Below are 325730 nucleotides of genomic sequence, written 5' to 3' on the forward strand. Positions count from 1 at the left end.
GGGATGGGGGATGCGGGGCGAGCCCGCGAGATGGGGAATGCGTGCGGAGCGCAGGAGGATGCGGCGCGCAGGACGGGACGCGCGAGCGGAGCGCGCGTCGATGCCGCGATGCGTGCGAGAGAAGGTGAAGTCTCGTTAGAGGGTGCGAACGCGAGTTTCGCCATGCAAGCAACCTGCCATACAACTCCATGCCGGCCAGCATACCATCGCCGTTATTGGGCGGGCGTTGCGTTGCAACAAGAAACAACTGTGACGGCGCGCCGGCATGCGCGTTGCAGACAGGTCCTTTTTACAGGCGTGGTCGCACGGGCTTTGGGGACGAAACGGCCGCGACGGCCGCCCCGCAAGGGTTTCGCACGAACGGCAATTTCACCCTGCCGCTCGCGCGTACTCGCGACGCGAACGCGCGCCGCGCGAATTCGCGTTTTCACTACTCAGGCAAACCCTGAATTAGGTTGCGTACACAAACATCCTGTTTGAATGCCCGCCACACGTCCCCGCTCAAAACGGTGCGCCAGGCAATCCGGGGTAATACGCGCCCGCCGCCATCCCGCCGTCGACGGACAGTTCCGCACCGTTGCAGTACGACGCTTCGTCGCTCGCGAGGAACAACGTCGCGCGCGCGATCTCGTCGGGCAAGCCGACGCGCTGCAGCGGCACGTTCGCATAGTGCCGGTTGATTTCCTCGAGCGGCGCGCCGGTCGGGTTCGACATCGCGGTGTTCACGCCGCCCGGATGGACGGAATTCACGCGCACGCCCTGGTGACCGAGCTCGAGCGCGGCGACCTTCGTCAACCCACGCACCCCCCATTTGCTCGACACGTACGCGGCCAGCGCATTCACGCCGCGCAGCCCGTCCACCGACGAGATGTTGACGATCGATCCGCTCTGCTGCGCGATCATGCGCGGCGCGATCGTGCGGATGCCGACGAACGTGCCGACCAGATTGATCGACACCGCCCGCTCGAAATCGCGCTTCGACAGCTCGGTGATGCCGCCGAACGTCAGCACGGCCGCGTTGTTGACGAGCACGTCGATGCGGCCGAATTGCTCGACGGCCGCCTCGGCCACGCGCGCCCAGCTCGCTTCGTCGGCCACGTCGAGCCGCACGAAGCGCGCCGCGTCGCCGAGTTCGCGCGCGAGCGCTTCGCCTTCCGCGTCGAGCACGTCGCCGATCACCACGCGAGCGCCCTCTTCGACGAACAGCCTGCACGTCGCGGCGCCCATGCCGCGCGCGCCGCCCGTGACGATCGCTACCTTGCCTGCCAGTCGACCCATGTCGTCCTCTCTCGATTCCGGTTTGCCGGCAGCGCTGCGCACGCATGCGCGCGGCTGCCGAATTGATGATGGGCACACGCCGTGCGACGTCAGCCCCAGTACGCCTGTCCGCCGTCGAGCGGCAGCGTCGCGCCCGTCAGATACGCGGCGTCGCGACTCGCGAGAAACACGATCGCGCGCCCGATGTCCTGCTCGCAATCGCCGACGCGGCCGAGCGGGATCGTGCGGAAGAACGCGGCCGCTTCCTGTGGATGCGCATCGATCCAGCCTTTCAGGCCCGGCGACAACGCATGCGGCGCGACCGCGTTCACGCGGATGCCGTCCGCGCCCCATTCGCATGCGGCAGCGCGCGTCAGCGCACGAATCGCCTGCTTGGTCGCTGCATACGCGCCGTAACCGGACGCATCCCAGCGCACCGCGGCCGACGACGCGAAGTTGACAATCACGCCGTCGCCCTTCAGATGCGAATGGCACGCGCGCATCATCCGCAGCGTCGCGATCGGCCCCGATTCGAGTCCCGCCAGAAAATCCGCGTCGCTCACGTCGAGCAGGCGGCCGAGCGGCACGACCTGCGCGTTGTTGATCAGGATCTGCACGCCGCCGCACCGCTCGACGACGGCCTCGACGCAACGCGCGATCTGCGCGGCGTCCATCACGTCGCAAACGAACGCGTCGGCCAGGCCGCCGCGCGCACGGATCGCTTCGCACGTCGCGAGCAGCTTGTCGCGCGTGCGGCCGACCACCGCGACGTGCGCGCCTTCGGCGGCGAGCGCATGCGCGACGCCCTGGCCGACGCCCTGCCCCGCGCCCGTGACGAGCGCGACCTTGCCGTTCAGGATGCCCATGCGCGCTCCTTTAGGCGACGATCGCCGGATGGGCCTGCACCGGCCCGCCGAGCAGTTCGCGGTACGACGGCGGCTGCTTGCCGTCGAGATCGGCGATGCCGTATTGCAACGCGGCTTCCGCACCGACGAGCACCTGCCCCGACAGCGCCATGCGCCGCGGATCGTCGTGGATCGCATGAATCACGCGGCCCGTGAATTCCGGGCTTTCGGCGACGAGCGAAAACTCCTTGTACAGATCCGGATGTTCTTCCCATACGCGCGTCGTGCGCTCGGTGCGCAGCGGCCCCATCCAGATCGACACGGCCGCGACGTCGAAGGGCTTCAGGTCGACGGCCATGTCCTTCGCGAACTTGTCGACGCCGCTCTTCTGCGCGCCATACGCCGCGCCGTGCATGTAGCAGCTCGCGCCGAACGACGACGTGAACGCGATCAGCCCGCTGCGGCGCTTCGCCATCAGCGGCGCCGCGTGCCAGCTCGCGACGTACGCGGAGCGCAGCCCGACGTCGAGGATGTTCACCAGATCGAGCGATTTTTCCCAGAACGGGCCGGGCAGGATCAATTGATCGTGCAGGTAGGTCGCGTTGTTGACGAGGATGTCGAGCCGCCCGCCGTCGCGCTCGACACGTTCGAACAGCGCCTTCACCTGTGCATCGTCCGCGTGGTCGCAGGCCACCGCGATCCCGCGGCCGCCGAGCGCGTCGATCTCGCGTGCGGTCTCGTGAATCGTGCCGGGCAGCGGCGCATCGCCTTCGCGCTGCGAGCGGCCCGTCACGTAGACGGTCATGCCGGCCGCGCCGAGCGCCCGCGCGATACCCTTGCCGGCACCGCGCGATGCGCCCGTCACGACGGCAACCGGCGCATCGTGGTTCTGTGTCATGTTCGATGTCTCCTGTGGAAGGTTCATCACGCAGCCGGCGGCTGCGCACCGGCGAACAGCACGCCCGGCGCGTCGCCTTCGTAGCGGGCCGACAGCGTCGACGTGACCACGCAGCGCGTGGCCGCGATCTTCCATTCGCCGTCGACCTTGCGATACACGTCGTCGTAGGTCGCGCCGAGCTGCGTGAGCGTGCGCGCGTGCGTGTCGATCATCTGGTAATGCAGGCCCCACGTGCCGCGCGCCTGCGTGTCGTCGATCACGGTGATGTCGGGATTCACGCCGTGATGCATTTCAACGATGTGCGGATGGCAGCCAAGCCGCTCGAATACGTCGACGAGCGCGTCGCGCGTGTCGAACGTGCCGATCCGGCCGTAATCGATCTGCACGGGGCCGGCCACGAAGCAGTCGCGCATGCCCTGCGGATCCTTGCGGTCGCAGCACGTGAAGTAGCGCGCCTTCAGCCGGCGGATCGCGTCGGCGTCCTCGAGCCTGCGCACGCGCGTTTCCAGCGATTCGATGAGGGTCATCCCGTCTCCTTGTTCGGTGCCCGCGCGGTTCGAAGGCCGCGTCGATGCCACGTTACCGCCGCGCGCTGCGTCGGCCATCACCCGTTCGGATGAAACCGGCGCTTCGTCGAAGCAGCGCCGCGCGCATGCGCACGCGGCTTTCGTCCGAACAGACGATGTGATGCAGGCGGCCTCGTCCCTACCATCGAACGACACCACCACGAGACACGCCGATGGACGACACGACCCGCACGCTCCACGAATACGAGCAGATCCGTCAGTTGAAGTACCGGTATTTCCGCGCGGTCGACACGCACGACTGGACGCTGCTCGCGGCGTGCCTGACCGAGGATTGCGAGGCGCGGCTGTATGGCGGCCGGTATGCGTACGACGGCCGTGACGCCTTCGTGTCGAGCCTGCGCGAACTGATCGGCAAGCAGACCTTCCTGACGATGCATCACGGCCATCACCCGGAGCTCACGCTGGTGTCGGCCGAGCACGCATGCGGCATCTGGTTTCTCGAGGATCACGCGATCAATCTCGACGACGACTACCTGCTGCACGGCACCGCGTTCTACGACGACCAGTACGTGAAGCGCGACGGCGTATGGCGCATTCATGCGACGCGCCACGAGCGGTTGTTCGAAACCGTCACGTCGCCGATTCCACCGTCGTTCACGCTGACCGCGAACCGCTTCGCCCCCGGTGCGCATCGAGCGGCCGGATCGACCGAAACCGCTTCCTGAACCGCGGCGGCCACGCCGCCGCTCCCGTCATTCCCTTCCCGGAGCCGGAACCATGGAGAAAGTCATTTACGTGTTGTGGCGCGATGCACAGGTCGCGCCCGATCAGTGGAGCCGCGGCGTACGCGCGCAGCTCGCCGACCGGCTGCTGTCGCTCGGCGCGCACGGCGTGCAGGTGAACGTCGCCGATGCCGACGTCGCACCCGCCGCCGGCCTGAAGCAGACCAACACGCACCCGGGCATCGACGGGATCGTCGCGGTATGGGTCGATAGCGCGAACGCGATGTTCCGCCAGCCGTTCGACGACGCGGTGCGCGCCGTGGTCCCGCACATGGCCGCGTATCTCGTCACCGAGTCGCAGCCGATTCCGAACACGCGCTTCCCCGCGCGGCCCGGCGAGCGCACGACCGGTTTCTCGCAGCTCGCATTCCTGAAGCGCCCGCCGCGCCTCACGCACGAAGCGTGGCTCGACGTGTGGCACGGCCATCACACGCGTGTCGCGATCGATACGCAGGACAATTTCCTGTACGTGCAGAACGTCGTCGTGCGTGCGCTCACGCATGCGGCGCCCGGCTACGACGCGATCGTCGAGGAATGCTTCCCGGCCGCCGCGATGACCGATCCGCACGCGTTTTTCGATGCGGTCGGCGACGAGGAAAAGTTCCAGCGCAACGTGGCCGAGATGATGGACAGTTGCGGGCGCTTCATCGATTTCGACAAGATCGACGTGGTGCCGACGAGTCAGTACGTCGTGAAGGCCGTGCGCGGGTGACGTGCCAGGCTCGGGCAGACAAAAAAAAGCCAGCCCCGCGGGGCTGGCTTTGTGCTTCGGGTCGGACGACGATCAGAACTGGTTCATCGTGTTGTCCTTGCCCGCGGCCTTCAGCGCCGCTTCGCCGCTGAAGTATTCCTTGTGATCGTCACCGATGTCCGAACCGGACATGTTCTGGTGCTTCACGCAGGCGATGCCCTGACGGATTTCCTTGCGCTGCACGCCGGCCACGTAGCCGAGCATGCCCTGGTCGCCGAAGTATTCCTTGGCCAGGTTGTCGGTCGACAGCGCGGCCGTGTGGTACGTCGGCAGCGTGATCAGGTGATGGAAGATGCCTGCTTCACGCGATGCATCGGCCTGGAACGTACGGATCTTCTCGTCGGCCAGTTGCGCCAGTTCGGTCTCGTCGTATTCCACGCTCATCAGCTGCGCGCGGTCGTAAGCCGACACGTCCTTGCCCGCTGCCTTCATCGCGTCGTACGCCTGCTGACGGAAGTTCAGCGTCCAGTTGAACGACGGGCTGTTGTTGTACACCAGCTTCGCGTTCGGGATCACCTTGCGGATCTCGCTGACCATGCCGCCGATCTGTGCGATATGCGGTTTTTCGGTTTCGATCCACAGCAGGTCGGCGCCGTTCTGCAGCGACGTGATGCAGTCGAGCACGCAACGCGCTTCGCCCGTGCCGGCGCGGAACTGGAACAGATTGCTCGGCAGGCGCTTCGGACGCAGCAGCTTGCCGTCGCGCTTGATGACGACGTCACCGTTGCCCAGTTGGTCCGCCGACAGTTCCTCGCAATCGAGGAACGAGTTGTATTGATCGCCCAGGTCGCCCGGCTGGTTCGTCACGGCGATCTGCTTGGTCAGGCCGGCGCCCAGCGAATCGGTACGCGCGACGATGATGCCGTCGTCCACGCCCAGCTCCAGGAATGCGTAGCGGATCGCGCGGATCTTCGCGAGGAAGTCCTCGTGCGGCACCGTGACCTTGCCGTCCTGGTGGCCGCACTGCTTCTCGTCCGACACCTGGTTTTCGATCTGGATGCAGCACGCGCCCGCTTCGATGAACTGCTTGGCCAGCAGGTAGGTCGCTTCCGCGTTGCCGAAGCCGGCGTCGATGTCGGCGATGATCGGCACGACGTGCGTGACGTGGTTGTCGATCTTTTGCTGGATCGCGGCCTTGGCGGCAGCGTCCTTCGCGGCATCCAGTTCGCGGAACAGGCCGCCCAGCTCACGGGCGTCGGCCTGGCGCAGGAACGTGTACAGCTCGCGGATCAGCGCGCTGACCGAAGTCTTTTCGTGCATCGACTGGTCCGGCAGCGGGCCGAACTCCGAACGCAGCGCGGCGACCATCCAGCCCGACAGATACAGGTAGCGGCGTTCGGTGCTGTTGAAGTGCTTCTTGATGGAGATCATCTTCTGCTGGCCGATGAAACCGTGCCAGCAACCCAGCGACTGCGTGTACTTGGACGGATCGGCATCGTACGCGGCCATGTCGGCGCGCATGATCTTCGCCGTGTACTTCGCGATGTCCAGGCCGGTCTTGAACTTGTTCTGGGCACGCATGCGGGCGGCATATTCGGGGCTGATGGCATTCCACGCGCTGCCGTGGTTTTCCTTCAAACCAGCCACTGCCTTGATGTCGTCTTGATATTGGGACATGTCTATCTCCTGGGAACGAAGCGCATTTGAGTAAAGGGTTCAGCGTGCCCGCCGCGTGTGACGAAGCGAACTGCATGGACTCAATAGTAATCCCGTCCAGCGAAATTTCGGCCAAGTCTTATATAAGACATAAGATATAAATTTCTGTTGTTTTTCAATGAGATAGCCAGGCGTTTTTGCGATGCAAAACACGGTTTCAAGCGGCGGTAAAACGCGGCGACAGGAATCCGGCGCGTATCCCGCAATATGAAACGCCCTTTCGGCTGCTGAAGAACGACATGCCTGGGCCGCGGTCGGGCAACGACGAGCGCGCCCCCTTTGTCACAGCCATGACAAAACGTCTATACTTGGACAATTCTTTGATCCGCGCGCATCGGCGCGCCGGCCCGCCTGCTCCGGAGCACCATGAACGACTCGCCCGTTTTCGACACGCTGTGCGAACTGCTGAATACCGCCGGCGCGCGTTTCCGCGTGCTCGAGCATCCGGCGGAAGGCAAATCCGACGCGATCGCCGCGCTGCGCGGCACCCGTCCCGAACAGGGCGCGAAGGCGATGCTCTGCACGTTCAAGGATGGCGGCGCCGCCACCGCGCTCGCGGTGATTCCCGGCCACCTGAAAATCGACTTCCGCAAGGTCGCCGATGCGCTCGGCCGGCGCAAGGCGACGCTCGCGTCGCCCGACGTCGCGGCCGCCGTCACGCGCTGCGTGATGGGCGCCGTGCCGCCGTTCGCATTCGATTCGAACGTGACGCTCGTCGTCGATCCCGCACTGGTCGAACACAATGACGAGATCGCGTTCAACGCGGGCCGGCTCGACCGCTCGGTCGTGCTCGACGCGGCCGACTACGTCCGGATCGCGCGCCCGCTGCTGGCCGACATCACGCGATCGGAAACGACGGACACCCCGGCTCCCCAGGACCACGCATGAGCACGAACGACACACCACGGCCGTCGGAACAGGCCTCGCTGATCGAGCAGGTGCAGCGCATCGCCGAAGGGCTCGGCGCGATGTTCGCGCCGTTCACCGAGGTCGTCGTGCACGACCTGCGCACGCCGGAACACGCGATCCTCGCGATCCACAACAACCTGTCCGGACGCGCGGTCGGCGATCCCGCGACCGAGCTCGGCCTCGCCCGCATCGCCGACGACGATTTCCCGCAGGTGCTCGCGAACTACCCGAACCGCTTCGCCGACGGCCGCACCGCGAAAAGCACGTCGATCGGCATCAAGGATTCGACCGGGCGCTACGTCGCCGCGCTGTGCCTGAATGCCGACGTCACGCTGTTCCGCGGCTTCCAGGGCATGCTGAACCAGTTCTGCCGCACGGACGGCGAGACCGTCGTCGAAACGCTCGACCCGGCCGGCGCGGACGCGATCCGGCAGCGCATCGACGCGTTCGCGACGCGCCTCGCGACGACGCCGCGCGAGCTGAAGACCGACCAGCGCCGCGAGCTGATGCAGACGCTGAAGGCCGACGGCTTCCTCGAAGTGCGCCGCGCGATGGAAATCGTGTCGCAGCATCTCGGCGTCTCGCGCGCCACCGTCTACAACGATGCGAAGTGACGCCGCGCGCCCTGCCGTCCCGTTTCGAATTTCCCGTTGACTGACCTTTTCGACCTCTAGCGACCATGAACTCTCCGACTCTCCCCACGTACGACGACGTTGCCGCCGCCGCGGCCCGGCTCGAAGGCCATGCGCACCGCACGCCGGTGATGACGTCGCGGACGATCGACGACGCGCTCGGCGCGCAGGTGTTCTTCAAGTGCGAGAACCTGCAGCGCATGGGTGCCTTCAAGTTCCGCGGCGCGTTCAATGCACTGTCGCGCTTCAGCGCGGAACAGCGCCGGCACGGCGTCGTCGCGTTCTCGTCGGGCAACCATGCGCAGGCGATCGCGCTGTCGGCGCGCATCCTCGGCATTCCGGCGACGATCGTGATGCCGCGGGACGCACCGACCGCGAAGATGGCCGCGACGCGCGGCTACGGCGGCAACGTCGTGACCTACGACCGCTACACCGAGGATCGCGAGCAGATCGGGCGCGAGCTCGCGGAGAAGCACGGGCTCACGCTGGTTCCGCCCTACGATCACCCGGACGTGATCGCCGGCCAGGGCACCGCGGCCAAGGAACTGTTCGACGAAGTCGGCCCGCTCGACGCGGTATTCACGCCGCTCGGCGGCGGCGGCCTGCTGTCGGGCACCGCGCTCGCCACGCGGGCGCTGTCGCCGCACGCGAAGCTGTACGGCGTCGAGCCCGAAGCCGGCAACGACGCCCAGCAATCGTTTCGGTCCGGCACGATCGTGCACATCGACACGCCGCGCACGATCGCCGATGGCGCGCAGACGCAGCACCTCGGCAACCTGACGTTCCCGATCCTCCGCCGCGACGTCGACGACATCCTGACCGCGACGGACGCGGAACTGGTCGACTGCATGCGCTTCTTCGCCACGCGCATGAAGCTCGTCGTCGAGCCGACCGGCTGCCTGTCGTTCGCCGCCGTGCGACGGATGAAGGATGCGCTGCAGGGCAAGCGCGTCGGCGTGGTGATCAGCGGCGGCAACGTCGATCTCGAGAACTTCTGCGCGCTGGTGTCGGCACCGGCCTGACCGTCGCGGCGCGCATGAAGATCCTGTCATGCGCGCGCCGCCGACCCTTCACGTCGCGTTAAGTTTCGCGCCCTAGACTGATTACGTCGTCCTGAAGTCAGTCGTGAAGGAGTCACCATGAATACGCACGCGATCGTCGCCGCCGCCCTGGCGGCCGCTTCCCTGTCGGCGTTCGCTCAACCGGGCGTGACGTCATCCGGTTTTCCCGCCGCGTCGCCGCCCGCCGCAGTCGCGCAAGCGACGCACCGTTCGCCCGCCGCGTTGCCGCCCGTCGGCTTCGTGTTCGCGAAGATCGATCAGAACAATACGCCGCCCGATCGCGGCGGCGACCCGGGCGGCCGCACGCACGCCGGCACGCATATGTAACGACACGCGCCGGCCGCCGGCATTCAGAACGACGGCAGCGACGGATCGCGGGCGGCGAGGATGTCGTCGGTGCGCCGCTGCAGCGCGCCGTCGAGCGTCTCCGGTTGCGGAATCAGCCAGTAGCGCCCGGCGCGAATACCGTCGAATACCCGCTCGGCGAACGCGTCGGGCGTGAGCCCGTGTGCGTTCAGCATCGTGCGCATCGTGTCGACGAAACCGCGCACCTCGGGCCGGTCGTGCGCGGCGCCGAACGGATCGTTGAAGATGCCCGACAGCACGGGCCCCGGCGCGAGCAGCGACACGCCGACCGGTGCGCCGAGCATCTTCAGTTCGCCGTACAGCGATTCCGTCAGCGCGACCACCGCGAATTTCGTCGCCGAATACGGCGACATCAGCGGGCTCGGCAGGAAGCCGCCGACCGATGCGGTGTTCACGACCCGCGCCGGCGCGTTGCGTTCGAGCATGCGCGGCACGAAACTGCGAATCCCGTTCAGCACGCCGTGCACGTTGATCGCGAAGCTGCGCTCGAAGCGCTCCGGCGTGATTTCCCAACTGAAGCCGGTCGCCATCACGCCCGCGTTGTTGAACAGCAGGTCGACGCCGCCGAAGCGCCGCCATGCGGCTTCGGCCAGCGCGTCGACGGCTTCCGGCCGGCTGACGTCGGTCGGCACGCACAGCACGTCGGTGTCGAGCGTCGCGGCGAACGCGTCGAGTTTCGCCGGATCGAGATCGGCCAGTACGACGCGCATGCCGAGCGCGGCCGCGTGGCGTGCCAGCCCGCTGCCGATGCCGCTGGCCGCGCCGGTAATCACGGCGGTGCCGCCGTCGAAGCGAATCGAATCGGTCATGTCGGTCAACGTCCTGTCGGGTCGGATGCGCGGCGCTGCGCGAGCGTGCACTGGCCGGCGAGGAACCGGCTTCGGGTGTCGGTCATGATGTCTCCTGTCATCGAGTGCGGGCCGTTCAGCTCGAACCCGCGATATCCACACGGTGCAATACGCGCCCGGGTTCCGCCTCGCCCGTTTGAACGAGATCGCGCACGCGAGCGGCAGGTTCGAACGGGAAACTGTCGAGGAAAGCGCGGCCCGCGCAACGCGCCGAGCCGGTTCCGGCTCGAGGGCACGCGCTCGCCCCGTTTCGTCAGACCAGACGCACGGCCCGCGCGCATGAAACGAAAGGATCCGGAAAGCTGACGCGGGACAATGACGTTTTTTCGCATCCGCAGGCAGCCGGACGATTGACGTGCGCGAGCGCACGCCATTACCCTTGCGCGCTGATGGTTCCCGGAGACGGGATCAAAAGGGAACGCAGGCGAGGCAACGCCTCGAATCTGCGGCTGCCCCCGCAACTGTGAGCGGCGAATCCGTGCCACCGCATGCCACTGGGAAACCGGGAAGGCCCGCACGGATGACGACCCGCGAGCCAGGAGACCTGCCATCGACCCGAGGTCCAGGCAGCCGCACCGGGCGGGGTGTCCCGATGCGCCAGGCACCGCCCCCGGGTGGTCGCCCGTTGCATGGACGACCCGACCTCAGGATCCACCAGATGTCCATCGTTCCCGAATCCGCTTCCCGGCCGGAAGCGTCGCACCGACACGCCGTCGGCATCCGTTGCTTGTCCGCCCTCCGCTCACGATCGCCGTACCCGCTACTCGCTTTGTCCCGCCGTCTCATGAACCTTCGTCACCTGCTCGCCACGTCCGCCGCCACCGCGCTGCTTTCCCCGCTCGCCCATGCGGCCGGCGACACGGCGCCTGCGCAGCCCGCCGGGCCCGCGGAAGGGGCGGACCTGCCGACGATCAGCGTGACCGACACGCGGCACCTGCCCGAATCGTTCGACCGGCGCTACGCGTCGACCCAGGTGCTCACGCGCGACGATCTCGACCGGCTGTCGCCGGCCGACCCGAGCATCACGCAGGCGCTCGCGACGCTGCCGGGCGTGACCGTCACGCAGAACGGCGGGCCCGGCTCGTCCGCGTCGGTCAGCATCCGCGGTTCGTCGGCGAGCCAGGTCGCCGTGTTCATCGACGGCATCCGGATCGGCTCGCCGACCACCGGCATCGCGCCGTGGGCCGACCTGCCGACCGACGCGTTCGAGCGCGTCGAGGTGATCTCCGGGCCGGCCGCCGCGTCGTTCGGCAACAACGCGATGGGCGGCGTCGTGCAACTCTTCACGCGCCGCGCCGCCCAACAGCCGAACCAGACCACCGTGTCGTTCGGCGGCGGCACGAACAAGACGTTCGACACGCAGTTCCGCACGTCGGGCACGGTGCCGTCGACGGGGCCGCTGGCCGCGCTCGGCGGGCTCACCTATTCGCTCGGGCTGCACGACTACAACACGGCCGGCATCGACGCGACGCGGCCGTTCTTCTACGGTCACGAAGACGGCCGCAATCCGTATCACGCGCAGGATCTCGACGCGCGGCTCGGCTATGCGCGCGACAACTGGTCGATCTCGACGTTCGCGCTGTACCACCGCTCCGACCTGTCCTACGACAACAGCGGCTACGCGAATCGCGAGCTCGATCACCAGCTGACGACCGGCGTCGCGTTCCATCTCGACATCACGCCCGATACGCAATTCGACCAGTCGTTCGGTTATGCGAACGACCGCCAGTTCATCTACGCGGACAACCCGGCCCTCGCGACGGACCAGATCAATTCGCAACGCATCAGCACGTCGACGTCGCTGACCCATCAGGCGCACGGATTTCATCTGTTCGGCCTGCCGCTGTCGGGCGAATCGAAGCTCGCCTACGATTTCACGCGCGAACAGGCATTCCTACCGGTCGACATTCCCGGTGGCGTACCGACGCGCAACGATTCCGCGTTCTCGCTGCACCAGTCGGCGACGCTCGGCAGCGTGACGATGTTCGTCGCGGGTCGCCACGAGATCGTCGCCGGGCAAGCGGTGAACACCGGCAACGCCGCGCTGTCGTGGGCGATCACGCCGGTCTACACGGCGCGCGTGTCGTACGGCAATGCATTCCGCCTGCCGACGTTCAACGACCTGTACTATCCCGGCTACGGCAATCCGAGCCTCAGCCCGGAACGCAGCACGTCGGTCGAGGCCGCGCTCGACGCGAACACGGCGTACGGCACCTTCACCGCGGCGATCTACGATACGCGCGTCAACAACCTGATCGCCTACAACCCGGCGACGTTCTCGCCGATGAACATCGGCCGTTCGCACATTCGCGGCATCGACCTGTCGTACAAGGGGACGATCGGCCGTTCGACGCCGGTGAGCATCGCGGTCGGCATCCTGAATCCGCAGGACGAGACCAACCAGACCTGGCTCAGCCGCCGGCCGCGCCAGACGGTCAGCCTGAACGTCGACCACACGTGGGACGAATTGAAGCTGCATGCGCTGAGCACGGGCGCGTCGCTGCTGTACGGCGGTTCGACGTTCGACGATCCGGCCAACCGGCAGTATCTGGCGTCGTACCTGACGGTGAGCCTGCGCGCGTCGTACCGGATCAATTCGCACCTGACCGTGTCGGCGTCGCTGTCGAACCTGTTCGACCGGCAGTACATGACCGCGTACGGCTACAACACGCTCGGGCGCACCGCGTTCGGCAAGGTCAGCTATACGTTCTGACGAGCTCACGCATCCGCATGAAGCGCCACGCCGGCACGCGCGGAAAATTGACATCGCGGCCAAACCTAATAGAATTAGTTTTTTGACTAATCCGCATAGCATTCGTCATGGCGCGTGCCGGCATTACCGTGGACAAGCTCGTCGAAGCCGGCGCGCGGCTCGCCGATGAAACCGGCTTCGAGCTGCTCACCGGCGCGGCGCTCGCGCGACATTTCGACGTCAAGCTGGCGAGCCTGTATTCCCATATCCCGAGCTTCGACGATCTGAAGAGCCGGATCGCGCTGTTCGCGCTGCAGGAGCTGGCCGATCGCGCCACCGACGCGCTGGCCGGCCGCACCGGCAAGGACGCGCTGGCCGCGCTCGCGAACGTCTATCGCGACTACGCGCGGGCGCATCCGGGCCGCTTTGCGGCCGCGCGCCATCCGGTGAGCGCCGAACGGGCCGCCGAAAGCGCGGGCGGGCAGCTCGTCAGGATGACGGCGGCGGTGCTGCGCGGCTACGACCTGCCGGAAACCGAACAGGCGCACGCGATCCGTCTGCTCGGCGGCTTCTTCATGGGCTACGTGACGCTCGAAAGCGCCGGCGGCTTCTCGCACAGCGCGCCGGATTCCGACGCGTCGTGGTCGCGCAGCCTCGATGCGCTCGACGTGATGCTGCGTCACTGGCCGTCGGCCGCCTGACGCACCGAACGGAACCCGAGCGATGAAAGACAAACCCGACGGCGTCGTACTGCCGAGCCGTGTCGTTCCCTTCCCGACCTCGATCAGCGACGAAGCGCGCGCCGCGCTGCAACGCCTGACCGGCGACGACGGCGTGCCGCTGAACGCGTTGCACGTGATGCCGGCCCCGGACGATATCGACGCATGGATGCGCGTGAAGGCCAGCGCCGACGCACATTACGCGGCCGCGGTCGAGCAGCTCGCCGGCTATCTGCGTTCGAGCGTCGAGACGATCCGCGTCGGCGCCGCGGACGTGCATGTCGCGACACCGGAAGCTGGGGCTTCCAGCGCCTATGCGACCATCGACCTGCACGGCGGCGCGCTGGTCGTCGGCGGTGGCGCCGCGTGCCGTGCCGGCGCGCAGATGCAGGCCGACCGGCTCGGCGTGCGCTGCTACGGCGTCGACTACCGGATGCCGCCCGAGCATCCGTATCCGGCCGCGCTCGACGACTGCATCGCGACCTATGCCTACGTGCTGGAGCGCTACGCACCGGAACACGTCGTCATCGGCGGCCGTTCGGCCGGCGGCAATCTCGCCGCCGCGATGGTGCTGCGCGCCCGCGACGAGGGCCTGCCGCTGCCGGCCGCGCTCGTGCTGCTGTCGCCGGAAGCCGACCTGACCGAATCCGGCGACAGCTTCGAGACCAACCGCCTGGTCGACGTCGTGTTGCCGGGGCCGCTGATGGCGAACAATCTGCTCTACGCGAACGGCGCCGATCTCGCGCATCCGTACCTGTCGCCGCTGTTCGGCGATTTCGCCGCCGGCTTCCCGCCGACCTTCATCCAGAGCGGCACGCGCGACCTGTTCCTGTCGAACGCCGTGCGCCTGCATCGCGCGTTGCGACGCGCGCAGGTGCCGACGGAGCTGCACGTGTTCGAGGGGATGCCGCACGGCGGATTCATGGGCGCGCCGGAGGATATCGAGCTGAGCCAGGAAATCGCGCGCTTCGTGCACGCGCACCTGCACGCATCGAATGGAGCCGGCGATGAATAGAAACGCACCCGGGAACGACATCGGCATCGGCCGGGATCGCTGCGCTGCCCCGCGCGTCTAGATCAGTCCGCGCACGCCCGCGACCAGCTGGATCGCGCCGAATCCCGCGACGATCGCCGCCGACACGCGCGACAGCCCGTGCATGAACCCGAACGACAGCTTCGTGCGCAGCGCGGCGCTCGTAGTGCTCAGGCACAGCCACCACATGGCCGAACCGATGAACACGCCGGCGACCATCGACCCGACGGTGGCCCCCATCGCGCCTTCCTGCGTGCCCGGCAACGGGCCGAGCGCCGCGAAGATCCCGACGAACGACACGATCGTCATCGGGTTGGACAGCGTGAGGCCGAACGTCGTCAGGAAATCGCGCAGGACCGTCGTACGCGGCAGCTCGCGTTGCCCCGCCGGCGCGGCCGGCGCCTGGCGCGCGATGGTCCACGCGAGCCAGACGAGAAACGCGCCGCCGCCGATTTTCAGGGCGACGGTCAGCATCGGGAACGCGGTGACGAGGCCCGCAACGCCCAACGCGCCGAGCAGGCCGTAAATCGCGTCGGCGCATGCGGCGCCGATGCCCGTCGCGAATCCCGCCTGGAAGCCGCGGCTCAGGCTGCGCTGAATGCACAGCATGCCGATCGGGCCGACCGGCGCCGCGATCGACCACCCCATCACGACGGATTTGATGAACAGCATCGCCTGCCCCTTGCAGCATCCAGTGGATCGAACAGGCATCGTAGGGAAAGTCCGGCCCCCGCTGAATACGGTTTTTAAGGAAAAATAGGCACTCCACCTTAAAAACGCCCGCCGCGATGGACGATCTGGACTGGAAGATACTGGCGCTGTTGCAGGACAACGGACGCATCAGCTATACGGAGCTCGCGCGCCAGGTCCACCTGTCGGTGCCGGCGGTGACGGAACGCGTGAAGCGCCTTGAAGCCGCCGGCGTGGTCGAGGGCTACATCGCGCGGATCAACCCGTCCGCGGCAGGCTATCCGGTGAGCGCGCTGATCGGCATCACGGTGCAGCAACCGGCGAAAGCGAAGTTCCTGAAGCTGCTGGAGACGATTCCCGAAGTCGTCGAATGCCATCACGTGACGGGGGCGGATTCGTACGTGATGCGGTTGGTCGCCGTCAGCATGGCTCATCTCGAACAACTGATCGAACGCATCAATCTGTACGGCGAAACGCGCACGTCGATCGTAATGTCGACGCCGCTGCCGGCGCGCGGGCTCGCACGGCCGCCGTCGAAGCCCGGCGACACGCGCAGGTAGCGGGCCGCGGTTTCAGGCTCCATCGCCGGTCCCGGCCGGGACCGAAGACGACCGATGGCCGTCGTCTCCGGTCATGCGGCCGGGTTCCCGCATGGCGATCGGCACGAGCCGGCTATTTGCCGACCGCGCCGCCGAGCAGGCCACCCACCAGCGACGTCACCGGCGCGAGCGGGTTGGCGAGCGCGCCCAGCGGCGAGCCGCCGCCGCTCGCACCGGTCTCGGCGCCACCGTGCACGGTCGCCGGTATGCCGCCGACCACGCTCGTCACCAGACCGGCGACCGGCACCGCGCCGTTCGGGCCGCTCGGGTTCACGAGGCCGCCCGCATTGGTCACCGTGTTGCCGACCGCCCGGACGAGACCGCCGACCGCGCCGACGATCGGCTGCGGCGACGTGGACGTCACCTTCCATCCGGCCGACGTGATCGCTCCGCCGACCTGCCCGAGCAGGCCCGCGACCGGCTGCCCGAGGCCCGTTGCGGTGCCGGCCTGCTGCGTGAGCTGACCGGCCGTCGTCACGAGCGGCGTGATCGCCGTGCTGAGCGCCTGCGTCGCCTGCTGGACCGGGCCCGACGACAGGGCCGAGCCGAGCATGGTGCCGCCCGACTTCAGGCCGCCGGCCACCGTGTCGAGTAGACCGCCGACGGGCGTCGTAATCGGCGCGAGCGGCGACAGCGGGCCGGAGCCGAGCGCCTTCACCGTTTCGCTGAGACCGTTGACCGGGTTGCTGGTCGAGCCGACGAGGGTGCCGAGGCCCGTCACCGTCGTGCCGACCGGGTTCGGCGTGAAGCCGATCTGGCCGATACCGTTGCTCACGGCATTCGTCGTGTCGCGGATGAGCGTGCCGACGCCGGTGACCGTGTCGGCCGGCCCGGCCGTCATGGTCTTGCCGACGCCGGGCAGTGTCACGTCGCCGAGCGTCGAGCCCGCGGCCAGCACGACTGCGCCGACGGAACTGATGATGCCGTTGGTGCCGGGTGTACCGCTGGTTCCACTCGTGCCGCTGGTTCCGCTCGTGCCGCTGGTTCCGCTCGTGCCGCTGGTTCCGCTCGTGCCGCTGGTTCCGCTCGTGCCACTGGTCCCGCTGGTGCCACTGGTCCCGCTCGTGCCGCTGGTCCCGCTCGTGCCGCTTGTGCCGCTTGTGCCGCTTGTGCCGCTTGTGCCGCTGGTCCCGCTTGTGCCGCTGGTCCCGCTCGTGCCACTGGTGCCACTGGTGCCACTGGTGCCACTGGTGCCACTGGTGCCACTGGTGCCACTGGTGCCACTGGTGCCACTGGTGCCGCTCGTCCCGCTCGTGCCGCTGGTCCCGCTCGTACCACCGGTTCCGTTCGTCCCGCTCGTACTCGTCCCGATGGTGTTGCCGGCCAGCGTCGGCGCCGTAATGTCACCGCCGCCGCACGCCGCGAGCGCACACGCAGTGGCAATGGCGGCGAGTGAAACGTTCGCCTTGGTGAAGTGATTGTGCATGGAAGCCCCCGTTCGCTATTCAGCTCGATCACGTCAACAAGCATCTAGCGTGCCATCTCCGTGGGCCTCCTTCACATTGTCACGATCGCCTTTCGATCGCGGTCCGGGCCGCACTGCGCGTCACGGCACATCGCGTGCGGATCGTGCGTCGCGGCGCGTCCCGTCCTGGCATTCCGATCGCGCTGACGTAACACCGGCCCCGCGTTACGTAGCACCGACCGGGAAAAACCGGCAGCATCCTCGTCACGGCCGCTTCACCAGCTTCACGATCGTCAGCGTGCCGTTGACGTTTTCCACCCGAACCCGAACCTTGTCGCCCACATGCAGCGGCGGGATCATCGCCGCGTCGCCGGCCTTGAATGCCATCGTCATCGGCGGCATGCCGATGTTGTCGAGCGCGCCGTGCTTCAGCGTCACGAGCCTGCGGCCGGCATCGATTGCCTTGACTTCGGCATCGGTCAGCGTCGCATTCGACGCCGACATGGTCGCGCCGCCTGCGTTCATGCCCGGCATGTCGCCGCCGGCGAGCGCCGGCATGGCAATGGTCGCCATCGCGCACGACACGACGACAGCGCGAAAACAGGTCTTCATCGAGCATCTCCCGTCGAGCCAGCGCGTTTCCGTCGCCAGCCAGCGCCACGCATCATACGATCAACGTCGCACCGGCCCACGCGATCAGCACGACACCCAGCACGCGGCCGATACGCTCGCCACCGGGCAGCACCTTCTCCACGAACACGAACAGCGACAACGCGACGATCCACACCACGTTCATCACGCCGCCGACGAACAGCAGCGCCATCAGTAACCAGCAGCAGCCCACGCAAACGATGCCGTGCCGCACGCCCAGCAGGAAACTGCCGGCGACGCCCGGGCGCCAGTGCGCGACCAGGAATGCAGCCGGCGCCCGGCATTGCCGCAGGCACGCGCGTTTCAGCGGCGAGAATTGATAAAGCCCGGCCAGCGCCAGCACGATCGCGGAAAGGCGCGCACTCTTCGACCACAGCATCATCGCGGAGATCAGCCCGGCCGGTTGCAGCAGCGCCTGAAGCAGCGCCGCGCCGATCGAGAACGCGAGCCACGTCGTCAGATAGCCTGCCAGCAGCGCCACCGACGTGAACGCCGATCCCGTCGCCCCGTCGCCGTGCTGCCGTAGCACGCGCCGGTACAGCATCACGAGCGGCGCCGCGCCGGGCGTCATCATCGCGATCATCATCACCCACCACATCGCGATCACGGTCGGCAGAGGCGGATCCATGCTGCCCATGCCGTCCGCCAGCCGATGCGGAAACAGCGCGACGGTCGTCATCTCCCGCGCCGACATGCCGGTTCCCGCGCCCGTCCACAGATAGAACCAGCACAGACCGACGAGCGCGGCCATGCCGATCAGCGTGACGGCGCGCTCGCGGGCGAGCCAGGTGTCGAACGGCGTCATGCCGCGGCGCGATGCCGGATCAGCCCGTGGTTGTTCAGATGCAGCCGCGCGAATTGCGCATAGGTTCCGTCGAGATTCAGCGCGATGTTGCCCTGCGAGCGCCCGGTGCCCGAACCGATCTCGGCCAGCTCGTATTCGAAACCGTGCGGCAGGTCGATCCGCACACGGTGCTCGGCACCCGTCACCGGATTGTGGATGGGTTCGCCGGCTGCGTCGAACACACCGTCCACGTGAATCCGGCCGCGCCGCGCATCGACGTCAACGTCGAAATCGATCTTCGTGAAGATCGGCTCGAACGCGTGCTCGAGCGTCGACGCATACACCGAAAACATCGTCGCGAACGGATCGGTATCCTGACCGGTCATGATCTTCAGCACGGCCTCGCGCTGTGCCGGACTGGCACGCTCGTCGACGATCGGTTGGCACTTGCCCTTGCCTTCGTGAACGGCGCCCGGCCACTGGAACACCACCGCGATCCTGACGCCGTCGAGCACCACGTCGCCGTAGTGGCCGCTGTCGATCGAAATCGCCCCCATCGCTTCGCAGTTGCCGTTGGTCGGCAGCGCATTGAACTGGCAAGGGCAACCGTATGAGCAATTGCAACTGATCATTTCGGTTCCCTGAATTTCCCACGGCGTCATGGCTCCACCTCGCGCTCTGAAACAGACGAACGCTTCGAATCTAGTGCACGCGATCGGGGAAAGCAAAGCGGTCGTGGCGGCGTGAAAACCGAGGGTTCCGGCCTCACGTAAGACGTTTCAGGATGCGTTCGCCGGGTTGCGCCGGAAACCGTCTCGTCACCCTGTTCTCTACACGATCAGCGAAGCAACGATCGCGCACCACACGGCGCCGGCGCCGCACAGAAACACGCGCCGCGCGACGAACATTCGCGACTCGTCGTCGGGGGTTTTCATCGGCGACGTGGCGAGAAACGGCACGCTGGCGAGGCACGCGAAACCCGCCAGCGCGGGCACGATCACGACGTAGTCGCCGAACCGCCAGGGCAGCGCTTCGTGCAACCCCCAGTAGCCGAGAAACAGCATGCCCATCGAGAACATCGTCGCGGCGGCCGAACTGAGCGCGACCACCGATCCTGTCGGAAATTGCACGGGAACCTCCCCTCGCGCGACCCGCGCGCTGACGCCCATCTCGCCGGGGACCGCGATGACGGCGTCTGCCGGCGCAGACTCACGCGTTCATGTCCGGCTCGAACGCATCGCGTGCGCCGTCGCGACCAGGCCGCGAATGCGCGTTGTCACGGATTGACAGGCTCGACCCGATCGAATGGCCATGTCGTACCCGTTTAACGAGGACGTGCGTGGCGCTGCTAACCCGTTTTTTTCGTGCCCTGCGCAACGGAAATCCACCCGACCACCGCCGCGGCGACCCAGCAGCAGGTGATCATCAGGTCCAGATCCATCCAGCCCTCGAAATTCGTACTGTTTTCGAAACTGCAGCGCTGATGGCCCCTGACCCACATGCAGCCGCTGATCAACTGCTGGACATGCATGTAGATGCTGTACACGGCAACGGCCGAAGCGATGATGGCGACCCGCAGGCTTATGCTCTTTTTCATTGACGCTGAAGGCGTGGGATGATTTCCCGACGATCTTAAGCCAATGGCGATGCATGACGCAATCGATCCGGTATCGTCCCGATTGACCCGCATGCGTAAAAGCGCATCGATTGTCGCAACCTCGACGGAAGCCGGCATGCGTCGCGACGGCGGAAGGATTTCGCGCGTTCAGGCGCGACGCCGCATGGATCCCGGGGCGGCTCCCGGCGCCACCCTACTCAATCGACGATCGGCCTGATCGTCTTCAGGCAATCCGCCGCCAGTTGCTGATAAATCCGCGTGCCATTCGCCTTCGCGTCGATCTCCGCGCCGCTCAGCCGGCGCACGACACGCGCCGGCATGCCCGCCAGCAGCACGCCGCGCGGCACGTCGTAGCCGGCCTTCACGAACGCACAGGCCGCGACGATCGTCGTTGCGCCGATCGTCGCACCGTCCATCACGACCGCATTCATGCCGATCATCGTGTCCGGCTCCAGCGTCGCGCCATGCACGATCGCGCCGTGGCCGATGTGGCTGTTCACGCCCAGCCGGCAGGTCTCGCCGATCCCGACGTGCAGCACGCAGCCGTCCTGCACGTTGCTGCCGTCTTCGACGACGATCGCGCCGAAGTCGCCGCGCAGGCTCGCATGCGGGCCGATGTAGCAGCGCGCGCCGATCGTCACGTCGCCGATCACGACCGCGCTCGGGTCGAGGTACGCGGACGGATCGACGCGCGGCCGCATCCCGTTGAATTCGAACAGCGGCATCGTCAGAGCGCCGCGACCGCTTCCGGCACGAGCGTGAACAGGTCGCCGACGACACCGTAATCGGCCACGCTGAAGATCGGCGCTTCGGGATCCTTGTTGATCGCGACGATCACCTTCGAATCCTTCATGCCGGCCAGGTGCTGGATCGCCCCCGAAATGCCGACCGCGACGTACAGCTTCGGCGCGACGATCTTGCCGGTCTGGCCGACCTGGTAGTCGTTCGGCACGTAGCCGGCGTCGACTGCCGCGCGCGATGCGCCGAGCGCGGCCTGCAGCTTGTCGGCCAGCGGCTCGAGCACCTTCGTGTAGTTCTCGCCGCTGCCCAATCCGCGGCCGCCCGACACGACGATGTTCGCGCTGGTGAGTTCCGGCCGATCCAGTTTCGTCACTTCACGGCTCACGAAGCGCGACGTGCCGACGTCTGCCGCTGCGTCGATCCTCTCGACCGTCGCATCGCCGCCTTCCGCCGAAACCGGATCGAAGCCGGTCGCCCGCACCGTGACGACCTTGACCGGATCGCCCGACTGCACGGTCGCGATCGCGTTGCCCGCGTAGATCGGGCGCTCGAACGTGTCGGCCGATACAACGGCCGTGATCTCGGAAATCTGTGCGACATCCAGTTTCGCGGCGATACGCGGCGCGACGTTCTTGCCGTACGCGGTGGCCGGCGCGAGGATGTGCGAGTAGTCCTTCGCGATGTTCAGCGCGGTCGCTTCGACGTTTTCCGCCAGGCCCTCCGCCAGATGCGGCGCATCGGCCAGCAGCACCTTCGAAACGCCCGCGATCTTTGCCGCTGCATCGGCCGCCGCTTGCGCGTGGTGGCCCGCGACCAGCACGTGAACATCGCCGACGCCCGCGGCATCGAGCGCCCGTGCCGCGGCCACCGCATTCAACGTCGCGGCCTTGATCGACACGTTGTCGTGCTCGGCCATTACCAGAATCGTCATGTCGTTGCGTTCCCTGTTACAGCACCTTGGCTTCGGTCTTCAGCTTGCCGACCAGCGTCTGCACGTCCGGCACCTTCACGCCGGCCGCGCGCTTCGGCGGCTCGCTCACCTTGAGCACTTTCACGCGCGGTAATACGTCGACGCCGAGATCGTCGGGCTTCACCGTTTCCAGCGGCTTCTTCTTCGCCTTCATGATGTTCGGCAGCGTCACGTAGCGCGGCTCGTTCAGGCGCAGGTCGGTCGTCACGACCGCGGGCAGTCGAAGCGACAGCGTCTGCGCGCCGCCGTCGACTTCGCGCGCCACCGTCGCATGGCCGTCGGCGATCACGACTTTCGACGCGAACGTCGCCTGCGGCAGACCGGCCAGCGCGGCGAGCATCTGGCCCGTCTGGTTCGCATCGTCGTCGATCGCCTGCTTGCCGAGTATCACCAATTGCGGCTGCTCCCGGTCGACCAGCGCCTTCAACACCTTCGCGACGCCCAGCGGTTCGACGCCTTCATTCGACTCGACGAGAATCGCGCGATCCGCGCCGATCGCCAGCGCCGTGCGCAGCGTTTCCTGCGCCTGCGCGACACCCACCGATACCGCGACCACTTCGGTCGCGACTCCAGCCTCCTTCAACCGCACCGCTTCTTCCACCGCGATTTCGTCGAACGGGTTCATCGACATCTTCGCGTTCGCGATATCGACGCCCGTCCGGTCGGATTTCACGCCGACCTTCACGTTCGCGTCGACCACGCGTTTCACTGCCACGAGCACTTTCAACTGCCTGTCTCCTGTTCCGTTGCGCAAGCGCGCCGTATCAGCGCGCGGTAAACCCGCCGTCGATCACGAGCTCCGCGCCCGTCACGTAGCGGCCTGCCGGCGACACGAGATACAGGATGCCGGCCGCGATATCGCGCGGATTGCCGATCTTCGCCATCGGCACGTGCGTCTGCATGTACTCGAACGCGCGATCGGGGTCCTGGCCCATCTGGCGAAACGCGTCCTCGAGCATCGGCGTGCGGATATAGCCGGGATGCACCGAGTTCGCGCGGATGTTCTTCGCCGCGTACAGCATCGCGTCGACCTTTGCCATCATCCGCACCGCGGCCTTCGACGCGTGATACGCGGGCACGTCGGGGCCGCCGACGATCCCGTACATCGACGACAGGTTCACGATCGATCCGCCGCCGGCTGCGTCGATATGCGGAATCGCCGCGCGCGTGCACAGGAACACGCCGTTGACGTTCACGTCCTGCACGCGCTGCCATTGCGCGAGCGTGAGCTCGTGCGTCGGCACGTTGTGCCCTTCGATGCCCGCGTTGTTCACGAGCACGTCGAGGCGCCCGAAGCGCGCGACGATCTCGTCGAACACGCGCGCCACATCCGCCTCGTGCGTGACGTCGAGCGACCAGAATGCGGCCTGGCCGCCCTGTGCGCGGATGTCCTCGACCAGCGCTTGCGCCGGCTGCGACAGCACGTCGAGAATCGCGACGCTCGCGCCGGCCGCGGCCAGCGTACGCGCCGTCTCGGCGCCGATACCGCGCGCGCCGCCGGTGATCGCGGCCACCTTGCCGCGCAGGTCGAACAGTTCTTCGATGAGTTTCATGTCGTCTCCTTGTATTCGGATGGGCGCCTTCGAGCGCATCCGGCGTTATCGCGTATTCCGCGCCGCAAGAAAATCGAGGCATTCCCGATTGAAATAATCGGCGTGCTCCACCATCACCCAATGGCCGCAGCGGTTCATCAGCACGAAGCGCGCATCGCGGCAGCGTTCGAGGAAGGTCAGCGCGCCGCCGACCGGATTGAAGCGATCGTCCGTACCCCAGAAACCGAGCACCGGGCTGCGCAGATCGCCGAGCGCCGCGGTCAGGTTCGGCACGCTCATCGTCGACAGCACTTCGGTCGGCTGCTCGACGCATACCTTCATCCGCTCGGCGACGAGCGCGTCGGTGACGATCGCCGGATCGTGCACGAGCAGCGTCAGCAGTTCGCGCATCGTGTCGTCATTCATCTGGCGATGGGTGAACAGCTTCACCATCCGCTGAATCCCTTCCATCCGGAAATAGGTGTCGCGATCCTCGACGCCGCCGGGCGCCATCATGATCAGCCCGTCCACTTCGTCCGGGTAGTCGAGTGCGTATTTCAGCGCGATCGCGCCGCCGAGCGAATTGCCGAGCAGGACGGCCGGCCCGATCCCGAGCGCGGCGAGTTGCGCATGCAGCGCACCGACGAAGAAATCGAGCGTATAGGCGACGTCGGACGGCTTCGACGACTGCCCGTAGCCGGGCAGGTCGACGACGATCGCGCGATGGCCGGCCGCCGCGAACGCCGGATAGTTGTGCTTGAAGTTGCTGAAGCCGCTGGCGCCCGGCCCGCTGCCGTGAATGAACACCACCGGCCGGCCCTCGCCCGCCTCGAAATGATGCAGGCGCATGCCGCCCGGTACGTCGGTGAAGATGCCGGCCGGCGGCGTCGTGGGGGTCGTCATCGCGGGTTGTCTCCTTCGTCGTTCGATGGATGCCTGCCACGATGATTGCGCCGCCGGCGCAGGCCGGCATCATCCTTTCAGACTACGAAGCCGCGCGCACTTGTTCCTATCATCGGTCCACCGAAACGGAGGCGACGATGAACGGATTCGACTACAGCGGCAAGACGGTGCTCGTGACGGGCGGCACCAAGGGCATCGGGCGGCGCATCGCCGAACGGTTCCTCGCGGCCGGGGCGCGCGTGTTCGTCTGCGGACGCAGCGCGCCCGATACGCCGCCGTCGGCGAATGGCCGCACGGCTGCCTTCGTCGCGGCCGACCTGCGCGACATCGAGCAGGTCGACGCGATGCTCGCGACGATTCGCGACATGGCCGGCGGCCTCGACGTGCTCGTCAACAACGCGGGCGGCTCGCCGTTCGCGCTCGCGGCCGATGCGTCGCCGCGCTTCACCGAATCGATCGTGCGGCTGAACCTGATCGCGCCGCTGCAACTCGCGCAACGCGTGAACGCGATCATGCAGCCGCAGTCCACGGGCGGCGTGATGCTGTTCATCGCGAGCGTCAGCGCATCGCGACCGTCGCCCGGCACGGCCGCGTACGGCGCCGCGAAAGCCGGCCTCGTCAACGCGGTCACGTCGCTCGCGGTCGAGTGGGCGCCGCGCGTGCGCGTGTGCGCGATCAGCCCGAGCCTCGTGCAGACCGACGCGGCGACCGAAGGCCACTACGGCGACGATGCCGCGCTCGACGCGATTCGCGCGACGATTCCCGCCGGCCGGCTCGCGACACCCGACGACGTCGCCGCCGCCTGCCTGTTCCTCGCATCGCCCGACGCGTCGTACACGTCGGGCGCGAACCTGCGACTCGACGGCGGCGGCGAACGGCCCGCGTTCCTGTCGGCCGCACGGACGGACGCGCGCTGAACCATGCGACGCACACGGTGCGCAGCCGGTCGTTGCCGATGCTAGGGAAGTCCTCTAGTTCATTTTGACGATTCCCTGCTACCGCGATCTCCCTACTCTGCCTCTCACGACAACACACAGAGTCGACCGTCGTCGATACCCCAAGAGGAGACACCATGCATCAACGGATTTCGCGCCGTACCGACAAGCGGGCCGCCGCCACGCTGTCGACGCTGGCCGCCGCGCTGCTGACGTGCGCCGTTCCGGACGCACACGCCGGCAGCACGATCGCGCTCGGCGCCGACACGACGCTGGACTATACGTTCACGCTCAGTTACGGCCTCGGCATGCGCACCCGTGCGCCGAGCGGCAATCTGCTGACGCCGGCGAACATCAACGGCGACGACGGCGATCGCAACTTCGCGAAGAACAAGCTGATCGAGAACCAGGTCAGCCTGCTCGGCGAAGTGAACCTGAAGCATGACGACTGGGGGATATTCGTTCGCGCGGACACGTTCTACGACCAGGCGTATCGGCGCCCGAACTACAACGACGCGCCGGGCACCGTGAACCACTCCGGCCAGTACAACGACTTCACGAGCGACGCGCGCTACTGGTCGGGCGGCCACACGACGCTGCTCGCCGCGTATGCGTACAACACGTTCCATCTCGGTTCGACGAGCCTGAACGTGAAGGTCGGCGATCAGGTGGTCGCCTGGGGCGAAAGCCTGTTCTTCCCGAACATCGCGGGCGCACAGGGGCCGTCCGACGCGACCAAGTCGTACATGGCCGGCGCCGAGGTCAAGGACATCCTGCTGCCGGTGCCGCAGATCTCGACGCAGTGGCAGATCACGCCGAACTTCAGCCTGCTCGGCTACTACCAGTTCTCGTACCAGCAGAACCGGCTGACCGCGCCCGGCACGTACTGGAGCTACTCCGACGTCACGGGCCCCGGCGCGCAATACATCATCGGCCCGGGCGGGATGATCATTCCGCGCGGCCCGGACGACAAGCCGAGCGCACGCAACCAGTGGGGGATCGGCGCGCGCTTTCGCATACTCGGCGACACCGAGCTCGGCGTGTACCACCTGCACTACAACGACATGAACCCGAGCGTCGTCACGACGTACTTCCCGACGCTGCAGTACCAGCAGAAGTATTTCAGCAACATCAAGCTGACCGGCGCGAGCTTCTCGACGCAGGTCGGCCCGGTGAACGTCGCGGGCGAAGTGTCGTACCGCCAGGGCGCGGCCGTGCTGGTCAATACGGCGACCGGCCCGCAGTCGACCCGCGCGAACGTGCTGCAGACCAACCTGTCCGGCATCTACTCGATCGGGCCGAGCTTCCTCGCGAACTCGCAATCGCTGATCGGCGAACTCACGTACGTGCACGCAGGCAGCATCTCGGCGCTCGACGGCTCGACCACGCTGTCGAATTCGCGCAACGCGCTCGCGATGGAGATCGCGTGGACGCTCAGCTACAAGAACGTGTTCAACGGCTGGGATCTCGACGTGCCGCTGACCTACACGCACGACCTGACGGGCACGTCGCCGCTCGCCGGCGCGCTCGGCTCGCTGACGGGCCAGGGCGATCACCGCGTGACGGCCGGCCTGACCTTCACGCGCCTGAGCAACCTGCAGCTGTCGCTCGTCTATGCCAAGTTCCTCGGCTCGCCGAACCCGGTCACGCGTCCGCTCTCGGATCGCGACTACGTACTGGCCACGGCGACCTATCACTTCTGAGCGGCCCGGCCGCTCGTCACTCAGCAACAAGAGGATCGATATGAAACGCATTCATCTCCCCCTCCTTCGCGCCTCGGTGATGGCCGCGTGCGCGGTCGTCGCGACGGCGTCGTTCCCGAAGGTCACGCCGGACGACCTGAAGGCGCTCGACGGCCCGCTGACGCCGATGGGCGCGCTGCGCGCCGCGAGCAAGGACAACGGCGTGCCGGAGTGGTCGGGCAAGTGGCTCGGCACGCCGCCCGACGTGCAGTACAAGCGCGGCGGCCGCTACCCCGATCCGTTCGCGAACGAGAAGCCGATCGCGACGATCACCGCGGACAACATGGCGCAGTATGCGGAGCATCTGACCGACGGTCAGAAGGCGATGTTCAAGCGCTATCCGGCCACGTTCAAGATCAACGTCTACCCGAGTCATCGCGATTTCCGCTACACCGATTCCGTCTACAAGGACATCCGCACGTACGCGCCCGATTCGACGATGACGTCCGACGCGAACGGGCTGACCAACGCGCCGCCGCAGGTGCCCTATCCGATCCCGAAGACGGCCGCCGAGCTGCTGTGGAATCAGCGCATGTCGTCGGCGATCGGTGCAGAACAGGCAACCTACGACCAGGCGGTCGTCTATTCCGACGGCAACATCGCGTGGGGCAAGGTGCGCTACGACATCTACTCGCCGCGCAACGTCGGCAAGTACGACGTGAAGAATGACCTGAACAACCGCACGTTCTACCGCAACGCGACGGAGTTGCCGCTGTCCGACCGCGGCTCGCTGATCGTCGGCTTCCAGAACTGGGACAAGGCCGGCGCGGACAACGCGTCGCGCACGTGGATGTACAACCCCGGCACCCGGCGCGTGCGCCAGGCGCCGGAATACGGCTATGACCAGCCGCAGGGCCCGGGCGGCTTTCGCACCGTCGACGACGATCGCCTGTACAACGGCCCCGGCGACCGCTACGACTGGAAGATCGTCGGCAAGCGCGAAATCTACGTGCCGTACGACAACTACAAGGCGATGGACAGCTCGGTCAAGTATGCGGACCTGCTGACCAAGGGGCATGAAAACCCGGCGTACATCCGCTACGAGCTGCATCGCGTGTGGGTGCTGCAGGCGACGCTGAAGAGCAACTACCGTCATCAGTATGCGAAGCGCGTGCTGTACATCGACGAGGATTCCTGGATGACGCTGCTCGCCGACAACTACGACGCGCGCGGCCAGCTGTGGCGCACCAACGTCGCGACGACGCTGTATGCGTACGACGCGAAGACGTTCTATCCGGGCGTCGTGTTCTTCCACGACCTGATCTCCGGCGCGTACATGGCCGACCGCCTCACCAACGAAGGACCGATGCCGAAGCTCGACAACAGCCCGCAGTTCAGCGAAGCGTATTTCTCGCCGGACGCGATCCGTAGTTCGGGCAACTGATCGATCGACGCGGCCTGCCCGCGCTCCACGCGCCGGAGTCCCCGCTCCGGCGCACGACGCCGCCCGCAACGGCGGCCTTTTTCCATTCGAGGGCCCTTTCATGTCTTCCCGCCTGCATACGACGCTCGGCGACGAGCTGTACGCCGCGTGGCACGCGCGCGCGCCGGTCGCGCCGCTGTCGAGTCGCCCGCGCCGTCTGTCGCTCGACGATGCCTATCTCATCCAGCAGCGCTTCATCGAACGCCGCGTCGAACACGGCGAAGCGGTCGTCGGCAAGAAGATCGGCGTGACGAGCCAGGCCGTGCAGGACATGCTCAACGTGCGCCAGCCCGATTTCGGCATCCTGCTGTCCGGCATGCACCATGCGGCCGGCGAAGCGATCGCGACCGACTCGCTGATCGCGCCGCGCGCCGAGGGCGAGATCGCGTTCATCCTCGCGCACGACCTGCGCGGCCCCGGCATCGACCGCACCGACGTGATCGCCGCGACGGCCGCCGTCGCGCCCTGCTTCGAGATCGTCGATTCGCGCATCCGCGACTGGGCGATCCGGATCGAGGACACCGTCGCCGACAACGCTTCGTGCGGTGTGTACGTACTCGGCGATGCGCGCGTCGATCCGCGCACGCTCGATCTCGCCGCCTGCGAGATGACGATCGAGAAAAACGGCGAGCCCGTCGCGCGCGGTCGCGGCGATGCGGCGCTCGGCCATCCCGCCGATGCGGTCGCGTGGCTCGCGAACACGCTCGCCGCCTACGACGTGCCGCTGCTTGCCGGCGAGATCGTGCTGTCCGGCTCGCTCGCGAAACTGATTCCGGTCACGGCCGGCGACACGCTGTCGATGCACATCGCCGGCATCGGCGGCTGCGACGTCCGCTTTATCTAAAGGAACACTCCCGATGAAGAAAATCAAATGCGCATTGATCGGGCCGGGCAACATCGGCACCGATCTGTTGTACAAGCTGCGCCGTTCGCCGGTGCTCGAACCCGTGTGGATGGTCGGCGTCGACCCGGCATCCGACGGCCTCGCACGCGCACGCGAGTTCGGCCTGAAAACCACCGACAAGGGGGTCGACGGGCTGCTGCCGCACGTCGTCGGCGACGAGATCCGCATCGCATTCGACGCGACGTCGGCATACGTGCATCGCGACAATTCCGACAAGCTCACCGCGCTCGGCGTGAAGATGATCGACCTGACGCCCGCGGCGATCGGGCCGTATTGCGTGCCGCCGGTGAACCTCGATGCGCATCTCGACAGCGCGCAGACGAACGTGAACATGGTGACCTGCGGCGGCCAGGCGACGATTCCGATGGTGTATGCGGTGTCGCGCGTACAGCCGGTCGCGTACGGCGAGATCGTCGCGACCGTGTCGTCGCGCTCGGTCGGCCCCGGCACGCGCAAGAACATCGACGAGTTCACGCGCACGACGTCCGGCGCGATCGAACAGGTCGGCGGCGCACGCAAGGGCAAGGCGATCATCGTCATCAACCCGGCCGAGCCGCCGCTGATCATGCGCGACACGATCCACTGCCTGACCGACGGGCCGCCCGACGTCGACGCGATCACCGCGTCCGTGCATGCGATGGTCAAGGAAGTGCAACGCTACGTGCCCGGCTACACGTTGAAGAACGGCCCGGTGTTCGACGGCAATCGCGTGTCGGTGTTCATGGAAGTCGAGGGGCTCGGCGACTACCTGCCGAAGTACGCGGGCAACCTCGACATCATGACCGCCGCCGCGGCCGCCACGGCCGAGCGTTTCGCCGAACAGATGCTGGCCGCGACGGCCGCCACCGCTTGAGCCGAGGAGCCACACGATGTCACTTGCAGGCAAGAAGATCACCGTCCACGACATGTCGCTGCGCGACGGGATGCACCCGAAGCGCCACCAGATCACGCTCGACCAGATGCGCGACATCGCGCGCGGGCTCGACGCGGCCGGCGTGCCGCTGATCGAGGTCACGCACGGCGACGGCCTCGGCGGCGCGTCGGTCAACTACGGGTTTCCCGCGCACACCGACGAGGCATACCTGAGCGCCGTGATTCCGGAGCTGAAACAGGCCCGGGTGTCCGCGCTGCTGCTGCCCGGCATCGGCACCGTCGAGCACCTGCGCATGGCGCACGCACTCGGCGTCGGCACGATCCGCGTCGCGACGCACTGCACCGAGGCCGACGTGTCCGAGCAGCATATCGGCCTCGCACGCACGCTCGGGCTCGACACGGTCGGCTTCCTGATGATGGCGCACATGTCGTCGCCGGCACAGCTCGTCGTGCAGGCGAAGCTGATGGAGTCGTACGGCGCGAACTGCATCTACATCACCGATTCGGCCGGCCACATGCTGCCCGACGACGTGACCGCGCGAATCGGCCAGGTGCGCGACGCGCTGAAGCCGGAGACGGAGCTCGGCTTCCACGGCCACCACAACCTCGCGATGGGCGTCGCAAATTCGGTCGCGGCGGTCGCCGCCGGCGCGAACCGGATCGACGCGGCGGCGGCCGGCCTCGGCGCCGGCGCGGGCAACACGCCGATGGAAGTGTTCGTCGCGGTGTGCGACCGGATGGGGATCGAAACGGGCGTCGACGTATTCGCGATTTCCGACGTCGCCGAGGATCTCGTCGTGCCGATCATGGATGCGCCGATCCGTCTCGACCGCGACGCGCTGACGCTCGGCTATGCGGGCGTCTACTCGTCGTTCCTGCTGTTCGCGAAGCGTGCGGAAGCGAAGTACGGAATTCCGGCGCGCGACATCCTCGTCGAGCTGGGCCGTCAGCGGCTCGTCGGCGGGCAGGAGGACATGATCGAGGACGCGGCGCTGACGATGGTGCGGGCGCGGGAGGTGGCGGCGTAGGCGACGCGGTCGTTCACGGCCAACCAACGGAAACGGGGCGCAAGCCCCGTTCGTCGTTGGATGCACGGGCATGTCGATTGCGCGCGCCCGGGGCGCCCGCCTGCTGACACCACGCTGTCAGCAGGCGGCCCCTAAGCTCGAACGTCCGACACCCGAGGAGCATCGCCCGTGGCCCATACCGGAGAACTGGCCGCACTGGCCGAGCGCGCCGTCAAACGGCGCGGCGTCACCCTGCTGACCCTGTGCCTCGCCGTACTCGTCGCGCAGGTCGACACGGCCGTCGTCAATCTCGCGACGCGCGCCATCGGCGCCTATTTCCACGCCGGTGTCGGTGCATTGCAATGGGTCGTCGACAGCTACAACCTCACGTACGCGGTGCTGCTGCTGACCGGCGGCCTGCTCGCCGACCTGTACGGCCGGCGCCGCATCTTCATGGCCGGCACGGCCGTTTTCACGCTTGCGTCGCTGCTGTGCGCGCTCGCGCCATCGGTATCGGTGCTGATCGCCGCACGTGCGCTGGCCGGCGTCGGCGCGGCGTTGTTACTGCCGGCGTCGCTTGCGATCGTGCGCGTCGTGTGGCGCGATCCGGTCGCGCGCGGCCGCGCGCTCGGCATCTGGGCCGCGTGCAACGGCGTCGCGATGGCGCTCGGCCCGACGCTCGGCGGCGTGCTGATCCGGCACTTCGGCTGGCGCAGCATCTTTTTCGTCGTCGTGCCGCTGAGCGTCGCCGCGATGCTGCTCGCGATTCCGGCCGTGCCCGAATCGTCCGATCCGCACGGCCGTCATTTCGACGGTGCGGCGCAAGTCGCGGGCGCACTCGCGCTCGGCGCGCTCGCGTATGCGGCGATCGTGTTCCGCGACGCACCGGTCGCCGGCACGATCGCCGGCTGCATCGCGGTCGCGTCGTTCGTCGCGTTCGTGGCGATCGAGCGCCACCACGGAGAATCCGCGCTGGTGCCGCTGGACCTCTTCCGGATCAGCGCATTTCGCGGCGCGATCGCCGCGACCACCGGCATGACGTTCGGAATGTACGGCGTGCTGTTCCTGCTGCCGCTGACGTGGCAAAGCGTCGGCCGCCTCGATTCGACCGGCGCGGGGCTCGCGCTGCTGCCGATGGCGCTCGTGTTCGTCGTCGTGTCGCCGTGGTCGGGGCCGTTATCGGAGCGTATCGGCACGCGTGCGACGACGGCCGGCGGTGTCGCGGTGATCGCGAGCGGGCTCGCCGCGATCGGCGCATCGGCCGAGTCAGCGAGCCTGCTCGGCGCCGAAATCGGGCTGGCGTTGACGGGGCTCGGGATGGGGATCGCGACGGGCCCGCTGATGACCGTCGCGGTCGGTGCGGTCGACGCGGCGCGTTCGGGCACCGCCAGCGCGCTCGTCAACGTCGCGCGAATGACCGGCGCGACGCTCGGCATCGCGGTGCTCGGCACGGCGTTCGCAGCCGCGCATGGCGGCGCGGCCGGCCTGCGCGTCGCGATGCTCGCCGGCGCGGCGGTTCAACTGACGGGCGCGGCGGTATCGGCGGTCAGCGTGCAGCGGGCGGCATGACGCGACACATGCGCACCCGCCGTTCGCTCAATGGTGCTTCCCGCCATGTTTGCGCGCCCGGTGCTCGGCGCGCTTGCGCAGCAGCACCGGCATCAGTTCCTCGATGTACTGGCGCGCCTGCCCGCGCGTGACGATCTCGCTGAAGCGCTGATGCGCGTGATCCTGGCCAACCAGCGCCGCATGCGCTTTCCTCAGGATGTGCAGATAGGCGATCAGGCTCGTGCCATCGCGCACGGGCAGCGCATCGCGCGGGTCCGGCGTCGGGGCGGTACTCATGCTCGGATCCTTTGCGGACAATCGGTCCGGCAGGTTGTCGTGACGAGCCCGCACCGAAGGGATTGAAAGCCGCGTGCGGGCCGCGAATTGCCGACGAGTGTACGACCGCGCCGGCCCGCGCGTAAAGCCGCCGGCGAACGACGTCGCAACGGGTGCGTTCAGTCGCCGGCCGGTGCGGACGACGATGCGTTTCGCCCGGCTCGTGCGGTTCGGAACAGGGGAGACTTGCTGCAGGACGCGGCCGCCTGAGCGTGGTACACGCACGGCGCCGGCAAAGGCGGGAGAAGCCGCCGCGGCGCGATGGCGCCGCGGCGACCGGCGAACGGCACACCGTGCGCCGTTCAGCCGGTTCGTCCGGCCGTGCGGCCGGACGGGTGTCGATCGGTGCGCGCTGCTGCGCACCGATGGTGGCCGCTTAGCGGCGCGGCTGCCCGCTTCGCGGCGGACGCGGCGAATTCGCGTCCTTGTGCCGGAAGTTGATGCGGCCCTTGGTGAGGTCGTACACCGACAGTTCGAGTGTCACGCGATCGCCCGCGAGAATGCGGATGTGGTTCTTGCGCATGCGGCCCGACGCATATGCGCCGACCACGACGCCGTTTTCCAGCGTGACACGGTATTTGCTGTCCGGCAGCACTTCGTCGACGATTCCGTCCAGTTCCAGCAGTTCTTCTTTTGCCAAACCAATTCCTCCAGACAAGGTGATTGACCGCGGCCGGCGACTGCCCGGCGCCGATTCCCGCAAACGGGACGGCGGCCGGCAGGCTGCCGGGATCGGTTCGTCCAGACGGGCCTCGGGCCTGTCTTGCGATCGGAGCCCGGCGCGTTGCGACGTTCGGGCGGTCGGTGGCTGCGGCGCCAGCAGCGCCGCGCAAGTCGGGACCGCGCCAGCTACGGCATGGCGGCGGTCTGCTCGGGTTGATGCGTTGAAGCGGTGATGCGCTCGCAAAACGGCTTGCGCTTCGCGAGGGCGTTGCGTCGCATGCGGTTCAGGCATGCGATGAGGGAGGCGTCACGACCGATGCATCGTGAATGTCGCGATGCATCGGTCGTGCGCATCGGAACGCACAGGCCGCCGTCAGGCAGCGCCCCGCGCGATACTCCATCCGGCATCGGCCGCCGATCGGCGACCGCTGCCGATGCGGCTTACTGCGGCGTGATGTTCGACGCTTGCAGACCCTTCGGGCCACGCTTCACTTCGAAGCTGACCTTCTGGCCTTCGGCCAGGGTCTTGAAGCCCGTGCCGCGAATTTCCGAGAAATGGGCGAACAGATCGTCGCCGCCGTTGTCCGGGGAAATGAAACCAAAGCCCTTGGTTTCGTTGAACCACTTGACGGTACCGGTATCCACAAATACTTCCTTAATACAAATGACGAATGGTGAACATGCGCCCGCGACGGGCACAGAAAGAATCAAAGAGGGAGAGACCAACGACTGCCGCACGGTGTGCGGCCAATGATGAGCAATCGAACTTCTTGACGACTTCGGTCTCGGACACTACGCGGTAGCGGCCGTTTCGTCAAGTTCTTTTGGTGCGGCGCACAAGCGCAGGCGCCCGGCGCGCCTTCTGCGGCGGGTGTTGCCGGCCGATCGACGCGCTTTCGATGCGCCCCTCTTTTCCGGCCGGCCTGCCCCTTTCTTACTGCGGCTCGAACACGTGATGCAGCGCCGGCGGCGCGTCGCCTTCGCGAATGCGCATCTCGAACGCCTTGCGCGCGACGCTCGCGGGCCGCACGTCGGCCACGTCCAGGTAGAACTGCGAATACCAGTCGCGCATCTGGTACAGCGGGCCGTCGCCTTCGCACAGCAGCGGGTTGTCGATCCGCGTCTTGCTGTGCCAGATGTCCACGTCCTCGTAGAACGCGCGCTGCGCTTCCTTCACGTACGCATTCGCGATCTCCATGTTCTGCTCGTCGGACAGTCCGGCCACCTTCTTCACGATCACGCCGTACCGCAGCTCGAAGCTGTTCATGTCGATCGGCACGTGGCAGTTCAGCAGCACCGAATGGATCGGCTGCCCGTTGCTCTGCCCCGTCATCTGCGTGATGTGCACGGCCGGCCCGAAATAGGTCGACAGCGCGGTCAGGCTGTCGCCGCCCAGCTTCTCGCTGCGGCCGACCAACAGCTGCGTCGCCTTGTGGTGCTCGAACAGGTTCGCGAAATAGTCGATCGGCGCACGGTGCACGGTCGCGAAGTGCGCGACGTCCGAGATGTTGTCGACCAGCTCGCGGCAATTCGCGTGGATCACCATCTTGTCGATGACCCAACCCGACCATTCGTCCGAGAAACACACGTCGAGGCGCGGAATCGCGACCTCGGCCGGCGGCGCATGGCCTTCCGGGTCGTTCCACACGAACAGCAGGTTGTTTTCCTCGCAGGTCGGCCACGCGCCGATGCGCGCCTTCGGCGGAATCCGCTTGCAGTACGGAATCGACGCGCACTGGCCTTCGCCGTTCCACGCCCAGCCGTGGAACGGGCACACGAGGGTGTCGCCCTGGACCGTGCCGAGGCTCAGGTCGGCGCCCATGTGCGGGCAATAGGCGTCGACGACGTTGACCTTGCCGGTCGAATCGGCGAACGCGGCGAGCTTGCGGCCGAAGATGTTCAGCGTATGCGGCTTGCCGTCCTGGTAGTCGCGGGCGAGGCCGAGGCAGTGCCAGCCGCGCGCATAGCGCTGCGCGAGCGGCTGGGCTTCGATCTTGTAAGGGCGTGCGGACATGTGGGTTGACTCCTCTTGTGGAGAGCGCGCGGCGGCCCGCCGCGCGCGGGGAAAATCGGCGCGCCGTTCAGCGCACCGGGTTGCCGTGTTCGAGTGCGGGCGCCGGCTGCGGCGGCGCGGGGGTCGCCGGCGACGGCTGCTGCTTCGGCAGGCGGCGCTCGGCACGCTCGACGCCGAGCCAGGCGGCGAGCGCGGGCAGCAGGAACACTGCGCCGAACAGGTTCACGAGGAACATGAACGCGAGCAGCACGCCCATGTCGACCTGGAACTTCAGCGCGGAGAACGCCCACGTGCCGACGCCGATGAACATCGTGACGGCCGTGAACAGCGCCGCCGTGCCGCGCTGGCGCATCGCATCGGCGAACGCGTCCGGCAGCGTCGCGCCGTGGCGGAGGTCGTGCTGCAGGCGCTCGTACAGGTAGATCCCGTAGTCGACGCCGACGCCCACGCCGAGCGTGATCACCGGCAGCGTCGCGACCTTCAGCCCGATGCCGAGCCGCGCCATCACCGCGTTGCACAGGATCGACACGAGCGTGAGCGGCACGATGATGCACAGCACCGCGCGCCACGAGCGGAACGTGAGCGCGCAGAGCAGCGCGATCGCGCCGAAGATCGACAGCAGCATCGCGATCTCCGCGTCGCCGACCGCCTCGTTGGTCGCGGCCATCACGCCGACGTTGCCGCCCGCGAGCCGGAACGCGACGTTCGGCGTCGGGTTCTCGGCCGCGAAGCGCTTGATCTCGTCGACGATGTGCGCGATGGTCGTGCCTTCGTGGTTCTTCGTGTAGATCAGGACCTGGATCGCCTTGCAGTTCGCGGTGTTCATCCCGTTGTCGGGATCGAACGCGTTGGCGCCCTGCGTGAGCCCGTCGCTGGAACGCGGCAGCGCGGCCCAGCGCGGGTTGCCTTCGTTGAACGCGGCGATGAACACCTTGCCCTGCGACGCGACGCTCGTCACCGACTGCACGCCGGCCACGCCGCGCATGTTCATCTCGAACCGTTCGATCGCGCTCATCACCGGGTAATGCAGGCATGCGTCGTCGAAGCCGGTCGTCTCGACGATCACCGACAGTACGTCCACGCCGATGTTGTACTGGTGCGTGATCGCCGCGTTGTCGACGTTGTAGCGCGAGTTCGCGCGCAGCTCCGGCGCGCCGGTGCCGATGTCGCCGATCTCCAGCCGGCGCGATTCGAGCGTGCCGTACGCGAGCAGCGCGAGCGCCACCGCGAACACGCCGAGCGCCGGCGCCGGCCGCGCGAACACCGCGAAGCGCGACCACATCCGGCTGCCGCCGGCCGCCGCGGTGCGCTGCGCGCGCGCCAGCGTGCCGGGCTCGAGCCGCGTGTACGACAGCAGGATCGGCAGGAACACCTTGTTGGTCACGATCATCAGCAGCACGCCGAGGCATGCGGTGATGCCGAGTTCACGCACGATGTCGATCCTGATCCGCATGATCACCATGAAGCCGAGCGCGTTGGTCAGCAGCGCGACGGTGCCCGGCACGAACAGCTTGCGGAACGCGTCGCGCGCGGCGTCGACCGACGACGCGCCGCGCACCAGCGCCTGCTTCCACGCGTTGGTCATCTGCACCGCGTGCGACACGCCGATCGAGAAGATCAGGAACGGCACGAGGATCGACATCGGGTCGATGCCGAGCCCGAGCAGCGGCAGCGCGCCGAGCAGCCAGACGACCGGCAGCAGCGCGACGACGAGCGCCAGCGCGGTGGTCTTCAGCGAACGCGTATACGCGAACAGCAGCGCGGCCGTGACGAGGAACGCGAGCGCGAAGAACGCCATCACGCCGGCGATCCCGGCTTCGACGTCGCCCACCAGCTTCGCGAAGCCGATGATGTTCACGTCGATGCCCCGTTTCGCGTACTTCGCGCGAATCTCCTCCAGCTGGCGCGCGACCGCGCTGTAGTCGAGCCGCTTGCCGGTCGCGGGATCGGTCTCGCGCAGTTCCGCGCGGATCAGCGCCGACTTCAGGTCGTTGCCGACCAGCCGGCCGATCTGCCCCGAGCGCGCGACGTTGCGGCGCACCTTCGCGAGATCGTCCGGGTTCGCGCTCGAGAACTGGCCGGGCACCACCACGTCGCCGCGAAAACCGGCCTCGGTCACCTCGGTGTAGTGGACGTTCGGCGTGAACAGCGAGAACACGCGCGAACGGTTCACGCCGGGGATGAAGAACACGTCGTCGGTCGCGTGGCGCAGCGCGTCCATGAAGGTCTGGTTGTAGATGTCGCCGTCACCCTTCCAGCGCAGGCTCACGAGGATCGTGTTCGCGCCGGGGAACGCCCCCGCATAGCGTTCGAACACCTGCATGTACGGGTGCTGCATCGGGATCATCTTGTTGAAGCCCGGATCGAGCTTCAGCCGCGTCGCGGACAGCCCGAGCGCGAGCGTCACCGCGACGCACAGCAGCAGCATCAGCCGGCGCCGGCGGATGATCGTGTTGGCGCAGCGCTCGACGAACGTGGCGAGGCGCGACGCGGAAACGGCTTCAGGGGGACGGGACAGGTCGTTCATGGAATTCTCGTGTCGGGACGGACGGGCGATGCGAAACGAACGGATACGGGCGAAAAACGGCGACTGCATCGATCGCGGCCGCCGGGCCGCGCGTCAGGACGGCGACACGGCGAGCGGCGCGACACCGGATTCGCCGCCGAGCAGCAGCGCGCCGTGCCCCATGTCGAGCACGGCCGCGAGGCTCTGCACGCCGCCGAGCTTGCGTACGTCGAAAGTCAGCCCGCCGTCTTTCGACACGACGATCGCGCCGCCCTGGCCGACCAGCACGAGTTCGCCATCCGCGAGCTGCGTCGCGCCGAAATACGACACCGGCACGTGGCTGTCGACGTGCGTCCAGGTCGCGCCGTGATCGGTGCTGCGCACCACGTTGCCGCGCATCCCGTATGCGACCCAGTCGCCGTTCGCGAGCATCAGCGCGCCGAACAGCGAACCCGCGTACGGCGACGGCGGCTTGTCCCACGTGACGCCGTTGTCGGCCGAGCGCAGCAGCGTGCCGCTCTCGCCCGCGACCAGCAGGTTGCCGCGGCCGTCACCGACGATCGCGTTCAGGTGGCGGTCGCCGGCCGGCGTCTTCACCGTCCGCCAGTTGACACCCGCATCGTCCGAGCGCAGCAGCTGGCCGAAGCTGCCGGCCGCGAACAGCGGGCCGTCGGCGGTGCCCCAGATCGACAGCAGCGGATCGGAATGGTCGTGGTCGATGTGCACCTCGCGCCAGTGCATGCCCGCGTCGTCGCTGCGCACGATCCGCCCGTCGTGGCCGACCGCGATCCCGAGCGTCGGCGTGATGAAGCGCACCTGCGTGAGCGTCGATGCCGGGTCGTGCGCGATCGCCGCCGGCCGCCAGTGCGCACCCGCGTCGTCGCTCAGCAGGATCACGCCGCGCTCGCCGACCGCGACGATGCGCGTCGTGCCGGCACGGGCGAGCCCGTTGATCTGCAATCGGTCGGCATGGATCGCGGTGACCGGGAACGCCGGCAGCGGGCGCGGCGAGAATGCGAACAGCGCGGCGCCGAGCACGAGCGCCGATATCGCGAGTCCGGGCAAGGTTCGTTTCATGCTTGTCTCCTGTGTCTGCGGTCGACGGCGGCAGGCGCCGAAGCGCCGGCCACCGTCGGCCGCCAGTCTCCGGGCCGTCGGTCGTTGCCGCGGCCTCGAAGGGTCCTGAATGGATGGCCGCTCGTGCGGCGCGGCTCGTCCGCGTGCCGCTACCGCGTGTTATGCGCCGACGTCGAACAGCGCGGCCGCCCCCATCCCGCCGCCGATGCACATCGTCACGACCGCGTGCCGCACGCCGCGCCGCGCGCCTTCGAGCAACGCGTGCATCGTCATCCGCGTGCCCGACATCCCGAACGGATGGCCGAGCGCGATCGCGCCGCCGTCCACGTTCAACCGGTCGTCCGGGATGCCGAGCGTGTCGCGGCAGTACAGCGCCTGGCACGCGAATGCCTCGTTCAGCTCCCACAACCCGACGTCGGCCACGGTCATCCCGAAGCGCGCCAGCAGCTTCGGAATCGCGAACACCGGGCCGATACCCATCTCGTCCGGCGCGCAGCCTGCCACCGCGAGGCCGCGGAACGCGCCGAGCGGTGTCAGCCCGCGACGCGTCGCCTCGGCGCGCGACATCACGACCACGGCCGCCGCGCCGTCCGACAGCTGCGATGCGTTGCCCGCGGTCACGAACTCGCCCTGCTCGACGAGCTTGCCGCCGCTCCACGACGGCTTCAGCCCCGCGAGCCGCTCGGCCGTCGTGTCGGCGCGCACGCCCTCGTCGCGCGCCGCGCGCACCGCTTCGTGGCCGGCCGGATTGCCTTCCTTGTCGAACAGCGCGCGCCGCACGTCGAGCGGCGCGATTTCCGCGTCGAAGCGGCCGGCTGCCTGCGCGCCGGCGGTGCGCTGGTGGCTCTGCAGCGCGAATGCGTCCTGCGCCGCGCGCGAAATGCCGTAGCGGCGCGACACGATCTCGGCCGTTTCCATCATCGCGATGTACGCGTCGGGCTGGTGCTCGAGCACGGCCTGCGAACGCGCGCGATACGCGTTCTTGTGCTTGTTCTGCGTGAGCGAGATCGACTCGACGCCGCCCGCGACGACGATCCGCGCATCGCCCGCGCCGATGCTGCGCGCCGCGCTCGCGATCGACATCAGGCCCGACGAGCACATGCGGTCGATCGTCATCCCCGGCACCGACGCCGGCAGCCCGGCCGCCGCGGCCGACAGGCGGCCGATGTTGTAGCCCTGCGTGCCCTGCTGCGCGGCGCAGCCGATCAGCACGTCGTCGACGTCGGCCGGCGCGACGCCCGCGCGTTCGAGCGCGGCGCGCACGACGTGGCCGCCCAGCGCGGGCGCCTCGGTGTCGTTGAACATGCCGCGAAACGCCTTGCCGATCGGCGTGCGTGCGACGGAAACGATGACTGCGTCTTCCATGTGCTGGCTCTCTGAATCGGAAACTAGAAGTAATAGCGGCTGATCGTGTCGGCCACGCAGCCGGGCCTGGCCTCGCCGTCGATCTCGACGGTCACGCGAATCCATGCCTGCACGCCGCCGTCGAGCGGCTCGACGCGCAGCAGCTCGCCGACGCCGCGCACGCGTGCGCCGACCTTCACCGGCGCGGGAAAACGGATCCTGTCGCAGCCGTAGTTGACGCCGAGCCGCGCGCCGTCGATGCGCACGATCTGCGGCAGGAAATGATTGACGAGCGCCAGCGTCAGGTAGCCGTGCGCGATGCACGCGCCGAACGGGCCGTCCTTCGCGCGCACCGGATCGACGTGCACCCACTGGTGATCGCCCGTCGCATCGGCGAAGCCGTCGATGCGGATCTGGTCGATCGCGAGCCACGCGCTCGCGCCGAGCGTGTCGCCGGCGGCGGCCGCGAGTTCGCCGGGATGAGTGAACACGCGCGGCGTCGCGCGGACGGAGTCGAGGGTCGTATCCATCATGCGTGCTGGCTGCTGACCGACAGCACTTCGCCCGTCATGTACGACGCGTAATCGCTTGCCAGGAACACCATCACGTTCGCAACCTCCCAGACTTCGGCGGCGCGCCCGAAGGCTTCGCGCGACGCCAGTTGATTCAGCAAATCGGCCGGAGCCGACTTCTTCAGAAAATCGTGCATCGCGATGCTCGGCGCGACCGCGTTGATGCGCACGCCGTACGGCGACGCCTCGAGCGCCGCGCAGCGCGTGAGCGCCATCACGCCCGCCTTCGCCGCCGCGTAGTGCGCCTGCTCCGCCTGCGCACGCCAGCCGAGCACCGATGCGTTGTTGACGATCGCGCCGCGGCCGCGGGCCTGCATGTGCGGCAGCATCGCGCGCGTCATCCGGAACGTCCCGGTGAGGCTAATGTCGATCACGCGCGACCATTCGGCATCGTCCATATCGACGATGCGGGTCGATCCGCCGAGCCCGGCGTTGTTGATCAGCACGTCGACGCCGTCGAGCCTGTCCTGCGCTTCGGCGACCAGCGCCTGCACGTCGGCCTCGACCGCGACGTTGCACAGGCGGCCATGGACCTGCTGCAGCCCGGTTTCCGCGCGCAGCGTCTCGACGGCCTGTGCGAGGCGCTTGTCGTGGATATCCGAAATGAACAGCGCGCGGCAGCCTTCCTCCGCGCAGCGGCGCGCGGCCGCGAAGCCGATGCCGGCGCCCGCGGCAGCCGTGATCAACACCGATTTGCCGGCGAGCAACTGATGGCCGGGAACGTATGCCGGCGCTTTCTGGATCTGGGGTTCGGTCATGCTGTGCCTCGTGGTTCTCTTGGCATGCCGAGCCCGCGCTCGGCCATGATGTTGAGCTGGATTTCGTTGGTGCCCGCGTAGATCGTGTCCGCGCGGGAGAACAGGAATACGCGCTGCAGATGGGTGAGCTTGTCGTCGGCCGGATCGAGCACGTTCGCGCGCGGGCCGAGTGCGTCCATCGCGAGCTGGCCGAGATCGCGGTGCCAGTTCGACCAGAAGTACTTGTAGATGAGCGCCTCGCGCCGCAGCGACGCACCCGAGCCGCCGTCGGCATCGTCCGCGCCGGACAGCATCCGCAGCGCGTTGTAGCGCATCACGCGCAGCCCGGCCCACGCGCGGCCGATCCGCTGGCGCAGCACGGGGTCGCGGTCCGCGCCCGATTCGCGCGCCGCGTCGATCACCCATTCGAGTTCGCGGACGAACTGCATCTGCTGGCCGAGCGTCGACATCCCGCGCTCGAAGCCGAGCAGCGTCATCGCGATCCGCCAGCCGTCGCCGGCCGCGCCGACCAGATCGCGTGCGTCGGCCCGCGCGCCGTCGAAGAACACCTCGTTGAATTCCGCGCCGCCGTTGAGCTGCCGGATCGGCCGGATCTCGATGCCCGGCTGGTCGAGCGGCATCAGCAGGAACGACAGCCCCTTGTTGCCCGTCGACGCGGGATCGGTGCGGGCGAGCACGAAGATCCAGTCGGAATCGTGCGCGAGCGACGTCCATACCTTCTGGCCGTGCACGCGCCACGCGCCGTCCGCGTCCTGCTCGGCGCGCGTGCGCACGTTGGCGAGGTCCGAACCCGCGCCGGGCTCCGAGTAGCCCTGGCACCAGAACTGCGTGCCGGCCAGGATGCCGGGCAGGAAGCGCGCACGCTGGTCGTCGGTGCCGCACGCGACGAGCGTCGGCCCAAGCAGCCCTTCGCCGATGTGGCCCATCCGTCCGGGGCCGCCGGCGCGCGCATATTCCTCGTGAAAGATCACCTGCTCGGCGACCGAGAAGCCGCGGCCGCCCTGGCGGGTCGGCCAGCCGAGGCCGGTCCAGCCGCCGTTGGCCAGTTCGCGCTCCCACGCCTTGCGCAACGCGGGCCACGCTTCCTCGTCGCCGGGGCCGCCGCGGTATTTCAGGCATGCGAATTCGCCGGTCAGGTGCGATTGCACCCAGTCCGCCACTTCGTGCCGCAATTGCCGTTCACGCGTTTCGCTGTTCATTGGAGGGCTCCTGCGCGCGCGGCCGATGCACGCGTGGCGATCGAAACCGGCGACGCTGCCCGGGCTTCGTCGCGCGGCGATGCGCCGCCGTCGATCGCACGGGATGCGATCCATTCGAGCAGGTGCGGCGTGCTGCCGAACTGAGCGCTCGACGCCTGTGCGCGCTTGAAATAGAGGTGCGGGTCGTATTCCCACGTGAAACCGACGCCGCCATGCAGCTGGATCGCTTCCTGCGCGCAGAACGCATACGCATCGTTCGCGGCGGCCTTCGCGGCCGCGATGTCGGCGCGCAACGCGGCGCCCGGCATCGCGCCGGTTTCGGCATCCCATGCGTGCGCGGCGCCGAGTACGGCCGAACGCGCCGCTTCGATCAGCACCATCATCTGCGCGCATCGATGCTTGACGGCCTGGAACGACGCGATCGCCCGGCCGAACTGCACGCGCTGGCTCGTGTAGTCGAGCGTCAGGTCGAGGCATTGCTGCGCGCCGCCGAGCTGTTCGGCGGCCAGCGCGAGCGCCGCGAACCAGGCGGTGCGTTCCATCGTCCGGGTCGCGGCGGCGCCGACGGCGAGCAGCGCGTCGCGGCTCACGCGCGTTTCGTCGAGGACGATGCGCGCGATCGGCCGCGTCGCATCGAGCGTGTCGAGCGGCGTGACGGTCAGGCCCGTTGCCGTTGCGACGTCGATCGCGAACAAACCGATCGACTGCCCTTCGTTCGCGATCCGGGCGGGAATCAGCAGCAGATCGGCGCGCACGCCGTCGATCACCTGCGCGATCTCGCCGGACAGCGCGTAGCCGCTCGCGGCCTCTTCCGCGACGACCTGCAACGACCACGAACCTGCGGGCATCTCGAATGGCAGCGCCAGCGTCGCGCTGCACGCGCCTTCGGCGATCTTTGCAAGCCAGCCGGTGGCGCCGGCCGCCTCGCGGCAGCCAGCCAGTGCGGTCGCCGCCAGGCACGCGGTCGAAAAATACGGCACGCACGCGACGCGCCGGCCGAGCTGCTCCATCAGCACCGTCTGCTCGACTGCGCCGAGCCCGAGCCCGCCGGCCGCTTCCGGCAGCGCAAGCGCGTTCCAGCCGAGCTCGCCCGCGAGCGCGGCCCACAGCGCATCGTCGCGGCCGGCCGATTGCTCGATCGCGCGGCGTACGTCGGCGGACGCGCTGCGTTCGGCGAGCACGTCGGCCGCCGCGTCGCGGATCATCGCCTGTTCGTCGGTGAGCGCCAGATCCATCGGTCAGCTCCCGTACACGCGCTGCGCGGGCCGCGCGTCGGCCAGCAGTTGCGCGACCGCCGAGCCAACCTCGGCCGCCGCCCAGCGCGCGCCGCGATCGACACGGGGGCCGGTGCGCCAGCCTTCGGCGACCGCGATCATCCCGCCCGCGACCTCGAACACCTGGCCCGTCACGTCGGCCGACTGCGCGCTGCCGAGCCACACCACCAGCGGCGCGACGTTGGCCGGATCGAAATAATCGAAGCCGCCGTCCTCGGGCTTCTTCATCATGTCGGCGAACACGCCTTCGGTCATCGACGTGCGCGCGGCCGGCGCCAGCGCGTTCACGCGCACGCCATAGCGCTGGAGTTCCGCCGCCTGCATCAGCGTGAGCGCGGCGATCCCCGCCTTTGCCGCGCCGTAGTTCGACTGGCCGATCGAGCCTTGCAGCCCGGCGCCCGAACTCGTGTTGACGATCCGCGCGTCGACCGGGTTACCGGCCTTCGCGGCGTCGCGCCACGCGCGTGCCAGCACGCTCGACAGACAGAAGTGGCCGCGCAAATGCACGCGCATCACGTCGTCCCAGTCGGTTTCGGTCATGCTCGTGAACATCTTGTCGCGGCAGATGCCCGCGTTGTTGACGAGCACGTGCACGTCGCCGAACGCAGCGCGTGCGGCATCGACGATCCGCTGCGCCGTGTCGACCCGGGTGATGTCGTCCGAATTCGCGAGCGCGCGGCCGCCGCGCCGCGCGATCTCGTCGCACACGGCCTGCGCGGCGTCGTGCCGGATGTCGTTGACGACGACCGCCGCGCCCTCGGCCGCGAACGCGAGCGCGTATTCGCGCCCGAGCCCGCCGCCCGCGCCGGTGATGATGACGGTGCGTCCGTTGCAGATTCCCATGCTGGTGCCTCGTGGATCCTGAGATGGTGAAAGTGACGCGCTCACAGGCGCTCGATGATCGTGACGTTCGCGAGGCCGCCGCCTTCGCACATCGTCTGCAGCCCGTAGCGGCCGCCCGTGCGTTCCAGCTCGTGCAACAGCGTCGTCATCAGCCGCGCGCCGGTCGCGCCGAGCGGATGGCCGAGCGCGATCGCGCCGCCGTTCGGATTGGTCTTTTCGTGCGGAAAACGCGTATCGGCCAGCCACGCCTGCGCAACCGACGCGAACGCCTCGTTCAGCTCGACGACGTCGATCCGCGCCAGATCGAGCCCGCTCTTCTTCAACGCAGCCTGGGTCGCCGGAATCGGCGCGGTGAGCATCCACAGCGGATCGTCGCCGAGCACGCTCAGGTGATGAATGCGTGCGCGCGGCGTGAGGTCGTAGCGCTTGAGCGCCTCCTCCGACACGATCAGGAGCGCCGCGGCCGCATCGCAGGTCTGGCTCGCGACGGCGGCCGTCAGCGAGCCGCCCGGCGTCAGCGCTTCGAGCGTCGCCATCTTGTCGAGCGACGTGTCGGGGCGCGGCGTCTCGTCATGCATCACCCCTTCGAACGGCACGATCTCCCGCTTGAAATGACCGGCCTCGATCGCCGCGACCGCGCGGCGGTGGCTCTCCAGCGCGTAACGCTCCATCGCGTCGCGCGACAGGTTCCAGTGATCGGCGATCCGCTGCGCGGCGACGAACTGCGACACCGGCGCGTCGCCGAAGCGCGCGCGCCAGCCGGCGCTGCCCGAGAACGGATCGGTGAAGCCGAGCGGCGCCGCGCAGGTCATCGCGGACGAGATCGGGATCTGCGTCATCGTCTGCACGCCGCCGGCGACGACCACGTCCTGCACGCCGCTCATCACGGCCTGCGCGGCGAAGTGCACGGCCTGCTGCGACGAGCCGCACTGGCGGTCGACCGTCACGCCCGGCACCTGCAGCGGCAGCCCGGCCGCGAGCCAGCAGGTGCGCGCGATGTTGCCCGCGAGCGGGCCGATCGTGTCGACGCAGCCGAACACCACGTCGTCGTATTCGTCGGCCGGGATCGCGTTGCGCTCGACGAGCGTCTTCAGCACGAAGCCGCCGAGGTCCGCCGCATGCACGTGCGCGAGCCCGCCCTTGCGGCGGCCGGTGGGCGTGCGCAGCGCGTCGACGATATAGGCTTGTTTCATCGGTTCGTTTCCTCGAAATCGAAGGTCTGCGCGGGGCCGATCGGCAATGCGTCGCCGAGGATCGCGTCGGCCACGCGGGCCTTGTGGAACGCGCTGTCGCCCCAACTGCCGGACAGCGCCCAGATGCGCTTCATGAAGATCTGCAGGTCCAGCTCCCACGTGTAGCCGATCGCGCCGTGCACCTGCATCGCGTGGCGCGCGGCCAGTTGCGCGGCCGACATCGCGGCGAGCTTCGCGTGCGACACGAACACCGCGCGCTGCGGGTGATCGTCGGCGATCGCCTGCGCGGCGCGCGCGACCACCGGCCGTGCGAACTCGTAGCGGATGGCGACGTCGGCGAGCAAATGCTTGAGCGCCTGGTACGAGCCGATCGCCTTGCCGAACTGCTTGCGCTGCGCGCTGTAGTCGATCGCGACGTCGAGCACGCGCTGCGTGAGGCCGAGCAGTTGCGCGGCGACCGCGAACGCGCCATGGTCGAGCGCGCGGTTCAGCAGCGGCGCGGCTTCGTCGGCGCTCGCGATGCGGGTGGCCGCCGACGGCTCCCAGTCGAGCGTGAACAGGCGCCGCGACGGGTCGACGCTGTCGACCGCGCGCCATGCGCACTGCGCGGGATCGACGCGGTGCAGCTCGCCGCGGTGTTCGCACAGCAGCGTGTCCGCGACATGCACGTCGGCCGCATACGGGTTCACCGGATGCACGAGCGCGACGCGCGCCCGCCCTTCGGCGATGTCGCGCAGCAGCGCGTCGCGCCAGTCGCTCGCGGGCAGCCGCGCCAGCACGCCGGCCGACACGAGCGCCGTGTCGAGCAGCGGCTCGGGGCTGCCGAAATAGCCGTAGGCCTGCGCGAGCAGCGCCCATTCCGCTTCGGTCAGGCCGAGGCCGCCGTGTGCTTCGGGCACCGACACGGCGGTCAGCCCCTGCGACGCGAACAATGCCCACAGGTCATCCGAGCGCCCGGTTGGCGTCGCCCACAGCTCGCGGATCAGCTCGGGCGTCATCTCGGTCATCAGCAGGCGCTTCACGCTGTCCGCGAGCGCTTCCTGGTCTTCATCGAATACGAAATCCATACGATGTCCGTTCAGTGAGTGTCGCCGGCGCGCTTACGCGCGCGGCATGCCGAGCATCCGTTCGGCGACGATGTTGCGCTGGATCTCGTTGGTGCCCGCGTAGATCGTGCCGGCCTGCGCGAACAGGAAACCGTCGAGCCAGTGGCCGAGCGTCGCGTGCTGCGCGGCCGTCTGCGGGACGACCTCGCCATGCGCGCCGAGGATGTCGAGCGCGGTCTGATGCATGCGCAGGTCGAGCTCCGACCAGAACACCTTGTTGGTGCTCGACTCCGCGCCGATGTGGCCGCCCTTCAGCAGCCGGCTCGCGGTCGCATAGGTCGACAGCGCATACGCCTGCGCGTCCATCCAGGCCTGCACCACGCGTTCGCGCAGCGTCGGATCGCGGTCCGCGCTGTCGCGGTGCGCGAGATACAGGTCGCGCAACGCCTGCGCGGTGCGCTGGAAGCGCGCGGGCGAACGCAGCATCAGCCCGCGCTCGAAACCGGCCGTCGCCATCGCGACCTGCCAGCCGGCGCCTTCGGCCGCGAGCCGGTTCTCGACCGGCACGCGCACGTCGTCGAAGAAAATCTCCGCGAAACCGGTCTGCCCGTTCAGCTGGCGGATCGGCCGCACCGTGATGCCGGGCGCGGACAGCGGCACCATCAGGAACGTCAAGCCGTGGTGACGCGTCGATTCGGGATCGCTGCGGAACAGCCCGAACAGCCAGTCGGCCCACACCGCGCGGGTCGACCAGATCTTCTGGCCGTTCAGCACGTATTCGTCGCCGATCCGGGTGGCGGTCGTGCGGATCGCGGCCATGTCCGAGCCCGCGTTCGGCTCCGACCAGCCCTGCGCCCACACGTGCTCGCCGGCCGCCATCGCAGGCAGGAAGCGCGCCTTCTGCGCATCCGTGCCGAAATCCATCAACGTCGGCCCGAGCAGGAAGATGCCGTTCTGGTTCACGCGCATCGGCGCATCCGCGCGCCAGTACTCTTCCTCGAAGATCAGCCATTCGATCAGGTCGCAGCCGCGCCCGCCCAGCTCGCGCGGCCACGTGACCATGCTCCAGCGGCCCGAGTGCAGCGTGCGCTCCCATTGGCGGTGCGCGGCGAAGCCTGCCTCGGTGTCGAAGCTCGGCAGCCGCTCGCGCGGCACGTGCGCGGCGAGCCATGCGCGGATTTCCGCGCGAAACGCCTGCTGTTGCGGCGTATAGGTCAGGTTCATGCGCGTGCCTCCGCGGCGCTGGCGCGTGCGTCGAAATGCGCGTCGCGCTTCTCGACGAACGCGGCGCGCGCTTCCGTCGAATCGTTCGTCATGTACGCCTGCAGCGTGAAGCCCTGCTCCCAGCGGTACTTGTCTTCGAGATCGCCGTCCTCGACGCCGTTCAGCGCCTCCTTCGCGAGCCGCACCATCGCCGGGCTCTTCGCGGCGATCTTGCGGGCGATCGCGAGCGCCGCGTCGCGCAGCGCGTCGCGCGTCACCACCTGCTCGAGCGCGCCGAGCCGGTACGCTTCGGCCGCGTCGATCATGTCGCCGGTGAAGTACATCGCGCGCACCTTCTGCACGCCGAACAGCCGCTGCAGGTGCGCGCCGCCGCCCATCGCGCCGCGGTCGATCTCGGGCACGCCGAAACGCGCGCAGTCGGCCGCGACGACGATGTCCGCCGCGCCGCAGATGCCGATCCCGCCGCCGAGCACGAAGCCGTGCACCGCCGCGATCACCGGCTTCGGATTGCGGTGCACCGCGCGGAACGTCTCGTAGTTGCCCGCGTTGACCGCCACGATCCGCTCCGGATGCGCGGCCAGCTCCTTGATGTCGACGCCCGCGCAAAAGCCGCGGCCTTCGCCGCGCACGACGATCACGCGCACGTCGTCGTCCTCGCCGAGCGCGTCGAGCGCGCGGGACAGCGCCTGCCAGCCGTGCGCGTCGAGCGCGTTCACCGGCGGATGGGCGATCACCAGCTCGGCGATGCCGTCCGCGCGATCGATCCGGAACGGCATCGCGCCGGCCGGTTGATTGGTTGCTGCCATCTCCATTGCCTCCCTGTGATGTTCGTCATGCGGCCTGCGTCGCTGCCGCGCCGCGCAACGCGGCCAGTGCGTCGAGACGCTCGCCGGCTTCCGCGACGATTCGCGCGATCAGTGCATCGCACGATTCGATCGCGCCGATCATCGCGGCCGCCTGGCCGCTCGGCAGCACGCCTTCGTCGGGGCGGCCTTCGACGATCGCGCGCTGGATCAGGAACGGCGCGTTCGCGGCCATCAGCGTCTGGCTGGCCGTGTAGTCGTGCGAGCGCAGCGCCTTGATCGCGAGGCCGAGCATGTCGGCCGTGCTCAGCCCGTTCTGGCGCCGCCACGCGTCGGCCGTCTTCAGCGCGAACCACGTGCGGCGCAGCGGGCCGAAGCGTTCGAGCTTCAGCAGGTACGGGTTGTCGATCATTCGTTGCGGCAGCCCGTCGAGCGCGTCCGACACGCGGATGCGCGCCGGGTCGCCAACCGCCACGTAGCGCTCGAGCGTCGCGCGCGGCACCGGCGATTCCGCGCTCATCAGGAAGCGCGTCCCCATTGCGATGCCGGCCGCGCCGTACGCGAGCGCGGCCGCCAGTCCGCGCCCGTCGAAGAAGCCACCGGCCGCGACGACCGGCACGCGCACCGCGTCGAGCACCTTCGGCAGCAGCAGCGTGGTCGGCACCGCGCCCGTGTGGCCGCCGCCTTCCGCGCCCTGCACCGTCACGATGTCCGCGCCGAGTTCGACGGCCTTCGCCGCATGCTTCGGCGCGCCGACGGTCGGCATGCAGACGATGCCGGCATCCTTGAAACGACGGATCGTCTTCGCATCGGGGCCGCGCCCGTAGCTGACCGCGCGCAGCCGGTGCTCGATCGCGAGATCGACCACCTGCGCGGCGTTCTTCTGGAACATGTGGAAGTTGATGCCGAACGGCCGATCCGTCAGCGACTTCACCTTCAGGATCTCGGCCTCGACCTGCTCCGGTTCGAGCGTCGCCCCGGCCAGGAAGCCGAATCCGCCGGCGTTGCTCGTGGCGGCGGCGAGCCGCGCGTCGGCCACCCAGCCCATCGCGGTCTGCACGATCGGGTAGCGGCAGCCGAGCAGGTCGCACAGCGGCGTATGCAGCGGGCCGTGAAGTGTCGTGCTCATGCGGCGGCTCCGTTGACGGCGACCGGTGCCGGCGCGTCCGCGCGGTCCGCGCCGTTCGGCTGGCGTTGCGAGCTCGCCATGCTGCGGGCGTCGTAACCGCCGAGGCGGTCGCCGCTGACGAGCTCGTTGTGCGCATGCGCGAAGTGATGCCACGCGAACGCCGCGTCCATCGCCGCGCGCTTGCCTTGCAGTTCCTCGACGTGATTCAGCGCCTGCTTGGTCAGCGTGAGCCCGAGGCGCGGCATCGTCGCGATCTTCGCGGCGATCGCGTAGGTCGCGTCGCGCAGCCGCTCGCGCGGCACCACGCGGTTGACCATCCCCATCTGGTACGCGCGCTCGGCCGGCATCCGCTCGCCGAGAAACAGGAATTCCTTCGCGATGCGCGGATTCAGCTCGTACGCGTGGGCGAAATACTCGACGCCCGGAATCCCCATCCGCACGACCGGATCGGCAAAGAACGCATCCTCCGACGCGACGATCAGGTCGCACACCCACGCGAGCATCAGCCCGCCGGCGATGCACGCGCCCTGCACCATCGCGATCGTCGGCTTCGGCAGGTCGCGCCAGCGCCGGCACATGCCGAGATACACCTCCTGCTCGCGCGCATAGAGGAATTCGCCGCCTGCCTTGTCGACGTGGTCGTACCACAGCGACGCGCGCTCGAACGACTCGTGGATGTCGCGGCCCGGCGTGCCGATGTCGTGACCGGCCGAGAAATGCTTGCCGGCGCCCGCGAGCACGATCGCCTTCACCGCGTCGTCGTGCGCCGCGCGCCGGAACGCCGCGTCGAGCGCATACGTCATCTTCGAGTTCTGCGCGTTGTGGTAGTCGGGGCGGTTCATCGTGATCGTCGCGATGCCGTCCTCGAGCGCGTAGTCGACGACACCGTCGCCGAACGTCATCCGGGTCGCTTCCATGTCGGCCCTCATCCCCGGCGCGGCGCCGGATTGTTGCGCACGATCGTCGCGCGCAGGTTGTGCGGATCGAGCGCGCGCACGATGCGCAGGTCTTCCGCGTTCGGCGCTGCCGTCGTGCTGATGTCCGGCGAGGCAAGCAGCGGGAAACCGGTCGCGTCCTGCACCTCGTCGAAGCTCACGCCCGGGTGCAGCGAGCGCACGCGGATCGCGTGGTCGGGCCCGCCGAAATCCATCACGCACAGGTCGGTGACGATGCTGCGCAGGTCGACGAAGGTCTTCATCCCGGGCAGCCGGCGCGCCGGGTTGTAGCCGACCGTGCACACCATGTCGACTTCGCGTTCGACGAACGTGCGCTTGCCATGGCCGCTGACGAAGAACGAGTTCGCGTGGTTCGTCGTGTTGCCGGGGAAGCCGCGTGCGCCGAGCAACTGGGTTTTCGGGTGCGCGTAGTCGTCGCCGAGCCACGAAATGTTGGCCTGGCCGAAGCGATCGATCTGCGTCGGCATCATCAGCGCATGGCGGCGCCCGTGCCACAGGCAGTCGAACACGCGCTCGTAGGTCATCCAGCCGCTCGCCTTCACGCGATAGCCGTCGGGGCGCGGGCCGAGCGGCACCGGCTCCTCGACGAGATACGCTTCGCCGTCGGTCAGCATCAACCCGTTGTTGTACGCGAGCCGCGCGAGGCCGGCCGCGAGCCGCGGGCCCGTACCGATGCCGGTCGCCAGCACTTCGCCGTCGTCGCGCCACAGTCGCGCGGACGCGACGATCATCAGTTCCGCGAGGGAATGGTCGAGAGATTCGCTCACAGGCGCTCCTTTACAGAATCGGCAACGGCAGCGTCGTCACGTGCGACAGCCCGCCGACGCCTTCGAGGTACTGACGTTCGTCCTGGCCGACCACGTCGCGCAGGTACGCCGCCGTCCTGGCGTCGTCTTCCGCGCTGGTGCAGTACGCGCGCAGGTGCGGCAGGTCCCAGCCGTAGGCCGGCCCGCACGACGTCGGATGCGCACCACCCGGTGCGTGCACGACGCCCGTGACGAGCGAGCGCTCGAACGGATTGCGGCGCGCGGCGTCGAGGTCGTCGCTCGCGAGCGACGCATCGACCGTTTCCGCCGATACGTAGCAGCGCCGCGCGGCGCGCGCCATCCACGCATCGAAGAACGGATCGGGGCCGTCGATACGCGTATTGCCCATCCGGTCGGCCGCGTTCACGTGCAGCAGCGCGACGTCGAGTTCGATCGCCGGCATCGCGAGCAGCGTCTCGCCGTCGTCGTACGGCGACTGCACCGTGCGCAGTTGCGGCGCGTGATCGAGCAGCGCGGTGCCGAGCCCGGCGCGCGTCGGCAGGAACGGCAGGCGTGCGGCGGCCGCGCGCAGGCCGAGCTGCAGCATCCCTTCGTCGAGTTCGAGCACGTCGATGCGGCCCTGCTCGCGGGCGCGGCGGAAATGCGGCTCGAGCGGGATCACGTCGAGCGACACGAAGCCGAACACCACCTTGCGCACCTTGCCCGCCGCGCACAGCAGGCCCACGTCGGCGCCGCCGTACGCGACGATCGTGAGGTCCTTCAGGTTCGAGCGCGCGATTTCGCGCACCAGCGCCATCGGCTTGCGCCGCGGCCCCCAGCCGCCGATGCCGATCGTCATGCCGTCGGCGAGTTGCGCGACCACGTCGCGCGCGGACATCGTCTTGTCGAGAGGTTTCATCGTCATCGTGCTGGCTTACCGGTATCCGATGCTGAAATCGTGGCCCCACTGGCTCACCTTCGTGGCCTCGAACACCGCGTGCTTCGACCAGTCGACCGTGAGGCCGCCGAAGCCGTATTCGAGATCGAAGCCGCCGGGGGTCTTCATGTAGAAAGAGATCATCTGGTCGTTGCAGTGCCGGCCGAGCGTCGCGGACATCTTCACGTCGTGCGCGGCGACGCGGTCCAGCGCGCGGCCTACTTCGTCCATCGAATCGACTTCGGCCATCACGTGCACGCAGCCGGACGGCACGGCCATCTCGAACAGCGCGAGGCTGTGATGGCGCGCGTTGCGGCAGTGCATGAAATGGATTCGCTTTTCCGGTTCGGCCGGGTCCGGCGTGAACTTCACGCGGTAGATGTCGGACAGCTCGAAGCCGAGCACGCCGCGCACGAACGCATCGGTCGCGTCGAACTGCGGCGCGGGCAGCACCGCGTGGCCGAGCCCCATGTCGCCGGTGACGAAACGCGCGACGCCCAGCGGCGACACGAAGCGGCGAAAGTCGCAGCGTGCGCCCCAGTACAGCTCGTGGCGGTTGCCGGACGGATCGGTGCACCACGCCATCGCCTGCACGCGGCGCAACGCGGCTTCGTCGCGGCTGGCGCGCACCGGCTCGACGCCGGCGCGCTGCAGCGCCGCGAGCGCGGCGTCGAACGCGGCGCCGTCGGGCAATTCCCAGCCCGATGCGAAATAGCGGTCGGCCGCGCCGGGAACGATCACGTAGCGGAAATCGCGCTCGTCCATCTTCAGATAAAGCGCGCCGTCGGGCGCGTCGAGCGCCTGCATGCCCAGCACGTCTTCCGCGTAGCGGCGCCACGCATCGACGCGCGTCGCCTCGACGACGACGTAGCCCAGCGCACGGACATCGATCATGTCGGCCTCCTCCTGGTTCAGAATCCGTTGTTCGTGAAAGGATTCTGGCCGGTCGGGGGTGGCGTTACATCGTCTGTTGGGACGAGAGGACGGGCGGTAAAAGGCGGGGATGGCGGCGCGGAAGCGCGCCGCAGGAGGATTCGGTGCTCGGCGGGTGAAAGGTGGCGGCCGGTCACGGCAGCCAGGGCGGTGCGTTCGCCTGCCGGGCGGTCACCGCCCGCCCCGGCTTCGCGCGACCGGCAGGCCGCCTGCCGCGACGTTACTCGAACGGATTCAGCAACCGGACGCCGGTGCGAGCGAAATCGTCGACGTTGCGCGTGACGACCGTCAAATCGTTGATCAACGCGGTGGCCGCGATCAGCTTGTCGAGTTCGTGCGTCGGATCGGGCACGCGCAAATGCCCCCACATCTGGCCGGTTTCGACATCGACCGGCAGGATGTTCGGCGCATAGCCGGACAGGATCATCGTCAGCCAGGCCTCGAGCGCCGACGCCTGGCTGTGATCGCCGCGATGACGGATCAGATCGACACCGCGCCGCAGCTCGGCCACCGTCACGACGGACAGGTAAAGCGGGCTCGCGTCCGCTTCGGCCTGCCTGAAGAACGCCCTCACGCCGCGGTTGGTTCGCTTGCCCTTCCTGATTTCGCTGATGACGTTCGTATCAATCAAAAACACGCCTGACCTCGCCTGAATCCTGAACACGTTGGAAATCCGCGTCTTCACCCACCTCCGGCATGCTCATCAGCACTTGCGCGAATGTGCGCCGCTTCGGCCGGCCGAGCGCTTCGGCCAGAATGGCTCGATGTTCGGCCTCGGCGCTCCTGCCGTTGGCCGCAGCCTGCTCGCGCAGGCATTGAACGAGAGTGTCATCCACGTTACGCACCAGAAGATTTGCCATGATTACCTCCATCCAGATTTGCTATCAATGATAGCGTCATGAAGGTAAATTGCAAGCATTGCTATCACCTTCCTGACCGGACGGACCCTGGAGTCGGCGTGAGCCCGTGGCAGCGGACGACAGGAATTCGTCACCCTTCCGCCGCTGGCCCGACGCATCGAACTGCTGTCGCTCAAGGTAAGCCGGAGCGGGACGATCCGGAAGCCGGCCAAATGGCCAGTCGGGTGGCGTCGACCACGATGAAGGTCCGGCGGCAAGGAACGGAATTTGCGGCGCGACCCGCCGTTGGCGACATCGGCGACCGATACGCGCGTCGCACCGGTTCGCGCTGAAACATCATGTTGCACAACGAGCCGCGACCGTCGCACATCGTTTGATACCATCGAACGACAAGACCGGCGATCGAACGCCGTGCGAAGCGCGCAGAAGACCTTGCATCGACGCGGACCCTCCGTGCCTGAAATCCCGATCCAAGACACGAGACGCTCTTCAGTGGACCTTGTTACGCCTGCCCTGCAAACCCTGTTCTCCCCGACACCCGACAAACTCTACTTCCCGGCATGCCTGGCGGCCGTGGCGATCATCGCGTGGCGCGTCGCCCGGCACGTGCCGTTCTACCGGGCGGCCGTCGACAAATCGCTGTCGATGCGCTACCGCAATCTCGACGGCTTCCGAGGCATCCTGGCCACCTCCGTGGTGTTCCATCACTTCGCGTGCAACCAGGCATTGCTGTCGACCGGCGTCTGGGGCGCCGGCACCGATTTCCTGCGCAATCTCGGGACGATTCCCGTCGCGATGTTCTTCATGGTCACCGGGCTGCTGTTCTGGGAGCGCGCATGCAGAGGCACGCTCGACGTGCGGACCTTCTTCGTCGGGCGCGTGCGACGCCTCGCGCCGCTCTATCTGTTTTATGCGGCCGTCATCGTCATCTGCACGCTTTACTGGTTTCCCCGCAACGCCGTCGGCGCACCGGGGCAGTTGCTGGCCGATCTGCTCAAGACCGTTTCGCTCGGCTGGTTCGGCGCGTTCCCGATCAACGGAGCGGCGCGCACGCCCTATCTGAGCGGCGTCTGGTGGACCCTCGCGTACGAATGGCGGTTCTACGTCGCCGTTCCGTTTCTCGCATGGTTCGTCGCCACGCGTGCATGGCGCAAGCTGCTCGCGCTCGCGATCGTCCTCGCCTGCGCCGCGCTGTTCGGGCCGCCCGGCGGGATGGCGCTGCTGTTCGCGTTCGGCGCCGTGGCCTACGAGGTGTCGCGGCACCCCGCGATCCGCGCGCGGCTCGCCACGAAGGCGGCGGCGACCGTCGCGCTGCTGATCCTCGCGATGTCGCCGTCGCCAGCCGAACGCTATTCGATCGCAGGCGCGCTGCCGCTGCTTCCAGTGTTCTTCTGCATCGCATGCGGGAACACGTTCTACGGCGTGCTCAAGACCCGCCCGCTCGCGCTGCTCGGCACCGCGAGTTTCAGCATCTACATGATCCACATGGTGATCGTGTACATGATCATTCACGCATTCAACAAGTTCGTGTTCCCGATCAATTCGACCGACGACTCGGGCATCTGGGCGCTCGCGCTCGTCTGCGCGCTGGTTGCCGTCCTGTGTTCGCTGCTCACTTACCGCTACGTCGAGCATCCGTTCATCGCGAAGCGCAACGACGCACGCGCGGCACGCCGCGCGGCCGAGCCCGCTCGCGAGCGCCAAACGGTCGCGCCGTGACCGGGCGCGTTCAGAAGCGGTACGAGATGCCGATCTGCAGAACCGGATACCACCGGTAGCGCGACATCATCTGCCGCAACGAGTCGAGCCCGCTCGCGACCAGTACCTGGCTCTTCGCCGGTCCGGCCGCCGCGGCCAGTTCCGGCGACAGCGTGTACGAACATTTCGGTATCCCGTACGCGACGCCGATGTCGGCGACGAACCCGAGCCCTTTCGACGCCGGTCGATGTCCGTAGCCGATCCCGACATACGGCATCACGGTCGGATAGCGCGCTTCCGCGACCGCGTACATCCCCGGCAGCGCCGGATAGCGCTTGCCGCCGAACACGTAGGTTCCGTTGGTCGGCACCGACACGCCGTGAAGCTCGTCGTCGTTGAAGCGCAGCCCGAGCGTCGCGCGAAAGCCGCTGCCTCGCCACGGGAAGATGTCCGCATAGATGCCGCCCTGGCGCAGCTTCAGGTCGTCCTGATAGCGGTTGCCGGCCACCGTGAAGTCATGCGTCAGATTGATCGCGTTGAAATCCGCGTGCGCGCCCAGCATCGAATTGAAGCTCACGGCCGCGCCGATGCCGACGCCCTGCGTGCCGCCCTGCAGGTAGATTTCCTGCGCGTGCGCGCTCGCGACGAACATCACCGCGACCGCTGCCCATTGGTTCGCTGTCGTTTTCACGGGCGTCTCCCCCGACATGTGCCGGGCGCGACGCGACGCACACGCGACCTTCGTCGCGATGCGCGATGCGAACCCCGGCACGACACCTTGCAAGCACGCTTGCTGTTCGACGGATCGGGGACGCGTTGCGCGGTGCGCATGACCGATACGACATGCGCTGCGCAGGCGCCGTGGCACACGGCGCGCGCGACCCGATCCGATTCCCCGTCTGTTTCGATGTCGTTACATGCCGCCGATGCGCGGATCGTTCTGGCGAAATGCGTCTGCGCGGGCGACATCGGGGGAACCGCAAAGGGCGTGCCATGCGGCGCGGACCGAAGCGGAAGAAGCGCTACCCATCGGGACGGGGCGTGGCGCGGATCGCAAACGAGGGGAAATGTTTCAGGAACGTATCCGTATTCGGCGAGCGGCGCCGAAACACGCGAAAGGCGGCCTCTCGCGCCGATCGCGCGACGCAGGCACGACGAGGCCGGACGGCCGTCAGCGCACGCGGATCGCCGTTGCGATCACTCGTGCGCGGAGGAATACGTTGAAAAAGCGTTGCAAAAGTGCGACCTCGTGCCGGTCGCAAGCGGCGCTGATGCGCGCTCGTGCGTGACGAGGCAGGGTGAATACCGATGCGTGCGCATGCATCTTGTCCGTCGATGATTCAATACATGATTCGAAACGACGGCAACGGACCGATGAACACATCGATCACTCGACGACCGGACAAAGACAATTGCAGCCGTATTGAACGATTGGCATTGCCATGCCCTCACAACGTGCCCCAACTGCAGCGTCGGGCATACGAGCGTACTTCGCCGTAATGCCAACTCAATCACGATGTACTGATTTACGAGCTTCCTATGACGACACGTGAGCTGGGTGTCTTGGTACAATTCGTCGGCCAACCGCAAGCCGATTTGGCAATCGACCCGACCGCTAGAAGGCCGCTGGTGAGGCAGTGATTCTCTAGTAACTCGGATGTGCCGGCGGCAATTAATTAGACCAATCGAATACCGGGGGAAACTGTGAATCGATTTGCACTTCTTTTGTTAGTGGCAACCGTAGTAGCCGGTTGTAATTCGAAACAGTCGGACAACATTCAATCTTCCGCGGCGAGCCCCAACGCATCTAGCGATAGCGCCCAGGCGCAACAACCGTCACCGCCGGTAGTCGCTGCGCCTGCGCCCCTACCTCCTTCACACCATTATGCGATGAGTCAGGATGGCACGTATGGATACGAGCCAGCGCTCAGCGAAGACGACGTGAGAGCGGGAAAAGCAACAAAAGCGCTTGTCATGATGCGCTATGTTGGTCTGAGGGAGGGGAGCTATATTTTGCTGCTTGTCGACGAGGACAATCCGAACATTTCTAACCGTATCACGTGTCAGGCTCCGTGCAGTTTCGCCAAATCGCAAACCATGGCTGGCGACTCGATTCTCAAGACCGAAACAGTGCGGGTTGTACCTAATTCGCTTATCGGCGCGATGATCGAAGACGCGATGTCGGGACAACTGACTCCCTATGGTCAACGTACGTCCGAGTCGACCCCATCGACTTTTCCCGTGACTCAATCGCCCGCCAACCAAGCCGCAAGCGATGTGATGGCATCCCCGCTGCAACAAACGAGCTTCGACTGCGCCAAAGCGAAGTCGATTCCCGAATTTTTGATCTGTCACGATGCAGATCTTGCCGCAGCGGATCGGGATCTCGCCACGACTTACCAGCAAGCGAAAGATGCCGCAACCGATAAATCCGCGTTTGTTGAGCGAACACGCAAACAGTGGAACTTCCGGGAGAAAAATTGTCGCGACAAGGAATGCCTGACATCGTGGTACGCATACCAGAAACGCATACTGACAAAGATTGCACAAACTGGTGATGTCACTGCCCAAGATAACTGATGCACCGTAAGTCAATCCGAAGCCCGCTCATCCGAGCGGGCTTTTTCGTGCTTGCTACAACCCGTACCCGCCCGAGACGTTCAACTGCTGCCCGGTGATGTAACCCGCCCGGTCCGACGCGAGAAACACCGCCGCGCGCCCCACGTCGCGCGCCTTGCCCCAGCGCTTGAGCGCGAGCATCTTCCGCGTCTCGTCGATCCACGCCGGGTCGAACTGCCCCTGTTCGAGCAGCACCGGAAACATCCCGGCCTCGATCACGCCGACCAGGATCGAATTCGCGCGAATGTCGTAACGCCCTTCCTCGCGCGCCAGCCCCTTGATCAGCGCCTCGTTCGCCGCCTTCGGCGCGACCGACAGCCCGTCGCGATCGGGCCAGCGCAGATGGCCGGCCGAGCCGAGCGTCACGAACGAACCACCGCCCGACGCACGGAAATGCGGCAGGGCGGCTTTCGCGGCGACGAAGAAGCCGATCGTCTCGACGTCGATCGCGCGGCGCCAGTCGTCGTGCGTCATGTCGCCGATATGGCGCTGGTTCACGAATGGCCCCGCCGCCCAGACGACCGTATGCACGCGCCCATGCGCGTCGATCGCCGCCGCGAGCGCGGCATCGACCTGCGCGGGATCGGTCACGTCCACGCAGTGCGTGGTGGCCGCGACGCCCTCGCCGCGAATATCGCGCGCCACGCGCTCGGCGACGTCGGCCTTGCTGCGGTAACCGACCGCGACCGGCACACCGGCGCGCGCGAACTCGAGCGCGACGCCCTGCCCGATGCCGCCGCTGCCACCGAACACGAGTACCGCGCCCGCCGGAAATCCGTTGTCGTTCATGCGTTCATCCCGTTCAGGGTGGTGGCTTCTTCGCTCAGGCCGCCGCCTCGGTCGCCGCGCGCAGTCGGTACTTCAGCACCTTGCCGGCCGCGCTCGTCGGCAGTTGCGCGACGAACGTGAAATACCTCGGCACCTTGTAGTTCGCCATGTTGCGGCGCGCCCAGTCGTTCAGTTCGTCGGCATCGGCGTGCGCGCCGGGCCGCAGCACGACATAGGCGTGCCCGACTTCGCCGAGCCGCGTGTCGGGCACGCCGACCAGCGCGACCTGCGCGATCGCCGGATGCGCGGCGAGCAGCCGCTCGATCTCCGCCGGATAGCAGTTGAAACCACCGACGATGAACATGTCCTTGATACGGTCGGTGATCTTCAGATTGCCGTTCGCGTCGACGCAGCCGAGATCGCCCGTATGCAGCCAGCCCGCCGCATCGACGGTCTCGCGCGTGGCGTCCGGCTGGTTGAAGTAGCCGCGCATCACGTTGTAGCCGCGCACCCAGATCTCGCCGGTCTCGTCCGGCCCGAGCGGCTCGCCGCCCGGCCCCGCGATGCGCAGCTCGACGTCCGGCATCGGCCGGCCCGACGTACGGGCGACCGTCTCGGCATCGTCGCCCTGGCGGCACAGCGTCGCGAAGCCGCACGACTCGGTGAGCCCGTAGCCGGTCAGCACCGTCTCGAAACCGAGCTCCGCGCGCATCCGCTCGATCAGGCTCGGCGCGATCGCAGCCGCCCCCGTCACCGCGATCCGCAGCGACGACAGATCGCGCGTCGCGCGATCGGGCGCGTCGAGCAGCGCGTAGTACAGCGTCGGCGGGCCGGGCAGCACCGACACGCGGTCGGCGGCGACGCGCCGCAGCACGTCGTCCGGCTGGAACACCAGATGCGGCAGCACGGTCGCGCCGCTCGACAGCGCGGCGAGCCAGCCGGCCTTGTAGCCGAACGTATGGAAGAACGGATTGACGATTAGGTAACGGTCGTCCGGGCGCACGCCGGCGATCGCCGCCCACGCCTGCGCGGCACGCAGGTTCTGGCCGTGCGCGGTCATCACGCCTTTCGGGCGCCCCGTCGTGCCGGAGGTGAACATCAGGTCCATCACGGTGTCGGGCGTGACCTGCGCCTCGCGTTCACGCACCGCGGCGAGCGGCACCGCCGCGCCGCGCGCGAGAAACGCGTTCCAGGTCTCGTCGTGCGCCCCCGATGGCGGTTCGCCGTCGAACACGACGACGCGCTCGAGCGTCGCCGGCCGATGCGGCGCGAGCATCGCCGGATAGGATTCGCCGAGGAAGGTGCCGCAGCAGAACAGCAGCCGCGCACCGCCGTCGTGCAGGATGCCGCCGACCTCCATCCCCTTCATCCGCGTATTGACCGGCACGAGGACCGCGCCGACGGTATGGATCGCGAGCGCCGCGACGATCCATTGCGGCAGGTTCGGCGCCCAGACCGCGATGCGGTCGCCGGGATCGATGCCGCTCGCGAGCAGCGCGCGGGCCGCATCGATGCGCGCGGCGTCGAGTTCCGCGTAGGTCAGCCGGCCGTGCTCCGACTCGATCGCCGGATGCGCGCCGTGGCGCGCGGCTGCCCGCGCGATCAGCGCGGGCGTGGTCAGGATTTCGTTGTCCATCGTCATAGATCAGGTTGCCGCGCGCGCCGCCAGCGCGCCACGGCTCAGTCGGGAAACACCACGCGCAGCGCATCGCTCGCGGGCCGCGCGCAACAGGCGAGCGTCCAGCCGGCCGCGATCTCGTCGTCGTCGAGCACGTGGTTGCGGTCGAGCGCGACCGCGCCGCGCTCGATCCGGCACATGCACGCGCCGCATTGCCCCATCCGGCACGAATTCGGCGCCGGGACGCCCGCGCGCAGCATCGCGTCGAGCAGCGTTTCGCCGGGCGCGCCGTCGAACGCGAATGCGTCGCCGTCGAGCACCGTCTCGATCGCGGCAGCTGCACCGGACGTCGACGTTGCCGGCGCCGCGTCCACCGGCGCGCCGCCTGCCTGCGCCGGCGCATCGGGCAGCGACGCGAACCGCTCGACGTGCACGCGCGCACGCGGCAGCCCGAGGCCGAGCATCGCGGCCAGCGCGTTCTCCATGAACAGCGCGGGCCCGCAGATGAACGTCTCCTGCTGGCTGAACGGCCGCGCGAGTTCCTCGAGATGGCGCTGTTGCGGAATGCCCTGCACGCTGTCGAGCCAGTGCATCACGCGCAGGCGGCCCGGATGGCGCTGCGCGAGCTGCTGCAGTTCGTCACGGAAAATCACCGCACGCTCGTCGCGATTCGCATAGATCAGCGTCAGCATCCCGCGGCCGTGCACGAGCGCCGATTTCAGGATCGACAGCACGGGCGTGATGCCGCTGCCGCCCGCGAACAACAGCAAATCGGCGTCGAGCGTGCGCGGCGTGAACACGCCGGCCGGCGGCAGCACGTCGAGCGCGTCGCCCGCCTTCACGCGATCGCACAGCCAGTTCGATGCGCGGCCGTCACGCACGCGCTTGACGGTGATCTTCGGCGCCGCATCGATGCCGGGTGCGCTGGACAGCGAATAGCAGCGCGCGACGGCCGCATCCGCGCACGGCACGTTCAGCGTCAGGAACTGCCCCGGCCGGTACGCGAACGCGTCGCGCAACGCGGCCGGCACGTCGAACACGAACGAGCACGCGTCGTCGCTTTCGGCAATCACGTCGGCCACGGTCAGCCGATGGAAGCGTGAATCGCTCATCGCCGGTTCCTTGCGTCACGCGGCCGCATGGGCCACCGGCGCGCCGGGTGTCGTATAGGCGCCGTCGAGATAGACGAGCGGATCGACGTCGCCGCTCATCAGCACCTCGCGGATGCGCCCGATGAACACCGTATGTGTGCCGTACTCGAAGCGGCCGTCCTGCTCGCACACGAGGCTCGCCTGCGAATCGCGCAGATACGGCACGCCGTGCGGCGACGTGTGCCAGTCGCCGGTCGTGAAGCGCGCTTCGCCCTTCAGGCGGCCGCTGCAGTCGATCGCGATGCCTTCGTGGCGCGCGGACAGCACGTTCACGCAGAATGGCGCGCCCGCATCGAGCGGCGGATACAGCGACGCGGTGCGGTTGATGCAGATCAGCAGCGACGGCGGATCGGTCGACAGCGAATCGACCGCCGTCGCGGACATCGAGTAGCGCCGGCCGTCGTGCGCGCTGCTGATGACCGTGACCGAACGCGCGAGGCGACGCATCGCGAGCAGCATGTCGGTGCGCAGCGGATGGGGGGTGAGATCGCTCATGATCGGACTCCGTCAGGTTCTGTCGTGGATGGCCGGGCGGACCGCCCGCCGGCGTCGGCCGCGCGGGCGGCCAGGTGATCGGCGGCGAGATACCCGAAGGTCATCGCCGGACCGAGCGTCGAGCCCGCGCCGGGGTAGCTCGCGCCCATCATCGATGCGCTGCTGTTGCCGATCGCATAGAGGCCGTCGATCGGTTCGCCGTCGGCGCGCAGCACGCGGGCGTGCGCGTCGGTGACGAGCCCGCCCTTCGTGCCGATGTCGCCGGCGTCGATCCGCACCGCATAGAACGGCGGCTGGTCGACCGGCCCCAGGCACGGGTTCGGCTGGTTCCGCGGGTCGCCGTAATACGTGTCGAACGCGTTGTCGCCCTTGCCGAACGCTTCGTCGACACCGGTGATCGCGTAGCGCGCCATGTCGCGCAGCGTGTCGTGCAACCCCGCCGCGTCGACGCCGATCCGCGCGGCCAGCGCGTCGATCGTGTCGGCCTTCACGAGCACGTCGCGAAACGCATCCGGGATCCTCGAATCGGGCATCATCGACGCCGGCATGATCGGCCCGCACGGATACTTGCGGCGAAAGCGCGCGTCGAACACCATCCATGCCGGCACGCTCGCGCCGGTGCGCGCATGATCGCGATACATCGCGGGCACGAATTCGGAATACGGCGCGGCCTCGTTGACGAAGCGCCGGCCGAGGCCGTTGACGATCACGCAGCCTGGCAGGTTGCGTTCGACGAACAGCGCGCGCTGCTTCTCCTCGCCCGCGACGCCGACGGTCGGCGCACCCCACACGTGCTCCATCAGCGCCAGCGCGCCGCCGAGCCGGTGGCCTTCGGCAATCGCATCGCCCGTGTTGGACGGCGGCGTCGCGCTCCACTGCGTCCGGGTCGGCTGCGGCAGGTAACGTTCGCGCATCGGCTGGTTGCGCTCGAAACCGCCCGCGCCGAGGATCACGCCGCGCCGCGCGGCGATCGTCACCGGCTGTCCGAAGCGCTGCACGCGTACGCCCGTCACGCGGCCGTCCACCTCGAGCAGGTCGCGCATCGGCGTCTCGAGCCACACGGGCACGTGACGGTCGAGCAGTGCGCGACGCAGCCCGCCGATCAGCGCATTGCCGAGCGTCAGGCGCCGGTCGCGCCGCGTGCGGCGGCGCATGCCGACATCGAGCCAGTAGCGGCCGAACTGCGCGATCGCGAGCCGCATGAAACCGGGGCCGCGCGAGAACAGCGTATGCGCTTCCTTCGACGTCACCGCGACGCGCCCGCCGATCAGCGTGCCGGGCGATGGCGGCCGCAGCCGCTCGAACTCGTCGCCGAGCAGCCCGCCGTCGAATGGCAGCGGATCGAGCGCGCGATACCCCGGCATCGCGCCCGGCAGCTTCTGGAAATAGTCCGCGTACATCGGCAGCGCCTGATAGCGCACGGGCGTCTTCGATTCCAGATAGCGCAGCATCTCCGGCGCGCGGTCGAGATACGCATCGAGCTTGTCTGGCGTCGAGGCGCCGGCCGTGCACGCGTCGAGATAGCGGCGCGCGGCGTCGCGCGAGTCGGTCGCGCCGAGTTCGGCGATATGGTGATTGCACGGCACCCAGATGCCGCCGCCCGATACCGCCGACGTGCCGCCGTACCGCGCCGTCTTCTCGATCACCACGACGGACAGCCCGTGGTCGGCCGCGCGGCACGCGGCGAGCAGCGCGCCCGCGCCCGAGCCGACGACCACCACGTCGAACGCGTATTGCCGTGCTTGCGTGTCGTTCATCCTGGCCCCGTCAGATGAAGAAATCGGTGTTCTCGCGGCCGAGCATCACCGCGCCGAGGTTCTGGCCGAAGCGGTCCACGTTGTTCGCGTAGTGCGCGCGGGCCGCATGCAGGTCGAGGAAGCGGCGCACCAGCGGATTGCGGTGATAGATGCCGTTGCCGCCCGCATAGCGCAGCAGCGCGTTCGCGGCCTGCGCGCAGCGTTCGGCGACCTGCGCGGACTGGTAGCGGAAATGCACGCGGCGCTCGATCGACACCGCCGGGCCGCCGGTCACCGACGCCATCAGTTCCGCGAAATTGCGCTGGAGCAGCACCTTCATCTCGTCGATCGCCACCGCCGCGTTCGCGCATGCGTGCTGCGCGCCCGGATCGTCGGTCGTCTTCGCGCCGCTGTTGGCGGACACGCGCGTCGCCGCATAGCCGGTGAAATCGTCGAGCGCACCCTGCAGCGCGCCGATGCACGACGTGCACACCGCACGCACGAAAATCTGCGCGAACGGCAGCTTGAACAGCGGCGCGTCGTTGACCGCCAGCCCGGGGCTCGTGCCCATCATCCCGTCGATCGCCTTGTGCGTGCGGTACGCGGGTACGAACGCGTCGTCGACGACGATGTCGTGGCTGCCCGTCGCGCGCAGGCCGAGCACGTCCCAGTCCTGCTCGATCCGGTAGTCGGCTTTCGGCAGCAGGAAGGTGCGGTATTCGGGCGGCTGGCCGGCCTCGGCCGGCGGCACCAGCGCGCCGAGGAACACCCATTCGCACAGTTCGCTGCCGCTCGAGAACTTCCAGTGGCCCGACAGCCGGAAGCCGCCGTCCACCGGCGTCACGCGGCCGACCGGCATGTAGGTCGACGCGATCAGCGTCGCCGGATCGTTGCCCCACACGTCCTGCTGCGCGCGTTCGTCGAACAGCGCGAGCTGCCAGTTGTGCACGCCGACCACGCCGTACACCCACGCGGTCGACATGCAGCCGCGCGCGAGCGCCATCTGGATCTCGAAGAAGGTCTGCGGATCGAGCTCGTAGCCGCCGTAACGTTTCGGCTGCAGCACCTTGAAGAAGCCGGCGGCCTGCATGTCGGCGATCGTCTCGGCCGGGATGCGGCCCTGCGCTTGCGCGTGCGCGGCGCGGCCGGCCAGCGTCGGCGCCAGCGCCTCGGCCCGGGCGATCAGCGTGGCGGCCAATGCGTTCGAATCGTTGTCGCGATGCACGAATGTCTCCTGTGGAACGGGGGCGGCGCCGCGGCGCCCGCCCCGCTCCCGTTCAAAGTTGTTCGGCGCGGCCTGGCCGCGGGCGATGCTCGCCACCACCGATGGTCGGCTTCGCGCGAGCGCGCCGCATCGTCCGACCGGACGACGGGCGCGGCCCGGTGCATCACGCGCAGGCCCGTTCCTTCTCGCGATTGAAGAACGGAATCACGTGCTCGCCGATGTTGCGGATCGTCTCCATCTGCGCTTCGTGCGGCACCGTACCCATCTGGCACAGGAACAGCACTTCGTCGACACCGGCTGCCTGCAGGCGGCCGACATAGCCGATGCAGTCGTCCACCGTGCCGTACGCGTGGTTCGGGTTCATCATCGCGAGCGCCGGGTCGGCGAAGTTCACGACGACTTCCTCCGACGCGAAGCGCGAGCGGATCACCATCTCGCCGGTGTCGGCCTGCACGAGGTCGTCGCCCCACTTCGCCGGGTCCGGCCGCTCGCCGCCCGTGTACCAGTACGCGAGCGATTCCATGAAGTAGCGCTGGCCGCGGATGCCGATCTTGCGGGCCGCCTGGCCGTCCGCCATCACCACCGTCGGGCACAGCGCGGCGAGGTGCTGCGTCGGGCGGAAGCCGACCTGGTCTTCCGGTTTGCGGTTCGCCCATGCGTCGCGGTACACCGCGTTCTTCTTCGCGACTTCGTCGGGGCCGCCGAAGCCGAGCACCAGCGCGCCCATCCCGCGCTGGCCGGCGCGCAGCAGCGCGTCGGTGTTGGTGCATGCGAGGTACATCGGCGGGTGCGGGTCCTGGAACGGCTTCGGGTGGATCGGGCGCTTCGGAATCTTGATGTACTGGCCGTCGTGCTCGATCTCGTCCTGCACGAACATCTTCGGCACGAGGTACATCGATTCGTCGATCATCGGCTGCAGCGCGTCGAGGTCGTAGCCGAACGCGCCGGCTTCCTGCTGGCTGCCGCCCTTGCCGACGCCGAAATGCACGCGGCCACCCGACAGGATGTCGAGCAACGCGACCCGCTCGGCCACCTTGATCGGGTGATTCATCGCCGGCGGCAGGCACACGACGCCGTGGCCGAGGCCGATGCGCGTCGTGCGGCCGGCCAGGTACGCGAGGAAGGTTTCCGGCGCGCTCATGTGCGCATAGTTGGTCAGCGACGTGTGTTCCACGCACCAGATCGTGTCGAAACCGACCTGCTCGGCGAGCAGCGCCTGTTCGACCGTTTCCTTGAACACCCGGTGGTCGCCCTCGCGCGACGCGTCGGTGGTCTGGGCTTCGTAGATGAGGGAAAACTTCATTGCGTGCGTCTCCATGTCTGTTGGACGAATCGGGGTCGCGCAGGCCGCCCGCACGATACGGACGAATAGCGACGGTCCACGAATGGGAGTGTCGGCGCGCCGGCTGGCGCGGGCATCATCTGTTCGGAGTAGCCGGACGCCCGCGGGGACAGAGGGGTTTCACGGTCATCCGATCGGACTGCGTGAGCACGCGAGCGGCGCGCTAGCATCGGACGACGGCGCATTGCACGCCGCCCACATCAAGACAAGGGAGAACCGGGATGAAGGTATCGATGCTGCTGTATCCGGTCGACGACATCGACACGGCGTTGCCGCTGTTCGTCGACGGGCTCGGCCTGAACGTGAAGTTTCGCGACGGCGACCGTTATTGCGCGCTCGACGGCGGCCCGCTGACGATCGCGCTGGTCGCGGGCGACGAGCAGATCGTCGAGCGCGCGGCGCTCACGCTGCGCGTCGACGAGGACGACGACCTGTATGCGGCGATGGCGCGGGTCGTGAAGGCCGGCGCATCGGTGCGCGTGCCCGTGCAGGCCGGACCGCACGAATACCGCGCGGTGCTGGAGGACAGGAACGGCGCGTTGCTGGTGATTTCGCAGAAACGGTCGGCATGACGATGCGCGGCGCGGCCGCCGGATGCACGTGCGCCGGATCCCGCGCGGGCGTAGCCGGCGTCACGCGGCCGCGCCCGACGCGCGCAGATCGCTGGTTTCCAGCAGTTCGAGCAACGTGCCGGCCGGCTGGCTGAGCCGCTTCGCGGCCAGCGCGATGAATTCGACGTCGGGCAGCGCGGGCAGCCCGTCGCCGTTCACGGGCGGCGCCAGCCCCCGCGCGGACAGGTACTGCGACGTCGCGGTCAGCCCGAGCCCCGCGCGCGCGGCCGCGATGCAGCCCGGCTGGCTGCTGCTCGAACACACGACTTCCCAGCCGATGCCCTTTTCCGCGAGCGCGTTCAGCACCACCGCGCGCGTGACGCTCGGCTCGGCCACCAGCACGAGCGGCAGCGGGCGCTCCAGATCGACGACGGTGCCCGGCCGCGCGACCCATTCGAGCCGCGCGCGCAGCAGCGGCGTGCCGCGCCGTTCGCCGAGCCGCCGCTTGCCGATCATCAGGTCGAGCGCGCCCGCGTCCATCAGTGCGTAGAGCCGGCTCGTCATGCCGGTGGTGATTTCCAGCGCGACATCGGGATGCGCGGCGCGGAACCCGGCCAGCACCTCCGGCAGCGCGACGAGCGCGAGATCGTCCGACGCGCCGAGCCGCACGCGCCCCTGCAGCCGCGGCTTGCGAAATTGCGATTCGGCGCGGTTCAGCGCCTGCAGGATCACGTTCGCGTGCACGAGCAGCGCCTCGCCGTCGGCCGTCATCGCGATCGAATGGGTATCGCGCACGAACAGCCGGCGGCCGACGCTCTCTTCGAGGCGACGGATGTGTTCGCTGACGCTCGACTGGTTGAGCCCGAGCTGCCGGCCCGCTTCGGTGAAGCTGCGGCAGTTCGTGACGGTCGCGAACGTCTTGAGCCAGACGGGATTGAGCATCCCGCATTGTCATCGTCATTTCCGATGACAGTCAATGCCTTGAGGCGGCTTCCCGATGACCAGCGGAATCGGTACCATCGAGCGCTCGACGTCCGGCACGCGCCGCGCGACCGCGCAGCGGCGCCGCCCGCCGGACTTTCGCCCCACCGATTTCGCCATGTCCCGGGAACCCACACACTCCGCGCTGCTCTGGATCGTCGCCGCTGCGTTCTTCATGCAGTCGCTCGACACGACGATCGTCAACACCGCGCTGCCGTCGATCGCCCAAAGCCTGCAGGCGTCGCCGCTCGCGATGCAGCCCGTCGTGGTCGTCTACACGCTGACGATGGCGATGCTCACGCCGGCGTCCGGCTGGCTCGCCGACCGGTTCGGCACGCGCCGCGTGTTCTCGGTCGCGATCCTCGTGTTCGTGCTCGCGTCGATCGGCTGCGCGGCGTCGCATACGCTCGGCCAGTTGGTCGTCGCGCGCGCCGTGCAGGGCATCGGCGGCTCGATGCTGCTGCCGATCGGGCGGCTTGCCGTGCTGCGTCGCGTGCCGGGCGAACAGTACGTCGCGGCGATCGCGTTCGTGTCGATCGCCGGCCAGCTCGGCCCGATCGTCGGGCCGACGCTCGGCGGCTGGCTCACGCAGGCGATTTCGTGGCACTGGGTGTTCATCGTCAACGTGCCGGTCGGCGTGGTCGGCTTCATCGCCGTGCAGCGCTACCTGCCGCACGACCAGGCGACGCAGCCGCCGCCGTTCGACTTCGTCGGCTGCGCGCTGCTGTCGGCCGCGATGATCGCGCTGTCGCTCGCGATCGACCCGCCGATGTCCGCGCACCGCGCGGCGTGGGCGGCCGCGCTCGCGGTGCTCGGGCTGGCAAGCGCGCTCGCGTATCTGCCGCACGCGCGGCGACGCGCGCAGCCGCTGTTCCGGCTCGGGCTGTTCCGCGAGCCGAACTTCGGGTCCGGGCTGCTCGGCAACCTGCTGTGCCGGATCGGCACGAGTTCGGTGCCGTTCATGCTGCCGCTGTTGATGCAGGTGCAGCTCGGCTATACGCCGCTGCAGTCGGGGCTGATGATGCTGCCGGCCGCGATCGCGGGCGTCGTCGCGAAACGGTGGATCGCGCCGCTCGTGAAGCGCTTCGGCTATCCGACGTTTCTGGTCGTGAATACGGGGATCGTCGGCTGCGCGATCGCGGGGTTCGCGCTGGTGTCGGCGCGGCCCGCGCCGGTGCTGGAAGGCGTGCTGCTGATCGTGTTCGGCGCGGCGAATTCGATGCAGTTCGCGGCGATGAACGGCGTGACGCTCAAGGGGCTGTCGCATGCCGACGCCGGCAGCGGCAACAGCCTGTTCACGATGATGCAGATGCTCGCGATGGGTCTGGGCGTCTCGATCGGCGGCGGGCTCGTCAACCTGTTCGCCGCCTATCGCGGCTCGATGGCGCACGGGTTCATGCTGTCGTTCGCGTGCATGGGCGCCGTGACGCTGCTGTCGTCCGTCGTGTTCCGGCGGATCGATACGGCCGCGCCGCCGGCCCATGCGGCGGCGCGCCCTTCCGCGTGATCGCGGCCGTCAGTTCACCGGGCGGCGCTCGACGACGCGCTTGAGCACCCAGCGGATCGACGAACCGTCGGCCGGCGGCTGCGCGACGCGATATTCGTCGACTTCGAGCGTGTACAGGTAGCCGGGCTGGTACGCAAAGCCTTCGATACCCGCGTACCACAGGCTCCACGGCTCGCCCGGGCTGCTGCGCACCTGCAGGCACTCCATCGGCGCGACGCCCGTGCAGCGCGCGGACTGCGGCGCGACGTAGACGGTCCGGGTCACGGGCTTGCCGTCGGCCGGGCGGGCCGCGGCCGGCGCGGTCGCCGCCGCATCGGTCTGGCATCCGGCGAGGAGCGTGCTGCCGGCAAGGATGGCCGCGCCAAGCAGCGTTCGGGAAGGGCGAATCATCTGATGTTCCTCTGGGAGCGTTGGAGGGCTCGATTAGACGAGCCGCCCGGCGCGAAAGTTCACAAATACCTTACAAAACCGGTTCGACCACCCTCATTTATGGGATGTCGCGCGCGCCGATACGTTACCGTGTTCCGGTTCCGCTCTGCGCAGCCGCCGGCGGTCCGCACGTGCACGCCGAGCGCATCGCGACCCGGCGGCCGCAACAGGAGACAACCCGAATGACCACGGCGACCGCGGCCCTGCCGCCGCATCTTGCCCAGTCGAAACTGACGCTCGAGCAGTTCGACGCCTTGCTCACGAAGATCTACGAAGGCCCGCTCGAGGACGTCCCGTGGGGCGGCGCGCTCGAACAGATCCGCGTGCACCTGCACGCGAACTACGCGACGATGATCCTGCGCTGGCCCGCCAGCGGCCATGCGGGGCTGATGATCAATGCGTCGGAAAACAGCGCGCCGCTGCCGGGCGTCGCGTCGTACAACAGCTACTACTACGCGCTCGACCCGTTCGTGAACCTGCCGACCGATCGCGTCGTCACGGTCGACGAGTTGCTCGGCGCCGGCGTCTGGCGCAACAGCGCGATGTATGCCGAATTCCTGAGGCCGCTCGACGTCGGCCATCTGATGGGCGCCGACCTGCGCACGCACGACGGCGTCGAGTGCCGCTTTCGCGTGTGCCGTTCGCATCGCGACCACGCGTTCTCGGCGACCGACAAGGCCGTGTGCAACGCGCTGCTGCCGCACCTGAAGCGCGCGGTGCGGCTGCACGCGAAGTTCGGGATGGTCGAATCCGAGCGCACGTTGTATGCCAGCACGATCGACCGCATGCTCGTCGGCACCGCGATCCTCGACGAGCGCGGCGCGATCATGAAGACCAATTCCGTCGCCGACGAGATCTTCGCCGAATGCGACGGCCTGCGCGTGCGCGGCGGCGCGCTCGAAGCGTCGTATCCGCTGGAGGACCGCAAGCTGCAGAAGCTGATCCGCCAGGTGCTCGCGGAACGCACGGGCAGCACGCCGTCGGTCGCGCACGCGATCGCGGTGCCGCGCCCGTCCGGCAAGCCGCGGCTCGGCGTGCTGATCCGCGCGGTGCCGCTCAGCGAGTGGTCGGAGGACAATCCGCGCCGGCCGGCGTGCGCGATCTTCATCCGCGATGCCGAGCGCAAGTCGCAGGCGTCGCACGAGATCGTGCGCAAGCTGTTCGACCTGACGCCGGCCGAGACCGCGCTGGCGCTCGCGCTCGTCAACGGACAGACGCTCGAGGAAGCGGCCGACGAGCTGGCGATCAGCAAGAACACCGCGCGCTCGCATCTGCGTGCGATCTTTTCGAAGACCGGTGTCACGCGGCAGGCAACGCTGGTGCGGCTGTTGTTGAACAGCGTGCTGTCGCTGGGGTGAAGCGTTCGCCGCAATGCCGCCACCGCCGAATCCGCCTAGTCCGTTTCAACGTCGAAGCATCGGCGCAGCCCGCCTAACCTGTCCGTCCGACCCGCGCTTCAGGAGACAGGAATGGAACGCTTCGCAGGACAAGTCGCCGTCGTGACCGGCGCGGCGACCGGCATCGGACGCCAGGCCGCGCTGTGCTTCGCCGAAGCCGGCGCGCAGGTCGCGCTGCTGGACACCGCCGTGGCGGCCGCGGAAGACACCGCGCACGAGATCGAGCGCCTCGGCGCGAAGGCGATCGTGCTGCGCACCGACGTGTCGCGCGACGCCGACGTGCGCCATGCGATCGACACGACGGTCGACACCTTCGGCCGCCTCGACCTCGCGTTCAACAACGCGGGCATCGCGCCGCGCGGCGCACCGGCCGCCGAATTCGACGAGGACGAATGGGACCGCACGATCGCGGTCAACCTGAAAGGCGTGTGGCTGTGCATCCGGCACGAATGCCGGCACATGCTGCAATCGGGCGGCGGCGCGATCGTCAACACGTCGTCGATCATGGGGCTCGTCAGCGGCCGCGGGCTCGCCGCGTATTCGGCGTCGAAAAGCGGTGTCGTCGGCCTCACGAAAGCGGTGGCGCTCGACTATGCGAGCCGCGGCATTCGCGTGAACGCCGTGTGCCCCGGCGGCATCGCGAACACGGCGATCACCGACCGGCCGGACAACCGCGCCGACATGGCGCGGCTGATGCAGGCCACGCCGATGGCACGGCTCGGCGAGCCGCGCGACGTCGCGGAAACGGTGATGTGGCTGTGCTCGCCCGCCGCACGCTTCGTGACCGGCCAGGCGATCGCCGTCGACGGCGGCTTCACCGTGTGGTGATCGTGTACCATCGGCGCTTCCCGATACGCTTTGGCGCGCTGCCTTCGTCCGCCCGGCCACGCCCGCGCGGTTCGCGCAGCGCGTTTCCTTCGCATGACCTCATCCGCTTCGTCCGACGACACCGCGCTGCGCCCGCTGCCGATCGATACGCTGGCCGTGCCGGCCGCGCTCGACGGACGCACGGGCACCAACCGCTCGGGCAGCGCGCATCCGCAGATCGCCGCGACCCATGACCTCGACGCCGTGCGCGCCTGGCTCGCGCGCTTCGTCGATACGCCGGCCACGTTCCAGAACTACCGCAAGGAAGCCGAGCGCCTGCTGCTGTGGGCCGTGATCGCGTGCGGCAAGCCGCTGTCGTCGCTCACGCACGAGGATCTCGTCGTGTACCGGCAATTCCTGCTCGCGCCCGCGCCGGCCGAGCTGTGGTGCGCGAACGGCGGCCGCAAGCATCCGCGCGACGATCCGCGCTGGCGGCCGTTTTACGGGCCGCTGTCGGCAGCCAGCCAGCGGCAGGCGCTGGTGATCCTGAACGTGATGTTCTCGTGGCTCGTGCAGGCCGGCTATCTGGCCGGCAATCCGCTCGCGTTGTCGCGGCAGCGGCAGCGCCGGCCCGCGCCGCGCGTCACGCGCCATCTCGGGCAGCCGCTGTGGCAAGCGGTGAAGGATGCGATCGCCGCGATGCCGCGCGACGATGCGCGCGCCCGCTTCCATGCGGATCGCGCGCGCTGGCTGTTCACGTTGCTGTATCTCGGCGGGCTGCGCATCACCGAAGCGGCCGATACGACGATGGGCCGGTTCTTCTGCCGCCGCGATGCGGACGGGCACGAACGCTGGTGGCTCGACGTGACGGGCAAAGGCGGCCGGCAGCGGCTCGTGCCGGCCACCGACGAGATGATGACCGAGCTGGCGCGCTACCGGCGTGCGCACGGCCTGCCCGCGCTGCCGGTCGACGGCGAGCCGACGCCGCTCGTGCTGCCGGTCGGCCAGGCGCGCAAGCCGCTCACGCGTGCGGCACTGCACCGGATCGTGAAGCAGGTGTTCCGGCACGCGGCCGACCGGCTGCGCGCGAACGGCGAAGCCGGCGAGCAAGCGGCGCGCGTGCTCGAACAGGCGTCCGCGCACTGGCTGCGTCACAGCGCGGGCTCGCACATGGCCGACGGCCGCGTCGATCTGCGGCTCGTGCGCGACAACCTCGGCCATGTGTCGCTCACGACGACGAGCCAGTATCTTCACGCGGACGACGACTGGCGCCATCGCGAGACGCAAGCGAAGCACCGGATCGGGTGGGACTAGACTGCGTTCCGCCGCTCGACGGACGAGGTCGATCCCGCCGAGATCCGCCGTGGCTGCGGCACTTCGCATCGCCGCTTGCTCCGGCGCGTCGATCCCGCCGCGTGACACGTCGACACGCTTGCCGTGTCAGTACACCGCCACCCAGTGCCCGGGCACCCACGCCCAGTGATTGCCGGCCCACCGGTAATGCCCCCTGGCCCAGCGATAGCCGGGTGCGGGCGGCGGCGGCGCCACCTCGGCGACGGGCGCGGGCTGCGGCGGCCGCACGGGCTCGACCACGCACGCGGACATCAGCACGGCGCTCGCGCTCACCAGCATGGCGAGCGAAACAGACCGGATCTTCATTGTCGATGCTCCCTGTTGTGTCATCGGTTGTCGGCCGATCGCGGCGACACGACGCGTCACGCGGCTGCGCGAATCAGGCCGCTCATCGGCCGTGCCGCACCGCTTTCCGCGAACAGCGCGGATGCGGTGCGGCGCGGGTCGAGCCGCAGGCTGTCGGCGGCGGCGCCCGCGATCAGCGCATCGAGCGACGCAGTCGGCTTCAGGTCGCGCCCTTCGTACAGGTCGCCCGGCCGTAGCCCCGGCCAGTCGGCGATCACGCGGCCGCCTGCCACCGCGCCGCCCGCGAGCATCGCGACCGACGCCTGCCCGTGATCGGTGCCGCCCGTGCCGTTCACCGCGGCCGTGCGGCCGAACTCGGTCGCGACCAGCACCGTGGTCTGCTGCCACGCGGGCCCGAGGCCGTCGCGCAGCGCGGCGAGCATCGTGTCGAGCGCCTTCAACTGATTCGCGAGCCGCGCGTTCTGCGCGCTATGGGTATCCCAGCCGCCCGTCTCGATCATCGCGATCCGCGGGCCGTCGTCGCGCGCGAGAAACGTCGCGGCGAGCTTGCCGACGCCGGCCGGGTCCTGTCGCGCATGCGCGTCGCCGGCGAGGCCGCGTGCTTCCATCGCGGATTGCCACAACGGGCCGAGCTGCGCGTCGGCTTCGTAGAGCGCCGACACGCGCGTGAGCAGATCGTCCGGCGCGGCCGGCAAACCGGACGGCGCATACGACGCGGCCTGCACCGCGCCGCGCAGCGCGAGCGGTACGGTCGGCGCGAACGCGATTGCGTTGTCGCGCGTCGCCGGCAGCAGCGCGGCGAGCCGGTTCAGCCAGCCGTCCTTGACCTGGTACGGCGCCCGGCCGCCCGTTTCGAGCACGTTCTGGCCGTCGAAATGCGAGCGGTCGCGATACGGCGACGCGATCGCATGGACGAACAGCGCCTGACCGTCGCGGTACATCTGCGCGGTTTGCGCGAGCGACGGATGCAGCGCGAACGTGCCGTCGAGCCGCGTCGCGGCCGTCGTGTCGATCGCGAGCGGGCCGCGCAGCGACGCATACGCGGGCTCCGCATACGGGACGACGATGTTCAGGCCGTCGGCCGCGCCGCGCTGGATCACGAACACGAAGCGCCGGTCGGTCTCGACATTCGCGAACACGAGCCGCGGCGCGACGAGCATCGCGCCCGCGCCGGCCGCGGCCACACTGAGGAATCGTCGGCGGGACAGTGCCATGGTCATCTCCGTTGGAAATCGGGCGAAACGAGCAGCAGTGCGAGCGACGTCGTCGCGCTTTCGGCGCGCGCGAGCGCGGTCGCGGTCGGCGCGCTCAGCGAACCGGCGAGCAGCGTGTTGCCGAGCGTGCGCGGATCGAGCCGGTCGCCCGTGCGTGCGGCCAGACGCTGCGCGATCTCGACGCGGCGCACCAGCGCATCGGGCGCGGCCCAGCTCGCGGCGACGTCGTCGTAGCCGGCCGGTGAACCCGGCCGCCACACCGGCTGGCCGAGCTGGGCGAGCAGCGGCGCGGCCTTGAGATCACCGGTGTCGCGCCAGCCGAGCCCGCGCAGCGACGACACGGCCCACTCCCACGGCGTCTTGAACTTGCGGTTGACCGGCGACCACGCGTCGGGCGCGTCGACGAGCGCGCGATAGACGGTCGGCAGGTCGCCGCCGCTCGCATCGAAGGCGCGCGCGAGCCGCTCGGTCAGCGCGGGCGGCGGATTGTCGGCGACGACATGACGGGCGAGCTGGAACGCGATGTGTCGGCCGGTCGCCGACGATCGCGCGAGGTCGCGCAGGATCGCGCGCGCCTGCGCTTCACCCGGTTGATCGTAGGTGCGGCCCATCACCGTGCGCGTGCCGGGTTCGTGCAGATTCGGCCGGAACACGAATGCGCCCGGCGCCGCATCGCCCGGTTGCGCCCCGCGCCCGCCGGCGATGCTCCAGCCGGTCAGTGCGCGGGCGAATTCCGTCACGTCGGCTTGCGTGTAGCCGGTGCGCACGCCGAGCGTGTGCAGCTCCATGATTTCGCGTGCGAGGTTCTCGTTGAGCCCGCGCTTCGCGGACGGATCGCGTGCCTGCGCACGCAGTGCGGCCGGGCTGTCGGGACCGACCGAGCGCGCCTGGTCGAGGAACACCTGCATCGCGGGATGCTGCTCGACGGCGACGAGCATGTCCTCGAAACGGCCGAGCACGTGCGGACGGATCGCGTCGCGTTCGAATGCGCCCGCGTACGCGGCCACCTGCCCCTTGTCGACCGACACCGCGAAATGATTCGCCCAGAAATGCACGAGACGCTCGACGAACGGCGTGGACGTGTTCAGCGCGCTGTTCATGCGCGCGGCGACGGCGCCGCGATACGCGTCGTAGCCGTCGCGGCGGATCGACTGCGCGGTGGCGCGCTTCGCGGCCGCGTCGTCGCCCGTCGTCGCGTTGCGGGTGTTCGCGAAGCGCGTGGCGAGCGTGACCGCGTCCGGCTCGCCGGCCCATGCGGCGGGTCGCGCATCGTAGCGGTCGAACTGGGCGAGCAATGCGGCCTTCGGGTCGGCGGGCGGGGCTTCGTCGGCGCGCGCGCCGAGACCGAAGCGGTTCAGCGCGATCGCGGCCGGCGTGGCGTCGTTCGGGTGGTCCATGACGGGCTCTCTTGCGGTGCGTATTCACGTTCAACGCAAGCACGCCGGGAAATCCGTCGCGGGGCGGGAAAATATTTTTTGCTGTGGAAGCGCCGGGCGGAAATCGCGCAACACGGCGGCGTGGATCGTCGACGGACAACGACCGCGCGATTCGCCGGAACCGGCGCACGCATGACGCACGTGCGGCGCGCAGATCGCGCGCCGCCCACGCGCGGCTTACTCGCTCGTCGACGCGTCCGGTTTCTTCTGCAGCCTCGGCGGCAAACGCCAGTTGCCGCTGTGCTGCAACCCGTCGACGAACTTCGCGCGCTCGTCGGGCGTCAGCGTCGCCGCGAAATCGACGACGCTGCGCTCGACCTGCGCACGCATCGCGGTGTCGGCCGCGCGCGTGCGGTCGAGCGCCGCATCGATCGCCGCGCGATCGAGTTGCGGCGCGGCGAGCAGGTCCAGCACGGTGATCCGGCCGTCGCGCCCTTCGCGCGCGAAATCGCGACCGCTCTTGCGAGCCGCCTTCAGCGCCGCGGCGAATTCGCGCTGCCGCGCATCGGGCAAGCCGTCCGCCGCGAAACGCAACGCGGTGCGCGATGCGGGTGTGCCCGCCGCATGCCCGTCGCGGTGAGTCGAGAACCATTGATACGCGCCGCCGCCGATCGCGCCGAGCATGAACACGTTCAGCACGACCGAGCCGACGAGGGTGAATTTCCAGCCGCGTTCGGTCATTCGTCACTCCCGTCCACGCTCGGACCGCCGAACGTCGTCGTCAGATAGCCCGGCTCGTGCTGCGCCGGCGACGCGCTGCCGAGCATCAGCATCGACACGGCCACCGCCCCCGCGAGCGCGCCGGCCAGGCCGACGCCCGCGAACGCCGCGCCCGACCACCATACGGCGCCGCGCCGGCGGGCGCGCTGCGGCGCGGGCGCCGTCGCGACGATGCGCTCGACGAGCGCAGGCGCCGGAGGCGCGACCGTGTCGTACGCGAGCCACGCATCGAGGTCGGCCGCATCGTCGAGCGCCAGCAGCGCTTCGCGCGGGTTCGCGTGCGCCCACGCCTCGGCGGCCGCGCGCTCGCCGGCCGGCCAGCGCCGCGCGTCCGAGCCGTACGCGGCGACGATGGTACGAAATCGTTCGGGTGTCATCGCTTGTCCTCGCTAGGTGGGTCGCCGGCCAGTTGCGCGCGCAGGTTGCGCCGCGCACGGGCGAGCAGGCTTTCCAGCGCATCGACGGTGATGCCCATCAGGTTGGCCGCTTCCACGTTCGACATGTCCTGATAGTACTGGAGCACCAGCGCTTCCCGCTGCCTCGGCGGCAACGCGGCCAGCGCCTGCCGCACGCGCGCATCGCGCGAACGCAGTTCCGCATGCGCGGCCGGCTCCGGTTGCGTGTCGGGCACGTCGGGCAGCGTATCGACGGGCGCCTCGCGCCGGCCGCGCAACCGGTCGTAGCACAGGTTCAGCACGACGCGATGCAGCCACGTGTCGAAGCGGGCTTCGCCTTCGCGCCAGCGCGGCGCCTGGTTCCAGATTCGCAAGAACGTCTCCTGTGCGACGTCCTCGGCTTCGCTCCGGTCGCCGAGCATGCGCGTCGCCAACGCGAGCAGCCGCGGCAGCTTGCGCGCGACGAGCACGCGCACCGCCGACGCATCGCGCGCGCCGACGCGTGCGACGAGTTCCGCGTCCGGATCGCGGTCGCCGCAATCGCTCAACGCCGCCTGCTCCGTCGCGCGGCGCGTGCGCGCCGCACTGTCACGGCGGCGGGACCCGCCGCCCGGCTGAAGCTCATCGTCGTGCTCTCCTTGCATGCGTCGGGCCATCGCCGGACGGCGCCACGCCGACGGTGCGTCGACGCCGCGCGCGTCGCGCCCGGCATCGCACACGGTGCCGGCCGAGCCGGGTTCATCGACATCCGGTTCGCGCCGCATGTCGATCCTCGCAGCCCGCCACGCGAGCGTGGGCCGGCGCGCTCAATATACGACGACCGGCGCGGGCCGGTAATACACCGGACGGGCCGGCACCACGACGCAGCCGGCCAGCGCGATCGCCGCGGCCGCCAGTATCACGATGATTCGAAAAGGCATCGCTTCGACTCATGATGTTGCGTGAAATATCCGCTGCGCCGGCATCGCGTGCCGCGCGGCGGCCTGCACGTCAGGCCCAGTGGCCCGGCACCCAGCGCCAGGCCGGGCCGCGCGCGGCCCAGTGTCCGGGCACCCAGTGGTAACCGACCCGCACCACTTGCCAGTGGCCCGGAATCCACACGTAGCGGCCCTGCCGCCAGTGCCAGTGGCCCTGATCCCATACGTAACCGGCACGCGGCGCCGGCATGACTTCGACGCGCGGCGGCGGCGGCGCGTAAGGCGCGACGATGACGGCCTGCGCGAATACGGCGGACGTCGCGAGCGCAGCCAGGCATCCGACGGCCAATCGCAATGGAACGGAAAGTTTCATGAAAGACTCCGAAATAACGGGCATCGACCGGAAGCGGTCGTTCATGCGTTAAACGGAGCGGACGGGAGAAATCCGTCGCGGTATCGGCAAATAAATTTCGGAGAAAGTGAACGGGCGCGGGAGCGGACCGGCAGCCACGACGCGCGCCTCTGCACATCGGCGGCCGCAGGCGCAGGGTTGCGGCACTGTCACAACGCGGCAAAACTGCCCTTCGACAATGCATGCGACCGGGATCCCGCTCGTTTCCGGCCCACGCCCCGGCCGTGCGCGCGCACGGCCGCGCGGTTCCGCGTCTCGCGCCCCATCAACGAAAAACACCGACCATGTCGAACCAGGACACTCTCCCTGACCAGCCGAACGAGCCGGCCGCCTCCGTGTCGCGTCGCGGCTTCCTGAAACTCGCCGGCGTCTCCGGCCTCGCCACCGCCGCCGGCGGGCTCGCGGCGGCCCGCGCCGCCGCGTCGAACCCGGACGGCACGCCCGAGCAGGTTCACCTGACGTGGGGCAACGACCCGACGTCCGAAGTCGTGATCTCGTGGGCGTCGCTCGCACCGGCCGTCAATCCGCGCGCGCGCATCGTCGCCGACGGCGAGCCGGCGCGCACGGTGCACGGCGTCCAGCGCCTGTACACCGACGGCCTGAACGGCGAGACCGTGTTCGCGTACCACGCGCGCGCGCACGGGCTGAAACCGGATACGCGCTACCGCTACGAGATCACGGCCGACAACGACGGCAATGCGGCACAGCCGTTCTCCGCGCATTTTTCGACCGCGCCGCGCGGCCGGGCGCCGTTCCGTTTCACGAGCTACGGCGATCTCGCGACGCCCAACGGCGCGTGGGTGCTGTCGTCGCCGCAAAGCCGCTTCGCGGTGCAGGCCGTCGAGCAGTTCCAGCCGCTGTTCCACCTGCTGAACGGCGACCTCTGCTACGCGAACCTGAACCCCGCGCACCAGCCCGAGGTGTGGCGCGATTTCGGCAACAACAACCAGACGTCGGCCGCGAATCGCCCGTGGATGCCATGCCCCGGCAATCACGAGATCGAGTTCAACAACGGTCCGCAGGGGCTCGACTCGTATCTCGCCCGCTATACGCTGCCGGAGAACGGCACGCATTTCCCCGGCCGCTGGTATAGCTTCCGTGTGAGCTCCGTGCTGTTCGTGTCGCTCGACGCCGACGACGTCGTGTACCAGGACGCCGCCGCGTTCGTCGGCGGCCCCGCGCCGCTCGTGCCGGCCGCGAGCACCGGTCGCCCGCCGATCGAGCCCGGCACGTCGTTCTACGTGCGCGGCTACAGCAACGGCGAGCAGACGCGCTGGCTCGAACGTACGCTGCGTCACGCCGCGCATGACGACGACATCGACTGGATCGTCGTGCAGATGCACCAGGACGCGCTCAGTTCGTCGAAGACGGGCAACGGGTCCGACAAGGGCATTCGCGAAGCGTGGCTGCCGCTGTTCGATCGTTACGGCGTCGATCTCGTGCTGTGCGGCCACGATCACGACTACGAGCGCAGCTATCCAGTGCGCGGCTGCAATCACCGCGCAGGCGTCGACGCGAAAACCGGCGAAGTGGTCGAAACGCTGCAGCCGCGCCCGGTCGGCTCGAACGATCCGAACCGTACGACGTTCGACACGAGCCACGGCACGATCCACCTGATCCTCGGCGGCGGCGGCACCAGCGCGCCGCTCGACGTGTACGGCGAAAACCCGTCGACCGGCTTTGCGCAGGCGAAGGTGTTCACGAAGCCGAACCGGCCGGTGCCCGGCACCGCGCCGAACACGTTCGTGCGCCAGCCGGCCGATGCGCTCGAGGATGCGATCTGGTCCGCGCGCCGCGACACGGGCACCGGCTACGGGATCGCGGTGTTCGACCACGATCCGGGCAAGCCGGGCGGCCACACGACGATCACGATGCGCTACTACCACGCGCCGGGCGCCGACCAGCACCCGACCGCGCAGTACGAGCTGTTCGAGACGATCGAACTGAGCAAGAAGCGGCACGAGCGGTGACCGGACGGGCGCCCGCTGCGGCGGGCGTCTCACGCTTCGATCGCCAGGCTCGTTGCGCGCGCAACGTGACGGGGCGACCAGGATGCCGCGATTCGCGAAGTACCGGTCGAACGTCGCGCGCGGCATCGCCACGTTTTGCTGCGTGCGCACGTCGAACCCGGACGGGTTGTGGAACAGCCAGTCACCCGTGTCGCGGTTGGTGCCGAACACGAGGACCCGATGCCGGCCACGCGACGGCGGCTCGAAACCGTCGTGCCGGATGACAAGGCGGCCCTCTCTTGGTGGTTTCGTGAAGCCGGCACGCGGACGTCGACACGGTGAGCTTCGCCGACCCGGCGGACCCCGGCGGCAATTCCTCGAGTACTCGGCCGAATTCGACCTGAAGCGCATCGTGCTAGAGTGCGGCGGCAAGAATCCGGCGCTCGTGCTGCCCGATGCGCCCGATGCGCCCGATCTCGACGCGGTCGCGCAGCCGATCGTCGACGGCGCGTTCCGGAGCATGGCGGGCACTGCCCGGCGCCATCGCGTCATCCGAAATCGAATTGGCATGTTGAAACAGGCAGCAAGCATGAAACGCAAGAACAAGGCAACGCTCATCGGGCTCGGTGCGGTGCTGTTATGGGCCTCGGTGGTCGCGCTCGTTCGCGGCGTCAGCGAAAGCCTCGGCGCGACCGGCGGCGCGGCGATGATCTATACGGTGGCGTCCGTGCTTCTGCTGTTCTCGATCGGCTTCCCCGACCTGAGCCGATTCCCGAAAAACTACCTGCTGTGGGGCGGGCTGCTGTTCGTGTCGTACGAGCTGTGCCTGTCGCTGTCGATCGGCTATGCGAGCAACGGTCGGCAGGCGATCGAAGTCGCGATGGTCAACTATCTGTGGCCGAGTCTCACGCTGGTCGCCGCCATCGCGTTCAACCAGCAGCGCGCGAATCTGCTGGTCGTGCCCGGCGTCCTGCTGTCGATGCTCGGCATCTGCCGGGTGCTCGGCGGCGACCAGGGGCTCGATCCGGCCGGCATGCTGCGCAACGTCGCGGACAATCCGCTCAGCTACGGGCTGGCGTTCGTCGGCGCGCTGATCTGGGCCGGCTATTGCACGGTGACCGCGCGCATCGCCGACGGCAAGAACGGCGTCACGCCGTTCTTCATGCTGGTCGCCGCGGTGCTCTGGATCAAGTTCGCGATCGAAGGCGGCGGCGGCATGACGTTCAGTTTGCACGCGGTCGGGTATCTCGTGCTGGCGGCGTCGGCGCTCGGCTTCGGCTATGCGGCCTGGAACACCGGCATCATGCACGGCAACGTGACGGTCATCGTCGGCGCGTCGTATTTCACGCCGGTGCTCGCCGCCGCCGTCGCCGCCACGCTGCTGCACGCGCCGCTGTCGGCCGAGTTCTGGCAAGGCGCGTCGATGGTGTGCGGCGGCTCGATCCTGTGCTGGCTCGCGACGCGCAGCCGCCGTGACAAGGCCAGGCCCGTGCGGATCGTCAACGAGGCCGACGGTAGCTGCCACGGGTGACGAGGCCCGGTGCCATCGTCAACTTTGCGATTCCAGCGCGATCCGCACGGCCAGCCCGGCCAGCACCGTCCCCATCAGCCAGCGCTGAACCGCCGCCCAGAGCGGCCGCCCCGCGAGAAAACCCGCGATCGAACCCGCCGCGCACGCGATCAGCGCGTTGACGCTGACGCTCACCGCGATCTGCACGCAGCCGAGCGCCAGCGATTGCGCGAACACGCTGCCGTGCCCCGGCACGATGAACTGCGGCAGCAACGACAGATACATCACCGCGATCTTCGGGTTCGCGAGGTTCGTGACGAAGCCCATCGTGAACAGCCTCGCGCGGCTGTCGTGCGGCAACTGCCGGACCTGGAACGCGGAGCGCCCGCCCGGCTTCAGCGCCTGCCACGCCAGGTACGCCAGATACAGCGCGCCGGCAACGCGCAGCGCATCGTACGCATACGGCACGGTCATCACCAGCGCGGTGATGCCCACGGCCGCGCACACCATGTAGAACACGAATCCCAGCGCGACACCGCCGAGCGACACCAGCCCGGCGCGGCGGCCCTGGCAGATTGAGCGCGAAACCAGATAGATCATGTTCGGCCCGGGCGTCAGCACCATGCCGAGCGACACGAGTCCGAACGCAAACAGGGTGGGCAAGGCTGGCACGGCGCACTCCTTCAGGGCAACGATCACGAGGTCAGAACAATGTATTGCATGTTGACCTTCGCCATTGTGAATAAACTGCAAGCGCCCCATGAGCGCCGTTCATCGTGTCCGCCCGTCGCTATCTGCCCTTTTTCGCACGGGTCCGGACCGTCTTTTCCGCCTTCGCGCGTTGCGCGTCGACGAGCCGTACGAACGCGTCGGTGACCGCGTTGCCGGCGGTATTCCACGCCAGTCGCACCGAGCGATGCAGCCGTGGCGACAGCGCCAGCACGCGCCCGCCGAACGGCGTGTACGTGAGCGTGATGCGCGGCACGATCGACACACCCATGCCGGCCTCCGCCATCGACAGGATCGTGCGCATCTCGACCACGTTGAATGCGGCCCGAAGCGGCGCGCCGCCGCGCGCGAAGTAATCCGCGATCACCGGCCCGCATCCCGCCTTCGAGAAAATGAACGGCGCCGCGGCCAGCTGCCGGGCCGACACGCTCTTGCGGCCGGCGAACATGTCGTCGGCCGCCACCGCGACGAAATCCTCGTCGAGCAGCGGCAGGTGGTGCGCGAACGTCTTCGTGCCGGCCACCACGCCGACGTCGGCCGTGCCGTCGTCGAGCCACCCTTCGACTTCGCTGTCCGTGCCTTCGAGCAGCACCGCCGATACGCCCGGGTGCATCTCCTTCAACGCCTCGATGGCGGGAACGACGAACGCCAGCGACACGCTCGGCAGCGACGCAACCACCAGCTTCCCTTCGAGCTTGCCGCGCGACAGGCTGAACTGCTGGCGCAGCATCTGCGCTTCCCGCACCACGCTCTGAACATACGGCCACAGGCGTTCGCCGGCCGCCGTCAGCACGACCGGCTGCCGGTCGCGCCAGAGCAGCTTGACCTGCGTGAGATCCTCCAGCTCCGTCAGCGCATGGCTGATCGCGGATTGACTGCGGCTGAGCCGGTCTGCCGCGGCCGTCAGCGAGCCGAGTTCGACCACGGCAGCGAGGGCCTGCAACTGGGCGAGCGTCATCGGATTTCCTCGTTCGAAGGTATGTATGCCGCGCATGAGACGGCCGATTCACTTGAATTATATTGAACCGGTGCGACGGTCATGCAGCCGACACGCGCACCGCGCCATCCGCGAGCCGAATGCCGGATGCAACGCTCGGGTAAGATGCGTGATCGAACCGCCGCGTCGATGCAGGCGCATCACGCTGCACGACGGGCCGGGCCGCACAACCGGCCGATCAGGTTCGCACCGATCCCGAACACCTTGCGTGCACGATGCACGCGACCGCCACGGGCGCCGTCGACGACGCTCGCTGCCGGCTACGCCGCGACATGCCATTCCATGATGCATTTCAATCTGACTGAAGGGGTGCTGGTCTCCAGCCTGCAGGGGCTCACCGCGTTCGAACTGGCCGGCATCGCCGTCGCGCTGCTGCTCGGCGGGATGGCCAAGGGCATCACCGGCATCGGCGTGCCGCTGATCGCGATGCCGATCCTCAGCCAGTTCCTGCCGATCCGGCATGCGGTGCTGCTGCTGTCGATGCCGATCATCCTCGGCAACATCCCGCAGGCGCTGGAAGGTGGCCAGGTGCTCGCGACGGCACGCAAGATCGCGGCCCCGATCGCCGGCACCGTGATCGGCAATGTCGTCGGCGTGGCGATCCTGCTGTCCCTCAATCCCGGTCACGCACAGGCCGCCTCCGGCGCGCTGCTGATCGTGGCCGCGACACTGATGCTCGCGGCGCCGAAGCTCGACCTGCCGCAAGCGTGGCAAAAGCCCGTCGGTTTCGCGCTCGGCTTCGGTGCGGCGCTGATGGAAAGCATCGCATCGGTGCCCGGCCCGCTGCTCGCCACCTACCTGATTTCGTCGGGCGCGACCGGGCGCGTATTCACGAAGCAGATCGCGATCATCCTCGTGGTGTCGATCGTCACGCTGATCACGACGTTCAGCGGCGCGGCGCACGCGAGCGGCGCCGACCTCGCGATCTCGGCGGCCGCCAGCCTGCCGGCGATTGCCGGCATGTGGCTGGTTCGCCCGCTGCGGGACAAGATGTCGCCCCGGATCTTCAGGATGGTCGTCCTGCTGTTCGTGCTCGTCGCGGCGGCGCAGATGATCTGGAAGTCGGGCGTATTTCGGCACGGCGGATCGGCCACGGCCCAGACGGGTGGCGTGCACGCGACCAAGCCGTCGATCGCGCATGCGTTCTGAAAGCTGCCACGCGTAGTATGCGCAGACCACCCGGCGTATCGCTCCGACCGACAGCGCGGACGATACGCGGCCGGCTTTGCTGCGCGTACGCTGATACCGATGTCAGCATGGCCATGTCGTCAGAGGCAAGAAATGGAAACGTATGTATTGCTGGGCTGCGGATTGGGCCTTGGCCTGTTGATCGCGATCTGGGGCATCTGGTCGCTCCGCTGACGCGCGGCGGCCCCGTCCGCGCGCAAGGCATCCGTCTGGAGCAGGCGCGAAACCGTCGTGTCGATGAACGGTTCCGGTCGATTTGATTCGCAATCCGATTCAGCCTGCCATCGCCCGCCTCCGAGCCGTCGGCCATCGCCGCCGCCCGGCACGCAGCCCGTCCGGCCCCGCGCCCTGCTCCATTCCCGAAGACGCGTTAGACTAGTCGGATGGAACAATGCCGTTATTGCCAGAGAATCCGCGATGAATGGGATTGCCACGGCGACGAATGCCGCCGGGCAATCGCCAAGGCGCTGCGCCGGCAGCGCGCCGGCCTGCCGATGGTCCCCGACCGCATCCGCAACGAGCTGCCGTCCGGCGCGCCGACCCAGCAGGTGATCGCCGTCCTGTCCCGCCAGCGCCTGCGCGCGCGGCGCGGCAACGAAGAACGCCGCGAGCGCAAGGAAATCGACGACGACGGGGTCTGATCCGACAGCCCCGCCGCTTCGACGCGATATTCGGCGGCCCTTGCCGCCGCGCGCATGCCCGTGCCCGCCCCTCTGTTCACGCTCCCGCCAATTGCTTGCAATCCCCGCAATACCGAATGGGGACGGAAGACGTTCGTCTCGAAATTATTACCTCGAGCGCAACGATCTTTCACTCAAACTCGCGTTTACCCTAGGTGAAGCGACGCCTACGATGTAATCAACCGCTGACGACATGGTGTCGAACGCGGAAAGCCAATAAACATCGGAGGTCATCATGAAATCGCTCGTTTCCGCAGTCGTTGCCGCCGCCGCCCTGTCCGCGTCGTTCGGCGCATTCGCCCAAAGCACCGTGACCCGCGCCCAGGTGCGCAACGAACTGGTCCAGCTCGAAAACGCGGGCTACAAGCCCAGCCAGTCGAGCCCGTACTACCCGGCCGACATCCAGGCCGCGCAAGCCCGCGTGCACGGCATCGACAACAGCGGCGCCGGCTCGCAACCGGCCGCGACCGTCGAGGGCGGCGCACCGGTCGTCCGCGCGCAGAACCCGCGCGACTCGGTCTACTTCGGCCACTAAGCCTGCCGCTGCGCGCTTCGCACCTGCAGCCCGCCCATGCGACGAGCCCGTCCCGCGACGGGCTCGTCGCGTTTCGGCCCGCGGTCAGCGGCTGCCGCCGGATGCGACGCGGCCAGTCTCGTCGGGTGCGCCGCTGCGCACCAGATCCTGGTAGCGCACGCACACGCACTGCGGGGACGCCTTCGCCGCGTACATCGCCGCGTCGGCCTTGACGAGCAACTCCTCGGCCGACGCGCCATCCGCCGGAAACTCGCTGACGCCGATGCTCGCGCCGACGGCCATGCGCCCTTCGTCGAACTCGAGCGCCTCGGCCATCACGATCTGGATGCGCGACGCGACATCGCCGATCACCGCCGGCGAACGCACATCCGACATCAGCACGATGAATTCGTCGCCGCCCAGCCGCGCCACCATGTCGCCGCTGCGCAGCACCTGGCTCAACCGCTTCGCGACTGCAACGAGCGTACGGTCGCCAACCGAATGCCCGTGCTGGTCGTTGATCTGCTTGAAGCGGTCGAGATCGACGAACATCACCGCCAGCCCCTCGCGCACCGCGGCCGCACGCCGGATCGCGGCATCGAGATGCTCCATGAACAGCAGGCGGTTCGGCAGGCCCGTCAGCGGATCGTGGCCGGCGAGGTGCGTGAGCTCCTGCTGCTTCGCGCGCAGCATCGCGACCTGTGTGCGAATCTCGACGCGCATGCTGTCGAAACAGCGCGCGAGCACGCCGATCTCGTCGGCCCGCGCGACCGGCAGCCGTTCGGCGGCCGGATCGTCGAACACGTGCGTGGCGGCACACGCCAGCGCCTGCAACGGCCGCGTGATCGCCCGCGCGAACAGGATCGCGAGGATGACCGCCAGCAGGCTCGATACGAGCACCATCCTGACGATCCGTTCGCCCAGCATGCCGGCCGGCGCGAGCACGTCGGCGAGCGGCCGGCCCATCCCCAGCACGACGAAGCGGTTGCCCTCGTCGTGCCCGAACGGCGTGCGGACGAACGCGAACATCTGGCCGGGCGCCGCGTCGGGCTGCGCGAGGCCATTGAGCGTCACGTTCATGCGTCCGCTGTCGAACAGCGCGCGCGTGACGGCAAAGCGATCCTGCATCAGCACGCGCCGGCCGCGATCGAAGCCGAACGTCTGTTCCGGATCGGGATGCACGAGAAAATCGCCCCACTCGTTCGCGAGATAGACCGCATAGTCGTCCGGCAAATCGCGTTCGAGCCGGTCGAACACGCGCGACAGCTCGACGTCGACGACGAGCGCGCCGACCGTCTGCCCCGCTGCGTCGACCACCGGCGTGCCCACGCGCAGGATCGGCAGCCCCTCCGCCGCGTGCGAGCCCGTCTCGTGATTGACCACGATCGGCGACAGGTAGATGTGGCCAGGCGCCGTCGCGAGCGTATCGAATACATAGGAGAACTGCCCTTTCTCCTGGAATTCGCGTTCGGGCAGCACGACGATGCCGCGCGCATCGCGATCGAGGCGAATGCGTTCGATCCCGAAATGCCCGCGCGCGATCAGACGGATCTGCAGGTACTCCGCGTGATTCCGCATGAAGCTGTAATACACCTGTTCGAGCCGCATGCGGCGCGCTTCGTCCGGATGGTCGGCGCCCGCGACGAACGCGGACGACGGCAACTGCGCGAGCACGAGCGCATCGTCGGCGACGTCGGCGAGCGCGGTCGTGAAGCGCTGCCCGAGCAGTTGCGTCGACATCAGCAGACTGTGCTGCGCCTCCTGCACGAGCATCGCGCGGTTGGCGCGATACGCGTAGTAGCCGGTCGTGCCGGACGCGATCACGCCAATGCACGCGAACAGCACCGACAGCTTCGACGTGAGCCCGAGCCGGATCATTTTCCGAACCGCTCCGGCCGGTCGCCCGACACGATGCGGCCCCACAGCGATTCGCGGCGCGCGATGTCCTCCACGGGCTGAAGCCATACGAGATGCTCGTGCCCGGTGTCGAGGCCGCGCGGCGGCTCGAGCGTGTTCGCGAGTCCCTGGCGCTCGGTCAGCAGCGCGCCGATCGCCGGTTCGAGCATGTAGTTGATCCACGCGAACGCGAGCTCGGGACGCAGCGCGCCGCGCGTGACGGCCCAGCAGTCGAGCCACGCGAGCGCGCCTTCGTCCGGGATCACGTAGCCGACGTCCGCGCCGGCGCGGCGCAACTGCTCGACCTGCTGCGTGCCGTAGTTGCCGAACATCAGCGCCGCGCGATGCTGGACGAACAGCGCGGTCGCCTCTTCCGGAAGCGTGTAGTAGGTCAGCAGGTTGCGGCGCAGGTCGATCAGCTTGCGCGCGACGGCAAGTGTCTGCGCGGGCGACAGACGGAACGGATCGGGATAGCCGAGCGCCAGCGCCGTGAACGAGAAATTGTGCTGCGCGCTGTTGAAGTCGAGCACCTTGCCGCGATAGCGCGGATTCCACAGTTCGCGCATCGAGCGCGGCGCGGCCGGCACCTGCTTGCGGTCGTAGATCAGCCCCATCGACGAATAGGTGAACGGGACTGCGTAGGACGCGCCGTCCTGCACGAGGCCGCCGATCGTCGCGATCTGCTGGAAATTCGGCAACTGCCGCCGCCGGTTCGGGATGCGCGACAGGTCGACCGGCGCGAGCAGGTGCTCATGCGCATAGCGCTGGATCTCGGCCGTGTTCGCGGCCAGCACGTCGTACGGCGGCGGCGATGCGCTGTGCAACCGCGTCCACAACGCTTCGTCGGAATCGACCAGCGTCACTTCCACACGCACATGAAACTGCGCCTCGAATGCGCTGACGATATCGCTGTCCGCATAACCGGGCCACGCCAGCACGCGCAGCACGTTGTCGTTGACGGTTTCGGGTGAGGCAGCGACGGCCGGCGGGACGGGCGCCAGTAAGCCTACCGTCAATATGACAAGCAGCGTACGCACGGCGCGGCGCGCGCGCGTGCCTGCGCCGATTCCCCTGATCAATCGGACCCCGCGTGAATCGCCCGGCTGCATTCGACTGTCCTTTTTCGAGTCGATGCGATATCCCGCAACGAGACCATAAAACGCAGGGTCACGCAATCGGAACAAGCCGCACACGGCGCATATTCATTGGCCTTGCGGCTGAATGCGACGCAGTTACCGGGGCCTGCATCGCGGCGCGAATGCACGCATGCGCGGATACGCGAAGACGAACGTCAGCGCCAGGCCTGCGTGAATTCCGCGATCACGCGCGACAGGTGCGCGCGCATCGCGTCGCGCGCACCGTCCGCGTCGCGCGCCATGATCGCCGCGAAGATCCGCTGGTGATCTTCCTGCGACGCTTCGCGCAGCGCGGTCGAGTGAAAGTGCTCCTCGATCTTGTCCCACAGCGGATCGCTGCGCGCGCAATCCCACATCGCCGTGACCATGTGCAGCAGCACCGTGTTGCCGGTCGATTCCGCGATTCGCAGGTGGAACTGGCGATCGGCCGCGTCGTAGGCGGCCTTGTCGTTCATCTGCTCGCGCATCGTCGTCAGCGAGAAAAACAGGCGGTCGAGATCGGCATCCTTGCGTTCGGTCGCCGCGAGCGCCGCGACTTCCGCCTCGATCAGCCCGCGCGCGCGCAGCGTCTCGATCGGCCCAGGGCCGCGCGGGACTTCGAACGTCACCGGCCGCGCGGCATCGGCCGCCGACACGTAGATGCCCGAGCCGATCCGCACCTCGACGATCCCCTGCACCTCGAGCGCGATGATCGCCTCGCGCACCTGCGTGCGGCTTACGCCGAACTGGTCGGCCAGGCTGCGCTCCGACGGCAGCCGCGCACCGGCTTCGAACGCGCCGGCGGCCACCATCGCGTGAATCTGCCGCGCAAGGCCGATATAGGAGCGGTCCGCGGCATCGGTGTCGCGGCTGGCGGGCAGGCTGGAAAGATCGGTCATCGGAAGGCTCGCAACAGGCTGGCGGGCGCCGCTGCGGCGCCGGATCGTCAAAATGGTACACCAATTTGGCGACACCCCGGCTCGCCCGTTGGCCGGCCTCGCCTGACGCTTTCGGAAACGTCACACAGGCCGACGCTTGTCCGAACAACTGGTAAACCACTATCCCTCAAAACTGGTATACCAATCATAATCCGCACACCGACGACGGGCCGGCACGCTGCCGCCCCGCTCGTCCAACGCATGAACCGCCAGCCAGGAGCCGCTCCAGTGAAGATGTCTTTCCGTTGGTACGGCGAGTCCGATCCGGTCTCGCTGCAATACATCCGCCAGATCCCCGGCGTCACGCACATCGTGTCCGCGATCTACGACGAACCGGTGGGCGAAGTCTGGCCCGCGCACAAGATCGAAGCGCTGAAGGCGACGATCGAACGCGCCGGCCTGCAGTTCGACGTCGTCGAATCGGTGCCGGTGCACGAGGACATCAAGCTCGGCAAGCCGGGCCGCGACCGCCTGATCGACCACTACCGGCAGACCATCCGCCATCTCGGCGCGGCCGGGATCCGCGTCGTCTGCTACAACTTCATGCCCGTGTTCGACTGGACGCGCACCGAGCTGTCGAAGACGCTCGACGACGGCTCGACCTGCCTCGCGTTCAGCACCGATGCGGTCGACCGGATCGATCCGAACGACGGCATCGCGCTGCCCGGCTGGGATTCCAGCTACCGGCCCGAACAGTTGCAGGCGCTGCTCGCCGACTACCGCGACGTCGACGAGAACGCGCTGTGGGCCAACCTCGAATACTTCCTGAAGGCGATCATTCCGGTCGCCGAGGAAGCCGGCGTGAAGATGGCGATCCACCCCGACGATCCGCCGCGCCCGATCTTCGGGCTGCCGCGCATCGTGAAGAACCGCGACGATCTCGCGCGGATCGTGCGTCTCGTCGACTCGCCCGCGAACGGGTTGACGCTGTGCTCGGGCTCGCTCGGCGCCGGCCCCGAAAACGACGTCGAAGCGCTCGTGCGCGAGTTCGGCGCGATGGGCCGCATCCATTTCGCGCACATCCGCAACGTGAAGGTCGACGCGAACGGCGATTTCGAGGAAACCGCGCATCTGTCGAGCTGCGGCTCGCTCGACATCGCCGCGATCGTGAAGGCGTACCACGACACCGGTTTCACCGGCTACGTGCGCCCCGACCACGGCCGCATGATCTGGGGCGAGACGGGCAAGCCCGGCTACGGCCTCTACGACCGCGCGCTCGGCGCGGTCTACCTGAACGGCCTGTGGGAAGCGCTGGCGAAGTTCGACCGCGCGCCGCAAGCGTCGCAGTAATTCGCCTTTCGAGGCGGCCGGCGCAGCGGATCGCCGGTCGCCCGCCACGACATTCCGCGCGGAGACACCGCCATGCCACGCATCCGATGGGCCATGATCCTGATGTGCTTTCTGGCCAACGTCATCAACTTCATCGATCGCGCGAACCTCGCGATCGCGGCGCCCAGCATCCGCGCCGACCTCGGGCTCGACGCGGTCGGCATGGGGCTCGTGCTGAGCGCGTTCTTCTGGACCTATGCGTTCCTGCAATTGCCGGCCGGCTGGTTCATCGACAAGGTCGGCGTGCGCGTGAGCCTCGCGCTGGCCGTCGGCTGGTGGTCGGTGTTCACCGTCGCGACCGGCGCCGCGCGCGGCCTCGCGCAACTGGTCGGCGTGCGGCTGATGCTCGGCGTCGGCGAAGCGGCCGCGATCCCGTCGTTCGCGAAGGTCGCGTTCAACTGGTTCCCGCGCAGCGAGCGTGGCCTCGCCAGCAGCATCTTCGACAGCGGCTCGCGCGTCGGCTCCGCGCTGTCGCTGCCGCTCGTCGCGTGGCTGATCTCGCTCGTCGGCTGGCGCGGGTCGTTCGTGATCACGGGCGGCATCGGCATCGTGTGGGCGCTGGCGTGGTGGTTCGTCTATCGCGACCCGGAACGCTATCGCGCGATCGCGCCGGACGCCGTCGATGCGCTGCTCGCGCAACGCGGCGCGCCGATGGTTGCGGCCGCAACCGACGGCCCGACGGTGTCGTGGCTCGACCTGTTCCGCTACCGCACCGTGTGGGGGATGATGATCGGCCTGTTCTGCCTGAACTTCGCGATCTATTTCTTCATCACGTGGTTCCCGAGCTACCTGCTGCAGTCGCGCGGCTTCTCGCTCGCGTCGCTCGGCACCTGGGGCATGCTGCCCGCGCTGCTCGCGATTCCCGGCGGCTGGCTCGGCGGCTACGTGTCGGACAGCCTGTTCCGCCGCGGCTGGAGCGCCACCGCCGCGCGCAAGACCTGTCTCGTGCTCGGCATGCTGCTGTCGTCGTCGATCGCGCTGTCCGCGTTCGTCGAAAACGTGTGGGCCTGCCTCGGCCTGTTCGCACTCGCATATGCCAGCCTGTCGTTCGCCGGCGCCAACGTGTGGACGCTCGTCGGCGAAGTCGCGCCGACGCCCGCGCACGTCGCGTCGCTCGGCGGCATCCAGAACTTCGCGGGCAATCTCGCGGGCATCTTCATCACGACCTTCACCGGCGTGATGCTGTCGATCACGAAAGGCTCGTTCGTGGTGCCGCTCGCGGTGGCCGGCGCGCTGTGCGTGGTCGGGGCGTTGTCGTACCTGTTCGTGGTCGGCAAGGTCGAGCCGCTGCCGGCGCTGCGTCGCGGCGGCAGCGGGCGGAATGTCGAGCCGAACGCGGCGTGACGCGGCGGGACGGCGTGGCCGAAACACCCGCGCTTTCCTTTTCGGGCCGCGCATCGGACAATGAGCCGCGCCCGCCGGCGCGGCGCCGCTCCGGCCCGCGTGCGGCGACGCAGCGCTCCACCCACGCCGATGAAACGCTACGAAACCCTCGCCCATACGATCGCCGACGACATCCGCAACGGCAACCTCGCCGTCGGCACGCGCCTGCCGTCGTTGCGACAGATCATCGCGCAGCATGGCGTGAGCCAGTCGACGGTATTTCGCGCGTATTACCTGCTCGAACAGTGGGGGCTGATCCGCGCGCGCGAACGCTCGGGCTACTACGTCGCGCCGGGCGCGCAGCCGGCCGCGAGCCCGGCGACGAAACGCCGTACGCGCCGCACCGACGCAACCCGCAAGGTCGACATCAGCAATCTCGTGTTCTCCGTGCTCGATGCGGCCACGCAGCCCGGCATCGTGCCGCTCGGTTCCGCGTTCCCGGCGCCGCAGCTGTTTCCGCTGCCGCGTCTGGCGAAGTCGCTCGCGCAGGCCACGCGGCTCGTGAGCCCGTGGAGCACGGTCGTCGACCTGCCGCCCGGCAACGAGGCGCTGCGCCAGCAGATCGTGCGGCGCTATCTCGCCACCGGCATCTCGCAGCCGATCGACGAACTCGTCGTCACGAACGGCGCACTCGAAGCGCTGAACCTGTGCCTGATGGCCGTCACGCGGCCGGGCGACGTCGTCGCCGTCGAAGCGCCCGGTTTCTACGCGGCGCTGCAGGCGATCGAGCGGCTCGACCTGCGCGCGGTCGAGATTCCCGTCGATCCGCGCACCGGCCTCGATCTCGCCGCGCTCGCGAACGCGCTCGACCGGCACGACATCCGCGCGTGCTGGTTCATGACCAATTTCCAGAATCCGACCGGCGTCACGCTGACCGCCGACAAAAAGCGCGCGCTCGTCGAATTGCTCGCGGCGCGCAACGTGCCGCTGATCGAGGACGACGTCTACGGCGAACTGCATTTCGGCCCGGACTATCCGCTGCCCGCGCGCGCATTCGACCGTCACGGCCTCGTGATGCACTGCAGCTCGTTCTCGAAGACGCTCGCGCCCGGCTACCGGATCGGCTGGGCCGCCGCCGGCCGGTTCGCGGAGAAAGTGCAGCGGCTCAAGCTGATGACGACGCTGTCGGCCAGCATTCCCGCGCAGGCCGGCATCGCGAACTATCTCGAGCACGGCGGCTACGACCGGCACCTGCGCGTGCTGCGCGGCGCGCTGCACGCGCAGCTCGACCGGATGGACGACGCGCTGCGGCGCTGGCTGCCGGCCGACGTCGAGTGGGTGCGGCCGGAAGGCGGGTATTTCCTGTGGCTCGCGTTTCCCGACGCGATCGACGCGATGGCGCTGCATCGCGAGGCGATCGCACGCGGCATCAGCTTCGCGCCGGGTCCGCTGTTTTCGGCCGCGCACGGCTTCGAGCGCTGCGTGCGCGTGAACTTCGGCCATCCGTGGAGCCGCGACATCGAGCGCGCGATCCGCGTGCTCGGCGAACTGGTCGCGCAGCCGTCGGTCCGCAAGGCCGGCTGAGCGCGCAGGGAGCGCGCCGCGCTGCCGGTGTCGCGGCCATGCAGCCGATCCGCGCGCGGGTTACATTGCAGGTCCTGCCGCCCCTTCACGATTGCCCATGAGCCCACTGCCTTACCTCGATCACGACGCGCTGCTGACACTGACGGCCGAAGCGGCGCACGTCACGCAGCCGTGCACGTGCACCAAGACCTCGCTCGCCGGCTGGACGACCCTGCCGCTGTCGCTGCCGGACACGCAACTGCTCGAAGTGGCCACGCTCATGCCGCCGGGCGATGCCGAGCCGACCTACGCGGAATATCATCCGGCCGGCACGCACTATGCATCGGACGACGCGCCGATCGCGCCGCGCCATTTCCCGTACAACCGCTGCACCGTCAGCCGCTGCCGCCCGTGCGGCCGCCTGTTCCTGCGCTACCAGGAAGGCGGCGGCTACTTCATCGACCAGCGCATCCGCGCGCTCGATCCGGCGCTCGTCGTCGACGCATGACCGCGCTCACGGGCATGCACGCATGCCCGGCCTGCGCCGGCGCCCCGCCGGCCATCTGCTGCGCCTTTTTCGTCCCGATCTGCTGCTTGTCCCGCCGCACCGCGTTCCCTACGCTGTCTTCCGTTGCCTGACATCCGTCGCAACGCCCTGCCGCGCCGCGCGCCCTGCGCGCCGCGGCGCCTCTCGCGTATCACGTCATGTATCGATATACCGATTTCGACCGGGCGCTCGTGCGCAGCCGCGCCGCCCAGTTCCGCGACCAGCTCGAACGCTGGCAGCAAGGCACCCTCGGCGAGGATGCGTTCCGGCCGCTGCGCCTGCAGAACGGCTGGTACGTGCAGCGCCACGCGCCGATGCTGCGCGTCGCGGTGCCGTACGGCGAGCTGTCCAGCGCGCAGCTTCGCGTGCTCGCGCGGATCGCGCGCGACTACGACGTGCCCGACGACGCCACCTACCGCGCCGCGTGCGACGCGCAGGCCTTGCTCGGCACGTTGCGCCTGCCGACCCGCAGCGCGCACTTCACGACCCGCACCAACGTGCAGTTCAACTGGATTCCGCTCGCGAAGGCGGCCGACGTGATGGATCTGCTCGCGACCGTCGACATGCACGGCATCCAGACCAGCGGCAACTGCATCCGCAACATTTCGTGCGACGAACGCGCGGGCGTCGCGCCAGACGAGATCGCCGATCCGCGCCCGTTCGCCGAGGTGATGCGTCAATGGACGACGCTGCACCCCGAATTCGCGTTCCTGCCGCGCAAGTTCAAGATCGCGATCACCGGTGCGACCGAGGATCGCGCGGCGACCGACTGGCACGACGTCGGGCTGAAGCTCGTGCGCGACGACGCGGGCGCGCTCGGCTTTCGGGTGAGCGTCGGCGGCGGGATGGGCCGCACGCCGATGATCGCGACGCTGCTGCGCGCGTTCCTGCCGTGGCAGCACGTGATGAACTACATCGAGGCGATCGTCCGCGTGTACAACCGCTACGGGCGGCGCGACAACAAGTACAAGGCGCGGATCAAGATCCTCGTGAAGACCGAAGGGCAACGCTACATCGACGACGTCGAGGAAGAGTTCCGCCAGATCGTCGACCTCGACGGCGGCCCGCACACGATCCCGCAGGCCGAATTCGAGCGCGTCGCCGCGTCGTTCGTGCCGCCGCGGTTGAAGCCGCGCACGCTCGACCTCGCCGACGCGAATGCGCGCGTCGCCGCGCAGGCGAGCCGTCATCCGGCGTTCGCGCGCTGGCTCGCCCGCAACGTCGCCGACCACCGCGACCCGGCGCTGCGCATCGTCAAGCTGTCGTTCAAGCGCCGCCTGCAGGCACCGGGCGATGCGTCGCCGGAGCAGCTCGACGCGCTCGCCGAGCTCGCCGACCGCTTCTCGGCCGGCGAGGCCCGCGTCACGCACACGCAGAACGTCGTGCTGCCGTGGGTGCACGTCGACGACCTGTTCCTGCTGTGGGAAAACGCCCGCGCGATCGGGCTCGCGAGCGCGAACGTCGGGCTGCTGACCGACATGATCGCGTGCCCGGGCGGCGATTTCTGCGCGCTCGCGAACGCGCGCTCGATTCCGGTCGCCGACGCGATCGCCGAGCGCTTCGACGATCTCGACCTGCTGCACGACATCGGCGACATCGACCTGCACATCAGCGGCTGCATCAACTCGTGCGGCCATCATCACAGCGGCCACCTCGGCATCCTCGGCGTCGACAAGGACGGCGCGGAGTGGTACCAGGTCACGCTCGGCGGCTCGGACGGCTCGAGCGCGAGCGGCCCCGCGCGGCCGGGCAAGGTGATCGGCCCGTCGTTTTCGGCGGACGAGATCGTCGATGTCGTCGACGCGATCGTCAACGCCTATCTCGATGCGCGCATCGACGCGAACGGTCGCGGCGAACGATTCATCGACACGGTGCGCCGCATCGGCACGGAACCGTTCAAGGCCGCCGCGAACGCCGCACGTCATCAGGAAGAGCCGGCATGAAGCACGAGACCTCGAACCCATCCGCACGCATCCGGCTGCTGACGCCGGCCGAGCACGCAGACGACACGCAGCAGCACGACGCGACGACACTGACGATCGGCAACGACGAGGAACTGCCGCCGCTGGCCGCACGCATCGCGCACGCCACGCGCATCGACCTGCAGTTTCCGTCGTTCACCGACGGCCGCGCATACAGCCAGGCCTACCTGCTGCGCAAGCGCTACGGCTTCGCCGGCGACCTGCGCGCGACCGGCGACGTACTGGTCGACCAGTTGCTGCTGATGGAACGCACGGGGTTTTCGAGCGCGGTGCTCGGCGACGCCGCCGATCTCGCGGTCGCACGGCGGCAGCTCGACCGGTTTCCGGGCTTCTATCAGCGCGATGCGCGAACGGTCATGCCGCCGCGGGACGCGGCGGCGCAGCCCGGAAAATGAAACGGGCGGCTCGCTGGCCGCCCGTCCGATGAACCGGAACCAAACCGGCCGGCGCCTGCCGTCACGCGGGCGCCGGCCGATGTTCAGCGCGCCGCCACCGGCTTGCCGAACCCGCCGAGGATCTTCTTCTCGAGCGCGATGTAATCGCGGCCGAAGTGGTGATCGCCCTGCGTCCTGATCACGTCGGCGCCCGTGTTCGCGAGCGCCGGACACATCGTGTCCGTCTCTTCCGCACCGTAGAAGCACTGCACGAGCGCCGGCGGCACCTTCGCGATTTCCGGCGCGACCTTCAACGCCTTGTCGCTCGCGGGCATGCCGAGCCAGCCCGTCACGCGGATCTGGAAATCGGCCGACGGCGCGAAGCCGAGCAGCGACACCACCGCGACCTTGTCGCGCAGGTCGGCCGGCAGCCGGTTGTACGCGAACGGCATCACGTCCGCGCCGAACGAGTAGCCGACCAGCGCCACGCGGCCGGCATGCCAGCGCGCCATGTAGGTGCGCATCACGCGGGCCAGATCGCGGCTCACCTGCGCGGGCGGCTTCTCGCTCCAGAAATAACGCAGGCTGTCGATGCCGACCACCGACACGCCGTCGCGCTGCAGCGCCTCGGCGATCGTCTTGTCGAGATCACGCCAGCCGCCGTCGCCCGAAATCACGATCGCGAGCCGGTCGCTGCCACCCTTGGCCGGCAGCTCGACGAGCGGCAGGTCGGAGACGTCGAGCTCGTCGCTGCCGCCGGTGGTGTCGCGCAGGTGCGGCGTGACGAGCGACACGAGCTTCGCGGTGTCGCCCGCGGCAGCCGTTTCGACGAAGCCCGGCATCGCGCGTCGCACGATCGTCGGATCGGGCGGGCACGGCTTGAAGCGCGGATCGAGCTTCGCGGCCGGACCGACCGCGACGACGCCGGCGATCGTGTTCTCCGGCGCCATCGCGAGGATCTGCTTCGCGATCGCGCCGCCCTGGCCCACGCCCGCGACGATCGGCGTGAAATAGCGCGACGACTGCGCGAGACGTTCGAGCTGATGGCTGACCGCCTCGGCGTCGCCGTCGAGGTGGTGGCAAGTCTCCTGCTTCGCGGCGAGATTCGCCGCGTAACGCGCGGAATCGACGCCGACCGTCATCGCCCCGGCTTTCGCGAGCGCGTCGGCCGCCTGCTGATCGGCGGCCCGCCAGCCGCCCTCACGCGAGAACAGCACGACGAACCCGCGCAGCGGTCCGCTCGGCCTGGTCACGGTCACGGGCCCGTAGCGGCCGCCGGACACGGTTTCGGCTTTCACCGCGGCCGGCTGCGTGGCGCACGCGGCGCCGGCCAGCATCATTCCCGCGCAGGCGGCTGCCGCCCGCGCGATACCCTTCTTCGACATCATGAACGCCGACCTCCAGCCAGCAATGACAGATCCGCCAGCGTGACGAACACGCCGACCGAGCCCGAGGCCGCGAGATAACGCGGCTCCCAGTGCGGTTCGAACTTGCTCTTGAAAGCGCGCAAGCCGCGGAAGTTGTAGAAGCGGCCGCCGAAGCGCCAGACCATCAGGCCGAGCCGGTGGAACGGCGACGGCATCTTCGCCGCCCCCATCCCCGAGAACGGCGCGATACCCAGGCTCAGCTTGCGGAACCCCGCTTCCTTCAGATGCAGCGCGAGCTGCGTAAACAGATACTCCATCGCGTACGGCGAAGCCTCCGGCAGATGGCGCATCACGCCGACCGTCGCCTCGGTGTTGAGGTCGGTCGTCATGAACGTGACGAACGCGATCGGCTTGTCGGCCTGCCGCACCAGCATCACCGACTGCGTCGCGAGATAGCCGTCGTGGAACGCGGCCACCGAGAAGCTCTTTTCGCGCGCATCGCGGCTGTCGAGCCAGCCGTCCGAGATGCCGCGCAGCGCCGGCAGCGCGGCCGGCACGTCGCCCGGCGCGATCACCTCGACCGTCAGCGCATCCTTGTCGCCGCGCCGCAGCGCATAGCGCAGATGCGAACGGTTCGATCCCTTCAGGTCGAACTGGTCGAGCGCGATGTGCGCTTCCTCGCCCAGCTTCATCAGCGTGAGCCCCGCGTCGAGATACAGCGGCAGCGCGTTCGCGCGCACCTGGTAGAACGCCGCGCGGCCGCTGTGCGCATGCGCGAGCGCAATGAACTTGCTGATCAGCGCCGGCCACTCTTCACGCGGCCCGACCGGGTCGTGCAGCGCGGCCCACGTGCGGCCGTTCTTCGCGTACATCAGGAACGCGCGCCGCGACTCCGAGAACAGGAACGACTTGTCGCCCATCAACGCCAGGCCCGCATCGCTGCATTCCTGCGCGCGGATGATCTGCTCCGCGTCGACCAGATCCTGCTCCGCGGGCTTCACGAACCGCCCGGGCGCCGGGCGCAGCAATTGCCACAGCGCGAACAGCGCAACGAACACGCCGGACGCGAGCGTCGCGCGCAGCGCCCGCGGCGCGCGCGCGTCGAACGAGAAATGCGACCACAGCTCGCGCGTGTAAGGCACGTCGCGGAACGCGAAGAACAGCACCCACACGGCCAGCATCAGCACCATCGCGACCGACACGAACCAGCTGACGGTGAAGCGCTCGGCCAGCAGCGACGAATGACGATTGAAGCGGCGGCGGCTGACGAGCAAAAGCACGAGCAGCGTGCCGAGCACGCCGGCCTCGACGAACGCGAGGCCCTTGGCCAGCGATAGCGCGAGGCTCGCGAGCGTCAACGCGAAGGTCATCCACCACGCACCGTCGAGCCGGCGCAACAGCCCGCGCGCGACGAACAGCAGCGCGACGCCGAGCACGCTGCAGATCACCTGCGAGCCTTCGAGCACCCACAGCGGCACGATGTGGCGCAGGATCGCGATCCGGTGCCAGAACGCGGGCGTCGCGCTCGAGATCACCAGCATCCCGCCGACCGCGAACGTCACGAGGCTCAGGAACACCGGCGCGAGCTGCGACACGCGCACGGCCTGCCGCGTCACGAGCCGGCGCCGCAGCGCGCGGCCCTCGAAGCCGGCCAGCAGGCCGGCCGACAGCACGAGCGGCACGCCGAAATAGATCGCGCGATACGCGATCAGCGCGGCGACCATCGCGTGCGCGGGCACTTCGCGACCGAGCGTGAAGACCATCGCCGCCTCGAACACGCCGATCCCGCCCGGCGTATGGCCGATCATCCCGAGCAGCAACGCGGCCGCATAAACGGTAATGAAGGTCGGGAAGCCGACCGGCGCTGCCGGCAGCAACACCCACAGCGTCAGGCCCGCGGCCACCACGTCGAGCACCGCATAGACGACCTGCGCGACGAGATCGCGCCGCGCCGGCACGTCGAACGACAGCCATTTGAAGCGCGTGACGACCGGGCGCGCGGTGTTGCCGCACAGCGCGACCAGCGCGGCAAGCGCGACGAGCAACGCGGCGCCCGTCCACGTGAGCACGCCGGGCGCGACGTGCAGCATCGCGGCGAGCGCCTCCGGCACGCAGACCATGCCGACCGCCGTCATCAACACCATCGCGAGCGCCAGCGTGCCGCTGGTGAACACCGTCATCCGCCCGATCTGGGCCGGCGTGACACCCGACACACCGTACACGCGCGCACGCACCGCGCCGCCCGTCAACGCGCCGAAGCCGGTCGCATTGCCGAGCGCGGAACCGGCAATCGCGCCGATCCACAGCGCGACGCGCGGCACCTTGGCCGCGACATAGCGCAGGCCGACCGCATCGCGGGCGACGAGCGCGAGATAGCTGAGGGCCGTCGCGGCCAGCGACGCGCCCCACTCGGCGACGGACATGTGACGCAACTGGCGGATCACCGACCGGTAGTCGACGGATTCCGACAGATGCTGGAAAACCACGATCAGCAGCAGGCCGATGCCGAGCGCGAGCAGCGGCGACAGCACGCGCTCGTTGCGGATCAGCGCCCGGGCACGGGCGATCACCGCCGCGGCACGGCCGGGCGAACCAGAGTGGCGGGAAGACATAACGTGTTCAGTGGTGGTGCATAGCGTGTCGCGGCGCGGGTTGGCCGGCGGCGACGTATCTGGTTGTTCTGCATGGGCGGCCGGCCGAAGATGGGCTCGTGGCGCCTGGATCAGAACTTACGAGTATACGGAATTAATATTACAGAATCTTTCACGTCGGCTTTGTGCGGATTTGTGGTGTCTCTCGCATCAAAACGCATAAAGAAACCGTGCGTCCTACGAACGCAAGGTGCGCATCATACCGGGAACCGGGGCGGTTTTTTCATCGGATGAATGACTTGCGATGCATTTGGGAGGAATCTGCCGGCACGACGCCAGCCGAAGAGGACGAAAGCGTCGTGTCGCGAGGCTTTACCGGAATGGGGGCAGATTGATTCGGACGTCCGCGTGCGCGCAGAAACGTCCGGCCTCCCTTACTTCGCCCGCTCATGCTCCCCCAACCCGATCGCCTTGTAATCGTAAGTCGGATAGAACTCCGTCCGGTACACCCCCCACGCCGTATCCTCCAGCACGCGATTGACCTCGCGCAGCCGCGCCGCCGGCAATCGCAGCACGACGATCTGCCCGATTCCCATCGTCACCGTCCAGCTCACCACCTCGACGCCCGGCGGCGGAAACGCCTTGTAGAACCCCTGCTTCGCAAGCTGCGCATTCAGCTCGGCGAGCGGCCGCGATTCGTCGAGCTTCAGGAAAACGGTCAGCAGGACCGCGTTGTCGGGCGTCGCGACGGCCGATCCTGCCGGCACCGTCGACGTCTGGCCGACGGCCGGTGCGCTGGAAATCGCGGCGGCCGCCAACGCTGCGGCAATCACCCCGGTTCGAATCGAAAAATGCGGAAATCCGGTCATCACGCAACTCCATGGCGTCGTGGCGGGAGTCGCCATCATGCGCCGGCGAATCGATCGCTGCAGTGAGCCGCGCCGATGCGACTACGCCGCGCCCGCGCCAGCGCGCTCGCGCAGCACGTCGATGAACGCGCGCAGCTTGGCCGGCACGTGCTTGCGATTCACGTAATACAGCCACATCGGCGGCAGCGTGCGGCACGTACCGGGCAGCACCTCGACGAGCGTGCCGTCGCGCAGGTCCTGCTCGATCCGCTCGCGCATGAACGCGAACGCAATGCCGACGCCCGCACGCGCCGCATCGATCACCGCATCGGCATCGTTCGTCACGAATACGCCGTCCGGGTCGAGATCGACGTCGCGTCGCCCGTCGTGCAGCAGCCATTTGTGCAACCGCCCGCTTTCCGTAAACCGGAAACGGATGCACGCGTGACGCTCGAGCTGCGCAATCGACGCCGGCGCACCGTGCCGCGCCAGATAACCGGGCGACGCGACCAGCGCACACGTCAACGCAGGCGCGATCCGCACGCCGATCATGCCCGGCTGCAGCCGGTCGGCGAGGCGAATGCCCGCATCGAATCCCTCCTTTGCGATGTCGACGAGTTCGTTCTCGTAGCGGATTTCGAGCCGGACTTTCGGATAGCGCTCACGAAAGGGGGCGAGCACCGGCGCGATCACGAGCAAGCGCGCGAGCGGCAGCGCGGTCACGCGCAACAGCCCGCTCGGCTCGCTGCGCGCATCCTTCAGCGCGTCACGCGCCTGCATGACCTGCCGGTACGCGGGCTCGGTCTGCCGCCAGTAACGCTGGCCGGCTTCCGTGAGACTCACGCCGCGCGTGCTGCGGTTGAACAGCTTCACGTTGAGCTCGCCCTCGAGCTGCCCGATCGACAGGCTGACGGCGGCCGGCGTCAGGCCCAGCGCGGCGGCGGCCCGCGTGAAGTTGCCGGCCGTCGCGACGGTCATGAACACGTGCAGGCCGGCCATCGGATCGCGTCTGCTCATCGCTTGCCCATCATTAAAAAAACTTGAAACTGCTTCGAGTGGAATGCGGATTCTCCCATATACCGCCACTGCCTACACTGGCGCTGTCGTCCTGTCGGAGCCCTTCGCATGAACCCGCTCACCGCCGCGCTGCCGCTCGCCGTCGCCCGCCGCACGATCGACGCGGCCCTCGCGCATGCCGCGTCGCTGCAGGTGGCCGGCGTCGCGATCGCCATCGTCGATGCCGGCGCGAACCTGCTCGCGTTCGTGCGCACCGACGACTGCTTTCTCGGCGCGACCGATCTCGCGCAGCGCAAAGCGCTGACGGCGGTCCGCTTCCGCGCGTCGACCGGCGCGCTCGGCGCGATGTCGGGCGACGGCCCGCTGCGCGGCATCGAACACAGTCACGGCGGGCTCGTCACGTTCGGCGGCGGCGAGCCGCTCGTCGACGGAGACGGACGCTGCGTCGGCGCGATCGGCATCTCGGGCGGCAGCGTCGACGAAGACACCGCGATCGCGCAGCACTGCCGCGACCTTTTTCAGGCAACGTTCCACTCCACAAGGTAAGCACATGACACAGAAACGCATCCTCATCACCGGCGCGGGCACCGGCTTCGGCCGCGAAGTCGCGCTGCGGCTCGCCGAGCGCGGTCACGACGTGACGGCCGGCGTACGCGCCACGGCCGAGATCGACGACGTCGCGGCCGCCGCCGCGCAACGCGGCACCACGCTGCGCGCGATCAGGCTCGACGTCACGTCGGCCCACGACCGCGCGCGTGCGGCCGAGCTCGACATCGACGTGCTCGTGAACAACGCGGGGGTCGGCGAAGCCGGCGCGCTGGTCGACCTGCCGGTCGAGATCGTCCGCGAGCTGTTCGACGTGAACGTGTTCGGGCCGCTCGAGCTCACGCAGCAGATCGCGCGCGGGATGCTCGCGCGCCGGCACGGCAAGATCGTGTTCGTGTCGTCGATCGCGGGCCTGATCACGGGGCCGTTCACGGGGGCGTACTGCGCGTCGAAGCACGCGATCGAATCGGTGGCCGAGGCGATGCACGCGGAACTCGCGCCGCACGGCATCCGCGTCGCGGTCGTGAACCCCGGCCCGTACCGCACGGGCTTCAACGACCGGATGATGGAAACGACGCGGCGCTGGCACGATCCGGCCGTGCATACCGTGACGCCCGAGCGGCTGACGTTCCCGCTCGAACAGCACGACCCGGAGGAAATGATCGCGAAGATGGTCGACGTGATCGACGGCGACGGCGGCGCGTTCCGCAACCTGCTGCCGGCGGCGTCGGAAGCGTTCGTGCGCGCCGAGCAGGCGCGTGCTTGGGAACGGCAGCAGTAAGCGCCGCCGGCGAAGCGGCGGACCGACCGTCCGCCGCTCGCGCGAATCTCAGTACACGTCGCGCATGTAGCGCCGCGCCTTCGAAAGCCGCGCGACGTAGTCGTTCGCGGCTTCCTCCGACATGCCGCCGTGCCGGGCGACGATCGCCTTCAACGCCGCATCGACGTCCTTGGCCATCCGCGCGGCGTCGCCGCACACGTAGAAGTGCGCGCCCTCTTCCAGCCACGCGAACAGCTCGGCGCCCTGCTCGCGCATCCGGTCCTGCACGTAGACCTTGTCGGCCTGGTCACGCGAGAACGCGAGATCGAGCCGCGTCAGGAAGCCGCTGTCGCGCATCTCGCTCAGCTCGTCGCCGTAGTAGAAGTCGGTCTGCGCGTGCTGCTCGCCGAAGAACAGCCAGTTGCGCCCGCGCGCGCCGCGCGCCCGCCGCTCGTGCAGGAAACCGCGGAACGGCGCGACGCCGGTGCCCGGCCCGACCATCACGATCGGCACGTCGCCGTTCACCGGCGGCCGGAAGTGCGCGGACTTCTGCACGAACACCGGCACGCGGCCGTCGTCCGCGCGATCGGCGAGGAACGTCGACGCGACGCCTTTGCGCGCGCGCCGGCCGTTGTGATAGCGCACGGCCGACACGGTCAGGTGAATCTCGCCCTCGTGCGCGCTCGGGCTCGACGCGATCGAATAGAGGCGCGGCTGCATGCGCTTGAGCATGCCGACCAGCTCGGCGCCCGACAGCTCGATCGGATATTCGTGCAGCACGTCCGCCAGCTGCTGCCCCCACAGCCATTGCTTGAGGTCGCCCTTGCGATCGTCGCCGAGCAGCGACTTCAGCGCGCCGTTCGCGCTGCGCGACGCGATGAAGGCCAGCGTGTCCGGATGCGGGCGCGTGATGTCGAAGTGGCGTGCGAGCGCATCGCCGAGCCGGACATCGCCGACGCCCGGCACCGACACGGGCGCATCGGCCTTCAGCGCGGTGACGGACAGCAGTTCGTCGACCAGTTCCGGGCAGTTGGTAGGCCACACGCCGAGCGCGTCGCCGGCTTCGTATTCGAGGTTCGCGCCCTGGGTCGACAGCGACACATAGCGCGTGTCCTTTGCAGCGCCCGGCCGGTTCAGCCGCAGGTTCGCGACGAGCTTCGACGGCGCGGGATGCGCCTTCGTCGGCAGCAGCCCCGACGGGCTCAACCCGCCGGACGGCACCGCGTGCAGCGCGGCATCGGCTTCCTTGATGCGCGCGACCACGCGTTCGAGCCACTGGTCGGCCTCGTGCTGGAACTCGACGTCGCAATCGACGCGGGCGCACAGACGTGCCGCGCCGAGCTCCGCGAGCCGCGCGTCGAGCCGGCGGCCGTGGCCGCAGAACCGGTCGTAGTTGCGGTCGCCGAACGCGAGCACCGCGAAATGCACGCCGTCGAGCCGCGCGGCGCTGCCGGCCTGCAGCGCGTCCCAGAACTCGCCGCCGTTGTCGGGCGCATCGCCGTCGCCGAACGTGCTCGTCATCAGCAGCACGTATTGCGCGCCGGCCAGCGACGCGACCGGATAGTCGGACATGCACGCGGTGCGGATCTCGAAGCCCGCGTTCATCAGCTTCGTCGCGTAATCCTCGGTCAACGATTCGATGTTGCCGGTCTGCGACGCCCACAACAACGTGACCTTCGGGCGCGGGCGCACGATCCGTACGCCGCCCGCCGCGGCGGCGTCGGCCGGCAGCGCGGGCGCCGCCGCGGTCTGCGCACCGGCAGGCAGAGAACGGCTGAACAGGCCCGCGAGCATGCCGTCGAGCCAGAACCGCACGGGCGGCGTCAACGGCGCGCCGGCCGGCAACACGGGCACGCTGCCTTCGCGACGGCCAGCGCTCGCCTTCAGCCCGCTGACGAGGCCCGCCACGTACAGCCGCTCGGTGTCGGTCAGCGGCGGCGGCGCGAGATCGGCGACGCCGAGCGCAGCCGCGAAAGTGTCGATGTCTGCCATGTCGGATTCCTGTGAAGCAGTCGCGTGCATCATCGCCGGCGCGGGCCGCGCGTCGTCGGCGCATGCATCGGGTTGCGCGGTGTCGTCGTCGACCGGCGCGAACGCATCGGCTTCGACCCGCGTCAGCGCGACCGCGCAGTATTTCAGTTCGGGTTGCTGCGATTCGGGGTCGATCGCGTCGTTCGTCACCGCGTTGATGCACAGGTCGTCGCCGTATACGTCGTTCCAGTGCATCGGCGCGAAACAGTTGCCGCGCCGCACGCGCTCGGTCACGACGGCCGGCAGCACCGCGCGGCCGCGCGCCGAACGAATCTCGACGCTGTCCTTCGCGGCGATGCCGAGCGCGCTCGCATCGTCCGGGTGCAGTTCGACGAACGGGCGCGGGTTGAGCTTGTTCAGCATCGCGACCTTGCCGGTCTTCGTCATCGTGTGCCACTGATGCTGCAGCCGCCCGGTGTTCAGCACGATCGGGAACGTGTCGTCCGGCAGCTCGGCCGGATCGACGTGCGGCCGCGCGAAAAAGCGCGCCTTGCCCGACGGCGTCGGGAACGCGATGCGCGGGGCGTCGCCGCCGTCGGCTGCGGCGCGCAGCGGCTGGTTCACGCCGTCGTTCAGGTAGCGGATCGGGTGCCGCGCGCGCGGTGCCGGCGCGACCGGCCACTGCACAGGCCCGTCGCGCAGCGCCGCGTGGCTCGCGCCGCGCAGGTCGTAGCCGGTCGCGGGGTTCGAGAAACGGACGATCTCGTCGAACACGTCGGCCGCGGACGCATAGTCGAACGCGTCGCCGAACCCCATCGCGCGCGCGACTTCGGCGACGATGCGCCAGTCGGGCAGCGCGTCGCCGGGCGGCGCGACCGCCGCGCGCATCAGCGTCATGTTGCGCTCGGAGTTGATCATCACGCCGTCGCCCTCGGCCCACAGCGCACCGGGCAGCAGGATGTCCGCGTAGCGGTTGGTCTCGGTGTCGAGGAACGCGTCCTGCGCGATCACGAGCTCCGCGGCCTGCAACCCGGCGATCACGGTGCGTCGGTTCGGCACGGTCGCGACCGGGTTCGTGCAGACGATCCAGCACGCCTTGATGTCGCCGGCCGCCATCCGTTCGAACAGGTCGACCGTGCCGTTGCCGGTGTCCTTGCGCAGCGTGCCGGCCGGCACGCGCCACAGGGTCTCGACGAAGCGGCGGTCGTCGTCGGACGCCACCGAGCGCTGGCCCGGCAGCCCCGGCCCCATGTAGCCCATCTCGCGCCCGCCCATCGCGTTCGGCTGGCCGGTCAGCGAGAACGGCCCGCTGCCCGGGCGGCAGATCCTGCCGGTCGCGAGATGCAGGTTGCAGATCGCGTTGGTGTTCCACACGCCGTGCGTGCTCTGGTTGAGCCCCATCGTCCAGCAGCTCGTCCATTCCGGCGCGTCGCCGATCCATTGCGCGGCCGTGCGGATGTCGGCTTCCGCGAGCCCGGTGATCCCGGCGACACGCTCGGGCGTGTAGTCGGCGAGGAACGCGGGCATCGCGTCCCAGCCTTCGGTGTACGCGTCGATGAACGCGGCGTCGGTGCGGCCGCTCGCATGCAGCAGATGCAGCAGCCCGTTGACCAGCGCGAGATCGGTGCCCGGCCGGATCTGCAGGAACAGGTCGGCCTTGTCGGCGGTGCCGGTGCGGCGCGGATCGACGACGATCAGCTTCGCGCCGGCCTTCACGCGATCCATCATCCGCAGGAACAGGATCGGGTGACAGTCGGCCATGTTCGCGCCGATCACGAAGAACAGGTTCGCGCGATCGAAATCCTGGTACGACCCGGGCGGGCCGTCCGCGCCGAGCGACTGCTTGTAGCCGGTGCTCGCGCTCGCCATGCACAGGCGCGAGTTCGACTCGATGTTGTTGGTGCCGACGAAGCCCTTCGCGAGCTTGTTGACGAGGTATTGCGCCTCGATCGACAGCTGCCCCGACACGTAGAACGACAGCGCATCGGGCCCGTGCGCATCGAGCACCGCGCGCAGCCGGCGCGCGGTCTCGGCGATCGCGTCGCGCGCCGGCAGCGGCACGAGGTCGTCCTCGCGCGCGCGGCGCACGAACGCGCGATCGAGCCGCCCCGAGCGGCGCAGCGCGACGTGCGCCGACGAACCTTTCGTGCACAGCCGCCCGAAGTTGGTCGGATGGTCGGCGTCGCCGGACACCTTGACGACTTCGCCCTCCTCGACGTGCAGCACCATGCCGCAGCCGACGCCGCAGTACGGGCACACGCTCTTGACGGGGGTCGCGGTCATGGGCGCTCCGGGACGGTCAGGCCGCGACCCACACGAAGCCGTCCTCGACCCGCGACGGATACGCGTTCACCGACTGCTCGGGCGCTTCCAGGCATTCGCCGGTACGCAGGTCGAAGTGCTGCTTGTACAGCGGCGACGCGACCACGACGCGCTCGCCGAGGCTGCCGATCAGCCCACGCGACATCACGGCGGCCTGCGATACGGGATCGACGTTGTCGATCGCGAACACGCCGCCGTCGGCATGCGCGACGTGAAACACCGCGATCTGCTCGCCGTTGACGAGCGCGCACACGCCGGTGTTCGGCACGATGTCGTCGAGCGGGCATACACGGGTCCAGGACAGCGGAAGGCGATCGTTCATGATGGGCTCCTTGCAAGGTGGCGGATGTCGGTCACGCGGTGGCGGTTTCGGTCGCGGCTCGGGTCGCCGCCGCGGCGACGACCGGGATCGGCACGGGCTTGCCGCCCGCGCGCTCGCCGGGCGTCGCGGGCCGGATCTGGCCGCGCGTCTCGACGAACTCGATGGTCGTATCCGGCGCGTCGCTGTTCACGAAGTGGCGGAAGCGCTTGCGCGTGTCGGGATCGGTGACGGCCTTCTTCCACTCGCACTCGTAGGTGTCGATCACGTGCTGCATGTCGGCTTCGAGTTCGTCGGCGATCGCGAGCTTGTCGTGCACGACGACGTCGACCAGGTAGTCGAGGCCGCCTTCGAGGTTGTCGCGCCAGACACTGGTGCGTTGCAGGCGATCCGCCGTGCGCACGTAGAACATCAGGAAGCGGTCGATGTAGCGGACCAGCGTCGCACGATCGAGGTCGGACGCGAGCAGCTCCGCGTGGCGCGGCTTCATCCCGCCGTTGCCGCACACGTACAGGTTCCAGCCTTTCTCGGTCGCGATGACGCCGACGTCCTTGCCCTGCGCTTCCGCGCACTCGCGCGTGCAGCCGGACACGCCGAACTTGATCTTGTGCGGCGCGCGCAGCCCCTTGTAGCGGTTCTCCAGATCGATCGCGAGGCCGACCGAATCGTCGACGCCGTAGCGGCACCACGTCGACCCGACGCACGATTTCACGGTGCGCAGCGCCTTGCCGTACGCGTGACCCGATTCGAAGCCGGCCGCGATCAGCTCCTCCCAGATCGACGGCAGTTGCTCGACGCGCGCACCGAACAGGTCGACGCGCTGGCCGCCGGTGATCTTCGTGTACAGGCCGTATTTCTTCGCGACCTGGCCGACCGCGATCAGCCCTTCCGGCGTGACTTCGCCGCCCGGCATGCGCGGCACGACCGAATACGTGCCGTCGCGCTGGATGTTCGCGAGGTAGTAGTCGTTCGAATCCTGCAGCCCCGCGTGCTCCTTCTTCAGCACGAACTCGTTGAAGCACGACGCGAGAATGCCCGCGACGGCCGGCTTGCACACGTCGCAGCCGAGCCCGCGGCCGTGCTTGTGCAGCAGTGCGTCGAACGTCGTGATGCGCTCGACGCGAATCAGGTGGAACAGCTCCTGGCGCGAATACGGAAAGTGCTCGCACAGATGGTTGTTGACCGCGAGGCCCTGCTTCTTCATCTCGGCCTTCATGATCTGCGTGACGAGCGGCACGCAGCCGCCGCACGACGTGCCGGCGCCCGTGCACGTCTTCAGCGCGCCGAGGCTCGTCGCGCCGTCGGCCACCGCCGCGCAGATCTGCGACTTCGACACGTTGTTGCACGAGCAGATTTGCGCGCCTTCCGGCAGCGCATCGACGCCGATCGCCGGCTTCGCGGCGCCGTCCGACGACGGCAGGATCAGGAATTCCGGCGATTCGGGCAACTCGATGCGGTTCAGCATCATCTGCAGCAGCGTGCCGTACTCGGCCGCATCGCCGACCATCACCGCGCCGTGCAGGAACTTGCCGCAGTCGGACACCACCAGCTTCTTGTAGACCTGGCGGCGCTCGTCCGCGTACTGGTAGGTGCGGCTGCCGGCCGTCGTGCCGTGCGCGTCGCCGATGCTCGCGACGTCGACGCCCATCAGCTTCAGCTTGGTGCTCATGTCGGCGCCCGCGAACGCGGCCGCCGTCGCTTCGTCGGCGTCGCCCGCGAGTTGCTTCGCGACCACGCGCGCCATGTCGTAGCCGGGCGCGACGAGGCCGTACACCATGCCGTTCCAGGCCGCGCATTCGCCGATCGCGTAGATGTCGGCGTCGCTCGTGCGGCACGCGTCGTCGATCGCGACGCCGCCGCGCGGGCCGATGTCAAGCCCGCACGCGCGGGCCAGTTCGTCGCGGGGCCGGATACCGGCCGAGAACACGATCATGTCGGTGTCGAGATGCGTGCCGTCGGCGAACGCCATCCGGTGCGTGCCTTCGTCGCCGTCGACGATTTCGAGCGTGTTCTTGCCGGTATGCACGGTCACGCCGAGCGCCTCGATCTTCGCGCGCAGCATCCGGCCGCCGCCGTCGTCGACCTGCACGGCCATCAGGCGCGGCGCGAATTCGACGACGTGCGTGTCGAGCCCCATGTCGCGCAGCGCCTTCGCGCATTCGAGGCCGAGCAGGCCGCCGCCGACCACGACGCCGCGCTTCGCGTGCGCGCCGCACGCCTGCATCGCCTCGAGGTCCTCGATCGTCCGGTACACGAAGCAGCCGGCGCGATCGCGGCCCGGCACCGGCGGCACGAACGGACGCGAGCCCGTGGCGAGCACCAGCTTGTCGTACGCGAGCGTTTCGCCCGACACGAGCGTGACCGTATGCGCGGCGCGGTCGATCGACGCGACCTGCGCGTTCAGGCGCAGGTCGAACTGCGGATGACGCTCGAAGAAGCCGGGTTCGACGAGCGACAGATCGTCCGCCGACTTGCCCGCGAAGAATTCGGACAGATGCACGCGATCGTAGGCCGCGCGCGGTTCCTCGCCGAGCACCGTGACCTGCGGCGCGCCGGCCGCGGCGGCCTCCGCCGCGACGCATTCGAGAAGCTTGTGGCCGACCATGCCGTGGCCGATGACGATGAGTTTCATGATGGCGGTTCCTTCGGTCGATCAGTTCGCGGCGTTGGCGGCGGCCAGCGCGCGATCGCGCAGCTCGGCTTCGCGCGCCTTGTGTTCTTCGCTGAAGCGCACGGCCATCGCGCACAAGGCGGTCGCGGTGACCGCCAGGCCGAGCAGGCTCAGCGCCTGCTGGACGTCGCCGACACCCTTCAGCAGGAAAGCCGCGGCGACCGCGCCGACGTTGCCGCCCGCACCGACGATCCCCGCGACGCCGCCGAGCGCCTTGCGATCGATGAACGGCACCAGCGCGTAGGTCGCGCCGCACGCCATGTGCGTGAAGAGGCCGAAGGTCAGCATCGCGACGAGCGCGATGCCGATGCCTTGCGCATGCGAGAACCAGATCAGCCCGAGCCCTTCGCCGATGATCAGCGCGCACAGCAGCGTCGCGCGCACGTCGAGGCTGCGGCGCGCGGCGATCTTGTCGGACAGCCAGCCGCCGAGCGCGCGGGCGAACAGCGCGAGCAAGCCGAACATCCCGACCGCGAAACCGGCGTCCTTCAACGACAGCTTGAAGTGATCGACGTAGTACAGCGCGGCGATGTTGTGGATGAACACCTCGACGCCGAAGCACGCGCCGTACGTGACGAACAGCATCCACACGCGATAGTTGCCGCACGCCGCGAAGAAGCTCGCCCAGCCGCCCTTCTTGCCGCTGTCGATCGTCACGCCTTCCTTGCGCAGCGCGACGAAATCGCCTTGCGGGCAGTCCTGCGTGAAGCGCCAGTACGCCCACGCCATCACGAGCATCGCCACGCCCGGCACGACCAGCGCGATGCGCCACGACGCATCCTCGCCGAAGCCGAGCATCAGCCCCGCGGCAACGAGCAGCGGCATCAGCGCCTGCGTCGCGCCCGCGCCGGCATTGCCCCAGCCGGCCGTCGTCGCGTTCGCGGTGCCGACCACGTTCGGCGCGAACATCACCGACGTGTGGTATTGCGTGATCACGAAGCCCGCGCCGATCGCGCCGATGCCGAGCCGGCAGATCAGGAACCACAGGTAGTCGTGCGTGAACGACACGGCGAACACGGGGATCGCGCCGAGCAGCAGCAGGCCCGCATACACGCGGCGCGGGCCGAAGCGGTCGCACAGCGGGCCGACCAGCAGCCGCACGGCGATCGTCGCGGCCACCGCGGCGATGTTGATGTTGGCGACTTGCGCCGCGGTGAGATGGAATTCGCGCGCGATCAGCGGCATCAGCGGCGCGCACGCGAACCACGCGAAGAAGCATACGAAGAACGCCATCCACGTCAGATGGAACGCGCGCATCGGCGCGGTGCGGAGGCTGAAGAGATCGATACGGGTAGCTTTGTCGGTCATGTCATCCGCCAAACGAAAAACGGCGTCCTGCGCACCCGGTCTCGTCGAGACCTGATACGTAGGACGCCGTTGCCCATGAAGCCCGTTGCCGGGCGCTTCGGTATTCGGTACTGCGGACGGATCGCCATTGACCCGCCCGAACGAGCTAACGCAAGCGACGTGCCATGTCGGCGTCAATCGCGCCGGAAACCCCACCGCACAAGGCGCAGCGGGTATCGGGCACGTCACCGCGACGCGCGACGCGCTCTCCGTCGCGATGCACCGAGGCACAGATGTGGTGCGCTGCAGCACTGTCGTCGTGCGGCATCGCGGTGCGCGCGAGCGCGGCACGCTGCGCGCCGATGCGGCATCGCGACTGCTCGCGCGTCGCGAGCACATGCCCGCTCGCGGTCATCGCACGGTGCGCCGCGTCGCGCAAAGGCGCCATCGTCGCGCCGGTTGGCCCGGATATTGCTGAACCTTCACTACACCGGCAACGGCGCCGGTGGGCAGTCCCCGCAAACCCGGCCCGCCCTTCACGGCGAGCCTTTCCGGACAACGGCGTCCCTCCGTGCACGGCACGGCCGGATGCCGGTGCGTTTCGACCGCCCGCCGCCGCCGAGCAACAACGCGAAGCAGACCGCCGCAGGCATGCGATGCGGCACAGGAACACGACATGACGACAGGCAAAGTCACGCTGCTGGGCGCCGGCCCCGGCGACCCCGATCTCCTCACGCTGAAGGCGGTGAAGGCGCTGGCCGCCGCCGACGTGCTGCTGCTCGACGATCTCGTCGCGCCCGGCATCGTCGAACTCGCGCCGCAGGCGCGCGTGATCCGCGTCGGCAAGCGCGGCGGCTGCCGCTCCACGCCGCAGGCGTTCATCGAGAAACTGATGCGCCGCCATGCGCTGCGCGGCGCGCACGTGGTGCGCGTGAAAGGCGGCGATGCGCTGCTGTTCGGGCGCGCCGGCGAAGAACTCGCGACGCTGCGCGCGGCCGCGATTCCGGTCGAGATCGTCAACGGCATCTCGTCGGGATTCGCGGCCGCCGCGAGCCTCGGCATCTCGCTCACGCATCGCGAACACTGCCAGGGCGTCACGTTCGTCACCGCGCATCGCCAGGACCACGGCGAACCCGACTGGGCCCGGCTCGCGGCGACCGGCACCACGCTCGCGATCTACATGGGAATGAGCCGCGTCGACAGCATCGCGGCGGGCCTGCTCGCCGCGCTCCCCGCGTCGACGCCGGCGGCGGCCGTGCAATGGGCCGGTACGCCCGAAGAGCGTCGCTGGACCGGCACGCTCGACACGCTCGCAAGCGGCATCGAAACCGCGCGGCTCGGCAGCCCGGCCGTGATCCTCGTCGGCGGCGCGATCGGCGAAACGGCCGCGCAGGAGGCGGACGCGGCGATCGGCGCGGCGCTGCCGCGGGCCGCCTGACATGGGCGGCATCGCGCGGCTTCGGCCGCTCCCCGTTTCGTTCACCCCCGGCCGCGCGTGCGGCCCGACTGCCTCGTTCGCCCCTTGCACCGACGCATCGCTGCCCCTGTCGCCCGCCTCATGAGTTCGTCCGCCCTGCCCGTCCGCCTGCGCGTGCTGCTCGTCACCGATACCGACAAGCCGATCGGCGAACTCGGCAATGCGCTCGCGCGCCTCGGCTACGAGATGCTGAACGACGTCGCGACGCCCGCGCGCCTGCCGGCGGCCGTCGAGGAGCAACGCCCGGACGTCGTGATCATCGATACCGATTCGCCATCGCGCGACACGCTCGAACAGCTCGCCGTCATGCATGCGACCGCGCCGCGCCCCGTGCTGATGTTCAGCCACGACGCCGACCAGGAACTGATCCGCGCGGCGGTCGGCGCGGGCGTCAGCGCGTATCTCGTCGAAGGGTTGTCGGCCGAGCGCCTCGCGCCGATTCTCGAAGTCGCGCTCGCGCGCTTCTCGCACGACGACGCGCTGCGCCGCCGGCTGGCCGACGTCGAGCGAGAACTCGAGGAACGCAAGCTGATCGACCGCGCGAAACGCGTGCTGATGGACCAGCGCAAGCTGTCCGAACACGATGCGTATGCCGCGCTGCGCAAGCGCGCGATGGATCAGGGCCTGCGCATCGTCGACGTCGCGCGACAATTGCTCGACGCGTCACCCCAGTCATGAGTGCCATGCATACCTCTCCTCCCGCCGCGCCGGAACGCGCGCATCTTCGCCTCGGGTTCGTCGCGCTGAGCGACGCGGCCCCGCTGATCGTCGCGCAGCGCCTGAATCTCGGCGCGCGTCATGGCCTCTCGCTCGAATTGAGCCGCCAGCCGTCGTGGGCGGCCGTGCGCGACAAGCTGCTCAGCGGTGAGCTCGACGCCGCGCACGCGCTCTACGGGCTCGTCTGCGGGCTGCAGCTTGGCATCGGCGGCCCGCGGGCCGACATGGCCGCGCTGATGGTGCTGAACCGCAACGGGCAGGCGATCACGTTGTCGGGCGGCCTCGCCGACGCTTACCGCGAAACCGCCAACGTGCGTGCCGCGTTCGCGACGCTCGGCCGCAAGCCGCTGCTCGCGCAGACTTTCCCGACCGGCACGCACGCGATGTGGCTGAACGCGTGGCTCGCGTCGCAGGGCGTCGATCCGCTGCGCGACGTGCGCAGCGTCGTGATTCCGCCGCCCGAGATGGTCGCCGCGCTCGCGGGCGGCGAGCTCGACGGCTTCTGCGCGGGCGAGCCATGGCACGCGGTGGCCGAAGCGTGCGGCGCGGGCCGCACCGTCGCCGTCACGAGCGAGATCTGGCCCGATCATCCGGAGAAGGTGCTCGCGACCCGGCGCGATTTCGTCGCGCTGTATCCGGCCACCGCGCGTGCGCTGGTCCGCACGCTGGTCGATGCGTGCGCATGGCTCGACAGCGCCGCGCACCGCCGCGAGGCGGCCGACTGGCTCGCGTCGCCCGACGCACTCGGCGTGCCGGCCCGGCTGATCGCGCCGCGCCTGCTCGGCGACTACGGCGCGGGGCCGTTCGCCACGCCGCCGCTGCCGATCCGCTTCCACGACGGCGGCGCCGTGAACCGGCCCGATCCGCGCGAGGCCCTGTGGTTCCTGTCGCAATACCGGCGCTGGGGCATGCTCGACGGTTCGCACGACGATGCGGGGATCGCCGCGGCGATCGCGCAAACCGCGTTGTATGATGCTGCGGTCGCCGAAGGCGGCGCAGCGGGCCCGTCACGGGCGTGACGCGCGCCGCACGGTGCAGCCCGCGTGTGCCGCCGGGCCACGGCGCCCGGCCGCTGCCCGCCCGCGCCGCCCACGCGGCACCGCCTTGCCACTCTGTCCCCGCTCCGAATCGATGCCGAAACGAACGCGCGCGCCGCTCGACGTGCTGCTCACCGAAATCCGCGCGTGCCGTGCATGCGAAGCCGACCTGCCGCTCGGCCCGCGCCCGGTCGTGCGCGCCCATCGCGACGCGCGCATCCTGATCGTCGGGCAGGCGCCGGGCGCACGCGTCCATGCGAGCGGGATTCCGTGGGACGACGCGAGCGGCAAGCGGCTGCGCGACTGGCTCGGGGTCGACGCCGAGACGTTCTATGACGAGACGCGCTTCGCGATCGTGCCGATGGGCTTCTGCTACCCGGGCCGCGGCGCGAGCGGCGACAACCCGCCGCGCCCCGAATGCGCGCCCCTGTGGATCGACCGGCTGCTGGCCGAACTGCCGTCGATCCGGCTCACGCTGCTGATCGGCCAGTACGCGCAGCGGCATTTCCTGCGCGGCGCGCGCAAGGCGACGCTGACCGATACCGTGCAAGCCTGGCGCGACTACGGCCCGGCCGTCCTGCCGCTGCCGCATCCGTCGCCGCGCAACCAGGCCTGGTTCAAGCACCATCCATGGTTCGACGCCGAGGTCGTACCCGAGCTGCGGCGCCGGATCGCGCCGCTCGCGGCAGGCTGAGCGGGGCCCGCGAGCCGGCGCCCGGCCCCGGCGCGCCCGGTTCGCTGTACCATCGCGGCTCAACCGCGTCACGAACAGCACAATCCTTCATGCCCTCCACCGCCCCGCCGCGCCTGTACGGGATGCCCGAACGCAGCGACCGGCTCGATTTCTACATCCGCGACCAGGCGTCGCGCCAGGCGATCACCGAGCCGCACCGGCACGCGTATTTCCAGATCCAGTTCAACCTCGGCGGCGACACCGAGCAGCGCATCGGCGGCGTCACGCGGCCGTTTCCGCGCGGCGCGCTCGCGTTCGTGCTGCCGCACCGCGAGCACCTGATTCCGCATCCGGAAGGCGCGCACTTCATCGTGATCAATTTCAGCCAGGCGTTCCTGCGCGCCGATCTCGACGTCGATCCGCTCGATCTCGAGGACGTGCCCGCGCACCGCTTCCCCGAACTGACGCCGTTCCGCTTCCAGGAGCACCTCGATTTCATCCTGACCGGCGATACGTACGACGAAGCGCGCCGCCTCGCGCTGTGCATGCTCGACGCCGATCGCGTGCGCACCTTCGGCTCGACCACGTTGCTGCGCGGCTACCTGCTGCAACTGATCGGGCTCGTCTGCACGCAGTACGCGGGCGCGCTCGACAAGCTCGCGCAGCGCGGCGCCCAGCGCGCCGGTCGGCGCGACGCGCTGGCCCGCGTGCTGCGCCACGTGCGGGCGAACCTGACGCGTGAGGACCTGACGCTCGCCGCGACCGCCGAAGCCGCGTTCCTGTCGCCGAACTACCTCGCGCACCTCGTTCGCAAGGAAACCGGCAGCACCTTCACCGATCTCGTCACCGAGCGCCGGATCGCGCTCGCGCAGTCGCTGCTGGCCCACACCAGCCGGCGCATCGCGGACATCGCGCGCTCGGTCGGCTTCCGCGACGAAGGGTATTTCGCGCGGCGCTTCCGCGCGCGGGTCGGCGTGTCGCCGAAGGCGTACCGCGACGCGAACGCCGCGCTGCCCGCCGCCGACGACACGCAGGCGGCCGCCGACGCGTAGTTTTGTCCCGGTAAAACGCAGTTGCGTCGCATCCGGGCGCATGCGCGTCGGGTATCGTTGCACGCATGCCGGCCGCTGCGCCGGCCATCCGTCTTCCTACCGAACGAGGCCATCCGATGTCCGCCTATGTCATCGACGCCGCCGAGCGTCCTTCCGTCGAAGTCGACCAGTCGTCCGCGCGCTTTCCGGTGCGCCGCGTCTTCTGCGTCGGCCGCAACTACGCCGACCACGCCCGCGAAATGGGCGCCGACCCCGACCGCGAACCGCCGTTCTTCTTCACCAAGCCCGCCGACGCGATCGTTCCGGCCAGCGGCACGGTCGCCTATCCGCCGCTGACGAACGATCTCCATCATGAAATCGAGCTGGTCGTCGCGATCGGCAAGGACGGCCGGTCGATCGACCCGGCCGACGCGCTGTCGCACGTGTGGGGCTACGGCGTCGGCGTCGATCTCACGCGCCGCGACCTGCAGGCCGAAGCGAAGAAGCAGAGCCGGCCGTGGGACTGGGCGAAGGGGTTCGACGCGTCGGGCCCCGTAACCGCGCTGCGCGCGGCGACGGCCACCGGCCATCCGGCCGCCGGGCGCATCTGGCTCGCGGTCAACGGCGACACGCGCCAGCAAGGCGACCTGGCCGACATGATCTGGCCCGTGCCCGACGTGATCGCGTACGTGTCGCGCTCGGTCGAGCTGAAGGCCGGCGACCTGATCTTCACCGGCACGCCGGCCGGCGTCGGTGCGCTGCAGCCGGGCGATCGCGTGACGGGCGGCGTCGACGGCATCGCGACGTTCGAATTCGTGGTCGGCGCGAAGCCGTAACGCGGCACGCACGGCGGCGCCTGTCCGGGCCGCCGCGCGAGATCCCGATGCCGGTCAGTCGTAGCGGCGCAGAAAGGCGTCGGCGACGGCCGGCGGATTCAGCGCTTTCGCCGACGCGTTTTCCAGCGCCTCGGCCGCATCGTCGTCGCTGATCGACACGAACAGCGTGATCGCCGCCCGGTCGTCGCCCGTGCCGAACACGCCGTCGCGATCGAGCAGCCGCAATGCCTCGATCATGTCGGCGTGCAGTTGCCGGGAAAATTCGCTGAAGCGCGACGGGACGAACTGCGGGCTCAGCACTTCGTCGGCCAGCCGGCCGCAGATCGCGTTGAACGGCGAAGCCTCGGCCGCCGCGTACGCCCACTCGGCCACGCCCCACACGAACCACGGGTCGTCGTCCGCCACCGCCTGCCGCGCGCGGACCCGGCGCAGCCCTTCGACCGAATTAGCCGCCGGCACCACCGTCATCGCTCCGCTGTCGGTGTACAACGCAAACGCGTAGAAATGCTCGTCCGGGTGCAACGCCCGCAGCGCCCGGAAGGTCGCCCTCGCGGCATCGGCAATATCCCGCTGGAAATCAGAAAAGTCGCTCATCGCATCCTCGTCCAGTCGCCTTTTGCGCTCGTCGGGACACGCGGCGCGCGGCTCGTGCGTCGTCTCCCGGCATGCGGCGGATTGTCCGTCATTCGGCCGCGCGCCGGTACCGGGGCGCACCCGCGCTCACCGCCCGGCGTCCTGTCCGTCGAACACCCGCACGCACACGGCGGCCGCCAGCGCGATCGCCGCCGACAGCAGCATCATCGCGAGCGGCAGGTAGCCTGCGTTGCCGACGGTCAGCAGCGCGCCCGTCAACGACGACAGCGCGGCGCCGCCGCCGATCGTCATCGCGCCGGCCAGCCCCGACGCGCTGCCCGCCAGTTCCGGGCGCACCGACACCGCGCCTGCATGGGCGCCGGGGTTGCTCAGCCCGTTGCCGATGCCGACCAGCACGCACGGCCCGAACCATGCGAGCGCGTGCGTCGCGCCGCCGAACACCAGCGCAAGCCCGATCAGCGGCCCCGCGCACGCGACGACCCGCCCGCCCAGGATCGTCGTGGCCAGCGCGTAGCGGCGCGCGCCCCGCGCGGCCAGCAAGCTGCCGCACACGAAACCGGCCGTGATCGTCCCCATGTAGACGCCGATCTCCGCCGGCGCGATGCCGAATCGCGTTTTCGCGGCGAGCGGCGCGCCGGCCAGGAACGCATAGAACGCGCCCGTCGAAAACGCCATGCACAGCGCATAGGCCCAGAAGCGGCGCGCACGGAGCAGCGCCGGATACGCGCGAAGCTGCTGCCCGAAGCTCGACGACCGGCGCGTATGGGTTTCGACGAGATCGCGCGCGCACCAGGCGAACAGCGCGACGCCGACCGCGCCAAGCAACCAGAAGCTCGCGCGCCAGCCGACCGTCTGGTCGAGTGCGCCGCCGAGCGTCGGGCCGAGCATCGGCGCGAATGCGGCCGCCATCGCCGCATAGCCGATCCGGCTCGCCGCGCGCGCGCCGCCGCCGGTGTCGCGGATCGCCGCCATCGACACCGGATAGACCGGCGTGATCGCCGCCTGCATCAGCCGGCAGCCGAGAAACACGCGGATATCGGCCGCCATCGCGCAACCGAGCGACCCGAGCGCGAATAGCGCGACGCTCGTCAGCACGATCGGCCGCCGCCCAAACCGGTCGGACAGCGGCCCCGTCACGAACTCGAGCGATGCGGCCACCGCCGCATACCCGCCGAGCGACAGCGCGACGAGCGCATAGTCGGTGTGCAGGTCGCGCACGATCGCCGGCAGCGACGGCAGGAACAGGCTCAGCGGCAGGACCGACAACGCGCACAGCAGGATCAGCGTGGCGTGCCGCGGCGACGCCGGGTCGGACGCGGTCGACAGGTTCGATGACAAGCGGATGCCCTCCCGCGCACGGGCCGCACGGCCGTGCGCAACACAAAAAAAAGCCCCCGAACGAGTCGGGGGCGCATGGGTGCCGGCGCGATCCCGCTACCGGACCCTGCGCCTGTGGATGACTACGATGAAGCAAGCCGTTTTCATGCTGAATGGCTCCTGGATGCGTGGCGGACCGCCAGCGATATCGGACGATGTTAGGCGGACGACGGCAGCCGCGTCAACGCCCTAACGCGCGCGCACCGACACGAACTTCCGCGCGTTGTTGCGCTGGATCAGCACGGCGATCACGCTGCCGCCGCTCGCTTCGAGCGTCTGCACGTCGTCCGGCGTCTCGAGCAGCGTGTCGTTGAGCTCCAGCACCACGTCGCCCGGCTGGATGCCGGCGCGCGCGGCCGGGCCATGCACCGCATCCACCATCATCCCGACCGCGAGCCCGGTCGAACGGCGCTCGTCGTCGCTCAACGCGTGCATCGTCAGGCCGAGGCGGTCGCCGTGGTCGCCTGCATCGCCCGCCCCCGAACCCGGCCCCGGCCGCGCGGCGGCCTTCGACGCGGCCATGCCGACCGTGGTGGCCGCGCTACCGCCCGCGTCGTCGGCGCCGGTGATCGTCAGCATCATCGGCGCACGGTTGCGGATCACACGCAGCCGCGCCTTGCCGCCCGGTGGCAGCGCGCCGGCCAGATCGTTCAGTTCGGCCGAGTGGCCGATCGTCTTGTCGCCCACCTTCACGATCACGTCGCCGGGCTTCAGGCCGGCCGCGGCGGCCGGCGAGCCGGGCGCGACCCCGTTGACGAGTGCGCCCGCCGGACGCGGCAGTCCGAACGCCGCGGCCAGGCCAACGCCCACGTCCTGCACGTCGACGCCGAACGCATTACCCGACGACGCCTCCGCCGCGAGCGGCGGAGCCTGCTGCGCCTGCATCTGCGCCTGCTGTTGCGCACGCAACTGGGCGCGCACCTTCGTCGCGAACGCGATCGGGATGGCGAACGTCGTGCTCGCGTAGCGGTCGGCGCCCGTATAGACCTGCACCGCGATGCCGATCACGTCACCCGCGCGATTGAACACCGGGCCGCCCGAGTTGTCGGGGTTCGGTACGATGTCGGTTTCGAAGAACGGAAACGCGCTGCCGTCCGGCAGCCGGCGCGACGTCGCGCTGACGATGCCGGCCGTGACCGTGTTGCCCGAGCCGTCCGGCGCGCCGATCGTCATCACCGGTTCGCCCGCGCGCACTTTCGACGAATCGCCGACGCGCACGAACGGCAGCTTCGTCGCGTCGACGCGCAGCACGGCCACGTCGCTTTGCGGATCGACGGCCAGCACCGTCGCCTTGAATTCGCGGCGGTCGGTGAGCCGCACCGTCACGTCGGTCGCCTCGTCGACCACATGAGCGGACGTGAGGATCAGGCCATCGGCGCTGACGATGAAGCCCGAGCCGCTGCCGGACACCGCACGCGGCGCGGTATCGGGCGCCGGCGCCTGCGGCCCCGGCGCGGACGGCGGTGCGCCATGGCGGAAGAACGCGGCGAGCGGATCGTCGGGATCGAGCATGGCAAAGGCCGGGCCGCCGGTTTGCGGGTCGGGCGTGGCGGCCATGATGGTCACGACCGCCGGGCCGTAGCGCTCGACGATCGCCGGGAAGTCGACCGGCATCGCGTAAGGCGCGGCGGGCGGCCGCGCCTTCATCGCGGGCGGTGCGGCGGGCGGTGCGAGGGTGCCGGCGATGGCGGCGGGCGGCGGCAAGATTCCGGCAAGCACGCCCCCGATCAACGCGGTGCGAAGCACGGCGCGAGCAAGCGTCTGGCAGACCACGGTGCACCTCCCCCGGGCAGTCGCGACGCCACCCTGCGCGAGACGCGCAGGCGCCCGACGAGCACCGGTACACGCCTCCATTTATAGCCCACGCGCCGGTTGGAACATACGAATCGAAACCCGTATGCCGGGAGGTGCCCGGGCGGCGGAACCGCGAGGGCGGCCGTTTCGAACAAAGTGCGCGGTTCGTCAATCCGAATATCCACCACGCATTGGGGTGGACGTCGGTGCCGGGGTCTTCGTCACGGTCTGCGGCCGGGCATGCCATCTGTCGCACATCGCGGACAGGCCGAGCGCAATCACGATCACGCAGCAGGAAGTTCGAGGTGGCGAAACCCTACCATCACGCGTGCCCCGCGCCCACCCGCTCTGCGATCGCCGACACCATCCGCAACATCGGCTCGAACGCATCGGCCGACGTATTGCCGAAACCGAGCACGAGCCCGTTGCCGGCGCGCGCCGCATCGATCGCGAAACCCGACAGCGGAAACGGCCCGATGCCATGCGCGCGCGCCGCTTCGACGATCGCGCGATCGCGATAACGCGCCGGCAGCCGCAGCGCGAGATGCAGCCCGCACGGGCCGCCCTCGATCTGGTGCGGCACGCTCAGGCTGCTATCGAGTGCGGCGAGCAGCAACCGCCGCCGGTCGCGATACAGCCGGCGCATCCGTCCGAGATGCCGGCCGTACTCGCCCGTCTCGATGAAATCGGCCAGCGCGAGCTGCACGTGGCGCGTCCCGCCGCGCAGCATCTCCGGCAGCGCCGGCCGCACGGCGGCCAGCAACGCGTAGGGCAGCACGAGAAAACCGATCCGCAGCGCCGGAAACATCGTCTTGCTGAACGAGCCGAGATAGACGACCGGCGAGTCCGGCGCGAGCCCGTGCATCGCGCCGATCGGCTCGCCGGTGTGACGGAATTCGCTGTCGTAGTCGTCCTCGATGATCCACGCGCGATGGCGGCGTGCCGCATCGATCAGCGCGAGCCGGCGCGAGATCGACAGCACGGCGCCGGTCGGGAACTGGTTCGACGGCGTCGTGTAGACGAGGCGCGGCGGCCGCTCGCGCCAGTCGTCCGGTTCCGCACGCAGCCCTTCCGCGTCCACCGGCATCGGCACGACGTCGAGGTCGGCCGCCTGCATCGCGGTGCGCGCGCCGCGATAGCCGGGCTCCTCGACCCACACCGTATCGCCCGGATTGGTCAGCAACTGTGCGCACAGCGCGATCGCGCCTTGAGCGCCTTCGGTGATCACGATCTGTTCGGGATCGCAGCGCACGCCGCGCGTGACGGCCAGATGGCGCGCGATCGATTCGCGCAGGGCGGATTCGCCGAGCGGGTCCCCATACGCGAGCAGCTCGCGGCCGGCACGGCGCAGCGCGCGGTCGATCGCGTGCCGCCACGCATCCACCGGGAAATGCGACAGCGCGGGCACGCCCGGCCGGAAGCCCTCCGATTCGCCGGTGCCGACGAGGCTCGGACGAATCCGGCCGAGCCGCTGCGCGACGGCCGGCGGCGCGGTCCGCCTGCGCGGCGGCGCCGGCCGCGACAGCCCGACGACCCGCGTGCCGCGACGATCCGACTGCAGGAAACCTTCGGCGACGAGCTGCTCGTACACGGCGGCCGTCGTATTGCGCGACACGCCGAGCGTTTCGGCCAGCGCGCGCGTGCCGGGCAACCGCGTGCCGGCCGGCATCGCGCCGCCGAGGATCGCGTCGCGCAAGCGGCGCAGCAACTGGCGCTGCAGCGACGGTGCGCCGGGCGTACGTGCCAGCGGCGCATCGAGCGGCAGCAACGGCGCGGCGCCGGAAGGAAAGGCAGTCGTCATCGGAATATCGCGGCGTGAAAAGTCGAACCTGCGGTGATTGGCGAACGGCTGCGATCACGACTCGTGGCACCATAAATTTACCGTTCTCTGGCGCTTCTCATGGTACCTCGCCGGGACTACGATCGTCTGCATGCCGGCATGTCGCCGGCCGCCAACCGAAGCGAGATCGACCTTGCCCACGCTCACCAACGCTTTCCAGCAGCCCATCGGCCAACCCGTTCCCGACTGGTCCGCGCGTCCGCGCCCCGAGCGCATCGCGCTCGAAGGCCGTTACTGCCGGCTCGAACCGCTCGACGCCGAGCGCCATGCGGCCGACCTGTACGCGGCCTACGCGCAGGCGCCCGACGGCAGCGACTGGACCTATCTCGCGCACGGCCCGTATGCCGACGAGTCGAGCTACCGCGACTACGCGCGCGGCGCGCAGGCGAGCACCGATCCGCTGCACTACACGGTGATCGACCGCGCCACGGGTCGCGCGGTCGGCACGCTCGCGCTGATGCGCATCGATCCGGCCAACGGCGTGATCGAGGTCGGCTCCGTCACGTTCTCGCCGCTGCTCAAGCGCACGCCGGTTTCGACCGAAGCGCAGTTCCTGCTGATGAAGTACGCGTTCGACACGCTCGGCTACCGGCGCTACGAATGGAAGTGCGACGACCTGAACGCGCCGTCGCGCAAGGCGGCCGCCCGGCTCGGCTTCCGCTACGAAGGCACGTTCCGGCAGGCGATCGTCTATCGCGGCCGCAATCGCGACACCGCGTGGTTCTCGATCATCGACGGCGAATGGCCGGACGTCCGCGCCGCGTTCGAAGCATGGCTCGCACCGGAGAACTTCGATGCCGAAGGCAACCAGCGCCAGCCGCTCACCGCGATACGCCACGCGCAGGCCAGCGCGCGCGACGCAGCCAGCCGCGCGAACGACGCCACGCGCGTCACGGTGCGCCCGCTCGTCGCCGCCGACGAAGCCGCGTGGCGTCCGCTGTGGCAGGGTTACCAGAAGTTCTACGACACGGCGCTGAGCGACGCGGTGTTCGCGACGACCTGGGCGCGCCTGATGGATCCGGCCGAGCCGATGTTCGTGCTCGGCGCGTTCGACGCGTCCGGTGCGCTGGTCGGGATCGTGCATTCGATCTACCACCGCTCGTGCTGGACCGAAGGGCCGTACTGCTATCTGCAGGACCTGTACACGGCGCCCGACGCGCGCGGGCAAGGTGCCGGCCGCGCGCTGATCGAGGCCGTGTACGAACGGGCCCGCGAAGCCGGCGCGAGCCGCGTGTACTGGCTCACGCACGAGACCAACACGGCCGCGCGCGCGCTGTACGACAAGCTCGCGAACAACGCCGGTTTCATCCAGTACCGGCACGACCTGAAGAAGTAACGTCGCCGCTCCGACGGCCGATGTTCAGCCCGGAACATCGGCCGGATCGCGTGCGTCGCGGTCCCGCCGCGCGCCATCGCACGCCGCACCGCCCCTACCCGGCACCGACGCCGGGCAGATCATCTCGTCGCCGTTGGCCGGCACCGGTCGCCGCACCGGCCGGAACACCGGCTCGCCCGGCTCGATCGGCTGCCCGGAAAGCGCGCAGCGACCGGGCTGCAACGCGACGCGCAGCCGCCAGCGCTGCTCGCCGTAGTGACACCGGCCGCTCTCGACCCATCGCACCAGCAGTCCGTCGTCGCCCGCCTCCAGCACCGTGACGAACAGTTGCGGGCGCAACGGCGACGCCGCGGCCGTCCCCTGCTCCGGAATCGGCGCGCGGCCGATCGTCACGAGCGGATGCGCGATCACGCCGCCGCGCGACGGCATCGCATCGTCTTCGTCGAACGCGGACGCGTCGCACGACAGGTCTTCTTCGCAGATCGGGCTTTCCATGGTGTTGAGCATGCTTGACGAATTTCCGTGCAGGTTGAACGACGCCGGCGCGTTCAGCGCCGGCCCATCGGTTCGCGCAGCAGGGACAGGCCGATCGCCGCGCCGACGGCGGCGGCCGCGAGCATCAGCCCGCTGCCGCCCGACCAGCCGAACGCACCGACGATCGCGCCGATCGTCAGCGGCCCGATCACCTGGCCGAGATAGTTGCCCTGCACGACCCAGCCGATGCTGAGCGGCGCCAGCGACTGCGACGGGGCGGAGCCCGGCGCGCACGCGAGAATGGTCGCGGGCAGCATCCCGGCCATCGCCGAAAACGCGAACCCGAGCACGACCGCGAGCGGCGCGGGTGTCGCCGCGCCGAAGAGGCCCGCGCCCGCCGCGCCGATCGCGACCGACGTCGCCGCCATCACGATCCCCGGTCGCGCCCCGCGCGACAGCAGCCAGCCGGCCGTCAGGTTGCCGATCACGCACGCGGCGACGATCGCCGCGCTGATCAGCCCCGCCGCGCCGACCGCGACGCCGAGGCGCTGCATCAGGAACACCGGCAGGAACGTCATCACCGCGAAGAACTGCACGTTGTAGGTCGCGAAGCCCAGTGCGAGGAGCGTAGTCGAGCGCGACGCGAACACAGCGCGCAGCGCGGGGCCGATGCGCGTCGTCGCCTGCCGCGACGGCGCGTCGGCCGACGTCGTGACCGGCACCGCGGCCGCCGCGACGAGCGTCAGCGCCGCGGCCGCGAGCCAGCCGTTGCGCCAGCCGCCGAGCAGCGGCCCGACCAGCATCGACAGCGCCATGCCGGCCGGCATGAAGGTGCTCCACAGGCCGAACGCGAAATTGCGCCGTTCGGGCGGCGTCACGCGGTTCAGCACGGCCGGCGCTGCGACCACCACGATCACGAACCCGAGGCCTTCCGCGAAGCGCGTGGCCAGCAACAGCGCGAAGCTGCCGGCCCAGGCGCCGGCCACGCTCGACAGGCCGAGGATGACGAGGCCCGTCACCAGCAGCCGCCGGTCGCCCCAGCGCCGCACCAGCAGGCCGGCGGCGATCCCGCCGAACACGCCGACGAACGGAAACACCGACATGATCCCGCTCAGCGACGCGAGCGAGCCGCCAAACTCGTGCTGGAGCGACGGCAAGCCGATCGTCGCCTTGCCGACGTGCAGCGCCGACACGATGCTCGCCAGCACGACGTTCGCGACGGCGGCCCGGTAGCTGCGCGCCGGCAGCGTGGCGGCATCGGCCGCGACAGGCGATTCGGTCATCTTCACCTCCGTTGAAGCGGCGGCGTGCAACGGGATGTCTCACGCGACCGCAATCGGACTGGCGCACATGATACAAATTGAAGTTAACTTCAAGTAAAGGGGCAGCGCGCGCAACGATCCGTTTCGGCGATGGTGACAATGGCCGGCGCGACACGCGACGGCATCCTGGTCTAAGCTGTCCGCTTCGTCCGACAACGCCGCGCCTCTCCTTATGTCGACCGCCTCCCCTGCACCGGCCACGCTGTTCCCGCTCGACGAAGCCTGGACGGATTTCCCCCGCCGCAAGGCGGCCGTGCGCACCTTCATCGCCGGGTACTGCGCCGCGCGCGACCGGCGCGATGCGCCGCTGCACGACGGCCCGGACGGCCATGTCGTGCAGTTCGACGGCGCGATGGGCCGGCCTTTCGAGCATTTCATGATCGAGGGCGCGCCCGTGTCCGGCGCCGGCCCGTTTGCGGTTGGCGCGTGGATCACGCGCTACGGCGCGGCACCGCTGCCGCCCGCGCTGCACGGCCGGACGCGCCGGCTGACCGACGAGCATTTCATGGCCGCCGACATCGACGGGCTGTCCGGCGACGACGCGCTCGCGCTTTCGCTGGCCTGCGACACGCCTGGCGCGATCGACGCGTTCAACGCCAGCGGCGCCTTCGCGCCGTTCCAGCCGAATCCGGCCGCGTTCCTGTTCGCGCACCGGCTCGACGGACAGATCGCGGCCACCGCGCGCTACGGCTTCGCGTCGCCGCGCGATATCGTCGTCGACCGCGTCGGGACGGCGGACGCATACCGCCGCCGCGGCCTGGCGACGCAACTGCTCGCCGCGATCGTCGCGCACGCACGGCACCGGGGTGCGCGCCGCGTGTGGCTCATATCGACCGAGGTCGGCCAGCCGCTGTACCGCGCCGCCGGATTCACGCCGCTCGCCGCGGTCGCCGTGGACGAAGTCGTCGCCTGAACGCGGATCGAACGGCGCCGCCCGTCGCCGTTCGTCTCGCGATTCGTCTCATTGCGCTGAGACGAACGTCCCGGCGTCTCACGCGCTTCGCTGTGGCGCTATCGCAGCAAATTCGACGCTCCGTTTCTTCCAAATCGTTGCCGTTCGGCGGACAGCGACATGGTGCAGCGCACCCGACGCACATTTTCCGGCCGCCACGCATCGCCCCGCTTCACGCTGGCCCCGTTCCTGCATACCGGTCGAACGCGCAATCGCGCGACGGGTGCGCCGGCAACATCGCCGCACGCCCGACGACAACCTGACGGAGACAGCAACGTGAGTACACCGGCACCGATCACTCCCCCCAGCATGAAGGCCGCCGTCTGGCACGGCCGCCACGACATCCGCGTCGAAGAGGTTCCCGTTCCGGAACGCCCGCCGGCAGGCTGGGTCACGATTCGCGTGCACTGGTGCGGCATCTGCGGCTCCGACCTGCACGAATACGTCGCCGGGCCGGTGTTCATCCCGGTCGACGCGCCGCATCCGCTGACCGGCCTGAAAGGCCAGTGCATCCTGGGCCACGAGTTCAGCGGCGAGATCGCCGAGCTCGGCGCGGGCGTGTCGGGCTTCGCGGTCGGCGACCGCGTGACGGCCGACGCATGCCAGCATTGCGGCACCTGCTGGTATTGCCGGCACGGGCTGTACAACATCTGCGAGAACCTCGCGTTCACCGGGCTGATGAACAACGGCGCGTTCGCCGAATACGTGAACGTGCCGGCCGAACTGCTGTACAAGCTGCCCGACCATTTCCCGACCGAGGCCGGCGCGCTGATCGAACCGCTCGCGGTCGGGCTGCATGCGGTGAAGAAGGCCGGCAACATCGTCGGGCAGACCGTCGTCGTGGTCGGCGCGGGCACGATCGGCCTGTGCACGATCATGTGCGCGAAGGCCGCGGGCGCCGGACGCGTGATCGCGCTGGAAATGTCGGCCGCGCGCAAGCAGAAGGCGCTGGAGGTCGGCGCGAGCGCGGTCGTCGATCCGAAGACGTCCGACGCGATCGCGGAAGTCCGGGCGCTGACGGGCGGCTACGGCGCGGATGTCTCGTTCGAGTGCATCGGGCACACGGCCACCGCGAAGCTCGCGATCGACGTGATCCGCAAGGCCGGCAAGTCGGTGATGGTCGGCATCTTCGAGGAACCGGCGCCGTTCAACTTCTTCGACATCGTGTCGACCGAGAAGGAAGTGATCGGCTCGCTCGCGTACAACGGCGAATTCGCGGACGTGATCCGCTTCATCGCGGACGGCCGCATCGACGTGCAGCCGCTCATCACCGGGCGCATCGCGCTCGGCGACATCGTCGCGCACGGCTTCGAGGAACTGGTCAACCACAAGGACCGCAACGTGAAGATCATCGTCCGGCCGGCCGTTTCCTGAGCGCACACGCGCGGTCGCGGCATCGATTCCCGCCGCGCCGCGCCGGCCGCCGTACAGGCGTATAGCGGCCCCCCGTCGAGCGTCGCCCCGGTGCGCGGGCGGCGCGCCTGCGTGCACATCCCTTCCCTCTGTCGTCACCGTCCAAGGCAGCCGCCATGTCGCGCTCCCTCCGGAAGCGGCGCGCCCGAACATTCGCAATCCCTAACATTTACCGCAACGCGCGATCCGCACCGGTGCGCGATCAGGGTTTCTCCGCATCAAGCACGATGCGTCCGGCGTCGACAGGATGGTGGCGCAACGCGATCCGGTGCCGCGTGCGATCCGGCTTCCCGGGCGCGATCGTTGCCGCCCCGTCACGACGGAACACCTGTCGAACCTCACGGCGCCACGGCGCCGACAGGCCGAGAATACGGGCCTCCCAGGGATAGTTCGCAAAACACGGTGTGCCATGAATCTCTCGTTCAATCGGGAACGCGCAAACGACGTTCGCTCGCTGACGATCCAGCAGAAAACCCATCTCGGCTTCGCGCTCGTCACCACGCTGCTGGCCTTGCTGTGCGGCACGATCATCGCGGGCAGTGTGCGCCAATACCGGCAGGAAAACGCCGACCTGCAAAGCTTCGAATTCGTCCACGGCGCGATGATCGCCGCCAACATGATCTCGGCCGAACGCGGCCCGACGAACGACCTGCTCGTGCGCGCGCAGCCCGACGCCGCGACGGAGCGGCGCAACCTGCGCGCCGCGCGCGAGCGTTCCGACCGCGCGCTCGCGCATTTTCGGGCCGGCATCGGGCACGCGGCGGCGCTCGACGACCGCGAGCGCGGCAACCTGCTGCACGCGGTCGATGCGATCCGGATCACGCTCGCCGATGCGCGCGCGGAAGTCGACGCACTCGACGCGCGGCCGCTCGCGTCCCGCACGGTGCGCGACATCCAGCATGCGCAGGCGCGCCTGTTCCGGGTCGTCGACACGGTGTCGCTGCTGATCGACGGCGCGATGACCGACACGGCCATGCGCGACCCGCGCACGTCGGGCGCGATCCTGCTCGCGCGGCTGCTGAGCGACCTGCGGGAATACGCGGGACGCACGGGCTCGCTGCTCGTCGCGCCGATGTTCGCGCGGCAGGCGCTCGATCGCACGCAGTTCGCGGAGATCATGCTGATGCGCGGACGCATCGAACAATTGCGCGCACTGATCGACGGCGCGCTCGGCGCGCGGCTCGACGATGCGGACGTGGCCCGCGAGTACGCGCAGCTCAACGCGGCGTTCGACCGTCATCTGCTGCCGCTCGTCGACGCGATCGTCGCGAACGGCCGGACAGGCGCCTACGCGATGAGCGCCGGCGATTTTTCGAGGACGATCGTCCCGTATTTCGGGCCGTGCGAACGGCTGCGCGACCGCGTGATCGACGCGGCGCGGCGCCGCGCCGTCTCGGACCGGAACACCGCGCGGATCAAGGTGGCGGTATCGGCATGCGCGACCGCGCTCAGCGTCGCGATCCTGCTGTCGCTCGCGCGCGGCACGCAGCGGCTGCTGTCGACGCCGCTCGATGCGCTCGGCCGCCGGATCGTCGCACTCAGCGACGGCGATACGACGCCCGTCGCGATGCCGAGCGGCGTCGGGCCCGAGCTCGCCCGCATCGACCGGGCACTGGAGACCTTGCGCCATGCGCATGTGCGCCGCGACATGCTCGAACGCCAGCGCAACGACATGCTGACGCTGTTCTCGCACGACATGCGCGCGCCGCTGACGTCGCTGATCATCCTGATCGACGCGCAGGAACACCGCGCGAACGACGCACCGACAAAGCGGCAATTCGAGAGAATCGGCAGGCTCGCCCGCCATACGCTGGCGATGGCCGACGGTTTCGCGCAGTTGTCGCGCGCGGAAGCCAGCGAATACGAGCGCGTGCCGGTCAACCTCGCCGACCTGATGAACGAGGCGCGCGACGCCGTATGGCCGCTCGCGCATCGCAAACGCATCTCGATCGACGACGTGCCGCGCCGCGACGACACGATCGTGCACGGCGACCCTGCGTTGCTGTCGCGCGCGCTGATCAACCTGCTGGATAACGCAATCAAGTACAGCCCGTCGCTGACGAGCATCGAATGCCGGGTGGAACCGGGCGCCGACGGCCGGGCCGTGCACTGCACGATCCGGGACCGCGGCTGCGGGATCAGCCATACGGACCAGACGCGGCTGTTCGAACGCTACCGGCGCTTTCGCACGGCCGGGCAACCGGACACGGGCGGCGTGGGGCTCGGAATGGCGTTCGTCAAGGCCGTCGTCGAACGGCACGCGGGCGACATTCACGTGCAGAGCGCCGTGCTGCAGGGCACCACGATCACGATCGCGCTGCCGGCGGCGGCAAACCCGTGACGTCGCAACCCCGCGCGATTCTTCGATATACTGAACCGAACCCTTTTCGGGGCAACCGGGGGCAACCCGCCTTCCGCGCGTCCGCCCCGCCTGCGTGGAAGCGCGCACCGTGAAACCGCGAACCGGACTGATTCTCGAACTCTTCGTCAACCTCGTGCTGCCCTGGGTGGCCTATCGGGTCGCGCATCCGTATTTCGGCGAAACCGGCGCGCTGTATGCGTCGGCGGTTCCGCCGATCATCTGGTCGATCGTCGAATTCATCCGCTCGCGCCGCGTCGACGCGGTGGCGGCCATCGTGCTGCTCGGCATCACGCTGTCGATCGTCGGGATGGCGTTCGGCGGCAGTCCGCGCACGCTGCTGATGCGCGAATCGATCGGGTCGGGCACGATCGGCATCGTGTTCCTGCTGTCGTTGTTCCGCGAACGCCCGCTGATCTACTATCTGGCCCGCGCGACCGTGGCCCGCGAGATGGACGGCGGCGCCGCGCACTTCGAAGCCGTCTGGGACGCGCAGCCGGGCCTGCGGCAGATGCTGCGGCTGATGACGTTCGTGTGGGGCGCCATCATGACGGTCGAGATGCTGCTGCGCTGGTGGATGGTCGTCAGCTGGCCGGTCGAACGCGTGCTGGTCGTGTCGCCGGTCATGGGCTACACGGTGTTTGCCTGCCTGCTGCTGTGGACGTTCTGGTACCGGCGGCGGATGCGCGTGCGCAACAGCGTCGACATCCCGGGCCGCGGCGGCGTCACCGAAACCGCCGGCCGCTGACACGCGGCGCGCCGGCTGCCCGGCAGCGTGTCACGGCACCTGCTGTATGATGCGCGGCGTCTCGTCCGCCCATCCGTTTTCCGTCATGTCCCTTTCGCTCCTTCCGTGTGCCACGATCTGGCTCGCCCTGTTCGCGGCCGCCGCATTCGCGTGGCATCGCCCACTGCACGGCCTGAGCATCGGCCTCGCCGCGCTCGGCTACGCGGGCGCGCTGGCATTCGGCCAGCTCGCGCCGATCACGCTGGCGCCATTCGCGCTGCTGATCGCGGCCGGCTGGGGCGTGCTGCCCGCGCGGCCGCTCGCGGTGCGCATCGCCGCGCATCTCGTCTTCGCCGCGCTCGCGATCGCGCTGAGCCTGCACCTGATTCCCGGCTTCCACAATCCGCGCGTGATCGCGCCGACCCGTTTCACGCCGGACGCCGTGCCGTTCACGATGTACCTGAATTTCGACAAGCCGCTCGTCGGCCTGTGGCTGTTGTGGGCGCTGCCGTGGGTCGCGCCCGACGTCGCGCTGTCGCGCGCGCTGCGCACCGGCGCGGTGGCGGCCGTCGCAACGGCCGCCGCGTGCCTGGCCGGCGCGCTCGCATTCGGGATGGTCGGCTGGGCCCCCAAATGGCCGCCGTCCGGCTGGCTGTGGCTCGCGAACAACCTGTTGCTGGTGACGCTCGCCGAGGAAGCGCTGTTCCGCGGCTATGTCCAAGGCGGGCTGACCCGCGTGTTGCGCGCGTATTCCTGGGGCCCGTGGGTCGCGCTCGCGGCCGGCGCGGTACTGTTCGGCGCCGCGCACGCCGCGGGCGGCTGGCAATGGATCGTGCTCGGCACGGTGGCCGGCGTCGGCTACGGGCTCGCGTGGCGGCGCGGCGGCCTGCTCGCCGCCGCGCTCGCGCATGCGGGGCTGAACGTCGTCCACTTCGGCCTGTTCACCTACCCGATGCTCGCCGCCGCGCGCTGAACGCGGTGCGCGGCGCCGCCCGCGTTGCCGCTCAGTTGAACCCGGCCACCGCGTGCGGCACGTACGGGCGTTCGAGCGTCGCGATTTCGTCGTCGGTCAGCTTCAGCGCGAGCGCCCCGAGCGCATCGTCCAGTTGCTGCGGCTTCGAAATGCCGACGATCGGCGCAGTCACGCCGCGCTTTTGCGCGACCCACGCCAGCGCGACCTGCGCCCGCGGCACGTTGCGCGCGGCGGCGATCGCCGCGACGGCCTCGACGACCGCCTTGTCGGCATCGATCGTCGCGTTGTACAGCTGCTGGCCGACCTCGTCCTTCTGCTGCCGTTCCGACGATTCGTCCCAGTTGCGCGTCAGGCGCCCGCGCGCGAGCGGGCTCCACGGAATCACCGCGATGCCTTCGTCCTCGCACAGCGGCAGCATTTCGCGCTCTTCCTCGCGATACAGCAGGTTCAGGTGGTTCTGCATGCTGACGAAGCGGGTCCAGCCGTGCTGCTTCGACGTGTGCAGCGCCTTCGCGAACTGCCATGCGAACATCGACGAGGCGCCGATATAGCGCGCCTTGCCGGCCTTCACGACGTCGTGCAACGCCTCGAGCGTCTCCTCGATCGGCGTGCCGTAGTCCCATCGGTGAATCTGGTAGAGATCGACGTAGTCGGTGCCGAGCCGCTTCAGGCTCTGGTCGATGTCGGTCATGATCGCCTTGCGCGACAGCCCGGCGCCGTTCGGCCCCGGCCGCATCCGGTAGAACACCTTGGTCGCGATCACGACGTCGTCGCGCTTCGCGAAATCGCGCAGCGCGCGGCCGACGATCTCCTCCGACGTGCCGTCCGAATACATGTTCGCGGTGTCGAAGAAGTTGATGCCGGCCTCGATCGCCCGCTGGATGATCGGCCGGCTTTCCGCTTCCGGCAGCGTCCACGGGTGCGTGCCGCGCAACGGCTCGCCGAACGTCATGCAGCCCAGCACCAGCTTCGACACGTCCAGCCCGGTCGACCCGAATTTCACGTATTCCATTGCACGCCTCGCCACTCAAGTTGGGGTTGCGGCCGGATGCGCGCCGCGCATCCGCCAGACGTCGCATGGTATCCCGCATGCGGCGAACGCGTATGACCGCGCGCCGCGTGCAGGCTGCGTGAAAGGTCGAACCTTGACGGCCGGACCGGGCGGCCCGGTTACTTGACCTGGTCGGCGATCGGCTGCAGGAACGCGGAGAAGCCGGTCAGCATGATCTGCACGCCGATGCACAGCAGCAGGAACGCCGACACGCGCTTCGCGACCTTGGTCCCTTCGCTGCCGAGATAGCGCGCGAGCAGCGCGGAGCGGCTGTAGACCTGCCAGATCACGAGCGCGACGAGCACGGACACCGCGATCGACACGATGCTCGACAGCATGAATTCCGACAGCTTGTGCGTGCGGTTCGCGTTCAGCGCGATCGCGGTCGCGATCGAGCCGGGACCGACCGTCAGCGGCACCGTCAACGGGAAGAACGCGCGCGTCATGATCGCGTTCGCGTCGATCGGCTTGACCGGCGTGTCGCCGCCGCCCGGCCCGTCGGGCTCGTTCAGCATCTGCCAGCCGGCCACCGCGACCGCGAAGCCGCCGCCGATCCGCAGCGCTTCCATCGAGATCCCGAAGAAATGCAGCACCGGCGTGCCGGCGAAGAACGCGACCATCAGGACGACGAACGCGTTGAACGCGACCTTCCTCGCGAGCAGATCCCGTTCGTACGCGGTGAGCGCCTCGGTCCGTTCGAGAAACAGGAACGCGATGCCGATCGGATTGATGATGCCGATCAGGCCGGTAAAGCCGAACAGGATCTCGGAGACAAGGCGGTTGACGATCATCGTGCGAAGCATCGGTCGGGGCTGGGCCGGCAGCGCGCCGGGGGTCACGCATTGTAGTGCAAGCGCTCGCGCCCGAGACGCAAAATACGGCCGGCCCGGTTGCGCCGACGGTCGCGGTCGAGTTTCGTCGTGCAGCCTTATTCGGCGCCCGCCTCCCACGCCGGCGGCCGCTTCGCGAAGAAGGCCGCGAAGCCTTCCTTCGCTTCCGGCGTCGCCCGCACCCGCGAGATCGTCTGCGCGGTGAACGCCGCGCGTTCGTCCGACGGCGGGTATTCGCCGATCGCATCGAAAAAGCGCTTGATCTCCATCAGCGCGTGCGGGCCGTTGCGGCCCAGTTCCGCGAGCGTCCGTTCGAGCGTGTCGTCGAGCGCATCGAGCGGCACGGCCTGATGGATCAGCCCGATCGCGACGGCTTCGGCGGCCGCGAGCTGCGTCGCGGTCAGCGCGAGCCGGCGCGCCTGGCGCTGGCCGACCGCCTCGACCAGATACGGACCGATCACGGCCGGCAGGATCCCGAAACGCGCCTCGCTGACCGAGAAGCGCGCGTGATCGCTGGCAATCACGATGTCGCAGGCCGCGCACAACCCGACCCCGCCGCCGAACGCGTGGCCCTGCACGCGTGCGACCGTCGGTTTCGGGCACTGCCGGATCGCGCGCATCATCGCGGCGAACCGCTCGGCGTCGCGCAGGTTCGCGGTCGCGTCGTTCGCGCTCGCACGCTGCATCCACTGCAGGTCGGCGCCCGCGCAAAATGCGCGACCGTCCGAACGCAGCACGATCGCGCGCACGTCGTCGCGCCGGCCGAGCGTCGTGAACGCGTCGGTCAGCTCCGCGATCATCGTCTCGTCGAACGCGTTCAGCACGTCGCCGCGCTGCAGCGCGACGGTCGCGATGCCGCGCGCATCGACCGTGACGGCCAGGGTCTTCAATTCATCCATCGAACAGGTTTCCTCGGGTAGAACGGCACACCTCGACATCAGGCGGCCTGACGGCGATCGATCACGCGGCGCGCCTTGCCGGTCGCGGTCGCCGGAATGCCGCCGGCTGCCAGCACCGTCACGCCGGACGACACGCCGACCATCGTCTTGATCCGGTGCTGCAACTCGCGCGCGAGCGCCGCGCGCTCGCCGTCGGTGACGGACGCCGCCGCCTCGGAGCGCAACTCGACCGCGAGGTCGAGCCGGTCCATGTGACCGTCGCGCGACAGCGTGATCTGGAACTGGCCCGACAACAGCGGCAGCGCGACGACGATCTCCTCGATCTGGCTCGGAAACACGTTCACGCCGCGCACGATCAGCATGTCGTCGGAGCGGCCCGTGATCTTCGCGAGCCGGCGCATCGCGCGCGCGGTCGGCGGCAGCAGCGCGGTGAGGTCGCGCGTGCGGTAGCGGATCACCGGCATCGCCTCCTTCGTCAGCGACGTGAACACGAGCTCGCCCTGGCTGCCGTCGGGCAGCACCTCGCCGGTGACGGGATCGATGATCTCCGGGTAGAAATGGTCTTCCCAGATCACCGGGCCGTCCTTCGTCTCGACGCATTCGCACGCGACGCCCGGGCCCATCACTTCCGACAGCCCGTAGATGTCGAGCGCGTCGATGCCCACGCGCGTCTCCACTTCATTGCGCAGCGCCTGCGTCCACGGTTCGGCGCCGAAGATGCCGATCTTCAGCGACGATTCGGCCGGGTTCATCCCCTGCCGCACCATCTCGTCGATCAGGTTCAGCATGTACGACGGCGTGACGAGGATGATCTTCGGCTCGAAGTCGCGAATCAGTTGCACCTGCTTCTCGGTCTGCCCGCCGGACATCGGCACGACCATGCAGCCGAGCCGCTCCGCGCCGTAGTGAATCCCGAGGCCGCCGGTGAACAGGCCGTAGCCGAACGCGTTGTGCAGCGTATCGCCCGGGCGGCCGCCGGCCGCGCGGATCGAGCGCGCGGTCACGTTCGCCCACGTGTCGATGTCGCGCGCGGTGTAGCCGACCACGGTCGGCTTGCCGGTCGTGCCGCTCGATGCGTGCACGCGCACGACCTGCTCGCGCGGCACCGCGAAGAGGCCGAACGGATAGTTGTCGCGCAGGTCGTTCTTGGTCGAGAACGGGAATTTCGCGAGATCGGCGAGCGATTTCAGGTCGTCCGGATGCACTCCGGCCGCGTCGAACGTGCGGCGATAGTGCGGGACGTTGTCGTACGCGTGGCGCAGCGACCACTTGAGGCGTTCGAGCTGCAGCGCCTGCAGTTCGTCGCGGCTGGCGGTCTCGATCGGCTCGAGGGCGGCGGCGGGATGCGTCGGGTGAGTCATCGGGGTGCTCCTCCAATGGCGTGATGTCGTTATCGTGTTCGAAGTAACCGGGGCGGGCGGCTACGACCGGAACGTGCGGCCGGCCGCATGCAGCGCGGCGAGGCGCGGCGACACGCGATAGCGGTCCTCGCCGTAGCTCGCCGCGAGGTTCGACAGCACGCGGTGCACGCGGCCGAGGCCGATCGCGTCGGCCCACGCGAGCGGGCCGCACGGATAGTTCACGCCCTTCTCCATCGCGAGATCGAGATCGGCCGGCGAGCACACGCCCTGGTTCACCGTGTCGGCCGCTTCGTTCGCGAGCATCGCGACGGTGCGCATCGCGACCATCCCCGGCACGTCCGCGACGCCGACGACACGAAAGCCCGCCTGCTGGAACAAGCCGACCGCATCCGCATAGGCCGCGTCGCCGCACTGGAGCGCGCGGGTCAGCGCGACGAGCCCCGCCTGCGCGTAATCGCGCGCGAGATCGACGAGCACGAGATCCGCCACGCCCGTTTGTGCGGCGCGCGCGGTGGCCGTCCGGCCATCGGTCAGCGCGATCGACGCGCGGCCGGCCGTGGCCAGCAGATCGTCCGGTTGCGCACCGGCCTGACGGGCGCCTGCGATACGGTCGACGAAGCGCGCATGCAGCGCGGCGGCCGGGCCCTCCTGCGCAAACAGCACGACGTCCGCCGGCGCGGCGCGCGGCGGTTCGAGATCGGGGGCAGGCGGCGTCGCGCCGTCCGCATACGAATAGAAGCCGCGTCCGGACTTGCGTCCGAGGAAGCCCGCGTTGACGAGTTCCTGCTGGATCAGCGACGGCGTGTAGCGCGGGTCGTTGAAGTACGCGCGGAACACCGACTCGGTCACCGCGAAGTTCACGTCGTGGCCGATCAGGTCCATCAACTCGAACGGCCCCATCCGGAACCCGCCGGCTTCGCGCATCACCGCATCGATCGACGCCGGTGCGCCGCCCTGCTCGTTCAGCACGCGCAACGCCTCCGCGTAATACGGCCGTGCGACGCGGTTCACGATGAAGCCCGGCGTCGATTTCGCCATCACCGGTTGCTTGCCCCACGCAGCGGCGGTCGCATACAGCATCTGCGCAACCTCGGGCGCGGTCGCGAGCCCGCTGACCACTTCGACGAGCGCCATCAGCGGCGCGGGATTGAAGAAATGCAGGCCGGCGACGCGCTGCGGCACGCGCAGCCCGGTCGCGATCGACGTGATCGAGATCGACGACGTGTTGGTCGCGAGCACGCACGCGTCGTCGACATGACGTTCGAGCGTCGCGAAAATCTCGCGCTTCACGTCGAGCCGTTCGGCCGCCGCCTCGACGATCAGCGCCGCCCCCGCGAAATCGGCCAGCGCGCGCACCGCGCGGACCCGGTTGCCGGCCGCGTCGGCCTGCGCCGGTTCGAGCCGGCCCTTCTCGGCCAGCCGGGCGAACTGGGCACGGATGCCGGCCAGCGCCTTGTCGCAGGCCGCTTCGTTCAGGTCGTAGAGCAGCACCGCATGGCCGGCCGCCGCCGCGACCTGCGCAATGCCCGCGCCCATCGCGCCGGCGCCGATCACGCCGACGACGGCCGACGGCGCGAGTGCGCCCGAGTTCACCGAATGTGCAGAGGAAACAGCCATCGCTTGCGATCCGTCATGAAGTGGAAGTGCGAGCGATTATAAACCGACCGGTCGGTAGATTTATGTCAGGGCGAGCCCGAATTTGTCGTGCAAGACATCGTTACGGAAACTGCAACGACAAAAAAATCGAAACGTCGGGCAACTTTTTATCAACCGAAAGGTCAACGTAAGTGTTCGAATATGAGATAGTGACCCCCGAACGCCTGATAAAATTCGACAAATTGCCGGATTTCAGGGGGAAAGCGTGTCGCGCCGTCACCGCCGTCCATCGTCGCCCGCCCTGTCGGGGTCGGATCGAGCCGCCGGCCACGCGTCGTCACGTGCGCTCGTCTCGCCATCCGCGGGCAACCGCATCGAACCGTTTCATCCCGCGACGGGCCTCGGCCCGCCCGCGCCCCTCGCCGCCTCACGGCAGCGAACCCAGGGCAGCGCCGTTGCGCGCCGCCACCTTTTCGGTTTCATCGTCCTCGTTCGGCGGATAGTACGGCCGGGCTTCGTCAACCCGTGACGGCGCGTCGCGCGCCGCCACTCGCATAAGGAAACCCTCCATGCCGCTGTCGTCCAACCAGCTCCCGCGCTGGACCCTCTGGGCCCCGCTTGCCGCCTGGCTGGTACTCGCGCTGTCGCGCGCGGTGCCGGCCGAAGGCCTCGTCATCGCGGTGTTCGCCGCCGCGCTCGCCGGCGCCGTGTTCGCCGCCGTCCACCACGCGGAAGTCGTCGCGCACCGCGTCGGCGAACCGTTCGGCACGCTCGTGCTCGCGGTCGCCGTGACCGTCATCGAGGTCGCGCTGATCGTGTCGGTGATGCTCGGCGCGGGCCCGGAGAAATCGGGCCTCGCCCGCGACACCGTGTTCGCCGCCGTGATGATCATCTGTAACGGCATCGTCGGCATCTGCCTGCTGGTCGGCGCATGGAAGCACGGCGAACAGGACTTCCAGGGGCGCGGCGCGAGCAAGGCGCTCGCGGTGCTCGCGTCGCTGTCGGTGCTGTCGCTCGTGATGCCGAACTACCTGAGCGCCGCCCCGGGCCCGTTCTTCTCGAAATCGCAGCTCGCGTTCGCCGGCGTCGCGTCGCTCGTGCTGTACGGCGCGTTCGTGTTCGTGCAGACCGTGCGCCACCGCGACTACTTCCTCGCCGCGCACGACACCGCGGACGAAGCGGTGCACGCGGCGGCGCCGAGCAACCGCACCGCGATCACCAGCATGGTGCTGCTGTTCGCGAGCCTCGTCGCGGTCGTGCTGCTCGCGAAGCTGCTGTCGCCGGCCGTCGAGCATGCGGTGCTGAAGCTCGGCGCGCCCGAAGCCGCGGTCGGTATCGTGATCGCCGCGCTCGTGCTGCTGCCGGAAGGGCTCGCGGCCGTCACCGCCGCGCGGGCGAACCGCCTGCAGACCAGCATGAACCTCGCGCTCGGTTCGGCGCTCGCGAGCATCGGGCTCACGATCCCGACCGTCGCGGCCGTGTTCATCTGGGTCGGCCAGCCGCTCACGCTCGGGATCGGCGCGATGGAAACGGTCCTGCTCGCGCTCACGCTGCTGGTCAGTACGCTCACGCTGAGCCAGGGGCGCACGACGGTGCTGCACGGCGTCGTGCACGTCGCGCTGTTCGCCGCGTACCTGTTCCTGTCGATCACTCACTGACGCTCCAATGCAAGCGGCCCGGCGGATTCGCTCCGGCGGGCCGCTTGCACTTCTTCAAGTCCCTTCCCTGTCCTTCGCTTCGCGCCGCCGTGACCCAACGGGGGCGGCAGCGCGTCACGCGACGGTTTCGCGCTGCGTGTCCGTCTCGAATCCATAGAGCGCAGCCGCGTTGTCGACCAGGATCGCGCGGGCAATCGCGTCGTCCGCCGCGCAATCGTGCAGCCAGCCGAGCAGGCGTGCATCGTCCGGCAGCGGCGATGCGTTCGGATGCGGCCAGTTGCTGCCCCACACGCAGCGTGTCGAATGGCCGCGCGCGAGCACGGCGGCGAGACGCGCGACGTCGTCGTAGCCCGGTGCGCCGGATTGCGACGTCTCGTACGGCGCGGACAACTTCACCCATGCGTGGCCGCGATCAAGCAGGCGTCGCAGTGCGACAAAGGACGGTGCATCCGGGGCGACGGGCGTCAGGAATTTGCCCGTGTGATCGATCACCACGCGCGCCGGCAGCCGCGCCAGCGTCGGCTCGATATCGGCCAGCGTGCGACCGTCGAACTGCAGGTCGATATGCCAGCCGAGCGGCGCGATCCGCGCGGCCATCCGTTCCAGATCGCTCCATTGCGCGGTGCCGCCCGCCAGCATCATGAAGCGCACGCCGCGCATGCCGGCGGCATGCAGCCGCTCCAGCTCCGCATCCGGCACGTCGACCGGCAACGTCGCGACGCCGCGCGCCTGCGGACCGAACGCGGCCAGTGCAGCGAGCGTGCATCGGTTGTCGGCGCCATAGCCGGTCGGCTGTACGATCACCACGCGCGTGAGGCCGAGCGCGCGCTGCACGCGCCGATACGCGTCCGCCGGCGCATGGGGCGGCCGAAACGTCGCCGTCGGCGCGAGCGGGTACGCATCGTCGTAGATATGGATATGGCAATCGCACGCGTCCGGGAACCGCGTGCCGCCCACGCCGTCGCGGATCATCGCCCGCCCGGCGCGACGGATGCGTGCGACGCGCGCCAGCGCGCGAGCCGCGTCGCCTGCGCGGCGTTGACCGCGCCGGTCGGCACGCGCCCGTCGAGCAGCGCGGCGAGCTGGTCGACCGTCTCCAGCGCCTGATGCTCGATCGCCGGCAGCGTCAGCCCGCCGATGTGCGGGGTCGCGATGACGCGCGGATGCGCGGCGAGCGCGGGCGTCGGCATCTGGTCCGCAGCACGGCCGACGTCCAGCGCGCAACCGGCCAGCCGCCCGCTGGCGAGCGCGTTGGCCAGCGCCTGCTCGTCGACGAGTTCGCCGCGCGACGCATTGATGAAGCACGCACCCGGCTTCATCGCCGCGAATGCCGCCGCATCGATCAGGTTCGCGGTGGCCGGCGTGGCCGGCGCAAGGCAGACGACGTAATCCGAATCGCGCAGCACCGTGGCGGCGTCGACCTGTTCGGGCGGCGGCGCGTCGACCCGCACGTACGGATCGCTGACGAGCACGCGCATGCCGAGCGCCGTCGCGACGGGGGCGAGATGGCGCGCGATCTGCCCATAGCCGATCAGGCCGAGCGTGCTGCCGCGCAGTTCGCGCCCCATCCGTGGCACCGGCGGCGCGCCACGATGGTACGCGTCCGCGTAGCCGCCGATCCCGCGCGCGAGGTCGATCATCGCGCCGACGACCCACTCGGCGACGGCCGGCCCGAAGCCGGGGCTCGCCTGCGTGACCAGCACGCCGCACGCGCTCGCCGCGGCGACGTCGACCGTCCGGATGTCGACCGCGCAACGCAGGAACGCGGCAAGTACCGGCAGCCCCGCGAACAGCGCGCGAGGCGCCGGGGTCTGCCGGTACGCGATGATCGCGTCGCATCCCTGCGCGGCGGCAATCAGTTCGTCCGTGTCGAGTTCGCGATCGTGCGGGTTGCAGGTGACGTCCGCGATCGCGCGCAGCGCGCGCAACGCCCTGGCGCCGAAGTAGTGGTCGATCATCCCGCTCGGATGCGTGACGTAGACGCGCGTCATGCGTGACCTCCGTTCGTGCCGGCCGCCTGCGCCGGCGGCGGCGCGACCGAGGCGCGCTCCACGAGCGTCACGTCCGCGAACACGCATGGCCCGGCGGACGGTGCGTCGCCCTCCTGCCGCATCACGCGCCGCACCATCTCGCCGGCCATTTCGGTGACCGGCAGTTGCACCGTGGTCAGCGCCGGCCACGAGATCGCCGACAGGAAATGACCGTCCATCCCGATGACGGAGACATCGTCCGGCACCCGCAAGCCGCCGTCGCGCAGCCCGGCCATCAGGCCGAGCGCGAACAGGTCGTTGACCGCGACGATGCCGGTCGGCCGCGCGGGATCGGCCGCGAGCTCGACGCCGAGCGCACGCCCGACGTCGACGATCACCGAGTCGCCGTATTCGTTCGCGGGACCGCCGTCGAGCACGCGCGCCTGGGTGGCGCCGCCCGCCTCGCTTGCCACGGCGAGAAAGCCGCGGATCTTGTCGCTGCGGCTCACCGTGATGCCGGCCACCGTCGCGAACGCGAGCCGCGTATGGCCGGCGTCAACGAGCCGGCGTGTCGCGAGCCGCGCGGCCGCCTCGTTGTCGGCCGTCACGTGATCGACCTTCGATTGCTCGCCGGGTGTCGCGCGCCGGTCGTAGCTGACGACCGCCATCCCGCGTTCGGCCGCGCGCTCGAGGTGGCTTTCGTCGGCGAGCGACGAGATCACGATCACGCGCCGCACGCCGTGCGCGTACAGATCGTCGAAGAACGACGCCTCCTTGCGCGCATCGCGGTAGGTGTTGCCGATCAGCACGCGATGGCCATACCGTTCCTGCGCGCAGGCCTCGATCTCGCGCGCGATGTAGCCGTACATCGGGTTCGCCATCGACGGCACCAGCAGCCCGACGAGCGGCGTCTGCCCCGTCTTGAGCTGGCGCGCGAGCGTGCTCGGCCGGTACTGCAGCGCGTCCATCGCCGCCTTCACGCGTTCGAGCGTCTCCGGCTTCATCTGGTCGGTGCGTCCGTTGAGCACGTTCGAAACCGTGCTGACCGAAACGGCCGCATGACGGGCCACGTCCTGAATCGTACTCATGTCGTCTTGCATAGAACGGGCTACAGGCCGAAATGGGCCGGCAGCCACAACGAAAACGCCGGTGCGAAGATCAGCGCCACGAGGGCGGCGAACAGCACCAGCAGATATTTCACCATCGGCCGGGCCACGCGCCCGACCTCGGTGCCCGTGATCGCGCAGGTCGTGAACAGCCCGAGGCCGACCGGCGGCGCGAACAGCCCGAACCCCATCGCCACCACCACGACCGTGCCGAAATGCAGCGGATGGATGCCGAGCTGCAGCGCGATCGGCGCGAGCAGCGGCCCGAAGATGATCAGCGCGGGCGCGCCTTCGAGCACGGCGCCGAACACGATCATCAGCAGCGCCGCCAGCAGCAGGAACATCGTCGCGCCGTATTGATGGGCAAACGCCGTCATTGTGCCCGAGACGAGGGCCGGAATCTGCTCGATCGACAGCGCGAACGACACGCTCGACGCCGCCGCGACGATGAACAGGATACCGCTCGCCATCGACGCGGCGCGCACGAACACGCGGCCGACCGAGCGCCACGTCAGTTCGCGGAACGCGAGCCAGCCCACGACGAGCGCGTAGACCACCGCGAACGCGGACACTTCGGTCGACGTCGCGATCCCCGACGTCACGCCCTTGCCGATCATCGCGACCATGACCAGCGCGACGAGCGCGCCGCCCGCGAGCGGCAGCCACGCGCGACGCTCGCCGAACACCTCGGCCACGTCGATCCTGCGCCCAGTGATCACCGTCACGACCGCGAGCGACGCGGCCAGCACGGCCGCCGGCACGATCCCCGCGACGAACAGCCCGGCGATCGAGATGTTCGCGACGAAGCCCATGATGATCATGTTCACGCACGGCGGAATCGTTTCGGCCATCACCGCGCTGCACGCGAGCAGCGCGGCGGTTTCGTTGGGGTCCTGCCGCGCGCGGCGCACCGCCGGCATCACGACGCCGCCCACCGCCGCGATATCGGCCAGTTTCGAGCCCGACACGCCGGAAAAGCACGCCGTCGCGAAGATCACGATCAGGCCGAGCCCGCCCCGCACGCGCCCGAAAATTCGCAGCAGCAACTCGACGAGCCGCGCGGACATCCCGTTGGTCTCCATCAGCAGCCCGGCCAGCACGAAGAACGGCACCGCGAGCAGCACGAAGTGATCGGCGCCGGCCATCACCTGTTGCGAGTAGACCAGCAGCGGCAGCGTCGGATCCGCGAGGAAATACAGCAGCGCCGAGAACGCCAGCACGAACCCGATCGGCACGCCGAGCACCAGCCCGCCGACGAAGCCCGCGACCAGCAGCGTGCCCGGCGCGACCGCATGCGCGGGCCACAGCGCGTTCCAGCCGTACACGGCGCCCGCGAGCGCCGCGCAGCACGCGAACGTGCCGATCACCCGGCGGCGCGGCGCGTTCAGCGCATTCGCAAGCGCGAATACCGTCATGAACAGCGCGCCGAACATCATCGGATACCCGTTGATCCAGCCCGGCAAGCCGCCCGTCGTCAACTGGTCGTACGAATCCGTGAGCAACTGGCACGACGACACCAGCAGGTTCAGCGCGACGGCCGCCACGATCCAGTGGCCGACCTGGATCAGCGCGCCCTGCCAGCGTGCCGGCAGCCGGCCGCGAAACACGTCGATGCCGACATGCTGGCTGCGCCCGAGCACCGTCGCCGCGCCGAAGAACACGAGCACGATCATCAGCGCGCTGGCCACTTCCTCGGCCCAGTCGACCGGGTCGTGCAGGAAATAGCGGAACACGACCGACACGAACACGACGAGCACGTCGACGCCGAGCACCGCGGCCGACAGGTACTCGAGCCAGCGCAGCAGCGCATCCAGCACGCGGGCGGCGCGATGCGCCGGTTGGCCTGCAGCGGGAGCCGGCGCGGCGCCCGACACGGAGTGCATGTCCATCGCTCAACCCCGCGCGGCGGCGATCGCCGGAAACAGCGGCGCGGTGGCCGGATATTGCTTCGCGAACGCCACATACAGGCGGTCGTGCATCGTCTGCCGCAACGCCGCGCGCTCGGCGTCGGCCAGCGGGTAAAACGCCATGCCGCGCTGCTTCAGCGCCTGCTCCGCCTGCGCGGCCTTCTGCGCGGCAATCGCACGCTGCTGCGCGGTCGCGTCGGCCACCGCGCGATCGAAGGCCGGCCGCAGATTGGCCGGAATCCGGTCGAGCGCGCGCCGCCCCATCACGACGGTCATCGCCGCGAACACGTGGCGCGATTGCCAGCACGACTTCACGATCTCGTCGAAGCGGCTCGCGAGCACCGTGGCGGGATCGTGCTCGAGACCGTCGACGACGCCCGTCTGCACGGCCATGTACAGCTCGCCGAACGGAATCGGCGTCGGCACCGCGCCCATCGCCTTGAAGGTATCCATGAACGCGGGCGTCGGCAGCACGCGCAGCTTCGCCCCCTTCAGGCCGGGCAACGCCGTCACCGGCTGCTTCGTGAATACGCAGCGCCCGCCGAAATGCGAACCCCAGGTCAGCACCGAGCATCCGGCGCGCTTTTGCAGCAGCGCGTTCAGGCTCGTGCCGACCTGACCGTCGAGCGCCTTCGCGACGTGCGCGTAGCTGTCGAACAGGTAGCCGAGATCGAGCATCCCGAGCTCCGGCGCGATCGTGGCCCAGATCGACGAGCCCGAGATCATCATGTCGATCGCGCCGATCTTGACCTGCTGCACGACATCGTTTTCCTTGCCGAGCTGGCTGTTCGGAAAGTAGTCGACCCGGATCGCATCGCCCACGCTCGCCTTCAGGTTCGCGGCGAGACGCTCGTACCACACGTAATGCGCGGCGTTCTGGTCGGCCGGCATCGACGACGAGCAGCGCAGCGTGACGACCGGCTGCTGCGCGCGCACGCCTTCCGGCAAGCCGCCCGCGGCCGCCAGCGTGGCGGCGGACACCGTCTGCAGAAAGCGCCGCCGGGTGTAGGTATTCATGAGCCGTCTCCTTTGCGAGTGCGTCTCGCGACGCGACTGTATCGATTTAGTGTATCGATACAGTAATACGACGACCGATGAGAGAAAAATGGGGGTTTCCCCTGTTCAGGACAAAAAATCCGGATCGTGTGGCGCGTATTTCGGGCGGAACTCGTATGAAAAATCGCCGTTTTTCACGCGTTGGGGACGCCGCAAACAATTCGCGCCCGCGTCTTCGATCATCGGACGACCGACTTTCGGTGGTACGCGGCAGGCCGCTCAGGCGAGCAGGCGCACCGCTAAACGCCCGGATCGTCCGCGCTGTCCGTCAGAAACCGCTCGACCATCGCGTTGAACACCGGCAGCGCCGGATTGTCGTTGTCCGCGCGCCATGCGAGATACAGCTCGGCCGCCACGTTGACGCCGGCCAGCGGCCGGAACACCACGCCGTCCACATGAAGCTCGCGCGCCGACGCCGGCACCAGCGCCGCACCGAGCCCCGCGCGCACGAGGCCGAGGATCGTATGCGTCTGGCCGACGTAGTGCAGGTAGTTCGGCAGCCGCCCGGCGCCCGCGAACATCCCCGAGATCATGTCGTGGAAATACTTGCCCTCGTTCGGCGAATACGCGATGAACGGCTGCCGGTCGAGCTCGTCGGGGCCGATCTGCTCGTAGGTCGCGAGCGGCGCGCCCTCCGCGACCGCGACGAGCATCGGTTCGCGCTGCACGAGCCGGTATTCGAGCGGCTGGCGCGCCGCGCGCTGGCGCACGAAACCCGCGTCGAGCATCCGCGACGCGAGCGCGTCGATCTGCACGGTCGACACCATCTCGCGCAATTCGACGTCGACGTCCGGCAACGCATGCGCCGCGTGCGCGAGCAGCACCGGAATCATCCGGTACGCACTGACGGCCGTGAAGCCGAGCGTGATGCGCCCGGCCCCGCCGTGCGCGACGCGCTGCGCGGCCTGCTCGGCGCGCGCGGAAAATTCGAGGATGTGCCGCGCGTCGCGCAGGAAGCGCTCGCCGGCCGCGGTCAGGCTGACCTGCCGGCTGCTGCGCTCGAGCAACGCGATGCCGAGCGCGTGCTCGAGCAACTGGATCTGCCGGCTGAGCGGCGGCTGGGTCATGAAGAGTCGCCGGGCCGCGCGGCCGAAATGCAGCTCTTCGGCGACCGCGACGAAACAGCGAAGCTGGTGCAGTTCAATCATTCAAATCTTGAATCAATCGATAGTCTTTTGATGTTAGACCGATATCGATACGATTTCTATACTCGGTTCCACCTGATGCACGGCCCGCGCCGCGCACGACGACCGAGACCTTCATGACCATCGACATCCTGCTGACCCAGCCGCTTCCCGACACCATCGACGCCGAACTGTCCGCCCGTTATACCGTGCACCGGCTGTATGCGGCCGAGCAACCGGAGGCGCTGCTCGATCGCGTGGCGCCGCGCATTCGCGGCGTCGTGACGGGTGGCGCGAACGGCCTGTCCGCCGCGCTGATGGACCGGCTCGCCGCGCTCGAGATCATCGCGATCAACGGCATCGGCACCGACGCGGTCGATCTCGACCGCGCCCGGGCGCGCGGCATCCACGTGACGACGACCCCCGACGTACTGACCGATGACGTCGCCGACATGGCGCTGGGCCTGATCCTGATGACCCTGCGCGACCTCGGCGCCGGCGAGCGGATCGTGCGCGCCGGCCGCTGGCGCAAAACGGCGCAGCCGCTCGCGACGCAGGTCACCGGCAAGCGGCTCGGCATCGTCGGGCTCGGCCGTGTCGGACGCGCGATCGCGCAGCGCGCGCAGGCGTTCCGGATGCCCGTCAGTTACTTCGGCCCGCGCGAGCATCGCGACAGCGGCTATCGCTTCGTGCCCGACCTCGCCGCGCTCGCACGCGACAGCGACGTGCTCGTGATCGCGGCCTCGGCCGATCACGGCAACGTGCTGGTGACGGCCGATGTGCTCGCCGCGCTCGGCCCCCAAGGATTCCTGATCAATGTCGCACGCGGCAAGCTGGTCGACGAAGCCGCGCTCGTGCGCGCGCTGGCCGACGGCACGATCGCCGGCGCCGGTCTCGACGTGTTCGCGAACGAACCGCACGTGCCGGCCGCGCTGCTCGAACTCGATCGCGTCGTCGTGCAGCCGCACCGCGCGAGCGCCACGCACGAAACGCGCGAGGCAATGGGCCGCATCGTGCTCGCGAACCTCGCCGCATGCTTCGCGGGCCAGCGCCCGCCGACCAGCGTCACCCGCTGAGCGCCACACCGCCCGCCCGTTACAACACCGGATGCCTCCGCACGACGGAGGCCAGGAGACACGCATGTCCCATCGATCCAGCGGCGCTGCCGTCGCCGCCTCGCCCGCCGCCTCGCGCACGATCGGCCGCGTCCGTTACGCGGTCCTCGCGCTGATTTTCGCGGTCACCGTCGTCAACTATGCGGACCGCGCGACGATGTCGATCGCCGGCACCGGCGTCGCGCACGATCTCGGGCTCACGCCGGTCCAGCTCGGCGTCGTCTTTTCCGCGTTCGCTTGGGCCTATGCGATCGGCCAGATTCCGGGCGGCTGGCTGCTCGACCGCTTCGGCGCACGGCGCGTGTATGGCCTGAGCCTGTTGCTGTGGTCGGTGTTCACGATGCTGCAGGGCACGGTCGGCGCGTTCGCCGTGCAGGGCGCGGCCGCGACACTCGCGCTGTTCGTGATGCGCTTCATGCTCGGCCTCGTCGAATCGCCGGCGTTTCCGGCCAATTCGCGGATCGTCGCCTGCTGGTTCCCGACGGCCGAACGCGGCACCGCGTCGGCGCTGTTCAATTCCGCGCAGTACATGGCCGTCGTGCTGTTCACGCCGGCGATGGCGTGGCTCACGCATGCGCTCGGCTGGGAGCACGTCTTCCTGTGGATGGGGCTGCTCGGCATCGCGCTCGCCGCGCTGTGGTTCGCGTGGTATCGCGAGCCGCACGGCCATCGGCGCGTGACCGACGCGGAGCGTGACTACCTGCGTGCTCACGGCGCGCTCGTCGATCTGGAAGCGAACCGCGTGCGCGAGCGGCCGCGCGTGTCGTCGCACGACGTGTCGCAACTGTTCCGCCACCGGAACCTGTGGGCGATCTACATCGGCCAGTACTGCATCACGGCGCTCACCTACTTCTTCATCACGTGGTTCCCGATCTACCTGATCAAGGGACGCGGGATGACGATCATGGAAGCCGGCTGGGTCGCCGCGCTGCCGGCGATCTGCGGCTTCACGGGCGGCGTGCTCGGCGGCGTGCTGTCGGACTGGATGATCCGGCGCGGCATGCATCCGTCGAGGGCGCGCAAGACGCCGTTCGTCGCGGGGATGGCAATGGCGACGCTGCTCGTGCTCGCGAACGGCGCATCGTCGAACGCGGTCGTGATCGCGCTGATGACGATCGCGTTCTTCGGCAAGGGGCTCGCAGCGGTCGGCTGGGCCGTGCTCGCCGACACGGCGCCGGAAGGCATGGTCGGGCTGAGCGGCGGCGTGTTCAACGGCCTCGGCAACATCGCCGGGATCGTCACGCCGCTCGTGATCGGCTACTTCGTCGCCAGCACCGGCTCGTTCGCCGGCGCGTTGTGGTTCGTCGCCGCGCACGGACTGATCGGCATTGCGGCGTACGTATGGCTCGCGGGCCGCTTCGAGCGGATCCGCATCGCGCCGGCCGCATGAGCGCCGCGGCCGCACGCCGGCGCCGTCACGCGCGTTGGCGGCTGCTCGGCACGTGCTCCGTCGTCAGCCGGTCGAGTTCGCGCAGATCGTTCTCGAGCGCGGGCGTGAGCGTCGTGCGCAGGTGGTCGAGGAAGGTGCGGATCTTCGCATCGAGATAGCGGCGCGTCGCGTAGACCGCATAGACGCTCACCGTCTGCAGCCGGTACTCGGGCAGCACGCGGATCAGGCGCCCTTCGCGGATATCGTCGAGCACCGTATACAGCGCCACGCACGCGATCCCGCGCCCGGCGCGCACCGCGACGCACAGCGCGTCCGGCACGTTGACCTGGAACGGCGCCGGCTGCAGCTCGTAGACGGTTTCCTCGCCGTCGCTGCGCTCCAGGCGCCATTCGCCGGCCGGCGACGCGGGCGTGTCGAGGCGCAGGCACACGTGGTTCGGCAGTTCGTCGGGCGTCTGCGGCGTGCCGTGCCGCGCCAGGTATTCGCGCGACGCGACGAGTACGCTGCAGCTCGTGCCGCAGGTCTGCGCGACATAGCCCGAATCGGGCAGCTGCGACGCCGTCACGATCGATACGTCGTAGCCCTCTTCGACCAGATTCGGCATCCGCTGCGCCAGCGTCAGCTCGACCGATACGTCGGGGTTGTCCTCCTGGTAGCGCACGATCGACGACACGACATGACTCTGCCCGAGCCCCGTCATCGCGTGAATGCGCATCTTGCCGCTCGGCCGCAGCAGCGCGTTGCGCGCCTCCGCGTTCGCGTAGTCGATTTCCGCGAGGATCGATTTCGCGCGCTCGAAATAGCGCTCGCCGCTTTCGGTCAGGCCGAGGTGGCGGGTCGTGCGATGCAGCAGGCGCGTCTGCACGTGGGCTTCGAGGTTCGAGACCGCGCGCGACACCTGCGCGGTGGTCGCGTCGATTTCCTTCGCGACCGCAGTAAAACTGCCGGCTTCGACGACGCGCACGAACAGGCGCATGTTTTCGAGCATGTCCATTGAATTGGCTTGGGGAGAGTCAGTGGGGAGGCGTCGGCGGCGCTCGCGTCAGAGGGGCAACGGAACACGGCCGCGAACCACGTCGAATCGATCACCGTGCCGGGGAGAAGGCGGGAGAGCGGGCATCGCGTACGGGGTTCTGGCATGACGGGGGAATTCAGTGCGCCGAATTGTACGCCGCTGCAGACAAATTTGGGCGATTGTGCGCACGCAAGTTCTCATCCGGTGAAAGCATTTTGCAAGACTTGCGCGTCGCACGCGTGCAACGACGCGATGCCGCGCGACAATTTGTATCACAACACGATATAATTCCGCGCTTGGCCGCCGCGCCCTCGCGTTGTCATTTTTACCGCTTACCGTCCATGTCGTCAGGCTCCTCCCCGTCGCGCCGCACGTTGCGGCAGTGGCTGCACAGCTTCATTCCCCATCCGATGACACTCGGCTGGCGCGAGCGCCTGCGCTCGTGCACCGGCGCGCTCGTCGGCATTGCGACGGTCGGCGTCACGATGCGGCTGCTGCCCGGCGTGCCGGGCCTCGTGCCGCTGCTCGTCGCGCCGATGGGCGCGTCGGCCGTGCTGCTGTTCGCGGTGCCGGCGAGCCCGCTCGCGCAGCCCTGGTCGATCATCGGCGGCAATCTCGTCGCGGCGACGGTCGGCGTCGCGTGCGCGCAATGGATCGCCGATCCGATCACGGCCGCCGCGGTCGCGATCGCCTGCGCGATCGGCGGCATGTTCGCGTTGCGCTGCGTGCATCCGCCGTCGGGGGCCGTCGCGCTCACGGCCGTGGTCGGCGGTCCGGCGATCCATGCGCTCGGCTTCGGCTTCGTCGTGCAGCCGATCGCGCTGCAATCGGCGATCCTGCTGTCGGCCGCGCTCGTCTATCACGCGCTGACCGGGCACCGCTACCCGCACGGCGGCGTGCGCCCCGAAGCGAAACCGCAGACCGGCGGCGCCGCCCCGGCGCGCGGCGGCTTCACGCGCGGCGACCTCGACGCGGTGCTGAAGCGCCGCAGCGAATGGCTCGACGTCGATCCGGACGATCTCGAAACGCTGCTGCGCGAAACCGAAATGCAGGCTTATACGCGCACGTTCGGCCAGTTGAAGTGCGCCGACCTGATGACGAAGCATGCGATCGAGGTCGCGCCGTCGACGTCGGTCGCGGCCGCGCTCACGCTGCTCGATCGCCACCGCGTGAAGGCGCTACCGGTGGTCGACGGCGAAGGCCGCCTGACCGGCATCGTCACGCGCGCCGACCTCACGCGTCAGTTGCGCCGTCCGGCCCCGCTGTGGCAGCGCCTGTCCGCGCGGTTGCCGCAATCGTTCGGCGGCCAGCCCGCGAGCGTCGCGTCCGTGATGACGCGCGACGTCGCATCGGTGCCGGAAACCATGCCGATTACGGCGCTCGTGCCGCTGTTCACGCATTCGGGCCACCACCATATTCCGGTCGTCGATGCGTCGCGCCGGCTCGTCGGCATCATTACGCAGACGGATCTCGTCACGGGCCTGTATCAGCAGACCCAAATGCTCGAGGCCGCGTAGCGCGCACCCCGCCACGTCACCGCCTGCGACACGCGGAATGCGACCATTCCGCCTGATTTCGGCCATTTATATCATATTGTGATATATTTGCCGCCACCGTAACCGACTGCCCGACCGACCTCGATGAACGATACCCGACGCGCGCTGACGAAAGGCGATTTCCAGCAACTGTCCGAGTTCCGCTACCAGATGCGCCGCTTCGAGCGCTTCTCCGAACGCGCCGCGCAAAGCGAAGGCGTGACGCCGCTGCAATACCTGCTGCTGCTGCACATCAAGGGCTATCCGCATCGCGAATGGGCGACCATCGGCGAACTCGCGGAACGCCTGCAGGCGCAGCACCACGGCGTCGTGGCGCTGGTGACGCGCTGCGAAGCGCTCGGGCTCGTGAAGCGCAAGCCGAGCGAAGCCGACCGCCGCCAGGTCGAAGTCCACCTCGAGCACGCCGGCGAAACGCTGCTCGCCCGCCTCGCGGCCATGCATCGCGCCGAACTGAAGTCGCTCAAGGACACGTTCCAGGTTCCCCAGATCGATTACTGACCCTTGCCACTCCGATGAACGCCCCACATAAACGCGATTTCTCGACCAACGAACGCCTGCCCAGGATCGCGCTGCTTGCCGCCGTGATCGGCCTGCTCAGCACGCTTGCCGCGTTCGTGCTGCTGAGCCTGATCCACCTGTTCACGAACCTGTTCTTCTTCCAGCAGTTCTCGTTCGCCGATCATTCGCCCGCGAACAACACGCTCGGCGCCTGGGTGATCGCCGTCCCGGTGATCGGCGGGCTGATCGTCGGCCTGATGGCGCGTTTCGGTTCGGAGAAGATTCGCGGCCACGGCATTCCGGAAGCGATCGAGGCGATCCTGTTCGGCAAGAGCCGCATGTCGCCGAAGGTCGCGATCCTCAAGCCGCTGTCGTCCGGCGTCGTGATCGGCAGCGGCGGCCCGTTCGGCGCCGAAGGCCCGATCATCATGACGGGCGGCGCGCTCGGCTCGCTGATCGCGCAGTGCGTGCACGTGACCGCCGCCGAGCGCAAGACGCTGCTCGTCGCCGGTGCAGCCGCCGGCATGACCGCCGTGTTCGGCACGCCGGTGGCCGCCGTGCTGCTCGCGGTCGAGCTGCTGCTGTTCGAATGGCGCCCGCGCAGTTTCCTGCCGGTCGCGCTGGCGTGCGCGGTGGCCGGCTTCGCACGCGCGGTGTTCTTCGGCGTCGATCCGCTGTTTCCGCTGACGACCGCCGCGCCCACGCCCGTCGCGCTGCTGTCGTGCATCGTCGCGGGCCTGCTGTCGGGTGCGCTCGCATGCGGCCTGTCGGCGGCGCTCTACCGCGTCGAAGACACCTTCGCGAAGCTGCCCGTGCACTGGATGTGGTGGCCCGCGCTCGGCGCGATCGTGATCGGCGTCGGCGGCTGGCTCGAGCCGCGCGCGCTCGGCGTCGGCTACGACGTGATCGGCGACCTGCTGCACCAGCACATCGCGCTGAAGATCGCGCTCGCGCTGCTGATCGTGAAGGCCGTGATGTGGGTGATCGCGCTCGGCTCCGGCACGTCGGGCGGGGTGCTCGCCCCGCTGCTGATGCTCGGCGCCGGCCTCGGCACCGTGCTGTCGCCGGTCTTGCCGGGCGGCGATCCGGCGCTGTGGCCGCTCGTGTGCATGGCCGCGACGCTCGGCGCGACGCTCGGCGCCCCGCTCACCGCGATCGTGTTCGCCTTCGGCCTCACGCACGACACCAATGCGCTGCTGCCGCTGCTCGCGGCGACGCTCGTCGCGCACGGCTTCGCGACCATCGTGATGAAGCGCTCGATCATGACGGAAAAGATCGCACGCCGCGGCTACCACATCTATCGCGAATACGGCGTCGATCCGCTGGAGCGGCACGACATCGGCGAAGTGATGACGTCGGCCGATCTGCTCGTCGCGATCGACGGCACAGCGACGCTCGATACCGTCGAGACGCAATACTTCGGCGCGAAGCAGACACACCGCGCGTACCCGGTCGTGCAGAACGGCCGCCTGCTCGGCCTCGTCGATCGCGCGACGCTCGACGCGCAACGTGCGCAGGCCGGCGCCGACACGCCGATCTCGGCCGCGTTCGCCGATCGTGCACCGGCCGTCGCGCTGGCGCACGAAACGTGCCGCGTCGTCGCGTCGCGCCTCGCGATGCTCGGCCTCGAACGCCTGCCGGTGGTCGCCGACGAGCAATCGCTGCGCATCACGGGGATCGTGTCGCGCAGCGACCTGATCAAGCCGGCGCTCCAGCACTTCGACGACGAACACAAGCGCGAGCGCTTCCGTCCGGTCGTCCCGGTCAACCTGCGCGGCATCGGCTCGCGCAAGGCCGGCTGACGTCGTTCGCGTGCGCGGCGCTCTGCCGCGCGCCGCTTCCCTGCCTCACGCCGCGCCACGATACGGTGCGCCCGTCGCGCGCCGCATCGCCTTCCCGTCGCTTTCCGCCGTTTAAAGTTGGTTAACAATTCAACAGACGAAAGTTTGTCATCATGGTGCTCATGCGACGGGGCCATCCAATAGCCATTCCACTTCGCCATTCGATAAAGAGTCGCGGCGCGGCATGCACGTACATGCCGCCTGCCGCGACCGTCACCTCACCACACCACGACCGGGCAGCGCACCGACCGCGCCACGCATGACGTCGAGCCGTACACGACGCATGCCGCGCCGCAGCAACATGCGCAGCATCCGAGCCGCCATTTGGCAAGCGCGTTAACAACTTGTTTCGGAATGACCGGAACCGTGCCCGCCCGATGCGATCTCACTTGCACGCAGCACTGCTGCGCATCCCACTCAATCAATCACGACTCGAGGGAGATAACGTGAACGTGAAATACTTACCGCTCATCGCATTGACCGTGGCAATTTCTGCTCATGCCGCTGAACCTGCCGTGCAAAACGTGGGACAAAGCCAGAAAGACGCTCCCGACGTTTCGGCGTGCATCGCCAAGACCTGGGCCGACAAGTCGCAACAACAGGTGATCTCGCAGAACGTGCTGGCCAACGGCCTCGCGACCGATGTGTACGCACCGGGCCAGCAGCCGCCGAACGGCGCCGCCGCGATGGTGCGTCCGTCGTGGAAGCCGGGTGCGAAGACGTGGGTCGGCGTGCGCGGCGATGCAGCGTCCGCCGGCGACATCAACGCCTGCCTGTAACGATGTAACGAGAACAGGCGCACCGGATGGCCTTGCGCCATCCGCTTGCGACGAGCCCCGCTTCGGCGGGGCTTTTTCTTTGCGGCGCGGAAAGCGTCTTACAGGTAGCTGCAGACGTAATCGAGCGTCTCGAGCACTTCGATGTCGAAGCGGCTCTTGCCCGGCACCGAGAACGATTCGCCGGCGCCGTAGGTCTGCCATTCGCTGCTGCCGTCGAGCTTCACGCGGCACTTGCCGGCCTGCACTTCCATCAATTCGGGCGCATCCGTGCCGAAGTTGAGCGCGCACGGCAGGATCACGCCGAGCGTCTTGCGCGTGCCGTCCGGGAAGAGCACGGTATGCGACACGCACTTGCCGTCGAAATAGACGTTCGCGCGCTTGACGACCGATACGTTGTCGAATTGGGTTGCACTGGTCATGTGATGCCTCTGATTGCTGGATGCCGGATGGCGATGGAGTTGGAGGCCGGCCGGAGCGGCGGGCCGGCCGCTATGATACCGGCTCGCACAACGTGTATCGGAATGGCGCGCTACCGGTGCGTGCCGGGCCCACGATCGTCAGGATCACTACGTGATTCTGTGGGGCGCCGGTTCACCGCAACCCCTTGCGCCGCGCGGAATCGCGCAGGCAATCGAGCAGCATCGCCGCGGCCGGCGTCAGCGGGCTGTCGCGGCGCGTGACGACCTGAACCGATACGCCCGGCAGGCGCTCGCGAATCGGCAGCACCGCGAGCTGCTCGCGCGCCCACTCGCCTTGCAGCAGTTGCTCGGGCATCGATGCGATCAGGTCGCAGCCGGTCATCAGGCTGTGCGCAAGACCGAAGCTCGGGCATTCGACGACGCGCGCCGGCACCGGCAGCCCGTACGCGACGAACGAATTGAACAACACCTGCGTGGAGCTTTCCGGCGACGGATTCATCAGCCAGTCGGCCTCGACGAGATCGGCGAGCGACGTGGCCGACGCGAGCGGATGCCCTTTGCGCGCGACGATCAGCGAGCGGCTCGCGTAGAGCTCCGCATGATCGAACTCGGCGGCGAGCAGTTCAGGCACGACGACGGCCACCGCGAAATCGAGCGAGCCGTCGTGCAGGCGCGGCAGCGCGACCCCCGGGAAGCCTTCGACCAGATTGACGCGCGCCACCGGAAAGCGGCGCCGGAACGCACGGAATGCGTCGGGCAGGATCGTCACCGCCGCCGCGGGCGTGATCGCCGCCGCGACGGAACCCGTCATCGCGCCCTGCGCCTGCTCGATGTCATCGCGGGCGCGCTGCATTTCGGCGACGATCAGCCGCGCGCGCACCTGCAGTTGCTGGCCGAACGCGGTGAGCTGCACGCCGCGCGCGGTGCGCACGACGAGCGACACGCCGAGCGCGATCTCCAGCTCCTTCACCGCCTTCGTCAACGCGGCCGGCGACACGTTCAGGCGCCGCGCGGCCGCGCGAATGCTGCCCTCCTCCGCGGCGGTGACGAACGCTTTCAGCTGATGGTATTTCATGGGGCAATGCGTGATCCGTGGAAACCCTGTGCAGCGCGCGGCGCCATCGCTCAGGGTATTCCCGAGCGGCAACCGACGGTGTGCACCAAAGCAATTTAGCAGCTTCTGGTACGCAAAAGAAATTTATATGCTTGGTCGTCGCATGCGCATCAGACGCCCCACCCGGCCCCACAGGAGACACCATGCTGCAAGCCGTGAACCCCGTCATCCCCGGCATCGCCGCGATCGCCCCCGAGCTCGTCGAAGTCCGCCGCCGCATCCACGCCCATCCCGAACTCGCATTCGAAGAGACGCTCACCAGCGATCTCGTCGCCGAACTGCTCACCGGCTGGGGCTACGACGTGCATCGCGGCATCGGCAAGACGGGCGTGGTCGGCGTGCTGCGCGCAGGACAAGGCACGCGTACCGTCGGCCTGCGCGCCGACATGGACGCGCTGCCGCTCGCGGAAACCACGGGCCTGCCGTACGCAAGCCGCCACGCGAACAAGATGCACGCATGCGGCCACGACGGCCACACCGCGATGCTGCTGTGCGCGGCGCGCCACCTCGCGGCGACGCGCCATTTTTCCGGCACGCTGAACCTGATCTTCCAGCCGGCCGAGGAAAATTTCGGCGGCGCGAAGGCGATGATGGACGACGGCCTGTTCGACCGTTTCCCGTGCGACGCGATCTTCGCGATCCACAACATGCCGGGCCGCGCGGCCGGCGACATGGCGTTTCGCACCGGCGCCGCGATGGCGTCGGCCGACCGCGTGACGATCACGCTGCGCGGCGTCGGCGGCCACGGCGCGATGCCGCATTTCGCGCGCGATCCGATGTCGGCCGCGGGCAGCATCATGGTCGCGCTGCAGACGATCGTCGCACGCGAAGTCGACGCGCAGCATGCGGCCGTGATCACGGTCGGCAGCGTGCAGGCCGGCGAGACGTTCAACATCATTCCGGAAACCGTCGTGATGAAACTGTCGGTGCGTGCGCTGAACGCCGACGTGCGCGCGCTGCTCGCGCGCCGTATCGAAGCGCTCGCGAAGGGGCAGGCGGAGAGCTTCGGCGTCACCGCGGAAGTCGACTACGACTATGGCTACCCCGTGCTCGTCAATCACGCGGAACCGACCGCGTTCGCGGCCGACGTCGCACGCCAGATGCTCGGCGCCGACCGCGTCGAAACCGAAGCCGCGCCGCTGATGGGCAGCGAGGATTTCGCGTTCATGCTCGAAGCGCGCCCCGGCTGCTACGCGTTCATCGGCAACGGGATCGGCAGCAAGGGCGGCTGCATGGTGCACAACCCCGGCTACGACTTCAACGACGACATTCTCGCGATCGGCGCGAGCTACTGGGTTCGCGTCGCCGAAGCCTGGCTCGCGGCCTGACGGCCCTTCACCACGCAGTTTCGCGCTCAACCGGGGGAACCCCATGGAAACGTCCGCCCTTCCGTTCGCCGGTACGCCGGTCGATGCCCGCGCCGCCGCGAAGAAACGCCGGCTGATCGCGGCCGCCGCCGTCGGCAACGCGCTCGAGTTCTACGACTTCACGGTCTACAGCTTCTTCGCGATCCTGATCGGCAAGCTGTTCTTTCCCGTGCATTCGTCGTTCGGGCAGTTGATGCTCGCGGTCGCGAGCTTCGGTGTCGGCTTCGTCACGCGTCCGCTCGGCGGGCTCGTGATCGGCATGTATGCGGACCGCGCCGGCCGCAAGAAGGCGATGATCCTCACGCTGCTGCTGATGGCGCTCGGCACCGCGACGATCGCGATCGCGCCGACCTTCGCGCAGATCGGCATCGCCGCGCCGCTGCTGCTCGTGCTCGCGCGGCTGCTCCAGGGGTTCGCGTCGGGCGGCGAAGTCGGCGCATCGACGACGCTGCTGCTCGAACAGGCGCCGCAGCATCGTCGCGGCTTCTACGCATCGTTCCAGTTCTCGAGCCAGGGGCTCGCCGCATTGGCGGGCGCACTCACCGGCGTTGCGTTGACGTCGACGCTGACGGCCGCGCAGCTCGAAAGCTGGGGCTGGCGCGTGCCGTTCATCATCGGCACGCTGTTCGTGCCGATCGGCTACTGGCTGCGCCACACCGTCGAGGAAGTGCCCGCTGCCGCGCCGGCCGCCGCGCACGACGAGCCGGTCGCCTCGCTGCCGCTCGCCGACGTGCTGCTCCACCATGGCAAGGCCGTGTTCGCGGGTCTCGGCGTGACGATCGGCGGCACGTCGATCCACTACATCATCGTGTTCTACATGGCGATCTACGGCGTGCAGGTGCTGCACCTGCCGACCTGGCTGTCGATGACGGCCGGCTGCGTCGCCGGTGCGATCCTGATGCTCGTGACGCCGATCGGCGGCCATCTGTCCGACGTATATGGCCGTAACCGGATCGTCTGGTGGACGCGCATCGTGCTGATGGCCGCGATCTATCCGGCGTTCATCGCGCTGAACCGCTGGCCGGGCGCCGCGTCGCTGCTGTCGACCATCGCCGCGCTGTCGATCGTGCATGCGATCAACATCGGTGCGACGGGCGCGATGCTCGGCGAGTTGTTTCCGCGGGCGGTGCGTGCGACGGGCGGTGCGCTGGTGTATAGCGTCGGCGTCGCGATCTTCGGCGGCTTCGCGCAGTTCTTCGTCACGTGGCTGATCTCGGCGACCGGGAATCCGAATGCGCCTGCGTGGTATGCGATCGGGTGTGGCGCGATGACGTTGCTTGCGATTCGTTGCATGGACGAGAAGGCCGGGAAGGCGCTGGATTGAGCGGCGCACGATGCGCGACGCGTGAAGCGTCATTGACGTCGCGCGCGCGCATCGGGCATCATCGGCCCATGCACAACGCCACGATCACCCTTTCGACGACCACGCGCACGACCGCCTTCGGCGGGCCCGTGCGGCGAGTGCGCGCAAGATCGTAGCGTCACTGATTCCCACAGGCCCCGCCGAGTCCGGACGGGGTCTCGTCGTTTCTCCGTCCGCATCGGCCAGTCAGGAGAAACGCGATGTCCGAAGTCCCTTCCCCGAAACGCGCGCTGCTCGTGATCGACATGCAGGTCGGGCTGTTTCATGGCCCCGATCGTCCGCATGACGGCGAACGCGTGCTGGCCAATATCAACTGGTTGATCGAACGCGCGCATGACGCCGGCGCGCCGGTGTTCGCCGTGCGTCACACCGGCCCGGCCGGCTCTCCGATCGCGCCCGACGCGCCGCTCGCCGCGTTACTGCCGGAACTCACGATCGATACCGCACGCGACATCGTGTTCGACAAGACCCGGCCGAGTTGCTTCGCGGGTACGCGGCTCGCGGCGTGGTTACATGCGGCGGGGATCGGCGAGATCGTGATCGCAGGGATGAAGACGCAATACTGCGTCGATACGACGTGCCGTGCGGCCGCGGACCTCGGGTTTCGCGCGGTGCTCGTGGCCGATGCGCACACCTGCACGGATACGCCCGCGCTGCCGGCCGAGCGGATCGTCGCGCATCATAATGCGACGCTTGGCGGGCAGTTTGCGGTGCTGACGACGACCGAGGCATGCGTGTTCTGATGCAGGGCGCCGGTCGGACTGCGGTAAGCGAGTGCGCGCGTTGCAATAGCGTCAGCAGGGACCATCAATTTACAGGAATCGGCTTGCCGATCGTTCGATGCGTCATGCCGACCTTCGAGAACGGGACTGACCTCGAAGCAGCAGAAGAGCACGTGCGAGACCCTGTCGCGTCCGCTCATGGACAGCGACGATACGGCATGCACAGTAAAAGCAAAAAGACACGGGGCTTTCGCCACCCGTGCCTTTTTCACCTACACAAACCGCCCGCACTCAAAACGTATGCATCATCCCCACATATGCACCCGTCTGCGACTCGCCCGTCATCGGGCTCGTCCCCGACGTCGCGTCACGCGGCGTCGCGAGCAGCGAGAAGTTCGAATTTCCGCCGTTGCGCGCATACGCGACCGTACCGTACAGGAACGTGCGCTTCGACAGGTTGTACGTGGTGCCGAGCACATACATGATTGCGTGCCCTGACGGGTCATGCGACGCATCGCCGCCGCCGTCGCCCACCTTCACGTAGTAGCCACCACCCGTCACGGCCCACTGCGGCGTAGCCGAATAGGTCGCGCCAAGCCAGTAGTGATCGGCACGGTCGGCGACACCGGCCGGGCTGTCCGGCGCCTGGTAGTGCGTATACGCACCCTGGATCTTGAACTTCGACACCTTCACGTTCGCCCCGACGAAGTACTCGCGCGACGCCGTGAAAATGTTGCTGAACTTGCCGTTGTTGTCGCGCAGTTCGTCGTAGATGCCGCGCACGTCGAGCACCGGCGAGTGGTACGAGATCATGATCCCGTCCGAGCGGCCGAAATCGTCGGCCGCGCCGTAGTTGAAGCCGCGCGACTGGTTGCCGAACGCGTATTGCGCCTGCACGTCGAAGCCGCCGATCACCGGGCTGTGATATTCGATGTTGTTGCTGCTCTGCTGCCAGTTGCGGCCACGCACGAGCGAGGCCGACGAAAACGCCTGCTGGACGAACGGGTCGAATTCCCACACGCCGTCGCTGTCGATGAACAGGTTGCGGCCGGCCTGCAACTGGCCCCACGTGTTGCTCTTCAACCCGACGTACGCGCGCCGTGACCACATGCGCCCGCCGCCCGTCTGGCCGTTCATGACCTGGAACGCGGTTTCCAGGTTGAACACCGTCGACAGCCCGCCGCCGAGATCCTCGACGCCCTTCAGCCCGAACATGCTGGTGCCCCAGTCGCCGCTTTCCGCGCTCCAGCGCGACTTGCTGCCGTTCGGTGTCGCGATGTGGTTCAGGTATTCGATACCGCCGTCGATCCGGCCGTACAGCGTGACGCTCGTCTGTGCAAACGCGGCCGCCGGCGTGGCGGCCGCAATCAGCCATGCGAAGTATTTGAGTCGCAAAATGATGCCCCCTCGAAGTCTCGACCGTCCGACGCGCACCCCATGCACGCGCCTCGGGTCTGCTTATCCGCGATCGATCGAAAAACGTCCGGGGCCCGCCGCGCAGAGCGCGAGCAAGCCGCCCGAGATCGCGATGTTCTTGTAGAAATGAATCATGTTGTTGATCTGCTCGCCGCCCGTCATCGTCCAGTAGTGGTGGCCGATGATGCCGGTACCGATCGTGTACAGCGCAAGCAACAGCGCGAGCGGCCGCGTCTGGAAACCGACGAGGATCGCAATCCCGACGATGAGCTCCATCACGACGGAGATCGCCGCCGAGATGATCGGCGCCGGCGCGCCCTCGCTGCCCATGAACGCGATCGTACCGGAGAAGTCGATAATCTTCTTCCAGCCGAACATCACGAACAGGATCACGAGCAGGATTCGGGACAGCAGCAGCAGCACATCGCGCTGGGACGCGAGAAACGGTTGGTTCGGTGTCATGGTCTCGATCAACGAAAACGATGCGCGGCGTGCGCGCACCGGATTGCCTGTGAACCAGGACGGGCGGCCGCCTGCGCCGCCCGTCCCGCTCTGCAACAACCGGCATCGGGGCCCGCCCGATGTGCTGTGCTCCTCCTCTTTTCTATTGTTGCCCTGCCTCGCCGCGTGCCGCGTTTCAGCGCAGCTTCGCGACGTCCTGCTCGGTCACCTTCGCGGCCGGATTGCCGAACTGCCCGGTCAGGTAGTTCGTCAGCGCGGCGATCTGCGCATCCGACAGCTCGTGGCGGAACGCGGGCATCCCGACGTCCTCGCTGCCGGCCTTGCGCTGCACGCCGTTCAGGATCACCTGCACGAGGTTGGTCGGATTCGACGCGCCGACCGTCGAGTTGTGGAACAACGGCGGGTAGTAACCGTCCGGCGTGCCCTTGCCCTGCATCTGGTGGCAGGTCGCGCAGTTGCCGAGATACAGCCGTGCCGGATCGATGCCCGACGACGCGAGCGCGACGCCGCGCAGCTTCAGGCCATCCTCGGCCGGCTTGCCCCACGACGAGCGCGACTGCTTCGCGTCGCCGCTGGCGACGGCCGGCACCGTACGGATGTACGTCGAGATCGCGCCGATGTCGGCTTCGGTCATCTTCGAGAAGCTGTGCTCGATCGCCTCGGCCATCGGGCCGGCCGCCTGCGCGAGGCCCGGCACGCTGCCGGTGCGCAGGTACTGGACGAGCTGCTGCTGCGTCCAGCCGCCGATCCCCGCGTTCGGGTCGGACGTGATGTTGTAGCCGTCCCAGCCCGCGAGCACCGAGCCCGACAGAAAGCTGCCGCCCGTTTCGTCGAGCGACTTCTCCTGCATCGCGATGCCGCGCGGCGTGTGGCACGTGCTGCAGTGCGCGAGGCCCTGCACGAGATAGGCGCCGCGGTTCCACTCGGCGCTCTGCTCGGGCTTCGGCTGGTACACGCCGTCCTTCAGGAACAGCCAGTTCCAGATCTTCAGCGGCCAGCGCATGCTCAGCAGCGCGGGGATCTCGTTCTTCGGCGGCGCCTGCTTGACCGGTTCGACGCCGTGCATGAAGTACGCGTACAGCGCCTGCACGTCGTCGTCGTTGATCTTCGCGTACGACACGTACGGCATCGCCGGGTACAGGTTGTCGCCGTTCTTCGATACGCCGTGCCGCACCGCGCGCTCGAAGTCCTCGAACGTCCAGTTGCCGATGCCGGTATCGGGATCCGGTGTGATGTTGCTCGTATAGATCTTGCCGAGCATCGGCACCGGCATGCCGAGGCCGCCCGCGAACGGCTTGCCGCCCTTCGCGGTGTGGCATGCCATGCAGTCGCCCGCGACGGCGAGGTATTCGCCGCGCTTGACCTGCGCCGGATCGGCCGAATCGGCCGCGCGTGCGAGGCCGGGCAGCGCGAGGCAGCCGGCGAGGAGGAAGGTGAGAGTAGATTTCCGCACGGTCAGACTTCCTTCTTCAGCGTGTCCGACATCCGCAGCGCGAGCGCCGCGATCGTCAGCGTCACGTTCACCGTACCGACGGTCGGCATCGTCGAGCTGCTCGAGATGAACAGGTTCGGATGGTCGAACGTGCGGCAGTCCTTGTCGACGACCGAGTCGCGTGCATCCGCGCCCATGATCGTCGCGCCCGTGATGTGGTTGTTCGGCGCGAACTCGTCGTTGAAGACGACGTCGGTGCCGCCCAGCACCTTCGCGGCCGTCGCGTAGACCTCGCGCGTGTGCACGGCGCCGCGCTTCACGTAATCGTCGATCGCATACGTGATCTCGGGGCGCGGGATGCCGATCGCGTCGGTGGCCGTCTTGCTCGGCACGATGCGGTTCTCGGGCTGCGGCAGAATCTCGTGGAAGCAGTCGAACTGCACGTAGCGCGCGGAACGGTCACGGATCTGCGCGTCGAGCTCCTCGTGCTTCATCAGTTTGCCGGCCTTGAAGATCTTCTGCGTCTCCTGGTTGATGCGGGACATGTTCGACAGATGGATCTTCTTCGCGGCTTCGGTCGCGCGGAACGGGCCGTCGCGGAACCCGATCAGCGACGTCATCTCCTGCGGGCCGCGGCCCGGCCACAGCTTCTCGTTCGCGTAGAACGACACACCGGTGCCCGGGTGGTCCATCAGGTTGCGGCCGACCATGTCGGAGCTGTTCGCGACGCCGTTCGGGAAATCGCGGTTCGCGGACATCAGCAGGATCTTCGGCGTCTCGATGCCGTTCGCGGCGAGCACGAAGTACTTGCCTTCGACGCGATGGTCGGCGCCCGTCTTGTCCTTGTAGATCGCGGCGACGATGCGCTTGTCCGGGCCCGTCTCGAGCTTGTAGACGACCGCGCTGTCGATCAGCTTCGCGCCGGCCTGCTCGGCCTTCTCGACGTGGACGATGCCGTTGTACATCGCGCCGATCGGGCAGATCGGCATGCAATTGTTGTTCCCGCAACAGGTGGGCCGGCCGTCGTACGGGCGGCTGTTGCGGGCGACCGGCTCGGTCACCACGTGGAACTTCGGGTCATAGCCGTTGAGCGCGCTCTTGATGGTCTGCTCGTTGAACGACAGCGGCAGCGGCGGCATCGGGTACGCCTGCTTGCGCGGCGAGTACAGGTCTTCCTCGGGGCCCGGGCCCCACACGCCGAGTTCCTCCTCGGCGCGCTGATACCAGTGCTCGAGGTCGTCGTACTGGATCGGCCAGTCGCGGGCGACGCCGTACACCGTCTTCATCTTGAAGTCGTTCGGGATGAAGCGCCACGCGGAGGCGGCCCAGTGCCACGTCGTGCCGCCCACCGCGCGGATGTACTGCGAGTTGAACTTGTGCTCGCCCTTCAGGATCAGGTAGTCGTTCGGCGGGCCGTATTCCGGATGCGGGGCCCACGGGCTCGACGGGTACGGCGCCATGAAATCGGTCTTGTCGGGCTGGTTGCGAAAGCGCTCGACGATTTCCCAGCGCGGCATGCGCGGGCCGGCTTCCAGCAGGATCACGGACTTGCCCGCCATCGCGAGCTGGTGCGCAACGATCGCGCCGGCGACACCCGATCCGACGACGACGATGTCGGCTTTTTGCGTATCGGTATCGGCCATCAGGCTTGCCTCTCGATCGGTTTTTCGGCCCAGAAGCCGGGTTTGTTGGGGCAATACGAAGGGATCACGAGCGTATCGGACACCACGCTGAACATTAATGCTTCCTCGTAGGTAATCACGACGTTGTCGACGATGCCGAGATACCACGCGCCGAGAATCGTCAATGCGAGCGATTCCTGGTCGGGATTCAGCGAACCGGATGCGAGCGCACCGGCGAGTTGCGGCAGGCTGTCGGCCGTCTTGAACGAGCCCTTCTGCAAGGCCTGCAGATAGCGCTGGCCGGTGACGCGGCTCAGCCCTTTCTTGCCGGTCAATGCTTCGGAGAGCGTCATGAACGTATCGAGCGGCGCGGTGCCGGGATCGTCGGCCAGGGCCCGCAACGCCAGCGAGCCGGTGAGGCCCGCCGCCGTCAGCGCCAGTGCGCCCTGCAGCCATTGACGCCGCGTGATGCCGGTTGCGGCTGCGTCGTCGTCACGACGCGATTGGGGGGTGTTGTCGTTGTGCATGTTTCCTTCTCTCGAACACCGGATTCGGGAAAACCACGCTTGATATTTCTCAAACATTGGCGCGGACCTGCAATGTACGCGCACAAATCGGATCGAACAATCTTTTTATAGTCCATTAAATGTTCCGCAATCCGGGACAATCGATATTTCGCTGCATTTTTGTGTCGTCGACGCGACAAATCCGCCGCAGGCACGCGCGTGTCGCGTGCCGACCACACACCACACCTGCACGCCGCACTGCGCACGCATGACGGTCGGTTAGAATTCCGTGCAATCAAACAGAAAGCTTCCCTCCGAGGGCAATCGAGCGATGAAGCAGCGCGACAAGTACAACAAAGAAACGAACCAAACCAACCACACGACCCGGCTGCTCTGGCGCATCGGCGCCGTCGCGGCGCTCGGCGGCGCCGCGGCCCTGTCGCTGCACGCCGGCGCGGCGCGCACGGTGAGCGTGTCGCCGCAAGGCACCGTCACCGAAGTCCGGCAGAGCGTCGTCAAGTTCGACGAACCGATGGTCGCCTTCGGCTCGGCCTCCGCGCCGAATCCGGCGCGCGTGACCTGTAACGATTCGACGGCCGCGCGCGGCCAGGGCCACTGGCTCGACGACAAGACCTGGGTTTACGATTTCGAAAGCGACCTGCCGCCGGGCGTCCGCTGCGCGGTCGCGCTCAACGACACGCTGCGCTCGGTCGCCGGCAATGCGGCGAGCGGCCCGCGTCGCTTCACGTTCCAGACGGGCGGCCCGTTCCCGGTGTCGGTGCGCCCCGGCTCCCGCGAGATCGAGGAGCGTCAGGTCTTCGTGATGAAGCTGAACGGCCCGGCCGAGCCGCGTTCGGCGCTCGCGAACATCTGGTGCGAAGCGGCCGGCATCGGCAACCGCATTCCGGTCACGGCGGCCGACGACGATACGCGCAATGCGCTGCTCGATCATTTCGGGCTGAAGAAGGAGGCGGCGCGCGTGCTGACGCTGTCGTGCTCGCAGGCGCTGCCGGCGAGCGCGAAGATGCAGCTCGTGTACGGCAAGGGCGTCGCCAGCCCGAGCGGCATCGCGAACGAAACCGAACGGCGCTTCGATTTCACCGTGCGCGCACCGTTCGCCGTGAGCTTCTCGTGCGAACGCGAGAACGCGAAGGCGCCCTGCACGCCGCTGCGCCCGCTCACGCTGTCGTTCAACGCACCGATCGCGCGCAAGCAGGCCGAAGCGATCAAGCTGCGTGGCCCCGACGGTTCGCTGTCACCGACCTTCGCGGCCGACGATCATAGCGAGGAAGTGACGACCGTCACGTTCAACCCGCCGCTGCCCGCGCAAGCCGCCCTGACCGTCGAGCTGCCGTCGGGCCTGCACGACGTGACCGACCGGCCGCTGTCCAACGCCGACCTGTTCCCGCTCGCGACGCGCACCGCGCCGATGCCGCCGCTCGCGAAATTCTCGTCGGGCACCTTCGGGATCGTCGAGCGCTTCGCCGAACCCGGTACGCCGGCGCTGGTGCCCGTCACGCTGCGCAACGTCGAGGCCGACCTGCATATCGCCGGCCTCAATGCGGGCGGCGCGCAATTCGCGAACCTGAAGGTCGAGAACGACACCGCGATCCGTCAATGGATGCGCACCGTCGATCGGTTCGACAACTGGTCGATGACGGCCGGCTCGATCGACGACCAGATTCCCGGCCTGCTGCAACGCAAGGGCCAGCACCCCGTGTACGTGCCGCTCGAAGCCGGCGAAAAGCAGCCGGCGCCGAAGAACCGCCGCATCGACGTGCGCTCGCTGTCGCTGCTGACGGGCGAGCCCGGCGCGCAGGTGCTGACGCTGCCGAAGGCCGACCCGAAGACGCTGCGCCCCTTCGAAGTGGTCGGCGTGCCGATCGACAAGCCCGGCTTCTACGTGCTCGAACTCGCGTCGCCCGCGCTCGGCCGCTCGCTGCTCGCGAAGCCGTCGAGCATGTACGTGCGCACCACCGTGCTCGTCACGAACCTCGGCGTGCATCTGAAGCAGGGCCGCGAGAACAATCTCGTGTGGGTCACGACGCTCGACAAGGGCAAGCCGGTGCCGAACGCGCAGATCCGCGTGTCGGACTGCAACGGCGACGAAATCGCGGCCGGCAAGACCGACGCGCAGGGCCTGCTGAAGATCGACGGGCCGTTCGAGCCGAAGCGCGCGTGCAGCTCGTCGGAGCAGCGCTTCGACGACTATTTTGTGTCGGCGCGCGTCGACGATCCGAAGACGGGCCCCGACATGGCGTTCGTTAGCTCGGGCTGGAACCGCGGGATCGAATCGTGGCGCTTCAACGTGCCGACCGACACCGACAGCGCGCCGACCGTGCGCGCGCATACGGTGTTCGACCGCACGCTGCTGCGCGCCGGCGAAACCGTGTCGATGAAGCATTTCATCCGCACCGAGACGCTGCAGAGTCTCGCGTTCCCGTCGCAATACCCGACGCGCGTCGCGATCCGCCATCTCGGCACGGGCCAGACCTACAAGCTGCCGCTCACGTGGGCGGCCGACCACAGCGCGGACTCGCAGTTCACGCTGCCGGCCGCCGCGAAGCTCGGCGAATACAGCGTCGAACTCGAAGGCGGCCCGGAAGATGCGCCGAGCGCCACCTACTACAGCGGCAGCTTCCGGGTCGAGGCGTTCCGGCTGCCGGTGCTGAAAGGCTCGATCGGCGCGCGCGACGCGCAGAAGAGCCCGCTCGTCGCCGCGAAGGAAGCGCCGCTCGCGGTGCAGATCGACTACGTGTCGGGCGGCGGCGCATCGAACCTGCCGGTACAGGTGTCGGCGCTGATGAAGTGGGCGTCGCCGCCGTTCGCCGATCGTTTCGAGGATTTCAGCTTCACGCCGTATCGCCCCGACACGAGCGACGGCAACGCCGACGACGATGCGCAGGACGGTGACAACGCGTCGTCGTCGAACCACGACCCCGACGCGACGAAGCTGATCGCCGACAAGCTGCCGCTGACGCTTGACCGCAACGGCGCGGGCACCGTCACGCTCAAGGGCCTGCCGGACGTCGACGCACCGAAGCGCATCGCGCTGGAGGCGACGTTCGCGGACCCGAACGGCGAAGTGCAGACGATCCGCGGCGATACGATCCTGTGGCCGGCCGCGGTGGTGGCCGGCATCAAGGCCGGCCGCTGGGTGTCGGTCGGCCAGCGCGTGCCGGTGCAGGCCCTGGCGGTCGACCTGCAGGGCAAGCCGCGCGCGTCGGTGCCGATCGAGATCAAGGGCGTCGCGCGCATCACGACGTCGTCGCGCAAGCGGATGGTCGGCGGCTTCTATGCGTACGACAACAAGAGCGATACGCGCGACCTCGGCGTGCTGTGCTCGGGCAAGACCGACGACAAGGGCCGCATGGCCTGCGACGCGACGCTCGAACAGGCCGGCAACGTGCAGTTGGTCGCGGTCGCGAAGGACGGCGACGGCCGCACGTCGAATGCATCGACGTCGGTGTGGGTCACGCGCGAGGACGAACTCTGGTTCGGCGGCGACAACACCGACCGGATCGACGTGATCCCCGAGAAAACGTCGTACGAACCGGGCGAAACGGCCCGCTTCCAGGTGCGCATGCCGTTCCGCTACGCGACCGCGCTCGTCGCGGTCGAGCGCGGCGGCGTGATGGAAACGCACATCGTCGAGCTGAACGGCAAGAACCCGACCATGGACCTGAAGGTCGGCGACTCGTGGGGGCCGAACGTCTACGTGTCGGTGCTCGCGCTGCGCGGCCGGATTCGCGAGGTGCCGTGGTACTCGTTCTTCACGTGGGGCTGGAAGGCGCCGGTCGAATGGGCGCGCGCGTTCTGGCGCGAAGGCCGCCACTATGAAGCGCCGACCGCGTTCGTCGACCTGTCGAAGCCCGCGTTCCGCTATGGGCTCGGCGAGATCAAGGTCGGCACGGGCGTTCACCGCCTCGGCGTGACCGTGACGACCGACGCGACGCGCTACACGGTGCGCGGCAAGGCGCAGGCGCACGTGAAGGTCACGCTGCCGAACGGCCAGCCGGCACCGGCCGGCACGCAGATTGCCATTGCGGCCGTCGACGAGGCGTTGCTCGAACTGATGCCGAACAACAGCTGGGACCTGCTCGACGCGATGCTGCGCCGGCGCGCGTACGGTGTCGAGACGGCCACCGCGCAGATGGAAATCGTCGGCCGCCGCCACTTCGGCCGCAAGGCCGTGCCGGCCGGCGGCGGGGGCGGCAGCGCGCCGACCCGCGAGCTGTTCGACACGCTGCTGCTGTGGAACCCGCGCGTGACGCTCGACGCCAACGGCAGCGCGACCGTCGAGGTGCCGCTGAACGACGCGCTCACGCGCTTCCGGATCGTCGCGATCGCGGCGGTCGGCCCCGACCGTTTCGGCACGGGCAGCACGTCGATCCGCAGCACGCAGGATCTGCAACTGATCTCCGGCCTGCCGCCGCTCGTGCGCGAAGGCGACGCGTTCCGTGCGCAGGTCACGCTGCGCAACACGACCGACCGCGCGATGCAGGTCGTCGTGACGCCGCACGTGACGGGCCTCGACGTCGCACCGCAAACCGTGTCGCTGGCGGCGAATGCGGCCACCGAAGTCGCGTGGACGATCACCGTGCCCGAACAGGCGCTCGATGCGGCCGGTGCGCTGAACTGGCGCATCGAGGCGGCCGAGCAAGGCGGCAAGCGCGCGTCCGACGCGCTGGCGGTCGCGCAGAAGGTCGTGCCCGCGCTGCCGGTCACGGTGCAGCAGGCGACGCTCGCGCAGGTCGATGGCACGCTGACGGTGCCCGTGTCGGCCCCGGCCGGCGCGGTGAGCAACGCCCAGGGCGTCCCGCGCGGCGGCATCGCCGTGTCGCTGCAGTCGAAGCTCGCCGACGGCCTGCCCGGCGTGCGCCGCTGGTTCGAGCGCTATCCGTACCGCTGCCTCGAACAGCAGACGTCGCGTGCGATCGGGCTGCGCGACCCCGCGCAATGGCAGGCGCTGATCGCGCGCATGCCCGTCTATCTCGACAGCGACGGGCTGGCGAGCTACTTCCCGCCGTCGTCCGACGATTCGCACCATGGCAGCCCGACGCTGTCGTCGTACCTGCTCGTGGTGTCCGACGAAGCCAGCCGTCTCGATCCGCGCTTCGCGCTGCCGGAAGACCTGCGCACGCAGCTCGAAGCCGGGCTCGCGCGCTTCGTCGACGGTCGCCTCGAGCGCAACGCGTGGGCGCCGCGCCAGGATCGCGACCTGCGCAAGCTCGCCGCGATCGAGGCGCTGTCGCGCTACGGCGCCGCGCAGGGCCGCATGCTGGGTTCGATCGAGATCGCGCCGAACCAGTGGCCGACGTCGGCGGTGATCGACTATCACGCGATCCTGACGCGCGTGAAGGACATTCCGCAACGCGACGAGAAACGCGCGCAGGTCGACCAGATCCTGCGGGCGCGCCTGACGTACCAGGGCACGCAGCTCGTGTTCTCGACCGCGCGCGACGACGACCTGTGGTGGCTGATGACCAGCAACGAGACCAATGCCGCACGCCTCGCGCTGGAATTCGCGGGCGACCCGGCATGGAAGGATGAAATGCCGCGCGTGACCGCCGGCCTGCTCGCGCTGCAACGCCAGGGCGCCTGGCAGACGACCACGTCGAACGCGCTCGGCCTGCTCGCGGTCGAGCGCTTCTCGCGCACCTACGAGAGCACGCCGGTTGCCGGCACGACGAAGATCGCGCTCGGCGGCAACGAACGCGCGATCTCGTGGTCGCAGGCAGGCTCGGCCGCGCCCGCCGATACGCCCGCGTCGGCGTCGGCCACGCCCGCGACCCGCGCGGCCGCCGCGCACAGCGTGCTGATGCCGTGGCCGCGTGCGTCACAGGGGCCGGCGACGCTGTCGGTCACGCAGGACGGCACCGGTCGCCCGTGGGCGACCGTCGAAAGCCTCGCCGCCGTGCCGCTGCGCGCGCCGTTCGCGGCCGGCTACCGGATCACGAAGACCGTCACGCCCGTATCGCCGGCCGTCAAGGGCGTGCTGACGCGCGGCGACGTCGTGCGCGTGCATCTCGACATCGATGCGCAGAGCGACATGACGTGGGTCGTCGTCAACGATCCGATTCCGTCCGGCGCGACGATCCTCGGGTCGGGCCTCGGCCGCGATTCCGAAGCCGCGACGCAGGGCGAGAAAACGCCGGACGGTGCATGGCCAGCGTTCATCGAGCGCGACTTCGACGGCTATCGCGCGTACTACGACTATTTGCCGAAGGGCAAATTCTCGGTCGAGTACACGGTGCGGCTGAACAACGTCGGCACGTTCGGCCTGCCACCGACGCGCGTCGAGGCGCTGTATGCACCGTCCGTGTACGGCCTGTGGCCGAACCCGCCGCTGACCGTGAAGCCGGCCGACGCGGGCAAGTAACGAGCAAGTGATGATCGATCTGGCTTTGCCGCGGCCGGCGCGTTTCGCCGGCCGCGTATTCGTCGCCGTCGTACTGGCCGCGCCGCTCGTCGCGCATGCGCTGCCCGGCTACGACGACGTGCGCCGCAACTGGCGCAGTTCCGACTGGGTGCTGCTCGCGCGCGACGGCACGCCGCTGCAGCGCACGCGCATCGACCTCACCGAACGGCGCGGCGACTGGGTGTCGCTCGCCGACGTATCGCCCGCGTTCCGCGAGGCGATCGTCGTGTCCGAGGACAAGCGCTTCTACGAACACAGCGGCGTCGACTGGCGCGGCATCGCCGGCGCCGCGTGGGGCAACCTGTGGAACGAGCGCACGCGCGGCGCGTCGACCGTCACGATGCAGCTCGCGGGCTTGCTCAGCGATTCGCCGCGCCGCTCGGGTCAGCGCTCGCTGCCGCAGAAAGCCACGCAGGCCGTGAACGCGCTGTGGCTCGAACGCAGCTGGCGCAAGGACCAGATCCTCGAGGCCTACCTGAACCTGGTGCCGTTCCGCGGCGAGACGATCGGGCTCGGCGCGCTGTCGCAGGTGCTATTCGGCAAGGCGCCGTCGGGCCTCGACGCGCGCGAGGCCGCGATCGCGGCCGCCCTCGTGCGGGCCCCGAACGCGGCACCCGCGAAGATCGCCGAGCGCGCGTGCCGGATCCTGCGCGACATGCATGCCGGGCAGGCATGCGCGTCGCTCGACGGCTACGTGCAGCTCGTCGTCGCACGCCCAGCCAATACCGTCCGCGACGACGGCGCCGCCCTCGCCCCGCACTTCGCGCGGCGCATCGCGGCCGAGGTCAAGCCGGCGGCCGGCGCGCAGATCCGCACGACGCTCGATGCGCCGCTGCAGCGCTTCGCGCGCGACACGCTGACGCGCGCGCTGACCGAGCTCGACGCGCCCGCGCACCGGCGCAACGTGCAGGACGGCGCGGTGGTCGTGATCGACAACGCGACCGGCGAGATCCGCGCGTGGGTCGGTTCGTCGGGGGCGCTGTCGAGCGCGCGCGACGTCGATGCCGTGCTCGCGCCGCGTCAGGCCGGCTCGACGCTCAAGCCGTTCCTCTATGCACAGGCGCTCGACGAGAAGCGGCTGACGGCCGCGTCGCTGCTCGACGATGCGCCGATCAACCTCGCCGCCGGCGGCGGCCTGTACATTCCGCAGAACTACGACAAGGATTTCAAGGGCTGGGTGAGCGTGCGCAGCGCGCTCGGTGGTTCGCTGAACGTGCCGGCCGTGCGCACGCTCGTGCTCGTCACGCCGCACCGCTTCGCGCGCACGCTGACCGCACTCGGCCTGCCGCTCGCGCAGGAAGGCGATTACTACGGCTTCAGCCTCGCGCTCGGCAGTGCCGACGTCACGCTGCTGTCGCTGACCAACGCATACCGCGCGCTCGCGAACGGCGGCGTCGCGCGCAAGGTCGTCGACCTGCCGGCCGGGGCGCCGACGGCGGCAGCCGGCGCAGCGGCGCCCGCGCGGCCGGACGCCGGCACGCGCGTGTTCAGCGAGGCGGCCAGTTTCGTCGTCACCGACATCCTGTCCGACAACAATGCGCGCGTGCGCACGTTCGGCTTCGACAACCCGCTCGCGACGCGCTTCTTTTCCGCGGTCAAGACCGGCACGAGCAAGGACATGCGCGACAACTGGACCGTCGGTTTCACGTCGCGCTATACGGTCGGCGTATGGGTCGGCAATGCGGACGGCTCGCCGATGTGGGACGTGTCGGGCGTCACGGGCGCGTCGCCCGTGTGGTCGGCCGTCGTCGGCTATCTGCACCGCGACCTGCCGAGCCGTGCGCCGCGTGCGCCGGCCGGCGTCGAGACGCGCCGCATCGCGTTCGAGCGCGACATCGAGCCGGCCCGCAACGAGTGGTTCATCGCGGGCACGGCGGTCGACACGATCCGGCTCGCGGCGCCGGTCACGCCGGGCAGGGACGGCGCGCGCGCGCCGTTGACGATCGGCGCGCCGACCGACGGCACGATCTTCGCGATCGACCCGGACATTCCGCCGAAGAACCAGCGGATCTGGTTCGAGCGCTCGTCCGGGCGCGCGGCGAAGTTCGCGTGGCGGCTCGACGACAAGGTGATCGGGCATGCCGATCGCGTCGCGTGGCTGCCATGGCCGGGCCGGCACCGGCTCGAACTCGTCGATGCGCGCGGCAACGTCGCGGATGCGATCGGCTTCGAGGTGCGCGGCGCGTTCGCGAAGCCGGCCGCGCGCAAGCCCTGAGGCGGCGAGCCGGCCTTACTGGCCGGCCGTATTCGCCTTCGGCGGCCGGCCGGAGAAGTCGAGTGCAGTCGCCCGATTATTCGACCGGACCGGCCAAGCCGCAAATCATTGTGGACGGGATGAATTAGTTCGACAATATCGCGCATGCGGTGCATTCGGGCACCGACGACGAACCGACGCAGGCCGATTCCGGACCGACAACGATGACACCCGAAACCGAGGGCAAACTGCTCCGGCATGGCGTACAGATCATCCCGCTCTGCTTGGGCCTGTATGCCGCCGACAGCCTGTGGGACGCGTATCGCAACGGCGGCATCCTGGAATGCCACCAGGCTCGCATGCATCCGATAAGCTGCTGGTGGATCACGCCGGACATGGGCGAACACTTCCAGCGATTGCTCGCCAGCCACTGGCACGTGCTCGGGCTCAGCGTTCTGCTGAGCCTGTTGCTCGCTTACGTCTTGGCGCCGGCCCGCCACCCGCGCCAATGACGCCCCGGCCCGGCCATACCGCGCGCAAGCCGCCAGCGGCAGACCGAACGGGCCAGCAGCACCGCGGTTCAGCACCTAGAATGACAGCAGCGCCGCATTCCCGACGCGCACCGGTTGCCTCATTCTCTCGATGGCCTGCGACCATGAACATCCGCCACGAACGCTTCACCCGCCCCGCGCTGGGCGTCTTGTGCGTTGCAGCGCTCGCCGCCCTCCAGGCCTGCAACGGCGATGCCTGCTTCGGTGTCGACGTATGCTTCAACGACAACACGCAGACCGTCGCGCTATCGGGCACGGCCGCGACGGGCGACGCGCTCGCGAGCGCGCAGGTCACGGTCAATTGCGCGGTCGGCTCGGCAACGACGCTGACGGACGGCGGCGGCAACTACCGTGTGACGCTCGACGCCGCGCTGCCATGCGTCATCACCGTGGCGTCGGGCGGCGCGAGCCTGCATTCGCTCGCCTATGCGGGCGGCACCTTCAACACGACGCCCGAGACCGAGCTGATGCTGGTCTATCTCGCGGCGCAACTCGGGACGAACACGGCCGGGCTGATCGGCAATTTCCAGGGCAGCCTGCGCTACCAGCGGGCCATGAACAGCCCGGACACCGTGCAGGCCGCGCAATCGGCCGTCGTGACGAACCTGCAGCAGCGCTATGCGGTCTCGCTCGCCGCGCCGGCGTTCCTGACCACCTCGTTCGTGGCCGGGCAACCGGGCGTCGACGGCGATCTCGTTGCGCTGGCGAAGGCTGGCGCGATCGATCCGAACGGACTGCCGGATCCGGTTGCCGTGTCGCTGTTGCAGCAGGCCGGGGCCGCGCATCCGCTGCAAGGAATGTGAGCGGGACGGGAATCGACCGTCAGGTGCCGGCTTCGCGCGCGTCGTCGGCCAGCAATGCCCAAACGCTCGTGGTCGCGCCATTCGCCGCCGATGCGCAGACAGCGCGGCGAACATCCCGCTTGCCTGAACCCGAGCCGTCGAACCAGCGCGATCGACGCACGCTTGCCGGATGGTTCGCGGCGATCACGTCAGCGGCGTCGGACCGGGCGACGCGATTCAGCAGGATCCGGCTCGTGGGCCGCGGTCACCACCCGGCGCTTACGCCGCCTCCCCGCTCCCGCACACCACCGGCGCCGCCTGCTGCTGCGACAGATACCGCAGCAGCTTCGTCACCATCCACACGACGATGAACGACAACGCGACGAAAAACACCGCCAGCGGCGTCAGCACGTGAATCGACACGAAACCGGCCAGCCCCATCATCGCGGACGACACGAGCAGCAGCGCACAGCCGAGAATCGCGCTCGTCAGGCCGGCGATATGCGGAAACAGCGAATTGCCCTTGGCCATCAGCGTCGGATACATCGCACCGGCGCAGAAACCCATCACGAGCACCGGCGTCGCGAGCGTCCACACGCGCAGGCCGACGGTCAGCGCCAGTACCAGCATCGCGACCGACGCGCCCGCCATCACGCGCGCGCCGATCCGCAGCCGTTGCTCGGCGCTCGGCAGCCCGCGCCCGTGAATCCGGTTCGACAAACCGCCGAGGAAATACATGAGGCCGATGCCGAGCGCGAGATAACCGAAGAAGGTCGGCGGCTTGTGCAGCGTGGTCTGCACCATGAACGGCCCGACGATGTTGAACACCAGCAGGATGCTGTAGCACAGCCCCTGGGCGAGGAAGCAGCTCTGGAACACCGGGCTGGCCAGCACCTTGCCCGCGTTCGCCATCAGCGTGCGCGGCTCGAGATGCACCGGCTTCGGCAAGGTCTCGCGGTAGCGCCACAGCAGCGCCCACATCGCCAGCGAATAGACCAGCAGGAACACGAGGCACGCACGCCAGCCGAACCATTCCTGCAGGTGCGCGCCGATCACCGGCGCGATGATCGGCGCCAGCCCCCATGCGATCGACATGTACGTGAACGCGTGCATCAGCGCCTGGCCGGAAAACGAATCGGTGATGATCGCCTTCGCCAGCAGGTTGGTCGTCGCGATCCCGAAGCCCTGCAGGCAGCGTGCGAGCACGAACGTCTCCAGGTTCGGCGCGCCGAGCGACAGCAGGCAGCCGATCGTGTAGATCACGAGCCCGAACGCGAGCACGCGCTTGCGGCCGTAGGCGTCGGCGATCGGCCCGAAGATCAGCTGGCCGAGCGCGTAGGCCGCCATGTAACCGGACACGCTCGACTGGATCGCCTGCGGCGTGGTCGCGAACGAACGTGCCATGTCAGGCAGCGCGGGCACGTAGATGTCGATCGCGAGTTGGCCGGCGGACGCGAACAGGCAGATCAGGAACAGCAGGAAGCGCGGCGAATTCGACTCGCGCGCGGGAGTGAGCGTGGCGTTCATGACGACTGGGAAGGAGGTCGGACAGCAGTGCCGCACCGTCAATGTTCGAATGTCGAACATGCGTGCGGTGGTGGCGAATTCCGTATTGTGCCTGTTGTTGCATCCGGCGACAGGATTTCCCTGGCGCGGGCGAGGTTGAATGGCCGGTCCCGACATGCGCCGATCGGGCCGCCGGCGGCGGTTTTAATGTTGATTTAAGCCGGCGGCGGCATTGTCTCGGGTGGCTCACTCCGTGAGCCGCACGTCATTGTTGATTCGATCAGTCTCGTTTGATGGAGATACGAAGATGCGATTCCGTTCGTATATGGCGGCGGGCGCGCTCGCGCTGGTGCCCGTGCTCGCGCTGGCCGGGCAGCCCGGCGCGGCGGCCGCCGCCCAACCGATGTTCGTCAATGTCAACGGGCAGGCCGTGCCCGTGAAAGCCGAGACGCGTGTCGTCCAGACGGCCGTCGGCCCGATGAAGGTCAGCACGTGGAGCTGGCACAGCCCGCAAGGCGGTGCGAGCTTCGAGATGCAGACGTCGTCGTCGGGCGGCATGCCGCCCGCGGCAGCGTTGCGGCAAATGCAGGCCGTGCAGTACCGGATGCAGGCGACGCAGGCGCAGATGGTCGCGATGCAGCAGCAGATGATGGCGCTCCAGCACATCGCGCTCGCCAACGCGTTCGCGATGCCGATGCCGCAGCCCGTCGGGTTCGCGATGGCGCCGTGGGCCATGCCGGAACCGGTCGTCGTGATCGTGCCGGTGCAACCTTCGGCGCGTTCGATGGCGCCCGCTCCCGCCCCGGCGGCGCCGGCACGGCCGGCCGCACGCGGGCCTGAAATCAAGGCCTGACGCGCGCGTCCGGCGCACGAGCGACCGGGCCGCAAAGCGAAACCGCCGGCACGTGCCGGCGGTTTTTCATGGGTGGCGCGACATCGCCACGACGCGGTGCTCAGTACTGCGCCTGATCGGTCGGATTCTTGAACAGCTGCTTCATCTCCGCCGACAGCGGATAGTTCAGGCTCACGCCCTTCGGCGGAATCGGCTGCGTGAACCACTGGTCGTACAGCTTCTCGGCCGCGCCCGAGGTCTGCATCTTCGCGATCACGCCGTCGACGACGCGCTTGAACGGCGGATCGTCCCTGCGCATCATGCACGCGTAGTTTTCATGAACGAGCGGCGTACCGGTGACCGTGTACGCGCCCGGGTTGCGATCCTTCGCGATCTCGCCGTACAGCAGCGGCTCGTCCATCACGAACGCCACCGCGCGCCCGGTCGTGACGTTCATGAACGCTTCGGCGTGATCCTTCGCGCTGATGATCGTCATGTTCATCGCCTTCTCTTCGTTGAGCTTGCGCAGCAAGCGCTCGTCCGACGTACCGGCCGTCGTCGCGACCGTCTTGCCGGCCAGGTCCGCGAAGTCCTTCACGCCCGAATCCTTGCGCGTGCTGAAGCGGATGCCGTACAGAAAGATGCTGTTCGAGAACGCGGCCTGCTTTTGCCGTTCGAGCGTATTCGTCGTCGAGCCGCATTCGAAGTCGATCGTCCCGTTCTGCAGCAGCGGAATCCGGTTCTGCGACGTGATCGGGATTTCCTTCACCGCGAGGTTCGGCAGGTTCAACTCCGTCTTCAACTGGTCGATGATGCGCGACGCGATGTCCCGCGAATAGCCGATGTTCTTCTGCTGGTTGTCCGAATACGAAAACGGCACCGACGACTCGCGAATGCCCAGCGACACGACGCCCGTGTCCTTGATCTTCTTCAGCGTACCGGTAAGAGCCTGCGCGTGCGCGGTGCCGGCCAGCGCACAGGCCAGCGCGACGGCAAGCCAACGGAAACGACGATCCATGCTTGTCTCCTGACGAAACGTTGATCGAGTCGCGATCGTACGCCCGACAATATTCGCGTCATATCAGGGGAAGCGTAAACCACCTTCCGCCACGGCCGGATCCTGAAAGACGTTTTCCGTGCCGCGCAAACCCGCTCGCCCGCGCCTCCTGCCCGACCGGTCCGCGCACCGGCTCTGTGCCGGTCGTTCCAAACGCGCGTTCATGCTGCGACGCACCAACGTAATCGTTTGCGGCACCGCCTGTTTTTCTCGCGAAACGCACTCAAGAAGCCGCCGCGCACGCCGTTACCCAGTGCATGGCGCGTCGCAGCAACCTGCTGCAACCGTCAGACAAAAACGACAAGGTCCGGCTCGCCCGGACCAGCGCCACCGCCGGCACGACGGTTATCTACGAGGATCGACTTTCAACATGAGAGCCAAACGTTTCAATTTCGCGCTGGCGCGCCTCGCACATGCGCGCATGCTCGCCGGCATGCTGTCCGCCGCCGCCCTGCTGCCCCTCGCCGGTTGCGGCGGAGGCGGCGGCGACGGCAGCAACCCGTCTTCGTCCAATGCGTCACCCGCACCGGCGCCCGCGCCTGCGCCGGCGCCCACGCCCGCACCGACCACCCCGCCCGCGTCGTCCGGCACCAATGCGTGCACGTCGCAGCAGGCCGCCGTGCAGATGGCCGCGCAGACCGCACCGGTCGAGCCGCCGGTCGATCACCTCATCGTCAAGCTGAAGACGCTGACGGCCCCCCGAGCGATGGCGGCCGTCGACAACGGTGCGCGACTCGACGCGGTGATCCAGCGCGCGATGACGCGCTGGACGGCGCCGGTGACCGGCAGCGCCCGTGCGTACGCGAGCACGGTCGCGCAAACGCCGGTGAACGTGCAGGTCGAGCGCACCATCTCGAACGGCGCGGCCGTGCTGTCGCTCGGCCAGCGCATGGCCGCCACCGATGCCGCCGCGCTCGCGCAGGCGTTCGCGGCCGACAGCGATGTCGACTACGCGGAACCCGATCACCCGATGCAGATCCGCGACACGCCGAGCGACCCGCTCTACAACCAGCAGTGGTATCTGTCCGACCCGACCGCCGGCATCGACCTGCCGCCCGCGTGGAACGTGACCAAGGGTTCGCCGACCGTCGTCACGGCCGTGCTCGACACCGGCTATCGGCCGCACGGCGACCTCGTCGGCAACCTGCTGTCCGGCTACAGCTTCATCAGCAACGTCAACACCAGCAACAACGGCTTGACGCGCGGCCCGGACGCGACCGATCCGGGCGACTGGGTCACGCAGCAGGAACTCGACAACGCCAACGGCCCGTTCTATCACTGCGCGAGCCAGCCGAGCGACAGCAGCTGGCACGGCACGCGCGTGATGGGCGTGATCGGCGCGACCGCCAACAACGGCACCGGTATCGCCGGCGTATCGTGGCTCGGCCAGATCCTGCCGGTGCGCGTACTCGGCAAGTGCGGCGGCGTGACGAGCGACATCGCCGACGGCATGCGCTGGGCGGCCGGCATTCCGGTGACCGGTGTACCGACGAACCCGCGGCCGGCGAAGATCATCAACCTGAGCCTCGGTGGAGTCGGCGCGTGCAGCACGACGTTCCAGCAGGCGATCGACGACGTGACCGCGAAAGGCGTGACCGTGGTCGTCGCGGCCGGCAACGACGGCCTGTCGACCGGGCTCGACCAGCCCGCCAACTGCCGCGGCGTGATCTCCGTCGGCGCGACCGATGCGACGGGCCGCCGCGCATCGTTCAGCAACTTCGGCGCCGATGTCGCGCTGAGCGCACCGGGCGTCAACATCCTGTCGACGTCGAACACCGGCACGACGACGCCGGGCTCGGACACCTACGGCCTCGCGAACGGCACCAGCCTCGCGACGCCGCAGGTGACGGGGGTCGCCGCGCTGATGCTGTCGGTGAACGGCAACCTCACGCCCGCGCAGATCCTGCAGAAGCTGCAAGGCGGCACGCGCGCGGCGAAGCTGGCGGCCGGCACGTCGTGCACCGCGCTGCCGGCCGGCTCGGGCATCCTCGATGCGGGCGCCGCCGTCGCGACCGCGAACCAGTAACCGGCACCGCGTTCGACGCAGCCGCGCGCATGCCGACAAGGTGTGCGTGCGGCTGTTTCGTTGCGGGCTGTCCGGCGCGCCCGCGAACGCACACCGGCGCGATCAAGCATCTCGAAATAACGCCTGACAAAAGGGTTGACGCTTCGCACAGCGAGCCATTACCATCGCCCCCGTCTAGTTACATGGAGTGTTCTGTGAACACCGATGCGAGTTGTAGTTGGTTCCTGGCCAACTTGACTGCTGCCTGAGGAAAACGCGCAGAGCCTCGTCTTCTGCCGCATCCCGGGAAGCAGGATGCGGCGCCCTTCCGGCCTGACCACGGGCCAGATCTCCCGCCGAATTTTTCGATGTTGTCGAATGCACGCGACGCGCCGTCGCGCGCGTGCGTTCGTGTTGCGCGCGGCGCCAGCCGCGTGCGCTCTCCGTTCGCGTGCCGTCGGGCCGCGCGCCTCGTTGCGCGCGCCGCTGCCGATCGCCCGTGCCGACTATCCGCAACCGACAGGAGTGCAGATGAACTCAGACGACAGTAGTCGATTACCGCTCGCCGGTGCGACGCTGCGCATCGACACGCCGTCCGCATCATGCGCGCCGGCGAGCGTTCCCGCCTTTACCGATCCACAGCCGATCGCGCCTGACGCGACGCGGCGGGGAGCGCTCGTGCGTCGATAGCGTCACGGTCGCTCCCCGCCCGCCGCCTCGTGCGCAAGGAGCGATTCATGACGACACGACACAACACCTCGCACAAGAAACAGCGCGGCTTCATCAAGGCCGGCGCCGGCCAGCAGAACGAACCGCGCACCATGCGCGCCGCGCAGGAAGCGGCCCGCCCGCTCGAAGACACGCTGAAGTCGCTGCACACCAGCACGCGCGGCCTCACCTACGACCAGGCCGCCGACCGCCTGCAGCAGCATGGCCCGAACGAAATCGCGCACGACAAGCCGCCGCACTGGACCCGGCAGTTGCTGCTCTCGTTCCACAACCCGTTCGTCTACGTGCTGCTGGTGCTGGCCGCCATCAGCTTCTTCACCGACGTCTACTTCGCGGCGCCCGACGAGCGCGACTACGTCGGCATGACGATCCTGCTGACGATGGTCACGATCAGCGCGCTGCTGCGCTTCGTGCAGGAATTCCGTTCGCTGCGCGCGGCCGAGAAGCTCAAGGCGATGGTCCGCACGACCGCGACCGTGCAGCGCGCGGTGACCGACACGGCCGAGCCGTCGCGCCGCGAAGTGCCGATGCGCGACGTCGTCGTCGGCGACATCGTGCATCTTTCCGCCGGCGACATGATCCCCGCCGACGTGCGGCTGCTCGCGTCGCGCGACCTGTTCATCAGCCAGGCGGTGCTGACCGGCGAGGCGCTGCCCGTCGAGAAGTACGACACGCTCGGCGCGGTGGCCGGCAAATCCGCGGGCACGCACGCGGCGAGCGCGGCCAATGGCGCACCGGCGTCGCTGCTCGATCTCGAGAACGTCTGCTTCATGGGCACCAACGTCGTCAGCGGCACGGCGACGGCCGTCGTCGTCGCGACCGGCGAAGAGACCTACTTCGGCTCGCTCGCGCGCAACGTCGTGAGCCACAAGCGCATCGAGACGAGCTTCGACCGCGGCGTCGCCAGCGTCAGCTGGCTGCTGATCAAGTTCATGTTCGTGATGGTGCCGATCGTGTTCATGATCAACGGCCTGACCAAGGGCGACTGGCTGAGCGCCCTCACGTTCGCGCTCGCGGTGGCCGTGGGCCTCACGCCCGAGATGCTGCCGATGATCGTCAGCGCGAACCTCGCGCGCGGCGCGGTCGCGATGGCGCGCCGCAAGGTCGTCGTCAAGCGGCTGAACTCGGTGCAGAACTTCGGTGCGATGGACGTGCTGTGCACCGACAAGACCGGCACGCTCACGCAGGACAAGATCATCCTCGAACATCACCTCGACCTGTCCGGCCACAAGAACGAGGACATCCTGCGGCTCGGCTGGCTGAACAGCTTCCACCAGAGCGGCCAGAAGAACCTGATCGACATCGCGGTCGTCGCGCGCGCCGACGAGATCGGCGAACGCGTGAAGCCGCAGGGTTACAAGAAGATCGACGAACTGCCGTTCGACTTCGTGCGGCGCCGCCTGTCGGTCGTCGTCGAGGATACGCGCGGCACGCATCTGCTGATCTGCAAGGGCGCGGTCGAGGAAATGCTGGCGGTGTCGACGCACGTGCAGGATGAAGACGGCGTACGCCCGCTCGACTACGTGGCCCGCAAGCGGCTGCTCGAACAGGCCACCGCGTACAACGAGGACGGCTTCCGCGTGCTCGTGCTCGCCACGCGCACGATCCCGCGTGGCGACGAGCGTGCGCAATACCGCACCGCCGACGAACACGATCTCGTCGTGCGCGGCTTCCTGACCTTCCTCGATCCGCCGAAGGAGTCGGCCGCGCCGGCGCTCGCCGCGCTGCGCGAGAACGGTGTCGCGGTGAAGGTGCTGACGGGCGACAACCCGACCGTCACGATGAAGGTGTGCCGCCAGGTCGGCCTCGAACCCGGCAAACCGATGCTCGGCACGGAAATCGAAGCGCTCGACGACGACACGCTCGCGCAGGTGGTCGAACGCACGACCGTGTTCGCGAAGCTCACGCCGCTACAGAAGGCGCGCATCGTCAAGGCGCTGCAGGCGAACGGTCACACCGTCGGCTTCCTCGGCGACGGCATCAACGATGCGCCCGCGCTGCGCGACGCCGACGTCGGCATCTCGGTCGACAGCGGCGCCGACATCGCGAAGGAGACCGCCGACATCATCCTGCTCGAAAAGAGCCTGATGGTGCTGGAGGAAGGCGTGATCAAGGGCCGCGAGACGTTCGGCAACATCCTGAAGTACCTGAACATGACGGCCAGCTCCAACTTCGGCAACGTGTTCTCGGTGCTGGTCGCCAGCGCGTTCCTGCCGTGGGAGCCGATGCTCGCGACGCAACTGCTCGTGCTGAACCTGATCTACGACACGTCGCAGATGCTGCTGCCGTGGGACAAGATGGACCCCGAGTTCCTGAAGAAGCCGCGCAAGTGGGAAGCCGGCAACATCAGCCGCTTCATGCTGTGGGTCGGGCCCACGTCGTCGGTATTCGACATCACGACGTACATCCTGATGTGGACGGTGTTCGGTGCGGGCGCGCTGTATCACCTGAACGGCGGCGCGAGCGGCCAGATCGTGATGAACTCGGGCTGGTTCATCGAGAGCCTCGTGTCGCAGACGCTCGTCGTGCACCTGCTGCGCACGCAGAAGATCCCGTTCCTGCAGAGCACGGCGTCGCTGCCGGTGCTGCTGTCGACCTTCACCGCGATCGCGATCGGCTGCTGGCTGCCGTTCTCGCCGTTCGCGGAGGCGATCGGCTTCATGCACCTGCCGGGCACCTACTGGCTGTGGCTCGCCGCGACGATGGTCGGGTACATCGTGCTCGCGCAGATCGTCAAGACGATCTACGTGCGCCGCTACAAGCAGTGGTTCTGATCGCGCTCGGATGACGATGCGCCGGCCCGTGCGCCACCTGCACGGGTCGCCCCCCGATCTGCCGTCGTTCGGCGATGAACGGGCCGCCTCGGCGGCCCGTTTTTTCATTCAGCGGGCATCGTTCGCGCCGAACAGCTGCGCGCACACCGCGCGCCCCTCGCCGGTCAGCGCGGCACTGCCGGTCCCGTCCTCGTTCAGCGTCGTCGCGCTCAGGCCGGCGGCGTCGAGTTGCGTCAACACGCGGCGCAGCGTGCTCATCGGCAATTGCGCGCGCTTCGCGATCTTCGGCAGCGACCATGGCTTGCCGGCCGGACCGCTGGCGGCTTCGTTCAGCGTCGCGAGCGTGGCGACGAGCGCGGGATCGAGCGGGGATTCGTCGGATTCTGAAGTCATCGGTTCGGGTTCGTCGGCCGGCGTCGCGCCGGCATGCAGGCAGAAAGCGATCGCGGACACTATACGCCGCGTCACGCCCCCTTGAGCGCCGCGCGCATGAACGACACGAAACGCGTGGTGACGGGATCGTCGCGATCGGACCGCCACGCGAGCCCCACGCGCCACTTCGCGTCCCGGCCGTCGAGCGGCAGCACCGTCGCGTCGCGCAACAGGTACTGCGCGCTCGACGGGATGAACGCGACACCGCCGCCGGCCGCGACCGACGTCAGCACCGATTGCACGTCCTCCGCCTGCTGCATCACGTGCGGCACGAAGCGCCGCGCGACGCACCATCGGTCGATCTGCGCGGCCAGCCCGGGACCACGCGCACGCTGCAGCGCGATGAAGCCGATCTCGTTGAGCACGTCGAGGTCGGCCGGCACGCGCTTGAAGCCGAGATGCGGCGGTACCGCGAGCGCGAGCGCTTCGTCGATCACCTTGAACGACGACAAGCCTTCGCCGGAAGGCAGGCGCAGGAAACCGGCGTCGAGCTTGCCGGTGCGCAGCCGGCGCGTCTGCTCGGACGACGACAGGTCGCTCAGCGTCACCGCGATACCCGGATTGCAACGGCGGAATTCGGCGATCAGTTTCGGCACGAGCGTCAGCACGGACAGGCAGATGCCGAGCCGCAAATGCCCGCGCTGCCCGCTGGTCGCTTCCCGCGCACGCGCCAGGATTTCGTCGGCATCGCGCACGAGCGCCTGTGCGTCGGGCAGGAAGCGTTCGCCGAACGGCGTCAGCTCCGCGCCATGCCGGCCGCGCTCGAACAGCTTGCCGCCGAGGCTCGCCTCGAGCGCGCCGATCTGCTTGCTGAGCGCAGGCTGACTCATGTGCAGCGCATCGGCCGCACGGCTGAAATGGCACAGCTCGGTGACCGTCAGGAATGTGCGCAGCAGTTTCAGTTCCATTCTTTAACGGAATCGTAACGATCGAAATATTCATTTTACCGATCGAATGCAATGGCGTTCAATACGGACATGCCCTTTCCGGAATTCACGTTCATGTCCCTCGATCCAGCGGCCGACTGCGTGGCCGAGCCGTCATGCGATGTCGCGGATGCCAACACCTGCGCAGTGGCCGCCGAGACCCGCGCACCGAAGCGTCGTGCCGAGCGCACGGACGGGCGCAGCCGCCGCTTTCGCTTCGGCGATGCCCTGGAAGACGCGCCGCCACGCGCGGTGACCGGTTCGATCGCGATCAGTTTTGCGGTCGTGTCGCGGCGGAACTGGCCGCGCTGAACCGCGTGGCTGCGCGCCTTTCACCCCACACCCACCGCGGCCCGACAGCGCGAAAACGACCGAAATCCTCCCGCATCACGCGTCAATGCGCGTCATCCCATCGTCATCGCCCCGCGATCGACCGTATAATTTCCCGCACCCGCTGACCGCCCACGCATTCCGCGCAGCCGCATCGCGCGTGAAAAGGAGACTTTCGCTTGACCGGCCTCATCGCGCGCCTGCCTCGCGCCCGGACCACCCTGATCCTCGCCCTGTCGTTCCTGCTGCTCGCATTCGCCGCGAATGCGTCCGCGCAACGCGTACAACCGCATCGCGCCGCTCATGTGCAACCGCATGCCCATACGAAGGCCGTCAAGAAGAAACCCCATCGCAAGAAAAAGGCCGTCAAGCATCGTCGCTCGCGCGTGACGCATCAGGCGGCCAAACGCCACGCGGCGCCCGCGCCGCAGCAGCGGCGCGCGAAACGCACGGCCGCCGTGCGGCCGCGCCCGCCCGCGAAGCCGAAGCTGCTCGCCAGTTGCGGCTATACGCCGCGCGCGGTCGGTTCGCTGCATTCGCGCGCGGCCTACGTGCTCGACGTCGATTCCGGCACCCCGCTGCTGGCCCGCAACGCGCGTACCGTCCGGCCGATCGCATCGATCTCCAAACTGATGACGGCCGTCGTCGCGCGCGACGCCGATCGTCCGCTGAACGGCGTGCTGCGCGTGACCGCGCGCGATCGCGACACGATCAAGTTCACCGGTTCGCGGCTGCAGGTGGGCTCGGAACTGTCGCGCCGCGAGATGTTCCATATCGCGCTGATGTCGTCGGAGAACCGCGCCGCCGCCGCGTTGAGCCGCGACTATCCGGGCGGGCGCGTCGCGTTCGTCAAGGCGATGAACCGCGAAGCACGTCGGCTCGGCATGCGGCATACGCACTTCCGCGAGCCCACCGGCCTGTCGCCGCACAACGTATCGACCGCGGAAGATCTCGCGCGGCTCGTCGGCGCGGCCGCGCAGGATCCGTTGATCCGCTATTTCTCGACCGATCTGTCGACCACCGTGCGCCCCGGCGACGGCGAACTCGTGTACGTGAATTCCGACCCGCTCGTGCGCTACCGCCGCCTGCCGATCCGGCTGCAGAAAACCGGCTTCATCAACGAATCGGGGCACGGCGTCGTGATGCGCATGCGCGTGAAAGGCCGCCGCGAAACGGTCGTGCTGCTCGGTGCGCCGACGCGCGCCGGCGTATCGAGCGACGCCATCCGGATCCATCGCTGGCTGTCCTGTTCGATCCGGTAAACACACGCAGGCAGCCGGCGCATTCACGCCAGGGGAGCGACGCCATGCACGACGAATACCGCTTCAACGCATTTGGTCGGCTGCTCGCCGTCGTGCGCATGGACGGCCGCTGGGCCGTGTTCGATCTCGGCGCCGAAGGCAAGCGACGCCCGGCCAATCTGCAGATTCCGTCCGCGCTCGCCGCGGACGAACTCGGCCAGTATCTCGGCGATCTGCTGCACGAAAACGCGACCCCGCGCTACAGCGAAGTCGTACCGGTCGCGCATCGGCGTACGTAATCGCGTGCCGGACGGCGTCGCCAACGGGCAATCAATTCGACAGTTAAACTTGCAAGTTTAACTGTCTTATTCTATGATTCGCCGCATGAACCCGCCACGCAAACCCGGCGTTTCCGCCGACGCCGTCGCCGCCGACCTGACCCTCGCGGTCGGCCAGCTCATCCGCCGGCTGCGCTCCGAGATCGATTCCGAAGGGCTCGGCATGTCCCAGACGAGCGCACTCGCACGGCTTCACCGGCACGGGCCGATGACGACTGCCGATCTCGCGCGCGCCGAAGCGATGAAGCCGCAGTCGATGAAGGCGATCCTCGCGAGCCTCGAGGAAGACGCGCTCGTCGAGCGCGAACCGCATCCGACCGACGGCCGCCAGATCCTGTTCAAACTCACCGCCGCCGGCCTCGACGCACGACACAAGCGCAACGCCGCGAAAAACAAGTGGCTCGGCGCCGCGATCGAGAAGCTCGATCCGCACGACATCGACACGCTCGCCGCCGCCATCCCGCTGATCCGCCGCATCGGTGAGCAATGAACCCGGTCGGCGCGCGACGCGGCATGCGCGCGCACGGCTTTCCCCGCCCTGTCCCCGGAGCCCCATCATGAGCGCAACCCGTCTCGACACGAACACGGCGCTGGTCGTCATCGACCTGCAGAAAGGCATCGTCGCCCTCCCCACCGCGCACCCGGTCGCACCGGTGATCGCCCGCACCCGCGAACTGCTCGACGCGTTCCGCAGCCGCGGCCTGCCGGTCGTGCTGGTCAACGTCGCGGGCGGCGCACCGGGCCGCACCGAACAAGCGCCACGCACGGCGCAGCTTCCGGCCGACTGGACCGAACTCGTGCCCGAGCTGAACCGCCAGCCGACCGACCACGTCGTGACGAAGCAGACCTGGGGCGCTTTCACCGGCACCGGTCTCGACGCGCACCTGAAGGCAGCCGGCGTCACGCAGATCGTGCTGACCGGCGTCGCGACCAGCATCGGCGTCGAATCGACCGCGCGGCAGGCGCACGAACTCGGCTACAACGTGACGCTCGCCGTCGACGCGATGACCGACCTCAACGCGGACGCGCACGTCAACAGCGTCGAGCGGCTGTTCCCGCGTCTCGGCGAAACGGGCACGACTCAGGACATCGTCGCGCTGCTCGACCGGCGCGGCGCGTGAGCGACAAGCGCATCCGGCCGGCGCCGGGCCACGCGGCCGGCCGGCTCGATCCGTCGATCTGGAAAGTCGGCGCGGTCGCGACGCTCGGCTCGCTGCTGTCGCAACTCGATGCGACGATCGTCAACGTGTCGCTGTCGAGCCTCGCGACCGACCTGCATGCCAGCCTGTCGACGATCCAGTGGGTGACAAGCGGCTACCTGCTCGCGCTGACGCTGGTGCTGCCGCTGAACGGCTGGCTCGTCGACCGCATCGGTGCGAAGGCGCTGTATCTGTGGTGCTTCTCGGCGTTCACGCTCACGTCGGCGCTGTGCGGGCTCGCGTGGTCCGCGCCGTCGCTGATCGCGTTTCGCGTGTTGCAAGGCGTCAGCGGCGGCCTGCTCGCGCCGATGGCGCAGATGATGATCGCGCGCGTCGCCGGCCAGCAGATGGCGCGCGCGATCGGCTACGCGGCGGTGCCGGTACTGCTCGCGCCGATCCTCGGCCCGGTCGTGGCCGGCGCGATCCTGCAGCACACGTCGTGGCGCTGGCTGTTTCTGGTGAACCTGCCCGTCGGCGCGCTCGCGCTCGCACTGGCCGCGCGGTTCCTGCCCGGCGACCGGGACGATGCGCCGCGGCGCGAACTCGACTGGCTCGGCCTCGCGTTGCTGTCGCCGGCGCTCGTGCTGTTCCTGTACGGCGTCGAGCGGATCGGCTCGACGCTCGGCATCGCGGCGGTCGCAAGCTCGGCGCTGCTGCTCATCGCGTTCCTGCGCTTCGAGCGCCGCCAGCGCGAACGTGCGCTGATCGACCTCGCGCTGTTTCGCTCGCGCGTATTCGGCGCGGCAGCGAGCACGCAGTTCCTGTCGAACGGCGCGATGTATGCAGGCCAGATGCTGATTCCCGTGTTCCTGATCCAGGCGTGCGGGCGCTCGCCGGGAGAGATGGGCTGGCTGCTCGCGCCGCTCGGGCTCGGCATGCTCGTCACCTATCCGTCGATGGGCGCGCTGACGAGCCGCTTCGGCGTACGCCGGCTGGCCGCCGCCGGTGCATTGCTGGCGCTCGTCGCCACGCTGCCGTTCGTGTTCCTCGCGCTGACCGGTTACGATCCGCTCGTGCTCGTCCCCGCGCTGTTTCTGCGCGGCATGGGCCAGAGCGCGATCGGCGCGCCGTCGATCGCCGCCGCGTATGCGTCGGTCGAGCGCCGCAACCTGCCGATGGCGACCACGTCGCTCAATATCGTGCAGCGGCTCGGCGGCCCGACGTTCACGACGCTGTGCACGCTGTTCCTCGCATGGCGGCTGCAGGCCGAATCGGCGACGGCCGGCGGCACGCAGGCCGTCGCCTATGCGTGGGCGTTCGGCCTGCTGTGCGCGCTGCATGCGGCAAGCTTCGTGACGACGCTGCGGCTGCCGTTGCGCTCGGCCGGCGCAGGCGCAGGCGACTGACCTCGATATCCTGCCGGCCGACGGCGGCCTGCCCGTCCTGCCGAATTTCTCGATCAACCTCCATGTGCCGCGCGGCCAGCACACGCCGGCCGCGGCGAAACTGGCCCGCTGCCTGCGCAACGGTTTCGCGCGCCTGCGCGCGCTCGCGTAGCGCCGCATCGCGCTACACCGTGCCCGGCTCCTGCGGCGCGGGTGTCGTACCGGCCGCCTCCAGCGCCTGATGCAGCGTGGCAAAGATGCACGTCGCGCCGACCACCTCGGTGATCCCGTGACGATCCATGTCCGCGCGCAGATAACGGTTCACGCGCCCGAACAGCACGCCGATCCCGCGCGCATGCAGCGACCTGACGAGATCGGTCAAGGTCCGCGCGGCCGAATAGTCGACGTCGGTGATCGCGCCCGCATCGACGACGAACCAGCGCGGCGGCACCGGCGCCGCCTCGACGAGTTCGGTCACTTCGGCAGCGAACAGGTGATCGTTCGCGAAGAACAGGTCGGCGCCGAACCGGTAGACGATCAATCCGGGCGCCGTCATCGCGCCGCGCCGGGTCGGCACCGGCTGCCACCGGCCGTTGCCGCCGACGGGTTCGAGCACCATCGTATGCGGCTGGTAGCTGTGGCGCACGTGCCGCATCAGCGACAGCGCGACGGCCAGCAGGATGCCCTGCTCGACGCCGACCGTCACGACGGCCGCGGCCGTGATCAGCGCGAGCGTGAATTCGCCGGGGCTTTCCTCGCGGATCGCCGCGAGACTGCGCACGTTGATCAGCCCGAGCGCGATCGTGAACACGATGCCGGCCAGCACCGCATGCGGCAGATACTGCAAATACGGACTGAAGAACAGCAGCACGACGGCGACGACGACGGCGAACGCGAGATGCCCGATCTGGCTGCGCACGCCCGCGCCGTCGGCCATCGCCGTTTGCGTCGGGCTGCCGTTGACGACGAACGCACCGCCGAGCGCCGCCGCCGCGTTCGCGGCCGCGAGCCCGAGGATATCGGCGTTGGTGTCGACGTCCTCGCCGTACTGCTGCGCGAATACGCGCGCGGCGGCCGCGCTCTGCGCGATGATCATCACGAAGCACGAAGCGGCAACCGGCACGAGATCGAGAAACTGCTGCCACGTGACGGACGGCCAGCGCAGCGCTGGCAGCCCGCCGGCCACGGGCCCGAGCACCGCGATGCCGTGCGCCGCGAAGCCGAACGCAGCGCTCGCGGCGATGCTGCCCACGACCGCGATCATCGGCATCGGCACGCGCGGCAGGAACCGCTTGCACGCGAGAATCGCGCCGACGACGAGCGCCGCGAGCGCGAGCGTCGGCCGGTGCGTGTGAGCGAGGTGCGTGACGACGTAGTCGAGTTGCGCGAGGCTGCGCGACGCCGGGTACGGCACGGCGAGGCCGAACATGTCGCCGAGCATCGCGATCGACACCTGCACGCCGACGCCGGCGAGAAAACCGACCAGCACCGTGCGCGACAGGAAATCGGCGAGAAAGCCGAGCTTGAAGATGCGCGCGAGCAGCAGCATCGCGGCGGTCAGCAACGCGACCATGCCGGCCAGCGCCGCATAGTCGGCGCTGCCGGCCGGCGCCATCGACGACAGCCGGCTCGCGAAAATCGTCGCGGTCGCGGAATCGGCGGCGACCACGAGATGGCGCGACGCGCCCAAGCACGCGAATGCAACGAGCGGCAGGAACACCGTGTAGAGCCCGGTGACGGCCGGCATGCCGGCGATGCGCGCGTAGCCGAGCACCTGCGGGATATCCATCGACGCGAGCGAAATGCCCGCGACGATGTCGCGTATCGCCGCCGCGCGGCGGATCGGAAGGAGGCCTTTCAGCAGCCGCACGCGTGACGGACGGCTTTCGTTGGAATCTGGCATGCGTGAAATGCGTGAGGTCGAAATGACGGGGCCGCGAACGGGTGCGCGACGGTGTCGCGTGTCGCTCACCGTCGCCGGACCGGCCGCGCACCAACGCGAACGACGCACCGACGACGCGTGTGACGTCCGCATGATTGCATGGATCGGCTATCGCGCGCATCGAAGCGCAACAGCCGGCCGTCGCGGCTTCCGGACGATCGCGCCCCCGTGAACGACACGTCCGGCGCCCTGCTCGCACACCGGCTTGCGGTGACGTCGATTCGCCGCTCGTCTTCACCTTGATAGAGAGGATACCTGCACAAAGGTGAGCCGATTCGGGAGCCGATCGCCCGCCTTCGCGGCACGCCTCCGGAACCCGATGGCACAATCACGGTCCCTTTCATGTGCCCTTCACCAGGCGCGCGCCGCGTCGCGGCGCCGATTCAACGCACAAGAAGGCCCCAGTCTGCTCCTATGACCCTGAACGAATCCTGGTTGACGCCGCTCGTCGGCATCCTCGTCCTGCTCGCCGCCGCCGGCGCGATCACCGCCGTCGTGCATTTCCTGCTGTTTCGCGTGGTCGCGCGACTCGCGCGGCTGTCCGCCACGCGCGTCGACGACGCGCTGTTCGAATTCGGCGCCTTCAAATGGCTGAACCGCATCGTGCCGTTCGTCGTGATCAAGCTCGGGCTCGGCGCGGTGCCCGGCATTCCGGGCCTGGCCGCGCAGGTCGTCGACAAGGTGCTGTTCGCGCTGATCGTGTTCCTCGTGACGATGACCATCAGCGCGACGCTGTCCGCGCTCGAACACACGCACCGCACGTCCCGGCGCGACCAGCCGCGCCTGTCGCTGAAAGGCGCGATGCAGCTCGTCAAGCTCGTGATGTTCATCACGGCCGCGCTCGTCGTGATCGGTGATGCGACCGGCAAGCAGATCGGCCTGCTGCTGTCCGGCATCGGCGCGATGTCGGCGGTGCTGATGCTGATCTTCAAGGACACGCTGCTCGGCCTCGTCGCCGGCGTGCAGCTGTCGTCGAACGACATGCTGCGGATCGGCGACTGGATCACGATGCCGTCGGCCGGCGCGGACGGCACGGTGATCGACATCACGCTGAACACCGTCAAGGTCGCGAACTTCGATCACACGATCATCACGGTGCCGACGTGGAAGCTGATCACCGAGAGCTACCAGAACTGGCGCGGGATGACCGAGGCGGGCGGCCGCCGCATCAAGCGCGCGCTGTTCATCGATGCGACGAGCGTGCGCTTTCTGTCGAACGACGAGATCGAACGTCTCGAACGCCTGACGCTGCTGAAGGATTATCTCGAAGACAAGGTCGATGCGATCGCGCAATGGAACGGCACGCTGGGTGCGGCCGGCGACTGCCCGGCGAACCGCCGCCAGCTGACCAATCTCGGCACGTTCCGCGCATACGTCGCGAACTACCTGAAGGGCCATCCGCGCATCCGCCGCGACATGACGAACATGGCGCGGCAACTGCCGCTCACGGCCGAAGGCATTCCGCTCGAACTGTACTGCTTCACCGATACGACGACGTGGGTCGACTACGAGACCATCCAGGCCGACCTGTTCGACCACCTGATCGCGGTGCTGCCGGAGTTCGGGCTGCGCGTCTACCAGCATCCGTCGGGCTTCGACATGCGGCAGATGGTCGACACCGCGCAAGCCGGGCTACAGGAGCCACGCGCGGCCTGATACCGGCGCCCGGCGGCCGGCCGCCGGGCGGCCGCGCTCACCGCGCCGCGCACTCCGACGCGAGCCGCCCCAGCACCTTCAGCGCGTCCTCGATCTGCCGCGACCACGGGTAGCTGTAATTGAGCCGGATGAAATGCCGGTAATCGGTGCCGGCCGAGAACATGTGTCCGGGCCCGACCGTGATCCGCTGCGCGAGCGCCAGCGAATACAGCTTCATCGCGTCGACCTGCGGCGGCAGCTCGACCCACAGCACGTACCCGCCCTGCGGCTGCGACAGCCGCGTGCCTTCCGGGAAGAAACGCCGCACCATCGCGCTCATCAGGCTCGCCTGCTGCGCATACTGCTTGCGCATGCGCCTCAGGTGAAAGTCGTAGCCGTCGTATTTCAGGTACTCGGCGATCGCGAGTTGCTCGATCGCGGGCGTCGCGAGCGTGTTCAGGAATTTCAGCTTCTCGACCTGGTCGCGGTAGCGGCCCGGCATCGCCCAGCCGATCCGGTAGCGCGGCGACAGGCTCTTCGTGAACGACGCGCAATGCAGCACCAGCCCGTCGCGATCGAACGACTTCAGCGCGCTCGGTGCCGTGTCGCCGAAGTGCAGCTCGTGATAGACGTCGCTCTCGATCGCCGGCACGCCGTGCTTCGCGAGCAGTTCGACCAGCGCGCGCTTGCGCGCATCGGGCATCTGGAAGCCGAGTGGATTCTGGAAGTTCGGCATCACCATGCACGCCGCGATGCGCTCGCTCGCGAGAATCCGCCCGAGCGCGTCGAGATCGATGCCGTCGCCCGGATGCGTCGCGACTTCCAGCGCACGCATGCCCATCCGCTCGATCGCGTGCAGCATCGCGTAGAAGGTCGGCGACTCCACCGCGATCGTGTCGCCCGGTTTCGCGACCGCCTGCAGGCACAGGTTGATCGCCTCGGTCGCGCCGATCGTCATCACGATCTCGCCGGGCTCGACCGCGACTCCACGCTCCGCATAGCGCCGCGCGATCTGGCGGATCAGCTCCTGGTTGCCGGGCGGCAGGTCGTCGATCACGCCCCAGCGCGTGCGGCGCCGCCCGATCGCCTGCGCATAGCGCGCGAGACGCTGCACCGGAAACTGCGACGCGTCGGGATACGGCGAGCCGAGCGGCACCGCGTCGTCGCGCGCGATCGAGCGCAGCGTCGACAGCACGAGCCGGCTCACGTCCACGGCCGACGGCTCGGCGGCCGGCGCGGAGACATGCAATTCCGCCTCGGCCGGCGCCACGGCGCGCGCCCGCACGAAGTAGCCCGACTGCGGCCGGCTTTCGATCAGGCCGCGGCTTTCGAGCACGAGGTACGCGCGCAGCACGGTCGTGACGCTGAGCTGCTGCTGCCGGCTCGCCTGACGCACCGACGGAATCCGCTCGCCGGGCCGGTATACGCCCCGCTCGATCTGCGCCTGGAGATCGTCGGCCAGTTGTTCGTAACGCTTCACGCGCCTCCCTTTCAGCTTCCCTTCAGCAACACAGTTGCGATCCGCACTGTATGAATGGCCGAAACTGTACTCTTTTTTGAAGTGAACAGGTGTACACACAGCGGGACGGGTGCCGCGCGTACTCTGCACGCATCGACCCCGACACCCGCATCATGAAAAAGAAATCCGCCACCGCGCGCATCGAACCGTACACCCACCCGGCCGCCGGCTGGGGCGCGCTGAAAGCCGTCACGATCAACCTGATCAAGGAAAAGGTCGCCGGCGGCAACTACCGCACGCTGCTGCGCCAGAACCAGCCGGACGGCTTCGACTGCCCGGGCTGCGCGTGGCCCGACCGCCAGCACGCGTCGACGTTCGAATTCTGCGAGAACGGCGTGAAGGCCGTGGCCGCGGAAGCGACGAGCAAGCGCGTGACGCCCGACTTCTTCGCCGCGCACACGGTGACCGAACTGCTCGAACAGTCGGATTTCGAGCTCGAACAGCACGGCCGGCTCACCGATCCGATGGTGTACGACGCGCGGACCGACCGCTACGTGCCGATCGCATGGGACGACGCGTTCGAACTGATCGCCCGCCACCTGCGCGCACTGCCCGACCCGAACCAGGCCGCGTTCTACACGTCCGGCCGCGCCAGCAACGAGGCCGCGTTCCTGTATCAATTGTTCGTGCGGCGGTACGGCACCAACAACTTCCCCGACTGCTCGAACATGTGCCACGAGGCGACGAGCCGCGGGCTGCCGGCGTCGGTCGGGGTCGGCAAGGGCACCGTCACGCTCGACGATTTCGAGCATGCGGACACGCTGCTGATCTTCGGCCAGAACCCCGCGACCAACCACCCGCGGATGATGGGCGAGCTGCGCGAATGCGCGAAGCGCGGCGCGACGATCGTGTCGATCAACCCGCTGAAGGAGCGCGGCCTCGAACGCTTCGCCGATCCGCAAAGCCCGCTGGAGATGCTGACGATGTCGGGCACCAGGATCGCATCGACGTTCATCCAGCCGACGCTCGGCGGCGATTTCGCGCTGATCAAGGGAATGGCCAAGCGCGTGCTCGAACTCGACGACGACGCGCGCGCCGCCGGTGCGCCGCGCGTCATCGACACCGCGTTCATCGGCGAGCACACGGCCGGCTTCGACGCGTTCGCCGACGACCTGCGCGCCGAAAGCTGGTCCGCGCTGACGGCCGAAAGCGGCGTGCCGTACGAGCAGATCGACGCGCTCGCGCGGCTCTATGCGCGCAGCGAACGCGTGATCGCGACGTGGGGGATGGGCATCACGCAGCACAAGCATTCGGTCGCGACGGTGCAGATGCTGACCAACCTGATGCTGATGCGCGGCAACATCGGCCGCCCCGGCGCCGGCCTGTGCCCGGTGCGCGGCCATTCGAACGTGCAGGGCAACCGCACGGTCGGCATCGAGGAAAAGCCGTCGCAGGCGTTCCTCGACCGGCTCGGCCACGTGTTCGACTTCGAACCGCCGCGCCATCACGGCTACGACGTCGTCGAGACGATCGAAGCGATGCTCGACGGCCGCGTGAAGGTGCTGATCGGCCTCGGCGGCAACTTCGCGATGGCGACGCCCGACACGCCGCGCACGTGGGAAGGCATGCGCCGCTGCGAACTGTCGGTGCACATCACGACGAAGCTGAACCGCAGTCACATGATCCACGGCCGCGACGCGCTGATCCTGCCGACGCTCGGCCGCACCGAGATCGACCTGCAGGACGACGTCGCGCAAGGCGTGACGGTCGAGGACTCGATGAGCATGGTCCACGTGTCGTACGGGATGAACAAGCCGGCTTCGCCGAACCTGATGTCGGAGCCCGCGATCGTCGCGCACATGGCGCACGCGCTGTTCGGCAGCGACACGATCGACTGGCTCGCGTACAAGGACGACTACGCGAAGATCCGCGATGCGATCGAGGCGACGCTCGACGGCTTCTACGACTACAACACGCGCATCGCGCGGCCGGGCGGCTTTCACCTGCGCGTGGCGTCGCGCGACCGCGAATGGCTCACGCCGACGGGCAAGGCGAATTTCATCGCGCACGCGCTGCCGACCGACACGCCGATCCAGCGTGCCCGCGCGCTGCACGGCGACCGGCTGATGACGCTGATGACGACGCGCTCGCACGACCAGTACAACACGACCGTCTACGGGCTCGACGACCGCTATCGCGGCGTGTTCGGCCAGCGCCGCGTGGTGTTCGTCAACCGCGACGATCTCGCGATGCTCGGCCTGAAGGCCGGCGAATGGGTCGACATGGAAACCGTGTGGCACGACGGCATCGAGCGGCGCGCGAACGGCTTCCTGCTCGTCGAGTACGACATCCCGCGCGGCTGCATCGGCGCGTACTACCCGGAAACCAACCCGCTCGTGCCGCTCGACAGCGTCGGCGACGTGTGCAACACGCCGACGTCGAAGTCGGTGCCCGTGCTGCTGCATCGCGCGGCCGCGCCGGCGTCGATCGCCGCCTGACGGAGCACGACGATGATCGTTCGTCCGCGCGAACACTGGCTGCGGATGCTGCTCGTCTGGAACGGCTCGGTGCTGCCGACCATCCTGCCGCAACTCGTGCTGACGCTCGCGATCAGCCTCGTCGCGGTCTGGGGCGGCGGCCGCGTGCTCGGCGAGAAGGTGCCGCTGAATCCGACGCCGTTCACGCTGATCGGCCTGACGCTCGCGATCTTCGCCGGGTTTCGCAACAACGCCAGCTACGAACGCTATCGCGAGGGCCGGCAGCTGTGGGGCGGCGTGCTGACCGCCACGCGCACGCTGGTGTCGCAGGCGCTCTGCTACGGCGCGGTCGACCGTGACGACGCATCGCGCCGCGCGTTCGTGCGCACGGTCGTCGCATTCGTCTACACGCTCAAGCATCAGCTGCGCGGCACCGATCCGGCCGCGGACCTGCGCGGGCTGCTCGACGGCGCGACCTATACGCGCGTCGCCGCTGCCCGGTTTCGTCCGGTCGTCATCGTGCACGCGCTGCGCGAAGCGTTCGCCGCGCGCGCCGATGCGGGCCAGCTCGCCGACACGCGGCTGTGGATGCTCGATGCGCGCCTCGACGATCTCGTCGCGATGGTGAGCGGCTGCGAGCGCATCGCGTCGACGCCGATTCCGTTTTCATACGACGTGCTGCTGCACCGGACCATCTACGCATATTGCGTATTGTTGCCATTCGGCCTCGTCGATTCGATCGGCGCGGCGACACCTTTTGTAACAGTTTTCGTCGCCTATACGCTGATCGCGCTCGACGCGATCGCGCATGCGATCGCCGAACCGTTCGGCGACGGGCCGAACCATCTCGCGCTCGATGCGATGACGCGGCAGATCGAGCGCACGCTGCTCGAACTGAACCGCGAGCCGCTGCCGGCCGAGGTGACGCCCGGCCCGTCGTACCGCCTCACCTGACCGGCCGCCCCGCCCGATCGCGCCGGCCGCGCAGGAAGTCGCCATGCTCGGCGGCCGCATCCGCGATCCGCCGCAGCAGGACCACGCCATTCAGCAACGCATGCGCGGCGTCGCCGTCGCGCGCGGCCACGCGACGGCGCAACAGGCGGGCCGCCGCGTCGCAGCTCCGTTCGAGCCGCGCGAAATCCGCCCGCGCAACGCGCTCGCGCACCGCCGCCGCCGCGCGGCGCGCGGCCGGTTCCCGCGTGGCCAGTTCAGCGAGCGCCAGCAGGCTGTCGCCGATTCCCCAGATCGCGAGCAGATCGCGCATGTCGTGCTCGATCTGCGTCTGCGGCACGCTGCCCGCGAACCCGAGCTCGCGCGCGAGCCGGTCGGCCGTGCGGCTCAGCCACGCGCTCGCCGACCACGCCCGCGGATCGCGCGCGATCCGCACCAGATCGCGGCGCACCGCGCGATGCAGGCGTCGCCGGCTCGTGCCGGGATCACCCGGAAACACCAGCGCGAACACCAGCGCACCGAACGCGATGCCGAGCAGCGTCGCGAGCGCGCTGTTCAGGAACGCGGCGTCGCCGATGCGCGCCGTGTTGTTCGGCGACGTGAAATTCCAGAAGAAGATCGAGAACGCGCTGCCCATCGCGGCCGTGCGCGGATGGCGTATCGCCAGGCCGGTGCCGATCAGGAACACGCCAAGGATGTAGGCCAGCATCTCGAAGCCCGACACCGCGGGCAGCAGCGCGAAGTTGCAGACGACGCCCGCGACCGCCGCGCATGCCGTGCCTTTCATGAAACCGACGATCGCGCGCACCGAATTGGGGCGTGTCGAGAACAGTGCGCTCACCACCGCCGTGATCGCGACGAACCCGCCGCCCGCCGGCCACGCGGTGAAGATCCAGATCGCCGACGCGGCCAGCACCGCGATGAACGCGCGGACGCCGTTGTGACACGCGAGCACCGGATCGCGGTGGAACGCATAGCGCACGCGTGCAGGCGGCGGCACCGGCCGCTCGAGCAATGCCTGGCTCGCGAATGCGCGGTCGAAGCCGCCGAGCAGCGCCGACAGCCGGTCGAGCGTGAGCAGGCGCGACGTGTCGGTGCCGGCCGGCACGGCCGCTTCGACCCGCAGGGCGGCGTCCACCCGTGCGCGCAGCGCCGCCATCTCGTGCCTCGCGTCGCCCGACACGGCGACCCGGTCGAGCACGCCTGCCGCCTCGTCGACGAGCGGCTCCGGCGCACCGCCGGCGCGCGCCGCATGCTCGCGGATCGCCTGCCCGGCAGCCTGCGCGGCGAGCACGCCGAGCGCCGCCACGCGCAGATGGCCGATCATGTTGCGCACCGGCGGCGCGCCGGCCGCCGCGTATTCGGCCGCCGTGTCGAGTTCGAGCGCGTCCGCGAACAACCGGTGCACGGCCGCGTCGTTCGGCTCGCGGCGCAGCGCGCCCGCGCCGACCGCCACCGCGCGGTCGAGATAGCGCGCAAGCCGCGTGCGGACGTCCTTCAGCGGCGCGCCCGGTGCGAAGACCGTTTCAAACAGCGCACCGCACAGGATGCCGACCACCACGTACAGAAACCGCGCGACCGCGATATCGAACGCATGCAGCGGCGCCGATACCGCGTCCATCGCGACGATCGCGGCCGTATAGCCCGCGAGCACCGCCGCATACGCACGAAAATTCCGCTGGAACGTCGCGATGCCCGCGCACAGGCCGATCCACGCGGCAAGCGCGGGCAGGAACAATTGCGGCGTCTGCTCGAATGCGCTGGTCAGCGCGAGCGCCACGGTCGCCCCGATCGCGGTGCCGAGAATCCGGTACTGACTCTTCGACAGCCCCATCCCGCGGCTGCCCTGCGCGACGATCCACACGGTCGAGGCGGCCCAGATCGGATCGTCGAGATTCATGCGGAACGCGATATAGAGCGCGAGCAACGACGCGGCGGTATTGCGTAATGCGAAGCCGAGCGCGCCCGGCGGCAAGGTGGGCCACGCATCGCGCAGCGCGGCGCGCACGGCCGCGATCGGCGGCAGGCCGGGGACGGAAAATTTCATGCGTCGAGCATACGAGCGTGCGACGCGCGCCACTACCGGCCGAAACGGAATGCGGTATTGCAGCGCACGGAATAATCTGGACAACTGACATGAAAATGCAGTGGCATGACCGACAACGGTAAGATGCGCGCAGGTTGAACACGTAACCAATTTGTATGGACCTCGATAGCATCCGAATCTTCTTGCGCGTAGTGGAACGCGGCAGCTTCACCGCCGCGTCCGTGGAACTCGACATGCCGCTCAGTCGCGTGAGCCGCAAGGTCAAGCACCTCGAGGACGATCTCGGCGTGCAACTGCTGTACCGGACCACACGCCGCGTGTCGGTCACCGAAGCCGGGCGCGATTACTACGATCGCTGCCTGCGCGCCGAGGACATCCTGCTCGACGCGGACCGCCAGGTCCGCACGCTTCGCACCGACCCCGAAGGCACGCTGCGCGTGCTGGTGCCCTATGCGATCGGCCTGTTCCAGCTCGAACCGGCGCTCGCCGAATTCCGCTGGCGCTACCCGCTGGTGCAACTGGTGCTGATCTACGACAACAGTCCGCTCGACCTCGTCGAGCATGGCTTCGACGTCGCGCTGCGCGCGGGTCTGCTGAACGATTCGGGCTACGTCGCGCGCTCGCTCGGCTGGTCGCATGCGAAGCTCGCCGCGAGCCCAGCCTACCTGGATCGCACCGGCCGGCCGCGCACGCCGGACGATCTCGCGCAACACGACATCCTGTTCGTCGGCCGCGATGCGCCGGGCCTGACGCTGCGGCTCAGCAACACCGACGGCGAGCGGGCCGACGTCCCGGTGCAGCCCGTGCTGATCTCGAACGAATCGGTCACGGTATTGCGCCAGGCCACGAGCGGCGGCGGCATTGCGCTGATCTCCACGCATTTCACCGCGCGACGGCTCGCGAGGAACGAGCTCGAGATCGTGCTGCCCGACTGGCACCGTACGAACGACGTCGAGCTTCACGCGCTCTATCCGCGCCGCGCGACGCTCGACAGCAAGGTGCGGGCATTCGTCGAGTTCCTCACCGAACTGTTCGCCACCTGGCGAACCGCGCCGTAACCGCCTCGCACGGCCGGCAATCGATGCACGTCGACTACATTATTGCAGCGCAGGAAAGGAATTAATGAGCGCGCAAGCGTTGATCGTCGTTCGCCGCATGGTTAGCCTGTGGCGATGAAAAACGACCACACACGCCACGGCAGCCATGTGAGTGCTGCCCGCCGACGCGTCACGCGCGTCGCGCCCTCCTGAGCGGCGATAGCCGCCCCGCGAAGCCCGCCCCGGCTTCGCCATTCCGATTCACCGATCGAACCGCACACCGCACGCGACCGCGCCGCTTGTCGGGCCGCCGTGCGGCGTGCGTGCGCCCGTTCGTTTCGCGCTTCGTCCCCGCATTGCACGTCACATGCATGCGCGGCGTACGGCGCGCGCCGTACGGCCTTCGTCCATCACGCAGGAACGCCATGTCCTCTCCCTCGTCTTCAGGCCCGCTGTCGGGCGGCCGGCTCGTCATCGGCACGATCGCGGTATCGCTGGCGATGTTCATGAACGTGCTCGATTCGTCGATCGCGAACGTCGCGATCCCGACGATCTCGGGCGACCTCGGCGTGTCGGTCGACGAAGGCACATGGGTGATCACGATCTTCGCGGCGGCGAACGCGGTGTCGATTCCGCTCACCGGCTGGCTCACGCAGCGCTTCGGCCAGGTACGCCTGTTCGTCACGTCGATCCTGCTGTTCGTGTTCGCGTCGTGGCTGTGCGGGATTGCGCCGAACCTGCCGACGCTGCTCGCCGCGCGGATCCTGCAAGGCGCGGTGGCGGGGCCGCTCGCGCCGCTGTCGCAGGCGCTGCTGCTCGGCGCGTGGCCGCGGCAGAAGTCGTCGACGGCGCTCGCGCTGTGGTCGATGACGGCGCTCGTCGGGCCGATCGCGGGGCCGTCGCTCGGCGGCTGGATCACGTACGACTACAACTGGTCGTGGATCTTCTACATCAACATTCCGGTCGGCTTCTTCGCGGCGGCCGTCACGTGGTTCGTGTTCCGCGATCGCGAATCGGCCACGCGCCGCCTGCCGATCGATACGGTCGGCCTGCTGCTGCTCGTACTGTGGGTCGCATCGCTGCAGATCATGCTCGACAAGGGCAAGGATCTCGACTGGTTCAATTCGCCCGTCGTCGTCGCGCTGGGCATCGTCGCGCTGATCGGCTTCGCGTTCTTCCTCGTGTGGGAGCTGAACGAAGCCAATCCGATCGTCGACCTGCGCCTCTTCACGCAGCGCAATTTCGCGGGCGGCACGATCGCGATCTCCGTCGCGTACGGGATGTTCTTCGGCACGCTCGTGCTGCTGCCGCAATGGATGCAGGGCTATCTCGGCTACCGCGCGGTCGATTCGGGGCTCGCCACCGCGCCGCTCGGGGTGTTCGCGATCCTGCTCACGCCGGTCATGGGGCGCCTGCTGCCGCGCACCGATCCGCGCTATATCGCGACGCTCGCATTCGTCGGCTTCGCGGTCGTGTTCATGATGCGCACCACGTTCTACACCGACGTGTCGCACTGGGATCTCGTGCTGCCGACGCTGCTGCAAGGCATTCCGATGGCGATGTTCTTCGTGCCGCTGACGTCGATCATCCTGTCCGGGCTCCCGCCGGAGAAGATTCCGGCCGCGGCCGGCCTGTCGAATTTCGGCCGCACGTTCTGCGGCGCGGTCGGGACGTCGCTGATCAGCAACGCGTGGAACGACCGCACGATCCTGCACCACGTGCGGCTCACCGAACAGGCGAGCGTCACCAATCCGGTTTTCACGCAGCAACTCGACACGACCCGTTCGCTGCTGCACCTGAGCCCCGATTCGGCGCTCGCGTTCTTCAATGCATCGGTCGATTCGCAGGCGGCCGTGATGGGCCTGAACGACATCTTCTATGTGTCGGCGATCATCTTCATCGCGATCATCCCGCTCATCTGGATCACGAAGCCGTCGCGCTCGGGCGGCGGCGATGCCGATGCGGCGGCGGCCGGCGCGCATTGACCCGCATGCGTTGCGGCGCCGCTCCGTGCACCGGCATCGCGACGACCGCGGGATCCGCCGGTAACGGCGAGCACCGAGCAAGCGCCCGTCCGGCAGCGGGCGCTGGTTGTGTATCGAATCGTTTCAACGCGCCAACGGCGTCAAATGCTGCGGGTATACTCCGTCGTCAGCCGCCTGCCGTCTCGTCGTCCGCCAAAAGCGGCCCGATTCCGGGCGGTTTCGTCGCGAAGCTTCGCGTTTCGCTACCCCGCGCCCCAGCCTCGATACGAGACACCCGACGACCGACCATGAAACGATTCCTGCTGCTCCTTCCCGCCGCCGCCCTGCTCGCCGCCTGCGGTTCCGCGCCCTCGTCCGACTCGGCCGGCTCGGGTGCCGCGCCGATGATCTACGTGTCGTCGCAACGCCCGGCGTACGCGGTCGCGAACTGCCTCGACAGCCGCCTGTCGGGCACCGAACAATCGCAGCACAACGGCGTGACCGACATCGCCGTCGGTTCGAATTCGTACTTCGTCACGCTGACGCCGTCGGGCAACGGCTCGGTGATCAAGGTCGTGCGCGGCTCCGGCAGCGAGCCGGCCGAGGAAGCGATGCGCTTCGCGATCGCACGCTGCGCGATCTGACCACCTCCCGCGCCGGGCGCCCGCCCGGCCCGTCGCCACGCGCCAGCCGGCGCGCCCGCCGAATATTTTCATCCGGGTGCCCGTCGATGAGAGAATCGCACCACGATTCCCTTTCGATGGAGCCCGCATGAAGCACCTGCTGTCCCGGCTGTTCGTCAGCGCCGCGCTCGTCGCGCTTGTTCCGGCGCTGCCGGCGCAGGCTGCCACGCCGCCCGGCATCTTCGTCGTCGCCACCCAACTCGGCGAATTCACGACCCTCGACCCGAGCGGGATCTACGAGCTGGTGCCGTCCGAATACGTCGCGAACACCTACGAGCGGCTGGTGCGCGTCGACCTGAAGGACCCGACGCGCTTCGACGGGCAGATCGCGCAATCGTGGACGGTCGGCGCCGACGGCGTGACCTACACGTTCAAGCTGCGCCCGGGCCTCACGTTCCATTCCGGCAACCCCGTGACCGCCGACGACGTCGCGTGGTCGCTGCAGCGCACCATCCTGCTCGACAAGGGGCCGGCCGGCGTGCTCGCCGATCTCGGCCTCACGAAGGCGAACGTGACGCAAAAGGTGCGCGTGGTCGATCCGCAAACCGTCGTGCTCGAAACCGACCGCAAATACGCGCCGAGCTTCGTGCTCAACGTGCTGAGCGCATGCCCGGCCTCGGTCTTCGATAAAAAGCTGCTGCTGTCGCACCAGCAAGGCAACGATTTCGGCAGCGGCTGGCTGCGCACCAACGACGCGGGCTCGGGCCCGTACCAGCTCGTCAAGTGGACGCCGAACGAAACCATCGTGCTGCAGCGCTTCGACAAATACCGCACGCCATACCCGATGAAGCGCGTGGTGCTGCGCCACGTGCCCGAAGCGTCCGCGCAACGGCTGTTGCTGGAGAACGGCGACGCCGACGCCGCGCGCAACCTGAGCCCCGACAGCCTCGCCGCGCTGTCGAAGGCCGGCAAGATCAAGGTCGCGTCGTGGCCGGTGTCGGCCCTGCTGTACCTGAGCCTGAACACGAAAAACCCGAATCTCGCGAAGCCCGAGGTGCAGCAGGCGATGAAGTGGCTCGTCGATTACGACGGCATCCAGCGCAACGTCGTCAGTACGACCTACAAGGTGCATCAGACCTTCCTGCCCGAAGGCTTCCTCGGCGCGTCGAACGCGCGGCCGTACAAGCAGGACGTCGCGAAGGCGAAGGCGCTGCTCGCGAAGGCCGGCCTGCCGAACGGTTTCGACGTGACGATGGACATGCCGAACGACTATCCGTACCTCGAGATCGCGCAGGCGCTGCAGGCGAACTTCGCGCAGGGCGGCATCCGCGTGAAGCTGATCCCGGGCGACGCGAAGCAGGCGATCGGCAAGTACCGCGCGCGCCAGCACGACATCTTCATCGGCGAATGGTCGCCCGACTACATGGACCCGAACAGCAACGCGCGCGGTTTCGCATGGAATCCGGACAACTCGGACCAGTCGCCGACCAAGATGCTCGCGTGGCGCAACAGCTGGAACATTCCGCAACTGACGAAGGACACCGAAGCCGCGCTCGTCGAGCCGTCGCCCGCGAAACGCGCGCAGCGTTACGAAGCGCTGCAGAAGGCCGTGCTCGCGAACTCGCCGTTCATCATCATGTTCGAGAAGGTCGTGCAGGTCGCCACGCGCCCCGGCGCGACCGGACCGGAAATCGGGCCGATCAACGACCTCGTGTCGTACCGGACGCTCGCGAAGTAATCGCCGCCGCGCGGGCCAGCGCCGCGGGCCGCCGAGCCGGCGCGGGGCCTGCGCCGGGCCGTGCGGCGGCGATCTACAATGGCCGGCATCGCGCGGACACCGCGCCGGGCACACGTAACGGGACACCAACATGCATTCGAGCGAGCACGCAGTCTGCGTGGCGATCAACGACAACAACCGCGCGTGGTACGAAATGCTCGTGCCGTTCCTGCTGTCGCTGCGGCACGCCGGCTACGATGGGCGGATCGCGGTGATCGGCTACGGGCTGTCCGAGCGCAAACGGCAGATTCTCGCGAGCCAGTCGGTCGACGTGATCGACGCGTCGAGCGCCTACGCGCTGCCGGTCGGCCGCTTCATCGAGGCCGCCGGGTATTGCGCGCGCCATCCGCAGATCCGCAAGCTCGCGCTGTACGACGCGGACATCTGGTTCTGCGCGCCGCAGTTCGACCTGTTCTCGCAGATCGGCGACGACCGGCTCCACGTGTGCCCCGACCCGCTGTTCTGCACGTTCGTCGTCACGCCGCTGATCGGCGAGCGGCGCGACCATCACTGGCGCCTCGTCGTCGACGAAGTCAACGCGCGCCACGGCGGTGCGCTGCAAGCCGGGCTCGTCGCCGGAACCGCCGACGCATGGGCGCGTTATGCCGACCACCTGCGCGACTGCATCGCCCGCATCGGCACCGATTTCCAGGAATGCTTCGGCATCGATACGACGTTCCTGCACCTGTGGAGCGCGCAAGGCGAAACGGCGCTGCTCGACCCGGTCCAGAACTTCGTCAGCAAGTACGGCATTCACGAATCGTTCGACGCGGGCACCGGCACGACGACGCTCAGGTACCACGGCGAGCCGATCCGTGCGCTGCACATGACCGGCGACATCCGCTTCCTCGACCGGTGGCGCTACTACGCGAACCACACCGACGCCTCGCTGCGCGACGGCCAGCCGTTCGCGCTGTCGGACGGCACGCCGGCGCCGTCCGATGCGGTCGCCGCCCGCATCGCGGCGGCGGATTACGTGCGTTCGGCCGGGCTGACCGTTGCGTCCGCCGCGATCGAGACAAGCGCGGGCGCGTACCTGCAGGCGATCGACGAACCGGACGGCACGATGCTCGTCGGCAGCGGCAACCACGAAGTCGTGTTCACCGCGACCCGCGACATCGCACGGCTGAACGTCTACGTCACGCATCCGTCCGGTTCGCCGTCGCCGCTGCTGTGCGAGGTGCGGGTCGACGGCCACGCGCAGCGCAAGGGCACCGAACTGATGGCGCATTTCTGGTACCAGGTGGCGGCCGGCGCCGTCATCACGCTGCGTGCGACGAGCCTCGGCGGCCAGCAGTGCAACGCGATCTGGCGGCTGCGTGAAGCGCCGGACATGCAGCAGTAAGCGCCGGCCCGCACCGGCTCAATTGAAGGCCGCCCATACCAGGTACGCATTCAGCCCGACGATCACGACCGTCGCCGCGCCGGCGACGATCCGCAGCGGCATCCGCAGCGCGTAAGCGCCCATCACGTCTTCGCGCGCCGACAGTATCAGCAGCGCGATCATCGGCATCGGCAGCACGAAACTCAGCACGACCTGGCTCGCCACCATCGCCCGCGTGACGTCGCAGCCGAGCGCGACCACCACGAACGCGGGCGCGATCGTCACCGCGCGCCGCACCCAGAGCGACATGCGGCGGTGGATGAAGCCCTGCATCACGACCTGCCCGGCCATCGTGCCGACCACCGAGCTCGACACGCCCGACGTCAGCAGCGCGACGAGAAACAGCGCGCCGGCCGCCGGCCCGAGCACCGGGATCAGCGTGTGATAGGCGTCGCCGATGTCGGTCATGCCCGGCGCAGTCGCGTGAAACGCCGACGATGCCATCATCACCATCGCGAGATTCACGAACCCGGCGAGCCCCAGCGCGACCACCACTTCGCGATTCGAGAACCGCACGAGCCGCCGCCGCTCTCCGTCGTCGCGCGGGGCGGTGCGATCCTGCGTGAGACCCGAATGCAGATACAGCGTGTGCGGCATGATCGTCGCGCCGATGATCCCGACCGCGATCGTCAGCGCCGCGTGATCCGGAATCTGCGGGACCACCAGATGGAACGCGGCCGCGTGCCAGTCCTGCGGCGCGATCAGCAGTTCGCCGAGATAGCACGCGCCGATCACGCCGACCAGCGCCGCGATCGCCGCTTCCAGCGGCCGGAAGCCTCGCTTTTCGAGCGCGAGGATCGCGCAGGTCGCGAACGCGGTCGCGATCATCCCCGTGAACAGCGACGAATGGCACAACAACCCGAACGCGAGCGCGCCGCCGAGAAATTCGGCGAGATCGGTCGCCATCGCGGCGATCTCGGAAGCCATCCACATGCCCCACACGACCGGCACGGGGAAACGGTCGCGGCACAGTTCGGCGAGATTGCGGCCGGTCACGATGCCGAGCTTCGCCGACATCGCCTGGAACAGCATCGCGATCGCGTTCGCGGCCAGCACGACCCACAGCAGCCGGTAGCCGTACGCGGCGCCGGCCTGGATGTTGGTCGCGAAGTTGCCGGGGTCCATGTAGCCGATCGACGCGATCACGGCCGGGCCGACGAACGGCAGCAGCGCGGCGACGCCGGTGCGGCGCCCTTCCAGCGCGGCGCGCGCCGCGCCGTCGGTGTGCTCGGTGGACAGGCCCGGCAGCGCAAGGCCGCCGGCAGGTTTGCTCGGGACGGGAAGCATGGTGGAGTTTCCGTTCGAATGGCGCAGACTGATTCGGGAGCGGGCACCGTGGCCGGCATGCCGCCTGCCGGCCGCGGCGCTGTGCGAAGACCGCGTTACAGCGGCACGACGTCGGGACGATTGCGCGGAAACTGCGCGATCACGTCCGGCGCGACGTTCAGGTGCGCTTCGACGAGCTTCGGCGGCGTATGCGCGAGCCAGTCGGACAACGACACCTCCGCATAGCGGTCGGTCTTGAAGATCTCGAGGAACACGAGGTCGGTCTGGCCGGTGTTCTGCACGTAGTGCCCGAGGCTCTTCTTCACATAGCCGACGTCGCCCGCGCGGAAATCGGCCGTCTGCGCCTTCGGCCCCGTGTCGAACACCGTCATCCGCGCCTCGCCCTGCAGGTAGTACTGCCATTCGTCGGCGTTCGGGTGCCAGTGCAGTTCGCGCATGCCGCCCGGATGCACGGTGACGAGTGCCGCCGCGACGGTCGTCGACACGTTGAAGTTGGTGCTGTCCGCGATCCGCACCTCGCCGCCGCGCGTCTTTTTGACCGGCTTCATGTCGCCGAGCGAAAAGATGAACGGATGCGGCGGCGCACCGGCCGATGCGGCGGATGCGCGCTGCGCGTCCGCGAGCGGGCCCGGTTCGTCGCCCTGGAAGATCCACAGGTTGTCGAGCGGCACGTTCCTGAACGCGTCGGCCGGCACGCCGAAGTTGAGCGCGAGCACGTCGGGCGGCGTATGCGCGATCCAGTCGGTCAGCAACAGCGTGTTGAATTCCGAGGCGCGGCCGTTATCGAACGCGAGCAGGAATTCGGCGCCGTCGCTGCCCAGGCCCTGCAGCGAATGCGGCAGACCGGGCGGGAAATACCAGAGATCGCCGGTCTTGACGTCCTGCACCGACGGCCGCCCGAGTTCGTCGAGCACCGTGATCCGGCAACGGCCGTCGAGCATGATGGCCCACTCGGCCTGCTGGTGCCAGTGCATCTCGCGAATGCCGCCGCGCGTCAGCCGCATGTTGACGCCGGAAATGGTTTCGGAAATCGCAAAATCGTCCTGCGTCACTTCGCGCGCCCATCCGCCATTTTGAATGCGTTTATGAGCATTATTGAAAGACGCCCAGAATAACGGCATCCCGTTAATATCGGTGGCCGGCGGATCCTGAAAAGACGGGAATTGATTGGCAATGGCCGGATTTTTTGGCCCCGGGTCGGTCAGGCTCTGGCGGTTACGGGCATTCACCGCGCCTTCCGGCGGACTGTCCGGATTACCGAACGAGGCGGCCTTGGCCGATACCGCGATGCCCGCGGCGGCGATGGCGCCGGCCGTACCGGCCAGCATCTTGCGTCGAGAAAGATTCGTCATGATTTCCTCTTCATCCCTGCAATCGAGAGAATTTCCATTACGGAACACTTGCTGTTTCTTCGAATTACCGAAAATCAAACATCCCGTGACGCAAGTTAAATACAAAGCCACCGGAAAATTAAATGAATTATTAACCTGAATTAATGACTTAATCTGATCGGCTTTAATTTTGTAATTATTGCGATGCAGCAGGGGATGAATGGCGAGGAAAAGAAATCGATATGCGCACCGCGCGATGGCGGCCCACTGCCATCGATTCAGGTGGCCTGGCGCGCCACCCGGAACGGAAAAATACGGATGCGCCGGCTTTCACCTGCCCGGCCGGGACCGGGCCCGCGTCACTCCCGCGGCATGTCGGCGAGTCGCTGCGCGGCGAAGCGCAATCCGCCGAGAATGCGTTCGGCGATCCTTGCCGGAAACCCGGCCGGCAGCGCCGCGCCGACCGATTCGATCACATGTGGCGTCATTGCAATGAGTCGTTCGACGATCGGTGTCGCGATATCGCCAAGCAGGCAATGCTCCGCCATCGCAGTGAAGTGCCGGCGCGTGATGTCGCGCATCGCATAGTGCTTGCGCTTGCCGTGCACGGCCATCGCGAGCTTCGCCTTGTGCCACGACCACTGGTTCGCGCCATCCCCTTCGACCGGCCAGATCGACATCACGTCGTAGAGCGGCGTCAGACGGAAGCGGCCGCCCGGCAGCAGGCGCAGGCTGAAGTTCTTCGCATGCCCGTCCGGTGCGGCAAGCATCCAGAACACCACCAATGCGGTGAACAGCGTGTCGAGGTCGGCCTGCGCCGTTTCCGACCGGCGCAGGATGCCGGCCAGATCGGGCACGCCGGGGCCGCCCTGCGATTCGTATTTCAGATGCGGCGGCACGCCGAGCGCTTGGCAGAAATCCTCTTGCGGCAAGCGCAACAGCCGGCCGCCGTCACGATGCAGCGCGCGATCGAAGCGCGCGACCAACAGCACCTTGTATTCGCCGAAACGCACGATGTCGGCATCCGCCGTCGGCAGGCCGAACGCGCGCAGGATCGCGAGGCACAGCCACTCGTTTTCGACGGAAGTCGTCAGATCCGCACGCTTGTTGCCGACCAGCCCGAGCGGCAACTTGAGGATATGCGTGGTCGGCGTCGCGCCATGCGGACGCATCCATCGCCCGTCGTGAAACAGCAGCGCGGTCTTTTCCTGCGCGCCGGCCAGCGACAGGCGGAAGTCGTCGTCCTGCGCACCGCCCGCCGCCCCGCTCGCCTGATCGAGCACACGCGCCACGTCGTCGTCGGACAACGGCATACCGTCGATCCGGTCATGGCCGGCCGGGGTTTCATCCTCGCCGAGCAACTGCACCGCGCCGACGCAGTCCCGGCCGAGCGCGGCGAGCAGATCGAACGGCTCGGTCGTCGCCGTGCCGAACCGCGACGCAAGCCGGCGCCGAATGGCGTCGCTGTCGGGCAGCAGATTATCGAAGTAGTGATTGACGCGCTCGCCGCGCAACGGCGCATCACCGACGCCGAACGGCAGCGACAGCGACAGCGGGCGGCCTGCATCCGACTGTTTCCAGCCGGCGTCGTACAGCAGTTCCATGTCGCCGCGCGCGGGAATCCGCCAGATTCCGACCCGCACGCCATTGGCCCAGATCGATAGCGCGCGGCTGTGCGATTTGCGTCCCACCGATTACCACTCGACGTTGGCAGCGTCGCGCCCGTCCTTCGTGCGGATGCTGAGCTCGAGACCGTACAGCGCGGTCAGTTCGAGCAACTGCTTGAGCGACAGGCTTTCGGTGCGGAGCGTTTCCAGCGACGACAGGCGCGATTGGCCGACGCCGATGCGCGCCGCCGCTTCGGCTTGCGTCAGCCCCTTGGCCTGACGCGCGGACGACAGGATTTCGCCCAGTTGAGCAGGGGTATTGACGATGAGATTCACGGCTGGAGTCCTGTATGCGATCCATGCAGTATATCTCTGACAGGCATAAACGCAAATTATCTCTGATAGAGATAAACGTAAAATATTCCTGTCAGAAATATTTCCACACGCCAGTGCGTTGCTCCCCCAGTCGTTGCATTCACGCCCAGCCCGCTATCGCTCACCGCCACCTGATAGTTTTTATCCGCTGGCGTGAATGATTTTGGCTTTGTCAGATAGATGACATCAAATCACTAAATGACAACGATCTAACAGCTCGATGACCTGCGCCTTCGCCCATACCGTCGAATCCCGCTTTGCCGAGCTGACGCCGACCGCGAAGCGCATCGCGAGCTACATGCTCGCGAACCTCGACCGGCTCGGGCTCGAGACGGCCGACCAGATCGCGCAGCAGGCCGGCACCAGCGGCATCTCGGTCGGGCGTTTCCTGCGCAGCATCGGCTACCGCAATCTCGACGACCTGAAGCGCGAACTGCGCGGCGGCGGCGATCGCCCGTGGATGATCACCGACCGGCTCGACGAATACCGCCGCATCGCCGGCACGCCATCGGCCGAACGCAACGGCGGCAACGGCAGCGCCGGCACGCTGGCGTCGTCGCTCGAACGCGAGCTCGACGCGATCCGCCACGTGTACCGCCTGGCCGAAGGCCCGGTGTTCGCGCAGGTCGCCGACCGGATCGCGCATGCCGACGCGGTGTTCATCCTCGGCATCCAGTCGACCCGCGGCATCAGCAACGCATTCAGCAGCTACCTCGAATACCTGCGCCCGCGCGTGTTCTATTCCGACGGCCAGTCGGGCTCGTACGTCGATTCGCTGAACTCCGAATTCGAGCATCCGTACTGCGTCGTCACCGATACGCGCGCGTATTCGCGCAGCGCGCGCCGCTATTGCCAGGCGGCCGCCGAACGCGGGCAGCCGTTCGCGCTGGTGACCGACCTGTCGTGCCCGTGGGCGCGCGAATGGCCGGCCGATCTGCTGCAGGTGAAGACCGACGTCGGCCAGTTCTGGGATTCGCTCGCGCCGCTCACCTGCCTGTTCAACCTGCTGATCACGGCCGTGGTCGATCGCCTCGGCCCCGCGATCGACCGGCGCGTCGCGCGCAACCGCGAACTGCAGCGCACGTTCGACCAGTTCGAATCCTGAGCGAGCCCACCCTGCCGATGAACGATCACCGCCTCGTCGAAATCACGCCCGCCACGCATCGCGTCGAGATCGATCTCGTCTACGCGACCGACCGCAACCTGACCGGCAAGCCGATCTACCGCAACGCGCACTGCCTGCTGCTCGAGCCCGCCGAAGCCGCATTGCGCCGCGCGGTGGAGGTCGCCGCGCAGGCCGGCTTCACGCTGCGCCTCTACGACGCCTACCGGCCGCCGCAGGCGCAGCAGGTGCTGTGGGATTTCCTGCCCGATCCGAACTTCGTCGCCGACCTCGGCCGCGGCTCGAATCACAGCCGCGGCACCGCGCTCGACCTGACGCTCATCGGCGCGAACGGCGCGCCGCTCGACATGGGCACCGGCTTCGACGAGATGGTCGCCGCATCGGGCCACTTTCACGCGGGGCTGCCCGAACACGTGCAACGCAACCGCCTGCTGCTGCTCGGCGTGATGCATGCGGCCGGCTTCACGCACATCGACAGCGAATGGTGGCACTACGAACTGCCCGGCTCGCGCGCGTTGCCGCAGATCGACAATGCGGCGAGCGGCCCGTGGCGCCTGATGTAACGACGATCCACGCCTCCTTTTTCATGCACGTCCACGTTCAACGACTCAAACGACAGATGGAGAAGCGCACATGACATTCCCGACCTCCCGGCTCGTCGCGGCGCTGGCCGCCGCGTCCGTATTCGCCGCCGTTCCGCTTGCCGCCGCGCATGCGGAAACGCCGAAGGACATGTTCGTGATGGCCACGCTGCTCGACGAATTCACGACGCTCGATCCGGGCGAGATCTACGAGCTGGTGCCGGAGGAATACGTCGCGAACACGTACGACCGGCTCGTGCGCGTCGACCTGCGCGATCCGTCGAAATTCAACGGCGACGTCGCGCAGTCATGGACCGTGAGCCCCGACGGCCTGACCTATACGTTCAAGCTGCGCACCGGCCTGAAGTTCCACTCGGGCAACCCGCTGACGGCCGACGACGTCGCGTGGTCGATCCAGCGCGCGGTGCTGCTCGACAAGGGGCCGGCCGCCGTGCTGACCGGCATCGGCCTCACGAAGGCGAACGTCGTCGCGAACGTGAAGAAGCTCGACGACGCGACGGTGTCGGTCACGACCGACCGCAAGTACGCGCCGACCTTCGTGCTGAACGTGCTCGGTTCGTGGCCCGCATCGGTGCTCGACAAGAAGTTGCTGCTGTCGCACCAACAGGGCAACGACTTCGGCAACGGCTGGCTGAAAACCAACGAAGCGGGCTCCGGCGCCTACAGGCTGGTCAAGTGGACGGCCGGCGACAGCGTCGTGCTGCAGCGCTTCGACGGCTACCGGCTGCCGCTCGCGATGAAGCGCATCGTGCTGCGCCACGTGCCCGAAGCCGCGAGCCAGCGCCTGCTGCTGGAGAACGGCGACGTCGACGCGGCACGCGACCTGAGCCCCGACGATCTGGCGTCGGTCGTGAAGTCGGGCAAGGCGAAGGTAGCGGCCTCGCCGCAGGCGACGCTGCTGTATCTCGGCCTGAACACGAAGAACCCGACGCTCGCGAAACCCGACGTGCAGGAAGCGCTGAAATGGCTCGTCGACTATGCGGGAATCCAGGGCAACGTCGTGAAGACGACCTACAAGGTACACCAGACCTTCCTGCCCGAGGGCTTCCTCGGTGCGCTGAACACGAACCCGTACAAGCTCGACGTCGCGAAGGCGAAGGCGCTGCTCGCGAAGGCCGGCGTGCCCGGCGGCTTTTCGGTGACGATGGACGTGCGCAACGACTATCCGTACACGGAGATCGCGCAGGCCGTGCAGGCGAACTTCGCGCAGGCCGGCATCAAGGTGCAGCTGATCCCCGGCGACAACAAGCAGACGCTCGCGAAATACCGCGCGCGCCAGCACGACATCTACATCGGCGAATGGTCGGCCGACTACATCGATCCGCACAGCAACGCGCAGGGTTTTGCGTGGAATCCGGACAACACCGACAAGTCGAGCTATAAAATGCTGGCCTGGCGCAACAGCTGGGACATCCCGCAACTGACGAAGGAAACCGACACCGCGCTCGCCGAACCGACCGCCGCGAAACGCGCGCAGCTGTATCAGGCGATGCAGAAGGAAGTGCTCGCACGCTCGCCGTTCGTGATCATGTTCGAGAAAGTCGCGCAGGTCGCGACGCGGCCCGGCGTGAGCGGGCTCGAAGTCGGGCCGATCAACGATCTGGTGTCGTACCGCAACCTGAAGAAGCAATAAGATTCGCCGCATGTCGACTCCCGCCTCCTCCCTCGAAGCACTGCGCACGCTGCCCGCGCGGCGCCCGGCCGTGCGCTGGGCACTGCGCGTGCTGCGCTGGGCGCTCACGCTCGCCGTCACGTTCGCGGGGCTGCTCGCGCTGACGTTCGTGATCGGCCGCAAGGTGCCGATCGATCCCGTGCTCGCGATCCTCGGCGATCGCGCGTCGGCCGAGGCGTACGCGGCCGAGCGCATCGCGCTCGGGCTCGACAAGCCGCTCGTCACGCAATTCCTGATCTACGCGCGCGACGTGCTGCACGGCAATCTCGGCGTGTCGCTGCTGACCGCGAACCCGGTGCTCGACGACATCAAGCGCGTGTTCCCGGCCACGCTCGAACTGGCGACCATCGCGACGCTGATCGGCATCGCGATCGGCGTGCCGCTCGGCGTCGCGGCCGCCGTGAAGCACAACCGCCCGATCGATCACATCGCGCGCTTCGTCGGGCTGATCGGCAATTCGGTCCCGGTGTTCTGGCTCGGGCTGATGGGGCTGCTGCTGTTCTATGCGCGGCTGCACTGGGTCGGCGGCCCCGGCCGGCTCGATCCCGTCTACGACGGCATGGTCGACCCGCGCACCGGCAGCCTGCTGCTCGACGCGGCGCTCGCGGGCGAGTGGGACGTCTTCCGCAACGCGGTGTCGCACATCGCGCTGCCGGCCGCGATCCTCGGCTACTACTCGGTCGCGTATCTCAGCCGCATGACGCGCTCGTTCATGCTCGACCAGCTGAACCAGGAATACATCGTCACCGCGCGCGCGAAGGGACTGTCCGAGCGACGCGTGATCTGGCGGCATGCGTTCGGCAACATCGCGGTGCCGCTCCTGACCGTGATCGCGCTCACGTACAGCAACCTGCTGGAAGGCTCGGTGCTGACCGAGATCGTGTTCGCGTGGCCGGGGCTCGGCTCGTACCTGACCGGCGCGCTGCTGAACGCCGACATGAACGCGGTGCTCGGCGCGACGCTCGTGATCGGCGCGATGTTCATCACCGTCAACCTGCTGACCGACGCGCTGTACCGCGTGTTCGATCCGCGTGCGCGCTGAGGGCCGCTCCGACATGACCGCTTCCCCCCTGCTTCTTTCATCGTCCATGCCGAAGGTCGTCCAACCATGAGCGCCGAGCGTCTCTCCCTGCGCGCGTGGCTGCTGTCCGACGCGCCCGCGTCGCGCTCGCAGGCCGCATTCGGCCTCGCGTACCGGCGCTGGCGCCGGTTCGCCACGAATCCGCTCAACCTGTTCGGGCTCGCGATCCTGGTCGCGCTGATCGCGGTCGCGATCGTCGGCCCGCTGATCATGCCGCACGATCCGCTGCGCCAGGTGCTGTCCGACCGGCTGCTGCCGCCGGGCTCGCCGTCGCACTGGTTCGGCACCGACCAGCTCGGCCGCGACATCCTCTCGCGGCTGATCGCCGGGTCGCGCCTGACGCTCGGCATCGCGCTGCTGGTCGTCGTGATCGTCGTGCCGATCGGCCTGCTGATCGGCACCACGGCCGGCTATTGCGGCGGCTTCGTCGACAGCATGCTGATGCGCATCACCGACATCGCGCTCGCGTTTCCGAAGATCGTGCTCGCGCTCGCGTTCGCGGCCGCGCTCGGCCCCGGCGTGATCAACGCGGTCGTCGCGATCTCGATCACCGCGTGGCCCGCGTATGCGCGGCTCGCGCGCGCCGAAACGATCCGCATCGCGCAGGCCGACTACATCCACGCGGCGCGGCTGCAAGGCGCGTCGGGCCCGCGCATCCTGCTGCGCTACATCATGCCGCTGTGCATGTCGTCGGTGATCGTGCGCGCGACGCTCGACATGGCCGGCATCATCCTGACCGTCGCGGGCCTCGGCTTTCTCGGCCTCGGCGCGCAGCCGCCGAGCCCCGAGTGGGGCTTCATGGTCGCGTCGGGCCGCAACGTACTGCTCGACGCGTGGTGGGTCGCGACGCTGCCCGGCATCGCGATCCTGCTCGTGAGCCTCGCGTTCAACCTGCTCGGCGACGGGCTGCGCGACGTCTTCGATCCCCGCCATGGAGCGTGACATGCCGATGCATTCCACCGCCGCGCCGGCACCGCTCTGCGAGATCGACGGGCTGAAGATCGGTTTCCGCGGGCACGACGGCAGCGTCACCGACGCCGTGCGCGACCTGTCGCTGACGCTCGCGCCGGGCGAGCGGCTCGGCATCGTCGGCGAATCGGGCTCCGGCAAGTCGCTGACCGGCCGCGCGCTGCTCGGCCTGCTGCCCGACGCCGCGCGCTGGTCGGCGCGCACGATGCGCTTCGCGGGCCACGACCTGCTCGCGATGTCGCCGCGCGAGCGCCGGCGGCTGTGCGGCAGCCAGATGGGCATGATCCTGCAGGACCCGAAATATTCGCTGAACCCGGTGATGACGGTCGCGAAGCAGATGGGCGAGGCGTTCCGGCTGCACGAGCCGGGCCTGCGCGGCCGTGCGCTGCGCGAGCGGATCGTCGACGCGCTCGCGGCCGTGCAGATCCGCGACCCGGCGCGCGTCGCCGATGCGTATCCGCACGAGTTGTCGGGCGGCATGGGCCAGCGCGTGATGATCGCGATGATGGTGTCGACCGGCCCGCGCCTCTTGATCGCCGACGAGCCGACCTCCGCGCTCGACGTCGCGGTGTCGATGCAGGTGCTCGCGGTGCTCGACGCGATGATCGCGCGGCACGGCACGGGCCTGATGTTCATCAGCCACGACCTGCCGCTCGTGATGTCGTTCTGCGACCGCGTCGCGGTGATGTATGCGGGCCGCGTGGTCGAGACCTGCGCCGCGCGCGACCTGCGCGACGCCACGCATCCCTACACGCGCGGGCTGCTCGCGGCGAACCCGCCGCTCGCGGACCCGCCCGACGAACTGCCGGTGCTGCGGCGTGACCCGGCATGGCTCGAGCCCGCGCCGCCGGCCGCCGCGAGAACCGATCGACAGGAGGCCGCACGATGATCGACGTCGATCATGCATCGATCCGTTTCCCGACCCGCACGGGTCACGTCGACGCCGTGCGCGACGCGAGCTTCGCGGTGCGCGACGGCGAAGTGTTCGGGCTGGTCGGCGAATCGGGCTCCGGCAAGTCGACGCTGCTGCGGGCGCTGACGGGCCTCGTGCCGCTCGCGTCCGGCAGCCTGTCGATCGACGGCCGCCCGGTGGGCGGCACGCCCGATCGCGCGTTCCGCCGCCACGTGCAGATGGTGTTCCAGGATCCGTATGCATCGCTGCATCCGCGCTTCACCGTCGACCAGACGCTGCGCGAGCCGCTGTCGATCCACGCGATCGGCGACGCCGATGCGCGGATCGCCCGCGCGCTGTCCGCAGTCGGCCTCGGCCCGGCGTTCCGCTTCCGCTATCCGCACCAGTTGTCCGGCGGCCAGCGGCAGCGCGTCGCGATCGCCCGCGCGCTGATCGTCGAGCCGCGCGTGCTGCTGCTCGACGAGCCGACGTCCGCGCTCGACGTGTCGGTGCAGGCCGAGATCCTGAACCTGTTGCGCCGCCTGCATCGCGAACGCAACCTGACGATGATCCTCGTCAGCCACAACCTCGCGGTGATCGGCTTCCTGTGCCAGCGCGTCGCCGTGATGCAGCACGGCGAGATCGTCGAGCAGCTGCGGATCGAGGACGTGCGCGCCGGACGGGTCGCTCGCGACTACACGCGCACGCTGCTGAATGCGACCGAAGGCTACCGCCGTCTCGACCCGGTGGTCGACGCGCCTGCCTCGTGACATCCGCCGGACGCGAACGCATGCGATACTGCGCACGCCACGCGCCGGCTTGCCGCCGCATGGAACCCTTGCGTACCGCACGGGTCAACTTCCTTTCGTCAACAGCTCAATCGCAATAGGGAGGCGTTCATGCTGCAATTCATCGAAACCCTGGTCGTCGGGCTCATCGTCGGCCTCCTCGCCCGCGCGTTCAAGCCGGGCGACGACAAGATGGGCATCCTGATGACCATCGTGCTCGGCGTCGTCGGCTCACTGGTGGCCGGCTATGTCGGCCGCGCCGCCGGCTGGTATGCACCGGGCCAGGGCGCCGGCTGGATCGCGTCGATCATCGGTGCGATCGTGCTGCTCGTCGTCGTGGGTGCGATCCGCAAGCGCACGAGCTGAACACCGCGCGCCCCGCACCAGCGCAAAACGGCCGCTCGATCACGAGCGGCCGTTTTGCTTTCCGGACGACGCTAACCGTTGCCGGCGCAACGGTTACCGCGATCGTTCGTCATGCGATCTTGTCCCATCCCGCGTTTCCCCACCTTGCGGATGCGCAGATCCGGCCTACATTGGTTGAAGCACTGCGCGGTCATTTGCTTATTACCTATATTTTCGTTTTTTGATTCAAGAGGTCCGATGGTTTTGCCGTTTACGCAGATAGCATCGCAGCGTTGACGGACTGCCACCCGAGCGGCCCCGCTGCGACGCGCTTCCTCTCTGGAGCCTGTCATGAAGCATCGCGTGTTCGCCTCGTTCGCCCTGGCTGCCTCGCTTCTGGCCTCGTCCTCGTCATTCGCCGCCGGCGCGTCCGGCATCATCTACTTTTCCGGCATGATCGTCGAGCCGCCCTGCTCGTTCGCGCTCGACACGACCAACGCGGTCCGGGCACACGTGCGCCCCGACTGCCCGCGTCCGGCCGCCGGCCAGATCGCGTTCGTCGACGCGGCGACCCAGCGCTCGCTGAAGACCGCGCTCTTTACGCAAGCCTCCCGCGCAATCGTTTTACCTGACCGTCCGGGCAACGACCATGCACCGATGATCGCCGTCGTGACCTACCAGTAAAGCCCGCCGCGGCGCCGCGCGTCAGTCGCGGTGACGCGCGATCCAGTCGCTGAACGCACGGATCTTCTGCTGGCTGCCGAGGTTCTCGGGGTAGACGAAGAAGTAGCGTGCGCCCGTTTCGAGCACGATGTCGAACGGCCGTTCGAGCCGGCGTGCGCTCACGTCGTCGTCGACGAGCGTCACGTCGCCGATCGCGACGCCGAAGCCCTGCATCGCCGCGTTCGTCGCGAGATCGAGCGTGTCGAACGTCGGCCCGCGCGCGGGATCGACGCCGCGCTCGCCCGCATGGTCGAGCCATGCACGCCAGTCGCGGTGGTCGCGCGTCGGGTGCAGCAGCGTGTGATGCGCGAGATCGCCGACCGCGCCGAGCGGCGACGCCTGCCGCAACTCGGGCGCGCAAACGGGTGTCAGCCGCTCGTCGAACAGCGGCAGCGCGACGACGCCCGGGCCCGGCGACGTCCCGTAGACGATCGCCGCGTCGAACGGCTCGCTCGAGAAATCGACGACGTGCTGCCACGTGGTCGTGATCTGCACGTGGAGATCGGGATGTTCGCCCTGGAAGCGCATGATGCGCGGCAGCATCCAGCGCATCACGCAGGTCGGCACCTTCAGCGCGAGATCGGTGCGCTGCCGCGTGAGCTTCATCGAGATGTCCTCGATCCGCGCGAAGCTCTCGTCGACCACCGGCAGCAACTGCTCGCCTTCGGCCGTCAGCGTGAGGCCCTTCGCATGCCGCCTGAACAGCGGAAAACCGTAATGCGCCTCGAGCGTCTGGATCTGGCGGCTCACCGCACCCTGCGTGATGCACAGCTGCTCGGCCGCGCGCGTGAAGCTGCGGTGGCGAGCCACCGTCGAGAAGATCTGCAGCGCGTGCAGGGGCGGAAGTCGGCGCATGGCGAACGGGAAACGGAAAACGGCGCGGAAGGACCGCGCGCCGACGCCGGCGCGCGCTGACCGACACGATAAGCCAAACGCCGGCTTTGCGCGAGACGCCGGGTACTCAGGCCGTCGCGGTGAGCGCGCCCGCCGCGATGCGCGCCGCCGAGGCGACGACGTCCGCGCGCGCCGCGGCATCGGCCTGCGGCTGCGTGAACGACACGGCCATCACGATCGGTGCGCGCGCCGGCGGCCACAGCACCGCGACGTCGGTCGTCGTGCCGAAGCCGCCGGTCCCGGCCTTGTCCGCGACGCGCCAGCCGGGCGGCACGCCCGCCGCGATGCCGGTCGCGCCGCGCGCGCCGCCGACCATCCACTCCGTCAGTTGCGCGCGCTGCGGTTCGCGCAGCGCGTCGCCGAGCAACAGCCGCTGCAGCGTGTCGACCATCGCGACCGGCGTCGACGTGTCGCGCTCGTCGCCGGGCGCGGCCTTGTTCAGTTCGGGTTCCCAGTGATCGAGGCGGAAGGTGGTGTCGCCGCTTTCGCGCGCGAACGCGGTGACGGCCTGCGGGCCGCCGAGCACGCCCATCAGCAGGTTGCCCGCGCCCTTGTCGCCCGACTGCAGCATCGCGGCGCACAGCTGCGCGATCGTCATGCCGGTGTCGACGTGGCTCTCCGTAATCGGCGAGCCGGACACGATTTCATAGCGGCGATACAGGATGCGACGCGGCAGCAGCGATGCGTCGAGCGAACCGCGCGCGAGCATCGCGGCGGCCGCCATCACCGCATACGTACCGCACAGCGGGAAGCGTTCGCGTGCGTGATGCGCGATGCGTACGCCGTTCGACGTATCGAGCGCGGCGACGCCGAGCCGCCCGTTCGAGGCCTTTTCGAGCGCGGCGAGTTCGGCTTGTGCGGTGTGGGCGCGCCCCTGGTCGGCGACCGGCGCGGACGTGCACGCGGCAACGAACGGCGCGGCAACGGCGGCAAGCAACAGCGAGCGGCGTGTCGGAGAGTGTTCCATGAATGAGGTCTGTTCTGTCGGAAACGGTGGCTCGAAGCAACGCGGCCGCGCATCCGCGACGCGCGACCGTTCACGCCGACGGCCGGCCCGCGACGGCATTCGCCGCGCATCCCCGAAAGACGCCCGTCGGCCCCGCGCGATGGCGGGATTCGCATGAACAGACCCTAGCGTAGCAGCGACCGCCGTCGCGTTCCAGCGAAACGGCCCCGCCTCACCCTTGCGACGAAGGCAGGTACGGCATCGGATTCACCGGCTTGCCGTCGCGTCGCACCTCGAACAGCAGCGCGACGCGCGAGTTGTCGAGATCGCCCATCTCGGCGATCGCATCGCCCTGATGCACGATGTCGCCCGTCTTCACGAGCAGCTTGCGGTTGTGCGCATAGGCGGTCAGGAAATCCGCGTTGTGCTGGACGATGATCAGGCTGCCGTAATCGTTCAGGCCGGTGCCCGCGTACATCACGCGGCCGTCGGCCGCGGCGCGAACCGGGTCGCCCGGCCGGCCGGCGATCTGGATGCCGCGGTTCTGGCCGGGCCGGAACCCGTCGACGATCTTGCCGGTTGCCGGCCACTTGAGCGCGACGCCGCCCGCATGGCGACGGGTTTCCTTGACGACCTGACGGTCGCTCGCGCTCGATGCGCCGGCCTGCGAAGTGGCTTGCGCGGTTGTCTGCGAATTGCCCTGACTACCCGCCGCGCCATTGCTCGCGACGGCCTGCGTGGCGGCCGCTCCCGCGGGCGGCAACGGCTGCTGCCTGACGATGCGCAGCACCTGCCCCCTGCGCAGCCTGCCGTTCGCGGCCAGCTTGTTCCAGGTGCGCAAGTCGGCCACGCTGCAATCGTTCGCGGAAGCGATGCCCGTCAGCGTGTCGCCGCGTTTCACGACGTACTTCTGCGCGACGAGAATCGGCGCGGGCGGCATCGCGGCGGCCGACGGCGCGGCAGGCGGGCTCGAATCAGCGGGCTTTCCCGCCAGCGTGTCGCTCGGCGGAACGGACTGCGGACTTGCACAACCGGCCATGACGAGCACGGCGGCCAGGCCCGACAGCCACGCCGCCTTGCGGTGAATCTCGCGCGTTTTCATGGACGATCCGACTCCGGTTTGACAATCTTTCAAGCATCTCAAAAACGGAACGGCCGACGTGTAACCGGATGCAAACAATGATGACAAACGATCACGGACCGGATGCCGGCCGGCATTCGCTACCGGTAATACGGTCCGATCCGGAAAAACTTGATGGTGTTTTCGCAGAAAAACGGAAGAATTTTCGTCGCAAAAAACTATGGCTCATTTATTTCAATAGGCACGCACCGCGACGTTCATCGCCACCACGCGACAAGTTCGGCACCGGCCCACGCGACGCCGATGCACAGGAACAGCAGATGCAGCGCGATCTTGAACGACACGCCCCATGACGAATCGATCTGCATGACAGGCTCCCCGGTTGATGTGCGTCCATGATCGACCATCGATCGCGCCCCGAAAATGCGGAAGCGGCGAACCGGGTCTCAGGCCAGCCCTGAGACCGGCGCCGCGGTTCCTGCTAACTTATCGGCCATTCCCCACCCATCGCTCCGCCCATCATGCGCTTCGACCTGACCGACCTGCGGCTCTTCCTGAACATCTGCGAAGCCGGCACGATCACGAGCGGCGCCGAGCGGACACACATCACGCTGCAGGCCGCGAGCGAGCGCATTCGCGGAATGGAGGACGAGCTCGGCGTGCCGCTGCTGCACCGGACCAAGTCGGGCGCACAGGCCACCGATGCGGGCCGTGCGCTCGAACACCACGCGCGCACCGTGCTGCAGCAGATCGATCACATGCGCGGCGAACTGCAGCAATACGGCCAGGGACTGCGCGGCCATATCCGGCTGCTGTGCAACACCGCGTCGCTGAGCGAATACCTGCCCGACGCGCTGGCCGATTACCTGCCGCGCCATCCGAAGCTGTCGATCAGCGTCGAGGAACGCTCGAGCCAGGAGATCGTGCATGCGATCCGCAACAAGACGGCTGAGGTCGGCATCGTCGCCGATTCGGTCGGGCTCGGCGGGCTCGAACAGCAGCCGTTCCGCGAAGACTGGCTGATCGTCGTCGTGCCGGCCGCGCATCCGCTCGCGTCGCACGACAAGGTCGCGTTCGACGACATCGCCGACGAAGACTTCATCGGCCTCACCGACGGCAGCGCGCTGCAGGTGCATCTCGCCGATCAGGCACGTGCGATCGGCAAGCGGATTCGTTATCGCGTGCAGTTGAAGAGCTTCGACGCGATCTGCCGCGTGATCGCGAGCGGCGTGGGCATCGGCATCGTGTCGCGGCATGCGGCCGAGCGCGCGATGCAGACGATGGACGTGCGGCTCGTTGAACTGTCCGATCCGTGGAGCCACCGCAAACTGACGCTCTGCGCGCGATCGTTCGACGCGCTGCCGAAGTACACGCGCGAGTTCGTCGCGTTCCTGTCCGGCGACGCCCCGCCGCAATGACGCGCGTCGCGTTCGACCTGCCCCATCGACTGACGGAGACATGACCATGACCGACACCGATCTCGCCACCCGCTATCGCGCGTATATCGACTGCCTGAACCGGCAGGACTGGTCGTCGCTCGGCGAGTACGTGTCCGACGACGTGATCCACAACGGCCGGCCGCTCGGCCTCGCCGGTTACCGCGCGATGCTGGAACAGGACTTCCGCGACATTCCCGATCTGCGCTTCGACATCCGGCTGCTCGTGTGCGAGCCGCCGCACGTCGCGTGCCGCCTTCGCTTCGCGTGTGCGCCGAAGGGAACGTTCATGGGGCTCGCCGTCGACGGCCGCAAGGTCACGTTCGCCGAGAACGTGTTCTACGAGTTTCACGAAGGCAAGATCCGCCAGGTGTGGTCGGTGATCGACAAGGCGGCGATCGAGCAGCAGCTGTAGCGCCGTCGAAACGGCGGGTCGGCGCGCACGGCGGGCGGTGGCTGACAGCCCGCGGTGGCAGGTCGAACGCACCTCGACCCTTATGGATAACGTTTTCTTTCAGAAGGCGTCGGAGACCCGCCTCCATCCGATGCGCTCGCCCGCCGCTTCAAAGCCCTTCGCGCGTGCAATGACAGCCCATACACGAAGAAAAATCCCCGATATTTTCGCGTAATTCCGATCTACCCTCCGCACCACTTCCTCCCGCCATTCGGGTTTCTACCGGCGCATCCGATGTGAAAGTTCATTGACATCGCGTCGATCGATGCCTAAATTTGGAAAACGTTTTCCATTGCTGGAGCGCGACGTCGGTGACGGCCCGCGCAGGGGGAACGCTCGCGCGCTCGATTTGTGATTCAGGCCGTCCGTCTTCAGGGATCAGGGTTGCAAGGCGGAGGCCGGGTACGGGCATCGTGCGCCGCATCGGCTACATGTGCCCGGCCTTCACCACTATTCAAAACTGGAGACACCATGCATCCGCGCAGCAGATTCACGCTCGGCGCCGCGCTCGGCGCCCTTTCCGTCGTGTTCGTCAGCGCCTGCGGCGGCAACGACGTGACCGATACGCCGCAGCCACCTCCTTCGTCCAGCACGCCCGCGCTCGCGGCGAACTCGCTGCAGGCGCTCGTCTACGGCGCGCCCGACACCAGCGTGCCGGCCGGCACGAACATCCCGGTCACGATGATGAGCCAGATGCGCGCGCTGTTCGACCTGATCCGGAAATCGCCCGATTTCACGCAGGTCGTGATGGATCTCGGCGACGGCACGCCCGTCCACGTGCTCGACACGAATACCGGCGACAAATTCCTGCCCGGCAAGCTCGCGCTCGGCCTGTCGTACATCCTGATCGACATGAAGTCGAAGAACGACCCGCAATACGCAAGCTACCTCGCGACGTACCAGGCGATCACGACCGCGATGATGGCGCAGTCGGGCAGCAACTACACGTATGCGAACACGTCGTGGGGCGAGTACTACTACCTCGTCGCGCTGAACAACCTGAAGGCGCACGGGATGCTCAACGAAGTCTTCAGCGACGCGATGCTCGCGACGCTGCAGCAGCGGCTCACCTTCTGCGACATGTTCGGCCCCGATGCAAGCGGCAAGACCAGCACGTGCCCGGCCGCCGGCACGCCGATCGACATCGCGTCGCTCAACACCGCGCAGAACTACTATGCGGTGTCCTACGGCATTGCCGGGCTGCGCCAGAAGCTCGGCTGGAGCAGCCCGTCGTTCGCATCGAAGACCGACCCGGCGGTCGCGACGATGAACGCGCGCGACGCACTGCTGTACACGCTGACGAACCACATTCGCAACGACTCGTCGGGCGGGTTCTCCGACGAAGCATCGAACACGCACACGACCTACTACGACCAGGCGCGCTTCGACCGCTACAGCACGCTGCTGATCGGCGAAGTGGTCGAGCGCACGTTCGAGATGGGCAACGAAGCGAACCTCACGCCGGAGCTGAAGGGCTATCTGCGCAAATCGGTCGACCTGATCCTGCCGCAGCTGAACCCCGACGGCCAGGGCTTCAACTACGGCCGCTCGATCGGCCCGTACGGCGATTCCGCGTTCATGGAGGTGCTGACGGCCGCGGCCAATGCCGGCGTGCTGACCGACCGGGAGAAACAGGTTGCGTACGCATTCATCTACCAGGCCGCGCGTCGTTTCGACACGTACTGGTACGATCCGTCGCTGCCGACGCCGTCGGTGAACATGTGGGTCAAGGGTCGCGGCACCGACACGTATCGCGGCAAGCCGCGCGTGATGGGCGAGAACTTCAGCCTGTTGCACCAGTACCTGTACGTGAACGCGTGGTGGAACAAGCTCGGCTTCGGCGGCCAGGCGCCGATGGCCGATGCCGACTACCGCGCGTGGCTCGACGCGCTGCCGCGCTACACGCTCACCTGGTACAACCAGCCGGGCGATGCCGCGCATCCGTACAGCGCCGCGCTGCTCACAGTGCGCGACGGCCGTCGCGTGATCAACCTGAATCTCAGCCAGGCGCCCGACTACAACTCGTACACGCCGTATTACCCGGTGCCGTTCTCCGACAAGCTGATCTACGGCACGACCGACCTCGGCTATGCGCTGCTGGTGCCGCAGGTGACGTACAACGCGAAGACCTACATTCCGGTCACGTACTACAGGAACCTGAATGTGCAGGAAAGCAACGGCCAGGTGATCGTGTCGTTCGATACGACGAAGTTCCGGCTCGCGTCGAAGAACGCCGCGTACACGACGGATCTCGACCTGCAGGTGCACACGGTGCTGACCTTCGCGCACGGCTCGGTCTCGCGCAGCGATACGCTGAGCTCGGGCACGCTCGCGGGCAACCTCGCGGTCGAGACGGATTTCACGTCGTTCGCGGATTTCGCGTCGACGCAGGCCAATGGCGACGGCGTGTCGGTGACGTACGCGAACAGCGCCGCGACCGGCTATGCGGCATCCGGGTTCGACACCTGCGCGCTGTCCGCCTTCGACACGGTGAACGGCGCGGCGAATCCGCTGTCGACGACGCCGGTCGGGCAACTGCATTCGAACTTCGCGTGCACGACGAAACCGTTCGCACTCGGCGCAGGCGCGACCCGCACGGTCGGATGGACGCTGAAGTACGCCGATCCGGCGTGAGCGGGGCAAGCACCATCCCGTGACCGTTCCCGAAGCCGGTTGCCGAAACCGGCTTCGGGATCATTCAGCATCCGGGCGCGCGCTCACCACCCCGACCCCGCCATATACGCGCCGAGCGCGATCAGCCCGACGAAGAAGCAGCGCTTGAACGTCTTCTCGCTCATCACGCGCCGCGCATATTGCCCGCCGGCCATCCCCGCCAGCGCGGGCACGAGCGCGAGCGCCGACACGCCGAGATCGACCGTCTGCAGTGCGCCCGTCACGCGCAATTGCAGGCCGAGCACGATCGTCGACGCGGTAAACGACAGCCCGAGCGCCTGGATCAGATCGTCCTTCGACAACCGCAACGCCTGCAGGTACGGCACCGCCGGTACGACGAACACGCCGGTCGCGGCCGTCACGACGCCCGTCAGGTAGCCGACCACGGCCGACAGCCATTTTTCGTGGCGCCCCGGCGCGGGCAGCCGCGCGGCCGCCAGCCCCCACAGCCCGTAAAGCACCAGTACCACGCCGAGCGCCGCGTGCGTCCACGTGCTGCCGGCCGCGAGCGCCGGCAACCCGCCCGTCAGCGTGCCGACCGTCAGGCCCGCGAGCAGCGGCCACAGCCGGCGCAGCAGCGCGCCGAACGACGGGCCGAGCCACAACTGCCACACGTTGGTGATGAACGACGGCACGAGCAGCAGGCTCGCCGCGGCCGACGGCGGCATCGCGAGCGTCAGCAGCCCCATCGCGATCGTCGGCAGCCCGAGCCCGATCATGCCCTTCACCGCGCCGGCCAGCAGGAAGACCGGCACGATGATCGTCAGCGTATGAATTTGCATGGCAGGCATTCCGTCCGTCGAGTACGGCGCCGATGGTGCCTGCCCGCCATGCCGCCCGCCATCTGGTTTTGCCTGAGGCTGGCTCGGGCCCGCCCGCCGGGCCTGTCAGCCCGGCGATTCGACCCCGTGGATCACCCCCGGCCCTGCTCGCTGTCGAGGTGGGCCATCTGAGCGGCCGGATAACGCTCGCCGGCAGCCGCCCCGGCGGGAACCGCCGCTTCGATGCGGATGAGATCATTGACCGTTAGTTGCAACTCAGTCGCCAGCAAACCGTCCTGCAGTTGCGAGCGCTTGCGGGCGCCGACCAGCGGCACGATGTCGGTTCCGCGCGACAGCGCCCAAGCGATCGCGACCTGCGCCGGATTGCTGCCTTTCTCGTCGGCGATCGCGCGTAGCGCGTCGACGAGCGCGAGGTTGTGCGCGAGGTTTTCGCCCTGGAAACGCGGGCTCGCCGCGCGGAAGTCGCGCTCGCCCTGCCGCGCCGCGGTCCAACGGCCGCCCAGCAGCCCGCGCGACAGCACGCCGTAGGCCGTCACGCCAATGCCGAGCTCGCGGCATACGGGCAGGATCTCGGCCTCGATCCCGCGCGACAACAACGAGTATTCGATCTGCAGGTCGGCAATCGGCGCGACGGCCGCCGCGCGGCGGATCGTGTCCGCGCCGGCTTCCGACAGCCCGATATGGCGCACGTAGCCGGCCTTCACGAGATCGGCGATCGCGCCGACCGTTTCCTCGATCGGCACCGCCGGATCGACGCGGGCCGGGCGATAGATGTCGAGGTAGTCGGTGCCGAGCCGCTTCAGCGAGTACGCGACGAAGTTCCGGATTGCCGCGGGCCGCGCGTCGTAGCCGGCAAACCCGCCGGCCGGATCGCGCAATGCGCCGAATTTCACGCTGATCCGCACCTGGTCGCGGGTGCGGCCGCGCAGCGCGTCGCGAATCAGCATCTCGTTGTCGCCCATGCCGTAGAAATCGCCGGTATCGAGCATCGTGATCCCGTGGTCGAGCGCCGCGTGCAGCGTCGCGATGCTTTCGTCGCGGTCGGCCGGCCCGTAGAAATCCGACATCCCCATGCAGCCGAGTGCGATCGCCGATACCTGCGGGCCCGTGCGGCCCAGTTGACGCCTGTCCATGTCCGTTTCCTTCAAATGGTGAGTGGATGAAACGGATTCTGGACGCGCGACGCCGCGCGATAAACGCGAAACGCTCCACCAAACCATTCGACGCTGATTAACAATGGAGCCTGGTTTCCTCCCGCCAAGGTTCTCGCCCGCATGGATCATCTGCAAGCAATGCGCATCTTCGCGCGCGTCGCCCATCTCGGCAGCTTCACGAAGGCGGCCGAGCAACTCCAGTTGCCGCGCCCGACGGTCAGCAACGCCGTCCAGTATCTGGAAAAACACCTGAAGATCCGGCTGCTGCAACGCACGACGCGACGCGTCGCGCTGACCGCCGAGGGCGCGACCTACTACGAACGCTGCGTGCAGTTGCTGGCCGATCTCGACGACGCCGAAACGCTGTTCGAGGATGCCGGCGCGTCGCCGCGCGGCGTGATCCGCGTCGACCTGCCCGAACGGTTCGCGCTGAACCAGGTGATTCCGGCGCTGCCGGATTTCCACGCGCGCTACCCCGACCTGCGCGTCGCGATCAGCACGACCGACCGCTTCGTCGATCTCGTCGCGGACGGCATCGACTGCGCGGTGCGGGTCGGCGCGCTGTCCGACACGTCGCTCGTCGCGCGGCGCGTCGGCGAGATGGCCCAGATCAATTGCGCGTCGCCCGCCTATCTCGCGCGCCACGGCACGCCGCGCTCGCCGGACGATCTGCCGGACCACGTCGCGGTCGGCTATTTCTCGAGCCGCACGGGCCGCGAGCTGGACTGGGAATATGCGGACATGGATTCAGGCGAGATGCATACGGTGAAGATGCACAGCGTCGTGTCGGTCAACAGTTCGCAAGCGTATCTCGCGTGCTGCCTCGCGGGCCTCGGGCTGATCCAGGCGCCGCGCGACGGGCTCGCGCCGCTGCTCGCCGACGGCTCGCTGGTCGAGGTGCTGCCGGAATGGCGTGCCGGGCCGCTGCCCGTATCGGTGGTGTTTCCGACCGGCCGGCATCTCGCGCCGCGCGTGCGGATCTTCGTCGACTGGCTCGCGGAAACGCTCGGCGGCCTGCGCCGGGCGGACTGACGACGGTCGTGCCGGGGGCCGTGCGCCCCGGCACGACACCCGGTCAGAACTTGTGACGGATCGCGGCGCGCACCGAGAACTGGTTCGCCGATGCCGACGGGCCATCCGTCCCGACGACATAGCCGCCGTCGGCCGCCGTGCCCGTCTTGTCGCCGGCCACCTTCTGCCAAGCACCCTGCAGGTACACGTCGGTGCGCTTCGACAGGCTGTAGTCGGCCATCAGGCCGACCGTGTGGTACTTCGGCTTGAACGAGCCGGCCGCCGCATCGTACTTGCCGTCCGTGTACACGTACTGCGCGCCGAGATAGAAATCGGGCGTGAGCTGGTACTTGCCGTTGACCTCGAAATTCTGGAACTTCGTCGCGGTCAGCCCGAGGCCGGCGAACGTCGACGCCGGCAGGTAGACCGTCGATACCGGGTTCTTCACGTCGGTCTTCGTATAGACGAAGCCGACCGTGGCCGGGCCGAACGTGTAGTTGACGCCGCCGCCGAAGATGCGCAGCCGGTCGGCGACGAAGTTCGCGTCGTCGGCCGCGATCGCGCCCGCGCTGCCGATGCCCGGGTTGTTCGCCTGCAGGTACGCGGCCGCGACCTGCAGCCCGGCCAGCGAATACTGCGCGCCGATGCTGTACTGGCGGTTGTTCGAGAAGCCCGTGCTGTTGCTGAAGCTGTACGTGCCGCCGAACGTCAGGCCGTTCCAGTCGGCGCTCGCGTACTTGACCGTGTTGTTGACGCGGAACGAGTTGTCCGTGTTGTCGTTGTCGAACGGGTGCGAGAACAGCGTGCCGCCCCAGTTGCCGTTCGCGGTCAGCGGTGCGAGATAGTCGACGACGGAATCGTACTGGCGGCCGAACGTCAGCGTACCGAAGCGCGATTCGGACAGCCCGACGAAAGCCTGACGGCCGAACATGCGGCCGCCCTGGCCGAGCCGGCCGTTGTTCACGTCGAACCCGTTTTCCAGCGTGAAGATCGCCTTCAGCCCGCCGCCGAGATCCTCGCTGCCCTTCAGGCCCCACCGGCTGCCCTGCGCATACCCGCTCGCGAGCTGGTAATTCGTCTTTCCGACCCCATTGACGTTGACGTTGTTCGTGTAATTGAAGCCTTCGTCGATCAGGCCGTACAGCGTCACGCTGGTCTCGGCAAAGGCCGGCGCGGCGAAGGCAGCGAGCGCGGCGGCAAAAATGACGTGCTTCTTCATGACGGATCTCCGGAGCCGAGGGCCGGGCAGGCCGAGCGCCCGGCGAATGTTGGTCTGTTGTATGTGTGGCCCGCAGGGCGGACGACGCGGTGTGCGGCCGCGTGAGGACAAAATGGTGTCACGTCGGAAACCGTCCGTCCATCGGGTGCGGGTCGTCGCATGCAAAGCGTTGCGCTCGCCCAACTGCGTCGTTGCGCGGACAGCCTGACCGGGCTTATCGGCAGCGGCAGGCCGGACCGCCATCCGCGTAAACCCGGCAGGCGTCGCTTCGATGGCACAATGCGCATCCGTTCGCCATTTCTTCACGAAGTCATGCTTCACCCCGATTCATGCGCGGCGCGTGCCGGCCGTGCACGCGGCCCGCGCCGGAAGGCGCTCCGATGACCGCGCCGGCCCGGGCCGGCCGCTACGCCGAGCTCGATTTCTTCCGCGGCCTCGTGCTGCTCGTCATCGTCGTCGACCACATCGGCGGCAGCATCCTGTCGCGCGTCACGCTGCACGCGTACGCGCTGTGCGACGCGGCCGAGGTGTTCGTGTTCCTCGGCGGCTTCGCGACCGCCATTGCGTACAACTCGCTCGCCGAGCGGCACGACGAGGCCGCCGCACGGCAGCGCTTCATCCGGCGGGCGTTCGAGATCTACCGCGCGTTCCTCGTGACGGCCGGCCTGATGCTGCTGATTACCGCCGCGCTGAATGCGTTCGCGATCGACGGCCCGAACATGCCGACCAACGATCTCGACGGGCTGCTGCACAAGCCGCTCGCCGCGCTGCGCGACATCCTGCTGTTCCGCCGCCAGCCGTACCTCGCGTCGGTGCTGCCGATGTACGCGTTCTTCGCGCTGCTCGTCCCGCTCGCGCTGCCGCTCGCCCGCACGCAGCCGTGGCTGATGCTCGCGTTCAGCGGATCGCTGTGGTACGCGGCGCCGCACGTCGCGCGCTTCTTGCCGACCGTCGAAGGCGCGCCGTGGGACTTCAACCCGTTCGCGTGGCAGTTCCTGTTCGTGCTCGGCGTGATCGCGCGCTGCCAGCCGGTCTACCAGACGCTCGCGCCGCGGCCGCAGGGCTGGCTGCTGACGGCCGCGTCGCTCGCGATCGTCGCGGCCGGCGCGTACTACCGGCTGCGCATCGAGCCGTTCCCGACCGATCCGTCGATCAAGCAGAATCTCGGCGCGCTGCGGCTCGTGAACTTCCTCGCGATCGCGTGGCTCGCCGCCAAGCTCGTGCACCTCGGCTGGATGAAGAAGGTCGCGCACGCGATGCCGTGGATCGGCACGATCGGCCGGCAGGGGCTGCTGTGCTTCGTCGCGGGCACCGGCATCTCGCTCGCGGTCGATTCGCTGCTCTACCAGGCGACCGAAGGCTATCTCGACGTGCCGCTCGGCCTGACCGCCGACGCCGTCGCGATGGGGCTGCTGTATCTCGTCGCCAAGCTCTACGGCCCGCTCGTCGCGCGGCTGCCGTTCCGTTCGCGGCCATGACGCGCCGCGCCGTCATGCGCCGCTGCTACGATAGCCGGCGCCTCCCCTGAAACGATTCGCCATGCGCCGACTCGCCCTTCCGTTCGCCCTCGCCCTGATCGCCGGCGCGATCGCCACCGCCCATGCCACGCCGCCGGCACCGGCGCCCGCGCCCGCGGCATCGCCCACGCAGCCGCCGGCCGTCCAGACCGCGACGACCCCGTCGACCGCGCAGGAGCCGTCCGTCAATCCGGGCAGCAGCGTCGTGCTGCGCACGTTCCGCTCGGCGTCGCTGAAGCGCGACTGGTCGTACACGGTCTACCTGCCGCCCGGCTACAACCCGGAAGGCGCGCGCTACCCGGTGATGTACCTGCTGCACGGCAACGCGGGCAACGCGAACGACTGGGTCACGCAGGGCCGGCTGCAGGCCACCGCCGACACGCTGATCGAGCGCCACGACATCCCGCCCGTCGTGATCGTGATGCCGCAGGGCGGCACCGACTGGTACGTCGACCGCAAGGAGAAGATGCAGAGCGCGCTCCTCAACGACCTGCTGCCGGAAGTCGAAGCGCACTTCGCGGTGTCGAACCAGCGCGCGGGCCGCGCGATCGGCGGCGTGTCGATGGGCGGCTTCGGCGCGCTGCGCTTCTCGCTGCTCGAACCGGGGCTGTTCTGCGGCGCGATGCTGCTGAGCCCCGCGATCTATGCGAACGAGCCGCCGCTCAATTCCGCCGCGCGCTACGTCGGCGTGTTCGGCGATCGGCAGTTCGATTCACGCGTATGGCACGAGTTGAACTACCCGGCGCTGCTGCGCGGCTATTTCGCGCGCAGCTGGCGCGTGCCGATGTTCATCGCGGCCGGCGACGACGACCTGACGATCCAGGCGGAGTCGAGCGTGCTGTATACGCATTTGCGCCGCGCGCAGAATCCGGCCGAACTGCGCATCGTCGACGGCGGGCATACGTGGGACGTGTGGCGCGGGTTGCTCGGGCAGGGGTTGAGGTATGCGTTGGAGTGTGTGAAGTAAAACGGGGCTGAACGCACCCGGGCACGGCGGCCAGCACGAGCGCGATGCCGGCCGCTCCGCTTGCGTCACACCTCCGCCCCAATCGTCTTTGCCATCCTGAGCGCCAGCGCATACCCGGTCAGCGTCGGATTGACCACCGACGAACTCGGGTGCACCGCCGTGCTCGCGATGAACAGGTTCGGATGGTCGTGCGTCCGGCAATCGCGGTCGACGACCGAATCGGCCGGATCGTTGCCCATGATCGTCGTGCCCATGATGTGAGAACTCGGCACCCACGCATGGATGTCGTTCACGATCTCCGTCGCACCGAACACCTGCTGGAAATCGCGGTAATCGTCGAGCACTTGCGACGCCGCACGCAACGAATAGTCGTACACGTCGTAGTCGGTGCGCGGCGTCGGCAGCCCGAGCGCATCCTTGCGATCGCCGAGCGTCACGCGGTTGCGCGGGTCGGGCAGGATCTCGACGTAGCTCGCGATCTTCAGATAGCGCGCCGCGTCGTGGCGGATCCGTGCATCGAGCGCGTCGCCGACGACACCTTGTGCGATCAGCCGCCGCGTGACGATCTCGTTCGGCACCGTGTTGTCGAGAAAATGCCGGATCGCGCCGTGTTCGCGACGAAACGCGCCGTCGCGCCGCGTGTTGATGCTGCCTTGCTGGGTCGGACCACGCCCGGCCCACAACGGTTCGCGCGCGAGCATCGCGATCGCGCGGCCGGTGTGTCCCATCATGTTGCGGCCCACCTGGCCCGACGTGTTCGCGACATCCGACATCAGCAGCAGCTTCGGAATCTCGACACCGTGCGCCGCGAGCACGAAGGTCCGCGCGGTCAGGCGCGTGCTGTTGCCATCCGGCGTCATGTAGTGGATCGCGGCGATCTTGCGATTCTCGCCGCGCTCGATCTTGTAGACGACCGCATTCGTCAGCAGCCGCGCGCCCTGCGCGACGGCGCGCAGCACTGGACGATCGCCGGAGAATTGCGCGCCGATCGGGCAGATCGGCGCGCAGTTGTTGTTGCCGGCGCAGGTCGGCCGGCCCTCGTAGGGCCGCGTCGCGCGCGCGTTGGGCTCGTCGACGAAACGATGACCGATCGTCGCGACCTTTTCCGCGACCTGCTGCGTCAGGTACGACCACGGCTGCTGACGCATCGGGTAAGGCTTCGAGCGCGGCGGGAACGGCGCGCCGCCCTGCCCGCTCTGGTCGTCGGTGTCCGAGCCCGACACGCCGATCTGTTCTTCCGCGAGCTGGTACCACGGCTCGAGCTCGTCATAACCGATCGGCCAGTCGCGCCCCTGCCCGTACAGGCTGTGCAGCCGGAAATCGTTCGGCAGCATGCGCCACGTCGCGCCACCCCAGTGCCACGTCGTACCGCCGACGAGCCGCAGGAACGACGGCTTCTGCAACACCGGGCCGACACTGTCGATGTAGCGATCCGAATAGCGGCCGGTGGACGACTTCGGCGCCCACGGCAGATCCGGATACGGGCCGTTGTAGTCCGACTTGTTGCCGTAGTTGCGGAACGCGCGAACGAGCTCGGCCCGCTTCACGTCCGGCCCCGCCTCGATCACGATGACGGACTTGCGTTGCTGCGTCAGCGACTGCGCCACGGCGCCGCCCAGGATGCCCGCGCCGATGACGATGACGTCCGCGTCATAGGAACTGCTCATGATTTCGATCCTCGTTCGAAGGCGGCTCAGCCGGCGTCGGCGGCCGGGCGTGCGGTCCAGTACTCGGGGCGCGCGCGGATGTAGGTTGGAATGACCGTGACGTCGGAGGTCGGCTCGAACATCAGCGCGGTTTCGTAGCCGACCATGCGCGCCTGCCCGCCGTGACCAACGCTGCCGGTGTAGAAGGCTTCGATGATGGCCAGCGCTGTCGCGCGCAATTCGGGGGCGGCGACGCCCAGCGTGCGCACGAACCTATCGACCGGCTGCGTGCCCGTGCCGATCGCGACGGCCAGCGCGCGCAGCCGTGCGGGGAATTCGCGGTCCTGCTCGACGAGGCCGTCGTAGACCGACTGCACGTAGCGCGACGGCAGCGCCGAGCGGCGCGTCAGGTACGCGGCCACCCCGGCAAAGTCCCGCAGTGGCACGGCCTGCGGCACGGTGGCCGCGCGCGCGATCAGCATGCCGGCCGGCAACGCGGCGGCAAGCGCCGCACCGGCCGACAGCTTCACGAGCCGGCGGCGCTGCACATCCGGTGCGCCGCTCACATCGAAATCGTTCATCGCGTGCCTCTCCTGTCAGTGGGCGGGCGCCGTGCGAATCTTCGCGACCTCGGCCGCGCTCACGCGGGCCCGGCCGTTGCCGAATCGTTCGCTCAGGTAGTTCACCAGCGTCACCACTTCGTCATCGTCGAGTTCGGTCTGGAACGCCGGCATGAAATAGTGCGTGGCGCCGTTGTTCACGCTCGCGCCATGCATGACGACCTGCAGCAGGTTCGACGCGGTGGCGGTGCCGACCGCGCTGTTGGCGAACAGCGACGGGAAGAAGCCGTCCGTCGTGCCGGCGCCCGTCATCCCGTGGCAGCTCGCGCAATGATCGAGGTAGAGCGACGCGCCGGCCGGCGTCTGCCCGCCCGCGGCGGCCGCGGCGCGGATCGCGAGGTAGTCGTCGGCGGGACGCCCCTGGGTCGAACGCGGTGCGGTATCGGCGCCCTTCGCGGCGGGCACGGTCGACAGATACACGGCGATCGCGTTCAGATCGCGTGCGCTCATCCGGCTGAAGCTGCGCTCGACCGCCTCCGCCATCGGGCCCGCGGCCTGCGCCTTGCCCGGGACGTTGCCGGTACGCAGGTACTGGACGATCTGCGCGGTCGTCCACGTGCCGATGCCCGCGTCGCGATCGCGCGTGATGTTGAACGCCTGCCAGCCGGCGAGCGGCGCGCCGGCGAGATAACCGACGCCGGTTTCGTCGTACGCCAGCTCCTGCATCCCGATGCCGCGCGGCGTATGGCAGGTGCCGCAGTGCGCGGCGCCCTGCACGAGGTAGGCGCCGCGATTCCACTCGGCGTCCCGCCCGGGTTTCGGCACGTACGCGCCTTCGCGCAGATACAGCGCGTTCCAGATCTTCAGCGGCCAGCGTACGGTCAGCGGCCACGGGAAATCCGGCGCGCGATTCGGCTGACGCACCGGCGCGACGCCCTGCATGAAATACGCGTACAGGTTCGCGATGTCGTCGTCGCTGAACTTCGTGTACGACGGGTACGGCATCGCCGGGTACAGGTTGCCGCCGTCGCGCCGCAGCCCCTTGCGCAGCACGTTCGCGAAGTCCTGCTCCGAGTAGCGGCCGATCCCCGTTTGCCGGTCCGGCGTGATGTTGGTCGAGTAGATGTTGCCCATCGGCAGCGGCATCGCGAGACCGCCAGCGAACGGCTGACCGCCCTGCACCGTATGGCACGCGACACAGTCGGCCGCGACGGCCAGCGCCTTGCCCGCGGCGACGCGATCGGCCGCCTGCCCGGCCGCCGACGCGGAGGTCGCGATGAGGAAAAGCACGACAAGGGCGGAAAGGCCGGGCAAACGCATGGAAATCGTTCCTGGAGGAATCCGGTGGGAAAAGCGGTTTCGGGCGCTTTTGCGATGCGGCCCTCTATTCATTCGAAGGCACCGACCGCTTGGCGTGGCCGCACTATATCACCTTCTGTATCGATACACTAAATCGATACAGATTTGCCATTCGGGTAATAACCAGCGAGTGCTCGATCAGCGCCGCGGGATCGATCGCGCTTTGCAAGCGTGCGCGAACCGGCGCGGCGCGCATTTCGACTACATTGCCGAAGTGGCGATGACATCGGTCATCGCCGGCCTCCCCTTACTCGACTCGCAGGAAACCCAGCCATGTCTGTCTCGAAGAAATTCGCCGCCGTCACGGGCGCCGGCTCCGGCATCGGCCGCGCCGCGGCCCTCGCGCTTGCCCAGGCCGGCTTCACCGTCGCGCTGCTCGGGCGCACGGAGGCGTCGCTACGCGAAACGCAGGACGCGATCCGCGCCGCCGGCGGCGACGCGCAGGTATTTCCGGTCGACGTCACCGACGAAGCGTCGGTCGACCAAACGTTTGCATGGATCGCGCAACGGTTCGGCCGGCTCGATGTCCTGTTCAACAATGCCGGCCGCAACGCCCCGGTCGTTTCCCTCGATGAATACGAGCTCGACGTGTGGAACAGCGTCGTCGCGACGAACCTGACCGGGGTGTTTCTGTGCGCGCGGGCCGCATGGCGGATGATGAAAGCGCAGACGCCGCAGGGCGGCCGAATCATCAACAACGGCTCGATCTCGGCGCACGCGCCGCGCCCCGACACGATCGCGTACACGGCCACCAAGCACGCGGTGACCGGGATCACGAAGTCGCTGGCGCTGGACGGCCGCCGGTACAACATCGCATGCGGCCAGATCGACATCGGCAACGCCGCGACGTCGCTCACGGAACGGATGACGCAAGGCGTCCCGCAAGCGGACGGCAGCCTGGCGCCCGAAGCGCGGATGGACGTCGTGCATGTCGCGAACGCAATCGTGCAGATGGCGAATCTGCCGCTCGACACCAACATCCTCAACATGACGATCATGGCGACGGCGATGCCGTTCGTCGGTCGCGGATAGCGGGCGCCGAGGTCGTACCGGGAGGCCTCGTCCACGAACGGATGCAATGCCTCCCGTCGCTCGATGCGCGTCACCGGTCGGGCCGGTGCAGCACGCCGCGCCGCGCGTGTTCCGTCAACGTATCTTCTTTTTCTCGCCGGTCGACGGCGGCTTACATACGACGAACCGACGACGGTCCTGCCCCTGAACGACATAGGCACGGCGCGGGTACGAAAGGATTGAGCGGCCCCGCAATAGAGCCGGATGGAATGCGAACGCGCGGCGTTACGCCCGCAGGATATCCTCGGCGACATGCTCGAACGGCACGCGCCCGTGGCGAAGTTCCACCGTTGCGTCGCTTTCGAAGCCGATATGGCCGTTGTTCAGCCCGCGATTCAGTTCGATGAAACCATCGATCGCGGCAGTCGAGAACGGGTTCATCGCGAGCACCCCGGCCCATGCGGACGGCTCGAGCGCCACCGGTCGCACCGGCCGATTCAGCACGCGCGCAAAGGCATCCGCGATGTCGGCCGGTGAATACGCGCTCGGCCCCGCCAGCCCGACCTTCCGGACACCGCTCCAGTCTTCCTGCAGCATTTCCGCCGCAACGCGGCCGATGTCTTCGGTCGCGACCATCGGGATCGCCCGTTCGACCGGCCCGAGCAGACTCGGCAGGATACCCTGCACGCGGACCGGCTCGACGACGCGCGCCCAGTTCTCCATGAAGTAGGCGGCCCGCAGGAACGCGACCGGTATGCCCAGTTCGGCCAACCGCTGCTCGGCCGTCCGGTTGGTCGCAATCACGCCGGTGCCGGCCGACCGGTCCGCGCCGACCGACGACAGCAACACGAGTTTCGGCAAGCCCGTCGCGCGAACCGCCGCGGCGACGGCACGCGCCGTCACGTCCGCGTGCTCGAACAGATTTTCCAGCGCATAGTTGGGCGGCTTGACCAGATACGCACCGCGCGCGCCGGCGAACGCCTGCATCAACGCAGCGGAATCGGCCAGATCGGCAACCACCACTTCCGCACCCAGCTCCGTCCAGCGCACCGCCTTCGCTCGATCGCGCACGACCACGCGAACCGGAACCCCTGCATCGATCAGCACCCGGGCGGCGACGGCCCCCGTGCGTCCTGTGACGCCCGTGACAACGTACATGTGTTCTCCCAATAGCCGCTCCACCGGTTGGAGCGATGGTTTCGATGATGTACGCTGACCTCACATAACTCAAATGCATACCGATCATGTCAAACATGCACGAAGCGGATTTACGGTCCGTCGATCTCAACCTGCTCAAGCTGCTCGACGCATTGCTCAAGGAACGCAGCGTCACGCGTGCCGGCATGCGGCTCGGCCTGACCCAGCCCGCCGCGAGCCGCGCGTTGGGCCGGCTGCGCACGCTGCTTCACGATCGTGTCGTCGTGCGCACGCCGAAGGGGCTGGAATTCACGCCGCGCGCGGCGTCGCTTGCGCAGCGCGTGTCGCGTGTACTGACGGAAGCGGCAGGCATCGTCGCGCCTGCTGTGTTCGACCCGGCCACCGCGCGCGGACTGTTCTCGATCGCGAGCCTTGATCACATGGCGTTGACGCTGATTCCGGATGTGAATGCGCGGCTGGAACGAAGCGCGCCGGGACTGGATCTCGACGTTCCACCGTCACGCAGCAATAACGTCGAACTCGTGACGGATGGCACCGCAGGTATCGCGCTCGGCGTATTCGACGACGATACGTTGCCCGCCGGCATCTATCGTCGAAAGCTCTATGACGACAATCTGGTCTGCATCGTGCGGAACGGGCATCCAGCACTGTCGGCGCGGCTGACACCGAAGCGTTTCGCCGCGCTGTCGCACGTGCTGGTGACGATCGGCGGCCGGGGTGGAGAACTCGTCGACGCAGCGCTCGCGCGGCAAGGGCTGCACCGGCGGATTGCAATGCGGCTACCGCATTTCCTGGTGGCGCCGATGGTGGTCGCGAAGAGCGACATGACGCTAGTGCTGCCGCAACGGTTGGCGCGGCATGTCGCGTTGTCGATGCCGGTCACACTCGTGAAGTTGCCGGTCGAGGTGCCGTCTTTCTCGCCGTCGATGATCTGGCACGAACGCACACACGACGATCCCGCGCATGGTTGGCTGCGGCAGCAGATCGTGGAAGTTGCGCGGGAGATGGGGCGCTAGGTATGGCCTGCAGGCGTACGCGACGCATCGCGCTCGGCGCAACCCGCTTCTCTGTCACACATCCGGATCTGGAATCCGCGCCGACTGAATCACCACCAGCGTATCGCCCGCCTCGATCCGGCACGGCGGATCCTCGTAAAACGAATGAATCTTCCCGCAGCGGTCGAGCCCGACCACGATCGCGCCCGGCACGACGTTCGTCAGGCAGCCGATTTCATGCGGCAACGCCTCGCGCTCCAGCAGCGTCGCGCGCCCGCGCGTCGACAGCATGTCGTTCACGAACGGCACGATGTAGCGGCTATGGACCGCGTCCGCCAGCAACAGCGCGCCGATCTTCGTCGACGACACGATCACGTCCGCGCCGGCCTGCCGCAGTTGCCGCTGGTACAGGTTCTCCTGGATCCGCACGACGATCTTCGTATCGGGCGCGATGCTGCGCACCGACAGCGTCAACAGGATCGCGGTCGGATCGTCCGTCACCGAAATGATCACGGCCTTCGCCGCGCGCACCTGCGCCTGCTGCAGCAGATCCTCGTGCGCCGGATCGCCGAGCAATCCCGTCACGCCGAGCGACGTCGCCGCCTCGAGAGCCTGCTGCTGCGAATCGATCACGATGATCGTCGCCGGATCGACGCCGCTCTCCAGCAACTCGCGCACCGCGATCGACCCCGACAGGCCATAACCGCACACGACGATGTGATCGGACAGTTGCTTCTGCAGGCGTTTCATGCGGAATTCCTCGACGACGCGCTGGATCACGAACTGATACGCCGTGCCCAGGAAAATGAACCAGATGCCGATGCGGATCGGCACGATGAAGAACGCATCGAGCAGGCGCGCCCGCGCCGTGACGGGCACGATATCGCCATAGCCGACCGTCGCGACCGTAACCATCGTGAAGTACACGAGATCGGCCACGGTCATCGGCGTGCTCTTGGTCGAATCGCGCAGGCCGTCGCGATCGAGATACAGCACGAGGAACGCGAGCGTGCACAGCAGCACGACCGCACCGAGGCGGAACAGCAGCGTGCGCCGCGGCGAGGTCGCCGGGCGCGTGAACAGCGTGCGCGCACGCGGCGCCTGCCACGGATTGCGGGCGCGGCGCAGGCGCATGCGCAACGAGCGGCGCTGATCGGATGGCGTGGCCAACGGGGAATCTCCTGAAGGATGCGGGCTCGATTCTACGACGGGAACGCGTGCACCCGGCCGTCACAGCATGCTGCGCGGCCGCACCATCGTGCCGTCGACGAAACGCCGTGCGCGAAACGCCGACAGGTCGAGCGACGGCGCGCCCGTGTCGATCCATTCGGCGAGCAGCCGGCCGACGATCGGCCCCATCGCGAAACCGTGACCGCAGAACCCCGTCGCGATCGCGAGCCCCGACGGCGCGCCGGGCGCATCGATCACCGGAATGCCGTCGGGCAGCACGTCGATCAGGCCGGCCCACGCCTCGACGATCTGCGCATCCTTCAACGCGGGAAAGATCGCCTTGAGCTTCGCGAGCGCACGCGGCGCATGCGCGCGATTCGGTTGCGGCTGCGGATCGCGCGGCTCGATCGGCCCGGTCGTGCCGTGGATGCGGGCGAGCACGTCGCGCCATGCGGATGCATTCAGGTGCAGCCGGAATTTGTCGCGCTGCGACCAGAACTCCGGCCAGAAGAGGCTCAATCCGCGCAGGTGGCCGAGCGTCAGATCGACGTCGACCTGCATGTCGTCGGCGAGATTGATCGCGCCGTTCTTGCGCTGCCGGATGCCGAGACCATGGCCCCACACGGTCGCCGCGGACACCGGCGCGACCACGTTGGTGCGCATGCAGGTGCCGCGCACGGCCTGCTGCGGCAGCCGGATGCCGACGCCGTCGAGCAGCCGGAAACTGGTCGCGCCGGCCGCGCAGATCACGCGCCGCGTGCGGATCGTGCCGCGTTCGGTCGCGACGCCGACGACCGCGCCGCCGGCCGTCTCGATCGCGGTGACGCCGCAGCCTTCGAAGAAACGCGCGCCGGCCTCGGTCGCGCGCGCCGCGAACGCGGCGGCCACGCGGCGCGGCTCGGCCTGCCCGTCGGTCGCCGTATACAAGCCGCCGAGGGTACGCGCCTGCGTCGACAGTCCGCTCACGCGTTCGTCGATCTGGGTGCGCGTCAGCGTGCGCGTGTCGAGCCCGTGCTCGCGCGCGACGGCGAGCCATGCCTGGAACGACGCCCAGTCGTCTTCGTTGTCGGCCAGGTACAGGCAGCCGCCCTGCCGCCATTCGAGATCGAAGCCGAGTTGTTGCTCCAGGCCTTCCCAGATTCGCATGCCGGCCATCATCAGCGGCACTTCGGCGGATTCGCGCCCCTGCTGGCGCACGAAGCCCCACGCGCGCGTCGATTGCTGGCCGGCGATGCGCGACTTGTCGAGCACGACGGCTTTCAGGCCACGCAGGCCGAGGTAGTAAGCGGCCGCGCAGCCCATGATGCCGGCGCCGGCGATCACGACGTCGGCCTCGGCCGGAAACGCCGTATCGGCGTGGCTCAATGCGTCGTGCAGCGGATAAGTGGTGGTCATTGTTTTCTGTCGGGTATCAATGCATGGCCGGCCAAGCTTATCGCGGCAACGTCGTCACATGAAGCGGGCGACACGCGATCCGGACCCCGCCCCATCCCCACATCCAGGCCCGCCCGCCGACCGGCCCCGTTTTTTCGGCTTGACGATCCCGGTTCGGCACGAGATAAACTGTATATCCATACAGTGTCATCGCAGTAAAAATGATCCTCCCCCCATTCGATCCTCCCAAGCTGAACGACCTCACCGAATGGTGGACGCACTGCACCTACGCGGACGTGCAGCGCCTGATACTCGAAGTGCAGCACCTCCGCCTGACGCTGTGGGAATTGAAAGCCCACGTCGCGGACGCATCGCGCCGCATCCGCGTGCTCGATCCGGACATGCTCGCGCATGGGTCCGCGCTTCGGCGGCTCGGCTACCTGCTCGAAAAGGAAATCGAGCGCGCGAATCCGATCGGCCGCACGCGCGACGTGTATGCGCCGTTTTCGGACGAATGGCGTGCCCGCGCGGCACTGCGCGGCGCGTTGCGCGCGCAGCCCGAGCCGGCCGAGGCCGGCACGCTGCCGTGCACGATTCCGGAATTTCAGCGCATCACGTGGGCCGAGCTTCGCGATCGCTGGCGTCACCTGAGCGACAGGAAATCGAATCGGCAGAACGTCGAGCAACGGATGGTGCTCGAGATTGCGCGGCAGCGATCCGTGATCCTGGCGCGGGCGCGCAAGCTGGTCGACGCCGCGATCGCCGAAGCGGCGGCGGACGGCAAGCAACTGTTCGCGCTGGATCAGCTCAAACGGCTGCTGTCCGTCGAGCGGGAAGACGGCGAGCCGTTCCTGTACATGCCGGCGTAGCGCGAACGCGCGACCGATGCATGCCGGCTCGACGACGACATGTCGAACGCTCGATCAGCCACGCGGCGATTCAGCCGGAACTGCGGTCTGCGCGGGAGCAGCCGCTGCCCAAGCGCCGTCAGTGCGAATAGCGCGTTTGAGTGCCTGCCGCGCGGTCGAACGGCTGCAGCCTCGCAAGCTGCTCGATCGACATCGTGACGACTTCGAGCACATGCCGCGCGATTTCGTCGTCGGCCATGCCGGCGTCGACGTACTGCTCGATGCTCATCGTGCGGGGCGGATAGCTGCCGGTTTCGTCATCGACGATGTCGATCCGGGCCGTACGCCGCTCCGGCGACAGCACGACCTGGACAGTTTTGCCGTGAACGACGGTCTGCATGCACAAAGTGGACATTCGCAGTCTCCAATTGCGTTGCCTTCGGACGATCGATATCTCACAACAGGAGTCGTCAATCTACAAATTTCCGGGCGCATTCGCAATATTCAGGCAGGAATTCCAGCCGTTCGGGGCGCCGGGCCGCCGGTCAACCGGAGGCCCGCATTGCACGGGCACGGGCACACGCGGCACTACCTACGCATAGCGGCTCAACCACTCTTCGGAGAATTGTCTCGCGTACGCGACCGCTTCGGCTTCGGTATCGAATTCACCCAGCTTGCGGAACGCAGCCTCACGGCTGAAACCCACCTTCGTGACCTCGACCTGCGCGGCGTATTTGCCGGTCTCCGTCACGCGCGGCTCGCAGTTCATTTCGTATCCGCGCATCAAGAATTTCTTCTGCATCGGTTCAACACTTTTTTGAGACGGCGAAATCGTAGCATGCAGCTTCGTCGACTTCGCAAATGTATCCACGCCGGTTTCACTAGAAGAAACCGTCGATCGATCGTCCTGCCAGCGCCTCCGCCGGCCGTCGCGCGATATCCTGCAAAACGGGTCCGATACCTCGGTTCGGGCGAGCATGCGCCCTGCGTTGGTGCATCGCGCGGCGATTACCTGCCGCCTTGGGTGGAATCGCATCCCGGCCCACCGGAATCCGGACCGACCGGTGTCGAACGCACCGTCGCGCCCGCGCGCTCGGGCCGGTCGAGCGTAACTTCATGACACACCTTTCACACAAACGCACCTTTCACAACACTGAATGACGACCATTTTGCGGTAAAGTTATCTTTTCCGTGCGTGGCCGGTCGGCTCGCCATTGGACGTCATGAAGACTGTCCGCCGAGACTGCCGCAAGGCGTCGTTCTGAACGTCACGATCCGTTCCCGTAGCATGACCACTGAAGCAATCACCACGGATTCCCTCGCGGTTGCCGAGCGCGTGCGCGAGCTGATGACCCGCAACGGCATCGGCAAGCGCCAGCAGACCACCGAGCTGTGCCGCATCCTCGATCTGAGTTTCTCGCAAGGCCACCGCAAACTGCGCGGCAGCAGCCCCTGGACGCTCGCGCAGATCAAGAAAGTCGCCGAAGCGTACGGCGAACCCGCCGCCCAGTTGTTCGGCGCGCAAACGCTCGACCCCGGCATGGTCGGCGCCTATTCCCAGGAAGCCGTCCTGTATGCGGGCGTCGCCGAGATTCCGTGCACCGCCTGGATCGGCGCGCCGCTCGAAGCCGGCGCGCGCCCCGAGTTCGTCGCGTACGAACAGAACGGCCGCTGGCGCGTGCTGCGCCATACCGGCGTGTTGTACCAGAACGCGTACGACGTGCACAAGATCGAGATCTACCCGCGCCGCGCGGAGAGCGACAAGCTCGTCGTCGCGGTGATCGACCCCGATCGCGTCAGCGCGACCGAGCTGTGCCGCTATCTCGAACGGCAAGGTTTCGCGACGGCCGCATTCGACGGTCTCGCGCCGTTCGTCGACGCGCTGCAGGGCCAGGCCTTCGACGCGGTCCTGACCGAATGGCTGTTCGACGACAGCACGGCCGCCACCGCGATCAAGGCCGTGCGCACGTCCGACAACCCGGGCGCGCCGATTTTCGTGCTGACGGGCGACCTGCTCACCGGCCGCGCGAGCGAAGCCGACATCAGCGAAGTGATCCGCGCATTCGACGTGGTGTGCTACGAAAAACCCGCGCGCATGGCGATCCTCAGCGCCGATCTCGCGAAGCGGCTCGCGCGCGGCTGACGTCCGCCGGGCCGGCCGCCCGTCGAATGGCCACCGCCCGCGCGGCACCGCGGGCATGAGCGGGTTCCTCAGTACAATAGCCGCACCCGTTCACGCCCACGCCGGCATCCGCCGCCCGACGCCATGGCCCGCCTCATCCCCGACGACTGGAAAAGCCTCGCCGCGACCGGCGCGGCCGAACGCGAGCGCGAAACGCTCGCCGCGCTCGAACACGCGCTGCCCGACGGCTACACCGTGTATCACGGCGTCCACTGGACACGCGCCGACCAGGCGTTCTCGGTGTTCGGCGAAGCCGCGTTCGTCGTCGTGAGCCCGGCCGGCCGCGTGCTGCTGATCGAGCAGAAAGCCGGCTTCCTGCGCGAAACGCCGAAAGGGCTCGTGAAGGTCTACCTGCAGAAGGAGCGCAATGTCCCGATCCAGCTCGCGCGCACGCAGGAGACGCTGCACCGGCGCCTGACGGCCGCGCTCGGCGCGGGCGTCTACGGCGTCGAGGCGCTGCTGTACTGCCCCGACTACTCGATCCGCGACGCGTCGATCGCCGGCGTCGCGCCCGAGCGCATCGTCGATGCGTCGCGCAAGGCGCAGCTCGGGCAGGTGATCCTGCAGATCCTGCCCGAGGCCGACGAACCCTTTCCCAACGCGCCGAAGCTCCACCATTTCCTCGCGGACGAGCTCGCGCTCACGCCCGACACGAGCGCACTCGTCGGCCAGGCCGGCACGCTCGTCACCCGGCTGTCGGGCGGGCTCGCCGCATGGGCACGCCAGCTCGAATTCGCGCCGTTCCGGCTGCGCGTCACCGGCACCGCCGGCTCGGGCAAGACGCAGCTCGCGGTGCAGGTGATGCGCGATGCCGTCGCGGCCGGCAAACGGGTGCTGTACGTCTGCTTCAACCGGCCGCTCGCCGACTACATCACGCGCATCGCGCCGCCCGGCGCGAAGATCGCGAACTACCACCAGCTGTGCGACTGGGTCGCGCGCGACGGCGGCTATACGCCCGATTTCCAGGTGCCCGGCGAATTCGAACGGCTGGAGGCGCGCTTCGCGCAAGCGCCGATTCCCGAGCGCTGGCGCTTCGACGTGCTGATCGTCGACGAAGGGCAGGATTTCCATGCGCCGTGGGCCGCCGCGCTCGAGCGTCTGCTGGCGCAGGACGCCGCATGGTGGTGGCTGGAAGATCCGCTGCAGAACCTGTACATGCGCGAACCCGTCGCACTGCCCGGCTGGGTCACGCTGAAGGCGCTCACGAATTACCGCAGCCCGCGCGACCTGCTCGAATTCGTGCGCGACGTCGTCGGCCGGGTCGAGCCGCTCGCGGCCGAACTGCGCTCGGGCAGTCCGTTCGACGGCTCCGATCCGTCGGTGTCGGCCTACGGGGACGATGGCGCGTCGGGCGACGCCTCGGCGCAAGCCTGCATCGACGCGACCAAGCGTGCGATCACGCACGCGTTGTCGCTCGGCTTCCGCAAGCAGGACATCGCGGTGCTGTCGTACCGCGGCCGCGAAGGCTCGGTGCTCGCGCCGCTCGACCAGCTCGGCCCGCACCGGATCAAGCGCTTCACCGGCAAGTACGACCTGTTCGGCAACCCCGAGTATCGCGACGGCGATGTGCTGCTCGATTCGATCTACCGTTTCAAGGGTCAGTCGGCGCCGTGCGTGATCCTCACCGAAGTCGACTTCGACACGCTCGACGCGCGTGCCGCGCGCAAGCTGTTCGTCGGTGCGACGCGCGCGACGATGAAGCTGCTGATCGTCGCGTCGTCGCGCGCGGCCGCGCAACTCGCAACGGGTTGACGCCGCGGGTCGACGCGGCCGGCGAGCGAGCGCCGGCCCGTCATCGCGCCGCCGTCATTTCGGTTCAGGCGACGCGGAACGCGCCGACCGCGCGACGCAGCCCATCCGCCTGTTCCTCGAGCGATGCGGCCGCCGCGGCCGCCTGCTCGACGAGCGCCGCGTTCTGCTGCGACACCTGATCCATCTGCGACACCGCGCGGTTCACCTGCTCGATCCCGTCGCGCTGCTCGCTCGACGCGGCCGCGATCTCCGTCATGATGCCCGTCACGCGGCCGATCGCCTGCTGGATGTCCTGCATCGTCGTGCCGGCCATGCCGACGAGCCGCGAGCCGGTCGCGACCCGTTCGACCGATTCGCCGATCAGCGTGCGGATCTCCTTCGCCGCGGACGCCGAGCGTTGCGCCAGCGTGCGCACCTCACCCGCGACCACCGCGAAGCCGCGGCCCTGCTCGCCCGCGCGCGCGGCTTCCACCGCCGCATTCAGCGCGAGGATGTTGGTCTGGAACGCGATACCTTCGATCGTGCCGATGATGTCGGCGACCTTCTGCGAGCTCTGGTCGATCTCGTTCATCGTGCCGATCACCTCGCCGACGACCGTCGCGCCGCGCGTCGCGATCTCGCTCGCGCTGTCCGCGCAGGCCTGCGCCTCGAGCGCGTGGTCGGCATTCTGCTTCACGGTCGCCGTCAGTTGCTCCATGCTCGCGGCCGTTTCCTGCAGCGCCGATGCTTGCTCTTCGGTGCGCTGCGACAGGTCGGTGTTGCCGGCCGCGATCTGGTGCGTCGCCGTCGAGATCGCTTCCGAACCCTGGCTGACCTGGCGCACCGTATCCGCGAGGCTGCGCTGCATGCCGGTCACGCCCTTGACCAGCTCGGCCATCTCGTCGCGCGACGACCAGCGCACTTCCGACGTGAGGTCGCCCTCCGACAGGCGGCGGAAATGCGACAGCAGACGATTCACCGGCTGCGTGATCGCGAAATGCAGGCCGATCGCGCAGCCGAGGCACGCGGCCAGCCCGAATGCGATCCCCGCGATCGCGCCCATCCGCATCCAGCCGTAATAGGTCTGCGCGGTGTCGTACACGTCCTTGCCGCGCGCGGCCTGGTACGCATCGAGCGCGTCGGTCGCCTGCGTGAGCGCGACCGACAACGGCGGCGCGACGGTCATCAGCAAGCGGTCGGCTTCGTCGCGCCGCCCTTCGCGGATCGCATCGATCATCGGCTTCAGCGCCTGCCCGATCAGCGCCTGGCGCGCGGCATCGAGACGGCTCGCGAGCGGGCCTTCGTCGTCGCCGTGCGGCATCGCCGCGTAGCTGCGCCACGCCGTGTCGGCCTTCGCGAGATAGCCCTCGGCCTTCTTCACGAGTTCGGATACGTCCGGCGCTTCCGGATGCAGCAGCGCACGGTCGAGCGTGGTACGCACGATCGTCAGGTTCAGGCTCGCCGCGGACAGCGCGGTCTTCGCGGCCAGTTGCCGCGTATAGGCCTCGTCGAGCGCACGATTCGAGCTCTGCATGCCCGCGAGGCCGATCAGCCCCGATACGACGAGCAGCACGGCGACGAGGCCGAGCGTGGAGAAAATCCGCGTACGGATCGAGAAACGGGAAAACAGGGCGTTCAGGTTCATGACGGCACGTGAGCGATGAAAAGTGCCGCGGCAATCGGTCCGCGGCACTCTGGATTACGGTTTGCCTGCAAGAAACTTGAGTCCGTCCCCGCTTTCCGGCTGACCGTGGTCAATTTTTCTTTCGGCCGGGCAATCTCCTGTTACGACTGCAACATATCGAGGCTGAGCAGAAATTGACTAGTCAATCATCCATGGCTATATTTCGATCCAGTTTTCCTGCCATGGCAGATATCTCGATGACAACCGACACCCTCCTCACTCCGCCGGCCGCCGACGCGGCCCGCCGCGACGCGCCGACCGGGCTGATCGTCGCCGCGCTGCTGCTCGTCATGCTGCTGTCCGCGCTCGACCAGACGATCGTGTCGACCGCGCTGCCGACGATCGTCGGCGAACTCGGCGGGCTCGACCAGTTGTCGTGGGTCGTCACCGCGTACCTGCTGTCGTCCACCGTCGTGCTGCCGCTGTACGGCAAGCTCGGCGACCTGTACGGCCGCAAGATCGTGCTGCAGGCCGCGATCGTGCTGTTTCTCGCCGGCTCGGCGTTGTGCGGCGTCGCGCAGGACATGACGCAACTGATCGGGCTGCGCGCGCTGCAGGGGCTCGGCGGCGGCGGCCTGATGGTCGTCACGATGGCCGCGATCGGCGATCTGGTCCCGCCCGATCGCCGGGCGCGCTACCAGGGGATGTTCGGCGGCGTCTACGGCCTCGCGACGATCGTCGGCCCGCTGCTCGGCGGCTTCCTGGTCGAGCACCTGTCATGGCGCTGGATCTTCACGATCAACCTGCCGCTCGGCCTGCTCGCGCTCGCGGTGATCGGCATGGCGTTCCGGCCGCACACCGCGCACGTGAAGCACCGGATCGACTACCTGGGCGCCACGTTCCTCGCGACCGCCCTCACCTGCGTGATCCTGTTCACGAGCGAAGGCGGCTCGCTGCTGCCGTGGACGTCGCCGCAGCTATGGATGACGCTCGTGCTCGGGCTCGTCGCGATCGGCGGCTTCATTTATGAAGAGCGCCTGGCGGCCGAGCCGATCATGCCGCTCGACCTGTTCCGTCACCGCACCTTCGTGCTGGTCGGCCTGATCGGGTTCGTGGTCGGCATCGCGCTGTTCGGCTCGGTCACGTTCATCCCGCTCTACCTGCAGGTCGTCAAGGGCTCGACGCCGTCGCAGGCCGGCATGCAGCTGCTGCCGATGATGGGCGGGATGCTCGTGACGTCGATCGTCAGCGGGCGGCTGATCTCGCGGCTCGGCTCGTACCGGATGTTCCCGATCGCCGGGACGCTGATCGGCGGCGTCGCGATGGCGCTGCTGTCGACGCTGACGCTCGATACGCCGCTGCACACGATGTACGCGTACATGGCGCTGCTCGGAATCGGGCTCGGGATGGTGATGCCCGTGCTGACGCTCGCCGTGCAGAACACGGTCGAATTCCGGCACATGGGGGTGGCGACGTCGGGCGCGACGCTGTTCCGCTCGATCGGCGGCTCGCTCGGCGTCGCCGCATTCGGCGCGCTGTTCTCGCACGGGCTGCAAGCGCGGATGAGGCACGCGCTGCCGGCCGGCACCGAGCTGCCGCCCGCGCTCGGCCCGGCCGCCGTGCACCAGTTGCCGGACGCCGTGCGCGACGCGTATCTGCACGCGTTCGCCGGCTCGCTGCACGTCGTGTACCTGTCGGCCGCGACGGTGATCGCGATCGCGTTCGTGCTCGCGTGGTTCGTCGAAGATGCGCCGCTGCGCACGCACAACTGAGCGAGCGGCGGCTCGCGACACGACCGTCGGGTCGAGCCGCGTCGCGAGTCGCCCGCCCCGTCATCACGCCAACAGCACGACACCGCCCGTCGTCGCGCGCGACTCCAGCAACCGGTGCGCATCGGCCGCCTGTTCGAGCGGCAGGCGCGCGCCGATCTCGACGTGCATGCCGCCTGCCAGCCGGTCGAGCGTCGCCCGCGCGGCGTCCCGATACGCGCCGACGTCGCGCGCGATGAAACCGAGCACGCTCGGCCGCGCGAGCGCGATCGAACGGGCCGGCCCCAGCTCGTCGAGATCGAACGTCTGCCGCGTGCCGATCGCGGCCACCTGCCCGATGCTCGCGACCATCCCGAACGGAAGAATCGCGCCGAGCGTGCGGGTCAGCACGTCGCCGCCGATTCCGTCGATCGCGTAATCGACGCCCGCACCGCCGCCGAAGGCACGCGCGGCCGCGACGAAATCCGCCTCGCGATAATCGACCACCGCTTCCGCGCCGTGCGCGCGCACCAGCGCGGCTTTCGCGGCCGATCCGACCGTGCCGATCACCCGTGCGCCGAGCGCGCGCGCCCACTGCGTCGCCAGCAGCCCGACGCCGCCGGCCGCCGCATGCACGAGCACCGTGTCGCCGGCGCCGACCTGCCGCACGCGATGCAGCAGCATGTAGACGGTGATCCCCTTCAGCAGCCCGGCGGCGGCGGCTTCGTCGCTCAGCCCGTCTGGAATCGGCAGCACGCGCTCGGCCGGCATCGTGCGCAGGCTCGCATAGCTGCCGGTCGGCATGCCGGCATACGCGACGCGCTGACCGGGCACGAGCTCCGTCACGCCCGGCCCGACCGCGTCGATCACGCCGGCCGCCTCGACGCCGAGCGCGTCCGGCAGCGCGGGCAATGCATGCGCGCCCGTCCTGAAGTAGATATCGACGAAATTCACGCCGATCGCGGTCTGGCGAATCCGTACTTCGCCGGCGCCGGGCGGCGCGACGGGCGCATCGACGCGGCGCAGCACGCCGGCATCGCCGTAACGGTCGATCCCGATCCGGATGGCATTGGCGGTTTGGGTCATGACGTTCCTCGTTATCGAATGAAGTGACACGATCATCCCATCGTGCATAATCGAACGGAATTCACGTTGAACGCCCATCTACTGTGCAAAATTCGACCGATCGTGATCCTGTCGCCTCACCCGCACTGCCGATGAGCTGGGACGACATCCGCTACTTCCTGGCGGTGATGCGCGGCGGCAGCCTGTCGGCCGCCGCGCGGGCGCTGCAGGTCCAGCATTCGACGGTCGCGCGGCGCATCGACGCGCTGGAGTCGGCACTGGGAATCCGGCTGTTCGACCGGCTGCCGCGCGGCTGGCCGCCGACCGACGAAGGGCTGCACCTCGCCGAGCACGCCACGCGCCTCGAAGCCGATGCGCATGCGTTCGCGCGCGCCGCGCACGGTGCGGCGGCGCTCGACGGCGTGGTGCGGGTATCGGCGTCGCCGGTGTTCGCGAGCCATTTCCTCGCGCCGCGCCTGGCTCGCGCGCAGCGCGCGTGGCCGGCGCTGCGGATCGACCTGATGGGCGAGATGCATGCGGCGAACCTGTATGCGCGCGAAGCCGACCTCGCGGTGCGGCTGTCGCGGCCGAGCGAGCCGGGGCTCGCCGCGCGCCGGCTCGGCACGATGCGCTTCGCGCTGTGCGCGGCGCCGGAATGGGCCGATGCGCCGCCCGACACCTGGCCCTTCATCGGCTACGACGACGCGCTCGCGCAAACGCCGCAGCAGCAATGGCTCGAACGCTTCGCGGCCGGGCGCCGCTTTGCGTTCATCGCCAACGACCTCGCCGCGCAGCATCGCGCGTGCGGCCGGGGCCGGCGTCGCGCTGCTGCCGCGGTTTCTCGTCGACGATCCGGCCGCGCATGCCGGCGCGCCGCTCGTCGAGCTGACGGCCGCGCCGCATTGCGACATCGAGCGCGAAATCTGGCTCGTCGTTCACCCGGACGTGCGCCGGTCGCCGCGCGTACAGCGCGTCGCCGACGCGATCGCCGATGCTGTGCATGCGGCGGACGGCCGGTTGTAAGCCGCCGAAGCCGCAAACGGCTTTACCACGCGCGGCGACGGCCGGCATAGTAGCGTTTTGATTCCGACCGCCCTGCCGCCATGTCCAACACTCCCGCCTGCGTCGTGCGCGACGCGACCGATGCCGACCTCGAGGCGATCCACGCGATCTATGCGCACCACGTTCATCACAGCGTCGCGTCGTTCGAGGAAACGCCGCCCGACGTCGCCGAATTGCGCGCACGCCGCGACGCGGTGCTGAACCACGGGCTGCCGTATCTCGTCGCCGAATGCGACGGCCGCGTGGCCGGCTACGCGTACGCGACGCCGTACCGCACGCGCAGCGCGTACCGCTTCGCGATCGAGGATTCGATCTACATCGACGACGCGCAGCGCGGCCGCGGAATCGGCCGCGCGTTGCTCGCCGCGCTGATCGCGCGCTGCGAAGGCGGCCCGTGGCGGCAGATGATCGCGGTGATCGCCGACGGCGGCACCGGCGGCTCGACGTCGCTGCATCGCGCGTTCGGCTTCGAACCGGCCGGCCAGCTGAAAGCGGTCGGCTTCAAGCACGGCCGCTGGATCGATACGGCGCTGCTGCAGCGCCCGCTCGGCGAAGGCGCGAACACGCGCCCCGCCTCGCCCGAGCCTGCCCCGGCGCGCTAGAATGGCCGCATGTCAAAACAGACTCATTCCACGCCCGACGAGGCCACGCCGGATTCCCGCAACGAGTACACGGTCGACGAGCTCGCGCGCGTGTCCGATACCACCGTGCGCAACGTCCGCGCCTACCAGGATCGCGGGCTGCTCGCGCCGCCGGAGAAACGCGGGCGCGTCGGCATCTACGACGACACGCACGTCGCGCGCCTGAAGCTGATCAACCATCTGCTCGCGCGCGGCTACACGCTGTCGAACATCCAGGACCTGATCAAGGCGATCGACGAAGGCCACGACCTGCGCTCGATCCTCGGCCTCGAAAACGCGATCGGCGGCCGCTGGTCGCACGAGTTGCCGAAAACCTACTCGCTCGCGCAACTCGCGCAGATGTTCGGCCCGCAGGCGACCACGCAACTGTCGCGCGTGACCGAGCTCGGGCTGCTCGAACGGCGCGGCCTGTCGTTCGTCGCGAAAAGCCCCGCGCTGCTCGAGGCCGCCGCCGCGATGACGAAGGAAGGGATTCCGCCGCGCGAACTGCTCGACGTGATCAGCGTCGCGCGGCCGCATTTCGACGCGATCGCGCGGCTGCTCGTCGATCTCGTCGTGAAGCGGCTCGACCGCTATGACGAAGGCACGCTGCCGCCCGCCACCGACGTGCCGGCGCTCGTCGACGCGATCTGGCGGCTGCGCCCGCTCGCGGCCGTGTTCGTCGAAGGCGAGACGAACCGCGCGCTCGAGAATGCGGCGAGCGCGTATCTGGGCGGCCGCGTCGCGACGATTCTCGACAAGAAACTCAGCGACGAAGCCGCGCGGCAGTCCGGTACGAGCGATACGCAGGGCGACGGCGACACCGCATAAGGCCTTCGCCGTCATGCATGCGTGGGCTTTTCGCGACAACGCGCGCGTGTCCGGCTGGAGGAAAGGCCGACGTCCATTGCAGGTGACGACCGCCGCCAGCATGCGCCGGCAAATGGCCAGCAGCCGCGCCCGCGCGCATTCCAGCCAGACGGCGCCACCGCGCTGCGTCCGTCATCGCAGGCTACGCTGCGAAACAGTTACAAGATAACGGTTGACGCGAGCCCCAGCGACGGTTAGTGTAGGCACCGAAGTCCAAGAAGTCCGATTGCTGTTCATCAATTGCTCGCTCCTCCTCAGCGGTATTCGTTGTCCTCTCCCTCCTTGACGCTTCGCGCGCTCTTCCACAGAGCAAATTTCTCTATTTTTTTCTCAAGGAATCTTCATGGATACCGGTATCGTCAAGTGGTTCAACGACAGCAAAGGCTTTGGCTTCATCACGCCGGACAACGGCGGCGACGATCTGTTCGCTCACTTCTCGGAAATTCGTGCCGACGGCTTCAAGACGCTGGCTGAAAACCAGAAAGTGAGCTTCGAAACGAAGCAAGGACCGAAGGGTCTGCAAGCGGCGAACATCAAGCCGCTGTAAAGTTTGAAGGGCCCGGCCTCCCACGACGGACGCCGGGTCGCAGCGACATCCCCACGGAGCTTCGTCTCCCCAAGTTGGCGCGACCGGCTTTTTAGCTGCATCTGTTCAGTCAGCAGCTCGCCACGCGCTACACGTCTCGTTGCACTTCATCCCCCCTCTGGCCGCAACGCCTTATTTTCGCTTTCCGACTGCGTCTGATTCGGCTCGCAATGGCTTTGAATCGGCGTAACCGTGCGTATTTCGCACGGCACGCGCGCACTCGAACATCATTAAAATTAAAATGGACAACCAACGAATTCAGCAATACAACGGCTATGCCGTCCAACCCTCGGCGCATCGCCTGCCCGACGGGAGTTTTTCCTCCAACCTGCTGCTCGAACGCGCCGATAGCACGCACGGCGAAGGCCGCTACCAGTTCTATTCGCTCGATTACTTCGCGAGCGAGGCACAGGCGCTCGCGCATTCGGCACGCTGGGCGCGCCACTGGGTCGATACGCGCGGTTGAACGCCGCGCTACTCGCGAGATCCGCGCAGACGGTCATAAAAAAACGGCGGGCAACTGCCCGCCGGCCTTCCGCATCACATGCCCGCTCACCTGCGTCACCGCGCCGCCACCTTCTTCTGCCGCCACAGACACAGCAGATCGCAAGCCACATGCGCGGCCGCGATCGCCGTGATGTCCGCGTGATCGTACGCCGGCGCCACCTCCACCACATCCGCCCCGACCAGATTCACCGCCCCGAGCCCCCGCACGATCGCCAGCGCCTGCGCGGACGAGAGCCCGCCGGCAACCGGCGTCCCCGTTCCCGGCGCGAACGCCGGATCGAGGCAGTCGATATCGAACGTCAGGTACGCAGGCCGCGCACCGACGATCGCGACGATTCGCTCGACCGCCGCCCGCGCACCCTGGTCATGCACCCACGCGGCATCGAGCCGCTCGATCCCGAGAAAGTCGTCGTTCCACGTGCGGATGCCGACCTGCACCGACGTCGCGGGATCGATCAGCCCTTCCTTCACCGCCTTGTAGAACATCGTCCCGTGATTGAGGCTGTCCGGATCGTCGTCGGCCCACGTATCGCAGTGCGCGTCGAAATGGATCAGCGACAGCGGCTTGCCGTAGCGCTCCGCGTGCGCGACCAGCAGCGGATAGGTGATGTAGTGATCGCCGCCGAGCGTCAGCATCTTCGCGCCCGAACGCAGGATCGCGCGCGCATGCTCGACGATCGCCGGCTTGATCGACAACGGGTTGTGCGCGTCGAACCAGCAGTCGCCGTAGTCGACGGCCGCGAGGTCGTCGAACGGGTTGAAGCCCCACGGATACGGATTGAGCTCCGCGAGCTGCACGCTTGCCGCGCGAATCGCGGCCGGCCCGAGCCGTGCACCGGAACGATAGGTCGTCGCGAGATCGAGCGGCACGCCGGAGATCGCGACGTCGATGCCGTCGAGCACGCGCGAGTAATTGCGGCGCATGAACGACAGCACGCCCGCATAGGTGTTTTCGATCGAGGAACCGTACGGCGTCGTGCGACGGATCGCGCCGTCGCCGTGAAGAAGTTCGGTCATGGTCGGACCTGTTTTCGTGGGGAGCCGGCGCCGGCCCGCGCCCTATGAGGGCGCGGGCCGGGCACGGCATGGATTCATCGGCACGCACCGGCTCGCGCATCCGGTCGCGCGGCCAGGCGGGACATCGACAACGGCAATACCGCGGCGATCATAGCAAGCCGAATCGACGCCGTTGCCCCGGTTCGGCCGGGGCAACGCGCGGAAAAATCCGGCGGCGGCACCGCCGCCCGTCGCGGTCGTTTCCTAGAAGGATTCGCCGGTTTTCGCGCGCCCGTTCTTCCGGATAATGGCCGACAGCCGCGCCCTCGACGGCGCGGCGTCCACCGCAGACAACTACAAACCGGAGACACCCGCCTTGATCGCCACGCTTCCCGCCCCCTACCGCCGGCTCTGGCCGCTCGCCATCGCCGCGGCGCTGCTGTACGGCCTGTCGCTCGCCGTCGCGCCCTATCCGGGCCAGGCCGCCGCGAAAGCCGCGATGGGCATCCTGCTGCTCGCGGCAGGCAGCACCTGCGGCGAGCCGCGCGAACGCGCGTGGCTGTGCGCGGCGCTCGCGACCGCCGTGCTCGGCGACGTGCTGCTCGCGCTGCCCGACTGGCCGTGGTCGTTCGTCCTCGGCCTCGGCGCATTCCTGCTCACGCACGTGTGCTACTGCGCGATCTTCTTCCGGTGGCGCGCGCGGCCGCACGGCTGGCGCATCGTCGCGCTCGTCGGGCTGTGGATCGCCGCGCCGGCGTTCTACGCGGCATTCTTCCCGCACCTCGGCGAGTTGCTGGCGCCGGTCGCCATCTACATGCTCGTGCTGTGCGCGATGGCGAGCTTTGCGCTCGCCGCCCGCACGCGCGGCCCGCTGGTCGCGGTCGGCAGCCTGATCTTCGTCGGCTCCGATACGCTGATCGGCGTCGGCCGGTTCCTCGGCGGCTTTCCGGGCATCGACTATCTGATCTGGGGCCTCTATGCGCTCGCGCAGGTCACGATCGTGGCCGGGGTTTTCCATGAGACGGCTACCCGCTCGATCCGTCCCTGATACCGTTTCAAACGGACCATCGCGCGCCGGCGGTCCCGTTTCTTCCCTGTCTCGCCCTGCCGACGGCCTTTTCCGCTCATCCCGCATTGCGGAAACCCGACCGTTCCAAACCCCGCTCAGCCTTTTCCCGTCTGGCTTCCGGCCCTTAGAGCGCCGCTTCTAGCCTCTTGCGGTTTCCGGGTTCACCCACTATCGTTACATCAAACAATGTAACATTCAAAAATGAGCCAAATCGGAGACACCCGGATGAATGCTCGCACGTTGCCTTTCGGTCCACCCGGCCATGACGGCCCGGACGAAACCATCGACATCGCCATCATCGGCACCGGCTTCGCCGGTCTCGGGATGGCGATCCGCCTGAAACAGACGGGCGCGACCGACTTCGTCGTCCTCGAGAAGGCCGCCTCGGTCGGCGGCACGTGGCGCGACAATCATTACCCCGGGTGTGCATGCGACGTGCAATCGCACGTCTATTCGTTCTCGTTCGCGCCGAACCCGCGCTGGACGCGCATGTTCGCGCCGCAGCCGGAAATCCGCGCGTATCTCGAAGACTGCGTGCAGCGCTTCGGCGTCGGCCCGCACCTGCGGCTGAATCACGAGTTGCAGCGCGCCGAATACGACGAAGCCGCGCAACGCTGGCGCCTCACGTTCGCGAACGGCAAGCGGCTGTCCGCGCGCGTGCTGGTGTCGGGCATGGGCGGCCTGTCGCGCGCCGCGCTGCCGGCGATTCCCGGCGTCGAAACCTTCCAGGGCCGCGCGTTCCATTCGCAGCAGTGGGATCACGACTACCCGCTCGAAGGCAAGCGTGTCGCGGTGATCGGCACCGGCGCGAGCGCGATCCAGTTCGTCCCGCAGATCGCGCCGCGCGTGAAAGCACTCGCGTTGTTCCAGCGCACGCCGCCGTGGATCATGCCGAAGCCCGACCGCAACCTGACCGGCTTCGAGAAATGGCTGTTCCGCACGCTGCCGTTCACGCAGAAGATCGTGCGCAGCGGCATCTACTGGATGCTCGAATCGCGCGTGCTCGGCTTCGCGATCCATCCGTCGCTGATGAAGAACGTGCAGAAGCTCGCGCTGCGGCACATCCGCAAGCAGATTCCCGATCCGGAGTTGCGCAAGACCGTCACGCCGAACTACACGCTCGGCTGCAAGCGCGTGCTGATCTCGAACGACTATTACCCGGCGCTGTCGCGCAAGAACGTCGACGTGATCACGACCGGCATCGACCATATCGAAGCCGACGCGGTCGTGACGACCGACGGCAAGCGTCATGAAGTCGACTGCCTGATCTACGGCACCGGCTTCCAGGTCGCCGATCCGTACCCGCGCGGCGCGATCATCGGCCGCGGCGGCCTCGACATCGTCGACGCGTGGCGCGACGGCGCGCACGCGTACCTCGGCTCGACGCTGCCCGGCTATCCGAACTTCTTCATGATCGTCGGCCCGAACACCGGCCTCGGCCACAACTCGATGGTGTTCATGATCGAGTCGCAGATCGAATACATCCTCGGCGCGCTGCAGGCGATGCGCCGCGAGCGCGCGGACGCGATCGAGGTGCGCCCGCTCGTCGAGGCGCAGTTCAACAGCGACCTGCAGGGCAAGCTGAAGAAGGCGATCTGGTCGACGGGCGGCTGCAAGAGCTGGTATCTCGATCCGCGCACCGGCAAGAACACGACGCTGTGGCCAGGCTTCACGTGGCGCTTCCGCCAGGCGACCGCGCGTTTCTCGATCGCCGATTACCACGCGTATCGCGCGCCGCAACACGACACGACCGCGTGGCCCGCCGCCGCGCCGGCCGCTTCCGCTTCCACGTCCGCCGAAGCGGCCTGAGCCAGACAAGGAGCCAACGACATGAGAGATTTCGCCAACAAGGTGGCCGCGATCACGGGAGCCGGCTCGGGCATGGGCCGCGCGCTCGCGATCCAGCTCGCGCAGGCCGGCTGCCACGTGTCGCTCGCCGACAAGAACGGCGTCGGCCTCGCGGAAACCGAACGGATCGTCCGCGCGATCGCGCCGAACGTGCGCGTGTCGACGCGCGTGCTCGACGTCGGCGATCGCGACGCGATGTTCGCATGGGCCGACGACACCGCGAAGGAGCACGGCAAGGTCAACCTGATCTTCAACAATGCGGGCGTCGCGCTGTCGAGCACGATCGAAGGGATGGAATACAGCGATCTCGAGTGGATCGTGAACATCAACTTCTGGGGCGTCGTGCACGGCACGAAGGCGTTCCTGCCGCACCTGAAGGCATCGGGCGACGGCCACGTGATCAACACGTCGAGCATCTTCGGGATCTTCGCGCAGCCGGGCATGAGCGGCTACAACGCGACCAAGTTCGCGGTGCGCGGCTTCACCGAATCGCTGCGCCAGGAACTCGACATGATGAAGTGCGGCGTGTCGGCCACCTGCGTGCATCCGGGCGGCATCCGCACGAACATCGCGCAGTCGAGCCGCGTCGCGAAGAACATGGTCGGCTTCATCGTCGAGAGCGAACAGCAAGGCAAGGACAGCTTCGAGAAGTTCTTCATCACGACCGCCGACGACGCCGCGCGCACGATCCTCGCCGGCGTGCGCAAGAACAAGCGCCGCGTGCTGATCGGCCGCGACGCGAAGGGCGCGGACTGGATGGCGCGCGTGCTGCCGGCCGCGTACCAGGCGCTCGTCGTGCTCGCGACGCGCCGCGAGGCGGCGAAAGCCCGCCGTGCCGCGCGCGGCGCGCCGGCGCCGGCGCCCGCCCCGCTGCACGCGACCTACAACAATGCAGGCAATCAGGGAGGTGAACAATCATGACGACCCCGAACATGATGCCCGTGCGGCGCGACATCCGTTTCGCGCTGCCGCCCGAACGCGCGAAGGACTGGCACGTGCAGGGCGTGCCGGTCACGCACTTCATGAACGCGCTGTCGCTGCTGTTCCCGGCCGGCGAACGCTTCTTCATGGATTCGGTGCGCAACTACCGCGACCGGATCGAGGATCCCGAGTTGAAGAAGCAGGTGCTCGGCTTCATCGGCCAGGAAGCGATGCACACGCGCGAGCACATCGAATACAACGATCTGCTGCAATCGTCGGGGCTGCCCGCGCACAAGCTCGACAAGCGCCTGTGGACCATCCTCGGCTGGTTCAAGAAGGTGCTGCCGCACTCGATGCAGCTGGCGATCACGATCGCGCTCGAGCACTACACGGCGATCCTCGCGAACCAGTTGCTGTCGGGCCACGAGCACCGGATCGACGGCTCGGTCGAGGGCTACCAGCAGATGTGGATGTGGCACGCGATGGAGGAAACCGAGCACAAGGCGGTGTCCTACGACGTGTGGCGCACCGTGATGAAGCCGGGCCTCGGCAGCTACCTGCTGCGCACCGGCACGATGCTGACGACGACGGTGTTCTTCTGGGCCATCGTGTTCGACTTCCACGTACGCCTGATGCGCGCGCACCGTCGCGAACACGGCAAGTTCGGCGGCATGTGGCGCCTCGTGAAGTATCTGTACAGCCCGAAGCACGGCGTGTTTCCGAGCATCGCGCGCGAATGGCTCGACTACTTCCGCCCGGGTTTCCACCCGTGGGATCACGACAACCATCAGTACCTGCAGGAGCTCGACACGCTGCTCGACAACATCGACGCGACCAACGCGCGCTACGCGGCGCAAGCCGCCCCGCGCCGCGTGCCGCTGCACCCGGTGCCGCAGGCATGACGCCATGGCGCGCGCTCACGAGATGCTGACCGTCCAGTCCGGCGACGTGAAACTCGCCGTCTACGTAAGCGGGTCGCGGCGCGCGCCGCCGCTGATCCTCGTGCACGGCTATCCCGACTCGGCGGCCGTGTGGGCGCCGGTCCGCGCGCGGCTCGCGAAGCGCTACCGCGTGATCGCGTACGACGTGCGCGGCGCCGGTGCATCCGATGCGCCGCGCCGCCGGGCCGACTACACGCTCGAACGGCTCGCCGGCGACCTGAAGGCGGTGGCCGACGCGACCTGCGGCGGCCGGCCGTTCCACCTCGTCGGCCACGACTGGGGCTCGATCCAGTGCTGGGAGGCCGTGACCGACCCCGCGTTCCGCGGCCGCATCGCGTCGTACACGTCGATCTCGGGCCCGTGCCTCGATCACGTGTTCCGCGCGAAGCTGCGGCTCAAGCAGAGCCTGAAGTCGTGGTACATCGGGTTCTTCCATCTGCCGCTCGTGCCATCGCTGGTATGGCGGCTCGGCGGCGCCGCGCTGTGGCCGCGCTGGCTCCAGCTCACCGAACGCGTGCGCGCCGAGCGCGATCCCGTGCAACTGAAGAACGCGCTGAACGGGATGCAGATGTACCGCGCGAACTTCATCGCGCGGGCCCGCCAGCCGCGTGAGCGGTATGCGCAGGCGCCGGTGCAGATCCTGGTGCCGGTGCGCGACCGCTACGTGACGCCCGAGATGTCGGTCGACCTCGATCGCTGGCTCGGCGACCACGTGCGCGAGGAAATCGACGGCACGCACTGGATCGTGCTGCGCCATCCGGACCTGATCGCGTCGCGGATCGACCGCTTCGCGTCCGCGCAGGAGCGACCGGCGGCGACGAACGCCGCGGTTCAGCGCGCCGTCGGCGGCGCCGGCAGGCGTCTGAACAGCGTCTCGTAATCGACGACGAGCCCGTCGTCGTCGATGTCCATCTCGGCCGTGAAATTCCGGAAGATCCCTTCGTAGCGGTAGCGCCGGCCCGGTTCGATGCACGCGTAAGCCTGCTTGACCGGCGCCACCGTCAGGTCCGGCGTCGAGATGTACGCGACGTCGATCGGCCGCCGCTCGCCGCGCGCGAGCCCGAGGCGGCCGATCGGCAGCGAATTGGTGAACGGCGTCGCGGCGATGTCGATGTCGATGCAACCGTCTAGCGCCGGCAACGGGCGGCCCGCGCCGTCGCGCCAGTGGCCGGCGCCGTCGCCGCGCAACGCCAGCGTGCCGCCGCCCATCACCTTGAGCACCGCATAAGTCACGCGCCATTGCGCATCGCACTCGACGCGATACGCGAGCCCGTATGCGCGACCGTACCGCTGGCCGACCACCGCGCTTTCGACGACGATCGCGCCGCCGCTGCGGTCGAACGTCAGATGTTCGACCCCGTCGCCTTCGAGCGACGCCCACCGCACCTCGCGCATCGTTCCACCTCCCGGTTTCCCCATTGCGGGGCATCGTCGCACAAATCCCGACTATCCAGAATTCCCTATTCCGGTGCATGGGATTGTGTCCTATGCTCGCGGCTCGTCCTGTTCCGCCGCCATCATGCCTACCGCCCGCCCCGTCCCGCCGTCGATCGACCTGCGCATCCTGCTGCGCGGCATCGGGCAGATCGTGCTGCAGGCGCATGCGCTCACCGGCGCGCTGCTGCTCGCCGCGCTGGCGCTGACCGACCTGCGGCTCGCGTGCGCCGCGCTGGTCGGCTCGGCCGCCGCCAGCATGACGGCCGTGCTGACGGGCGCCGACCGCCGCGACGTCGGACAGGGCCTGCACGGCTTCAACGGCGCGCTGGCCGCGCTGATCGCCGTGCTGTTCGCGCCCCATCCGCTCGCCGCCGTCGCGCTGGCGCCGCTGGTCGCGATCGGCGCGGCGCTCGTGCAACGCGCGATGCGGGTGCCGCTCGCCCGCTGGCGCCAGTGCCCGTATTCGGGCCCGTGCCTGGCCGTCACCGCGCTGTGGCTGCCGTTTGTCGCAGTGCAGCATGCGGACGCCGCAGACGCCGGCCCGGTGCTGACGCTCGCGTCCGCCGCCGACGCGCTGCTGTCGGGCGTCGCCCAGACCACCTTCGCGCAAGGCGCGTGGGCCGGCGCGCTGATCGTCGCCGGCCTCGCCGTCGCATCGCGCCGCGCGGCCGCGTTCGCGCTCGGCGGCGCGGTCGTGTCGACCGTGCTGCTGGCCGCGCTGGGCGCAAGCGGCGCGCTGTTCGCCGACGGCCTGCTCGGCTTCAACGGCGCCCTCGCCGCGCTCGCGCTGATGCCGCGCGGCCCGCGTGCGGCGCTCGCGGCGGCCGCGCTCGCCGCGCTGATCCAGTGGCTCGCGATGCGCACGGGCACCCCCGCGTTCACGGCCCCGTTCGCGCTCGCGTCATGGGTGACCGTCGCTGTCGCGCGCCGCTTTACCCTCGGAGAACCCGATGTCGTCATTCGCACACCGTCCTGATGCCGTGAAGCCCGGCGGCCCGATCTCGGACGCCGAACGCAAGCTGCGGGTCGACCTCGCCGCCGCGTACCGGCTCGTCGCGCTGAACGGCTGGGACGACCTGATCTACACGCATCTGTCCGCGACCGTTCCGGGCGAACCCGGCCACTTCCTGATCAACCCGTTCGGCCTCACGTTCGACGAGGTTCGCGCGTCGAACCTCGTGAAGATCGACCTCGCCGGCAACCGGATCGGCGACAGCGAGCACACGGTCAACGTGACCGGCTTCGCACTGCATGCGGCCGTGCACGCGGCGCGCGCCGACGCCGTCTGCGTGATGCACCTGCACAATACGGCCGGCATCGCCGTATCGATCCAGCGCGACGGGCTGCTGCCCGCATCGCAGCACGCGTTGCGTTTTCATGGCGACCTCGCGTACCACGACTACGAAGCGCTCGCATTCTCGCCGGCCGAAGGCGCGCGGCTGACCGCGAGCCTCGGCGCGAAATCCGCGATGCTGCTGCGCAATCACGGCACGCTGACGGTCGGCCGCACCGTCGCCGAAGCGTACGTGCTGATGGATACGCTGATCAAGGCGTGCGACATCCAGGTTCGCGCGCAGGCCGGCGGCGGGCCGCTCGTGCTGCCGGAACCGGCCGTCGCCGCGCGCACCGCCGAACAACTGCGCGACGGCGGCGCGATCGAAGGCGAACTGGAATGGCCGGCGCTGCTGCGCCGCCTCGACCGGATCGATCCGTCGTATCGCGACTGACGCCACGTCCGCACCCGACCGAATCGTTCATCGTCAATCGTTCAACCTCAACCGGAGCATTTGCCATGCCGACTTTCAATATCCAGCTGTTCGAAGGCCGCACCGTCGACCAGAAGCGCGCCTTCGTCGAAGCGATCACGCGCGTCACGTGCGAGACGCTCGGCTGCGCGCCGGGCTCGGTCGACATCATCCTGACCGACGTGAAGAAGGAGAACTGGGCGACGGCCGGCAAGCTGTGGAGCGACGAGCGCTGAGCGCCGAAGGCGGCGTCGCGCCGGCGTCGCCCGCCCTGCGCTGAACCCTGCACCGCGGCGTCCGCGACGGGCGCCGCAGGCCCGCTCCACCGCCGGCCTCCGTTGTGCGCCCGCACATCGCTTTGTCACGCAATCGGCGCATAATGCCGGACAGACGCAGCCGCCAATGGCCACCCGACGAGGAGACCGCCATGGAAGCGAAGAACGAGGAAGTCGTCGCACACCTGCTCTCCGACGTCGTCGAATTCGCGCGCGCTCGCCTGCCCGAAGCCACGTTCCGGATCGTCGAACCCTTCCTGCGTCATTACTACGATTTCGTCGATGCCGACGATCTGCAGAACCGCAGCATCGCCGACCTGTACGGTGCCGCGATGGCACACTGGCAGACCGCGCAGAAATTCGTGCCCGGCAGCGAACGCCTGCGCGTGTACAACCCGATCCTCGAACAGCACGGCTGGCATTCCGACCACACGGTGATCGAGATCGTCAACGACGACATGCCGTTCCTCGTCGACTCGGTGACGATGGCCGTCAACCGCCTCGGGCTCGCGCTGCATTCGGCGCTGCATCCGGTGTTCCGCATCTGGCGCGGCGCCGGCGGCGGCATCGAGCGGGTCGACGCGGGCGGCGCGACGTCCGGCGACGGCCAGTCGCAGCTCGCGTCGTTCATCCATTTCGAAGTCGACCGCTGCGGCGACGCCGCGTTGCTCGACACGCTGCGCGAGGACATCGCGCGCGTGCTCGGCGACGTGCGCGCGTCGGTCGAGGACTGGCCGAAGATCGTCGACATCGTGCGCGCGACCATCAAGGAGATGAAGGCGCGCGAATCGACCGCGGAGGACATCGAGGCGCGCGCGTTCCTCGAATGGATGGCCGCCGATCACTTCACGTTCCTCGGCCAGCGCGACTACGCGCTCGTATCGGACGGCACGGGCTTCGGGCTGCGCGGCATCGAGGGCTCGGGCTTCGGCATCCTGCGCGAAGCGCTGCGCACGTCCGGCGCGCCCGACGTGACGCCGCTGCCGCAGGCCGCCGCCGACATCATCACCGGCGCGTGGCCGATCTTCCTGACCAAGGCGAATTCGCGCGCGACGGTGCACCGGCCCGGCTACCTCGACTACGTCGGCGTGAAACTCGTCGGCGCCGACGGCAAGGTCGTCGGCGAGCGCCGCTTCATCGGGCTCTACACGTCGACCGCGTACATGGTGTCGACGGCCGAGATCCCGATCGTGCGCCGCAAGTGCGCGAACATCCTGCGGCGCGCGGGCTTCCTGCCGAAGGGACATCTCGGCAAATCGCTCGTGACGGTGCTCGAAACCTATCCGCGCGACGAACTGTTCCAGGCCGACGAAGACCAGCTCTACGACATCGCGCTCGGCATCCTGCGCCTGCAGGAACACCAGCGCACGCGCCTGTTCGTGCGCCGCGACCGGTTCGACCGCTTCGTGTCGTGCCTCGTGTTCGTGCCGCGCGACAAGTACAACACCGACCTGCGCCGCCGCATCGCGAAGCTGCTGGTCGACGCGTACAACGGCGTGAACGTCGAATTCACGCCGCTGCTGTCGGAATCGGCGATCGCGCGGATTCATTTCGTCGTGCATGCCGAACCCGGCACGATGCCCGACGTCGACACGCGCGAACTCGAAACGCGGCTCGTGCAGGTCACGCGCCGCTGGCAGGACGATCTCGCCGACGCGCTGCTCGACGCATTCGGCGAAGAGCAAGGCAACCGCCTGCTGCAGCGCTATGCCGAGTCGTTCCCGGCCGGCTATCGCGACGACTATCCGGCGCGCACGGCCGTGCGCGACATCGAGCTGATCGAGCGCGTGAAGGACTCGGGCCAGCTCGCGATGAACCTGTACCGGCCGATCGAGGCCGAGCCGCGCGCGTTCCGCTTCAAGGTGTATCGCGCGGGCGACCCGATCGCGCTGTCGCGCAGCCTGCCGATGCTCGAACACCTCGGCGTGCGCGTCGACGAGGAGCGGCCGTACCGGATCCAGACGCAGGATGCCGCGCATGCATGGGTACACGATTTCGGCCTCGAGCTCGCCGACGATACCGAGTTCGACATCGAGCGCGTGAAAGGCCTGTTCGAGGATGCGTTCGACCGGATCTGGAGCGGCCGGATCGAGAACGACGACTTCAACCGCCTCGTGCTGCGCGCGCACCTGAGCGCCCGCGAAGTGACGATCCTGCGCGCGTATGCGAAATATCTGCGGCAGGTCGGCTCGACCTTCAGCGACGCGTATATCGAGCGCGCGCTGACCGGCAACCCGGCGATCGCGCGGCAACTCGTCGAGCTGTTCGTGCTGCGCTTCGACCCGCGGATCGGCGACACGCGCGACGTGCAGGCCGAACGGCTGCTGAAGGCGATCGAAGGCGCGCTCGACCAGGTGCCGAACCTCGACGAGGACCGCATCCTGCGCCAGTTCCTCGGCGTGATCAACGCGACCGAACGCACGAACTACTTCCTCGCCGACGCGAACGGCGAATCGAAGCCGTACCTGTCGTTCAAGTTCAACCCGGCGAAGGTGCCCGGCCTGCCCGAACCGAAGCCGATGTTCGAGATCTGGGTGTATTCGCCGCGCGTCGAGGGCGTGCACCTGCGCGGCGGGCGCGTCGCGCGCGGCGGCCTGCGCTGGTCGGATCGCCGCGAGGATTTCCGCACCGAGGTGCTCGGGCTGATGAAGGCACAGATGGTGAAGAACGTCGTGATCGTGCCGGTCGGCTCGAAAGGCGGCTTCGTCGTGAAGAACCCGCCGCCGCAGAGCGATCGCGAGGCATGGATGCGCGAAGGCATCGCGTGCTACCAGACGTTCCTGCGCGGGCTGCTCGACCTGACCGACAACCTCGCCGGCACCGCGATCGTGCCGCCGCCCGACGTGGTGCGCCACGACCCCGACGATCCGTATCTCGTCGTCGCCGCCGACAAGGGCACGGCCACCTTCTCCGACTACGCGAACGCGATCTCGCACGAATACGGCTTCTGGCTCGACGACGCGTTCGCGTCCGGCGGCTCGGTCGGCTACGACCACAAGAAGATGGCGATTACCGCGCGCGGCGCGTGGGAATCGGTGAAACGGCACTTCCGCGAGATGGGCATCGACACGCAGACGACCGACTTCACCGTGGTCGGCGTCGGCGACATGTCGGGCGACGTGTTCGGCAACGGGATGCTGCTGTCGCCGCATATCCGGCTCGTCGCCGCGTTCGATCACCGGCACATTTTCCTCGACCCGAACCCCGACCCGGCGACGAGCTTCGCGGAGCGCCAGCGCATGTTCGCGCTTGAGCGCTCGAGCTGGGCCGACTACGATACGTCGGTGATTTCGGCGGGCGGCGGCGTGTATCCGCGCACCGCGAAGACGATCCCGCTGTCGCCGGCGGTACAGGCCGCGCTCGGCATCGACGCGCACGCGCTGCCGCCGACCGAATTGATCCGCGCGATCCTGCAGGCGCCGGTCGACCTGCTGTACAACGGCGGCATCGGCACCTACGTGAAGGCGGCGCGCGAAACCCACGCGCAGGTCGGCGACCGCGCGAACGACGCGGTGCGCGTGAACGGCGCGGACCTGCGCTGCAAGGTCGTCGGCGAAGGTGGCAATCTCGGCTGCACGCAGTTCGGCCGCATCGAGTTCGCGCAGCGCGGCGGCCGCATCAACACCGATGCGATCGACAACTCGGCCGGCGTCGATTGTTCGGATCACGAAGTCAACATCAAGATCCTGCTCGGGCTCGTCGTGTCCGACGGCGAGATGACCGAGAAGCAGCGCAACGCACTGCTCGCCGAGATGACCGACGAAGTCGGACTGCTGGTGCTGCGCGACAACTACTACCAGACGCAGGCGCTGTCGATCGCGGGCCGCTATGCGGTCGAGCTGCTCGACGCCGAGGCGCGCCTGATGCGCTGGCTCGAACGCGCGGGCCGCCTGAATCGCGTGATCGAATTCCTGCCGACCGACGACGAAGTCGCCGAGCGGCAGGCCGCGAAGCTCGGCCTCACGTCGCCGGAGCGCGCGGTGCTGCTCGCGTACAGCAAGATGTGGCTCTACGATGCGCTGCTCGAGTCCGACGTGCCCGAGGATCCGCTGGTGGCCGCGATGCTCGTCGACTACTTCCCGAAGCCGCTGCAACAGCGCTTCAGCGAGCCGATGCGCCGCCATCCGCTGCGCCAAGAGATTCTCGCGACGCATCTGACCAACGCGCTCGTGAACCGTGTCGGCTGCGCATTCGTGCACCGGCTGATGGAGGAAACCGACGCGAAGCCGGGCGACATCGTCCGCGCGTGCATCATGGCGCGCGACGTGTTCGATCTCGATGCGGTATGGCGCGACATCGACGCGCTCGACAACCGCGTCGCCGACGACGTGCAGGCGCGCATGTTCGTCGACGTCGCGCGGCTGCTGGAGCGCGCGGCGCTGTGGTTCCTGCGGCATCTGCAGTCGGGCGCGGTGGCCGACGGCGGCGTCGCCGAGCTGATCGCGCGCTGTCGCGACGCGGCGGCGCGGCTCGCCCCGCAACTGCCGTCGCTGCTGCCGGCCGACGATCTCGATGCGTTGTCCGAGCGGCAGCGCGTGCTGGTCGACGCCGGCGTCGACAGCGCGCTCGCGGTACGCGTCGCGAGCGGCGACATCTCGGCCGCGCTGCTCGACATCGCCGAAGTGGCGGCGACCTGCAACCGCAGCCTCGAACTCGTCGCCGGTGTCTATTTCTCGCTCGGCACGCTGCTCAATTACGGGTGGATCGGCGAACGCGCGGCGAACCTGCCGACGCCGACGCACTGGGACATGCTCGCGCGCGCCGCCGCACTCGCGGAAGTCGCGCGGCTCAAGCGCACGCTCGCGACGAGCGCGCTCGCGGAGTCGCCGGATTCGACCACGCCGGAGACGATCGTCGGCGCGTGGCGCGCGCGCCGCGAAGCCGCGCTGGTGCGCTACGAACACCTGCTCGCGGATCTGCGCGCGTCCGGCGGCGCGAGCCTCGCGGTGCTGCTCGTGGTCGTGCGGGAGATGGCCGTGCTCGAACGCGCGTGACGAGTGTGACGGACGCGACGGGTCAGACCGTCGCGACCAGCAGCTCTTCCGCGCGGTTCGGCGGCCGCAGACCGTCGGTGCGCTCGGCGAAGTAACGGCGCGTCAGCTCGGCGGCCGACACGTGTTCGGCCTTCGCGAAGCCGGCCTCCCGTGCGAGCGCCTGGATCTGGTCCGGCATGAAGAAGCTGATGAACGGCGTGCCGCTCGCCCGCGCGCCCTTCGCGGCCATTTCCATCCCCGGGCGCACGTCCGGATCCGCGTTCTCCAGCGGCAGCAGGAACGTCATCGCGAACGTCGAGCCCGGCGCGAGCGACGCGACTTCGCGCAGCGCGGCCGCATTCGCTTCGCGCGTCAGGTACATGCTGACGCCGGTGGATACGACGACCGCCGGCTTGCCGGCATCGAAGCCCGCACCGACGAGCGCGTCGCGCCACGACTGCTTCGCCTCGAAATCCACCGGCACGAAGCGCAGCCAGTCGGGCACGCCGAAGCCGAGCTCGACCAGGCGGCGCTGCTTCCAGCGCTGCGGCGCCGGCTGGTCGACTTCGAACACGGTCACGCGCGACGCCATGTCCGGCCGACGCTGCACGAAGCTGTCGAGCCCCGCGCCGAGGATCACGTACTGGCGCACGCCGCGCGCGGCCTGCTCGGCCACGAGATCCTCGATGAAGCGCGCCCGCGCGACGATCGACGCGCGAAACGGCCGCGTGAACTGCGGATCCATGTCGCCGCGCTGCTGCCAGCCGGGTGCCGGCGCGAGCAATTGCAACCCGATTTCGTCCGTGAGCACATGCGGCGGCGCGTCGAGCTCGACGTGCAGCGCGCGCCACAGCGCGACGCGCGCGGCCGTGCTGTCGGGCGCGTCGTCTTCGCGGATAGCCGTCATGTCGACCTCACTCGCCCTGCTTGCCCGGCGCCTGCAGGCGCCACACCCGGCCGTCCGGATCGCGCACCGTCATGTCGCGCGTGCCCCAGTGCGTGTCCTCGAACGGCGTGACGACCTCGACGATCGGCTGCGGCTGCACCGCCTGCTCGTCGGCCACCTTGAGCACGACCTGCATGTCGGGCGTTTCGCTCGGCGGCACTTCGGCGATGAACAGGAACGGACCGTCGCCGCTGCGCAACTGGCCCGAATTGTGGTCGGTTTCGAACTCCAGCCTGAAGCCCAGCGCCTGAAAGAACTTCGCCGACTTGCCCCAGTTGTGGGTGGTCAGATACACGGCTTCGATCCGCTCGGATGACATGTCACTCCTCCTTGTTGGACGGTTCCGCGCCGGACGGCGGCGCGGCCAGGTACGCGCGCAACGCGTCGGCCACCAGCGCGGACAGCGATTGCTCCGTTTCGATGGCACGATGCTTGACCTGCCGGATCAGGCCGAGCGGCAGGTACACGTTGAATTGCTTCACTTCTTCGTCGGTCATGGATACTAGTATGCTAGCAATCTAGCAAAAGTCAACCGAGGGTGATCGCGGGATGGTCGCGGCCCGCGTGCGGGCCGCCGTCGGATGTCGGGGGTTCGCGTTACCGCGCGGGGCGCGCCGCGAGTCGCGCGAACAGCGCGTCGAGATCGAATCCCGCCGTATTGATGCCGATCGTGTCGCGCAGGCACGCGGCCCAGTCGGCAGCATTGTCGAACGTGACCGTGCGCCCGGCCCCCGCCGCGTCGCGCAACGTCAGCGCGGTGTTGAGCAGCGCCGCGCGGCCGTCCGGCAGCACGCGGCACGCGATCAGGTCGTTCACGAAGATCGATTCGGGATAGGTCGACGTGAACCAGTTCGCGGCGTCGTAATCGATCCATTCGGCCGGCTTCAGCGAGAAGCGGTAGGTCGTCTGCCAGCCGTCGGGGATTTCGAACTGCATGTCGAATTCGCCGTCGACCGGCGCGTCGATCACGCGAAACGCGCCGTGCGGCGTCAGTTGCCGCTCGCCCGGCACGAAGCGCAGCGGCGCGGTCAGCGTCGCGCTGCCGAAGCCGATGTCCGCGAGCCACGCGGCCCCGTCGAGGTCGATGCGCAGCAACATGTGCGTCTGCGCGGTGACGATCTCGGGCGGCCGCATCCAGCGCACGCGCGCGATCAGCGGCGTGACGCGAAAACCGATCGTCGTGAGCGCGGTGTAGAACAGCTTGTTGAGTTCGAAGCAGTAGCCGCCGCGGCGGCGTTCGACCACCTTGTCGACGATCGCGGGCAGGTCGAGCACGACGCGCGCGCCGGTCAGCGGATTGAGGTTTTCGAACGGAATCGCCTGCGGATGCAGCAGATGCAGCCGGCGCAGCACGTCCAGCGTCGGCGCGGCCGGGCCGTCGTAGCCGATGCGGGAGAAATAGCGCGAGAGGTCGAACGAGTCAGTCATGAACCGGCACCGATAAAAGGGACCCGCCACGATAGCATCGCGCGCAATCCCCATGTTGTGCGGGGCGATTGTTCGTGGTCGACGCGCGCGATGCCGGCCGCGCATCGCGCGCACATCCGCGCCACGTTGACGTTACGGCAGCAGCTTCAGCGCGGACGACGCGACCGACGGCACCGAAATGCCCTGGCTCGTCGCGAACTGGACGGCCTGGCCGAGCGTCGCGGCCAGCGACTGCAACTGGCCCGGCGCGCTTTGCGCGATATACGACGCGGCCTGCATGTTCTGCGGATTCAGGCCCGACTGCAGCAACGACGCGGCGCTCGTCGAACCGAGATTGCCGAGCCCCGACTGCAGTTGCGAATACTGCGTGAGCCCCTGCCCGAGCGACGCGAGGCCGTTGCTGAACGCCTGCTTGTCGATCGGGCCGTGCGTGGCGCCGCCGCTCGCGAACGCCTGGCCGAGCGCCTGCGACACCGATTGCTGCGCGCCGCCCATCTGCGACAGCGTGGCCGGCGACAGCGCATCGGCACCGGACAACTGACTCGCGGCCTGCTGCGCCTGCCCGGCCGCCCCCGTCAGACCCATCGCCGATGCGAGCGACGACTGGCCGTTCAGCACCTGCTGGTTCGCCCCGACATAGGCCTGCAGCAATTGCGCGACACTGCCCTGCGCAGGCGCCGCCTGCTGCTGCCCGCCGCCGAGCAGCGACGCGCCGAGCGACTGCAGGTCGAGCTGCGCGTGCGCGGCGCCGCTCACCAGGATGCCGAACGCGATGCCTGCCGAGGCCAGATGCCGGCCCGTCGCGCGAATGTGCTTCATGTGTGTTCCTCGTGCCCGAATTGTCGAGGCGATATTGTCGAAGCGCGTCGCGCGCCGCCGCAACGACTGAAACACATCGAAACGAAATCCGGCGGCGGCGCCGCTTGCAATTCGGCGACCGACGAGCCCCGTCACGCAGATTCGCGCGCGTTTGCCGAGCGATGTCGTGCGCGCATCCCGATTCGTTCTCCGGCTGCATCAATGGCGGATGTCGGGTCCGGCGGGCGCCGGCGAACGTCGCGTCGAGCGATGCAAAACGAAACGGGCAGCTCGTCGCCGCCCGCTCCGTCACCCCGGCAACTGGCTACCGGCTACCGGTTGCCCGCCTGCCGCGGCATCACGCGGCCATCCACGCCGGCACGCGCCGGGCCACCCAGTCGGCCGCCCGCTCGTAGCCGCGCGCAAGCTGCAGCACGGCGAGATCGGCGCGCGGACGCCCGATCAGTTGCATCCCCATCGGCAACCCCGCGTCGTTGAAGCCGACCGGCACGTTGATCACCGGGCAGCCGGCCAGCGTCCACGGCACGACCGTTTCCATCCAGCGGTGGTAGGTGTCCATCGCGCGGCCCGCGATCTCCTTCGGCCAGCGCTGGTCGACGTCGAACGGGAACACCTGCGCGGTCGGCGCCGCGATGAAGTCGTAGCGATCGAAGAAGCTCAGCACCGCCTGATGCCACGCGGTCCGTTCGACGCTCGCATCGAACACCGCCGCGCCCTGCAGCGCGAGCAGCCCTTCGACCTCGTAGATCGCCTCGGGCTTCAGCAGCGCACGGCGCGCCGGGTCGCGATAGTGCGCGAGCAGCCCGCCGCCCGACAGCAGGTGCCGGTGCGCGAGCCACAGACGCCAGATCCGGTCGGGTGCGAACGCCGGCAGCGCGGCATCGACGTCGCAGCCGATCTCGCGCAGCGTCGCCAGCCCGTGCTCGCACTGCGCGAGCACGCCGGCCTCGGTCGCGAGATAACCGTTCCAGTCGCCGACCCACGCGATGCGCTTGCCGCGCAGGTCCGCGTCGAGCGGCTGCGCGAACACCGCCGGATCGTCCGCGAGCGACAGCGGATCGTTGCGGTCGTAGCCGGCCTGGATCGCGAGCAGTTGCGCGACGTCGCCGACGGTGCGCCCCATCGGCCCTTCGATGCCGAGCTGCTGCATGAACACGTCGACGCCCGGCCAGCGCGGCACGCGGCCCTGCGACGGGCGAAAGCCGTAGATGTTGCAGAACGCGGCCGGGTTGCGCAGCGACCCGCCGAAATCGCTGCCGTCCGCAACCGGCAGCATCCGCGACGCGAGCGCCGCCGCCGTGCCGCCGCTGCTGCCGCCCGCGCTCTTCGTCAGGTCGTACGGGTTGCGCGTCGCGCCGTAGACTTCGTTGAACGTATGCGAACCGAGCCCGAACTCGGGCGTATTGGTCTTGCCGATGAAGATCGCGCCGGCCGCGCGCATCCGCGCGACGCCGACGGAATCGGCCTGCGGTACGTTCTCGCGGAAGATCGGCGAGCCGTAGGTCGTGCGCAGCCCCTTCGTCATCGCCAGATCCTTCGGCGCCTGCGGCATCCCGTGCAGCCAGCCGCGATACTCACCGCGCGCCAGCTCCGCGTCCTTTTCCGCGGCTTCCGCCAGCAGCGCATCGCGATCGCGCAGCGCGACGATCGCGTTGATCGCGCCGTTCACGCGCTCGATGTGATCGAGATACGCACGCATCGTCTCGACGCACGACACCGCCTTGCTGCGGATCGCCGACGCGAGCTCGCCGGCCGACAGGCGTACGACCGGATCGACGGAAATGGAAGCGGGAGCGAGAAACTGCGGGGCGCCGTGCGGCATGCGGGGTCTCCTGGGAAGCGGTAGCGGATGGCGCGCCGCCGGGCGGCGGCCGACGCTCTACTCTACGCGACGCGCCCCGGGCGACCTCCGATATTTTGCGGCGCAATTCATTGCGGATCCGACTGAATCGCGCTCGCGCGAACGGCCGGCGACGACCGGGCGGAACGGGCGACGCCGCTCGCTGCCGTTTATGCGCATAAACTTAAATTTCTTATATTTTTAATTGGTGCGTCACGGGACCGCGCGCGTTAACGACATTTTTATGCGGCCGGCCGATCTCTTTAGATCGCTTCGTGCGGCCGCACGCTACGCTGGAAGCACTTCGTTTCCGGGTTCATCGTCCATGCTCAAGCTGCTGGTTCCGGTCGGTCATTCACCGCGCTCGCTTCAGGCCGTCCGGCACGCGACGTTTCTGTATCGCGAGCGCTGCGCATCGGAGGTCGTGCTGATCAACGTGCAGGCGCCGCTGGAATCGACGCGGCTCGAGGCCTATCACCCGCTGTCGCGGTTGCGCGCGATCGAGACGCAATTCGCGACCGACGATCTCGCGATGGCCGAGCGGATCCTGCGCGATGCGGACGTGAAGTTCAGCGTCGTGATGAAGGTCGGGCCGGTGGCCGACACGATCGCGGCCACGGCGGCCGAGACCGGGTGCGACGAGATCGTCGTGGCCGGGCCGCGACGCGATCCGCTGCACGCGTTGATGTCGGTGTTTCGGCGCAGCGTGATGGCGCGGCTGGTGCGGATTTCGAATGTGCCGGTGACGGCGGTGCAATGACGGAAACGGCGCGTCATGCGTGCGCATCGTGCGCACGCTGTCGCGCGGCGCTCAATCGATGACCTTGCGCCAGAACACGAAATAGGCGGCCGCCGAAGACGCCAGCAGCAGGATGGCCCACATCGGGGCAAGACTGATCAGGACGGAAGAGACGTTCAACATTTTGGTTTCCTCACTATTTCGACAGCGATATTCGACATTTGCGTGCTTGCCGGACCCGATGCATCGCCCCCGCATCGCGTGCCGTCAAATCATGCATTCATGCTATCGCTTCGAACGGCCGTGCGACCACCGCCGCCCGCCCGCACCCTGACATTCGTCAAACTCCCGCGCATTGCCCGCCCGTCGGGCGGCGACCGAAAAACGGGACAGGATCGTCCCGCTCCGCCAGCGCTTTCAGCAGACGTTTACCGGGGGAAGCCCCAAGTGCTTCGTCGAACGTGTCCGCGTTACGCTTGAGCGACGAGGAGACGAACCATGAGACGAGCCGTACATATCGCCGTTTTTGCACTGCTGGCCTATCTCATCGGCGATCGCGCGATCCTGCACGCGCAGGGCCGCGACGCCAGCCCGCTCGCGTGCGAGCAAGGCGCCGCGCAGGTCAAGGCCGACGCGCTCGGTCGCGGCTTCGGCGAAGCCGCCGCCGGTAGCCAGAGCGAGGCCTTCATGTCGGGCTGCCTGGTGACGGGACGCAGCGATCAGGACGTCGCGATGGCGGCCCGCTGACGCGCCGCATCCGGCGGCGAGCCGGCCGCGCCCGAAGTCGCGGGCGCCGGTTCGCGCTGCCTGCCCCACTGTCCCGATACGGACGTTGCCGTCCGCCCTCCCTGCCCCCTTTACGCCCGACATGACCGATCCGAACACCGCGTTGATCCAGCGCTTCTACACGGCCTTCCAGCAGCGCGACATCGACGCGATGCTCGCGTGCTATGCCGACGACATCGTGTTCAGCGATCCCGCGTTCGGCGAGCTGCGTGGCGAGCTCGCACGCGACATGTGGCGGATGCTGGTCGCGCGGGCGCAGGAATTCTCGCTGACGTTCGGCGAAGTCGCCGCGGACGACCAGGCCGGGCGCGCGAAATGGCGCGCGGACTACCGGTTCGCCGCGACCGGACGGAGGGTGGTCAACCGGATCGACGCGCGTTTCCGGTTTCGCGACGGACGCATCGTCGAGCATCGCGACCATTTCGACCTGTGGCGCTGGGCGCGTCAGGCGCTCGGGATGAAGGGCGCGCTGCTCGGCTGGACGCCTTTCATGCAGCGCGCGATCCGCGCGCAGGCACGGAAAAATCTCGACGCGTATCGCGCCAAGCGGAAATAGGCCACGCCCCGCGGCCGCTTCGCTACGGCTTCATCGTCGCGTCGATCAGGTCGTAGGCCATGTCCGGCACCACGCCGTCCGGGTTCGACAGGCCGTTCTGGCGATACCAGCTTTCATCGGCCTCCGGATGCGGGCCGGCAAGGCCGACGCGTCCTTTGCCGTAGCGGTACGTGGCGGCGGCGATGTCCTTGTTCGGGTAGATCGCCAGCACGATCCCGCCGGAGCCGATCGGCGCGACCGGGAGCCTCGCGCCGTCCTGATAATAGATCCAGCGCTTTTTCCCGCGCCAGACGACCGGCGTCACCGTGTCCGCGATGCCGTGAAGCGTCGAGCCCGGCCGGTCGACCTCGGAGTCGATATCGCCGGCAACCAGCCCGAACCCCTGCGCGCCGGCCAGGTAGGCGCCCATGCAAAGCCCCAGGTATCGGCCGCCGTTCGCCACGTAATGCCGCACGGCCCTGATCGCAGGCCGACCGATGCTGGCGGCCGCGCCGGGAATGTCCTGCCCGCCGCCGGGCTGCACATAGAGCGCCGCACCGGCCAGCGCCGCGGGCGTGATCTTGAGCCGTTCCGCCGGCCCCACGTAGATCACCCGGAACCGGTAGTCCGATTCCCGCAGGCGTCTGGCGATGGTTTCGGGGCACCCGTCGCAGGCGGCAGGCCCGCGATAGACCAGCGCGACCGGCCGGCTCGCCGCGTCGCGCGCTTCGTCGCCGGGCGCGGCCGCGTGAACGGCCGGCGACGCGACGAGCGTCGCCATCAGGAAAATCGCGTCTCTGGAGCGCATGTCGTGGATCGCCGGAGTCAAGGAAATCGCCGCCGCCCGGGTCGAATCGACAGGGGCGCGACGACTTCCGCCTCCAGTTCCGAAACCCGATTGCAAGCTGCGTGACGGCAAGCGTAGCGGCCCGAACGCGCCCGGTGTGTACCGTTTCCTGCGGGCTTGTGCAGATATATGCGGCACCGGCGGCCTGAGCCGACACCCTGCACTCGCCCGCCCGACCGCGCCCGACAAGGCCGCCTCCCGCCATGCAACCCCGCCTTCCGTGTTTCGCATTGCCAACTCTTATATAAGACATAAGACATTTGACGTTGCACACCATTGAGATTAGAATCCCGCTCAAAGCAGTGCCTGGAATAGCCCCGGAGTGCCGGCAAGGCCTTCCCCTCAAACGCAATATCAGCAGGTCTCCCCATGCTTGAAAACTTTCGTGCTCACGTGGCCGCCCGCGCCGCGCTCGGTATTCCTCCCCTGCCGCTGACGGCTCAGCAGACCGCCGAACTGGTCGAATTGCTGACGAACCCGCCCGTCGGCGAAGAGCAGACGCTGCTCGAGCTGATCACCCATCGCGTGCCCGCCGGCGTCGACGAAGCCGCCCGCGTGAAGGCCGGCTTCCTGGCCGCCGTGGCCAAGGGCGAGACCGCCTGCCCGCTGATCTCGCGTGCGCACGCGACCGAGCTGCTCGGCACGATGCTCGGCGGCTACAACATCCAGCCGCTGATCGAGCTGCTGTCCGACGAGGCCGTCGCCGCGGTCGCCGCCGACGCGCTGAAGAAAACCCTGCTGATGTTCGACCAGTTCCACGACGTGAAGGAACTCGCCGACAAGGGCAACGCGCACGCGAAGGCCGTGCTGCAGAGCTGGGCCGATGCCGAATGGTTCACGAGCCGTCCGGAAGTGCCGGAAAGCCTGACCATCACCGTATTCAAGGTCACGGGCGAAACCAACACCGACGACCTGTCGCCGGCGCCGGACGCCACCACCCGCCCGGACATCCCGATGCACGCGCTCGCGATGCTGAAGAACGCGCGCCCGGGCATCACGCCGGAAGAAGACGGCAAGCGCGGCCCGGTCAAGTTCATCGAATCGCTGAAGGAAAAGGGCCACCTGGTCGCCTACGTCGGCGACGTGGTCGGCACCGGCTCCTCGCGCAAGTCGGCCACCAACTCGGTGCTGTGGTTCACCGGCGAAGACATTCCGTTCGTCCCGAACAAGCGCTTCGGCGGCGTGTGCCTCGGCGGCAAGATCGCCCCGATCTTCTACAACACGATGGAAGACGCCGGCGCGCTGCCGATCGAGCTCGACGTGTCGCAGATGGAAATGGGCGACGTGGTCGAACTGCGCCCGTACGAAGGCAAGGCGCTGAAGGACGGCAAGGTCATCGCCGAATTCCAGGTCAAGTCCGACGTGCTGTTCGACGAAGTGCGCGCCGGCGGCCGCATTCCGCTGATCATCGGCCGCGGCCTGACCGCGAAGGCGCGCGAAGCGCTCGGTCTCGCGCCGTCGACGCTGTTCCGCCTGCCGCACCAGCCGGCCGACAGCGGCAAGGGCTTCTCGCTCGCGCAGAAGATGGTCGGCCGCGCGTGCGGTCTGCCGGAAGGCCAGGGCGTGCGCCCGGGCACGTACTGCGAACCGAAGATGACCTCGGTCGGCTCGCAGGACACCACGGGCCCGATGACCCGCGACGAACTGAAGGACCTCGCGTGCCTCGGCTTCTCGGCCGATCTCGTGATGCAGTCGTTCTGCCACACCGCCGCGTATCCGAAGCCGGTCGACGTGAAGACGCACCAGACGCTGCCGAACTTCATCAGCACGCGCGGCGGCATCGCGCTGCGCCCGGGCGACGGCGTGATCCACTCGTGGCTGAACCGCATGCTGCTGCCCGACACCGTCGGCACCGGCGGCGATTCGCACACGCGCTTCCCGATCGGCATCAGCTTCCCCGCAGGCTCGGGCCTGGTCGCGTTCGCGGCCGCTACCGGCACGATGCCGCTGGACATGCCGGAATCGGTGCTGGTCCGCTTCAAGGGCAAGATGCAGCCGGGCGTCACGCTGCGTGACCTCGTCAACGCGATTCCGCTGTACGCGATCAAGCAAGGCATGCTGACGGTCGCCAAACAGGGCAAGAAGAACATCTTCTCGGGCCGCATTCTCGAAATCGAAGGCCTGCCCGACCTGAAGGTCGAGCAAGCGTTCGAGCTGTCGGATGCGTCCGCCGAGCGTTCGGCTGCCGGTTGCACGGTGCGCCTGAACAAGGAACCGATCATCGAGTACCTGAACAGCAACATCACGCTGCTCAAGTGGATGATCGCGCAGGGCTACCAGGATCCGCGCAGCCTGCAGCGCCGCATCGCGGCGATGGAACAGTGGCTGGCCGACCCGCAACTGCTGTCGCCGGATGCCGACGCCGAATACGCGGCCGTCATCGAGATCGACCTCGCCGACATCCATGAGCCGATCGTCGCCTGCCCGAACGACCCGGACGACGTGAAGACGCTGTCCGACGTCGCCGGTGCGAAGATCGACGAAGTGTTCATCGGCTCGTGCATGACCAACATCGGTCACTTCCGCGCCGCGTCGAAGCTGCTCGAAGGCAAGCGCGACATTCCGGTCAAGCTGTGGGTCGCGCCGCCGACCAAGATGGACCAGAAGCAACTGACCGAAGAAGGCCACTACGGTGTGTTCGGCACGGCCGGCGCCCGCACCGAAATGCCGGGCTGCTCGCTGTGCATGGGCAACCAGGCACAGGTGCGCGAAGGCGCGACGGTCATGTCGACGTCGACCCGCAACTTCCCGAACCGCCTCGGCAAGAACACGAACGTGTACCTCGGCTCGGCGGAACTGGCGGCGATCTGCTCGCGTCTGGGCAAGATCCCGACCAAGGAAGAGTACATGGCCGACATGGGCGTGCTCACCGCCAACGGCGACAAGATCTACCAGTACATGAACTTCGACCAGATCGAAGACTTCAAGGAAGTGGCCGACACCGTGCAGATGTAAGCACGCAGTCGGGCTGCGACGGGAAGTCGACGTCGCAGCGCACCGAAAGGCGCCGCGGGCCGAATGGCCGCGGCGCTTTTTTTATGCGTCGGCGAACGGACGCGCCCGCGCGGTCAGTCGAGCAGCGCGTGCAGCCGCTCGACCACGTCGAACGGCAGGCCTTCGTCATAGCCGTCCGCTTCGTCGAGATCGACGTACTCGCGGCCGTCGGTCGGCTGCAGCATCAGTGCCGGCACGGGCCGCACGACCGGTACGTCCGGATAATCGTTCGGCCCCGCGCCATCGAAGTCGTGCGGATCGAACCAGATTCCGTGATCGGCGTAATAGCCTTCCGCGTAACGTTGCTCGATCTCGCGCAGCAACCGGAACGTATCCCGTTGATACGACGCGGCGTTTTCGTCCGCATACTGCACGAACCACGCGGCGCCGAGATTCCAGTAGATCAGCAACGCGGTCGCGCGATCGACGTTGCGGTTGTCCAGCAGCCAGCGCAACGCGCGGCCGTTGCCGTCGTAATTGGAGCGTGCGGCGAACCGGTGCCACTGCTCGGGCGTCGCGCCTTCGAGCCAGGTCCGGACGATGTCCCACATTTTCTGTTCGATTTCGGTGTCGTCCATGGAGTGCGTCTTGCGGAATGAGCGGTAACGGGAAGTGCTTCGATGACCGGCGATTCTAGCGCCGCTTCGCGATACTCATGCGGCGTCGCCGCCCGGCTCGCGACGGATCACCAGTTCGTTGAAGCCGGTGCCCGCATCGGGCTCGCGCGAGAAGCGATGCGCGGGCAGCAGCGCGAGCAGGATCTCGGCCGTCGTGCGCACCACGCAACCACTCGCGACATGGCCGCCGGTCACGCGGCCGTCCGCATCCGAGACCGACATGTGCAGATGCGCGCCGTCCGGCGACACCGAACCGGCCAGCGTCAGGATTTCGAGGTCGCCGCGCAGCGCGGTCGGCTGGTCGACGCCGGCGAAGCGCAACTGCGCGACGCTCAGGCTGCCGATGCCCTGGATCACGAAGGCCGCGTGCGAGTCGTGGCGATGCAACGCGGCTTCGATGGCGCCGCGCAGATCGTCGCCGGGGGAAAGACGCAATGGACGGGCTTGCATGGTCGAGAACCTGTGGGTCGATCGTGGTATCGATCAAGCGTACGTTCGCCGCGTGAATCCGGCAAGTCATCCGCTCGCGATACTCCCCGCGCGTCGGTGTCTTCCCGGCGTCGTTTCATCCGCTACCGTTCGGCTCTGCGCCTCCGCATACGGACCCCTGCCGCCTGGTTTCGCACCAGCCGCAGCGCATCGGTTCGTTTCCGTACGAACGCACATGCGTCCGTATGAAAACCGACCCTAACGTATGCAAGAATCGCTTCCTCGAGGCAATCCCTGCTTTATCGCCCTCTTTCACCGAACGCCCCGTCGAATGCCCAAATGCCAGAATACGTATGAGCGGTTCCACACCCCAAGCGACGACATCGCCGCGCGGGAAGTCGCGGCGATGAGCGATGAGGAGCGTGCGCGCGCCAAGTCGGTGGGGAGCGTGCATGTCCGAAGCTGGCTCGCCATTCTGATGATGCCGGTCGCAGTCGGGCCTGCGATCCCGATGCTCGCGTATTTGCTGGGTATGCTTGCATACCGCGGAACGGTCGATCGGGCCTTCGATATGGATCGTGCGGTTGGCGAAACAGCCGTCACCGTCATATGGGTCACGGCGCTCTTCATCGCAGCGTGGATCGGCCTGAACTGGTGCGTCGCGACGTACGGCACCCGACAGCGGTACTGGCGTGAAATGCCGTCCAACGGGCATGTCGAATTGGAGCGCCATACGCTATGCTCGGCAATCGTCGTGTGGTCGGACGACTACGATCCGGAACCCCTCTACGTCGAGGAATGGATCGACGGCAAGCTCAAATCCAGCATGACCCGAGTCAGGCAGTGGATCCTGGCCCGAACGTCCGCCGGTCATTGGCTGGTGCTGGATCATCGAATTGCGGCAGACGGTCGGGGCGCGCCGCCAACGTTCCCCTCGGAGACGAAACGATTGATCCCGCGGCGAGAATTGGCAATAGCATTTGCGCCACGCACCCATATCCGCATCGGATTGAGATGGAGTGGACCAGCGGCGCCATTGACCGTGACGTCCTACCTGCTGTCTCACGCCGAATGTGAGCGCCTGGCTGCGGCGGCTCATCACTATGCTTTTTTTCCGCCGGATCAATATGGCGTCGTCGGTCCCGCCGATGCAGACTGGGTCGGGGAACTCGCCGCCAAGGCACTGGAGCGCGAAGTGCCTGTCGACGTGGCGGCCGGGCGAGCGTTGACGTGATCGTCGCGGGTCGTTTCTACGACGACTGCGGCCGCCACCACGCGAAGGCGGCCGGCGAACAGTCTGGAAAGTACGCCAATTGGCGGCGACTGCATAATGACGGGGTTCAGCTCAAGGTCTTGTGCATGGTTTTCCGCCGCCCCAACCCGAATTCCTTTCGATGACACCGATTCCGAATCGACGCTCCCGCCTGCGCGGCGGCCTGCTTGGCCTGCTGATCGGCGACGCGCTCGGCGTGCCGTACGAATTCCACGACGCCGCGTCGATTCCGCCTCCCGCCGCGATCGACATGACGCCGCCGCCGGGCTTCGCGCGCGCGCACGACGGCGTGCCGCCCGGCACCTGGAGCGACGACGGTGCGCAGGCGCTCGCGCTGCTCGACGCGCTGCTGCGCGAGCACGCCCTGAATCTCGACACGTTCGCCGGCAACCTGCTGGACTGGTTTCATCGCGGCGCGTTCACGCCGGACGGCCGCGTATTCGACGTCGGCCTGCAGACGCAGCGTGCGTTCCACGCGCTGGCGGCCGGCGCCGCGCCCGCGGCAGCCGGGCCCGGCGACGAGCGCGACAACGGCAACGGCTCGCTGATGCGCTGCTTTCCCGTCGTGATGGTCGCGGCGTCGCGCGACGACGCGATCCGGCTCGCGCGCAAGCAGAGCGTCGTCACGCACGGCCACGTGCGTTCGCAGCTTTGCTGCGCGCTCTATTGCCTGACGGCGCTGGGCATCGTCGACGGCCAGTCGGCTCCCGACGCGGTGCGCACGGCCGAGGACGAACTGCTCGCGCGCCACGAAGGCACGGCCGATGAAATCGAACTGAAGATCGTGCTCGACGGCCGCTTCGACGCACCGCAAGGATCGGGCTATGTGGTCGACAGCTTCTGGTCGGCGATCCATTGCCTGCTGTCGACGGACAGCTACGAGGATTGCGTGAAGCGCGCGATCGCGCTCGGCAACGACACGGATACGACCGCGGCAATCGCCGGCAGCCTCGCCGGCGTGGTGTACGGCGAACGGGCGTTGCCCGCTCGATGGGTTGCGACGCTGCGCGGAAAAGACAAGGTCGAGGGCTGGCTCGCGAAGCTGTGAATACCGCTGCCGATCGCCCCTGAATCGAAGATGGCGGGCCGATCCGGGCCGCCCCGAACAACCGCATCAACCTGAGAGGATGCTCCGATGCTACGTGCCATCAATCCCCCCGGCGCCACGATTCCCGGCATTTCGCAAGCGATACTCGTCGAAGGTGGTCAACCGCTGTATTTGTCCGGCCATGTTCCGTTCGATGCCGAGGGCGCGGTTGTCGGCGCCGATCATGCAACGCAGCTCGATCAGGTGTTCAGGAACATCGCCGATACGCTTCGCACCGCGGGTGTCGGCTTCGAATCCGTCGCGCGTCTGACGATCTATGTCCGCGATTTCGATTCGAGCCTGTTGCCGCAGATTCGCGAGGTGCGCGACCGCTGGGTCAACACCGCGTGCCCGCCCGCAAGCGCGCTCGTCGGCGTGGCATCGTTGTTCCGCCCGGAGGTACTGGTCGAAGTGGACGCGTTCGCGATCGTTCCTGCCGCGAAATAACCGGCCGCCGCATCAGCCTCGGCCGCGATCGCTCGCCAGCAACCCGTACAGCGCACTGTCCGACACTTCGTCGCCGACGATCCAGCGTTCGCGCAGCAGCCCTTCCCGCACGAAACCGAGCCGTTCAAGCAACCCGGCCGACGCGACGTTGCGCGGATCGATATCCGCCTCGATCCGGTTCAGCCGCAGCGCGCCGAAGGCATGATCGATCATCGCCGACGCCGCTTCGCACATGTATCCGCCGCGCCAGAACGCGCGCCGCAGGCTGAAGCCGATCTCGGCTCGCCGGCACTGCTCGTTCGCATGGAACAGCACGCATTCGCCGAGCGCTTCGCCGGTTTCCCGCAGTTCGAGCACGCAGACCAGGCTCTCCCCGCTCGCGGACGTCTGCACGTTGCGCGCGACGCGCGCCTCGGCCTGCTCGATCTGCGTCATCGGCGAGAACGAGAAGTAGCGCATCGCTTCCGGATCGGACCAGATCTCGAAGAAAGTCGGCGCGTCTGCTTCGCGAAGCGGGCGCAGCACGAGTCGAGCGGTATGCAGCGTGACGGGTTCGAACAGGGGCATGGCAATCGTCTGACGAAATCGGGACCGTGAATTAGAACACGCGCGCCACGCGCCAACAATCGCGCGTACGCTCGGCACCCTGCACGCCCCCGCGAGGCGCCCCCGAAACAAAGAGGCCCGGGAGCATCGCCCGGGCCTCTCGGTTCACCTCATCCACCGCTGCGCAATGCGCTTACGCCTCGAGCGCCTCCAGCACCTTCCCCTTCGTCTCGATCCCGACGAAGTGCACGGTCAGCGCCGCGATCAGCGGCACGACGCCGATCAGGTAGAACGCCGGTGCGAGATTCCCGCCGATGATCGCGTGCGGCACGACCATCGGCGCGACGAACGACGCGATCTTCAGCCACGCGCTGCCGAGCCCGCAGCCCGACGCGCGGATGCTCGTCGGATACTGCTCCGGCGTGTAGACGTACGCGGTAATGAAGCCCGACGCCATCAGCCCGAGCGACAGCGAGCAGAAGATCGCGACCACGTACACCGACGACGCGTGATAGATGCCGGCGAGCGCCAGCGACAGCGCGCACAGCACGAACGACCACACGATCACCGGCTTGCGGCCGAGCTTGTCGACCAGCAGCGCGGACGCGAGCGACCCGAGCACGCCCATCACCGAGCCGATCACCGCCAGATTCAGCGCGAGCTGCAGCGGTGCGTGATAGAAGTTCTTGTAGATCGTCGGCAGCCACGTCGACAGCCCGTACTGGATGAACCCGCAGGTCGCCCACAACGTCGCCACCGCGAGCGTGCGCTTGCGATACGCGGCGCTGAACAGGTCGCTCATCCTGCGTTTCGGATGCTGGCGCACCAGTTCGTCGAACGCGGCCACCTGCGTGACGGGCGGCAGCTCGCCGCGCACCGATCCTTCGAACACGCCGACCGCACGCCCGGCTTCCGCGAGCCGCCCGCGCGACGCGAGCCAGCGCGGCGATTCCGGCACGAGGTGCGTGAGCACGAGCGACAGGATCAGCGGCAGCCCGCCGACGAAGTACATGATCTCCCAGCCGAAGCGCGGCACGAGCCACGCGCCGAGCGCCATCGACACGAGCAGGCCGATCGGGAACACGATCTCGTACAGCAGCACGAAGCGGCCGCGGCCATGTGCGCGCGTGATCTCGTTGATGTACGTCGCGGCGACCGGCAACTCGCCGCCGAGCCCGAGCCCCTGCAGGATCCGCAGCAGCACGAACACCTCGAAGGTCGGCGCGAAGCCGCACGCGATACTCGTGATGCCGATCACGGCCGAACTCCACGCGATCGCCTTCACGCGGCCGTGCTTTTCCGCGAGCGCGGGAAACAGGAACGCGCCGATCAGCTGGCCGATCGCGCCGGACGCGATCAGCATGCCGATCTGCGTCGGCGACAGCCCCCATTTGTGAATCAGCAGCGGCAGCGTCGCCGCGATCGTGATCACGTCGAAGCCGTCGAAGAACGTCGCGGTGCCGATCAGCACGCGTGCGCGGATCTGCATCGAGTTGGCCGGAAGCCGCTCGAGCCGCGCGATGATCGCGCCGGGCGTGGAGGCGGCAGCTTCCATCGTGGCCCTGCCGGCCACGACGTTGTCGAAAGTGCTCATGCGGGGTGTCTCCTGGATCTCTTTCCGGTGGGCCGGTCAGGCAAGCGCTTGGGTCGTGTCTGCCAGGGCTTCCGTATCCACTGCCCGGCCCTGGTTCATCCACTTGCGCGCGAGTTTCAGCTCACGCGCGTTGTTCACGGCGATGACACCTCTCACATGTCCGTCGCCGACAAAAAACAGCGTCGCACGACGCGCGGCGAGATCGCCGCGCACGACGAGCTGCGCATCGGCCGGCAGATCGCCCAGGATCTGCAGGTTCACGTCGTACTGATCGGACCAGAACCACGGAATCTCCGCGTACGGTGCGCGCACGCCGAGCACGGCCTTCGCCGCCGCGATCGCCTGGTTCTGCGCGTTGGCCCACGATTCGAGCCGCACGCGCCGCTTCAGCCAGCCGTTGTGATGGTTCGCGACGTCGCCGCACGCGAAGATCGCCGGGTCGCTCGTCGCGCCGTATTCGTCGACGACGATGCCGTCGTCGACCGCGAGCCCCGCGTCGCTCGCGAGCGATGCGTTGAGCGCGAGGCCGATGCCGGCCACCGCGAAATCGGCGTCGATCGTCGTGCCGTCGGCGAGCGTCGCGCGCACCTTCGACGCGTCGTCCGGCCGCGGGTCGAGCGACGCGAGCGCGGCACCCGTCCGCACGTCGACGCCGTTCGAACGATGCAGGTCGAGCAGGAAGTCGGACACGATCTGCGGCACCGAGCGGCCACACAGGCGCGGCGCGCCTTCGACGACCACGGCTTCGACGCCGAGCTTGCGCGCGGTCGCCGCGACTTCGAGGCCGATCCAGCCACCGCCGATCACGAGCACGCGCCGGCTCGCGCGCAGCTTCTCGCCGAGTGCGGCCGCTTCGTCGAGCGTGCGCAGGTAATGCAGGTTCGGCGTATTGACGAGCGCATCGGGCAAACGACGCGACGTACCGCCGGTCGCGATCACGAGCCGGTCGTATTCGATCTCGCGGCCGCTTTCGGTTTTCACCACGCGGCGTGCACGGTCGATGGAGGCCGCACGTTCCGGCTGCCATGCTTCGACGTTCAGCGCGTCGAATTCGTCGGGACGCACGACGCGCACGGTTTCGATATCCGCGTCGCCGGCCAGCACGGCCTTCGACAGCGGCGGGCGCTCGTACGGCAGATGCGGCTCGTCGGCGATCATCACGAGACGGCCTGCGTATCCTTCGGCGCGCAACGTCTTCAACACCCAGCCGGCGGCCTGGCCGCCGCCGATCACGACGACCGTGGCCGGCGCGGCCGCTTCCCGCGCGTTCGTTTCGCTCATGATTTGCGCTCCGTCATGAACTTGCCTTCCGGCGCCTTCGCGTTCTTCTGCCGGCGCGTATTGCCGTCGAGGCCGCCGTCGACGGCCCATTCGGCGAACACGGTCGGGCCCGGCTCGAATTCGCGCGGCTGCCATTCGGGCGTGAGCACGTCTTCGTCCGCGTAATACTCGATCAGGCCGCCGGCCGGGTTCTGGAAGTACCAGAAGTACGCGGATGACACCGGATGACGCCCCGGGCCGAGCTGCGTTTCCCAGCCGCAGCGGTCGATGTGCATGCCGCCGCCGAACACTTCGTGGATGTCGCGCACGGTGAACGCGACGTGGTTCAGGCCGCGTTTTCCGTTCGGCAGCGCGAGCAGGAACAGGTCGTGATGGCCGCCGTGCGGCGCGCAGCGCATGAATGCGCCGCGGCCCGGGTAACGATCCGACGTCTCGAAGCCGAGCAGTTCGTGATAGAACTTTTCCTGCGCGTCGAGGCAGTTCGTGAAGAACACGACGTGCCCGACCTCGACCGGCTCCGCGCGCGCATAGACCGGGCTCGGCTGGTCGACGCGCAGCGTCTGGCCCCACACGTTCGACGGCGAGCCCGCGATGTCGAGTGCGCGCTTGCGCGTGACTTCGACGCGAATCGCCATCCCGTTCGGATCGATGCAGCCGACCGCATCGTCCTGTGCGTAATAGCCGGGCTGGCCGGCGAGCTTCGTGCGCAGCGCGTCGAGTTCGGCCTGCGTCGCGACGCCCCACGTGACTTCACGCAGCGTCGGACCGGCCTCGAACGCCGGCGGCAGCGCCGGATCGTCGGCCTTGACGGCCAGCACGGTGCAGCCGTTCAGCGTTTCGAAGCGGGCGCGCGTGCCGTCGTGCGCGACTTCCTTCATCCCCCAGTCGGCGAAAAAGCGCCGGCAGGTGGCGAGGTCGTCGACACCGTACGTGATCTGCTCGATTCCCAAGATGCTCATTGCGTCATTCCCCTTCGCTCAGTTCGCCCACGGCAGCGGCGCGTCGTTCAAGCCCCAGTAGAGGCTCTTCTGCTGCATGTATTCGCGGATGCCGAGACGCCCCTTCTCGCGCCCCATCCCGCTCTCCTTCCAGCCCGAGAACGGCGTGGAGATCGAGAACAGCTTGTACGTGTTGATCCAGACGGTGCCCGTCTCGAGTGCCCGCGCGATGCGCCATGCGCGCTTGTAGTCGCGCGTCCAGATGCCGGCCGCGAGGCCGAACACGCTGTCGTTCGCCTGCGCGATCAGCGATGCTTCGTCGTCGAACGGCATCGCGACCAGCACCGGCCCGAAGATTTCCTCCTGGCAAATGCGCGCGCTGTTCGGCAAGCCTTCGAGAATCGTCGGCTGATAGAAGAAGCCGTTCTCGCGCCCGTCGCCCGCCGGCCGCTCGCCGCCGCACAGCAGGCGGCCGCCTTCTTCCAGCCCGAGCGCGACGTAGCGTTCGACCGACTCGCGATGCTTCGCGGTGATCAGCGGGCCCATCTGCGTGTCGGGCCGCGTCGGGTCGCCCACGCGCAGCTTGCGGGCGCCCGCCACCAGGCGCTGCATGAATGCGTCGTACACCGCGCGCTGCACGAACAGCCGCGAACCGGCGATGCAGGCTTCGCCCGACGAGCTGAAGATGCCGTACAGCACGCCGTTGACCGCGTGATCGAGATCGGCGTCGTCGCACACGATCGTCGGCGACTTGCCGCCGAGTTCGAGCGACACCGGCATCAGCTTCTCGGCCGCGATGCGCGCGATACCGCGGCCAACCTCGGTGCCGCCGGTAAACGACACCTTCTTCACCAGCGGATGACGCACGAGCACGTCGCCGATCACCGAGCCCTTGCCCGGCAGCACGCTCAGCACGCCCTTCGGCACGCCGGCTTCCTCGCAGATGCGCGCCAGCGCGAGCGATACGAGCGGCGTGACCTCGGCCGGCTTGAGCACCACCGCGTTGCCGCCGGCCAGCGCGGGGGCGAGTTTCTGCGCGTCGGACGCGATCGGCGAATTCCACGGCGTGATCGCGGCGATCACGCCGATCGGCTCGTACACGCTCATCGTCAGGTAGTCGCCGCGCGACGGCGTCAGTTCTTCATCGAGCGTCTCGAGGCAGGCCGCGAAGTAGCGGAACGTGTTCGCGGCGCTGGCCACCAGCACGCGCGTCTCGCCGATCGGCTTGCCGTTGTCGCGGCGCTGCAGGTTCGCGAGCGCTTCGTGGCGCTGCATGATCAGGTCGGCGATGCGGTACAGCACCTGCGCGCGCAGGTGCGGCTTCAGCCCGGCCCAGTCGGCGCGGCGCCATGCGGCGTCGGCCGCCACGACGGCGTCGGCCGCGTCTTCCGCGTTCGCCGTCGACACTTCCATGTTCACCGACTGGTCGGCCGGATAGATGCTCGTGTAAGGCGCGCCACGGCCGCGCCGCCACTCGCCGCCGATCAGGATGTTGCCGTCGGGTACGAGGCGCGTATCGAAAGGAGTCATGTCACAAGTCCCACAAATCTGTCTCTGCACGTCCGCCCTCGCCGTGGCGCGGGCGGACGCTCGATGGTCCGGTCAGATCACGCAGCGGGCCGCGCGGTTGCGCAGCGCGCGAATCGCGCTGTACGCCGTCAGCGCGGACGTCTTCGGGTTGTCGGGCAGCGGCTTGCCGCTCATTTCCAGCGACATCTCGCCGAACGCGCCGCGTGCGGTGATGCGATGCACGTTGCGCGCCACCGCCGGATCGGCGATCAGGCGCACGTGCGTCGCGTCGAGACCGAGGCCCGCGAGCGCGACCGTCGCCGCGACGTTCGCGTTCTTCGGATACAGCCGCGCGGCGTCGCGTGCAGTGCCTTCGAAGATCACCTTTTCTCCGGTCATCGCGCGCAGGTCGCACAATTCCTCGGCCGGCGTGCCGAGCCAGCCGAGCGGCGGCTTGCGGCCGACGTACAGCACTTCGTCGAGGCCGCCCTGCTTCGCGGACGCCAGCGCGTCGATGCCGCCGATCGCACCCGACAGCAGCGTCACCGTCGTGCCGCCTTCGTCGGCGGCCTGCGACAGCACGTCGAGCAGCGCGAGATCGGACAGCGCGCCGATCGATGCGACCGCGCAGTCGGTGCCGGCCTTCAGCAGCGGCACGACGTGATCGACGAGCGCGCTGTGGCCCGCGCATTCGAGCGCGAACTCGGGGCGGCGGGCCAGCGCGTCGACCGACGACACGACCTCCACCGCGTCGCCGAGCTCGCCCTGCACAGCCGCGCGCTGGTGTGCCGGCACGATCACGTGCGCGACGCGCAGCGACGCATCGTGCTCGACCGCGTGGTACACGGCCGCGCCGATCGCGCCGAAGCCGATCATCGCGACGTCGACGGGCGCGTGCGCGCGCTTCTGGCCGTTATGCATACTGGCGCTCCGTCGGCGCTTCCTTCTTCACCGGCGGCCCCGCGAAGTTCGACGCGAACGAACCGACCGACAGCATGTCGACCTCGACCATCACCGGCCCTTCCTTCGCCATCCCTTCGCGCACGATCGCTTCGGCCTGGTCGAGCGACGTGATCCGGTAGTGCGTGAGGCCGAAGCTCGCGCAGAACTGCGCGAAATCGGGCTGGTGCAGCTGCACGAAGCAACGGCGGCCGCCGTAGTGCGCGTCCTGGATGTTGCGGATCACGCCGTAGCACTGGTCGTTCATCAGCACGATCATCACGTTCGCGTTTTCCTGCACGGCCGTCACGAGCTCGCCGACGTTGACCATCAGGCCGCCGTCGCCGACGAGGCAGACCGTCTTCGCCGCCGTGCCCGCGAGCGCCGCGCCGATGCCCATCTGGATACCCTGGCCGATGCCGCCGCCGAGCGCATGCACGCCCGAGCGCGGCTCGAAGATCTTCAGCAGGCGGTTGCCCCACGTGCTGTTCGAGATCGTCACGTCGCGCACCCAGTTGTAGTCGCGGCCCACCACGCCCTGCAGCGTGTCGACGAGCTTCTTGTACGGCCCGAGGCCCTTCGACACGTCGGCCACCGCTTCCTCGCGGGCCGCCGCGAGATCGGACGCGAACCGCGGATCGACCGACAGGCGGCCTTCGAGGCGGTCGGCCAGTTCGGCCAGCACGCGCTTCGAATCGCCGTGCACGAACAGCGCGTTGCGATAGCCGCGGTTGTCGGCGAGCGCATCGGCATCGACGCGGAACAGCGGCTGCGGCAGCGCGAGCTTGTACTTCAGCGTTTCGTTGCCGCGCAGGCGCGAGCCGACCACGACGAGCGCGTCGCAGGTCTTGTAGAACGCCTCGACGGACGCATGCACGTTGAACGCGCCGAGCGTCGCCGGATGATCTTCCGGCAGCACGCCGCGGCCCTGCACGCTCGTCACGACGCCGAAGCCGAGCTTCACGAGGCGTTCGACTTCCTCGCGTGCATGGCGTGCCCCGCCGCCGAGCCACAGCAGCGGGCGGCGCTTGGCCGCGAGCGCGTCGGCGAGCTTCGCGACGCGGGCGGTGTCGTGCTCGCGCACCGCGACGTGGGCGGGCGCGAGGTCTTCCGGCCATTCGATTTCGGCCGCCTGGATGTCGATCGGAATCTCGACCGACACGGGGCCCGTCGGCGCGGTCTGCGCGATGCGCACGGCTTCGCGGATCGTCGGCAGCACGGTTTCGACGGTGCGCACGCGGAACGCGGCCTTCGAGATCGAGTCGAGCATCGACAATTGGTCGGGCGCTTCGTGGATGTACGCGAGATCCTGGTCGAGATACGGTGTCTCGATCTGCCCGGTCACGTGCAGCAGCGCGGTGCCGGCCGTCAGCGCCTCGACCATCGCGCCGGCCGCGTTGCCGGCCGCCGTGCCCGTGCTCGTGAATGCGACGCCGAGGCCGCCCGACACGCGGGCCAGCCCGTCGGCCATGTTCAGCGCACCCGCTTCGCCGCGCGCACCGACATACCGGATGTTGCCGCGCGAATTGATCGCGTCGAGGATCGGCATGTTGTGGATCGAGATGACACCGAATGCGGTTTTCACGCCGCACTGCTCGAGAAAGGCGGCAATCAGCTCGCCAACCGTGGTTTTTTTAGACATGGCGTGCAAAGCCTCCAGAAACGTCGATATGGCTGCCCGTCGTGTAGGACGACAGATGCGTTGCGAGATAAAAAAGTGCCCAGGCCGCCTCGTCAGGCTTGCCGAAGCGGTTCAGCGGAATGTTCTTCTTGCGGGCGAGCGCGCCCGTCCAGTCCTCCCAGCTTTCGCCGGGCTGCGCCTGCGTGTCATAGCGGCGGCGCCACTGCCCCGACTCGACGATGCCGATCAGGATCGAGTTCACGCGGATGCGCTGCGGCGCCAGTTCGGTCGCGAGCGACTTCACGAGACTCAGCACGCCGGCACGCGCCGACGACGTCGCGACCATGTGCGGCTCCGGCTGCAGCGCGAGCAGCGAGTTCACGCAGGTGATCGTCGGCGCAGCCGCATCGCGCAGCAGCGGCAGGAATGCGCGCGTCGGGCGGATGATGCTGAAGTACTTCAGTTCGAGTTCTTCGCGCCAGGCGTCGTCGGTCGTGTCGGCAAAGGTCGAGACACGACCCTGGCCGGCGTTGTTGACTAGCATGTCGGCGCGGCCGAAACGCGCGGATACCGCTTGCGCGAACGCGGTCACGTCGGCTTCGTCGAGCACGTTGCAGCGCGTGGCCAGCAGTCGTGCATCCGCATACTTGCCGCGCAGCATCGTCTCGGCGCGTGCAAGGCGTTCGTCGTCGCGGCCGCAGATCGCGACCGACGCGCCTGCCTGCAGAAACCGTTCGGCTGTCGCGAGTCCGATGCCGGACGAACCGCCCGTCACCACCGCCACTTGCCCGCTCAGATCGATCTGGATCATCGGAGTCCTAAAGCTTTGAGAAACGTGTGCTCGTCATCCGAGCGGTAATTCAGCCGCCGCGACAGTTCCGCCGCCGCGCGCTGCACCTTGTCGATCAGCCCGTCCGCGATCAGCGCCGCGTCGATCTCCGGACGCGGCACCGTCACCGTGATGCAAGCGACGATCTTCTGCGTCTCGTTGCGCACCGGCGCCGTGACGACCGAGATCCCGCGCTCGAACGACGAATTGCTGACGCCGTAGCCGCGCAGCGCATCCTCGCGGATCACTTCGTACAGCGCGTCGACCGTTTCCGGCGTCGCGCTCGTCATCCGGTTCAGCACGCCTTCCGGATACAGCGCATGCAGTTCCTTCAGCGACAGGTCGCCCATCAGCACGTGGCCGTGTGTCGTTGCATGCGCGGGCAGCCGGGTGCCGACGTTCACGCGGATCGAACTGAACACCGGCGACTGGCTCTGCGCCTTCGCGACGAACACCACGTCGCGGCCGTCGCGGATCACGATGTGCGTCGTGAAGCCTGTCGCATCGCGCAGGCTTTCGATCACCGGCAGGCCGAGATCGGTCAGCTCCAGCGAGCTCAGGTATTCGAAGCCGAGCCGCAGCACCGCGATGCCGAGCTTGTAGTTGCGATCCTTGTCCGCGCGTTCGAGAAAGCCGAGCGATTCGAGCGTCTGCAGCAGACGGAACACCGTCGTGCGCGGAATGCCGAGCCGCTTCGACAGTTCGGGCGCGCCGAGCACGGGCTCGCGCGGCGAGAATTCGGCGAGAATCCGCAACCCGCGTTCGAGGCCCGGCACCACGTAGCTGGCTTCGGCCTTCGCGTTTTCGGATTCGTTTTGTTGCAGCGGTTCGCTCATTTATGCCTCCCGCGAACCAAGGTGAGCGTGGGGGACTTCATGCCAGCCCCCACTGCGTATCGCACTGCCGGCAGAACGAGTCGATCAGCGCGGAATACGCGGCCGGCGCTTCCACATAGCCGGCGTGCCCTGCCTGCGGAATCACCTGCAGCCCGACGTGCGCGGCCGCGGCGATCCGCTCGCACGCGGCGGGTGGCGTGATCGCGTCGTTCGCGCCGACGGCCACGGCCGTGCGGCCCCGGAAGCCGGCGAGATCGGCCGCGAGATCGGCGTTCGCGAGCAGATGCGTGGCCTGCGCATAGCCGGCCGGCACGATGCGCGCCATGTTCCAGCGCACCCATGCCTTTGCCTCCTCGTTCGCGAAACCGGACAGCATGTTGCCGCTGCGCTGCTCGGCGAGCCCGGCCGGGCCGAGTTCCGCGAGCATCGCGAGCCGTGCGTCGCGGCGCGCTTCGCGGGTCTCGGCCGGTGCGCTGCCGTAGCCGCCCGCGGGCGACACCAGCAGCAGGCCGGCGATTTGCGCGGGCGTCACGCGGGCGAGACCGCCCGCGATGATCGCGCCGAGCGAATGGCCGACCAGGACGCAGCGTTCGATGCCGAGTGCCTCGAGCCACGCGTTCAGCGCTGCCGCGTAATCGGCGGCGGCCGGCGACGCGCCGTGCACGGGCGTCGACACGCCGTAACCGGGCGCATCCCACGCGAGCACGCGCCGCGATGCGCCCAGCGTGTCGAGCTGGCGGACCCACGACGCGGCGCCCGAGCCGATCCCGTGCAGCAGCACGACGGGCAGCGCGCGGCCCGCATGCTGCGCGCCGGCCTCGCGATAACCGATCGTGCCCGCCGCGCCGGCCGCGCAACGCTGCTCGGGAAACTGCCCGAGCAGCGCGGCGAACGCCGCGGTGCGGTCGCGTTCACGTTTGTCGATGACACTCATTGCTTCACCCGCTCCGTCTCAACGCTTGATCTTCGCGAGCGGCGAATCGGGCGGATACGTCGGCGTGATCGGCTTCGACGAACCGAGCATCACGCACATCAGCGCATCTTCCTCGCCGATGTTGATTTCCGTGCGATACACGCCCGGCGGCACCGAGATCAGGTCGCGCTCGCCGAGGATCGCTTCCCACGTCTCGCCGTCGCGCTCGCAGATCACCTTCATCTTGCCGCGCAGCACGAAGAAGATTTCCTCGACGTCGATATGGATGTGGCTCGGGCCGATGTTGCCGGCCGGGATGACCATCGTCGAGAACGTGAAGTTGCCGGCCGGCACCGTGTTGACGTCCTTCGCGACGCCCGTGCCGCCCGTGCCGACATAGCGCATCTGCGCACGGCGGTACTTCGGGTCGTAATCGGCCTGGAACTTCAGCGCGTCCCAGTCGTAGCGCCGCGTCGCATAGCGCGCGACGCGCCCTTCCATCCAGTCGTTGAAGCTTGCGCCTTCCGGCTGGTCCCACGACTTGCGTTCGAGATCGGCGTCCGCCATCGTCCTCTCCTTCATTCCGAGTGAAAACTGCAATTCAGTTCATTACGAAGCCGCCGTTGACCGGCAGCAATTGGCCCGTCACGAAGCGCGCGCCGTCCGACAGCAGGAACAGCACCGGGCCCGTCACGTCGTCGGGCACCTGCGCGCGTGTCAGCGCACGGCCCTGCAGGTAGAACGCATGGCGTTCCGCCGGCACGTACGCGGTCGCCTCGACTTCGGTCAGCCCCGGCGCGATCGCGTTGACCGTCACGCCGTGCGCGCCGAACTCACGCGCCTGCGCATGCGTCATCGCGATCACCGCGCCCTTGCTCGCGACGTACGCGAGCAGCTTCGGCGCGCCCCACAGCGCGGTGTCCGACGCAAGATTCACGATTGCGCCGCGACCCGACCGCGCGAGGTGCGGCAGCGCCGCGTTGCTGACGAGCCATACGCCGCGCACGTTCACGTTCATCACGGCGTCCCACGTCGACACGTCGAGCTCCGTCGACAGCTTGCCGCCCGAGTTCGTGATCGCCGCGTTGTTGATCAGCGCGTCGAGGCCGCCGAGCGCCGCCGCGCCCTGCGCGACGAATGCGTCGATGCTGGCCGGATCGGCGAGGTCGAGTGCGAAGAAATGCGCGGTGTGGCCGGCTTGCGTGAGCTGCGCGGCCAGCGCGCGGCCCTCTTGCGCGAGCACGTCGCCGAACGCGACCTGCGCGCCCGCTTCGACCAGCGCCTTCACGAAGGCGGCGCCGAGACCGCGCGCGCCGCCCGTGACGAGCACGCGGCGACCGGGCAGCGCGACGACCGGAGCGAGCTCAGCCATTCGCGGGCTCCGCGGCGGCATGCGCCGCACGATGCGCGTCGAGCGCGGACAGGTGTTCCTGCGCACGCTGGCGCAGCATCCGGCGCACACGCGTGATGCCGACGTCGTGCTGGTACAGGTATTCGTGATCGCGCGCATGCGGCGCGAGGCTTTCGAGGACGTAGCGATCCTGCTCGAGCACGTCCCAGTGCAGACCCTCGAGGCGGTTGCGGTACATGAAGCGCCACACGTCGCGCTGCCAGCCGCTGACCTTGCGGGTACGCCAGAAATAGACCTGGCAGTGGTCGCCGTCGACCGGCGTCGCGAAGCCGATGATCCCGAAGTTGCCGCCGGGGCCGAACTTCTGCTTGTACGGAATCGCGAGACGCATCCACAGGCAGCCCGTTTCGCCGAGCTCGACCCAGTCGAAGTTCACGTCGCGCTGGCCGATCTTCTCGAACATCAGCCCCGTTTCGGTCTTGCGCACGCGCATGTCGGCCTGCTTGTCGCCTTCGGCCATCGAGTGCGACGTCGCGTGCAGATACGCGCCGTGCATCGGGTCCATCACGTTGTCGATCGCGTACTGGTAATTGCACTTCCAGTTCGATACGCACAGGAAGTGGCCATACTCTTCGGCGACCAGTTCTTCCGGCAGGTTCAGCGGCGCCGGCTCGCCGTGCGCTTCGTCGCCGAACCACAGGAAGATCGCGCCGGCCTTCTCTTCGACCGGATACGACTTCACGCACTTCGTGCCTTCGAGCGGACAGTTCGACACCGCCGGCACGCGATTGACCGTGCCGCCGCCGTCGACTTCGATGCCGTGATACCAGCACGCGATGTTGCCGCCGAGGTTCCAGCCGAGCGACAGGCGCGCGCCGCGGTGCGGGCAACGGTCTTCCAGTGCGTGGACCTTGCCGTCGTGATCGCGCCACAGCACGATCTGCTCGGACAGGCGCGTGAGGCCGACCGGTGCATTCGACACCTGCCAGCTCGGTGCGACGGGATACCAGTAGTTCTTGATGCCGCGGTCGAGATAGTCACGGACCGGGTCGTGTTGGGCTTCGTGTTGGTCGGGGGACGTCATCAGTGTGCTCCGGATTCGGTTGTCGTCGGGTCGGCGGTCACGCGGCGCGCGCTCATTCCGCCAGCGAGGCCATTTCGGCGCGAAAGCGCGCCGCGGTCCACGCGGTGCCGTCCGGCGCGCGGAAGCCGATGCGGTTCAGGCCCGCGACGACATCGTCCAGCTCGGTCGCGCCGCTCTCGAACACGCGTTCGAGCGCATCGCCGAGGTCGTTCTCGTACTGCGTGGGTGCGGCCTTGCGGTTCTGCCAGACCTGGTTCTCGACCTGGCCGGGGATTTCGATCTGCCCCTTGCCCGCGATGTTGTTCGGCTGCGGCGCCACCCACGGCTTCAGGAAGGGATTGAAGTTGACGGTCGCTTCTTTCATGTCATTCCACCTTGATCTGGATTTCCTCGCCGGCGAGGCGCACCGCGTACTGCTTCAGCGCGCGCCCGCCCGGACCCTTCAGGCATTCGCCCGTCTTGATGTCGAACACGGCCTCGTGCAGCGGGCATTCGACCGTGCCTTCGTCGACGAACCCCTGCGTCAGCAGCGCGTACGCATGCGGGCACACGTTCTCGAGCGCATACACGTCGTCGCCGACGCGGTAGATCCCGATTTCCACGCCGTCGGTCCGCTTGAACTCGATCGGCGTGTCTTCCGACAGCGCGCCGGCGTGACCGGCGCAAATCCATTGTTCAGACATCTCACACCCTTCCTTCTGATCGACTCTCGGTTTGTTCCGATTTGTTCCATATCCGGAACAGCAGTTTATGGATGGTGATTATAGGAGCGACTTTCCACGAGTAAAACAAAAAGCTGCATGTCCTAGGGAAAACACCGACCGTCAGGTCGACGCACCCTTTCGCCTACCTGATCGAATGTAATTTTTTGTTATTCGACGGGGATTTATCGGCTTTTTCGAGACATCTCGCCGGGTTGCCGGGCGTCGGCACCGCGCCCATCCGTCCCGAAAAATTTATTTTTGATCCGGCGCTCAGCGCCTCTATACTCCATTCCATCAAAGGCACATTGTTCCTTATATGGAACATACGAATGCCCATGCGGCGATGAACATGCGCGACGGCCGGCCGTCCCCGCGCAGGCCGTCACGACACGTATTCATCAGGTTGGAGAGTCAGGAGACAAAATGGTCAAGCATGCGGTAGCAGCGGCAGTCATCGGAATGGGCGCCGCGTCGGGCGCGTGGGCGCAGAGCAGCGTGGTGCTGTACGGCAGCATGGATGCGGGGGTCGCGTACGTGAACAACGTCGGCGGCCACGCGAAGTGGGCGATGATCCAGGGCAATACGCAGCCCGACCGGTGGGGCCTGAAGGGCAAGGAAGATCTCGGCGGCGGGCTGTCCGCGATCTTCCAGCTGGAAAACGGCTTCTATACGAACAACGGCCAGTTCGCGACCGCGAACACGATCTGGAACCGCGCGGCGTTCGTCGGCCTGAGTTCGGAGCGCTACGGCACGCTGACGCTCGGCCGCCAGACGCCGCTGACGTTCGACTATCTCGATCCGCTCAGCACGGCGTACCTCGCGATGAGCTGGTTTGCGTTCCACCCGGGCAACATCGACGGGCTCGCCGCGACCGGCAACGTGCCGTACAACAATTCGGTCAAGTACCGTTCACCGACCTTCGCGGGCTTCTCGGCCGCGGCGACGCTCGCGCTCGGCAACACGACGAACTTCTCGACCGGCAAATCGGTCGGCGTCGCGCTGAACTACGTGAACGGGCCGTTCAAGGCGTCGGCCGTCTACTCGAACGAGCACGACCGCGCGATCCTGATCAGCCAGACGGGCATCACATCGTTCCAGGGGCAGAACACCGCGAACGGTTACCTTGCGAACAAGGTCGAGAACATCGGCGCGGGCGCGTCGTACCAGATCGGCGACTTCCTCGTGCACGGCCTCTACACGCGCGTGAAGATGCAGTCGAACGGGTTTTCCGACACGTTCCAGAGCTACGACGCGGGTGTGAACTACCGCAGCAGCGCGTTCAACACGATCGCGGGCGGCGCGGCGACCACGACGCTGGCCGGCCGCCGCTGGACGCAGGTCGAACTCGGCGACATCTACGCGTTGTCGAAGCGCACGCAGCTGTATGCGAACGTGCTTTATGAACACGGTTCGGGCGGTGCGAAGGCCGCGTTCTTCACGGCCGGCGTGTCGAGCACCGCGAACCAGGTGATCGTGCTGACCGGCATCCATCACTCGTTCTGAGCAGGTTTGCGCACCGCGCGTGCGGTGCCGGAAAACGACGAGAGCGGCCCGCGGGCCGCTCTCGTCGTTTGCGATGCCGCGCACCGCGGCCGGATCGATGCACGTGCGTCAGAACATCGCGACCTTGTGGCGTGCATGCGCGAACGTCGGGTCGCTTTCGAGCGGACGATAGTTCAATCGTTGCGACAGGTCGACCGCCGCACCGCACACGGCTTCGACGAGCCGCTCCTTCTCGCCGGCCTCGCCGATCTCCGAGCGCGGCACCGTCGCGGTGATCGCCGCGACGATCGAGCCCGAATGATCGCGCACCGGCGCGGTCACGGCCGAAATGCCGCTCTCGAACGCTGCCTCGCTGACCGCATAGCCGAGCCGCGCGTAATGACGCACGCGTTCGTACAGCTCGTCGACGGTGCCCGGCGTGCGCTCGGTGAACTGTTCGAGCTTCTTTTCCGGATAGAGCTGCCGCAGCGCGTCGCGCGTCAGGTCGCCCATCAGCACGTGGCCATGCACGGTCGCATGCGCGGGCAGGCGCGTGCCGACGTGCACCTTCACCGAACCGAACATCGACGCATTGCTCTGCGCCTTCGCGACGAACACCACGTCACGCTGGTCGCGGATCAGCAGGTGCGTCGACAGGCCGGTCGAATCGCGCAGCCGCTCGAGCACGGGCGTGCCGAGATCGGTCAGTTCGAGCGAATTCAGGTATTCGAAGCCGAGCCGCAGCACGCCGACGCCGAGCCGGAAATAGCGGTCGCCGTTCACGCGTTCGAGGAAACCGAGCGCCTCGAGCGTCTGCAGCAGGCGGAACGTGGTCGTGCGCGGAATGCCGATGCGCTTCGACAGTTCGGGCGCGCCGAGCACCGGCTCGCGCGCGGAGAATTCGGCGAGGATCCGCAGCCCGCGTTCGAGCCCCGGCACCAGATAGGACGAAGCGCCGCCCGACGACTCGTCGTCGCCAGGCACCGCCGGATCGGGTGCATCGCTCATCGTTGTCTTGACCATGTGGACATGGACGGAAGGAAATCGGTCACGAAACGGGTCATCGATCGTCGTGGATATTCGGTCATGCTACCTCAGTGCGCGCCCCGGCTCGCACCGGCGCGCGGCGCCGCGCTGCAGCATGCGCGGCCACGCCGCCATGACGCGTCATTCAAGGTCGAGAGGATAGCAGCGTTGGACGGCGCGACGCCATGCGGAAATCGCCGAACGGCGGGAAGGCGGCCGCGCGGCGCGCCCGGGCCACGGTGGCCGGAGCGGGAGACGGGATGCCGACCCGCCTACAGGCGCGACAGATGGACGCGAATGGTCGTGCGATCGTACGTAAAACCCCCGGCCGGATCCGGCTGCAGCGCCCGTGCAAGGTCGACCGGATTCATCCATCCGGCGCCCAGCAGCCCGCCGTTGATCGCGCGAATCCGGGTGCCGCCGACCGCAATCGCCGCATGAAAGACATTGCCGCCGCGCGCGAAGCCGACCGCGGTGCCCGCCGGAATGCTCGCGCGCCCGTCCCACTGATCACCGGTTTCGAAGTTGAACCGCGTCCTCCACGATTGACCGGCCGTATCGAGCAGCGCATCGGGCGCGATCAGCGCGTCGGCACGCAGCAGATAGCGGACATAGGCCGCGGCGTCGTAGCAGACGCCGCGGGATACGTATTCGTCGATGTTCGCCATCCCGAACATCAGCGCCTGCGCGTGTTTTTGCCGTTCGGCGATGCCGGATTGGGCGACATGCCCGCCTAACTGGGTCAGCTGCACGGATAGCTCCTTTCAGGGAAGCGGGACGTCGTCGTCCCGCCGGTGCGATAACTTCATATCTTATTACGATATGGCTCGGCATTTTCCAGCCGCGCTCGCACCATGCGTGGTTCGCGTTGACTCGGATGCCGCGAGTCCGCGTGCGGGCTTGCGCCACGCATGTCGCATCGTCGGCGCGATGCCCGAGCATCGAACGGCACGGATCATTTGGCGCGACGAACGCCGGCAGACGATCGCCTCGCGCAGCGAAAAACGAAAACGGAAAACGGTCGGGAAAGCACCGTCCGGAAACGGACGGCACCGAGGAAGACGATCCCCGCGCGGGATCGCCGCGACGGCGTCAGGCCGTCACGGCGTCGTCATATTCGGCGCGGGCAAGCTGGCCGGCGGCGTATGCCTCGGCTTCGCCGCGAAAGCCTTCGCGGCTGAACGCCACGACTTTCACGCCGACGCCGGTCGCCCGCTTCACCGTCAGCGCCCATTGCCATCCGCCGTCTTGCTCGAAGACGTGCAGCGAGGGTTCGAAGGAAGGGTCGAGTACGGTCACGCGTTTTGCTCCTGCCCCGTTGCGCGCTGCATCGGCAGCGCACGGAGGCATGTCGAAAGGGGCGCGCCGGTCTGCCGACGCGTTTCTGCCATTCCACAGTCTAGTCAATAATTGTTGCGACGCACCATCAGAGGTTTCACTCACCTATCGGAACCGGGCGGTCGATCGAATCCATCTGTAAGCCTTGCGGGACGGGCCTGAGCGCCACGTCGGGCCGCCCCGCCTTGCGTTCGTGCGGCAACGTGCCGCACGCGCGGCCAATTGCTTGCATTGGCCTTTCGTGGATCACCGAAACGGGGCGCGATCTATTCGGCCGCCATCGACACGCGCCGGAACGTCAGGTTGATGCGTTCGCCCTGCACGCCCGGCGCCTTCGGCACGCGATGCTGCCATTCGGCCTGCGTGCGGCCGCGCATCACGAGCAGGCTGCCATGCACGAGGCGGTACGCGTGCGTGGCGCCAGTCGTGCGATGGCGAAGATCGAACATCCGCATCGCGCCGAGGCTCACGGACGCGATCACCGGCGCGTCGCCGAGTTCGGGTTCGTTGTCCGCGTGCCAGCCGAGGCTGTCCAGCCCGTTGCGATAGCGATTGAGCAGCACGCTGTTGAAACGCACGCCGCACGTCGCCTCGACTGCATGCTTGAGCGCAAGCACGCCCGGCGTCCATGGCTGCGGCACGTTGCGGATGCCCGAATAGACGTACACGGCATCCGGTTCGCCCTGCCACGCGGTGAGCCGCGGCAACGGAATGCGTCCGCGCGGCGTGCGGATCGTGTCCTGCCGCCACGCGACCTCGTCGATCAGCGTGGCCAGCGCGCGGTCGGCTTCGGGCGGCGCAAGCCAGTCCGGGTACCAGTCCACGTCTGGCGCGGGCGTATCAGCGAAAAGATCGGGCGTCGACATGTCGGCAGGAACGGGCGAGGAACGAACGAGGCATGCCTGCATACTAGCCAACGGCGCCGCGCGCCGCCATGCGCCGTCATTCGACGTGGAAAGAAAAGAACGCGGCCGCGCCCCGCGGTGCACGCGTCTCGCCTCGCGGCCCTCCGCTAGCCGCGCGTCAGCCGGATCAGCGTGATCTCGGACGGCACGCCGAAGCGGTTCGGCGGCCCCCAGTAGCCCGTGCCGCGGCTCGTATACAGCCACATGTCGCCGAAGCGGTTCAGCCCGCCGATCACCGGCTGCTGCAACCGCACGAACGGCGGCCACGGCAGGAACTGGCCGCCATGCGTATGCCCCGACAACTGCACGGTAAAGCCCGCGCGGTTCGCCGCCTCCGCGCTGCGCGGCTGGTGCGCGAGCAGGATCTTCGTGCCGACGTCGCGCGGCGCACCCGCCAGCGCCTGCGCGGGGTCGCTGCGATGCGCGGGATCGAAGCCCCCCGCCGTGAAGTCGGTCACGCCCGCCAGCACCGCGCGCGCGCCGCCGCGCTCGATCAGCACGTGTTCGTTCAGCAGCACCGTCAGCCCGATACGGCGAAATTCGTCGATCCACGCATGCGCGCCTGCGTAGTACTCGTGGTTGCCCGTCACGAGGAAGGTGCCGTGCCGCGAGCGCATCTGGCCGAGCGGCGCCGTGTGTTCGCGCAGGCGCTTGACGGAGCCGTCCACCACATCGCCCGTCACGGCCACCAGGTCGGCGTCGAGCGCATTGACCGCGCGCACGATCCGTTCGATATAAGGCCGCTTGATCGTCGGCCCGACGTGAATGTCGGACAGTTGCACGATCGTCAGCCCGTCCAGCGCGGCCGGCAGCCCGGCAATCGGAATCGACACGCGCTTGACCGCCGCCGTGCGGCGCGCGCCGACGAACCCGATCGCGGTCACGAGCACCGCGGCCGCCAGCACGCCGAGCGCCGTGTCGGGCGCGGCGCCGCTCCATGCGCCGTCATGTCCGAGATGGCGCCACGCGAGCACGCCGAGCAGCACGATGTCGCGCACGAACGTCAGCACCAGCAGCGACGAGAAGAAGCCCATCGCGAGCGCGCTGGCCCAGCCGACCAGCGTCGCGGCCCAGCCTTCGTCGAAGCGGCGCGAGAACATGCCGACCGGGATCAACACGACGAAACTCGCCAGCACGAGCGCCGCGATCGTCCGTGCGAGCGGCGACGCGAACGCATCGGGAATGATGCGCATCCCGACATACAGATGGAACAGCACGCCGATTGCAATGAACCGGACAAAGAAACTTCGCATGAAACGTTCACCTTCGTTGCACGACCGCTTCCACGACCTGCGTCGCACGGGCCGCGATGCCCGGTGCGGCGCGTCGCGCCCTACGCACGATGGTACACAGATCCCGGTCGCGACGACGGGTCGCGCCTCACGGTGCCGCGCCGTGCGGCTTCGCGCGATAATCGGCCATCCTCCCGCTGCCAGATCCATGCGCTTCGATCTCGTCGACCTCAAACTTTTCACGCACATCGCGGAAGCGAACAGCCTGACGCGCGGCGCCGAACGCGCGCACCTGTCGGTGCCGGCCGCCAGCACGCGCATCAAGCACCTCGAGGAACAGGTCGGCGTGAAGCTGCTGAGCCGCACGAGCCAGGGCGTCACGCTGACCGCGCCGGGCGAGACGCTGCTCGCGCATGCGCGCCGCGTGCTGCGCCAGCTCGAGCAACTGACCGGCGACCTGCAGGAATATGCATCGGGCGTGAAAGGCCACGTGCGCGTGTTCGCGAACACCACGGCGATGAGCGAGTTCCTGCCGGGCGTGCTGCGACACTATCTCGTCGACCATCCGGACGTGACGATCGACATGCAGGAGCGGCTGAGTCCCGACATCGTGCGCGCGGTGCAGGAAGGCATGATCGACATCGGCATCGTCGCCGGCGACGTGCGCACCGACGGGCTGCAGGCGATGCCGTACCGGCGCGACCGCCTCGTGCTCGCGACCGCGCTCGGGCATCCGCTCGCCGGCCTGGCATCGACGCCGTTCGTCGCGACGCTCGACCACGACTTCATCGGCCTGCCCGAAGCGAGCGCGATCCACGCGTTCCTGAAACGCGCGGCCGCCGACGTGCAGCGCACGCTGCGCTGGCGCATCCAGGTCAGCAACTTCGAGACCGCGTGCCGGATGATCGAGGCGAACGTCGGCGTCGGCGTGCTGCCCGAAGGCACCGCGCGCCGTCATGCGAAGACGATGGCGCTGCGTCTCGTCGCGCTCGAAGACGACTGGGCCGAGCGCCAGTTGCAGATCTGCGTCGCCGATCTCGATGCGCTGCCGCGCTTCGCGCGCGATCTCGTCGACCTGCTCGTCGAGGACGCGCGCGGTCAGCCCGACTGAGCGGATTCGCATGCGTTCGACGGGCAATCGGCGTGTTACGCGCCGATTCCGCTGCGTCGGCATCGCAAATTCCGCTGCGTGATGTCGTCTGACGATCCTTTACAGTCCGTTAGCAACCCTACGCGAGCTTGGGCTGGCAAAATCGCGGCGTTCCGGCCGTCGCTGCCGACACGCGGCCGGACCGTCCGGCATGACCGACGGCGCGGCCACCGCCGGCCTCGGCCCATGCCGCAAACGCGTGCCGGATCGCTGGCGGTCCGCATCGCGCTGATTTATGATCGGCTCCGTATCCTGGAATCGTCGTCGCGGCCCGGCCGGTCGCGACGATCCGCATTGCGCCGCGCCCGGCATCCACCCCCAACGTCGAGCTCGTCACCCCATGAGAAAAACAACGCCGCGCGCGCCCCTGCGCATCGCCGCCGTCCTGGCGCCCGCCCTGCCACTCGCGGGCTGCGCATCGCGCGGCGCACCGTCCTACGTGCTGTTCGGCGCGTACTTCCCGCTGTGGCTCGTCAGCGCGATCGTCGGCATCGTCGGCGCGATCGTCGCGCACCGCGTGTTCGTCGCGACCGGCTGGGCCGCGACGGTGCCTTACCAGCTCGCCGTCTGCACCGCGATCGGGCTCGTGATCGCCGTGATCGTCTGGCTCACCGGCACGGGGCCGTTTGCATGAAGGCCGCCGGCATCGCCCGCCCCTCCGTCAAAGGCCGCGTGATCGCGCTCGCGATCGTCGCGCTCGGCATCGCGGCGCTCGCGTACGCGTACCACCGCACGACGGCCTACCCGTCCACCGACGACGCGTCGATCGACGCCGACGTCGTGCACGTCGCGTCGCCGGTCGGCGGCCGCATCGTGCAGCTCGCCGTGCATGAAAACCAGCGCGTCGCGAAAGGCGACCTGCTGTACGTGATCGATCCCGTGCCGTACCGGCTGACCGTCGCGCAGGCGCAGGCCGATCTCGAACTCGCGCGCGCGTCGCTCGACACGCGCCGCCGTTCGCTGATCGGCGAGCGCTCGAATGCGTCCGTCGCCGCCGAGCAGGTCAAGCGCGCGACGCAGAACCACGATCTCGCGACGCGCGACGTGAACCGGCTCGCGCCGCTCGCCGCGCAGGGCTACGTCAGCGCGCAGCAGTTCGATCAGGCGAAGGTGCGCCAGCGCGACGCGGCCGTGTCGCTCGCGCAGGCGCAGGAGCAGCAGCGCGCGTCCGCGCAGACGATCGGCGACGACGCCGACGCGATCGCGACGCTGCATGCGCGCGAAGCCGCGCTGGCCCGCGCGCAGCATGCGCTCGACGATACGGTCGTGCGTGCGCCGCACGACGGGCTCGTGACGGGCCTGAGCGTGCTTCCCGGCGAAACCCTCGCGCCGAACCAGTCGATCTTCACGCTGATCGACGCGAGCGAATGGTTCGCGGTCGGCAATTTCCGCGAGACGTCGCTGAACCGCATCGCCGTCGGCGACTGCGCGACCGTCTATTCGATGATCGACCGCGACCGCCCGATGACCGGCAAGGTCGTCGGCATCGGCGCCGGCATTGCGGACAGCGACCGCATCAACCTGCCGCGCTCGCTGCCGATCGTGCAGCGCTCGGTGAACTGGGTGCATGTCGCGCAGCGCTTCCCGGTGCGCGTGAAGCTCGACGAACCCGACGGCAAGCTCGTGCGTGTCGGCGCGAGCGCGATCGTCGAGGTCCGGCATGGCTCGGCCTGCCGCTGACGTCCGCTCGCCGGGCCCGCGCGAAGTCCTGCGGCTGCTCGCGCCGTTTCCGGGACGCGCGGCCATGGCCGTGCGCGTCGCGCTGATCTGCGCGCTCGTCGTGCTCGTGACGAGCGGGTACGGCACGCCCGAAGCCGCGATTTCCGCGTACGTCGTGTTCTTCCTGAACCGCGCCGATCGCGTGACGAGCGCCGTGCTCGCGGTCGCGATGCTGTTGCTCGTCACGATCGTGATCGCGCTCGTGATCGGCGTCGCGATCTTCAGCATCGAGTATTCGGTGCTGCGCGTCGCGTGCATGGCCGTGCTGTCGGTCGGGCTGCTCTACCTGACGTCCGCCAGCAAGCTGCGCCCCGTCGGCGCGATCCTCGCGATGATCGTCGGTTTCGGGCTCGACCAGCTGGGCCTCGCGCCGGTCGGCGAAGCCGCGACGCGCGCGCTGCTCTATGCCTGGCTGATGGTCGCGATCCCGGTCGGCGTCGCGATCGTCGTCAACCTGCTGATCGCGCCGTCGCCGCGCAAGCTCGCGCACGCGCAGCTCGCGAAGCGGCTGCGGCTCGCCGCGCGGCGGCTGCGCGGCGACGACGACGCGCGCGCCGGGTTCGATGCCAGCCTGCGCGAAGGCGACAAGCCATTGCTCACGTGGCTCAAGCTGTCGAAGCTCGAAGGCTCGTCGTCGGGCGCGGATGTCGTCGCGTTGCGGCAGGCCGTCGCGTCGAGCACCGCACTGCTCGTGGCGGTGGCGCTCCCGGATCGCGAACCGCAGGCGCGGCTGCCCGACGCATTCGTCACGCCGATCGCGACGACGCTCGACGAGATGGCCGCGATCCTCGAACGGGGCGGCTATCCGGTCGACGTGACGCTCGCGCTGCCAGCCGCCGATGCGCTGCCGCCGCTCGCACGCGTCGTCGCGACGGACCTGCACACCGCGATCACGCGGTTCGCGGAACCGCCCGCGATCGACACGGCGGCCGCGCCGGCCGATACCGCCGACGCGCGCGCCGCCGGCCAACCGGCCGCACCCGCGGCACCGCCCGCGCCGCGCGGCGGCTTCTTCCTGCCGGACGCGCGCACCAATCCCGACCATATCCGCTATGCGCTGAAGACGACGGTCGCGGCGATGTTCTGCTACCTGCTGTACTCGCAACTCGACTGGTCGGGCATCCATACCTGCTTCATCACCTGCTACATGGTGTCGCTCGGCTCGACGGCCGAAACGGTCGAGAAGCTCACGCTGCGCATCGCCGGCTGCATCGTCGGCGCGCTGATCGGCACCGCCGCGCTCGTGTTCGTCGTCCCGTCGCTGTCGTCGATCGGCGAACTGATGGCGCTCGTCTTCGTCGGCGCGTGGCTGTCCGCGTGGGTCGCGTTCGGATCGCCGCGCATCGCGTACGCGGGCTTCCAGGTCGCGTTCGCGTTCTTCCTGTGCGTGATCCAGGGCGCGGGCCCCGGCTTCGACCTGACGCTCGCGCGCGATCGCACGATCGGCATCCTGCTCGGCAACGTGGTCGTGTATCTCGTGTTCACGCGCATCTGGCCGGTCAGCATCGGCAAGCAGATCGACACGGCGCTCGCGGCGCTGCTCGACCAGTGGCGGCGCGTGACGCAGATCGCGCAGCCGGCCGAACGGCGCGCGCTGGCCGCCGACGCGTTCGCCCGTCACGGCGCGATCTCGCAGGAGCTCGGCCTGATCCACTACGAACCGTCGTGGGTGCGGCCGGCCGCGACGTGGCTGGCCACGCGGCGACGCGCGCTCGCGGAACTCGGCGCGCTCGAAGGCCCGCTGTTCCTGCTCGCCGAACGCAAGCCGGGCGACGCGGCGATCGGCGCGCAACTCTCGCGCGTCACTGCCCCGGGCGACGACGAAACGACGCCCCGCACGCCTGCCCCGGCGCCACCGTCGAGCGCCGCCGCCCCCGCCGACCCCGCGCGCGACGCGCTGCTGAACCTGATCGACACGCGGCTCGCGCGGATCGCCGACGCCGCCCGTCAAGCCACACCGAAGGAGCCTGCCCCTCATGCGCGTACCTGAACCACCGGCCGCCTCGATCGCCGCCGCCGCGCTCGCGACCGCCGTCGCGCTGGCCGGCTGCGCGACGTCGTCGATCGATCTGGCGCCGGCGGCGCCCGACCGCCCGTGGCAGCCGCAAACGTCGGCGGCGGGCGACATCGTGGCGGCGCCACCGCGCGCATCCACGCAAGGTGCGCACGACTACACGCTGCCTGCGTCGCCGGCGCTCGCGTCGGTGTCGGCGCCGGCCGCGCTCGATGCCGCGCACGCGTACACGCTGCCCGAGCTGATCGATCTCGCCGAATCGGCGAACCCGCTGACCCGCATCGCCTGGAACGACGCGCGCAACGCGGCGCTCGCGGTCGGCCTCGCCAAGTCCGCCTATCTGCCGCGCCTGTCCGCGACGGCAATGGGCGCGTACCAGGCGAACCACGGCTCGACGTCGACGATCCTCGGCGATTCGTCGAGCAACACCACCGTGCACGGCACGATTTCGGCGCTGTCGCTGCAATGGCTGCTGTTCGATTTCGGCGGCCGCGCGGCCCGCGTCGAAGCGGCCGAACAGGCGTCGATCGCGTCGAACGTCGCGTTCACGGCCGTGCACCAGCAGGTGATCCACGACGTGACCGTCTCGTACTACCGCTACGAAGCCGCCCGCGCGCGCGCGCTGAGCGCGCAACAGGGCCTCGCGAACGCGGACGCGATCCTCGCGGCGTCCCGCGCGCGGCTCAAGCACGGCGTCGGCACGGTCGTCGAGCTCGCGCAGGCGACGCAGAACCGCGCGCAGGCGAACCTCGCGCTCGTGCAGGCGAACGGCGCCGAGAGCGACGGCTACCTCGCGCTCGTCTCCGCGCTCGGCATCTCGCCGCTGTCGAAGCCGACGATCGCCGCGCTGCCGAAGCGGCCGCTGCCGCCTGCGCTCGGCTCGTCGGTCGACGCGATCGTGTCGGACGCGATCGCACGCCGGCCCGACCTGCAGGGCGCGTTCGCGGTCGAAAAGGCCAATCGCGCGAAGATCAAGGCAGCGGAAGCCGCGTTCATGCCGAAGATCTTCCTGTCCGCGTCGACGTCGTATGCGAGCGGCGGCACGGCCATCTCCGCGCTGCCCGCGATCGGCGACCAGGCGCCGACCGTCAACCTGAACGGCAGCCGCTACGGCGGCGGCGTGTTCCTCGGCGTGACGATTCCGCTGTACGACGGCGGCCTGCGCTCGGCCGTGCTGATGCAGGCGCGCAACGACGCGCAAAGCGCGTCCGCGCGCCTCACGCGGACCAAGGAGGAAGCGGTGCGCCAGGTCGTCGCCGCGCAGAACGCGGTGCAGACGAGCCTGGCGTCGCACGACGCCGCGAAGGCGCTCGTCGATGCCGCGCAAACCAGCTACGACGCGGCGCTGACCGCGTACCGGAACGGCGTCGGCTCGGTCACCGACGCGACGATCGCGCAAAGCCAGTTGCTCGCCGCGCGCAACGCGGAAGTCGACAGCTATGCCGGCGCATTGTCGGCCGCCGCCGCGCTCGCGCTCGCGACGGGCACGATCGGCGCGGCGCAGTAGCGCCGCCGCCAGGCGGTTGACGCAGGCGCGCGCCGCCCACTAGAATGCCGCCCATTCTTCCTTCAGGAACCATCGTGGACAGTTGCAGCACTCCGTTGCGTGCGCCGCTTGCCGCCTGAACGCCTGTCCGCCGCAGTTCTCCTGCCACGGCTCGCGTTCCGCGAGCCGCACGCTCACCCCGTTTCACACTGAATGACGCATTCGCGCGGTACAGTACCGCGCGATGACGGCTATCGCCGCGTCGCGTTCGGCCTTGCGCCGCGGCGACGCGCGCCGGCATGCGCTTCTTGCACGGCAGGACAACCATGACTTTCGATTTCGCACTCCGTCTTTTCACCGCGTTCGCCTGCGGCGTCGCCATCGGCCTCGAGCGCCAGATGCGCCAGCGCACGGCCGGCCTGCGCACCATCACGCTCGTCGCGAGCGGCGCATGCCTGTTCGTCACGCTCGGCGTGCTGACCGGCAACGGCGTCGCGGGCGTCACGCAGATCGCCGCGTACGTCGTGTCGGGCGTCGGCTTTCTCGGCGGCGGCGTGATCATGCGCGACAAGGGTTCGATCCAGGGCATCAACACGGCCGCGACGCTGTGGTGCTCGGCCGCCGTCGGCGTGCTGGCCGGCTCCGGTCACTACGTGCCCGCGCTCGCCGGCACGGGTGTCGTGCTGCTCACCAATACGGTGCTGCGCGGCGTCAGCCAGGCCATCAACGCGACGCCCGTCTCGAACGCCGACCTCGTGCGCGAATACCAGATCACCGTGATTTGCCTCGCCGCCGACGAAGTGCACATCCGCACGCTGCTGTCGAACGCGATGTATGCGAAGCCGCTGTCGTTCCAGAGCCTCACGAGCGAGGACGTGCCCGACCAGCCGGACCGGCTGAAGGTGACCGCGACGCTGAAGCTGCATCCGAAGGATCAGCAGAAGCTCGAGCAGATCGCGAGCCGGATGAGCATGGAGAAAAGCATTTCCAGCGTGAGCTGGACCGCGAAGGAAGCGGAGCCGATGATGGAGTGAGCCGCGTGGCGGCCGCCGCATCCGGCGCCGCCGTTGCGTTGCGTCAGGGTGCTTCGATGAGCCCGGCCGAGATCGCCTTGACGACCGCCTGGACCTTGTTGGTCGCGCCGAGCTTCTCGAGGATGTTGTTCACGTGGAAGTTGACCGTCCGCTCCGAGATGCTGAGGATCTGGCCGATTTCGCACGCGGTCTTGCCCTCGGCCGTCCAGCACAGCACCTCGCGCTCGCGCGCGGTCAGCGTGACGCCCGCCGCCGGCGACAACTTCGGCACCATGAAGCGGCTCATCAGCGAATGCGACAGGTTTGCGAGCCAGTTGGTCTGCAGCGTCAGCATGTTGATCTCGGCCGGCGTCAGCCGGTCGGCATGGCGGGCGATGCTCAGCAGCCCGAACGCGCCGCGCGCCGCCCAGCTCGACTGCGCGACGCCCACCGACAATCCGAAATCGCGCGCGTCCTGCCACAGCGGGCACGGATCGATCCGGTCGACGTCCGGCCACACGATCATGTTGGTGCTGAGCGCGCCGTCACGAACCGTCGAATCGATCTCGATGTAGTTCTGCGCCTGGTAGTGCGCCATCCAGCCGTCCGGATAGGTATCGAAGATGGCGACGGCCGGCTTCGAAACGGGCAGCGGTACGCGAATGCCGTAACAGCAGTATTCGAATCCGAGCCGCTTGGAATAGGCGGCGATCCGCTGGAAGAGCTGCTGCTCGTCCTCCGCGGCGCTGAATTGTTGGTAGGCATCCTGCCAGCGCAGTTCCATTCTTTCTCCGACAACGTCACGCTGTCATACTTGTCAGGTTTCAGTACCCGTTCGAGGCTGATACATTCCGCGCATGACTTCACCCTTGCTGCACCCTGTCCCCGGCCCGTCCCCGGACGGCTACGTACGCCTGTCAGAAGGCGCACTGGCCGCACTCGTGCTCGACCATGTCGCGAGCGGCCTCGATCCGTCGCTGCTGGCCGAACTGCGCGACAACGCGATCGACGCCCGCCTCGCCGGCTATACCGAATGGCATCGCACGGCCGGTGCCGGCGTCGCCTACGTGACGGTCGGCTGGGACTGGTACCTCGAACGCGCGACGGGCACGTTGGTGATCGCGGGCGGCGACGTTCGCAGCAACGTGATGGCCATCGACGCCAAGGGCGCCGACATCGGCATGTTGCGCACGGCCGCCGCGCTCGCCGCACGGCTCGCCGCCCTCGACTGGCCCGCCGCGGTCGCGTCGGCCCTGCTCGGGCACAACGACGCCTATCATGCCGGTCCGACGCTCCAGTGACAACCGGCCGCGCATTCCTCTGACGATTTTGCAAGACTGGCGCTCTTTATAAGCAAAAGCGGCGCGGTTTTCAATCCCGTTGATCAAGAAACCGTTACCACGTCCCGAATGGCGTCTTTACGCCGTCACCCTGTAAGAGTTACCAGTTACAGGCTCCTCGTGCCGCGCGCTGTAATGCACGCATACAAAAGCACAGATCCGAGGACATCCATGCAGACCTTCGTTCACGAGGAAGGGCGGTTGCCACACGAACTCGCGGCGGATCTCGGGCGCTATCGGCGCCGCGTGTTCGTCGAGCAGCTCGGTTGGGCGCTCCCGTCGGCGAACGAAAGTTTCGAGCGTGACCAGTTCGATCGCGACGATACCGTCTACGTGTTCGCGCGAAACGCCGACGGCGACATGTGCGGATGTGCGCGCCTGCTGCCGACGACGCGCCCGTATCTGCTGAAGTCGCTGTTCGCCGACCTGGTCGCCGAGGACATGCCGCTGCCGCAATCGGCCGCCGTCTGGGAATTGTCGCGATTCGCGGCGACCGACGACGAAGGCGGCCCGGGCAACGCCGAATGGGCCGTGCGGCCGATGCTCGCGGCCGTCGTCGAATGCGCGGCCCAGCTCGGGGCGCGGCAGTTGATCGGCGTGACGTTCGCGAGCATGGAGCGGCTGTTCCGCCGGATCGGCATACACGCGCACCGCGCAGGCCCGCCGAAGCAGGTAGATGGGCGTCTGGTGGTCGCGTGCTGGATCGACATCGATCCGCAAACGTTTGCTGCACTAGGAATCGAGCCGGGGCAGGCCGCCCGGCAAGCTATCGCCGCCTGAGCCGGAACGCGCGTTTCCGTCCGGGGCGGCATCGTAACGAAGGAGAACCAACGTGGACCAGTCACAGGTCTTTCGCGCGATGATGCCCGGGTTGACGAGCGCCAGCGGCGCCCGCGTCTCGGTCGCCTATCCGTCGTTTCCCAGGCCGTTGCCGCTCGTGCGGCTCGACCGCCGCGGGCTCGTGTTTCGTGCCGCCGGCGCCGCACCGCTCGTGTGCGGGCTGCCGCGCCCGGCAACCCTGCTGGTCGCGGACGAGCCGCTGTGCTCGCTGCGCCTCGTGATCCGCGACATCGCCGCGACCGGCGACGGCCGCCACGACTTGACGATGCAGCCGTCCGGCGCCGCCGGTGACGAATTGCTGTGGCACGCGTTGCGCGATCGCGAGCCGTACCGGCGAATTCGGCACCCGCTCGCGCCGGTCGATCTGCCCGTTCCCATCGACGGCGAACCGCATGCGGCGGCCGGCGAAACCGCGGCGCGCCCGTCGCGCAGCGCGGCTTTCCGCCTGCCCTGCCACAGCGACGCGCTGTTCTTCGCGGACTGGCTCGAATATCACTTCGATGAACTGCGCGCGTTGTCGCAACAGCACGGGCCGCAACTGCAGCTCAATCAGCTCGAACGACAGGTTGACGATGACGAGGTCGGCGTGCGTTTCGTCTACGACATCGACGGGCATGCGACGCGACACGCATTGACCGACTGCGCGCGCGAGGCATGTGCATGGATCGAGACGGAGATGCGCAGCAAATACGCGCTGCCCGTCGCGCAAGAGCGGTTTGGCGCGTTTGCCGCGCATGCGCGGGCCGGCGGCATGTGAATGCGGCCATGCCGCGGGCCGCCACCAGGCGGGTTGCGCGGCGGCAAGTTGTGCCGATACAACGAGCGCTTGCAAACGTCCGGGTTTTCCCTTAAATTTACGTCTGTCTCCTCCATGTCTCCAAACATGGATTCAGCCCGCTCCAGCAGCGGGCTTTTTTATTGCCTGAACAGTTTGCGGGGCCACATCACCTCCTGCGCGCGACTAGCCCGCCGGACCCAAGGTGGCCGGGCGTAGCCAGTAGTAACGCACCGCAAATATCCGCGCGACCGTGACGACCAGGATCAGCAGCAGGTACAACCAGCCCTTTCTGGTCGTCGGCAGGTCCGTCAGGGCACCGACTTCGCCCGTCAGCGCCGCCAACGCGACCATCGCCAGACCGGCCAGCACCAACGTCCCCTTTGCCACCCATCCGAACGCGGCCTCCAGCCCGGCTGCCCATCGCGACTGGCGGTAAGGTCCGGCAACCGGCCGGCGCAGATCGGGCTTACCCATTCGTCAGTTCCCTACCGGCATGCGCGTGCCCGCACGTCGTGCGGCAAGCGCCGCCGATCGCATGAATGCGAAGGTCTTGTTGATGGGTAGCCGCTGCGATGCGGAGTGCGCACACTCGATCGAAATGCGTCATGTTTTCTTTCGCGAGACGAGGCTCAGCACAATTCGATTCGTTTGGCCGGGCCGAATCGATATCGTTCGATACAGCCAGTATCGCCCGAAACACGATCCGCTCGCCTCGCCCAATCGCGATCGGCCGGCTTATCATTGACCGGCCAGCCACTTCCCGTCGAGGTCATCTTGCACGCCCATCTGCGCATTGCCCGCCCGGTCAACAACCTCGCCCGCACCGAACGCATGTATCGCGACGGCCTCGATCTGTCGGTACTGGCGCGCTTCGACGATCACGACGGCTTTTCCGGCGTAATGCTCGGCCGCGAAGGCCTCGACTATCACTTCGAGTTCACACACTGCCCCGACCATCCGATCGCGCCGTCGCCGACGCCCGAGGATTTGATCGTGTTCTACCTGCCCGATCGGCCGAAATGGGAAGCCGCCTGCGAGCGCGCGACCGCACACGGCTTCATGCCCGTGACGTCGTTCAATCCGTACTGGGAAATTTCCGGCCAGACCTTCGAGGATGCAGACGGTTACCGGATCGTGTTGCAGAACGGTACGTGGCGCTGATGGGCTGACGTGCGTGAGCCGTTACACGGCGGGGTGGTTGCCGCCGGTGGTAGCACATCCGCACTCGCCGGTCGCCAACGATGCAGCGTCAGACGTTCGATATCGATTCGATGGCGTGATCGTTACGGGAGTACGGAAGGACGACTGTGGACTCAATGCAGATGACGCCACAAGCGCGGCACTGGAACGCATGAGGGGAAGGAAGTCGCGATCGTCGCTTGTACCAGCGACGATCGGAAGAATTGCTGACGAGAAACGAGCGCTAGCGCCGCCCGCTCGGGTTACTCGTTCTCCTCGAAGTAATGCCCGAACTTCGTCTGCTTCGTGCGGATATAACGCTCGTTTTCCTCGCGCACGGGCACCGCAAGCGCCACGCGTTCGCAGACGGGAATGCCATGCTTCACGAGCGTGTCGAATTTCTTCGGATTGTTGCTCATCAGCCGCACCGACGTCACACCGAGGATGCGCAGGATCGCAGCGGCCGAGTCGTACTCGCGGGCGTCGTCGGGCAGGCCGAGATCGAGGTTCGCCTCGACGGTGTCGCGCCCCTGCTCCTGCAACGCATACGCGCGGATCTTGTTGCTCAGACCGATGCCGCGGCCTTCATGGCCGCGCAGATACAGCAGCACGCCGCGGTCTTCGGCCGCGATGTAACGCAATGCGAGATCGAGTTGCTCGCCGCAGTCGCAGCGGTACGAGCCGAACACGTCACCGGTCAGGCATTCGGAATGCAGCCGGGTCAGCACGGACTGCTCGCCCGTCACGTCGCCCATCACGAGCGCGAGATGTTCGGCATCGCTGCCCGATACGCGAAACGCGTATGACGTGAACGTACCGTAGCGCGTAGGCAGCGACGCCGTGGCGACGAGCGTCACGCACTCGTCGGCCTGGCCATTGCCCGGCGTGGGCGATTGGGGACGCGAAGACATCATGAATTCAATCGAAACGTTCAGGAATGTAGGAGTTGTGTGGATGGTGCGTGACGGGAGTTTACCGCTAATCTGGAAACGTCACGCGACTGCCGCCGCCCGCCCGGCTATACTGGGCTCACCGGGTGACGCGCATCACGCCCCGCCTGCCCTGCATCGACCTGCACACGGAGAAAGCGAATGAGCACGACTGTCGCGCAAATTCTCAAGGCCAAGCCGGATTCGGGCCGCACCATCTACACCGTCACGAAGAGCGACTTCGTCTACGACGCCATCAAGCTGATGGCCGAAAAGGGCATTGGCGCGCTGCTGGTCGTCGACGGCGACGACATCGCGGGCATCGTCACCGAGCGCGACTACGCGCGCAAGGTCGTCCTGCAGGACCGCTCGTCGAAAGCCACCCGCGTCGAGGAAATCATGACGGCAAAGGTGCGCTACGTCGAACCGTCACAATCCACCGACGAGTGCATGGCGCTGATGACCGAGCACCGGATGCGCCACCTGCCCGTGCTCGACGGCGGCAAGCTGGTCGGTCTCATCTCGATCGGCGACCTCGTGAAGAGCGTGATCGCCGATCAGCAGTTCACGATCAGCCAGCTCGAACACTATATCCACGGCACGCCCACCGTCACGTCCGCCTGATCCGGCCCAGCAAAAAAGGCCCAAACGCGTCAGCGTCTGGGCGGAAAGCCGCCGGCATGCGGCGACGGAGGTTCTGCTCCTGCGGGCGAACGACGCGCGCAACGGGCGCGCGTCTCGTCAATTCAGCGGTGCGCTCGGGCAGGACCGGGGACGTTCAATCAGTTACCGAAGTAGACCGAGTTCACCGGATTCGGCGCTTCCCGCGTCACGCGACGGCCGGCTTGCGCGGCCCCCGTGGCCACGGCACCGTAACCGCTCGTGTCGGCTTGCGCGAGCATCGGCTGGTTCGGCTGGATACGCTGCTCGGCGGCCTGAATGTTGCTCGGATATTGCGAATCGCTCGCCAGCGGCTTGTAGCCGTTCTGCTCGAGTTGCACGAGTTCGGCCTTGACCTGAGCGCGGGTCAACCCCTGCTCGGACTGCGCGAACGATGCAATCGGAGCGGCAAGGACGGATGCGGCGATGGCTGCGTAGATGATCGACTTCATGATTTACCTCCGGAATATGTTCTCTTTTGACGTCGCCTCGGCAGGACTGTCTGAAGCGATTGAATTCAGTGTAGTGCGCGCCATTCCAAGGGGAAACCCTTAGTTTGAATATACAGCGTTGCATTTTTGGAAAAAATCGCACACTGTTTCCAGACACGGTCGTTGCAACTTGCTTCATCTACACAACAATCGCTGACGAAAGGCCAACAGCCGGATCACCTGTCCGGAAGGTTGTGTTGTAGAATCGTAAGGTTCTATTCGCCAGTCGATATTCCATCCACCATGTACGCGCTCACGCCCATTTCGGTTTCGCCGTCCGGCCCGGCCGGCGTGCGCGCGCGTGCCGGCCAGCCGGCACACCCCCTCGCTCGACGCACGGCCCAGGCGCCGCTCGCCCCTGCCCGGCGCCTGATCTGACCGCTCGGTCTCCACCCGGAGCCAGGTTAGACAGGCTCCGGGCGATCCTCATAGGCACGCCACGCCTGCCCCTGCCGATCATTTGGAGAACTGCCATGAAACAACGCCTTTACCAGCTGACCGAACTCGACGTCGCTCGCCTCGAAAAGCACGCCGAGCACAATCTGCGCTTCCAGACGATGCTCGACACGCTGCTCGAACGCGCCGACATCGTTCAGCCCGACGCCATCAAGGCAAACGTCGTCACGATGAACTCGCAGATCACGCTGCTCGACGAAGCGACCCAGGAACAGGCCACCTGGACGATCGTTTATCCGGACGCCGCCAACCTCGAACTCGGCCGCCTGAACGTCTTCTCGCCCGTCGGCATGGCGCTGCTGGGCACGCAACGCGGCCAGATGGTCAAGGTGATGCAGCCGAGCGGCGCCGAAAAGCTGATGAAGGTCGCCGCGATCGTGTTCCAGCCGGAAGCCAACGGCGAATACACGCGCTGAGCCGCCGGTCGACCAGCGCCGCGCGATACGGGCGCAAAACGGAAAAAGCGAGGCACCGGCCTCGCTTTTTTGCATTCGGACGATCCGGATTGCCGCCATCGTGTTCAACAGACGAAAAAAAGGCGCCCGAAGGCGCCTTTTTTGATGCTGCGAAGCGGGTTACCCCGCCCGTCACGCTTAGAAGCGGTGACGCAGACCAACCGTTGCTGCGGTTTGGTTGATCGACGAGCTCGGAGCCGTCGACAGGTCGCCGTTGTAGATCGACGCGCCGCCAGCGTTCTTCGAAGCACGTTGGTACACAGCTTGTGCGTAGACGTCCGTGCGCTTCGACAGTGCGTAGTCAGCTTGCAGACCGAACTGGTTCCAGTGTGCGCTCGAACCATCAACCTTCGCGTTCGTGTACGTGTAAGCAGCACCCAGGCCGAGAGCCGGCGTCAGGTTGTACTTTGCGTTGACTTCGTAGTTGTCAGCGCGCAGCGACGGAACGCCTGCAGCGCGGTTGTCGATACGCGATTGCGTCCATGCAGCACCGACTTGTGCCGGGCCGAATGCGTAGCCAGCAGCAGCACCGTACGTACGGACACGGCCTTGTGCAGCGATGTTCGTCGCGCCGTTGGCGTTGGTACCGTCACCCAGGTTTGCTTGCGAGTATGCTGCACCCAGCTTCAGGCCTTGGAACTGGTACGACAGGCCGCCGCTGTATGCACGGTTGTTGCCGAAGTTCTGGTTGTTCGAGAACGAGTACGTGCCGCCGAATTGCAGGCCAGCGTAGTTAGCGCTCGTGTACTTGATCGAGTTGTTCAGCGCGACATCACCGTTCGTGCTCAGGCGGTCGTTGTTCAGCGGGTGAGCGAAGTACGTGCCGCCCCACGAACCCGTTGCCGTCAGCGGCGCCAGGTAGTCTTGCGTTGCGTCGTATTGCTTACCCAGCGTGACCGTGCCGTACTGGCTCGACAGGCCGACGAATGCTTGACGGTTGAACATGCCACCGTTGTTGCCCAGACGGCCGTTACCGATGTTGAAGCCGCTTTCCAACGTGAAGATTGCCTTCAGGCCGCCACCGAGGTCTTCCGAACCACGCAGGCCGAAACGGCTCTGGTCGATACCCGAGCCCATCGACCACAGCGACTTGCTGGCGACGTTGCTTTGGTAGGTGATGCCTGCGTCCAGCACGCCGTACAGCGTGACGCTGCTTTGCGCGTGAGCGACGGTAGCGAACGATGCTGCAGCTGCTGCAACGATCAGAGTCTTGTTCATTCGTGGAGCTCCCTTCTAAAAAGAGGCAGGTCTCGCGACCTTGTTCATAAACGGTCTGCAACCGCCCGGGAGCGCCATCGGTACTGCTGGCGGCGCCCGGATAGTTGCCCGTTTGGGAACCGTGAGTTTAGGGGTGTACCCTAGGGGAGCGATCCGCAAATAAAGAAATAAGCTTTTCCAGAACTAGAAATAATGAAAGTGGGGCCGCGTCATAAGTATTTGTTTTAACGTCTATTTTTGACTTCTTGACGACGGCTTTTTGGAGGCTTTCATCGCATCATTCTTTCATGTCATCGTCTTGACGGTTGCATAGAAACAACAAGCGGATTCGGTTCGGCACCCCGAAAACGGTAATTTTTACCCAATTCAATCTCAAATATTGGCCACCCCGCATCTAAAACGTCCGCGTCGCCCCCTAAACAGGGAGCGGCGCCTGCGCCACGGCGAGATCCGTCAGCCATCGGAAAGCAAAACAGGCGGCTCGCCCCCGCCGTGACACGCGGTAACAGCCTTAACCGCCCGCGTAACCCGGCGCGTGGGCCGGCAGGCTAATGTAAGGCGGCCTCGAATACCGAACAGGAACCGCCATGAATCGACGCTCGTTGCTGCGCGCCATCGGATTGACTGCCGCCTTCGTCGGCACCGGCTGGCTGCGCGCCGCCTCGGCC

Annotated in this window: 296 protein-coding genes, 2 pseudogenes and 1 riboswitch; of the genes and pseudogenes, 136 read left to right on the top strand and 162 right to left on the bottom strand. The window is 68.3% G+C overall.

The annotated features are described in order from the left end of the window. Window positions 1-501: 501 nt before the first annotated feature. The 4 genes from H0X95_RS03115 to H0X95_RS03130 form a co-directional block, all read right to left on the bottom strand. Window positions 502-1278: a glucose 1-dehydrogenase gene (locus H0X95_RS03115; protein ID WP_059722761.1), complete on the bottom strand. Its 777-nt coding sequence runs from the start codon at window positions 1276-1278 to the stop codon at window positions 502-504. An 89-nt stretch (window positions 1279-1367) separates the two neighbouring features. Continuing rightward, complete coding sequence (locus H0X95_RS03120; RefSeq protein WP_059722759.1) at window positions 1368-2123, bottom strand: SDR family NAD(P)-dependent oxidoreductase; 756 nt, start codon at window positions 2121-2123, stop codon at window positions 1368-1370. 10 nt (window positions 2124-2133) lie between these two features. Further along, window positions 2134-3000 (bottom strand): SDR family NAD(P)-dependent oxidoreductase, encoded by an 867-nt coding sequence (locus tag H0X95_RS03125; RefSeq protein ID WP_059722758.1) that lies wholly within the window; start codon window positions 2998-3000, stop codon window positions 2134-2136. A gap of 26 nt (window positions 3001-3026) precedes the next feature. Beyond that, window positions 3027-3527, bottom strand: a complete 501-nt coding sequence (locus H0X95_RS03130) for a nuclear transport factor 2 family protein (RefSeq protein WP_006483068.1) — start codon at window positions 3525-3527, stop codon at window positions 3027-3029. Between the two features lie 212 nt (window positions 3528-3739). Between H0X95_RS03130 and H0X95_RS03135 the strand changes: the two genes are divergently transcribed. Both H0X95_RS03135 and H0X95_RS03140 read left to right on the top strand, forming a co-directional pair. Beyond that, window positions 3740-4252: a nuclear transport factor 2 family protein gene (locus H0X95_RS03135; RefSeq protein ID WP_059722756.1), complete on the top strand. Its 513-nt coding sequence runs from the start codon at window positions 3740-3742 to the stop codon at window positions 4250-4252. Between the two features lie 52 nt (window positions 4253-4304). Continuing rightward, window positions 4305-5021 (top strand): EthD domain-containing protein, encoded by a 717-nt coding sequence (locus H0X95_RS03140; RefSeq protein WP_048988234.1) that lies wholly within the window; start codon window positions 4305-4307, stop codon window positions 5019-5021. 72 nt (window positions 5022-5093) lie between these two features. On the opposite strand, the gene H0X95_RS03145 is transcribed toward H0X95_RS03140, so the two are convergent. Then, entirely contained in the window at window positions 5094-6677 is a 1584-nt protein-coding gene (locus tag H0X95_RS03145; RefSeq protein ID WP_006483004.1) for an isocitrate lyase, read from the bottom strand. 405 nt (window positions 6678-7082) lie between these two features. Between H0X95_RS03145 and H0X95_RS03150 the strand changes: the two genes are divergently transcribed. The 4 genes from H0X95_RS03150 (at window position 7083) to H0X95_RS03165 (ending at window position 9645) form a co-directional block, all read left to right on the top strand. Next, complete coding sequence (locus tag H0X95_RS03150) at window positions 7083-7604, top strand: YbaK/prolyl-tRNA synthetase associated domain-containing protein (RefSeq protein WP_006494805.1); 522 nt, start codon at window positions 7083-7085, stop codon at window positions 7602-7604. After that, complete coding sequence (locus H0X95_RS03155; RefSeq protein ID WP_048988232.1) at window positions 7601-8239, top strand: helix-turn-helix transcriptional regulator; 639 nt, start codon at window positions 7601-7603, stop codon at window positions 8237-8239. Before H0X95_RS03150 ends, H0X95_RS03155 begins: the two co-directional genes overlap by 4 nt. A gap of 65 nt (window positions 8240-8304) precedes the next feature. Continuing rightward, complete coding sequence (locus H0X95_RS03160) at window positions 8305-9279, top strand: threo-3-hydroxy-L-aspartate ammonia-lyase (protein WP_059722753.1); 975 nt, start codon at window positions 8305-8307, stop codon at window positions 9277-9279. A 117-nt stretch (window positions 9280-9396) separates the two neighbouring features. Beyond that, a complete protein-coding gene (locus tag H0X95_RS03165; RefSeq protein ID WP_059722751.1) occupies window positions 9397-9645 on the top strand; it encodes a hypothetical protein in 249 nt (82 codons plus the stop codon). Between the two features lie 23 nt (window positions 9646-9668). On the opposite strand, the gene H0X95_RS03170 is transcribed toward H0X95_RS03165, so the two are convergent. Continuing rightward, on the bottom strand, window positions 9669-10493 hold the full coding sequence (locus tag H0X95_RS03170; protein ID WP_006483043.1) for an SDR family NAD(P)-dependent oxidoreductase: 825 nt from the start codon (window positions 10491-10493) through the stop codon (window positions 9669-9671). Between the two features lie 412 nt (window positions 10494-10905). Further along, window positions 10906-11098: riboswitch (cobalamin riboswitch) on the top strand. 218 nt (window positions 11099-11316) lie between these two features. On the opposite strand from H0X95_RS03170, the gene H0X95_RS03175 reads away from it, so the two are divergent. The 3 genes from H0X95_RS03175 (at window position 11317) to H0X95_RS03185 (ending at window position 14958) form a co-directional block, all read left to right on the top strand. Then, entirely contained in the window at window positions 11317-13245 is a 1929-nt protein-coding gene (locus tag H0X95_RS03175; RefSeq protein ID WP_059722750.1) for a TonB-dependent receptor domain-containing protein, read from the top strand. A gap of 128 nt (window positions 13246-13373) precedes the next feature. After that, window positions 13374-13925 carry a TetR/AcrR family transcriptional regulator gene (locus tag H0X95_RS03180; RefSeq protein WP_226245071.1) on the top strand — a complete coding sequence of 184 codons (552 nt, stop codon included), beginning with the start codon at window positions 13374-13376 and terminating at the stop codon, window positions 13923-13925. A gap of 22 nt (window positions 13926-13947) precedes the next feature. Next, a complete protein-coding gene (locus H0X95_RS03185) occupies window positions 13948-14958 on the top strand; it encodes an alpha/beta hydrolase (RefSeq protein WP_006494799.1) in 1011 nt (336 codons plus the stop codon). A 57-nt stretch (window positions 14959-15015) separates the two neighbouring features. Here H0X95_RS03185 and H0X95_RS03190 read toward each other — a convergent pair whose 3' ends face one another. Beyond that, window positions 15016-15648, bottom strand: coding sequence for a LysE family translocator (locus H0X95_RS03190; RefSeq protein WP_059722748.1), 633 nt, complete (start codon window positions 15646-15648; stop codon window positions 15016-15018). A 116-nt stretch (window positions 15649-15764) separates the two neighbouring features. Here H0X95_RS03190 and H0X95_RS03195 point away from each other — a divergent pair, with 116 nt between their 5' ends. Beyond that, window positions 15765-16226: an Lrp/AsnC family transcriptional regulator gene (locus H0X95_RS03195; RefSeq protein WP_059722747.1), complete on the top strand. Its 462-nt coding sequence runs from the start codon at window positions 15765-15767 to the stop codon at window positions 16224-16226. Window positions 16227-16338: 112 nt separating this feature from the next. Here the strand turns inward: H0X95_RS03195 and H0X95_RS03200 are convergent, their stop codons facing one another. The 11 genes from H0X95_RS03200 to H0X95_RS03250 all read right to left on the bottom strand — a co-directional run bounded on the left by H0X95_RS03200 (window position 16339) and on the right by H0X95_RS03250 (window position 24869). Then, window positions 16339-17691, bottom strand: a complete 1353-nt coding sequence (locus tag H0X95_RS03200; protein ID WP_181365756.1) for a collagen-like triple helix repeat-containing protein — start codon at window positions 17689-17691, stop codon at window positions 16339-16341. A 243-nt stretch (window positions 17692-17934) separates the two neighbouring features. Beyond that, on the bottom strand, window positions 17935-18282 hold the full coding sequence (locus tag H0X95_RS03205; protein ID WP_006483033.1) for a copper-binding protein: 348 nt from the start codon (window positions 18280-18282) through the stop codon (window positions 17935-17937). A 52-nt stretch (window positions 18283-18334) separates the two neighbouring features. Then, entirely contained in the window at window positions 18335-19126 is a 792-nt protein-coding gene (locus H0X95_RS03210) for a DUF2182 domain-containing protein (protein ID WP_006494795.1), read from the bottom strand. Then, the gene (locus H0X95_RS03215) at window positions 19123-19767 is read right to left on the bottom strand and encodes a DUF1326 domain-containing protein (RefSeq protein WP_006491659.1); all 645 of its coding nucleotides are present in this window, start codon (window positions 19765-19767) and stop codon (window positions 19123-19125) included. Before H0X95_RS03215 ends, H0X95_RS03210 begins: the two co-directional genes overlap by 4 nt. 168 nt (window positions 19768-19935) lie before the next feature. Further along, the gene (locus H0X95_RS03220) at window positions 19936-20235 is read right to left on the bottom strand and encodes a hypothetical protein (RefSeq protein WP_011547642.1); all 300 of its coding nucleotides are present in this window, start codon (window positions 20233-20235) and stop codon (window positions 19936-19938) included. A gap of 218 nt (window positions 20236-20453) precedes the next feature. Next, window positions 20454-20840, bottom strand: coding sequence for a hypothetical protein (locus H0X95_RS36370; protein ID WP_370538985.1), 387 nt, complete (start codon window positions 20838-20840; stop codon window positions 20454-20456). 80 nt (window positions 20841-20920) lie between these two features. Beyond that, window positions 20921-21448 (bottom strand): acyltransferase, encoded by a 528-nt coding sequence (locus H0X95_RS03230; RefSeq protein ID WP_034202303.1) that lies wholly within the window; start codon window positions 21446-21448, stop codon window positions 20921-20923. A gap of 2 nt (window positions 21449-21450) precedes the next feature. After that, on the bottom strand, window positions 21451-22395 hold the full coding sequence (locus H0X95_RS03235; protein ID WP_059720833.1) for an electron transfer flavoprotein subunit alpha/FixB family protein: 945 nt from the start codon (window positions 22393-22395) through the stop codon (window positions 21451-21453). A gap of 16 nt (window positions 22396-22411) precedes the next feature. Beyond that, window positions 22412-23161: an electron transfer flavoprotein subunit beta/FixA family protein gene (locus tag H0X95_RS03240; protein WP_006483005.1), complete on the bottom strand. Its 750-nt coding sequence runs from the start codon at window positions 23159-23161 to the stop codon at window positions 22412-22414. A 37-nt stretch (window positions 23162-23198) separates the two neighbouring features. Beyond that, complete coding sequence (locus tag H0X95_RS03245) at window positions 23199-23987, bottom strand: SDR family NAD(P)-dependent oxidoreductase (RefSeq protein ID WP_006483065.1); 789 nt, start codon at window positions 23985-23987, stop codon at window positions 23199-23201. Between the two features lie 45 nt (window positions 23988-24032). Then, the gene (locus tag H0X95_RS03250) at window positions 24033-24869 is read right to left on the bottom strand and encodes an alpha/beta fold hydrolase (protein WP_006483031.1); all 837 of its coding nucleotides are present in this window, start codon (window positions 24867-24869) and stop codon (window positions 24033-24035) included. A gap of 137 nt (window positions 24870-25006) precedes the next feature. On the opposite strand from H0X95_RS03250, the gene H0X95_RS03255 reads away from it, so the two are divergent. From H0X95_RS03255 to H0X95_RS03285, 7 genes are all read left to right on the top strand, one after another. Continuing rightward, a complete protein-coding gene (locus tag H0X95_RS03255) occupies window positions 25007-25786 on the top strand; it encodes an SDR family oxidoreductase (protein WP_006483021.1) in 780 nt (259 codons plus the stop codon). A gap of 155 nt (window positions 25787-25941) precedes the next feature. Then, window positions 25942-27507, top strand: coding sequence for a DUF1302 domain-containing protein (locus H0X95_RS03260; protein WP_006494789.1), 1566 nt, complete (start codon window positions 25942-25944; stop codon window positions 27505-27507). A gap of 40 nt (window positions 27508-27547) precedes the next feature. Continuing rightward, a complete protein-coding gene (locus H0X95_RS03265; RefSeq protein WP_062910464.1) occupies window positions 27548-28930 on the top strand; it encodes a DUF1329 domain-containing protein in 1383 nt (460 codons plus the stop codon). Window positions 28931-29030: 100 nt separating this feature from the next. Next, window positions 29031-29813, top strand: coding sequence for a 2-oxopent-4-enoate hydratase (dmpE, locus tag H0X95_RS03270; protein WP_034202299.1), 783 nt, complete (start codon window positions 29031-29033; stop codon window positions 29811-29813). A 13-nt stretch (window positions 29814-29826) separates the two neighbouring features. Then, entirely contained in the window at window positions 29827-30726 is a 900-nt protein-coding gene (locus H0X95_RS03275) for an acetaldehyde dehydrogenase (acetylating) (RefSeq protein ID WP_006483009.1), read from the top strand. Between the two features lie 16 nt (window positions 30727-30742). Further along, window positions 30743-31774: a 4-hydroxy-2-oxovalerate aldolase gene (dmpG, locus tag H0X95_RS03280; protein ID WP_006483010.1), complete on the top strand. Its 1032-nt coding sequence runs from the start codon at window positions 30743-30745 to the stop codon at window positions 31772-31774. Between the two features lie 168 nt (window positions 31775-31942). Continuing rightward, the gene (locus H0X95_RS03285) at window positions 31943-33322 is read left to right on the top strand and encodes an MFS transporter (RefSeq protein WP_059720831.1); all 1380 of its coding nucleotides are present in this window, start codon (window positions 31943-31945) and stop codon (window positions 33320-33322) included. A gap of 27 nt (window positions 33323-33349) precedes the next feature. Here the strand turns inward: H0X95_RS03285 and H0X95_RS03290 are convergent, their stop codons facing one another. The 23 genes from H0X95_RS03290 to H0X95_RS03400 form a co-directional block, all read right to left on the bottom strand. Next, window positions 33350-33598 (bottom strand): hypothetical protein, encoded by a 249-nt coding sequence (locus tag H0X95_RS03290; RefSeq protein WP_006494783.1) that lies wholly within the window; start codon window positions 33596-33598, stop codon window positions 33350-33352. Between the two features lie 415 nt (window positions 33599-34013). Further along, entirely contained in the window at window positions 34014-34277 is a 264-nt protein-coding gene (infA, locus tag H0X95_RS03295) for a translation initiation factor IF-1 (RefSeq protein ID WP_006483034.1), read from the bottom strand. 464 nt (window positions 34278-34741) lie between these two features. Continuing rightward, the gene (locus H0X95_RS03300; RefSeq protein ID WP_006483056.1) at window positions 34742-34945 is read right to left on the bottom strand and encodes a cold-shock protein; all 204 of its coding nucleotides are present in this window, start codon (window positions 34943-34945) and stop codon (window positions 34742-34744) included. 289 nt (window positions 34946-35234) lie between these two features. Continuing rightward, window positions 35235-36314 carry a Rieske 2Fe-2S domain-containing protein gene (locus H0X95_RS03305; RefSeq protein WP_006483025.1) on the bottom strand — a complete coding sequence of 360 codons (1080 nt, stop codon included), beginning with the start codon at window positions 36312-36314 and terminating at the stop codon, window positions 35235-35237. A 67-nt stretch (window positions 36315-36381) separates the two neighbouring features. Continuing rightward, window positions 36382-38841 (bottom strand): efflux RND transporter permease subunit, encoded by a 2460-nt coding sequence (locus H0X95_RS03310; RefSeq protein ID WP_196445884.1) that lies wholly within the window; start codon window positions 38839-38841, stop codon window positions 36382-36384. A 93-nt stretch (window positions 38842-38934) separates the two neighbouring features. After that, a complete protein-coding gene (locus H0X95_RS03315) occupies window positions 38935-39897 on the bottom strand; it encodes a WD40/YVTN/BNR-like repeat-containing protein (RefSeq protein WP_034202296.1) in 963 nt (320 codons plus the stop codon). Between the two features lie 159 nt (window positions 39898-40056). Beyond that, the gene (locus H0X95_RS03320) at window positions 40057-41262 is read right to left on the bottom strand and encodes an acetyl-CoA C-acyltransferase (RefSeq protein WP_059720830.1); all 1206 of its coding nucleotides are present in this window, start codon (window positions 41260-41262) and stop codon (window positions 40057-40059) included. A gap of 23 nt (window positions 41263-41285) precedes the next feature. Then, on the bottom strand, window positions 41286-41771 hold the full coding sequence (locus H0X95_RS03325) for a MaoC family dehydratase (protein WP_059720829.1): 486 nt from the start codon (window positions 41769-41771) through the stop codon (window positions 41286-41288). Continuing rightward, the gene (locus H0X95_RS03330) at window positions 41771-42571 is read right to left on the bottom strand and encodes an SDR family oxidoreductase (protein ID WP_006481546.1); all 801 of its coding nucleotides are present in this window, start codon (window positions 42569-42571) and stop codon (window positions 41771-41773) included. Before H0X95_RS03330 ends, H0X95_RS03325 begins: the two co-directional genes overlap by 1 nt. Then, window positions 42568-43770: an acyl-CoA dehydrogenase family protein gene (locus H0X95_RS03335; RefSeq protein ID WP_006481541.1), complete on the bottom strand. Its 1203-nt coding sequence runs from the start codon at window positions 43768-43770 to the stop codon at window positions 42568-42570. The genes H0X95_RS03330 and H0X95_RS03335 overlap by 4 nt, the downstream gene beginning before the upstream one ends. Continuing rightward, window positions 43767-45005 carry an acyl-CoA dehydrogenase family protein gene (locus tag H0X95_RS03340; protein ID WP_059720828.1) on the bottom strand — a complete coding sequence of 413 codons (1239 nt, stop codon included), beginning with the start codon at window positions 45003-45005 and terminating at the stop codon, window positions 43767-43769. Before H0X95_RS03340 ends, H0X95_RS03335 begins: the two co-directional genes overlap by 4 nt. Before the next feature lie 3 nt (window positions 45006-45008). Then, window positions 45009-45887: an SDR family oxidoreductase gene (locus H0X95_RS03345; RefSeq protein ID WP_059720827.1), complete on the bottom strand. Its 879-nt coding sequence runs from the start codon at window positions 45885-45887 to the stop codon at window positions 45009-45011. Window positions 45888-45928: 41 nt separating this feature from the next. Then, on the bottom strand, window positions 45929-47080 hold the full coding sequence (locus H0X95_RS03350; protein WP_059720826.1) for an acetyl-CoA C-acetyltransferase: 1152 nt from the start codon (window positions 47078-47080) through the stop codon (window positions 45929-45931). Next, window positions 47077-48147 carry an acyl-CoA dehydrogenase family protein gene (locus H0X95_RS03355; protein ID WP_006494774.1) on the bottom strand — a complete coding sequence of 357 codons (1071 nt, stop codon included), beginning with the start codon at window positions 48145-48147 and terminating at the stop codon, window positions 47077-47079. Before H0X95_RS03355 ends, H0X95_RS03350 begins: the two co-directional genes overlap by 4 nt. A 33-nt stretch (window positions 48148-48180) precedes the next feature. Continuing rightward, window positions 48181-49350 carry an acyl-CoA dehydrogenase family protein gene (locus H0X95_RS03360; protein ID WP_006481533.1) on the bottom strand — a complete coding sequence of 390 codons (1170 nt, stop codon included), beginning with the start codon at window positions 49348-49350 and terminating at the stop codon, window positions 48181-48183. Then, a complete protein-coding gene (locus H0X95_RS03365; RefSeq protein WP_034202288.1) occupies window positions 49347-50162 on the bottom strand; it encodes an enoyl-CoA hydratase family protein in 816 nt (271 codons plus the stop codon). The genes H0X95_RS03360 and H0X95_RS03365 overlap by 4 nt, the downstream gene beginning before the upstream one ends. A 19-nt stretch (window positions 50163-50181) precedes the next feature. After that, window positions 50182-51282, bottom strand: a complete 1101-nt coding sequence (locus H0X95_RS03370; protein WP_059720825.1) for an NAD(P)H-dependent flavin oxidoreductase — start codon at window positions 51280-51282, stop codon at window positions 50182-50184. Then, a complete protein-coding gene (locus H0X95_RS03375) occupies window positions 51279-52199 on the bottom strand; it encodes an enoyl-CoA hydratase (protein ID WP_006481536.1) in 921 nt (306 codons plus the stop codon). The genes H0X95_RS03370 and H0X95_RS03375 overlap by 4 nt, the downstream gene beginning before the upstream one ends. An 8-nt stretch (window positions 52200-52207) precedes the next feature. After that, window positions 52208-53005, bottom strand: coding sequence for a CoA-transferase subunit beta (locus tag H0X95_RS03380; protein WP_059720824.1), 798 nt, complete (start codon window positions 53003-53005; stop codon window positions 52208-52210). Between the two features lie 10 nt (window positions 53006-53015). Continuing rightward, window positions 53016-53909 (bottom strand): CoA transferase subunit A, encoded by an 894-nt coding sequence (locus H0X95_RS03385; RefSeq protein ID WP_048988182.1) that lies wholly within the window; start codon window positions 53907-53909, stop codon window positions 53016-53018. A 9-nt stretch (window positions 53910-53918) separates the two neighbouring features. Then, a complete protein-coding gene (locus H0X95_RS03390) occupies window positions 53919-54815 on the bottom strand; it encodes a VOC family protein (RefSeq protein WP_058903174.1) in 897 nt (298 codons plus the stop codon). Window positions 54816-55074: 259 nt separating this feature from the next. Next, window positions 55075-55491 carry a type II toxin-antitoxin system VapC family toxin gene (locus H0X95_RS03395; RefSeq protein WP_006481544.1) on the bottom strand — a complete coding sequence of 139 codons (417 nt, stop codon included), beginning with the start codon at window positions 55489-55491 and terminating at the stop codon, window positions 55075-55077. Further along, window positions 55478-55714 carry a FitA-like ribbon-helix-helix domain-containing protein gene (locus H0X95_RS03400; RefSeq protein WP_059720844.1) on the bottom strand — a complete coding sequence of 79 codons (237 nt, stop codon included), beginning with the start codon at window positions 55712-55714 and terminating at the stop codon, window positions 55478-55480. Before H0X95_RS03400 ends, H0X95_RS03395 begins: the two co-directional genes overlap by 14 nt. A gap of 492 nt (window positions 55715-56206) precedes the next feature. On the opposite strand from H0X95_RS03400, the gene H0X95_RS03405 reads away from it, so the two are divergent. Continuing rightward, on the top strand, window positions 56207-57433 hold the full coding sequence (locus H0X95_RS03405) for an acyltransferase family protein (protein ID WP_048988176.1): 1227 nt from the start codon (window positions 56207-56209) through the stop codon (window positions 57431-57433). A 10-nt stretch (window positions 57434-57443) separates the two neighbouring features. Here the strand turns inward: H0X95_RS03405 and H0X95_RS03410 are convergent, their stop codons facing one another. Next, window positions 57444-58121 (bottom strand): hypothetical protein, encoded by a 678-nt coding sequence (locus H0X95_RS03410; RefSeq protein ID WP_077176171.1) that lies wholly within the window; start codon window positions 58119-58121, stop codon window positions 57444-57446. A gap of 1181 nt (window positions 58122-59302) precedes the next feature. Here H0X95_RS03410 and H0X95_RS03415 point away from each other — a divergent pair. After that, window positions 59303-59992, top strand: coding sequence for a hypothetical protein (locus H0X95_RS03415; protein ID WP_077214643.1), 690 nt, complete (start codon window positions 59303-59305; stop codon window positions 59990-59992). A 54-nt stretch (window positions 59993-60046) separates the two neighbouring features. On the opposite strand, the gene H0X95_RS03420 is transcribed toward H0X95_RS03415, so the two are convergent. From H0X95_RS03420 to H0X95_RS03450, 7 genes are all read right to left on the bottom strand, one after another. Beyond that, window positions 60047-60820 (bottom strand): SDR family NAD(P)-dependent oxidoreductase, encoded by a 774-nt coding sequence (locus H0X95_RS03420; RefSeq protein WP_059720822.1) that lies wholly within the window; start codon window positions 60818-60820, stop codon window positions 60047-60049. 34 nt (window positions 60821-60854) lie between these two features. Beyond that, complete coding sequence (locus H0X95_RS03425) at window positions 60855-62441, bottom strand: FadD3 family acyl-CoA ligase (protein WP_034202281.1); 1587 nt, start codon at window positions 62439-62441, stop codon at window positions 60855-60857. A 38-nt stretch (window positions 62442-62479) separates the two neighbouring features. After that, window positions 62480-63529 carry a ferredoxin--NADP reductase gene (locus H0X95_RS03430; protein ID WP_059720821.1) on the bottom strand — a complete coding sequence of 350 codons (1050 nt, stop codon included), beginning with the start codon at window positions 63527-63529 and terminating at the stop codon, window positions 62480-62482. Between the two features lie 15 nt (window positions 63530-63544). Next, entirely contained in the window at window positions 63545-64063 is a 519-nt protein-coding gene (locus H0X95_RS03435; protein ID WP_006483126.1) for a flavin reductase family protein, read from the bottom strand. Further along, the gene (locus H0X95_RS03440) at window positions 64060-65820 is read right to left on the bottom strand and encodes an FAD-dependent oxidoreductase (RefSeq protein WP_059720820.1); all 1761 of its coding nucleotides are present in this window, start codon (window positions 65818-65820) and stop codon (window positions 64060-64062) included. The genes H0X95_RS03435 and H0X95_RS03440 overlap by 4 nt, the downstream gene beginning before the upstream one ends. A 10-nt stretch (window positions 65821-65830) precedes the next feature. Further along, a complete protein-coding gene (locus tag H0X95_RS03445) occupies window positions 65831-67024 on the bottom strand; it encodes an acyl-CoA dehydrogenase family protein (RefSeq protein WP_059720819.1) in 1194 nt (397 codons plus the stop codon). A gap of 163 nt (window positions 67025-67187) precedes the next feature. Continuing rightward, window positions 67188-68327 carry an LLM class flavin-dependent oxidoreductase gene (locus H0X95_RS03450; protein WP_006493091.1) on the bottom strand — a complete coding sequence of 380 codons (1140 nt, stop codon included), beginning with the start codon at window positions 68325-68327 and terminating at the stop codon, window positions 67188-67190. A gap of 260 nt (window positions 68328-68587) precedes the next feature. On the opposite strand from H0X95_RS03450, the gene H0X95_RS03455 reads away from it, so the two are divergent. Continuing rightward, complete coding sequence (locus H0X95_RS03455) at window positions 68588-68938, top strand: VOC family protein (RefSeq protein ID WP_006483121.1); 351 nt, start codon at window positions 68588-68590, stop codon at window positions 68936-68938. A gap of 60 nt (window positions 68939-68998) precedes the next feature. Here the strand turns inward: H0X95_RS03455 and H0X95_RS03460 are convergent, their stop codons facing one another. Then, window positions 68999-69859: a LysR family transcriptional regulator gene (locus tag H0X95_RS03460; RefSeq protein ID WP_059720818.1), complete on the bottom strand. Its 861-nt coding sequence runs from the start codon at window positions 69857-69859 to the stop codon at window positions 68999-69001. 157 nt (window positions 69860-70016) lie between these two features. Here H0X95_RS03460 and H0X95_RS03465 point away from each other — a divergent pair, with 157 nt between their 5' ends. Beyond that, window positions 70017-71405: a DHA2 family efflux MFS transporter permease subunit gene (locus H0X95_RS03465; protein WP_059720843.1), complete on the top strand. Its 1389-nt coding sequence runs from the start codon at window positions 70017-70019 to the stop codon at window positions 71403-71405. A gap of 9 nt (window positions 71406-71414) precedes the next feature. Here H0X95_RS03465 and H0X95_RS03470 read toward each other — a convergent pair whose 3' ends face one another. After that, window positions 71415-71795: a DUF4377 domain-containing protein gene (locus H0X95_RS03470; protein WP_034202277.1), complete on the bottom strand. Its 381-nt coding sequence runs from the start codon at window positions 71793-71795 to the stop codon at window positions 71415-71417. Between the two features lie 221 nt (window positions 71796-72016). On the opposite strand from H0X95_RS03470, the gene H0X95_RS03475 reads away from it, so the two are divergent. From H0X95_RS03475 to H0X95_RS03485, 3 genes are all read left to right on the top strand, one after another. Beyond that, window positions 72017-73192: a helix-turn-helix transcriptional regulator gene (locus H0X95_RS03475; RefSeq protein WP_059720817.1), complete on the top strand. Its 1176-nt coding sequence runs from the start codon at window positions 72017-72019 to the stop codon at window positions 73190-73192. A 111-nt stretch (window positions 73193-73303) separates the two neighbouring features. Further along, entirely contained in the window at window positions 73304-74059 is a 756-nt protein-coding gene (locus H0X95_RS03480) for an SDR family NAD(P)-dependent oxidoreductase (protein ID WP_059720816.1), read from the top strand. A gap of 93 nt (window positions 74060-74152) precedes the next feature. Next, the gene (locus H0X95_RS03485) at window positions 74153-75352 is read left to right on the top strand and encodes a tyrosine-type recombinase/integrase (RefSeq protein ID WP_034202275.1); all 1200 of its coding nucleotides are present in this window, start codon (window positions 74153-74155) and stop codon (window positions 75350-75352) included. A 126-nt stretch (window positions 75353-75478) separates the two neighbouring features. On the opposite strand, the gene H0X95_RS03490 is transcribed toward H0X95_RS03485, so the two are convergent. From H0X95_RS03490 to H0X95_RS03520, 7 genes are all read right to left on the bottom strand, one after another. Continuing rightward, window positions 75479-75697 (bottom strand): YXWGXW repeat-containing protein, encoded by a 219-nt coding sequence (locus H0X95_RS03490; RefSeq protein ID WP_006483699.1) that lies wholly within the window; start codon window positions 75695-75697, stop codon window positions 75479-75481. A 56-nt stretch (window positions 75698-75753) separates the two neighbouring features. After that, on the bottom strand, window positions 75754-76911 hold the full coding sequence (locus tag H0X95_RS03495; protein WP_058903185.1) for a DUF1501 domain-containing protein: 1158 nt from the start codon (window positions 76909-76911) through the stop codon (window positions 75754-75756). A 2-nt stretch (window positions 76912-76913) separates the two neighbouring features. Next, on the bottom strand, window positions 76914-78308 hold the full coding sequence (locus tag H0X95_RS03500) for a DUF1800 domain-containing protein (RefSeq protein WP_034202274.1): 1395 nt from the start codon (window positions 78306-78308) through the stop codon (window positions 76914-76916). A gap of 216 nt (window positions 78309-78524) precedes the next feature. Next, window positions 78525-79028, bottom strand: a complete 504-nt coding sequence (locus tag H0X95_RS03505) for a periplasmic heavy metal sensor (protein WP_048988148.1) — start codon at window positions 79026-79028, stop codon at window positions 78525-78527. After that, on the bottom strand, window positions 79025-79444 hold the full coding sequence (locus H0X95_RS03510) for a hypothetical protein (RefSeq protein WP_006494754.1): 420 nt from the start codon (window positions 79442-79444) through the stop codon (window positions 79025-79027). Before H0X95_RS03510 ends, H0X95_RS03505 begins: the two co-directional genes overlap by 4 nt. After that, on the bottom strand, window positions 79441-80226 hold the full coding sequence (locus tag H0X95_RS03515; protein ID WP_080403479.1) for an RNA polymerase sigma factor: 786 nt from the start codon (window positions 80224-80226) through the stop codon (window positions 79441-79443). The genes H0X95_RS03510 and H0X95_RS03515 overlap by 4 nt, the downstream gene beginning before the upstream one ends. A 226-nt stretch (window positions 80227-80452) precedes the next feature. Beyond that, a complete protein-coding gene (locus H0X95_RS03520; RefSeq protein WP_006493271.1) occupies window positions 80453-80752 on the bottom strand; it encodes a YXWGXW repeat-containing protein in 300 nt (99 codons plus the stop codon). Window positions 80753-81075: 323 nt separating this feature from the next. Between H0X95_RS03520 and H0X95_RS03525 the strand changes: the two genes are divergently transcribed. Next, window positions 81076-82761: a purple acid phosphatase family protein gene (locus tag H0X95_RS03525; protein WP_059720815.1), complete on the top strand. Its 1686-nt coding sequence runs from the start codon at window positions 81076-81078 to the stop codon at window positions 82759-82761. A gap of 568 nt (window positions 82762-83329) precedes the next feature. After that, the gene (yddG, locus tag H0X95_RS03530) at window positions 83330-84271 is read left to right on the top strand and encodes an aromatic amino acid DMT transporter YddG (protein WP_143272892.1); all 942 of its coding nucleotides are present in this window, start codon (window positions 83330-83332) and stop codon (window positions 84269-84271) included. A gap of 18 nt (window positions 84272-84289) precedes the next feature. Here the strand turns inward: yddG and H0X95_RS03535 are convergent, their stop codons facing one another. Together H0X95_RS03535 and H0X95_RS03540 are read right to left on the bottom strand one after the other, a co-directional pair. Next, entirely contained in the window at window positions 84290-84922 is a 633-nt protein-coding gene (locus H0X95_RS03535; RefSeq protein WP_006494750.1) for a LysE family translocator, read from the bottom strand. Between the two features lie 118 nt (window positions 84923-85040). Further along, window positions 85041-85937, bottom strand: coding sequence for a LysR family transcriptional regulator (locus H0X95_RS03540; protein ID WP_059720814.1), 897 nt, complete (start codon window positions 85935-85937; stop codon window positions 85041-85043). A gap of 321 nt (window positions 85938-86258) precedes the next feature. Between H0X95_RS03540 and H0X95_RS03545 the strand changes: the two genes are divergently transcribed. The 3 genes from H0X95_RS03545 to H0X95_RS03555 all read left to right on the top strand — a co-directional run bounded on the left by H0X95_RS03545 (window position 86259) and on the right by H0X95_RS03555 (window position 88379). Further along, window positions 86259-87125, top strand: a complete 867-nt coding sequence (locus H0X95_RS03545) for a sulfite exporter TauE/SafE family protein (protein ID WP_043033098.1) — start codon at window positions 86259-86261, stop codon at window positions 87123-87125. A gap of 422 nt (window positions 87126-87547) precedes the next feature. Continuing rightward, window positions 87548-87805, top strand: a complete 258-nt coding sequence (locus tag H0X95_RS03550; RefSeq protein ID WP_006478949.1) for a hypothetical protein — start codon at window positions 87548-87550, stop codon at window positions 87803-87805. 274 nt (window positions 87806-88079) lie between these two features. Then, window positions 88080-88379 (top strand): DUF4148 domain-containing protein, encoded by a 300-nt coding sequence (locus H0X95_RS03555; RefSeq protein WP_006486001.1) that lies wholly within the window; start codon window positions 88080-88082, stop codon window positions 88377-88379. A gap of 84 nt (window positions 88380-88463) precedes the next feature. On the opposite strand, the gene H0X95_RS03560 is transcribed toward H0X95_RS03555, so the two are convergent. From H0X95_RS03560 to H0X95_RS03570, 3 genes are all read right to left on the bottom strand, one after another. After that, the gene (locus tag H0X95_RS03560; protein WP_059720812.1) at window positions 88464-90236 is read right to left on the bottom strand and encodes a sensor domain-containing diguanylate cyclase; all 1773 of its coding nucleotides are present in this window, start codon (window positions 90234-90236) and stop codon (window positions 88464-88466) included. Further along, entirely contained in the window at window positions 90233-91363 is a 1131-nt protein-coding gene (locus tag H0X95_RS03565; RefSeq protein WP_059720811.1) for an ABC transporter substrate-binding protein, read from the bottom strand. Before H0X95_RS03565 ends, H0X95_RS03560 begins: the two co-directional genes overlap by 4 nt. 182 nt (window positions 91364-91545) lie before the next feature. After that, window positions 91546-92268, bottom strand: a complete 723-nt coding sequence (locus H0X95_RS03570) for a FadR/GntR family transcriptional regulator (RefSeq protein ID WP_006486005.1) — start codon at window positions 92266-92268, stop codon at window positions 91546-91548. 267 nt (window positions 92269-92535) lie between these two features. On the opposite strand from H0X95_RS03570, the gene uxuA reads away from it, so the two are divergent. From uxuA to H0X95_RS03600, 6 genes are all read left to right on the top strand, one after another. After that, complete coding sequence (gene uxuA, locus H0X95_RS03575; protein ID WP_006486021.1) at window positions 92536-93597, top strand: mannonate dehydratase; 1062 nt, start codon at window positions 92536-92538, stop codon at window positions 93595-93597. A gap of 72 nt (window positions 93598-93669) precedes the next feature. After that, a complete protein-coding gene (locus H0X95_RS03580; protein ID WP_059720810.1) occupies window positions 93670-94980 on the top strand; it encodes an MFS transporter in 1311 nt (436 codons plus the stop codon). Between the two features lie 129 nt (window positions 94981-95109). Continuing rightward, complete coding sequence (locus tag H0X95_RS03585) at window positions 95110-96543, top strand: aminotransferase-like domain-containing protein (protein ID WP_034202269.1); 1434 nt, start codon at window positions 95110-95112, stop codon at window positions 96541-96543. 97 nt (window positions 96544-96640) lie between these two features. Beyond that, window positions 96641-97030, top strand: a complete 390-nt coding sequence (locus H0X95_RS03590; protein WP_006486014.1) for a hypothetical protein — start codon at window positions 96641-96643, stop codon at window positions 97028-97030. 197 nt (window positions 97031-97227) lie between these two features. After that, entirely contained in the window at window positions 97228-99012 is a 1785-nt protein-coding gene (locus H0X95_RS03595) for a nitrite/sulfite reductase (RefSeq protein ID WP_059720809.1), read from the top strand. Beyond that, window positions 99009-99446, top strand: coding sequence for a DUF934 domain-containing protein (locus H0X95_RS03600; protein WP_006486022.1), 438 nt, complete (start codon window positions 99009-99011; stop codon window positions 99444-99446). Before H0X95_RS03595 ends, H0X95_RS03600 begins: the two co-directional genes overlap by 4 nt. A gap of 83 nt (window positions 99447-99529) precedes the next feature. On the opposite strand, the gene H0X95_RS03605 is transcribed toward H0X95_RS03600, so the two are convergent. From H0X95_RS03605 to H0X95_RS03620, 4 genes are all read right to left on the bottom strand, one after another. After that, window positions 99530-100813: a virulence factor family protein gene (locus H0X95_RS03605; protein WP_048988131.1), complete on the bottom strand. Its 1284-nt coding sequence runs from the start codon at window positions 100811-100813 to the stop codon at window positions 99530-99532. After that, window positions 100810-103404: a bifunctional lysylphosphatidylglycerol flippase/synthetase MprF gene (mprF, locus tag H0X95_RS03610; protein ID WP_059720808.1), complete on the bottom strand. Its 2595-nt coding sequence runs from the start codon at window positions 103402-103404 to the stop codon at window positions 100810-100812. The genes H0X95_RS03605 and mprF overlap by 4 nt, the downstream gene beginning before the upstream one ends. Window positions 103405-103817: 413 nt before the next feature. Continuing rightward, on the bottom strand, window positions 103818-104252 hold the full coding sequence (locus tag H0X95_RS03615) for a hypothetical protein (protein ID WP_196445885.1): 435 nt from the start codon (window positions 104250-104252) through the stop codon (window positions 103818-103820). Window positions 104253-104333: 81 nt separating this feature from the next. Continuing rightward, window positions 104334-105248, bottom strand: a complete 915-nt coding sequence (locus H0X95_RS03620; RefSeq protein WP_059720807.1) for a LysR family transcriptional regulator — start codon at window positions 105246-105248, stop codon at window positions 104334-104336. Window positions 105249-105356: 108 nt separating this feature from the next. Between H0X95_RS03620 and H0X95_RS03625 the strand changes: the two genes are divergently transcribed. Then, the gene (locus H0X95_RS03625; protein WP_006494736.1) at window positions 105357-105794 is read left to right on the top strand and encodes a GlcG/HbpS family heme-binding protein; all 438 of its coding nucleotides are present in this window, start codon (window positions 105357-105359) and stop codon (window positions 105792-105794) included. Window positions 105795-105798: 4 nt separating this feature from the next. Beyond that, window positions 105799-106575: an SDR family oxidoreductase gene (locus H0X95_RS03630; protein ID WP_059720806.1), complete on the top strand. Its 777-nt coding sequence runs from the start codon at window positions 105799-105801 to the stop codon at window positions 106573-106575. A 48-nt stretch (window positions 106576-106623) separates the two neighbouring features. On the opposite strand, the gene H0X95_RS03635 is transcribed toward H0X95_RS03630, so the two are convergent. The 5 genes from H0X95_RS03635 to H0X95_RS03655 form a co-directional block, all read right to left on the bottom strand. After that, the gene (locus H0X95_RS03635; RefSeq protein WP_196445886.1) at window positions 106624-110808 is read right to left on the bottom strand and encodes a bifunctional nitrate reductase/sulfite reductase flavoprotein subunit alpha; all 4185 of its coding nucleotides are present in this window, start codon (window positions 110806-110808) and stop codon (window positions 106624-106626) included. A gap of 16 nt (window positions 110809-110824) precedes the next feature. Then, on the bottom strand, window positions 110825-111169 hold the full coding sequence (nirD, locus tag H0X95_RS03640; RefSeq protein WP_006488749.1) for a nitrite reductase small subunit NirD: 345 nt from the start codon (window positions 111167-111169) through the stop codon (window positions 110825-110827). Window positions 111170-111200: 31 nt separating this feature from the next. Then, a complete protein-coding gene (gene nirB, locus H0X95_RS03645) occupies window positions 111201-113798 on the bottom strand; it encodes a nitrite reductase large subunit NirB (RefSeq protein ID WP_059720804.1) in 2598 nt (865 codons plus the stop codon). Window positions 113799-113819: 21 nt separating this feature from the next. Next, the gene (locus H0X95_RS03650; RefSeq protein WP_006494732.1) at window positions 113820-115145 is read right to left on the bottom strand and encodes an MFS transporter; all 1326 of its coding nucleotides are present in this window, start codon (window positions 115143-115145) and stop codon (window positions 113820-113822) included. 145 nt (window positions 115146-115290) lie between these two features. Next, a complete protein-coding gene (locus H0X95_RS03655; RefSeq protein ID WP_154641144.1) occupies window positions 115291-115572 on the bottom strand; it encodes a hypothetical protein in 282 nt (93 codons plus the stop codon). Between the two features lie 228 nt (window positions 115573-115800). On the opposite strand from H0X95_RS03655, the gene cobA reads away from it, so the two are divergent. From cobA to H0X95_RS03685, 6 genes are all read left to right on the top strand, one after another. After that, window positions 115801-116562, top strand: a complete 762-nt coding sequence (cobA, locus tag H0X95_RS03660) for a uroporphyrinogen-III C-methyltransferase (RefSeq protein WP_006488745.1) — start codon at window positions 115801-115803, stop codon at window positions 116560-116562. Window positions 116563-116682: 120 nt separating this feature from the next. Next, window positions 116683-117279 carry an ANTAR domain-containing response regulator gene (locus H0X95_RS03665; protein ID WP_006494730.1) on the top strand — a complete coding sequence of 199 codons (597 nt, stop codon included), beginning with the start codon at window positions 116683-116685 and terminating at the stop codon, window positions 117277-117279. Between the two features lie 5 nt (window positions 117280-117284). Next, on the top strand, window positions 117285-118337 hold the full coding sequence (locus H0X95_RS03670; RefSeq protein ID WP_059720803.1) for a CmpA/NrtA family ABC transporter substrate-binding protein: 1053 nt from the start codon (window positions 117285-117287) through the stop codon (window positions 118335-118337). 112 nt (window positions 118338-118449) lie between these two features. Continuing rightward, window positions 118450-119049 (top strand): uracil-DNA glycosylase family protein, encoded by a 600-nt coding sequence (locus H0X95_RS03675; RefSeq protein WP_006483783.1) that lies wholly within the window; start codon window positions 118450-118452, stop codon window positions 119047-119049. An 89-nt stretch (window positions 119050-119138) separates the two neighbouring features. Then, window positions 119139-120080, top strand: coding sequence for a helix-turn-helix transcriptional regulator (locus H0X95_RS03680; protein WP_006483777.1), 942 nt, complete (start codon window positions 119139-119141; stop codon window positions 120078-120080). Window positions 120081-120196: 116 nt separating this feature from the next. Then, window positions 120197-120895, top strand: coding sequence for a fumarylacetoacetate hydrolase family protein (locus H0X95_RS03685; protein WP_059720802.1), 699 nt, complete (start codon window positions 120197-120199; stop codon window positions 120893-120895). A 54-nt stretch (window positions 120896-120949) separates the two neighbouring features. Here H0X95_RS03685 and H0X95_RS03690 read toward each other — a convergent pair whose 3' ends face one another. The 4 genes from H0X95_RS03690 to pdxR all read right to left on the bottom strand — a co-directional run bounded on the left by H0X95_RS03690 (window position 120950) and on the right by pdxR (window position 126461). Continuing rightward, window positions 120950-121489, bottom strand: a complete 540-nt coding sequence (locus tag H0X95_RS03690; protein WP_006494727.1) for a DUF4303 domain-containing protein — start codon at window positions 121487-121489, stop codon at window positions 120950-120952. Between the two features lie 126 nt (window positions 121490-121615). Beyond that, entirely contained in the window at window positions 121616-122827 is a 1212-nt protein-coding gene (locus H0X95_RS03695) for an MFS transporter (RefSeq protein ID WP_059720801.1), read from the bottom strand. Between the two features lie 228 nt (window positions 122828-123055). Further along, the gene (locus tag H0X95_RS03700; protein ID WP_195904287.1) at window positions 123056-124639 is read right to left on the bottom strand and encodes a trypsin-like peptidase domain-containing protein; all 1584 of its coding nucleotides are present in this window, start codon (window positions 124637-124639) and stop codon (window positions 123056-123058) included. Between the two features lie 343 nt (window positions 124640-124982). Next, complete coding sequence (gene pdxR / locus H0X95_RS03705; protein ID WP_059720799.1) at window positions 124983-126461, bottom strand: MocR-like pyridoxine biosynthesis transcription factor PdxR; 1479 nt, start codon at window positions 126459-126461, stop codon at window positions 124983-124985. 172 nt (window positions 126462-126633) lie between these two features. On the opposite strand from pdxR, the gene H0X95_RS03710 reads away from it, so the two are divergent. After that, window positions 126634-127836, top strand: coding sequence for a GNAT family N-acetyltransferase (locus H0X95_RS03710; RefSeq protein WP_006487338.1), 1203 nt, complete (start codon window positions 126634-126636; stop codon window positions 127834-127836). 24 nt (window positions 127837-127860) lie between these two features. Here H0X95_RS03710 and H0X95_RS03715 read toward each other — a convergent pair whose 3' ends face one another. Together H0X95_RS03715 and H0X95_RS03720 are read right to left on the bottom strand one after the other, a co-directional pair. Further along, window positions 127861-128343, bottom strand: coding sequence for a DUF3331 domain-containing protein (locus H0X95_RS03715; RefSeq protein ID WP_006487344.1), 483 nt, complete (start codon window positions 128341-128343; stop codon window positions 127861-127863). 41 nt (window positions 128344-128384) lie between these two features. Continuing rightward, window positions 128385-129593, bottom strand: coding sequence for an MFS transporter (locus H0X95_RS03720; protein WP_059720840.1), 1209 nt, complete (start codon window positions 129591-129593; stop codon window positions 128385-128387). A 211-nt stretch (window positions 129594-129804) separates the two neighbouring features. Between H0X95_RS03720 and H0X95_RS03725 the strand changes: the two genes are divergently transcribed. The 5 genes from H0X95_RS03725 to H0X95_RS03745 all read left to right on the top strand — a co-directional run bounded on the left by H0X95_RS03725 (window position 129805) and on the right by H0X95_RS03745 (window position 136056). Further along, window positions 129805-130545, top strand: a complete 741-nt coding sequence (locus H0X95_RS03725; RefSeq protein WP_059720798.1) for a GNAT family N-acetyltransferase — start codon at window positions 129805-129807, stop codon at window positions 130543-130545. A gap of 348 nt (window positions 130546-130893) precedes the next feature. Continuing rightward, window positions 130894-131958 (top strand): 2,3-butanediol dehydrogenase, encoded by a 1065-nt coding sequence (locus H0X95_RS03730; RefSeq protein ID WP_059720797.1) that lies wholly within the window; start codon window positions 130894-130896, stop codon window positions 131956-131958. Between the two features lie 286 nt (window positions 131959-132244). Continuing rightward, on the top strand, window positions 132245-134338 hold the full coding sequence (locus H0X95_RS03735) for a sensor histidine kinase (RefSeq protein WP_227739700.1): 2094 nt from the start codon (window positions 132245-132247) through the stop codon (window positions 134336-134338). 109 nt (window positions 134339-134447) lie between these two features. Continuing rightward, the gene (locus H0X95_RS03740) at window positions 134448-135104 is read left to right on the top strand and encodes a VC0807 family protein (RefSeq protein WP_006488931.1); all 657 of its coding nucleotides are present in this window, start codon (window positions 134448-134450) and stop codon (window positions 135102-135104) included. An 85-nt stretch (window positions 135105-135189) separates the two neighbouring features. Next, the gene (locus H0X95_RS03745; RefSeq protein WP_059720839.1) at window positions 135190-136056 is read left to right on the top strand and encodes a CPBP family intramembrane glutamic endopeptidase; all 867 of its coding nucleotides are present in this window, start codon (window positions 135190-135192) and stop codon (window positions 136054-136056) included. A gap of 31 nt (window positions 136057-136087) precedes the next feature. Here H0X95_RS03745 and H0X95_RS03750 read toward each other — a convergent pair whose 3' ends face one another. The 6 genes from H0X95_RS03750 to H0X95_RS03775 form a co-directional block, all read right to left on the bottom strand. Next, window positions 136088-137068 (bottom strand): aldo/keto reductase, encoded by a 981-nt coding sequence (locus H0X95_RS03750; protein ID WP_006483965.1) that lies wholly within the window; start codon window positions 137066-137068, stop codon window positions 136088-136090. A gap of 158 nt (window positions 137069-137226) precedes the next feature. Continuing rightward, complete coding sequence (locus H0X95_RS03755) at window positions 137227-137898, bottom strand: MarC family protein (RefSeq protein WP_006483966.1); 672 nt, start codon at window positions 137896-137898, stop codon at window positions 137227-137229. A gap of 137 nt (window positions 137899-138035) precedes the next feature. Next, a complete protein-coding gene (locus tag H0X95_RS03760) occupies window positions 138036-138836 on the bottom strand; it encodes an enoyl-CoA hydratase-related protein (protein ID WP_059720795.1) in 801 nt (266 codons plus the stop codon). 38 nt (window positions 138837-138874) lie between these two features. Next, window positions 138875-140197 (bottom strand): phenylacetate--CoA ligase PaaK, encoded by a 1323-nt coding sequence (gene paaK, locus H0X95_RS03765; RefSeq protein WP_059720794.1) that lies wholly within the window; start codon window positions 140195-140197, stop codon window positions 138875-138877. Window positions 140198-140257: 60 nt separating this feature from the next. Beyond that, window positions 140258-141814 (bottom strand): 3-hydroxyacyl-CoA dehydrogenase, encoded by a 1557-nt coding sequence (locus H0X95_RS03770; protein WP_059720793.1) that lies wholly within the window; start codon window positions 141812-141814, stop codon window positions 140258-140260. A 406-nt stretch (window positions 141815-142220) separates the two neighbouring features. After that, window positions 142221-142364, bottom strand: coding sequence for a hypothetical protein (locus H0X95_RS03775; RefSeq protein WP_193372798.1), 144 nt, complete (start codon window positions 142362-142364; stop codon window positions 142221-142223). On the opposite strand from H0X95_RS03775, the gene H0X95_RS03780 reads away from it, so the two are divergent. Then, a complete protein-coding gene (locus H0X95_RS03780; protein WP_006483972.1) occupies window positions 142363-143451 on the top strand; it encodes a calcium:proton antiporter in 1089 nt (362 codons plus the stop codon). The genes H0X95_RS03775 and H0X95_RS03780 overlap by 2 nt on opposite strands. A 114-nt stretch (window positions 143452-143565) precedes the next feature. Here the strand turns inward: H0X95_RS03780 and H0X95_RS03785 are convergent, their stop codons facing one another. From H0X95_RS03785 to H0X95_RS03810, 6 genes are all read right to left on the bottom strand, one after another. After that, window positions 143566-144423, bottom strand: a complete 858-nt coding sequence (locus H0X95_RS03785; RefSeq protein WP_034202241.1) for an amidohydrolase family protein — start codon at window positions 144421-144423, stop codon at window positions 143566-143568. Continuing rightward, window positions 144420-145442 carry a hydroxyacid dehydrogenase gene (locus H0X95_RS03790; RefSeq protein WP_059720792.1) on the bottom strand — a complete coding sequence of 341 codons (1023 nt, stop codon included), beginning with the start codon at window positions 145440-145442 and terminating at the stop codon, window positions 144420-144422. The genes H0X95_RS03785 and H0X95_RS03790 overlap by 4 nt, the downstream gene beginning before the upstream one ends. Then, window positions 145439-146521: a LacI family DNA-binding transcriptional regulator gene (locus H0X95_RS03795; protein WP_059720791.1), complete on the bottom strand. Its 1083-nt coding sequence runs from the start codon at window positions 146519-146521 to the stop codon at window positions 145439-145441. The genes H0X95_RS03790 and H0X95_RS03795 overlap by 4 nt, the downstream gene beginning before the upstream one ends. 8 nt (window positions 146522-146529) lie before the next feature. Beyond that, entirely contained in the window at window positions 146530-148416 is a 1887-nt protein-coding gene (locus H0X95_RS03800) for a TRAP transporter large permease (protein ID WP_080403476.1), read from the bottom strand. Window positions 148417-148419: 3 nt separating this feature from the next. Next, on the bottom strand, window positions 148420-149451 hold the full coding sequence (locus H0X95_RS03805; RefSeq protein WP_059720790.1) for a TRAP transporter substrate-binding protein: 1032 nt from the start codon (window positions 149449-149451) through the stop codon (window positions 148420-148422). 278 nt (window positions 149452-149729) lie between these two features. Further along, window positions 149730-150638: a LysR substrate-binding domain-containing protein gene (locus tag H0X95_RS03810; RefSeq protein ID WP_006482957.1), complete on the bottom strand. Its 909-nt coding sequence runs from the start codon at window positions 150636-150638 to the stop codon at window positions 149730-149732. A gap of 113 nt (window positions 150639-150751) precedes the next feature. Here H0X95_RS03810 and H0X95_RS03815 point away from each other — a divergent pair, with 113 nt between their 5' ends. Both H0X95_RS03815 and H0X95_RS03820 read left to right on the top strand, forming a co-directional pair. Further along, window positions 150752-151690: a 2-hydroxyacid dehydrogenase gene (locus H0X95_RS03815; RefSeq protein ID WP_196445887.1), complete on the top strand. Its 939-nt coding sequence runs from the start codon at window positions 150752-150754 to the stop codon at window positions 151688-151690. A gap of 64 nt (window positions 151691-151754) precedes the next feature. Further along, window positions 151755-153119, top strand: coding sequence for an MFS transporter (locus tag H0X95_RS03820; RefSeq protein WP_059720788.1), 1365 nt, complete (start codon window positions 151755-151757; stop codon window positions 153117-153119). A 25-nt stretch (window positions 153120-153144) separates the two neighbouring features. Here H0X95_RS03820 and H0X95_RS03825 read toward each other — a convergent pair whose 3' ends face one another. Then, window positions 153145-154113, bottom strand: coding sequence for a LysR family transcriptional regulator (locus tag H0X95_RS03825; RefSeq protein ID WP_006494690.1), 969 nt, complete (start codon window positions 154111-154113; stop codon window positions 153145-153147). Between the two features lie 362 nt (window positions 154114-154475). Between H0X95_RS03825 and H0X95_RS03830 the strand changes: the two genes are divergently transcribed. The 4 genes from H0X95_RS03830 to H0X95_RS03845 all read left to right on the top strand — a co-directional run bounded on the left by H0X95_RS03830 (window position 154476) and on the right by H0X95_RS03845 (window position 158808). After that, window positions 154476-155651, top strand: coding sequence for an HPP family protein (locus H0X95_RS03830; RefSeq protein ID WP_059720787.1), 1176 nt, complete (start codon window positions 154476-154478; stop codon window positions 155649-155651). A gap of 123 nt (window positions 155652-155774) precedes the next feature. Continuing rightward, window positions 155775-156188, top strand: coding sequence for a MarR family winged helix-turn-helix transcriptional regulator (locus tag H0X95_RS03835; protein ID WP_006482973.1), 414 nt, complete (start codon window positions 155775-155777; stop codon window positions 156186-156188). A gap of 14 nt (window positions 156189-156202) precedes the next feature. Continuing rightward, entirely contained in the window at window positions 156203-157990 is a 1788-nt protein-coding gene (locus tag H0X95_RS03840) for a chloride channel protein (RefSeq protein ID WP_006494688.1), read from the top strand. A 485-nt stretch (window positions 157991-158475) separates the two neighbouring features. Beyond that, window positions 158476-158808: a hypothetical protein gene (locus tag H0X95_RS03845; RefSeq protein ID WP_006482964.1), complete on the top strand. Its 333-nt coding sequence runs from the start codon at window positions 158476-158478 to the stop codon at window positions 158806-158808. A 98-nt stretch (window positions 158809-158906) separates the two neighbouring features. On the opposite strand, the gene ppnP is transcribed toward H0X95_RS03845, so the two are convergent. Both ppnP and H0X95_RS03855 read right to left on the bottom strand, forming a co-directional pair. Continuing rightward, on the bottom strand, window positions 158907-159227 hold the full coding sequence (gene ppnP, locus H0X95_RS03850; protein WP_006478890.1) for a pyrimidine/purine nucleoside phosphorylase: 321 nt from the start codon (window positions 159225-159227) through the stop codon (window positions 158907-158909). Between the two features lie 172 nt (window positions 159228-159399). After that, the gene (locus H0X95_RS03855; protein WP_006482963.1) at window positions 159400-160302 is read right to left on the bottom strand and encodes a LysR substrate-binding domain-containing protein; all 903 of its coding nucleotides are present in this window, start codon (window positions 160300-160302) and stop codon (window positions 159400-159402) included. 182 nt (window positions 160303-160484) lie between these two features. Between H0X95_RS03855 and H0X95_RS03860 the strand changes: the two genes are divergently transcribed. The 3 genes from H0X95_RS03860 (at window position 160485) to H0X95_RS03870 (ending at window position 163814) form a co-directional block, all read left to right on the top strand. Continuing rightward, a complete protein-coding gene (locus H0X95_RS03860; protein ID WP_006482953.1) occupies window positions 160485-161669 on the top strand; it encodes a M20 aminoacylase family protein in 1185 nt (394 codons plus the stop codon). Window positions 161670-161712: 43 nt separating this feature from the next. Then, window positions 161713-163032, top strand: coding sequence for an MFS transporter (locus tag H0X95_RS03865; RefSeq protein ID WP_059720786.1), 1320 nt, complete (start codon window positions 161713-161715; stop codon window positions 163030-163032). A gap of 239 nt (window positions 163033-163271) precedes the next feature. Beyond that, window positions 163272-163814 carry a cysteine hydrolase family protein gene (locus H0X95_RS03870; protein WP_059720785.1) on the top strand — a complete coding sequence of 181 codons (543 nt, stop codon included), beginning with the start codon at window positions 163272-163274 and terminating at the stop codon, window positions 163812-163814. A gap of 270 nt (window positions 163815-164084) precedes the next feature. Here the strand turns inward: H0X95_RS03870 and H0X95_RS03875 are convergent, their stop codons facing one another. The 5 genes from H0X95_RS03875 to H0X95_RS03895 all read right to left on the bottom strand — a co-directional run bounded on the left by H0X95_RS03875 (window position 164085) and on the right by H0X95_RS03895 (window position 169252). Then, window positions 164085-165188 (bottom strand): porin, encoded by a 1104-nt coding sequence (locus H0X95_RS03875; protein ID WP_006482966.1) that lies wholly within the window; start codon window positions 165186-165188, stop codon window positions 164085-164087. A 63-nt stretch (window positions 165189-165251) separates the two neighbouring features. After that, entirely contained in the window at window positions 165252-165671 is a 420-nt protein-coding gene (locus H0X95_RS03880; RefSeq protein ID WP_012493376.1) for a DoxX family protein, read from the bottom strand. A gap of 175 nt (window positions 165672-165846) precedes the next feature. Next, on the bottom strand, window positions 165847-167124 hold the full coding sequence (locus H0X95_RS03885) for a cytochrome c (protein ID WP_006482958.1): 1278 nt from the start codon (window positions 167122-167124) through the stop codon (window positions 165847-165849). Between the two features lie 2 nt (window positions 167125-167126). Beyond that, the gene (locus tag H0X95_RS03890; RefSeq protein ID WP_034202233.1) at window positions 167127-168746 is read right to left on the bottom strand and encodes a GMC family oxidoreductase; all 1620 of its coding nucleotides are present in this window, start codon (window positions 168744-168746) and stop codon (window positions 167127-167129) included. Beyond that, window positions 168746-169252, bottom strand: coding sequence for a sugar dehydrogenase complex small subunit (locus H0X95_RS03895; RefSeq protein WP_006482974.1), 507 nt, complete (start codon window positions 169250-169252; stop codon window positions 168746-168748). The genes H0X95_RS03890 and H0X95_RS03895 overlap by 1 nt, the downstream gene beginning before the upstream one ends. Before the next feature lie 310 nt (window positions 169253-169562). Here H0X95_RS03895 and H0X95_RS03900 point away from each other — a divergent pair, with 310 nt between their 5' ends. From H0X95_RS03900 to H0X95_RS03915, 4 genes are all read left to right on the top strand, one after another. After that, on the top strand, window positions 169563-175613 hold the full coding sequence (locus H0X95_RS03900; protein ID WP_059720784.1) for an alpha-2-macroglobulin family protein: 6051 nt from the start codon (window positions 169563-169565) through the stop codon (window positions 175611-175613). A 10-nt stretch (window positions 175614-175623) separates the two neighbouring features. Continuing rightward, window positions 175624-177867, top strand: a complete 2244-nt coding sequence (pbpC, locus tag H0X95_RS03905) for a penicillin-binding protein 1C (protein ID WP_059720783.1) — start codon at window positions 175624-175626, stop codon at window positions 177865-177867. A gap of 203 nt (window positions 177868-178070) precedes the next feature. Continuing rightward, a complete protein-coding gene (locus tag H0X95_RS03910; RefSeq protein ID WP_012493379.1) occupies window positions 178071-178358 on the top strand; it encodes a hypothetical protein in 288 nt (95 codons plus the stop codon). Between the two features lie 143 nt (window positions 178359-178501). Beyond that, window positions 178502-179200, top strand: coding sequence for a hypothetical protein (locus H0X95_RS03915; RefSeq protein WP_059720782.1), 699 nt, complete (start codon window positions 178502-178504; stop codon window positions 179198-179200). Window positions 179201-179219: 19 nt separating this feature from the next. Here the strand turns inward: H0X95_RS03915 and H0X95_RS03920 are convergent. Beyond that, window positions 179220-179367 (bottom strand): annotated as a pseudogene (locus H0X95_RS03920) (GNAT family N-acetyltransferase); the annotation flags it as partial. A gap of 91 nt (window positions 179368-179458) precedes the next feature. Continuing rightward, entirely contained in the window at window positions 179459-180706 is a 1248-nt protein-coding gene (locus tag H0X95_RS03925) for a multidrug effflux MFS transporter (protein WP_006488708.1), read from the bottom strand. Window positions 180707-180992: 286 nt separating this feature from the next. On the opposite strand from H0X95_RS03925, the gene H0X95_RS03930 reads away from it, so the two are divergent. Next, complete coding sequence (locus H0X95_RS03930; RefSeq protein ID WP_058903201.1) at window positions 180993-181538, top strand: hypothetical protein; 546 nt, start codon at window positions 180993-180995, stop codon at window positions 181536-181538. A 100-nt stretch (window positions 181539-181638) separates the two neighbouring features. Here the strand turns inward: H0X95_RS03930 and H0X95_RS03935 are convergent, their stop codons facing one another. Beyond that, the gene (locus H0X95_RS03935; RefSeq protein WP_006488707.1) at window positions 181639-182535 is read right to left on the bottom strand and encodes a glutamate/aspartate ABC transporter substrate-binding protein; all 897 of its coding nucleotides are present in this window, start codon (window positions 182533-182535) and stop codon (window positions 181639-181641) included. Between the two features lie 409 nt (window positions 182536-182944). On the opposite strand from H0X95_RS03935, the gene H0X95_RS03940 reads away from it, so the two are divergent. Further along, window positions 182945-184600 carry a S8 family peptidase gene (locus tag H0X95_RS03940; RefSeq protein ID WP_059720781.1) on the top strand — a complete coding sequence of 552 codons (1656 nt, stop codon included), beginning with the start codon at window positions 182945-182947 and terminating at the stop codon, window positions 184598-184600. 716 nt (window positions 184601-185316) lie between these two features. Beyond that, window positions 185317-188082, top strand: coding sequence for a magnesium-translocating P-type ATPase (gene mgtA, locus H0X95_RS03945; protein WP_080403475.1), 2766 nt, complete (start codon window positions 185317-185319; stop codon window positions 188080-188082). A gap of 108 nt (window positions 188083-188190) precedes the next feature. On the opposite strand, the gene H0X95_RS03950 is transcribed toward mgtA, so the two are convergent. Together H0X95_RS03950 and H0X95_RS03955 are read right to left on the bottom strand one after the other, a co-directional pair. After that, window positions 188191-188475 (bottom strand): hypothetical protein, encoded by a 285-nt coding sequence (locus tag H0X95_RS03950; RefSeq protein WP_034203332.1) that lies wholly within the window; start codon window positions 188473-188475, stop codon window positions 188191-188193. 71 nt (window positions 188476-188546) lie between these two features. Continuing rightward, window positions 188547-189422, bottom strand: coding sequence for a LysR family transcriptional regulator (locus H0X95_RS03955; protein WP_059720780.1), 876 nt, complete (start codon window positions 189420-189422; stop codon window positions 188547-188549). Window positions 189423-189473: 51 nt separating this feature from the next. Here H0X95_RS03955 and H0X95_RS03960 point away from each other — a divergent pair, with 51 nt between their 5' ends. The 6 genes from H0X95_RS03960 to H0X95_RS03985 all read left to right on the top strand — a co-directional run bounded on the left by H0X95_RS03960 (window position 189474) and on the right by H0X95_RS03985 (window position 193894). Further along, window positions 189474-189752, top strand: coding sequence for a hypothetical protein (locus H0X95_RS03960; protein WP_058903203.1), 279 nt, complete (start codon window positions 189474-189476; stop codon window positions 189750-189752). Window positions 189753-189949: 197 nt separating this feature from the next. Continuing rightward, a complete protein-coding gene (locus H0X95_RS03965; protein ID WP_006481625.1) occupies window positions 189950-191032 on the top strand; it encodes a serine hydrolase in 1083 nt (360 codons plus the stop codon). Window positions 191033-191076: 44 nt separating this feature from the next. Then, window positions 191077-191310 (top strand): DUF7661 family protein, encoded by a 234-nt coding sequence (locus H0X95_RS03970; protein ID WP_058903204.1) that lies wholly within the window; start codon window positions 191077-191079, stop codon window positions 191308-191310. A 73-nt stretch (window positions 191311-191383) separates the two neighbouring features. Continuing rightward, a complete protein-coding gene (locus H0X95_RS03975; RefSeq protein ID WP_006481621.1) occupies window positions 191384-191839 on the top strand; it encodes a MarR family winged helix-turn-helix transcriptional regulator in 456 nt (151 codons plus the stop codon). 67 nt (window positions 191840-191906) lie between these two features. Further along, on the top strand, window positions 191907-192470 hold the full coding sequence (locus tag H0X95_RS03980) for an isochorismatase family protein (RefSeq protein WP_006481616.1): 564 nt from the start codon (window positions 191907-191909) through the stop codon (window positions 192468-192470). Continuing rightward, entirely contained in the window at window positions 192467-193894 is a 1428-nt protein-coding gene (locus H0X95_RS03985; protein WP_059720778.1) for a DHA2 family efflux MFS transporter permease subunit, read from the top strand. Before H0X95_RS03980 ends, H0X95_RS03985 begins: the two co-directional genes overlap by 4 nt. Before the next feature lie 163 nt (window positions 193895-194057). Here the strand turns inward: H0X95_RS03985 and H0X95_RS03990 are convergent, their stop codons facing one another. Further along, window positions 194058-195776, bottom strand: a complete 1719-nt coding sequence (locus H0X95_RS03990; RefSeq protein WP_059720776.1) for a SulP family inorganic anion transporter — start codon at window positions 195774-195776, stop codon at window positions 194058-194060. Window positions 195777-196229: 453 nt separating this feature from the next. Here H0X95_RS03990 and H0X95_RS03995 point away from each other — a divergent pair, with 453 nt between their 5' ends. Beyond that, window positions 196230-197471 (top strand): mechanosensitive ion channel family protein, encoded by a 1242-nt coding sequence (locus H0X95_RS03995; RefSeq protein ID WP_012493382.1) that lies wholly within the window; start codon window positions 196230-196232, stop codon window positions 197469-197471. 37 nt (window positions 197472-197508) lie between these two features. Here H0X95_RS03995 and H0X95_RS04000 read toward each other — a convergent pair whose 3' ends face one another. After that, window positions 197509-198930 (bottom strand): aminotransferase-like domain-containing protein, encoded by a 1422-nt coding sequence (locus H0X95_RS04000; protein ID WP_058903210.1) that lies wholly within the window; start codon window positions 198928-198930, stop codon window positions 197509-197511. Between the two features lie 152 nt (window positions 198931-199082). On the opposite strand from H0X95_RS04000, the gene H0X95_RS04005 reads away from it, so the two are divergent. Beyond that, window positions 199083-201407, top strand: a complete 2325-nt coding sequence (locus tag H0X95_RS04005; protein WP_059720775.1) for an FdhF/YdeP family oxidoreductase — start codon at window positions 199083-199085, stop codon at window positions 201405-201407. Between the two features lie 12 nt (window positions 201408-201419). Continuing rightward, the gene (locus H0X95_RS04010; RefSeq protein ID WP_059720774.1) at window positions 201420-202340 is read left to right on the top strand and encodes a bestrophin family protein; all 921 of its coding nucleotides are present in this window, start codon (window positions 201420-201422) and stop codon (window positions 202338-202340) included. Here the strand turns inward: H0X95_RS04010 and H0X95_RS04015 are convergent. Continuing rightward, a complete protein-coding gene (locus H0X95_RS04015; protein ID WP_059720773.1) occupies window positions 202333-204384 on the bottom strand; it encodes an FUSC family protein in 2052 nt (683 codons plus the stop codon). The two genes, H0X95_RS04010 and H0X95_RS04015, sit on opposite strands and share 8 nt — an antisense overlap. A 155-nt stretch (window positions 204385-204539) precedes the next feature. Between H0X95_RS04015 and H0X95_RS04020 the strand changes: the two genes are divergently transcribed. From H0X95_RS04020 to H0X95_RS04040, 5 genes are all read left to right on the top strand, one after another. Next, the gene (locus H0X95_RS04020) at window positions 204540-205442 is read left to right on the top strand and encodes a LysR family transcriptional regulator (protein ID WP_059720772.1); all 903 of its coding nucleotides are present in this window, start codon (window positions 204540-204542) and stop codon (window positions 205440-205442) included. A gap of 404 nt (window positions 205443-205846) precedes the next feature. After that, window positions 205847-207406, top strand: coding sequence for a DHA2 family efflux MFS transporter permease subunit (locus H0X95_RS04025; RefSeq protein WP_006483833.1), 1560 nt, complete (start codon window positions 205847-205849; stop codon window positions 207404-207406). A 287-nt stretch (window positions 207407-207693) separates the two neighbouring features. Then, window positions 207694-208029 carry a hypothetical protein gene (locus H0X95_RS04030; protein ID WP_006494660.1) on the top strand — a complete coding sequence of 112 codons (336 nt, stop codon included), beginning with the start codon at window positions 207694-207696 and terminating at the stop codon, window positions 208027-208029. A 127-nt stretch (window positions 208030-208156) separates the two neighbouring features. Continuing rightward, entirely contained in the window at window positions 208157-209746 is a 1590-nt protein-coding gene (locus H0X95_RS04035; protein WP_048988045.1) for an ABC transporter substrate-binding protein, read from the top strand. 130 nt (window positions 209747-209876) lie between these two features. Next, entirely contained in the window at window positions 209877-211130 is a 1254-nt protein-coding gene (locus tag H0X95_RS04040) for a hypothetical protein (RefSeq protein WP_059720771.1), read from the top strand. A gap of 18 nt (window positions 211131-211148) precedes the next feature. Here the strand turns inward: H0X95_RS04040 and H0X95_RS04045 are convergent, their stop codons facing one another. After that, window positions 211149-212456 carry an Nramp family divalent metal transporter gene (locus H0X95_RS04045; RefSeq protein WP_059720770.1) on the bottom strand — a complete coding sequence of 436 codons (1308 nt, stop codon included), beginning with the start codon at window positions 212454-212456 and terminating at the stop codon, window positions 211149-211151. 95 nt (window positions 212457-212551) lie between these two features. Beyond that, window positions 212552-213745 carry an oxalate decarboxylase family bicupin gene (locus tag H0X95_RS04050; RefSeq protein WP_370448171.1) on the bottom strand — a complete coding sequence of 398 codons (1194 nt, stop codon included), beginning with the start codon at window positions 213743-213745 and terminating at the stop codon, window positions 212552-212554. On the opposite strand from H0X95_RS04050, the gene H0X95_RS36375 reads away from it, so the two are divergent. Further along, a complete protein-coding gene (locus H0X95_RS36375; protein ID WP_408580181.1) occupies window positions 213630-213947 on the top strand; it encodes a hypothetical protein in 318 nt (105 codons plus the stop codon). The two genes, H0X95_RS04050 and H0X95_RS36375, sit on opposite strands and share 116 nt — an antisense overlap. 199 nt (window positions 213948-214146) lie before the next feature. On the opposite strand, the gene H0X95_RS04055 is transcribed toward H0X95_RS36375, so the two are convergent. Further along, window positions 214147-215478 (bottom strand): type II toxin-antitoxin system HipA family toxin, encoded by a 1332-nt coding sequence (locus H0X95_RS04055; protein ID WP_059720769.1) that lies wholly within the window; start codon window positions 215476-215478, stop codon window positions 214147-214149. Between the two features lie 3 nt (window positions 215479-215481). Next, window positions 215482-215730 (bottom strand): helix-turn-helix domain-containing protein, encoded by a 249-nt coding sequence (locus H0X95_RS04060; protein WP_006483523.1) that lies wholly within the window; start codon window positions 215728-215730, stop codon window positions 215482-215484. 259 nt (window positions 215731-215989) lie between these two features. Here H0X95_RS04060 and sapR point away from each other — a divergent pair, with 259 nt between their 5' ends. From sapR to H0X95_RS04105, 9 genes are all read left to right on the top strand, one after another. Continuing rightward, on the top strand, window positions 215990-216874 hold the full coding sequence (gene sapR / locus H0X95_RS04065; protein ID WP_058903218.1) for a sap1 transcriptional regulator SapR: 885 nt from the start codon (window positions 215990-215992) through the stop codon (window positions 216872-216874). 17 nt (window positions 216875-216891) lie between these two features. Continuing rightward, window positions 216892-217455, top strand: coding sequence for a D-alanyl-D-alanine dipeptidase (gene ddpX / locus H0X95_RS04070; RefSeq protein ID WP_059720768.1), 564 nt, complete (start codon window positions 216892-216894; stop codon window positions 217453-217455). A 70-nt stretch (window positions 217456-217525) separates the two neighbouring features. Then, window positions 217526-219127, top strand: a complete 1602-nt coding sequence (locus H0X95_RS04075) for an ABC transporter substrate-binding protein (protein WP_058903220.1) — start codon at window positions 217526-217528, stop codon at window positions 219125-219127. Window positions 219128-219137: 10 nt separating this feature from the next. Continuing rightward, on the top strand, window positions 219138-220208 hold the full coding sequence (locus H0X95_RS04080) for an ABC transporter permease (RefSeq protein WP_006483536.1): 1071 nt from the start codon (window positions 219138-219140) through the stop codon (window positions 220206-220208). A gap of 66 nt (window positions 220209-220274) precedes the next feature. Beyond that, window positions 220275-221189 (top strand): nickel transporter permease, encoded by a 915-nt coding sequence (gene nikC, locus H0X95_RS04085; protein ID WP_058903221.1) that lies wholly within the window; start codon window positions 220275-220277, stop codon window positions 221187-221189. 1 nt (window position 221190) lies between these two features. Continuing rightward, a complete protein-coding gene (locus H0X95_RS04090; protein ID WP_006483526.1) occupies window positions 221191-222105 on the top strand; it encodes an ABC transporter ATP-binding protein in 915 nt (304 codons plus the stop codon). Further along, entirely contained in the window at window positions 222102-222878 is a 777-nt protein-coding gene (locus tag H0X95_RS04095) for an ABC transporter ATP-binding protein (RefSeq protein WP_058903222.1), read from the top strand. Before H0X95_RS04090 ends, H0X95_RS04095 begins: the two co-directional genes overlap by 4 nt. 129 nt (window positions 222879-223007) lie before the next feature. Next, on the top strand, window positions 223008-223262 hold the full coding sequence (locus tag H0X95_RS04100; protein ID WP_006483522.1) for a GlsB/YeaQ/YmgE family stress response membrane protein: 255 nt from the start codon (window positions 223008-223010) through the stop codon (window positions 223260-223262). Window positions 223263-223592: 330 nt separating this feature from the next. Next, on the top strand, window positions 223593-223925 hold the full coding sequence (locus tag H0X95_RS04105) for a hypothetical protein (RefSeq protein ID WP_006496978.1): 333 nt from the start codon (window positions 223593-223595) through the stop codon (window positions 223923-223925). Window positions 223926-223946: 21 nt separating this feature from the next. On the opposite strand, the gene H0X95_RS04110 is transcribed toward H0X95_RS04105, so the two are convergent. The 3 genes from H0X95_RS04110 to H0X95_RS04120 all read right to left on the bottom strand — a co-directional run bounded on the left by H0X95_RS04110 (window position 223947) and on the right by H0X95_RS04120 (window position 226906). Beyond that, entirely contained in the window at window positions 223947-224819 is an 873-nt protein-coding gene (locus H0X95_RS04110) for a LysR substrate-binding domain-containing protein (protein ID WP_006483527.1), read from the bottom strand. Between the two features lie 106 nt (window positions 224820-224925). Beyond that, a complete protein-coding gene (gene bla, locus H0X95_RS04115; protein ID WP_034202207.1) occupies window positions 224926-225825 on the bottom strand; it encodes a class A beta-lactamase in 900 nt (299 codons plus the stop codon). Window positions 225826-226036: 211 nt separating this feature from the next. Next, on the bottom strand, window positions 226037-226906 hold the full coding sequence (locus tag H0X95_RS04120; RefSeq protein ID WP_006489809.1) for a peptidoglycan DD-metalloendopeptidase family protein: 870 nt from the start codon (window positions 226904-226906) through the stop codon (window positions 226037-226039). 500 nt (window positions 226907-227406) lie between these two features. Between H0X95_RS04120 and H0X95_RS04125 the strand changes: the two genes are divergently transcribed. From H0X95_RS04125 to H0X95_RS04135, 3 genes are all read left to right on the top strand, one after another. Then, the gene (locus tag H0X95_RS04125; RefSeq protein WP_059720767.1) at window positions 227407-228303 is read left to right on the top strand and encodes a LysR substrate-binding domain-containing protein; all 897 of its coding nucleotides are present in this window, start codon (window positions 227407-227409) and stop codon (window positions 228301-228303) included. A gap of 46 nt (window positions 228304-228349) precedes the next feature. After that, on the top strand, window positions 228350-228736 hold the full coding sequence (locus H0X95_RS04130) for an ester cyclase (RefSeq protein ID WP_059720766.1): 387 nt from the start codon (window positions 228350-228352) through the stop codon (window positions 228734-228736). A gap of 510 nt (window positions 228737-229246) precedes the next feature. Continuing rightward, entirely contained in the window at window positions 229247-231409 is a 2163-nt protein-coding gene (locus H0X95_RS04135) for a hypothetical protein (RefSeq protein ID WP_059720765.1), read from the top strand. A gap of 83 nt (window positions 231410-231492) precedes the next feature. Here the strand turns inward: H0X95_RS04135 and H0X95_RS04140 are convergent, their stop codons facing one another. Next, the gene (locus H0X95_RS04140) at window positions 231493-232230 is read right to left on the bottom strand and encodes a sulfite exporter TauE/SafE family protein (RefSeq protein ID WP_059720764.1); all 738 of its coding nucleotides are present in this window, start codon (window positions 232228-232230) and stop codon (window positions 231493-231495) included. 131 nt (window positions 232231-232361) lie between these two features. Next, window positions 232362-233363, bottom strand: coding sequence for an aldo/keto reductase (locus H0X95_RS04145; protein ID WP_058903229.1), 1002 nt, complete (start codon window positions 233361-233363; stop codon window positions 232362-232364). 141 nt (window positions 233364-233504) lie between these two features. Between H0X95_RS04145 and H0X95_RS04150 the strand changes: the two genes are divergently transcribed. Continuing rightward, window positions 233505-234416, top strand: coding sequence for a LysR family transcriptional regulator (locus H0X95_RS04150; protein ID WP_034202203.1), 912 nt, complete (start codon window positions 233505-233507; stop codon window positions 234414-234416). A gap of 43 nt (window positions 234417-234459) precedes the next feature. Here the strand turns inward: H0X95_RS04150 and H0X95_RS04155 are convergent, their stop codons facing one another. After that, window positions 234460-235614, bottom strand: coding sequence for a porin (locus H0X95_RS04155; RefSeq protein ID WP_006489833.1), 1155 nt, complete (start codon window positions 235612-235614; stop codon window positions 234460-234462). A 380-nt stretch (window positions 235615-235994) separates the two neighbouring features. Between H0X95_RS04155 and H0X95_RS04160 the strand changes: the two genes are divergently transcribed. Together H0X95_RS04160 and H0X95_RS04165 are read left to right on the top strand one after the other, a co-directional pair. Further along, complete coding sequence (locus H0X95_RS04160) at window positions 235995-237092, top strand: OpgC domain-containing protein (protein WP_006489829.1); 1098 nt, start codon at window positions 235995-235997, stop codon at window positions 237090-237092. Window positions 237093-237153: 61 nt separating this feature from the next. Then, window positions 237154-238098 carry an alpha/beta hydrolase gene (locus H0X95_RS04165; RefSeq protein ID WP_059720763.1) on the top strand — a complete coding sequence of 315 codons (945 nt, stop codon included), beginning with the start codon at window positions 237154-237156 and terminating at the stop codon, window positions 238096-238098. A gap of 65 nt (window positions 238099-238163) precedes the next feature. Here the strand turns inward: H0X95_RS04165 and H0X95_RS04170 are convergent, their stop codons facing one another. Genes H0X95_RS04170 through H0X95_RS04180 form a run of 3 tightly spaced genes read right to left on the bottom strand, consistent with a single transcriptional unit; the run spans window position 238164 to window position 241624 of the window. Next, window positions 238164-239765 (bottom strand): GMC family oxidoreductase, encoded by a 1602-nt coding sequence (locus tag H0X95_RS04170; protein WP_006489815.1) that lies wholly within the window; start codon window positions 239763-239765, stop codon window positions 238164-238166. A 26-nt stretch (window positions 239766-239791) separates the two neighbouring features. Beyond that, window positions 239792-240325, bottom strand: a complete 534-nt coding sequence (locus H0X95_RS04175; protein ID WP_058903233.1) for a sugar dehydrogenase complex small subunit — start codon at window positions 240323-240325, stop codon at window positions 239792-239794. Window positions 240326-240340: 15 nt separating this feature from the next. Next, a complete protein-coding gene (locus H0X95_RS04180; protein WP_059720762.1) occupies window positions 240341-241624 on the bottom strand; it encodes a c-type cytochrome in 1284 nt (427 codons plus the stop codon). 312 nt (window positions 241625-241936) lie between these two features. Between H0X95_RS04180 and H0X95_RS04185 the strand changes: the two genes are divergently transcribed. Further along, the gene (locus tag H0X95_RS04185) at window positions 241937-242695 is read left to right on the top strand and encodes an SDR family oxidoreductase (protein ID WP_059720761.1); all 759 of its coding nucleotides are present in this window, start codon (window positions 241937-241939) and stop codon (window positions 242693-242695) included. 264 nt (window positions 242696-242959) lie between these two features. Here H0X95_RS04185 and H0X95_RS04190 read toward each other — a convergent pair whose 3' ends face one another. Beyond that, on the bottom strand, window positions 242960-243832 hold the full coding sequence (locus tag H0X95_RS04190; protein WP_012493389.1) for an NmrA family NAD(P)-binding protein: 873 nt from the start codon (window positions 243830-243832) through the stop codon (window positions 242960-242962). An 86-nt stretch (window positions 243833-243918) separates the two neighbouring features. On the opposite strand from H0X95_RS04190, the gene H0X95_RS04195 reads away from it, so the two are divergent. After that, on the top strand, window positions 243919-244848 hold the full coding sequence (locus H0X95_RS04195; RefSeq protein WP_226244752.1) for a LysR family transcriptional regulator: 930 nt from the start codon (window positions 243919-243921) through the stop codon (window positions 244846-244848). A 54-nt stretch (window positions 244849-244902) separates the two neighbouring features. Here H0X95_RS04195 and H0X95_RS04200 read toward each other — a convergent pair whose 3' ends face one another. After that, window positions 244903-245997, bottom strand: a complete 1095-nt coding sequence (locus H0X95_RS04200; protein WP_043205538.1) for a potassium channel family protein — start codon at window positions 245995-245997, stop codon at window positions 244903-244905. Between the two features lie 60 nt (window positions 245998-246057). Continuing rightward, a complete protein-coding gene (locus H0X95_RS04205; RefSeq protein ID WP_196445888.1) occupies window positions 246058-247392 on the bottom strand; it encodes an NAD(P)/FAD-dependent oxidoreductase in 1335 nt (444 codons plus the stop codon). A 200-nt stretch (window positions 247393-247592) separates the two neighbouring features. Between H0X95_RS04205 and H0X95_RS04210 the strand changes: the two genes are divergently transcribed. Further along, complete coding sequence (locus tag H0X95_RS04210; RefSeq protein WP_058903236.1) at window positions 247593-248240, top strand: hypothetical protein; 648 nt, start codon at window positions 247593-247595, stop codon at window positions 248238-248240. 118 nt (window positions 248241-248358) lie between these two features. Here H0X95_RS04210 and H0X95_RS04215 read toward each other — a convergent pair whose 3' ends face one another. Both H0X95_RS04215 and H0X95_RS36250 read right to left on the bottom strand, forming a co-directional pair. Continuing rightward, window positions 248359-248634 carry a hypothetical protein gene (locus H0X95_RS04215; RefSeq protein ID WP_012493391.1) on the bottom strand — a complete coding sequence of 92 codons (276 nt, stop codon included), beginning with the start codon at window positions 248632-248634 and terminating at the stop codon, window positions 248359-248361. Between the two features lie 177 nt (window positions 248635-248811). Further along, window positions 248812-249021, bottom strand: coding sequence for a hypothetical protein (locus H0X95_RS36250; protein ID WP_011547465.1), 210 nt, complete (start codon window positions 249019-249021; stop codon window positions 248812-248814). A 486-nt stretch (window positions 249022-249507) separates the two neighbouring features. Here H0X95_RS36250 and H0X95_RS04225 point away from each other — a divergent pair, with 486 nt between their 5' ends. Together H0X95_RS04225 and H0X95_RS04230 are read left to right on the top strand one after the other, a co-directional pair. Continuing rightward, entirely contained in the window at window positions 249508-250362 is an 855-nt protein-coding gene (locus tag H0X95_RS04225) for a helix-turn-helix domain-containing protein (RefSeq protein ID WP_006485970.1), read from the top strand. 123 nt (window positions 250363-250485) lie between these two features. Next, window positions 250486-252153 (top strand): ATP-binding domain-containing protein, encoded by a 1668-nt coding sequence (locus H0X95_RS04230; RefSeq protein WP_196445889.1) that lies wholly within the window; start codon window positions 250486-250488, stop codon window positions 252151-252153. A 64-nt stretch (window positions 252154-252217) separates the two neighbouring features. Here the strand turns inward: H0X95_RS04230 and H0X95_RS04235 are convergent, their stop codons facing one another. Continuing rightward, window positions 252218-253777 carry a methyl-accepting chemotaxis protein gene (locus tag H0X95_RS04235; protein WP_006496958.1) on the bottom strand — a complete coding sequence of 520 codons (1560 nt, stop codon included), beginning with the start codon at window positions 253775-253777 and terminating at the stop codon, window positions 252218-252220. 236 nt (window positions 253778-254013) lie between these two features. Here H0X95_RS04235 and H0X95_RS04240 point away from each other — a divergent pair, with 236 nt between their 5' ends. Beyond that, on the top strand, window positions 254014-255528 hold the full coding sequence (locus H0X95_RS04240; RefSeq protein WP_048988012.1) for an MDR family MFS transporter: 1515 nt from the start codon (window positions 254014-254016) through the stop codon (window positions 255526-255528). A gap of 63 nt (window positions 255529-255591) precedes the next feature. Here H0X95_RS04240 and H0X95_RS04245 read toward each other — a convergent pair whose 3' ends face one another. Then, window positions 255592-256590, bottom strand: coding sequence for a quinone oxidoreductase family protein (locus tag H0X95_RS04245; RefSeq protein WP_196445890.1), 999 nt, complete (start codon window positions 256588-256590; stop codon window positions 255592-255594). A gap of 131 nt (window positions 256591-256721) precedes the next feature. Here H0X95_RS04245 and H0X95_RS04250 point away from each other — a divergent pair. From H0X95_RS04250 to H0X95_RS04270, 5 genes and pseudogenes are all read left to right on the top strand, one after another. After that, window positions 256722-257592, top strand: a pseudogene (locus H0X95_RS04250) (LysR family transcriptional regulator). Between the two features lie 80 nt (window positions 257593-257672). Beyond that, complete coding sequence (locus H0X95_RS04255; RefSeq protein WP_034202194.1) at window positions 257673-258233, top strand: GNAT family N-acetyltransferase; 561 nt, start codon at window positions 257673-257675, stop codon at window positions 258231-258233. Window positions 258234-258242: 9 nt separating this feature from the next. Further along, complete coding sequence (locus tag H0X95_RS04260) at window positions 258243-259082, top strand: MerR family transcriptional regulator (RefSeq protein ID WP_006485961.1); 840 nt, start codon at window positions 258243-258245, stop codon at window positions 259080-259082. Window positions 259083-259464: 382 nt separating this feature from the next. Next, entirely contained in the window at window positions 259465-259668 is a 204-nt protein-coding gene (locus H0X95_RS04265) for a cold-shock protein (RefSeq protein WP_006485974.1), read from the top strand. Window positions 259669-259948: 280 nt separating this feature from the next. Then, entirely contained in the window at window positions 259949-260173 is a 225-nt protein-coding gene (locus H0X95_RS04270; protein ID WP_006485967.1) for a hypothetical protein, read from the top strand. 95 nt (window positions 260174-260268) lie between these two features. On the opposite strand, the gene speB is transcribed toward H0X95_RS04270, so the two are convergent. Then, entirely contained in the window at window positions 260269-261231 is a 963-nt protein-coding gene (gene speB / locus H0X95_RS04275; protein ID WP_077189361.1) for an agmatinase, read from the bottom strand. A gap of 355 nt (window positions 261232-261586) precedes the next feature. On the opposite strand from speB, the gene H0X95_RS04280 reads away from it, so the two are divergent. The 5 genes from H0X95_RS04280 (at window position 261587) to H0X95_RS04300 (ending at window position 266869) form a co-directional block, all read left to right on the top strand. Then, the gene (locus tag H0X95_RS04280; RefSeq protein WP_196445891.1) at window positions 261587-262258 is read left to right on the top strand and encodes a lysoplasmalogenase; all 672 of its coding nucleotides are present in this window, start codon (window positions 261587-261589) and stop codon (window positions 262256-262258) included. A 246-nt stretch (window positions 262259-262504) separates the two neighbouring features. Next, window positions 262505-264088: a flavin-containing monooxygenase gene (locus tag H0X95_RS04285; protein ID WP_058903239.1), complete on the top strand. Its 1584-nt coding sequence runs from the start codon at window positions 262505-262507 to the stop codon at window positions 264086-264088. A 21-nt stretch (window positions 264089-264109) separates the two neighbouring features. Beyond that, on the top strand, window positions 264110-265048 hold the full coding sequence (locus H0X95_RS04290; RefSeq protein WP_006496951.1) for an SDR family NAD(P)-dependent oxidoreductase: 939 nt from the start codon (window positions 264110-264112) through the stop codon (window positions 265046-265048). Further along, window positions 265045-265950, top strand: coding sequence for a metal-dependent hydrolase (locus H0X95_RS04295; protein WP_034202192.1), 906 nt, complete (start codon window positions 265045-265047; stop codon window positions 265948-265950). Before H0X95_RS04290 ends, H0X95_RS04295 begins: the two co-directional genes overlap by 4 nt. A gap of 4 nt (window positions 265951-265954) precedes the next feature. Then, window positions 265955-266869 carry an alpha/beta fold hydrolase gene (locus H0X95_RS04300; protein WP_006496949.1) on the top strand — a complete coding sequence of 305 codons (915 nt, stop codon included), beginning with the start codon at window positions 265955-265957 and terminating at the stop codon, window positions 266867-266869. Here H0X95_RS04300 and H0X95_RS04305 read toward each other — a convergent pair. Continuing rightward, window positions 266821-267384: a putative glycolipid-binding domain-containing protein gene (locus H0X95_RS04305; RefSeq protein ID WP_006496948.1), complete on the bottom strand. Its 564-nt coding sequence runs from the start codon at window positions 267382-267384 to the stop codon at window positions 266821-266823. The two genes, H0X95_RS04300 and H0X95_RS04305, sit on opposite strands and share 49 nt — an antisense overlap. A gap of 124 nt (window positions 267385-267508) precedes the next feature. On the opposite strand from H0X95_RS04305, the gene H0X95_RS04310 reads away from it, so the two are divergent. From H0X95_RS04310 to H0X95_RS04325, 4 genes are all read left to right on the top strand, one after another. Next, a complete protein-coding gene (locus H0X95_RS04310) occupies window positions 267509-268402 on the top strand; it encodes an urea transporter (RefSeq protein ID WP_125331729.1) in 894 nt (297 codons plus the stop codon). After that, a complete protein-coding gene (locus tag H0X95_RS04315; RefSeq protein WP_069351874.1) occupies window positions 268377-269153 on the top strand; it encodes a class II aldolase/adducin family protein in 777 nt (258 codons plus the stop codon). Before H0X95_RS04310 ends, H0X95_RS04315 begins: the two co-directional genes overlap by 26 nt. 65 nt (window positions 269154-269218) lie before the next feature. Beyond that, a complete protein-coding gene (locus H0X95_RS04320) occupies window positions 269219-269407 on the top strand; it encodes a 4-oxalocrotonate tautomerase (protein ID WP_006487223.1) in 189 nt (62 codons plus the stop codon). Between the two features lie 191 nt (window positions 269408-269598). Then, complete coding sequence (locus H0X95_RS04325) at window positions 269599-274440, top strand: NAD-glutamate dehydrogenase (RefSeq protein ID WP_196445892.1); 4842 nt, start codon at window positions 269599-269601, stop codon at window positions 274438-274440. A 22-nt stretch (window positions 274441-274462) separates the two neighbouring features. Here H0X95_RS04325 and H0X95_RS04330 read toward each other — a convergent pair whose 3' ends face one another. From H0X95_RS04330 to H0X95_RS04355, 6 genes are all read right to left on the bottom strand, one after another. Next, window positions 274463-275326: a class I SAM-dependent methyltransferase gene (locus tag H0X95_RS04330; protein WP_006487235.1), complete on the bottom strand. Its 864-nt coding sequence runs from the start codon at window positions 275324-275326 to the stop codon at window positions 274463-274465. A 7-nt stretch (window positions 275327-275333) separates the two neighbouring features. Beyond that, window positions 275334-275684, bottom strand: coding sequence for a VOC family protein (locus H0X95_RS04335; protein ID WP_006487203.1), 351 nt, complete (start codon window positions 275682-275684; stop codon window positions 275334-275336). A 1-nt stretch (window position 275685) separates the two neighbouring features. Beyond that, window positions 275686-275862: a ribbon-helix-helix protein, CopG family gene (locus H0X95_RS04340; protein ID WP_006487211.1), complete on the bottom strand. Its 177-nt coding sequence runs from the start codon at window positions 275860-275862 to the stop codon at window positions 275686-275688. Between the two features lie 100 nt (window positions 275863-275962). Then, the gene (locus H0X95_RS04345) at window positions 275963-276793 is read right to left on the bottom strand and encodes an arylamine N-acetyltransferase family protein (RefSeq protein WP_196445893.1); all 831 of its coding nucleotides are present in this window, start codon (window positions 276791-276793) and stop codon (window positions 275963-275965) included. 132 nt (window positions 276794-276925) lie between these two features. Next, a complete protein-coding gene (locus H0X95_RS04350; RefSeq protein ID WP_196445894.1) occupies window positions 276926-277612 on the bottom strand; it encodes a hypothetical protein in 687 nt (228 codons plus the stop codon). 337 nt (window positions 277613-277949) lie between these two features. Then, complete coding sequence (locus H0X95_RS04355) at window positions 277950-279434, bottom strand: amidase (RefSeq protein WP_006487199.1); 1485 nt, start codon at window positions 279432-279434, stop codon at window positions 277950-277952. A gap of 343 nt (window positions 279435-279777) precedes the next feature. Here H0X95_RS04355 and H0X95_RS04360 point away from each other — a divergent pair, with 343 nt between their 5' ends. The 3 genes from H0X95_RS04360 to H0X95_RS04370 all read left to right on the top strand — a co-directional run bounded on the left by H0X95_RS04360 (window position 279778) and on the right by H0X95_RS04370 (window position 281533). After that, the gene (locus H0X95_RS04360) at window positions 279778-280212 is read left to right on the top strand and encodes a universal stress protein (protein WP_012493398.1); all 435 of its coding nucleotides are present in this window, start codon (window positions 279778-279780) and stop codon (window positions 280210-280212) included. Between the two features lie 477 nt (window positions 280213-280689). Further along, window positions 280690-280938, top strand: a complete 249-nt coding sequence (locus H0X95_RS04365; RefSeq protein WP_006487226.1) for a hypothetical protein — start codon at window positions 280690-280692, stop codon at window positions 280936-280938. Between the two features lie 121 nt (window positions 280939-281059). Next, on the top strand, window positions 281060-281533 hold the full coding sequence (locus tag H0X95_RS04370) for a nuclear transport factor 2 family protein (RefSeq protein ID WP_059720753.1): 474 nt from the start codon (window positions 281060-281062) through the stop codon (window positions 281531-281533). Between the two features lie 22 nt (window positions 281534-281555). Here H0X95_RS04370 and H0X95_RS04375 read toward each other — a convergent pair whose 3' ends face one another. Then, on the bottom strand, window positions 281556-282341 hold the full coding sequence (locus H0X95_RS04375) for a BPL-N domain-containing protein (protein ID WP_230205707.1): 786 nt from the start codon (window positions 282339-282341) through the stop codon (window positions 281556-281558). A 387-nt stretch (window positions 282342-282728) separates the two neighbouring features. On the opposite strand from H0X95_RS04375, the gene acnB reads away from it, so the two are divergent. After that, window positions 282729-285314: a bifunctional aconitate hydratase 2/2-methylisocitrate dehydratase gene (acnB, locus tag H0X95_RS04380; RefSeq protein ID WP_059720751.1), complete on the top strand. Its 2586-nt coding sequence runs from the start codon at window positions 282729-282731 to the stop codon at window positions 285312-285314. 113 nt (window positions 285315-285427) lie between these two features. Here the strand turns inward: acnB and H0X95_RS04385 are convergent, their stop codons facing one another. Further along, window positions 285428-285931 carry a DUF4274 domain-containing protein gene (locus H0X95_RS04385; RefSeq protein WP_006496938.1) on the bottom strand — a complete coding sequence of 168 codons (504 nt, stop codon included), beginning with the start codon at window positions 285929-285931 and terminating at the stop codon, window positions 285428-285430. 75 nt (window positions 285932-286006) lie between these two features. After that, the gene (locus tag H0X95_RS04390; RefSeq protein WP_058903250.1) at window positions 286007-286420 is read right to left on the bottom strand and encodes a PPC domain-containing DNA-binding protein; all 414 of its coding nucleotides are present in this window, start codon (window positions 286418-286420) and stop codon (window positions 286007-286009) included. Window positions 286421-286730: 310 nt separating this feature from the next. On the opposite strand from H0X95_RS04390, the gene H0X95_RS04395 reads away from it, so the two are divergent. The 3 genes from H0X95_RS04395 (at window position 286731) to H0X95_RS04405 (ending at window position 289206) form a co-directional block, all read left to right on the top strand. Then, on the top strand, window positions 286731-287633 hold the full coding sequence (locus H0X95_RS04395) for a hypothetical protein (RefSeq protein WP_062910416.1): 903 nt from the start codon (window positions 286731-286733) through the stop codon (window positions 287631-287633). Between the two features lie 160 nt (window positions 287634-287793). Then, entirely contained in the window at window positions 287794-288720 is a 927-nt protein-coding gene (locus tag H0X95_RS04400) for an ADP-ribosylglycohydrolase family protein (RefSeq protein ID WP_077175845.1), read from the top strand. 87 nt (window positions 288721-288807) lie between these two features. Then, window positions 288808-289206 carry a RidA family protein gene (locus tag H0X95_RS04405; protein ID WP_034202185.1) on the top strand — a complete coding sequence of 133 codons (399 nt, stop codon included), beginning with the start codon at window positions 288808-288810 and terminating at the stop codon, window positions 289204-289206. Window positions 289207-289218: 12 nt separating this feature from the next. Here the strand turns inward: H0X95_RS04405 and H0X95_RS04410 are convergent, their stop codons facing one another. The 15 genes from H0X95_RS04410 to H0X95_RS04480 all read right to left on the bottom strand — a co-directional run bounded on the left by H0X95_RS04410 (window position 289219) and on the right by H0X95_RS04480 (window position 303330). After that, window positions 289219-289773 carry a GNAT family N-acetyltransferase gene (locus H0X95_RS04410; protein WP_006487190.1) on the bottom strand — a complete coding sequence of 185 codons (555 nt, stop codon included), beginning with the start codon at window positions 289771-289773 and terminating at the stop codon, window positions 289219-289221. Window positions 289774-289945: 172 nt separating this feature from the next. Continuing rightward, window positions 289946-291346, bottom strand: a complete 1401-nt coding sequence (locus tag H0X95_RS04415; RefSeq protein ID WP_006487206.1) for an MFS transporter — start codon at window positions 291344-291346, stop codon at window positions 289946-289948. Window positions 291347-291382: 36 nt separating this feature from the next. Then, the gene (locus tag H0X95_RS04420; protein ID WP_006487198.1) at window positions 291383-292627 is read right to left on the bottom strand and encodes an NAD(P)/FAD-dependent oxidoreductase; all 1245 of its coding nucleotides are present in this window, start codon (window positions 292625-292627) and stop codon (window positions 291383-291385) included. Then, window positions 292624-293586 (bottom strand): VOC family protein, encoded by a 963-nt coding sequence (locus tag H0X95_RS04425; RefSeq protein ID WP_058903252.1) that lies wholly within the window; start codon window positions 293584-293586, stop codon window positions 292624-292626. The genes H0X95_RS04420 and H0X95_RS04425 overlap by 4 nt, the downstream gene beginning before the upstream one ends. Before the next feature lie 18 nt (window positions 293587-293604). Further along, window positions 293605-295095, bottom strand: a complete 1491-nt coding sequence (locus H0X95_RS04430; protein WP_006487205.1) for an aldehyde dehydrogenase — start codon at window positions 295093-295095, stop codon at window positions 293605-293607. A 72-nt stretch (window positions 295096-295167) separates the two neighbouring features. Continuing rightward, a complete protein-coding gene (locus tag H0X95_RS04435) occupies window positions 295168-295995 on the bottom strand; it encodes an aspartate dehydrogenase (RefSeq protein ID WP_034202181.1) in 828 nt (275 codons plus the stop codon). Next, on the bottom strand, window positions 295988-297655 hold the full coding sequence (locus tag H0X95_RS04440) for a thiamine pyrophosphate-binding protein (protein ID WP_006496930.1): 1668 nt from the start codon (window positions 297653-297655) through the stop codon (window positions 295988-295990). Before H0X95_RS04440 ends, H0X95_RS04435 begins: the two co-directional genes overlap by 8 nt. Then, window positions 297648-298445 (bottom strand): SDR family oxidoreductase, encoded by a 798-nt coding sequence (locus H0X95_RS04445; RefSeq protein ID WP_034202180.1) that lies wholly within the window; start codon window positions 298443-298445, stop codon window positions 297648-297650. Before H0X95_RS04445 ends, H0X95_RS04440 begins: the two co-directional genes overlap by 8 nt. Then, window positions 298442-299299: an IclR family transcriptional regulator gene (locus H0X95_RS04450; RefSeq protein ID WP_006496928.1), complete on the bottom strand. Its 858-nt coding sequence runs from the start codon at window positions 299297-299299 to the stop codon at window positions 298442-298444. Before H0X95_RS04450 ends, H0X95_RS04445 begins: the two co-directional genes overlap by 4 nt. Window positions 299300-299336: 37 nt before the next feature. Further along, window positions 299337-300233, bottom strand: coding sequence for an alpha/beta fold hydrolase (locus H0X95_RS04455; RefSeq protein ID WP_006493862.1), 897 nt, complete (start codon window positions 300231-300233; stop codon window positions 299337-299339). Between the two features lie 18 nt (window positions 300234-300251). Next, window positions 300252-300779, bottom strand: coding sequence for a cupin domain-containing protein (locus H0X95_RS04460; protein ID WP_006489904.1), 528 nt, complete (start codon window positions 300777-300779; stop codon window positions 300252-300254). Window positions 300780-300813: 34 nt separating this feature from the next. Continuing rightward, complete coding sequence (locus tag H0X95_RS04465; protein WP_006496926.1) at window positions 300814-301584, bottom strand: SDR family oxidoreductase; 771 nt, start codon at window positions 301582-301584, stop codon at window positions 300814-300816. Continuing rightward, entirely contained in the window at window positions 301577-302647 is a 1071-nt protein-coding gene (locus tag H0X95_RS04470) for an aromatic ring-hydroxylating dioxygenase subunit alpha (protein WP_006489909.1), read from the bottom strand. The genes H0X95_RS04465 and H0X95_RS04470 overlap by 8 nt, the downstream gene beginning before the upstream one ends. 52 nt (window positions 302648-302699) lie before the next feature. Further along, window positions 302700-303011 (bottom strand): recombinase-like helix-turn-helix domain-containing protein, encoded by a 312-nt coding sequence (locus H0X95_RS04475; protein ID WP_060211216.1) that lies wholly within the window; start codon window positions 303009-303011, stop codon window positions 302700-302702. Between the two features lies 1 nt (window position 303012). Then, window positions 303013-303330 carry a non-heme iron oxygenase ferredoxin subunit gene (locus H0X95_RS04480; protein ID WP_006489883.1) on the bottom strand — a complete coding sequence of 106 codons (318 nt, stop codon included), beginning with the start codon at window positions 303328-303330 and terminating at the stop codon, window positions 303013-303015. 444 nt (window positions 303331-303774) lie between these two features. On the opposite strand from H0X95_RS04480, the gene H0X95_RS04485 reads away from it, so the two are divergent. Continuing rightward, window positions 303775-304854 (top strand): porin, encoded by a 1080-nt coding sequence (locus H0X95_RS04485; RefSeq protein WP_034202179.1) that lies wholly within the window; start codon window positions 303775-303777, stop codon window positions 304852-304854. A 108-nt stretch (window positions 304855-304962) separates the two neighbouring features. On the opposite strand, the gene H0X95_RS04490 is transcribed toward H0X95_RS04485, so the two are convergent. The 5 genes from H0X95_RS04490 to H0X95_RS04510 all read right to left on the bottom strand — a co-directional run bounded on the left by H0X95_RS04490 (window position 304963) and on the right by H0X95_RS04510 (window position 309355). Beyond that, window positions 304963-305856, bottom strand: a complete 894-nt coding sequence (locus tag H0X95_RS04490; RefSeq protein WP_006489889.1) for an IclR family transcriptional regulator — start codon at window positions 305854-305856, stop codon at window positions 304963-304965. A 275-nt stretch (window positions 305857-306131) separates the two neighbouring features. Further along, window positions 306132-306611 (bottom strand): type 6 secretion system effector deamidase TecA, encoded by a 480-nt coding sequence (gene tecA, locus H0X95_RS04495; protein ID WP_006489887.1) that lies wholly within the window; start codon window positions 306609-306611, stop codon window positions 306132-306134. A 340-nt stretch (window positions 306612-306951) separates the two neighbouring features. Continuing rightward, complete coding sequence (locus tag H0X95_RS04500; protein ID WP_006489891.1) at window positions 306952-307158, bottom strand: hypothetical protein; 207 nt, start codon at window positions 307156-307158, stop codon at window positions 306952-306954. 305 nt (window positions 307159-307463) lie between these two features. Continuing rightward, entirely contained in the window at window positions 307464-308063 is a 600-nt protein-coding gene (locus tag H0X95_RS04505; RefSeq protein ID WP_043205534.1) for an alpha-ketoglutarate-dependent dioxygenase AlkB family protein, read from the bottom strand. A gap of 146 nt (window positions 308064-308209) precedes the next feature. Beyond that, complete coding sequence (locus tag H0X95_RS04510; RefSeq protein ID WP_058903255.1) at window positions 308210-309355, bottom strand: metallophosphoesterase; 1146 nt, start codon at window positions 309353-309355, stop codon at window positions 308210-308212. 187 nt (window positions 309356-309542) lie between these two features. Between H0X95_RS04510 and H0X95_RS04515 the strand changes: the two genes are divergently transcribed. From H0X95_RS04515 to H0X95_RS04540, 6 genes are all read left to right on the top strand, one after another. Then, window positions 309543-310445, top strand: a complete 903-nt coding sequence (locus tag H0X95_RS04515; RefSeq protein WP_006489897.1) for a LysR substrate-binding domain-containing protein — start codon at window positions 309543-309545, stop codon at window positions 310443-310445. A 379-nt stretch (window positions 310446-310824) separates the two neighbouring features. Further along, on the top strand, window positions 310825-311118 hold the full coding sequence (locus tag H0X95_RS04520; RefSeq protein WP_006489906.1) for a hypothetical protein: 294 nt from the start codon (window positions 310825-310827) through the stop codon (window positions 311116-311118). After that, window positions 311115-312164: a multidrug transporter subunit MdtN gene (gene mdtN, locus H0X95_RS04525; RefSeq protein ID WP_006489885.1), complete on the top strand. Its 1050-nt coding sequence runs from the start codon at window positions 311115-311117 to the stop codon at window positions 312162-312164. The genes H0X95_RS04520 and mdtN overlap by 4 nt, the downstream gene beginning before the upstream one ends. Further along, window positions 312145-314193 carry an FUSC family protein gene (locus H0X95_RS04530; protein ID WP_196445895.1) on the top strand — a complete coding sequence of 683 codons (2049 nt, stop codon included), beginning with the start codon at window positions 312145-312147 and terminating at the stop codon, window positions 314191-314193. The genes mdtN and H0X95_RS04530 overlap by 20 nt, the downstream gene beginning before the upstream one ends. Then, entirely contained in the window at window positions 314180-315724 is a 1545-nt protein-coding gene (locus tag H0X95_RS04535; RefSeq protein ID WP_006494035.1) for a TolC family protein, read from the top strand. Before H0X95_RS04530 ends, H0X95_RS04535 begins: the two co-directional genes overlap by 14 nt. A 305-nt stretch (window positions 315725-316029) precedes the next feature. Beyond that, window positions 316030-316737 (top strand): MgtC/SapB family protein, encoded by a 708-nt coding sequence (locus H0X95_RS04540; RefSeq protein WP_006483946.1) that lies wholly within the window; start codon window positions 316030-316032, stop codon window positions 316735-316737. 43 nt (window positions 316738-316780) lie between these two features. Here the strand turns inward: H0X95_RS04540 and H0X95_RS04545 are convergent, their stop codons facing one another. Beyond that, the gene (locus H0X95_RS04545; protein ID WP_006496918.1) at window positions 316781-317500 is read right to left on the bottom strand and encodes an autoinducer binding domain-containing protein; all 720 of its coding nucleotides are present in this window, start codon (window positions 317498-317500) and stop codon (window positions 316781-316783) included. Window positions 317501-317573: 73 nt separating this feature from the next. On the opposite strand from H0X95_RS04545, the gene H0X95_RS04550 reads away from it, so the two are divergent. From H0X95_RS04550 to H0X95_RS04560, 3 genes are all read left to right on the top strand, one after another. Continuing rightward, complete coding sequence (locus H0X95_RS04550; protein ID WP_058903258.1) at window positions 317574-318017, top strand: DUF4902 domain-containing protein; 444 nt, start codon at window positions 317574-317576, stop codon at window positions 318015-318017. A 210-nt stretch (window positions 318018-318227) separates the two neighbouring features. Beyond that, window positions 318228-318836: an acyl-homoserine-lactone synthase gene (locus tag H0X95_RS04555; RefSeq protein ID WP_006483943.1), complete on the top strand. Its 609-nt coding sequence runs from the start codon at window positions 318228-318230 to the stop codon at window positions 318834-318836. Window positions 318837-318888: 52 nt separating this feature from the next. Continuing rightward, complete coding sequence (locus tag H0X95_RS04560; protein ID WP_179148639.1) at window positions 318889-319653, top strand: hypothetical protein; 765 nt, start codon at window positions 318889-318891, stop codon at window positions 319651-319653. A gap of 204 nt (window positions 319654-319857) precedes the next feature. On the opposite strand, the gene H0X95_RS35880 is transcribed toward H0X95_RS04560, so the two are convergent. After that, on the bottom strand, window positions 319858-320148 hold the full coding sequence (locus H0X95_RS35880) for a hypothetical protein (RefSeq protein ID WP_060268172.1): 291 nt from the start codon (window positions 320146-320148) through the stop codon (window positions 319858-319860). A 300-nt stretch (window positions 320149-320448) separates the two neighbouring features. On the opposite strand from H0X95_RS35880, the gene H0X95_RS04570 reads away from it, so the two are divergent. Beyond that, complete coding sequence (locus H0X95_RS04570) at window positions 320449-320835, top strand: VOC family protein (protein WP_006483933.1); 387 nt, start codon at window positions 320449-320451, stop codon at window positions 320833-320835. A 281-nt stretch (window positions 320836-321116) separates the two neighbouring features. Here the strand turns inward: H0X95_RS04570 and ribA are convergent, their stop codons facing one another. Then, on the bottom strand, window positions 321117-321767 hold the full coding sequence (ribA, locus tag H0X95_RS04575) for a GTP cyclohydrolase II (RefSeq protein WP_006480964.1): 651 nt from the start codon (window positions 321765-321767) through the stop codon (window positions 321117-321119). A gap of 177 nt (window positions 321768-321944) precedes the next feature. Here ribA and H0X95_RS04580 point away from each other — a divergent pair, with 177 nt between their 5' ends. Further along, a complete protein-coding gene (locus H0X95_RS04580; RefSeq protein WP_006486040.1) occupies window positions 321945-322406 on the top strand; it encodes a CBS domain-containing protein in 462 nt (153 codons plus the stop codon). Window positions 322407-322564: 158 nt separating this feature from the next. On the opposite strand, the gene H0X95_RS04585 is transcribed toward H0X95_RS04580, so the two are convergent. After that, on the bottom strand, window positions 322565-322894 hold the full coding sequence (locus H0X95_RS04585) for a DUF4148 domain-containing protein (RefSeq protein ID WP_006486030.1): 330 nt from the start codon (window positions 322892-322894) through the stop codon (window positions 322565-322567). A 512-nt stretch (window positions 322895-323406) separates the two neighbouring features. Here H0X95_RS04585 and H0X95_RS04590 point away from each other — a divergent pair. Next, window positions 323407-323805 carry a GreA/GreB family elongation factor gene (locus H0X95_RS04590; RefSeq protein WP_196445896.1) on the top strand — a complete coding sequence of 133 codons (399 nt, stop codon included), beginning with the start codon at window positions 323407-323409 and terminating at the stop codon, window positions 323803-323805. A 177-nt stretch (window positions 323806-323982) separates the two neighbouring features. Here the strand turns inward: H0X95_RS04590 and H0X95_RS04595 are convergent, their stop codons facing one another. Further along, window positions 323983-325062, bottom strand: a complete 1080-nt coding sequence (locus H0X95_RS04595; RefSeq protein WP_006486033.1) for a porin — start codon at window positions 325060-325062, stop codon at window positions 323983-323985. Window positions 325063-325730 lie beyond the last annotated feature (668 nt).

This window comes from Burkholderia sp. 9779_493 (genome assembly GCF_015712215.1).
GTDB lineage: Bacteria > Pseudomonadota > Gammaproteobacteria > Burkholderiales > Burkholderiaceae > Burkholderia > Burkholderia cenocepacia.

Excerpts from the sequence above, each read along its gene's own strand:
- H0X95_RS04405 (WP_034202185.1), top strand. The coding sequence starts at position 288,808 with ATGCTACGTGCCATCAATCCCCCCGGCGCCACGATTCCCGGCATTTCG.
- H0X95_RS04485 (WP_034202179.1), top strand. The coding sequence starts at position 303,775 with ATGGTCAAGCATGCGGTAGCAGCGGCAGTCATCGGAATGGGCGCCGCG.
- H0X95_RS03865 (WP_059720786.1), top strand. The coding sequence starts at position 161,713 with ATGGAAACGTCCGCCCTTCCGTTCGCCGGTACGCCGGTCGATGCCCGC.
- H0X95_RS03290 (WP_006494783.1), bottom strand. The coding sequence starts at position 33,598 with ATGAGTACCGCCCCGACGCCGGACCCGCGCGATGCGCTGCCCGTGCGC.
- H0X95_RS04510 (WP_058903255.1), bottom strand. The coding sequence starts at position 309,355 with ATGCGAAGTTTCTTTGTCCGGTTCATTGCAATCGGCGTGCTGTTCCAT.
- H0X95_RS03600 (WP_006486022.1), top strand. The coding sequence starts at position 99,009 with ATGAAGCACGAGACCTCGAACCCATCCGCACGCATCCGGCTGCTGACG.
- H0X95_RS03140 (WP_048988234.1), top strand. The coding sequence starts at position 4,305 with ATGGAGAAAGTCATTTACGTGTTGTGGCGCGATGCACAGGTCGCGCCC.
- H0X95_RS04545 (WP_006496918.1), bottom strand. The coding sequence starts at position 317,500 with ATGGAACTGCGCTGGCAGGATGCCTACCAACAATTCAGCGCCGCGGAG.
- H0X95_RS04160 (WP_006489829.1), top strand. The coding sequence starts at position 235,995 with ATGACCGCGCCGGCCCGGGCCGGCCGCTACGCCGAGCTCGATTTCTTC.
- H0X95_RS03690 (WP_006494727.1), bottom strand. The coding sequence starts at position 121,489 with ATGAGCGACTTTTCTGATTTCCAGCGGGATATTGCCGATGCCGCGAGG.
- H0X95_RS04290 (WP_006496951.1), top strand. The coding sequence starts at position 264,110 with ATGAGAGATTTCGCCAACAAGGTGGCCGCGATCACGGGAGCCGGCTCG.
- H0X95_RS03650 (WP_006494732.1), bottom strand. The coding sequence starts at position 115,145 with ATGACCGACAAAGCTACCCGTATCGATCTCTTCAGCCTCCGCACCGCG.
- H0X95_RS03870 (WP_059720785.1), top strand. The coding sequence starts at position 163,272 with ATGTCCGAAGTCCCTTCCCCGAAACGCGCGCTGCTCGTGATCGACATG.
- H0X95_RS03505 (WP_048988148.1), bottom strand. The coding sequence starts at position 79,028 with ATGACCGAACGCGGCTGGAAATTCACCCTCGTCGGCTCGGTCGTGCTG.
- H0X95_RS36370 (WP_370538985.1), bottom strand. The coding sequence starts at position 20,840 with ATGCCGGCTTCCGTCGAGGTTGCGACAATCGATGCGCTTTTACGCATG.
- H0X95_RS03465 (WP_059720843.1), top strand. The coding sequence starts at position 70,017 with ATGTCCCGGGAACCCACACACTCCGCGCTGCTCTGGATCGTCGCCGCT.
- H0X95_RS03120 (WP_059722759.1), bottom strand. The coding sequence starts at position 2,123 with ATGGGCATCCTGAACGGCAAGGTCGCGCTCGTCACGGGCGCGGGGCAG.
- H0X95_RS04240 (WP_048988012.1), top strand. The coding sequence starts at position 254,014 with ATGACAACCGACACCCTCCTCACTCCGCCGGCCGCCGACGCGGCCCGC.
- H0X95_RS03685 (WP_059720802.1), top strand. The coding sequence starts at position 120,197 with ATGTCCGCCTATGTCATCGACGCCGCCGAGCGTCCTTCCGTCGAAGTC.
- H0X95_RS04400 (WP_077175845.1), top strand. The coding sequence starts at position 287,794 with ATGACACCGATTCCGAATCGACGCTCCCGCCTGCGCGGCGGCCTGCTT.
- H0X95_RS03780 (WP_006483972.1), top strand. The coding sequence starts at position 142,363 with ATGCCGCTGTCGTCCAACCAGCTCCCGCGCTGGACCCTCTGGGCCCCG.
- H0X95_RS03880 (WP_012493376.1), bottom strand. The coding sequence starts at position 165,671 with ATGACACCGAACCAACCGTTTCTCGCGTCCCAGCGCGATGTGCTGCTG.
- H0X95_RS03960 (WP_058903203.1), top strand. The coding sequence starts at position 189,474 with ATGGCGTTCAATACGGACATGCCCTTTCCGGAATTCACGTTCATGTCC.
- H0X95_RS04140 (WP_059720764.1), bottom strand. The coding sequence starts at position 232,230 with ATGCAAATTCATACGCTGACGATCATCGTGCCGGTCTTCCTGCTGGCC.
- H0X95_RS03210 (WP_006494795.1), bottom strand. The coding sequence starts at position 19,126 with ATGACGCCGTTCGACACCTGGCTCGCCCGCGAGCGCGCCGTCACGCTG.
- yddG (WP_143272892.1), top strand. The coding sequence starts at position 83,330 with ATGAAACGCAAGAACAAGGCAACGCTCATCGGGCTCGGTGCGGTGCTG.
- H0X95_RS04130 (WP_059720766.1), top strand. The coding sequence starts at position 228,350 with ATGACCGACACCGATCTCGCCACCCGCTATCGCGCGTATATCGACTGC.
- H0X95_RS03260 (WP_006494789.1), top strand. The coding sequence starts at position 25,942 with ATGCATCAACGGATTTCGCGCCGTACCGACAAGCGGGCCGCCGCCACG.
- H0X95_RS03750 (WP_006483965.1), bottom strand. The coding sequence starts at position 137,068 with ATGGAATACGTGAAATTCGGGTCGACCGGGCTGGACGTGTCGAAGCTG.
- H0X95_RS04580 (WP_006486040.1), top strand. The coding sequence starts at position 321,945 with ATGAGCACGACTGTCGCGCAAATTCTCAAGGCCAAGCCGGATTCGGGC.
- H0X95_RS04245 (WP_196445890.1), bottom strand. The coding sequence starts at position 256,590 with ATGACCCAAACCGCCAATGCCATCCGGATCGGGATCGACCGTTACGGC.
- bla (WP_034202207.1), bottom strand. The coding sequence starts at position 225,825 with ATGGAACACTCTCCGACACGCCGCTCGCTGTTGCTTGCCGCCGTTGCC.
- H0X95_RS03580 (WP_059720810.1), top strand. The coding sequence starts at position 93,670 with ATGCCACGCATCCGATGGGCCATGATCCTGATGTGCTTTCTGGCCAAC.
- H0X95_RS04300 (WP_006496949.1), top strand. The coding sequence starts at position 265,955 with ATGGCGCGCGCTCACGAGATGCTGACCGTCCAGTCCGGCGACGTGAAA.
- H0X95_RS03835 (WP_006482973.1), top strand. The coding sequence starts at position 155,775 with ATGAACGATACCCGACGCGCGCTGACGAAAGGCGATTTCCAGCAACTG.
- H0X95_RS03490 (WP_006483699.1), bottom strand. The coding sequence starts at position 75,697 with ATGAAGATCCGGTCTGTTTCGCTCGCCATGCTGGTGAGCGCGAGCGCC.
- H0X95_RS03680 (WP_006483777.1), top strand. The coding sequence starts at position 119,139 with ATGCCCTCCACCGCCCCGCCGCGCCTGTACGGGATGCCCGAACGCAGC.
- H0X95_RS04295 (WP_034202192.1), top strand. The coding sequence starts at position 265,045 with ATGACGACCCCGAACATGATGCCCGTGCGGCGCGACATCCGTTTCGCG.
- H0X95_RS04455 (WP_006493862.1), bottom strand. The coding sequence starts at position 300,233 with ATGAGTGTCATCGACAAACGTGAACGCGACCGCACCGCGGCGTTCGCC.
- nirB (WP_059720804.1), bottom strand. The coding sequence starts at position 113,798 with ATGAAACTCATCGTCATCGGCCACGGCATGGTCGGCCACAAGCTTCTC.
- paaK (WP_059720794.1), bottom strand. The coding sequence starts at position 140,197 with ATGACTCACCCGACGCATCCCGCCGCCGCCCTCGAGCCGATCGAGACC.
- H0X95_RS04550 (WP_058903258.1), top strand. The coding sequence starts at position 317,574 with ATGACTTCACCCTTGCTGCACCCTGTCCCCGGCCCGTCCCCGGACGGC.
- H0X95_RS03335 (WP_006481541.1), bottom strand. The coding sequence starts at position 43,770 with ATGAACAGCGAAACGCGTGAACGGCAATTGCGGCACGAAGTGGCGGAC.
- pdxR (WP_059720799.1), bottom strand. The coding sequence starts at position 126,461 with ATGACGACTGCCTTTCCTTCCGGCGCCGCGCCGTTGCTGCCGCTCGAT.
- H0X95_RS03755 (WP_006483966.1), bottom strand. The coding sequence starts at position 137,898 with ATGATCGTCAACCGCCTTGTCTCCGAGATCCTGTTCGGCTTTACCGGC.
- H0X95_RS03630 (WP_059720806.1), top strand. The coding sequence starts at position 105,799 with ATGACACAGAAACGCATCCTCATCACCGGCGCGGGCACCGGCTTCGGC.
- H0X95_RS03215 (WP_006491659.1), bottom strand. The coding sequence starts at position 19,767 with ATGACGCCGTGGGAAATTCAGGGAACCGAAATGATCAGTTGCAATTGC.
- H0X95_RS04435 (WP_034202181.1), bottom strand. The coding sequence starts at position 295,995 with ATGCATAACGGCCAGAAGCGCGCGCACGCGCCCGTCGACGTCGCGATG.
- H0X95_RS03655 (WP_154641144.1), bottom strand. The coding sequence starts at position 115,572 with ATGGCGCCTTTGCGCGACGCGGCGCACCGTGCGATGACCGCGAGCGGG.
- H0X95_RS03435 (WP_006483126.1), bottom strand. The coding sequence starts at position 64,063 with ATGAGCGATCTCACCCCCCATCCGCTGCGCACCGACATGCTGCTCGCG.
- speB (WP_077189361.1), bottom strand. The coding sequence starts at position 261,231 with ATGACCGAACTTCTTCACGGCGACGGCGCGATCCGTCGCACGACGCCG.
- cobA (WP_006488745.1), top strand. The coding sequence starts at position 115,801 with ATGACGACAGGCAAAGTCACGCTGCTGGGCGCCGGCCCCGGCGACCCC.
- H0X95_RS03520 (WP_006493271.1), bottom strand. The coding sequence starts at position 80,752 with ATGAAACTTTCCGTTCCATTGCGATTGGCCGTCGGATGCCTGGCTGCG.
- H0X95_RS04225 (WP_006485970.1), top strand. The coding sequence starts at position 249,508 with ATGACCACTGAAGCAATCACCACGGATTCCCTCGCGGTTGCCGAGCGC.
- H0X95_RS04590 (WP_196445896.1), top strand. The coding sequence starts at position 323,407 with ATGAAACAACGCCTTTACCAGCTGACCGAACTCGACGTCGCTCGCCTC.
- H0X95_RS03330 (WP_006481546.1), bottom strand. The coding sequence starts at position 42,571 with ATGACCGAACCCCAGATCCAGAAAGCGCCGGCATACGTTCCCGGCCAT.
- H0X95_RS03485 (WP_034202275.1), top strand. The coding sequence starts at position 74,153 with ATGACCTCATCCGCTTCGTCCGACGACACCGCGCTGCGCCCGCTGCCG.
- nirD (WP_006488749.1), bottom strand. The coding sequence starts at position 111,169 with ATGAACGATCGCCTTCCGCTGTCCTGGACCCGTGTATGCCCGCTCGAC.
- sapR (WP_058903218.1), top strand. The coding sequence starts at position 215,990 with ATGACCTGCGCCTTCGCCCATACCGTCGAATCCCGCTTTGCCGAGCTG.
- H0X95_RS03550 (WP_006478949.1), top strand. The coding sequence starts at position 87,548 with ATGGAACAATGCCGTTATTGCCAGAGAATCCGCGATGAATGGGATTGC.
- H0X95_RS03625 (WP_006494736.1), top strand. The coding sequence starts at position 105,357 with ATGAACCCGCTCACCGCCGCGCTGCCGCTCGCCGTCGCCCGCCGCACG.
- H0X95_RS03820 (WP_059720788.1), top strand. The coding sequence starts at position 151,755 with ATGTCCCATCGATCCAGCGGCGCTGCCGTCGCCGCCTCGCCCGCCGCC.
- H0X95_RS03145 (WP_006483004.1), bottom strand. The coding sequence starts at position 6,677 with ATGTCCCAATATCAAGACGACATCAAGGCAGTGGCTGGTTTGAAGGAA.
- H0X95_RS35880 (WP_060268172.1), bottom strand. The coding sequence starts at position 320,148 with ATGGGTAAGCCCGATCTGCGCCGGCCGGTTGCCGGACCTTACCGCCAG.
- H0X95_RS03800 (WP_080403476.1), bottom strand. The coding sequence starts at position 148,416 with ATGGACATGCACTCCGTGTCGGGCGCCGCGCCGGCTCCCGCTGCAGGC.
- dmpG (WP_006483010.1), top strand. The coding sequence starts at position 30,743 with ATGTCACTTGCAGGCAAGAAGATCACCGTCCACGACATGTCGCTGCGC.
- H0X95_RS03190 (WP_059722748.1), bottom strand. The coding sequence starts at position 15,648 with ATGCTGTTCATCAAATCCGTCGTGATGGGGTGGTCGATCGCGGCGCCG.
- H0X95_RS03970 (WP_058903204.1), top strand. The coding sequence starts at position 191,077 with ATGCACGACGAATACCGCTTCAACGCATTTGGTCGGCTGCTCGCCGTC.
- H0X95_RS04515 (WP_006489897.1), top strand. The coding sequence starts at position 309,543 with ATGCGCTTCGATCTCGTCGACCTCAAACTTTTCACGCACATCGCGGAA.
- H0X95_RS03860 (WP_006482953.1), top strand. The coding sequence starts at position 160,485 with ATGCTGCAAGCCGTGAACCCCGTCATCCCCGGCATCGCCGCGATCGCC.
- H0X95_RS03805 (WP_059720790.1), bottom strand. The coding sequence starts at position 149,451 with ATGAATACCTACACCCGGCGGCGCTTTCTGCAGACGGTGTCCGCCGCC.
- H0X95_RS03185 (WP_006494799.1), top strand. The coding sequence starts at position 13,948 with ATGAAAGACAAACCCGACGGCGTCGTACTGCCGAGCCGTGTCGTTCCC.
- H0X95_RS03980 (WP_006481616.1), top strand. The coding sequence starts at position 191,907 with ATGAGCGCAACCCGTCTCGACACGAACACGGCGCTGGTCGTCATCGAC.
- H0X95_RS03195 (WP_059722747.1), top strand. The coding sequence starts at position 15,765 with ATGGACGATCTGGACTGGAAGATACTGGCGCTGTTGCAGGACAACGGA.
- H0X95_RS03745 (WP_059720839.1), top strand. The coding sequence starts at position 135,190 with ATGTCCCTTTCGCTCCTTCCGTGTGCCACGATCTGGCTCGCCCTGTTC.
- H0X95_RS04540 (WP_006483946.1), top strand. The coding sequence starts at position 316,030 with ATGACTTTCGATTTCGCACTCCGTCTTTTCACCGCGTTCGCCTGCGGC.
- H0X95_RS04315 (WP_069351874.1), top strand. The coding sequence starts at position 268,377 with ATGTCGTCATTCGCACACCGTCCTGATGCCGTGAAGCCCGGCGGCCCG.
- H0X95_RS03430 (WP_059720821.1), bottom strand. The coding sequence starts at position 63,529 with ATGAGCGATTCACGCTTCCATCGGCTGACCGTGGCCGACGTGATTGCC.
- H0X95_RS03390 (WP_058903174.1), bottom strand. The coding sequence starts at position 54,815 with ATGATCGATGTCCGTGCGCTGGGCTACGTCGTCGTCGAGGCGACGCGC.
- H0X95_RS03855 (WP_006482963.1), bottom strand. The coding sequence starts at position 160,302 with ATGAAATACCATCAGCTGAAAGCGTTCGTCACCGCCGCGGAGGAGGGC.
- H0X95_RS03995 (WP_012493382.1), top strand. The coding sequence starts at position 196,230 with ATGACCCTGAACGAATCCTGGTTGACGCCGCTCGTCGGCATCCTCGTC.
- H0X95_RS04125 (WP_059720767.1), top strand. The coding sequence starts at position 227,407 with ATGCGCTTCGACCTGACCGACCTGCGGCTCTTCCTGAACATCTGCGAA.
- H0X95_RS04425 (WP_058903252.1), bottom strand. The coding sequence starts at position 293,586 with ATGAGCATCTTGGGAATCGAGCAGATCACGTACGGTGTCGACGACCTC.
- H0X95_RS04415 (WP_006487206.1), bottom strand. The coding sequence starts at position 291,346 with ATGAGCACTTTCGACAACGTCGTGGCCGGCAGGGCCACGATGGAAGCT.
- H0X95_RS03170 (WP_006483043.1), bottom strand. The coding sequence starts at position 10,493 with ATGACCGATTCGATTCGCTTCGACGGCGGCACCGCCGTGATTACCGGC.
- H0X95_RS03620 (WP_059720807.1), bottom strand. The coding sequence starts at position 105,248 with ATGAGCAGACGCGATCCGATGGCCGGCCTGCACGTGTTCATGACCGTC.
- H0X95_RS03890 (WP_034202233.1), bottom strand. The coding sequence starts at position 168,746 with ATGGCCGATACCGATACGCAAAAAGCCGACATCGTCGTCGTCGGATCG.
- H0X95_RS03915 (WP_059720782.1), top strand. The coding sequence starts at position 178,502 with ATGAACATCCGCCACGAACGCTTCACCCGCCCCGCGCTGGGCGTCTTG.
- H0X95_RS04135 (WP_059720765.1), top strand. The coding sequence starts at position 229,247 with ATGCATCCGCGCAGCAGATTCACGCTCGGCGCCGCGCTCGGCGCCCTT.
- H0X95_RS03910 (WP_012493379.1), top strand. The coding sequence starts at position 178,071 with ATGACACCCGAAACCGAGGGCAAACTGCTCCGGCATGGCGTACAGATC.
- H0X95_RS03545 (WP_043033098.1), top strand. The coding sequence starts at position 86,259 with ATGATGCATTTCAATCTGACTGAAGGGGTGCTGGTCTCCAGCCTGCAG.
- H0X95_RS04040 (WP_059720771.1), top strand. The coding sequence starts at position 209,877 with ATGCATTCGAGCGAGCACGCAGTCTGCGTGGCGATCAACGACAACAAC.
- H0X95_RS04205 (WP_196445888.1), bottom strand. The coding sequence starts at position 247,392 with ATGACCACCACTTATCCGCTGCACGACGCATTGAGCCACGCCGATACG.
- H0X95_RS04235 (WP_006496958.1), bottom strand. The coding sequence starts at position 253,777 with ATGAACCTGAACGCCCTGTTTTCCCGTTTCTCGATCCGTACGCGGATT.
- H0X95_RS04015 (WP_059720773.1), bottom strand. The coding sequence starts at position 204,384 with ATGAAATTTTCCGTCCCCGGCCTGCCGCCGATCGCGGCCGTGCGCGCC.
- H0X95_RS03665 (WP_006494730.1), top strand. The coding sequence starts at position 116,683 with ATGAGTTCGTCCGCCCTGCCCGTCCGCCTGCGCGTGCTGCTCGTCACC.
- H0X95_RS03570 (WP_006486005.1), bottom strand. The coding sequence starts at position 92,268 with ATGACCGATCTTTCCAGCCTGCCCGCCAGCCGCGACACCGATGCCGCG.
- H0X95_RS03595 (WP_059720809.1), top strand. The coding sequence starts at position 97,228 with ATGTATCGATATACCGATTTCGACCGGGCGCTCGTGCGCAGCCGCGCC.
- mgtA (WP_080403475.1), top strand. The coding sequence starts at position 185,317 with ATGACGACACGACACAACACCTCGCACAAGAAACAGCGCGGCTTCATC.
- H0X95_RS03810 (WP_006482957.1), bottom strand. The coding sequence starts at position 150,638 with ATGATTGAACTGCACCAGCTTCGCTGTTTCGTCGCGGTCGCCGAAGAG.
- H0X95_RS04155 (WP_006489833.1), bottom strand. The coding sequence starts at position 235,614 with ATGAAGAAGCACGTCATTTTTGCCGCCGCGCTCGCTGCCTTCGCCGCG.
- H0X95_RS03455 (WP_006483121.1), top strand. The coding sequence starts at position 68,588 with ATGAAGGTATCGATGCTGCTGTATCCGGTCGACGACATCGACACGGCG.
- H0X95_RS03115 (WP_059722761.1), bottom strand. The coding sequence starts at position 1,278 with ATGGGTCGACTGGCAGGCAAGGTAGCGATCGTCACGGGCGGCGCGCGC.
- H0X95_RS04335 (WP_006487203.1), bottom strand. The coding sequence starts at position 275,684 with ATGTCATCCGAGCGGATCGAAGCCGTGTATCTGACCACCCACAACTGG.
- H0X95_RS03975 (WP_006481621.1), top strand. The coding sequence starts at position 191,384 with ATGATTCGCCGCATGAACCCGCCACGCAAACCCGGCGTTTCCGCCGAC.
- H0X95_RS03410 (WP_077176171.1), bottom strand. The coding sequence starts at position 58,121 with ATGTCGGGGGAGACGCCCGTGAAAACGACAGCGAACCAATGGGCAGCG.
- H0X95_RS04100 (WP_006483522.1), top strand. The coding sequence starts at position 223,008 with ATGCTGCAATTCATCGAAACCCTGGTCGTCGGGCTCATCGTCGGCCTC.
- H0X95_RS03930 (WP_058903201.1), top strand. The coding sequence starts at position 180,993 with ATGCGATTCCGTTCGTATATGGCGGCGGGCGCGCTCGCGCTGGTGCCC.
- H0X95_RS03310 (WP_196445884.1), bottom strand. The coding sequence starts at position 38,841 with ATGAACGACCTGTCCCGTCCCCCTGAAGCCGTTTCCGCGTCGCGCCTC.
- H0X95_RS03325 (WP_059720829.1), bottom strand. The coding sequence starts at position 41,771 with ATGGATACGACCCTCGACTCCGTCCGCGCGACGCCGCGCGTGTTCACT.
- H0X95_RS03125 (WP_059722758.1), bottom strand. The coding sequence starts at position 3,000 with ATGACACAGAACCACGATGCGCCGGTTGCCGTCGTGACGGGCGCATCG.
- H0X95_RS04145 (WP_058903229.1), bottom strand. The coding sequence starts at position 233,363 with ATGGACAGGCGTCAACTGGGCCGCACGGGCCCGCAGGTATCGGCGATC.
- H0X95_RS03420 (WP_059720822.1), bottom strand. The coding sequence starts at position 60,820 with ATGAACGACAACGGATTTCCGGCGGGCGCGGTACTCGTGTTCGGTGGC.
- H0X95_RS04365 (WP_006487226.1), top strand. The coding sequence starts at position 280,690 with ATGAGACGAGCCGTACATATCGCCGTTTTTGCACTGCTGGCCTATCTC.
- H0X95_RS04445 (WP_034202180.1), bottom strand. The coding sequence starts at position 298,445 with ATGATCCAGATCGATCTGAGCGGGCAAGTGGCGGTGGTGACGGGCGGT.
- H0X95_RS04005 (WP_059720775.1), top strand. The coding sequence starts at position 199,083 with ATGAAAAAGAAATCCGCCACCGCGCGCATCGAACCGTACACCCACCCG.
- H0X95_RS04555 (WP_006483943.1), top strand. The coding sequence starts at position 318,228 with ATGCAGACCTTCGTTCACGAGGAAGGGCGGTTGCCACACGAACTCGCG.
- H0X95_RS03165 (WP_059722751.1), top strand. The coding sequence starts at position 9,397 with ATGAATACGCACGCGATCGTCGCCGCCGCCCTGGCGGCCGCTTCCCTG.
- H0X95_RS04255 (WP_034202194.1), top strand. The coding sequence starts at position 257,673 with ATGTCCAACACTCCCGCCTGCGTCGTGCGCGACGCGACCGATGCCGAC.
- H0X95_RS03585 (WP_034202269.1), top strand. The coding sequence starts at position 95,110 with ATGAAACGCTACGAAACCCTCGCCCATACGATCGCCGACGACATCCGC.
- H0X95_RS03245 (WP_006483065.1), bottom strand. The coding sequence starts at position 23,987 with ATGAAACTCATCGAAGAACTGTTCGACCTGCGCGGCAAGGTGGCCGCG.
- H0X95_RS03175 (WP_059722750.1), top strand. The coding sequence starts at position 11,317 with ATGAACCTTCGTCACCTGCTCGCCACGTCCGCCGCCACCGCGCTGCTT.
- H0X95_RS03540 (WP_059720814.1), bottom strand. The coding sequence starts at position 85,937 with ATGACGCTCGCCCAGTTGCAGGCCCTCGCTGCCGTGGTCGAACTCGGC.
- H0X95_RS03635 (WP_196445886.1), bottom strand. The coding sequence starts at position 110,808 with ATGACCGCGACCCCCGTCAAGAGCGTGTGCCCGTACTGCGGCGTCGGC.
- H0X95_RS03205 (WP_006483033.1), bottom strand. The coding sequence starts at position 18,282 with ATGAAGACCTGTTTTCGCGCTGTCGTCGTGTCGTGCGCGATGGCGACC.
- H0X95_RS04075 (WP_058903220.1), top strand. The coding sequence starts at position 217,526 with ATGACATTCCCGACCTCCCGGCTCGTCGCGGCGCTGGCCGCCGCGTCC.
- H0X95_RS03475 (WP_059720817.1), top strand. The coding sequence starts at position 72,017 with ATGACCACGGCGACCGCGGCCCTGCCGCCGCATCTTGCCCAGTCGAAA.
- H0X95_RS04370 (WP_059720753.1), top strand. The coding sequence starts at position 281,060 with ATGACCGATCCGAACACCGCGTTGATCCAGCGCTTCTACACGGCCTTC.
- H0X95_RS04480 (WP_006489883.1), bottom strand. The coding sequence starts at position 303,330 with ATGTCTGAACAATGGATTTGCGCCGGTCACGCCGGCGCGCTGTCGGAA.
- H0X95_RS03385 (WP_048988182.1), bottom strand. The coding sequence starts at position 53,909 with ATGACGATGAAACCTCTCGACAAGACGATGTCCGCGCGCGACGTGGTC.
- H0X95_RS03825 (WP_006494690.1), bottom strand. The coding sequence starts at position 154,113 with ATGGACATGCTCGAAAACATGCGCCTGTTCGTGCGCGTCGTCGAAGCC.
- H0X95_RS03425 (WP_034202281.1), bottom strand. The coding sequence starts at position 62,441 with ATGACGATGGACAACGAAATCCTGACCACGCCCGCGCTGATCGCGCGG.
- H0X95_RS03400 (WP_059720844.1), bottom strand. The coding sequence starts at position 55,714 with ATGGCAAATCTTCTGGTGCGTAACGTGGATGACACTCTCGTTCAATGC.
- H0X95_RS03150 (WP_006494805.1), top strand. The coding sequence starts at position 7,083 with ATGAACGACTCGCCCGTTTTCGACACGCTGTGCGAACTGCTGAATACC.
- H0X95_RS04230 (WP_196445889.1), top strand. The coding sequence starts at position 250,486 with ATGGCCCGCCTCATCCCCGACGACTGGAAAAGCCTCGCCGCGACCGGC.
- H0X95_RS03795 (WP_059720791.1), bottom strand. The coding sequence starts at position 146,521 with ATGCAAGACGACATGAGTACGATTCAGGACGTGGCCCGTCATGCGGCC.
- H0X95_RS04120 (WP_006489809.1), bottom strand. The coding sequence starts at position 226,906 with ATGAAAACGCGCGAGATTCACCGCAAGGCGGCGTGGCTGTCGGGCCTG.
- H0X95_RS03990 (WP_059720776.1), bottom strand. The coding sequence starts at position 195,776 with ATGCCAGATTCCAACGAAAGCCGTCCGTCACGCGTGCGGCTGCTGAAA.
- H0X95_RS03675 (WP_006483783.1), top strand. The coding sequence starts at position 118,450 with ATGCCGAAACGAACGCGCGCGCCGCTCGACGTGCTGCTCACCGAAATC.
- H0X95_RS04460 (WP_006489904.1), bottom strand. The coding sequence starts at position 300,779 with ATGGCGGACGCCGATCTCGAACGCAAGTCGTGGGACCAGCCGGAAGGC.
- H0X95_RS04105 (WP_006496978.1), top strand. The coding sequence starts at position 223,593 with ATGAAGCATCGCGTGTTCGCCTCGTTCGCCCTGGCTGCCTCGCTTCTG.
- mprF (WP_059720808.1), bottom strand. The coding sequence starts at position 103,404 with ATGTCTTCCCGCCACTCTGGTTCGCCCGGCCGTGCCGCGGCGGTGATC.
- H0X95_RS03725 (WP_059720798.1), top strand. The coding sequence starts at position 129,805 with ATGTCGACCGCCTCCCCTGCACCGGCCACGCTGTTCCCGCTCGACGAA.
- pbpC (WP_059720783.1), top strand. The coding sequence starts at position 175,624 with ATGATCGATCTGGCTTTGCCGCGGCCGGCGCGTTTCGCCGGCCGCGTA.
- H0X95_RS03200 (WP_181365756.1), bottom strand. The coding sequence starts at position 17,691 with ATGCACAATCACTTCACCAAGGCGAACGTTTCACTCGCCGCCATTGCC.
- H0X95_RS36375 (WP_408580181.1), top strand. The coding sequence starts at position 213,630 with ATGGCCGGATTTTTTGGCCCCGGGTCGGTCAGGCTCTGGCGGTTACGG.
- H0X95_RS03340 (WP_059720828.1), bottom strand. The coding sequence starts at position 45,005 with ATGGATCTGGCGCTCACCGACGAACAGGCGATGATCCGCGACGCGGCG.
- H0X95_RS04045 (WP_059720770.1), bottom strand. The coding sequence starts at position 212,456 with ATGCTTCCCGTCCCGAGCAAACCTGCCGGCGGCCTTGCGCTGCCGGGC.
- H0X95_RS03715 (WP_006487344.1), bottom strand. The coding sequence starts at position 128,343 with ATGCTCAACACCATGGAAAGCCCGATCTGCGAAGAAGACCTGTCGTGC.
- H0X95_RS03315 (WP_034202296.1), bottom strand. The coding sequence starts at position 39,897 with ATGAAACGAACCTTGCCCGGACTCGCGATATCGGCGCTCGTGCTCGGC.
- H0X95_RS03560 (WP_059720812.1), bottom strand. The coding sequence starts at position 90,236 with ATGATCCGGCTCGGGCTCACGTCGAAGCTGTCGGTGCTGTTCGCGTGC.
- H0X95_RS04090 (WP_006483526.1), top strand. The coding sequence starts at position 221,191 with ATGCCGATGCATTCCACCGCCGCGCCGGCACCGCTCTGCGAGATCGAC.
- H0X95_RS03775 (WP_193372798.1), bottom strand. The coding sequence starts at position 142,364 with ATGGAGGGTTTCCTTATGCGAGTGGCGGCGCGCGACGCGCCGTCACGG.
- H0X95_RS04385 (WP_006496938.1), bottom strand. The coding sequence starts at position 285,931 with ATGGACGACACCGAAATCGAACAGAAAATGTGGGACATCGTCCGGACC.
- H0X95_RS04410 (WP_006487190.1), bottom strand. The coding sequence starts at position 289,773 with ATGCCCCTGTTCGAACCCGTCACGCTGCATACCGCTCGACTCGTGCTG.
- H0X95_RS03950 (WP_034203332.1), bottom strand. The coding sequence starts at position 188,475 with ATGACTTCAGAATCCGACGAATCCCCGCTCGATCCCGCGCTCGTCGCC.
- H0X95_RS04285 (WP_058903239.1), top strand. The coding sequence starts at position 262,505 with ATGAATGCTCGCACGTTGCCTTTCGGTCCACCCGGCCATGACGGCCCG.
- H0X95_RS03470 (WP_034202277.1), bottom strand. The coding sequence starts at position 71,795 with ATGATTCGCCCTTCCCGAACGCTGCTTGGCGCGGCCATCCTTGCCGGC.
- H0X95_RS03515 (WP_080403479.1), bottom strand. The coding sequence starts at position 80,226 with ATGCGGCGCGAACCGGATGTCGATGAACCCGGCTCGGCCGGCACCGTG.
- H0X95_RS04180 (WP_059720762.1), bottom strand. The coding sequence starts at position 241,624 with ATGCGTTTGCCCGGCCTTTCCGCCCTTGTCGTGCTTTTCCTCATCGCG.
- H0X95_RS04470 (WP_006489909.1), bottom strand. The coding sequence starts at position 302,647 with ATGACGTCCCCCGACCAACACGAAGCCCAACACGACCCGGTCCGTGAC.
- H0X95_RS03360 (WP_006481533.1), bottom strand. The coding sequence starts at position 49,350 with ATGAACCTGACCTATACGCCGCAACAGCAGGCGTTTCGCGCGGAAATC.
- H0X95_RS03160 (WP_059722753.1), top strand. The coding sequence starts at position 8,305 with ATGAACTCTCCGACTCTCCCCACGTACGACGACGTTGCCGCCGCCGCG.
- H0X95_RS03955 (WP_059720780.1), bottom strand. The coding sequence starts at position 189,422 with ATGGAACTGAAACTGCTGCGCACATTCCTGACGGTCACCGAGCTGTGC.
- mdtN (WP_006489885.1), top strand. The coding sequence starts at position 311,115 with ATGAAGGCCGCCGGCATCGCCCGCCCCTCCGTCAAAGGCCGCGTGATC.
- H0X95_RS04165 (WP_059720763.1), top strand. The coding sequence starts at position 237,154 with ATGCGCCGACTCGCCCTTCCGTTCGCCCTCGCCCTGATCGCCGGCGCG.
- H0X95_RS03840 (WP_006494688.1), top strand. The coding sequence starts at position 156,203 with ATGAACGCCCCACATAAACGCGATTTCTCGACCAACGAACGCCTGCCC.
- H0X95_RS04020 (WP_059720772.1), top strand. The coding sequence starts at position 204,540 with ATGGACCTCGATAGCATCCGAATCTTCTTGCGCGTAGTGGAACGCGGC.
- H0X95_RS04360 (WP_012493398.1), top strand. The coding sequence starts at position 279,778 with ATGCTCAAGCTGCTGGTTCCGGTCGGTCATTCACCGCGCTCGCTTCAG.
- H0X95_RS03815 (WP_196445887.1), top strand. The coding sequence starts at position 150,752 with ATGACCATCGACATCCTGCTGACCCAGCCGCTTCCCGACACCATCGAC.
- H0X95_RS04305 (WP_006496948.1), bottom strand. The coding sequence starts at position 267,384 with ATGCGCGAGGTGCGGTGGGCGTCGCTCGAAGGCGACGGGGTCGAACAT.
- ddpX (WP_059720768.1), top strand. The coding sequence starts at position 216,892 with ATGAACGATCACCGCCTCGTCGAAATCACGCCCGCCACGCATCGCGTC.
- H0X95_RS03250 (WP_006483031.1), bottom strand. The coding sequence starts at position 24,869 with ATGACGACCCCCACGACGCCGCCGGCCGGCATCTTCACCGACGTACCG.
- H0X95_RS03135 (WP_059722756.1), top strand. The coding sequence starts at position 3,740 with ATGGACGACACGACCCGCACGCTCCACGAATACGAGCAGATCCGTCAG.
- H0X95_RS04150 (WP_034202203.1), top strand. The coding sequence starts at position 233,505 with ATGGATCATCTGCAAGCAATGCGCATCTTCGCGCGCGTCGCCCATCTC.
- H0X95_RS03365 (WP_034202288.1), bottom strand. The coding sequence starts at position 50,162 with ATGGAGATGGCAGCAACCAATCAACCGGCCGGCGCGATGCCGTTCCGG.
- H0X95_RS03415 (WP_077214643.1), top strand. The coding sequence starts at position 59,303 with ATGAGTCAGGATGGCACGTATGGATACGAGCCAGCGCTCAGCGAAGAC.
- H0X95_RS03255 (WP_006483021.1), top strand. The coding sequence starts at position 25,007 with ATGAACGGATTCGACTACAGCGGCAAGACGGTGCTCGTGACGGGCGGC.
- H0X95_RS04185 (WP_059720761.1), top strand. The coding sequence starts at position 241,937 with ATGTCTGTCTCGAAGAAATTCGCCGCCGTCACGGGCGCCGGCTCCGGC.
- H0X95_RS04025 (WP_006483833.1), top strand. The coding sequence starts at position 205,847 with ATGTCCTCTCCCTCGTCTTCAGGCCCGCTGTCGGGCGGCCGGCTCGTC.
- H0X95_RS04595 (WP_006486033.1), bottom strand. The coding sequence starts at position 325,062 with ATGAACAAGACTCTGATCGTTGCAGCAGCTGCAGCATCGTTCGCTACC.
- H0X95_RS03555 (WP_006486001.1), top strand. The coding sequence starts at position 88,080 with ATGAAATCGCTCGTTTCCGCAGTCGTTGCCGCCGCCGCCCTGTCCGCG.
- H0X95_RS03790 (WP_059720792.1), bottom strand. The coding sequence starts at position 145,442 with ATGACGCGCGTCTACGTCACGCATCCGAGCGGGATGATCGACCACTAC.
- H0X95_RS04330 (WP_006487235.1), bottom strand. The coding sequence starts at position 275,326 with ATGACGGCTATCCGCGAAGACGACGCGCCCGACAGCACGGCCGCGCGC.
- H0X95_RS04310 (WP_125331729.1), top strand. The coding sequence starts at position 267,509 with ATGCCTACCGCCCGCCCCGTCCCGCCGTCGATCGACCTGCGCATCCTG.
- H0X95_RS04450 (WP_006496928.1), bottom strand. The coding sequence starts at position 299,299 with ATGAGCGAACCGCTGCAACAAAACGAATCCGAAAACGCGAAGGCCGAA.
- H0X95_RS03615 (WP_196445885.1), bottom strand. The coding sequence starts at position 104,252 with ATGACCGGATTTCCGCATTTTTCGATTCGAACCGGGGTGATTGCCGCA.
- H0X95_RS03730 (WP_059720797.1), top strand. The coding sequence starts at position 130,894 with ATGAAGGCCGCCGTCTGGCACGGCCGCCACGACATCCGCGTCGAAGAG.
- H0X95_RS03670 (WP_059720803.1), top strand. The coding sequence starts at position 117,285 with ATGCATACCTCTCCTCCCGCCGCGCCGGAACGCGCGCATCTTCGCCTC.
- H0X95_RS03830 (WP_059720787.1), top strand. The coding sequence starts at position 154,476 with ATGTCGTCAGGCTCCTCCCCGTCGCGCCGCACGTTGCGGCAGTGGCTG.
- H0X95_RS03720 (WP_059720840.1), bottom strand. The coding sequence starts at position 129,593 with ATGACCGAATCGCCTGTCGCGGCCGATGCCGCCACGCTGCCGGCGCGC.
- H0X95_RS03230 (WP_034202303.1), bottom strand. The coding sequence starts at position 21,448 with ATGCCGCTGTTCGAATTCAACGGGATGCGGCCGCGCGTCGATCCGTCC.
- H0X95_RS03735 (WP_227739700.1), top strand. The coding sequence starts at position 132,245 with ATGGTGGCGCAACGCGATCCGGTGCCGCGTGCGATCCGGCTTCCCGGG.
- H0X95_RS03785 (WP_034202241.1), bottom strand. The coding sequence starts at position 144,423 with ATGATCCGCGACGGCGTGGGCGGCACGCGGTTCCCGGACGCGTGCGAT.
- ribA (WP_006480964.1), bottom strand. The coding sequence starts at position 321,767 with ATGATGTCTTCGCGTCCCCAATCGCCCACGCCGGGCAATGGCCAGGCC.
- H0X95_RS03770 (WP_059720793.1), bottom strand. The coding sequence starts at position 141,814 with ATGGCTGTTTCCTCTGCACATTCGGTGAACTCGGGCGCACTCGCGCCG.
- H0X95_RS03375 (WP_006481536.1), bottom strand. The coding sequence starts at position 52,199 with ATGGAAGCGACCCGGATGACGTTCGGCGACGGTGTCGTCGACTACGCG.
- H0X95_RS03305 (WP_006483025.1), bottom strand. The coding sequence starts at position 36,314 with ATGTCCGCACGCCCTTACAAGATCGAAGCCCAGCCGCTCGCGCAGCGC.
- H0X95_RS04345 (WP_196445893.1), bottom strand. The coding sequence starts at position 276,793 with ATGACTGACTCGTTCGACCTCTCGCGCTATTTCTCCCGCATCGGCTAC.
- H0X95_RS04095 (WP_058903222.1), top strand. The coding sequence starts at position 222,102 with ATGATCGACGTCGATCATGCATCGATCCGTTTCCCGACCCGCACGGGT.
- H0X95_RS04030 (WP_006494660.1), top strand. The coding sequence starts at position 207,694 with ATGAAACGATTCCTGCTGCTCCTTCCCGCCGCCGCCCTGCTCGCCGCC.
- H0X95_RS04035 (WP_048988045.1), top strand. The coding sequence starts at position 208,157 with ATGAAGCACCTGCTGTCCCGGCTGTTCGTCAGCGCCGCGCTCGTCGCG.
- H0X95_RS04210 (WP_058903236.1), top strand. The coding sequence starts at position 247,593 with ATGATCCTCCCCCCATTCGATCCTCCCAAGCTGAACGACCTCACCGAA.
- H0X95_RS04585 (WP_006486030.1), bottom strand. The coding sequence starts at position 322,894 with ATGAAGTCGATCATCTACGCAGCCATCGCCGCATCCGTCCTTGCCGCT.
- H0X95_RS04325 (WP_196445892.1), top strand. The coding sequence starts at position 269,599 with ATGGAAGCGAAGAACGAGGAAGTCGTCGCACACCTGCTCTCCGACGTC.
- H0X95_RS03760 (WP_059720795.1), bottom strand. The coding sequence starts at position 138,836 with ATGGATGAATTGAAGACCCTGGCCGTCACGGTCGATGCGCGCGGCATC.
- H0X95_RS04420 (WP_006487198.1), bottom strand. The coding sequence starts at position 292,627 with ATGAGCGAAACGAACGCGCGGGAAGCGGCCGCGCCGGCCACGGTCGTC.
- H0X95_RS04340 (WP_006487211.1), bottom strand. The coding sequence starts at position 275,862 with ATGACCGACGAAGAAGTGAAGCAATTCAACGTGTACCTGCCGCTCGGC.
- H0X95_RS04190 (WP_012493389.1), bottom strand. The coding sequence starts at position 243,832 with ATGTACGTTGTCACGGGCGTCACAGGACGCACGGGGGCCGTCGCCGCC.
- H0X95_RS03355 (WP_006494774.1), bottom strand. The coding sequence starts at position 48,147 with ATGGATTTCGTATTCGATGAAGACCAGGAAGCGCTCGCGGACAGCGTG.
- H0X95_RS03235 (WP_059720833.1), bottom strand. The coding sequence starts at position 22,395 with ATGACGATTCTGGTAATGGCCGAGCACGACAACGTGTCGATCAAGGCC.
- H0X95_RS03480 (WP_059720816.1), top strand. The coding sequence starts at position 73,304 with ATGGAACGCTTCGCAGGACAAGTCGCCGTCGTGACCGGCGCGGCGACC.
- H0X95_RS03500 (WP_034202274.1), bottom strand. The coding sequence starts at position 78,308 with ATGGACCACCCGAACGACGCCACGCCGGCCGCGATCGCGCTGAACCGC.
- H0X95_RS03925 (WP_006488708.1), bottom strand. The coding sequence starts at position 180,706 with ATGAACGCCACGCTCACTCCCGCGCGCGAGTCGAATTCGCCGCGCTTC.
- H0X95_RS04430 (WP_006487205.1), bottom strand. The coding sequence starts at position 295,095 with ATGACTCCTTTCGATACGCGCCTCGTACCCGACGGCAACATCCTGATC.
- H0X95_RS04320 (WP_006487223.1), top strand. The coding sequence starts at position 269,219 with ATGCCGACTTTCAATATCCAGCTGTTCGAAGGCCGCACCGTCGACCAG.
- H0X95_RS03130 (WP_006483068.1), bottom strand. The coding sequence starts at position 3,527 with ATGACCCTCATCGAATCGCTGGAAACGCGCGTGCGCAGGCTCGAGGAC.
- H0X95_RS04350 (WP_196445894.1), bottom strand. The coding sequence starts at position 277,612 with ATGAAGCACATTCGCGCGACGGGCCGGCATCTGGCCTCGGCAGGCATC.
- H0X95_RS04270 (WP_006485967.1), top strand. The coding sequence starts at position 259,949 with ATGGACAACCAACGAATTCAGCAATACAACGGCTATGCCGTCCAACCC.
- H0X95_RS04465 (WP_006496926.1), bottom strand. The coding sequence starts at position 301,584 with ATGGCTGAGCTCGCTCCGGTCGTCGCGCTGCCCGGTCGCCGCGTGCTC.
- H0X95_RS04490 (WP_006489889.1), bottom strand. The coding sequence starts at position 305,856 with ATGGTCAAGACAACGATGAGCGATGCACCCGATCCGGCGGTGCCTGGC.
- nikC (WP_058903221.1), top strand. The coding sequence starts at position 220,275 with ATGAGCGCCGAGCGTCTCTCCCTGCGCGCGTGGCTGCTGTCCGACGCG.
- H0X95_RS03155 (WP_048988232.1), top strand. The coding sequence starts at position 7,601 with ATGAGCACGAACGACACACCACGGCCGTCGGAACAGGCCTCGCTGATC.
- H0X95_RS04195 (WP_226244752.1), top strand. The coding sequence starts at position 243,919 with ATGTCAAACATGCACGAAGCGGATTTACGGTCCGTCGATCTCAACCTG.
- H0X95_RS04175 (WP_058903233.1), bottom strand. The coding sequence starts at position 240,325 with ATGAACGATTTCGATGTGAGCGGCGCACCGGATGTGCAGCGCCGCCGG.
- H0X95_RS03935 (WP_006488707.1), bottom strand. The coding sequence starts at position 182,535 with ATGGATCGTCGTTTCCGTTGGCTTGCCGTCGCGCTGGCCTGTGCGCTG.
- H0X95_RS03495 (WP_058903185.1), bottom strand. The coding sequence starts at position 76,911 with ATGGCACTGTCCCGCCGACGATTCCTCAGTGTGGCCGCGGCCGGCGCG.
- H0X95_RS04395 (WP_062910416.1), top strand. The coding sequence starts at position 286,731 with ATGCCCAAATGCCAGAATACGTATGAGCGGTTCCACACCCCAAGCGAC.
- H0X95_RS03460 (WP_059720818.1), bottom strand. The coding sequence starts at position 69,859 with ATGCTCAATCCCGTCTGGCTCAAGACGTTCGCGACCGTCACGAACTGC.
- H0X95_RS03440 (WP_059720820.1), bottom strand. The coding sequence starts at position 65,820 with ATGAACGACACGCAAGCACGGCAATACGCGTTCGACGTGGTGGTCGTC.
- H0X95_RS03370 (WP_059720825.1), bottom strand. The coding sequence starts at position 51,282 with ATGAGCACGACACTTCACGGCCCGCTGCATACGCCGCTGTGCGACCTG.
- H0X95_RS03320 (WP_059720830.1), bottom strand. The coding sequence starts at position 41,262 with ATGGAAGACGCAGTCATCGTTTCCGTCGCACGCACGCCGATCGGCAAG.
- H0X95_RS04260 (WP_006485961.1), top strand. The coding sequence starts at position 258,243 with ATGTCAAAACAGACTCATTCCACGCCCGACGAGGCCACGCCGGATTCC.
- H0X95_RS04010 (WP_059720774.1), top strand. The coding sequence starts at position 201,420 with ATGATCGTTCGTCCGCGCGAACACTGGCTGCGGATGCTGCTCGTCTGG.
- H0X95_RS04080 (WP_006483536.1), top strand. The coding sequence starts at position 219,138 with ATGTCGACTCCCGCCTCCTCCCTCGAAGCACTGCGCACGCTGCCCGCG.
- H0X95_RS03275 (WP_006483009.1), top strand. The coding sequence starts at position 29,827 with ATGAAGAAAATCAAATGCGCATTGATCGGGCCGGGCAACATCGGCACC.
- H0X95_RS03265 (WP_062910464.1), top strand. The coding sequence starts at position 27,548 with ATGAAACGCATTCATCTCCCCCTCCTTCGCGCCTCGGTGATGGCCGCG.
- H0X95_RS04170 (WP_006489815.1), bottom strand. The coding sequence starts at position 239,765 with ATGAGCAGTTCCTATGACGCGGACGTCATCGTCATCGGCGCGGGCATC.
- acnB (WP_059720751.1), top strand. The coding sequence starts at position 282,729 with ATGCTTGAAAACTTTCGTGCTCACGTGGCCGCCCGCGCCGCGCTCGGT.
- H0X95_RS03900 (WP_059720784.1), top strand. The coding sequence starts at position 169,563 with ATGAAGCAGCGCGACAAGTACAACAAAGAAACGAACCAAACCAACCAC.
- H0X95_RS04265 (WP_006485974.1), top strand. The coding sequence starts at position 259,465 with ATGGATACCGGTATCGTCAAGTGGTTCAACGACAGCAAAGGCTTTGGC.
- H0X95_RS04520 (WP_006489906.1), top strand. The coding sequence starts at position 310,825 with ATGAGAAAAACAACGCCGCGCGCGCCCCTGCGCATCGCCGCCGTCCTG.
- H0X95_RS04390 (WP_058903250.1), bottom strand. The coding sequence starts at position 286,420 with ATGCAAGCCCGTCCATTGCGTCTTTCCCCCGGCGACGATCTGCGCGGC.
- H0X95_RS04215 (WP_012493391.1), bottom strand. The coding sequence starts at position 248,634 with ATGTCCACTTTGTGCATGCAGACCGTCGTTCACGGCAAAACTGTCCAG.
- H0X95_RS03450 (WP_006493091.1), bottom strand. The coding sequence starts at position 68,327 with ATGAAGTTTTCCCTCATCTACGAAGCCCAGACCACCGACGCGTCGCGC.
- dmpE (WP_034202299.1), top strand. The coding sequence starts at position 29,031 with ATGTCTTCCCGCCTGCATACGACGCTCGGCGACGAGCTGTACGCCGCG.
- H0X95_RS03525 (WP_059720815.1), top strand. The coding sequence starts at position 81,076 with ATGTCGAACCAGGACACTCTCCCTGACCAGCCGAACGAGCCGGCCGCC.
- H0X95_RS03350 (WP_059720826.1), bottom strand. The coding sequence starts at position 47,080 with ATGAAACAAGCCTATATCGTCGACGCGCTGCGCACGCCCACCGGCCGC.
- H0X95_RS36250 (WP_011547465.1), bottom strand. The coding sequence starts at position 249,021 with ATGCAGAAGAAATTCTTGATGCGCGGATACGAAATGAACTGCGAGCCG.
- ppnP (WP_006478890.1), bottom strand. The coding sequence starts at position 159,227 with ATGACCAGTGCAACCCAATTCGACAACGTATCGGTCGTCAAGCGCGCG.
- H0X95_RS03605 (WP_048988131.1), bottom strand. The coding sequence starts at position 100,813 with ATGATGTCGAAGAAGGGTATCGCGCGGGCGGCAGCCGCCTGCGCGGGA.
- H0X95_RS04535 (WP_006494035.1), top strand. The coding sequence starts at position 314,180 with ATGCGCGTACCTGAACCACCGGCCGCCTCGATCGCCGCCGCCGCGCTC.
- H0X95_RS03940 (WP_059720781.1), top strand. The coding sequence starts at position 182,945 with ATGAGAGCCAAACGTTTCAATTTCGCGCTGGCGCGCCTCGCACATGCG.
- H0X95_RS03345 (WP_059720827.1), bottom strand. The coding sequence starts at position 45,887 with ATGGGAATCTGCAACGGACGCACCGTCATCATCACCGGCGCGGGCGGC.
- H0X95_RS03510 (WP_006494754.1), bottom strand. The coding sequence starts at position 79,444 with ATGACACCCGAACGATTTCGTACCATCGTCGCCGCGTACGGCTCGGAC.
- H0X95_RS04505 (WP_043205534.1), bottom strand. The coding sequence starts at position 308,063 with ATGTCGACGCCCGATCTTTTCGCTGATACGCCCGCGCCAGACGTGGAC.
- H0X95_RS04355 (WP_006487199.1), bottom strand. The coding sequence starts at position 279,434 with ATGCCGCACGGCGCCCCGCAGTTTCTCGCTCCCGCTTCCATTTCCGTC.
- H0X95_RS04475 (WP_060211216.1), bottom strand. The coding sequence starts at position 303,011 with ATGAAAGAAGCGACCGTCAACTTCAATCCCTTCCTGAAGCCGTGGGTG.
- H0X95_RS04440 (WP_006496930.1), bottom strand. The coding sequence starts at position 297,655 with ATGTCTAAAAAAACCACGGTTGGCGAGCTGATTGCCGCCTTTCTCGAG.
- H0X95_RS03895 (WP_006482974.1), bottom strand. The coding sequence starts at position 169,252 with ATGCACAACGACAACACCCCCCAATCGCGTCGTGACGACGACGCAGCC.
- H0X95_RS04530 (WP_196445895.1), top strand. The coding sequence starts at position 312,145 with ATGGCTCGGCCTGCCGCTGACGTCCGCTCGCCGGGCCCGCGCGAAGTC.
- H0X95_RS03565 (WP_059720811.1), bottom strand. The coding sequence starts at position 91,363 with ATGCAGCCGGGCGATTCACGCGGGGTCCGATTGATCAGGGGAATCGGC.
- H0X95_RS04110 (WP_006483527.1), bottom strand. The coding sequence starts at position 224,819 with ATGCGCCGACTTCCGCCCCTGCACGCGCTGCAGATCTTCTCGACGGTG.
- H0X95_RS03590 (WP_006486014.1), top strand. The coding sequence starts at position 96,641 with ATGAGCCCACTGCCTTACCTCGATCACGACGCGCTGCTGACACTGACG.